The 461,373-nt window shown below is 64.0% G+C and carries 362 protein-coding genes, 6 tRNA genes, 5 other RNA genes and 17 pseudogenes (2 of these 390 running past the window's edge); 168 read left to right on the top strand and 222 right to left on the bottom strand.

Annotation, left to right across the window (positions count from 1 at the left end):
- From amaB to NDY25_RS20660, 8 genes and pseudogenes are all read left to right on the top strand, one after another.
- Positions 1 to 664 carry the 3' portion of an L-piperidine-6-carboxylate dehydrogenase gene (gene amaB, locus NDY25_RS20695; protein ID WP_168957816.1) on the top strand. The gene continues 872 nt to the left of window position 1, outside the view, so only the last 664 of its 1,536 coding nucleotides appear in the window; the start codon falls outside the window, past its left edge; its stop codon occupies positions 662 to 664.
- Positions 665 to 1,043: 379 nt separating this feature from the next.
- The gene (locus NDY25_RS20690; RefSeq protein ID WP_006449325.1) at positions 1,044 to 1,328 is read left to right on the top strand and encodes a DUF4190 domain-containing protein; all 285 of its coding nucleotides are present in this window, start codon (positions 1,044 to 1,046) and stop codon (positions 1,326 to 1,328) included.
- 2 nt (positions 1,329 to 1,330) lie between these two features.
- Positions 1,331 to 2,098 (top strand): class I SAM-dependent methyltransferase, encoded by a 768-nt coding sequence (locus tag NDY25_RS20685; RefSeq protein ID WP_180336529.1) that lies wholly within the window; start codon positions 1,331 to 1,333, stop codon positions 2,096 to 2,098.
- A gap of 5 nt (positions 2,099 to 2,103) precedes the next feature.
- Positions 2,104 to 3,159, top strand: coding sequence for a quinone-dependent dihydroorotate dehydrogenase (locus tag NDY25_RS20680; RefSeq protein WP_168957818.1), 1,056 nt, complete (start codon positions 2,104 to 2,106; stop codon positions 3,157 to 3,159).
- Positions 3,156 to 4,208 carry a UDP-N-acetylmuramate dehydrogenase gene (murB, locus tag NDY25_RS20675; protein WP_168957819.1) on the top strand — a complete coding sequence of 351 codons (1,053 nt, stop codon included), beginning with the start codon at positions 3,156 to 3,158 and terminating at the stop codon, positions 4,206 to 4,208. Before NDY25_RS20680 ends, murB begins: the two co-directional genes overlap by 4 nt.
- The gene (locus NDY25_RS20670; RefSeq protein ID WP_168957820.1) at positions 4,202 to 5,113 is read left to right on the top strand and encodes a DMT family transporter; all 912 of its coding nucleotides are present in this window, start codon (positions 4,202 to 4,204) and stop codon (positions 5,111 to 5,113) included. Before murB ends, NDY25_RS20670 begins: the two co-directional genes overlap by 7 nt.
- Before the next feature lie 176 nt (positions 5,114 to 5,289).
- Positions 5,290 to 5,433: pseudogene (locus NDY25_RS23240) on the top strand (aspartate/glutamate racemase); the annotation flags it as partial.
- A gap of 165 nt (positions 5,434 to 5,598) precedes the next feature.
- On the top strand, positions 5,599 to 6,897 hold the full coding sequence (locus tag NDY25_RS20660) for an MFS transporter (RefSeq protein WP_168957821.1): 1,299 nt from the start codon (positions 5,599 to 5,601) through the stop codon (positions 6,895 to 6,897).
- Positions 6,898 to 6,976: 79 nt separating this feature from the next.
- Here the strand turns inward: NDY25_RS20660 and NDY25_RS20655 are convergent, their stop codons facing one another.
- From NDY25_RS20655 to ispG, 3 genes are all read right to left on the bottom strand, one after another.
- On the bottom strand, positions 6,977 to 7,402 hold the full coding sequence (locus NDY25_RS20655) for a cupin domain-containing protein (RefSeq protein WP_251756938.1): 426 nt from the start codon (positions 7,400 to 7,402) through the stop codon (positions 6,977 to 6,979).
- Positions 7,403 to 7,512: 110 nt separating this feature from the next.
- Positions 7,513 to 8,226 carry a phosphatase PAP2 family protein gene (locus NDY25_RS20650; protein WP_168957919.1) on the bottom strand — a complete coding sequence of 238 codons (714 nt, stop codon included), beginning with the start codon at positions 8,224 to 8,226 and terminating at the stop codon, positions 7,513 to 7,515.
- Complete coding sequence (gene ispG, locus NDY25_RS20645) at positions 8,207 to 9,472, bottom strand: flavodoxin-dependent (E)-4-hydroxy-3-methylbut-2-enyl-diphosphate synthase (RefSeq protein WP_168957822.1); 1,266 nt, start codon at positions 9,470 to 9,472, stop codon at positions 8,207 to 8,209. Before ispG ends, NDY25_RS20650 begins: the two co-directional genes overlap by 20 nt.
- 120 nt (positions 9,473 to 9,592) lie before the next feature.
- Here ispG and NDY25_RS20640 point away from each other — a divergent pair, with 120 nt between their 5' ends.
- On the top strand, positions 9,593 to 10,819 hold the full coding sequence (locus tag NDY25_RS20640) for an ATP-binding protein (protein ID WP_168957823.1): 1,227 nt from the start codon (positions 9,593 to 9,595) through the stop codon (positions 10,817 to 10,819).
- The gene (locus NDY25_RS20635) at positions 10,816 to 11,394 is read left to right on the top strand and encodes a response regulator transcription factor (protein ID WP_006449316.1); all 579 of its coding nucleotides are present in this window, start codon (positions 10,816 to 10,818) and stop codon (positions 11,392 to 11,394) included. Before NDY25_RS20640 ends, NDY25_RS20635 begins: the two co-directional genes overlap by 4 nt.
- Positions 11,395 to 12,301: 907 nt before the next feature.
- Here NDY25_RS20635 and NDY25_RS20630 read toward each other — a convergent pair.
- Complete coding sequence (locus NDY25_RS20630) at positions 12,302 to 13,288, bottom strand: glycoside hydrolase family 5 protein (protein ID WP_168957824.1); 987 nt, start codon at positions 13,286 to 13,288, stop codon at positions 12,302 to 12,304.
- Positions 13,289 to 13,723: 435 nt separating this feature from the next.
- Between NDY25_RS20630 and NDY25_RS20625 the strand changes: the two genes are divergently transcribed.
- Entirely contained in the window at positions 13,724 to 15,571 is a 1,848-nt protein-coding gene (locus NDY25_RS20625) for a putative bifunctional diguanylate cyclase/phosphodiesterase (RefSeq protein WP_168957920.1), read from the top strand.
- Positions 15,572 to 15,672: 101 nt separating this feature from the next.
- On the opposite strand, the gene NDY25_RS20620 is transcribed toward NDY25_RS20625, so the two are convergent.
- Together NDY25_RS20620 and NDY25_RS20615 are read right to left on the bottom strand one after the other, a co-directional pair.
- Positions 15,673 to 17,235, bottom strand: coding sequence for a sodium/sugar symporter (locus NDY25_RS20620; protein WP_023904700.1), 1,563 nt, complete (start codon positions 17,233 to 17,235; stop codon positions 15,673 to 15,675).
- A gap of 255 nt (positions 17,236 to 17,490) precedes the next feature.
- A complete protein-coding gene (locus NDY25_RS20615; protein WP_168957825.1) occupies positions 17,491 to 20,103 on the bottom strand; it encodes a glycoside hydrolase family 3 protein in 2,613 nt (870 codons plus the stop codon).
- 435 nt (positions 20,104 to 20,538) lie between these two features.
- On the opposite strand from NDY25_RS20615, the gene NDY25_RS20610 reads away from it, so the two are divergent.
- Positions 20,539 to 22,494 carry a PhoX family protein gene (locus NDY25_RS20610; protein WP_168957826.1) on the top strand — a complete coding sequence of 652 codons (1,956 nt, stop codon included), beginning with the start codon at positions 20,539 to 20,541 and terminating at the stop codon, positions 22,492 to 22,494.
- Between the two features lie 922 nt (positions 22,495 to 23,416).
- Here the strand turns inward: NDY25_RS20610 and NDY25_RS20605 are convergent.
- The 8 genes from NDY25_RS20605 to pcnB form a co-directional block, all read right to left on the bottom strand.
- On the bottom strand, positions 23,417 to 24,043 hold the full coding sequence (locus NDY25_RS20605; protein WP_251755085.1) for an ATPase: 627 nt from the start codon (positions 24,041 to 24,043) through the stop codon (positions 23,417 to 23,419).
- Positions 24,044 to 24,046: 3 nt separating this feature from the next.
- Entirely contained in the window at positions 24,047 to 24,391 is a 345-nt protein-coding gene (locus NDY25_RS20600; protein ID WP_168957828.1) for a type II toxin-antitoxin system Phd/YefM family antitoxin, read from the bottom strand.
- Between the two features lie 212 nt (positions 24,392 to 24,603).
- Complete coding sequence (gene pgi, locus NDY25_RS20595) at positions 24,604 to 26,118, bottom strand: glucose-6-phosphate isomerase (protein WP_168957829.1); 1,515 nt, start codon at positions 26,116 to 26,118, stop codon at positions 24,604 to 24,606.
- Complete coding sequence (panD, locus tag NDY25_RS20590; RefSeq protein ID WP_055823618.1) at positions 26,115 to 26,495, bottom strand: aspartate 1-decarboxylase; 381 nt, start codon at positions 26,493 to 26,495, stop codon at positions 26,115 to 26,117. Before panD ends, pgi begins: the two co-directional genes overlap by 4 nt.
- Positions 26,496 to 26,604: 109 nt before the next feature.
- On the bottom strand, positions 26,605 to 27,447 hold the full coding sequence (gene panC / locus NDY25_RS20585; protein WP_168957830.1) for a pantoate--beta-alanine ligase: 843 nt from the start codon (positions 27,445 to 27,447) through the stop codon (positions 26,605 to 26,607).
- Positions 27,444 to 28,259: a 3-methyl-2-oxobutanoate hydroxymethyltransferase gene (panB, locus tag NDY25_RS20580; protein WP_168957831.1), complete on the bottom strand. Its 816-nt coding sequence runs from the start codon at positions 28,257 to 28,259 to the stop codon at positions 27,444 to 27,446. The genes panC and panB overlap by 4 nt, the downstream gene beginning before the upstream one ends.
- Before the next feature lie 35 nt (positions 28,260 to 28,294).
- Positions 28,295 to 28,780, bottom strand: a complete 486-nt coding sequence (gene folK, locus NDY25_RS20575; protein WP_168957832.1) for a 2-amino-4-hydroxy-6-hydroxymethyldihydropteridine diphosphokinase — start codon at positions 28,778 to 28,780, stop codon at positions 28,295 to 28,297.
- Positions 28,781 to 28,783: 3 nt separating this feature from the next.
- The gene (pcnB, locus tag NDY25_RS20570; RefSeq protein ID WP_256627652.1) at positions 28,784 to 30,151 is read right to left on the bottom strand and encodes a polynucleotide adenylyltransferase PcnB; all 1,368 of its coding nucleotides are present in this window, start codon (positions 30,149 to 30,151) and stop codon (positions 28,784 to 28,786) included.
- A 48-nt stretch (positions 30,152 to 30,199) separates the two neighbouring features.
- On the opposite strand from pcnB, the gene NDY25_RS20565 reads away from it, so the two are divergent.
- A tRNA-Glu gene (locus NDY25_RS20565) sits at positions 30,200 to 30,274 on the top strand.
- 439 nt (positions 30,275 to 30,713) lie between these two features.
- Here the strand turns inward: NDY25_RS20565 and folE2 are convergent.
- Entirely contained in the window at positions 30,714 to 31,637 is a 924-nt protein-coding gene (gene folE2, locus NDY25_RS20560; protein ID WP_168957833.1) for a GTP cyclohydrolase FolE2, read from the bottom strand.
- Positions 31,638 to 31,672: 35 nt separating this feature from the next.
- The gene (locus tag NDY25_RS20555; RefSeq protein WP_168957834.1) at positions 31,673 to 32,833 is read right to left on the bottom strand and encodes an N-acetylmuramoyl-L-alanine amidase; all 1,161 of its coding nucleotides are present in this window, start codon (positions 32,831 to 32,833) and stop codon (positions 31,673 to 31,675) included.
- 220 nt (positions 32,834 to 33,053) lie between these two features.
- Here NDY25_RS20555 and NDY25_RS20550 point away from each other — a divergent pair, with 220 nt between their 5' ends.
- Positions 33,054 to 33,278 carry a hypothetical protein gene (locus NDY25_RS20550; RefSeq protein WP_168957835.1) on the top strand — a complete coding sequence of 75 codons (225 nt, stop codon included), beginning with the start codon at positions 33,054 to 33,056 and terminating at the stop codon, positions 33,276 to 33,278.
- A gap of 817 nt (positions 33,279 to 34,095) precedes the next feature.
- Here the strand turns inward: NDY25_RS20550 and NDY25_RS20540 are convergent.
- The 12 genes and pseudogenes from NDY25_RS20540 to NDY25_RS20485 all read right to left on the bottom strand — a co-directional run bounded on the left by NDY25_RS20540 (position 34,096) and on the right by NDY25_RS20485 (position 59,306).
- Positions 34,096 to 35,644 (bottom strand): annotated as a pseudogene (locus NDY25_RS20540) (MASE1 domain-containing protein).
- 384 nt (positions 35,645 to 36,028) lie between these two features.
- Positions 36,029 to 37,456 carry a sugar porter family MFS transporter gene (locus NDY25_RS20535; RefSeq protein ID WP_162498271.1) on the bottom strand — a complete coding sequence of 476 codons (1,428 nt, stop codon included), beginning with the start codon at positions 37,454 to 37,456 and terminating at the stop codon, positions 36,029 to 36,031.
- Between the two features lie 85 nt (positions 37,457 to 37,541).
- Positions 37,542 to 38,879 (bottom strand): xylose isomerase, encoded by a 1,338-nt coding sequence (gene xylA, locus NDY25_RS20530; protein ID WP_168957837.1) that lies wholly within the window; start codon positions 38,877 to 38,879, stop codon positions 37,542 to 37,544.
- A gap of 48 nt (positions 38,880 to 38,927) precedes the next feature.
- Positions 38,928 to 40,421 carry a xylulokinase gene (gene xylB / locus NDY25_RS20525; protein WP_168957838.1) on the bottom strand — a complete coding sequence of 498 codons (1,494 nt, stop codon included), beginning with the start codon at positions 40,419 to 40,421 and terminating at the stop codon, positions 38,928 to 38,930.
- Positions 40,418 to 42,799 (bottom strand): glycoside hydrolase family 95 protein, encoded by a 2,382-nt coding sequence (locus NDY25_RS20520; protein ID WP_251754976.1) that lies wholly within the window; start codon positions 42,797 to 42,799, stop codon positions 40,418 to 40,420. The genes xylB and NDY25_RS20520 overlap by 4 nt, the downstream gene beginning before the upstream one ends.
- 91 nt (positions 42,800 to 42,890) lie before the next feature.
- Positions 42,891 to 45,794 carry a TIM-barrel domain-containing protein gene (locus NDY25_RS20515; protein WP_168957840.1) on the bottom strand — a complete coding sequence of 968 codons (2,904 nt, stop codon included), beginning with the start codon at positions 45,792 to 45,794 and terminating at the stop codon, positions 42,891 to 42,893.
- A gap of 124 nt (positions 45,795 to 45,918) precedes the next feature.
- Positions 45,919 to 47,589, bottom strand: coding sequence for a GH35 family beta-galactosidase GalD (gene galD, locus NDY25_RS20510; protein ID WP_276082633.1), 1,671 nt, complete (start codon positions 47,587 to 47,589; stop codon positions 45,919 to 45,921).
- An 83-nt stretch (positions 47,590 to 47,672) separates the two neighbouring features.
- Positions 47,673 to 49,589: a sialate O-acetylesterase gene (locus tag NDY25_RS20505; RefSeq protein ID WP_168957842.1), complete on the bottom strand. Its 1,917-nt coding sequence runs from the start codon at positions 49,587 to 49,589 to the stop codon at positions 47,673 to 47,675.
- A 106-nt stretch (positions 49,590 to 49,695) separates the two neighbouring features.
- The gene (locus tag NDY25_RS20500; protein ID WP_168957843.1) at positions 49,696 to 51,960 is read right to left on the bottom strand and encodes a WD40/YVTN/BNR-like repeat-containing protein; all 2,265 of its coding nucleotides are present in this window, start codon (positions 51,958 to 51,960) and stop codon (positions 49,696 to 49,698) included.
- Positions 51,961 to 52,069: 109 nt separating this feature from the next.
- Positions 52,070 to 54,804 (bottom strand): annotated as a pseudogene (locus NDY25_RS20495) (TonB-dependent receptor).
- A 337-nt stretch (positions 54,805 to 55,141) separates the two neighbouring features.
- Positions 55,142 to 58,072, bottom strand: a complete 2,931-nt coding sequence (locus tag NDY25_RS20490) for a TonB-dependent receptor (RefSeq protein WP_168957845.1) — start codon at positions 58,070 to 58,072, stop codon at positions 55,142 to 55,144.
- 263 nt (positions 58,073 to 58,335) lie between these two features.
- Positions 58,336 to 59,306 (bottom strand): annotated as a pseudogene (locus NDY25_RS20485) (LysR family transcriptional regulator).
- Between the two features lie 415 nt (positions 59,307 to 59,721).
- On the opposite strand from NDY25_RS20485, the gene NDY25_RS20480 reads away from it, so the two are divergent.
- The 5 genes from NDY25_RS20480 (at position 59,722) to fdxA (ending at position 64,034) form a co-directional block, all read left to right on the top strand.
- The gene (locus NDY25_RS20480) at positions 59,722 to 60,354 is read left to right on the top strand and encodes a 2-dehydro-3-deoxy-6-phosphogalactonate aldolase (protein ID WP_168957846.1); all 633 of its coding nucleotides are present in this window, start codon (positions 59,722 to 59,724) and stop codon (positions 60,352 to 60,354) included.
- Complete coding sequence (gene dgoD, locus NDY25_RS20475) at positions 60,351 to 61,499, top strand: galactonate dehydratase (RefSeq protein ID WP_256627651.1); 1,149 nt, start codon at positions 60,351 to 60,353, stop codon at positions 61,497 to 61,499. Before NDY25_RS20480 ends, dgoD begins: the two co-directional genes overlap by 4 nt.
- A complete protein-coding gene (locus NDY25_RS20470) occupies positions 61,493 to 62,410 on the top strand; it encodes an SMP-30/gluconolactonase/LRE family protein (protein WP_168957847.1) in 918 nt (305 codons plus the stop codon). Before dgoD ends, NDY25_RS20470 begins: the two co-directional genes overlap by 7 nt.
- On the top strand, positions 62,407 to 63,384 hold the full coding sequence (locus tag NDY25_RS20465) for a 2-dehydro-3-deoxygalactonokinase (RefSeq protein WP_168957848.1): 978 nt from the start codon (positions 62,407 to 62,409) through the stop codon (positions 63,382 to 63,384). Before NDY25_RS20470 ends, NDY25_RS20465 begins: the two co-directional genes overlap by 4 nt.
- 326 nt (positions 63,385 to 63,710) lie before the next feature.
- Entirely contained in the window at positions 63,711 to 64,034 is a 324-nt protein-coding gene (gene fdxA, locus NDY25_RS20460) for a ferredoxin FdxA (protein ID WP_006453280.1), read from the top strand.
- Positions 64,035 to 64,162: 128 nt separating this feature from the next.
- Here fdxA and NDY25_RS20455 read toward each other — a convergent pair whose 3' ends face one another.
- A complete protein-coding gene (locus tag NDY25_RS20455) occupies positions 64,163 to 64,678 on the bottom strand; it encodes a hypothetical protein (RefSeq protein ID WP_023903768.1) in 516 nt (171 codons plus the stop codon).
- Between the two features lie 16 nt (positions 64,679 to 64,694).
- Positions 64,695 to 65,603: a 4-hydroxy-tetrahydrodipicolinate synthase gene (dapA, locus tag NDY25_RS20450; protein WP_168957849.1), complete on the bottom strand. Its 909-nt coding sequence runs from the start codon at positions 65,601 to 65,603 to the stop codon at positions 64,695 to 64,697.
- 93 nt (positions 65,604 to 65,696) lie between these two features.
- Here dapA and NDY25_RS20445 point away from each other — a divergent pair, with 93 nt between their 5' ends.
- The 9 genes from NDY25_RS20445 to NDY25_RS20405 all read left to right on the top strand — a co-directional run bounded on the left by NDY25_RS20445 (position 65,697) and on the right by NDY25_RS20405 (position 71,079).
- Positions 65,697 to 66,323, top strand: coding sequence for a glycine cleavage system transcriptional repressor (locus NDY25_RS20445; protein WP_023903766.1), 627 nt, complete (start codon positions 65,697 to 65,699; stop codon positions 66,321 to 66,323).
- A gap of 13 nt (positions 66,324 to 66,336) precedes the next feature.
- On the top strand, positions 66,337 to 66,687 hold the full coding sequence (locus tag NDY25_RS20440) for a ribonuclease E inhibitor RraB (RefSeq protein WP_023903765.1): 351 nt from the start codon (positions 66,337 to 66,339) through the stop codon (positions 66,685 to 66,687).
- 37 nt (positions 66,688 to 66,724) lie between these two features.
- The gene (locus NDY25_RS20435) at positions 66,725 to 67,207 is read left to right on the top strand and encodes a peroxiredoxin (RefSeq protein ID WP_168957850.1); all 483 of its coding nucleotides are present in this window, start codon (positions 66,725 to 66,727) and stop codon (positions 67,205 to 67,207) included.
- An 82-nt stretch (positions 67,208 to 67,289) separates the two neighbouring features.
- Positions 67,290 to 68,687, top strand: coding sequence for a PhoH family protein (locus NDY25_RS20430; protein ID WP_006453286.1), 1,398 nt, complete (start codon positions 67,290 to 67,292; stop codon positions 68,685 to 68,687).
- Positions 68,687 to 69,169 (top strand): hypothetical protein, encoded by a 483-nt coding sequence (locus NDY25_RS20425; RefSeq protein WP_256627649.1) that lies wholly within the window; start codon positions 68,687 to 68,689, stop codon positions 69,167 to 69,169. The genes NDY25_RS20430 and NDY25_RS20425 overlap by 1 nt, the downstream gene beginning before the upstream one ends.
- 6 nt (positions 69,170 to 69,175) lie before the next feature.
- The gene (locus NDY25_RS20420; protein WP_168957852.1) at positions 69,176 to 69,847 is read left to right on the top strand and encodes a YoaK family protein; all 672 of its coding nucleotides are present in this window, start codon (positions 69,176 to 69,178) and stop codon (positions 69,845 to 69,847) included.
- A gap of 37 nt (positions 69,848 to 69,884) precedes the next feature.
- The gene (thiD, locus tag NDY25_RS20415; protein ID WP_168957853.1) at positions 69,885 to 70,694 is read left to right on the top strand and encodes a bifunctional hydroxymethylpyrimidine kinase/phosphomethylpyrimidine kinase; all 810 of its coding nucleotides are present in this window, start codon (positions 69,885 to 69,887) and stop codon (positions 70,692 to 70,694) included.
- A gap of 136 nt (positions 70,695 to 70,830) precedes the next feature.
- Positions 70,831 to 70,907, top strand: a tRNA-Arg gene (locus NDY25_RS20410).
- Positions 70,908 to 71,002: 95 nt separating this feature from the next.
- Positions 71,003 to 71,079: transfer RNA gene (locus NDY25_RS20405), tRNA-Arg, on the top strand.
- Positions 71,080 to 71,215: 136 nt separating this feature from the next.
- Here NDY25_RS20405 and NDY25_RS20400 read toward each other — a convergent pair.
- Positions 71,216 to 72,208, bottom strand: coding sequence for a DedA family protein/thiosulfate sulfurtransferase GlpE (locus tag NDY25_RS20400; protein WP_168957854.1), 993 nt, complete (start codon positions 72,206 to 72,208; stop codon positions 71,216 to 71,218).
- A 44-nt stretch (positions 72,209 to 72,252) separates the two neighbouring features.
- Positions 72,253 to 73,197 carry a LysR family transcriptional regulator gene (locus NDY25_RS20395; RefSeq protein ID WP_168957855.1) on the bottom strand — a complete coding sequence of 315 codons (945 nt, stop codon included), beginning with the start codon at positions 73,195 to 73,197 and terminating at the stop codon, positions 72,253 to 72,255.
- A gap of 136 nt (positions 73,198 to 73,333) precedes the next feature.
- Between NDY25_RS20395 and NDY25_RS20390 the strand changes: the two genes are divergently transcribed.
- A complete protein-coding gene (locus NDY25_RS20390) occupies positions 73,334 to 74,035 on the top strand; it encodes a pirin family protein (RefSeq protein WP_168957856.1) in 702 nt (233 codons plus the stop codon).
- A 398-nt stretch (positions 74,036 to 74,433) separates the two neighbouring features.
- On the opposite strand, the gene NDY25_RS20385 is transcribed toward NDY25_RS20390, so the two are convergent.
- The 16 genes from NDY25_RS20385 to rlmE form a co-directional block, all read right to left on the bottom strand.
- Positions 74,434 to 76,380: a methyl-accepting chemotaxis protein gene (locus tag NDY25_RS20385; RefSeq protein ID WP_180336531.1), complete on the bottom strand. Its 1,947-nt coding sequence runs from the start codon at positions 76,378 to 76,380 to the stop codon at positions 74,434 to 74,436.
- A 271-nt stretch (positions 76,381 to 76,651) separates the two neighbouring features.
- Positions 76,652 to 76,744, bottom strand: a tRNA-Ser gene (locus tag NDY25_RS20380).
- An 83-nt stretch (positions 76,745 to 76,827) separates the two neighbouring features.
- Positions 76,828 to 77,040: a carbon storage regulator CsrA gene (gene csrA, locus NDY25_RS20375; protein ID WP_003481884.1), complete on the bottom strand. Its 213-nt coding sequence runs from the start codon at positions 77,038 to 77,040 to the stop codon at positions 76,828 to 76,830.
- 139 nt (positions 77,041 to 77,179) lie between these two features.
- On the bottom strand, positions 77,180 to 79,828 hold the full coding sequence (gene alaS, locus NDY25_RS20370; RefSeq protein ID WP_168957857.1) for an alanine--tRNA ligase: 2,649 nt from the start codon (positions 79,826 to 79,828) through the stop codon (positions 77,180 to 77,182).
- Positions 79,829 to 79,928: 100 nt separating this feature from the next.
- The gene (gene recX, locus NDY25_RS20365) at positions 79,929 to 80,417 is read right to left on the bottom strand and encodes a recombination regulator RecX (protein ID WP_168957858.1); all 489 of its coding nucleotides are present in this window, start codon (positions 80,415 to 80,417) and stop codon (positions 79,929 to 79,931) included.
- A gap of 283 nt (positions 80,418 to 80,700) precedes the next feature.
- Positions 80,701 to 81,735, bottom strand: coding sequence for a recombinase RecA (recA, locus tag NDY25_RS20360; RefSeq protein WP_055828618.1), 1,035 nt, complete (start codon positions 81,733 to 81,735; stop codon positions 80,701 to 80,703).
- Between the two features lie 172 nt (positions 81,736 to 81,907).
- The gene (lexA, locus tag NDY25_RS20355) at positions 81,908 to 82,549 is read right to left on the bottom strand and encodes a transcriptional repressor LexA (RefSeq protein WP_168957859.1); all 642 of its coding nucleotides are present in this window, start codon (positions 82,547 to 82,549) and stop codon (positions 81,908 to 81,910) included.
- 109 nt (positions 82,550 to 82,658) lie between these two features.
- On the bottom strand, positions 82,659 to 84,335 hold the full coding sequence (gene ubiB, locus NDY25_RS20350) for a 2-polyprenylphenol 6-hydroxylase (protein ID WP_168957860.1): 1,677 nt from the start codon (positions 84,333 to 84,335) through the stop codon (positions 82,659 to 82,661).
- 431 nt (positions 84,336 to 84,766) lie between these two features.
- Complete coding sequence (locus NDY25_RS20345) at positions 84,767 to 87,295, bottom strand: TonB-dependent receptor (RefSeq protein ID WP_233366422.1); 2,529 nt, start codon at positions 87,293 to 87,295, stop codon at positions 84,767 to 84,769.
- 279 nt (positions 87,296 to 87,574) lie between these two features.
- On the bottom strand, positions 87,575 to 88,069 hold the full coding sequence (locus NDY25_RS20340) for a CinA family protein (protein ID WP_023903749.1): 495 nt from the start codon (positions 88,067 to 88,069) through the stop codon (positions 87,575 to 87,577).
- A 195-nt stretch (positions 88,070 to 88,264) separates the two neighbouring features.
- A complete protein-coding gene (hflX, locus tag NDY25_RS20335) occupies positions 88,265 to 89,584 on the bottom strand; it encodes a ribosome rescue GTPase HflX (RefSeq protein ID WP_023903748.1) in 1,320 nt (439 codons plus the stop codon).
- 11 nt (positions 89,585 to 89,595) lie between these two features.
- A complete protein-coding gene (gene hfq / locus NDY25_RS20330; protein ID WP_043889764.1) occupies positions 89,596 to 89,874 on the bottom strand; it encodes an RNA chaperone Hfq in 279 nt (92 codons plus the stop codon).
- Positions 89,875 to 89,951: 77 nt separating this feature from the next.
- Positions 89,952 to 90,935 carry a tRNA (adenosine(37)-N6)-dimethylallyltransferase MiaA gene (gene miaA / locus NDY25_RS20325; RefSeq protein ID WP_168957862.1) on the bottom strand — a complete coding sequence of 328 codons (984 nt, stop codon included), beginning with the start codon at positions 90,933 to 90,935 and terminating at the stop codon, positions 89,952 to 89,954.
- Positions 90,935 to 91,837 carry a dihydropteroate synthase gene (gene folP, locus NDY25_RS20320; RefSeq protein ID WP_168957863.1) on the bottom strand — a complete coding sequence of 301 codons (903 nt, stop codon included), beginning with the start codon at positions 91,835 to 91,837 and terminating at the stop codon, positions 90,935 to 90,937. Before folP ends, miaA begins: the two co-directional genes overlap by 1 nt.
- 209 nt (positions 91,838 to 92,046) lie before the next feature.
- Positions 92,047 to 93,987, bottom strand: coding sequence for an ATP-dependent zinc metalloprotease FtsH (gene ftsH / locus NDY25_RS20315; protein ID WP_168957864.1), 1,941 nt, complete (start codon positions 93,985 to 93,987; stop codon positions 92,047 to 92,049).
- Between the two features lie 61 nt (positions 93,988 to 94,048).
- Complete coding sequence (gene rlmE, locus NDY25_RS20310) at positions 94,049 to 94,681, bottom strand: 23S rRNA (uridine(2552)-2'-O)-methyltransferase RlmE (protein WP_043889169.1); 633 nt, start codon at positions 94,679 to 94,681, stop codon at positions 94,049 to 94,051.
- A 65-nt stretch (positions 94,682 to 94,746) separates the two neighbouring features.
- On the opposite strand from rlmE, the gene yhbY reads away from it, so the two are divergent.
- Together yhbY and NDY25_RS20300 are read left to right on the top strand one after the other, a co-directional pair.
- Positions 94,747 to 95,052: a ribosome assembly RNA-binding protein YhbY gene (gene yhbY / locus NDY25_RS20305; protein WP_006453307.1), complete on the top strand. Its 306-nt coding sequence runs from the start codon at positions 94,747 to 94,749 to the stop codon at positions 95,050 to 95,052.
- 15 nt (positions 95,053 to 95,067) lie between these two features.
- On the top strand, positions 95,068 to 95,448 hold the full coding sequence (locus NDY25_RS20300; protein WP_016904007.1) for an Mth938-like domain-containing protein: 381 nt from the start codon (positions 95,068 to 95,070) through the stop codon (positions 95,446 to 95,448).
- Positions 95,449 to 95,617: 169 nt separating this feature from the next.
- Here the strand turns inward: NDY25_RS20300 and NDY25_RS20295 are convergent, their stop codons facing one another.
- The 4 genes from NDY25_RS20295 to surE are packed head-to-tail and all read right to left on the bottom strand — an operon-like array spanning position 95,618 to position 98,477.
- Positions 95,618 to 96,391: a peptidoglycan DD-metalloendopeptidase family protein gene (locus tag NDY25_RS20295; RefSeq protein ID WP_256627647.1), complete on the bottom strand. Its 774-nt coding sequence runs from the start codon at positions 96,389 to 96,391 to the stop codon at positions 95,618 to 95,620.
- Complete coding sequence (locus NDY25_RS20290; protein WP_006453310.1) at positions 96,388 to 97,002, bottom strand: YqaA family protein; 615 nt, start codon at positions 97,000 to 97,002, stop codon at positions 96,388 to 96,390. Before NDY25_RS20290 ends, NDY25_RS20295 begins: the two co-directional genes overlap by 4 nt.
- A gap of 18 nt (positions 97,003 to 97,020) precedes the next feature.
- Positions 97,021 to 97,701: a protein-L-isoaspartate(D-aspartate) O-methyltransferase gene (locus tag NDY25_RS20285; RefSeq protein WP_006453312.1), complete on the bottom strand. Its 681-nt coding sequence runs from the start codon at positions 97,699 to 97,701 to the stop codon at positions 97,021 to 97,023.
- The gene (gene surE / locus NDY25_RS20280) at positions 97,698 to 98,477 is read right to left on the bottom strand and encodes a 5'/3'-nucleotidase SurE (RefSeq protein ID WP_168957866.1); all 780 of its coding nucleotides are present in this window, start codon (positions 98,475 to 98,477) and stop codon (positions 97,698 to 97,700) included. The genes NDY25_RS20285 and surE overlap by 4 nt, the downstream gene beginning before the upstream one ends.
- 99 nt (positions 98,478 to 98,576) lie before the next feature.
- Here surE and NDY25_RS20275 point away from each other — a divergent pair, with 99 nt between their 5' ends.
- The gene (locus NDY25_RS20275; RefSeq protein WP_006453314.1) at positions 98,577 to 99,116 is read left to right on the top strand and encodes a Smr/MutS family protein; all 540 of its coding nucleotides are present in this window, start codon (positions 98,577 to 98,579) and stop codon (positions 99,114 to 99,116) included.
- Between the two features lie 124 nt (positions 99,117 to 99,240).
- Here NDY25_RS20275 and truD read toward each other — a convergent pair whose 3' ends face one another.
- From truD to NDY25_RS20230, 9 genes are all read right to left on the bottom strand, one after another.
- On the bottom strand, positions 99,241 to 100,344 hold the full coding sequence (gene truD / locus NDY25_RS20270) for a tRNA pseudouridine(13) synthase TruD (protein ID WP_168957867.1): 1,104 nt from the start codon (positions 100,342 to 100,344) through the stop codon (positions 99,241 to 99,243).
- A 234-nt stretch (positions 100,345 to 100,578) separates the two neighbouring features.
- Positions 100,579 to 101,070, bottom strand: coding sequence for a 2-C-methyl-D-erythritol 2,4-cyclodiphosphate synthase (ispF, locus tag NDY25_RS20265; RefSeq protein WP_168957868.1), 492 nt, complete (start codon positions 101,068 to 101,070; stop codon positions 100,579 to 100,581).
- 147 nt (positions 101,071 to 101,217) lie between these two features.
- Positions 101,218 to 101,991: a 2-C-methyl-D-erythritol 4-phosphate cytidylyltransferase gene (gene ispD, locus NDY25_RS20260; protein WP_168957869.1), complete on the bottom strand. Its 774-nt coding sequence runs from the start codon at positions 101,989 to 101,991 to the stop codon at positions 101,218 to 101,220.
- Entirely contained in the window at positions 101,988 to 102,350 is a 363-nt protein-coding gene (ftsB, locus tag NDY25_RS20255) for a cell division protein FtsB (RefSeq protein ID WP_168957870.1), read from the bottom strand. The genes ispD and ftsB overlap by 4 nt, the downstream gene beginning before the upstream one ends.
- A gap of 3 nt (positions 102,351 to 102,353) precedes the next feature.
- Positions 102,354 to 103,646, bottom strand: a complete 1,293-nt coding sequence (gene eno, locus NDY25_RS20250; RefSeq protein WP_006453319.1) for a phosphopyruvate hydratase — start codon at positions 103,644 to 103,646, stop codon at positions 102,354 to 102,356.
- Positions 103,647 to 103,771: 125 nt separating this feature from the next.
- Positions 103,772 to 104,014 (bottom strand): hypothetical protein, encoded by a 243-nt coding sequence (locus tag NDY25_RS20245; RefSeq protein WP_168957923.1) that lies wholly within the window; start codon positions 104,012 to 104,014, stop codon positions 103,772 to 103,774.
- Between the two features lie 116 nt (positions 104,015 to 104,130).
- Complete coding sequence (kdsA, locus tag NDY25_RS20240) at positions 104,131 to 104,961, bottom strand: 3-deoxy-8-phosphooctulonate synthase (RefSeq protein WP_168957871.1); 831 nt, start codon at positions 104,959 to 104,961, stop codon at positions 104,131 to 104,133.
- A 160-nt stretch (positions 104,962 to 105,121) separates the two neighbouring features.
- Entirely contained in the window at positions 105,122 to 106,786 is a 1,665-nt protein-coding gene (gene pyrG, locus NDY25_RS20235; protein WP_023903735.1) for a CTP synthase, read from the bottom strand.
- A 189-nt stretch (positions 106,787 to 106,975) separates the two neighbouring features.
- Positions 106,976 to 107,218: a hypothetical protein gene (locus NDY25_RS20230; protein WP_006453323.1), complete on the bottom strand. Its 243-nt coding sequence runs from the start codon at positions 107,216 to 107,218 to the stop codon at positions 106,976 to 106,978.
- Positions 107,219 to 107,379: 161 nt separating this feature from the next.
- Between NDY25_RS20230 and parE the strand changes: the two genes are divergently transcribed.
- Positions 107,380 to 109,269: a DNA topoisomerase IV subunit B gene (gene parE, locus NDY25_RS20225; RefSeq protein WP_168957872.1), complete on the top strand. Its 1,890-nt coding sequence runs from the start codon at positions 107,380 to 107,382 to the stop codon at positions 109,267 to 109,269.
- A 484-nt stretch (positions 109,270 to 109,753) separates the two neighbouring features.
- Complete coding sequence (locus tag NDY25_RS20220) at positions 109,754 to 111,268, top strand: S10 family peptidase (RefSeq protein ID WP_168957873.1); 1,515 nt, start codon at positions 109,754 to 109,756, stop codon at positions 111,266 to 111,268.
- Between the two features lie 258 nt (positions 111,269 to 111,526).
- On the opposite strand, the gene NDY25_RS20215 is transcribed toward NDY25_RS20220, so the two are convergent.
- From NDY25_RS20215 to NDY25_RS20205, 3 genes are all read right to left on the bottom strand, one after another.
- Positions 111,527 to 112,288 carry a YdcF family protein gene (locus NDY25_RS20215; RefSeq protein ID WP_168957874.1) on the bottom strand — a complete coding sequence of 254 codons (762 nt, stop codon included), beginning with the start codon at positions 112,286 to 112,288 and terminating at the stop codon, positions 111,527 to 111,529.
- 122 nt (positions 112,289 to 112,410) lie between these two features.
- Positions 112,411 to 113,538, bottom strand: coding sequence for an inorganic phosphate transporter (locus NDY25_RS20210; RefSeq protein WP_168957875.1), 1,128 nt, complete (start codon positions 113,536 to 113,538; stop codon positions 112,411 to 112,413).
- 9 nt (positions 113,539 to 113,547) lie between these two features.
- Positions 113,548 to 114,174 (bottom strand): DUF47 domain-containing protein, encoded by a 627-nt coding sequence (locus tag NDY25_RS20205; protein WP_006452783.1) that lies wholly within the window; start codon positions 114,172 to 114,174, stop codon positions 113,548 to 113,550.
- Positions 114,175 to 114,448: 274 nt separating this feature from the next.
- Here NDY25_RS20205 and NDY25_RS20200 point away from each other — a divergent pair, with 274 nt between their 5' ends.
- Both NDY25_RS20200 and NDY25_RS20195 read left to right on the top strand, forming a co-directional pair.
- On the top strand, positions 114,449 to 115,789 hold the full coding sequence (locus tag NDY25_RS20200) for a hemolysin family protein (protein ID WP_168957876.1): 1,341 nt from the start codon (positions 114,449 to 114,451) through the stop codon (positions 115,787 to 115,789).
- Positions 115,773 to 116,444, top strand: a complete 672-nt coding sequence (locus tag NDY25_RS20195; protein ID WP_055828691.1) for an exopolysaccharide biosynthesis protein — start codon at positions 115,773 to 115,775, stop codon at positions 116,442 to 116,444. Before NDY25_RS20200 ends, NDY25_RS20195 begins: the two co-directional genes overlap by 17 nt.
- A gap of 35 nt (positions 116,445 to 116,479) precedes the next feature.
- Here the strand turns inward: NDY25_RS20195 and NDY25_RS20190 are convergent, their stop codons facing one another.
- The gene (locus tag NDY25_RS20190; RefSeq protein ID WP_168957877.1) at positions 116,480 to 116,980 is read right to left on the bottom strand and encodes a pyridoxamine 5'-phosphate oxidase family protein; all 501 of its coding nucleotides are present in this window, start codon (positions 116,978 to 116,980) and stop codon (positions 116,480 to 116,482) included.
- 60 nt (positions 116,981 to 117,040) lie between these two features.
- Positions 117,041 to 118,042 (bottom strand): LLM class flavin-dependent oxidoreductase, encoded by a 1,002-nt coding sequence (locus NDY25_RS20185; protein WP_006452787.1) that lies wholly within the window; start codon positions 118,040 to 118,042, stop codon positions 117,041 to 117,043.
- 445 nt (positions 118,043 to 118,487) lie between these two features.
- On the opposite strand from NDY25_RS20185, the gene NDY25_RS20180 reads away from it, so the two are divergent.
- Positions 118,488 to 119,900, top strand: coding sequence for an MFS transporter (locus NDY25_RS20180; protein WP_168957878.1), 1,413 nt, complete (start codon positions 118,488 to 118,490; stop codon positions 119,898 to 119,900).
- A gap of 33 nt (positions 119,901 to 119,933) precedes the next feature.
- Here NDY25_RS20180 and NDY25_RS20175 read toward each other — a convergent pair whose 3' ends face one another.
- Together NDY25_RS20175 and NDY25_RS20170 are read right to left on the bottom strand one after the other, a co-directional pair.
- Entirely contained in the window at positions 119,934 to 121,658 is a 1,725-nt protein-coding gene (locus NDY25_RS20175; protein WP_168957879.1) for an ATP-binding cassette domain-containing protein, read from the bottom strand.
- A gap of 84 nt (positions 121,659 to 121,742) precedes the next feature.
- Positions 121,743 to 122,804: a phosphoenolpyruvate carboxykinase (ATP) gene (locus NDY25_RS20170; protein ID WP_168957880.1), complete on the bottom strand. Its 1,062-nt coding sequence runs from the start codon at positions 122,802 to 122,804 to the stop codon at positions 121,743 to 121,745.
- A gap of 154 nt (positions 122,805 to 122,958) precedes the next feature.
- Between NDY25_RS20170 and NDY25_RS20165 the strand changes: the two genes are divergently transcribed.
- Complete coding sequence (locus NDY25_RS20165) at positions 122,959 to 124,512, top strand: B12-binding domain-containing radical SAM protein (protein ID WP_168957881.1); 1,554 nt, start codon at positions 122,959 to 122,961, stop codon at positions 124,510 to 124,512.
- A 57-nt stretch (positions 124,513 to 124,569) separates the two neighbouring features.
- On the top strand, positions 124,570 to 125,784 hold the full coding sequence (locus NDY25_RS20160) for a nucleotidyltransferase family protein (protein ID WP_168957882.1): 1,215 nt from the start codon (positions 124,570 to 124,572) through the stop codon (positions 125,782 to 125,784).
- Between the two features lie 576 nt (positions 125,785 to 126,360).
- Here NDY25_RS20160 and NDY25_RS20155 read toward each other — a convergent pair.
- The 14 genes and pseudogenes from NDY25_RS20155 to NDY25_RS20090 all read right to left on the bottom strand — a co-directional run bounded on the left by NDY25_RS20155 (position 126,361) and on the right by NDY25_RS20090 (position 139,981).
- Positions 126,361 to 127,473 (bottom strand): glycosyltransferase family 4 protein, encoded by a 1,113-nt coding sequence (locus NDY25_RS20155; protein WP_168957883.1) that lies wholly within the window; start codon positions 127,471 to 127,473, stop codon positions 126,361 to 126,363.
- Complete coding sequence (locus tag NDY25_RS20150; RefSeq protein WP_168957884.1) at positions 127,470 to 128,600, bottom strand: glycosyltransferase family 4 protein; 1,131 nt, start codon at positions 128,598 to 128,600, stop codon at positions 127,470 to 127,472. Before NDY25_RS20150 ends, NDY25_RS20155 begins: the two co-directional genes overlap by 4 nt.
- Positions 128,601 to 128,736: 136 nt before the next feature.
- Entirely contained in the window at positions 128,737 to 129,468 is a 732-nt protein-coding gene (locus tag NDY25_RS20145; RefSeq protein WP_256628017.1) for a class I SAM-dependent methyltransferase, read from the bottom strand.
- Positions 129,435 to 130,652 (bottom strand): annotated as a pseudogene (locus NDY25_RS20140) (amidohydrolase family protein); the annotation flags it as partial. The pseudogene NDY25_RS20140 and the gene NDY25_RS20145, both read right to left, overlap by 34 nt.
- 12 nt (positions 130,653 to 130,664) lie before the next feature.
- Positions 130,665 to 131,507 carry a class I SAM-dependent methyltransferase gene (locus NDY25_RS20135; protein ID WP_023903715.1) on the bottom strand — a complete coding sequence of 281 codons (843 nt, stop codon included), beginning with the start codon at positions 131,505 to 131,507 and terminating at the stop codon, positions 130,665 to 130,667.
- Between the two features lie 157 nt (positions 131,508 to 131,664).
- Entirely contained in the window at positions 131,665 to 132,516 is an 852-nt protein-coding gene (locus NDY25_RS20130) for a Wzz/FepE/Etk N-terminal domain-containing protein (protein WP_168957887.1), read from the bottom strand.
- A 44-nt stretch (positions 132,517 to 132,560) separates the two neighbouring features.
- A complete protein-coding gene (locus tag NDY25_RS20125) occupies positions 132,561 to 133,694 on the bottom strand; it encodes a hypothetical protein (RefSeq protein WP_168957888.1) in 1,134 nt (377 codons plus the stop codon).
- Positions 133,691 to 134,641: a glycosyltransferase gene (locus tag NDY25_RS20120; protein WP_256627646.1), complete on the bottom strand. Its 951-nt coding sequence runs from the start codon at positions 134,639 to 134,641 to the stop codon at positions 133,691 to 133,693. Before NDY25_RS20120 ends, NDY25_RS20125 begins: the two co-directional genes overlap by 4 nt.
- Positions 134,638 to 135,891, bottom strand: coding sequence for an O-antigen translocase (locus tag NDY25_RS20115; RefSeq protein WP_168957890.1), 1,254 nt, complete (start codon positions 135,889 to 135,891; stop codon positions 134,638 to 134,640). The genes NDY25_RS20120 and NDY25_RS20115 overlap by 4 nt, the downstream gene beginning before the upstream one ends.
- Positions 135,888 to 137,000, bottom strand: coding sequence for a DegT/DnrJ/EryC1/StrS family aminotransferase (locus tag NDY25_RS20110; protein ID WP_425510790.1), 1,113 nt, complete (start codon positions 136,998 to 137,000; stop codon positions 135,888 to 135,890). Before NDY25_RS20110 ends, NDY25_RS20115 begins: the two co-directional genes overlap by 4 nt.
- On the bottom strand, positions 137,000 to 137,932 hold the full coding sequence (locus NDY25_RS20105) for a GNAT family N-acetyltransferase (RefSeq protein ID WP_168957892.1): 933 nt from the start codon (positions 137,930 to 137,932) through the stop codon (positions 137,000 to 137,002). The genes NDY25_RS20110 and NDY25_RS20105 overlap by 1 nt, the downstream gene beginning before the upstream one ends.
- Positions 137,919 to 138,872 (bottom strand): hypothetical protein, encoded by a 954-nt coding sequence (locus tag NDY25_RS20100; protein WP_168957893.1) that lies wholly within the window; start codon positions 138,870 to 138,872, stop codon positions 137,919 to 137,921. Before NDY25_RS20100 ends, NDY25_RS20105 begins: the two co-directional genes overlap by 14 nt.
- A gap of 3 nt (positions 138,873 to 138,875) precedes the next feature.
- The gene (locus tag NDY25_RS20095) at positions 138,876 to 139,547 is read right to left on the bottom strand and encodes an acetyltransferase (RefSeq protein WP_168957894.1); all 672 of its coding nucleotides are present in this window, start codon (positions 139,545 to 139,547) and stop codon (positions 138,876 to 138,878) included.
- Positions 139,544 to 139,981, bottom strand: coding sequence for a sugar 3,4-ketoisomerase (locus tag NDY25_RS20090; RefSeq protein WP_168957895.1), 438 nt, complete (start codon positions 139,979 to 139,981; stop codon positions 139,544 to 139,546). Before NDY25_RS20090 ends, NDY25_RS20095 begins: the two co-directional genes overlap by 4 nt.
- A gap of 308 nt (positions 139,982 to 140,289) precedes the next feature.
- Here NDY25_RS20090 and NDY25_RS20085 point away from each other — a divergent pair, with 308 nt between their 5' ends.
- The 14 genes from NDY25_RS20085 (at position 140,290) to NDY25_RS20020 (ending at position 151,644) form a co-directional block, all read left to right on the top strand.
- Positions 140,290 to 140,904 (top strand): cytochrome b, encoded by a 615-nt coding sequence (locus NDY25_RS20085; RefSeq protein WP_104551832.1) that lies wholly within the window; start codon positions 140,290 to 140,292, stop codon positions 140,902 to 140,904.
- A gap of 71 nt (positions 140,905 to 140,975) precedes the next feature.
- Positions 140,976 to 142,328 (top strand): cytochrome C, encoded by a 1,353-nt coding sequence (locus NDY25_RS20080; protein WP_168957896.1) that lies wholly within the window; start codon positions 140,976 to 140,978, stop codon positions 142,326 to 142,328.
- Between the two features lie 25 nt (positions 142,329 to 142,353).
- Positions 142,354 to 142,743, top strand: coding sequence for a c-type cytochrome (locus tag NDY25_RS20075; protein WP_168957897.1), 390 nt, complete (start codon positions 142,354 to 142,356; stop codon positions 142,741 to 142,743).
- A gap of 282 nt (positions 142,744 to 143,025) precedes the next feature.
- Positions 143,026 to 143,790, top strand: a complete 765-nt coding sequence (locus NDY25_RS20070) for a TorF family putative porin (protein WP_218973980.1) — start codon at positions 143,026 to 143,028, stop codon at positions 143,788 to 143,790.
- Between the two features lie 63 nt (positions 143,791 to 143,853).
- Positions 143,854 to 144,435 carry a sigma-70 family RNA polymerase sigma factor gene (locus tag NDY25_RS20065; protein WP_006452988.1) on the top strand — a complete coding sequence of 194 codons (582 nt, stop codon included), beginning with the start codon at positions 143,854 to 143,856 and terminating at the stop codon, positions 144,433 to 144,435.
- Positions 144,432 to 145,091: a zf-HC2 domain-containing protein gene (locus NDY25_RS20060; RefSeq protein ID WP_168957899.1), complete on the top strand. Its 660-nt coding sequence runs from the start codon at positions 144,432 to 144,434 to the stop codon at positions 145,089 to 145,091. The genes NDY25_RS20065 and NDY25_RS20060 overlap by 4 nt, the downstream gene beginning before the upstream one ends.
- Positions 145,088 to 146,416, top strand: a complete 1,329-nt coding sequence (locus NDY25_RS20055; protein ID WP_256627645.1) for a S8 family serine peptidase — start codon at positions 145,088 to 145,090, stop codon at positions 146,414 to 146,416. The genes NDY25_RS20060 and NDY25_RS20055 overlap by 4 nt, the downstream gene beginning before the upstream one ends.
- Positions 146,417 to 146,426: 10 nt before the next feature.
- Entirely contained in the window at positions 146,427 to 147,185 is a 759-nt protein-coding gene (gene ccmC / locus NDY25_RS20050; protein ID WP_006452991.1) for a heme ABC transporter permease CcmC, read from the top strand.
- Positions 147,182 to 147,388 carry a heme exporter protein CcmD gene (ccmD, locus tag NDY25_RS20045; protein WP_043911132.1) on the top strand — a complete coding sequence of 69 codons (207 nt, stop codon included), beginning with the start codon at positions 147,182 to 147,184 and terminating at the stop codon, positions 147,386 to 147,388. The genes ccmC (NDY25_RS20050) and ccmD overlap by 4 nt, the downstream gene beginning before the upstream one ends.
- On the top strand, positions 147,385 to 147,855 hold the full coding sequence (gene ccmE, locus NDY25_RS20040) for a cytochrome c maturation protein CcmE (RefSeq protein WP_095574646.1): 471 nt from the start codon (positions 147,385 to 147,387) through the stop codon (positions 147,853 to 147,855). Before ccmD ends, ccmE (NDY25_RS20040) begins: the two co-directional genes overlap by 4 nt.
- A 63-nt stretch (positions 147,856 to 147,918) precedes the next feature.
- On the top strand, positions 147,919 to 149,907 hold the full coding sequence (locus tag NDY25_RS20035) for a heme lyase CcmF/NrfE family subunit (RefSeq protein WP_168957901.1): 1,989 nt from the start codon (positions 147,919 to 147,921) through the stop codon (positions 149,905 to 149,907).
- Entirely contained in the window at positions 149,904 to 150,446 is a 543-nt protein-coding gene (locus NDY25_RS20030) for a DsbE family thiol:disulfide interchange protein (RefSeq protein WP_168957902.1), read from the top strand. The genes NDY25_RS20035 and NDY25_RS20030 overlap by 4 nt, the downstream gene beginning before the upstream one ends.
- On the top strand, positions 150,446 to 150,928 hold the full coding sequence (locus NDY25_RS20025) for a cytochrome c-type biogenesis protein (protein ID WP_168957903.1): 483 nt from the start codon (positions 150,446 to 150,448) through the stop codon (positions 150,926 to 150,928). The genes NDY25_RS20030 and NDY25_RS20025 overlap by 1 nt, the downstream gene beginning before the upstream one ends.
- Positions 150,928 to 151,644: a tetratricopeptide repeat protein gene (locus NDY25_RS20020; protein ID WP_168957904.1), complete on the top strand. Its 717-nt coding sequence runs from the start codon at positions 150,928 to 150,930 to the stop codon at positions 151,642 to 151,644. Before NDY25_RS20025 ends, NDY25_RS20020 begins: the two co-directional genes overlap by 1 nt.
- Positions 151,645 to 152,345: 701 nt before the next feature.
- Here NDY25_RS20020 and NDY25_RS20015 read toward each other — a convergent pair.
- Positions 152,346 to 154,418, bottom strand: coding sequence for an ATP-binding protein (locus tag NDY25_RS20015; RefSeq protein ID WP_168957905.1), 2,073 nt, complete (start codon positions 154,416 to 154,418; stop codon positions 152,346 to 152,348).
- The gene (locus NDY25_RS20010; protein ID WP_168957906.1) at positions 154,405 to 155,919 is read right to left on the bottom strand and encodes an ATPase domain-containing protein; all 1,515 of its coding nucleotides are present in this window, start codon (positions 155,917 to 155,919) and stop codon (positions 154,405 to 154,407) included. Before NDY25_RS20010 ends, NDY25_RS20015 begins: the two co-directional genes overlap by 14 nt.
- A gap of 256 nt (positions 155,920 to 156,175) precedes the next feature.
- Here NDY25_RS20010 and NDY25_RS20005 point away from each other — a divergent pair, with 256 nt between their 5' ends.
- Positions 156,176 to 156,520: a response regulator gene (locus tag NDY25_RS20005; protein ID WP_043889761.1), complete on the top strand. Its 345-nt coding sequence runs from the start codon at positions 156,176 to 156,178 to the stop codon at positions 156,518 to 156,520.
- Positions 156,521 to 156,559: 39 nt separating this feature from the next.
- On the opposite strand, the gene NDY25_RS20000 is transcribed toward NDY25_RS20005, so the two are convergent.
- On the bottom strand, positions 156,560 to 159,418 hold the full coding sequence (locus tag NDY25_RS20000; protein WP_168957907.1) for a hybrid sensor histidine kinase/response regulator: 2,859 nt from the start codon (positions 159,416 to 159,418) through the stop codon (positions 156,560 to 156,562).
- 471 nt (positions 159,419 to 159,889) lie between these two features.
- Here NDY25_RS20000 and NDY25_RS19995 point away from each other — a divergent pair, with 471 nt between their 5' ends.
- From NDY25_RS19995 to NDY25_RS19935, 13 genes and pseudogenes are all read left to right on the top strand, one after another.
- Positions 159,890 to 160,354, top strand: coding sequence for a MarR family winged helix-turn-helix transcriptional regulator (locus tag NDY25_RS19995; protein ID WP_168957908.1), 465 nt, complete (start codon positions 159,890 to 159,892; stop codon positions 160,352 to 160,354).
- A gap of 36 nt (positions 160,355 to 160,390) precedes the next feature.
- A complete protein-coding gene (locus NDY25_RS19990) occupies positions 160,391 to 161,575 on the top strand; it encodes an FAD-dependent monooxygenase (protein WP_168957909.1) in 1,185 nt (394 codons plus the stop codon).
- 273 nt (positions 161,576 to 161,848) lie between these two features.
- Positions 161,849 to 163,960 (top strand): methyl-accepting chemotaxis protein, encoded by a 2,112-nt coding sequence (locus NDY25_RS19985; protein WP_168957910.1) that lies wholly within the window; start codon positions 161,849 to 161,851, stop codon positions 163,958 to 163,960.
- 311 nt (positions 163,961 to 164,271) lie between these two features.
- Positions 164,272 to 164,619, top strand: a complete 348-nt coding sequence (locus NDY25_RS19980; RefSeq protein ID WP_168957911.1) for a hypothetical protein — start codon at positions 164,272 to 164,274, stop codon at positions 164,617 to 164,619.
- A 280-nt stretch (positions 164,620 to 164,899) separates the two neighbouring features.
- Entirely contained in the window at positions 164,900 to 165,295 is a 396-nt protein-coding gene (locus NDY25_RS19975) for a hypothetical protein (protein WP_115038591.1), read from the top strand.
- A gap of 190 nt (positions 165,296 to 165,485) precedes the next feature.
- Positions 165,486 to 169,088 carry a hypothetical protein gene (locus NDY25_RS19970; RefSeq protein ID WP_168957912.1) on the top strand — a complete coding sequence of 1,201 codons (3,603 nt, stop codon included), beginning with the start codon at positions 165,486 to 165,488 and terminating at the stop codon, positions 169,086 to 169,088.
- Complete coding sequence (locus tag NDY25_RS19965) at positions 169,085 to 169,444, top strand: hypothetical protein (RefSeq protein WP_168957913.1); 360 nt, start codon at positions 169,085 to 169,087, stop codon at positions 169,442 to 169,444. The genes NDY25_RS19970 and NDY25_RS19965 overlap by 4 nt, the downstream gene beginning before the upstream one ends.
- Positions 169,398 to 169,889: a hypothetical protein gene (locus tag NDY25_RS19960; protein ID WP_168957914.1), complete on the top strand. Its 492-nt coding sequence runs from the start codon at positions 169,398 to 169,400 to the stop codon at positions 169,887 to 169,889. The genes NDY25_RS19965 and NDY25_RS19960 overlap by 47 nt, the downstream gene beginning before the upstream one ends.
- Before the next feature lie 10 nt (positions 169,890 to 169,899).
- Positions 169,900 to 177,102 (top strand): hypothetical protein, encoded by a 7,203-nt coding sequence (locus NDY25_RS19955; RefSeq protein WP_256627644.1) that lies wholly within the window; start codon positions 169,900 to 169,902, stop codon positions 177,100 to 177,102.
- A 76-nt stretch (positions 177,103 to 177,178) separates the two neighbouring features.
- The gene (locus tag NDY25_RS19950) at positions 177,179 to 177,433 is read left to right on the top strand and encodes a hypothetical protein (RefSeq protein WP_233366426.1); all 255 of its coding nucleotides are present in this window, start codon (positions 177,179 to 177,181) and stop codon (positions 177,431 to 177,433) included.
- Positions 177,434 to 177,451: 18 nt separating this feature from the next.
- Positions 177,452 to 178,560 (top strand): IS3 family transposase gene (locus tag NDY25_RS19945; protein WP_256627460.1). Its coding sequence is split into 2 segments (ribosomal slippage): positions 177,452 to 177,713 and positions 177,713 to 178,560, totalling 1,110 coding nucleotides; the frame shifts between segments, so codons are not numbered across the junction.
- 173 nt (positions 178,561 to 178,733) lie between these two features.
- Positions 178,734 to 179,093, top strand: coding sequence for a hypothetical protein (locus NDY25_RS19940; RefSeq protein ID WP_168960084.1), 360 nt, complete (start codon positions 178,734 to 178,736; stop codon positions 179,091 to 179,093).
- 688 nt (positions 179,094 to 179,781) lie between these two features.
- Positions 179,782 to 180,466 (top strand): annotated as a pseudogene (locus tag NDY25_RS19935) (site-specific integrase); the annotation flags it as partial.
- 1,045 nt (positions 180,467 to 181,511) lie between these two features.
- Here NDY25_RS19935 and NDY25_RS19930 read toward each other — a convergent pair.
- From NDY25_RS19930 to NDY25_RS19920, 3 genes and pseudogenes are all read right to left on the bottom strand, one after another.
- Positions 181,512 to 183,089: pseudogene (locus tag NDY25_RS19930) on the bottom strand (RHS repeat domain-containing protein); the annotation flags it as partial.
- Position 183,090: 1 nt separating this feature from the next.
- On the bottom strand, positions 183,091 to 183,414 hold the full coding sequence (locus tag NDY25_RS19925; RefSeq protein WP_168960086.1) for a hypothetical protein: 324 nt from the start codon (positions 183,412 to 183,414) through the stop codon (positions 183,091 to 183,093).
- Positions 183,411 to 183,806: a DUF4329 domain-containing protein gene (locus NDY25_RS19920; RefSeq protein ID WP_256628016.1), complete on the bottom strand. Its 396-nt coding sequence runs from the start codon at positions 183,804 to 183,806 to the stop codon at positions 183,411 to 183,413. The genes NDY25_RS19925 and NDY25_RS19920 overlap by 4 nt, the downstream gene beginning before the upstream one ends.
- A 2-nt stretch (positions 183,807 to 183,808) precedes the next feature.
- On the opposite strand from NDY25_RS19920, the gene NDY25_RS19915 reads away from it, so the two are divergent.
- Positions 183,809 to 184,789, top strand: a complete 981-nt coding sequence (locus NDY25_RS19915) for an IS5 family transposase (RefSeq protein WP_233366556.1) — start codon at positions 183,809 to 183,811, stop codon at positions 184,787 to 184,789.
- Between the two features lie 90 nt (positions 184,790 to 184,879).
- On the opposite strand, the gene NDY25_RS19910 is transcribed toward NDY25_RS19915, so the two are convergent.
- Positions 184,880 to 188,158, bottom strand: coding sequence for an RHS repeat-associated core domain-containing protein (locus NDY25_RS19910; protein WP_256627643.1), 3,279 nt, complete (start codon positions 188,156 to 188,158; stop codon positions 184,880 to 184,882).
- Positions 188,159 to 188,195: 37 nt separating this feature from the next.
- On the opposite strand from NDY25_RS19910, the gene NDY25_RS19905 reads away from it, so the two are divergent.
- A protein-coding gene (locus tag NDY25_RS19905) for an IS3 family transposase (RefSeq protein ID WP_256627483.1) occupies positions 188,196 to 189,340 on the top strand; the annotation gives its coding sequence in 2 pieces (ribosomal slippage) (positions 188,196 to 188,433 and positions 188,433 to 189,340; 1,146 coding nt in all).
- 188 nt (positions 189,341 to 189,528) lie between these two features.
- Here the strand turns inward: NDY25_RS19905 and NDY25_RS23235 are convergent.
- The 5 genes and pseudogenes from NDY25_RS23235 to NDY25_RS19880 all read right to left on the bottom strand — a co-directional run bounded on the left by NDY25_RS23235 (position 189,529) and on the right by NDY25_RS19880 (position 193,065).
- Positions 189,529 to 189,657: a hypothetical protein gene (locus NDY25_RS23235; protein ID WP_233362385.1), complete on the bottom strand. Its 129-nt coding sequence runs from the start codon at positions 189,655 to 189,657 to the stop codon at positions 189,529 to 189,531.
- Positions 189,658 to 190,138: 481 nt separating this feature from the next.
- Positions 190,139 to 190,546: a hypothetical protein gene (locus NDY25_RS19895; protein WP_168960112.1), complete on the bottom strand. Its 408-nt coding sequence runs from the start codon at positions 190,544 to 190,546 to the stop codon at positions 190,139 to 190,141.
- Positions 190,547 to 190,710: 164 nt separating this feature from the next.
- Positions 190,711 to 191,730 carry a ParA family protein gene (locus NDY25_RS19890; RefSeq protein ID WP_256627642.1) on the bottom strand — a complete coding sequence of 340 codons (1,020 nt, stop codon included), beginning with the start codon at positions 191,728 to 191,730 and terminating at the stop codon, positions 190,711 to 190,713.
- A 631-nt stretch (positions 191,731 to 192,361) separates the two neighbouring features.
- Positions 192,362 to 192,602 (bottom strand): annotated as a pseudogene (locus NDY25_RS19885) (DNA-binding protein); the annotation flags it as partial.
- A gap of 184 nt (positions 192,603 to 192,786) precedes the next feature.
- Complete coding sequence (locus NDY25_RS19880) at positions 192,787 to 193,065, bottom strand: hypothetical protein (protein ID WP_078589359.1); 279 nt, start codon at positions 193,063 to 193,065, stop codon at positions 192,787 to 192,789.
- Positions 193,066 to 193,349: 284 nt separating this feature from the next.
- Here NDY25_RS19880 and NDY25_RS19870 point away from each other — a divergent pair, with 284 nt between their 5' ends.
- The 3 genes from NDY25_RS19870 to NDY25_RS19860 all read left to right on the top strand — a co-directional run bounded on the left by NDY25_RS19870 (position 193,350) and on the right by NDY25_RS19860 (position 195,427).
- Positions 193,350 to 193,814, top strand: a complete 465-nt coding sequence (locus tag NDY25_RS19870; protein WP_251757318.1) for a hypothetical protein — start codon at positions 193,350 to 193,352, stop codon at positions 193,812 to 193,814.
- The gene (locus NDY25_RS19865; protein ID WP_256627641.1) at positions 193,811 to 194,596 is read left to right on the top strand and encodes a M48 family metalloprotease; all 786 of its coding nucleotides are present in this window, start codon (positions 193,811 to 193,813) and stop codon (positions 194,594 to 194,596) included. The genes NDY25_RS19870 and NDY25_RS19865 overlap by 4 nt, the downstream gene beginning before the upstream one ends.
- A gap of 648 nt (positions 194,597 to 195,244) precedes the next feature.
- Positions 195,245 to 195,427, top strand: a complete 183-nt coding sequence (locus NDY25_RS19860) for a hypothetical protein (RefSeq protein WP_078589436.1) — start codon at positions 195,245 to 195,247, stop codon at positions 195,425 to 195,427.
- 280 nt (positions 195,428 to 195,707) lie between these two features.
- Here the strand turns inward: NDY25_RS19860 and NDY25_RS19855 are convergent, their stop codons facing one another.
- The 4 genes from NDY25_RS19855 to folD all read right to left on the bottom strand — a co-directional run bounded on the left by NDY25_RS19855 (position 195,708) and on the right by folD (position 201,344).
- Complete coding sequence (locus NDY25_RS19855; protein WP_256627640.1) at positions 195,708 to 196,910, bottom strand: tyrosine-type recombinase/integrase; 1,203 nt, start codon at positions 196,908 to 196,910, stop codon at positions 195,708 to 195,710.
- Between the two features lie 307 nt (positions 196,911 to 197,217).
- Positions 197,218 to 198,783, bottom strand: coding sequence for a glutamine-hydrolyzing GMP synthase (gene guaA, locus NDY25_RS19850; protein ID WP_168957440.1), 1,566 nt, complete (start codon positions 198,781 to 198,783; stop codon positions 197,218 to 197,220).
- 126 nt (positions 198,784 to 198,909) lie between these two features.
- Positions 198,910 to 200,367 (bottom strand): IMP dehydrogenase, encoded by a 1,458-nt coding sequence (gene guaB, locus NDY25_RS19845; protein ID WP_055826330.1) that lies wholly within the window; start codon positions 200,365 to 200,367, stop codon positions 198,910 to 198,912.
- A 92-nt stretch (positions 200,368 to 200,459) separates the two neighbouring features.
- The gene (folD, locus tag NDY25_RS19840; protein WP_055826328.1) at positions 200,460 to 201,344 is read right to left on the bottom strand and encodes a bifunctional methylenetetrahydrofolate dehydrogenase/methenyltetrahydrofolate cyclohydrolase FolD; all 885 of its coding nucleotides are present in this window, start codon (positions 201,342 to 201,344) and stop codon (positions 200,460 to 200,462) included.
- 49 nt (positions 201,345 to 201,393) lie between these two features.
- Between folD and NDY25_RS19835 the strand changes: the two genes are divergently transcribed.
- Positions 201,394 to 201,714 carry a DUF1244 domain-containing protein gene (locus tag NDY25_RS19835; protein WP_168957439.1) on the top strand — a complete coding sequence of 107 codons (321 nt, stop codon included), beginning with the start codon at positions 201,394 to 201,396 and terminating at the stop codon, positions 201,712 to 201,714.
- Between the two features lie 120 nt (positions 201,715 to 201,834).
- Here NDY25_RS19835 and NDY25_RS19830 read toward each other — a convergent pair whose 3' ends face one another.
- The 9 genes from NDY25_RS19830 to cmk form a co-directional block, all read right to left on the bottom strand.
- Positions 201,835 to 203,691 carry a monovalent cation:proton antiporter-2 (CPA2) family protein gene (locus NDY25_RS19830; protein ID WP_168957438.1) on the bottom strand — a complete coding sequence of 619 codons (1,857 nt, stop codon included), beginning with the start codon at positions 203,689 to 203,691 and terminating at the stop codon, positions 201,835 to 201,837.
- Between the two features lie 175 nt (positions 203,692 to 203,866).
- Entirely contained in the window at positions 203,867 to 204,760 is an 894-nt protein-coding gene (gene galU, locus NDY25_RS19825) for a UTP--glucose-1-phosphate uridylyltransferase GalU (protein WP_168957437.1), read from the bottom strand.
- Positions 204,760 to 206,667, bottom strand: a complete 1,908-nt coding sequence (locus NDY25_RS19820; protein WP_168957436.1) for a polysaccharide biosynthesis protein — start codon at positions 206,665 to 206,667, stop codon at positions 204,760 to 204,762. The genes galU and NDY25_RS19820 overlap by 1 nt, the downstream gene beginning before the upstream one ends.
- Before the next feature lie 13 nt (positions 206,668 to 206,680).
- Complete coding sequence (locus tag NDY25_RS19815) at positions 206,681 to 207,655, bottom strand: MraY family glycosyltransferase (protein WP_168957435.1); 975 nt, start codon at positions 207,653 to 207,655, stop codon at positions 206,681 to 206,683.
- Positions 207,655 to 208,833: a lipopolysaccharide assembly protein LapB gene (lapB, locus tag NDY25_RS19810; protein WP_256627639.1), complete on the bottom strand. Its 1,179-nt coding sequence runs from the start codon at positions 208,831 to 208,833 to the stop codon at positions 207,655 to 207,657. The genes NDY25_RS19815 and lapB overlap by 1 nt, the downstream gene beginning before the upstream one ends.
- A 6-nt stretch (positions 208,834 to 208,839) precedes the next feature.
- The gene (locus tag NDY25_RS19805) at positions 208,840 to 209,145 is read right to left on the bottom strand and encodes a lipopolysaccharide assembly protein LapA domain-containing protein (RefSeq protein WP_006451180.1); all 306 of its coding nucleotides are present in this window, start codon (positions 209,143 to 209,145) and stop codon (positions 208,840 to 208,842) included.
- A 67-nt stretch (positions 209,146 to 209,212) separates the two neighbouring features.
- Entirely contained in the window at positions 209,213 to 209,524 is a 312-nt protein-coding gene (locus NDY25_RS19800; protein WP_043889241.1) for an integration host factor subunit beta, read from the bottom strand.
- A gap of 89 nt (positions 209,525 to 209,613) precedes the next feature.
- A complete protein-coding gene (gene rpsA / locus NDY25_RS19795) occupies positions 209,614 to 211,302 on the bottom strand; it encodes a 30S ribosomal protein S1 (RefSeq protein ID WP_023904145.1) in 1,689 nt (562 codons plus the stop codon).
- A gap of 184 nt (positions 211,303 to 211,486) precedes the next feature.
- Positions 211,487 to 212,170, bottom strand: a complete 684-nt coding sequence (cmk, locus tag NDY25_RS19790; RefSeq protein WP_168957434.1) for a (d)CMP kinase — start codon at positions 212,168 to 212,170, stop codon at positions 211,487 to 211,489.
- Between the two features lie 172 nt (positions 212,171 to 212,342).
- Between cmk and ykgO the strand changes: the two genes are divergently transcribed.
- The 6 genes from ykgO (at position 212,343) to NDY25_RS19760 (ending at position 216,909) form a co-directional block, all read left to right on the top strand.
- Complete coding sequence (gene ykgO, locus NDY25_RS19785; RefSeq protein WP_005913193.1) at positions 212,343 to 212,468, top strand: type B 50S ribosomal protein L36; 126 nt, start codon at positions 212,343 to 212,345, stop codon at positions 212,466 to 212,468.
- Between the two features lie 258 nt (positions 212,469 to 212,726).
- On the top strand, positions 212,727 to 213,062 hold the full coding sequence (locus tag NDY25_RS19780) for a hypothetical protein (protein ID WP_168957433.1): 336 nt from the start codon (positions 212,727 to 212,729) through the stop codon (positions 213,060 to 213,062).
- A 91-nt stretch (positions 213,063 to 213,153) separates the two neighbouring features.
- Entirely contained in the window at positions 213,154 to 214,188 is a 1,035-nt protein-coding gene (locus tag NDY25_RS19775; RefSeq protein ID WP_168957432.1) for an agmatine deiminase family protein, read from the top strand.
- Between the two features lie 79 nt (positions 214,189 to 214,267).
- On the top strand, positions 214,268 to 215,152 hold the full coding sequence (locus tag NDY25_RS19770) for a carbon-nitrogen hydrolase (RefSeq protein ID WP_104550843.1): 885 nt from the start codon (positions 214,268 to 214,270) through the stop codon (positions 215,150 to 215,152).
- Positions 215,153 to 215,156: 4 nt separating this feature from the next.
- On the top strand, positions 215,157 to 215,684 hold the full coding sequence (locus NDY25_RS19765) for a GNAT family N-acetyltransferase (protein ID WP_168957431.1): 528 nt from the start codon (positions 215,157 to 215,159) through the stop codon (positions 215,682 to 215,684).
- Positions 215,677 to 216,909: a TraB/GumN family protein gene (locus tag NDY25_RS19760; RefSeq protein WP_168957430.1), complete on the top strand. Its 1,233-nt coding sequence runs from the start codon at positions 215,677 to 215,679 to the stop codon at positions 216,907 to 216,909. Before NDY25_RS19765 ends, NDY25_RS19760 begins: the two co-directional genes overlap by 8 nt.
- Before the next feature lie 129 nt (positions 216,910 to 217,038).
- Here the strand turns inward: NDY25_RS19760 and NDY25_RS19755 are convergent, their stop codons facing one another.
- The 10 genes from NDY25_RS19755 to NDY25_RS19710 form a co-directional block, all read right to left on the bottom strand.
- Positions 217,039 to 217,962 carry an endonuclease/exonuclease/phosphatase family protein gene (locus tag NDY25_RS19755; RefSeq protein WP_168957429.1) on the bottom strand — a complete coding sequence of 308 codons (924 nt, stop codon included), beginning with the start codon at positions 217,960 to 217,962 and terminating at the stop codon, positions 217,039 to 217,041.
- Between the two features lie 59 nt (positions 217,963 to 218,021).
- Positions 218,022 to 221,159 (bottom strand): discoidin domain-containing protein, encoded by a 3,138-nt coding sequence (locus NDY25_RS19750; RefSeq protein WP_256627637.1) that lies wholly within the window; start codon positions 221,157 to 221,159, stop codon positions 218,022 to 218,024.
- A 26-nt stretch (positions 221,160 to 221,185) separates the two neighbouring features.
- A complete protein-coding gene (locus tag NDY25_RS19745) occupies positions 221,186 to 222,022 on the bottom strand; it encodes a carbohydrate ABC transporter permease (RefSeq protein ID WP_115040133.1) in 837 nt (278 codons plus the stop codon).
- Positions 222,019 to 222,903, bottom strand: a complete 885-nt coding sequence (locus NDY25_RS19740) for a carbohydrate ABC transporter permease (protein ID WP_006451816.1) — start codon at positions 222,901 to 222,903, stop codon at positions 222,019 to 222,021. Before NDY25_RS19740 ends, NDY25_RS19745 begins: the two co-directional genes overlap by 4 nt.
- Positions 222,900 to 224,258 carry a sugar ABC transporter substrate-binding protein gene (locus NDY25_RS19735; RefSeq protein WP_256627636.1) on the bottom strand — a complete coding sequence of 453 codons (1,359 nt, stop codon included), beginning with the start codon at positions 224,256 to 224,258 and terminating at the stop codon, positions 222,900 to 222,902. Before NDY25_RS19735 ends, NDY25_RS19740 begins: the two co-directional genes overlap by 4 nt.
- Before the next feature lie 3 nt (positions 224,259 to 224,261).
- Positions 224,262 to 225,899 carry a glucoamylase family protein gene (locus NDY25_RS19730; RefSeq protein ID WP_168957426.1) on the bottom strand — a complete coding sequence of 546 codons (1,638 nt, stop codon included), beginning with the start codon at positions 225,897 to 225,899 and terminating at the stop codon, positions 224,262 to 224,264.
- 100 nt (positions 225,900 to 225,999) lie between these two features.
- Entirely contained in the window at positions 226,000 to 228,978 is a 2,979-nt protein-coding gene (locus NDY25_RS19725) for a TonB-dependent receptor (protein WP_168957425.1), read from the bottom strand.
- A gap of 154 nt (positions 228,979 to 229,132) precedes the next feature.
- The gene (locus tag NDY25_RS19720) at positions 229,133 to 230,155 is read right to left on the bottom strand and encodes a LacI family DNA-binding transcriptional regulator (protein WP_168957424.1); all 1,023 of its coding nucleotides are present in this window, start codon (positions 230,153 to 230,155) and stop codon (positions 229,133 to 229,135) included.
- Positions 230,156 to 230,479: 324 nt separating this feature from the next.
- Positions 230,480 to 230,749: a BolA family protein gene (locus NDY25_RS19715; protein WP_104550822.1), complete on the bottom strand. Its 270-nt coding sequence runs from the start codon at positions 230,747 to 230,749 to the stop codon at positions 230,480 to 230,482.
- Positions 230,746 to 231,045, bottom strand: a complete 300-nt coding sequence (locus NDY25_RS19710) for a YciI family protein (protein WP_256627635.1) — start codon at positions 231,043 to 231,045, stop codon at positions 230,746 to 230,748. The genes NDY25_RS19715 and NDY25_RS19710 overlap by 4 nt, the downstream gene beginning before the upstream one ends.
- A gap of 368 nt (positions 231,046 to 231,413) precedes the next feature.
- Between NDY25_RS19710 and NDY25_RS19705 the strand changes: the two genes are divergently transcribed.
- From NDY25_RS19705 to NDY25_RS19695, 3 genes are read left to right on the top strand one after another with little or no spacing between them, the layout of a single operon-like run.
- Positions 231,414 to 232,319, top strand: coding sequence for a segregation and condensation protein A (locus NDY25_RS19705; RefSeq protein WP_023904160.1), 906 nt, complete (start codon positions 231,414 to 231,416; stop codon positions 232,317 to 232,319).
- 13 nt (positions 232,320 to 232,332) lie between these two features.
- Complete coding sequence (gene scpB, locus NDY25_RS19700) at positions 232,333 to 233,295, top strand: SMC-Scp complex subunit ScpB (protein WP_168957422.1); 963 nt, start codon at positions 232,333 to 232,335, stop codon at positions 233,293 to 233,295.
- A complete protein-coding gene (locus NDY25_RS19695; RefSeq protein ID WP_256627634.1) occupies positions 233,288 to 234,925 on the top strand; it encodes a pseudouridine synthase in 1,638 nt (545 codons plus the stop codon). The genes scpB and NDY25_RS19695 overlap by 8 nt, the downstream gene beginning before the upstream one ends.
- Before the next feature lie 394 nt (positions 234,926 to 235,319).
- Here NDY25_RS19695 and NDY25_RS19690 read toward each other — a convergent pair whose 3' ends face one another.
- The gene (locus NDY25_RS19690) at positions 235,320 to 235,757 is read right to left on the bottom strand and encodes a hypothetical protein (protein WP_006452110.1); all 438 of its coding nucleotides are present in this window, start codon (positions 235,755 to 235,757) and stop codon (positions 235,320 to 235,322) included.
- Positions 235,758 to 235,922: 165 nt separating this feature from the next.
- Here NDY25_RS19690 and NDY25_RS19685 point away from each other — a divergent pair, with 165 nt between their 5' ends.
- Complete coding sequence (locus NDY25_RS19685; RefSeq protein WP_168957420.1) at positions 235,923 to 236,693, top strand: glutaminyl-peptide cyclotransferase; 771 nt, start codon at positions 235,923 to 235,925, stop codon at positions 236,691 to 236,693.
- Between the two features lie 93 nt (positions 236,694 to 236,786).
- On the opposite strand, the gene NDY25_RS19680 is transcribed toward NDY25_RS19685, so the two are convergent.
- Complete coding sequence (locus NDY25_RS19680) at positions 236,787 to 237,587, bottom strand: amidohydrolase (RefSeq protein ID WP_168957419.1); 801 nt, start codon at positions 237,585 to 237,587, stop codon at positions 236,787 to 236,789.
- A 150-nt stretch (positions 237,588 to 237,737) separates the two neighbouring features.
- The gene (locus NDY25_RS19675; RefSeq protein ID WP_168957418.1) at positions 237,738 to 238,886 is read right to left on the bottom strand and encodes a pyridoxal phosphate-dependent aminotransferase; all 1,149 of its coding nucleotides are present in this window, start codon (positions 238,884 to 238,886) and stop codon (positions 237,738 to 237,740) included.
- 216 nt (positions 238,887 to 239,102) lie between these two features.
- On the opposite strand from NDY25_RS19675, the gene ccmA reads away from it, so the two are divergent.
- From ccmA to NDY25_RS19630, 9 genes are all read left to right on the top strand, one after another.
- Entirely contained in the window at positions 239,103 to 239,747 is a 645-nt protein-coding gene (ccmA, locus tag NDY25_RS19670; RefSeq protein ID WP_006452114.1) for a heme ABC exporter ATP-binding protein CcmA, read from the top strand.
- Positions 239,744 to 240,439, top strand: coding sequence for a heme exporter protein CcmB (ccmB, locus tag NDY25_RS19665; RefSeq protein WP_006452115.1), 696 nt, complete (start codon positions 239,744 to 239,746; stop codon positions 240,437 to 240,439). Before ccmA ends, ccmB begins: the two co-directional genes overlap by 4 nt.
- A gap of 129 nt (positions 240,440 to 240,568) precedes the next feature.
- Positions 240,569 to 241,321 carry a heme ABC transporter permease CcmC gene (gene ccmC / locus NDY25_RS19660; protein ID WP_168957417.1) on the top strand — a complete coding sequence of 251 codons (753 nt, stop codon included), beginning with the start codon at positions 240,569 to 240,571 and terminating at the stop codon, positions 241,319 to 241,321.
- Positions 241,318 to 241,491 (top strand): heme exporter protein CcmD, encoded by a 174-nt coding sequence (locus NDY25_RS19655; protein ID WP_023904167.1) that lies wholly within the window; start codon positions 241,318 to 241,320, stop codon positions 241,489 to 241,491. Before ccmC (NDY25_RS19660) ends, NDY25_RS19655 begins: the two co-directional genes overlap by 4 nt.
- Entirely contained in the window at positions 241,488 to 241,958 is a 471-nt protein-coding gene (gene ccmE / locus NDY25_RS19650; RefSeq protein WP_168957416.1) for a cytochrome c maturation protein CcmE, read from the top strand. The genes NDY25_RS19655 and ccmE (NDY25_RS19650) overlap by 4 nt, the downstream gene beginning before the upstream one ends.
- Before the next feature lie 174 nt (positions 241,959 to 242,132).
- Entirely contained in the window at positions 242,133 to 244,070 is a 1,938-nt protein-coding gene (locus tag NDY25_RS19645; protein WP_168957415.1) for a heme lyase CcmF/NrfE family subunit, read from the top strand.
- On the top strand, positions 244,063 to 244,665 hold the full coding sequence (locus NDY25_RS19640; protein WP_168957414.1) for a DsbE family thiol:disulfide interchange protein: 603 nt from the start codon (positions 244,063 to 244,065) through the stop codon (positions 244,663 to 244,665). The genes NDY25_RS19645 and NDY25_RS19640 overlap by 8 nt, the downstream gene beginning before the upstream one ends.
- Complete coding sequence (locus tag NDY25_RS19635) at positions 244,662 to 245,096, top strand: cytochrome c-type biogenesis protein (protein ID WP_168957413.1); 435 nt, start codon at positions 244,662 to 244,664, stop codon at positions 245,094 to 245,096. The genes NDY25_RS19640 and NDY25_RS19635 overlap by 4 nt, the downstream gene beginning before the upstream one ends.
- A complete protein-coding gene (locus tag NDY25_RS19630; RefSeq protein WP_168957412.1) occupies positions 245,096 to 246,109 on the top strand; it encodes a tetratricopeptide repeat protein in 1,014 nt (337 codons plus the stop codon). Before NDY25_RS19635 ends, NDY25_RS19630 begins: the two co-directional genes overlap by 1 nt.
- 47 nt (positions 246,110 to 246,156) lie before the next feature.
- Here the strand turns inward: NDY25_RS19630 and NDY25_RS19625 are convergent.
- A non-coding RNA gene (locus tag NDY25_RS19625) (sX9 sRNA) lies at positions 246,157 to 246,230 on the bottom strand.
- Between the two features lie 574 nt (positions 246,231 to 246,804).
- Here NDY25_RS19625 and metX point away from each other — a divergent pair.
- Positions 246,805 to 248,005 (top strand): annotated as a pseudogene (metX, locus tag NDY25_RS19620) (homoserine O-acetyltransferase MetX).
- An 11-nt stretch (positions 248,006 to 248,016) separates the two neighbouring features.
- The gene (locus NDY25_RS19615) at positions 248,017 to 248,421 is read left to right on the top strand and encodes a DUF1294 domain-containing protein (RefSeq protein ID WP_233366391.1); all 405 of its coding nucleotides are present in this window, start codon (positions 248,017 to 248,019) and stop codon (positions 248,419 to 248,421) included.
- A gap of 135 nt (positions 248,422 to 248,556) precedes the next feature.
- Here NDY25_RS19615 and cydC read toward each other — a convergent pair whose 3' ends face one another.
- Complete coding sequence (gene cydC, locus NDY25_RS19610; RefSeq protein WP_256628015.1) at positions 248,557 to 250,266, bottom strand: thiol reductant ABC exporter subunit CydC; 1,710 nt, start codon at positions 250,264 to 250,266, stop codon at positions 248,557 to 248,559.
- Entirely contained in the window at positions 250,229 to 251,965 is a 1,737-nt protein-coding gene (cydD, locus tag NDY25_RS19605; RefSeq protein ID WP_256627633.1) for a thiol reductant ABC exporter subunit CydD, read from the bottom strand. Before cydD ends, cydC begins: the two co-directional genes overlap by 38 nt.
- A 153-nt stretch (positions 251,966 to 252,118) precedes the next feature.
- Between cydD and NDY25_RS19600 the strand changes: the two genes are divergently transcribed.
- The 5 genes from NDY25_RS19600 (at position 252,119) to NDY25_RS19580 (ending at position 256,596) form a co-directional block, all read left to right on the top strand.
- Positions 252,119 to 253,741 (top strand): cytochrome ubiquinol oxidase subunit I, encoded by a 1,623-nt coding sequence (locus NDY25_RS19600; RefSeq protein ID WP_168957408.1) that lies wholly within the window; start codon positions 252,119 to 252,121, stop codon positions 253,739 to 253,741.
- A 15-nt stretch (positions 253,742 to 253,756) separates the two neighbouring features.
- Positions 253,757 to 254,908 (top strand): cytochrome d ubiquinol oxidase subunit II, encoded by a 1,152-nt coding sequence (gene cydB, locus NDY25_RS19595; RefSeq protein ID WP_168957407.1) that lies wholly within the window; start codon positions 253,757 to 253,759, stop codon positions 254,906 to 254,908.
- Between the two features lie 91 nt (positions 254,909 to 254,999).
- Positions 255,000 to 255,110: a cytochrome bd-I oxidase subunit CydX gene (cydX, locus tag NDY25_RS19590; RefSeq protein WP_006449411.1), complete on the top strand. Its 111-nt coding sequence runs from the start codon at positions 255,000 to 255,002 to the stop codon at positions 255,108 to 255,110.
- A 59-nt stretch (positions 255,111 to 255,169) separates the two neighbouring features.
- Positions 255,170 to 255,246, top strand: a tRNA-Pro gene (locus NDY25_RS19585).
- A gap of 123 nt (positions 255,247 to 255,369) precedes the next feature.
- Positions 255,370 to 256,596, top strand: a complete 1,227-nt coding sequence (locus tag NDY25_RS19580) for a CynX/NimT family MFS transporter (protein ID WP_168957448.1) — start codon at positions 255,370 to 255,372, stop codon at positions 256,594 to 256,596.
- Here the strand turns inward: NDY25_RS19580 and NDY25_RS19575 are convergent.
- The 13 genes from NDY25_RS19575 to NDY25_RS19515 form a co-directional block, all read right to left on the bottom strand.
- Entirely contained in the window at positions 256,577 to 258,490 is a 1,914-nt protein-coding gene (locus NDY25_RS19575) for a CocE/NonD family hydrolase (RefSeq protein ID WP_168957406.1), read from the bottom strand. The two genes, NDY25_RS19580 and NDY25_RS19575, sit on opposite strands and share 20 nt — an antisense overlap.
- A gap of 196 nt (positions 258,491 to 258,686) precedes the next feature.
- The gene (locus tag NDY25_RS19570) at positions 258,687 to 259,931 is read right to left on the bottom strand and encodes a glutamate-5-semialdehyde dehydrogenase (RefSeq protein WP_168957405.1); all 1,245 of its coding nucleotides are present in this window, start codon (positions 259,929 to 259,931) and stop codon (positions 258,687 to 258,689) included.
- A gap of 134 nt (positions 259,932 to 260,065) precedes the next feature.
- Positions 260,066 to 261,220 carry a glutamate 5-kinase gene (gene proB, locus NDY25_RS19565; RefSeq protein WP_168957404.1) on the bottom strand — a complete coding sequence of 385 codons (1,155 nt, stop codon included), beginning with the start codon at positions 261,218 to 261,220 and terminating at the stop codon, positions 260,066 to 260,068.
- Between the two features lie 13 nt (positions 261,221 to 261,233).
- Positions 261,234 to 261,494, bottom strand: coding sequence for a YciI family protein (locus tag NDY25_RS19560; protein WP_168957403.1), 261 nt, complete (start codon positions 261,492 to 261,494; stop codon positions 261,234 to 261,236).
- Positions 261,494 to 261,859, bottom strand: a complete 366-nt coding sequence (locus NDY25_RS19555) for a cupin domain-containing protein (protein WP_167393494.1) — start codon at positions 261,857 to 261,859, stop codon at positions 261,494 to 261,496. Before NDY25_RS19555 ends, NDY25_RS19560 begins: the two co-directional genes overlap by 1 nt.
- Entirely contained in the window at positions 261,859 to 263,154 is a 1,296-nt protein-coding gene (locus NDY25_RS19550; protein ID WP_168957402.1) for an argininosuccinate lyase, read from the bottom strand. Before NDY25_RS19550 ends, NDY25_RS19555 begins: the two co-directional genes overlap by 1 nt.
- A 124-nt stretch (positions 263,155 to 263,278) precedes the next feature.
- Positions 263,279 to 264,229 carry an N-acetyl-gamma-glutamyl-phosphate reductase gene (gene argC, locus NDY25_RS19545; protein ID WP_168957401.1) on the bottom strand — a complete coding sequence of 317 codons (951 nt, stop codon included), beginning with the start codon at positions 264,227 to 264,229 and terminating at the stop codon, positions 263,279 to 263,281.
- On the bottom strand, positions 264,226 to 264,837 hold the full coding sequence (locus tag NDY25_RS19540; protein WP_168957400.1) for a GNAT family N-acetyltransferase: 612 nt from the start codon (positions 264,835 to 264,837) through the stop codon (positions 264,226 to 264,228). The genes argC and NDY25_RS19540 overlap by 4 nt, the downstream gene beginning before the upstream one ends.
- 5 nt (positions 264,838 to 264,842) lie before the next feature.
- Entirely contained in the window at positions 264,843 to 266,186 is a 1,344-nt protein-coding gene (locus NDY25_RS19535; RefSeq protein WP_168957399.1) for an acetylglutamate kinase, read from the bottom strand.
- 75 nt (positions 266,187 to 266,261) lie between these two features.
- Positions 266,262 to 267,362 carry an acetylornithine deacetylase gene (locus tag NDY25_RS19530; protein WP_168957398.1) on the bottom strand — a complete coding sequence of 367 codons (1,101 nt, stop codon included), beginning with the start codon at positions 267,360 to 267,362 and terminating at the stop codon, positions 266,262 to 266,264.
- Between the two features lie 234 nt (positions 267,363 to 267,596).
- Positions 267,597 to 268,838 carry an argininosuccinate synthase gene (locus NDY25_RS19525; protein WP_180336514.1) on the bottom strand — a complete coding sequence of 414 codons (1,242 nt, stop codon included), beginning with the start codon at positions 268,836 to 268,838 and terminating at the stop codon, positions 267,597 to 267,599.
- A gap of 52 nt (positions 268,839 to 268,890) precedes the next feature.
- The gene (locus tag NDY25_RS19520) at positions 268,891 to 269,922 is read right to left on the bottom strand and encodes an N-acetylornithine carbamoyltransferase (RefSeq protein WP_168957396.1); all 1,032 of its coding nucleotides are present in this window, start codon (positions 269,920 to 269,922) and stop codon (positions 268,891 to 268,893) included.
- A 312-nt stretch (positions 269,923 to 270,234) separates the two neighbouring features.
- Positions 270,235 to 270,735, bottom strand: a complete 501-nt coding sequence (locus NDY25_RS19515) for a hypothetical protein (protein ID WP_043889250.1) — start codon at positions 270,733 to 270,735, stop codon at positions 270,235 to 270,237.
- Positions 270,736 to 270,933: 198 nt separating this feature from the next.
- Between NDY25_RS19515 and cysS the strand changes: the two genes are divergently transcribed.
- From cysS to NDY25_RS19500, 3 genes are all read left to right on the top strand, one after another.
- Complete coding sequence (gene cysS / locus NDY25_RS19510) at positions 270,934 to 272,373, top strand: cysteine--tRNA ligase (protein WP_168957395.1); 1,440 nt, start codon at positions 270,934 to 270,936, stop codon at positions 272,371 to 272,373.
- Positions 272,374 to 272,614: 241 nt separating this feature from the next.
- Entirely contained in the window at positions 272,615 to 273,052 is a 438-nt protein-coding gene (locus NDY25_RS19505) for a SufE family protein (protein WP_006449428.1), read from the top strand.
- Positions 273,049 to 274,302 carry an MFS transporter gene (locus NDY25_RS19500; protein ID WP_168957393.1) on the top strand — a complete coding sequence of 418 codons (1,254 nt, stop codon included), beginning with the start codon at positions 273,049 to 273,051 and terminating at the stop codon, positions 274,300 to 274,302. Before NDY25_RS19505 ends, NDY25_RS19500 begins: the two co-directional genes overlap by 4 nt.
- Before the next feature lie 139 nt (positions 274,303 to 274,441).
- Here NDY25_RS19500 and dksA read toward each other — a convergent pair whose 3' ends face one another.
- Positions 274,442 to 274,930 (bottom strand): RNA polymerase-binding protein DksA, encoded by a 489-nt coding sequence (dksA, locus tag NDY25_RS23230; protein WP_369910408.1) that lies wholly within the window; start codon positions 274,928 to 274,930, stop codon positions 274,442 to 274,444.
- Here dksA and NDY25_RS23225 point away from each other — a divergent pair.
- The 7 genes from NDY25_RS23225 (at position 274,920) to eutC (ending at position 282,020) form a co-directional block, all read left to right on the top strand.
- Positions 274,920 to 275,567 carry a hypothetical protein gene (locus tag NDY25_RS23225; protein ID WP_257608225.1) on the top strand — a complete coding sequence of 216 codons (648 nt, stop codon included), beginning with the start codon at positions 274,920 to 274,922 and terminating at the stop codon, positions 275,565 to 275,567. The genes dksA and NDY25_RS23225 overlap by 11 nt on opposite strands.
- A 5-nt stretch (positions 275,568 to 275,572) precedes the next feature.
- A complete protein-coding gene (yidD, locus tag NDY25_RS19490) occupies positions 275,573 to 275,866 on the top strand; it encodes a membrane protein insertion efficiency factor YidD (RefSeq protein WP_043889253.1) in 294 nt (97 codons plus the stop codon).
- Entirely contained in the window at positions 275,863 to 277,212 is a 1,350-nt protein-coding gene (locus NDY25_RS19485; RefSeq protein WP_168957392.1) for a dihydroorotase, read from the top strand. The genes yidD and NDY25_RS19485 overlap by 4 nt, the downstream gene beginning before the upstream one ends.
- The gene (locus NDY25_RS19480; protein WP_168957391.1) at positions 277,212 to 278,051 is read left to right on the top strand and encodes a M23 family metallopeptidase; all 840 of its coding nucleotides are present in this window, start codon (positions 277,212 to 277,214) and stop codon (positions 278,049 to 278,051) included. Before NDY25_RS19485 ends, NDY25_RS19480 begins: the two co-directional genes overlap by 1 nt.
- Positions 278,052 to 278,407: 356 nt before the next feature.
- Positions 278,408 to 279,772, top strand: coding sequence for an ethanolamine permease (gene eat, locus NDY25_RS19475; RefSeq protein ID WP_006452607.1), 1,365 nt, complete (start codon positions 278,408 to 278,410; stop codon positions 279,770 to 279,772).
- A complete protein-coding gene (locus tag NDY25_RS19470; RefSeq protein ID WP_168957390.1) occupies positions 279,769 to 281,175 on the top strand; it encodes an ethanolamine ammonia-lyase subunit EutB in 1,407 nt (468 codons plus the stop codon). Before eat ends, NDY25_RS19470 begins: the two co-directional genes overlap by 4 nt.
- Entirely contained in the window at positions 281,175 to 282,020 is an 846-nt protein-coding gene (gene eutC, locus NDY25_RS19465) for an ethanolamine ammonia-lyase subunit EutC (RefSeq protein WP_256627632.1), read from the top strand. Before NDY25_RS19470 ends, eutC begins: the two co-directional genes overlap by 1 nt.
- An 86-nt stretch (positions 282,021 to 282,106) precedes the next feature.
- Here the strand turns inward: eutC and NDY25_RS19460 are convergent, their stop codons facing one another.
- The 4 genes from NDY25_RS19460 to NDY25_RS19445 all read right to left on the bottom strand — a co-directional run bounded on the left by NDY25_RS19460 (position 282,107) and on the right by NDY25_RS19445 (position 284,060).
- Positions 282,107 to 282,376, bottom strand: a complete 270-nt coding sequence (locus NDY25_RS19460) for a DUF3471 domain-containing protein (protein ID WP_180336516.1) — start codon at positions 282,374 to 282,376, stop codon at positions 282,107 to 282,109.
- On the bottom strand, positions 282,298 to 282,888 hold the full coding sequence (locus NDY25_RS19455; RefSeq protein WP_256627631.1) for a nuclear transport factor 2 family protein: 591 nt from the start codon (positions 282,886 to 282,888) through the stop codon (positions 282,298 to 282,300). Before NDY25_RS19455 ends, NDY25_RS19460 begins: the two co-directional genes overlap by 79 nt.
- A gap of 191 nt (positions 282,889 to 283,079) precedes the next feature.
- Positions 283,080 to 283,370 (bottom strand): hypothetical protein, encoded by a 291-nt coding sequence (locus NDY25_RS19450; RefSeq protein WP_006452612.1) that lies wholly within the window; start codon positions 283,368 to 283,370, stop codon positions 283,080 to 283,082.
- 186 nt (positions 283,371 to 283,556) lie between these two features.
- Positions 283,557 to 284,060: a pyridoxamine 5'-phosphate oxidase family protein gene (locus NDY25_RS19445; protein WP_006452613.1), complete on the bottom strand. Its 504-nt coding sequence runs from the start codon at positions 284,058 to 284,060 to the stop codon at positions 283,557 to 283,559.
- Between the two features lie 418 nt (positions 284,061 to 284,478).
- Between NDY25_RS19445 and NDY25_RS19440 the strand changes: the two genes are divergently transcribed.
- The 3 genes from NDY25_RS19440 (at position 284,479) to NDY25_RS19430 (ending at position 287,871) form a co-directional block, all read left to right on the top strand.
- Complete coding sequence (locus NDY25_RS19440; RefSeq protein ID WP_180336513.1) at positions 284,479 to 285,504, top strand: hypothetical protein; 1,026 nt, start codon at positions 284,479 to 284,481, stop codon at positions 285,502 to 285,504.
- A gap of 178 nt (positions 285,505 to 285,682) precedes the next feature.
- On the top strand, positions 285,683 to 286,816 hold the full coding sequence (locus NDY25_RS19435) for a pectate lyase family protein (protein ID WP_006452616.1): 1,134 nt from the start codon (positions 285,683 to 285,685) through the stop codon (positions 286,814 to 286,816).
- Between the two features lie 248 nt (positions 286,817 to 287,064).
- A complete protein-coding gene (locus NDY25_RS19430) occupies positions 287,065 to 287,871 on the top strand; it encodes an IS5 family transposase (RefSeq protein WP_168957386.1) in 807 nt (268 codons plus the stop codon).
- Between the two features lie 383 nt (positions 287,872 to 288,254).
- On the opposite strand, the gene NDY25_RS19425 is transcribed toward NDY25_RS19430, so the two are convergent.
- Positions 288,255 to 288,344: non-coding RNA, sX9 sRNA (locus NDY25_RS19425), on the bottom strand.
- Positions 288,345 to 288,641: 297 nt separating this feature from the next.
- On the opposite strand from NDY25_RS19425, the gene NDY25_RS19420 reads away from it, so the two are divergent.
- A complete protein-coding gene (locus NDY25_RS19420; protein WP_180336512.1) occupies positions 288,642 to 290,312 on the top strand; it encodes a diffusible signal factor-reguated family 28 glycoside hydrolase in 1,671 nt (556 codons plus the stop codon).
- A 632-nt stretch (positions 290,313 to 290,944) separates the two neighbouring features.
- Here NDY25_RS19420 and NDY25_RS19415 read toward each other — a convergent pair.
- The 6 genes and pseudogenes from NDY25_RS19415 to efp all read right to left on the bottom strand — a co-directional run bounded on the left by NDY25_RS19415 (position 290,945) and on the right by efp (position 295,969).
- Positions 290,945 to 291,634 (bottom strand): isoprenoid biosynthesis enzyme family protein, encoded by a 690-nt coding sequence (locus tag NDY25_RS19415; protein WP_168957385.1) that lies wholly within the window; start codon positions 291,632 to 291,634, stop codon positions 290,945 to 290,947.
- Positions 291,635 to 291,662: 28 nt separating this feature from the next.
- Positions 291,663 to 292,328: a phosphoglycolate phosphatase gene (locus tag NDY25_RS19410; RefSeq protein ID WP_168957444.1), complete on the bottom strand. Its 666-nt coding sequence runs from the start codon at positions 292,326 to 292,328 to the stop codon at positions 291,663 to 291,665.
- A 115-nt stretch (positions 292,329 to 292,443) separates the two neighbouring features.
- Positions 292,444 to 293,163, bottom strand: a complete 720-nt coding sequence (gene ubiG / locus NDY25_RS19405) for a bifunctional 2-polyprenyl-6-hydroxyphenol methylase/3-demethylubiquinol 3-O-methyltransferase UbiG (protein WP_006450329.1) — start codon at positions 293,161 to 293,163, stop codon at positions 292,444 to 292,446.
- A gap of 29 nt (positions 293,164 to 293,192) precedes the next feature.
- Positions 293,193 to 294,530: a TRZ/ATZ family hydrolase gene (locus NDY25_RS19400; protein ID WP_168957384.1), complete on the bottom strand. Its 1,338-nt coding sequence runs from the start codon at positions 294,528 to 294,530 to the stop codon at positions 293,193 to 293,195.
- Between the two features lie 18 nt (positions 294,531 to 294,548).
- Positions 294,549 to 295,343: pseudogene (locus tag NDY25_RS19395) on the bottom strand (PA3715 family protein); the annotation flags it as partial.
- Positions 295,344 to 295,402: 59 nt separating this feature from the next.
- The gene (gene efp, locus NDY25_RS19390; protein ID WP_168957382.1) at positions 295,403 to 295,969 is read right to left on the bottom strand and encodes an elongation factor P; all 567 of its coding nucleotides are present in this window, start codon (positions 295,967 to 295,969) and stop codon (positions 295,403 to 295,405) included.
- Positions 295,970 to 296,072: 103 nt separating this feature from the next.
- Here efp and epmB point away from each other — a divergent pair, with 103 nt between their 5' ends.
- Positions 296,073 to 297,101 (top strand): EF-P beta-lysylation protein EpmB, encoded by a 1,029-nt coding sequence (gene epmB, locus NDY25_RS19385; RefSeq protein ID WP_168957381.1) that lies wholly within the window; start codon positions 296,073 to 296,075, stop codon positions 297,099 to 297,101.
- A gap of 132 nt (positions 297,102 to 297,233) precedes the next feature.
- On the opposite strand, the gene NDY25_RS19380 is transcribed toward epmB, so the two are convergent.
- Genes NDY25_RS19380 through NDY25_RS19370 form a run of 3 tightly spaced genes read right to left on the bottom strand, consistent with a single transcriptional unit; the run spans position 297,234 to position 301,095 of the window.
- A complete protein-coding gene (locus tag NDY25_RS19380) occupies positions 297,234 to 299,351 on the bottom strand; it encodes a putative bifunctional diguanylate cyclase/phosphodiesterase (protein WP_168957380.1) in 2,118 nt (705 codons plus the stop codon).
- Positions 299,348 to 300,277, bottom strand: coding sequence for a phosphate/phosphite/phosphonate ABC transporter substrate-binding protein (locus tag NDY25_RS19375; protein WP_168957379.1), 930 nt, complete (start codon positions 300,275 to 300,277; stop codon positions 299,348 to 299,350). Before NDY25_RS19375 ends, NDY25_RS19380 begins: the two co-directional genes overlap by 4 nt.
- A gap of 50 nt (positions 300,278 to 300,327) precedes the next feature.
- Positions 300,328 to 301,095 carry an RNA methyltransferase gene (locus NDY25_RS19370; protein ID WP_168957378.1) on the bottom strand — a complete coding sequence of 256 codons (768 nt, stop codon included), beginning with the start codon at positions 301,093 to 301,095 and terminating at the stop codon, positions 300,328 to 300,330.
- A gap of 117 nt (positions 301,096 to 301,212) precedes the next feature.
- Here NDY25_RS19370 and NDY25_RS19365 point away from each other — a divergent pair, with 117 nt between their 5' ends.
- A complete protein-coding gene (locus NDY25_RS19365; RefSeq protein WP_168957377.1) occupies positions 301,213 to 302,046 on the top strand; it encodes an inositol monophosphatase family protein in 834 nt (277 codons plus the stop codon).
- A 159-nt stretch (positions 302,047 to 302,205) separates the two neighbouring features.
- Here NDY25_RS19365 and NDY25_RS19360 read toward each other — a convergent pair whose 3' ends face one another.
- Positions 302,206 to 302,817, bottom strand: coding sequence for a superoxide dismutase (locus NDY25_RS19360; protein WP_168957376.1), 612 nt, complete (start codon positions 302,815 to 302,817; stop codon positions 302,206 to 302,208).
- Between the two features lie 266 nt (positions 302,818 to 303,083).
- Between NDY25_RS19360 and NDY25_RS19355 the strand changes: the two genes are divergently transcribed.
- Together NDY25_RS19355 and NDY25_RS19350 are read left to right on the top strand one after the other, a co-directional pair.
- Entirely contained in the window at positions 303,084 to 303,533 is a 450-nt protein-coding gene (locus NDY25_RS19355) for a guanyl-specific ribonuclease (RefSeq protein ID WP_168957375.1), read from the top strand.
- A complete protein-coding gene (locus NDY25_RS19350; protein ID WP_168957374.1) occupies positions 303,530 to 303,955 on the top strand; it encodes a barstar family protein in 426 nt (141 codons plus the stop codon). Before NDY25_RS19355 ends, NDY25_RS19350 begins: the two co-directional genes overlap by 4 nt.
- 507 nt (positions 303,956 to 304,462) lie before the next feature.
- Here the strand turns inward: NDY25_RS19350 and NDY25_RS19345 are convergent.
- Entirely contained in the window at positions 304,463 to 306,358 is a 1,896-nt protein-coding gene (locus NDY25_RS19345) for an ATP-binding cassette domain-containing protein (RefSeq protein ID WP_168957373.1), read from the bottom strand.
- 100 nt (positions 306,359 to 306,458) lie between these two features.
- Between NDY25_RS19345 and dbpA the strand changes: the two genes are divergently transcribed.
- Positions 306,459 to 307,835, top strand: a complete 1,377-nt coding sequence (gene dbpA, locus NDY25_RS19340) for an ATP-dependent RNA helicase DbpA (protein WP_006452773.1) — start codon at positions 306,459 to 306,461, stop codon at positions 307,833 to 307,835.
- Positions 307,836 to 307,968: 133 nt separating this feature from the next.
- Here dbpA and NDY25_RS19335 read toward each other — a convergent pair whose 3' ends face one another.
- Entirely contained in the window at positions 307,969 to 308,529 is a 561-nt protein-coding gene (locus NDY25_RS19335; RefSeq protein WP_168957372.1) for an adenine phosphoribosyltransferase, read from the bottom strand.
- Between the two features lie 94 nt (positions 308,530 to 308,623).
- Positions 308,624 to 310,180, bottom strand: coding sequence for a protein adenylyltransferase SelO (locus NDY25_RS19330; protein WP_168957371.1), 1,557 nt, complete (start codon positions 310,178 to 310,180; stop codon positions 308,624 to 308,626).
- Between the two features lie 173 nt (positions 310,181 to 310,353).
- Here NDY25_RS19330 and NDY25_RS19325 point away from each other — a divergent pair, with 173 nt between their 5' ends.
- Entirely contained in the window at positions 310,354 to 311,220 is an 867-nt protein-coding gene (locus NDY25_RS19325; protein WP_168957370.1) for an alpha/beta hydrolase, read from the top strand.
- 137 nt (positions 311,221 to 311,357) lie between these two features.
- Here NDY25_RS19325 and NDY25_RS19320 read toward each other — a convergent pair whose 3' ends face one another.
- Positions 311,358 to 312,056 (bottom strand): glutathione S-transferase, encoded by a 699-nt coding sequence (locus tag NDY25_RS19320; protein WP_168957369.1) that lies wholly within the window; start codon positions 312,054 to 312,056, stop codon positions 311,358 to 311,360.
- 180 nt (positions 312,057 to 312,236) lie between these two features.
- On the bottom strand, positions 312,237 to 312,446 hold the full coding sequence (locus tag NDY25_RS19315) for a cold-shock protein (RefSeq protein ID WP_168957368.1): 210 nt from the start codon (positions 312,444 to 312,446) through the stop codon (positions 312,237 to 312,239).
- Between the two features lie 267 nt (positions 312,447 to 312,713).
- Here NDY25_RS19315 and NDY25_RS19310 point away from each other — a divergent pair, with 267 nt between their 5' ends.
- From NDY25_RS19310 to NDY25_RS19295, 4 genes are all read left to right on the top strand, one after another.
- On the top strand, positions 312,714 to 313,193 hold the full coding sequence (locus NDY25_RS19310) for a YaiI/YqxD family protein (protein WP_115040185.1): 480 nt from the start codon (positions 312,714 to 312,716) through the stop codon (positions 313,191 to 313,193).
- 61 nt (positions 313,194 to 313,254) lie between these two features.
- On the top strand, positions 313,255 to 313,803 hold the full coding sequence (locus tag NDY25_RS19305) for a YaeQ family protein (protein ID WP_168957367.1): 549 nt from the start codon (positions 313,255 to 313,257) through the stop codon (positions 313,801 to 313,803).
- Positions 313,800 to 314,981 carry a BaiN/RdsA family NAD(P)/FAD-dependent oxidoreductase gene (locus NDY25_RS19300; RefSeq protein ID WP_256627630.1) on the top strand — a complete coding sequence of 394 codons (1,182 nt, stop codon included), beginning with the start codon at positions 313,800 to 313,802 and terminating at the stop codon, positions 314,979 to 314,981. The genes NDY25_RS19305 and NDY25_RS19300 overlap by 4 nt, the downstream gene beginning before the upstream one ends.
- A gap of 117 nt (positions 314,982 to 315,098) precedes the next feature.
- Positions 315,099 to 317,168 carry a GGDEF/EAL domain-containing response regulator gene (locus NDY25_RS19295; RefSeq protein ID WP_168957365.1) on the top strand — a complete coding sequence of 690 codons (2,070 nt, stop codon included), beginning with the start codon at positions 315,099 to 315,101 and terminating at the stop codon, positions 317,166 to 317,168.
- Between the two features lie 412 nt (positions 317,169 to 317,580).
- Here the strand turns inward: NDY25_RS19295 and htpX are convergent, their stop codons facing one another.
- Positions 317,581 to 318,459 carry a protease HtpX gene (gene htpX / locus NDY25_RS19290; RefSeq protein ID WP_168957364.1) on the bottom strand — a complete coding sequence of 293 codons (879 nt, stop codon included), beginning with the start codon at positions 318,457 to 318,459 and terminating at the stop codon, positions 317,581 to 317,583.
- A 98-nt stretch (positions 318,460 to 318,557) separates the two neighbouring features.
- On the opposite strand from htpX, the gene gluQRS reads away from it, so the two are divergent.
- From gluQRS to phaR, 3 genes are all read left to right on the top strand, one after another.
- On the top strand, positions 318,558 to 319,424 hold the full coding sequence (gene gluQRS / locus NDY25_RS19285; protein WP_115040189.1) for a tRNA glutamyl-Q(34) synthetase GluQRS: 867 nt from the start codon (positions 318,558 to 318,560) through the stop codon (positions 319,422 to 319,424).
- A gap of 113 nt (positions 319,425 to 319,537) precedes the next feature.
- Positions 319,538 to 320,278: a beta-ketoacyl-ACP reductase gene (gene phbB / locus NDY25_RS19280; protein ID WP_168957363.1), complete on the top strand. Its 741-nt coding sequence runs from the start codon at positions 319,538 to 319,540 to the stop codon at positions 320,276 to 320,278.
- A gap of 157 nt (positions 320,279 to 320,435) precedes the next feature.
- Positions 320,436 to 321,026, top strand: a complete 591-nt coding sequence (gene phaR, locus NDY25_RS19275) for a polyhydroxyalkanoate synthesis repressor PhaR (RefSeq protein ID WP_023904228.1) — start codon at positions 320,436 to 320,438, stop codon at positions 321,024 to 321,026.
- A 47-nt stretch (positions 321,027 to 321,073) separates the two neighbouring features.
- Here the strand turns inward: phaR and NDY25_RS19270 are convergent, their stop codons facing one another.
- From NDY25_RS19270 to NDY25_RS19245, 6 genes and pseudogenes are all read right to left on the bottom strand, one after another.
- A complete protein-coding gene (locus NDY25_RS19270) occupies positions 321,074 to 322,039 on the bottom strand; it encodes a TraB/GumN family protein (protein ID WP_168957362.1) in 966 nt (321 codons plus the stop codon).
- Positions 322,040 to 322,055: 16 nt separating this feature from the next.
- Positions 322,056 to 322,994, bottom strand: coding sequence for a DUF1684 domain-containing protein (locus NDY25_RS19265; protein ID WP_168957361.1), 939 nt, complete (start codon positions 322,992 to 322,994; stop codon positions 322,056 to 322,058).
- Positions 322,994 to 324,856, bottom strand: coding sequence for a DNA mismatch repair endonuclease MutL (gene mutL / locus NDY25_RS19260; RefSeq protein WP_168957360.1), 1,863 nt, complete (start codon positions 324,854 to 324,856; stop codon positions 322,994 to 322,996). The genes NDY25_RS19265 and mutL overlap by 1 nt, the downstream gene beginning before the upstream one ends.
- A gap of 137 nt (positions 324,857 to 324,993) precedes the next feature.
- Positions 324,994 to 326,725 (bottom strand): annotated as a pseudogene (locus NDY25_RS19255) (N-acetylmuramoyl-L-alanine amidase).
- A 70-nt stretch (positions 326,726 to 326,795) separates the two neighbouring features.
- A complete protein-coding gene (gene tsaE, locus NDY25_RS19250; RefSeq protein WP_168957358.1) occupies positions 326,796 to 327,296 on the bottom strand; it encodes a tRNA (adenosine(37)-N6)-threonylcarbamoyltransferase complex ATPase subunit type 1 TsaE in 501 nt (166 codons plus the stop codon).
- The gene (locus NDY25_RS19245) at positions 327,293 to 328,780 is read right to left on the bottom strand and encodes an NAD(P)H-hydrate dehydratase (RefSeq protein WP_168957357.1); all 1,488 of its coding nucleotides are present in this window, start codon (positions 328,778 to 328,780) and stop codon (positions 327,293 to 327,295) included. The genes tsaE and NDY25_RS19245 overlap by 4 nt, the downstream gene beginning before the upstream one ends.
- Positions 328,781 to 328,804: 24 nt before the next feature.
- Between NDY25_RS19245 and queG the strand changes: the two genes are divergently transcribed.
- Together queG and xseA are read left to right on the top strand one after the other, a co-directional pair.
- Positions 328,805 to 329,872 carry a tRNA epoxyqueuosine(34) reductase QueG gene (gene queG / locus NDY25_RS19240; RefSeq protein ID WP_168957356.1) on the top strand — a complete coding sequence of 356 codons (1,068 nt, stop codon included), beginning with the start codon at positions 328,805 to 328,807 and terminating at the stop codon, positions 329,870 to 329,872.
- 54 nt (positions 329,873 to 329,926) lie between these two features.
- Positions 329,927 to 331,264, top strand: a complete 1,338-nt coding sequence (xseA, locus tag NDY25_RS19235; protein WP_168957355.1) for an exodeoxyribonuclease VII large subunit — start codon at positions 329,927 to 329,929, stop codon at positions 331,262 to 331,264.
- A 590-nt stretch (positions 331,265 to 331,854) separates the two neighbouring features.
- On the opposite strand, the gene NDY25_RS19230 is transcribed toward xseA, so the two are convergent.
- Positions 331,855 to 333,108, bottom strand: a complete 1,254-nt coding sequence (locus tag NDY25_RS19230; RefSeq protein WP_168957354.1) for a virulence factor family protein — start codon at positions 333,106 to 333,108, stop codon at positions 331,855 to 331,857.
- A 261-nt stretch (positions 333,109 to 333,369) separates the two neighbouring features.
- Positions 333,370 to 335,214, bottom strand: coding sequence for a formylglycine-generating enzyme family protein (locus NDY25_RS19225; protein WP_218973936.1), 1,845 nt, complete (start codon positions 335,212 to 335,214; stop codon positions 333,370 to 333,372).
- Positions 335,215 to 335,332: 118 nt separating this feature from the next.
- On the opposite strand from NDY25_RS19225, the gene rnd reads away from it, so the two are divergent.
- From rnd to NDY25_RS19195, 6 genes are all read left to right on the top strand, one after another.
- Positions 335,333 to 336,427, top strand: coding sequence for a ribonuclease D (gene rnd / locus NDY25_RS19220; RefSeq protein ID WP_006453237.1), 1,095 nt, complete (start codon positions 335,333 to 335,335; stop codon positions 336,425 to 336,427).
- Between the two features lie 234 nt (positions 336,428 to 336,661).
- Positions 336,662 to 337,063 (top strand): H-NS family nucleoid-associated regulatory protein, encoded by a 402-nt coding sequence (locus NDY25_RS19215; RefSeq protein ID WP_023904240.1) that lies wholly within the window; start codon positions 336,662 to 336,664, stop codon positions 337,061 to 337,063.
- 105 nt (positions 337,064 to 337,168) lie between these two features.
- Positions 337,169 to 337,244: transfer RNA gene (locus NDY25_RS19210), tRNA-Ala, on the top strand.
- 197 nt (positions 337,245 to 337,441) lie between these two features.
- The gene (locus NDY25_RS19205; protein ID WP_168957353.1) at positions 337,442 to 337,618 is read left to right on the top strand and encodes a hypothetical protein; all 177 of its coding nucleotides are present in this window, start codon (positions 337,442 to 337,444) and stop codon (positions 337,616 to 337,618) included.
- 98 nt (positions 337,619 to 337,716) lie between these two features.
- Positions 337,717 to 337,791, top strand: a non-coding RNA gene (locus tag NDY25_RS19200) — sX9 sRNA.
- A gap of 185 nt (positions 337,792 to 337,976) precedes the next feature.
- On the top strand, positions 337,977 to 339,062 hold the full coding sequence (locus NDY25_RS19195) for a sensor domain-containing diguanylate cyclase (RefSeq protein ID WP_168957352.1): 1,086 nt from the start codon (positions 337,977 to 337,979) through the stop codon (positions 339,060 to 339,062).
- Positions 339,063 to 339,114: 52 nt separating this feature from the next.
- Here NDY25_RS19195 and NDY25_RS19190 read toward each other — a convergent pair whose 3' ends face one another.
- The gene (locus tag NDY25_RS19190; RefSeq protein WP_168957351.1) at positions 339,115 to 339,624 is read right to left on the bottom strand and encodes a chemotaxis protein CheW; all 510 of its coding nucleotides are present in this window, start codon (positions 339,622 to 339,624) and stop codon (positions 339,115 to 339,117) included.
- 11 nt (positions 339,625 to 339,635) lie between these two features.
- Positions 339,636 to 341,294 (bottom strand): methyl-accepting chemotaxis protein, encoded by a 1,659-nt coding sequence (locus NDY25_RS19185; RefSeq protein ID WP_023904244.1) that lies wholly within the window; start codon positions 341,292 to 341,294, stop codon positions 339,636 to 339,638.
- Positions 341,295 to 341,608: 314 nt separating this feature from the next.
- Here NDY25_RS19185 and NDY25_RS19180 point away from each other — a divergent pair.
- A pseudogene (locus NDY25_RS19180) lies at positions 341,609 to 342,227 on the top strand (DNA-3-methyladenine glycosylase).
- Here the strand turns inward: NDY25_RS19180 and NDY25_RS19175 are convergent.
- On the bottom strand, positions 342,167 to 346,639 hold the full coding sequence (locus NDY25_RS19175; RefSeq protein ID WP_168957349.1) for a DEAD/DEAH box helicase: 4,473 nt from the start codon (positions 346,637 to 346,639) through the stop codon (positions 342,167 to 342,169). The pseudogene NDY25_RS19180 and the gene NDY25_RS19175 sit on opposite strands and share 61 nt — an antisense overlap.
- 430 nt (positions 346,640 to 347,069) lie before the next feature.
- Here NDY25_RS19175 and NDY25_RS19170 point away from each other — a divergent pair, with 430 nt between their 5' ends.
- Positions 347,070 to 347,414 (top strand): DUF3301 domain-containing protein, encoded by a 345-nt coding sequence (locus NDY25_RS19170; protein WP_074057315.1) that lies wholly within the window; start codon positions 347,070 to 347,072, stop codon positions 347,412 to 347,414.
- A gap of 250 nt (positions 347,415 to 347,664) precedes the next feature.
- Here the strand turns inward: NDY25_RS19170 and NDY25_RS19165 are convergent, their stop codons facing one another.
- The 7 genes and pseudogenes from NDY25_RS19165 to NDY25_RS19135 form a co-directional block, all read right to left on the bottom strand.
- Positions 347,665 to 348,108 (bottom strand): ClpXP protease specificity-enhancing factor, encoded by a 444-nt coding sequence (locus NDY25_RS19165; protein WP_168957348.1) that lies wholly within the window; start codon positions 348,106 to 348,108, stop codon positions 347,665 to 347,667.
- 78 nt (positions 348,109 to 348,186) lie between these two features.
- A complete protein-coding gene (locus NDY25_RS19160; protein WP_006453247.1) occupies positions 348,187 to 348,822 on the bottom strand; it encodes a glutathione S-transferase N-terminal domain-containing protein in 636 nt (211 codons plus the stop codon).
- 725 nt (positions 348,823 to 349,547) lie between these two features.
- Positions 349,548 to 350,306, bottom strand: a complete 759-nt coding sequence (locus NDY25_RS19155; RefSeq protein WP_168957347.1) for a cytochrome c1 — start codon at positions 350,304 to 350,306, stop codon at positions 349,548 to 349,550.
- Complete coding sequence (locus NDY25_RS19150) at positions 350,299 to 351,558, bottom strand: cytochrome b (RefSeq protein ID WP_006449543.1); 1,260 nt, start codon at positions 351,556 to 351,558, stop codon at positions 350,299 to 350,301. The genes NDY25_RS19155 and NDY25_RS19150 overlap by 8 nt, the downstream gene beginning before the upstream one ends.
- Positions 351,558 to 352,202: a ubiquinol-cytochrome c reductase iron-sulfur subunit gene (gene petA, locus NDY25_RS19145; protein WP_043907856.1), complete on the bottom strand. Its 645-nt coding sequence runs from the start codon at positions 352,200 to 352,202 to the stop codon at positions 351,558 to 351,560. The genes NDY25_RS19150 and petA overlap by 1 nt, the downstream gene beginning before the upstream one ends.
- Before the next feature lie 177 nt (positions 352,203 to 352,379).
- Positions 352,380 to 353,372 carry a lytic transglycosylase domain-containing protein gene (locus tag NDY25_RS19140; RefSeq protein ID WP_168957346.1) on the bottom strand — a complete coding sequence of 331 codons (993 nt, stop codon included), beginning with the start codon at positions 353,370 to 353,372 and terminating at the stop codon, positions 352,380 to 352,382.
- Between the two features lie 67 nt (positions 353,373 to 353,439).
- Positions 353,440 to 353,882: pseudogene (locus NDY25_RS19135) on the bottom strand (helix-turn-helix transcriptional regulator); the annotation flags it as partial.
- A gap of 119 nt (positions 353,883 to 354,001) precedes the next feature.
- On the opposite strand from NDY25_RS19135, the gene NDY25_RS19130 reads away from it, so the two are divergent.
- From NDY25_RS19130 to NDY25_RS19095, 8 genes and pseudogenes are all read left to right on the top strand, one after another.
- Positions 354,002 to 354,616: a glutathione S-transferase family protein gene (locus tag NDY25_RS19130; protein ID WP_168957345.1), complete on the top strand. Its 615-nt coding sequence runs from the start codon at positions 354,002 to 354,004 to the stop codon at positions 354,614 to 354,616.
- 69 nt (positions 354,617 to 354,685) lie between these two features.
- Complete coding sequence (gene miaB / locus NDY25_RS19125; RefSeq protein WP_168957344.1) at positions 354,686 to 356,155, top strand: tRNA (N6-isopentenyl adenosine(37)-C2)-methylthiotransferase MiaB; 1,470 nt, start codon at positions 354,686 to 354,688, stop codon at positions 356,153 to 356,155.
- A gap of 531 nt (positions 356,156 to 356,686) precedes the next feature.
- Positions 356,687 to 357,640: pseudogene (locus NDY25_RS19120) on the top strand (PhoH family protein); the annotation flags it as partial.
- Positions 357,641 to 357,895: 255 nt separating this feature from the next.
- Positions 357,896 to 358,381, top strand: coding sequence for an rRNA maturation RNase YbeY (ybeY, locus tag NDY25_RS19115; RefSeq protein ID WP_023904257.1), 486 nt, complete (start codon positions 357,896 to 357,898; stop codon positions 358,379 to 358,381).
- Complete coding sequence (locus tag NDY25_RS19110; RefSeq protein WP_168957342.1) at positions 358,381 to 358,899, top strand: hypothetical protein; 519 nt, start codon at positions 358,381 to 358,383, stop codon at positions 358,897 to 358,899. Before ybeY ends, NDY25_RS19110 begins: the two co-directional genes overlap by 1 nt.
- A gap of 96 nt (positions 358,900 to 358,995) precedes the next feature.
- Entirely contained in the window at positions 358,996 to 359,874 is an 879-nt protein-coding gene (locus NDY25_RS19105; protein WP_104550075.1) for a CorC family transporter, read from the top strand.
- A 29-nt stretch (positions 359,875 to 359,903) separates the two neighbouring features.
- Positions 359,904 to 361,130: a lipoprotein N-acyltransferase Lnb domain-containing protein gene (locus tag NDY25_RS19100; RefSeq protein ID WP_425510791.1), complete on the top strand. Its 1,227-nt coding sequence runs from the start codon at positions 359,904 to 359,906 to the stop codon at positions 361,128 to 361,130.
- A 14-nt stretch (positions 361,131 to 361,144) separates the two neighbouring features.
- Entirely contained in the window at positions 361,145 to 362,146 is a 1,002-nt protein-coding gene (locus NDY25_RS19095) for a magnesium and cobalt transport protein CorA (protein WP_006449555.1), read from the top strand.
- A gap of 201 nt (positions 362,147 to 362,347) precedes the next feature.
- Here NDY25_RS19095 and NDY25_RS19090 read toward each other — a convergent pair whose 3' ends face one another.
- The gene (locus NDY25_RS19090; RefSeq protein WP_180336510.1) at positions 362,348 to 363,739 is read right to left on the bottom strand and encodes an NAD-dependent succinate-semialdehyde dehydrogenase; all 1,392 of its coding nucleotides are present in this window, start codon (positions 363,737 to 363,739) and stop codon (positions 362,348 to 362,350) included.
- A gap of 279 nt (positions 363,740 to 364,018) precedes the next feature.
- Here NDY25_RS19090 and NDY25_RS19085 point away from each other — a divergent pair, with 279 nt between their 5' ends.
- Entirely contained in the window at positions 364,019 to 364,414 is a 396-nt protein-coding gene (locus NDY25_RS19085) for a hypothetical protein (protein WP_251757074.1), read from the top strand.
- Between the two features lie 139 nt (positions 364,415 to 364,553).
- Here NDY25_RS19085 and NDY25_RS19080 read toward each other — a convergent pair whose 3' ends face one another.
- The 11 genes from NDY25_RS19080 to NDY25_RS19030 form a co-directional block, all read right to left on the bottom strand.
- Complete coding sequence (locus tag NDY25_RS19080; RefSeq protein WP_023904264.1) at positions 364,554 to 365,402, bottom strand: ABC transporter permease subunit; 849 nt, start codon at positions 365,400 to 365,402, stop codon at positions 364,554 to 364,556.
- Entirely contained in the window at positions 365,399 to 366,310 is a 912-nt protein-coding gene (locus tag NDY25_RS19075; RefSeq protein ID WP_168957339.1) for an ABC transporter permease subunit, read from the bottom strand. The genes NDY25_RS19080 and NDY25_RS19075 overlap by 4 nt, the downstream gene beginning before the upstream one ends.
- Positions 366,302 to 366,377, bottom strand: a non-coding RNA gene (locus NDY25_RS19070) — sX9 sRNA. The genes NDY25_RS19075 and NDY25_RS19070 overlap by 9 nt, the downstream gene beginning before the upstream one ends.
- Positions 366,378 to 366,438: 61 nt before the next feature.
- Positions 366,439 to 367,557, bottom strand: a complete 1,119-nt coding sequence (locus NDY25_RS19065) for an ABC transporter ATP-binding protein (RefSeq protein ID WP_168957338.1) — start codon at positions 367,555 to 367,557, stop codon at positions 366,439 to 366,441.
- 109 nt (positions 367,558 to 367,666) lie between these two features.
- A complete protein-coding gene (locus NDY25_RS19060) occupies positions 367,667 to 369,157 on the bottom strand; it encodes an efflux transporter outer membrane subunit (RefSeq protein WP_168957337.1) in 1,491 nt (496 codons plus the stop codon).
- 4 nt (positions 369,158 to 369,161) lie between these two features.
- Complete coding sequence (locus NDY25_RS19055) at positions 369,162 to 370,748, bottom strand: MDR family MFS transporter (protein ID WP_104551716.1); 1,587 nt, start codon at positions 370,746 to 370,748, stop codon at positions 369,162 to 369,164.
- The gene (locus tag NDY25_RS19050; RefSeq protein ID WP_251754901.1) at positions 370,745 to 371,947 is read right to left on the bottom strand and encodes an HlyD family secretion protein; all 1,203 of its coding nucleotides are present in this window, start codon (positions 371,945 to 371,947) and stop codon (positions 370,745 to 370,747) included. The genes NDY25_RS19055 and NDY25_RS19050 overlap by 4 nt, the downstream gene beginning before the upstream one ends.
- A 197-nt stretch (positions 371,948 to 372,144) precedes the next feature.
- The gene (locus NDY25_RS19045; protein ID WP_168957335.1) at positions 372,145 to 373,260 is read right to left on the bottom strand and encodes a polyamine ABC transporter substrate-binding protein; all 1,116 of its coding nucleotides are present in this window, start codon (positions 373,258 to 373,260) and stop codon (positions 372,145 to 372,147) included.
- A 239-nt stretch (positions 373,261 to 373,499) separates the two neighbouring features.
- On the bottom strand, positions 373,500 to 374,867 hold the full coding sequence (locus NDY25_RS19040; RefSeq protein WP_256627629.1) for an aspartate aminotransferase family protein: 1,368 nt from the start codon (positions 374,865 to 374,867) through the stop codon (positions 373,500 to 373,502).
- Positions 374,868 to 375,098: 231 nt separating this feature from the next.
- Entirely contained in the window at positions 375,099 to 376,484 is a 1,386-nt protein-coding gene (locus NDY25_RS19035; RefSeq protein ID WP_168957333.1) for a glutamine synthetase family protein, read from the bottom strand.
- Positions 376,485 to 376,490: 6 nt separating this feature from the next.
- Complete coding sequence (locus NDY25_RS19030; protein ID WP_168957332.1) at positions 376,491 to 377,246, bottom strand: gamma-glutamyl-gamma-aminobutyrate hydrolase family protein; 756 nt, start codon at positions 377,244 to 377,246, stop codon at positions 376,491 to 376,493.
- Between the two features lie 162 nt (positions 377,247 to 377,408).
- On the opposite strand from NDY25_RS19030, the gene NDY25_RS19025 reads away from it, so the two are divergent.
- The 3 genes from NDY25_RS19025 to NDY25_RS19015 all read left to right on the top strand — a co-directional run bounded on the left by NDY25_RS19025 (position 377,409) and on the right by NDY25_RS19015 (position 381,948).
- Positions 377,409 to 378,788: a glutamine synthetase family protein gene (locus NDY25_RS19025; RefSeq protein WP_168957331.1), complete on the top strand. Its 1,380-nt coding sequence runs from the start codon at positions 377,409 to 377,411 to the stop codon at positions 378,786 to 378,788.
- Positions 378,788 to 380,104, top strand: coding sequence for an NAD(P)/FAD-dependent oxidoreductase (locus NDY25_RS19020; RefSeq protein WP_251754899.1), 1,317 nt, complete (start codon positions 378,788 to 378,790; stop codon positions 380,102 to 380,104). The genes NDY25_RS19025 and NDY25_RS19020 overlap by 1 nt, the downstream gene beginning before the upstream one ends.
- 545 nt (positions 380,105 to 380,649) lie before the next feature.
- Complete coding sequence (locus NDY25_RS19015) at positions 380,650 to 381,948, top strand: diguanylate cyclase (protein WP_023903885.1); 1,299 nt, start codon at positions 380,650 to 380,652, stop codon at positions 381,946 to 381,948.
- A gap of 86 nt (positions 381,949 to 382,034) precedes the next feature.
- On the opposite strand, the gene NDY25_RS19010 is transcribed toward NDY25_RS19015, so the two are convergent.
- The 5 genes from NDY25_RS19010 to NDY25_RS18990 all read right to left on the bottom strand — a co-directional run bounded on the left by NDY25_RS19010 (position 382,035) and on the right by NDY25_RS18990 (position 389,859).
- Positions 382,035 to 383,342 (bottom strand): MFS transporter, encoded by a 1,308-nt coding sequence (locus NDY25_RS19010; protein WP_168957329.1) that lies wholly within the window; start codon positions 383,340 to 383,342, stop codon positions 382,035 to 382,037.
- Positions 383,343 to 384,717: 1,375 nt separating this feature from the next.
- Positions 384,718 to 384,996: a hypothetical protein gene (locus NDY25_RS19005; protein ID WP_162498351.1), complete on the bottom strand. Its 279-nt coding sequence runs from the start codon at positions 384,994 to 384,996 to the stop codon at positions 384,718 to 384,720.
- Complete coding sequence (locus NDY25_RS19000; protein WP_168957328.1) at positions 384,986 to 387,334, bottom strand: FdhF/YdeP family oxidoreductase; 2,349 nt, start codon at positions 387,332 to 387,334, stop codon at positions 384,986 to 384,988. Before NDY25_RS19000 ends, NDY25_RS19005 begins: the two co-directional genes overlap by 11 nt.
- Complete coding sequence (gene fdhD / locus NDY25_RS18995; protein ID WP_168957327.1) at positions 387,331 to 388,176, bottom strand: formate dehydrogenase accessory sulfurtransferase FdhD; 846 nt, start codon at positions 388,174 to 388,176, stop codon at positions 387,331 to 387,333. Before fdhD ends, NDY25_RS19000 begins: the two co-directional genes overlap by 4 nt.
- Before the next feature lie 6 nt (positions 388,177 to 388,182).
- Positions 388,183 to 389,859, bottom strand: a complete 1,677-nt coding sequence (locus NDY25_RS18990; protein ID WP_168957326.1) for an OFA family MFS transporter — start codon at positions 389,857 to 389,859, stop codon at positions 388,183 to 388,185.
- Between the two features lie 396 nt (positions 389,860 to 390,255).
- On the opposite strand from NDY25_RS18990, the gene aptA reads away from it, so the two are divergent.
- A complete protein-coding gene (gene aptA, locus NDY25_RS18985) occupies positions 390,256 to 391,620 on the top strand; it encodes an omega-aminotransferase AptA (protein ID WP_168957325.1) in 1,365 nt (454 codons plus the stop codon).
- Positions 391,621 to 391,680: 60 nt separating this feature from the next.
- Here aptA and NDY25_RS23045 read toward each other — a convergent pair.
- Positions 391,681 to 394,810: pseudogene (locus NDY25_RS23045) on the bottom strand (AAA domain-containing protein).
- A gap of 165 nt (positions 394,811 to 394,975) precedes the next feature.
- Between NDY25_RS23045 and NDY25_RS18965 the strand changes: the two are divergent.
- The 5 genes from NDY25_RS18965 (at position 394,976) to NDY25_RS18945 (ending at position 404,479) form a co-directional block, all read left to right on the top strand.
- A complete protein-coding gene (locus NDY25_RS18965) occupies positions 394,976 to 395,830 on the top strand; it encodes a plasmid replication/partition related protein (protein ID WP_168957324.1) in 855 nt (284 codons plus the stop codon).
- A 165-nt stretch (positions 395,831 to 395,995) separates the two neighbouring features.
- Positions 395,996 to 397,300 (top strand): DUF445 domain-containing protein, encoded by a 1,305-nt coding sequence (locus tag NDY25_RS18960; protein ID WP_168957323.1) that lies wholly within the window; start codon positions 395,996 to 395,998, stop codon positions 397,298 to 397,300.
- Between the two features lie 207 nt (positions 397,301 to 397,507).
- Positions 397,508 to 401,602 carry a CHASE domain-containing protein gene (locus NDY25_RS18955; RefSeq protein ID WP_256627626.1) on the top strand — a complete coding sequence of 1,365 codons (4,095 nt, stop codon included), beginning with the start codon at positions 397,508 to 397,510 and terminating at the stop codon, positions 401,600 to 401,602.
- A 33-nt stretch (positions 401,603 to 401,635) separates the two neighbouring features.
- On the top strand, positions 401,636 to 402,628 hold the full coding sequence (locus NDY25_RS18950; protein ID WP_256627625.1) for a response regulator: 993 nt from the start codon (positions 401,636 to 401,638) through the stop codon (positions 402,626 to 402,628).
- Between the two features lie 420 nt (positions 402,629 to 403,048).
- Entirely contained in the window at positions 403,049 to 404,479 is a 1,431-nt protein-coding gene (locus NDY25_RS18945) for a DHA2 family efflux MFS transporter permease subunit (RefSeq protein WP_168957321.1), read from the top strand.
- A 60-nt stretch (positions 404,480 to 404,539) separates the two neighbouring features.
- On the opposite strand, the gene NDY25_RS18940 is transcribed toward NDY25_RS18945, so the two are convergent.
- The 4 genes from NDY25_RS18940 to NDY25_RS18925 all read right to left on the bottom strand — a co-directional run bounded on the left by NDY25_RS18940 (position 404,540) and on the right by NDY25_RS18925 (position 407,585).
- On the bottom strand, positions 404,540 to 404,962 hold the full coding sequence (locus tag NDY25_RS18940; RefSeq protein WP_168957320.1) for a hypothetical protein: 423 nt from the start codon (positions 404,960 to 404,962) through the stop codon (positions 404,540 to 404,542).
- Positions 404,959 to 405,945, bottom strand: coding sequence for an acrylyl-CoA reductase (NADPH) (gene acuI, locus NDY25_RS18935; RefSeq protein ID WP_168957319.1), 987 nt, complete (start codon positions 405,943 to 405,945; stop codon positions 404,959 to 404,961). The genes NDY25_RS18940 and acuI overlap by 4 nt, the downstream gene beginning before the upstream one ends.
- 111 nt (positions 405,946 to 406,056) lie before the next feature.
- The gene (locus NDY25_RS18930) at positions 406,057 to 406,911 is read right to left on the bottom strand and encodes an oxidoreductase (RefSeq protein ID WP_168957318.1); all 855 of its coding nucleotides are present in this window, start codon (positions 406,909 to 406,911) and stop codon (positions 406,057 to 406,059) included.
- 98 nt (positions 406,912 to 407,009) lie between these two features.
- The gene (locus NDY25_RS18925; RefSeq protein ID WP_168957317.1) at positions 407,010 to 407,585 is read right to left on the bottom strand and encodes a TetR/AcrR family transcriptional regulator; all 576 of its coding nucleotides are present in this window, start codon (positions 407,583 to 407,585) and stop codon (positions 407,010 to 407,012) included.
- Between the two features lie 132 nt (positions 407,586 to 407,717).
- Here NDY25_RS18925 and NDY25_RS18920 point away from each other — a divergent pair, with 132 nt between their 5' ends.
- The 3 genes from NDY25_RS18920 (at position 407,718) to NDY25_RS18910 (ending at position 410,887) form a co-directional block, all read left to right on the top strand.
- Positions 407,718 to 408,800: an alkene reductase gene (locus tag NDY25_RS18920; RefSeq protein ID WP_168957316.1), complete on the top strand. Its 1,083-nt coding sequence runs from the start codon at positions 407,718 to 407,720 to the stop codon at positions 408,798 to 408,800.
- 87 nt (positions 408,801 to 408,887) lie between these two features.
- Positions 408,888 to 409,652: an SDR family NAD(P)-dependent oxidoreductase gene (locus tag NDY25_RS18915; protein ID WP_256628014.1), complete on the top strand. Its 765-nt coding sequence runs from the start codon at positions 408,888 to 408,890 to the stop codon at positions 409,650 to 409,652.
- 233 nt (positions 409,653 to 409,885) lie between these two features.
- Positions 409,886 to 410,887, top strand: a complete 1,002-nt coding sequence (locus tag NDY25_RS18910; RefSeq protein ID WP_168957314.1) for an NADP-dependent oxidoreductase — start codon at positions 409,886 to 409,888, stop codon at positions 410,885 to 410,887.
- 690 nt (positions 410,888 to 411,577) lie between these two features.
- On the opposite strand, the gene NDY25_RS18905 is transcribed toward NDY25_RS18910, so the two are convergent.
- Entirely contained in the window at positions 411,578 to 416,587 is a 5,010-nt protein-coding gene (locus NDY25_RS18905; protein ID WP_168957313.1) for an NAD-glutamate dehydrogenase, read from the bottom strand.
- A 288-nt stretch (positions 416,588 to 416,875) separates the two neighbouring features.
- Here NDY25_RS18905 and NDY25_RS18900 point away from each other — a divergent pair, with 288 nt between their 5' ends.
- The 3 genes and pseudogenes from NDY25_RS18900 to NDY25_RS18890 all read left to right on the top strand — a co-directional run bounded on the left by NDY25_RS18900 (position 416,876) and on the right by NDY25_RS18890 (position 422,038).
- Entirely contained in the window at positions 416,876 to 417,535 is a 660-nt protein-coding gene (locus NDY25_RS18900) for a TetR/AcrR family transcriptional regulator (RefSeq protein WP_154844708.1), read from the top strand.
- A gap of 14 nt (positions 417,536 to 417,549) precedes the next feature.
- Positions 417,550 to 418,855 (top strand): annotated as a pseudogene (locus NDY25_RS18895) (efflux RND transporter periplasmic adaptor subunit).
- 12 nt (positions 418,856 to 418,867) lie between these two features.
- Positions 418,868 to 422,038 carry a multidrug efflux RND transporter permease subunit gene (locus NDY25_RS18890; RefSeq protein WP_251755130.1) on the top strand — a complete coding sequence of 1,057 codons (3,171 nt, stop codon included), beginning with the start codon at positions 418,868 to 418,870 and terminating at the stop codon, positions 422,036 to 422,038.
- 314 nt (positions 422,039 to 422,352) lie between these two features.
- On the opposite strand, the gene NDY25_RS18885 is transcribed toward NDY25_RS18890, so the two are convergent.
- Complete coding sequence (locus NDY25_RS18885; RefSeq protein WP_233366382.1) at positions 422,353 to 423,342, bottom strand: LacI family DNA-binding transcriptional regulator; 990 nt, start codon at positions 423,340 to 423,342, stop codon at positions 422,353 to 422,355.
- A gap of 163 nt (positions 423,343 to 423,505) precedes the next feature.
- Here NDY25_RS18885 and ptsP point away from each other — a divergent pair, with 163 nt between their 5' ends.
- The 4 genes from ptsP (at position 423,506) to NDY25_RS18865 (ending at position 430,333) form a co-directional block, all read left to right on the top strand.
- Positions 423,506 to 426,025: a phosphoenolpyruvate--protein phosphotransferase gene (gene ptsP, locus NDY25_RS18880; protein ID WP_168957311.1), complete on the top strand. Its 2,520-nt coding sequence runs from the start codon at positions 423,506 to 423,508 to the stop codon at positions 426,023 to 426,025.
- The gene (gene pfkB, locus NDY25_RS18875) at positions 426,022 to 426,978 is read left to right on the top strand and encodes a 1-phosphofructokinase (protein WP_168957310.1); all 957 of its coding nucleotides are present in this window, start codon (positions 426,022 to 426,024) and stop codon (positions 426,976 to 426,978) included. Before ptsP ends, pfkB begins: the two co-directional genes overlap by 4 nt.
- A 149-nt stretch (positions 426,979 to 427,127) precedes the next feature.
- Positions 427,128 to 428,870: a PTS fructose transporter subunit IIC gene (locus NDY25_RS18870; RefSeq protein WP_168957309.1), complete on the top strand. Its 1,743-nt coding sequence runs from the start codon at positions 427,128 to 427,130 to the stop codon at positions 428,868 to 428,870.
- Between the two features lie 185 nt (positions 428,871 to 429,055).
- Complete coding sequence (locus NDY25_RS18865) at positions 429,056 to 430,333, top strand: carbohydrate porin (RefSeq protein WP_168957308.1); 1,278 nt, start codon at positions 429,056 to 429,058, stop codon at positions 430,331 to 430,333.
- Between the two features lie 237 nt (positions 430,334 to 430,570).
- On the opposite strand, the gene NDY25_RS18860 is transcribed toward NDY25_RS18865, so the two are convergent.
- From NDY25_RS18860 to NDY25_RS18845, 4 genes and pseudogenes are all read right to left on the bottom strand, one after another.
- Positions 430,571 to 431,221 carry a hypothetical protein gene (locus NDY25_RS18860; RefSeq protein ID WP_168957307.1) on the bottom strand — a complete coding sequence of 217 codons (651 nt, stop codon included), beginning with the start codon at positions 431,219 to 431,221 and terminating at the stop codon, positions 430,571 to 430,573.
- A 40-nt stretch (positions 431,222 to 431,261) separates the two neighbouring features.
- A pseudogene (locus tag NDY25_RS18855) lies at positions 431,262 to 435,268 on the bottom strand (hypothetical protein).
- 29 nt (positions 435,269 to 435,297) lie between these two features.
- Positions 435,298 to 435,894 carry a DUF1629 domain-containing protein gene (locus tag NDY25_RS18850; protein WP_154845064.1) on the bottom strand — a complete coding sequence of 199 codons (597 nt, stop codon included), beginning with the start codon at positions 435,892 to 435,894 and terminating at the stop codon, positions 435,298 to 435,300.
- 331 nt (positions 435,895 to 436,225) lie between these two features.
- Positions 436,226 to 436,867, bottom strand: coding sequence for a DUF1629 domain-containing protein (locus NDY25_RS18845; protein ID WP_154844714.1), 642 nt, complete (start codon positions 436,865 to 436,867; stop codon positions 436,226 to 436,228).
- 616 nt (positions 436,868 to 437,483) lie between these two features.
- Here NDY25_RS18845 and NDY25_RS18840 point away from each other — a divergent pair.
- Entirely contained in the window at positions 437,484 to 437,708 is a 225-nt protein-coding gene (locus NDY25_RS18840) for a SymE family type I addiction module toxin (RefSeq protein ID WP_080640084.1), read from the top strand.
- Positions 437,709 to 437,817: 109 nt separating this feature from the next.
- On the opposite strand, the gene NDY25_RS18835 is transcribed toward NDY25_RS18840, so the two are convergent.
- Both NDY25_RS18835 and NDY25_RS18830 read right to left on the bottom strand, forming a co-directional pair.
- Complete coding sequence (locus NDY25_RS18835) at positions 437,818 to 438,276, bottom strand: hypothetical protein (RefSeq protein ID WP_029819656.1); 459 nt, start codon at positions 438,274 to 438,276, stop codon at positions 437,818 to 437,820.
- Between the two features lie 67 nt (positions 438,277 to 438,343).
- Positions 438,344 to 439,042 carry a hypothetical protein gene (locus NDY25_RS18830; RefSeq protein ID WP_168957306.1) on the bottom strand — a complete coding sequence of 233 codons (699 nt, stop codon included), beginning with the start codon at positions 439,040 to 439,042 and terminating at the stop codon, positions 438,344 to 438,346.
- A 47-nt stretch (positions 439,043 to 439,089) separates the two neighbouring features.
- Between NDY25_RS18830 and NDY25_RS18825 the strand changes: the two genes are divergently transcribed.
- A protein-coding gene (locus NDY25_RS18825; RefSeq protein WP_256627624.1) for an IS3 family transposase occupies positions 439,090 to 440,197 on the top strand; the annotation gives its coding sequence in 2 pieces (ribosomal slippage) (positions 439,090 to 439,346 and positions 439,345 to 440,197; 1,110 coding nt in all).
- Between the two features lie 471 nt (positions 440,198 to 440,668).
- On the opposite strand, the gene secF is transcribed toward NDY25_RS18825, so the two are convergent.
- The 6 genes from secF to NDY25_RS18795 form a co-directional block, all read right to left on the bottom strand.
- Positions 440,669 to 441,637, bottom strand: a complete 969-nt coding sequence (secF, locus tag NDY25_RS18820; RefSeq protein WP_168958390.1) for a protein translocase subunit SecF — start codon at positions 441,635 to 441,637, stop codon at positions 440,669 to 440,671.
- Between the two features lie 91 nt (positions 441,638 to 441,728).
- Positions 441,729 to 443,573, bottom strand: a complete 1,845-nt coding sequence (gene secD / locus NDY25_RS18815; protein WP_043907395.1) for a protein translocase subunit SecD — start codon at positions 443,571 to 443,573, stop codon at positions 441,729 to 441,731.
- A gap of 191 nt (positions 443,574 to 443,764) precedes the next feature.
- Positions 443,765 to 444,118: a preprotein translocase subunit YajC gene (gene yajC / locus NDY25_RS18810; protein WP_006448914.1), complete on the bottom strand. Its 354-nt coding sequence runs from the start codon at positions 444,116 to 444,118 to the stop codon at positions 443,765 to 443,767.
- A 131-nt stretch (positions 444,119 to 444,249) separates the two neighbouring features.
- Entirely contained in the window at positions 444,250 to 445,395 is a 1,146-nt protein-coding gene (tgt, locus tag NDY25_RS18805) for a tRNA guanosine(34) transglycosylase Tgt (protein ID WP_168958391.1), read from the bottom strand.
- An 81-nt stretch (positions 445,396 to 445,476) separates the two neighbouring features.
- Complete coding sequence (gene queA, locus NDY25_RS18800) at positions 445,477 to 446,547, bottom strand: tRNA preQ1(34) S-adenosylmethionine ribosyltransferase-isomerase QueA (RefSeq protein ID WP_168958392.1); 1,071 nt, start codon at positions 446,545 to 446,547, stop codon at positions 445,477 to 445,479.
- A 529-nt stretch (positions 446,548 to 447,076) separates the two neighbouring features.
- A complete protein-coding gene (locus tag NDY25_RS18795) occupies positions 447,077 to 447,508 on the bottom strand; it encodes an Lrp/AsnC family transcriptional regulator (RefSeq protein ID WP_006448917.1) in 432 nt (143 codons plus the stop codon).
- Positions 447,509 to 447,629: 121 nt separating this feature from the next.
- Between NDY25_RS18795 and NDY25_RS18790 the strand changes: the two genes are divergently transcribed.
- On the top strand, positions 447,630 to 449,126 hold the full coding sequence (locus NDY25_RS18790) for an aminotransferase class III-fold pyridoxal phosphate-dependent enzyme (RefSeq protein WP_168958393.1): 1,497 nt from the start codon (positions 447,630 to 447,632) through the stop codon (positions 449,124 to 449,126).
- 222 nt (positions 449,127 to 449,348) lie between these two features.
- Here the strand turns inward: NDY25_RS18790 and NDY25_RS18785 are convergent, their stop codons facing one another.
- The 4 genes from NDY25_RS18785 to NDY25_RS18770 all read right to left on the bottom strand — a co-directional run bounded on the left by NDY25_RS18785 (position 449,349) and on the right by NDY25_RS18770 (position 455,366).
- The gene (locus NDY25_RS18785; RefSeq protein WP_168958394.1) at positions 449,349 to 450,056 is read right to left on the bottom strand and encodes a glycosyltransferase family 32 protein; all 708 of its coding nucleotides are present in this window, start codon (positions 450,054 to 450,056) and stop codon (positions 449,349 to 449,351) included.
- A 242-nt stretch (positions 450,057 to 450,298) separates the two neighbouring features.
- Entirely contained in the window at positions 450,299 to 451,678 is a 1,380-nt protein-coding gene (locus tag NDY25_RS18780) for a purple acid phosphatase family protein (protein WP_168958395.1), read from the bottom strand.
- Positions 451,675 to 452,811 (bottom strand): phytase, encoded by a 1,137-nt coding sequence (locus tag NDY25_RS18775; protein WP_168958396.1) that lies wholly within the window; start codon positions 452,809 to 452,811, stop codon positions 451,675 to 451,677. The genes NDY25_RS18780 and NDY25_RS18775 overlap by 4 nt, the downstream gene beginning before the upstream one ends.
- The gene (locus tag NDY25_RS18770; RefSeq protein WP_168958397.1) at positions 452,808 to 455,366 is read right to left on the bottom strand and encodes a TonB-dependent receptor; all 2,559 of its coding nucleotides are present in this window, start codon (positions 455,364 to 455,366) and stop codon (positions 452,808 to 452,810) included. Before NDY25_RS18770 ends, NDY25_RS18775 begins: the two co-directional genes overlap by 4 nt.
- Positions 455,367 to 455,517: 151 nt before the next feature.
- On the opposite strand from NDY25_RS18770, the gene upp reads away from it, so the two are divergent.
- Positions 455,518 to 456,150 (top strand): uracil phosphoribosyltransferase, encoded by a 633-nt coding sequence (upp, locus tag NDY25_RS18765; RefSeq protein ID WP_006448928.1) that lies wholly within the window; start codon positions 455,518 to 455,520, stop codon positions 456,148 to 456,150.
- Between the two features lie 199 nt (positions 456,151 to 456,349).
- Here upp and NDY25_RS18760 read toward each other — a convergent pair whose 3' ends face one another.
- From NDY25_RS18760 to coaD, 6 genes are all read right to left on the bottom strand, one after another.
- Positions 456,350 to 458,107, bottom strand: coding sequence for a glycoside hydrolase family 9 protein (locus tag NDY25_RS18760; protein ID WP_168958398.1), 1,758 nt, complete (start codon positions 458,105 to 458,107; stop codon positions 456,350 to 456,352).
- 223 nt (positions 458,108 to 458,330) lie between these two features.
- A non-coding RNA gene (locus NDY25_RS18755) (sX9 sRNA) lies at positions 458,331 to 458,408 on the bottom strand.
- A gap of 69 nt (positions 458,409 to 458,477) precedes the next feature.
- Positions 458,478 to 460,256: a gamma-glutamyltransferase gene (gene ggt / locus NDY25_RS18750; protein WP_168958399.1), complete on the bottom strand. Its 1,779-nt coding sequence runs from the start codon at positions 460,254 to 460,256 to the stop codon at positions 458,478 to 458,480.
- A complete protein-coding gene (locus NDY25_RS18745; RefSeq protein WP_003489796.1) occupies positions 460,253 to 460,537 on the bottom strand; it encodes a YfhL family 4Fe-4S dicluster ferredoxin in 285 nt (94 codons plus the stop codon). Before NDY25_RS18745 ends, ggt begins: the two co-directional genes overlap by 4 nt.
- 234 nt (positions 460,538 to 460,771) lie before the next feature.
- Positions 460,772 to 461,269 (bottom strand): hypothetical protein, encoded by a 498-nt coding sequence (locus NDY25_RS18740; protein ID WP_168958400.1) that lies wholly within the window; start codon positions 461,267 to 461,269, stop codon positions 460,772 to 460,774.
- Positions 461,270 to 461,316: 47 nt separating this feature from the next.
- On the bottom strand, positions 461,317 to 461,373 hold the 3' end of the coding sequence (gene coaD / locus NDY25_RS18735) for a pantetheine-phosphate adenylyltransferase (protein WP_006448932.1). The gene runs 450 nt beyond the window's last position; only the last 57 of its 507 coding nucleotides appear in the window; its start codon lies off the right edge, out of view — the gene reads right to left on this strand; the stop codon is at positions 461,317 to 461,319.

Here is a 461,373-nt window from a genome sequence, read left to right as displayed (position 1 = left end):
GGGCACCGCCGGGCAGCGCTGCACCACCACGCGCCGCCTGATCGTGCACGAATCCATCCATGACAACGTGCTGGCCACGTTGGTCAAGGCGTACAAGCAGCTCGACAGCAAGATCGGCGACCCCACCGACCCGGCCAACCTGATGGGCCCGCTCAACAGCCAGGGCGCGGTGGAGCAGTTCCTGGCCTCGATCGCCAAGGCCAAGGCCGCTGGCGGCAAGGTCGAAGTGGGCGGCACCGCGATCGATCGCCCGGGCAACTTCGTGTTGCCGGCCATCGTCACCGGGCTGCAGAACAGCGACGCGGTGGTGCAGCACGAGACCTTCGCGCCGATCCTGTATGTAATGAAGTACAGCACGCTCGATGAAGCGATCGACCTGCAGAACGGCGTGCCGCAGGGCCTGTCGTCGTCGATCTTCACCCAGAACCTCAAAGCGGCCGAGAAGTTCCTGTCCGCTGCGGGCAGCGATTGCGGCATCGCCAACGTCAATATCGGCACCTCGGGTGCGGAAATCGGCGGCGCGTTCGGTGGCGAGAAGGAAACCGGCGGCGGTCGCGAATCCGGCTCGGATGCGTGGAAGGTCTATATGCGTCGCCAGACCAACACGATCAACTACTCCGACTCGCTGCCGCTTGCCCAGGGCATCAAGTTCGATCTCGATTGAAGGCCGCATGGCGCGCCGGGGTAATGCCCGGCGCGCTGCCGTATCTGCGGTTGGGCAATGCCGCTGCACTGCACTCGGCAGCTTGCTGGCAGGACAGCCTGACAGTGACGGCGTTGGTCGCCGATGTCCGGCGACCGGCAGCCGATAACCGCCTGCACCAGGGCCACCGGACCAGCAATCTGCGGAGCATCCGGCACCCTTGGTTGCCGTGAGTCGCGGCGCCCAACGCCGCACACTCAACCGATTCGAGCGCTCAAATGCGCCAAACGCGCCCACGCGATCGCCGTTTGGCCGCAAACGGCACGCCTTTCGGGCGGCCGCTCTGGGATAATCGCGGTACGTCAGCCGTCGGCTGCCGGCCCTTCTACAGGAGTTGCTGATGAACGTCGTCGTTCGACAGACCAGTGCCATGGCCATTGTCAGCCTGGTCGCAGGCATTCTCGGCTGGACGCTGATCCCGTTTCTGGGCAGCCTCTGCGCCATCATCACCGGCCATCTGGCGCGGGCTGAAATCCGCCGCAACCCGCAAGGCCTGGACGGCGACGGGCTGGCCATCGGCGGGCTGATTCTTGGCTGGCTGGCGGTAGCGCTCTGGGTGGCAGGACTCGCGATCTTCATCCTGTTTTTCGGCGGTATGGCCTGGCTTGCGGCCGCAAACAGTTGAGCATGGCCGCGCCCTCCTCTGCCCAGCGCTTCAATGACCGCGTCGCGGCTTACGTGCGCTACCGGCCCGGTTATCCGCCGCAGTTGCTGCGCTGGTTGCACGAAGAATTGGGTGTGACCCCGGCGACCGCGGTGGCCGATATTGGCGCCGGCACCGGCATCTCCAGCCGCCTGTTTCTGGAGGCCGGTTATCCAGTCACGGCAGTGGAACCCAACCCTGCCATGCGTGAAGCCGCGCAGCAGTGGCTGGCGGGGTTCCCCAAGTTTCAGGCGATCGATGGCACCGCCGAGGCCACCGGGCTGGCCGATGCCAGCGTTGGCCTGGTGTCTGCCGCGCAGGCGTTCCACTGGTTCGACACGCAGGCCATTCGCGCCGAATGGGCGCGCATCCTGAAGCCCGAAGGGCTGGCGATGATCTACTGGAACACCCGCGAGCTGGACACCACCGACTTCTTGCGCGGCTATGAGCAAATCCTGCTGGACTACGGCACCGACTATTCGGCCGTGGCCGAGCGTTACCAGGACGATGCCACGATGCAGGCGTGGTTCGGCGAAGGCTTCCGCGCGATGGCGCGCTTTCCCAATGCGCAGCAGCTGGATTTCGACGCCTTGCGCGGCCGGCTATTGTCGTCTTCGTATGCGCCGCTCGCGCACGACCCGCGCCATGCACCAATGCTCGCCGCGCTACGCACGCTGTTCGATGCGCATGCGCATGACGGACACATCGACTTCCAATACCAGACCCGCGTTTTCGCCGGGAGATTGAACTGACCCGCATGTATTCGCTTGCCCGCCCCTTTCTGTTTTCCCTCGATGCCGAGCGCGCCCACGCGCTGGCCCTGCGCTCCATCGACACTGCCTACCGCACCGGCACCACGCCGCTGCTGGCCAAGCGCCCGGTGCCGCTGCCGACGCCCGCATTCGGTTTGATGTTTCCCAATCCGGTCGGGCTCGGTGCCGGGCTGGACAAGAACGGAGAACATATCGATGCGCTGCTGGCGCTGGGTTTCGGCTTCGTCGAAATCGGCACGGTGACGCCGCGTGCGCAGGAAGGCAATCCCAAGCCGCGCATGTTCCGGCTGCCGGAATATCAAGCGGTGATCAACCGCATGGGCTTCAACAATCTGGGCGTGGATGCGCTGGTGGCCAACGTGCAGCGCGCGCGCCGTCGCGGCGGGCTGCTCGGCATCAACATCGGCAAGAACAAGGACACGCCCAACGAGGAGGCCACCAGCGACTATCGCTATTGCATGGAGCGCGTGTACCCGCTGGCCGACTACATCACCGTCAATATTTCCTCCCCAAACACCGCCGGCTTGCGCGAGTTGCAGGAAGAACAGGCGCTACGTCGTTTGATTTCCGATCTACGCGAAACCCAGGAAGCTCTCGCTGCGCAACATGGCAAGCGTGTGCCGATGCTGGTGAAGGTGGCGCCGGATCTCAACGACCGCGACATCGATGCTGCGGCGCGCGTACTGGCCGACCTGGCGGTGGATGGCGTGATCGCCACCAACACCACGGTGACGCGCACCTTGATCGCCAACCATCCATTGGCTGGCGAGGCCGGCGGACTGTCCGGCGCACCGCTGCTGGGGCAATCCACCCTGGTGCTGCGCCGCTTGCGTGCACGCCTGCCCGAATCGATTCCGTTGATCGGCGTGGGTGGTATCAACTCCGGTGCCGATGCGCTGGCGAAGATGGCCGCCGGCGCAACCCTGGTGCAGTGCTATAGCGGCCTGGTGTATCGCGGGCCGCAGTTGATCGGCGAATGCGTGGATGCAATTCGTCGTCGCCGCGAAGCGCCGAGCGGCGGTGCGGTGTCGCCGTTATGAGCCAGGCCATTCAGCCGGGCTGGCAGTTGCGCGAGTACGCGCCGCTGCGTGCGTTCAACACCTTTCATGTGGAGGCCACGGCGCGCTGGTTGCTCAGCATCCATGTGCCAGACGCATTGCCCGAGGCACTGGCCGCTCCCGAGATCGCCGGGCAACCGCTAATGGTCCTGGGCAGCGGCAGCAACGTGCTGCTGGCTGGCGACCCGCCGGGCTGCGTGCTGTGTTTTGAGAACCGCGATCTGAGCATCATCGCGCACCACGCCGACCACGCCATCGTGCGCGCCGGCGCCGGCGTCAACTGGCATGCGCTGGTGCTGTATTCGCTGCAGCAAGGTTTGTCGGGACTGGAAAATCTGGCATTGATTCCCGGCACGGTGGGCGCTTGTCCGATTCAGAACATCGGCGCCTACGGCGCGCAGGTGGGCGACTTCATCCATGTGGTGGAAGCCTTCGATCGGCACGCACAGCAGTTTGTGCGGCTGGCTGCGGCGGAGTGCGCCTTAGGCTATCGCGACAGCATGTTCAAGCAACTGCCGGAGCGCTATCTGATCGTCGCAGTGGAATTCAATCTGCCACTGCTGCATGAGTTGCGGCTGGACTATGCCGGCATCCGCGAGGAACTCGCCAGCATGGGCGCCGAGCTAGCTGGTGCGGCCGATGTGGCACAGGCGGTGATCAACATCCGCCAGCGCAAATTGCCGGACCCGGATGTGCTCGGCAATGCAGGCAGTTTCTTCAAGAATCCGTTGTTGCCGAGCGAACAAATCGCCGCGCTGCAAGCCACGTTTGCCGATATGCCGGTGTATCCCGGCGAACAGCCTGGCCAGGGCAAATTGTCGGCGGCCTGGTTGATCGAGCAATGCGGCTGGAAGGGCCGGCGCGAGGGCGATGCAGGTGTGTCGCCGGACCACGCGCTGGTGCTGGTCAACTACGGCACGGCCAGCGGCGCGCAGCTGCTGGAATTTGCACGGCGCATCGCCGAATCGGTACGCGAGCGTTACTCGGTGATTCTTGAACCGGAACCGCGCGTCATCGGAGCGCATTGGTGACAGCGCAGCAGGCATCACGACGTGCTGCGCTGTGGATGCTCACCAGTACCTTCGCCTTCGGCCTGATGGCCATCGCCATCCGGTTGGCTTCAAGCAATATCTCCACCACCGAGATTGCGTTTTTTCGTAACGCATTCGGGTTATTGGCCTTGTTGCCGCTGATCGTGCGGCCGGGCAAATCGCTGCCGCGTACGCGGCAATTGCCGCAGTATCTGGCACGCACCCTGATCGGTCTGGCCTCGATGCTGTGCGGGTTCTGGGCGATCGGCCATCTACCGCTGTCGCAAGCGATTTCGTTGTCGTATTCCACGCCGTTGTTCGTCACCGTCTTGGCAGTGGTATGGCTGCACGAACAGGTGCGCATGCGCCGCTGGCTGGCAGTGGCGGCAGGATTCATCGGCGTGTTGGTGATCCTGCGGCCAGGTTCGTCCACCTTTACGCCCGGCCTGTTGGTTGCGCTGTTGGCTGCGGTCATCAGCGCCATTGTCGCGATCCAGATCAAACAGCTCTCGCGCAACGACGACTCCGACACTGTGGTGTTCTACACCTATGTGTTCTGGGTGCCGATGTCATTGATTCCGGCAATGTTTCAATGGACCTGGCCGCAGGGCATCAACTGGCTGTGGCTGGTGGCGACCGGCATCTTCGGCACCGCCGGGCAGTTGTTCTGGACGCGCGCGCTCAAGCTGGGCGAAGTCTCGGCGCTGCAGCCGATCAGCTTCATGCAGCTGCCGCTGGTGGCGTTGCTGGGCTGGTGGTTGTTTGGTGAAGCGATCGAACGCCACACCTTGATCGGTGCAGCCATCATCATCGGTGCCAACGTCTATATCGCCCATCGCGAAAGCGTGCTGGCACGGCGCGCTGCCACGCACGCGCCGATAGAGGGCGTAAAACCAGGCGAGTGATCAACCGTCTGTGCGGCGCCTCTCGCAGCGTGGCAACGATGCCAACGTACACTGCGCTGTCGGCGCGACCCGGACATTGACGGGACCACGTCGGCAGGCGCACTTTCATTGAATGCTCCGCGATGAGGTCGGCATGCCGGTTCCAAGCAAAACCATTAGTCTGATCGGGGGCATGCGTCGGCCAGCAAGCTGCGCAGGCGATCATCCTGGGCTGCACCGAGATTTCGCTGCTGGTGGGTGCCGCCGATGTGCAGCTGCCGCTGTTCGACACCACCGCACTGCACGCTGAGGCGGCGGCGCTGGCAAGCGTGCACGATTGATCGGCATCGAAGGCGCAGCCACCGCGCCTTTACCGAAGTGCATCTGCGTCGTGCTTGCGTGCAAACGTGCAAGCTGTGCCTTGCTGGCGCGGCAGCACAGCTGCGCCAAACGTCACTGCTCCAGCACGCGCATGCGCGCCATCACCTGCCACAGGAGGTCACGCCTTGAAGACCGACCCATCACCAGGCACTGCACCAGCAACCCAGCTCACACGCGGCGATTACAAGACGCTGGCCCTGTCTGCGCTGGGCGGCGCGCTGGAACTCTACGACTTCATCATCTTCATTTTCTTCGCGACGGTGTTGGGAGAGCTGTTCTTTCCGCCAGGCATCCCGGACTGGATGCGCCAGTTGCAGACCTTCGGCATCTTTGCGGCCGGCTACCTGATCCGCCCGCTGGGCGGGATCGTGATGGCGCACTTCGGCGATCTGCTTGGTCGCAAGCGCATGTTCGCGCTGAGCATCGGGCTGATGGCATTGCCCACGCTGGCCATCGGCGTGCTGCCGACCTATGCGCAGATCGGCCTGGCCGCACCGCTCCTGCTGCTGACGATGCGGTTGCTGCAGGGCGCGGCCATCGGCGGCGAAGTCCCCAGTGCATGGGTGTTCGTCGCGGAACACGTGCCGGCGCAGCGCAGAGGACTCGCTTGCGGGACATTGACCGCCGGCCTGGCTGCCGGCGTCCTGCTCGGTTCGCTGAGCGCCGGGGCGATCAACCGCGCCTTCACCCCGCAGGAGATCGCCGACTACGCCTGGCGCCTGCCGTTCCTGGCAGGCGGCGTCTTCGGGCTACTTTCGGTCTATCTGCGGCGCTGGCTCCACGAGACCCCGGTGTTCGCCGAACTGATGGCCATGCGTGCGGTCGCGCGCGAAACGCCACTCAAGGTGGTGCTGCGCGATCATCCACGCAGTGTGGCGCTGTCGTTGTGGCTGACCTGGATGGTGGCGGCCGGGGTGCTGGTGGTATCGCTGATGACGCCCACGCTGCTGCAGAGCGTGTATCGCTACCCGGCAGCGGTTGCATTGCAGGCCAATCTGCTCGCGGTCCTGCTGCAGGCCATCGGCTCGATCGTGGCCGGTGCATTGTCCGACCGCTGGGGCAACGGACGCGTGCTGCTTGTCGGCAGTGTCTTTCTAGGCATTAGCGCATGGCTGTTCTATCGGCTGGCGGGCGACCCGCAGCTGTTGTTTCCGCTATATGCCCTGCTGGGCGCTGCGCTCGGCGTCCTGGGTGCGATCCCGCGCATCATGGTCGAAGCATTTCCGCCGGTGGTGCGCCTGTCTGGCGTGTCGTTCGCCTACAACCTGGGCTATGCCGTCTTTGGTGGTCTGACCCCGTTGGTGGTGGTGATGTTACTCAAGCAGCACCCGATGGGACCGGCGTACTACATGATTCTGCTGGCAGTGATTGGCGGCCTGATCGGGCTGCAGTTGTGGCGCCGGGAGCGTACAAGCCGTGCCTGAGTGCAAGGCAGTGTTGGCCGCTGCGATCGGCACATTCCAGACGCGCCTCCGTCTGCAGACACGCTGTCAGTCCGCACGTTCAGCCATGCAGCCCATCGAGCTCGGGCAGCAGCACGACGCTTTCATGCGTATTCGGATCGGTTCGGGCCACCAGCACCACGGCCGCTTCCACGCCGTCGTTATAAGGCTGATGCGGCATGCCGGCCGGGATATACAGAAAATCGCCCGGCTGAACCACGTCATGATGCTCCAGGGCTGCGCCATGCCAGACCTTGGAAACTCCGGTCAGCGCGTAGATGGCAGTTTCATGCGAGGCATGCAGATGCGGCTTGGCGCGTGCGCCCGGCGCGATGGTCACAACATGCAGGCTGAGACCTGTCGCGCCGGTACTTTGCGCGGATATCCCCATCGCGTAATGGACGCCTTGCGCTGCCAATGCGCTTTCGCTGGCACGCAACACGCGACATTGCTTCGGGTGGGAGTCGTTCGGTAAGACGTCTTGCACGCGGAGATCCTCCAAAGAGCGTGGGCTAACGCGCCGTCTAGGCGGCCAGCACCTTGCAGATCGATGACGATAGTCGTGCGGTTACGCCAGCCCGGGCAGAAACGCGAAACCTACTCCGGCGATACGAAAGCGCCAGCGCGATGGCGACGCCAATGTGGACGCCGCGCGCCGCGAAACATCACCAGATACAGCCCGACCACCCACACCAGTGCAGCCGACCAGCCGCCCAGAATGTCGGAGGGGTAATGCACGCCCAGGTAAATCCGCGACACGCCCACCAGTAGTGCGAACAGACTGGCGGCAATAGTTACCGGCCAGCGCCAACGCGTGTTCCAGGCCAGCGCAACGACCACCGCAGCCAGCGTCATCGAGCCCATCGCATGCCCGCTGGGAAAGCTGAAGGTGCTTTCCGGGGCGATCGATTCCCACAAGCTCGGGCGATTGCGCTGAAAGAACTGTTTGGCGCCCATGTTCAACAACGCCGAGCCACCGAACCCCAGCGCGGCGAAGGTGCTTTCGCGCCAGCGCCGCAACGCCAGCAATACCAGCACGATCGCAATATCGATCGGAATCACGCCGTACTGGTAGCCGACTCTGGAGATCAGGCCGAAAAATGCATCCAGCCCCGGCGTGGCGATGCTGCGCATGCTCCACAGCAACGGCTCGTCGAAGTAGAAATTTTCCAGCTCGTGGACTTCATCGGCCAGGTCAACAAACAGCCCCAGCGGCAACAACACGCCGGCGAACAACAACGCCATGCGCCACGCATTGTTGCGCAGCCAATGTCTGAAACCGGCCGGCGATTCAGCCGGCGCGGCGGACATAGGTGCGTTCGACATACTGATCGATCAGATCAATGAACTCGTAGGCGATGTTCTCGCCACGCAGGGTGACGCTTTTTTCGCCATCGATGAATACCGGCGCCGACGGCGCCTCGCCGGTGCCCGGCAACGAGATGCCGATATTGGCGTGGCGCGATTCGCCTGGCCCGTTAACCACGCAGCCCATCACCGCCAGGGTCATGTTTTCCGCGCCGGGATTGCTGATCTTCCACTCCGGCATCTTGGCGCGCACATGGTTCTGCACCACGCCAGCCAGTTCCTGAAAGAACTCGGAGGTGGTGCGGCCGCAGCCCGGGCACGCAGTGACCATCGGGGTGAAGGCGCGTTGGCCGGTGGTCTGCAGCAGTTCCTGCGCAACGATCACTTCCTGGGTGCGCGACTGGCCCGGCTCCGGCGTCAGCGAGATGCGAATGGTGTCGCCGATGCCTTCCTGCAGCAGCACGCTCAGCGCCGCAGCCGAGGCCACGATGCCCTTGCTGCCGATGCCGGCCTCGGTCAGGCCCAGATGCAACGCGAAATCGCAGCGCGCGGCCATATCGCGATACACCGCGATCAACTCCTGCACGCCGGACACCTTGGCCGACAGAATGATGCGCTCGCGTGCCAGGCCCAGCTCCACCGCACGCTCGGCCGAATCCACCGCCGAGCGGATCAGTGCCTCGCGCAGCACGCGGCCGGCATCCCAGGGCGTATCGCGCTGCGAATTCTCGTCCATCAGCTGCGCGGCCAGCGACTGATCCAGCGAGCCCCAGTTGGCACCGATGCGCACCGGCTTGTCGTACTTGATGGCGAATTCGATCAGCTGCGCGAACTGCAGATCCTTCTTCTTGCCGAAACCGACATTGCCGGGGTTGATGCGGTACTTGGCCAGCGCTTCGGCGCAGGCCGGCTCGGCGGCGAGCAACTGGTGACCGTTGTAATGGAAGTCGCCGATCAACGGGACCTCGATCCCCATCATCCGCAGCTTGTCGACGATGCGCGGAATGGCCGCGGCCGATTCGGCGTTGTTGACAGTCAGGCGCACCATTTCCGAGCCGGCGCGCCAGAGCTCGGATACCTGCTTGACGCTGCCAGCGATGTCGGCGGTGTCGGTATTGGTCATCGACTGGACGACCACCGGGTGGCCGCCGCCCACGATCACACTACCGATCTTGACGCTGCGGGTGATGCGACGCGGCCAGGCGGTGGCGTCGGCGGGAGGGGTTGGGCGGGTCACGGCGTCGTACATCGCGGTATTTTAGCCTGTCATCGGTCCGCTCACAGCTGAAGCGCCGCGCGGGCCGTCTTCCACACAGATGCGACGGTTTGTCGCATACCGCCACCTCCCCGAGCGCATAGCATTGCCGTGATGAACAGCTCCGACGCTTCCTTCCTGCGAACCCTGTGCAGCCTGCGTTGGCTGGCCACTGCCGGCCAGGCCGCCACCATCCTGGTCGCCACCGGGGTGATGGGCCTGAACCTGCCGCAGCAACCGCTGTGGGCCGGCGTGGCCGCGCTGGCAGTGTTCAACCTGTATGCGCAGCTGCGTGTGGCCCACCGCGGCGCGGTCAGCCAGGCCACCGAATTCGGCCACATCCTGGTCGATGTGACCGTGCTGACCTGGATGGTGGGCTGGAGCGGCGGCATCGCCAATCCGTTCGGCTCGCTGTTCCTGGTGTTGATCGCGCTGGCCGCACTGGCCCTGCCGCTGGGCTGGGCGATGGCGGTGGCGGCCTCCTGTGTGGCCGGTTACGGGATCAGCGCCGCCTTCGGCCTGCCGCTGCCTTACGGCAGCTTCGACCCGCTGAGCCTGCACATGTGGGGCATGGCAGCCAACTTCCTGCTGTCGACGGTGGTGGTGCTGGCGTTCGCCACGCGGCTGGCCTTGTCGATGCGCGAACGCGAGCGCGAGATCTCCATGCTGCGCGAGCGCTTTGCGCGCAACGAGGGCATCGTGGCGCTGGCCACGCATGCGGCCTCGGTCGCGCATGAGTTGAACACCCCGCTGGCGACGATGACCCTGCTGGTCGACGACATCGCCGACCAGTGCGACCAGAACGAGCTGCGCGAAGATCTGGACACCTTGCGCGAGCTGCTGGTGCAATGCCATGAGCGCGTGCTGGCGCTGGCAGCGCCGGCCGACAACGGTCACCTGAGCCGCGAAGTGGCGGTCACGGACGTGCTGGAACAGTGGCGGCTGGTGCGCCCGACCATCGAGCTGCGCCGTAACGACGACGCGCCGATGCGCCTGCTGCTGCAGCCCGGCGTCAGCCATCTGCTGATGGTGTTGCTCAACAATGCCGCCGATGCTGGCGAACGTGCCGGGCGCCCGCAAATCGATCTGACCCTGCGCATAGAGCAGGACCACCTCAGCGGAGAAGTGCGCGACTACGGGCCGGGCTTCGACACCTCACAGGCCATGTTGCCGGGCACCTTGTTCAACAGCGGCAAGCACGACGGCATGGGTGTGGGGCTGGCCTTGTCGCATGCCACCGTCGAACGCCTGCAGGGCGAATTGTGGATGCTGCCCGCCGAAGGCAGCGGCGCCCGCGTCGGTTTCCGTCTGCCGCTCTCCGAACACGAGGCACTCGCATGACAAGCACTCCCCTGCGCACCGGCCTGCTGGTCGACGACGACACCTTGTACCTGCGCACCCTGCAACGCAGCCTCGCCCGCCGTGGCGTTGAAACCCTGACCGCCACCGACGCGGCCAGTGCATTGTCGATCGCGCGCAGCGCGTTGCCGGATTTCGCGCTGATTGATCTCAAGCTCGGCAACGATTCGGGTCTGAACCTGATCCAGCCGCTACGCGAGATTCGTACCGACATGCGCATCCTGCTGGTCACCGGTTACGCGAGCATCGCCACCGCAGTGGAGGCGATCAAACTCGGCGCCGACGACTATCTACCGAAGCCGGCCAATATCCCCACCATCATGCGCGCGCTGGGCGAAGAAGACGACGAGCTGCCCGAGCCGGACGAAGAAGAAACCGCGCAGGAAATGATGACTCCGCTCAGCCGTCTGCAATGGGAGCACATCCAGCAGGCGCTGCACGAAACCGGCGGCAATGTCTCCGCCGCCGCACGTCTGCTGGGCATGCATCGCCGCTCGCTGCAGCGCAAGCTGACCAAGCGACCAAGCCCGGGCCCGTTACGCGAGCCCGGGCGTTGAGACATCGCTAGGTTGTCGTGAGGACGAGTGGTCGGGGGCGAGCTGGCCGAGGGCGCGATGCCCTCGCCACTCAGGACGACCTGTCTGCACCGTCCAAGCACTTAGCAAGACAAGCAAGATTTCGAGTCGTGGCGGCGTCTAACTGCGCTCAAGCCTAGTCAGCTCGAGGGCGCGGCGCCCTCACCGCCCGCGGGACACGCCGCAAGTACGTCCATGTAGGCTCGGTGGCGGCATCCATGCCGCCACACGGTCCCGCAAGCGGCAAGGACGCCGCACCAGAAAGTTGGTCGGTAGTTGGATGAAAGCCTGCCTGTTGCTCGGCTTGCTTTGGGAAGCTAATCGGACGCGGCGATAGCCAAACAACGCACCTCATGCATTGCTTGCAACCATGCACACCGACATTCTCCACTGGCCCTTGCCCGCCCACCGTCGCGGGACCTTACGCGGCATGGATGCCGCGTAAGAGCCTACATGGACGTACTTGCGGCGTGTCCCGCGATGGTGGGCGGGCAAGGGCCCTGCAGCCAAGTTGCAGCCCTATCGCCCAGCAACTGACGCACCCATGTCATTCAACCAATCCACAGCGATGCCGAGTCGAGACATCGTTTGGCTACAGTCAAAAGCCGAGTCAGTCGCGCTCGGTGTCCTCGCCAAAAAGATTGCTGGCCGCCTTGTTGAAAACACACACACCGACCACCTCCACTGGTCCTTGCCCGCCCACCGTCGCGGGACCTTACGCGGCATGGATGCCGCGTAAGAGCCTACACGGACGTACTTGCGGCGTGTCCCGCGACGGTGGGCGGGCAAGGGCCCTGCAGCAAAACCAAACACCAGCCGCTCTAAACCTAGCCTAAGACGCAATACCGAATCAAAAGACCGCCGACGCGCGCCGACGGGGTCTGACCTCTCAACGAGGGCCGAACACGCTAGCCCTACGCGAAGTCGCCGCAATACCATCGGCGCCCAGGAGCAATCTGGTTCCCCAGGTGCTAAGGCGTGCGGCATTCCAGCCAACTGCAATGTCCAGCGATTTGGTGCTGCTGTCGTTGCCCGACCACGACCAGCCCATGTAGCCGACGCTGTACTCGCGTGCGCGCCGCATGATCGCCGCTTCGTCCACGTGCGCGCCGCGATGGTCTCCACCGAACTCGCCGATCACCAGCGTCAGCTTTTTATCGCGGAAGGCACGCAGATAATTGTTGACCGTCGCATCGCTGCCGAACACCTCATACATGTGCACGCTGAAGATCACATTGCGCTTGCTGTCGCGCGCCAGCAGTGCAGCAGCGTTGTCGCGCATGTAGAACTGCCAGTCCTGCCCCCAGTTCGGCGCATCCACCATCAGCGCGTGGGTCAGACCGCTCTTGCGTAACGCAGCGATCGCGGTGGCATGGCCGTTGACCCATTCGCTCGCGCTCAAGCGATTGCCGAACGGCTCATTGCCGATATTGATGATCACGTGGTCTTCGTTGCCGATCAGCGCCTTGCGGATGCTGGTCCAGTAAGCGGTGGCATGGGCCAGACCGGCCGCCGCGCCGTCTTCGCCATAACCGGTGGTGTCGTGCACTTCCAGCACCGCGATCAGGCCCAGGCTCTTGCAACGCGCGATGATGCGCGCCACCTCGGCTTCCGGTGTGCGGTTCCAGCGGTAGCCGGAGCTGAGCACCACCCGCACGCTGTTGGCGCCGGTCGCAGCGATGGCCACCAAGGCTGCATCGGTACGGCTTGTGTACCAGGCGTGCGGCAGATTGACCCCGCGCAACACCAGCGCGTTGCCATTGGACTCACGCAACTGCGTGCCCGAGACCGACAATCCCGCATGCGCGGCAGACGAGAGCGCCAGACCGGCGGTGATCAGGAGCATGCGTTGAGCGAAAGACTGCAATGATTTCACGATCGGTTTCCAGGCAGGGACGTCGTAACCGCGACGGCGGAATCCACAGCTCACATGAACACTGTGTCAACTCCCGACAGCGGTGAAGGCAACCCAGATCACAGAAGCAACCACGCGCTGAAATAAATCGGGCTTGTCGCTGGCTCTATAAATCTGCGTACAGCCAGTGATCGGCCGTAAGCCGGCAATGTTTAGCGGTCTGGAGGCATTCCGTCGCCGCTTGTACGACATGCTTTGCAGATCAGGAATGTCGCCCGAGTCAGACCAATCACCGACGCTGCGAGTCGCGGTAAACACCGCGCGATTGCATCGATCCGACCAGCGACAGCACATGGCACGCTGCCTGCCGGCAGCACTGCCCGCAATCAACTGAACAAAGCCAGTCGCCCCCGATCAAGGGATCACGCTTCAGGCCGATACGAACACATGCAATCCATGCTCAGCTCTGCCGAATCCCTGCTTCCGCCGATGGCCGATGAGTCAACCCGGCTGGCCGTCCTGCGTGGCTTGTGCCTGCTGGACTCGCCACCGGACCCGATGTTCGAGACCATCGCCGCGATGGCCGCACGCAGTCTGGGTGCGGAAATCGCGCTGGTCTCGCTGGTGGACGAGCACCGCCAGTGGTTCAAGGCGCGTATTGGTCTGGAGGCGCAGGAAACCCCGCGCGACCAGGCGTTCTGCGCCCATGCGATCCGCGCCGACGAGGTGATGGTGGTACCCGACGCGCAGCTGGATCCGCGCTTTTGCGACAACCCGCTAGTGCTGGGCCCGCCGTTCATCCGCTTCTACGCAGGCGCACCGCTGAAACTGCTCGACGGCCAAAGCATCGGCACCTTGTGCGTGATCGGCACCAGCCCGCGCCCAGGTCTGGACGCAGCGACCATCGCCCAGTTGGAAGGCCTGCGCGACCTGGCCGTGCTGCGGGTGGAAAACCTGCGCAGCACCACCTATCGCGATGGCCCGACCGGTCTGCCCAATCGATCGCGCTTTGGCGAGGACCTGGATGCCTGGCTCTCGCAACGCGAAGGCGCACCGGCGACCACCGCGGTGGCGGTGGATATCTGCGGCAGCGATTACTTCCGCGACATGGTCAAGGCGCTGGGATGGGATTACGCCGACGGCTATGTGGCCCTGGCGCAACGCCGTCTGGCAGCCTATCTGCCGGCCAGCACCGCGCTGTATCGCCTGGACCCAACCACCTTCGGCTTTCTGGCGCAGGCCGAAACGCAACGCTTGTCCACGCTGTGCACCAAGGTCTCCAAGGCCTTCGCCGAGCCGCTGGAACATCAAGGCATTCCGCATACGGCCGTGGCCTCGATCGGCGCGGTTGCGCTGCAGACCAGCTATGGCGCGGCCGATACCATCCGCTCACTCACCACCGCGGTGGATGTCTCACGCGAGCGTGCATTGCCGTGGAGCATGTACGAGCGCAAGCACGACGTGGCCCAGCGCAATACCTTCCGCTTGCTGGCTGCCCTGCCCGCAGCGCTGGACAGCGCCAGTCAGTTGCGTCTGCACTATCAACCACGCGTGGATCTGCACGATCACCGCTGCGTGGCGGTGGAAGCACTGCTGCGCTGGCAGCACCCGATGATCGGCCCGGTGATGCCGTCCGACTTCGTGCCGATGGCCGAGAAGACTGCGCTGATCAATCGCATCACCGCCTGGGTCATCGACAACGGCATCGCCCAGGCCGCGCGCTGGCAACAACAGGGTCTGGACTTCAACCTGGCCTTGAACGTATCGGCCGCCGATCTGGACCGGCCCGGTTTTGCCGGCCTGCTCAAGCGTGGATTGGAGCGCCACAAGCTGGACCCGCGCCGGCTGGAAATCGAATTCACCGAAAGCGCGATGATCCGCCATCCCGAACATCTGGCCGAGCAATTGGCGGCCATCGCGGCGCTGGGCGTGCATATCGCCATCGACGACTTCGGCACCGGCTACAGCAATTTCAGCTATCTCAAGCAGCTGCCGGCCAGCTCGTTGAAGATCGATCAATCCTTTGTCCGCTCGCTGCCGGACAGCCGCACCGACCGCACCCTGGTGCCGGCGATGATCCAGCTCGGCCACAGCCTGGGCCAGCGCGTGGTCGCCGAAGGCATCGAGTCGGCCGAGGCGTATGCGCAGTTGCGCGCCTGGGGCTGTGACGAAGGCCAGGGTTACTGGATCGCCAAGCCAATGCCGGCCGCCGCGTTGGAAACCTGGCTGCAGACGCCGTGGCATGCGCAATTTGAAGCCCCGGTCAATCTGCTCGCCGCGAGCCTGGCGGCGGCGCGGGTGTAATCGTTGCGTCACGTATAAACCGCAACGTCCAAACCACTGCGGCGCGACACCTGCGTGCCGCGCCGCGTGCAACAACCGATGTCAGCCGGTTGCGTTGGCGATTACCAGAACACCGCGTACAGCGCGATCAGAATCACCACCACCCCAATCGCACCGATCTTGAAGCCCAGCGTGGTGCCGTAGGCCACATCGTCGGTACGGATCAGGTCGCGCGCCTGGGTGGGCGCGGTCATCAACGACACCAGCACCGCCAGCACCAGCGCCGCCACGAACACCACGCCGATGCGGTCCATGAACGGCAGTTCCGGCCAGGCGAACTTGAGCGCGAACGACAGCACCACCGAGCCGATCGCCGCGGTCAGTGCGCCGGCTTCGTTGGCACGCTTCCAGAACAGCCCGAGCATGAAGATCACCACCACGCCTGGGGTAAAGAAGCCGGTGAATTCCTGGATGAACTGGAAGCCCTGATCGAAGTTGCCCAGCAGCGGCCGCGCGGTGAGGATGCCGATCACCACCGCCACGATGGCCACGATGCGGCCCACGCGCACCAACTGCTTCTGCTCGGTCTGCGGGCGGAACTTGGCGTAGAAATCCAGGGTGAAGATGGTCGCCACCGAATTGATCTTGGAGGCCAGCGAGGCCACGATCGCCGCCACCAGGGCTGCGAACACCAGCCCCAGGATGCCGGTCGGCAGCAGCTGCATCATGGTCGGATAGGCCTGGTCGGGCTTGGCCAGATCCGGCGCCAGCACCACTGCGGCAATGCCCGGCACCACGATCACCAACGGCATCAGCAGCTTCAGGAACGCCGCGAACACCATGCCCTTCTGCGCCTCACCGATGTTCTTGGCCGCCAGCGCGCGCTGGATGATGTACTGGTTGAAACCCCAGTAACTGATGTTCATCACCCACAGACCGCCGAGCAGCACGCTCAGGCCGGGCAGGTCCTTGTAGAACGGGTTGTCCTTGCTCAGGATCATGTGGAAGTGCTCGGGGTGCGCACTCCATAGCTGCTTGAAGCCGGCCAGCACGCCGGCGCCATCGCCGATCCGCGCCAGGGTCAGGCCCGCCACCAGCAGTCCGCCCAGCACCAGCAGCGTGACCTGCACGATATCGGTCAGCGCCACCGCCTTCAGACCGCCGTACAACTGATACACCAGCGCGAACACGCCGATCAGCGTCAGCGCCAGGGTCTGGTCCATGCCGGTGACCTGGCTGACCGCGATCGACCCCAGCCACAGGATCGAGGTGAGATTGACGAACACGTACAGCAGCAGCCAGAACACCGCCATCAGCGTGCGGATCCACTTGCCGTACCGCTGTTCTAGGAACTGCGGCATGGTGTAGATGCCGTTGCGCAGGAAGATCGGCAGAAAGAACTTGCCGACGATCAACAGCGTCAGCGCCGCCATCCATTCGTAGGAGGCGATCGCCAGACCGATCGCATAGCCGGAACCGGCCATGCCGATGATCTGTTCGGCCGAGATGTTCGCGGCAATCAGCGAGGCGCCGATCGCCCACCACGGCAACGACTTGCTCGCCAGGAAGTAATCCTCGGCGCTCTTGGTGTGGCCTGCCTTCTCGCGCGAGACCCACTGCGCGAGCACGAAGATGCCGGTCAGATAGACCAGCACAATCACGATATCCAACGTCGCCAAACCCACTGCACTCTCCTGTCTGGCTCTGGGGTGTGCGTCGTGGACCGGACAAGCCTGCACACTGCCGCCGCCCGCACCGTGTGCATGACGGCAGCGCGGCGAACCGCAGCTGCAGGCCTTCCCGGCCGATCGACGCGCGCGTCCCGCGGCGGCTGATGACACCACCCCCGAGGGTGGCCGCTGTAACACGTCGCCGGGGCCGGCGACGCGTGTGTTGCTTGATTACCTGCACACTCCCGCAAGCGCGCGCGGGAGTGCTGCTTACTTGACCGGGCAGTCGAGCGTGACTTCGGCTTCGTTGAGTGCGCCCAGCGCGATCTTGGAGATCGACAGGTCCAGCGCTGCGCCGCTTTCGATGCTGGCGACCTGGCTCAGCTTGGTCACATCGGCACCGGCCACTGCGAAGCACTTCAACGGCACGCCGACCACCTTCCACTGGCCTTGCGGCAGCGCGGCCAGGGTCTTCTGCGCATCGACACGGCCGCCGCACTTGTCGCCGCAGCCCACGCCCAGCCACACCGGCGCAGTCACTGCACTGTCGCGGCGCACGGTCAGCTGCAACTGCACATCGCCGTTGCTCTCACGCGACACGTCCACCGGCTTGCCGGAGACCAGCAGCACGCTGGAGGCCTTGGCCCCGGACCAGACCAGACGCCGCGCATCTTCCTGCGCCTTGTGATCGACGGCGGTCATCTTCAGGCTGCCATCGGACAGACCCACCGGCAGCGTGGTCGCCGGCATGTTGGCCTGGCCGGCGTTGGACAGCTGCATCACAATGCCGAGCGCCGGCTTGCCGCGCACGAAGTACACCCCGCCCACCGACTGCTCGCCGGACACGCCCGATTCCTCCGGCAGTGCGGCCAGGTCGCCCTTGTCGGCGTAGGTCAGGCCGAAGCCGAACTTGAACTGCGGGTCGTAATCCTTTTGGCCGACGTTGTTGGCGAACTGCACCGCCGTCTTGGGCCAGGAGAAGCTGAGCTTGCCCTTGAAGTCGTTCTGTACCGTGCCATCGGCCTTGCGCAGCAGTACGTCGGCAATGCCCTCGCCTTCCGAACCCGGCAACCAGGCGGCGACGAACGCATCGGCCGCGTTGATGTACTGGTTCATCCACAACGGACGTCCGCTCAGGAACACCGCCACCACCGGGATGCCCTCGGCTTTGAGCTTCTTGATCAATGCCAGTTCGCTCTCGTCACCCGGCTTGTACAGCAGAGTGGCGATGTCGCCCTGGAACTCGGCGTACGGATTCTCGCCGAATACCACCACCGCCACGTCCGGCTTGGTCTTGTAAGCACCATCGACTGCCAGCTCGGCCTTGCCGCCGGCCGCCTTGATCTGCTTGTCCAGACCTTCCCAGATGGTGTTGCCATTGGGGTAGTCGCTGCGCTTTGTGCCGGTGCCCTGCCAGTTCAGCGTCCAACCGCCGGACTGCTTGCCCATGTCGTTGGCACCGTCGCCAACCACCAGCACGCGCTTTTTCGGGTCCAGCGGCAGGATGCCGGCCTGGTTCTTCAACAGCACCAGCGACTCGCGCACGGCCTGACGGGCGATCGCGCGATGTTCCGGCGCGCCCAGCAATTCGTACTTGCCGCCGAGCGGGCGCTTGGACGGCTTGCCGGCTTCGAACAGGCCCAGACGCAGCTTGACGCGCAGGATGCGTCGCACCGCATCGTCCAGGCGCTCGGCCGAGATCTGACCCGACTTCACCGCCGCCAGTTCGGTGTCGTAGATGCCCTTCCAGCTGTCGGAGGCCATCGCCATGTCGACGCCGGCAATGAACGAGGCCGGGCAGTTTTCGTTGGTGCAGCCCTTGACCTGGCCGTGGCCATTCCAGTCGCCAACCACGAAACCGCCGAAGTTCATGCGGCCCTTGAGCACGTCGGTCAGCATGACCTTGTTGCCGTGCATCTTTTCGCCGTTGAAGCTGTTGAACGAGGCCATCACCGTCTGCGCACCGGCCGCGATCGCCGGCGGGTAACCGGCGGCGTGGATATCGCGCATGGTGGCTTCGGACACCTTGGTGTCGCCCTGGTCCTTGCCGTCGGTGGTGCCGCCGTCGCCGACGAAATGCTTCACCGAGGAAATCACGTGGCTGCCGTCGAGGAACTGCGGCGTACCCGGCACGCCCTGCAAACCTTCGACCATCTTGCCGGCGAAGCTGGCCACCACGTCCGGCGACTCAGAATAGCCTTCGTAGCTACGGCCCCAGCGGTCGTCCTGCGGCACCGCCACGGTCGGCGCGAAGGTCCACTCCATGCCGGTGACGCGGGTTTCGGCAGCGGTGACTTCGCCGATCTGCTTGATCAGCTCCGGGTTGCGCGTGGCGCCCAGGCCGATGTTGTGCGGGAACAACGTGGCGCCGACGATATTGCTCTGGCCGTGCACCGCATCGATGCCGAAGATGATCGGGATCGCGTTGCCGCCCTTGGAGGTGTCCATCGACGCTTCATAGAACGCGTCAGCCAGCTTCAGCCACTCGGCCGGGCTGGCGTTGTACTTGCCGCCCGGATCGGAATTGCCGCCGGCCAGCACCGAGCCGATGCGGTACTTGCGCACATCGTCCGGGGTCATGCTGGCGATGTCGCCCTGGATGGTCTGTGCGACCTTCTCTTCGACGCTCATCTTGGCCATCACATCGGTGATGCGCTGCTCCAGGGCCTGGTCCTGCGCGAACGGCCACTTCGGCGACGGCCACTGGTCTGGATGGATCGCGGTGGACGCCTCGGCGGGTGCGGCAGCCGGTGTGGTCTTGCTCGCCTCGGCAGCGGTGTCCTTGCCTTGGCAGGCAGCCAGCATCAGCACCGCGGCGGCGGTGGCCAGAGAGAGGGCACGACGCGCGACGGGCGCGGCGGTACGACGAAGCAGCTTGTCCAAGATCCAGGTCTCCAGGTGGTTCTCCCCACGGCGATGCGTGACGCCGCAGGCCATTAGGCGGCGTACGCTTGCGTGATTCCCCTACCCTGTCAACCGCGCCAGCCCGTATGCCAAATGGCCGGCAACTTATTGGCCGCGGCTATAGCCTTGGAATACCGGCAGCACCTGTCAAACCACGGAAAACCGCCGAATCCAGCGCGCTGCTTGGCATTCGACAAACGTGCACTTTGTTGCATCGCACCACTCGGTGCTGTCAGGGATGCGCAGCCGGACCGTATCGATACAGCGTGGTCGGGTCCGCTGCGATGCGCACATCCAAACCCCAGCCAACGGGTGAGCCCGTCGTCAAACAACTGTCATACGGCCGGCCTAGCGTGACCGGCTTGCCGATGCGCCGCAGGCCATCGTTGATCGTTGTCTTTGCCTGGAGTTTCGATGTCTGCCTCCCCCGATCCCGCCCGCCGCCGCCTCATGCAACTGCTGGCGTCCGTCCCCCTGTTGCCGCTCGGCAGCGCCAGTGCCGCCGCCCTGCAGCAACTCGGTGGCGCCGCCTTGGCTGCACGCCCGTTACGGCCCTCGGAAAATCCGACCCAGTTGGTCTCGGCCACGTTCCATGGCATGCCCGCGCCCAGTCTGGCCAACCCGGCTGCCATGGCCACCACCACGGTCGGCTCGGCACTGACCATCGCCCGTAGCGACGGCAGCACCCAACGCTACGACCTGGCCTATCACCCGTTCTTCGTCACCGGCGACCAGGTACCAGACGGCAAGGGCGGCAGCGTGCTGGCTGGCGGCTATTACGACATCCAGCACCGGCCGATCATCGACCGCTCCAAACCCGGTGCCGAACGCCCGTTCTTTTCCGATTGCCCGGACGGCTCCTCGCTGCTGACCCTGCCCAATGCCAAGGTGCCCGGGGTCAAGGGCAATCACGTGTTTGCGGTGGTGCAGTTCGAATACACCACCCGCGACCAGGCCGGCAACGACACCAACCGCCATTTGCCGGCGCCGATCGCGGTGCTGACGCTGGATCAGGACCCGGCTACCGGCAAGCTGTCGCTGGTGAAGTACCACAACGTGGACACCGCGCCGGTGCATGGGCTGTGGACCACCTGCGGCGCCAGCCTGTCGCCGTGGAATACCCACCTGTCCAGCGAAGAGTACGAACCCGACGCCACCGCGCTGGCCGGCAACACCCAGTTCCGCAGCTACAGCACCCATCTGTACGGCGATCCGGAGAAAGCCAATCCGTACCACTACGGCCACCTGCCGGAGATCACCGTGCACCCGGACGGCACGGGCAGCGTACGCAAGCACTATTGCCTGGGCCGCATCTCGCACGAACTGGTGCAGGTGATGCCCGACCAACGCACCGTGCTGATGGGCGACGACGCCACCAACGGCGGGTTGTTCATGTTCATTGCCGACCGCAAGGCGGATCTATCGGCCGGCACGCTGTACGTCGGCAAATGGCACCAGACCTCGGGCGTCGGCCCGGGCGCCGCCACGCTGAGCTGGATCAAGCTCGGCCACGCCACCAGCGCCGAAATCCAGGCCCTGGCCGATCGCCTCACCGCCGCCGACATCCTCGACGTGCATCTGAGCGACCCGGGCGATGCCTCCTTCACCAAGATCCCGTTCAACGGCACCTTCAACTGGATCCGCATCAAGCCCGGCATGGAGAAGGCAGCCACCTATCTGGAAACCCATCGCTACGCGGCGCTGGCCGGCGGCAGCCTGGGCTTCACCAAACTCGAAGGCACCACCGTCAATGCCCGCGACAAGATCGCCTACATGGCGATGTCCTACATCGTCACCAGCATGCGCGACGGCTCGGGCGATGTGAAAGTACAAGGCCCGGACTCCGGTGCGGTGTATGCGCTCAACCTGCGCGGCGGCCGCCACGACAGCAGCGGCGCGCCGATTCACAGCGAGTGGGTACCGATCGACATGGCCGCTCCGGCCGCGCTGACCGGCCACGACCTGGCTAAGGCCGATGCGCTGGGCAACCTGGCCGACCCGGAACGCCTGGCCAACCCGGACAACCTCAAGTTCTCCGAAAGCCTGCGCACCCTGTTCATCGGCGAAGACAGCAGCCTGCACGTCAACAATTTCCTGTGGGCCTACAACGTGGACAGCGGCACGCTGACGCGTGTGCTGTCGGTGCCTGCCGGCGCCGAATCCACCGGTCTGCATGCAGTCGACGAGATCCACGGCTGGACCTACGTGATGAGTAATTTCCAGCACCCCGGCGACTGGGAAAGCCCGCTGCACGACACCGTCAAGGCGACCCTGGATCCGCTGATCCGCGCCAACTACAAGAACCGCTTCGGCGCGGCGGTGGGCTATCTCACCGGTGACCCGGTGGCGGTGAAGTTGGGCAAGGCCTAAGCGCACGGCCTCGTCGCTCGCAGTGCGGCAAAGCGCTGCGAGCGGCATGGTCTTTCGTCCGTTGTATCAACTGCGCGACGGGCGCTTGTGTGAGGGCGCGTGAGTCGGTCGAGCGTGCGATGCCCTCACCGCACCAGACAGTTTGCTGATCGCTTTGAGAAGAGCTAAGCATACCGACCATCTCGACTGGTCCTTGCCCGCCCACCGTCGCGGGACCTTACGCGGCATGGAGGCCGCGTAAGAGCCTACATGGACGTACTTGCGGCGTGTCCCGCGATGGTGGGCGGGCAAGGGCCCTGCAGCAAACGCGAAGAAGTCGAGTGCGTCGAGGGCACTGTGCCCTCACCGCTCGCGGGACACGCCGTGAATCCGTCCATGGAGGCTCGGTGGCGGTATCCATGCCGCCACACGGTCCCGCAATCGGTGAGGACACCGCACCAGAGAGTTGATCGGTTGCTTTGTTTAAAACCATGCACACCGACAATCTCGACGGGTCCTTGCCCGCCCACCGTCGCGGGACCTTACGCGGCATGGATGCCGCGTAAGAGCTTACAAGGACGTACTTGCAGCGTGTCCCGCGATGGTGGGCGGGCAAGGGCCCTGCAGCAAAGCTGAAGATCACCTGCTCTACAAGTGATCTATCTACATTGTTCAACCAGTCCGTACTTGCAGCGTGTCCCCCGATGGCGGGCGGGCAAGGGCCCTGCAGCCAAGCTGAAGATCATCTGCTCTACAAGTGATCTATCTACATTGTTCAACCAGTCCGTACTTGCAGCGTGTCCCCCGATGGCGGGCGCGCAAGGGCCCTGCAGCCAGGCCGCAGATCAGCCGGCCTGCAGTAGACCGGTATGAAGCAGTTTTACTAGCCGCTCCTATCTTCAATCAGGCAGGCGACTCGCGCATGTCCGCCCGGATACTCTGCTCAAAACGCGCGGCGCATCTCCAATGCCGCCATCACGATGGGCTTTGCCCAGTCGGGCACCTGCGCCAATTCCTCCAACGTTGTCGGGTAATGCAAGCCGGCACGATCCAGTTCCAGCACCAGCAGCGGCTCGGCCTGCCCCGCCGCATCGGCCGGCGCGCTGTTGTCGTAGACGTGCAGCACCGCCAGATGCGGCAACAGAGCGATCAGATTCGCACGCGAAGCATCGAAGCGTTCGCGGATCTTGTGCTCGGCAATGGCATGCCCGCCAGCGGCAACCCGCGCTGCGACGCGTTCGAGGTGCAGCTCCACCGTCGACAAACCGCAGAACCACACCACCACCGTGTGTTGCGCGCAAGCCTCGCGCAGCAGGCGCGGGATGGTCGTTGCGCCAAGCGTGGTTTCGAACGCGTAATCGCGGCCATCGGCCATCGCCTGGCGTAGCCGCCGCACGCCTTCCTGCCAGGCTTGTGCGTTGGCCTCTTCGAGCGCCCAACCCTGCTCCACCAGTTGCCTGGTGAACGCGTCCGGGTTGAACCAGGTGGCGCCGTCTTCCCGCAACAAGCTGCCCAGCAACGAACTCTTGCCGGCGCCGTTGACACCGGCCAGCACCAGGATATTTCCCACGACCTAGAGCGACGGACCCAGGGTGATCTTCCTGCCCCGGCTTGCGGGCTTGCTGATCACCGCAGCCAGGCCCGCGCCTTCAGTCACCGCCGCAAGATGCGCATCGAACTTCAGCTGCAATGCCTGCAGCGATTGCGCCCGCGTCGATGCATCGGCGGCCGCGCTTGCCTGACGCACCAGGCGCCGGTATTCCTCCGCATCCACCACCACCGCTTCGGGGTGATTGTGGTTGGTGATGACCACTGCGCCATGCGTGCGCACCTTGCGCATCAGGCTGGGCCAGCCCTTGACCTTGATGTCGGCGGCAGGAGATTTTTCCAGGCCGGGCAGATCCTGCGGGTGTGGCATCGGACGGTCCTGCAAGGAGTGACGGGTATCAGCCTACTCCAAAATTTACCATTTTTGGTAATTTGGCCATTTTAGCCAGACCAGCCTATGCCGGCGCAGAGAGCGGGCCTGCAGGCTGCAGGGCGCATGCACTCGCGCACCGTCCCGCTTCCCCCAAACGACAACGAGGCCCGAAGGCCTCGTTGTCCAGCACGCTACCGCTGCGCGACTGCTCAGCCGCGCAGCTTGGACAGCAGCTCGCGCGTCACCGGGTCTGCCACGTCGGCCGACTCGCCCTTCAGCGCCGGCAGCAACTGGCTGGCCAATTGCTTGCCCAGCTCCACACCGAACTGGTCGAACGCATTGATGCCCCACATCACCGATTGCACGTACACGCTGTGCTCGTACATCGAGATCAGCGCGCCCAGCGATTGCGGGGTGAGCGCATCGAGCAGGATCACCGTACTCGGGCGGCCGCCCGGATAGCTGCGGTGCGGATCGCTGCTGTCCTGGCCGTTGGCCAGCGCCTCGGTCTGGGCCAACACGTTGGCCATCAGGGCGACATGGTTTTCTGCGTATGGATCATCGTTATGCACGGTACCGATGAAATCGGCTGGCACCACGCTGGTGCCCTGGTGCAGCGCCTGGAAGAAACTGTGCTGCACATCGGTGCCCGCACCGCCCCACCACACCGACACGGTGTCGCTATCCACCGCAGAACCATCGAGCTTGACCCGCTTGCCCAGGCTTTCCATCACCAGCTGCTGCAAATACGCCGGCAGCAAAGCCAGACGCTGGTCGTAGGTCATCACCGCATGCGTCGCACTGCCGAGCAGGTTGCGATTCCACACGGCAGTGAGCCCGTGCAGCACCGCGATGTTCTCTTCCAGCGGCGTGTTGAGCGCATGCGCATCGAACTGCGCTGCGCCTTCGAGCAATTGCTCGAAACGTTCGAAGCCGATCGCCAGGGCGATCGGGAAACCCACCGCCGACCACAGCGAATAACGCCCGCCAACCCAGTCCCACATCGGCAGCACGCGGCTTGGCGCGATATCGAAGGCCTTTGCTGCACGCTCCGGGTTCGCACTGACCGCATACAGCCGCTCGCTGCCGCCCAACCAGGCATGCAGGATGCTGCCGTTGAGCAAGGTTTCCTGGGTGCCGAAGGTCTTGGAAATCAGGATGCCGGCGGTGTGCGCCGGGTCCAGCGTCGCCAGGGTGCGCTGCATCGCCGCGCCATCGACATTGGAGACGAAATGCACGCGAAAACGCGCACCCGACGGCGCACGCAAGGCATCGGCCACCAGGCGCGGACCCAGGTCGGAGCCACCGATGCCGACACTGACGATATCGGTGACGTCGGTGGCTTCCAGCTGCGCGATCAATGCGCCCATGCGTTGACGCACTTCGGCAGCCGTTGCATACGCTTCGGAGGCCACCGGAGCGTCGGTCAGATCGCCACGCAACGCGGTATGCAAGGCAGCGCGTTGTTCGGTGACATTGACCTGCTCGCCGCGGAACAGGCGCTGGAACGCGCCGGCCAGATCACGCTCGCGCGCAATGGCGAACAAGGCATCGAGCGCGGCGCGGTCGTACTTCTGCCGCGCGAAGTTGAAATACAACGGACCGACTTGCCTGGCGTACTGCGTCGGCCGTGGCGGCTCGGCGGCAAGCAATGCGGGGATGGCAGCGCCGCGCAGGCGCTGGGCGTGGGCGTGAAGCGCGTCGAATCCGTTGGTGTGTGTCATGCGGCCTGCGTGGGGATGCTGTGGTTGGTGTGGGAGATCGCGTTGTGCGCGTCCACATATACCAGATTGGGTTGAAAGGTCTTGGCTTCGTCTTCGCTCATGCTGGCGAAGGCGGCAACGATGATCAGATCGCCGACCTGCACGTGACGCGCGGCGCCGCCGTTGAGCGAGATGATGCCGCTGCCTTCGTCGGCACGGATGGCATAGGTGCTGAAACGCGCACCGTTGGTGACGTCCCAGATATGCACCTGTTCGAACTCGCGGATGCCGGTGGCTTCCAGCAGCAGGCCGTCGATGGCGATCGAGCCTTCGTAATTGAGCTCGGAGTGGGTGACGGTGGCGCGGTGGATCTTGGCTTTCAGCAGGGACAGGTGCATGACGGGCAACGGCTAAAGGAAAGCCGGCATTTTAGCGGAAAGCGCCCGCGCCGACCGGCCTGCAGCGCGGTCGGTGGTGAGGGCTTCAAACCGGCCACAGCAGTGGCTCTCAGAATTCCAGATTATCGATCAACCGGGTGTTGCCTAGACGAGCGGCGATCAGGGCCACGCGTGCGCCGGTGTTGCTGTCGCCCGGCTCGCTGAGGTCGGGCAGACGCACCACCGCGTAATCGACGCGGAAACCGGCCTGTTCCAGCGCCTGGGTGGCGGTCTGTTCGACTTGCGCACGCGGCGTACCGGCGGCATAGCGCTCGCGCATCTGCAACAACACTTTGCGGATCTGCGCCGAGCGCGGGCGCTCGTCGGCGGTCAGGTACTGGTTGCGCGAGCTCATCGCCAGGCCATCGGCCTCGCGCACGATGCTGCCGCCCAGGATCTCGATCGGAAACGCCAGGTCGGCCACCATCTGACGGATCACCGCCAGCTGCTGATAGTCCTTCTTGCCGAAGGCGGCCACGTCCGGCTGCACCTGGTTGAACAACCGCGCCACCACGGTGCACACGCCATCGAAGTGCCCCGGCCGGCACACGCCTTCCAGCACGTCGCTGACGCCAGGCGCATGGATCGGCGTGGCCAATGCGGTGCCCAGCGGATACATGGTGTCCACATCCGGCAGCCACAGCGCATCGCAGCCAGCGTCTTCCAGCCCGCGCAGATCGGACTCGGGCGTACGCGGGTACCGCGCGAAGTCTTCGTTCGGGCCGAACTGGGTTGGGTTGACGAACACGCTCGAGACCACACGGTCGGCGTACTGGCGCGCCAGCATCACCAGTGAATAATGGCCGGCGTGCAGGTTGCCCATGGTCGGCACCAGCGCCACGCGCAAGCCCTCACGCTTCCAGCCGGTGACCAGTGCGCGCAGGGTGGAAAGATCGGTAATGGTCTGAATCATGCGGCGTACGCGTGCTCTGCATCGGGAAAGCTGCCGTCGCGCACGGCTTGCGCATACGCGCGTACCGCGCCTGCGACCGAGCCGCCTTCGGCGAGGAAATCTTTCACGAACTTGGGGCGGCGATGGCCGCTGTCCAGGCCCAGCATGTCGTGCATCACCAGTACCTGGCCATCGCAGCCGGGGCCGGCACCGATGCCGATGGTGGGCACACTGAGTTCGGCGCTGATCTGCGCGGCGATCGGGGTCGGCACGCATTCCAATACGACCAGGCTGGCGCCAGCATCGACCACCGCCTGCGCATCGCGACGCAACTGCTCGCCGGCTTCGCCACGTCCCTGCACCTTGTAGCCGCCGAAGCGCAGCACCGATTGCGGGGTCAGCCCCAGATGCGAGCAGACCGGGATCTCGCGCTCGACCAGATAGCGGATGACCTCGAGCTTGTGGCCGGCGCCTTCGAGCTTGACCATCTCCGCGCCGGCCTGCAGCAGCTGGGTGGCCGCGTCCAGCGCACGCTCGGGCGTGGCATCGGCCTGGAACGACAGATCGGCTACCAGCAACGCACGCTCCAGCGCACGTGCGACCGAGGCGGTGTGATAGACCATATCGGCGGTGGTCACCGGCAGCGTGGAGGTATGCCCCTGCACCACCATGCCCAGCGAATCGCCGACCAGAATCAGGTCCACGCCATTGGCATCGAAAGTGCGCGCAAAGCCGGCGTCGTACGCGGTCAACATGACCAGTTTTCGACCGTCGCGCTTGGCCTGCGCCAAGGCGGGCACGGTCCAGGGCTTGCTGTCGGTATGGCTGCTCATGAAGTCATTACGTGGGGTGATAAGCCGGCCATTATCTACCCAATCGGCTCCAGCCCGCTGACCTGGATCGATTGCAGGGCGTGCCGCACTGTTCCATGCCCAGGAATGATCGCCTCCGGAGCCAGCTCGGACAGCGGCAACAGCGCGAAGGCGCGCACCTGCAGATGCGGATGCGGCACCTGCAGGCGCGGCAGGTCGATCACCTGATCGGCATACAGCAGCAGATCTAGGTCCAGCGTGCGCGGGCCCCAGCGCTCGCCGGCCTGGCGCTGCCGGCCGAAGGCCTGCTCGATGCCGAGTAAAGCGTCCAGCAACTGCAGCGGCGCCAACGTGGTACGCAACTGCGCCACGGCGTTGATGAAATCGGGCTGGTCCTCGCGGCCCCAGGCCGGCGTGCAATACAGGCGCGAGGCCGCAATCAACGTGGACTGCGGCAACGCGCCGAGCGCGGCGATGGCGGCGCGCACGCTGGCCTCGGCCGGGCCCAGGTTGGCACCCAGGCCGACAAAGGCGGTGTGCATGCCCTACTCGCCTGCAGGGGCGCCGGTGCGACGACGGCGGCGACGGCGCTTGCGTGGTGCGCCCTCTTCGCCTTCCTGATCGACCTGCGCGGTTTCGATCGCATCGACCAGCTCCTGGCCAGACGACTTCTGCGCCTCGCGCCAGAACTCCACGTCGGCGGCGTGATCCGGCGAAGCAAACTGGCGCAGCACCAGAAAATCGAACGCGGCGCGAAAACGCGGATGCGACAAGGTGCGGAACACGCGCTTGCGCTGACGCGAGGAAAAGCGCGTCTGCAGCAGCCAGATTTCCTGCATCGGCAGCGAGAAACGGCGCGGCAAGGCGACGCGCTCGAGCTGATGCAAGGTGACCCGGTCGGCCGCGCGACGCTGCGCGTCTTCCGGCTGCACGCCCTGCGCCTGCAGACCCATCAAGGTGCGGCAGAAGGCCGGCCACAGCAGCAAGGCGAACAGGAATGCGGGTGACACCGGCTCGTCGTTGGCCACGCGCGCATCGGTATTGCGCAGGCCTTCCAGCACCATGGCGCGCAATGCGCCGCTACGGTTGGATTTCAGTGCTGCGGCACTTTCGGGAAACAGCGCACCGAGCAGGCCGTACCGCTCCAGGCCTTCGAAACTGGCGACGCCGTGCCCGGACAGGAACAGCTTGAGAATTTCTTCGAACAAGCGCGCTGGCGCAGCTTCGGACAACAGCCCGGCCAGGCGCGGAATGGGTTCTGCGGTGCCTGCTTCGATATCGAAGTTGAGTTTGGCGGCCAGGCGCACCGCGCGCAGCATGCGCACCGGATCTTCCTGGTAACGCAGCTCCGGGTCGCCGATCAACTTCATCAGACGCGCCTGCACGTCTTCGAAGCCGCCGCAATAGTCGCGCACCGAAAAATCTTCGATCGCGTAGTACAAGGCATTGCAGGTGAAGTCGCGGCGGATCGCGTCGTCTTCGATGCTGCCGTAGACGTTGTCGCGCACCAGCCGGCCGTTATCCAGTTCGCGGTCGCCGCTGCCGTCATCGACGTTGGCGCGGAACGTGGCCACTTCGATGATCTCGCGGCCGAACACCACATGCGCCAGGCGGAAGCGGCGGCCGATCAAACGACAGTTGCGGAACAGCGCTTTGACTTCTTCCGGCGTGGCGCTGGTGGCGACGTCGAAATCCTTGGGATGCCCGCCAACCAAAAGGTCACGGACCGCGCCGCCGACCAGGTAGGCGCCAAAGCCCGATTCGCGCAGGCGGTACAGCACGCGCAGCTCGTTTGGGCTGATGTCCTTGCGCGAGATGGTGTGCTGGTCGCGTGGAATGACGCGCAGCGTGAACGGAGATGTAACTGAGGGTTCGATGATGGCGTTTCCGTTTTGTGTTGCAGGATTGCCCAACGGCTGTTGCCACACTATACTAGCCCGCTGCACAGGACGCGACAAAACGCTCCCTTCGTCTAATGGTTAGGACGTGGCCCTCTCAAGGCTAAAACAGGGGTTCGAGCCCCCTAGGGAGCACCACTCCCGTCTTACTGCAGAAAAAACGCCAGGGCCCCGCATTGCGGGGCTTTTGCGTTGTGGCGCAGGCGTCATCGCGCAGTGGGTCTGCACTGCATTGCGCAGTCGCTGCAGCTCGAAGCCAAGACGCGAGAGGCGCCTGAGCCACCGCGTCAGAGAGTGCGAGCCTGCCGTGCTGAGACGTTCACCGGTCGAGGTCGTTTGCAGGCGCTGCGTGGCTTGCTGCGAACATGCCGAAGACGTTCCTCAACATCGCTGCCGATCAGCAGCGGCGCATCCTCGTATTCGTACCGACCGCGTTGGCGCGCATGACCATGTACGGACCGACCAAGACGCACGCTTGCGCGGTGACTTGCCTACTACGCATCGTCGGAAGATCGACACCACACTTGCGTGGAAGTGGCGCACAACGCAGCGAATTCTTGCACGGCATGGCAATCCCTCAATCGGCAAATGGATGAAAGCCCTCGGCAGCGCTGTCGGTCTCGGCAACCGCGTCGTGGGCATGCAGACTTTCGAAATGGCGAACAGCCACATGGAAGTTGGCATAGCGCTCGGCCAGCACCTTGCGCAGACGCCGCGCGGCGTCTTCGACATACATCAGGTTGGCGCCGTTCAAGCGCGCAAACGCCTGCTCGTCGATGCGCCGCACTGCTGCCTGTACCGGCGTAGCCAACGCTTGTTCGCATAGCGCGACCAGCTCGCGGATATCGAATCGCTGCGTGCAGGCGATCAGGTCCACGCGCACCTGCGCCACACTGCGCTGGCTATGCGGCGTGGCGTACGAGCCGTGATGTTGCAGCCAGTGCGCAACGTCTTCCGGCGGCAGTGCCTCACGCCCGGCGTGTTGCTGCAAGAACGCCTCGCTCAGCAACTGGCGCGATAACGCCGCAGAGCATGGGCATGTAGAGGCGTAGAGCACATCGATCTGCAGACGCACATGGCTGCGCCCCGCCCTGCATTGCGCATCGATCCGCACCGGATACGCGCGCCAACCGGCCAACCCTTCGCTCAGCAATGCCGGCATCCGCAGCATCAACTCGAAAGCCAGCGACACGCGCGCCGCGCGGCTTCCGCAATCGGCGTGGCTGTCGATCATGGCCTGCAGCAAATGCGACAGCATCGCCGGCGACAACGGTTGCTCCAGGTGCTGATCGAGCAATCGATACAACCGCGACATATGGATGCCCTTGCGCTCGGGCTGTGGCAGATCCACCTGCACAGTGGCGCGCGCGGCCACAGTTCCGCTTGGCTCGGCTTCGTCCAGGCGCACCGGCATGGCGATGTCCTGCATGCCCACCCAACGCAGCGGCGCGCTCAACGTGGAAAGTTCGGTAACGGCAACATCGGGAAGCGTGGCGGACATCGAAAGCTCGTTGAATGAGGGGAAGAGATCGCGCCTCAGGCGCGACCGGGAAATGCCTGAAAGTAATCGTCGATGCCGGCATGCAAGGTCTGCGCAAGTTCGTCCTGATGCGCATCGCCACACAGCCGCCGGCAATCGTCGCGATTGCTCATGAAGCCGGTTTCCACGAGCAGCGAGGGGATATCCGGCGACTTCAACACCGCAAAGCCGGCCTGCCCGACCTGGTTCTGATGCAGCCGTGTCACCTGCTGCAGACGGCCGAGCATCAAGCTGCCGAACTGCAGGCTGCTGGCGATGGTGCCGCTCAGCGACAGATCGGCCAGCACCTGCGACAACACCGGATTGCTCGGCACCCGCAAACGGCGCGCACTATCTCCCATGTCGTCGGCGGCGTTCTCGCTATCGGCGATCCAGCGCGCCAATGCGGAGCTGGCGCCGTTCTGCGACAGCGCGAACACCGAGGCACCGCGTGCTTCGCTGTTGGGCGCAGCATCGGCGTGAATGGAGACGAACAGATCGGCGTTGTGGCGATGGGCGATCAACACCCGCTCATGCAGCGGCACGAAGCGATCGTCGCTGCGGATCATCGTCGGCCGGTAACGCGGATCGGCCGCCAGACGCTGGTGCAGACGCCCCGCGACCGCCATGGCCACATGCTTCTCGTAGCGCGCATCGGCACTGACCGCGCCGGGATCCTTGCCGCCGTGGCCGGCGTCGATGGCGACCACGTAGGGGTGCAGGCGCGAACGTGTGGGCACCGCCGCTGCGACGGACGGATCGCTTCGACCGGCGGCGGACAACGACCCAGTGCCGGAAGACGCAGCAAGATCCAGCACCAGCGCATTGCCCTCCCACCGCGCAGTCGCTGCCAGCGGCTGCGCCAGATCGAGCACCACGCGCAATCCGTCCATCTGCGGACCGCTGCGAATCGCGACGACTGCGAGGCCGCCAGGCAATGGATCGATCCGCAGCGACTGGGTCGAGACGCCGGACAGGTCGATGACCAAGCGCTCAGGATCGGACAGATGAAAGCTGCGGTAGGCGACCTGCGCGCTCAATTCGAGTCGAAGCCGCAGTGCCTCATCGTGCTGTTGCACGCTACAGCTGCGCAGCGCCGGAAGCCCTTGCGCATAGCCCAGGCCCGGCGACAGCACCAGCGCCGCGCCGGCGGTCTGCAGCAACTGCCGCCGCTTCATGGCGCCCTTCCCGGACGATCGGTACAGCGGCGTCGCCACCTCCGGTGTGGTGACCGACTCGACTTGGAGCACATGCACAACGGCATTGAACACGACACGGGAGGCCAGGCTGAGCAATGGAGATGAAGTGTTATAAAGTAACACTCAAAGCGCAAAAGCAAGCCCGTGCTTGCTCACCTGCGTCTTCACGTTCATTTCCTCGCCTACCGGAGCCCGCCCAATGTCTGCCCCCCTTCCCGACAGCTACACCGCCTGGCGCCACTGCATCGAGGTCGACTGCGCACAGCCACTGATCGCTCCCTTCATCGCCGAGCGCCTGACCAGCCTGCGCAACTCCAACGATCACCACACCCAGCAATTCCTGCGTCGCTGGGGCCAGGCGCATCACCAGCACGTGATTGAGTGGTTCGAACGTGCTCGGATGGATCTAGGGCCGGAGCATTAATTCAATAACACCAAGGCCTTCAGAACGCCTTTGCACAGCCACACTTCTACCGAACTGAGCAATATCTCCGTCTGACGAGACAAGATGAGATTACACCTTGCGATGAGTCACTACTGCCCAATAAAACCGCAATGCAGCCGCGCACCTGGATCAGCGCCCCGCGCTTTATAAACATGTCAAATAAATGACTCTGAATACTCTTAGCGGACACTTCGGTGAATTAGCAATTTGAAGTAGCCTAGAGCAGTGCAAAAGCTTGTGCCAACTCACACGCGAAAACGCATCGAGGCAGCATCACTTTAGTCCAGTAATTTTTGCGACAAACACAACACCGAATAGCCGTATGGACGTACCGTAGGCGAGCCTGAATTGCAGGCAAAATCGCCCCTAGCAGGGGAAGGCGAAACCCATGGAAGTTAAAGCAAATACGTTGAAGGTTATGTGTGTCCTGGCCTGCGCTTTGATGGCAGGCCAAGTCTCGGCTCAAACTGGCGGATGCTGCGCAGGCGGTGTAGGCGCCCAAGCAACAACGGGATTGGGGGAACGTAGCCCTGCAGCTGCCAACCTCACCTTAGATCCCGCTTGGTCGATCTACGAGTTCCAACGTGACGGCGTGACATATCTGCAAATCAATGACGTCGCCGGGGAGTTAGAGCAGTGGTCGCACGCGTTGACAATGCGCTTTGGGTACTGCCGATGGGCAAGGATGCTGATCGCGTCACAGTACCGGCAGCTAATACAATTTGGGCAAATTCGTCGGCAACGTCTGCGACTGAGCTAGGACCTAACGCGCAAATGGTATACCAGACTGCACACTTTACCGTGCATGTCGAGCGGAAAGCCAACGCGGAACGCTGGAAGGTCTCTCCAACGCGGTAACAGCAGATGTCTCGGCCACGAGGAAGGTAAGTACTAACGCATGGCGGCGACGAAACAAGCCGCCATGCGACTTAAGCCGGGCCCGAAATTCATGTTCGTCCTCAGGGGATTCACGCCGCACGGAATCTACCAAAGAAGTATCGGCGAAAACTCTCATGACGATCCCTTGCCCCCTCTACCGCGCCAGACACGCGCATGTATGAAATGCTTATTGGACGCAGGCAAAAGTTCCAATGCGTTCAGTGTGCAGCGATAAGCCGCAAGCTGCAGTCCAAGCGAAAGCTGCTGACAATCCCCTGCAATAGACAGTCGAGCTTGGTGGAATTCAACCTCTCAAACGCAGCCGAACGCAGCGTTCGAAACAGGCCATGCGTTTCAATTTCCAATGGATATAAAGCCGCAACATATTCATGTAGAAGTTGCGACTCCAGAACGGCCACGCGTGTTATCTCCATTGCTGCCGCATGGTGACCACGCTCCCGAAGATCTGCCACGACCGATTTACGCATCCTATTCATCTGAACGTTGATATCGGAGTATTCCACAACCCGATCCCGCAATGTTCGCTCAGCCGCGAGATAACTAGCTTGAATGGCCTTTTGAGCATCCGCTTTAATTCGCCCGATAGTGTCAAATCGCTTCAACGGCCTGACGAACCGTACGCCAAAGACGAATAAAAAGGTACTGACAATTACATGGAAAATTTGAACTTCGAAAAGGCTCTGATTGTAATATCCAATTTCATACGTCTTTGGCAAGGTTATTGCCAAAGCGAAGTTTGCAAGCAGCGTCCCGAGAGCGGTCCCTGTCCACCCGTGACGACGCGTCAAGACAATCGCAGGCCCTATCAGCGCAGCCATCAGCATCTCTCGAAGTAATGGCTCCCGCGTGTAGCCGAGGATATAGAAAAGCACAAGAATGACGACAACCGACACTCCAAGATCTCGGGGCAGGTCTATGCGCGCTGGCTCTCGTTTTCGAGGTGACCACAACATAACCGGAAGCAAGAAAATCAATATCCCCAGATAGCTTCCCAACCAATAGCGAATAAGGAATTCCAGGACTTTGTCCGTGCTCGGCCCACCAAGGCTGGCATTAAGGACAATGCTCCACAATGAATTAAAAAACCCAATGGCAATCGCCAATGGAATTAAGAAAGGAGTCTGCTGAAGCAGCTTACTGGCATGATGGCGTGCCAACCAAATGACGAACGCGATCATGGGGGCATGAACAAGCGGACTTATGTATGCCCATGTCAGATCGTATCCCTGACGTTGCGAAAGTGGAACACGCAGCCAAAGCATTGCGGCCGCATCTCCTGCCAACAGGAATGGCCACTCGCGATAAGGTCTGAATAGCAAGGTTACAACACGCAAGCCGACAGGTAGGTACCACTGGTCGATGGAGCAATACCAAAGCGACAGGAATGCTAGGCAATAGCAAGCGCTAACCAGCGCGCCCCTAAAGATTTCCCTTACTACCGCCATACCACCGCTCCTTGGTTCCACGATTCGCCCTAGTCTGGAGGGAAACTGCCTGTTGGAGTATAGCGGTGGCGCACAATTTGCAAAAGAGCCAGTGTGCTTCCAGGCGGTTATCGCCGTGGAAGACGTGCATTGCACTTTGCTGGTGCGTTGGGCCACGCAGGAAACAAGCAGCCTCATACAGCACAGGCCAGAGCAACAGGCAGTCACGAGAAGGCGCATGCACCCAATCCAGCTCCACGATGACAGCCAGGTCATTGAGGCGCTTGCAGCGATGCAGGGCATGCGAGACATCGGCAAGACCTCAGACGGGATCATCAACGAACAAGGCCGCGCATTGCGCGGCCTTGTTCGTCTTCCATGCCGATATCGGCATAACAGACAGAATCAGCCTTCCATCTGCTCCAGCTCTTTGCCCTTGGTCTCGTAGACGTACTTGAGGACGAAGAACACCGAGATGAAGGCGGCGACGGTGTAGATGCCGTAGGCGCCGGCTAGACCAATGCTGCCGAGCAGGATCGGGAAGCTGACGGTGATGGCGAAGTTGGAGGTCCACTGCGCGGCACCGGCGATCGCCAGGCCCGAGCCGCGGATCTGGTTGGGGAACATCTCGCCCAGCATCACCCACATCACCGGGCCCCACGAGGCGTTGAAGAACACCACGTAGACGTTGGCGGCCACCAGCGCGAGCATGCCCATGGCATCGGACATGGCGAGCTTGCCGGTGGCATCCAGCGAGGCGGTGGCGAAGGCATAGGTCACCAGGGCCAGCGACACCGCCATACCGACCGAACCGATCCACAGCAGCGGCTTGCGGCCGATCTTGTCGACCAGCATCACCGTGACCAGGCAGGCGCCGATGCTGAGGCCACCGGAGAGCACGTTGATCAGCAGTGCATCCTGCTCGGAGAAGCCCACCGCCTGCCACAGCACCGCGCCGTAGTAGAACACCACGTTGATGCCGACCAGTTGCTGGAACACTGCCAGGCCCACGCCGATCCAGACGATGGAGCGGACCTTGCCGGTGGCCTTGTTGATCAGGTCGGAGAACTTGGGCTTGTGCTGGTCGGCCGACATGGACGCCGAGATTTCGGTCAGCTTGGTCTGGGCGGCGGCGTTGCCGTACAGCCGCTTGAGCACCACCAGCGCCTGCTCGCGACGGCCCTTCACCACCAGGTAGCGCGGGCTCTCCGGGATGACCAGCAGCAATAACAGGAACGCCAGCGAGGGAATCGCCTGCATCCAGAACATCCAGCGCCATGCGGCCTGCCCGCCCCACAGCGGCTCGGTGGAGGCACCGGCGGCGTTGGCCAGCAGGTAGTTGCTTAGGAACGCGCAGAACAGCCCGCTGATGATGGCGATCTGCTGCATGGTGGCGAGCCGGCCGCGATAGCGCGCGGAGGCGACCTCGGCGATGTAGGCCGGTGAGATGACGCTGGCCGCGCCCACCGCAAAGCCGCCCATCACGCGAGCGAAGATGAAAAAGCCGGAGCTGTGCGAGGCACCGGCGCCAATGGCCGAGAGCAGGAACAGCGCTGCAGAAATGATCAGGACCGCGCGGCGGCCCCAGCGGTCGGCCAGGCGGCCGGCAAAGAAGGCGCCGATGGCGCAACCCAGCAGCATCGAGGCGACTTCGAACCCGGTCTCGGCGGCACTGGAATTGAAGGTCTGCTTCAGGCCATCGACAGTGCCGTTGATCACGCCGCTATCGAAACCGAACAAAAATCCGCCGATCGTGGCTACGCAACTGATCAGGACGATAAAACGGGTGTTCTCACCGGCATCGGGGGCGCCGTTTACGGAGACACTGGACATGGATTCACCTGGAAGCATGCAAAGGAGCGGCCATGGGGGTGGCCGGCATCGGCCGGCGACGCAATGCGCCGCCGGCCACGGGACATCAACGCGTCAGATACTGATTGATCAGGTTCTCGTAGGCTTCCTGGCGGCCGCTGATCTGCTTTGGTTCATTGCCGGCCGCATGATTTGCCACATCCACCAGCGTGCTGGTGCCATCGGCGAATGCCGCACCGGCGCCGCTGTCGAAGCTGGCGTAACGCTCGGCGCGCCACTGCTCCAACGGCGAGGACGTCAGCAGCGCGTTGGCCACTTCCAGCCCGCGTGCGAACGCGTCCATGCCGCCGATGTGCGCCAGGAACAGATCCTGCGGATCGGACGATTCGCGCCGCACCTTGGCATCGAAATTCAAACCGCCCGGTGCCAGCCCGCCCTGCCGCAGCACCACCAGCATCGCGCCGACGGTGTCGTACAGGTCGGTCGGGAACTGGTCGGTATCCCAGCCATTCTGCGGATTGCCGCGGTTGGCGTCGATGCTGCCGAGCAGGCCGGCATCGGAGGCGACTTGCAGATCGTGCTCGAAGCTATGACCCGAGAGCGTGGCGTGGTTGGCTTCGATATTGAGCTTGAAATCCTGGTCCAGGCCGTGCTGGCGCAGGAAGCCGATCACTGTGGCGCTGTCGAAGTCGTACTGGTGCTTCATCGGCTCCATCGGCTTGGGTTCGATCAGGAAGTTGCCGGTGAACCCGATCGCACGCCCGTAGTCGCGTGCCAGGGTGAGGAAGCGCGCCATGTTGTCCTGCTCGCGCTTCATCTGCGTGTTGTGCAGGCAGGCATAGCCTTCGCGGCCGCCCCAGAACACGTAGTTCTCGCCGCCCAACTCGACGGTTGCATCGATCGCAGCTTTGACCTGCACCGCTGCACGCGCCACCACATTGAAGTCCGGATTGGTCGAGGCACCATTCATGTAGCGCGGGTGCGAGAACAGGTTCGCCGTGCCCCACAACAGCTTGACGCCGGTATCGGCCTGGCGCTGCTTGGCGATACCCACCATGTGCTTGAGGTTGCTTTCGTACTCATCGATGTCGTCGGCATCCGGCGACAGGTCGATGTCATGGAAGCAGTAGTACGGCACGCCGAGCTTGGTGAAGAATTCGAACGCGGCATCGGCCTTGGCTTCGGCGCGATTCAACGCGGTGTTGCCGATATCCCACGGGTACGCACGCGTGCCCGGGCCGAACGGATCGGCGCCGTTGCCGCAGAAGCTGTGCCAGTAGGCCACGGCAAAGCGCAGATGCTCGGCCATGGTCTTGTCGCCGATCTGCTTGTTGGCGTCGTAGACCTTGAAGGCCAGCGGGTTGTCAGAATCGCGGCCTTCGAAGCCGATCTTACCGATGCCGGGGAAATATTCTTTGGCGCCGATGTAGACGGTGTTGCTCATGGGGTGAGATGTCCTTGCTGCTGGGGGAGTTGTAAAGGGTGTTGTCGATCAGCCGGCGTAGAGCGGGCTGACGACCTGCAGGTGCTTGAGGAAGTTCTGGTAATGCTGCTGATACTGGGCCACGCGCTGCGGATCCGGGCGTGCCGATAGCGCCTCGTCGATCTGCAGATGCTCCAGCACCACATCCGACAAGGCGTCTGCACCGCCATCGTCGCGATCGCACGCCCACAACGCCTGCAGCGCGGCACCGAATGCGGCCCCCTCGGGCTGGGTCGGCACCACGACCTGCAGATTGAAGATATCGGCCACCATCTGCCGCCACTGCGCGCTCTTGCTGCCGCCGCCGGTGAGCAGGATGGTGTCGAACTGCAGGCCTGCGGCAACGAAGGCGTCGAAGCCGTTGCGCAGGCTGTAGGTCGCTCCTTCCATCGCGGCGCGATAGAAGTGCGCCGGCGTGGTGTTGTGCAACTCCATGCCGAACAGGCAGCCGCGTGCGGACGGCAGATTCGGGGTGCGCTCGCCGTTGAAGAACGGCAACAACACCAGGCCATCGGCGCCCGGTGTGGTGCTGGCGATCAGCGCTTCGGTCTGTTCGCGGGTGATGGAGAACATCTGCATCACCGCCTCGGTGGCGACGGTGCAGTTCATCGTGCAGATCAGCGGCAGCCAGCCGCCGCTGGACGAGCAGAACGCGGCCCAGCGTGCGTCGTCGTCCACCACCGGGTGATCGGCATACGCGAACAAGGTGCCGGAAGTACCCAGGCTCATGGTCAGGCGACCCGGCACGACATTGCCGGTGCCGATCGCGGCCATCATGTTGTCGCCACCGCCGGTGGTGACCCGCACGCCGGCGGGCAGATTCAGCGCCTCTGCAGCTGCGTCGGACAACGCATACACCGCGCCGGTTTCCACCAGCGGCGGCAATGCAGCGCGCAGATCACGCTGCGCATCGACCGCGCCGAGCATGCGCTCGGACCACTGCCGCGTACGCACATCCAGCCAGCCGGTGCCGGAGGCATCGCCCACTTCGGCAAAACGCTCGCCGGTGAGCCAGAAGTTCACGTAATCGTGCGGCAGCATCACCGTGGTCATCGCCGCGTACGCTTCGGGGCGATGCTTGCGCGTCCACGGCAATTTGGAGGCGGTATAGCCGGCCATGATCGGGTTGCCTGCGGTGGCCACACTGCCGGCCACGCCGCCCACCGCATCCATGATCTCGTCGCACTCCCGCGCGGTGCTGGTGTCGCACCACAGCTTCACCGGTGCGGTGACGCTGCCATCGGCGGCCACCGGCACAAAGCCATGCTGCTGGCCGGACACCGAGATGCCGCGCACCTGCGCACGCAGCTCGCCGTCGAGCTGCGCGAAGCAATGCACGATGCCGTCGATCCACCACTGCGCCTGCTGCTCGCGGGTGCCGTCGTCGCGGCTGATCAGTTCCATGGGTGCGGCGATGGTGGCCACCACGGCGCGCTCTTGCGGATCGTAGGCCACCAGCTTGACGCTCTGCGTGCCCACATCCAGTCCTATGTACAAGCTCATTGCGTCACCAATCGGTTGTTGTTGAGGCCGACCTGCTGGGTGCGACCGGCGCCCAGTTCCAGGTCCAGGGTCTGCCCTGCGTAAGACAGTTGATAGCGCCCGCCACGGTCGCTGTGTACGCGTGCCTGCTGCAGGCGACCGCCGTCCCATTCCAGGTCCACGCTGGCACCGCCGCGCACGCGCAAGCCGCGCACACTGCCGCGCGGCCAGGCACTGGGCAATGCGGGCAGCAAGAACACGCTGCCACCCCAACTTTGTAACAGCATCTCGGTGATGCCGGCGGTGCCGCCGAAGTTGCCATCGATCTGGAACGGCGGATGCGCGTCGAACAGATTCGGGTAGGTGCGCTCGGGCGAAATCAGCAATTGCAGGATGCGATACGCATGCTCGCCATCGGCCAGACGTGCCCACAGATTCAGGCGCCAGCCGATGCCCCAGCCGGTGGTGTTGTCGCCACGTGTTTCCAGCGTGCGCTTGGCTGCAGCGGCAAGCTCGGGCGTATCGCGCAAATTGATCTGGCTCGAAGGATGCAGGGCGTAAAGATGCGAGACGTGACGGTGATGGATCTCCGGCGCCTGCATATCCCAGTCCTGCTGCCATTCCTGCAACTGCCCTGCCTTGCCGATGCGGTTGGGCGGCAGTTGCTCGCGCAGCGTGCTCAGCTGTTGCGCAAAGGCGTCGTCGACCTTGAGCAGCTTGCTCATGGCGATGCATTGCGCGAACAGATCGCGCAGCAGTTGCGCGTCCATGGTGGGGCCGGCACACAGCGCAGCGTTGAACGGATGCTGGTTTTCCGGCGACATCGATGGATTGGTCACCATCGCACCGGTTTGCGGATCCTTGACCAACGTAGCGACGAAAAACTCCGCCGCGCCCTTGAACAAGGGATAGATCTTGCCCAGATAGGCGCGGTCGCGGCCGTAATCCCAGCGGTCCCACAGCTGTTGCAGCAGCCACGCGCCGCCCATCGGCCACAGGCTCCACTTGGCACCATCGATCGGCCCGGCCTGGCGCCACAGATCGGTGTTGTTGTGCACCACCCAACCGGGTGCGTCGTACATCGCGCGTGCGGTGTGCGCCCCGGTTTTGGCCAGATCGAACAACATGGATTCCAGCGGTTCGACGCATTCGTGCAGCGCGTTGGCCTCGCTGGGCCAGTAGTTCATCTCGGTGTTGATGTTGATGGTGTACTTGCTTTCCCACGGCGGCTGCATCAGGTCGTTCCAGATGCCCTGCAGATTGGCCGGCTGCGAACCGGGCCGCGAGCTGCAGATCAGCAGATAGCGGCCGAACTGGTGATACAGCGCCGCCATTGCCGGATCGTTGCCCTTGGCGAAGGCCAGCACGCGTTCGTCGGTGGGCAGCGCCGCTGCTTCGCTGGTGCCCAGGTCGATTGCCACGCGCCGGAAAAGCCGCTGATGATCGGCCAGATGCGCACGCAGCAATGCGGCGTAGTCCAGCTTGCCTGCTTTTTTCAAACTCGCTGCAGTCAGCGCGAGCGGGTCGCCATCGACGGCGTCGTAGCGTTGGTAGCTGGTGGCGGCAGTGAGCAGCAGCACCACTTCATCGGCGCCCTCGATGCGCAAGCGGTCGCGCAGATCGCTGACCGTGCCGCCCTTGATCTGCGGCAACACGCGCAACGCAAAGCGCAGCTTGCCGTCGATACCGGCGAAGCTGCCGTTGCGACCGCTGAACAGCAGGCTGCCCTGCTCCACCGTGACCTCCCCGGTCTGCGGGCTATCGATGCCCACGCGCAAGGAAATCGCACGGGGGCGATCGCACGACAGGCGCACCACGATGCACTGCGATTGCGCCGACACGAACACCTCGCGCCGGTGCACAGCGCCGCCGGAACGGAATGTGGTGGTGGCAACGCCGGTATCCAGATCGAGCTGACGGCGGTACTCGCTGATGCCGTCGGCACGGTCGAAATCCAGCAGCAGATCGCCCAGCGGTTGATATGGCATCTGCTTGAGCGGACGCGAGAGCAACTTGGCGTCGGCCAGTGCTTCGGCTTCGGCATAACGCCCGGCAAAGATCAGCGCACGCACCTGTGGCAACGCCGCCAGCGCCTCGGGGCTGGTGGCGTCGTACGGGCCGCCTGCGTACAACGTGTCTTCGTTGAGTTGCAGGCGCTCGTGGGCAATGCCGCCCCACACCATCGCGCCCAGCCGGCCGTTGCCGACCGGCAAGGCCTGTACCCATTCGTTGGCCGGTTCGCGATACCAGAGCTGCAAGGCATCGCCCGCAGCGGCGGCAGGCAGCGATTGCTTGCCGGCTGCCTTGGCAGGCGCAGCAACAGCGGAAGCCGCCGGCGCAGCACCCAGCACCGCGAGTGCGGCACCGGTTGCCTTGCAGACTTCCCTGCGGGTCAGCACGTGCACCACCGTGCTGCATGACCGGACCTGCACGCCCGAGCCTTGCGGCGATCCGGCATCTGCGCACTCACTGACTGACAACAACCTGCGATCATCGACGACGCGCTTTGCCGGACGCAATCTTGCGCTGCAACACGCTGACCGGCCTGCCGTCGTACTGGATGCTGGCGTCGGTCTTGGGCGCGAGCGCACCGGCATCCTCGCGCGGGCCGTCGACGAAGCGTACGTTGACGGTGCGCTTGGCCTGCATGCCGGTCCAGCTGCCTTCGCGCTTGCCGATGCTCAGCTCGCCCTTGGCCTGGTTCCAGCTCAGCGGAATGCGGCTGAACTCGCCCTTTTCGTAGCCGTAGCCCTTGCCGTCGTCCTCATACAGCGAGAACTGGCCGTCGGCGCCGGTGTAGACCACCACGGTGAGCGGTGCGTCTGGCGTCTGGTCCACGTATTCCTGCACCGGGCCGGTGGGCACGATGGAACCGGCACGCACGAACAACGGCATGCGCTCGATCGGCGCGGCCGCTTCGATGCTCTGGCCACCTTCGTAGCGCTTGCCGGTGGCGAAATCCAGCCAGCTAGTGCCCGCCGGCAAATACACCTGACGGGAGGTGGCGCCGAAGCGGGTCACCGGAGCGACCAGGAAGGCAGGCCCGAACAGGTACTGGTCGTTGATGTCGCGAACCTTGGGGTCGTTCGGGAAGTCCATCATCATGCCGCGCATGATCACGCCGTCGCGCTGATAGGTGTCGCCGGCCAGGCTGTAGATGTACGGCAGCAACGCGTAACGCAGCCGGTTGTAGTAGGCCATGCTGTCGTAGAACGGCGTGCCTTCCGGGGCGATGTTCCAGATTTCGCGGTACGGGAACTGGCCGTGCGAGCGGAAGATCGGCACGAACGCGCCGAACTGGAACCAGCGGGTATTGAGCTCGCGCCATTCCGGCAGATGCGCCGGGTCCTGGTTTTCGTAGCGCTTCTCCACCGCAAAACCGCCGATGTCGAAGGTCCAGTTGGGCAGGCCCGACAGCGCCATGTTGACGCCCGCGGAAATCTGGTCGTGCATGTCATTCCAGCGCGAGACGATGTCGCCGCTCCACACTGCCACCGCGTTGCGCTGGGTGCCGGCATAACCCTTGCGCGACAGGATGAACACCCGCTTGTCGTCGGCCGCACGGTCGCCCACGTACACGCCATGTGTGTGCGGCAGCGGATACGAGTTGAAGAACTCGGTGGACGGGCCCAGCGCGGTCGGCGTGGTGCGTGCCTTGCGCTCGCCGATGTCCAGGTTGGAATGCACGTCCGGCTCGTCGGCGTCCATCCACCATGCATCGAAGCCCTTGCTGTTGAGCTTTTCGTTGACCTGGCGCCAGTAGATGGCTTGTGCCTTCTCCGAGTACGGGTCGTAGAACGAGTTCTTGTAGCCCTTGGCGATCCAGTCCAGCTCACCCACTTCGACATTGCGCTTGTACATGAAACCGGCAGCGTCCAGTTCCTTGTAATTGGCGGTGGTGGGATAGAACTTGGGCCAGATCGAAATCATGATCTGTGCGTGCATGTCGTGCACGGACTTGACCATGCCGTCCGGATCCGGGAAGTGCTGGGGGTCGAAATCGTGCGAACCCCAGGCGTTTTCCGGCCAGTACGACCAATCCAGCACGATGTTGTCCAGCGACAGCTTGCGCTTGCGGTATTCGGCCAGCACGCCCACCAACTCATCCTGGCTCTTGTAACGCTCCCGGCTTTGCCAGAAGCCATAGGCCCACTTGGGCAGCATCACCGACTTGCCGGTGAGTTCGCGATAACCGGCAACGGCCTGGTCGTAGGAATCGGCAGAGACGAAGTAGTAGTCGATCATCTGCCCGGCTTCGGACCACAGCGACAAATCCTTGGCTTCGGTCGCCGGCAGCGGGTCGCGATGCAGCAGCGCGATGTAGCTGGGGTCGATCAGGTCCCATTCGACCTTGACGGTGTGGCGCTTGCCCGGCTCCAGCTCCAGCTTGAACTCGTGATTCCACGGGTTCCAGTTCTGGCGCCAGCGATCGATGATCAGCTTGCCGTCCACGTACAACTTGGCGTATTCGCTCGAATACAGCGAGAAGGTGTGCTCGCCACCGGTGAGCGCTTCGATCTCGCCCTCCCAGGTGACCTGCATGCGGCTGTCCTTGTCCTTGGTGATTGCCTTCTTGGGGAACTTGGTCAGGTCGCTGAGGTACTGGTAGTTCACCTCGCTCTCGCGACGTTCGACGATCTGCTTGCCGTTGATCGCATAGCGCGCGGTCAATGCGCCGGCCTTGCCCTTGGCGTCGTACAACTTGAGCGTCTTGGGCAGCGGCTGCAGGCCGCGCGGGTCACCCAGGCGGCTGATCGAGTTGTTGTCCCACAGCAGGCCGTAGTTGCGGCTGGAGACCAGGTACGGCACCGCCATGTCGATGTTGTTCTGCTGCAGCTCGACGTTGCGGCCCTTCTGATTCATCCAGCCCTGCTGATGCTGGCCGAAGCCGTACAGCGCCTCGTCGTCGGGCGACTGGAAGCGCTGGCGCACGCTCAGGTACTGCTTGCCTTCCACTTTCAGCGGGGCAAAGCTGCGCCCGCCGGCCACTTCCGACAACACCGGCTTGCCGTTGGCATCGGCGAAGCTGACATGGCCATCGACGGTGGACACCGTCGCGGTGACCTTGCCGGTCTTCAACTGCACGCTATCGCCCTGCTCGGCCAGCTGGAACTTGCTGTCGCCCTGCACCGGCACGCGCATCAGGCTGGGGCTGCGTGCGAAGTCGCCATCCGGATCGGCACTGACGCGGATGATGCCGGCATCGACCACCTGCAGACGCACCGGTGCGGCGCCCTTGGCGCTCGGCACCACGGTGACGCCATCGGCGGCCTTGCGCACTTCCTGCGCGTGCGCGGCATTGGCCAGCAAGGCCAGCGACAGCGCCAGGCAGTGCGCGAGCGGTGTACGTCGGGTGGCAGGCGCATGGCCGGCGGAACGATTGGTGGTTTGCATGTTCACTCCCTTGGAATTACGAAGCGGTGCCGCGGGGGCGGCAACGCATGGGTTCGATGGATTCGACGTGGCTGACAGCGTGCTGCGCAGAGCGCCGATTGCGCAGCAACGCTGGTCGCCGCGCTTAGTTGTAGGTGGCCAGCTTGATCTTCAGCAGCTGCGGCGCGCTGGAAAAATTGACGCCGTAATCGGTCTGGTCGCCGTTCCAGTTGCGCTGGAACTTCCAGTCGCTGCCTTCGTACACGCCTTCCTCGACGCGGTCGTAGAGCATGTTGGCGGTGGCTTCGCTGGCCGGATGCAGGGTCACGCGCACGTGGTAACCGGTGACCAGGAATTCGTCCGGGCCGAGCTCGGCGATCAAGGCCGCGCCGATCGGCTCGGGGTTGCCCGGCGGCTCGCCCTTGAACCAGAACTGCGGCACGCCATAGGTGATGGTGGCGCTCCAACGGTCGTTGAGCTTGAGCTCCTGCACCGCCTGGCCGGGTTCTTCGGCGGTGCCGTGCAACTTGCCTTCGGAGGCGGCCTTGGCGAACGGACGCATACCGCGCTTGACCAGATCGAAACCCAGCGCGAATGGCGCCAAGGTTTCTTCGTTGACGTGCTTGGCGCCCAACGGATAGTTGGAATAACGCGTGTAGTCCATGCCGAACGCCGACCAGCCGATGCCGTCGTGGCCCAGCGTGGGGAACAGATAACGCGCGTATTCGGGGCGGTTGCCGGTTTCGGCAACGAACAAGGCGTTATCCGGACGCGCGTAGCGCTCCAACACCGTGGTGTACATGCGGTACTCGGGCATGTAGATGTCCGGCGCCAGCAAGTCGATATGCGGACCGGCGGCCTTCCACACATCCAGCACGTTGTCGGTGGGGCCGCCGCTGGCGTATTGACCGGGCTGGCCGGGATTGAACGGGCCACGCAGTGCGGCGTTGACGTACATCGGCAGCGGGTACTCGGCCTTGCCGGCCTCGGCCACCTGGTCGATGTAGCGACCGATCGACCAGGCATGGAAGACTTCGTCGGCATCGGCACCGAACACCTGCGCCCAGCTGCCCGGCTGCTTGTTCAAGCGCTTGAGCAGTTCGTCCGACACCGGACCGTCGAACAGCTTCTGCGCCATCGGCGAAAAGTCGCGCACGCTGCCGTAGGTGCCCGGCTCGTTTTCCGGCTGGATCATGATCACGGTGTGCTGCGGATCGACTTGCTTGAGATGTTGCATGAAGGCAACAAAGGCCTTGCGGTCGGCATCCAGCGTGGCCTGCGCATGCGGCGACAGCGACCCGATCGCCTTGCCTTCGCGCGTCACCACGCGCGGGAAGCGCTGGTTGTCGGTCTTGACCCAGTGCGGCGCGTACGCCGGGCCGTTGTTCTTCCAGGTCGCAAACCACAGCAGCACCAGCCGCACCTTGTGCTCGCGCGCTTGCGTCAGCAACGTATCGACGAAGGAGAAATCGAACTTGCCTTCTTCCGGCTCGACCTGCTCCCAGGCGATCGGCACCTGCACGGTGTTGGGGCCCAGCACCTGCATCGCCGGCCACACCTTGTCCATCACCCCGGGATAGTTGCTGGAATTGTTGACCTGCGCGCCCAGGATCAGGAACGGCGCGCCATCGACCATCAACGCATGCTTGCCGTCCTTGCTAACGAACTGCGGCATCGGTGTCTGCGCAGCCGGCGCCGCCGCAGTGGCAGGGGTGGTCGCTGCGGGGCTCGCAGCGGGTGCAACTGCAGCAGGTTTGGCGGCGTCACTTTGCTCACCGGATTGGCACGCAGCCAAGGCCAGCGCCAGCGCGGACAGCAGCAGCGGACGCAGGCAACGGCGTGCAGTGGAAGGAGCGATCACACGTGCAACGGGGGAATGCATGGACATAAGACTCCGTGTCACCAGGTATCGGTGCGGAAGGGGGAAACGGGAAGGTGTTCGCGATTGACCAGGTTGGCGTCGTCCGGATTTTCGCTCCAGCCGTAGCGCACGGCGACCGGCGCAGACACCTCGTCGCTGCGGACGATCACGCGATCGCCATCGAGTTGCGCAGTGGCCGGATGGAACTGCTTGTCGGCGCCGGCAACCCGGAAGCCTTGCACTTGGCCACCGCCACGCACCTGCAACGCACTGCCTTGCAGATCGAAACTCAGCACTGCCTGGCCATCGGCGAAGCTTGCGCGCTTGAACACCGGCGCGCTGTACACCAGCGTTTCGCCATAAGCCACATGCCGCGCCGCAAGCGCCAGACGATGGCCGACATCGCGCTTGTTGGTGGGATGGATATCGGTGGGGTTGCCGATATCGATGATCACCGCCTGCCCGGTTGATGGCAGCGCCAGCGTCTTGGATTGCGACTCGCGCAACAGCGCCCACGGGCTCAACTCGCCCTTGTCGCCACCGGCCTTGAAGTTGGCCAGCTGCACCCACAGAAACGGCAGCTGTTTCGCACCGCGTTCGGCGCGCCATCGCTGGATCATCGCCGCGAACTGCTCGCGATATTTCACCGCGCCGGTGTCGCTGGCATTGGTTTCGCCCTGGTACCAGATCACGCCCTTGAGCGGGAACGGCTGCAGCGGATGGATCATCTGGTTGTACAGCAGCGTGGGCAGCTGATTCTTGTTGTCGGCCAGCGACACGCGCACGGCGGCGGGGCGGAACTTCCAGCCGCTCAAGGCGCGCATGGCGCCGGCGGTGGTCTGCACAAAGCGCTGCTCGTCCGGGCCATGCATGCCGCCGCCACCGCTGAGATCTTCCACCCGCACGGCGATGTGGTTGACGCCTGCATGCAGTGCAGAAGGCGGCACGGTGTAGACGCGCGGCAGGTTCCACTGCTTGGTGGTCTCACCAACCTTGGCGCCGTTGACATAGGTGATATCGGAGTCATCGATCTGACCCACGCCCAGCGCAATACCGGCCTTGGCCTCGGCAGCGCTCAAAGTAACCGTGGTGCGGTACCAAGCGATGCCATCCATGCCGTCATAGCCGCTGAGTTCCCATTGCTGGGTGGTCGGGATGCTGTCCCAGTCGCTGTCGTCGTACGTCGGTTCGCGCCACTGCGGCGTGTCGCCGTCCACCTTGGGCCAGCGCGCGATGCGCTTGCCGGTGGCGGCCTGCGCGGCGGCATCGCGTTGCTTGATCGCCGCGATCGCGCCCTGATTCTGCTCGGCGTTCAAGCCCAGCGAGGCCGCATCCATCCACGCCTCGATCGCACTGCCGCCCCAGGTGCTGTTGACGATGCCGATCGGCACGCCGGTGCTGGCACGCAGCTCCTTGGCGAAGAAATATCCGACCGCGCTGAACTCGCCGGCATTCTCCGGCGTGGCGGCCTTCCAGTCGCCGCCGGTCAGGTGCGCTTCCGGCTGCACCGACCACGACTTGGGCACCTTGAAGTGGCGCAGTTGCGGGTCGTTGGCAGCAGCTACCGCTTGCGCGCCATCGCTGGCCTGCGCCAATGGCCACTCCATATTCGATTGGCCGCTGGCCAGCCACACGTCGCCGACCAACACGTCACGTACCTGCAACTCCCCGCCGTCGCCCTGCACGCTCAACACATAAGGGCCACCGGCGGTGTGCGCGGGCAGACTGACCTTCCACTGCCCTTTCGCATCGGCCTTGGCAGTGGCGCGTTTGCCGTCGAAGCCGACCGTGATGGTGGCGTTCGGCGATGCCCAACCCCACACCGGCATCGGCTGGTCGCGCTGCAACACTGCGCCATCGGCAAACAACAACGGCAAGGTAGGTTGTGCCAACGCGGCGGGGCTGATCAGCAGCAGGCCCAGCAGGCGGCCGCGGGCAATGAGAGAAGCGGTCATGCAGTGATCTCCAGGGTCGGCGCGGCCACGCGGCGCGCAACAATGCGACGGCACGCGCCGCCATTCACGATAAGACAGCGCGATGACGCGCGCAGGCACGCAGCGCTCATCGTGGATCTCCGTAGAAGATGCCGCGCCCACCGGTGGCGAAATACACCCGCCCGGGAATGCGCGGGTCGCCGGTGACGCTATACGGCTTGCCGAAACGGTGGGCATCGTCGTTGATGCGCAGCCAGTGCGCGCCTTCATCGTCTGAGCGGAACACGCCGTCCACACCATGCACGCGGCCGGCCAGATACAGCGCCGGCGGTGCGCCCTCGCGCAGTGCCTTGCCGATGCCCAACGAACGCGCCTGGTCGGGCGTGGACAAGGTTTGCAAACGACCGTCCTGCCAGCGCATCACGCCAAGCGTGGGGCTGGCCAGATACACCACGCCCGCACGCCACGGATCGGGGCGCAGTTGCGGACGCGCACGCTCATCGCGCGCCGGGCTGCCGACCTGCGCAGCGGTGTCGCGAAAGTTCGCTGCGCCATCGCGGCTTTCGAACAAACGCCCGCTCGCGGTATCCACCGCATACCAGCGCCGCGCATCGACGCGATCGGCCACCGCCACCGCAGTGTCGGGTAGCCCTTGCACACGTTGCCACTGCTTGCCGAAATCGGCTGTGCGCCACACGCCACCTTTCTCCGGTGCCCATACAACGTGGGATGCGTCGGCAGAAATGGCGATGTTGCCGGCGCCCTGCCCCGCTGGCGGCTCGCTGGCAAACGCTGTCCACTGCGCGCCACCATCGCGCGAGTAGAGCGCGCGGATTTCATTGTTGCGGCGATTGCGCACGGTGCCGCTGCGCACCACCCACTGCGCGGCCTGCCCGGCGGCATCGATACTTTCGCCATTGGTCAGGCGCGGGCCGGCGTACTGCAATTGCGCACGGTCCAGATCGTCATGCCGAAAGCCATCGATATCGCCCAGCGCGCTGAGCAAGTGCGCGCCCTGCATCGGGCTGAGCAGATCCAGCGGCACAGTTTCTTCCAGCCCACGGTCCTGAAACCACCACTGCAACGGACGCTGATGCTTGGCGAAATCCTGCAGATTGCGCGAGGCCCAGATGCCGTAGCCGGTAACGAACAGCGCGTGATTGCTGTCGAACGGATCGATCGCCAAGGCGCCCATCCAGTGCGGCGACGCCTGCGCGGTCCACGGCGCGGCGCTGTGATCGAACTGCGAGGCGGCCAACAATGGCGTCCAGCTGCGACCGCCATCGACGCTGCGGAACAATTCATCGCGCGGTGAGCGGCGGAACGTGCTGGCCAAGAGCACCTGCGGCTGTTGCGGATCCACCGCCACCGCGCCCCAACCGAAGCCATCGCCAGTGGCCGGCTGCGCGATCGGGCTGATCTCGCTCCAGCGCGCCTGCGACCCCGCCTGCGCCGGGGTGTATTTCCATAGCGCGCCACCGGCCATCAGATCCGGGCCGGGTTGATCGCCGTAGCTCAGATACCACTGCCCATCGCTGCCACCGGCCATATGACTGGGACGCAAGCCCTTGGGTTGCCCAGCCACTGCCGACCAGCTGCGACCCGCATCTTCGGAGACATACAGGCTGGTCTGCGCAGTAGACACACCCACATAGATCCGCGGCGTGGGCACACCAGCGCTGCCGCTGGCGGCATCGAACATGACAAAGGCGATGCCCACCGCCTGCTCGCGTCCAACATGATTACGCGCAGTGGAACCCGCCAGTGCCTCGGCAGGAAACCCCTCCACACGCGCCCAGTGCGCGCCGCGATCGGTGCTGCGCCACAGACCCGCATCGCGCGAACCGAGCAACAGCACGCGGCCATCGTGCGGGTCCACTGCCAGCCGTTCGCCATTGGAACGACCCAGCTGGTTGCCGCCCAGTTTGAACGGCAACTCGGCACGCTCGAAGCTGCGCCCGCGATCGAACGAGCGCAGCACCGCCGCATTGCCGGCGCGCTCGTGCATATAGGTGCCCGCGGCCAGATACAGCGCCTTCGGGTCGGCAGGATCGACCGCGAATGCGTCGATCCCCATCAGATTCCAGTCCTCGGCTCCCAACCAGTCGGTCAGTGCGATCCACTGCTGCGCACGCGCATCCCAACGGTAGGCGCCACCGACATCGGTGCGCGCATACGCAAGATCGCGCTCTGCGGGATGAAACAGCACACCGGTGACAAAACCGCCACCGCCAATGGCGACGCTGCGCCATTGGTAAGGCCCCTGCGCACCGGAATCGGCGGCATGTAGCCGAAAGACAGACGCCAACAGCAGCAACGCCCAAAGACCGGCCTGCCACGCTTGCGTACGAAGACGACGGCGCTCAGTAGGCGGATCGATCATGACGATCATTCCTCCGGCTCCCTTTGCGGTCGATGATGGCCACCGACTGGAAAAACACCGGTCCAACGAGCTGCCTGCACAGCTCGCCGGACCGGAGACGCACTTCCTACGGCACGTTCTACAGGCTGGCCCGCAAGGTCAGGCCATACCGACGATCGTTGATCACGAAGTCGCGGTAGCGCGACTCGGAACCCAGATAGCTTTCGCGCCGGGTATCGAGCAGATTCACGCCATCGAGCGAGATCGACCACACATCATTGATGTTGAAACGCAGCGAGGCATCCAGCTGGCCGAAGCCCTTGTTGTAGACCGGCAGATTTTCAGTGCCGTTGCCTGCGGTGGTCACCAGCCAGTCGCTGCGCCAGTTGTAGGCCACACGGCCCTGGAAGCGCGTCGTTTCGTAGCTGAGGATCGCGTTGTAGCTGTTCTTGGACAACCCTTCCAGCGGCACGGTGAGTGCCTGGCCGTTGGTGTCGGTCGCAGTGGGGCTCGGCGCCTCGCTGTCGACATAGGTGTAGTTGGTCTGCAGGCCGAAGCCGCTCAACCAGCCCGGCAGGAAGTCGAAGAACTGCGTATAGCCCAGTTCCGCACCGCGGATCTTGCCGGCATCGCCGTTGACCGGACGGGTGATCTGCGCAGGCTGGCCATCGTAGATCTCATTGAAGACGGCATTTGCAATAAAGCCCTCTACTTTTTTGTAGAAAAGCGTGCCGTACATCATCGAGCCCTGGCCGAAGTACCACTCCAGCGCAGTGTCGAATTGATCAGCCTTCACCGGCTCCAATTCCGGATTACCTGCATTGCCCACCAAGGTGGAGCCGCCTGCGCCAGAGTTGGTGCCCAGGCTCAAATTTGGATTAAGGCGATCAAAAGTCGGGCGTGAGATACCGCGCGAGGCGGCAAAACGCCATTGCAACTGGTCGCTCAGCATCCAACGCAAGTTCAGGCTCGGTAGCACGTCCGTATAGGTCTGCTGCGCATCTACTGGAATCAGGCCGCCGCCCTCGCTATCGGTGCCGGTGCGTACACCAGTTGAACCGACCTCGGTGCGCACGACACGCACGCCGATGTTGCCATCAAACGGAATTGAGTCGCTGTCCACACCGAAGCGCAATACACCGTAGGCCGCGTAGGTCTTCTCGGTCTGAGCGTTAATATTGTTGGGTGCGAATACAAGCGGACTGGCGCCGAAGGTGGCAAGAGTCTGCTCGTAGTTGGACACTGCCGAATTGGCTGCGGTCAACGTACGTCCAAAGGTGCTGCTTTCACCACGGAAAAATCGGTAATTGGATTGGTCACGATACCAATGTTGGGAAACGCCGCGAATGGCGAGTCGGTCGCAGCACCGCATGCGGTGTTCAAACACATAAAGCGATAGATATTGCCCTTGGTCTCGGCATCGCGATCGGTGTAGCGCACACCGGCCTTGAAGCTGCGCACGAAGTCGCTGTCGAACGCCAGGTCCATGTCGGCGCGCCAGGCGAACTCAGTGCCCTTGTTGTCGTCCTTGTTGTCCAGGTGGTAGCGCCAGCCGTCATAGTTGTTGACGTCGGCAAGGTAGCCTTCAGCGCCGCTAGCATCGGTCACCGACAGGCGCGGCAGATCGCCACGGAAATCGACGTTGAACTGCGGGCTGGTGTCCTGCCCGGTCGCCACGATGTAGCGCGTGCCGGTGGTGGTGGCATCGACATACTGGAAGTCGGTGCTCAGGGTCAGCTTCTCGTTGACCGTCCACTTGGCGCCCAACGAGTAATCGGTGGTCACCGAATGACGCTCGGTCAGGCTGGTGTTGGATTCGGTCGGTACGTTCTGGAACGAGCCGTTGACGAACTCGTTGCGGTCGTTGACCTGGATACCGGGCAACCCTTGTATGGGATTTTGCTGCGTCAGTGCGAAGAACGAATAATCCTGCCAGCGGAAATCGTATTCCGAACGCAGCACCTGCGTATAGACCTCGACCGAATCGTTCGGACGCCACTGCATCGCAAACGCGCCGGTCTTGCGCTCGCGCTCACCGACGGTGGTGTTGATGCCGGCGCCGTGCGGCACCGACACTTCCTGGCCTTCGTAGCCCGGCAGATCGGTCTGCGTGTACCACGGCTCGATCGAGATGGTGTCCTGACGGAACGGGCTCTTCTGCTGCGAATAATTCACCAGCAGGCCGATTTCGCCGATACCGGTCTGCCAGCGATCGCTGAACAGGCCCGAGAACGCCGGCTTGCCGTCGTCGGCCAGGTCGTAATGGTTGTACTGGACGCTGCCGGCGATCTTGCGGCCTTCATAGTCGAACGGCAGGCGCGTGCGCAGATCCACGGTGCCGCCCAGGCCACCTTCGATCATGTCGGCCGAAGGATTCTTGTAGACGTTGACACCGCCCAGCAGTTCGGCAGAGACGTCTTCGAAGCTCAGGCCACGGCCGTCGTTGGCAGTGAAAATGTCGCGGCCATTGAGTTCGGTACGCACCTGGGTCAGGCCGCGAATGGCGATCGAGCTACCTTCGCCGTAATTGCGGGTGATCTGGATGCCGGAGATGCGCTGCAGCGCCTCGGCGACGTTGTTGTCGGGCAGCTTGCCGATGTCTTCGGCAACGATCGAATCGACGATCTGCTCGGCGTTCTGCTTGACCAGCTGCGCCTTGGTGACGCTGCTGCGGGTGCCGGTGACCTGCACGGTGTCGAGCTGCTGGGTGGTCGGGTCCTGCGCTGGAGCAGCAGTGGTGGTCGCGTCTTGCGCATAGGCCTGCGCGCTCAGCAGCGTGGCCACACTGATGGCCATCACGGAGCGGCGGAAATCACGGATCGAACGCTGACCCACAGTCCGGCCTGCCGGAATGTGGCGATGTTGCACTGACATGGTGCTCCCTCCCAGGACGCATGTACTGCTAATTTTTAGCGGGTCGGTGCGCGAACGCCCTGCCCGTCGTTGTTGCTGGCCCGCATCCGCACACGGCAAAGGCTGCGGCTGGTTGGATGCGTGGTAATCCCGATAAGGCTTACCTAGCGGCTGCGGCCGGAGCATAGGGCGCGGCTGTCATGCCACACCAATGAAATATTCCTGGCGAGCTATTCCTGAAACCTATAGCAACATAGAGAAACCCGGCAGGTCTGGCGTTGCGGGCCAGGCTGCCGAATTCACCGAAACGGGCTCAACTCTGCGAACCAACGCATGCCGGAACCGTGATCGAGCACGCTTACCAGCTCATGCGCAGCACCAGCGAATAGCGCCGGTCGTTGACGAACGAAGAACGCGTGTACAAGCGCGGGTCCACTTCGCCCCCTTCGTACGAGGTCGGCCCCATCAACACCTTGGTCACGGTGTTGGTCAGGTTGTTGGCCTGCACGCCCAACTGCAGATGGTCGTTGAAGCGATAGAAGAACGAGCCGTCGAGCTGGCCATAGTCGTCGGCCCAGGTCGGCAGGCGCGTGGCCGCGTCGCTGGTGGTCAGCAGATAGCGCGAGCGCCAGTTGTAGGCCAGTCGCAGCGACAGCGGACCCTTCTCGTAGATGCCGGCCAGGTTGTAGCTGCGCCGCGACAAGCCTTCCAGCGGCAACTCGACGCCGGTGACGGTGGTGTTGGTGTACGGGTCGGTCGCGGTGTTGGCGCCGCCCTGGCTATCGACGAAGGTGAAGTTGGCATTGACGCCGAACCCGCTCAGCCAACCCGGCAACTGATCGAAGAACTGGGTATAGCCCAGTTCCGCGCCGCGGATGGTGCCCTCGTCCATGTTGTACGGGCGCGTCACCAGCCATGCGCGGTTGTCGTAGATCTCGTTGCGGGTCTGGGTGGAGAAGTAATCCTTGACCTTCTTGTAGAACAGCGTGGCGTACAGCATGTCGCTGGTGTCGAAGTACCACTCCAGCGCGGTGTCGAACTGGTTGGCCACCATCGGCTTGAGGTTCGGGTTGCCGGCGGTGCCGACGAAGTCGGTGGCCTGGCCGGCGTCGTTGGTCTCCACGTTGAGCAACACATACGGCTGCAGCTGGGTGTAATCCGGGCGCGCCATCGCCTTGGAGGCGGCAAAGCGCCACTGCAAGGTGTCGGTGAAGCGCAGACGCAGGTTCAAGCTGGGCAATACATTGGTGTAGCTGCCTTCGGAATTGTTCTCGAAATACTGCCCGGTGTAGCGCGCCTGCAGTTCGGGCGAGACATTGAGGCCGGCCAGATTCTGAAACTGGCCGAAGCCTTCGGCATGGGTCTTGGTCTGCACCACACGGATGCCGACGTTGCCGTCCACCGGAATGCCCCAGGCCTCGTCGTTGCCGAAGTACAGCGCTGCATACGCCGCCTGGGTGCGTTCGAACTGGCGGTTGGTATCCTGCGGCTGATAGGTGTCCGGTGCCCAGCCATAGCCGCGCAGCGCCACGATCTGCTGGATCATCTGCGAGGCCGAGCCGTAGTTGTTGACCAGGCTGCTGTTGGGCACCACCAACGTGGTCGGCACGTTCACCCCACCGCGGAAGAAGTTGGAGAAGGTGAACAACGACGACTGATCGGTCATGAACTCCGACATGTTCGCCAGGCCATTGCTGGTGCCCGGAATCGCGGCCCAGTTGTCGGAGATCACGCCCCAGTTGTAGCCGGAGTTCTTGTTGATCTGATTGCGGTCGGTGGCACGCATGCCGAAGCGCGCAAAGCGCAGCCAGCTGCTGTCATCGAAGGTGTATTCCAGATCCACGCGGGTGGACAGCTGCCGCCCGCGATTCTTGCCCAGGTGGTCCATCGCCGCCGCCCAGAAGTAATTGGACGGATCCTGGGTAAAGGCCGGGTTGGCGATCTGCACACTGGGATACTTGCCCGACACGTCATAAGACAGCCCAGGCAGATAGGTCGCGCTGAACACGGTGAAATCCAGCTGCTCGTTCTCCGATTGCACCAACTGCATATCGCCCTTGATCTGCAGGTTGTCGTTGAAGAAGTGGCTGAAGCCCACCGACAGGTCGGTGGTGGTGGTGCGCTGTTCGGAATAGCGGTTGTCGGTATTGAAACGCACGCCATCGCCGGTAAGCACACCGCGCCATGAGCTGGACACCGGCGAGCCCCGCAGAAACCCGCCACGATCGTCGTAGTCGAAGGTGGTGCCCGGCGCCGGGGTGATGCTGTTGTTGCTGTCGTTGAAGAACGCCGCGCGCTCCTGCCAGTTCATCTCGTAACGCGAACGCAGGAACTGGGCATAGATCTCGGTGGCATCGCTGGGCTTCCACTGGAAGGCGGCCGCAATGCCGTCGCGCTTGCGCTCGAAATCCAGCTGACGCCAGTTCACCCCGCCCGGTACATACACCTCGCTGCGCCCGCTGCCGGCCAGCACTGCCTCGTCGGTACGCCGCACGTACGGTTCGACCTGGATGCCGTCCGAGCGCGTTGCCAGCTCCGAATGCGCGATGTCGATCATGAAGCCCATCTCGCCGATGCCGGTGTCCCAGCGATCGCTGAACAGGAACGAGGCCGACGGCTTGTACTGCTTGCTCATGTCGCCGTAGTTGTAATCGACATTGCCACCGACGATCCGGCCCGGATTGTCGAACGGCATGCGCGTGCGCAGGTTGACCGTGCCGCCCAGGCCGCCCTCGATGATTTCGGCCGAGGGATTCTTGTAGACGTCCACACCGGCCATCAGCTCGGCCGGCACGTCCTCGAAGCTCAGTCCGCGGCCGCTGGCGGCGCTGAAGATGTCGCGCCCATTGAGTTCGCCGCGCACCTGGGTCAGGCCGCGGATCATCACCCCGCTGCCTTCGGCCGAGAAGTGATCGGGGTCGCTGCGCGCGGCGAAGTGATCAATGGTCACGCCGCTGACGCGCTGCAGGGTTTCGGTAACGCTGCGATCGGGCAAGGCGCCGATGTCTTCGGCACTCACCGAATCCACGATCTGGCTGGCGTCGCGCTTGATTACCTGCGACTTGATCAGGCTGGCGCGCACACCGCGCACTTCCACCGCATCCAGATCCACGGCGTTGCCGCCGGCATTGGTGAGCGGAGCGTTCTGTGACGTCTGCGCCTGCTGGGCATAAACCGGCGCTGCGAGAAGCAGCGCAATGCTGACGGCCATGGCGGAATGAGGCAAACGCAAGGTAAGGCGAGCGCGCACGCCCGTACCTGCCGGTGCATGGCTTGAAAAGGTGTACATCCGAATCCCTCCCAGGACGCAAGACGACTGAAGACTGGTTGTCGCGGCACCGCAAGCGGGCCGCACGATCGTGTGGGATCCGCACGCGAGCGTGCGGGTCCACCCTCCCACTGCATGGCGGCTTGGCCGCCGATCACCTGCCCGACTTCACGTGCGCTTCAGCGTGCGATCTGACTCACAGATATAGGCGCGTGATCTAGCGTCAACCAATGAAAAAATCACGAACTACTATTCCCTGACGGAATAGAAATGGCAGAGCTCGCTTAGCCAAGGGATTCCGGGCCGCGCAAAGCCGGATACAAACGACGCGCGGTGGTGCGTAGCGCCTGCAAAATGCGCTCGGCACCCGGCGGCAGGATGTAATCGCGCCGGCGGATGATGCCGAACGACTCCATCCGCACCCCCAGTTCGATCGGCAGCACGGTCAGCAGCTTGGCCTGGATCAGCGCCGCCACCGACTCCACCGGCAAGGCGGTCAACATGTCGGTGCCGCGCAGCAGGGTCGAGGTGACCGGCAAGGACGAGGTCTCGATCGCATTGGTCGGTGTCTGCACGCCGTGCTCCATGAACATCGAATCCAGCCGCGCGCGCAGCACGCTGTCGGCCGGCGGCAGGATCCAGCCATAGCGCACCAGATCGGCATGCTGCAGACCGGCGCGGCTGGCCAGCGGGTGGCCGGCACGTGCGATCACCGAATGCGGCTCGTCGGCCAGCGGCTCGAACTCCAGCTCGCCCACGCCCTCCGGCCCCAGGATGCGGCCGATCACGATGTCCAGCTGGCCATCCAGCAACTTGGCCACCAGCGGCCGGCTGTAGTCCATTTCCACCCGCACCAGGATGTCCGGGAACTCGCGTTTGACCTCGGCAATCGCCTGCGGCACCAGATTGGTGCCCGGATTGACCACCGTACCGATCGAGGCCTGACCCATGCGCCCGGCACGCAGTGCGGCGATCTCTTCCTGCGCCCGGCCGATCTCCGACATTGCCGCGCGCGCCGCCGGATCAGCACATGGCCGTACCAGGTCGGCTCGACCCCGCGCGCATGCCGTTCGAACAACTTCACCCCCAGCATGTCCTCCATTTCCGCCAGTAGCTTGGAGGCGGCCGGCTGGGTCATGCTGGCAGCCTCGGCCGCACGCAGGACCGAGCGCTGTTCGTGCAAATGCAGCAGCAACAAGAGCTGACGCGTCTTCAGCCGGGCTGCGTTGAACCAGGGAGTACCGGAATTTGCCATGGAGGTCGCCGCGAAGGTGTATTCGTAGGAGGAATAGAATATGCCGAAAATTTCATTTGCAGCACATATCTCCCCGCGCAAGGCTATCGAACGCCGCACCAGGAGCCCCGACCTCCCGGGCGCGGCCAGAACAGACGTGACCCATCTTCCACAAGGTGGCAACACGCATGCCATGACTGCGGAGGTGGACGACGATGACGGCATCTTGCCAGCCCATTGCAGGCTGTTGGAGTGCGCACGCAATTGCTGCAATCGGCCCGTCATTGCGTCGCGGCACCCTGCCCGCCCCCATGTTCCTGATCTTTCACCGTGCGCCTGCAGACCACGTTTGCAGCGCGCAGTTGCGCAAGCTCCCCCGACGTTGCCGGCCATCTGGTCGCCGACGGCCGCTTTCCGCTCTATCGCGAGTAACCCGATGACCTCAGACACCACTGCCAGCCTGTTCGCCCTGCCGCTGATCGCCATCCTGCGTGGCATCACGCCGGAAGAAACACTCGACCATGTCGGCGCGCTGATCGATGCCGGTTTCGACGCGATCGAAATCCCGCTCAATTCGCCGCGCTGGGCCGAGAGCATCGCGCTGGCCCAGCAGACCTACGGCGAGCGCGCCTGGATCGGTGCCGGCACCGTGCTGCGCAACGAAGACGTCGACACCCTGGCCGAGATCGGTGCGCGCTTCATCGTCACCCCGAATACGCGTCCGTCGCTGATCCGCCATGCGGTGTCGCGCGGGCTCACCGTGGTGGCAGGCTTCGCCACTGCCAGCGAGGCGTTCGACGCCATCGACGCCGGCGCCACCATCCTCAAACTATTCCCGGCCGCGACGTATGGCGCCGCACACGTGCGCGCGCTGCGCTCGGTGCTGCCCAAGCACATTCCGGTCTACGTGGTCGGCGGCGTCAGCCCGCAGACCCTGGCTGGCTTCATCGCCCAAGGCGCTGCCGGCGCCGGCATCGGTGGCGAACTGTACAAACCCGCGCAATCGCTCGAAACGACCCAGACGCATGCACGCGCCTTCGTGCAGGCCTACCAGGAACTGCAAGGATGAAGATCACCCGCCTTACCACCTACCACGCCGCCCCGCGCTGGCTGTTCCTCAAGGTCGAGACCGACGAGGGCATCACCGGCTGGGGCGAACCGGTCATCGAAGGCCGCGCACGCTCGGTGGAAGCGGCCGTGCACGAACTGGCCGGCTACGTCGTCGGCAAGGATCCGGCGCGCATCAACGACCTGTGGCAGACCATGTACCGCGCCGGTTTCTATCGCGGCGGCGCCATCCTGATGAGCGCCATCGCCGGTATCGACCAGGCGCTGTGGGACATCAAGGGCAAGGCACTGGGCGTGCCGGTGTACGAGCTGCTGGGCGGGCTGGTGCGCGATCGCATGAAGACCTACCGCTGGGTCGGCGGCGACCGTCCCGGCGCCATCATCCAGCAGATCACCGACTACCGCGCGCTGGGCTTTGACACCTTCAAGTTCAACGGCACCGAAGAGATGAAGCTGATCGACAGCGCGCGCGCCGTCGACGCCGCCGTGGTCAAGGTCGCCGAAATCCGCGAGGCCTTCGGCAACACCATCGACTTCGGTATCGACTTCCACGGCCGCGTCGGCGCGCCGATGGCCAAGGCGCTGCTGCGCGAGCTGGAGCCGTTCAAGCCGCTGTTCGTGGAAGAACCGGTACTGGCCGAACAGGCCGAGTACTACCCGCGCCTGGCCGCCAGCACCTCGATTCCGCTGGCTGCCGGCGAGCGCATGTTCTCGCGCTTCGAATTCAAGAACGTGCTGTGCGCCGGCGGCATCGGCATGGTGCAGCCGGATCTCTCGCATGCCGGCGGCATCACCGAGTGCGTCAAGATCGCCGCGATGGCCGAAGCCTACGATGTCGGCTTCGCCCCGCACTGCCCGCTCGGCCCGATCGCACTGGCTGCATGTCTGCACGTGGACTTCGTTTCGCACAACGCGGTGCTGCAGGAACAGAGCATCGGCATCCATTACAACGAAGGCGCCGACCTGCTCGATTACGTCATCAATAAAGACGATTTTCAGTGTGTGGATGGCGGTATCGCCGCCCTGCCCAAGCCCGGGCTCGGTGTGGAGATCAACGAAGAGATGCTCAAGCGCGCAAACGAAAATCCGCCCGATTGGCGCAACCCGGTGTGGCGTCACAGCGATGGCAGCATCGCCGAATGGTAAGCACGACAGAACACACCGCGGTACTGGCGGTCGACAGCCGCTGCACGCATGGCGAAGGCGTGCTGTGGTGCGAGCAGCGTGAGGCGCTGTACTGGGTCGACATCAGCGAAAAACGTCTGTGGCGGCATCACCCGCAAAGCGCGCATACGCGCTACTGGACGCTGCCCGATCGGCCGGGCTGCATCGGCTTGATGGACGACGGCCGCGTGCTGATCGCGCTGGCCAAATCGATCTGCATCGCCGACCCGGACAACGCCGACGGAGAGGGCGATGCGCTGCCGCTGAAAAAGCTCGCCGATGTCGAAGCCGACAACCCGCACACGCGCAGCAACGATGGCCGCGCCGATCGCAACGGCAACTTCGTGTTCGGCACCATGGGCGAACACGACGACAAGGCCGCGCGCGGCGCGATGTATCAGTTCTCGCTGCGTCACGGTCTGCGCGCCTTGCCGCTGCCGGGCGTGTCGATCCCCAACTCGATCTGCTTCAGCCCCGATGGCCGCACCCTGTATTACTGCGACTCGGTGCGCCCGCAGATCCTGTGCTGCGACTACGACGCCGACAGCGCGCAGACCAGCAACACGCGCGTGTTCACCACACTGGATCGCGACGATGCCGAGCCGGACGGCTCCATCATCGACAGCGAGGGGCATCTTTGGAATGCGCAGTGGCGCGCCTGGCGCGTGGTGCGCTACCGCCCCGACGGCAGCGTCGAGCGCATCGTGCAACTACCGGTCAAGCACCCCACCTGCAGCGCCTTCGGCGGTGCGGCGCTGGATCGCCTGCATGTGATCAGCTCGCGTCTGGACCATAGCGCCGAAGAACTTGCCCGCACACCGGAAGCCGGCGGCCTGTACCTCTGCGATGTGCCCATCAACGGCCTGCCCGAGAGCCGGGTAGCCAGCGCATGATCGCCATCGACTGGGGCACCAGCAGCCTGCGCGGGTATCTGCTCGATGCCGATGGCAGCGTGCTGGAGCAACGCCGCGGCAGCGACGGCATCCTGGCCTGCCAGGGCCGCTTTGCCGAGGTGTTGAGCACGCTGATCGACGGGTGGGACGGCCCGGTGTTGCTCTCGGGCATGATCGGCAGCCGCAACGGCTGGGTCGAACAGGCCTATCTGCCCTGCCCTGCCGACACCGCCGCGCTTGCGCAGGCAATGCGCAGCTACGACGACTTGCTGCCCGGACGCACCCTGTGGTTCGTGCCCGGCGTGAGCACCGGCGAACAACGCGGCGTGCTCGATGCAAGCGCCAGCGAACGACATAGCGTGCCCGATGCGAACACCGACGAACAGCACGGTGTGCCCGATGTAGGCACCGGCGAACGGCATAGCGTGCCCGATGTCATGCGTGGCGAAGAAACCCAACTGGTCGGCCTGATCGCCGCACTCGGCGACGGCGAACACGTCGCCTGCCTGCCCGGCACGCACAGCAAATGGGCGCAGATCGCCAACGGCCAGCTGACCGGTTTCGCCACTGTCATGACTGGCGAGCTGTATGCGGTGCTACGCCAGCACAGCATCCTCGGCAAGCTGATGCAAGACGATCACACCGAACTCGACGGCGACGCGTTCCTGCAAGGGGTCGATCGCAGCGCCGACCCCGGCGGCCTCAGCCATCATCTGTTCGGTGCCCGCACGCTGGGTCTGTTCGACCGCCTCACCGCCACCGCACTGCCGTCCTACCTCTCGGGCCTGCTGATCGGCCACGAACTGCGCGAGCACCGCGGTGACCACGGCACCGTCCACTTGGTCGGCAGCCCCGCCCTTGCGCAGCGTTATGCACTGGCGCTGGCGCATTTGGGTATCAAAACCCAGCTGCATCCGGAAGATCTGGCCGCTACGGGGTTGTTCGCGCTGGCCAGCCAGCGTGGGTTGGTTTGATACGCAGCGTAAGTTGATCTGATCAAGCCGCCGGCAGTTGATTTACTTCGGCTGGCGCGTGGCGACGTGTTCGTCATGCCGAACCCTCGAGCAGGGAAACAAAGCCCCTCTCCTGCGGGAGAGGGGTTGGGGTGAGGGTACGGGGCGAAGCCGCTACGAATGGCGGGTAACCCGAGGCTTCGCCCGTACCCTCATCCGCCCCTGCGGGGCACCTTCTCCCGATGGGAGAAGGAATCAACCCCAACGCAGAAAACCAAAATCCCCAGCACCCCCACACCCAGCACCCGACTGCTTTAGAATTGGCAGGCTAAACGCCGGATTCCACCATGCCTTTTGTTGTCACCGAAAACTGCATCAAGTGCAAATACACCGACTGCGTCGAGGTCTGTCCGGTGGATTGCTTCCATGTCGGCCCGAACTTTCTGGTCATCGACCCGGACGAGTGCATCGACTGCACCCTGTGCGAGCCCGAATGCCCGGCCAACGCGATCTACCCGGAAGACGACGTGCCAGCAGGCCAGGAAGGCTTCGTCGCGCTTAACGCTGAGCTCGCCAAGGCCTGGCCGGTGCTGACCGTGCGCCAGGAGCCGTTGCCCGATGCCGCCGAATGGGACGGCAAGCCGAACAAGTTGCCGCTGCTGCAGCGCTAAAAACAGCGTTGCGCTATCCAGCCCGGCACGTTGCGACAGCGCAACACTGCGGCGGCGACACAGCACCAAAACGCAAAACGGGCGCCCAAAGCGCCCGTTTCGCTATCTGACACTGGCAACTACCAGACTCAGCCGCCCAACTTGCCCTTCAACGCAGCAATCAGCGACACCGGTGCCGCCAACGTTGCCGGCATGCCACGCGGGTCCACGGCCGACACATAGCTGCCCGCGTCGGTCTTGACCACGCGCACCAGGAAGCTGGCGCCTTCGTAGGTCACATCGTAGGAGCCGAGCATCTGCGCCTTGCTGGCGATGGTCAGGCCCGGGATATCGGCCAGTGCTGCACCCACTTTGGCAAATACTTCGTCACGCTCGCCCGGCACGGTAAAGCCGCTGTTGGCGCTTGCCGACGGGGCCGAGGTGGTCTGCTGGGTGGTCGATGCCAGCGTTGGCACCTTCATCGCACCCGAGGTGTCGGGCAGGTTCAGGTCCGGCGGCACTTCCAGCGGACGGGCCTCCGGCGCCAGCGCGTAGTCGCCGCGCGCGCCCTTGTGGAACCAGCTGCAACCACTCGTGGCGGCGACGGTGGCGGTCGCCAGCAACGCGAGCGAGAGCACGCGGACGGGGGAAACGGAATGACGCATCGATAGATCTCCTGGGTCAGGCCGCGAGCATTTCGCGGCTGGAAAGCGCTTCCAACGCAATCGCGTCGGCGGCAAGGCGGTCGGCGGCAGGCTGGTGCGCCGCAGAAAGTGGCAGTAACGGCAAACGCAGGCCGTGCCCGATCCCGGCCCGCTGCAGCAGCGCCTTGACCGGGATGGGATTGGATTCGATACCGCAGAAGCTGTGGTACTCGCTCAGGCGCGCGTCCCAGGCGAGCGCAGCGTCGCGCTGACCGTCGCGGGCCAGATCGCACAGCCGCCGATATGCCGACGGCAACGCATTGGACGCCACCGAAATCAGCCCGTCGGCGCCCGACAGCATCGCATGCGCGGCACTGCCATCGTCGCCACTGAGCACCACAAAGGCATCGCTACGCAACGCAAGCAGCGCGGCGATGCGCTCGGGTTCGCTACGCGCTTCCTTGATGCAGATGATATTCGGATGCCCGACCAGCTTGGCAACCGTCTCCGGCAACAGATCGCAACCGGTGCGGCCCGGCACGTTGTACAGCACCACCGGCAGCCCGCCGTTGTCGGCAACCGCCAGAAAGTGCGCCTGCAAGCCGGCCTGGGTCGGGCGGACATACGGCGGCGTCACCACCAGCGCGTACTGCGCGCCCAAGGCGGCGGCGCGACGTGTCTGCGCAATGGTCTTGGCGGTGCCCGACAGCCCGGTCCCGGCCAGCACCGGCACCCGGCCGGCGACCTGCGCAACGGCGGCACGCAACAGCGTGTCGTACTCCTCGTCGCTCAATGCAGCGGCTTCGCCGGTGGAGCCGGCAACCACGATTCCCTGCACGCCGCCATGCAGCTGCTGCTCCAGCAGCCGCCGCCAGGCATCCAGGTCGAGTGCGCCATCCGGACCGAAAGGGGTCGCCAGCGCGGTGATGATGCCGGAAAGGGACAAGATTCAGCTGCTCTTACGTGACAGGAAAAGGCCCGCGCGCACGCGGGTTGTGGCCGCCTGCATGTTACTTGCGGCGCGAAACCACGGGCAAGTATGCTGGTCATCGCCAGGGCGCCTGCCCGGGCGGCCATTCAGCCTGATGCAATGCCGGAACCCCCTTTGACCGACACCACACCCCGGCCCTCGCCGACCGAAAATCACCTCCTGATCAACGCCTACACGACGCATCCGGAGTCCCCCCTGTTGCCCGTCACCCGCCGCATCGCCGACAGCGGCTGCAATCTCGTGGACGCCCGCTTGGCCACGGTGGGGCGCGATGTCTCGGTCACCGCACTGGCGACCGGCTCCTGGGATTCGGTCGCCAAGCTCGAGGCGATGCTGACCCGGCTCGAACGCGAAGAAGGCCTCAAGCTGGTCTGGTACCGCACCGGCCCCAAGCAGACCCAGTCCAACCTGCTGCCCTACATCGTCGAAGTCATCGCTGCCGACAAGCCGGGCATCCTGTTCCAGCTGGCCGATTTCTTCGACCGCCAGGGCATCACCATCGAGAACCTGCAGAGCACGCGCTATCGCGCCATGCAGACCGGCGCGGAGATGTTTTCTGCGCAGGTGACGATCGGGGTGCCGGCCAACATGCACATCGCCGCATTGCGCGATGATTTTCTGGAATTCTGTGATCACCTCAATCTCGACGCGATCATGGACCCGATGAAGTTTTAAGGCAGACGTCCCGATGGCCATCGCCCTATCCGCGCTGAAACAGATGTTCGATCACATCCGCTCCGAGACCGACTGGAATCTCGACGGTCCGTTGCGCTGGGAATATTTCTTCGCCGACCCGGCGCAGCAACCGCTGCAAAAACTCGCCGAGCAACTGACCACGGACGGCTATCGCGTCATCGACATCTTCCTCGGCGAACGCGACGAAGACGATGGCGACGACGAAGAATCGTATTTCCTGCATGTGGACAAGCTGGAACAGCACACCATCGAGTCGCTGAATCAGCGCAATGCGGAGTTCGACGCGCTTGCCAAACGTTTCCATGTGGCTGCTTATGATGGGATGGACGTCGGCCCGGCATGACCGAGCCGCACGCCCCTCCACTTTGGGCTGAGCAACGATGACCGACGCTGTCTTTGAATTACCCGCTGCAACCTTCGACCTGCCGCTGGCGCTGTCCGGCGGCATCCAGACCAGCTTGCGCGGCTACGCCGGCAGATGGGTGGTGCTGTACTTCTATCCGAAAGACAGCACGCCCGGCTGCACCACCGAAGGCCTGGATTTCAACGCGCTGCTGCCGCAGTTCACACAGGCTGGCGCGGTGATCCTGGGCGTCTCGCGCGACTCGGTGAAGTCGCACGACAATTTTTGCGCCAAGCAGGGATTCACCTTTCCGCTGATCAGCGATGGCGACGAGGCCTTGTGCCGCGCCTTCGACGTGATCAAGGAAAAAAACATGTACGGCAAGCAGGTGCTCGGCATCGAGCGCAGCACCTTCCTGCTGTCGCCCGAGGGGCATGTGGTGCAGGCCTGGCGCAAGGTCAAGGTCGCCGGCCATGCTGACGCCGTGCTGGCTGCGTTGAAGGCGCACGCCAAACAGTGATGCCCCTCGTTTCCCGTGTCCTCCATCACCCTGCGCCTGCAGGCGTGATGGCTCGCCCCTGCTCCATCACTTGGAAGACCCAATGACCCGAGGCAAGCGCATCTACGTGCTGGACACCAACGTGCTGATGCACGATCCCACCGCGCTGTTCAAATTCGAGGAACACGATGTGTTCCTGCCGATGCAGGTGATCGAGGAACTCGACAACGCCAAGAAGGGCACTTCCGAAGTCAGCCGCAATGCGCGCCAGGTCAGTCGCTTCCTGGACGAACTGCTGGAGAACACCAACGCCGAGCAGATCAAGACCGGCATCCTGCTCAGCCACCCACAGGGTATCCAGCTCAAGGGCCAGGCCGCCATCGGCCGGCTGTATTTCCAGATCCACCCGATCGATCCGGGCCGCACCTTCGGCGAGATGATTCCGGACAACAAGATCCTGGCATCGGTGCTGGCGCTGTGCGAAGAAAACCCGGACGTGCCGGTCATTCTGGTGTCCAAGGACATCAACCTGCGCATCAAGGCCTACATCAGCGGCCTGAATGCAGAGGACTATCAGAACGACCGCGCGCTGGACGATTTCAGCCTGCTGTTCACCGGCGCTGTCGAGCTGCCGGAAGACTTCTGGCAGAAGCACAACGAAGACCTGCGCAGCTGGAACGAGCGTGGCCGCACCCATTACGAAATCGTGCTGGCCGACGACGAAGACTGGCATCACAACCAGTACCTGTATCTGCCGGGCGAGGACGAAGTGGAACTGCGCGTGGCCAGGATCGGCGGCGGCAAGGCCACCTTGTGCCTGGTGGACGATTTCCGCACCAGCCCGCACGCGGTGTGGGGCATCGTGGCGCGCAACCGCGAGCAGAATTTCGCGCTCAACGCGTTAATGGATCCGGAGATCGATTTCGTCACCCTGCTCGGCACCGCCGGCACCGGCAAGACCCTGCTCGCGCTGGCCGCCGGCCTGGCGCAGACGATGGATCAGCAGCGTTACCGCGAAATCATCATGACCCGCGCCACCGTGAGCGTGGGCGAAGACATCGGCTTTTTGCCCGGCACCGAAGAGGAAAAGATGACCCCATGGATGGGCGCACTGACCGACAACCTGGAAGTGCTCACGCACAATCAGGAAGGCGGTGCCTGGGGGCGTGCGGCAACCAACGATCTGCTCGCCAGCCGCATCAAGATCCGCTCGATGAACTTCATGCGCGGGCGCACCTTCCTGTCGCGCTATCTGATTCTGGACGAGGCACAGAACCTCACTCCCAAGCAGATGAAGACGCTGATCACCCGCGCCGGCCCCGGCACCAAGATCGTGTGTCTGGGCAACGTCGAACAGATCGACACGCCCTACCTCACCGAGACCACCTCGGGCCTGACCTACGCGGTGGATCGCTTCAAGGCCTGGCCGCATAGCGCGCACATCACGCTGCGTCGCGGCGAGCGCTCGCGCCTGGCCGACTTCGCCTCGGAGGTGCTGTGATGCATCCGCTGCGCGGCGCTGCGGCGTTCGCACTGATTGCACTGGCCGGCTGCGCAACCACGCCGCCGCCCGCCAGCGTGCCCACCAACATCAAGAGCGGGCAGTCGTGGGTCATCACGCGCCAGGGCATTGCCGAGCAGGTGCTGGACACCTGCTCGCGCGACAACCCGGCGCGTCATCCGGGCCAGATCACCGGCTATTGGACACCTGGCCAGCAACAGATCGAACAGCTCGAATCCAGGCAGGATGCATTGACGCCGACCATCCCCGAGCCGCGCGATTTCGACCGCCAATATGTGGGCGTAGTGATCCAGGGCCAGCAGCTGATCTACATCAATGCCTTCAAGCTGCCGAACGATCCGCCAGTGAAACCGGCCAAAGAGGCGATCCGGGTATGCGACGGCGGCAGTGCCTTCTGGGGCGCGCTGTACGACCCGCAAACCGGCGCGTTTTCGCAGATCGCCGTCAACGGCACCCCCTGACCCGACATGGGAATCCTGCTGCCGCGCTGGGTCTGGATTGGCGCGGTGGCATTGTCGGGTGTGGCCGGCATGGTCAACGTGGTCGGCTACCTGGGCTCCGAACATCAGGTGGTCAGCCACCTTACCGGCACCACCAGCCTGCTCGGCGTTGCCCTGGTGCAAAACACCGCGCCGGAAATCGGCTTTCTCTGGGGCATTCTGATCGCCTTCTGCGCAGGCGCCATGCTCAGCGGCCTGATCATCCAGGACGATGTCCTGCGGCTTGGACAGCGCTACGGCGTGGCACTGCTGCTCGAAGCGCTGCTGTTGCTGGCCGCGATTCCGCTGTTCAAGCTGCATCACATCGGCGGCGTGCTGGTCGCCGCAGGCGCCTGCGGCCTGCAGAACGCCATGGCCACCACCCTCAGCGGCGCAGCGGTCCGTACCACGCATCTGAGCGGCATGTTCACCGACCTGGGCATCGGCCTGGGCCACCTGCTGCGCGGGCGCCCGCTGCAACTGCGCCGGCTCACTCTGAGCGGGTTGATCATCAGCGGCTTTCTCGGCGGCAGCATCCTCGGCACCTGGCTGTTCCAGCGCTGGCACTACGACGCGCTCTATCTGCCAGCCGGCCTCACCGGATTGACCGGTGCCGGCTACGTTGCCTACCTGCAATGGCGTCGCTGGCGCGCGCGATGACCCGCACATCCAACCGACAGCAGTGCAGAATCCACGCATGACCACGCCCAGCACGCTGTCCGCATTGACCATCGCCGGCTCCGATTCCGGCGGCGGTGCCGGCATTCAGGCAGATCTCAAGACCTTCGCCGCACACCGCGTGCATGGGTTGTCGGCCATCGCTGCGTTGACCGCGCAAAACACCCGTTCGGTTACCGCCGTGCACATCCCGCCGATCGCATTTCTGCAGGCGCAGATCGACGCCTGTTTCGCCGATTTCGACATTCAGGCGGTCAAGCTCGGCATGCTCGCCAATGCCGAAGTCATCCATTGCGTGGCCGATCTGCTCGAAAAATATCGCCCACCGTTCGTGGTACTCGACCCGGTGATGGTCTCCACCAGCGGCGCGCGCCTGCTCGAAGACGCCGCACTGGACGCGCTACGTACGCGGCTGCTGCCCCTGGCCACGCTGATCACCCCCAACACGCCCGAAGCCGAGCTGCTGACCGGCCGCCGCATCGACGATGCCGACGCCGCCGAGCACGCCACCGCAGCCCTGCTCGACCTGGGCGCCAACGCCGTGCTGCTCAAGGGCGGACATCTGCTCGAAGGCGCACGCGTGATCGACCGCTTCGATGACGGCGTCACCCAGAACGTGTTCATGCATCCACGCCTGCAGGTCGACGCGCACGGTACCGGCTGCAGCCTGTCGGCCGCCATTACTGCGCAGCTGTGCCAGGGCCTGTCCCTGCTCAACGCCTGCGAAGCGGCGATCGACTACGTTGCGCGCGCGATCCGCCTCGGCCACGCCCCAGGTCACAGCGAGGTCCTGGTGCTCGACCACTTCGGCGCCGCGCCCAGCGCGTGAGCATGCGCGGATGAAAGCGCCTGCCGCCGTGACCACTGCATGCGGCGCACCCACATGAGCAAGCCCGCAGGCAATCGCGTGTCACAAAAGGATTGACGAGTACGCCAGGCATCCGCATAATTCCGCTCCTGACGACGCGCCCGTAGCTCAGTTGGATAGAGTACCTGGCTACGAACCAGGCGGTCGGGAGTTCGAATCTCTCCGGGCGCACCATCATCAGAACAACAAAAAGACAGCATTGCATCGCTGTCTTTTTAGTTAAACGTCCGCTCGCATTGCGAAGGATGTGCAAGTCAAAACAAGATAATGCGCCCGTAGCTCAGTTGGATAGAGTACCTGGCTACGAACCAGGCGGTCGGGAGTTCGAATCTCTCCGGGCGCACCAATCTTGAAGAAAACGACCAGCTTGCTGGTCTTTTTTGCCTGTTGTCCGAGGCTGCACATGGCCGCTGCCAGGCAATCGCGCCATGCGCCATTATGTCGATTGCGAACGACCGAGTTCGCGCCTGTCGCAACCGCAATCAGGCTATCGCCCCGACGGCATCTGGCCCACCGACCACCGCCACCGGCAGCAGCGAGGTCACCGGATGCCCGGCATCGCGCCATGCATCCAGCCCGCCCAGCAGCGGACGCACATCGCGATAACCGCGCTCGCGCATTCGTCCCGCCAGCCACGCCGCCGACACCTCATCCGGACACGCGCAATAGATCACCACACTGCGATCGCGCGGCACGGTGGCCAGAATCTGTGCGAGCTGTCGCTCGTCGGCAAACACCGCGCCGGGAATCGTGTACGGCTGCAGATCGCGATATCCCGGTGCGCGGATATCCAGCACGGCAGGCCGCAGGCTCTCTTCGCCATCGAGCAAGGGCACCAGCTCGTCGACCGCAATGCGCGCATGCACCAGCGAACGCAGCAGGCTATGCCGTCGCCACCAGCGCCAACCGATGTAGCAGGCCAACAACACCGCCACCACGACAACCGCGCCCGACCCAAGCTCGGACAGAAACGCGAGTACGTCCTGCACCTGGTGGGCGAACAACGCTCCCAGGCCCAGACCGACCAACGCCCACAACGCTGCACCGAAGGCGTCGTAGCGCAGAAATGCCGTCGGGCGCACCCGCATTGCGCCGGCCATCGGCACCGAGACCATCGACAACCCCGGGACGAACTTGGCCACCGCCAATATCCGCACGCCCCAGCGCGAGAAGAACCGCTCGGTCTTTTTCATGCAGGTATCGCGCGACAGCGACAGCCGGCACAGCGACTGCAAGGTGCGATTACCGAAGCGGCGGCCGGCCAGATACCAGGCCAGATCGCCGAGCAGGCTCGCCAACACCGAAACGCCCAACGCCGCCAACCCGGCCAGCCATGCATCGCTGCCGCCGCGCAGCGCATAGCCGGCACCGACCAACACCAGCGTCGGCAACGCCGGCACCGGCAGCCCCAGCGACAACGCCAGCACGTTGGCGAATACCAGGGCCAATCCGTACTGTTCGATCAAGCCCTGCATGCGACGATCCTGCGCGACGACGAACGCGCATTATCCGCCCTTCCTCACGCACGCGACTGCCCGACAGCGACGGAACGATACGTCTCGGCAAGCGACTGCAACCAGCCATCGAACAGGCCCTCGCTGCGCAGGGCGCGCCGCCACCAGCCCAATGCCTCGCCCTCCTCGCCCGGCCGCCATGCCAGATAGAACGTCTCGTCGGGCTTGTGGGTTTCTACCTGCACCTCGCACAGCCGGCCGTCCTGCAGCGCACCGCGCGCATACGCCTCAGGCAGAAAGCCGTAGCCGGCGCCAGCCAGCTGCAACTGCAGCTTGGCCTGCATGTCCGGCACGGTGAGCACATCGCGCCCGGACAACAGACCCACGGTGCGCGGCAGCAACCGCCGCGCCGAATCCGCCACGGCGATCGCACGATGCTCGGCCAGCTCAGTCGCACCCAGCCTGCCGGCGCCCGCCAGCGGATGCGTGGAGGCCACCGCGAACACAAAACGCAGCGTACCGATCTGCTCGGCGACATAGCCACCACCACTCGGCCCCTCGCCCGCCGCGACGATCAGATCCACGCGCCGATCCAGTAGCGCCTCCCAACTGCCGGAGAGCGATTCGCTCACGACGCGCAGGCGCGTGCTATCGGCCACCGCGTAGAAGTCCAGGATCTGCGCCTGCAGCAGCGCAACCGGCAGGATCGCATCCAGCCCGATCGCAAAGTCCGACTCCCAACCTGACGCTACCCGACGCACCCGCACCTCCAGCTCCTGCGCGGCACGTAACAGATGCCGCCCCTCGCGCAACAACTCGCGCCCGGCCTGGGTCGGTGTCGCCTTCGGGCCGAACCGCTCGAACAGCTGCACCCCCAGATCGTCTTCGAGCTTTGACACCGTGTAGGAAATCGTCGACGGCACCTTGAACAGCACCTTGGCCGCGGCCGCAAACGAGCCCCGGCGGTCGATTGCATCCAGGATTTGCAGCGCTTCCAGGCTGATTTTCATTGTTCGATTTTTTCGATGATAGCGGCCAAATCTACTCGCTTTTTGTCTCCCGCACAGAGGCGGAGACTACGCATCAAGCCGCAGGGACACCGATTCACTCCCCGGCGCCATTCGAGATCTTCCAAGGAGAAGCAACATGTTGAATGTCCGCAAGAGCGAAACCCGTGGCCGCGCCGAGCATGGCTGGCTGTCCTCGCGCCACACCTTCTCCTTTGCCAGCTACCACGACCCGCGCCACATGGGCGTCGGCCCGCTGCGGGTGATCAACGAAGACAAGGTGCAGCCGGGCGAAGGTTTCGGCACCCACGCCCATCGCGACATGGAGATCATCTCCTACGTCCTGGATGGCGCGCTGGAGCACAAGGACAGCATGGGCACCGGCTCGGTGCTGCACTACGGCGATGTGCAGCGCATGAGCGCCGGCAGCGGCGTCAGCCACAGCGAGTTCAATCACTCGGCCAGCAAGCCAGTGCACTTCCTGCAGATCTGGGTGATGCCCGAGCGCAACGGTATCGAACCCAGCTACGAGGAAAAGCATTTCAATGCCGACAGCAAGCGCAATCAGCTGCGTCTGATCGCCTCGCCCGCTGGCGAAGCCGGCTCGCTGCGCCTGCACCAGGACGCACGCCTGTACGCCTCCATCCTCGACGGCGACGCGCGTCTGCAACACCCACTGGCTGAGGGCCGCATCGGTTACGTGCAGGTGGTGCGTGGCAGCCTGAGCGTCAACGGACAAGCACTGTCGGCTGGCGATGCGCTGCAGATCACCGCCGAGCCGGAACTCGTGCTGGCCGACGCACGCGACGCAGAAGTGCTGGTGTTCGATCTGCCGCAGTAAGCAGCAACGCGTGGCAGTGCGGCGCGCTGCAGTGAATCGGCGCGCCGCATGATCGCAGCTGGTTGGAACAGACAAAGCGCGCTCCTGGCGCAATGCAGTTCACTTGAAAAAACGGCACTTCCCGCGCGGGGAGCGCCGTTTTTTATTTGGATTGAAGAATGAGCCGATTGGAGATTATGCCGAGATGCAGGAGCCCTCGATCAGCTACCTCAGTGAACAGCATTAGGTTCTGGCGGTCTTTGTGGTGCGCGGATGTATCTGCTGGCGAGCGCTTTTAGTTTTGCGCAAACGTAGCGGCTGGCACGCGCGGCAACGATGCAACAACGAACGTGCGTGTCACCGCTTCAACGACGCCGCACAGCGAATGCACCAGACCTCCCACAGTCACGTGGCCTGAGTCACGCGGCCTGCGATTTGGCGAACGGCTCTGCGTGCGCATCCTTTAGTGCAGAAGACCCATCGGCATCGCCGTTGACCAATGCAAACAAGGCATCCGCATCGGCTTCGAGCACATGCGCCGAACGCGCCAGATCATCGACCATCCGCGCCTGATCGCGCGCCTGCACGCCAATGGATTGCAGCGCCGTGTTGGCGGTCGAAATATCCTGTGCCTGCTCCTGGCTGGCGGCGGCGATCTGCTCCACGGTTGCGGTCACACGCAGTACCGAGCCGACCATGTCCTGCATCACCACACCAGCCTGTTCGGCCAGGCGCGAACCATCGCCAACCTGATCGGTCGCATTGTCGATCAAGGAGCGAATCTCCTTGGCCGACACGCTGCAGCGCTGCGCCAGGCTACGCACCTCGGTCGCTACCACTGCAAACCCGCGGCCCTGCTCGCCGGCGCGCGCCGCTTCCACCGCCGCGTTGAGCGCCAGGATATTGGTCTGGAAGGCAATGCCGTCGATCACCTCGATGATCTGGCCGATGCGATCGGTCGCCGAACGAATGTTGGCGGTGGTCTTGACCACCTCGGCGATGACCTCGGCACCGCGTCGCGCAACATTGGCCGACTCTTCGGCCATGCGCTGCGCCGACCCCGCGCTCTCGGAATTGATGCGCACGGTCTCCGCCAGCTGATCGATGGTGGTCGAGGTCTGCGCCACTGCGGTGGACTGCGAGGATGCGCGGCTCACCAGTTCCTCATTGCTGATCGAAATATGGTGCGCCTCGCGCTGCACGTTCTGCGCGATGCTCATGGTCTGCCGCATCAACTCGCGCATGCGCTCGGCCGAGCGCACTTGATCGGTCACATCGGTAGCGTACTTGACCACCTTGTACGGCCGCCCGGAGACATCCAGGATCGGGTTGTAGGAGGCCTGGATCCACACCGCGCTGCCGTCCTTGCGCAGCCGGCGATAACGGCCCGCATCGAACTGCCCACGCGCCAGCTTCGCCCAGAAATTGCGGTACTCCTCGGAGGCGCCATACGCCGCATCCACGAACACGCGATGGTGCTGGCCGATCGCTTCGGCGGCCGGATATCCCAAAATCGCCAGGAAATTATCGTTGGCGCTCAGTACGCGCCCTTCCAGATCGAATTCGATCACGCCCATCACCTTGTCGATGGCCTGGATGCGGCCATCCGCATCGGCAGAATCGATCACCTGACGGGTCACCTCGGTGGCGTACTTGACCACCTTGTATGGACGCCCATGCTCATCGAGTACCGGGTTGTAGGACGCCTGGATCCACACATCCTGCCCATCCTTACCAACGCGCCTGTAGCGCCCCGCATCGAATGCGCCGCGCCCGAGCTTTTCCCAGAACGCGCGATAGGCCGCCGATTGGCGCGTGGACGCATCCACGAACATGCCGTGATGCTGGCCGCGGATCTCATCGAGCCGGTAACCCATCACCTGCAGAAAATTCTGGTTGGCCTCGAGCACGGTGCCATCCAGCGAAAACTCGATGACCGCCATGACCCTGTCGATCGCATCGATCCGCCCTTCGAAATCGGCGGTCTGGCGCACCTGCGCAGTGATGTCGGTGGCGTACTTCACCACGCGATAGGCGTTGCCGGATCGATCCAGCAGCGGGTTGTACGACGCGTTGATCCACACCTCGCGCCCGTGTTTGTCCAACCGGCAAAAGCGCCCGGCGTTGAAGTCGCCACGCCGCAGCGCCGCCCAGAACTGACGATAGCTTTCGCTGTCGCGATCACTGGCAGTCACGAACATGCGGTGATGCTGGCCGACTACCTCGTCCAGCCGATAGCCCATCAAGGACAGGAAGTTCTCGTTCGCATCCAGAATGCGGCCATCCAGATCGAACTCGATCACCGCCATCACCCGGTCCACCGCATTGGCCTTGTGCTGCAGCCCACGGCCCCAGAAAGAGAACAGGCGTCCAAGCAGTGGCGGTAGGCGCATCACGTTGAAGTCCGAGATATATGTCACGTGTTTAGCGACCTATACCGCAGTTACTTGAACCGCTTCATGCAGCACGTTTGAGGCGATTCAGATGCTGTCGCAACAACCAGATGCCTTATGCAGGATGCGGTGAGCCGACTGGCGGCAAGCATGCTGCGCAGCTCACCCAAAAGGGCTTGCAAAACCATGCCGCAATGCAAATAAAAACGCCCGCAAATCAAAGATCTGCGGGCGTTTAGAACACTGGCGGAGCGAGAGGGATTCGAACCCTCGATAGAGCTTTTGACCCTATACTCCCTTAGCAGGGGAGCCCCTTCAGCCGCTCGGGCATCGCTCCAGTTTTCACGTCCTGCCGCGTTGTCCGTGGCAGGCCGCGAAGAATACCGGGTAAGGGGGGCTAACGTAAACCCTTTGCGACAATCAATTCGAAGAATCGTCGCCGTGATGCGCGCCGGAAGCGACCGGCTCATCGCCACGCTGGATGCGCTGATAGATTTCTTCGCGATGCACAGCCACATCTTTCGGTGCGGTGATGCCAATGCGCACCTGATTACCCTTGACGCCGAGCACGGTAACAGTGACCGAGTCGCCGATCATCAAGGTTTCGCCTACCCGGCGAGTGAGGATCAACATTTTTCAAATCTCCTGGAACCGGTGGGTTTCCCACCAGCATCGACGGCCTCCTGATGAGACGCGTCTATAGGTAAAGGGAATAGACCGGAAATGGTAGCGGCAGATCCTGCCAGCCAGCAAGGCATGGCAGGACAAGTGTTCAGCCCAAGTGTTGCTTGACCCAGGAGTGCACGCCGTCAAGCGCGGTCGCAAGGGCGGGCCCGTCCTCGCCACCACCCTGGGCGAGATCCGGACGGCCACCGCCCTTGCCCCCGATCTGACTGGCGATATGGCCGAGGAGTTCCCCTGCCTTCACCTTGCCAGTTGGGCTACCGTTCACGCCGGCAACAAGCGCGACCTTGCCGGCTGATGCACCCGCCAGCACGATCACCGAATCGCCCAATTGCTGCTTCAGCCGATCCATTGCATCGCGCAGTGCCTTGGCGTCGAAGCCTTCCAGACGCACTGCGATGACCTTGACCCCTGCGACATCGACGGCGCTGGCGCCCAGATCTGCAGTCGCACCCGAGGCGAGCTTGGCCTTGAGTGATTCCAGCTCACGCTCCAGACGCTTCTGGCGCTCGGTGAGCGCGCGCACCTTGTCGACGACTTCAGTCGCATTGCCGCCGAGCAGATGAGCGGCCTCAAGCAGACGACGCTCTTCGTCGGCCACGTAGTCCAGCGCGCCCTGCCCGGTCACCGCTTCGATACGGCGCACGCCCGAAGACACGCCACCCTCGGAGGTAATCTTGAACAGGCCGATATCGCCAGTGCGGGTGACGTGGGTGCCTCCGCAGAGTTCGGTCGAATACCCACCCATCTTCAGCACACGCACGTTCTCGCCGTACTTCTCGCCAAACAACGCCATCGCACCGAAATCCAGCGCTTCCTGCATGGCCATGTTGTGCACCTCCACACTGTGGTTGGTGCGCACCTCGGCGTTGACCTTGCGTTCGATCACGGCGAGTTCTTCGGCAGTGATCGGCTGAAAATGCGAGAAGTCGAAACGCAGACGGTCCGGCGCGACCAACGAGCCCTTCTGCTGGACGTGCGTGCCCAACACTTCGCGCAAGGCCGCATGCAGCAGATGCGTGGCCGAGTGATTGAGGATGGTCTTGCCGCGACGCTGCACGTCGATCCCGCCGGACAGCACATCGCCCAGCGCAAGCGCACCTTCGGTGATGCGCCCCACATGACCATGGAACTGCCCGGCAAACTTCTGCGTATCGGCAATGTCGATGGAGACACCGGTCCCGCTCAGCTGACCGCTATCGCCGACCTGACCACCGGACTCGGCATAGAACGGTGTGCGGTCGGTGAACACGATGACCTCGTCACCGGCGTCGGCGCGTTCGACCGGACGGCCCTGCTTGAGCAACGCAACGACCTTGAGCGCATCGGCGTCGTAGGCTTCGTAGCCCAGAAACACTGTCGGCGACATCGTAGCGACCAGATCGGCCGGCAATGCGACGCCACCCCCGAACTTGCCTGCGGCACGCGCCGTCTCGCGCTGACGCTCCATGGCGAACTCGAAGCCCTCCATGTCCACACGCAAGCCGCGCTCGCGTGCGATGTCGGAGGTCAGATCGACCGGAAATCCGTAGGTGTCGAACAGACGGAATGCATCGGCACCGGGAATGACCTCCTGCGCGCGCGAAGCGACGTCGTCGAAGATCTTCATGCCGGCGTCCAGCGTTTCGGCAAAGCGCTCTTCCTCGGCAAGCAAGGCGCGCGCGACCGTCGCTTGAGCGACCACCAGCTCCGGATAGGCCTCACCCATCAACTCGACCAGGGTCGGCACCATCTTGCTGAAGAACGGCTGGCGCACACCGAGCATCCAGCCATGGCGCAGCGCACGCCGGATGATCCGGCGCAACACGTAACCGCGGCCTTCGTTGGAGGGCAGCACGCCATCGACAATCAGGAACGAACAGGCGCGAATGTGATCGGCGATCACCCGCAGCGACTTGTTTTCCAGATCGGCAACGCCGGTTAGCGCGCTGGCCTTGCCGATCAACGCCTGGAATACGTCAATTTCGTAATTGGTATGCACGTGCTGCAGGATCGCAGCGAGACGCTCCAGACCCATGCCGGTATCCACACACGGGGCCGGCAACGGAATCAAGGTGCCATCGGGCTGCCGATCGAACTGCATGAAGACCAGATTCCAGATCTCGATGAAGCGATCGCCATCCTCGTCCGGCGAACCCGGCGGACCACCGGCGATGTGATCACCATGGTCGAAGAAGATCTCGGTGCACGGGCCGCATGGACCGGTATCGGCCATCTGCCAGAAATTGTCGGAGGCATATGGCGCCCCCTTGTTGTCGCCGATGCGCACGATGCGGCTTTCCGGGATGCCGATCATGTCGCGCCACAGCGCGAAGGCTTCTTCGTCGGTGTGGTAGACCGTGACCAGCAGGCGGTCGGCCGGCAGCTTCCAGACCTGGGTCAGCAGCTCCCATGCCCAGCTGATGGCGTCCTTCTTGAAATAATCACCGAACGACCAGTTGCCCAGCATTTCGAAGAACGTGTGGTGGCGCGCGGTATAGCCCACCGAATCCAGATCGTTGTGCTTGCCGCCGGCACGCAGGCAGCGCTGCACGTCGGCAGCACGCACATAGCTGCGCTTTTCCGCGCCGAGAAAGACGTCCTTGAATTGGACCATGCCCGAGTTGGTGAACAGCAAGGTCGGGTCGTTGCCCGGCACCAGCGGTGCGGACGGCACGATGGTGTGGCCCTTGCCCTCGAAGAAGGCAAGGAAGTCACTACGGATCTGGGAAGTGCTGTATTTGGCAGGTGCGTTCATGTGCTGGCATTGGGCGGGCGGCGGTCCCGGTCACCCAATAAATGTGGGCGCAGACGAGCGGAACAACCTTAAACCACAAAGGGTAGCAGGCCTGGCGCCCTCAGTCCTCAAGGTCGAAGCGCGTGGCGCTACGAATGCTGTTGCCGTCAAAACCACGCCGGGCCAACAGATCGGCAGCCTTGCGCCGCTGCGGCAGATCCACTGGACCCTGCTCGCCGAACCGACGACGGATCAAATCGTGTGCGTTTTCGGTCCAATCGCCTTCAAAGGTCGCCATGGCAGCACTGATGGCCTCGCTATCCAGGCCATGGGTTCCGAGTTCGGCGCGAATATGCAGTGGACCGTAGCCCGAGCCTGCACGATTACGAACGACCGACGCCGCAAACCGGGTGTCGTCCTGCCAGCCTTCACCAGCGAGACGCTCGACGGCAGCCTCGGCAGCTTCCGGCTCTATGCCGCGTGCCAACAGCTTGCGGTTCAATTCCTTGCGCGAATGCTCGCGACGCACCAGCAATCCGAGTGCGCGTTGGACCGGTGTCTGCTCCTTGAACCGGCGTCCCCGCTTTGGCGCGGGCTCTTGCTCGTCCATCGTGAGGTGTCCTGAATCACCAAATCACTGCTCAACCAATGTGCCGTCCATGGCGCCTGCCCTCCTGGCCTTCGATAGATCTACCGCGAAGCGCGGCGGCACTGACTCCACCGTCCCCGCGATAGAAAAACATTGGAGCGACCATCAAAACCTGTTGCGCTGCTGTCAGGCAGGTGCGGCCAGTGTTAGAGACGAGCACCTACCACTCGTAGCCTGCGCTTCCTGCGCACCGCCCCATCTGTCTGACAGCTATCCGCTAGGTCCTTATGGCTGCTCTTATCGCTTATTCCTTCTCGGCGTCGTCGCCGGCTTCACGCGGCGCTTCGGCGGGCTGGAACTTTTCGCGCAGCTCGGCTTCCAGCTTGATCGCAACCTGCGGGTTGTCGCGCAGATAGGTACGCGCATTGTCCTTGCCCTGCCCGATGCGCTCTTCGCCATAGCTGTACCAGGCGCCAGCCTTCTCGACCAGCTTGGCTTCCACGCCCATGTCGATCAATTCGCCCTCGCGGCTGATGCCTTCGCCGTAGAGGATTTCAGTCACGACCTGCTTGAACGGAGGCGCCAGCTTGTTCTTGACCACCTTGATCTTGGTCTGGTTGCCGATGATTTCATCGCCCTTCTTGATCGCGCCGATACGGCGGATATCCAGACGCACCGAGGCATAGAACTTCAGCGCATTGCCGCCGGTGGTCACTTCCGGACTCTGGCCCGGCATCATCACGCCGATCTTGTGGCGCAGCTGGTTGATGAAGACCACCAGGGTATTGGAGCGCTTGATGTTGCCGGTCAGCTTGCGCAGCGCCTGGCTCATCAGACGTGCCTGCAGACCCGGCAGCTGGTCGCCCATCTCGCCTTCGATTTCCGCCTTCGGGGTCAGCGCGGCGACCGAGTCGATCACCACGATGTCCACCGAGCTCGAACGCACCAGCATGTCGGCGATTTCCAGCGCCTGCTCACCGGTATCGGGCTGCGACAGCAGCAGGTCGTCGACGTTGACGCCCAACTTGGCGGCATAGATCGGGTCCAGCGCATGCTCGGCATCGATAAAGGCTGCAGTGCCGCCCTTCTTCTGGCATTCGGCGATCGCCTGCAGGGTCAGAGTGGTCTTGCCCGATGCTTCCGGCCCGTAGATTTCGACCACACGGCCCTTGGGCAGACCACCGATGCCGAGTGCGATGTCCAGCATCAATGAACCGGTGGGAATGACTTCGACCGCCTCGATGGCGCGGTCGCCCATGCGCATGACCGAACCCTTGCCGAATTGCTTTTCGATCTGGCTCAGTGCTGCGGAAAGGGCGCGCTTTTTGTTCTCATCCATCTGGGTGATCCTTGTCAGTGATTTCGGTGTAGGGCGAATGTAGCGGCGGTGTATCGCACAGGCTGAGACTGGCGGCGACACACTCAGATTAGGGATGCGGGCATTGCGGTGGCAGCGGGAAATCCTGCGGTGCCGGCTCGGGAAAAAGCCAGCACGCCCATCGGCGCACTACTCAACGATTTGGCCTCAATAGCCCGCAATACAAGCCCTCGATCGCGAAATCCTGATCCGGCAACACTTCGATCGGCGCGTAGTCCGGGTTGCGCGGCAGCAGTCGAATCCGGTCCTTGCCGATTTTCAACAGTTTGACTGTGATCTCTTCATCGATCCGGGCGACCACGATCTGCCCCGAGCGCGCGTCACGGGTGCGATGCACACCGATCAGGTCGCCGTTGAAGATGCCTTCGTCGCGCATCGAATCGCCCTGCACTTTCAGCAGATAGTCCGGCGAGGGCGAGAAGAACACCCGATCCAGCACCACGAAGTCGTCCGAGCCGATATCCGCGCCGATCGGCAGGCCCGCTGCAACGCGGCCCAGCACTGGCAGGCGCAATACGTCATCGCGGACAGGCTCGCTGGCCGGCGGTGTGCGCGACTGCGCGCCCCGCCCGGCCAGACGGATGCCACGCGCTTGACCCGGAACACGACGGATCGCGCCCGCCTGCTCCAGCGCCTCCAGGTGATATTGCGCCGCACGCACACCCTTGAAGCCGAACGCACGCGCGATCTCGGTTTGCGAGGGCGGTACGCCATCGGCGTCGATGCGCTCGGCGATCAAGGCCAGGATTGCTTGCTGGGTATCGGTCAGTTCCATGGTTGGTAGTATTACTACTAACTGGCGCCCGCGCAACCGTTGATTGCAGCTTTGGTCTGCAACCCGACGAGCGGGTTGCAGACGGCAGCATTGGAGCCGAACGGCTGCGCTAGCGCCGGCTGCGCCAGATCGAGAACAGGATCCAGATACCGCACAGTGCCGCACCGATGAACCCGCCAACACCCAACGCCAGCAGCCAGCGACTGGCACTGCCGCCGACGCTGTTCATGACGATCGACGAGCCGATCACCAAGGCGGCAGTGACAATACCCATGGTGAGCCGATTGGCGGCGCGATCGACCTGCTCGCCGAACTCGCGCAACGCACGCGTTTCGACATGCAGTTGCAGCTTGCCGCGACGCGCGGCCTGCAGCAGCCGTTTGAGGTCGCGCGGCAGATCGCCAAGTAGATCGATCGCCCCGGTCACGGTACGCCGGCTGCGCCGCAACATCGCACTCGGTGCGTAACGCTGCAGTACCACGCGTTCAAGATACGGGCGCGCTTCGCTGGCCATATCGAAATCCGGATCGAGTTGGCGGCCCATGCCTTCGAGCGTGAGAAACGCCTTGATCATCAGCGCCAGATCCGAGGGCAACGTGAGCCCGTGATCGCGCAGGATGGAAGTGACATCGCCAAGCATTGCGCCGATGCGCAGTTCCTTCAACGGCACGCCACGATACTCGTCGACGAAGGCGCCGATGTCCTGCTGCAAGCGCGACTCATCGACATCCAGATTGGTGCCGGCCCATTCCAGCAGCACGTCGATGACCGCTTCGGCGTCGTAGCTCACCATGCCGTGCAGCAGTTGCGCGACCTGGAACCGGCGCTGTTCGGAGACGCGCCCGACCATCCCGAAGTCGATCACCGCGATGCGCCCGTCGCGCAGATAGAAAATGTTTCCCGGGTGCGGATCGGCATGGAAGCAGCCATCCTGCAGCACCATCTTGACCACGATGCCGGCACCGGTGCGTGCGAGCGCCTTGCGGTCCAGACCGGCGGCATCGACTGCGGCCAGATCGCGCCCGGGAATACCGTCGATGAACTCCTGCACGTTCAGCGAGTCGCAGGTCCACTCCCAATACACCTTCGGCACCACGACATTGGGGTCGTTGGCGAAGTTGGCGGCGATGCGTTCGGCATTGCGGCACTCGGCGGCGAAGTCGAGTTCGCGCCGCAGGGACACGGTGAACTGCTGCACGACTTCGGCGGGGCGATAGCGCTTCAGATCGGGGGCACGTGTTTCCACGATCTCCGTCAGCCGGGCAAGCAAGCGCAGATCCGCATCGATGGTGTCGCCAATGCCGGGGCGACGGATCTTCAACACCACCGGTGTGCCATCGGCGAGCCAGGCCCGATGCGTCTGCGCCAGCGATGCGGCAGCCAACGGGTGCTCGTCAAGGCGCGCGAAGATGCTCTCAGGCTCGGCGCCCAGCGCTGCAACCAGTTGCGGACGGATCTGCTCGAACGGCAGCGCGGGCACTGCGTTCTGCAGCTCGCTCAACTCTTCGATCCACTCCTGCGACAACAGGTCCACACGCGTGGCCAGTACCTGCCCCAGCTTGACGAAGGTTGGCCCGAGTTCTTCCAGGGCCCGCCGCACGCGCATTGCGGCGGACAGGCGCAAACGGCCCTCGGCGTTATGCCAGTGCAACAGCTTGCCGGCACGCTCGAGCACATCGGCCAAGCCAATGCGGCGCACCACATCGCCGAACCCGTAACGAATCAGGACCGCGGCGATTTCCTGCAGACGCCCTAGGTCACGAACGGTGCCGAGCGCTTCCCACATCAGTGCACCGCCTGTGCGTGTGCGGCAGCCAGGCGCTGCACGCGTGCAGGAGGTGCAGCGCGTTGCGGGTCGTCGAAGATCGACCGCATCGGAGCTGTGTTCCGAGACGATCCCTGCGCCATGCAGGCACCTGCATCATCACGCACGCGCGGGGTCATCGAGCGACCGGCAGATGTGTGTGCAGGCGGTTGAAAATAGGCGCCCGGGCGATCCAGAGACGCGAACCGTCTGCCAACTGCCTCTGGCATGGACGAAAACAACACAGGGGCGAAAATCAGATGCATCGGCACGCAGCTCAACAACGAGAGCTTGTTTGTAGCCGATCTGCATGACGATGTCGCGCCTCCCTCCACATCAGGCTTAGCCCACGTTAGATCGTGCTTGCTGTAACGCGTCCGTGTAACGCTGCCAGGACGTCAGGCGAAACAGGCTCAATAGCGCAGCCGCAACGTCACTCCATACGTGCGCGGCGCACCCAGAAACGCATTCCACGAACCAGCCTGGAGTGGCGCGTCGATGACGATCTGCCGATAGGTTTCATTGCCTAGATTTTCTGCCCATGCTTCCAGCAGCCAGCGCTTGTCGTTGGCGCCGATGCCCAGGCGCGCATTGAGCAAGGTGTAGCCCGGTTGCGATTTTTGCGGATCCAGATCCGAGCCTGCGTTGTATTCGGAGCTGTACTTGGCGCCGACGTTGAAACGGCCTGTGAGCCGGTTGCCAAGCGCGCGTTCGTAGGTCACCGACAGATTGGCCGACCACCGCGGCGCAAAACTCAAACGGCTGCCCGGCAGCAGCGCCAGATCCGCATCCGGTAAGAGATCGTCGCCATAGCGGGTGTCGGTATAGCTGAGCCCGCCTTGCAGCATCAGGCCAGGCACTGCGCCCTGCCACAGAATTTCGGCATCGATGCCGCGCGACACCACGGTGGGAATGGCACGCACCACAAAGCTGGTCCCCAGGAAGTTGTTGAGCTGAAAATCGCTGAAATCCTGATAGAACAGGGCTGCATTCAACAGCAGGTTGCCACCGAGCCAAGTGCTCTTGGCGCCAAGCTCGTAGCTGTCGACGAACTCGCCCGGGAACGCGGTGTCATCCACCGGCAGGATGCCCTGCACGCCGCTGGACAAGCCATCGGAGGACTGCACGCGATCCAGATTGAAACCGCCTGCCTTATAGCCACGCGCCGCCGACACATACGTCATCAGCGCATCGTTCCAGCGATACGCCAGCTTGGCGGTACCGGACCACTCGCGCTCGGTGCGTTGCTGCTCGGTCCGACGACCATCATGGGCGACATTGGCCCAAGGCAGACAGGTGAAGCCGATCACTTGCGGTGCGATCGTCGGCACCGCAGATGCGGGCACACCGCGCGCCACCAGCGCCGCACCGATCCGCCGTAATGCAGCCGGATCGACCTGGCCGCTAGGCGCGAAATAACTGGCACACGCCGGGCTTCCATCGGGATTCTGAAATGCCGATCGCAGCGTTTTGTTCTCGTAGGTGTAGCGCAACCCCACCACGACATCCAGCGCGTCGGTGGCGTGCCAGGTGTTGTTGGTGAACAGCGCGGCGCTGGTGCCATCCTGACGAAAGCGGTCCTGACTCCCCTGTCCACGGAACAGCGTGCCAACCGGCAGACCGGTGGCGTCGGCGAGAAAGCGCGTCGCATCCGCACGTGCGGCCAACGCCGGATTGACGCGTGCAAGCAGCACGCTGGACAGATACGGCTCGTAAGCACTGCCGAAGCGATAGGACTCGTTGCGATGCAGGGTTTCGTCTGCGTAAAACGCGCCGACCATCCAATCGAGACGCTCACCCGATCCAGCCAGGCGCAGCTCCTGACTGAAGGTCTTGAACCTGGTCAGCATCTCGTCCTCGCGCGGAGCGCGATAGAGAATGTCTGCAGCGCTGTAATCGAAATCCAGGCCGTTGACGGATTTCCAGTCGCGCACTGCGGTGATCGAAGTCAGCACCGCCTCGCTCAACCACGGGGTGGTCCAGTCCACCTGTGCCGAGATGCCCTTGTCCTGAATCTCCTGCGCGGTGCTGCGATTGCTGTAGGCACGCCTGCTGTGCGGGTCGGCACGCGCAGTGGTGCCCTGCCCGCCCGGCGTCAGCGCATCGATCAGCGCAGCGGTCGGCCCGCGCTCGGTGGTCACGGTGACGCAGCAATTTTCCTGGCGGCTGGTGTCGTCGGCCGCCAGATTGATGTCCAGATCATCGGTGGGCTCCCAAAGAAGCTGCACGCGCGCGGTGCGCAGATTCTGGTCGCCATCGTCGGTGGCGGTGCGCGGACCAGCGCCGGTGACCACCTGCTCGAATCCATCGCGACGCCGTCTGGCGGCATACACGCGTAATGCGCTGGTGTCGCCCAGCGCATCGTTGAAGGCGGCGGTAATCCCGAGCGCGCCAAAGTTGCCCGCGGTGATTTCGGCATCGGCACTGCGGGTAAAACTGGGCCGGCGCGTGACCACGTTGATGACACCGGCCGAGGTGTTCTTGCCGAACACGGTGCCTTGCGGGCCTTTCAACACTTCGATGCGCTCTAGCTCCCCCAGGTCGGCAAAGCTCACGCCGTTGCGCGCGCGGGCCACGCCATCGATGACCACACCCACCGAGGATTCGAGCCCGGCATTGTCGCCAACCGTGCCGATGCCGCGAATGCGCGCGGTGGTCTGGGCTGCACTTTGACTGCTGGTCACGATCAAGCCGGGCACCAGCATCTGCAGCTCCTTGATGTCGTGCACGCCGCTGTCCTGCAACAGCTGCTCGGGAAGCACCGAAAGCACCACCGGCACGTTCTGCAGCGATTCCTCGCGCTTTTGCGCAGTGACCTTGAGCGCTGCCAGCGTTGCCGGCTCCTTTGGATCTGGCTGCGCGATTGCCTGTGCACACAGCGGCGATACCTGCATGCCCGCAAAAAGTGCGAGCGCAAGCGCGGTGCAACGTTGCTGGTCCATGCCCATGTTTGTCCCCCGACAAAGCGCGCAGGCGATGCAGTACGGCGAGCGCCGCAGTTCGCGTGGCTTCACACCTTACCGGGTTAACGAGACTGAGCAACGCAGGTAACCGAACACGCGGAGCGCGTGACGAATGCGGCTATCGTTCGATACGCATTGGAGCAATGCGTTAAAACAATGCCACGCATCGTCAGGCGAGCATCGCGGCGTTGGCAATCACACTTGTGCGACACATCAGACAGCCAATGCACCAGAGCGGCTGGCGCGCAGATCACGCACCTATAGCAATGCGCTCAAACCGCGCAGCGCCGCAACCACGGTTTGCCGACGCACTGCATCGCGATCGCCGTTGAACTGGAACAGCTGCGCAGTGGCATAACCACCACGACGCTTCCAGCCGATCCACACCGTGCCGACCGGCTTGTCCTCGCTGCCGCCACCCGGCCCGGCAATGCCGGTCACCGCCACGGCGATGCTGGCGCCGGAATTGACCAGCGCACCGGAGACCATTTCGATCACCGTTTCGCGGCTGACCGCACCGTGCACTTCCAGCGTATGCGGCCGCACGCCGAGCAATGCCTGCTTGGCCTCGTAGCTGTAGGCGGCCATGCCGCAATCGAACCAGTGCGACGAACCCGCCACATCCGTCACCGCCTTGGCGATCCAGCCGCCGGTGCAGCTCTCGGCGGTGACCAGGCGCTCGCGCGCGGCAAGCAGTTGCTGACCAAGGGTTTCGGCCAACTGCTGCAGTTCGAAATCGGCGGACATGGACATAGGCAAGGGAATAAAGAGGCAGCGAACGTTTTAGCCCAATTCGTCCCATCTGTCTGCGGCGGCTGCAGAAACGGGACAGCCACGGCGTGGCAGAGGTTCAGTGGCGATATGCGCAAGGCAGGCGTACTGCTCGGCCCGCGCTGAATCGACTCAGGCGTTCTGCACAGTCGAGCCAACCCGACTGTGCAGTGCCGATCACGATTCCCAGTCTTCGCGGCGATCCGGCAGCATCGCGCGCAGCGGTGCGCCGTCTTCGCTGGCGGCGAGCCGCTCGGCTTCGACCATCGGCAGATCGACGTCCAGCAACCAGCCATCCTCGTCGGATTGCTCGTTACGCACCACTTCCAGCTGATGCAGCTTGGAACGCAAGCGCCCCGCCGACGGCGGCAGCCGCAGCTGTCCGGTCAGATGACGCAGATCCAGCCGCTGGCCGAGTGCGTGTTGCAACTCTTCCAACCCGCGTCCATCGCGCGCAGAGACCCACACGCGTTCGCGCCGCGCCTGGTCGGGGATGCCGTCCTGTGCATCGTGACGCACTTGCGCGCCCTCGATCTTGTCGATCTTGTTGAACACCAGCAGCTGCGGCAGATCGCCCGCGCCGACGGCATGCAACACCTCATCGACCTGGCGGATGCGTTCTTCGCGCAACGGGTCGGCTGCATCGACGATGTGCAACAACAGATCGGCGTCGCGTGCTTCGGACAGGGTCGAGCGGAACGCGGCGACCAGTTGGTGCGGCAGATCGCGTACGAAGCCGACCGTATCGGCCAGGATCGCACTGCCGCCCGGCAACGCGATGCGGCGCACGGTGGGATCGAGCGTGGCGAACAATTGATCGGCCACGTAGGCCTCGGCACCGGTCAACGCATTGAATAGCGTCGATTTGCCGGCGTTGGTATAGCCGACCAATGCAATGCGCGGCAATTCGCTGCGCATGCGCGCGCGGCGCATCTGGGTGCGCTGCACCTCGACCTTTTCCAGCCGCTGTTGCAACTGCTCTACGCGCTTCTGCAGCAGGCGGCGGTCGGTTTCCAGCTGTGTTTCGCCGGGGCCGCGCAGGCCGATCGCACCGCCGCGCTGGCGCTCCAGGTGGGTCCAGCCGCGCACCAGCCGGGTGGCCATGTGCCGCAACTGTGCCAGCTCCACCTGCAGCTTGCCCTCATGGCTGCGCGCACGTTGCGCGAAGATGTCCAGGATCAGCCCGGTGCGGTCGATCACGCGCCGCTCCAGGTAGCGTTCCAGATTGCGCTCCTGACCCGGCGACAAGGTGTGGTTGACCAGCACCAGATCCGCGCCGGTGGCTTCGGCAGCCGCCTTGACCTCTTCCAGCTTGCCGCTGCCGATCAGGGTCGATGGGCTCGGTTTGTCGATGCGCGCGGTGAGCGTGGCCGCGATCGTGGCGCCCGCCGACTTTGCAAGGTCGGCGAACTCCTCCAGCACATCCTCTTCGGCAGGCCCACCGGAGTGGGTCTGAATCAACAGCGCATGTTCACCCTTACGTGAGCGATCAAACACGCACTACTCCATTACTGCTCGACGTCGTCATCTTCCGCCTGGTTGCCTTCATTGGGTTGCACATAACCACCACCCGGTCCCACGCGCACATTGCGCGCCGGCACAACCGTGGAGATGGCGTGCTTGTAAACCATCTGACTCACGGTGTTGCGCAGTAGCACCACGAACTGGTCGAACGACTCGATCGTGCCCTGCAGCTTGATGCCGTTGACCAGATACACAGAGACCGGCACCCGCTCGCGCCGCAGCGCGTTGAGGAATGGATCCTGTAAAGATTGCCCCTTAGCCATCGAAAACTCCTCTTCATTATTGTTCTTATTGTCCCGGTCGACACCTGCCATCCCCAGCCGGCCCCGGAAACGGGATGTTACACGCCTGAAGCCTGCGGCACAGCGGGACGATGAGCGAGGAAGCCGACAAGTGCAGCTTCCAATTGATCGCGGTCACGCTCCGGATCGAACCAGCGCGCGTCGAGCTCGCCACGCAGCCAGGTGAGTTGCCGCTTGGCCAGTTGACGCGTCGCATGGATGGCTTTTCCGCGGAACTGCGCCAGGCTACCGGCGCCATCCAGATACTCCCAGGCCTGGCGATAACCGACCGCGCGGATCGCAGGCAGATCCAGCGGCGCGGCAACCGCGCGCAGTGGCGGCAGCGCGCGCAGACGCTCCACTTCTGCCAGAAAACCCTGCGCCAGCATGGCGTCCAGTCGCTGTTCGATCCGCGCATGCAGCACGGCGCGCTCGCGCGGCGCCAGCACCACCTTCAACACCCGCACCGGCAGGCGCGGGCCTGGCGGTAGCGCCTGCCAATAGCTGATCGGCCGCCCGCTGATGCGGTAGACCTCCAACGCCCGCTGGATACGCTGCGGGTCGGTGCTGTGGATCCGCGCAGCAGCGAACGGATCGACCTGCGCCAGTTGTGTATGCAGCGCGGCCCAACCGAGTTGTTCGGCTTCGGCTGCGATCGTCAAGCGAACCTGCGGATCGGCTTCGGGCAGCTGCGACAGCCCTTCCAGCAAGGCGCGAAAGTACAGTCCGGTGCCGCCGGCGAGAATCGGCAGCTTGCCGCGCGCTACGATCTGATCGATCGCCTGCCGTGCATCGCTGGCGAACTCCGCCGCCGAATAGATCTGCCAGGGATCGCGCAGATCGAGCAGATGATGCGGCACGGCTGCACGCATGGCGGCATCCGGCTTGGCCGCGCCGATCTCCAGCCCGCGATACACCAGTGCCGAATCGACGCTGACGATCTCGCCATTCCAGCGCTGCGCCGCTTCCAATGCCAACGCGGTCTTGCCGCTGGCGGTCGGGCCCATCAACGCGATCGCGAGCGGGCGTCGGTCGGCCGGCATCAGTCCTCGTCCGGCCAACGGATGGTCGGTACCGAAGGCGCACTTACACGCGGCACGGGAATCGCCGACATCGCGCTCCACACCTTCAAGGCATCCACGGTCGCGGCCACATCGTGCACGCGCAGCAACAGGGCGCCGTGCTGCGCGGCAATCAGGTGCGCGGCGATCGAACCGTATACGCGGTCTGCGGCAATCTCGCGCCCGGTCAACTCGCCGATGCTGCGCTTGCGCGACAGCCCTGCCAGCACCGGCAGGCCGAATTCCTGCAGGCGCTGCAGCTGTGCCAGCACGGTGAGGTTATGCGTGGTGGTCTTGTCGAAGCCGAAGCCGGGGTCGAGGATCAGGCGGCGTTTGTCGATGCCGGCCATTTCGGCCGCGAAGATGCGCTCGGCCAGAAAGCGGTGCACCTCGGCCACCACGTCGTCGTAATGCGGCGCGTCCTGCATGGCATGCGGTGCGCTGCGTGCGTGCATCAGCACCACCGGCACGCGTAATTCCGATGCAGCATCCAACGCGCCCGGCGAACGCAGCGCATAGACATCGTTGATCATGCCGGCGCCGGCTGCGACGGCCGCGCGCATCACCTCCGGCTTGTAGGTATCCACACTGATCGGCACGCCGGTCTGCTGCGCCAATGCCTGGATCACCGGAATCACGCGCTGCAGCTCTTCGTCCAGCGCGACCGGCGTCGCGCCAGGACGGGTGGATTCGCCACCGATATCCAGCACCGCAGCGCCCTCCTCGACCAGACGCAAGCCATGTGCGATGGCGGCCTCGCAGGTGGCGTGCTGGCCACCGTCGGAAAACGAATCGGGCGTGACATTGACGATGCCCATCACCTGCGGCGCATCCAGTCGCAGGATGCGACCGGCGCAATCCAGCTTGAGGGCGGTGTCGAACATCGTGGGGTTCTCCTGGAGCGGTTGCGATGGGTGGCGATTGGTGCGCACTACCGTGGCGCGCGTGTTTTGCGATCTGCCGAATGCATTATCAACCGACGCCGCCAAATGACCGAAGCCGGGAGCTGCGTTGGTCAGCGTCCAAACGCATCAAGGCCGGGAATCGCTCCCCGGCCTTGATGGATGCTGCTGCAGCTGACCGATGCGTAGCGTTACAGCTGCTCGGCTGGCCCGGCAATCGGCGGCAACGGACGCGGGCTGCCCTTGTCGTTGTTGTTGCTACCGTCCTTGTCGGACTTGGCCCAACCGGCCGGCGGCGGCGGCTCGCGGCCTTCCATGATGGCGTCGATCTGCGGCACGTCGATGGTTTCGTACTGCAGCAACAACTGCGACATCGCGTGCAGTTTGTCCAGGTTCTCGGTGAGGATCGCCTTGGTCTTGCTGTAGGCCTTGTCCAGGATCGACCGCACCACTTCGTCGATCATGCGCGCGGTTTCGTCGGAGACGTTCTTGTGCTGGGTTACCGAACGGCCCAGGAACACCTCGTCTTCTTCCTCGCCGTAGGCCACCGGGCCGAGTTCGTCGGACAAGCCCCACTTGGTGACCATGTTGCGCGCCATCTTGGTCGCACGCTCGATGTCGTTTGAGGCTCCGGTGGTGACCTTGTCGCCGCCGAAGATCAACTCCTCGGCAACACGGCCGCCATACAGCGAGCACAGCTGGGATTCGATCGCCACCCGGTTCATCGAGTAACGGTCGCCTTCCGGCAGATACATCGTCACGCCGAGGGCGCGACCACGCGGAATGATGGTGACCTTGTAGACCGGGTCGTGCTCGGGCACCAGACGGCCGACGATGGCATGGCCGGCTTCGTGGTACGCGGTCAGCGTCTTCTCGTCTTCGCTCATGGCCATCGAGCGACGCTCGGCGCCCATCAGGATCTTGTCGCGGGCACGGTCGAAGTGGTCCATACGGACTTCCTTCTCACTGCCGCGCGCCGCAAACAACGCCGCTTCGTTACACAGGTTGGCCAGATCGGCACCCGAGAAACCCGGCGTCCCGCGGGCGATGACCATCGGCACCACGTCGTCGGCCAGCGGCAGCTTGCGCATATGCACACGCAGAATCTGCTCGCGACCCTTGACGTCCGGCAACCCGACCACGACCTGTCGATCGAAACGGCCCGGACGCAGCAGCGCCGGATCCAGCACGTCGGGACGGTTGGTGGCCGCGATCACGATCACGCCTTCGCCGCCTTCAAAGCCGTCCATTTCGACCAGCAGCTGGTTCAAGGTCTGCTCGCGCTCGTCATGCCCGCCGCCGAGACCGGCACCGCGATGACGGCCCACCGCATCGATTTCGTCGATGAAGATGATGCACGGCGCGTGCTTCTTGGCCTGCTCGAACATGTCGCGCACACGGCTTGCGCCGACGCCGACAAACATTTCGACAAAGTCCGAACCGGAGATGCTGAAGAACGGCACCTTGGCTTCGCCGGCGATCGCGCGGGCCAGCAGCGTCTTGCCGGTACCCGGCGGGCCGACCATCAACACGCCGCGCGGAATCTTGCCGCCCAACTTGGTGAACTTGGTCGGGTCGCGCAGAAAGTCGACCAGCTCGCTGACTTCTTCCTTGGCCTCGTCGCAACCGGCGACGTCGGCAAACGTGATCTTGACCTGGTCTTCGCCCTGCAACTTGGCGCGCGATTTACCAAAACTCATCGCACCCTTGGCACCACCGCCACCACCCTGCATCTGGCGCATGATGAACAGCCAGAAGCCGATGATCAGGATGACCGGCAGGAAGTTGAGCACCAACGACCAGAAACCAGGGCCCGTGGAAGGCTTCTGGCGGGTCATTTCGATGTTCTTGCTGTACAGCACGTCGACCAGCTTATCGTCGCGCGGACCGTAGACGGTGGCTTCGCTGCCGTCGGTGCGCTTGAAGCGGATCGCGTTGACGGCCAGGTTGGTCTCATCGGTGTAATCCACCGACTTGACGCGACCGGAGTCCACTTCCTTCAGGAACTGGGTGTAGGTGATCGAGTCGGGGCCGACGCCGCCTGCCATCCGCGGCGAGAAGCTCTGGAAGACGACCATCAGCACAACCGCGACGACCACCCACAGCAGCAGATTCTTGGTCAAGTCGTTCATCCTCATTGGCTCCGGTGCCCTCTACTCTTCAAATTCTTGAAACACGGTGGTCATTGGCAGCTTACTTGATCTGGGCACGCTTGCCCTGACCGAGCGCATAAACTTCCGGGGAGCGCTTGCGCGAGGCCGCCGGTTTACGAATCGTCACCTTCTCATAGCGGCGGCGAAGCTCGCGAATGTAGTCGTCGGATCCAACACCCTGGAACAGCTTGATCAAAAATGCCCCACCCGTCTTGAGGTGGTTGTCGGCAAATTCCATCGCCAGTTCTGCCAGGTGCATCATCCGCGGTTGGTCGACCGCATCCATGCCACTCTTATTGGGGGCCATATCGGACAGAACAAGGTCCACCGGCACATCGCCCAACATCGCTTCGAATTCCGATAGGACGGCTTGTTCCCTGAAGTCGCCATGAAGGAACTCCACCCCGGCCAGCGGGGGCATCTCCAGGATATCCAGCGCCAGTACCCGGCCGGTGTCGCCGAGCGACCTGCGCACCTGTTGGCACCAGCCGCCAGGCGCGGCGCCCAGATCGACCACCACCATGTCCGGCTTGAGCAGGCGGTCGCGCTGGAGCAATTCCTCCAGCTTGTAGGCGGCACGCGAGCGCATGCCTTCGGCCTGAGCCTTCTTCACGTAAGGGTCGGCGAAGTGTTCCTTGAGCCAGCGCTGGCTGCTTTTACTGCGGGAGGGCATTGGCAAAGGGGTCCGAACGGGTCGCCATGATACCCTGAACACCCTTTGCTTCCCTTTGATCCTGCATGTCCATTGTTCTCACCTCCGCCCAGAACCGTTTCCTGCGCGGCCAGGCACACGATCTCAAAGCACTGCTGCAAACCGGCGGCAAAGGGGTCACGCCGGCATTTCTGGCCGAACTCGAGGAAGTGCTCGAGCGCCACGAACTGATCAAGGTGAAGGTGGCATCGGAGGATCGCGAGGCCCGCGACGCCATGATTGCCGACATTACTCAGAAGACCGGCAGCGCGCTGGTGCAGCGGATCGGCCATGTCGCCATTCTTTACCGCCCCAGCAAGGAAAAGCGCCAGATCGTGTTGCCGCGCGGCTGACCTGACGAGTTCGTTATGCCTTTAAGCCAGGAACATCCCGACTACACCTATGCGCTGCGCGCGGCCGATGGCCGCCACGCCAAGGTGAACGACCAGATTCTGCAGCGCAGTTTCATCCTGATGCCGGACGAGCTGGTGGAAGGCTGGCCGGTCTCCGGCCTGGAACAGCTCCAGGTCGCGCATATGGACGCGGTGCTGGCGCTCGCCCCGGCAGTGATCCTGCTCGGCACCGGCGAGCGGCAGCAGTTCCCGAAGACGGACGTGCTGGCAGCCTGCCTGACCCGCGGCATCGGCCTGGAAGCGATGACCAATGCGGCCGCGGCGCGCACCTACAACGTGCTGGCCAGCGAAGGCCGCCGGGTGGCGTTGGCGATGATTCTGGAAGGCCGGGATTAGGGGAGTCGGGATTGGGGATTCGCAACTGCGGGCTGGAGCAGATGTCGCTCTCACGCCAGCAGTAGCGACACCTCAAACAATTTCCCAGCCGCTGTCAGCGCCTTGTAAGCAGCGCTGACAGCCCAGCGCCGTTGCTTGCCGTTGCGAATCCCAAATCCCGAATCCCGAATCACTTCTTCGGCAAATACAGCAGCGGATCCACCGGCTTGCCGTTGTAGCGAATCTCGAAGTGCAGCATGTCGCGGGCGGCACCGCTGCGACCCATTTCGGCGATCTGCTGGCCGGCCTTCACGCTCTGGCCTTCGTTGAGCAGGCGCTTGCGGTTGTGCCCATAGGCGGACAGCCACTGATCGTTGTGCTTGATGATGATCAGCTCGCCGTAGCCGACCAGGCCGGCGCCGGAGTACACCACCACGCCATCGGCAGCCGCACGTACCGCCTGCCCGCTGGCACCGGCGATATCCACGCCTTGCTTGGTGGTCTCGCCGGCGACGAAGGTGCCGACCACCACGCCGTCGGCCGGCCAGCGCCACTGGAATCCACTACTCACAGGTGCAGTGATCGGTGCAGTCGGACGCGGCGGAACCACCGTGCCGGCCGTCGAAGTGCTGCTACCCGGCTTGCTGGCACCACCCGGATACAGCTTGAGCGTCTGGCCGGGATAGATGGTGTTCGGTGAAGACAGGCCGTTCCAGGCGGCCAGATCCGGCGCGGTGATATTGGTCCGGCGCGAAATGGCGTACAGCGTGTCGCCGCGCTGGACGGTGACGGTCGCACCTGGGCGCGGCACCGAGGGACGCGCAGCCGCAGACGGACGCGAAGACGACGAACCGCCGGCGCCGGGCGAACGCACCACCGTGGCGCTGCTGCAGGCGGTCAGCCCGATGGCGACCACGAGCATCACTGCTGTCTTACGTAACGAATTCATCTGCAACGTGCTCATCCGTTCATTGTCTTCCACACCAACCACCCTGCGCCCGCGGCCAGGACGGCCATGGCCACCCAGCCCAGCGGCTCGATCCAGCGATGCAGCGCTGCTTCGGCGCGTGCGCCACCCAACCGGATCGCGCCGGCCACCAGATACACGCGCTTGCCGCGCCCCACCAGCATGCTGGCGATGAAGGGCAGGATCGGCACACCGACCACGCCCGAGGCCCAGGTAAAGATCTTCAAAGGAATCGGGGTGAAACCCACCAGCACCAGTGCCCAGAAGGCCTTCCACGGCGACTCGGCCACCAGCGCGCGCAGCATCTCGATCTGCGCCTGGATCTTCACGCTCCAACCCAGCCATTCGATCACCGGCTGCAACGCGGCAAAGGCGAAATGGCCTAGCAGATAGCCGACCAGCGCGCCGCACACCGAGCCGATCAGGCTCAAGGTGGCGAACCACAACGCACGCTTGGGCTCGGCCAGCGACATCGGCGCCAGCATCACTTCCGGCGGCACTGGAAAGATGAAGCCCTCCACGAAGCTGAGACCGGTCAGCAGCGCGGGTGCGCGCCGATTGCGCGACCAACGAATGGCCACGTCGTACAACGGCCCGAAGATCTTCATCGAGGAACTCTCATGGATTCAATCCAGCATGCCCGACAACAGCGGGACGAACGTGACCGGCGCCAGAACCTGCTGTTCGATCGCGCCGTCGGCACCACGTGTGAGTTGCATCAGGGATTGCGAAGACGCGCCACCGACCGGGGCGACCAGACGCCCGCCGACCGCCAGTTGATCGACCAGCGCATCCACCAGCGCCGGGGCGGCAGCGGTGACCACGATGGCATCGTAGGGACCATGCTCGGGCCAACCGATGCGGCCGTCGTCGTGCTTGCTGCGCACGTTCATGCCCAGATGCCGGAAGCGCTTGCGCGCCTGCCGTAGCAGGTCGCCGATACGCTCGACGGTATAGACCTCCAGGCCCAGCGCGGCCAGGATCGCGCCCTGATAGCCGGAGCCGGTGCCCACTTCCAGCACCTTGGTCGGGCCGACCTGCAGCACCGCCTCGGTCATGCGCGCGACCACCCAGGGCTGCGAGATGGTCTGGCCGTGGCCGATCGGCAATGCGGTGTCTTCGTAAGCGCGCGAGGCCAGCGCTTCGTCGATGAACAGATGGCGCGGCACGGTACGCACCGCGTTGAGCGTGGCCTCGTCCTGGATGCCGGCCTCGCGCAGGCGCTCGACCAGCCGGTCGCGCACGCGTTGCGAGGTCATGCCGATCCCCACCGACTCAGGTTGCAGCAGACGCAGCCTCGGCGTCATGCCGGTGCGTCCAGTGCGGCAGTCAGGCCACCGACCCAGCCGGCCACGGTTTCCAGCGCCTGATAGCGGGTGAGGTCGACATGGATCGGGGTGATCGAGATATGCCCGGTGCGCACGGCGTGGAAATCGGTGCCGGCGCCGGCATCCTGCTCGGGACCGGCCGGGCCGATCCAGTACACGGTACGGCCGCGCGGATCGCGTTGCGGCACGCAGGGCTCGGAACGGTGGCGGTTGCCGAGCCGGGTGACTTCGAAACCGAGCACATCCGACCAGGCCAGATCCGGCACGTTGACGTTGAGGATGGTGTCGGCGGGCAAGGGATCGGATTTGAGGCGCGCCACGATCTCCACTGCGGCGCGCGCGGCGGTTTCATAGTGATGCGCTTCGTGGTGATGCGTCACCAGCGAGACCGCCACTGCGGGCAAGCCGAGAAAGCGGCCCTCCATCGCGGCAGACACGGTGCCCGAATAGATCACGTCGTCGCCGAGATTGGCCGAGTTGTTGATGCCGGAAACCACGATGTCCGGGTCGTAATCGAGCATGCCGGTCAGCGCCAGATGCACGCAGTCGGTCGGCGTGCCGGCCACCGCGCAGGTCTGCGCGTCGATGCGGCGGGTGCGGATCGGCACGTCCAGCGTCAGCGAATTGCTGGCGCCGGAGCGGTCGCGGTCGGGGGCGACCACCATCACTTCATGACCGGCATGGCGCAGCGCCTCGGCCAGAATCTGGATGCCGGGGGCGTCGACACCGTCGTCGTTGCTAACCAGTACGCGCATGGGACTCCTCGGAAAACCGGGTCATGATACCGGATGCGTCCCTCGCCTTCGCGCTTGATCTTCGCTTGCACCTGAGGTTGGGCACGTTACGCTGTGACCATGTCGCATCCTGAAGACGAAGACGACGGCGCGTTGTTCCGCGCAGCGATTGGCGCGGTCAAGCCGATTCGTGAAGTCGCCCCCCCGGCCAACGCCAAACCGCGCCCGAAGCCGCGCGCGCGCATGGCCGAGCGCGACGACGCCGAAGCGCACACCGAATTCGCACGTCTGCTGCGCGACAGCGCGCCGTTGGAGGCGGGCGACACCGCCAGTTATCGGCGCGAGAATCTTCCCACCCGCTTGTTTCAGCGGCTCAAGCGCGGCCAGTTCTCGATCCAGGACGAACTGGATCTGCATGGCGCCACCGCAGCGCAAGCCGAATCATTGTTGCGGCAGTTCCTGCTCGATGCGCATGCGCACGAACATGGCTGCGTGCGCATCATCCATGGCAAAGGGCTGCAGTCGGACAACGGCGCGCCGGTGCTGAAGAATCTGATGGACCGGCTGTTGCGCCAGCGCAACGATGTGCTGGCGTTTCATTCGGCGCCGGCCACGCAAGGTGGTACGGGGGCGTTGTTGGTGTTGTTGGCGCGGCGCTAGGGAAAGATGCGCTGGCGCATTGTTCGCTTTTATCGGTAACGCCCGTCGCGGCCAGGGCCGCTCCTACAACGCCTCGGCTCCGGCAACGTTTGTTTGCGCTGCGCCTCGCCGCACGACGCAAAACTCAAGTGTCGGAACGGACATTGGCCATGCCGCGCTCTGCGTCGGTCACCTCGCCCAGCTCCCACAGCACTGCGGTGGCGTAGCAGCCCGGCGGCAGTGCGAATTCGACCTGCAGGGTCTGCGCATCCAGCCAGCGGTAGTCCAATCCTTGCGGGCGCAGACGCAAGGCGCGGCGCTCCTGCTTCAAGCCAGCGGCTTCCAGACCGATCCGCAGCGCCTCGGATTGCGGATCGGACAACACGCCCTGCTCCACTGCTGCAGCCTGGTCGGTCGAGCGCAGCTCACCCACGCCCCATAACGGGCCACTGGGGTGGATATCGAAACGCGCCAGCCGCTCGGCCAGCACATCGCTCCACGGCTCGGGGCCGAACACGCTGCGTGAGCCATCCAGCATCCAGGCCTCGCCCTCCAGCGCGGCGTCCCAACTGCCCTGCTCCACGCGTGCAGTGAGCACGCGATTGAACAGTGCCGAGCGCGCCGCCGACAGCAATATCGAACGTTGATCGTTGCGCAGACGCCGCTTCGGTGCCGGCACCAACGCACCGGCGGCATCCTGCATGTAGCCGAACATCGCCAACGCCGATGCCACGTTGCCGCCGTCGCGACCAAAGCGTTGTTCGCCGAACCAGTTGGGAATGCCGCGTGCAGCGATCGCCTGCAAGCGTTGCTCGATCGCGTCGCGTTCGCCCTGCACCTGGCGCAGCGTCAACACGAAGCGATTGCCGTGCAGCGCGCCGCGTTGCAGCTTACGGTTGTGCCAGGTGCTATCGACCACCTGCATTTCGTCGTCGTCCAGCGCGGCGATGTCCGGCGCGATACGTTTTGGCAGATGCACGCTGAAACGCTGCGTGGTCACCGCATGGCGATCCTTCAAGCCGGCGTAGCTGACGCCCATTTCCGCAATGCCCGCCCACAGCGCAAGTTTCTTGGCGATATACGCGGTGTTCTGGCCACGTTTGCGCACGCTGAGCAACAGGTGCTCGCCTTCGCCGGAGGCTTCGAATGCAGGCAGCTCATCGACCTGAAAATCTTCGGGCGTGCTGCGCATTGCTGCGCCAAGAACCGCAGCGCCATGCGCGCGCGGCAGAACAGAGGTGTCGCTCATGCTGTGGTTGACCTTCGCGCCGACGTGTCGTGCGCTGTGTGCCGAGTGCCTCGGCGCGGTGGTGTCGCATTGCAACGTCGAGGCGAGCCCGGCGTGCGTGCTAAAAACCTGGCCGGCAGGCGTCAGGTGAGTATGGACGGCACGCTCGGAACCGCAGGGTACCCGTGCTACATACTGTACAGAGCACCTGCCGCGCCTGCCTGACGATGAGCGCAGTGGTTTTGTTGGTCGCTGTTAGGCGGCGATCCTGCCGAGCAACACCGCCGCCTGCGCAGCAATGCCTTCGCTGCGACCGGTGAAACCGAGTTGTTCGCTGGTGGTGGCCTTGACGCTGACCGCATCGAGCTCGATCGCAAGCAGCCCGGCGATGCGTTCGCGCATTGCCAGCGCATGCGGGCCGATCTTGGGGCGCTCGCAGACCACGGTGATGTCGGCATTGCCCACGCGCCAGCCACGCTCGCGCAGCAAGTGATCGCAGTGCTGCAGGAACTGCGCGCTGTCGGCGTCCTTCCAGCGCGCGTCGGACGGCGGGAAATGCTGGCCGATATCGCCCAGCGCCAGCGCGCCCAGCATCGCATCGCATAGCGCGTGCAGCACCACGTCGCCATCGCTGTGCGCGAGCACGCCATGGCTGTGCGCCACGCGCACCCCGCCCAGCATCACGTGGTCGCCCGCACCGAACGCATGCACGTCGTAGCCCTGACCGATTCGAACATTGAAAGACATGGAAAATCCGTGGTGAGTGAGAGTGCCCAGCAACAGGGAGCAAGCTGTCGTTTAGGTCGGCATGGACGTTGCAAAGTAGACCGCAGTGTACGAGTGGCCTACACTGCCGGTTCCGCAAACCGGCCTCGCAATCGTTCGACAGCCGCTCTAAAGCGTATTGACGTCGTGATTGGCACCGGCAAACACCGCATCGTTGCGTGTGGCCACTAATTCGGCATCCACCGCCACGCCGCGACGTGCCAGTTCGAATTCGAAGCGTGCCAGGTCAACCGGCGTGGTCACCTTGAAGTTGTCCTCGGCACCTTCCACCAACAACGGACGCAATCCCAACCGTTCCATCGCCATCGCCTCGTCGGTCACGTCGACACCAGCGGCCGATGCTTCGGTAAGGCCACGGATCAGTTGATGGCGGCGAAACAGCTGTGGGGTAAGCGCGCGCCACAGACGCTCGCGCGGCTCGGTGGCATCGATGCCGCCATCGTCGCCGGCCCGCTTGAGGGTATCGCGCACCGGTGCGGCCAGGATCGCGCCAACCGGATCACCGCGACCGATTTCCAGCAAGCGCTCCAGATCGGCCAGCGCCAGATTGGGACGTGCGGCATCGTGCACCAGCACAAAGTCATCGGCGCGCACGCTCTCGGGCAGGGCCAGCAATCCGGCCAGTACCGATGCCGCACGGGTCACGCCGCCCACGCAGGTCAACACCGGCTTGGACTGCACCGCCGTCCAACCCGGCCAGTCGGCATCGTCAGGCGCGATCGCCACGACAATTCCGGCCACCACCGGATGCGCTGCCAGTGCCGCCAGCGTGTAAGCCATCAAAGGCTGACCAGCAGCATGCAGATATTGTTTGGGGACCTGCCCGCCAAAGCGCGTGCCGCGCCCGGCGGCCGGCACGATCGCCCAGATCGAACCGGTCATGGCTGTTCCGCCGGAGCGGTTGCGGCGGGCGCCTCGGGTTCGGTCGACGGCGCGGCCACTGCGGGCGGCAGCGGCGGCGCATCCTCGACCACGCGATAGAACGTCTCGCCTGGCTTGATCATGCCCAGCTCGCTGCGCGCGCGCTCCTCGATTGCCGCCTCGCCGTCTTTCAAATCCTTCACCTCTGCTGCCAACGCCTGGTTGCGTTGGCGCAGACCTTCGTTGTCCTGTGTCTGATGCGCGACCTGGGCTTCCAGCATCATGACTTCGCCGGAATTCCCAGACCCGAACCAGAAGCGGTACTGCAGCCAAGCCAGCAGCACCGCCAGCACCAGCAGTAGCCAGCGCCAGTTGCGCACGGCTTATCGCTTGATCGAAACGAACGCGTCGCGACCGGCATAGCGTGCGCCGGAGCCCAACGCCTGCTCGATGCGCAGCAACTGGTTGTACTTGGCGACGCGATCGCTGCGGCACAGCGAGCCGGTCTTGATCTGCGTGGCGGTGGTGGCCACGGCGATGTCGGCGATGGTGGTGTCTTCGGTTTCGCCCGAGCGGTGCGAGACGATCGAGGCGTAGTTGGCCGCATGCGCCATCGCGATGGCTTCCAGCGTCTCGGTCAGCGTGCCGATCTGGTTGACCTTGATCAAGATCGCATTGGCGGTGCCCGAGTCGATGCCCTGCTTGAAGATCTTCGGATTGGTGACGAACAGATCGTCGCCGACCAGCTGCACCTTCTTGCCGACGCGGTCGGTGAGCAGTTTCCAGCCGGCCCAGTCGTCTTCGGCCAGGCCGTCTTCGATGCTGATGATCGGGTACTGCGCGACCCAGTCGGCCAGGAAGTCGACGAACTGCTCGCTGGTCAGGCGCTTGTTCTCGCCGACCAGGTTGTACTTGCCGTTGTCGTAGAACTCGCTGGAGGCCACGTCCAGGCCCAGCAGGATGTCTTCGCCAGCGGTGTAGCCAGCCTTGCCGATCGCTTCGAGAATGGTGTCCAGCGCTTCGACGTTGCTGCGGAAGTCCGGCGCAAAGCCGCCTTCATCGCCCACTGCCGTGCTCAGGCCATGGCCCTTGAGCACCGACTTGAGCGCGTGGAAGATTTCGGTACCGGCACGCAGCGCTTCGGAGAACGAGCTGCAGCCGACCGGCAGCACCATGAACTCCTGGAAATCGACGTTGTTGTCGGCGTGTGCGCCGCCGTTGATGATGTTCATCATCGGCACCGGCAGCGATACATCGGATTCGGTGATGGTGGACAGGTACTGCCACAACGGCTGCTTGCGCGAGGCGGCCACGGCATGCGCGGCGGCCAGCGACACACCCAGCAACGCGTTGGCGCCCAGGCGGCCCTTGTTCTCGGTGCCGTCCAGGTCGATCAGGCGACGGTCCAAGCCCTGCTGGTCGGCCGCATCGAAGCCCTTCAGCGTCTCGGCGATGGTGCCGTTGACGTTCTGCACCGCGTGCAGCACGCCCTTGCCCAGGTAGCGGGTCTTGTCGCCATCGCGCAGTTCCACCGCTTCCTTGGTGCCCGTCGAGGCGCCCGAGGGCACGGCGGCGCGGCCGAACGAGCCGTCTTCCAGCGTGACTTCGGCCTCCAGCGTGGGATTGCCGCGGGAGTCGAGGATTTCGCGGGCGAGGATCTTGGCGATAGTGGTCATAGGAACGATCGGTTACCAGTAAGGGGGGAAGTACACCGGAAACAAGCTGCGGGATTATCGCCGCACACCGGCACATTGCCAAATCGCATGCAGCCGCCGCACGCGACAGGCCGGCGAACATGCCGCTAGGCCATCAAGCCCAGCAGCGGTAAACCAGACAGCAGCAGCAAGACCGACAGCAACACCAGCGCAACGATCGCTGCGCCGGATTGGCGAGCCAGCCGCAACGCCAGCGGGCCGGCGATCAGGCAACTTGCGATCGCTACCGCGGCCAGCAGCAGCGTGACCAGCATCGGCACCCGCGTGGCCCGCATGGCATGGTCGCCGTCGCCCGGCATGCCCATGCTGGCAGCGACCAGCACCGTCATCGCGGCCATGCACGCCCACGCGGTGATCGATGCGACCAGCGCGATCCAGCCCCAAGGCCAGTGGCGCCACTGCCGACGCTGGCGGCGCGACGCGGCCAGCGCCCAGGGATCGGAACTCATGCGAAGCGCGCGAACCCGTGCTTCTTGGTGACGGCATCCAGTTCCATCAGGGTTTCGAGCAGTTCCTCCATGCGGTCCAGCGGCCACGCGTTGGGGCCATCGGACAGCGCCTTGGACGGATCCGGATGGGTTTCGGCAAACAGCCCGGAGATACCCACCGCCACCGCAGCGCGCGCCAGCACCGGCACGAACTCGCGCTGACCACCGGAACTGCTGCCCTGCCCGCCCGGCAACTGCACCGAATGGGTGGCATCAAAGACGACCGGGCAGCCGGTGTCGCGCATGACGCTCAGCGAGCGCATGTCGCTGACCAGATTGTTGTAGCCGAACGAGGCGCCCCGCTCGCAGACCATGATCTGCTCGTTGCCGGTCGACTTGGCCTTGTCGACCACCGGCTTCATGTCCCACGGCGCCAGGAACTGGCCCTTCTTGATGTTGACCGGCTTGCCGGCGGCGCAGACGTTCTTGATGAAGTCGGTCTGGCGCACCAGGAAAGCCGGGGTCTGCAGCACGTCGACGACGGCGGCGACCTCGTTCATCGGGGTGTATTCGTGCACGTCGGTCAGCACCGGCACGCCGATCTGCTGCTTCACCGCAGCCAGCACCTTCAGGCCCTCTTCCAGGCCAGGGCCGCGGAAGCTGGTGCCAGAGGTGCGATTGGCCTTGTCGAAGCTCGACTTGAAGATGAAGTTGATCCCCAGCCTGCCGGTGATCTCCTTGAGTTTGCCGGCCACGTCGAGCTGCAGCTGCATCGACTCGATCACGCAGGGGCCGGCGATCAGGAACAACGGCTGATCCAGGCCAACGTCGAAGTCACACAGTTTCATCAGGTCACCTTGTTGATTGAAGCCCCTCTCCCACCGGGAGAGGGATTGGGGTGAGGGTATGGTTGGCGCGTATGTAGTTGAAGAATTGGGTGCATGAGGCTTCGCCCGTACCCTCATCCGGCGCTTCGCGCCACCTTCTCCCGATGGGAGAAGGGACAGCTCACGCACGCGCTTCCTTCAACAACTTGCCACCCGCCTTCTTCTCGCGCGCGGCGCGCACGAAGCCGATGAACAGCGGGTGCCCGTCGCGCGGTGTCGAGAGGAATTCCGGGTGCGCCTGGCAGGCCAGGAACCACGGGTGCGTCTCGCGCGGCAGCTCCACCATTTCCACCAGCGTGTCGTCCATCGACTTGCCGGAAATCACCAGGCCGGCGTCTTCCAGCTGGGTGCGGTAGCGGTTGTTGAACTCGTAGCGATGACGATGCCGCTCTGCCACCACATCCTTGCCGTACACCTCGCGCGCCAGCGTGCCCGGCTTCAGCCGCTGCTCCTGCAGACCCAGCCGCATGGTGCCGCCCAGATCGGACTTCTCGTCGCGCTTTTCGACTTCGCCGGTGGCGGTGCGCCACTCGGTGATCAGGCCGATCACCGGATGCGGCGACTGGCGATCGTTCTCGGTGCTGTTGGCCGCATCCAGATTGGCGACATGGCGGGCATAGTCCACCACCGCCGCCTGCATGCCGTAGCAGATACCGAAGTACGGCACCTTGTGCTCACGCGCGTACTTGGAGGTCTGCACCTTGCCTTCGAAGCCGCGATCGCCGAAACCGCCCGGCACCAGAATGCCGTCGATGTCCTGCAACGCGGCCATGTCACTGCCTTCCAGGTCCTGCGCTTCCAGCCACTTCAGATTGACCTTGGTGCGCTGGCGCAGGCCACCGTGCCGCAATGCTTCGGCCACCGACTTGTAGGCGTCCTGGTGATCGACGTACTTGCCGACCACCGCAATGGTGACTTCGTCCAGCGGATGCTTGACCGCATCCACCACCGCAGCCCATTCGGACAGATCGGCCGCGGCGACCTTGTCGCGCAGCTTGAACTGATCGATCACCAACTCGTCCAGGCCCTGGCGGCGCAGTTCCAGCGGCATGCCGTACAGCACATCGATATCCGGGCAGCTGATCACCGCGCGCTCGGAGACGTTGGTGAACAACGCGATCTTGCGACGTTCCGAATCCGGCACCGCCTGTTCGGAGCGGCACAGCAGCACGTCCGGCTGGATGCCGATCGAGCGCAGTTCCTTGACCGAATGCTGGGTCGGCTTGGTCTTCAACTCACCGGCAGCAGCGATGTACGGCACCAGGGTGAGATGCATGAACATGGCCTTTTCGGCGCCGCGCTCGGTGCGCACCTGGCGGATCGCTTCCAGGAACGGCAGCGACTCGATGTCGCCCACGGTGCCGCCGATCTCGATCAATGCGACATCGAAACCTGCGGTGGCCTCGTCGATGCAACGACGGATCTCATCGGTGATATGCGGAATCACCTGCACGGTGGCGCCCAGATAATCGCCGCGGCGCTCCTTGCGGATCACGTTCTCGTAGATCCGGCCGGTGGTGACGGAGTTCTTGCGCGAAAGACGCGTGCGCACGTAGCGCTCGTAGTGGCCCAGATCCAGATCGGTCTCGGCACCGTCGTCGGTGACGTAGACCTCGCCGTGCTGGAACGGGCTCATCGTGCCCGGGTCCACATTGATGTACGGGTCCAGCTTCATCATCGTGACCTTCAGGCCACGCGCTTCAAGAATGGACGCAAGCGAAGCAGCCGCAATGCCCTTACCCAACGAGGACACTACGCCGCCTGTAACAAAAATCAGGGGGGTCATGGGGCTTGAAGCCTCCCGGAAAGCCATAGTTTAGCGGGTGACGGACGAATGCCCAAGGGTTGCGTAACGCCGCTGCGATCACGCAGTGACAAACGCGCGCCGCGTGGGCCGCAAATGCAGACGCCCCGACCTAGGCCGGGGCGTCTGTGAGCAGATGACCGATATGAAGCCTGCCGATGCGCAGCGCGATCAGCGCGCCGGCTTCTTTTCTTCCTCTTCCTCGGGCAGCGCGGCATCGGCCTTGGGCTTCTGCGCGGCAGCGGCGGCACGGCGCTCTGCCTTGCGCTCGGCTTCGGTCTTGGCCTTGGCGTCGTCGGCCTTCTGCGCGGCAGCGCCCTGACCGGTCTGCTGCGGAGCGGCCTGGGCCATGGCAGGAAGCGCCGCCACTGCGGCCGCACCCAGGGTGAGCATCAGAATGTGCTTGAACTTCATGGTGTCCTCCGGTTTCGGTGACATCCTCAGGTGGGGACGTTTGGTTCCGAATCCAACGCCAGGGTATCCAGCCGCACCCCGCCCTGCACTGAACGCCTGTCGCGTGCAAAAAAACGGTTCTGCCCCCACACTTGCGCGTCGTTTCACGTGCCAAGAGATGCATGAACACCCGTTATAACGCCGCCGATATTGAAGTGCTGTCGGGCCTGGACCCGGTCAAACGCCGTCCTGGCATGTACACCGACACTGCGCGCCCGAACCATCTGGCGCAGGAAGTGATCGACAACTCGGTCGACGAGGCGCTGGCCGGTCACGCCAAGCAGGTCGAAGTGACCTTGTTCAAGGATGGCAGCTGCGAGGTCTCCGACGACGGCCGCGGCATGCCGGTGGACATGCACCCGGAGGAGAAGATTCCCGGTGTGGAGTTGATCCTGACCCGGCTGCACGCCGGCGGCAAATTCAACAATCGCAACTACACCTTCTCCGGCGGCCTGCACGGCGTGGGTGTTAGCGTGGTCAATGCGCTGTCGACCAAGGTCGAGCTGTTCATCAAGCGCGAAGGCAGCGAGCACCGCATGGAGTTCCGCGACGGCATCGCCGCCTCCAAGCTGGAAGTAGTCGGCACCGTCGGCAAGAAGAACACCGGCACGCGGCTGCGCTTCTGGGCCGACCCGAAGTACTTCGACACGCCCAAGTTCAACGTGCGCGCGCTGCGCCATCTGCTACGCGCCAAGGCGGTGCTGTGCCCCGGGCTGACCGTCAAACTGCATGACGAAGCGACCGGCGAGCAGGACAGCTGGTACTTCGAAAATGGCCTGCGCGATTATCTGAAAGGCGAAATGGCCGAGCACGAGTTGCTGCCGGCCGACCTGTTCGCAGGCAGCCTGAAGAAAGACACCGAGATCGTCGACTGGGCCGCGGCCTGGGTGCCGGAAGGCGAGCTCGTACAGGAAAGCTACGTCAACCTGATTCCGACCGCGCAGCACGGCACCCACGTCAACGGCCTGCGTTCGGGCCTGACCGATGCGTTGCGCGAGTTCTGCGATTTCCGCAACCTGCTGCCGCGCGGGGTCAAGCTGGCGCCGGAAGATGTGTGGGACCGGGTCACCTTCGTGCTCAGCCTGAAGATGACCGACCCGCAATTCTCCGGGCAGACCAAGGAGCGTCTGTCCTCGCGCCAGGCCGCCGGTTTCATCGAAGGCGCCGCGCACGATGCCTTCAGCCTGTATCTCAATCAGAACGTGGAGATCGGCGAGAAGATCGCGCAGATCGCCATCGATCGCGCCAGTGCGCGGTTGAAGACCGAAAAGCAGATCGTCCGCAAGAAGGTCACCCAGGGCCCCGCCCTGCCCGGCAAGCTGGCCGATTGCATCAGCCAGGACCTGTCGCGTACCGAGTTGTTCCTGGTCGAAGGCGATTCGGCCGGCGGCTCGGCCAAGCAGGCGCGCGACAAGGATTTTCAGGCGATCCTGCCGCTGCGCGGCAAGATCCTCAACACCTGGGAAGTGGCCTCGGGCAGCGTGCTGGCCTCCGAAGAAGTGCACAACCTGGCGATCGCGATCGGCTGCGACCCGGGCAAGGACGACATCAGCGGGCTGCGCTACGGCAAGGTCACCATCCTGGCCGACGCCGACTCCGATGGTTTGCATATCGCGACCTTGTTGACTGCGCTGTTTCTCAGGCATTTCCCGGCATTGGTGGCGGCTGGACACGTATTCGTGGCAATGCCGCCGCTGTTCCGTGTGGACGTGGGCAAGCAGGTGTTCTATGCGCTGGACGAAGAAGAAAAGACCACGCTGCTGGACAAGATCGCGCGCGAAAAGATCAAGGGCCAGGTCAGCGTCACCCGCTTCAAAGGCCTGGGCGAAATGAATCCGCAGCAGCTGCGCGAATCGACCATTCACCCCGACACGCGCCGGCTGGTGCAGCTGACCATCGACGATGGCGAACAGACCCGTTCGTTGATGGATATGTTGCTGGCGAAGAAGCGCGCTGGCGATCGCAAGCAGTGGCTTGAGAGCAAGGGCGATCTGGCTTCGCTGGAAGTTTAAAAACCCGGAAGCTTTGAAAGCCCCTCTCCTGCGGGGCGAGAAGGCACGGCTTGCGCGCCACTGGCGCGCGTGCCTTGGAGCGCCCGCGCCGCAAGCGCGGGCCGGGGCGCGAAGCGGGGGTTGGGGTGAGGTACGGGCGAAGCCTCGTGCAATTGAACATTGCGAGAGCTTCGGCCGTACCCTCACGGGCAAAGCCTCGTGCAATTGAACATTGCGAGAGCTTCGCCCGTACCCTCATCCGCCCCTGCGGGGCACCTTCTCCCGATGGGAGAAGGGGGTGCTATCGATTTTCTTTGAGGTCGATGCTTATTTCAGCGGACTGCGCAAACCTCACCCCTTGAGTCAGACGGCTGCCTGCTGCGGCACATACTGCTGCAGGCCAGGCAAGCCACATCGGTCAACGCGACACACATGCCTTTGTGCACATCCACCGAGCGCTGCCGGGGCCTAGCATCGTCGCTCCCCTGTTCGAACCTCGATCGCCATGCCCTCTTTTCTCCATGCCGGCCTGCTGGCCTGTGTCCTGCTCAGCGGGACGGCGCTGGCCGCTGCGCCAGATAAAAACGATAGCAAAAGCGACGCCAAAAGCGATGCAAAACCCGACGCAGCGGCATCCAAGCCTGCGCCGTTGCCGGCCGATGCCAGCGTGCGTCAGAGCACGCGCGTGGCCGGCCGGACGCTGAGTTACACCGCCACCGTCGGCACGCTGCCGGTACGCGACGCGCAAGGCAAGACCACCGGCGAGGTGGTATTCACTGCCTACACCGTGGATGGCAAGGACCGGCCAGTCACGTTCGCATTGAACGGCGGGCCCGGCGCGTCGTCGGTATATCTGAACATGGGCGCGATCGGGCCGAAGGTGGTGGGTTTCGGCGCCGAAGGCGATAGCGCCTCGGCACCGGCGGCATTGCGCGACAACCCCGGCACCTGGCTGGACTTCACCGATCTGGTGTTCATCGACCCGGTCGGCACTGGCTTCAGCCGCTCCCTGATCGGCGACGATGAGGCCAAGAAGCAGTTCTACAACCCGCAGGCCGACGTGGAATACCTCTCGCGCGTGGTCTACGACTGGCTGCTCAAGAACCGTCGCCTGCAGGCACGCAAGTATCTGGTCGGCGAAAGCTATGGCGGTTTCCGTGGCCCGCGCATCACCCATTACCTGCAGACCCGGCTGGGCGTGGCGATGAACGGTGTGGTGCTGGTGTCGCCGTATCTCAATCCGACCCTGGACGACAACAGCGATGTGTCGCCACTGGCATGGATGATGACACTGCCCTCGATCGCCGCCGCGCACCTGGAGCGCCAGGGCAAGCTCAGCGACAGCGCCATGCGCGAGGTGATCGATTACACCCGCAGCGACTACGCAGTGGCGCTAATGAAAGGACGCACCGACCCGCAGGCCAGCGAGGCGATGCTGCAGCAGGTCACGCGCATGACCGGGCTGGATCAGGCCTATGTGCGGCGCTCCGGCGGACGCCTGGAAACGCAGGCGTATCTGCGCGAGGTGTTTCGCGACAAGGGCGAACTGGGTAGCCGTTACGACTCCAACGTGACCGCGTTCGACCCGTTCCCGAACGATCCGGAGCAACGCGCCAACGACCCGTTGCTGGACAGCATCATCGCGCCGACCACCACCGCGATGGTGGACTTCGTCACCCGCGTGGTCGGCTGGAAGGTCGACGCGCGTTATCAGGCGCTCAATTACGACGTCAACAAGCTGTGGGACTGGAACGACGAACTGCGCAAGGGCGCGGTAACGCAACTGCGTCAGTCGGTGGCGATCGACCCGAAACTGCGCGTATTGATCGCGCACGGCTGGAACGATCTCTCCTGCCCGTTCATGGGCTCGGTGCTGACGGTGGATCAGATGCCGGCGATGGGCAACGACCCGAAACGTGTGCAGGTGCGCGAGTATCCGGGCGGCCACATGTTCTACAACCGCGCCGACAGCCAGACCGCATTCCGCAACGACGTCAAGGCGATGTACGAAACACGTTGAGCGCAGGCATCGCCAGCCGCACACGCGGCTGGCGATGCTGCAGGCCGGTTGCAGCAAGCGAATGCGCAGCAGTCGCAAAACCACCGTGCTGAGCCGTTACTTTTCCCGGCCGCCGCGCGTGCGTTGCTCCCGTCGAGCTCTCCACCGCACCAAGCAATGTTGGAAATAAATCAGCCGCGCACACCAGGACGCACGCCGGCTTTTACGAATCCCGAATCCCGAATCCCGAACCCCGAATCCCGAATCCCCACTCCCAGCTCACAACTCCCCAGGCAGCGTGGCCTTCACATTACAGCCCAACCACTCGTAGACCCGGTAGCGCGCGATGCCCAGATACTCGTGCAAGGCGACATCGGCCACGGTGAAGTTGTAGCTCTGCGGCAACCAGGCCCAGGAGGCGGTCAACCAGTCCGAGCGCACTGGCGTGGCCTCGATGCCGAAGTGACGGAAATACAATTCGGCGCGGCGCAGGTGCGTGGCCGAGGACACCAGCACGACCCGATCGGCACGGTACTTGCGCAGCAACGGCTGGCTGAACTGCGCGTTCTGCCAGGTGTTCATGCTGGAGGGCTCCATGATCAGATCGGCCTGATCGATGCCTATCCCGATCAGCACCTTTCGATACACCACCGCTTCGGATAGGCCCAGCCCGCGCGCGTCGCCGCCGCTGATCTCGATCTTGCAGTCGCCGCCATGCGCGCGGCATTGCCGATACAGCCGCGCCGACTCGACGATGCGGCCGTAAGCAAACATGTTCGCTTCGGCGGTGGCATCCCGGCCATCGGGCCGCACCGTGCCCGCACCCAGCAACACGATCATGTTGCGCGCGCGCCAGTCGTTGAAATCGTTGACGCCGGTCTGCTGCAAGCCGTGCAGCATCCAGCTCGACAAGGGACCGCAGCCGATCAGCAGCAGCAACGCCAACGTAGCCGCCGCCAGCGCGCGGGCGCTGCGCCGCCAGCGCCGGCGGCCGATCAGCCAGGACAGCAGGAACAACACGCACACCAGCGCAAGCATCATCGGCGCGTTTTCCTCAGGCAGAACGCGTTAGAACATCGTGTCGAGCGGGATGACCTGCAACAGGACCACCCGCAATCAGCGCCGTATCGTCGCCGACCGAGGTGACCAGGCTACGACAGCGCTCAGGTCCAGCCAAACCATTCGAAGCAACGCAGGATCAGATACGCAACGCCGCCGGCGGCCGGGATGGTCAAAATCCAGGCCCAGACGATGCGCTCGATCACGCCCAGCCGCAGCGAGCGTGGATTCTTGGCAAAGCCCACACCCATGATCGCGGTGGAAATGCTGTGCGTGGTCGATACCGGCATGCCGAAATGCGCGGCCACGGTGAGCACGGTCGCCGAGCTGGTTTCTGCGGCAAAGCCGTGGATGGGGTGCAGCTTGACCATCTTGTGGCCGAGCGTCTTGATGATCTTCCAGCCGCCCGAGGCGGTGCCGGCGGCCATCACCACCGCGCAGGTCAGCACGATCCACATCGGGATGCCGTCGCCGGCTCCAATGCCGGTCCCCGGATGCAGGAAGCTCAGCCAGCCCGGCAGATCGTCCAGTGCACCGGCCGACTGCGCGCCGATCAGGGTCATGGCGATGATGCCCATGGTCTTCTGCGCGTCGTTGTGGCCGTGCGCATACCCCATGTAGGCGGCCGAGGCGATCTGCGCCTTGCCGAAAAAGGCGTTGACCCAGCGCGGACGCGCCAGCCGGCCGATCGGCCCGCCGAGCTTGGCCATGCCGGCGATGATCGCCCACAGCAGCAACATCACTACGATGCCGAGCAGGAAGCCGGCGATCGGCGAGGTGATCATCGGCACGAACACCTTCCACAACAGGCCCTTGTTCTTGGCCCAGTTGCCGATGTTCTCCGACCAGATCAGCGCGTCCCAGTTGTTGTGCGCCGCAGCCAGGCCGGCGCCGCACAGGCCACCGATCAAGGCGTGCGAGGACGACGACGGCAGGCCCTTCCACCAGGTGATCAGGTTCCAGATGATGCCGCCCAGCAGCGCGCACAAAATCACCTGCGGGGTGACCTCGACCACGTTGGTGTTGAGCAGGCCGGAGGCAATCGTCAGCGCCACGGCGGTGCCGGTGAGCGCGCCGATGAGGTTCATGCCGGCGGCCAGCATGACCGCCCAACCCGGCGACAACACCTTGGTGGCGACCACGGTAGCGATGGAGTTGGCGGTGTCGTGGAAGCCGTTGATGAATTCGAATACCAACGCCGCCAGGATCACCACCAGAACTAGGGTAAGCACGCGGCGACCTCAGCTGTTCTTCAGCACGATCTGGTACACCACCACGCCTGCCTCGCGGCAACGGTCGATGGCCTTTTCCAGAATCTCGAAGAATTCCTTGAGCAGGAACATCTGCAGCGTGTCCAGGCGGCCGGAATAGATGTCGCGATACAGCTCGAGCATCAGCCGGTCGGCTTCGTTTTCCAGCATGCGCAGCTTGTCGTTGAGCGCGGTCATGCGATCGATGTTCATCTGCGGCAGGTCGGTCACCATCTCCACCACCACCGCAGCGGCCTGTTCCAGCATCGCCGCGCGCGGCGCGAAGTCGATGTGCTCCAGATGCTTGGTGGCCAGCGAATAGCGGTCGGCGAATTTCTCGACCTGCTTGGGGATCTTGTATAGCGCCGAACCCAGCGCTTCGATGTCCTCGCGCTCGATCGGGGTCATGAAGCTGTCCACCAGCGCCTGGCCGATCTTGTCCGAGGCGGCGCGTTCGCGCAGGCGGGCCAGCTTGAAGGCGTCCAGCGCGGGTTGGCGGTCGGACGTGCGCATCATGGCGTGCAAGGCCTTGGTGCTGTCGTAGGCGGCCTGCGCCGCTTCGTTCAGAAGCGCATAGAACTGCTTGCCGGAACCGAAGATGGTCTGCAACGAGAACATGGGTGAAGAACTTCCTGCCGTCGAGGGAGAGACGGACGCCGAGGGCGAATTATGACCGTTCCGTGACGTGTCTGGATATCTCGGTGCCTGAGGCGGCCTTCACATGCGCATTTCCCGGCTCGAACCACCCTGCGGTTTGCTAACATGCTCGCGCGCCTTCGGGTGCACCCTATGGAAGACGACCCCCTACCCTCCCGTTGCCGCCCCGCCCTCGTGCGCGCCGGCCAACCTAGTGCTCGCCCGCCCTCCCCTTCACTGACCGGGGAAGACGCCCGTGGTTGAGTTTCTGATCGTTATCGCGCTGATTTTGTTGAACGGCTTCTTCGCCATGTCGGAGATGTCGCTGATGACCTCGCGCAAGAGCCGCCTGAAGCAGATGGCCGGCTCCAGCAAGCGCGCCGCGCGGGCCCTGGCATTGGCCGAAAGCCCGGAAAACTTTCTGTCCACGGTGCAGATCGGCATCACCTCGATCGGCATCCTGACCGGCCTGTTCGGCGGTGAAGCGATCGGCGAGGCGATCGGCGAGCGGCTGCAGCAGGCCTTCCCTGCGCTGTCGGCTACTTTCTCGCTGGTTGGCGAGCCCAAGCCGTATTCGGCGGTGATCGGCAGCACGCTGGCGGTGGCCTTGATCACCTTCCTGACGCTGATCTTCGGCGAACTGGTCCCGAAACGGCTGGCGCTGCGCAATTCCGAAGACATTGCCGGCGTGGTGGCGGTGCCGATGGCGTGGCTGGCCAAGATTGCCGCACCCGGCGTGTGGGTGCTGGCGCGCTCGACCCGGTTGGTGCTGCGCATGCTGGGCATGGGCAAGGACGAATCGGCATCGGTGACCGAAGAAGAGATCCGTATGCTGGTGGCCGAAAGCCACGAGGCCGGCGTGATCGACGCGCACGAGCGCGACATGATGAACCGGGTGATGCGGCTGGGCGACCGCACCGCTGACAGCCTGATGACCCCGCGCAACCGCATCGCCTGGCTGGATGCCAACGCCGATGCGGAACGCAATCTGCAGGTGATGCGCGAGCACGAGTTCTCGCGTTACCCGGTGTATCGCAGCAGCGACCAGGACATCGCCGGCGTACTTGAAGTCAAATCGCTGGTCACGCGCATGGGCGGGCACGGCGAGAACCTGTTCCAGGCGCTGCGCGACACCTTGTTCGTGTCCGAATCCACGCATGCGATGAAGCTGCTGGAGATCTTCCGCGAAGAACAGCAGTCGATGGCGCTGGTGGTCGACGAATACGGCGAAATCCGCGGTCTGGTGACCATCAGCGACTTGATGGGCGCAGTGGTCGGCCGCCTGCAGGCGGTGGAAAACACCGACGAAGACGCGCTGGTGATCACGCGCGCCGACGGTTCGTTACTGATCGACGGCTCGCTGCCGGTGGAAGAACTGCGCGAAGTGCTGGGCGCCGAATTGCCCGAAGCCGACGAAGGCGATTACCACACGCTCGCGGGTCTGTGCATCTATTACTTCGGGCGTATTCCGCAGGCCGGCGAATTCTTCGATTGGGCCGGCTGGCGTATCGAGATTGTGGATCTGGATGGGGCGCGCGTGGACAAGCTGTTGCTGAGCCGCATCGGCGATGAGGACAGCGATGACATCGTCGGATAACGGCGCGCCGCCATCCGAAGATTCCGGCGGCGAACACATGCGGTATCGCAATGAAGGCATCCGCAGCTTGCTGGCGGCCTTCAGCGAGGGCGACCCGAATCATGTGTTGCGTGTACGCGAGATTCTGGCCGACCTGCAACAGAGCGCGTTCGGCGTGTTTCTGTTTCTGGCGATCCTGCCCTCTTTCATCCCGATTCCCGGCGTGGCCGGTGGCATCAGCGGGCCGCTGACGGTCCTGATCGGCGTGCAGATGATGTGCTGCCTGCGCAAGCCGTGGGTGCCGCGTTTCATCGGCGATCGTGGGCCGCGCCGCAGTACCAGCCAGCGTTTCGTTGCGCGGCTTGCACCGACGTTGCAGCGCCTGGATCGGCTGCTCAAGCCGCGTTTGCACGGCATGCTGGATCGTATTCCGGCGCAGGTGTTCACCGGCTTGCTGCTGGTGCTGGTCGGCATCTTGCTGACGCTGCCGATCCCATTTACCAACTACATTTTCGGCCTGATCCTGCTGTTGTTCGCGCTGGCCCTGCTGGAGCGCGATGGCGCCTTGCTGCTGGTGGGCTGGGCGGCGGCGCTGGTGTCGGTGGCGGTGTTCGGGGTCACTTCCGACCAGCTGCTGGATCTGGTGCGCGATTGGTGGCCGGTCGCCTGGCGCTGATGCGCGAGACGATCGGCACACCCGATCGGTCGCCGTTACTTCAGATCGACCACACGGTTGTCTGACAGGCTGCCCGTGTCGTCGGTGACTGCCGTCATCACGAAGTACAGCGCCTTGCCCAGCAGCCCGCTCGGGCCATCCCAGTATTCGGCCGATTCGGCACGCACGTGGATCAGACGCAGGTTGGGGTCGTCCTTGCCGCCCGGAAAAAACACCTTCATCGCCGGCGACCAGAGTTCATCGATCTTGGCGCGGTCATTGACCACGCGCGCGGTACCCGCGACCGACACATAGCTGTTCTTCGACGCCGAGGCGTACGCCACATTGACGCGCGGATCGGCGGCAATCTCTGTCACCTTCGGGCTATCGGCAGCGGTGGCGAACCACAGATCGCCATCGAATTCGACTTCCTGCGTGCCCAACGGCCGGCTCACCAACTTGCCGTCGGCCGAGACGGTGGTGAACATCGCGATGTCCACGCCGCGGATCAATTCCGCCAACTGCCTGATGCTCTCGCTGCGTTCCTGAAGGTGCATGCTGGTCTTCCCAATGAATGTGCACGCATCTGAGCGGATCGCCGCGCAAAGCGACGTGAATCACGCAGTGGTCACGTCCAGTTCGCGGCAGGCGATGGCGGCGATTTCGAACGAGCGCAGACGCGCGGCATGGTCGTAGATGTTGGCGGTGAACAACAGCTCGTCCGGTGTGTGGCGATCGATGAACTCGGCCACGCCCTGCGCGATCTGCTCGGCATCGCCCAGCACCGTGCAGGCCAACGCGCGCTCCACACCGGCACGTTCGTGCGGCTGCCAGAAGCTGTCGATATCGTCGATCGGCGCGGGAATCTTGCCCGGCTTGCCGCGACGCAGGTTCACGAAACTCTGTTGCTGGGTAGTGAACAGGCGACGCGCCTGCGCCTCGGTCTCGGCGGCCACCACGTTCAAGGCCAGCATCACGTGCGGCTTGGCCAACTGTGCGGACGGGCGGAACTCGCGGCGGTAGATCGCCACGGCTTCGTCCATCGCATCGGGCGCGAAGTGCGAGGCGAACGCGAACGACAGGCCCATCGCTGCCGCCAGGCGTGCACTGAACAGGCTGGAACCCAGCAGCCACACCGGCACGTCCAGACCGGCGCCCGGCACTGCCTGCACCAGCTGCCCCGGTACGGCCGGTGCGAAGTAGCGCAGCAGCTCGGCCACGTCCTGCGGGAAATGATCGGCACTGTCAAAATAGCGGCGCAACGCGCGCGCGGTGGGCTGGTCGGTACCGGGCGCGCGGCCCAGGCCCAGGTCGATGCGCTGCGGATACAACGACGCCAGCGTGCCGAACTGTTCGGCCACCTGCAGCGGCGCATGGTTGGGCAGCATGATGCCGCCGGCGCCGACGCGGATGGTCTTGGTGCCACCGGCCACATGACCGATCAGCACCGCAGTGGCCGCGCTGGCGATGCCCGGCATGTTGTGGTGCTCGGCCAGCCAATAACGCTGATAGCCCCAGCGCTCGGCGTGCTGGGCCAGATCGAGCATGTTGGCGAAAGCGTGGGTGGTGTCGCTGCCTTCGCAGACCGGCGCCAGGTCGAGCACGGAAATGGGCGTCATCGGATGACTCCGGGGAATGAATGATGTGCAAGAGATGGGGCTGGCCGGCAGGCATTGCTACCCGCTCAGGTGGCGCTGAGGGGATTACAGCATTCCAGTGGTCGAACAGCGGGGATGGTTATGGAGGCGTTACTCCCTTCTCCCCGTCGGGAGAAGGTGCACCGCAGGGGCGGATGAGGGTACGTGCGAAGCTTGGTGTGCTCAACTATTGCTAGGGCCTCGCCCCCGCTCCGCGCCCTGGCCCGCGCTTGCGGCGCGGGCGCTCCAAGACACGCGCGCCAGTGGCGCGCAAGTCGTGCCTTCTCGCCCCGCAGGAGAGAGGCTTTTAGAGGGGCTTTTAGATGCCTGTGGCTGCTGGTGCGCGAATGCGTTGAGCGCGTCGCGAAGCACAGGTGCTGACCGATCAGAGGGCTGGCTATGATGGATGCCGAACTGACCGCGCTGCATGACAATGGCTTTGACCGCTCCGCTTGACCCTGCTTCCGGCGCTGCGCAGATCGCGGCGCGCATCGATCGGCTGCCGGCCAGTGCCACGCTGTGGCGGCTGGTTGGCTTGCTCGCGCTGGGCGGATTTTTCGAGTTGTACGATCTGTTTCAGACCGCGTACATCAGCCCCGGGCTGATCCGCGATGGCATTTTCGCCAGCGGTGCGGATGGTGTGTTCGGTGTGTCCGACCAGGCCGCGTTTGCGGCAGCGACCTTTCTGGGGCTGTTTGTCGGCGCCGCATTGCTGAGTCCGTTTGCCGATCGTTTTGGGCGCAGGCTGGTCTTTACGTTCGCATTGATCTGGTACACCGCTGCCACTGTGGCGATGGGCCTGCAAAGCACTGCCATCGGCGTCATCGTGCTGCGCTTTGTGGTGGGGATCGGGTTAGGCATCGAGCTGGTCACTATCGACACCTACCTGTCCGAATTGGTGCCGCGGCATATGCGTAGCGCCGCATTTGCGTTTGCGTTCTTCGTGCAGTTTCTGGCCGTGCCGGCAGTGGCGCTGACCGCCTGGCTGCTGGTGCCGTATGCACCGCTGGGGGTGAGCGGCTGGCGTTGGGTGGTGTTGCTGAGTGGCGTGTTTGCGCTGGCGATCTGGTGGCTGCGCAGCCGTTTGCCGGAATCGGCACGTTGGTTGGCGGCGCAAGGACGCCATGCCGAAGCGGACGCGGTGCTGATCCAACTGGAGGCGCGCTGCGAACGCGATCTGGGCGCGCCATTGGCGATGCCGCAGCAGGGGGCGGTGCCGTTGGCACACAGCGATACGCAGGCATCGCTGTTATGGCGAGCGCCCTATCGCGGGCGCATCGGCATGCTGGTGGTGTTCCATATCTTTCAGGCGATCGGCTTCTTCGGTTTCGGCAATTGGCTGCCGGCACTGATCTCGGCGCAAGGCACCGGCGTGACCAAGAGCCTGGGCTATTCCTTTGCGATCTCGCTGGCCTACCCGTTGGCGCCGCTGCTGTTGTTGCGCTTTGCGCAGCGCTGGGAAAACAAGTGGCAGATCACCGCATCGGCGTTGGGCGCGGTGCTGTTTGGGGTGCTGTTTTCGCAGCAGCACCAGGCGATCGGCATGGTGGTGTGCGGGGCGATGATCGCGTTCTGCAATGCCTGGATGAGCTTCGCTTATCACGGCTACCAGGCCGAGCTGTTCCCCACCGGATTGCGCGCGCGTGCAGTAGGGTTCTGTTATTCCTTCAGCCGTCTTTCCACCGCCGCGAGCAGCGTGCTGATCGGTTGGCTGCTTGCCCAGGTCGGCAGCCATGGCGTGCTGGCGTTTATCGTCATCAGCATGTCGGTCGTGGCGAGCGTGATTGCGCTGTTCGGGCCGCGTACGCGCAATCGTGCACTGGAAGAAATTGCCGGTTGATCCCGGTGCCGACGCAATTGAACTGCGCAGCGATTATGCGCGCGAGCTTGCAACTGCATCGACTTTGACAGCCGCCTGCGCAGCAAGCACGACGCCGAGCGCAACCGTGCGATCTGCCACTGCGGCCAGGCTGGTGCGATGCGAGACCACCACCAACACGGTCTGCGGCAGACGCTGGCGTAGCGTGCACAACACCTGATGTTCGGCATCCGCGTCCAGCGCACTGGTGGCTTCGTCCAGCACCGCCAAGGTCGGTTGGCGCAACAGTACTTGCGCCAGCAACAAGCGCTGCGATTCGCCACCGGACAGGCGTCCCTCCGGGCCATTGATCGGCGTGTCCAGACCTTGCCCATCGCGCTGTAGGCGCGCGCTCAAACCGACATCGCCCAACACCTCCCACATGCGTGCATCCGCTGTGCCGGGCAGCGCCCAATCCAGGCAATCGCGCACGCTGCGCTGCCATGGCCGCACGCCCTGGCCAATGTAGGCGCTATGCCGAACCAATGCGCGATACGCGCCGAAATCCAGCCGGCGCCCGGCCATATGCGCGGTGAACTGTACGGGCGGTGTCTGCCCGGAAAGCACATCCATCAGACTGCTCTTGCCGATACCGGACGGCCCGACGACCAAGGTCATTTCGCCTGGCAGCAGAATCATCGGACCCAGATCGAGCCTGGGCAGCGGCGGCGCCAGGCCGATGTGTTCGATATGCAGCGCTGCCGGCAATGGCACTGCCGTCTCGGCCGATGCCTGCGCACGCGTGGTACCCAGTTCCACATAACGCCGCCACAATTGCAGCGCCGGCCAGGCCGAGCGCAGTTGCTGCACGCTTTGCCGCGTGGTGACCAGATACGGCAGCAAGCGCCCGAGCAGCAGGCTGACGGTGATCAGCGCGGCGCGGTCGGCGCCCTGCCAGAGATTGGCCAGCACCAGAATGCCGGCGATCGCGGCCACGGCAGTGAGTTCGAGCACCAAGCGGCTGCCCGCCACCAGCTCCTGCTGTTGTGCATAGCCCTGCCCCAGCCGCGTGGAAATGCGCTCGTAATGGCGGCTTTCGACGTCTTCGCGCTGGAACGAGCGCACATGCCGCAGGCGACGCGGGAAGTCTTCGCTCAACCAGAACAACTGCGTCATGTCGGCCACGTAGTCGCGGCTGATGCGTGCCTGCCTGTCGCTGCTGGAGATGCGCAAGCCCAACCAGGCCAGGGCGAGCAGCAACGGCATCGCCATCACTAGTGCGGGTGCGATCAGCACGGCAATGCAGATGCTCACCAGCGCCGTCATGCCGGCCACCAACAGTTGCAGCACCGCGCTGAACCCTTGTGTGGCGATTTCGATGTTATAGGTGAGTACGTTGGCGATTTCTGCCGAACTGGCGCCGGACAAGGCTGGCAACGGTGCGTCGATCAACGCGGCATGCACGCGACGGCGCAGCCCTATCGCATAGCGGCTGGTCAGCCGTGCGGCCAGCCGCGCGCTATGCCATCGCAGTGCGGCAAATACCAGGCTGACGCCGGCAAACAGCGCCGCCTGCATCGCCAGACCATCAGGCAACGCCAACCGATAGCCGGCCAACTGCACGCCATGGCCAGGCTGCACCAAGGGGACCAGGCAGACCGCCACGATGCTGCCTGCCAATGCAGCCGCCAGCGACAGGGCGACATAGAGCGCGATGGTTGGCAGGTCTGCAGGCACCAGCGTGCCGACGAACGTGCGCAAGCCGGCACACCTGCGATCGCGGGGGATGGAGGTCTGCATCTCAGTGATGCATGTCGTGCGAGAAGCGCTTCGGCACGCTGGCAGGCGTATGGATCACGCGACGACGCACCGGCATCTGCGCCCTCATCGCAACAACTGCAGCAGTGCATCCACCGATGCCTGCGGATGCGTGCCACGCCGCAGCGTGAACATGCCCACGCGCTGCACTTGTTCGACAAAGCGCTGCCACCCTGGTTGACCGGCGGCGTAAGGTTGATCGCGCGCCAGACACTCGGCAATCTGCTCGGCCGGCGTTGGCAGCAGACGCTGCACCGACGTGCTGGCAGGTGTGCCGGACAGCATCACCACTGCGCACAGCTGCAAGGGCGTGCGCGCAAGCCGTGCACGGCCATGGCGGATATCGATCTCGAACTTTTCCACGCCACTGCGACGACGGATGGTCGGCGATGCGCTGATCCACGCGCGAGTGTCTGCATCGACCAGACCAAGCGCGTCCGAGCGCAGATGCAGGAAGTTGGCAACGCCGGTGGTCAGCAGACTCTCCGGCGCAACGAACACGCCATCTTCGGCGATGAAGTCCAGCCCATGCAGCAAGCTGTGCAGCGCCAGCGTCGACTTGCCCGCACCGCTGGCGCCGAGCAGCAACACGCTGCGTCCGTGCCGGCCCACGCAGGCACCGTGCAACGGCACCAATCCCATTCCGCGTGCAGCAAGCAGGAACACGGCAAATTCGATCAGCTCATAGCGCACGTGATAGGCGTGGGCGAGCATGTCCTCGGAGACCACCAGCATGGCGCGGCGCTCGGGCACCGACAGCATCAGGTAATTGCAGGCATCCATGACGCCGCACAGCAAGCCAGCGCTTGCGTGCGTGCGCACCGGTGGCGGTTCTGCGCTCGATGGCGCCTGGCCACGCGACACCAGATCCAGCGTGACATGGAATTCCGGCGCAGCCGGCAGGCGATGCGCGGGCAAGCCTGCATAGGCGGCATCCACCAGCGCCAGCAACGCCTCGCTGTCGCTCTGGAAATGAAACAGTGCACCGAGAATCTGCCGGCGCACGACGAAGCGACGCGCACTGCGCTCGCCGAACGGGTCTGCAGGCGATAGCGCATTGCCGGGCGCCGCCAAGCGTGCGGTATCGCTCACTGGCAGGTGTTCCGCCAACGCGGCCGAGTGCGGCATGCCTTCCATCCATTGCATCGATCAGCCGGTGTGTGCCGATCCGTTGCTGAAAGGTTGCATCGCTGCCTGCGACGCACATGCATAACGCATGGCATAGCGCGCTTCTCAGCGGCGCAACCAAACGCATCTGCGTGCGCACCTACTGCCGAGCCGAATGCCGGTGTCTGCGCACGCCATTGCTGCGCGTACCTGGCGACAGAACGAGAGCCTTGTGCAGATGCTAAAGATCCAGGTCAGTCATTCGTATTTTCTGCGTTACGACCCGAAGCAATGGGAGCGCGGCAAGCCGTATCCACCGTTGGCAACACTGCAGGTCGCAGCCTTATTGCGCGAGCGTGGCCATACCTTGAGCCTGTTCGACGCGATGCTGGCCGAAGATGTGCAGGACTACACCGGCGCCTTGCACGCCGCGCAGCCGGACCTGGTGGTGTTCTACGAAGACAACTTCAACTTCCTCACCAAGATGTGCCTGAGCCGCATGCGCGAGGCTGCCTGCCAGATGATTGGGCAGGCGCGTGCGGCCGGTTGCCGCGTGCTGGTGGCCGGATCGGATGCTTCCGACAACCCGGATGTGTTTCTGGCCGCTGGCGCGCATGCGGTACTGATCGGCGAAGGCATCGCACCGCTGCTGGAACTGGTGGCGCGCGTCGAAGCCGATCCCACCATCGACACGGGTGCCTGGCTCGCCGGCGTTGCACGTATCGCCACCAGCCCCTCTGCTGAGGCAAACGTGCATCGCGGCGCACAACCGCCGGACGCACGCCTGAGCGGCCTGCCGGCGTGGGACCTGGTCGACATGCCGCGTTACCAACGTTTCTGGCAGCAACGGCACGGCTATTTCAGCTTGAACATGGCCGCCTCGCGCGGTTGCCCGTTCCGCTGCAACTGGTGCGCCAAACCGATCTGGGGCAACCACTACAAGCGCCGCGATGCCGAAGATGTGGCTGCCGAAATGATCCACCTCAAACGCAGTTTTCAGCCCGATCACATCTGGATGGCCGATGACATCTTCGGCTTCCATATCGATTGGGTGGAAACCTTTGCGCAGCGTTTGACCGATGCCGATGGCGCGATTCCGTTCACCATCCAGACCCGCGCCGATCTGGCCAGCGAGCGCATGGCCGCGGCACTGGCGCGCGCCGGCTGCGCAGAGGCCTGGCTGGGTGCGGAAAGCGGCAGCCAGCGCATCCTCGACAAGATGACCAAGGGAACCACGGTTGGCGAGGTGATCGCCGCACGCCAACGCCTGGGTGCGCGCAGCATTCGTGTGGGTTTCTTCATTCAACTCGGGTATCTGGGCGAGGAACTCGACGACATCCTGGCCACGCGCGCCCTGGTGACGCAGGCCAACCCAGACATCATCGGCGTCAGCGTGTCCTATCCCCTGCCCGGCACCAAGTTCTACGAAGAAGTGAAAAACCAGTTGGGCGGCAAGACCCATTGGCAGGACAGCGACGACCTGGCGATGATGTTCCGTGGCGCCTACGGCTCGGAGTTCTATCGCAGCGTGCGCGATCTGCTACATACGCAAGTGGATCTGCAACAGGCGCGCGCAACGATGAGTGCCGATGCGTTTGCGCAGGCATCCGAGCATCTGGAGGCGCGCTGGTCTGCCCTGAACGCATCAGAAAAACAGCATCGCACCGAACCGCTGGTCAGCGTTGCCACAGGTCAACCGCGGCAGCTGGCAACCGTGCTAGTCGGCTAGCGCGCAACGCCTCTCGGTCTCTTCGAACATCACCTCGACTTACCGGATCACCTTCGCATGCAGCCTTCCCTTCGCACCATCAAGCACGGCCTGCGCACGGCCACCGAACGGCTGGCGCAGGAATTGGCGCAGCCAGGCGAAGCAGCGCCGCAGTGGGATCGGTTGCAATGGCAGCTTGCAGCCGCAGCGGCGGCAGCGCATGGCGTATCACCGCTGCTGCAGCGTCGCTCGCTATGGCAGAACGCCGAATGGACGACGTTTCTGAGCGAGCAACGCCGCCATGTCGAAGATCGGCATCGGCGCATTGCCGTATTGCTGACGGGCATCGATGCTGCGGCGCGTGACGCAGGCATCGCACTGGTCGGTCTGAAGGGAACCGCACTGCATCGGCTTGGCGTGTACCTGCCGGGCGATCGGCCAATGGCCGATATCGATCTGCTGGTGCAACCGGAAGACGCACCAGCTGCAGCAGCACTGTTGTGCGAACTCGGTTACGTGGCCTCGTTCGAACAATGGAAGCATCAGGTCTTCAAGCCGATCCAAGGCGAAGCGGTCGCGGGACTGGGCGAGCATCGCGATGCGCCGATCAATATCGAGCTGCATACGCGCATCCAGGAACGCTTGCCGGTGCACAGCGTGGACATCACATCACGCATCCTGCCGGAGCGCCCGCAGCCGGGCTTGAATCCCTATCCGTCCATCGGTGCGTTGATGTGCCATCTGCTGCTGCATGCGGCCGGTGGCATCTGCCATCGCAGCATCCGGCTGATGCATCTGCACGATCTTGCGTTGCTGGCCACCCGCATGGGGCAGCGCGATTGGGAGCAATTGTGGGAAGAGACGAGCGTGTCGCCGTGGTGGGCATTGCCGCCGCTGCTGCTGCTGCAACGCTACTACCGCAGCGTGGTGCCGGCGGCGGTGATGGCGCGCCTGCAGGCCGTTTGCCCGCGGTTGTTGCGCATGCGTGCGGCCCGCCAGACCTTGACCACGGCCTCATGCTCCAACTTGTGGTTGCCGGCACTGCCCGGCATCGAATGGTCGCGGTCGCTGAGCGAAGCGCGGCAGTATCTGCACAACCGCGTTGCGCCGTCGGCCGAAAGCCGCAAGGAACGTGCGGACATGTTGCAGACACAGCTGTGGCTTCAAGGGCAACCATGGGTACGGCAGACCCAGGCACGCCGATTGATGACGCGGCTTACGCGACCAGTACCGCGCACCGATATGTTGTACGTGGTGCGTGCGGCGTTGGATGGGTATTTGCAGCCGGTTTGAAGGTAGGAGCGACTGACAAAACCACTTTACGTAGGTCTGCTGCAGGGCGGCTGATCTGCGGCTTGGCTGCAGAGCGGTTGATCTGTGGCCTGGTTGCAGGGCCCTTGCCCGCCCACCATCGCGGGACACGCCGCAAGTACGTCCATGTAGGCTCTTACGCGGCATCCATGCCGCGTAAGGTCCCGCGATGGTGGGCGGGCAAGGACCAGTCGAGATGGTCGGTGTGAATGTTTTCAAGCAACAGCAAACTGTCTGGTGCGGTGCCCTCACCGCTTGCGGGACCGTGGCATGGATTCCGCCACCGAGCCTCCACGGACGGATTCACGGCGTGTCCCGCGAGCGGTGAGGGCACTGCGCCCTCGACCGACTAGGCTTCTGACTCGACTCTCTGGTGCGGCGAGGTCACCGCGCGCTCGACCGACTAAGCATTTGACATGAGCTTCTGGCTGCATCCAACAGGATGCGGCCAACACCCCCTGCGCTCACCGCCAGGCGACCGCTCTCAACGTTTTGTTGGTTGATCTGAAAGTGGTTTGTGCAAGCCCGCAGTCTATTGCCTACTCCGTGCCCAGGTATTCAGTGCAGCGGGCGCTTCTCGCATAGTTGGCGGTAGAGCTTTTCGAACAGACGCGTGGTCGATGCCGCGTCTTCGCGTACCGCTCGGCACTGCGCCGCCCAGGCCAGACGCAAGCGCAGTTCGTCGTCGGCCACCACCTGACGGACGGCTTCTGCCAGCCCGGCCCAATCGCCCGGCGGCACTGCCAGTGCGCAGACCGGTGCCCACTCGACCAGATGCCCGACGGCCGTCCCCACTGTGGGAACACCTGCCACTGCAGCTTCCAGCAGCACCAACGGCCCGGCCTCGTGCAAGGACGACAGCACCAGCAGATCGGCCGATTGCATGATCGGGCGCAACTCGCGCTGGGTCTTGAAACCCAAGAAACGCACCTGCTCGCTCAGGCCCAGCTGCTGCACCAAGCGATGCATGGCGCCATCCAGGGTATCGACGCCAACCATGTCGAGGGTAAAGGCGACATCGGCGCGTTTGAGCGCCGCCATCGCCTGCAACAACGTGGTCTGGTCCTTGACCGGATTGAGGCTGGCCACGTGCAGCAAGCGTGCGATTCCACCAGTGCGCGCGCGTGGTGCGGCCGCTGGCCAGGCGCGCAGATCCACGCCCAAGGGCACCCGCTGCGCGTGGATGCCGAGTGCTTGCAGCGAATCGACGATGGGCGCGCTGGCAGCGGTGACGCAGTCGGCCAGGCGCAGGATCACCGCTTCGCGCAGACGCCCGCGCCACTTACGCCGGCCGCCGTAGCCGATGGCATGCAGTGCGACCAGCTCGCCACCGGCGATATGCACCATGCTTGGGCGACGCAGCAATTTTGCCGCCGCAACGGCGATCAAACTGCAGTAGCCGGAAAAGATCGCCTGGATGACATCGAACGGTGCGCGCCGATGTTCGTCACGAATAGCGGCGATCGCGCGTAGACGGGTACGCTGCGCGCCGATGTTGTGCACGGTGGCGCCGCGCAATGTCCAGGTGCCCGGCATCGGCTCCTGATGCAGCACGAAGACATGCACCTGATGATGGCGCGCCAGCCATTCGATCAGGGTCAGGAACACGGGAATCACGCGGACTTCGCCGCTGCGGTCCACACCGCCCGGTACCACCAAGGCCAGTTTCATGCTGTGCGTCCCGGCGCGGCGGCCAATAATTGGGTGTAGGCGTTCGCCCAGCGCTGCCCCACGGCGGCGAAAGACAGCCGTGCATCGAAATGCGCACGGATCTGTGTGCGATTGGGTCGCTGCCTGGAGACACGCAATAGCAGTTCCGCCAAGGCCGAGGCATCGCCCACGGGATACAACTCGCCCACCGCACCGGCATCGCTGAGCGCGCGGAAAGCAGGGATATCGGTCAATAGCGGCAAGCTGCCGCAGGCATACGCTTCCACTGCGGCATAACCGCAACTTTCCGCATGGCTGGCCGAGACGAACAGGTCGCAGGCACGCAACAGGGTCTCCACGCGTGCATGCGGCACCTTGCCCAGTAGCTGCACACAGCGCGCCAGCTGCGGATCGTCGCGCAGGCGCTGCTGTATCTGCTCCATCAACGGCGCCTGGTCAAATACGCACCACAGCCGCAGCCCGGGCAACACGCGCGCCGCCAACGCGACGGCATCGAGTACGCATAACGGATCCTTGGCCGCACTCAGATGGCCGACCCACAACACGCATGGGTCGCCATGCAGACGCGTGTGCTCGCGTGCCTGCAAGCGATCGCCCGGCAAGAAGCGGCTGCTCGATTCGGGAATCTCGAATAGCTGCGTGCTGGATCGAAACAAGCGCGCACACAGAAATGGTTGTGCCAGTTCCAGCGAGGTGAACGCAATACCGGCAGCCGCCGCATAACGCGCACGCCACACAATCCGGCGCCACCAGCGTGGCGGGCGATTGGCATGGTCCTGCAACAGGATGGGACTCTGCGGCAGCAGGCGCGCAAGCCGCCGCGCATCGCCGGCAAATTCCAGCCCGTGCACGTGGATCACGTCTGCGTCGATCTGGCGCAGCATCGCGGCGAGAATGTGCGCACGCTGCTTGCTACCACGCGCGGCCAGCTCGACGAAGCTGTAGTCCACGCCCTGGCGTGTGAGTCGAGTGTTCAGTGCCGAGGCCTGGATCACTGTCACCCGCACCCCTGCGCTGGCCACCGCCTCGGCGATGTCGGCCAGCGATGGCCATTGCGCGAAGACCTGTTCGACGCTCAGGCCGTCGGGCGTTGGCAGCAGATTGAGTTGCGCCACATGCAGGGTCATGGCACAGACATCGACTGGCATGCACGTTCTGCAACGCCGATGACGCGCGCTTGCGCGCAACGCAAGCGGCTCGGGTCGTAGCACGTGCAGGCCGTGCATGCGTTGCCATTTGGAATCGCCATGAACACCACAACACTCACGCGATGCGCCGCAGACGCATCACCAAGGCAACCGGCACCTGCAACGCCGCCTGGTCGAAACGTGCACCGGGCGGAATATCGGCCGGGTCCAGCATCGGTTCGGCCACCGCTTCGATCGCCAGGCCCAGCGATGCGCATGCCGTATGCCAATGGCTGTAGAGATGTTGCGTGTGCCGCACTGCGTACTGCCGGCCGGCGGCCTTGAAATCGCGTCGCCAGCCCAGTGCATGGCCGATCGGATGCACATCGCTGCACAGCACGATCCCGCCCACGCGGGTGACGCGATGCAGTTCTTCCAGCGCAGGCCACAGCTGCTGCAGATGCCCGACCACCAGACCGCAGACGCTGAGGTCGGCAAGTGCGTCGGGCAAGGGCAATTTATCGAGACTGCCTTGTTGCAGACTCACGCGTGCCGCTGGCCAGTCGCGGGCGAGCTCGGTGGCGGCGCGTTGCAGCATCTGCGGCGACAGATCCACTCCGGTGACATGCAGCGCGCCACGCTGTAATGCATGCAGCATGTAGCGACCACTGCCGCAGCCGGCATCCAGCACATGTTGGCCCTGCAGGGCGCCGGGCATCAGCGCGAGCATGGCGCGTTCTTCGGCCAGCATCACCGGGTTATGCGCATGCGGCGGATACGCCTGCGCCCACAACGCATACGCCGCTGCCGGCTCAAGTGTCGGCGCAGCGCTCGTGACACAGCACCGTTGGCTGCCATCGCGATGGATGGCTTGTGCGCTGCGTGCGGCACACGCTGCAGGCCGGGTTCGAGTGCCAGCACTGCCGGGTCGGCCAGCCTGGCATCGAGCAGTTTGGGGCGACCGTCCAGCAACACCGGCACGGTCTGGATGCCGGCCGCCTCGAACCAGTTGGCGAAATCCGGGTCGGCGATGCGCGGGGCGCCATCGCGTATCACTGCGCGCAGTTCACTGCGTTGGCAGCCGATGACGCTGGTGGCAGGATCGCCACCGCGATCGCGCACGATCAGCAGATCTGCGGCTGCGCCTGGGGCGATGCACCCGCGCGCTTGCATGCGCAGGATGCGCGCAGATTGCTGGGTGACCATGCCGAGCAATAGATCCGGTGCGAGCCTGCTGTCGGCGGCGATGCGCAGTTCTTCCAGCAGATCGCGCGCACCGCTGATGCGCGAATCGTTGCCCAATGCCAGCCGCCCGGCCATGCACAAGCGCCACGGATCGAGCGTACGGCCCAGCAGCGCGAGATTGCTCGAAGGACACCACACCACCGCCGCGCCGCGTGCGATCACCCGGTCGATATCGCATTCGCCCATGCCCACGCCGTGGATCAGCACGCTATTGGAGGCCAGGCAGCCGAGCCGATCCAGTTCGTCGAGTTCGGCACCCGCCACTGCGTCGGTGCCTTCGGCCAGGTGGATCATCCACGGATGTTCGGGCGAAGTGGCGGCAAAGCTGCCCTGCACCGGCGGGCCATAGCCGGTCCAGCCCAGCGCATAGCTCCAACCGAACTCGCGCAGCAGACCGACCGGGAAATTCGCCTCGTCCAAGGTGGCGTGCCAAGGGTCGTGCTGCGCCACGCAGGTGACGCCGGCCAGCAGATTCTTCAAACCGCCGTGGCGCAAGCGCACCGCCTTGGGCACGCGCAACGCAGCCGCCACATCGGGATGCTGAAAATGTGCCTGAAACGCCTCGATCCATGCGTAGCTGTTGGCGAACGGTGCGCCTTGCGGCAGTGGCGGCACACAATTGACCTGCAGATGATCGTGCGCGTTGATCAAGCCCGGCGCCAGCACGTGGCCCTGCAAATCCAGCCGCAGGCTGCCGGTGCCGAGCGTGCCGCCGAAGCGGCCCGCGCGCATCGTCACTGCGGCGCGCGAAGGACCGGCCAGGGTGATCGCGCGTGCGCCCTGCAGACAGACATCGGCCATGGACATCGGCGTCTCCACTCAGCGCTTGCGCATCACGATCAGGAAGTGGTCGCCCATGTCGCGCAGCAGCGGCAGCCCGCCCAAGCGGTCGTCGCACTGGCCCAGGCGCTCAGACAGACGCGGATGCCGTTCGCAAAAATCCACCAGATACGGCGGCGGCAGGAACAGGCTCAAGGCGCGATAGCTGTCCAGCACGAAGTGCTTGTTGAAGGCGCGGTAGAACTCGCGCGGCAGGTGGTACCAGGTCCAGATGGTGTGGCCGTTCATGCCTACCGCGGTGACCCCGCGCGCGGCACGCACCGCTGCGCGCTTGAAGCGCCCGCGCAGCGTGTAATGACCGATTTCCCACGGGCAAATGCGCCCGATCACCGAAAACACCAGGCAGCCATCGGCGCGCAGCAGACGTGCGCACTCGGCAGCCACTGCCGGCAGGTCGGGAGCGCAATTGAGCGGGCCGAAGTTGGAGTACATGCCATCGAAGGTGCCGTCCAGCTGATCGAGCTGCTGGATGCCGACGTGGGCGGCGGTCAACCGTGCTTCAAGACCTTGCGTGGCAGCGCGATGGCGGGTGCGTTCGACCATCGCCGGCGACCAGTCGGTGGCCAGCACGCTGTAACCGCGGCGTGCGAACTCGCCGGCATCCAGACCGGTGCCGCAGCCCAGATCCACCAGCCGCGACCCCACCGGCAGCTCGGCCGCAACCGTGTCCCACAGCGTGGTGCGCATGCGCTGGATCAGCGCATTGTTGCCGCGCGGGCCATCGTAGTCGGGGGCCACGCTATCGAACGCGCGTTGCGTCTCAAGCAAGCGCTCCGGGGCCACCGTGCCGCCACGCGCCGCATGCTCATTGACCACCGACATGCGCAGCCTCCCACACCAGACCAGTTGTTCTCACGACACCCTCCAGACGCGACACCGCCACCGCGGCATCGCTTGATTGACCCGTGAGTGCCACGCGCAGCGGCTTTGGTTGCAGCCTGGTGAGCGATGTCCCACCTACAACGCGTTGACGTTTACCTCAGGCGACGGAATGCCCGGCCGCACCCCTGCGACGCCGCCATGCATTGCGTAACACCGCTGCCAGCACGCCCAAGCCGGCGCCAGCTAGCAAACCGGCGGCCCAAGCGGTGATCGCATTCGGAAATGCCTGGCGATCGGGCACATACAACGGCCACGCCAACGAGGTCTGATACGTGTAGCGGGTGGTAAGGCGGGCGATGAGATCGTCGCGCTCGGCTTTCAACGCGCGGATAGTGGTGTTGCTGTCGGTCAGCAATACACCGGCAACCACCTGCGCCGGCGTAGCCGCAGCACCGCCCTGCCCGGCCTGCACTTGCTGTTGCAGTTGCGCCCTGTTGACGAGCGCCGCGCGCAGGTCTTCATTCAACCCTTGCAGGCGCGTGCGTGCGAGCTCAAGCGCCACCGCATTGGTCTGGCCGTGCAGCGTCTGCAGCTCGGTCACGGTGGCCATCGCAAGGCGGCGGGCCTGCGCGGACGATTCGGCACGAATGGTCACGCCGATCAGATTCGCGTACGGGTCCGGATCGGGCTTGAGACTGCCGCGATACAACTGCGCAGCGCGGCTGTTGAGCGGCAGGCCAGCCTTGCGCAGCACCGCATCCTGAAACAGCCGCGTCTTCATGCGATCGATCACGCGCTGAAACGGCTCGACCTTGGGATCGCGCCCGGCCGGTGTGGGGCCGATTTCGCCGACCTGGATCCAGGCGGTGGCCTCCCACTGCGGTTTGGCCAACCGGGTGAAGGCGAACGTCAGGCCAAGCACCACCACCAGCGCGGCCAGCGCCCAGCGCCATTCGCGGCGCAGGATGCGCCACAGGTCGATCAGATAGATATCGTCGTGTTGATTCATGGTGCACCGGCTCTGGAACGTGGTGAAAACGAAGTTGCCGCGCACTACGCGGCAGCGCTAGATGCCGCATTGCGGCTGGGCAGCAACACGGTGCAGGCATGCAACACCAGACACAGCGCGATGAAGCCGAAGTTGGTCCAGGTGAATGCCTGCGGCGCGAACGGCGACATCAGGCAGGCATAGGCGAGGCGCAGGAAGATCAGCACATGAAAGATCGACAGCGAGCTGCTGAGCAGGCGCACGCTCCACACCAGGCCCGCATATAACGCCAGCAGCGCAATCAACGCGCCCGGCGCGCCCCAGGCCATCAGGAACGGGAAGAATTCCGTGCCCACATTGATATTGGGCGCATCCAGCGGAATGCTGGTGCCGGCGGTGGCGATCGAACCACTGAACGGCACCAGTTGATTGGCCAGAAAACTGGCGTTGACGTAGCCCTTGGCCAGAATCGCGCCGAAGTTGTACGGCCCGGCGCTGATGTACAGCAGCAGCCACTGCACGCCCTGCGGCATCGCGCGATACAACGCACTGAACGGCAAGGCGACCGTGGCCAACGAGCCGGAACGCAGTGCGCCCAGGATCGAAAACACCCCGCCCCCAGCCAGCACGAGCAGGCCAATGGTCTTCCACGGCAGGCGGCGCGCAGGATCGCGGCGCAACAGCATCACCAGCACGAACGAAAACAGTCCTGCAAAGATGCGGTTGCGGTCGATCACCACGATCGGGAATACGAACCCCAGCGTCACCATCGCCGCACGCAGCCCGCGGTGGCGCACGCACAGCAGCGCGATCGGCGGCAGGATCCAGCACATGTTGGAGATGTGCCGCACATGCGAGCGCAATGGGCTCAAGGTGGCGTACGAGGACGGATCGCTGAACAACGGAATCGGAAACAGCGCCACATCCACGATGCAGAACACCGTCACCATTGCCGCCAGCGTCATCACCACGAAGGCATCGCGCGTGCCGGCGTAGCGATAGTGGCGAAAGCGCTCCACGGCAGGCAGCTGCGTGCGTAGCAACGCATCCAGCACAAACGTTGCAGCGGCAGCGACCGCCAGCAGCGCGATGCCGTCCAGATAGTCGCCGGGCAGCGTGTAGGTCAGCAACGTCAGCGCGCAGCTGAGCAGCATCGGCAGCGCCAGATACGTCGCAGGCCGGCGCAACAGCGTGTTCATGCCGGCTCCACCGCGCTACGCGCATGCCTGGGCCGCCACCTGGCCGGCAACGACAACCAGGCATAGGCGAGCAGATGCCCGGTCACCCTGTGCGGCCGGCGCTGCAGAAATGCCACCTTGGCCGCGATGTAACGCGATTGCGCCCGCAGCAAGGTGCGCTCGGGCTCATCGAACAACTCCGCACAACGCAACGCCACCTGACGCGACTCGCTCAAGTTGGCAATCCGCGCACGCACGTTTGCGGTCTTGCTGAGGTTGTTGCCATGCAGACGGTACGCACAGACCGGCACGTCGACAAAACCAAGCGCGTTGCGTGCGGCCAGGCGCAGGAAAAGATCCCAGTCCTCGATCCGCAGCGATTCGTCCCACCCGGTGCGCGCATCGAAGGCACTGCGGCGCAGCAACGCCACCGCACCACTGACCGCCCACTGCTGGATCACCGCGCGGCGGATGCCCCGCTCTGAGCAGTACACACCGGTATCCACCCGATGCAGGTCGCGCATGGCGCTGCCGTGCAGCAGTCTTCCATGCTGATCGACCACGCAGGCATCGCCGATCACCGCCAGTTTTTGCGGATGCGCACGCAAGTAACGCACCTGCGCATCCAACCCGCCGGCCAACAGATAATCGTCGCTCGCGCCAAGACGCAGGTAGTCGCCACGCGCACGCAAGGCCAGCTCGTTGAGCGTGGCCGCCACACCGCGGTTGTCGCGTTGCACGAACTGCACCGGCAGCCGATGACCATGGGTGGCAATCCACTGCGCGATCTTTTCGCCCGTGGCGTCGCTGGAGCCGTCGTCGATGATGACGATCTCCTTGCACGGGTACGGGTCTTCCAACACGCTATCCAGGCACCGTTGCACGAAGCGCGCGTGGTTATAGGCAGGAATCAGCACCGACACCAGCGGCCAGCTCGCTCGCCCGCTCGGTTGGGTTTGATCGCTCATGCGGTCTGCACCAGATAGCGACGCACCACCACGATATTGAACAGCAGATACACCACGTAGTTGGCGACAAAGGCATACATCGCCCCGATCAGCCCGAACTGCGCCGTGAACAGATACACCAGCGCCAGATAGCTGGCGGCGAACACGCATTCGGAAATCACGAACAGCCGCGTCATCGCCTTGGCCAGCATCACGTACGACAGCACGAACGCGGCAATCTTGATCACATCGCCCAGCAACTGCGGACCATAAAGCGGTGCTGCTGCAGCGAATCGCGCATCGAACAGCAGCCAGGTGACCCAATCGCGGAGCATGTACACACCTAGCGCCATCGCGATCACCGCCGGCATCACATAGCGATACGCGGCCCGCAGCTCGCGCCCGAGCGCCGCACGATCGTGCAGGGAGGCCAGCTTGGGCAGGTAATACACGTTGATGGCGGTGGTGAAGAACAGCAGATAGGCATCCGACACCCGGCTGACGGCCTGCCAATAACCCACCTGCTGCCATCCGAAGTGCAACGCCAGATGATCGCGCACCAAAATGGCCACCAACTGGGGCACCAGCGTGGCGGTCAGCGTCATCGCCGAAAACGCGGCCAGCTTGCGCGTCATCGGCGCATCGAAACGCAGGCGCAACATCTCGCGTTGGAAATACGGGCTGCGTCGCAGTGCCGGCACGCCGGCCAACAACCACAGCACCTGGCCCAGCACCAGTGCCAGCAACGCGCCCTGCAGCTGCGCCCGGCTGGACAGCCACGCCACCAGCGCAACACTTAACACCGCGCCGCTCACCTGCACAAATGCCAGACGGCGAACATCCATGAAACCGTTGATCACCGCCAGGATGTAGTTGACCAAGGCAATGCCCAGCTGCGCGATCGCCAGCACGCAGATCAGCGGCCGATACGCTGCATCGCCCAACAGGCGCTCGGCGATCACGCCACTGAACAGCACCGCCAACACCGCCATGACGCAAGCCGCGCAGAAGGCGTACCAGAGCGCCGCGCTGAGCAAGCGTGCCAGTGCCGGTGCGTCGTTGCGATACTCGGCCACGTACTTGACGATGCCGGCGCTGATACCGCCGCCCGCCAACACCGCCAGCACCGACATCAGATTGAGAAACTGGCCCAAGCGGCCGACACCTTGTGGGCCGGCGTACACCGCCACCAACTTCACCACCACCAGCGCAGCCAGCAGCTTGGCCAGCGTCGCAACGCCGGTGTACGCGCTGCTACGCATCAGATTCATGCAGGGCTGCCGAACGATTGGCATGCGGCAATCACACGTTCCACCGACGCGTCATCCAGTGCCGGGCCCATCGGCAGACTCAGCACTTCACGATGCAGACCCTCGCTTACCGGCAGGCAGGCATCGCCCAGCGTGGTGTAGGCAGGCTGCCGATGCGGCGGCACCGGGTAATGGATCTGGGTGTGGATGCCCAGGCGCAGCAAATGCGCCTGCAAGGCATCGCGCTGCGGGCTGCGCACTACGAACAGATGCCAGACATGCTGTTCCTCGGCGACCACCGTAGGCAACGTGATCAGCGGATGCGCGATGCCTTGCAGATAGCGCTGCGCCACCGCGCGCCGACGCGCGATCTCATCCTCCAGATACCCCAGTTTGACCCGCAAGAATGCGGCCTGCATTTCATCCAGCCGTGAATTCACGCCCTGGCAGCTGTGGTGATATTTCACCTCCGAGCCATAATTGCGCAGCGCGCGAATGCGCTCGGCCAGGCGCGGATCCGAGGTCACCACCGCACCACCATCGCCGAGTGCGCCCAGGTTCTTGGTGGGAAAAAAACTGAACGCCGCCGCATCGCCGAAGGCACCGGCACGCCGCCCGTCCGCGCGCGCGCCATGCGCTTGCGCGGCATCTTCGATCAGCAGCAGCCCGTAGCGATGGGCAAGCGTTTGCAATGCGGCTATGTCGGCCAGCTGCCCATACAGATGCACCGCCATGATGGCGCGCGTGCGTGGCCCGATCGCCTTCTCCACACCGGCCGGGTCCATGTTGAAAGTCAGCGGATCCGGCTCCACAGGCACCAGCACCAACTGGTTCTGGCTGATCGCCAGAAAGCTCGCGATGAAGGTGTTGGCCGGCACGATGATCTCGTCGCCCTCGCGCAACACCCCCAGCTCGCGATAGCCGCGCAGGATCAGCGACAACGCATCCAGTCCGTTGCCCACGCCCACCGCATGCGCGGCGCCGCAGTAGCTGGCGAATTCTTCTTCGAATGCGGCCAGCTCCTGGCCGAGCACATACCAGCCGGCATCGATCACCCGCGCGGCAGCCACTTTCAATTCATCCGCGTAGCGCGCATTGACTGCACGCAAATCCAGAAACGGCACATCCATTACAACGTCCATCGATAGAAATCCTGCACCACGGCACGCGCGCCGAAGCGTTCCTTTTGTTCGACCAAGCCATCGTTGAGCACCTGCCCGCCCTGCTCGGTGGAGATACCGAAGCTGAAGTAATGGCGCTGCGCATACACCTCAGTGATCAGCTCGGCCAGCAGCAGGCTCAGCGCATCCAGCTGGCGACCGCATTCGGACACCGCCAGATACTGGGTGTGTACGCTGCGGCCGAAATCCAACACCAGTGCGGCGGCTACCAGCTGCCCCTCAGCGCGCGCTTCATGCAGCACGATCTGCTGCGGAAACCGGCTGTGCAGCAGCTGCAATTCGTCCAGCCGATGGGTCGGCGCCACACCGTGCCGTTGCAACACCTGGGTCAGCAAGGCATGAAACGCCTCCAGCTGCGTGCCGGTCTGGATCTGCACACCGGCCTTGCGCGCCTTGACCAGCGAACGCCGACGCTCGGCACTGAACGCGAACGGCTCGCGCAGCGCGATCACCGACGACAGGTCGCGCCGGAACAGCTGCGCGCCCAACCGATGCAAGGCATACAGATCTTCCTCGGCCGGATACGCATGAAACACATGCGGCACCGGCTTGTACACGATCTGGCGCACGGCGCGCGCGCGATAGTGCGCGGCAATCTGTTCGAATACCTGCAATGTAGCGCCCGCACGCAACGCCATCGACGACAACAAGCCCGCATAGGTCAACCCGGCGTGGCTGCTGACGCAATCGCCGTGCACGCTTGCCGGAAACACCGCCACCACCTCGCCGCCACGTTCGACCAGCAACGAGGCATCTACGAAGCGGTCGGCGTGATAGTCCATGTAGCCACGCCGATGCAACAGGTTGCCGTTGCGCGAGGACGCCACCAACGCGTCCCACGCAGGCGCATCGCTGGCGGCATATGGCCTAACCGAAAACATGGCGCCCCTGCAGGTCCACCGGCAACGCGGCCTCGGCCAGACCGAAGCCGGCCTGCCCCATTGCGTTGCCGTTGTAGAACATCAGCACGCGATCGTGCTGCTGGATCAACGCCGGGTAGCACAAGGTCTGCGCATCCCACCCATGGTCGGAGAGCTGCAGCCCCAGCTGACTGTCGTCGCGTTCCCAGTGCACGCCATCGCCGCTGAAGGCGATGCCCGGGAAGTAGCCGCCGTGCGTATCGCCGCGGGTGAAATACATCAGATAGCGATCGCCCAGGCGATACACGCGCGGGCGGCCGATGCGGTATTCGTCGTCGCGCGGACGCAGGCACACCACGTCGTCGCTGGGGATGTGGCGCAGATCGTCGGTCTCTGCGTAACGGATGTGGTAACGCGGATACGGCTGGCCGCCGATGGTTTCCCAATCGTCGCCCACCGCGTACCACAATCGCCAACGGCCATCTTCATAGCGGGCCGAATGCACCGCGGCAATGGTGCTGCGCCCGGGGGCGCGATCCAGCAGTGGCGTGTCCTGGCGGCGCTGAAAACTTTCGCCACCATCGCTGGAGACCGCAAGCCCGGTGAAGGCCAGGAACTTGGCCTTGGCCACACGCTGGAAGCCGACATAGAACATGTACAGACCATCCGGCCCGGCCACGACATCGCCCAGAATCATGCCGTTATCGTCGAAGCAGCCATCGCGGCCGATATCCAGCACCGGCTGTTTGCTGACACCGACGATCTGGGTCGGCGCATCGGCGCGCACGTCCACATAGCCGATCCGGCTCACACCCTGCGCATCGCGAAAACCTGCATAGACGCGTAGCACCTGCGCAGACAACCGATACGGCGTCGGCGTCAGCGCGGCATGCTGCATCCAGCCGCCCACGCCATCGCGCGCGACATCAAACACCAGGCCCCGCTTGGTCCAGGCGAACATGGATTAGAGCTCCACGTCGAAGCTGGACCTGCCGGCCACCGCACGCGCCGGCGAGCCCACATACACGCGCTCGGCTTCGGTATGCCGGGTGACCAGCGCGCCGGCGCCGATGATGTTGTCTGAAGCAATCCGCACCTTGTCGCTGAGCGTGGCATTGACGCCGATGAAACTGCCGCGCCCGATCTCGCAATAGCCGGAAATCACCGCATGCGAGGCGATGAACACATTGTCCTGCACCACCGTACGGTGGCCGATATGGTTGCCGCTCCACAGCACGCAGTTGTCGCCGATGCGGGTGAACGGCTGGATGACGTTGCCTTCGAAGATGAAGCAGTTGGCGCCGATCTGCGCATTGCGCCAGACGAACGCGCGCGAGCTGACATAGCTGGCGCAGCGGTAGCCGCGGCGCACCATGTCTTCGAAGAAGCGTGTGCGCAGGCGGTTGAGCTGCGTGGCCGGAATCGCCACGAAAACCTCGTACTGCTCGGGTGGATAGCGCTGTTCGAGTTCTTCGAATGCCACCACCGGCAGCTCGGCCAGCGTGGGCCGCAGCAGGAAGTCGCGCTCCACGCTGAAGGCGACCACGGTGTAATCGCTGTCGTGCTGGAAATACTCGCAGGCGATCTGCGCAAACTCGCCGTCTCCGATGATCACCAATGGCTTATGCATGCTCATGCTTCCAGCCTGCGTGCGTCGAGGCGATGTTCACCGCGCACTTCGCTCACGAATTCGTCGTAATCCAGAATGTAATCGGCCGGGTCGTAGAACTGGTCGGCCAGTACCATCAACACGCAGTCGGGGCTGAAGCGATACAGATCGCGCCACACCATGCGCCCGAGCAGCAGGCCTTGCGAGGGGTCGTCCAGCACCACTTCTTCCTGGCCATTGCCATCGCCCCTGTCCAGCAGAATCGTCACCGAGCCATGCAAGGCGACGGCGAGTTGATTGAGCTGGCGGTGCGCATGCTGGCCGCGGTGCACGCCGTCGCGGGTGCCGAACAGGTAATACACGCGCCGTATCTCGAACGGGACGTTGCGCTGCTGCTCCAACGAGATGAGCAGACCGCGATCGTCACCGTGGGTGTGCAACTGGATGCGTTCGATGGCCATGATTCGGGGGCGTAACCGCTGACTGCACGTAGTGCGACATGCCTGAGTGCACCGGGGTGCGCGAAAGGTTGCACCACGTCACGGCACTGCGAATCCATGTGCGCGCAAGCGCAGTTGCAGACGCGGCAGACGTGGATATGCACGGATTGCAGCGTAATGCCCACAGGGCAATGCAACCTTTAGCCGGCATCGCCGCACATATCGGTGCACGTTCACCTGGCCGCAGATCGGCCGGCGTGGGGAGCCAGGCCTGGCAGCGCACGACGCACTGCCGGAACCAACGACCAGCACCGGAGCACACCGACCAAATGCGTTCATCCCCTCAGGCGCCCGACACCGCCGCCACCGACAACGCCACTGTGCTGCCGCAACACGCGCCGCCGGTTGCGCAGGTCATTCCACTCCCCAAATCGATGCGCGTGCTGCACTGGCTGACGGTGCTGTGCCTGGCCATGGCCGCCACACTGATTTTGCTGCGCGCCGAACTGGAAGGACGCGCATTGCGTCAATGGCTGATGGAAGGCCATCGCCACTTCGGTTTGATGGTGCTCTTTCTTTTCGTCCTGCGTGTGGGTTTACGCATCCGCCTGCGCAAGCTGCCGCCCGGCCCGCCATCGCCGCTGCTCATGCGGCTGGCTGCAGGCGCCACCCATTTCGCGCTGTACGGCCTGATGGTTGCGTTGCCGCTGATCGGTTGGTCGTTGAGCAACGCCTACGCCAAACCGGTTTACCTGTTCGGATTGACGCTGCCGAATCTGGTCGCGCCGGACGAAGATCTGGCCGACACCCTGGGCACCTGGCACTTGAATGCCGCCTGGGTCTTGCTGGCCCTGGTGATCCTGCACATCGGCGCCGCGCTCTGGCATCACCTGGTGCTGCGCGATGGCGTGCTGCATCGCGTGCTGCCGAAAAAAGCCCGATGAATTCCCCCGAGTTGCCAGCCCTCCCCCGCTCCCGCAGCGCCGAACCCCGCACCGTCGAACAAGGACTTTCCATGCCTACTCCCCAGCCCGCCCCGCGTCGCGTTGCCGCCACGCGCACCGCCTCCCTGACGTCCTTGTTGTGCGTGTCCGGCCCGTTGTTGCTGCTGGCCAGCACGCAGGCGCAGGCGATCCCTTCATTCGCGCGCCAGACCGGTTCTTCGTGCGCAGATTGCCATGTCGGCTCCTATGGCCCCTCGCTCACGCCATATGGCATGCGCTTCAAGCTCGGCGGCTTCACCGATACCGATGGCAACGGCACCAAGATTCCGGTCTCCGGCCAGGTCACCTGGACGCGGAGCAATCCCAGCCGCGGCGACAGCAGCGCACGCATCAACGAAGCCGATCTGTATCTGGCCGGCCGGGTCAACGACCACATCGGCGGTTACTCCAAGATCCGCTCCAACAACGGCGGCAACGACACCTTTAACACCCAGTTGGACGATGTGGATCTGCGCTTCGTCAGCAAGCCGTTCCAGCTTGCCGGCAAGGACGCCATGGTCGGCGTCAGCGTCAACAACAACCCCGGCGTGTCCGATCCGATCCAGGTGCTGCCCAATGCATCGACCTTGAGCCCGGTTTCCAATGCAGGTTCGGCCAGCATGCTGAGTTCGTCGGCGCTGTCCAACCGCGTGATCGGCGCCAGCGTGTACGGCTTGTTCGACCGCAATTGGTACGGCGAAGTCGGCAGCTACAGCGCATTGTCCGCGGATGCGCAGGACCACCTGGGCTGGAACCCCAACAACGACCCGGGCAAGCTCAGCGACACCGGCTATGCGCGCTTTGCCTATATGAAGGACATGAAGCGGCAGTTCTTCTCGGCCGGCCTGACCGCGATGACCACCCGTCGCCAACGCCTGCGCACCGGCGGTCCCACCGATGACTTCACCGACCTGGGTTACGACCTGACCTATCAGTTCCTCGGCACCCGCGAGCACGTGTTGTCGCTGGCCTACGTCAACATCTACGAGCGCCGCAAGTACGGCAGCCCGCTGCAGCCGACCGACCCGAGCATGTCGCCGCGCGACCGCGGCAGCGTGCGCGACCAGAACATCAGCATGAACTACGCGTTCAAGCAGACCTACGGCGTGCTGGCAGCGCATCTGATCAACAGCGGCTCGTTCGATGTGGCGCGTTATCAGCCCTACGGCATTCCCGACACCACCGCCAATCTGATCCTGCTGTACTGGACCCCGTTCGGTAAGGAAGGCACCTACACCACCAACGCCAACGTGCGTTTCGCTGCCACCTGGTTCCGCTTCGACAAGTTCAACGGCAGCACCACCAACGTGTTCGGTGGCGGCAATCCAATCACCAACCCGCGCGATCTCGACACCTTCTCGTTGTCGGTCAATGTCTCGTTCTGATTCCCCCGCACGCGTAAGGACCCCCATGAAGTCACTCCACAAAACCTTGTTGTGCGCCCCGCTGGCCGGCCTGTTGTTGGCCGGCGCACTGCTTGCCCCGGCCGCCCGCGCGGCCGATGGCAAAGGCGTGTTCATGACCGAATGCGCCGAATGCCACAGCGCGGCCCAGGGCAAGAACAAGAAAGGCCCGTCCATGTTCGGCGTAGCCGGGCGCCCGGCCGCCAGCCTGGCCGACTACAGCAATTACTCCGATGCGCTCAAGGGCAGCAAGTGGCAGTGGACGCCCGCCCAGCTCAAGACCTATCTGTCGCAATCCTCGTCCAAGGCCCTGCCGGGGACCAAGATGAAGTACGAAGGCCTGGAGGATCAGAAAGAGCTAGACGCACTGATCGCCTACCTCAACACCCTGCACTGACCGTTGTCTGGCCGGCGGGCAGTGACCCCTGCCCGCCGGTAGCCGGGGCGCACTGCGCTTCGGGCGTCGCGCTGGCCGCGTTGCCGGCCGCGATTCCTTCGCGTATATGAACGGAACCGTCGTGCTCGCGGCGGTCTGCCCGACGCGATCAGGCACTATTGCGCCCCGCTCACCGTAGACGCTCATCCGTTGCCCCCTGTCTCGCCTGCCAGGTCGTCTCCCTTCCGAACGCGACGCCGTTGCGCCTGCGGCGGGCAGCCGTGGGACAGGCCACGCCCGAACATGCGGCGGCGGCACTGCACAACGGCCAGCGCCAACCCGCGTTGCCTGTGCCCGCACGTGCGCCGGCGCAACTCCACGTTGCGCCACTGCCTGCTGCTGGCCCTGGTCATCAGCCCCGGCGCCATGGCCGCCAATGTCGGCGGCGCGGTGGCACTGACGTCGCAGCTGATCGACCGTGGCATCTCGATCGCGCCCAACAAGGCCACGCTGCAGGCAGCCGGCTACTGGCTACCCTCGCCCGGCTGGTCGGTCTCCACCTCGGTCGCGCTGCAATCGCCCTCGCTGAGCAAGCCGGTGGCAGTCACCGCCCAGGCCGCACGCGCCTGGATGCTGGACGACCGCTGGCAGATGCAGGCCAGCCTGCTGTACTACGGCTACCCGACCAATCAGGCCACACGCACCTTCGACCGCCAGGAAGCCAGCCTGGCCTGGTCCTACCGCGACGTACTGACCTTTTCGTTGTCGGCGTTCAACTTCCCCCGCGCCGACCAGTCGCCGTGGAATCTGGCCATCGACGTCACTGCAAATATCCCGCTGCGCAACGATTTCGCCCTGTCGATCGGCGCCGGTTTGTCGCGTTTCCCGGCGATGGCCTACGGCGCCGCCGAGTCCGGCCGCTATCAGTACGGGCAATTGGGCCTGAAGTGGAGCCGGGCACGATGGACGCTGAAACTGGAACGCATCGTCACCAGCAGCAACACCCCACGCCTGCAGGGCGGCCCGGGCGAAACGCCCTGGCTGGGCACGGTCTCCACCACGTTCTGATCCAGCTGCAACCTTTTGCCCCCGAGCGGGCACTGACCTACGTCTTCTGCCGTGCCTGCCTCGATGAATGATTCCGACACCCTGGGTGATGCCACCGACCGCATGCTGCTGCGGCGCATGGCTGCGGGCGATCGTGCCGCCCTGGCGACCATGTACACCAGCTACCACGGCCGGCTGTGCCGGTTCCTGTCGCGGCTGACCCGCCGCCCGGACATCATCGAAGAAGCCATCAACGACTGCTTCTGGATCGCCTGGCAGAAAGCCGGCGACTTCCGCGGCGATTCGCAGGTGTCGACCTGGATCATGGGCATCGCCTATCGCTGCGGGCTCAAATGCCTGCGCCAGCATGACGGCGAGGCCATCGACGACACCGCCGTGGTGGAAGACCACGCCCCCAGCGCCGACGACAACGACGACCGCGAGCTACGCGACTGGCTCGACAAGGGCATGCAACGGCTCTCGCCGGACCAGCGAATGGTGATCGAACTGGTTTATGGCGTTGGCCACAAACTCGAAGAAGTCGCCGAAATCATGCAGTGCCCGGTCGGCACCATCAAAGCCCGGCTGTTCCATGCGCGGGTCAAATTACGCAATGTGCTGCCCGGCCTGGCCGGCGGCGCCCCTTACACGGAGACCATGCAATGAAGACGTTTTTCATCGCGCCTGGCAAGGAATGCTCGCACGCCTGGGAACTGATGCCCGCAGTATTGCTGGACAGTGCCACCGAGGAAGAGAACACCTGGCTGATCGCGCACGTGGCCAAATGTGCCTCGTGCAGCGCCGAATTCGCCCAGCAGAATCGTCTGCGGCAAGCGCTTGCACTGCCGTCGGCGGTCAAGCTGGACGCCAACGCCGGCCTGCTGCGCCTGCTCGGCCGCCTGGATGCGCCGGAACAGCACACCGCGCCGGCGGCACCGGTGCCGGCAGCACGCCGCTCCGGTAACTGGACGGTGCGCGCCCTGGCCGCCGCCGCCCTGGTGCAGGCCATTGGTCTTGGCGTCATGGGCGTCAAGCTGGCCGCGCCTGCGCCCTCGCACGACTACCGCACGCTCAGCAGCGCCACCGCCTTGCCGGTCCCGCAGGGTGCCATCCGCATGGTGCCCGACGCCAGGATGACCGTGGCCGACTGGGACAGCCTGCTGCATGCGCAGCAGTTGCAGGTGGTTGGCGGCCCCAATGAAATGGGCGCCTACACCGTGGTGCCTGTCGCACCGCAGCCGCCCGCCCAGCCGCAGCACACCGTGCAGCAGCTGCGTGCGAACCCGCGTATCCGCCTGGCCGAGATCGTGTCGGCACCATGAGCCGCTTCTACGTTATCGGCTTGATCGCCGGCTTCATCGGCCTGGGCAGCTGCACCTGCGTGCATGCCCAGGACACGCCCCAACATGCTGCGCAAGCTGTCGGCACCAGCACCGCGCCGGCGCAGGCCGATGCGCATACGCCCGATAGCAGCCGCGACATCCTGCTGGCGGTGGCCAACCCGCTTACCGCGCCGCCGGCACGCGCCGGCTCCAGCCTGATCGGCTACGCCTCCAGCTATTACGGCGCCGGCCAGAAGGCCGCCGTGCGCATGGAAGCCATCAAGCAGCGCTACTGGCTACGCGAAGTTTCCGGCTGGCCGATCACCTCGCTGGGCCTGTATTGCGCCGTACTGCAGCCGCCGGCTGGCGTATCGCGCGACGAGCTAGTCAGCGCGCTGGCCGACGACGAAGGCGTGGAGCTGGTGCAGCCGGTGCAGGATTTCTCGGTGTTCTCTGCCGATGCATCGGAAAAGACCACCTCGCTGTCCGGCTATAACGACCCGTACGTGGACATGCAACGCGGCTTCATCGCCACCGATGCGGCCAGCGCGCAGACCATTACCCAAGGCCGCGGCGTGGTGGTGGCGGTGGTCGACACCGGCGTGGACACCGCTCACCCCGATCTGAAGTCGCGCATCCGCGACGTGCACGATCTGGTCGACGACACCGCGCTCGCCACCAGCAGCGATTCGCACGGCACCGAAGTGGCCGGCATCATTGCTGCCGGCAGCAACAACCATCAGGGCATCGTCGGCATGGCGCCCAAGGCCATGCTGAGCATCTACAAGGCATGCTGGTATGCACCGGCCGTCGGTGCCACCGCCCGCTGCAACACCTTCACCCTGGCCAAGGCGCTGGCGGCGATCAACAACAGCTCCGCGCGCGTGATCAATCTGAGCCTGGGCGGCCCGGCCGATCCGCTGCTGAGCAAGATGCTGCTGCATCTGGTACAGCAAGGCCGCATCGTAGTGGCCGCGATGCCGCCGAACGGGCGCATGGATGGCTTTCCCAACGATGTGCCCGGCGTGCTGGTGGTGCGCAGCAGCAGCGCCACCGCCGCGATGCCCGGTGTGCTGAGCGCGCCCGGCAAGGACATCCTCACCACCCAGCCCAATGGCCGCTACGACTTCACCTCCGGCTCGTCGATGGCCAGCGCGCATGTCAGCGGCATGGCCGCGTTGCTGTTGTCGATGTCGCCGTCGATGGACGCGACCGGCTTGCGCGAACTGATGCAACGCACCAGCAAGATGTCCGACGGCCAGCTGCAGGTCAACGCCGGCGCTGCGGTCGACGCGCTGGCTTCGCACGCCAAACATTCCAACTGACGACACCGGCATGGCCAAGTGGATTCCCTTGTGGCTGCATAAACTCAGCTCGCCGCCCACGTTCTACCGCGTCGCCGGCATCGTGCGCCCGTGGGCGCTGGCGCTGGCGCTGCTGCTCGGCGCGGTGGCCGCTTACGGCGGGCTGGTACTGGCGCCACCGGATTACCAGCAGCACGATGCCTACCGCATCATCTTCATCCACGTGCCCAGCGCCTGGATGAGTCTTTTCATCTACGCGGCAATGGGCGTGTCCGCGTTCATTGCGCTGGTGTGGCGGATCAAGCTGGCCGAAGTGGTGACCATGGCCTCGGCGCCGATCGGCGCGGCCTTTACCTTCATCACCTTGTGCACCGGCTCGCTGTGGGGCAAGCCGATGTGGGGCACCTGGTGGACCTGGGATGCACGGCTCACCTCGGAGTTGCTGCTGCTGTTCTTGTATCTGGGTGTGCTCGGCCTGTATCACGCGGTGGAAGATCGCCGTCAGGCGATGCGTGCGGCCGGCTTGCTCGCCTTGGTGGGCCTGGTGAATCTGCCGATCGTGCATTACTCGGTGGTGTGGTGGAACACGCTGCATCAAGGCTCCACCGTGCGCCTGCTCGGCCCCTCCAAGATGGGCGCCGACATGCTGTGGCCGCTGCTGACGATGATGCTGGCCACCAAGTTTTATTACCTGGCCAGTCTGTTCGGCCGCGTGCGTGTGGACCTGCTCGCACTGGAAAGCGGCAAGGACTGGGCACGCCGCATCGTGTTGACGGAGCGCACCGCATGAACACCTTTCTGGCGATGGGCGGTTACGGCCACTACGTGTGGACCGCGTACGCGTTGTTCGTGCTTGTGTTGCTGGCCGATCTGGCAGCGCCGTGGTTACGTCGCCGCCGCCTGCCACGCGAATTGCGTGGCCAGCTGCAACGACAAACACCGCGACGTGCACGCGATCAGCCAGTTCCCACGCTGGAGCGGGACGCGCCATGAATGCAACGCGCAAGCAACGCCTTTGGCTGGTGATCGGCGTCATCGCCGCTGCCGCACTGGCGGTGACGCTGATCGTGCTCGCGCTGCAGCGGAACATGAGCTATCTGTTCACGCCCAGCCAGGTGCACGCCGGCGAGGCGGCCAGTTATCAGCAATTTCGCCTCGGCGGCATGGTCAAGGCCGGCTCGATCCAGCGCGCAACCGATAGCCTGAAAGTCAACTTCACTGTGATCGACAAGCACGCCGCAACGCAGGTCGAATACACCGGCATCCTTCCGGATCTGTTTCGCGACAACCAATCGGTGATCGCCAACGGACGCATGCAAGGCGGGCGCTTTGTCGCCAACGAAGTGCTGGCCAAGCACGACGAAACCTATATGCCCAAGGAACTCAAGGACGCGATGGCCGAAGGCCATGTCGGCAAGCCGATTCCCGCTGCCGCGGTGCCGCTGTCGGCGCCGCGTTGATGCCGCGCGCACCGTTTTCCACCACTTCCATGATCTTCCTTGGTTGCACGATGCGATTTGCCCATGACGCCTGAACTCGGCCAGATCGCACTGATCCTGGCGCTGCTGTTGTCGCTTGCCCAGGGCGTCTTGCCGCTGATCGGTGCCTGGCGTGGCAACTCCGCCTTGATGGGCATTGCACGGCCGGCAGCGGTAGGCCAGGCAGTGTTCGTGTGGATGGCGTTCGGCCTGCTCGCCTGGTCGCTGCTGTCGCTGGACTTTTCGGTGGCCTATGTCGCTGCCAACGCCAATATCGCCCTGCCCTGGTACTACCGCTTTGCCGCGGTGTGGGGCGCGCATGAAGGCTCGTTGCTGCTGTGGATCGCCATCCTTGCGACATGGACGGTGTTGCTGGCCGCCTTCAGCCGGCATCTGCCGCAGCATTTCGCCGCCCGCGTGCTGGCGGTGCTGGGACTGGTATCGGTGGGCTTTCTGGCCTTCATCCTGCTGACCTCCAATCCGTTCGGGCGGCTGTCGCCGATTCCGTTGGATGGCAACGAGCTCAATCCGGTGCTGCAGGACCCGGGCATGACCTTCCACCCGCCGGTGCTGTACACCGGTTACGTCGGCTTCTCGGTGGCGTTCGCGTTTGCGGTGGCGGCGCTGCTGGGCGGCGAGCTGGAACAGGCCTGGGTACGCTGGGCGCGGCCGTGGACCAACGTGGCCTGGGCCTGCCTCACCGCTGGCATCGTCGCCGGCAGCTGGTGGGCGTACGCGGAACTGGGCTGGGGCGGCTGGTGGTTCTGGGACCCGGTGGAAAACGCCAGTTTCATGCCGTGGCTGGTCGGCACGGCGTTGATCCACACCCAGGCGGTCACCGAAAAACGCGGCAGCTTGCGTGCTTGGACGATTCTGCTGTCGATCCTGGCGTTCTCGCTGTCGTTGCTGGGCACCTTCCTGGTGCGCTCGGGCGTGCTCACCTCGGTGCATGCGTTTGCCGCCGATCCGCGCCGCGGCCTGTACATCCTCATGTTCCTGGTGGCCGTGGTCGGCGGCTCGCTGCTGCTGTACGCCTTGCGTGCACCCAAGATCGCCAGCGGCAAACCGTTCGCCGCCGCCTCGCGCGAGACGGCCATTTTGATCGGCAATCTGCTGCTTACCGTGGCCGCCGCGATGGTGTTGCTGGGCACCTTGTTCCCGCTGATTGCCGACGCGTTCGGACTGGGCAAGGTGTCGGTCGGCCCGCCCTACTTCGGCTTGCTGTTTCCGTTGCTGATGCTGCCGGTGGTGCTGTTGCTGCCGTTCGGCCCATATCTGCGCTGGGGCAAGGCCGAGGCCGCACCGTTGAAGGCACTGGGCACGCGCGCCGGCATCGCCGCGATTGCGTGTGCGTTGGTCGGCAGCCTCTTCGCTGATGGCCAGATCAGGGCGATTGCCGGCATCGGCGTCGCGGCGTGGGTGGCCGCCGGCACCGCGTTGTACATGCACAAGCGCTGGCGCGAAATGCCGCGCGGCCGACGTTTTCCGGCCGAAATGGCCGGCATGTTGCTCGCGCATGCCGGCGTGGCGGTATTCGTTGCCGGCGTGCTGGTGTCCGAAAGCCTGTCGGTCGAACGCGACGTGCGGCTGGCGCCTGGCGAAAGCGCCCAGATCGCCGGCTACGCATTCCGGTTTGACGGCGTGCAACTGATCGATGGGCCGAACTGGAAGGCCGAACAAGGCAGCGTGCAGGTCAGCCGCGATGGCAAGGTGATCGCGCGGCTGCATCCGCAAAAACGCCTGTACAGCAGCGAACGCATTCAGACCGAATCGGCGATCGACCCCGGCATCACCCGCGATCTGTACGTCGCACTAGGCGAGCCGCTGGACGATCAACACATCGAATACGACTGGACGCTGCGGCTGTACTACAAACCCTTCATCCGCTGGATCTGGGCCGGCGGCCTGCTGATGATGCTGGGCGGTTTTGTCAGCGCGTGCGCGCGTCGTTTTCGTGCGCCTGCCGTCGCCGGCAAGGCGGCCACCTCGCCAGCACACGATGCCATCGTCACTGCGCAGGAATCGCCCGCATGAACCGTCTGCTGCCCTTGCTGGGTTTCCTGTTGCTGGCGGCGCTGTTCGGCTTCGGCATTTACTGGACGATGCAACACAATCCGCGCGATGTGCCCTCACCGTTGATCGGCAAACAAGCGCCAGCGTTCTCGCTGCCAAGGCTGGATCAACCCGAACAACAGGTCAGCCGCGACCAGCTGCTGGGCAAACCGTATGTGCTCAACGTGTTCGGCAGCTGGTGCGCCGAATGCGTGCACGAACATCCGGTCTTGATGGCGCAGGCCAGCCGGCTTGGCGTGCCGCTGATCGGCTACAACTATAAAGATGCACCCGCCGATGCCACGGCCTGGCTTGCGCAGTACGGCAACCCGTATGCCGTAGTGATTGCCGACGAGGCCGGTCAGACAGCGATCGATTTCGGCGTCTACGGTGCGCCGGAGACGTTTCTGATCGATGCCCAAGGCGTGATCCGCTACAAGCACATCGGCGTGCTCACACCCGATGTCATCAACGACACACTGCTGCCGGCCATCGCCGCGCTACCCAAGGGCGCGCAGTGATGCCGGCTCGCCCCTGGTGGCACTGGCACTGGCGCATGCAAGGCCGGCAACTGCGCTTGCTGCTGGTGTTGCTGCTTGGCGTGCTGCTTGCACCGCCGCTGGCGGCGCAGGCAGTGGACCCGCTGCCGTTCAAGAACCGCAGCGAGGAAGCGCGTTACCAGCGTCTGACCGCACAACTGCGCTGCCTGGTGTGCCAGAACGAAAACCTGGCCGACTCCAACGCCGCGCTCGCACGCGATCTGCGCCATCAGGTGTTCGCGCAGATCCAGGCCGGCCACAGCGATGCGCAGATCAAGCAGTACATGGTCGAGCGCTATTCGGATTTCGTGCTGTACGACCCGCCGGTCAAACGCGGCACCTGGCTGCTGTGGTTCGGCCCGCTGCTGATGCTGGGTGCCGGTGCAGCCGTGGTGATCCACACCGTGCGCAAACGTGCGCGTGCCGGGACACCGGTGGCACCGCAAGCTGAGGAAGAGTGGTGATGACCGGTTTTTATTTGATAAGCGCGGCGTTGGTGGTGATCGCGCTGCTGTTGTTGCTGGTGCCACTGCTGCGCCGGCCAACGCGCCATCGCAGCACACGCTATGCATTGCCGATTGTGCTGGTGCTCGGCTTGCCGATCGCCACCGCCGGCCTGTATCGCATGGTCGGCGCGCCCGACGCCATCGCAACGCGCGTATACGCTAGGCCAGCGCAACAGACAGTGCAGGCGACGCCTGAGGCGACTGCTGCAAGCAGCACGCAAGCACAAACACCAGCCATCAGTCCGGCTGAAGAAGCACAACTGCGGGCGCTGGACGCCTGGATGCAGCAAGCCAAGGCGCACGAGCAGGAAAACCGTTCGGCCGACGCTCGCGATGCCTATGCGCAAGCACTCAAGCTCGCCCCCGACAACAGCGCCGCCATTGTCGGCTGGATCGCAGCAGACATGGGCACGCGCAGCGATTTCGCCATCGACGCCGCATCGCGCACGCGCCTGCAACAGGTGATCGCACGCGAGCCGGATCATCAACGCGCCCTGTGGCTGCTCGGCATCAGCGACTTCCAGCAGCAGGACTACAGCGCCGCCACCGAACACTGGCGCCATCTGCACAGCTTGCTGGACACCGGCTCGGCGATGCAGAAAGCGGTCGCGGAAAAAATCGCCGTGGCCGAATCGCTGGCGAGCGCGCGGCAGGCCAAACGCGCTGCTCGCTAGTAACGGCTGACAAAACCCACTTCGCGGCCATCAGGCGGGCGCCGCTGCGCTCGGTGCGCGTATGCCACGCGTAGATACCGCAACTGAGTGCGCCATCCACACCTGGCTACCCATTGCTCGTGACGTTCTCCAGGCATTTCGAGATCGTGAGATCTTGGTTGTCTTGAAAGATTGGACGCGATGAGTGCGTAGATTGCAGAGCGGATGATCTGTGGCTTGGCTGCAGGGCCCTTGCCCGCCCACCATCGCGGGACACGCCGCAAGTACGTCCGTGTAGGCTCTTACGCGGCATCCATGCCGCGTAAGGTCCCGCGACGGTGGGCGGGCAAGGACCAGTCGAGATGGTCGGTATGCTTAGCTCTTCTCAAAGCGACCAGCAAACTGTCTGGCGCGGTGTCCTCACCGCTTGCGGGACCGTGTGGCGGCATGGATGCCGCCACCGAGCCCCCAGGGATGGGTTCACGGCGTGTCCCGCGAGCGGTGAGGACATCGCGCCCTCGACTGACTCACTGGCTGCGGCCGTCCGCTTGAGGGCGAACGCCTCACTTGCGAAATCAGCGGTTCGAGATCTTCCACAGCGATGGGAATCCGTTTGCGATTTGCCATGTCGGCAACTCTCACCATCGATACAATTTGTTAGCGGCTCGGAAGCCATGGGTAATCCACAACACAATGCACGTGGGGTCAAACGCGCTCAGCACTCAGGCCGAAGGCCCCAGCACTTCGTGCAACTTGCCGCTGAATTCGCCCAGCGTAAAAGGCTTGGCGATCATGCTCATGCCTTCGCCCAGAAATTCGCCACGATCGCGCGCGGTTTCCGCGTAGCCGGTCATGAAGATCACCGGCAGATCGCGACGCGACTGGCGTGCGATTTCCGCCAGCTGGCGCCCATTGAGTCCAGGCAAGCCGACGTCGGTCACCAGCAAATCGATCCGTCGGTGCGAGGCTAGAATCGGTAGTGCGGCATCTGCATCGGCGACCACATCGGCCTCGTAGCCCAATTCGTTGAGCAGCTCGGTGACCAGCAAGCGCACCTGCTCGTCGTCTTCCACCACCAACACCTGCTGGCCTTTCCCGGTGACCACCGCACCGGCCTGCGGCAGCGGCTGCGCTGGCTGGAGATGCACGCCCGCCGGCAGATAGAGACTGACGGTGGTGCCCACGCCCATCGTCGACTCCACCCACACCTGCCCGTTGGACTGCTGCATGAAGCCGTAAATCATCGACATGCCCAGGCCGGTGCCCTGCCCGATCGGTTTGGTGGTGTAGAACGGCTCGAACACGCGCTCCAGCACATCCATCGGCATACCGGTACCGCTGTCGGTGACCGACACCACCGCATAATTGCCCGGCGCCAAGGTCACGCCACGGCCAAGTTCGAGCGGCTGCGCATCGACCAGCAGATGACGCGTGGCGATCCGTAATTGACCACCACCGGGCATGGCATCGCGTGCGTTGATCGCCAGATTGAGCAGTGCGCTCTCCAGCTGGTTTTCATCGACATAGGCCTGCGGCATGTTGGCGTGCAGATCGGTTTCCAACCGCACCGATTCGCCCAGCGTGCGCGCCAGCAATTCCTGCAGCGACACCACCAGATCGTTCAGATGCAGATGGCGCGCTTCCAGCGACTGCCGGCGCGAAAATGCCAACAACCGCTGCGTCAGCGCGGCAGCCCGCAATGCCGAAGCCGAAGCCACATCCAGGAAGCGGCCCAGTCCTTCGGTGCGGCCTTGATCGATACGCAGGCGTGCCAGATCCAGCGCGGACAAAATACCGGTAAGCATGTTGTTGAAGTCGTGCGCGATACCGCCGGTCAGCTGGCCCACCGCCTCCATCTTCTGCGCCTGACGCAACGCCGCTTCACTGGATTCGCGCGCCTGCATCTGCTGCTGCAACTCGGCGGTGCGCTCGGCGACCTTGACCTCGAGCAGATTGGCCTGCTGCTGGATCGATTCCAACGCCAGCGTGCGTGCAGTGATGTCGGTGGCGAACACATGAAAGCCATCCACCACGCCATCTGCGTCCAGGCGCGGCATATAGCGGATTTCCGCATCGCGTCGGCGCCCATCGGCATGCGGCCAACTGGTTTCCACCGTCAATGCCTGCCCGGCCAGCGCCGCCTCGATCCAGGCACGCCGCTCCGCCACCACTGCCGACCCGACTACATCCACCAGTGGCCGCCCGATCACATTGGCAGGCGGCACCCCGATCCAGTCTTCGTACGAGCGATTGGCAAAGCGATAGATCAGGTTCTTGTCGATGAAGGCAATCAACACCGGCAACGCGTCGGTGACGCGACGCAATTCGGCTTCGCTCAGCGCCAGTGCGGCCTTGCTTTCGGCCAGCTGCGCCATCTGGTCGCGGATGACGAACTGCTTCTGCCGCGAGCGCAACGCGGTGGAAATGGCGCTCAGCAACGAGGCCGAACTCAATGGCCGCTCCAGCTCGATGACGTTGGTCACCTCGGCCGGCAACGTGCCCTGACGCCCGCTATGGGTGCCGCGCGGCGCACGCAGCAGCACGAATGGAATGTCCGACCACGCGGCCTGGCCATGCAACATCTGCGACAACTGCTGCAGGTCGCCGCCAACGGCCTCTTCGGTCAGCACCACCACGCCCGAGGTATCGAGCAGATCACCCGCCAACGCCGCCAGCGAGGCATAGACCCGGCGCGTCAGCCCGCGTTGGCCAATGATGTCGGCGATGCTTTCCGCATCGCGCCCGAACGGCGCAATGATGTGGACAATAGAGCCGTCTAGGTCACAGGTGGTCAAGTGGACGATCCAGCAACGGCGCATCGTCTCCGACAAATTGCGGAGTACCGGTCAGCACACCGTGGAATTTCTCCAGCGGCTCGCTCAAATGGATCCCGCCGCTACCGATGCGCAACTCACGGATCGAATCCTCATGCGCGCCGCTGCGATTCTTGATCACCGACAAGGCCTTGCGAATGCGTCCTTGCGCTTCGAAGAAGCGGAACAGGACGACGGTATCGGCCAGGTACGAAATATTGAGATTGCCGGTTGACATCGTGCCCACCAGACCATGCTGCGGGTTGACCAGAAACGTGGTCACGCCGCTCTGGTTGAGATACGACAACAGCTCGTGCATCTGCAGCATCAGCTGCTTTTCCTGCGGCATCGACGAAAGATAGCCGTTGAGGCTGTCGATCACCAACACGCGGCATTGACGTTCTTCGACACTGGCACGCACTGCCCAGGCAAACTCGCCCGGTGTCAGTTCGGCCGGGTCCATCTGATGCAGTTCCAGCAGACCCGAGTCCAGATGCTTACGCAGATCCATGCCCAGGCTTTCGGCGCGCGTCAGCAAGGTGCCGGTGCGCTCATCGAACTCTAGGATGCAGCAGTGCTCACCGCGCTCGCAGGCAGCGGCAACGTACTGCAGCGCGATATTGGTCTTGCCCGAGCCGGCCGGCCCGGTCAGCAGCGTGCTGGTGCCACGCAGCGGCCCGCCATACAGCAACGCATCGATGCGCTCGACGCCGCTGGACACCGCATCGCCAATGAACGGCACGTGGTGATCGGAGGCGATCAGGCGCGGGTAGATGCGCATGCCACCGGTGGTGATGGTCAGGTCGTGATAGCCGGCGACAAAATCCACACCACGCAATTTCTGCACCTGCATGCGCCGACGTGCCGCGCCGAAATCCAGCGTCATGCGCTCCAGCGAGATCACGCCATGGCACAGGCTGTGCAGATGCGCATCGCGCTGACCATTTTCGCCGGTGAGATCGTCCACCAGAAACACGGTGATGTTGCGCGGAGAAAAGAACTGCTTGAGCGCCAACACCTGCCGCCGGTAGCGCAGCGGATCCTGCGCCAGCAGGCGCAACTCGGACAGCGAATCGAACACCACACGGGTCGGCTTGATCCGGTCCACTTCGGACTGGATGAGCTTGATGGTGCCGTCCAGTTCCATTTCCCATGGATGCAGGATCGACTGCTGGCGCCCGTCGCCCAGAAACGCCTCGGCCGATGCCAGCTCGAAGATATTCAGCGCATCCAGCGTCCAGTCGTGCGAGGTCGCCACCTCGTTGAGCTCGTCGATGGTCTCCGACAAGGTCACGTACAGGCAGCTCTCGCCCTTGGCTGCGCCGTCGAGCAAAAACTGCAACGCCAACGTCGTCTTGCCCGACCCCGGCTGGCCCTCCAGCAGATACAGCCGATTGGGCGGTAAGCCACCGCGAAGGATGGTATCCAACCCCTCGGTACCCGTGGTGATGCGTCTTGCGATCGTCGGCTTCAAATTTCCCATAACCTTCAATTTATCACGCGCACGTGATAGCCCGATGCGTACGACTGAATTGATCAGCTTGCTTGCGCGGACCTTTTGCTCACAGCTTGCGTTTGCTGCTGCCATTGCGCGCTCAACCGAGTTTTTCGGCAATGCCTTTATGACAAATCCGACGCTCCCGTCACATCCGCCAGCCTAGCGTTGCGCATGAAGTACATCGCGTTGTTGCGATTGTTCAAGGATAGCGGTGAATCACGCAGCAAGCACCAGACGCATCCTGTTGGTCGAAGACGACGATGCGATCCGCGCCATGACCGAAGATATCCTGGGTGACGAGGGTTACCAAGTCGTCGCCACCGCCGATGCCGAGCATGCGCTGGAACAGCTCAACACGGCGCGCCCGTTCGACCTGTTGCTCTCGGATATCTGCCTGCCGGGCATGAACGGTCGTGACCTGGCCGACGAGGCCCGGTTTCTTTATCCGGCATTGCCCATCGTGTTCATGACCGGCTATGCAGGCGCCATTGCCAAGCGTGCCGACTTTCTGGATACCGGCATGCGATTGCTGACCAAACCGTTCTCGTTGCGCGATCTGCTGGGTATCGTGCAGACCACGATGTAAGCGAGCGGAGCAATTGCGCCATCCACTCCGTGTGCACGATTACTGCGGCGTCCGCCCCAGCAGTTGCGCTACGCGCCGCTCCAGATCGATCGCAAGAAACGGCTTGGTGAGCACTTCCATGCCATCGTCCAACTGACCGGCTCCAACCGCAGCGGTGGCCGCATAGCCGGTCACGAACAGCACCGGTAGCGACGGTCGATACTGGCGCCCCGCATCGGCGACCTGGCGTCCGTTCAAGCCGCCGGTCAGGCCCACATCCGTCACCAGCAAGTCGATCGCTTCCTGCGAGCGCAAGCGTTCCACGGCAGCACTGCCTTCGGCTGTTTCGATGACGCGGTAGCCCGCTTCGGTCAGCACTTCGGACACCAGGACACGGATCGCGGTTTCGTCTTCCACCAGCAGCACCGTGCTGCTGTGCGTGGGCGATTGCAGCGAGGGTTCGACCGGGTGCTGCATCTCATCGGCCGGCAGCAGGCCGGTGAAACGCGGCAGATACAGCAACATGGTGGTGCCCACGCCCTCTTCCGAATCGATGCGCACATGCCCGCCGGATTGCCGGGTGAACCCATAGATCATCGACAAGCCCAGGCCGGTGCCCTGCCCGATCGGTTTGGTGGTGAAGAACGGCTCGAACACCTTGGACATGACCTCGGCGCTCATGCCGGTGCCACTGTCCTGCACGCTCAGGCACACATAATCGCCAACCGGCAGATCGAGCTGCTGCGCCGCGGCCTCGTTCAACACGCAATTGGCAATGGCAATGGTGAGCTCGCCGCCATCGGGCATGGCATCGCGTGCGTTGATGCACAGGTTCAACAACGCGTTTTCCAGCTGCGGCGCATCCACCAGCACTTTCCACGAGTCTGCCGCCGGGCGCAGTTGCAAACTGATCGAAGGCCCCAGCGTGCGCGCGATGATGTCGTGCATGTCGCGCACCAGCGCTTCCACCTCCAGCGCGGTCGGTGCCAGGGTCTGCCTGCGCGAGAACGCCAGCAACCGCTGCGTCAGCGCCGTGGCGCGCGCGGCGCTGGATTGCGCCATCTCCACATAGCGTTCCAGACGGTCGTACTTGCCTTGTTCGATGCGCGTCTGCAGCAGCTCCAGCCCAACGCTGATGGCCGTCAGCAGGTTGTTGAAGTCGTGCGCCAGGCCGCCGGTGAGCTGGCCCACCACTTCCATCTTCTGGCTCTGGCGCAGTTTCTCTTCGGCCAACAGCAAGGCCGCGCTGCGCTCGCGCACGCGCTCTTCCAGGGTCTCGGTCAACTGGCGCAGTTGTTCTTCGGCGATGCGCTTGTCGGTGATGTCCGCTGCGGTGCCAAACCATTCGACGATCTGCTCATGCTCGTTGAGCAGCGGAATGGCGCGCATCAAGGTCCAACCCACGCGTTGGTCGGAACCCGGCACGCGGTATTCCAGATCCAGTGCGGTCTTGTTGACGATCGAATGCGCAATGGCCTCTGCCAGCCGCGCGCGATCGTCCGGATGCACCATGTCCTGCTGCCAGTTCGGCGTGGCCGACAACGCATCGCTCAGCGCGCCATCGCCAACCAGCTGACGCAGTTCGCACCAATCGGCACTGGCCGAAAAAATCGATTGCGACGATGCACGCACCAGCGCATCGAGCCGGCGTTCGCTCTTGCGCAAGGCCTCGCTGGCCAGCCGTTCGGCAGTGCGATCGCGCAGCACTTTGACGAAGCCGATCGCCGCGCCGGTCTCTTCGCGCAGCACCATCAACGAACCATTGGCCCAGAAGCGCTCGCCGGATTTGCGGAGGTGCCAGCGCTCGTCCATGCCGCTGCCGCTTTCCAGCGCCGCTGCCGCTTCGATCAGGATCTGCCGGTGCTCCACATCTTCAGGCGTGAACGTGCGCTCCAACGACTGGCCGAGCATTTCCGTCTCGGTCCAGCCCAGGATGCGCCGCGCGCCTTCGTTCCATGAGGTGACCCGCCCCTGCAGATCGGTGGCGATGATCGCGTAATCCATCACGCTGTCCAGGATCTGCCGGTTACGCACTTCCGCCTCGCGCACCGCGCGTTCCAGGCTGATGCGATCGGTGATGTCCAGACCTTGTACGAAGATGCCGGACACCGCACCGTCCGCCCCGGCGATAGGCTGATACACCAGATCCAGCAGGTGCCGCTCGACCAGGCCACCCGGCGCGCTCTGCACATTGTAGGGGAGCGCATTGGCCGAAAAGGCACGCCCGGTTTGATACACCTCGTCCAAACGACGCAGATGGCCCTGCTCGACCAGGTCAGGCAAGGCCTCGGCCAATGGCTTCCCGATCACGTCGCGGTGGCCGATCAAACGCGAATAACACGGGTTGGCAAACTCCACCCGATGCTGCGGCCCGCTCAGGAACGCCATGAACATCGGCGCCTGCTCGAACAGCCGGATCAGGCGCTCATGCTCGTCGGCGAGACGGTTTTGCGCCAGCTTGCGGTCGGTGACTTCATTGGTCACGCAGAACGCGCCGCCGACACGGCCATCGTCCAGGTAGATCGGCGAGAACGAGAACGTCCACCAGGTTTCTTCGGGCGCGCCGTAGCGGCTCATGCCGATCGGCACTTCTTCGAAGCGCGACGCGCGCCCTTCGAACGCGGCTTCGATCGGCCCACGCACGGCCTCCCACGCATCGGCCCACAACGCGCGCAGCGGTGCACCCAAGGCCTGCGGCTGACGCGGCCCCAAAATCGGCGCATACGCATCGTTGTAGAAAAAGGTCAGCGCCTCGCCCCACACCACATACATGCTTTCCGGCGAGCCCAGCATCAAGCTGACCGCGTTGCGCAACGGCGATGGCCACTGCGCACTCAGCCCCAGTTGCGTGGACGCCCAATCGTGGCTGCGCACCGCCTGCGCCATGGCGCTGTCGCCGTGCGGGAATGACGAACTCATACGCAATGCGACCGCACTAGCGCCATGCGGCAGCCGCACTGTCTGGACCACGGGCGCAACGCAACGCGGCCCTGGCCCGGATTACCAATCACACCTACCTGCATCTTTTTTCAAACCATTGATAGAGAGGCCAGCTGCCAACCTTGCGTGTCGCCTATCGCAAGACCAGGCGCACGCGCATCCGGCTATCATCTGGCCTGCGCCCCGCTGCGTCCAGCCGAACCCACCCGGCATTGCTGAATAGCTAGCGCAGGCAACGCTCGCTGCGCAGCACCCAGGCGATGCACTGCCTGGACTGCGCGCCGACTGCCTGACCGGCAGCGTGCCCAACCGACGACGGCGTGCCATGCCAGGCAGCAAAGGTCGCACCGATGCAGCCGTGAACGCGTCGCCGGGAGCAGCACCCATGCCCCGCGCCTTGATGCCCGATAAAATCGCCCGATGGCTGAAAGGCATCACACGGTTGCGCGCATGCAGGATCAAGACGAACGCATTCACCCCCAGGCGGCAGTGGCGCCGGGTTACCTGGCCAATCACGCAGCGCGGGTCTTCAACCGGCTGGTCGACGCCGAATTGCGGCCGCACGGCGTCTCGCTGGCCCTGATCGGACCGATTCTGCTGCTGTCCTGGAAGGGGCCGATGTTGCAACGCGACCTGGTGGTCGCCTCGGCGATCAAGCAGCCCGCCATGGTCGCCCTGCTCGACAAGCTGGAAGCGCAAAAGCTCATCAAGCGCGCACCCACCGCGCAGGACCGCCGCGCCGCGCTGGTATCGCTCACCGCGCGCGGTCGCAAGATGGCCGAGCTGGGCGCTCGGGTGCTGATCGATCTGAATGCCGATGCCTTGCAAGGCTTCTCACCTGAGGAGGCCCAGAAAACCGTCGCGTTCATGCAGCGCCTGATCGTCAACCTGGAGCAACGCGGCGCAGACCTGTAATATCACCTCTGATATTTATCTCTACGGGTGATTGTAATGGCGCGTCGCATCCTCATCACCGGCGCCAGCGTCGCCGGCAACACCGCCGCCTGGACGCTTGCCAACCAGGGACTCGACGTCGTGGTGGTGGAACAGGCGGCGCACTTCCGCGACGGCGGCCAGAACATCGACGTGCGCGGCGTCGGCCGCCAGGTCCTGCAGCGCATGGGCTTGGAGCAGGCCGCACTCGACCATGGCACCGGCGAGCAAGGCACTGCCTGGGTCGACGAACACGGCCATGCGGTCGCCACTTTCAAGACCGACGACATCGACGGCGATGGCCCGACCGCCGAGCTGGAGATCCTGCGCGGCGACCTCGCCCGCCTGCTCTACGAAGCCGCACGCGACAAGGTGACCTATCGCTTCGGCGACCGCATCGCCAGCATCCAGGACGACGGCAACGGCGCGATAGTCAATTTCCACAGCGGAAGCAGCGACCGCTTCGATGCAGTCATCATCGCCGAAGGCGTCGGCTCCTCCACGCGCGAACAGCTTTTCCCGGGCGAAAACGACCCACGCTGGATGGATCTGACCATCGCCTACTTCACCATCGCACGCAGCGCAGACGACGATCGCCTGTGGCGCTGGTATCACACCACCGGCGGCCGCAGCATCTCGTTGCGGCCGGACCGGCACGGCACCACCCGCGCCATGCTGTCGCTGCAGAAGGTCACCGATGGCGAGCAGGACTGGGATCAGGCAACGCAGAAAGCGTACTTGCGTGAACAGTTCGCCGACGCCGGCTGGCAGGCAGCGCGCGTACTGGACGGCATGGACAGCACCGACGACTTCTACTTCGATGCCTTGCGGCAGGTGCGCATGCCGCGCTGGCACACAGGCCGCATCGTCCTGACCGGTGACGCGGCGTGGTGCGCAACCCCGCTGGCCGGTATCGGCGCCACCCTGGCGGTCACCGGCGGCTATGTGTTGGCAAGCGAGATCGCACGCACCGATGATCTGCAGAGCGCATTCGCCGCCTACGCGACCGCCATGCGGCCGATGGTCGAACAGGGCCAGGGCGTGCCCAAGATCGGTCCGCGACTGATGAACCCGCATAGCCGGCTCGGCATCCAGCTGTTGCACGGCGCACTGAAGTTCGCCAGCCAACCGAGCATCCAGACCATCGCTGCGAAGCTGATGACACCCTCGATCAAGGCGCCGGATCTGGCGCGCTACGACTGAGCCTGCCGGGCTCTCAAGCGCTGCGCAGCGCGTTGACGTTGCGACGTGTCGTCCGGATCGGGATGACGTCGCATCGCCACGGAACCAACCACACCTGAATCGGCCGACGCGCCGGTTTCAGTTTCAATGGTCGGGGTCGCTAACGAACACGTAGAGACGCAATCGGAGCAGCGGCAGCCATGTCGCTTCAAGGAGCGTGCACCTGCCTTCGCCTCCCGGCTGCTGCCGGGACTCCCCTGCTCTCCGCTTTGTCGGATCATCGATCGAACCCCCATGCATGTCTTCTTGAATCTGCGTATTGGTCAGCGTCTGGCGCTTGGCTTTCTTTCGATCATCGTGCTGATGGTGATCCTGACCGTCGTCGGCATCCACCGCGTGCGCAGCATCGACCAGCAATTGACCGCCATCAACGAGGTCAACAGCGTCAAACAACGCTATGCGATCAACTTTCGCGGCAGCGTCCATGACCGTGCGATTGCGCTGCGCGATGTGGTGCTGATGGACGAGGCGGCAGACCGGCACGCGGCAGAACAATCGATCGACAAGCTCGCCGCAGATTACGCACGCTCCGCGCAACCGCTCGACAGCATGATCGCCGCCTCTTCGGATACCGAAGAGAAGAAGATTCTCCAGCAGATCAAGGCGATCGAGCAGCGCACCATGCCGTTTATCGTCAACGTGCGTGCACTGCGCGAGTCAGGCGACAAACCGCAGGCAGAGCAGCTGCTCTTACATGAAGCGCGGCCCGACTTCATCGCCTGGCTGGCCAGCATCAATGCCTTCATCGATCTGCAGGAAGCCAAGAACCGCGACGCCGCCAAAGACGCCGTCGCCACTGCACGCGGCTTCGCCATGCTGATGGTGATCTCCACCGTCATCGCACTGCTACTGGGCGCCACGATCGCCTTCTTGCTCACCCGCAGCGTGGTGCTGCCCTTGCGCCAGTCGCTACGCCTGGCCGAGCGCATCAACGACGGCGATCTGCGCAGCCAGGACATGCCCACCAGCCAGGACGAATCCGGCCAGCTGCTGCGTGCCATGCAACAGATGCAGCGCCGTCTGCAAGAGGTGATCTCCGCCCAGCGCGCCATGGCCGCCCGCCACGAAGCCGGCGAGATCAGCTACCGCACCGACGCCAAGCGTTTCCCGGGCGAATACGGCGATATGGTGCAGGACACCAACGCACTGGTGCATGCGCACGTGCAGACTCAGTTGCGCATGACCGAGGTCATGGGCAGCTACGCGGTGGGCAATCTCGCGCAGGAAATCGAACAGTATCCCGGCGAAAAGGCCGCCATCACCGCCACCATGCAGCAGGTACGGCAGAACCTGCGCGCCATCAACGCACAGATCCAGGAGCTCACCCAAGCTGCGTGCGCAGGCAACTTCGCACTCCGCGGCCAGCCGGAAAAGTTCGAGCACGACTTCCGCCTGATGGTCGAAAACCTCAACACCATGATGGCCACCTCCGACACCAACCTGGCCAAGTTCTCCGACCTGCTGCGCGCCATCGCCGACGGCGACCTCACCGTACGCATGACCGGCAACTTCCACGGCGTGTTCGCCTCGATGCGCGACGATGCCAACAGCACGGTGCATCGCCTGACCGACATCGTCACGCATATCCAGACCACCTCCAACAGCATTGGGTTTGCCGCCGAAGACATCGCCAGCGGCAATCAGGAACTGGCGCGCCGCAGCGAACAGCAGGCAGCCAGTCTCGAAGAAACCGCCGCCTCGATGGAAGAGCTGACCTCCACCGTCAAGCAGAACGCCGAACACGCAGGCCGCGCCAACCAGCTCGCGCTGGGCGCCGCCGCGATTGCCTCGGACGGACGCGACGTGGTCGGCCAGGTCATCGAAAAGATGTCCGGTATCGAAGCGGCGTCCAAGCGCATCGCCGACATCATCTCGGTCATCGACGGCATCGCCTTCCAGACCAACATCCTCGCCCTCAACGCCGCCGTCGAAGCCGCACGCGCAGGCGAACAAGGCCGCGGATTCGCCGTGGTCGCCTCCGAAGTGCGCACCCTATCGCACCGCTCATCGGACGCCGCCAAGGAAATCAAACGGCTCATCGACGACTCCGTACAACGCGTCGCCGACGGCGCCACACTGGTGCAAAAGGCCGGCACCACCATGAGCGAGGTCGTCACCAGCGTCCAGCACGTCACCGACATCATGGGCCACATCTCCGCCGCCTCGCAGGAACAGGCCAGCGGCATCGAACAGGTCAATCAGACCATCGCCCAGATGGACGAAACCACCCAACACAACGTCCGCCTGGTGGAAGCGGCAAGCACCGCCGCGCGTGCGCTCGAAGACCACTCCGTGCAGCTGATCCGCGCTGTGGACGTGTTCAAGGTCAAGGCTGCGGTCATTTAAGCGCGGCGTCCCCAACGTCGCGAGCAGCCGTCGGCTGGGTATGGACGGCACACTCAGAACAACAGTGGACGAGTGGCACATGCCGCACCGAGTACCCGCTGCGCTCGCCTGGCGGTGAGCGCAGTCGCTTTGTTAGCCGCTCTCACACCATCGATTGCCTTTGCTGGACGTCGCGCCACGAATGCGCCGGACCACATGGTCGGCTGAAGATTTCGTCGACTCTGAGACGTTATGTCGGGTTCCCATTGGCGCATCCGACAAGGTTGGCCAACGCATTTTATGCAGCACCCAACTCTCGTCAGGACATCGATATGCCTATCTACAATCAAGGCATCAAAGCAGCCGTCTTGCTGACGCTGCTTGCGTTAAGTGGTCACGCAACCGCCAGTTGCAACGTTGTCGCCCACATCGAGGGCTCCATCAGCGGCTGGCCCACCCGGGTTGCGAACTCTTCAAATGATCGGCTCAGAACCGCATACGCCGCCAATAGCTGCACCTTCACGATAGGAGAGCATGGCGGTGGGCAAATACCTCCCGGAGCAGGGGGCGACACCCATGTCACGGTTCGCATCGATACCGCGCCGACCAAGACCTGCCACGTCTTCAAGCTTCCGTCCAATGCACCGCAGGGAAGCAGAAACCCAACCACCTGCATTTGAGCCGTTGGTTCGGAGCAATCGAAGATGGACCACCTGGTGAGACGTTATGTCGGGTAGCGTTTTTTTAAACCGGCAAGGTGCAGACAGAGGGAACCTTTGAACGATCCACCGCAAACGCGTCGCCACCCTCGTCAGGATGATCGCTGGGCGCCATGTCTCACGTGTCGCATCGATACCAATTCGGATTCCTTTTCCAAACTGTCGTTAGCGCAGCAGGCCAATCGGCAAACGGAGCGAATCACCGTCTCCGTCTCTTCACCCACAACGTCGGGAGCATCTCATGGCAGGCAAAGTCACGGTATTCAACAGCTACAACGAACCCATCACGTCTCTGCTGGTAACCAACAACAATGCCGGCAACATCGCCGGTTGGGCCGCCGGCCCGACGCCGCCGTTATATACGCCGAGTTCGCTGGCCGTGCCGCGTTCGAAGTATCCCTCGACGAGCGCGGTGTTCGCATACGGCGACAACACTTTGGTCTTCCCATGGGATAGCCGCACTGGCCACGCCACGGTCACTATTTCACAGGACAGCAGCCTCGACGACGACCTGATTCTGTATATCACGCAGAACAAGGCGATCCTGTTGACGGCGCGCGGCGTGGTGCTCAACACCTTCGATGTCACCACATCGCTGAGCATGGCGGCCAAGGAAGAATCGCAGGACGCGGTCTGATCGACCACGCACAGGCGGCATCTGGCGTACCCAACGTCCGCGGTTGATGCAGGCGCGATGGCCGGCAGACAACCGCCGTCCATCGATGCCGACGACCACGCTGCATCCGGATCGTCGTCATTGCGTCCGTCGGTGCACTCGGATCGAGGTACATCGCGGCTCACCGGAGATCAGCTCACCGATGCACGCCATGGCAGACATGATCTTCACTCGGATCGCGCTCGACGCTGCCGGCTTTGCGCTCTATTCGGCCGCCGTGGATCAGGCCATTGGTGTCGCGCCCGTCCAGGCAGGCTTTTTGCTGCTGCCGGGCGGTGCCGGCGCATCGCAGATCGGCGTCCGGCGAGACGAGCAGGCGCCGCAGGAGTTGAGCTTGTCGCAAGCCTGGCAACAGCCCGGCTATTTCTTGTTCCATCCGCAATCGCAGGCACTGCCGGCGGAGCCGGCCGACATCGCACAAACCCTCGGGCTCACGCCGCCTTACGCCACGCTGCGTGGGGTGGCCTGGCTATGGCAAGCGGCGCCGCCGCAATCCTGGGCCTGCACGAGCGTGCCGCTGTTCTATTTCTCGCCCACCAGCGGGCAGGTGGCGGGCAGCAACGGCTCGCTGCCGTTCGGTCATGTCGATCTGGTGCTACCGAGCGGTACGCAATGGACGCTGTCAGAAGAGACCGGGCAGGCCACCTTCGTGGGCGATGGCATCGCCCTGCTACGAGACTCCGGCCAGGGCACGCCGCTCTCGCCAGACGCCTACAGGGTGTCGCTGTCGTTCGATCCGGCCGCGGCCGGCCTACTGGGCTTCACCGCAGCGTGGGATCCGTACAACCTGTTCGGGCTGTTCGCCGACGATCCGCAGGCGCCCGGCCTGCAAGGCGGCGAGCTGCGCTACTTCCATCCGGACCCGCAGGCGCCGCAGGGGTTTGCGCAACTGCGCTATCCGGTGCTACCGCCGCTACCGCCGCTGCCCGCCAACGACTGGCCGGCGTTTCTGCTGGACTGCGAGATGGATCCGCTCGCACCGCTAGACGGGACACGCACCCGTTTTCTGTTCCTGCCGCAGCGGCTGGACAACCTGGCCTCGTCGTTCGGCCGTACCGTGTCTGGCGATCTGGTGACACTGGCACCGAGCGTGCCGTCCAACGGTTCGCCGGCCGGGCTCTATCCGGCTGCACGGCCCGGCGCTGCGCAAGCGCCGGCAGCCTACCTCGCCCCACTTGGCCCGTTCGTGCTGACGGTACCGGGCGGTGCGGCGAAGCTTTCCTGCGGCACGCTCGGCACCGAATACCTGCGCGTCGCAGACGGCGACATTCTCGATTTCGTGCCATCGATGCCGGCCTGCTCGACAGCGTTTGGCACCGCCATGGCCCGGCGCATGACGCTGGCCAACGGCGCCGACACCAAGCCACTGCTCGACGGGCCATTTGCTACCTCGTGGGTGCGGTTTCGTCCAGGCGCGGCCACCGTCATGCGCGGCTACTACGCGCAACCTGGCGCGTCGGTCAATTTCGGGCGCGGCGCGGTCTCCCCGGACATGCGCTATCCGGCTGCGGTGTCTGCGCTCGTCTCCACGCTCGCATCGACGACGAAGAGTGACGAGATCCCGGTGGCGTTTCCAATGGTCCAGTACGGCGGCGTGTTCGCGCTCGCCGACGCGACCGTACAGGACGCTCAGCTGCTGGCTGGCTACGAGAAACAGGTGATCGCCGGCCTGCGCGGTGCGCTGATCCGCGGTAGCACGCCTGATCGCCCGGTGTTCGTTGGCGAACAGGGCGCGCCCTTGCCCGGCACCCGCACTTCCACACCGCAAGGGCTGCTGGTCCAGCTCAACTCGGCAACGCAGTCAACGCGGGCCGGCATTGCCGCCGCGCAGGCGCCCGAGGTGCAGGCCGGCACCTGGCAGTCGCTATTGCTCGCACGCAGTGCGGAGCAGACGCTGTCGTTCGACGCCGATCCTGCAACCGGCGTGGTGGACGCGCAGTTGGCCAGCACCTTGATGCGCGAACAACTGTTTCTGGTGCTCAACGACTGGAGCCGGTTCCCGGACATCACCCGCATGATCGCGGTGGCAGGCTTCAACTTCGAGATCGCGCCCGACGTCGACGCAACCGATCGCTGGCGCACCGTCCTTGTCTTCAAGTACGCAACGACACAGAGCCTGGCCGAGCTGATCCGTGCGCCGGAGAGTTGGGCCAACACGGACTATTTCATCGGCGACGCCACGCGCGTAACCGACACGCAGTCTGTGCTGATCGATGCGCTGGCCGTTGCAGAAAAGGCGAGCAGCGATGACGACGACCCGTTCGCCGATTTCCGCACCAAGGCCGCCGATCCCGGCTGGACCGGCATGCTTGCCTTCAATGCACCGATCAATGGCAACGGCATGCCAGACGATCTGCAGATGCTGCTGGCCGGCATCGACGGGCAGTTGAGCGCCCATCACTTCGGCGTGCAGGTCAACCGCATCAGCGACGGCGCCGACCAGGAGCCGCAGATCAGCGAAAGCGCACTGTTCGGGGTGATCTATCACCATGCGGCGACTACGATATTCAAACGCGAGCCGGCCGCGCCGCACTCGGACCAGACGCCGCCGGACTACGCATTCGTCGTGGAGGAGCTGTCGGTGGCGATCAACCAGTCGCTCGTCACCCAGTTCCATTGCCGGGTGGAAATGACCATCAACACGCTGTTCGGCCGTGCGGTCACGCTGACCGGCGCGGATGCCAAAGCCGACGTGCCGCCCAACACGGTGGTGGTGGCGGGCCGTTATCAGCGGCACGGCGAGGTCGGCACGGTGACGTTCGACGGCGGCCAGCACGGCAGCTTCGCGTTCAACCCGGACCGCTCACGCATCCGGGTGATCGATACCTTCCAGGTCAGTGGCGCCAGCCTGGTGCCGATTGCCTCCGTCCCGTCTGTCCCCGCCGATGCCGATGCCGGCACCACCATCACCTCGCGCTTTGCACTGAGCGGCACGCTCGCGTTCGCGGCCGATCCGTTTCCTGGCGTGACCGGGCTCGACCTGTTCTCGTACGGCCTGCCCGGTGCCGCACCCGGCACGACCACCACCGGTGTGGCGCTGACAAGCCTGGCGTTTGGCATCAGCTGTCAGCTCGACGCCGACGGCAAGCGCATCGGGCTGCCGCAGATCACTGCGGATTTCTCGGGGCTTCGGGCAACGGACGATCGCAGTGGACGGCGGCCCGGCGCACTGGTGCGCATGCTGCCGCTCACGCTGCAGGCGATCCTGCACGACGAGGCGGGCCTGGATATCAAGGCGCTGGGCGCGTTGCCCGTGCAGGTGCCGGCGCTGACCGGCGTCGCCGCCAGCGTGCCAGGCGGCGGTGGCGTTGCGCCGATGCCCACGCAGGTCGCGTATGTGACCTCCAAGCCGCTGTATGCCCTGCAATTCGCGCTGCCGCTCGGCGCGCTCGGCGCGCTGGCCGATGCCCATGCATCGCTCGATGCCTCGCTGATCGTCGCCTGGGGCGCGAGCACCTACACGCCCGACGACGACGGCGTCGCGCTGTTCGTGCAGTTGCCGCAGGTCACTGCCGGCGCCTTCGGCTTCAACCTGCAAGGCCTGCTCAAGACGACCTTTTCGGCGGCCAACCTCGGGCTGGTGAAGACAAAGAATGGGCCGGCCTACGTGCTGATGTTCAACAACGTGGCACTCAGCGTGTTCGGTATCACGCTGCCGCCGAAGGTACTTGCCGATTTCATCCTGTTCGCCGACGCCAATGATCCGGGCGGCGGCAATCTGGGCTGGAGCCTGGCTGCGACGCAGACGCCATGACCGACACCGATCCGATTCTCGCCGCACGCAGTGTTCCTGTGCTGATGCAAGCGCTCAACGACGTCTACGGGTGGAACCTGCCCGTCGCGATGGCCGCCGGCACGCCGCTGGCGGCACTGTGGGCAATCGCCATCAGCGTGCGCAAGGATCCGGCCACCGGCGTGCTCTACCTCGCCACTGGCAGCACCACCTACCCGGTCGCGGCGATCCTCGAAGGGATCGTCGATGCCCGGGTCCTCAGCGGCGGCACCCACCCGTTGCCTCCCGCGCCCATCACCTACCGCAGTGCCGCACCCAGGAGAACCACCCATGAGCAAGCAACTGTCGCGCAAGGCCGCCGCCGTGGTCGCCGCTGATCCGCCGACCCCGCCGAGCACGCATCTGGTCTTCGGCCTGAACTTCAATCTGCACGGCACCATGGTGCCGGTATCGACCGACGACATCGCCAACGCCAAGACCAACGGAATCGAGTTCACGCTGCCCGCGCCGGTCGATCTCGGCACGCTGGACGACTTTGCGGCATGGTTCAAGACGCAGTTCAACATCGACCTGCCCGGCGCCGACCAATTGCCGGCACCGCTGGACAGCATCATGAGCAAGCTCACCACGCTCGACGTGGCCGTCGACCAATTCCACATAAAGGTACCGGGCACGGCCTCCCCCGACCAGTCCACCCTGTACACACTTGCGATGTCGGCGGTGTGGCCTGACGGCCAGGGCATCCCGCTGATTCCGGGCGTGCTGTCGATCGAAGGCGCGGTGTTCGGCGCCAGTAACGAAACGCCCAAGTCCAACAGCTGACGCGCCGCCCATGAGCAGGTTCACGCTAGGCGTACAAGCCACCTTGCTGCTGCCGTCGGCATCGCACGCACTCGTCGATGCCGATGCGGCCGGCTATGGCCTGCAATTCGGCTTTGCATTCGGCGATGGCCCTGCCCAATTCGTGGTGGGGCCATCGCCGCGGCAGCCGCCGCTGAGCCTGGGCACTGTGATCGAACAGATCGCCAAGATGCTGGGGATCGATGCGGTCGCGCAAATTGCGCATCTGAGCGCCTCGCTGCCATGGAGCAAGATCTTCGAGGTGCAGATCGCGCCATATCTCACTGTGTCGATCGGTGAGGTGACGGCAGTACAACTGGTGGTGAAACTGTACGACGACGATGGCTACGGCATCCGGCTCGGCGGCAGCTATGGCCCGGTCACCATCGAGCCGAAATTCACCGTCTACGATCTGATCGTCGGTTACGACACGTCCAAGGATGGGCTGGCGGTCAGTGCACGCGTGGCGTTTTCGGAGCAGGACGCGTTTATGCAGACGCGTTTGCTCGCGGCAGGGATCCAACCGGGAACAACGATCACCGCACCGCTGGACGATGACGCCAAGACCTCGGTCGTCAACTATCCGTTCCCGGTCCCCGCGCAGGGCGGCAGCAATTTTCAGGTGAAGTATCTGGGCCTGGGCCAGCGCTTTGGCCCGCGCGCGGATATGACCAAGGACGATCCGATTGCGGCGATGTTTACCGAACTCGAATCGACGTTCACCACCAACGACCCGCGGCAACTGCTGGATAGTCTTGGCACGTATTACGACGCATCGCGTGACTGGTTCGTGGCCGCACACATCCTGGTGCGGGGCTGGGACATCCGTGCCGTCTTCAACGATCCAGTGCTTTACGGACTGGAAATCACCTGCTCGGCCGACCAGTTCAAAGGGCTGCTGTTCGAAATCCTGTACCAAAAACTCGGCTCACATCTTGGCGTGTATTACGGTGCGCTGACGATGCCCACGCAGTTCCGTCAGATCAACCTCGGCGCGGTGGCGCTCACGCTGCCCTCGTTCAAGATCTGGATCTACACCAATGGCGACTTCAAGGTCAGCGTCGGCTGGCCGCTCGGCGACGATTCGATCGGCGTGCAGGTCTACATCTTCACCGGCGGCTGCGGCTTCTACTTCGGCAAGCTGCGCAGCGGCGACAATCCAGCCAGCGCCACCGCCGCGCTGAAGGCAATCGGCTCGGCGGCGGCCACCGACGTGGTCAGCTACAACCCGATTGTGACCTTCGGTCTGGCGATGTGGTTCGGGGTCGGGCGTTCGATCAGTGCGGGCCCATTCTCGGCGTCGCTGTCGCTGACCGCGCAGGGCACCTTCCAGGGCATCCTGGCATGGCGCGACGCGGCGGATGGCGGCTCGGTTTCGAAGACGCCCGATTATTTCTGGTTCGCCGCCACCGTCGGCATCGTCGGGCAGTTGCAGGGCGAGGTCGATCTGAGCGTGGTCAAACTCTCGGTGCTTGTGCGGCTCTCGGTGATTGCCGGCATCGCATTCGAAACCGGCTACGGCACGGTCATCAACGTCACCGCGCGCGTGGACGCCGAGGCACGCCTGAAGATCCTGTTCGTCACGATCTCGGTGGGCTTCCACACCACAATTTCCACCTCTTTCGAGATCACCGGCGGCACCCCGGCCAGCCTGGATGGACCGCTCGATCCCGCCTTCCATGGCATGAACGACTGGGCGCATCGCGGCATCGAACAGCATGAGCGCAGTCTGCTCGCCCATCGTCAGCGGCTGCGTGCTGCCACCGCACCGCTGGCCCGGACCGCATGGCACGCAAGTCCGCCGGTCGCGCCGGTCGAGGTGGCGCTGTCGTTCCTGCTGCAGCCGTCGGTGGTGTATACAGCTGACGTCGGCAGCGCAGTCGGCGTGGCGACGCTGATCATCGGTGCGCCCGGCGCCAGCGATGCCGCGCCCTTGAGCGCGCTCGAGACGCTGGTCGGCGCGCTCGCGTCATGGCTCTTGCGCACCTGGTCCAACGGCACCGGCAGTTGGGCCCAGGTGATCGCGAACCTGGGACAAGGCCGCGCTCCGCCACCTGCCGAGTGGGATAAGACGCTGACCGGTTGCCTGTCCACCGAGGTCCGCTTCACGCTCAATCCAATGGATCTAAGCGTACATCGCGAGGACGGCGAGGACGGCGACTGGGCGATGTTCCCGATGTTCGACGCGCTGCAGATGAGCTGGACCGGACAAGATACGCCGCTGGTGTTCGCCGACCACGCGCGCACCTATCCGGATTACCGTCACGCCGTCGAGGCCTATTTCGCCCAGCTCTCGCTCAGCGTGCTGACCGACAACCCCGACCTGCGCGGCGCGGCACGCTTCGGCGCAGCCGCCGGCGACGCGCCGCAGGGTCCGTCGCTGACCGCTTACATGTTCGACGACTATTTCCTCACGCTGTGCCGCCAGATGGCGAGCAGCCTCGCCGACACAGAGCGCGGGACGGGGCAACCCGGCGCGCTGCCGGACACCGCGCTGACGCGCACCCTGGGGGGCATGACCTCGCGCTACCTGATGAACGGCATGCGCCTTCCCGACCCGGCCACGACGCCAGCAGATATCGAGAAGGTCGATCTATACACGCTCGACATTGCCGCCGGCTACGCGCTCAACGGGCAGCAGTTCGCAATTGCGACCAACGCAAGCGAGCCGCCCACCAGCGTCTCGGCGACCCTCTCGCTTGCACCCGCCCCGCTCGGCGCGGTGGCGGCAATTCCGGTGAAATTCGCCGGTGGCGGCAGCAGCGTCACCTCAACGATGCCCGTCGAGGCCGTGCCACCGGTGCCCTGCCCGCGATGGAGCCGACGCGGCCTGGCGCTTGCCGCAGCTGCGGCCGTCAGCGTGGCGCCGATCCCGCCGGTGCATGGCGAGGCCGTCTGGTATGCCGCGCGCGATCGCCTGCCCTGGACAGCACCAGACGCGCCAGCACGCTTCGTAGTGCCGCTGCCGCCGGCGGTGCTGCAGCAGTCGGCCGGCGCGCCGCTCACCTTGACGGTCCAGACCGGCAGGCCGCAGACCTCGGACCCGGCCTGCCTGCAGCAGGTCAACCCGGCCCTGATGATCCAGGTGCCGATCTGGCTGGTGAATCGCGCCGCAGCCGGCAGTGTGGATGGCGACGGCGGCCCTGCGAATCCGTATTACACCGATATCTACCGCATCGGCGGTGCAGACGACGCCACGCGCGCGCGCATCCATGCCTTACTGAGCGCGCAAGCACTGGCCGGCGCAACGCTTTCGGTGCTCTACGACGCCACCACCACCGGCTACCAGTCCGACGCGATCGCGTTGTCCGCGCAGCCGATAGTGCTGGCAAAGACCAACCTGTCGACGAGCAGCGAACCAGCGCTTGCGAATATACCGATGCGCCAGACCTTGCTGCGCGCGGGCGACGACCCACTCGGCCCGGTGTCGACACTTTTCCCCGATCCGCAACACCCCGACGCCCCGGAAAACCAGCAGCGCCTCGAAGCGCTTCTGCAACTGATCTGGGAAGTCAGCGTCACCCAGTCAGATGGCTATTTCCTGCGCTACGCAGACGTCAGCGGCCAGCCGTTACCGGTGCGTATCTTCACCCCCAAGGGGCAACCGGCGCCCACCGACGGCATTGCCAACGGCGACACCGCCACCCTTACGCTGCTGGTGAGCTTCCCCGCCTCGACCACATTCCATCCCTGGCACAACGCGTTCGCGCTCGCACCACAGGGCAGCCTGGACGGCACGCTGTATCTCGGCGTCGCCGACGCCGCAGGCACGCCGCTGCTGCACTACCAGCCGTCTTATCCACCCGGCTGTCTTGGCTTTGTGGCCGACTGGTCGCTTGCCAACACGATGCTCGCGCGCGAAGCCGGCACGCTGTACGACGCCGACTGGATCGCCGCCCTCTATCACCTGCTGCAGTTCCGCATCGACGGCGCAGCGGCCGACAGCGCGGTTCCTTTCGGCACCTCGCTGTGGAGTCTGGCGCTGAGCCCGTCGTCCGACAGCGCCGGGGAGGACGCGGCCAACGCTGCGCGCCCGGACAGCTTCGACGCGGCCCAGCAGAGCTATCGGCAAGTGGTGCCTGCCTATCGCTTCGTCACCCAGAATGGACTGGTCAGCAGCACGCAGTTGCCCCATGCGGCGATCGGCGGCAAGCCGAATCTGATGCTGCGCGTGAACGACGTGTTCGGCAACGCGCTCGACGGCGCGGCCGACACCTTTACCACCGACTTCCCGGTGCTTTACAACGATGCGCTGCTCGCGCCAATGGAATGGCCTGGCGTGCGCTGCGCCTATCGCTTCGAACCCGGCCAGTTGGACAAGCCTAGCCAGCTGGGCTTGTCGATGCAGTTCGACCCCAGCCTGGTGATCCGCACCGATCCGGCGCTGGCCCACGTGCGCGTACATGGCCTGGCAGCTGGTGCGACCGCAACCGACGACGACCGCGCTCAGCAGCAGATTCGCGCAGCACTCGGTCGCTATGCCACCGTGGCCGCGCAATTGGCAGATCCGCATACCTGCGTGACGCTCACCCAATCGGTGTTGCCCTCCAACGGCGGCGAACTCGGCGACGGTAGCGCCATCAAGCAGGCGCTGACTACGTTCGCAAACGACATCGTGCAGCAGTTGAGCAATGCGCTCGGCGGCGGCACGGCAACGCCCAAAAGCCTGCTGCTGCAGCTCCCCTTCGACAAGACCGATCTGGCAAATCGCGGCGATGATTTGTTTGCGGTCACGGTCACGCTCACCTTCGCCCGACCTCCCGAGTTGGTCGACGAGGTAGCGCGCACTGGCATGCCGCGCGCGGTGTCGGTGGCGATGCCGCTGGCCGCCGATCTCGACCCGCCGTCGCAGGGCACTGCCCGCGCACGCCAGCGCGCTGCTGCCAGCGGCACGGCCCCGGTGGAAGATGTCGGCCTGGCCTGGTTTGCCAGCCAGTTCGAGGCCAGCTTCGCGGGTTTCGATGGCGCCGACGGCACAACACGGCTCGCCGTGCGCACAACAGCCGACAGCCCGGCAACCGGCGACGGCGGGGCCTCGCTATGGGGCATGCGCTGGAGCAAGACCCACGGCATCCATGTGCAGTTCCGCCAGGGCGCGGCCAGCTACTTCACCCTGCTGCCGCTCAACACCAAGCTGATGTCTGGTCCCGCCCAGGTGCCTGTCTACAATCCCGATACGCTCGTGCCGACCTACACCACGCAGACCTTCAGTGGCGTGGATGTCGATGCCTGGGCGCAGAGCTTTTTATCCGCATTCGACGAACTGCTCGCGCCGGCAAACTGCGCCGCGCTCGCCGCGCTCGACGGTGCCGCCTACCAGACGCTGATGGGGCATAAAGCCACCCTGGCAAAAGCGCTCGCGCGCGGTGTCGGCCCGGTGTTCCCAGCGCTTTCCGGCGGCGATCTTGCTGCCGCGCAGGATCAATTCGAACAAAGCGTGCTGGCCGCACTCTCGACCGCCTACGCAGTCTCCTCGATCGTACAAATGCCGGCCGACGTCTTCGTGGCCAACACCGCAGAAGCGGGCACGCTGCCACCGCGTTTCTTCGGTAGCCTCACTGCCAGCGCTACGGCAAGTGGCCCGACCGAAACCCTACCCTCCTCCTGCAGCATCAGCAGCGCAAAGCTGCCGATTGCCACAGCTACCGCGTCCACGCCTGGCCTGCTCAATTTCCTGGTGACGGCCGCGCACGCGGGCAACGATGCCAACCTGCATCTGGACCTGACCTACGGCGCACGTTTCGTCGAGCATCAGATCGACGACACGCAAGCGGCATTCGGCTATGCGCCGTCGCAATGGCTGCGCTTCGTGCTCGAGCTTCCCAACGATCCGCTGTCCATGCCGCTTGGTGCGATCGACGCACCGGTGCCGGTGCGCGCGTTTCCCGCCTCGCCGATGCTGCAGACGCAGCGCGCCGAACAGACAAGGCCCGTCCGTTTCACCGCCTCGGCCACCACCGCGTTGCAATGGGATTACTCGACCCGGCTCGTGCTGGCCGAGCAGGAAGCGCAGGACGAACTGTGGCTGACGCTGACCTATAACCGGCCAGTGAGCGGCACGCTGCGCGGCCGGCAGCTCTCCGACCTCGGCACCATCGAAGCCGTGTTCGAGGCGTTGGCCGCGTTCATGGCCGCTTGGCCGGTGTTGCGGCCCGCCGTGCTGGCGCTGCGGCAGAGTGCGTTCGACGCACATGTGGGCATGCCGACACCACAGCAGGTGATCGGCGCACTGCTCGATCAGATCGGCCATGTCACCGCTGCTTGGGCGGCATGGCGCGGCCCGCCCGGCGATGCCGCCCGGGTGCTGCTCGCCAACGCGCCGGTAGCGCAGTCGAGCACGGGCTACGTCTTGAATCTTTCGCATGCGTTCGACGAACAGAAAACCGTGCAGCTGTTCGCCCAGGGTGCGTATGCGAACGGCCAATGCGATGCCGCAAGCATCGTCTGGCCAGCCATTAATGGCCAGATGCACGGCGAGGTGTCACCCGCTGGCGCGGCTGCACCCGACGACACGGCGTGCTGGTTCATGGCGACCTACGCCTACGCGGCGTTGCCCGAAGCAGCCACCGGTACCCTCGACGTCGTCTGGGAGAACCTGGACATCGCCACGCGCCAGACCGGCTATTCGACCTGGTGGATCGTCCGCAACGCCAATCTCGCCAGCGCCAACGGCGTGAGGACCAATCCCGCCCTGATCTACCGGACGCCAGAGGTCTCGTTCGCCTCGCCAGTAGTGCCGATCATCACCGTACCGCGCTGCACCTTCGGCTCCGGCGACGCACTGGCCGACGCAATCGAAAACGCGCTGGCGCCGCTCGCCGAGGCCACCAGCGCAGCGGCCAAGGAACGCCTGCTCAAGATCGCTGCCACGTATAGCTACCAGATTGCCGCGCCAGCACAAGGTGGCACCGGCCTGTGGAGCGACATGCCGATTTTGCTGGCCACCGACGTGCGACTCACCAGCGATGACGTGCAAGCCGTCTCGGATAATGCCGTGACGCTGCCTGTGCTGGCCGGACAATTGGCCAACGACTGCGCGCGCTGGTTCGCGATCATGCAGCCATCCACCGACGTCGCACTGCTGCGTCTGGACGTCACGCTGTTCGCCAATGTGGAAGGCACTCAAGTACCGATCGTGCTTGCGCCCGAGCTGGAGATCCAGGTTCCGCCGGGCGGGTGGAAACCCTCCCCATGAACGCCAACGACCGCTCCGACGCCGCGGGCGTAGCGAGGCCGCCCGTTCCGCCTCGCATCATTGAAGGAACCGCATCATGCCTACCACCGTGAAGCAAATCCCCGGCTTCCGCGCCATCGCAAGCGGCAACAACATCGTGGTCCAGGCCGGCAACCCGACCCAGTACTTCGTCTCGCATATCGCGCCGTATCCCAACCGGGATCTGGTGGTCGGCAACACCTACAGCATCTCGGACCCGAATTATCCGCCCGGAATCGTAGTAGAGCTGGTGCACGTGTCGACTCCCCGTAAAATTGATCCATCCATAACTAGAGGTCTCCGGGCACACTAGCCACCAAGGAGACCAACGATGCGCAAGAGCAAGTTCACCGAAAGCCAGATTGTCGCCACGCTGAAGCAGGTTGAGGGCGGCCGCCAGGTCAAGGATGTGTGCCGTGAGCTGGGCATTTCCGATGCGACGTACTACGTCTGGAAGTCCAAGTACGGTGGCATGGAGGCAGCCGATGTGCAGCGCCTTCGCGACCTGGAGACCGAGCACAGCAAGCTCAAACGCATGTACGCCGAGCTCGCCATGGAAAACCATGCATTGAAGGATGTCATCGCAAAAAAGCTGTAGACCCGGCGCACAAACGCCCGCTTCTTGCCTGGCTCGTCGAGCAGCATGGCTGGAGCGAGCGCCGGGCCTGTGCGGTCGTTGGCGTGGCTCGCTCGACAGTGCGCTATCGGCGTCGTCCCGATCGCGACGAGGAGGTCATTGCGCTGTTGTCCGAATTGGCCGAGCGTTTTCCCGAGCGTGGTTTTGGAAAGCTCTTTCAGATCATCCGCCGTCGCGGACATGTGTGGAATCACAAAAGGGTGTGGCGCGTGTATTGCCTGATGAAACTCAATCAACGTCGTCGCAGCAGGCGCCGGGTCCCGACGCGTCATCCACAACCGCTGGCATGCGGAGAGCGACCCAATGCTGGATGGTCGATCGACTTCATGTCCGATGCGTTGTGGGATGGTCGACGCTTCCGCACGTTCAATGTCATCGACGATTTCAGTCGGGAAGCCTTGGCGATCGAAGTGGACTTGAATCTCCCGGCCGCCCGCGTCATCCGCACCTTGGAACGCATCGCAGCCTGGCGCGGCTACCCCGCCAAACTTCGCTTGGACAATGGCCCGGAGTTTGTCGCATTGGCCTTGGCCGAGTGGGCCGAGCGCAAAGGCATCGCCTTGGACTTCATCGAGCCGGGGCGTCCAATGCAAAACGGTTTTATCGAACGCTTCAACGGCAGCTACCGGCGCGGCGTGCTGGACATGCATCTCTTCCGCACGCTGAGCGAGGTTCGCGAACAGACCGAACACTGGCTGGCCGACTACAACCAGCAGATCCCGCACGACAGCCTGGGCGGGCTAACGCCCGCCGAGTTCCGTGATCAACATCAACCGCAGACCTCTAATTTTGGCTGGCATTGAATTACGGGGAGTCGACACACGCGCCAGGTGGCGGAATGCAGACCGCCACGTTCCAGCAGCAGACGTAATGTGGACCGGCGGCGACCCAGCCGACACGCCGGGCCGCCACCGGCTTGCGGGCAGTCGCGATGCAAGACTACCGGAGTGACACCCATGCGCTATCGGAGGATGCAATGACGGGCAAAGTCTATATCGCAAACATCAGCGCCTCGGCCGCGACGTACTCCATCAATAACACGCCCGTCAGCACGCCCGCACGCCCGATGAATTTCGCCACATGCACGCCCTACTTCGTCATCGTCGCACGCTCGCGCTACCCGGACCCATCCGGCACCTTCGCCATGGGATCCAATGACTTCTCCGTGCAGTTCGCGGACACGATTCCGCCCGAGCACAAACAAATCAATTGCGTCGTCGTGATTCCCGACAGCAGCTCGATCGACGATGACCTGATTCTCTACGTGTTCCGCAATTCGGTCAGCCTGCTTTCCAGCCGGGGGATCGTGCTGCCCGACACCACACAAGCGGCTTGAGGTAAGCGTCGGAGATGGGTTCTTCAATGCCTGAGTCGAACAGATCGACATTGGCGGCCATGCGCACGCCTGCTTCAAGAACGCCAACCGGTTAATGGATGAACTGCGCTCTTGACCAGATAAATCTTGGGCATCGTAAGACGGATGTGGCTCTATAAAGTCGCCAACAGCGCATTGAGCGCTTTGGATAGAGGCTGAACTCAGCCACCTTGCTGCCAGACGCGTTTGTAGCCGAACCACCCGCCTAGATTCGGCGCGAAGGTGGCAGCAAATTAGGCAACAGTGGCCTGCGTCTGTCTTGCCAAGAAGTCGAAGATGTCCCGACTTGCGTTCTTCTCGGATCTTCGGGATCTCGAGAAAATCTTAACGCTGTGGTCAAGCAACAACGCGCCTTGATTTGGCGGAGAGAGTGGGATCGGATCACCTCCGACTTAACCCATTCAATCCGTTGCAGAAAGCCTGCTTGGCAGGTTTCCTTTCGATGTTTCCTCGATCATAACGCCGGGCTTGGCTCGATTGCTAGCGCCCGCTTGCCATCGGCAAGTTGCTGACGCCATTGTCTGTCTGCATAAACTCGGACCTCACAGACATGAGCAACTCAAACAGCCCGCTTGAAGCACGTTTCGCCGTGTTGGTCGATTGCGACAACGTGCCGACGGACATCGTGGAGCACGCGTTGCTCATGGTGGCCCACCAAGTCCAGGCCTTAATCGCACCCGCGACCTTCGAAGCCCTGACCTGGCAGCGCGATAGGCCTCCCTCATTGGCCTGTATACCGGCGCCCGCGCGTCGGAGGTCGGCCAACTGCTGACCGCCGATGTGGTGGAGGACAGCGGTATCCCCTGCATCCAGATTTCAGATGAGGGAGAGCATCAGAAGGTAAAGACGGACGTGAGCTTGAGGACGGTGCCGGTCCACCCCGACTTGCTCGCGCCCTGGGCTTCCTGGACTGGGTCGAGCAGGCGCGGGGCCAAGGCCAGGAGCGCTTGTTCCCGGCGGCCAAAGCCGATGCCAAGAACGGCCAGGGGAACTGGATCTCCAAAGCCTTCAGCCGGCACCTGGCCGAGGTGGGCAAGAACTGGCCCACGGCCAAGCGAGGCCTCCACTCGCTGCGCAAAACCCTGATCCAAGAGTTGCAAGGCGCGGGCGTGGTGTCTGAGCTCCGCGCCCAGTTGGTCGGCCACGAGCTGGACGACGAGCACCACGTCACTTACAGCCGGGCCTTCACCGCCAAGGAGAAGCTGGACGGGCTCCGGGCTGTCTCACCGGGCCTGTCCGTGCTTGCTTATGGCCTCAGCCTCGATGCCCTGTTGGCCTTGATGAATCAGACAACATCGGTCGTTTCCTTGAAAAGGAACGCTCTGAGAGCTTGATGACCTCAGCGAAGGCGTCAACTGACAACGAGCGAAAATATCCTCTACAACGTCAGGCATCCACAGGCTGCAGCCAAGGCGCATCTGTCGTATCAAACAGACTGCGCCCTAAATGGCTGCAAGCAATCGAACGAAGCGGCATCTGCGACCAGATTAGGGTCCTACCGCTGGATTTGAACAGAGCCTCCTGTAAATATCAGGATTCACACTGTTCCACCGATACTGCCTGCCGGAAGCCGCCCCTAAAAACACAACTTGCTGATATTTCAGCGACTCACCGCTCGCCTTCACCTCTCTGCTCTCACATCCATAACGTATGTCCACGATAGTGGCACCTGCAAATCCAACGTTGTCCTGGACAAGCTGGTATTGGCCAGCAGGCAATTGGCGATCAAACACTTCAGGAACAGCCACACTCTGAGCAGTTTTATAGGACATCATCGTGAGACCCGAATCAATATCAGAGTAAACATCGATTTCGGTAGCATCACTAGGTATGCCACCTAGCGACGCTGAAACTGAAAAATCATTCGACCTCTCCAGGCTTTCCAGATCCTTATAACTTCTTGGGGCGTCATAGGGGCACAGCCCGAAAGAGCAAGAAGAGCGAACGACAAAAGTGTGGATCTACTCATCTCCACCCCATTCCGGCACGTTCTGAATAAGAAGCCAACAGCGCTGCGGCACAAGCCAAAATCACAAGCAAACTACCCATCAGGCTGCCGCTGAGCAGCATTGCTCAGCGGCGTTACAAGCGCTTCAATTTAAAGTGAAACTATTGGGATGTAGACCAGCCATAAAACTTGGGTAAACCAAAATAATCAGGGAGCTCACTTTTTCTTCAAGAGATAGTTTTCGACCGAATAAGATGCAAGAGATACGACACCTACAAACGCGACAAAGAAGAGCACCCCCAAGATAGGCCTATAAACTCTTAGCCCAAAGAAATACTCAATTGCCAAGCAAAGCAAAAGCCCGACGTAAATGGCTATCAAGACCGCAAAACCAACTATTATGGTTTTATCAGACCTCAATTTTTTCCAATTTATTTCGTGCACCACACCGTCCTCGTTTGACATTGCTGTAATCCAGCCGAAACCTGTGACCCTATGCCAGCATTGATTCCTACCGAAGCGTTTCCATCCCTTGCCAACTCTACAGAACCTTTTGCGCCAGCCCCCTCCATGGCTCCAAGCTGCCACTGCATTGATTCGCTCTTCCCCACTGAAGAGTTTCCGGTGCCACACGACATGCCGACGGAACCTCCCAGGCCTCCAATGAAGCCACCCGCTACCGGGGTTGTTACACAACCTTTCACATAAAGGCATGCTGTTCCAGCAGTGTCGAGAGCGATGCCTGCCTCGCCGCTCCCACCCACGGCAAAATTGCCGTAAGAAGCGCCAACGCCAAACTGAGCATTGAAATCACCTTTGTATCCAGTCTCTTGCGATTTGCGCCACTCCTCTCGCTGTTTGCCAGGAGGGAAAGACCACCAACCAGGCGATTCAAGCCCGAAAAGGTCACTGGCGTAAAAGGGGTTTAGGCCTACATAGGCGTATGTGCTAATTCCGCCTCTCAAGCCGAGAGGATCACTCTGCCCATACCGCCCGGTAGCAGAGTCGTAGTCCCTGAAGTAATTTTGATTCAAGCCGCTAGCCGCATCAAACCGCTGCCCCGGAAACCGCATATCCAACACCAACGCCGCACCATCTCCGTCAGGATCCTGATCCGGCGCGGTGTTGCCGAAGGCCTCGCCCTTCAGGCTCCAGCTCCACACCGCCACGTTACGAACCGGGTCAACCACCACACGCGGGCTGCCCAGGTGATCAGGTTCGATGTAGTGCAGCTTGTTTGCGTTGGCTAGCAAGCCGACCGGCATGTCGTCCAGCCAGATCGCCTGCTGCTTGGGCGCGCCATTGGTGTCGTAGTCGCCCAGCCAGTGGCCGGCTTCATCGTAAAGCGTGTAGGTGTTGGTGGTGCCGAGGAAGCGGCGCACCTGCTCGCCTTTACCGTTGTAGCGGTAGTTCATCACCACCGCGCCTGCACGCTTGACCATGCTCATGCGGCCGGATGCGTCGTAGGGGAACTCCCGCGCTTTGCCGCCGATCGTCAGCGTATTTCCCGCTTTGTCGTAAGTGCGCGCCACGCTTGCTACCGCACTCAGGCGATGATTGGTCGCTGGATAGGTGTAAGCCTGTGTAACGCTTCCGACCTTGGCGCTGAGGCGATTGCCGGTGGCGTCATAGCTATAGCCGTCGATGACTGTTCCTGTGATGCCATCGGTGAGGGCAGTGAGGCGGCCGAGCGTGTCGTAGCCCAGGCCGATCTCCCGCGTTGGATTGCCGGCTGGGGTCAGTGCGGTGAGATTGCCCACCGGATCGAAGCCGAAGCCCACTTCCAGCCCGCCGGGGCGGGTGTCCTGGATCGCCTGCGGGCGGTAGTCCAGATCGTACTGGCGGGCGAGGGTGCGGCCGTAGGTCCAGTCGGCAGCAGGGCCGAACGGGCAATAGTTGGCGTTACTCAGCAGCACCTGGGGGTTGCCGCCAGCCTCGGTGACGCCGACTTCGGTGGTCTGGCCCTGGGCGTTGTGCACGTAATCGACCACGGCCCCGTCCGGAAAGGATTTATTCATACCCCTTAAAGCTTATAATTTTCGCGTCCTTTTTGTTCAGCGTGTATTCTCCGCCGCCGCCTATGATTCCTAGGCGCTTATCCACTAAAAAGACGACTATTATTTTTGAGGGCGTTTTTGCAATTCCCATCGAATAAGAGTCAAGGTCTCGCAGCAACGAGTAATCGCCACTGGGTGGATGCATTGCTATTACCCTAGTTTGAAAATCTTTACTTGCTGCTTCAATCGCTTTGATAGTTTGTGTGCTATTAGGTTCCGCGTCAGAAGTGTCAACGAAGAATAGCGACAAAAATATAACTAAGGATTTGAATTTCATAATTGCCATCCAAAAGCATTGTTGAGAAATTCCAAAAGCCTGTTGTTGTTGCCGTCACATCCACAGCCGGAACTTTGAATCGCGCCTGGGAGATCACTGTAGGGCGAGCCTGAAGTGGAAAATCTCAATAACTTGCCTGAGGGTGTTCCTAAGTAGGCCGCATCTCCATAGGGTATTCTTGTGTCAGCCTTTGAGAACGCTTCTCCCACATAGCCCGGAGTTACATCCCCGTGTGTGTGATACGCGCCAGTTGCTCCATCCGGCCGCGGGCCAGGATTTACTGAAGATGTTAGCCCGCGACGTGGCGTCGTGTAACTGTAATACCCGTTAGGGAACCTCTGAACAACGCACCATAGATACGCGACACTACCCGCCTCATGTTGAGGAGTAATCCATGCAACTGACGTTCGGCGACGCTGAAGGCCTGGGCAAGCGCAAGCAGACCCGCCGGGAGATCTTCCTGGCCGAGATGGAGCAGGTCGTTCCGTGGCAGCACTTGCTCGGTCTGATCGCACCGCACTATCCGGTGTCGGGACGCCCTGGTCGACAGCCATACGCACTGGCGACGATGTTGCGGATTCATTTGCTGCAGCAGTGGTATGCGTTGAGCGATCCGGCGATGGAAGAAGCGCTGCACGAGATTCCGACCTTGCGGCGCTTTGCCCAGCTCGGTGGCTTGGACAACGTTCCGGACGAGACCACGATTTTGAACTTTCGGCGCCTGCTGGAGACCCATGGCCTTGCCGCGCGGATGCTGGACGCGGTCAACGCGCATCTGGCACGCAAGGGGCAGAGCCTGCGGTCGGGCACGATCGTCGATGCGACGCTGATCGCTGCACCCAGTTCGACCAAGAACGCCGATCACGCGCGCGACCCTGAAATGCATCAGACCAGGAAGGGCAATCAGTGGTATTTCGGGATGAAGGCGCACATCGGCGTGGATGAATTTTCCGGGCTGGTGCACCACGTCCATTGCACAGCCGCCAATGTCGCCGACGTCACGGTGACGCACGCATTACTGCATGGCAAAGAAGACAGCGTGTTCGGCGACAGCGGCTACACCGGTGCGGACAAACGCGAAGAACTGCAGACCTGCAAGGCTGCATTTTTCATTGCCGCCAAGCGTTCGACGCTGAAAGCCATCGGCAACAAACGCGAGCGTGCTCGGGAACAGCGTTGGGAACACTTCAAGGCCAGCGTGCGCGCGAAGGTGGAGCATCCGTTCCGGGTGATCAAGCGCCAGTTCGGTTACACCAAGGTCCGCTATCGCGGCCTGGCCAAGAACACCGCACACGTGCTGACCTTGTTTGCGCTCTCCAATCTGTGGATGAAGCGAAAGCAGTTACTGCCTGCCATGGGGAGCGTGCGCCTGTAACCCGGGGAATTCCCAAGGAAAGTGCCAGAAATAGCGGAAGATCCGAAGATCCAAACGCGACTCTCCGGACCGACGCGACATCCCGCACTCTCAGGCCTCGTTGTTCAGACCTTCCTTAGGCTTTTGATATACCCAGCCACCGTATTCCAAATCTTCTCTTATCGATGCCGGTAGGATGTCTTTAAGCGCCTGAGCTGCTGCCAAATTTTCTGTTCTGTAACAATCGCCCGGAAGCAAGCCAAATTTGTCCGACCAACGGAATGGACTTGAGAGGCTATAAACGTAAGTGCCGATCCCTCCATGCAATCCAATCGGATCACTCTGCCCATAACGTCCGGTTGCAGAGTCGTAGTCCCGGAAGTAATTCTGATTTAGTCCACTGGCCGCATCAAACCGCTGCCCCGGGAACCGCATATCCAACACCAACGCCGCACCATCGCCATCCGGATCCTGATTCGGCGCAGTGTTGCCGAAGGCCTCGCCCTTTAGGCTCCAGCTCCACACCGCCACGTTACGAACCGGGTCAACCACCACACGCGGGCTGCCCAGGTGATCAGGTTCGATGTAGTGCAGCTTGTTGGCGTTGGCCAGCAGGCCTACCGGCATGTCGTCCAGCCAGATCGCCTGCTGCTTGGGCGCGCCGTTGTTATCGTAGTCGCCCAGCCAGTGGCCGGCTTCATCGTAAAGCGTGTAGGTGTTAGTGGTGCCGAGGAAGCGGCGCACCTGCTCGCCTTTACCGTTGTAGCGATAATTCATCACCAGCACGCCTGCACGCTTGACCATGCTCATGCGGCCGGATGCGTCGTAGGGGAACTCCCGCGCCTTGCCACCGATGCTCAGCGTATTGCCTGTCTTGTCGTAGGTGCGCGCCACGCCAGCTACTGCACTCAGGCGATGATTGGTCGTTGGATAGGTGTAAGCCTGTGTAACGCTGCCGACCTTGGCGCTAAGGCGATTGCCGGTGGCGTCATAGCTATAGCCATCAATGACGGTTCCGGTGACACCGTCGGTGAGGGCAGTGAGGCGGCCGAGCGTGTCGTAACCCAGGCCGATCTCCGGCGTTGGATTGCCGGCTGGGGTCAGTGCGGTGAGATTGCCCACCTCATCGAACCCGAACCCGACATCCAGACCGCCAACCGCTTTGTCCTGAATGGCCTTGGGGCGGTAATCCTGGTCGTAAGCTCGGGTCAGCACGCGCCCGTTGCCGTAGGTCCAGCCGGCCACCGGGCCCATCGGCAAATACGTGACACCCTTGACCAACACCTCGCGCGAGCCTCCAGGCGCGGTATAGCCCACCTCGGCGATCTGGCCCAGCTCATTGCGTACATAGTCAACCATCGCCCCGTCCGGATAGACCATGCTCGTCAGGTTCCCGCCTGCCGTATAGGCATAACGGACCGTCAATGCCTTGCCATTGGTCGTCTGGACCTTGCGCACAATGTCGCCGAACCGGTTGTAGCAATACTGCGTCGTGCCGCTGCCGTCCTTCATGCTGGCCAAGCGCCCGGCTGCGAACTGCTCTCCCGCCACGCAGACAGCCGGGGCCACGTCGTAGACAAAACGGGTCTCAAGCGCTGCATCGGCATAGGACACCGATACTGGCCGGTTTAAGGCATCGTAGGTGTAGGTGGCCTGCCGGTTGGCTGCGTCCTTCCTAGATAGCACGTTGCCTGCGTCGTCGTAGGTGAAGCCGGTGCTGCCCGTGTCGGGACTTGTCAGCGCCAACAGTTCGCCCAGACCGTTGCGCTGGTAGGTCGTCTTCAAGCCTTTCGGATCCGTCACCACTGACGGTTGTCCAAGCACGTCGTATTGAAAAACGCTCGTCGCCTTGATGCCGCCGGCGTCTTCGATACTCTGCTTCAAGCGATGCAGGGCATCGTATGTGTAGGCGCTAGACCGGCCCAGGGCGTCGGTTCGCCCCTTCATCGTGCCGACCGCATCGTAGGCAAAATCGGTCGGATTGCCTTGCGCATCCGCCTGCGTTGTCAGGCGACCGAGTTCGTCGTAAATACGGGACACCGTGAACATCAAGGTGTTCTTGGCATCCGTGATGTCCTCCTTGATCCGGTGTCCTGACGTGTCCAGCGTGTAGACGAAGGAGTTGCCGTAACGATCCGATACCTTGGTCAGCCGGAATGCGCTGTCGTAGGTAAAGTTAGACACGTCGCCGCCCGGCAGCGCCACCTGCTTGACCAAGCCGGTGGGCCAATAGCTGTAGCGCGTAATGCGGTCATCCGCCTCCGAGCCGCTATCCTGTCCACGGACCATGCTTGCCGTCAGCCGACCTCGCGCATCGTAGCTGTAGTCGGTCACGACCCCATTCGGATCCTTCTGCGACAGCAGGCGCCCGGCGCTATCGTAACTGAGGAACTGGGTGACCTGGCCCACTGCATTGGTGATCGTCTTCAGGTCCCCGCCTTGGGCTGCGGGATAGTAGTCGTAGGTAGTGGCGTCGCTGAGATCCGTGCGCGCCCCGTCCACACGCAGCAGCACTCCCACCAGGGGGCAGCTTCCTGCGGTTACGTCGGCCTGCTCGCAATAGGTGAAGGTCTGCTGGCGCTGCTTCCCGGAAACGGCATCTTGCTCGACCTGGGTCAGCACTTGACCACGTTCATTGCGAGTCCATCGCTTGGACACAACCAGTCCCTGCGCCCCTTTAACATTGAGCTCGGTCAGTTGGTGGGTCAGCGCATCCCTCACTCTCTCGGTGCGCGCCAACTCCGGCGTGCCATCGCCGACCGTTACCGCTGATTGATACGCCGGCGCGTATTCGTAGGAGACCTTACTGCCCGATGCGTCCGTCACGCTTTGCAGTCGACCATCGCTGAAGTAGGTGCTGGAAGTGCTGGCTGCGCCTTCGGTCACGTTGTTGACCGGGCTGAAGATAGTAGACCCATACTCGAAGCGCTTGACCGCGCCAGATGCCTGGGTGACTTCCGTGACGCCTTCGGCCACGTAGTTCAGAGTCACTCCATCGACCGCCCCGGTATCGCCATGGAGAACGCTGCTTATCACGCGTCCATAGGTGTCGTAACCAAACGATGCATAGCGCTGACCGCTCTCCCCGGTGATACCAGTCAAATAGTTGACCAGCTGAGGTTCCGCAAGTCCCTTCTCGTGATAGTGGTAAAGGCGCTTCACACCATCGGGATACGTGGCGGCAATCAAATTACCGTCAACATCGTAGTCGTAAAGAACGATTCCGCCACCCGGAATCTCCATGCCCGTGACACGCCCGTCCGTATAGGCGAACGTCACCGCGCGGCCATGGCCATCAACCAACCGCGTAATGCGTGTGCCGTCATAGACCACGGTTACGTCACGGTCCGGCGAGGCTGGATTGTGATACGCCCAGGGTTTCCTAGACATCTCAAGGCCATGGAAAATGGTCGATTCGGAGGTGTCTATGAGCAGCAAGCGGTATACGGATGAGTTCAAGATCGAGGCGGTCCGGCAAGTGACTGATCGTGGGTTCAAGGTGGCAGAAGTCGCCGAGCGGCTGGGTGTCACGACGCACAGCCTGTACGCCTGGCTGCGCACGTTCGGCAAGTCTGGCGTGGTGCATCGCGCCGAGGTGGACCAGAGCGCCGAGGTTCGGCGGCTGAAGGCAGAGTTGCGTCGAGTGACCGAGGAGCGCGACATCCTAAAAAAGGCCGCCGCGTACTTTGCCAAGGGGTAAAGGCAAAGTACGCCTTCATGCAAGCCCACTGCGGGGAATTCAGGGTGTGTGCGATGTGCCGGGTATTGCGGGTCAACCGGTCGGGTTATTACGCCTGGTTGTGCTCGCCCAACAGTGAGCGCGCCAAGGAAGATGATCGCTTGCTTGGACTAATCAAGCACCACTGGCTGGCCAGCGGCGGTGTCTATGGGCATCGCAAGATCACCACGGATCTGCGCGATCTGGGTGAGCGTTGTAGTCGCCATCGGGTGCATCGGCTGATGCGCACCGAGGGACTGCGTGCCCAGGTGGGCTATGGTCGCAAACCGCGCTTCCATGGAGGGATGCAGTGCAAGGCGGCTGCCAATCTGCTTGACCGACAGTTCGACGTGACGGAGCCGGACACGGCCTGGGCGAGCGATTTCACCTTCATCCGCACGCATGAAGGCTGGATGTACCTGGCTGTTGTGATCGATCTGTTTTCCAGGCAGGTCGTCGGCTGGGCGATGCGCGATCGGGCCGACACCGAGTTGGTCGTGCAGGCCTTGTTGTCTGCGGTGTGGCGGCGCAAACCCAACACTGGTTGCTTGGTTCACTCGGACCAAGGGTCTGTCTACACCAGCGATGACTGGCGCAGTTTCCTGGCGTCCCATGGCTTGGTGTGCAGCATGAGTCGGCGTGGCAACTGCCACGACAACGCACCCGTAGAGAGCTTCTTCGGCCTGCTCAAACGCGAGCGGATCAGGCGGCGGACCTATCCCACCAAGGACGCCGCTCGCGCCGAGGTATTCGACTACATCGAGATGTTCTACAACCCCAACCGCCGCCACGGTTCAACTGGCGACTTGTCCCCTGTAGAGTTTGAACGGTGCTACGCGCAACGAGGGTCTTGAGTGTCTACGGAACCCTGGGCGTATCAAATGCCACCAAGCGCCCCGCATGGCGGCTTGCTGCACAGCGGCTTCTAGCTCGGCAAGAGGGTCGGCAGGGATTTGCGTAAAAAAACAGCCAAAAGTGAGCTAACTAGCTGTCAGCAAAGGTTTTTTAAACGACTCCCTGCCGACCCTCATCCCGGCCTCCCTCAGTAGCCCGCTTCTTTCTGATGCCGGAAGGCCAAGACGTACACCGCATCGGCGGTCGATTCGTGGCGATACAGGGCGACATAGCGGGAATACCCGAACGCTATCACCAGCTCGCGCAGCTCCGGCAGTGGCCGGCCAATGTCCGACGACTTCTCTAGCAGCAGGAATTGCCGCTCAATGGCATGGCCGGCGCGCTAGGCCGCTTCCGGGGCCTTGGGCCACCAGGAAGCGCCGGTAGTCAACCAGGTGCGGACTTGCTCGCCAGTCAGGTGGCGGCCGGTTTCCTGATAGGCCGTCCAGGACGCCAAGCTTCCTGCCTTGAAGCTCTCGCGCGCTTCCTCGCGCTGCACGTGAGTTTTCGATCGCTTCCAGCATAATCCAGTAGGCCGAGCGGCGGCGCTGGCTGGCGAGCTGCTGGACGCGGCTTTTCAGGCCGTCATCGATCTAGAGGTATGTTGCCATAGCCCAGCCTCTCTTATCATTCGGTGATACCTTGTGTTAATACACTTCCCCTGCCCTGCCGTCCATGCGCTGAATCTGTCTTGACGGTCGGCAGGGATTCGTACAAGGACCTTTTCACACAGCTAGTAGCTCGCTTCTGAATTTTTTTTAAACGAACCCTCGACTCCACCGGAAGGTTCCCGACGCGACTTCAATTTGCGCGGCTTCGCGCAATTGTTCCAGCCACTGGCGGCGCTCATCGGACAAACCTCGCGTGAACGCCTCAAATCCATGTCGTTCCGACACCACGATTGAGGGCCGCTTTTGAGTCCCCCGGAACCTTGATATCCAGACCAACAAGTCCTCTATGTGAGCGCGGAAGGGATCGCCAAGTCCATCATCGGCCGATGCCAGCGCCAGCGGCTCTGCCATCCACCCTTCTCGCCAGTAAAGGCCACCGGCGTTGCGGTAAAGCAGGCCCGATAAGCGAGTAGTCCAGCCGCCACCATCCACCTTGCCCCGGGGTTCAAAGGGTTCAACCTGAACCACCAGCAGCGCGGCCGGTTCCAGGCTCATCAATTCCGATAGATACCGAAAGCGGTTGTGCTCCCACTTGGAGCACGACGGCTTGCGCGGCTTGGGTTGGCGGTGGATTACATGCACAGCGAAGGGCTCAGTTTGATTGGTGAGTGCTGACCAAGAAGCCAGGCCACCCAGGCCGCCCTAATGCTAAGAGCTTTCTACAATTTAGTCGCTATAGAATTAATAGCTTTGATGGCTAAATCACGATAATCTTTATTCACTTCTACACGGTGTCCGCTGATATTAAGCTTGCCCGTCTTCAATATGTCGAACGGTGTACCACGAGCAAAGGCTACTACACCTGTTGTACCAAAATCGCGTATTTCAACTATACCGTCGGTGACTTTGTTGAAGGTGAAATGCTCACCATATGAATTAACCAAGTCAATCAAATCAGTGTCGATCCCAGACAAGACTGCGGCGTAGGCCGATGCAGAACCCATGTACTGAGTTAGGCGATTTTTCAAGATTAAGTGCACTTTCGGGAGCGATCGGCCAGCCACCTTCATTTTGCTGGCAAACGTGTACTGCTCATATACCTTTGAAGGAAGCTTGAGGCCGTAGATGAGCGAAAACGCATTCTGGATTGCGCGGCGCGATGAGTCATCAGCCATCACCGGAAGCACAACGCGATCAGCCGCAGCGAGCACAATCTGCGTATACATAGAAAAACTCGGATTTGTGTCAATAAAGACAATGTCGTAGTCACTATCGATACGAGCCAAAAAGTCACGCAGCCAGTCGATTACCCCGAGCCATGTGTTTACCCCTGGCAATTGTAAGTTTGCCAGTGAATTCATTGCTATGGCTTGCAGTTCAAGTAACGGGTCGCCGCAAACAAGGTCGATAGACTTCGGAATTGACGAGTTGTACTTCCACGGACTGGTGATGTATTCCTTCGCATTGAAACTCGGGATCTGGTGAACGGAGGGCATGCGCAAATCGAAGTAGCCACCGATACTGCACCGAGGGGTCATGCCCTGCCGCTCAAGAAGTTTACCGCTACCGCCATTCTGAAGACCACCAAGAAACAACTCCGACATATTTGCCTGAGGACATATGTCTATGGCCAAGATGCGTTTCGTTGGATTACTTTTTGCATATTTGCAGATAGTCTGGAAGGCAAGGCTTGTCTTGCCTGTCCCACCTTTATTGTTCCAAATTGCGTAAGTTAGCATTTCATTCAATCAAAGGTCAAAAAAAGACTCTATCAGAGGTCGGCAGGAATTCGTGTAAAAAACAGCAAAAGTGATCTAACTAGCTGTCAGCAAAGGTTTTTTACACGAACCCCTGCCGACCCTCAGCCACGCTCGACCATCGCTACCTTTGACGATGCACTGAGAGCCCCATCGCCAATTCCGCCGATGACGGCAGCCGCCGCTGGATCTCGCATCGCCGCTTCTGACGATGAGATCTACTCTTTGACATTTGAGGGACCGAACTGCGGGGTTCTCCCGTCTGCGGCCGCGAGAACCGGCTATTCGACGGTCGGCAGGGAATCGTGCTGAACAGGGCCATCTATTTCGTACCGAGGTACGTACTACGTGATTACGTAATGTTTTGGGTTATGTCAGGCCACAAGTCCGCCATGCTCTAAAGCGGAATAATTCTGGTTTATCCCGCCTGATAGCGTTGAAAGCCCGGTTCTCCAGGGGGGCGCAGTATGGAACTTCCCCATCGCGCAGGATCAGGACGAGGGTCGGCAGGACGGCCGATATGCTTGCAAGGGCGCCACAAGACTTGCTATTACATTTAAATTCAATGACTTGCCCGAAAAATGGCTGTTCTCGGAACGATTCCCGGCCGACCCTCGGCAATGCCTGCCTGGGCAGAGATTAGCTCAAGTGCCTGCGCCTCATACGCATCGACCATTTGCGTGGTCAAGGCCTCAGCATCCAGGCGTTCGGCCCCCCAACCAGTTTGGGCCGCGCGCATTGCATCGTTTGCCGCCTCCTGGCGCACGGCGTCAACCGTAGGGAAAACCGGCCTGGTCAAACAGCGCCTCGGCGGCGGCAAAGATGCGATCACGCGTGTCCTTGGACAGATCCATGTACAGCTCCGTGCGGATTAACCAGTAAGAATAAGAATAATATTATTCTTACTGGCCAAGTGATTATTTCGTGACATTTTTCAGGGGTTCAGCCGACATACGTGTAAAAATCACTCACAGAATCCAATTTCTCTTGTAAAAACATGACTTTGCCAGATAAAACGGATTCCCGGCTTTTAGGCGATCAACGGCGAGGTGAAATCTCGCCGCGATCTTCCAACCAGGTGCGGACCATTTCGCCGGCGAGCTTGCTCAACGCGTACACCGCAACCAGGCCAACCAGCCACGGTGCAGCCATGTCGGCCATCTGCTCGGTGTACGCGCTCGCGTGCGGATCGTTCAGCACGAACAGCAGCATGGCGAACAGAAAGTACAGCGTAAACACAACGCCGAAGCCGACCAGGCCAGCGCGTGACAAGCCACGCAAAAGCGGCAGCAGCTGAGCGTGCAGAAACGTATTCATGGCGGAACTCCATCGAAGGACGGACAAACTCTAGCACTGCTGTCGCAGCTACTTTGGCCAGCCTCGCTGTAATGGAGCGCGAGTTGATCGTCAAGCGCACCCGTGCCGGACTGGAAATGGCCCACCAGCTTGGCCGCAGAGTCGGCCGCAAGCACCTACACCAAGGACCAATGGGTGACTGCGTGGAATTGGCCGTTATGTGCGCTGGCGGCCTCGCCGCGAGAGTGCTTGCAGCGCAGCCTTGAATGATCGAACATCAAACATCACTGTTTGATAGATCGATCATGACATCACCCATGTCCATCACCACCTTGGCCGCCCTCGCCAGTGCCGGCGTGCTGCGCACCGTGCAGCTGGTCGGCCAGGTCGGCGGCTACACCGTGATGGTGCGGGTGGGCCAAACCGAAAAGCAACTCACCGGCCAGCGTGGCGAGCCACGCGTGTTTGCCTCGCTCGACACCGCCGCCACCCAGCTGCTGGCGCTCGGGGTGACGGTGTTCGAGGTGTTGCCGGCCAACTACGTGCGTGCCCCGAAGGTCTACCGGCGCGGTCGCCCGGCCGCGTTGAAGGCGTTGGACAAGCTCCAGCGCCAGGCCAAACCCGCCAAGCCCAAGCCGGCCAAGAAGCCGGCCGGCGCGGCGACGGTGGCCACCGCCGCCAAGATCCTGCCCAGCGAGCGGGCGCAGCTGAAACTGCCCGGCTTGCCGCGCACCCGGAAAGCTGCCCGTGCCACCAGAGCATCCCCATGACCACTGCAACGCGCCTGCAGCTGCAGGCCACGGTCGATGCGATCGCTGCCCACGCCTACATCGCGCCACCGCGCGTGAGGCTCTGGCGGCATCGCAATGCACGCTATAACGCGCTCACGCACACCATCGCGGTGTCCCAAACACTCGCGCTCACACTCGATGCCAACCAGCGTTACACCTTGCTCGCCCACGAAGTGGGCCATGCCCAGCGGCGCGCGACGATGCTCAAGCGGGTCGGCAGCTACTTCTGGCCGCCAGCGCTCGCGCTGGTGGTTGGCGCGATGACCGCTGCCGCTGTCGGCAGCTTCGCCGCAAAGCCGCTCCCGCAGACCTTGTGTGCGCTTGTGCTGGGCATTGTTGCAGCCGTGGTCGCTGGGCAGCTTGCCGAGCGCACCGATCGACGCGCCCGCCGGGACAGCTACGCCGAGGAACTGCGCGCTGACCGTTTTGCCAATCGCATGGCCGGTGATCCGGCTGCTATGACAGCTGTGCTGCACGCGTGCGCCCGGATCGAGGATGGCGGCGAGCTAGGTGCTGAGGCAGAGCGACGCATTGCCTTTGCACAAGACAGTTCAACGCGAACCGGCCAGTCCAGACCCTCTGTTTGTCATCGGCGCCGCTTGAATGAACCTTGTGACCTTTGGTCGCAACCTATTCCTTTCGGGCTGCGGGCGCGATCAGTTCCTTCTGCTCAGGTAGCGGACCGGGACGGAAGCGCCCTCCCGCTCGCGCTTGCGACACGGCAAACTGCACATCATCTTCGGCATCAGAATGACTCTTAATCGAGCTTTGCCTCTTCAACCCTTGCAGTACACCCTGTGCCTCAAGATGAGTTGCCGGCTCTTGCGTCGTTTGCTCATTCGTGGTCCGGCCAGCGTGTTGCTCGACCACATATTCGCTCGCTTTCCCACTGGCGCCTGTGACGTTGAAGCATCCCATATAAGAACCCCTACTTAGAGTGCGGACTGCCAACTTCTCATGAAAAAGCGTAAACCTGCTTTAACCGAGCGAAAAACCGTGTGGACCGGCGAACTACTGCCCAGCGATCGGGCCCAGTTGAAATTAAGGGTCGGCAGGGATTCGTGTAAAAAACAGCCGAAAGTGAGCTAATCGCTGTTGGTAGTGGAGTTTTGTTACCCGGAAATATCCGCTAACTCACTGATGCAATGGGTCAAATCCGAGCTTGTGAGTCATTTTTACACGTATGTCGGCTGAACCCCTTTCACACTTCGACGCAACGCGCATAGCCGCCCGCGCGCCTCTTGGCACGACGTCTGCGCTTGGGTTCGGTAATGTGCGCCGGCAGTGACGCGGCTCGGGGCGGCAACGGCCTGATAATTGCCGCGATGCCCCAGCCAGCTCACCGCTTCCAGCTTCAGTGGTCACGTCGCTTGCAGCGGCGGACATGGCATGTCGCTTGGGAGGTGCCCATGCAGCTGGGAAGACATCGGCAGGGCGTGATTGACCTGGTGGTGAGCAACGGCAGATGGACCGTGGCCATCGGGCTGGACAACCGAACACCGCGCAAGAAGTCGATTCGCAAGCTCACGGTGTTTCCATGCGACCGGGCCTATGTGATCTGTCGCAGCGGATTGATCCACCGGGTGAAGTGACGGCGGCCGCGCTGTTGTGCGCGTAGCGCACGATGACCGCTCTACCACTGCGCGTTGATCGATACCCTCGGCCTGGCCAGGGCCTTGTCGTCGCCACGCTTGCCACATCACTCCCTGCTGACCTGCTTTTGCGGTGAGGGAGCCGCCGGCACTGCGCCTGGGGCTTGATTAGGCCGCGCGGTGGTTGGCGCAGTGCCGGTGGGATAGGGGCGCTGGCGCCCCTATCCAGGGGTGCTAAGCCTCGACGTTCGGGCAGGTGAGCGAACTGTCATCCTCTGGCTTACGCCTTCGACCGCTTCAGTGTCCATTCGTCAATCATGTCCGCCCAGTCCTGCAACATCGCCGTCCGCTGCTCACGGTACTCGGCCTTGTTGTAGACAGCCCTGACGCCTCGCTGTTCGTGCGCCAGGCATTTCTCAATCCAGTCCGTGTTATAGCCGGCCTCATGTAGCAGCGTGCTTGCAGTGCGCCGCAAGTCATGTGGCCCGAACTTGGCGAGTGACTTCTCTTCCTTCTGCGCCAGCCGATATGTTAGCGTCAGCACCTGGTTAAGCGTGGCGCTACTCATGGGCAAGTCCGAGTCGTATCGCGACGGCAACACGTAGTCCGATCCGCCGGCAAAGGTCTTGAGGGCAATGAAGATGTCCAGCGCCTGCCTTGACAGGAACACCAGGTGCGGATTGCGCCGCTTCATGCGCTCCTTTGGGATGGTCCAAAGCGCATCACTGAAGCTGATCTCGCTCCATGTCGCGTTGGTCAGCTCGCTCTTGCGCACCATCGTCAGCAGCAGCAATTTGGCGGATGCTCGGATAGATGGCGTTGTGCCGATGCGCTCCATGTACTGGTACATCAGGCCGATCTCATGGGGCGTCAGCGCACGGTCGCGCGGCTCGAACTTGGCGATAGTGGTCGGCCGCACCAGCTCTGCCGGATTCTCGACCTTCTGGCCGCGCTCAATAGCCCAGCGAAAGACCTGCAACACCACCTCGCGAGCATGCACAGCGGTCGCCGGTGCTCCGCGCTCCACGATGGTATCGGTCAGTGCGCGCAAGTCCTCGTGGGTGATCTCCACAAGCTTCTGATTGCTGAATTTCGGCTTTAGCTCGCGTTCGTAGACTGAGCGGCGCATGTCGCGGGTGGAATCGGCCATCTGGTAGCCCCGTAGCCACTTTTCCGCCCAGGCCCCGAACGTCTCCGCGTCCTTGACACGGACCTTGTCCCGCGCCTTTTCCTTGGCCGGTGACTTCCCGGCCGCGATCATCTTCTTGGCCTCGCCCAACCGCTCGCGTGCTTCTGCCAGGGTGATGCCGCCGACACCGTAGCGGCCGAAGGTGATGGTCTCCTGCCTACCGTGGATCGAGTAGTTGTAGCGGAACGAAATCGCTCCAGCGGCCGTGACGGCTACATAGAGGCCGTCGCGATCATTCACCTTGTAGAGCTTGTCCTTCGGCTTGAGGTTGCGCAGCTTGGTATCGGTCAACATGGTTCTCGGCCTGATTCAATTCAAATACCATGATCCAGAAGCCGGCCAATCCTTGCGTAAAATAACAATAAAATCATCGCGTTACGTAATTTCGATACCATGAAAATCCGCAAGGTGGTTACATGGCATCGGCGCCTTCTCATGCCATAGAAGCACTCAATGCCATCTCTCATGCCATGAAAAAACGGCGCTTGGCGATACTATTCATTGCAAGATGGCGCCGAACGAAATCACAAAAAATCCTGCAATGACGAGGACTTAGATATGTTTTCGTGCTACTAGATGCCAGCCGGTGCCAGACGCCGGATCATTCCCACTCGATCGTCGCAGGCGGCTTGCCGGAGATGTCGTAGACCACGCGCGAGACGCCGCGCAGTTCGTTGATGATGCGATTGCTGACCGTGCCGAGGAAGTCGTACGGCAGGTGCGCCCAGTGTGCGGTCATGAAGTCGATGGTTTCCACCGCGCGCAGCGCGATCACCCATTCGTAGGCGCGTGCATCGCCGACCACACCCACCGATTTCACCGGCAGGAACACCGCGAACGCCTGGCTGGTCTTGTCGTACAGATCGGCCTTGCGCAGTTCGTCGATGAAGATCGCATCGGCCTTGGCCAGCAGCTCGGCGTACTCGCGCTTCACTTCGCCCAGGATGCGCACGCCCAGGCCTGGGCCCGGGAACGGATGGCGATACACCATCGTGCGAGGCAGGCCGAGTTCGACACCGAGACGACGCACTTCGTCCTTGAACAATTCGCGCAACGGCTCGACCAGACCTAGCTTCATGTGCTCGGGCAGGCCACCGACGTTGTGGTGACTCTTGATCACGTGCGCCTTGCCGGTCTTGCTGCCGGCCGACTCGATCACGTCCGGATAGATCGTGCCCTGCGCCAACCACTTGGCATTGGCCAGCTTGTTGGATTCTTCGTCGAAGATATCCACAAACAGGTTGCCGATGATCTTGCGCTTGGCTTCCGGGTCGCTCACGCCTTCGAGCTTGGCGAAGTAACGATCGGCCGCGTTGACGCGGATCACCTTGACGCCCATGTGCTCGGCGAACATCGCCATCACCTGGTCGCCTTCCTGCCAACGCAGCAGGCCGGTGTCGACGAACACGCAGGTCAGCTTGTCGCCGATCGCCTTGTGCAACAGCGCAGCGACCACCGACGAATCGACGCCGCCGGACAGGCCAAGAATCACTTCGTCATCGCCCACCTGCGCGCGCACGCGCGCGATCTGGTCGTCGATGATGTTGGCCGCCGTCCACAGCGTCTGACAGCCGCAGACATCGACCACGAAGCGACGCAACAAGGTCTGGCCCTGCAGCGTGTGGGTCACTTCCGGATGGAACTGCACGCCGTACCAGCGCTTGTCCTCGTTGGACATCGCCGCCACCGGTATGCGGTCGGTCACTGCGGTAACGGTGAAACCCGGCGGCACCTGCGAAACGTGATCGCCGTGGCTCATCCACACATTCAAACGCGAGGCACCGGCATGATCGGTCAAGCCGGCGAACAGCGCATCGGCCGCCACAACATCCACTTCGGCATGGCCGAATTCGCGTTGGTCGGCCGCTTCTGTCGCTCCGCCCAGCTGCGCAGCAAGCGTCTGCATGCCATAGCAGATACCGAACACCGGCAAGCCGCTGTCGAACACTTCCTGCGGCGCAACCGGCGCACCCGGCAAGGTGGTCGATTCCGGCCCACCAGACAGAATGATGCCCTTGGCACCGAATCCGGCAATCTCGGATGGATCATGATCCCAGGCCCAGATTTCGCAATACACCCCGATCTCACGGATACGCCGCGCAATCAGCTGGGTGTACTGCGCGCCGAAATCGAGGATGAGGATCTTGTCGGTATGGATGTTGGTCATTGAGGGCCGGGATTGGGGAGTTGGGATTGGGGATTAGCAAAAGCGGAAGCGACGACCGCTGCCAGATGAGGAAGCGGTAGGCTCTTGCGAATCCCGAATGCCGAATCCCCACTCCCGCGCGCTGGCTTACCCAGCGCGATAGTTCGGCGGCTCTTTCGTGATCTGCACGTCGTGGACATGGCTTTCGCGTTGGCCGGCGCCGGTGATCTTGACGAACTTCGGCTTGGTGCGCATCTCTTCGACAGTGGCGCAGCCGACATAGCCCATGGTCGCGCGCAGGCCGCCGATCAGTTGATGGATGATGCCGCCGACCGGTCCGCGGTACGGCACGCGCCCTTCGATGCCTTCCGGCACCAGCTTGTCGGCGTCGCTGGCGTCCTGGAAATAGCGGTCCTTGGACCCCTTCTCCATCGCGCCCAGGCTGCCCATGCCGCGGTAGCTCTTGTAACTGCGGCCCTGGAACAACTCGACCTCGCCTGGTGCCTCCTCGGTACCGGCCAGCAAGCCGCCGACCATCACCGTGGACGCACCGGCGACCAGCGCCTTGCCGATATCGCCGGAATAGCGGATGCCGCCATCGGCGATCAGCGGAATGCGGTCCTGCAGCGCTTCGGCCACCATGTCGACCGCGGTGATCTGCGGCACGCCGACACCGGCGACCACGCGCGTGGTGCAGATCGAACCCGGGCCCACGCCGACCTTGACCGCATCGGCGCCGGCATCCATCAACGCCAGCGCGGCATCGCCGGTGACGATATTGCCGCCGATCACCTGCAGTTGCGGATAGGTCTTCTTGACCCAGGCCACGCGATCGATCACGCCCTGCGAATGGCCATGCGCGGTATCCACGATCACCACGTCCACGCCCGCTGCGGCGAGCAGTTCGATGCGCTGTTCGGTATCGCCGCCCACGCCCACCGCCGCACCCACCAGCAAGCGCTTGGCGCCGTCTTTGGCAGCGTTGGGGTTATCGGTCTTCTTCTGGATGTCCTTGACCGTGATCAGGCCGCGCAGCTCGAAGCTGTCGTTGACCACCAGGATCTTTTCGATGCGGTTGCGATGCAGCAGCTCCAGCACTTCCTCATCGCTGGCGCCTTCGCGCACAGTGATCAGGCGATCCTTCTTGGTCATGATGTGGCGGACCGGATCGTCGAGCTTCTTCTCGAAGCGCATATCGCGGCTGGTGACGATGCCGACCAGCTCGCTGCCATCCACCACCGGCACGCCGGAGATGTTGCGCGCGCGGGTCAGCGCAATCACTTCACCGATCGTGGTGTCGGGGCTGACCGTGAACGGCTCGGTGATCACGCCGGATTCGAACTTCTTGACCCGGGCCACTTCGCCGGCCTGCTGGGCAGGTGTCAGGTTCTTGTGGATGATGCCGATGCCGCCCAACTGGGCCATGGCCACCGCAAGGCGGTGTTCGGTCACTGTGTCCATCGCGGCCGAAAGAATCGGCAGTTTCAGGCGCAGATCGCGGGTCAGCCGGGTTTCCAGGCTGACATCCTTGGGCAGGACGATCGAATGAGCGGGGACGAGCGAAACGTCGTCGTAGGTAAGAGCTTCAGCCTGGATGCGGAGCATCGGCGGACCCGAGTTTGGGGAAGCGCGGCATTTTACCCTGAAAGCCTTCACGAAGACACAACGCAGCCGCAATGCTGCGTTACGCGCGTGCCTCAGCCGGCTGCGTCGGCCGCTTCCAGCGTGTTCTGCATCAACGTTGCGACCGTCATCGGCCCTACCCCACCCGGCACCGGCGTGATCCAGGCCGCGCGCTGCACGGCGGCGTCGAAACCGACATCGCCAACCAGACGCCCGTCTTCCAGGCGATTGATGCCCACATCGATCACCACCGCGCCCGGCTTGACCCATTCGCCCGGAATCAAACCCGGGCGACCCACCGCGACCACCAAAATGTCGGCATTGCGCACGCTGGCTTCCAGCACCTCGGGCGGGGTGAACTTGTGGCAGCTGGTGACCGTGCAACCGGCGATCAGCAGTTCCAGACCCATCGGCCGGCCCACGTGATTACTCACGCCCACGATGGTCGCATTGCGCCCGCGCACCGGTTGGTCGGTATGCCCGAGCAAGGTCACGATGCCGCGCGGCGTGCATGGGCGCAGGCCGAATTCGCGCAGCGCCAGATGCCCGACATTCTGCGGATGGAAACCATCCACGTCCTTGCGCGGGTCGATGCGCTGGATCAGGCGATTGGCATCGGGAATGCCCGGCAGCGGCAACTGGATCAGGATGCCGTGGATCTTGGGATCGGCGTTGAGCTGGTCGATCAATGTCGCCAGCTCGGCCTCGCTGGTGCCGTGCGGTAAGTCGTAGTCGAAAGCCTCGATGCCGACCTTCTCCGCCGCGCGCCGCTTGTTGCGCACATACACCGACGAGGCCGGGTCGCCGCCGACCAGCACCACTGCCAACCCGGGGCGCGCCTTGCCGGCCGCCACGCGCGCATCCACCCGCAGCTTCAATCCGTCGAGCAGGTCCTCGGCAATGCGGCGGCCATCGAGGAGGCGGGCCGGAGCAGAGGCAGCTGGCGCGGAAACGGTCATGGGGCGTCAGGTGTAGAGTCGAAGGCCGTCTATTGTCCCCGATTCCGTCATGACCGACACCACCTCAACGCCCGATTCCATCACCACCTCTATCGAAGCGGCCGCATTTCGCCGTCTGTTGCAGCATCTCAACCAGGACCGGCTCGATGTGCAGAACATCGATCTGATGATCCTGGCCGGCTTCTGCCGCAATTGCCTGGGCGACTGGTACCGCGAAGCCGCAGAAGCGCACGGCCGACCGATGAGCAAGGATCAGGCGCGCGAAGCGGTCTATGGCATGCCGTTTGCCGACTGGAAACAGCAGCACCAGAAAGACGCCACCCCCGAGCAGTTGGAAGCCTTCGCTGCTGCTCAACGTACGCACGGCTGAGTCGATCGGCTGGCGGCTGACGCATGGGCGCCGGCTACGTTGGCGCCCAATGTGTTTTCTCGACCAGCCAATGCAAGCGCAGCGCTGAACATGTGTCGGCGCTCACCCTGCACACGTGGCTCAGTCGCCGGTCGCTTCTTCTACCTGATTGGCCTGCGGCACCGCATCGGGATTGAGCGTGCGGCTTTCGCGCCGCGGCGGGGTAAATGGCGTGGGCTTGGGCACGGTCGGCGTGATATTGCCGTACATCAGCCCTGACACAGCACCGGCACGCGTGTTGCCGGCCGCAATCTCCAATTCGAAACGCTCCGCATCGCGACGCCGGATCTCGCGCGCGATGGTGACGGCCTCGTCCTCGTCCATGCCCAGCTCGACCAGGGCCGCTTGACCGAACGCCACCGCCGACTCGAAGGTCTCGCGGATCTGGTAATCCACGCCGGCAGCGACCAACTGCAACGAATGCTCACGATCGTACGAGCGCACCAACAATCGGGCGTGCGGGAACTCGCGCGTTGCCAGCTCCACGATGCGATTGGCCGCCTCGGGGCTGTCGACGCACACCGCAATCGCGCGTGCGCTATGCGCACCGGACGCATGCAGCACATCCAGCCGGGTGCCATCGCCGTAGTAGATCTTGAAACCAAACTCCTCCGCGCTCTGGATCATCTCGATGTCGTTATCGATGATGGTCACGTCCACATCGCGCGCCAGCAGCGACTGGCTGGCGACCTGACCGAAGCGCCCGAACCCGATGATCAGCACGCTGCCGGTCTGGCCATTGACTGCTTCCACGCCCTCCAGCGACGGCTTGGCGGCTGGCGTCAGCCGGCGCTGCAGCAGCACGAACAACGGTGTCAGCGCCATCGACACCACCACGATCGCGGTCAGGCTGGCGTTGACCTGTGCATCGATGACGCCGGAAGCCGATGCCGCAGCGAACAGCACGAACGCGAACTCGCCGCCCTGCGCCATCAGCACGCCACGGTCCAGCGCCTGGCGATGATCGCTGCGCATCAGCCGTGCCACCGCATAGATGCACACGCCCTTGCCGACCATCAAGGCCAGCACGCCGGCAGCGATCAGCTGCCAATCCGCCGCAACGACGTGCAGGTCCAGGCTCATACCGACGCCGAGGAAGAACAGCCCCAGCAAAATCCCGCGAAACGGCTCGATGTCCGCTTCGATCTGATGCCGGAAGGTGGATTCGGACAGCAGCACACCGGCCAGGAACGCCCCCATCGCCATCGACAACCCACCCACCTGCATCAATAGCGCCGCGCCCAGCACCACCAACAAGGCAGCCGCCGTCATCACCTCGCGTGCCTTGGACGCAGCCAGGATCCGGAACAAGGGATTGAGCAGCCAGCGCCCTGCCACCAATAATCCGACGATGCAGGCCAGACCGATGCCGATGTCCTGCCAGCGCTGCGACGCCGCCTGCGGATCGCCGTTGGACCCCATCCAGGCCACGATCGCCAGCAGCGGCACGATCAACAGATCTTCGAACAGCAGAATCGCCACGATCTTTTGACCCGGCGGCAAGGCGACATCGCCACGCTCGGCCAGCAATTGCATCACCACCGCCGTGGAGGTCAGCACGAAGCCGGACGCGGCGACAAACGCCACCGGCGGCGCAAAGCCGAGCAACATGCCGATGCCGGTCAGTACCAGCGTGCAGACCGCAATCTGCGCGGTCCCAAGACCGAAGATCTCCTTGCGCAGACTCCACAAGTGAGACGGCCGCATTTCCAGCCCGATCACGAACAGGAACATCACCACGCCCAACTCGGCCACATGCAGGATCGCCTGCGGCTCATCGAACAACCCCAGGCCGAACGGACCAATCGCCAGTCCCGCGGCCAGGTAACCCAGCACCGAGCCCAGGCCGAGACGTCGGAATAACGGGATCGCAACGACGGCAGCGCCGAGCAGGACGACGACGTTGATCAGTTCACTGGATTCGGCTGCTTGGCTCATCTCAAGGATTCTAGCGGCACAGGCTTGGCGCTGCCCTGCACCTGCGTGCGCATCGGTCGATCAGCCAGCGCTTCCACATCGATCTCGACCAGCACGTCGACCCTGATCTGCGACGCCCCAAACGACGAACGACGCCAGATGGCGTCGTTCGTGGATGCAGGCAATGACCGGGCAATCAGCCGCGCGCGTCGGCCTCGGCCAATGCAGCACGCAGGATTTCCTTGGCCGGCCCACCATGCTTCTCGTGCTCGAGCGCGAAATGCACCGTGGCCTCGATCAGGCCGATATGCGCGCCGCAATCGAAACGACGGCCTTCGAAGCGATACGCATCGACAGTTTCCTGCTTGAGCAGCCCGGCAATCGCGTCGGTCAGCTGGATTTCGCCACCTGCGCCTGCACCGGTTTCTTCGAGCAGTTCGAAGATCTTGGGGCTGAGCACGTAACGACCGACCACCGCCAGATTGCTTGGTGCCACTTCCGGCTTGGGCTTTTCGACGATGGCGTTGATACGCCCCTTGCGACCATCGAATGCATCGGTGGCCACGATGCCGTAACTGGCGGTCTTGTCGTGCGGCACGTCTTCAACGGCAATGACGCTGCCGCCGGAGGCTTCGGCCACATCGGCCATCTGGGTCAGCGCACCAGCGCCGCGGTTCCAGATGAGATCGTCAGGCAACAACACCGCGAACGGCTCGTCGCCGACCACGGCCTTGGCGCACAGCACCGCATGCCCCAGACCCAGTGCCTCGGCCTGCGTCACGAAAATGGCGCGCACGCCTTCGGGCAATGCATGGCGCACCAGCTCCAGCTGTTCGAGCTTGCCGGCGCGCTCGAGCTTCTGCTCAAGCTCGTAGGCCTTGTCGAAGTAGTCGGCGATCGAGTGCTTGTAGCGATTGGTCACGAAGATCAGCGTATCGCAACCGGCCTGGATGGCCTCGTCGACGGCATACTGGATCAACGGTTTGTCGATGATTGGCAGCATTTCTTTCGGCACCGTCTTAGTTGCCGGAAGAAAGCGGGTCCCAAGACCTGCGACGGGGAATACGGCCTTGCGAATACGCTTGCTCATTAAAGTCTTCTGACCTCACGTGCGGGGAATGGAACGACCGTATCAGATCGCGTGTCGACTTTCCGTCGAGCAGCCGCAAAATCCGGCATCAGACCGCCCAACACAGTCTCCATTGCCTTGATGTCATAGCGGTTAACCGCCTCACGCAAGCGCGTCACCAGCTGCAACACCTGCTCGTGCGAGAACTCGCGCACACCGGCTTCCAGGATCTTGGGATGCGCGGTGGGACGATAGTCTTCGTCCGAATAGAACAGCGTTTCATGCAGCTTCTCGCCCGGACGCAAGCCGGTATAGAGAATCGCCACATCCTTGCCCGGCTGCTTGCCGGCAAGCCGAATCATCTGCTCGGCCAGCAAGCGGATCGGCACCGGCTCGCCCATGTCCAATGTGTAGATCGCACCATGCGAAGCGGAGGCAGCGGCCTGCACCACCAACTGGCAGGCTTCGGGAATGGTCATGAAGTAACGCGTCACATCCGGGTGCGTCACCGTGACCGGCCCGCCCTGACGGATCTGCTCACGGAACAACGGCACCACGCTGCCGGCCGAATCCAGCACGTTGCCGAAGCGCACGGTGATGAAGCGCGTCGGCGCATCGCGGGCGTCAAGACTCTGGCAGATCATCTCGGCGTAGCGCTTGCTCGCGCCCAATACGTTGACCGGCTCGACGGCCTTGTCGGTAGAGATGAAGACGAACGTTTCGATACGCGCACGCTGACAGGCGCGCGCCACGTTCTCGGTTGCCAGCACGTTGTTGCGCACTGCTTCGCGCAACTGTTCTTCCAGCAACGGCACCTGCTTGTAGGCGGCGGCATGGAACACCGCATCCGGAGTCGCGGTGTTCAGTGCATACGCAACCACGGCCGGGTCACCGCAATCGCCGAGCACGCGCACCACTTCGATATCGGGGAACAGCCGGCGCAGATCCGAATCGATGGTCAGCAATGCCAGCTCATCGATTTCCAGCAGCACAATCCGACGCGCACCATGCCGCGCGCACTGGCGACAGACTTCCGAGCCGATCGAACCGCCGGCACCGGTGACCATCACCGTCTTGTTGGTCAGCCAATCGCGGATCAGGCGCCAATCGGGCGTGACCGGCTTGCGATTGAGCAGGTCCTCGATCGCGACCTCCTTCAATTCGCCAGGCAAGGAGCGCCCTTCCAGCACATTGATCAGCTTGGGCACCATGCGGAACGGCAAACCGGTGCTTTCGCAGATCGCCACCACGCGCTGCATCCCCGAGGCATCCAGCGACGGAATCGCGATCACCAGCAGCTTGGCCGCCGTCTCCTTGGCGATCGATGCGGCCTGATCCAGGTTACCCAGCACGTTGAGGCCCTGGATCTTGGCGCCATGCAGATTGCTGGCGTCGTCCAGATACCCGACCGGTACGAACGTACCGCTACGACGAAGATCGCGCACCAACCCTTCAGCAGCGCGACCGGCGCCCAGGATCAACACGCGCTGCGCGGCATCGCCGGAATGCGCGATCTGATAATCCTTCCAGGCGCGATACAGCAGACGCGGCGTCCCCAGCAATGCCGACAGCGCGAACGGATAGACCACCAGCACCGACAGCGGCACCCCGTCCAGGCGGTCGTAAGACAGCGCCAGCACGATCGCGACCAGACCAAGGAAACTGGACTTGAAGATATTCCACAGGTCCGGCACCGAGGCGAATCGCCACAGCCCGCGATACAACCCCATCTTCCAGAACACCAGCCCCTGCGCGACCAGCACCACCGCAGTGCGCCAATCCCACAGTGGAAGGTCGGGCGCGTCGCGCAGCATCGAGTAGCGGCCGGCATGCAGCAGTTGCCAGCACACCCACACCATCAAAAGATCGTGCAGTACGACTGCCGCTTGCGGCAACACTTTGGTCAAACGGTCACGCCAGGAAATCATAAAAGTCCATTACTCAGGAATTGCGCAGTCCATCGCGCAGAAAGTGCCAGATCGCGGTAGCACCCGCACCCCAGGTCAGGGCACCGACTACCCGCATCCAAACCGGATCATGACGAATTAACACATACAAGCAGAACGCAGCGACGCTGAAAGCGAAATAAACACCCGTTACCGGAACGTGCGTCTCAAGCCGGCGTGCAAGTCGTTGATAGACGTGCTGAGCATGTGGCTCCCACCAACGTTGCCCGGCGAGCATGCGAGACAGCAACGTGAAGCCGGCGTCTACGAGAAATGCGGTCAATGGCAGCCAACCGATCCACCAGCTCACCTGCCCCGTCGCCACCGTGAGTGCGAGCAACGCGGCCAGCACATATCCCAGCGCGCCACTGCCGCCATCGCCCAGAAAAATGCGCGCGCGCGGAAAATTGAACGGCAAGAACCCCAGGCAAGACGCCGCAACTGCAAGACCCGCCCATGCCCATGCGCCGGGCAGGACAAACGCAAATGCCAACGCCGCCAATGCCGCCTGGCTGGAAGCCAGACCGTTGATGCCGTCCATGAAATTCCAGACGTTGATCAACACGACAGACGCCACTGCGCTGAGCACGCCATCCCAGACATTGCCAGTGGAGTGACTGACCAAGACTCCCAACGATACCGATGCCGTCAGATGGATCGCAAAACGCAGCCTGGCCGACAGTGGACGATGGTCGTCCCACCAACCCACACCCGCCACCAGTACCAGCCCGACGGCGAACCAGCCAATGACCAGGCGAGCAGCTGGCCAGAACACCGTGGCAGCGATGCAACCAAGCAGGATTGCAGCCACGATCGCCATGCCACCACCACGCGGGGTGGCGACGACATGGCTACGGCGCTCGCCCGGCTGATCCAGCAGGCGTCGGTGCAAGGCATAGCGGCGCAACAGCCAGGTTCCCAGCGCTGCGACCACCAGGTGCGCCAGGCACCACAGCCAGACCTGCGGCATTAGACGACCGCGTAGTTCAACAGCGGTTTGACCGTGCCCCATTCCTTGCAGCTCGGGCATTGCCAGTGATGCGTCTTGGCGCCGAAGCCGCACCGGGTGCAGCGGTAGCTTGGGTTACGTACCAGCAGCTGGTCGGTGATGTGCTTGAGATCCTGCAGCGTGCCAACCGGGTCGCTGCCTTCGGCCAGGGTGAGATCGATCAACGCCGATTCGCCGCGTACCGAGGGCCGGTCCCTGAGCTGACGCCCCAGGTACGCCAACGCAGGCGCCACGCCATCCTGCGCTTCCATCAACTGGGTCAGCGCCAAGACCGGTGCGATGCCGCGATAGTGCTCGGTCATCTCCGACAGGAAGTTGCGCGCACCAGCAATGTCGCCGACCCGGCGATAGGCCGCCATCAATGCAGGAATGATTTCCGGCAGGTATTCCGGGTCATGCCGCGCCGCTCGTTCGAATGCGCGTACCGCCGCTTCGTCATGACCGCGCTCGGCTTCGATACGGCCTTCCAGAATGCCCGCACGCACGGACGTACCGTCGGCCTGATAGGCGCGGGCGACGGCCTGCAGCGCCTCGTCGGTCTTGCTCGAACCGCGATAGCGATCGGCCAGCTCACACTCGAATTGGGAAATCAGCTTGCCCATCGGCTCGCCGGTGACTTCTTCGTAGCGGGTGGCGTTGTCGATTGCTTTTTCCCAATCGCGCTCGGCCTGATAGATGCCAATCAGGTGCCGCAATGCCTGTGGCGCGCGTTGATCCAGCTGTGCCAACTCGGTGAAGACTGTTTCGGCGCGATCCAGCAGACCGGACTTCATGTAGTCCTCGCCCAGCGCCAGCAAGGCCTGCACACGCTGCTGATCGGTCAGGTCGGCGCGCTGCACCAGCCCCTGATGCAAACGAATCGCACGATCGACTTCACCACGACGACGGAACAGATGCCCCAGCGCGACCTGCGTTTCGAAGGTTTCCTTGTCCAGTTCGGCGATGTGCAGAAACAGCTCGATCGCCTTGTCCGGCTGCTCGTTGAGCAGATAGTTCAGACCGCGAAAATAGGTACTGGAGAGACGACTGACCTGCGTATCGCCGTGGCGCTGACCGCCACGACGGCCGACGATCCACCCGCCCAGTGCTGCCAGCGGCACAAACAGGAAGAACCAGATCCACTCGGTCAGAAATTCCATACGTACTTACAGTCCATCGATGGGGCGCGTCTGGACTGCGGCAGGCGCAACGGGCCCGGCGTCGACGCGACTGACCGCAACAGCCTTATTGGCCTGGCGCAATCTGGAATAGAGGGGAATGACAACACTGACCAGCACCATGCCGGCACCGATCAACACACCGACCAGCAGCGCGACGATGATCGCGACTCCGGAGGTCGTGTGCACACTTGAGAACAGGAAATCGAGAGTGACATCCTGAGAATTGACCGCACCGATGATCAGACCGGCCAGCAGGAAGGCCAACATCACCAGCAAGCGAAACACCTTCATGGACAGACTCCGTCGGGAAGGGGCCTAGCTTAACCGAGCCGACATAAACACAGCGGTAGAACGATCTTCAATCTGCCGCATCGGCCAGATCGACGGGCACCACGGAGCTGACACGCTCACGTAATTCCTTGCCCGGCTTGAAGTGCGGAACATGCTTGCCCGGCAGCGCAACCGATTCGCCGGTCTTGGGATTACGCCCCAGACGTGGCGGACGGTAATGCAGCGAAAAACTGCCGAACCCGCGGATTTCGATCCGATCACCATCGGAGAGCGCTTGCCCCATCATTTCCAGCAGCGATTTGACTGCCAGATCCACGTCGTCCGACTTCAGATGCGCTTGGCGTTGCGCCAGGATTTCAATCAATTCGGACTTGGTCATGGGAAGACTTGCTTTTTTCGACTGACACACTGGAATCGGCCCGGGGCAAGCCCGGGCCGATCCATCACGCTCTTGCGAGCGCTACGCGCTTACTCGGACTTGTTGCTGTTCAACTGTGCACGCAGCAGCGCGCCCAGCTGAGTCATGCCGCCCGACGCTGCGGAAGAGGACTGGTATTCCTCCATCGTTTCGCGCATTTCGGCATCGTCCTTGGCCTTGATCGACAGCTGCAGGGTGCGGCCCTTACGGTCCATGCCCACGAACTTGGCTTCGATCTTGTCGCCGACCTTCAGGTGCTGGGTCGCGTCGTCGACGCGCTCGTTGGCGATGTCGCGTGCAGCGACATAGCCTTCGATGCCATCGGCCAGGTCGATCGTGGCGCCCTTGGCGTCCACTTCACGCACCACGCCTTCGACCTTCGAACCCTTCGGGTTGGACGCCATGTACTGACCGAACGGATCCTGCTCCAGCTGCTTGACGCCCAGGCTGATGCGCTCACGTTCCGGATCGACTGCCAGCACAACGGCTTCCAGCGTGTCGCCCTTCTTGTAGTTGCGCACGACATCTTCGCCGGTGGTGTTCCAGCTGATGTCGGACAGGTGAACAAGACCGTCGATGCCGCCGTCCAGACCGATGAAGATGCCGAAGTCGGTGATCGACTTGATCTGACCGGACACCTTGTCGTTCTTCTTGTGGGTGGCAGCGAAGGTTTCCCACGGATTGGCGGCAACCTGCTTCATGCCCAGCGAGATGCGGCGACGCTCCTCGTCGACATCCAGCACCATCACTTCGACTTCGTCACCAACCTGCACAACCTTGGACGGGTTGACGTTCTTGTTGGTCCAATCCATCTCGGAGACGTGCACCAGACCTTCGACGCCCGGCTCGATCTCGACGAATGCGCCGTAATCGGTGACGTTGGAGACCTTGCCGAACACGCGGCTGTTGGCCGGGTAACGACGGGCGATGTTGTCCCACGGATCTTCGCCCAGCTGCTTCAGGCCGAGGCTGACGCGGTTACGCTCGCGATCGAACTTCAGCACGCGCACGTCGAGCTCGTCGCCGACATTGACGACTTCGGACGGATGGCGCACGCGCTTCCAGGCCATGTCGGTGATGTGCAGCAGGCCGTCGATACCGCCCAGATCCACGAACGCGCCGTAATCGGTCAGGTTCTTGACGACACCCTTCAGGATCGCGCCTTCCTGCAGCTTGTCCATCAGCTGCTCGCGCTCTTCCGAGTGCTCGCTCTCGACCACTGCACGGCGCGAAACCACCACGTTGTTGCGTTTGCGGTCCAGCTTGATCAGCTTGAACTCGAGTTCCTTGCCTTCCAGGTAGGCCGGGTCGCGCACCGGGCGCACATCCACCAGCGAACCAGGCAGGAACGCGCGAACATCCTTGATGTCCACGGTGAAACCACCCTTGACCTTGCCGCTGATGCGGCCGGTGATGGTTTCGTTCTTTTCCAACGCCTCTTCCAGCTCGTCCCACACCATTGCGCGCTTGGCCTTCTCGCGCGACAGCACGGTCTCACCGAAGCCGTTCTCGATGGAATCGAGGGCAACCTTGACCTGGTCGCCTACGCCGACATCGATCTCGCCAGCGTCATTACGGAACTGCTCGATCGGCACGATGCCTTCGGACTTCAAGCCAGCGTTGATCACCACCACGTCGCCGCGCACTTCCACGACGGTACCGGTGACGATCGAGCCCGGCTTCAGCTTCGCCAGATTGGCTTGACTGGCTTCGAACAGTTCAGCAAAAGATTCTGTCATTTGAATTTTACTCAGTTGAACACACGGGCGTTGATCGTCGGATTGCGACAGATACAAGCCGCCCAGCCTGTTGGTCGACTCCGGACAGCGAGTCGGTTAAGTAGTCATAGAACCGCCACACGGGATGTGCGGCAGAGCCTTGGAACGCCTTACGGTCGGCGGGACGTGCCCGCTTGCGGAACGCTTACGACGACGTGCGAGCGGCTAACAACCCGACCACACGCTGGACGACATCTTCGATTCCCATCCCGCTGGTATCGATCAGCACGGCGTCTTCGGCCGGCCGTAATGGCGCCACCACCCGCTGCGCATCACGCGCATCACGAGCCATGATCTCGCGCAGCAGGTCGTCAAAGATAACCGAAACACCCTTTTCCATCAACTGTTTATGGCGACGGCCCGCACGTTCTTCGGCACTGGCGGTCAGAAAGACCTTGAATGCGGCATCGGGGAAGATCACCGTGCCCATGTCGCGCCCATCGGCGACCAAGCCGGGGGCGCGCCTGAATGCGCGCTGGCGCTCTTTCAAGGCGCTGCGCACCTCGGGAATGGCCGCAATCGCAGAGGCCAGCGCACCGGTCGTTTCCAGGCGCAACTCGCTGGTGGCATCCACGCCATTGACCAGCACCCGCAGCCCCGCCTCGCCGGCGTCATCGAAATCGACCTTGGTGTCGAAGGTGCAACGCACCAGCGCCGCCGGGTCGGACACGTCCAGATCGGCCCAGCTCGCTGCAACACCGACGGCGCGGTACAGTGCGCCCGAATCGAGGTAGTGCCAGCCCAGCCGGGAGGCCACGATCCGGCTCACGGTGCCTTTGCCGGCACCGGAGGGTCCGTCGATGGTGAGGACGGGCGAAAGGTCGGTCATTCAGGTTTCCGGAAGGTGATAAGGCGCCAGTGTAGCGCCGCTCGCAGCGATTCGGATGCAACCACTTGAAAGCACGACGAAAAGCCGGTTAGAATTGCCGGCTTAATTCCGGGTGCACCCTCGATTGCGGGCACTCTTCCATCGAATCCAACCGTTTACGCCGAGGTGTGCCATGAAAGTCCTGTCCTCCCTGAAGTCTGCGAAGACCCGTCACCGCGACTGCAAGGTGGTCCGCCGCCGTGGCAAGGTGTTCGTGATCTGCAAGTCGAACCCGCGTTTCAAGGCGCGTCAGCGCTAAGCATTTGTTGCGCGTGTGAGACCCGAGAAAGCCGCCTCCGGGCGGTTTTTTCTTGGCTGATGTTTCCTGGCCGATGGAGACTTCACCTGCATCGTCTTGACGGACACCGTGATGCGCCTGGGCACAGCGGTCGAGGACGTCTCGGCGCAGCGCGTCAGAACTTGCGCGTCGTCAGCGTGCGCAGCACTGGCACCAACGTCTGACCTGGTTTTTGCTGTAATCACCATTCGAAGTCTTGTCCACTGGGGAGTAGATGACATGCGCAACCGTTTGTTTGTGATGCCGCCGATCATGCTGGCAATCGCGCTGATGGGGATCAGTGCCGTTGCCTCGGCCGACACACTGTTGGTCGATCGTGCAAAGCAAAAGCCCGCCGCCGCCATGCCCTTGCGTGGCGACAGCATGAGCCAGGTCGAAGGCCGTTACGGCGCGCCGCAGGAAAAGCTGGATCCGCGTGGTGGCCAGAAGCGTCAGTGGCCGACCATCCATCGCTGGGTGTATCCGGCTTTTACCGTGTATTTCGAAAAGAGCCGGGTGATCGACGTGGTGGCCAATCAGGCCGATGCGAACGAGATCGGGCCCAAGCCGCTTTGATGCGAGTCCCTCGCAAGAGCCCGCACATCCATGTGCGGGGATTGAATTAACAGCCTGGGCTCGCTTGGGTATCGATAGGTAATTTTCAGGTATGACCGACAGCGTTCGCTTTCCTGCCGAGTGGGAACCTCAATCCGCCGTGTTGATCGCGTGGCCGCATGCGGGCACCGATTGGGCCGAGCGTCTGGCCGAGGTGGAAGAGACCTATATCGCGCTGGTGACGGCGATTTCCCGTTTCGAGCCGGTGATCGTCTGCGTGGCCGATGACGATCTGCAGATTTATGCCGAAGCGCGGCTGCGTTCGGCGCGGGTGGACATGGCGCGCGTGCGCTTTGTGATCGCCGCCTACAACGACACCTGGCTGCGTGATTCGGGGCCGATCACGTTGCGCCAGGATGGCGGTTTCCGGCTGATGGATTTCCGCTTCACCGGCTGGGGCGGCAAGTTCGAGGCCAGCCTGGACGATCAGTTGGTGACCTCGCTGGATGCCGCGCAGGTGTTCGTGCCGGCGCAGGTGCAGACGGTGGACTTTGCGCTGGAAGGCGGTGCGATCGAAACCGATGGTGCCGGCACGTTGCTGACCACCTGGAAGTGCCTGCACGAGCGGCACCCGCAGCGCACGCGCGAATCGTTGAGCACCGACATGGCCGCATGGCTGTCGCAGGAGCGCGTGCTGTGGCTGGATCACGGCTATCTGGAAGGCGACGACACCGACTCGCATATCGATACGCTGGCGCGCTTTGCCGGCCCGGATGCGATCGTCTACCAGGGCTGCGATGTAGCCACCGATTCGCATTACACCGAACTGCAGGCGATGGGCGCCGAACTGGCTGCACTGCGCAAGGCCGATGGGCAGCCGTATCGGCTGTTCGTGTTGCCGTGGGCCGAGCCGATTCTCGACCACGGCCGTCGTCTTGCGGCCTCGTATGCCAATTTCCTCATCGTCAACGGTGCGGTGCTGATGCCCGCCTATGGCGACAAGGCCGATGCAACTGCGCAGGCAGTGCTGGCTGAAGCATTCCCGCAGCATGAAATCGTGCCGGTGCCGTGTCGGGCGCTGATCTGGCAGAACGGCAGCCTGCACTGTTTGACCATGCAACTGCCCGCCGGTCTGTTGGCCGCCTGAGTCTCATTCCTGTTCCGGCCGGCAGGCCGGTGTTACGCCATGGCGCGCTACCCTGTGCGCCACCTAGTTGGATGCTGCCATGACCCGTCATCTCCTTCCCGTCGCGCTGATCCAGGAGCGCAACCACGGCGACGCCGAGGCCAATCTGGCCATCATCGAATCGCGTGTGGCCGAAGCCGCTGCGCAGGGCGCCAAGCTGGTGCTGCTGCAGGAACTGCACAACGGCGCGTATTTCTGCCAGCACGAGTCGGTGGACGAATTCGATCTGGCCGAGCCGATTCCCGGCCCCAGCACCGAGCGCCTGGGTGCATTGGCCAAGCAACATGGCGTGGTGCTGGTGGCCTCGTTGTTCGAGCGCCGCGCTGCCGGGCTGTATCACAACACGGCGGTGGTGTTCGAAAAGGACGGCCGCCTGCTCGGCAAATACCGCAAGATGCATATCCCCGACGACCCGGGTTTTTACGAGAAGTTCTACTTCACGCCGGGCGATCTGGGCTTCACGCCGATCGATACTTCGGTGGGTCGTCTCGGCGTGCTGGTGTGCTGGGATCAGTGGTACCCCGAGGCTGCGCGCCTGATGGCGCTGGCCGGTGCGGAGCTGCTGCTCTACCCCACCGCGATCGGCTGGGATCCGGACGATCAGCAACCCGAACAGGAGCGTCAGCGCGATGCATGGGTGCTCAGCCATCGTGGCCATGCGGTAGCCAACGGGGTGCCGGTGCTGTCGTGCAACCGCGTGGGGCATGAGCCTTCGCCGATGGGCGCGTCGGGCATCCAGTTCTGGGGCAACAGCCATGTGCTGGGGCCGCAGGGCGAATTCATCGCCGAAGCCGGCCAGGAGCCGACGGTGCTGGTATGCGATGTCGATCTGCAGCGCAGCGAGCATGTGCGGCGCATCTGGCCGTTCCTGCGCGATCGCCGCATCGATGCGTATGGCGATCTGCTCAAGCGTTACATCGACTGACCGCATGCCTGTCGAGGTACGCGAGGTCCGCGAGGCGGACATCCCGGCGATCACCGCCATCTATGCGGAGCAGATCGCCGGGGTCAACAGCTACGAATACAGCGCGCCGTCGAGCGACGAGATGCGCACGCGGGTGCGCGCCACCGTGGATGCGGGATATCCGTATCTGGTCGCCGAACGCGATGCTGCGGTGGTCGGTTATGCCTATGCTGGCGCATACCGCGCACGCTCGGGGTATCGCTGGACCGTGGAGAATTCGATCTACCTTGCCTGCAACATGCAAGGACGTGGCATCGGCAAGGCCTTGTTGGGCGAGCTGATCGCACGCTGTGAACAACACGGCTATCGACAGATGATTGCGGTGATCGGCGATGCCGAGAATCAGGCATCGCGACGGCTGCATGAACGTTTTGGTTTTCGCACGGTCGGAGTGTTCACCGGAATCGGCCGCAAGCATGGCCGCTGGCTGGACGGTTTGCAGATGCAACGCCCGCTCGGCCCCGGTGACACCGCCCCTCCTTCTGATGAATGACCCAATGACTGAGCAGACCACCCACGTTCTGGACGATGCGCTGTCCGGCCAGCCGCACCGCATCGTCGAACGCGATGGCGTGCGCTACACCTTGCTCGGCACTGCGCATGTCTCGCTGGCCAGCGTGGCCGCGGTGCAGCGGGCGATCGGCAGCGGTCGCTACGACGCGGTGGCGGTGGAACTGGATGCACAGCGCCTGCAGGCGCTCAGCGACCCGGACGCCCTCGCCCGCCTGGACCTGGTGCAGGTGATCCGCAAGGGCCGCGTGGCCTTGTTCGCAGCGAACCTGGCACTGGCGGCTTATCAGCGCCGCCTGGCCAAGCAGCTCGGCATCGAGCCAGGTGCGGAATTGAAGGAGGCGGTCAATCTGGCGCGCGCACAAGGCTTGCCGGTGCATCTGATCGATCGCGAGGTCGGCCTGACCTTCAAGCGCGCCTCCGGGCGGCTGGGATTCTTCGGCAAGATGAAGCTGGCCGGCGGCCTGCTGAGCGGCCTGTTCGCCGCAGATGAGGTGGGCGAAGAGGAAATTGAAAAGCTCAAGCAAGGCGACATGCTGGAAGCGAGCTTCGGCGATTTCGCCAGCGAAAGCCCGGAGCTGTACGAGACCGTGATTGCCGAGCGCGATCAGTACATGGCTGCGCGTCTGCGCGAGGAAGCCAACGCCGGTCAGCACGAGGTGCTGGCGGTGGTCGGCGCGGGACATCTGGCTGGTCTTGCGCGGCATCTGGAACAGGACACCGATGCGCCCGGCCCGCTGCGCGAGTCGCTGGAGTACGTGCAGCAGCGCAAGCGCATTCCGTGGATCACCCTGGGCGTGCTGGCAATCATCATCGTCGGCATCGGCATCGGTTTCTGGCGCGGCGGCTTGAGCATGGGCGCGGACCTGTTGTTGCAGTGGGCGATGTACACCGGCGGCCTGGCGGCGCTGGGTTGCCTGCTGGCCGGCAGTCATCCCTTGAGCATCCTGACCGCTGCTGTGGTCGCACCGTTCAAGCCGTTCCGGTTGAGCGTGCCGACCGGCGCGTTCGCCGCGTTGGTCGAGGTGCATATGCGTAAGCCGGCCTATGGCGATTTCCTCACCCTGCGCGACGATGCGCAGACCTTGCGCGGCTGGTACCGCAATCGCGTCTCGCGCGTGGTGCTGACGTTCTTGCTGACCAACTTCGGCAGCATGGCCGGTGTGTGGCTGGCGGGTGTGCAGATCTTCAATCGTCTGCATGGGTGATTGGGGTGGCGCGGCGTTGCGCCGCAATCCGTTGCCTTTCGTAGGAGTTCCCCTGGGCGCGATGGGGCATTCCCGGTAACGCTCCATCGCGCCCAGGGCGCTCCTACGAGAGATGGAGCACGCGCCAGGTTACGGGGCGGCAGGTGCGCCCGGCGCTAGCTGCAAACGCACCCACACGCCGTAGTGGTCCGAGGCCCAGCGACCTTCGGCGTACGGCGCGTCGAACAGGATGCGTGCTTCGCGGGCCAGCAGGCGGTTCTGCTGGAAGAACACGTGGTCGATCCGCGCCGGCTTGTCGAACACGTGCAAGTTCAAGGTGCTGACCGTGGCGTCGCTGTTGCGATGCACGCTGCCGTAGCTGTCGCCATAGCCCTTGCGTAGCGCTTCCAGATCGAGGGCATCGGCAGCGGTATTGAAATCGCCGGCGATCACGACAGGTGCTTGATCGCTGTTGGAGGAAATGAAGTCCAGCAGGTCGGCGACCTGGCGGGTGCGCGTGGCAGTGCCGCGTGCATCGGCGCGTTCGTTGAGATGGGTGACGTAGACGTTGACTGGCTGGCCGTCGACATCGACCTGCAAATGCGCGGCGACGCGGTAATCGTCCAAGGGCTGCAACAGGCGCTGATGCATGGCCAGCACTTTACGCCGGCTCAATAATGCATTGCCGTAGCGCTTGGGTGCACCGACCGGATCGACCGAGGCGAAGGTGTAGTCGTACCCGAGCTTGCGTGCCAGCCAGGCAGCCTGATTTTCCACGCTGCTCCGCCGTTCGATCACTTCCTGCAGCGCAATCACATCCGGCGCCAGTTGCTTGAGCTGTTTGGCGATGTAGGCGCGACGTGCCGGCCAGTCTTCGCGGTCGTGATGCAGGTTGAGCGTGACCAGGGTCATTTCGCGCTGCACCGCGTCCGGAGACTGCACTGCCCGGGATACGCCTGCTGCTTGATCGGTCTTGTCTACCTGTGCGGGTTGCGCAGCCTGCACGACGTGGGTGGCGTGGGTGGCCTGCGTGGCGTGTGCAGCGACAGCGCACAGCAGCAGTGCCACCCACACGACCGGCCATCCGGCACGTCGCCGCGCCGGCGCTGCCCGGGTAGGCCGACGTGCGTCCTTCATTGCGTAGCGCGCTCGGCGCGCCGCACCGCGCTGGGCACATCGATCTGCACATTGGCCGGCAGTTGCTGGATGCGCAGTTCGCCGTTCTGCCACTCGGCCGATTCGCCGTTGATGCTGGCCTTGCCCGGCGTGCCCTGGTACGGCCATGGCAACACCACCCCACCCGGCGGCAAAATCAGGCCAGGCTGCAGTTGCAGCACCAGCTGCTTGTCGGTGCGCTGCAAGGTGTAGTTGAGGCGCCCGTACGGAGTGCGCAATTCGGCAATCCCGATTCCCTTGCCTTCGAACCAGCGCGTGGGCGTGCCGGCCGCAATCACCAGGCTGGCATCGGATTCGCGCCCGTAGGCAAACATGTCCAGCACCGAGCGCACGAAGTCCGAGGCGACCCAGGCATGCGGCAGATCGCCGACGAAGAACGGCGTGCGTGGCGTGCGCGAGACCACTTCGGCCCATTGATTCCAGGGTTGCGGCGCGCGGTCCTTGAAGAAGAATGCGGTGGCATCCCAGGCGCGGTCGCGCCAGCCCAGGCGCACGAACGCGGCCACGTTGCGCCATTCGTACGGCGTGTAGTCCTTCCATTCGCGCTTGCTGTCGCGGCGGTCGGAGAACTCCTTCCAATAGCGCTCGAAGGTATTGGTCAGCAGATCCTGCGGCAGGCGTTGCTGCTCGCCGCCCGGTGCCAGCGCGATGGTCGTTGAGGTCGCATCGAAGTCGCCAAGTTCGGCAGAACCCGGCAGGAAATCCAGGTTGTGCTGGCGCACCGCCGCACCCAGCGAGGCGACCAGGTCGCCACTGAATTCATCGCGTGCGGTGCTGAAGCGGGCGACCTCGTCAGGCTTGTCGAGCGCGCCGGCCAGCATCACCGCATCCTTGCAGCCGCGCAGCGCCCAGAAGTTGTCCCAGTACGAATGCACCGGCTTGGCCGAATAGCCTTCGTGGCTGATCGACACCGGCATCATTCCGTAGAAGGCCGGATTGCGCATGAAGTTGTCTTCGGTGCGCTCGCTGGCGCGCAGCGTTTCCATATAGTCGTAGGCGCCGGTGACGTGCGGCCACATCTTTTCCAGGAACGCCTTGTCGCCGGTATAGCGGTAGTACTCGGCGATGTTGAAGATCAGTTCGCCATGGCTGTCGTTCTCCGGCACCGGGTCACTGCCGCGGTCGTCCACGCAGCACGGCACCATGCCGTTGTCGAACTGATATGGCGCGAACCAGTCGACGTACTCGCGCACCACGTCTTCGCGGCCGAGCCGCAACAGGCCCTCGGAAATCATTGCGCCATCGCGGATCCAGCTACGCGAATACGAGCGTGTGCCCGGCTGCAGACGCGGGCCGATACGCGAGATCAACATATGCGCCAGTGCGGTGCGCAGAGTATCGACCACCGGCTTGCCTTCGGCCGGCACGCTGATGCGTACGCGATCGAGCTTGCTGCGCCACTGCTGGGCAACCTGCTGTTGCGCCTTGTCGGCATCGAAGCCGGCCGGCAGTTGCGCGGTGCCGGTTTGCGGAATCACCAACGCCACTTCGCGCCGTTGGCCAGGCTCCAGCTTCCAGCGATACAACAGCACGCCCGAGGCCAGACCGGTCTCGTCCTTGACCTGGGTGATCGTCGGCGGTGTGGCGGCGGTGAGATGGCTGACGTCCATGCCGCTGTCGAAGGCGCTGGCAAAGCCGGCATCAGGACGCTGTGCGGCAAATACGCGCGGCTTGCCGTTGACGCTGACCTGCGCGCCGTCCACGGCCAGTTGCTCGATCCGGCTGACGCCGCCCAGGGTGTTGAGGAACTGCGCCGGCGGGTTGACCTGGAACGGACGCACCGCCAATGCCAGGGTGAAGTCGCGCGCTTCCTTGCCGGTGTTGTGCAGTTGGTAGCGTGCGACCAGCTGCGCCTGATCCGGTGTGCCCTGCACGAAGGCAGTCACTCGCAGATTCATCAGGTCGTGGTGCCAGTCGACACTGGGAATCGGCAGGTAATCGTCCTGCAGGCTCTGCTCGCTGCTGACGTCGGACCAATGCAGCAGCTTGCCGCCGGTGACCACGAACGGTTCGATACTGAAACCGCCCTTGCCCACTTCCACCGCGCCGTCTTCGCCGATCAGGCCCTGCTCGGTGCCGCCATCCAACCCCAGGATGGTCCAGTACGGCTGCTCGCCGGAGAAACCGCGCGGATAGCTGCCACGCGGCATCTGTGCGGCCAGCGACTTGATGAAGTCATTGGGTGTTGCGGCGAAGGCCAGCGGCTGCAGCTGCACTTCCTTGATGCCGTAACGCCAGTTGGGGCCGTCCTTGAGATCGAAACGCAGATAGCGCGCCTCGGTGTCCGGCAGTGCCAGCCAGTCGGTGCCGCCGGCACCGGCGGTGACGGTGCGCAGATCGCGCCAGCCGCGCCCGTCGCTGGAGGCGCGCACCATGTATTGCGAGGCCTGCAAACCCGGCACCCACTGCACCACCGCGCCGCCGAATTCGCGGACCTTGCCCAGATCCAACGTCACGGTTTGTTGCTTGACCGCACCGCTGAGCCAGAAGGTCTCCGGCTTGCCGTCGGCCAGGCGTTGTTCCAGTGCGGGCGCGGTGTCGGTGATGGCCTCGGCCTTCAACGGCGAGGTGTCTTCCGGTGGCAGCGGTGTGAGGGTCAGCCGATCGAAGCACACCGAGCCCTTGCCACCGACCTTGTTGTAGACGGTGAATTCCACATCCGCGCTGCTGCGCAGCTGTTTGTCTGCGCCAGGACCCCAGGCCTTCTCGATATTGCGCTTGCGGTAGTTGAAGGTGCTCCAGTTCTTCGGGAAATTGAAGCCCGGCCGGTTGACCCACCACACGTTGTCGCCGCTGGCATCGATCAGCTTGACCTGCAGATCGTTGGAGGGCGATTCGCCGCGCAGCGCAAAGCCGATGCGGTAGTTGTCCGGATACTCGATCGGCAGGTTGCGACGGATGCCGACATAGCCGGACACGCCGTTGAAGTTGTAGTCCAGGCACAGCGCATGCCCGCCAGATGTGGTGGCCACGGGCCGCAGCGAACCGCTGACCTGATTGGACACCACCAGGCGCCAGGCGCCGATGTCGTTGAAACCGTCGAGCACGCGCTCCTGCGCCTGCGCCGCGCCCGCAGACGTGACGACAGCGGCCATGGCAAACAGTCGCAGGAATACTGGCTTCACCCCTTCACACTCCCCAGCAGAAGACCTTGGATGTAGTAACGCTGCAGCGCGACGAACAATAGCAGCACCGGAATCACCGTCACCACCGCGCCGGCCATCATCAGTTCCACGTCCATGATGTGCTCGCGCGACAGTGCCGCCAGCGCCACCGGCAAGGTGTATTGCTCCTGGTCGGTCAGCACGATCAGCGGCCACATGAAGTCGTTCCACGAGCCCATGAAGGTGAAGATGGTCAAGGTGACCAGCACCGGCTTGAGCATCGGCAGCACGATCTGGAAGAAGATGCGCATCTCGCTGGCGCCATCGATGCGCGCGGCTTCGATCAGCTCATCGGGAATGCTGCGCGCGTACTGGCGTACCAGAAAGATGCCGAACACCGTCGCCAACGCCGGCACCACCACCCCGCCGATGTTGTTGACCAGATGCAACTGCTTCATCAGCAGGAACAACGGCAGCATCGCCACCTGCGCGGGGATCACCAGCGCGGCCATCAGGATCTTGAAGATGCGCTCGCGGCCGACGAACTGCAGCTTGGCGAACGCATAACCGGCCATGGTGTTGATCAGCAACGAGCCGAGCGTGATCAGCCCGGACACCATCAGGCTGTTGGCGAAGTTGCGCGCCATGCCGGTGCGCGCGAACAGCTCGTGGTAATTGGCCAGGGTGAACGCCGAAGGCAGCATCGGCGGCGGGAAGCGGCTGGCCTCGCCGGTGGGCATGAACGACACCGACAGCATCCACAGCAGCGGCGCCAGGCTGACCAGCGCCAGCACCAGCAAGCCACCGTTGATCAGCACGGCATTCCAGCGCGATTGGCCGACATCACGACTCATATCAAATCTCTCTTGCGGCCGAAGCGCAGCATCACGGTGGTCACCGCCAGGATGATCAGGAACAGCAGGAACGCCACCGCCGACGCGCGGCCGAGGTTCCACCACTTGAAGCCTTCCTCGAACATGAAATACAGCACGCTCACGGTGCTCTGCAGTGGGTCGCCGCGGGTCATCACGTACGGCTCGGCGAATAGCTGGAAGTAGCCGGAGATGGTGATCACACCGACCACCATCAGCACCGGGCCGAGCATCGGCAAGGTGATGTGCAGGAACTGCTTCCAGCGCGAGGCACCGTCGATGCGCGCGGCCTCATACAGATCCTGGGGAATCGCCTGCAGCCCGGCCAGGAAGATCACCATGTTGTAGCCGAAGTTCTTCCACACCGCGAACAGCATGATGGTGGGCATCGCCCAACGCGGGTCGCCCAGCCAGTCGATCGGGGCGATGCCCAGATGGCTCAAACCGAAGTTCACCAGGCCGTATTTGATGTGGAACAGATAGCGCCAGATCACCGCCACCGCCACCAGCGTGGTCACCACCGGGGCGAACAATGCGGTGCGGAACACCGCCTTGAAGCGCGAGGCCTTGGCGTTGAGCAGCAATGCCGCGCCCAGCGACACGCCGATCGACATCGGCACGCCCAGCAGCACGAAATACGTGGTGTTCCACAACGATTTCCAGAACAGCGGCGTCTGCAGCAGTTCGATGTAATTGCCCAGGCCGACGAAGCGCAGATGGCTGCTGTCGGCCAGCGCATAGAGGTCGAAGTCGGTGACGCTGAGCACCAGCGCGGCGAACACCGGCACGCCGAAGAACATGCCCAGCACCAGGATCGATGGCGCGGCGAACACCCAGCCGGCGACGGAATTGCGCTTCATCATCGTGCAGCCTCCTTGTCCGCTGCTGTGGCCGGCACTGCGGCAGGCGTCACCGCAGGCGTTGCTGATTCACCCGCCGGACCGACATGCCCGCCTTCCTGTTCGAAGATCCAGCGGCGCTTGGCCAGAATCTCGTCCACGCGTTTATCCAGTTCCTGCACGGCGGCCTCGTGCGATTGGCCGCCACGTACCACGCGCTCGGTCACCAGACGCATTTCCTGCACGATGCGCTCCCACTCCAGCACCTTGGGCGTGGCCTTGACCCGCTCCAGCTGGTCGCCGAAGGCATGCGCCAGTTCGTCGTTGGCCAGCGAGGGCAACTTCCAGGTGCTGCGCCGCGGCGGCAGGTCGCCGATGATGGCGTGGAAGCGCGCCTGCACCTGCGGCTGCGACAGATATTCGATCAGCTTCCAGCTGGCGTCCTTGTGCTGGGACGACTTGAAGATGACCAGGCTGGAACCGCCGGCAATGCCCGCACCCAGACCGTTCGGACCCGGCAACGGCGCGGTGCCCCACTTGCCTTCCATGCCCGGCGGCTGGCGCAGCTTGAACTCGCGCACGTTCCACGGGCCGGACAGATAAAACGCGTAATAGCCGTTGAAGAATTCGTACCAGACATTGGAGACCTGGGTCTCGGAGACCTTCGGCGCCCAGCCTTTTTGATACATGTTGTCGTAGAAGCCCAGCGCCTTGCGGAAGCCTTCGCCGCGGAAGTTGCCGTAGTTGTCGTGGTCGCGCAGCAGGCGGTCGTCCTGTTGCAGCGCGAACGACAGCTGCTGCTCGAATTCGTTGAGCGGCATCAGGATGGCGTAGCGGTCCGGGCCGACCTTGCGCTTGATCGCCGCCATCACCTGTTCCATCCCGGCCCAGGTCTTGGGCATCTCGTTATAGCCGGCTTCGCGCAGCAGATCCCTGCGATAGAACAGCAGCCGGGTGTCCACATACCACGGCACCCCATACAAGGTGCCGTCGACCAGATTGGTGTCCCACACGCCCGGGAAGTAATCCTGCGGGTCGACGATCCTGGAGCGCGCCACGTACGGCTGCATCGGTTCCAGCGTGTCGAGCAAGGCGAACTCCGGCAGCCAGGTGTTGCCGAGCTGGCACACGTCCGGCAAGCCATCCGCAGCGAAGGCGGTGAGCAGTTTTTCGTGCGCTGCCGTCATCGGGATGTTCTGCACATCCACGCGGATGTCCGGGTTCTGCTTCTCGAACTCGGTCACCAGCTCGGCGACCACCTCGGCCTCCTTGCCCATGGCCCAGAAGCGCACGGTGGTCTTGGCCGGGTCGGCGCGGTTGCATCCCGCCGCACCTGCACACAGGGCGGCGGCCAGTATCAACAATTTCAAAAGGCGCACGGATTACTCGGGTTTGGGGCGTTGCGAGGAGTTTTGCCGCTGCGACGGATCCTGCTGGGCCTGGGCGGCGGCGGCACGCGACTCGGCCATGCCCAGCGAGCGGGCAGCGGCTGCCTGCTCGTCCTTCTTGGGCAACGGCTGCGGCTCGCCTTCGGGGGTGAGCCAACCGCCGGTGAAGCCGGCGCGTTCCAGACCGGCGCGGATGTAGGGGTTCTTCTTCATCACCGTCCAGACGAATTCGTTCTGGTAGTTGGCGATCATTGCCAGGATCGGACCCTGGTCGATGGCGATGTAGTCGCTGGCCACCCAGCCGCGGTCCGGCACCATGCGCCCGGTCTTGAGCGGGATGTCGTAATTGAAGCTGGGGTTGAACGAATCCAGAAAGCCGTAGCTGGAATACAGGAAGTCGCCGTAGCGCTTGTGCATTTCTTCGGCCGCCGGAATCACCACTTCGGGTGCGAACACAATGGAGGAGATCGCCGCCGACGGCACGATGGTGCCGTCGTCGAAGTTCTCGCGCAGGCCGGCGCCGCGCGAGGAGTAATGGCGGAACTGACGCTGCTCGCCACGGTATTCCTGGCTGGTGTTCTGCGGGCCGTCGCCGGCGGTCAGGCCCCAGACGTTCTCGCCGTAGTCCTTCCACTTCATCGGATTGTCGATGGCGTAGTCGCGCTGCGCCAGCGTGGCGCGGCGGCTGTTGAGGAAGTAGTCGATGCCGCGCTCGCGCATGTACTGGTCCTGGATATCGCGGAAATCGATCCAGACGTGGCTGTATTGGTGACCGAACAGCGGGCCGAAGGACAGGTATTCCTGACCCTGGTAGACGCCCCAGTCGTTGTTGTAGGTGCGGGTCCAGCTGGTCCACGCCTCGGCATCGACGCCGTGGGTGGGCGAGCCGAGCGCGAGGATGTACAGCATCATCGCTTCGTTGTAGCCCATCCAGTCGTGGTCGATGAAGCCGCTCTCGGGGAACCAGCCCATCGAGATCAGCGGTGCACGCTGCTGCAGCCAGCGCCAGTCCACACGCTTGTACAGCGTGTCGGCGATCTGGCGGATTTCTTTTTCGCGCGGGTCCTCGCCGTCGTAATACGACTGGGTGAACAACACGCCCATCATCAGCAGCGCGGTGTCCACGCTCGACAGCTCGACCCAGCTGTCGTACCGGTTGCCCTGCTGCATGTCCAGGAAATGGTAGTAGAAGCCCTTGTACCCGGCCCTACCGGTCCGCTGCGGCCCCATTGGCGCATCGCGGAAGAATTTCAGTGTGGTCAAGGTGCGGTCGATCGCCTGATTGCGGCTGATCCACCCATTTTCGATCCCGATCGGATACGCGGTCAGCGCAAACCCGACCGACGCGATACTGGCGAACGGGCGCGACGGAAACCGATCCGGTGCCAGTCCGTTGAGTTCGTTGGTGGTGTCCCAGAAAAACTGGAAGGTGCGACGCTCGATGTCCGAAAACAGCGGCGGCAACGGCGGTTTGACCGGCTTGGGTGGCAACTGCGCTTCCACCAGAATGACTTTTACCGGCGCCTTCTTTTCGGCCACCTTGGGTTCCTCGGCCTGTTTGCATGACGCCAGTACCAGCGCGCCCAGCAATAGTGGAATCGTCAACCAACGCGAAGTCCTGCCCCTGTTCATCCGCCCCCCACTTGTGTAATCGATTACATCTCGCACGCCAACCTACCCTATCCAGGCGCCGAGTTCGACCGCCCTGACACTGCCAGGGCGGTCGAGTACCTCACCAGTTCAGGCCAAAGGCCAGACGGAAGGTACGCATCGGCGACGCCAGCACACCGGTTGGTGTGCCGTAAGCCGTGTTCAAGTCTTCAAGTGTCCCGGTTTCGCCGTTGAAGTTGGCGTAGTTCACCCAATTGAACACGTTGAGGATATCCGCACGCACGTTGAATTTGACACCGCCACCGGTATCCCATTCTTTATTGGCCGCGATGCTGAACTCCTTGTAGCCCAGCGTGCCGTCCGGCTTGAACTGGACGATGTAGCACTGGTCGTTGCCGGCCACGCAATTCTGGCCATAACGCGCGGTCTGGCTGGCCAGCGACAGCTTGCCGGACAGCTTGATCTCGTACGGCAGCTCGTAGATGCCGGTGACCACAAGACGGTTCTTGGCGATACCGCCGGCCTCACGCCAGCCGTAGTCTTCCACGCGTTCGCGATCCAGTGCGTAATGCTCGCCGAACTGGCGGTTTTCCTTGGCATCGGAAAAGGTGTAGGCCACGGTCAGGCCCCAGCCGGATTCCTCGTCATAGGGCTTTTCGACCTGCAAGGCGAGTTGGTTGTTGCGGGTTTCCACGCCATTGGTGCCCAGCACGATGGCGCTGTAGCCATCGGGACCATCGTTCGGCGAGCCGGAAGTGGTACCCGGCTGGAAGAACGAGCCGTCCGGCAGACGGTTGCCGCGCACGAACGCGAAGCCGTCATGACTTTCGATACGGCTCAAGGTCACATCGGTGTACCAGTCCTGGCCCCACAGCGGCACCATGTTGCGCATGCCGATGCTGTATTGGTCGGAGTACGGGGTCTTGATGTTGTTGTCGATCAGGTAGACCTCGCGACCGCCGCCGCCGGTGCTGTTGGCCGTCAAGGTGTTCAGGCCTTCCTGCGTGCTGTAGGCCGGATCCCACGCGGTGCACGGGTCGCCCAGGCAAGCCGGGTTGTTGGCACTGGTGAAGTAGTAGCTATAGGAGTTGAACGAGTTGTTGAGCTGCTCCAACGCCAGGTAATCGAAGATGTTGCGATCGTACGCACGGCCGGCACCGCCGTAGATCACATGCGCCTGATCGCCGAACAGATCGTAGGAGGCACCCAGGCGCGGCTGCCAGGCGTTCTTGAACGCCTTGCGGTTGTTGCCGGTGCTGATGAAGTCGTTGATGTTGTAGTTGGCGTTTTGCAGGTTGGGCCAGTTCTGCAGCGCACCGGCGACGTCGGAGGGCGTCACGAAGTCCAGAAACGCCGGGGATTCTTCGTAGTCGTAGCGCACGCCCAGGTTCAGGGTCCAGTGCTCGTTGACCTCCCAGTCGTCCTGCAGGTAGATGCCGTACTGCTTGTTCTTGGACACCACCGAGCCGCCGCCTTCCACCAGCGGCGCACCGAAGCGCACCCGATACGGCGTTTCGACGTCGCTGAGGATGTTGTAGTAGTACTGCGGGTTGGCCGGGTTGAACTGGGTGGAGTTCAGATCGATGCTCTTGAACTTCACGCCCATCTTGACGGTGTGCGCGCCGTGCCATTCCAGGCTGTTCAAGGTCAAATCGTCCTGGAACGTCCAGCCCTTCTGGCCCTTGCGCTGGAAGCTGCTGCCCGCGCCTGCGGCGAGCACGTCGGTCTCGTTACCGCGGTTGGGCGTGTAGCTGAGCACGTAGCCGGTGCCGTTATTGATCGGGGCCTGGTTCCAGAACGCGCTCTCATAGCTGAGGTTGGCCTCGTTGAGGAAGTTTGCACCGCTGTACTGCCAGCGCAGGTTGGCGCGCTTTTCTTCCTGGCCGTTGATGCTGCCGTGCTCGAGGGTCGAGGTGCCGCCGACATCGTTGAGCTCGTCTTCCTTGCGGTACTTGCCGCTCAGCTCGAACAGGTTGTTCTCGCCGATGGTCCAGTCGATCTTGGCGAAGTACAGGTCTTCCTTGAACGGCGTGCTGTAGGTGGCCACCAGCGGCTGCAGCTGCGTGGGCAGTTGGTCGATGCGGTCGGAATAGATCGAGCCGGGGATCACCACGTTCGGGGTGGTGTATTCCTTGGCCTCATAGGCGATGAAGAAATGCGCCTTGTCCTTGAGGATCGGGCCGCTGAAGGTCGCGCCGTACTGGGTTTCTTCGAAGTCGTCGCGCACACCGGCACGCTTTTCCAGCGGGCTCTCTTCGCGCCAGCCGTCGTTGCTGGTGTCCCAGAAGAAGCTGCCGTGGAAATCGTTGGTACCGGACTTGGACGAAGCCACGATGGCCGCGCCGCTGACCTGGTCGAACTCGGCCTTGTAGTTGGAGGTGATGACCTTGTACTCGCCGATCGCCGACTGCGGGAACGGGTTGCCGCGGCTGGAATCCTGGCCGCTGACGCCGCCGGTCAGCACATAGTTCTTCTGGCTCACGCCGTCGATATAGACGTTGGTGCCTTCGGCCGAGGTGGCGCCCGAGCGCACCTTGGTGGTGCCGTTGGCATCGCGGGTGAACTGTACGTTCGGCACGGTGTCGGCCAGTTCCAGGAAGTTGCGCGTGGCACGCGGCAGGTTCTGGATCTGCACGTTGGAAATATAGGTGGCGTTTTCGGAGGTGCGGGTTTCCACCAGCACGGGCGGAGCCTTCACCTGCACCGCATCCAGCGTGGTGGCGTTACCACCGTCGGCCGTGGCAGGTTCGCCGCCGACGCCCAGGTTCAACGTGGCGGTCTGGCCGACCTGCACGGTGACGTTCTGCGAGGTGGTCTGGCCGTTGGCGGTGACGTCCAGGCGGTACGAACCCGGCGGCAGGCCGCCGAGCGAATAGCCGCCGTTGCTGACCTGCACGCTGCGGGTCAGGCCGGTGGCGAGATTGGTGGCGGTGACCTGGGCCTGGGTGGCAGGTGCGGAGTCGACGGTGACCTGGCCGCGGATGGTCGCGGCAGCACTCTGCGCAAAGGCCGGTGCGGCGCCCAGCAGCAGGCAACTGGCCAGGGCGCAGCTGAGCAGCTTGCGCGCCGGACTGGCGGAATAAGGGTTGTGGTGGCGCATTGGTCCCTCCAGGGATCGGTACAGAGTGTTGTTGTGGCGTTGCGGTCTTGCAGGAACGACCGCTGCGGGGGCAGCGGGAGCGGACAGAACGTCCGCGAAGAGGTCAGTGGCCAGACAAGCAGGTCAGGACCGAATGGATCAGCAGCGACTGGAGTCAGAGGCCAGGCTCGCCGGCACCGCAGGAGGCGCGGATCACCAGCTCGGGCGTCAGCCACTGGCGAATGCCGTCGTCGTGACCGGTCTGCTCGACCAGCCGCATCAGCCGGGTCATCGCCTGCCCGCCCAGATGCGCGATGCTGACCCGCATCGTGGTCAGTGCCGGATGGACGAAACGGGCCAGCGGAATATCGTCGAAACCCGCCAGGGCCACATCGCCGGGCACCGAGACATCGGCCTGCGCAAACGCGTACAGGCAGCCCAGCGCGGTCATGTCGTTGGCGGCGAACACCGCATCCGGCAACGTGCCGTCGGCCAGCATCGCCAGCCCGGCGCGGTGACCGGAGGCCTCGTCGAAGTCGCCCGGATATTCCAGACCCTGTGCTTGATCGCCATGCGCGGCGATCGCATCGCGGAACCCGCGCAGGCGTTCGCGCGCATCGAAATTGAGCGCCGGCCCGCCGATGAAGGCGATCCGCCGATGGCCGGCGCGCAGCAGATGCTCGGTCATCGCCACAGCGCCGGCATGGTCATCGATGCTCAGCACCGGGTAATCGGCACCGGGCAGATGCGCATTGATCAACACCGTCGGCAGCGCCTGCGGCAGGTTGTCGGTGAGAAAACCCGGCTGCTCGGCGTAGGGAGACAGCACCAGCAAGCCGTCCACGCGTCCGCGCATGGACTGCAACGCCCTGCCCTGCGCTTCCGGGTCGCCGTGATAGCTGGACACCAGCAGATGCTGGCCGGCGGCGCGCGCCGCACCATCGATGCCGCGGATCAGTTCGGAAAAGAATTCGCCGTACAGATCCGGCAGCACCACACCCAGGGTCTGTGTGCGTCGGCTGCTGAGGCTGCGCGCCGCCGCATGCGGGCTGTAGCGCAACCGCGCGGCCACTTCCTGCACCAACTGGCGCACCGGCCCGGCGACGTTATCGTGCCCATTGAGCGCACGCGACACCGTTGCGACGGAGACCTGTGCTTCCCGAGCGACATCTTTGATGGTGACCGCACCATTGGCCATTCGTGTCGCCCTCCGCGACCGAGTTCCCAAAACTGGCGCGGACTGTAAGCGTTTTCATATGAGGGCGTAAACCCCCATCTTCACATCAATGAAAACGCTTACAGATCAACTAGCTGCAAGTGATGAATAGGTGAAAGATTGTGCTGCGTCGCAACAATCCCGCACTGTCGTGTCCACCAGCGAAGCACAACGTGGATCACGGTTGGGGCAGTTTGTTCCGCCATGTCAGGGGACAGTCGACCCCGTAGGAGCGCACCTGGGCGCGACGGGCCTTACCGATAACCCCTGTCGCGCTCAGGTGCGCTCCTACGACGGCTGACCTGGTTACCCGGCCTCACCAGGCGCAAACGCCTCGATCGACAAGGCATGGATATCGGTCTGCATCATCTCGCCGACTGCGGCGTACACCGCCCGGTGGCGCGCCAGCGGCGCCTTTCCAACGAACGCGGCACTGACCACGCGCACATTGAAATGCCCGCGCCCATCGCGCGCGCCGGCATGCCCGGCGTGGCGATGGCTGTCGTCCACCACCTCCAGCTCGCTCGGCGCCAGGGCCGACTGCAATGCGGCGCGGATCCGCTCGACCCGGCTCATGGCAGCACCCGCCGGAACGGGCGGACCTCGGTGCGCACATAGACGCCCGCCGCCACATATGGATCCGCATCGGCCCAGACGCGCGCCTGTTCCAGCGATTCGAATTCGGCAATGACCACGCTGCCGCTGAAACCGGCCGGACCCGGATCCTCGGCATCGATGGCCGGGCATGGGCCCGCCACCAGCAAGCGGCCGGACGCCGCAAGCGCCTGCAAACGTGCCAGATGCGGCGGTCGCGTCTGCTGCCGCGCGGCCAGTGCGTCGGCCTGGTCATACCCTTCGATTACGTACCACACACGCCACCTCGCCAAAGACTTGAAGATCACTGCCGGAGATTCTAGCCGTGTCAGCGCTGGACACCGCCCCCGCGCACGCATTACCCTTGGCACCACTGCACACGCAACCGGACACAGCGGCCCGTCGGCCCAGGCCCCACGCCTCACTCGACGACCGATTCGCTGCCTACCACCGGCCCGTGTAGACGACCTCCTCGCTGTTCCGTCGCCGCATGCCACGTGGCGCCTGTTTTCATGTGGATTGGCGTATGTGGATTTGTGGGATCGTGCCGGCACAGGCGCGACATTAGATTGCAATTACTCAAGGCAAAGCCCTGCAGGCGCGGCTCAGACCGCGGCCGGCGACCGTAACACCCGATGTCGACCTGATGAATTCCGAACTCGCGCACGACGCGAATCCGCCAGCCACAAGCGCGCCGCCACAGCAGCAGGAAATGCCGCTGGCGGTGGTGCATGGGCAACCGGTGCTGCAGATCCCGCAGGATCTGTATATTCCGCCGGATGCGCTGGAAGTCATCCTGGATGCCTTCGAAGGTCCGCTGGATCTGCTGCTGTATCTGATCCGCCGCCAGAATCTGGACATTCTGGATATCCCCGTCGCCGAGATCACCCGGCAGTACGTGGACTACATCAATGTGATGCAGGAGCTGCGCTTCGAACTGGCGGCCGAATATCTGGTGATGGCCGCGATTCTGGCCGAGATCAAATCGCGCATGCTGTTACCGCGCCCGCCCAGCCAGGAAGGCGAAGAAAACGACCCGCGTGCCGAGTTGGTACGCCGGTTGCAGGAATACGAACGCTTCAAGCAGGCGGCCGAGGATCTGGATACCCTGCCCCGCATGGGCCGCGACAGTGCGCCGGTACAGGCGCATCTGCCCGAGCGCGCAGCTGTCAAGCTGCCGCCGCCGGTGGAACTGAAAGAAATGCTGATGGCGCTGTACGACGTGCTCAAGCGCGCCGAGCTGTTCACCGGCCATGCGATCAAGCGCGAGGCGCTGAGTGTGCGCCAGCGCATGGGCGATGTACTGAGCCGTCTGGACGATGGCAAGTTTTACCGTTTCGAATCGCTGTTCACTGCCGAAGAAGGCAAGCTCGGCGTGCTGGTCACCTTTCTGGCGCTGCTCGAATTGGCCAAGGAGCAGTTGCTGGACATCGTGCAGGAAGCGCCGCTGGCGCCGATCTACGTGAAGTCGCTGGCGTTGGGCAATACCAATGCGCCGTTGCAATTCTCCAGCGAATTCGACGACAGCGATGCCGCCAACGAACCTATCTGAAGCCGATCACCGAATGGATCAAGCGTTGATCACCCGCATTATCGAGGCCGCCCTGTTGGCGAGCAGCCAGCCGCTGACGTTGGCGCAGCTGCAGGGCTTGTTTCCCGAAGAAGAGCCGGCGCCGCCCGGCAGCGTCGAGCGCGCGCTTGAACTGTTGCGCGAGGGCTGCGCCGACCGCGGCGTGGAACTGGTCGAGGTGGCCTCTGGCTTCCGCTTCCAGGTCAAGGCCGACGTGCATGGCTGGGTTGCCCGGCTGTGGACCGAACGCCGCACCAAGTACACCCGCGCCACGCTGGAAACCCTGGCGCTGATCGCCTACCGCCAACCGATCACCCGCGGCGAGATCGAGCAGGTGCGCGGCGTGGCGGTCAGCAGCAACATCATCCAGGCCCTTGAAGAACGCGAATGGATCCGCGTGGTGGGTCACCGCGACGTGCCCGGCAAGCCGGCCCTGTTCGGCACCACCAAGGGGTTTCTGGACTACTTCGGGCTCAAGCGATTGGACGAGCTGCCGCCATTGTCTGAGTTGAAGGACATCGCCGAGCTGGAACCGCAGCTGCCGCTGGACCGTGATGGTCAGCTGGATGGCGCAGTGCCGGCATCGGCGGCGATGGATGCAGCGCTGGGTGAGACGGATGCCGATGCGGCAGACGCGGACTCTGATGGCGACAGCACCGATGCCGAATTGGATGAAGAAACACACGACGCCGGCGATGCAGACAACGCCGCCGACGCCGAAGACCCGATCGACGCAACACCGCAACACTCCGAGCATGCCTCGGCGCAGGACCAGAACACGTTGGACCCAGACGACGCCCGTGAGGGCGCCCCCGACACCGCGCCGGGCACGCGCGCGGATGCAGTGAACGAAGACGAAGACAACGCCGTCGCGACGACGACCGTGGCTGTTGACGAAGCCGATTCCGACCCAGAGGCCGACCCGCAACGCGTCGGCCGGAGCCAGACACATGAGTGACACCCCCCGCAAGCTGTCGTTGAACAAACTCTCCCTCAAGCGCGACAGCGCGCCCGAAGCGCCCAAGCTGGAAGAGCGCCTGCACAAGGTGCTGGCCCAGGCCGGCCTGGGGTCGCGCCGCGCGCTGGAACAGCGCATTGCCGATGGCCTGATCAAGGTCAATGGCGCCGTCGCGCAGACCGGCATGTCGGTGCGCAGCGGCGACAAGATCGAGCTGGACGGCCGCAGTTTCGTCGCCAGCGCGCTGACCGAGCCCTCGCGCGTGCTGATCTACAACAAGCCCGAAGGCGAAGTGACCACGCGCGAAGATCCCGAAGGCCGCCCGACCGTGTTCGAGTCGCTGCCGGCATTGAAAGGCTCGCGCTGGATCGCGATCGGCCGCCTGGACATCAACACCACCGGCCTGCTGCTGCTGACCACCGACGGTGAGCTGGCCAACGCGATGATGCATCCCTCCTACGAGGTCGAACGCGAATACGTGGTGCGCGTGCGCGCGCCGGAAGGCGAAGACAAGGTCTCCGACGCCATCATCGAGCGCCCGTCGCGCGGCGTGCTGCTGGAAGACGGCGGCGCCAAGTTCGACGAGATCGAGCGCATCGGCGGTACCGACTCGCACGACTGGTTCCGCGTGGTGGTCAAGGAAGGCCGCAACCGTGAAGTGCGCCGCCTGTGGGAGTCGCAAGGCTGCCAGGTCAGCCGCCTCAAGCGCAGCCGCTACGGCAAGATCTCGCTGCCGCGCGAGTTGCTGCGTGGGCAGTCGGTTGAAGTGGCGCAGGAAAAGGTCGACGCCCTGCGCGCCGAACTCAAGCTGGAAGAAGGCGCACCGTCGGCACTGACGCTGCAGCCGGTGATCGGCCAGCGCCGTGCGGCCAAATCCACCGTGCACGTCTCGCGCGATGGTCGCAGCAACGCCTACGTCAACGGCCAGACCTCCGGCGCCGATGAAGGCCGCGAGCTGCGTCGTTTCGATAACCCGCGTGACGATCGTGGCGGCCGTGGTCGCGGCAAGCCCGGCGGTTTCAAGGGTGGCCTCACAGTCAGCGGCGAAGCGGCCGCGCGGCAGTCGCAGCAGCGCCCGTTCAAGCCGCGCGCGCCCGGCAAGGGCGACCGCGCGTTGCCGGACGGCAACCCGGCCGCGTTCCGCAGCTGGTATGTGCCCGATGGCGTGAGCACTGGCCCGAGCGGCCACCGCAACGCCGGCCCCAGCGGTCCCGGCACCGGCCAGGCACGTCCGTACGCCAAGAAGGGTCCGGGCGGTGCGCGTCCGGGTGCAGGCGGCCAAGGTCAGGGTCAGGGGGGCCGTGGCGGTGCTGGCGGCGGCGGTGGACAAGGCCAGTCGCAGGGTCAAGGCCAGGGTCAGCGCAAGCATCCGTACGGCCACCCGGGCAACGCACCGAGCTTCCCGTCCGACCACGCCAACCCGGGTTTCAGCCCGTATGGCGCGGCACGTCCGGCAGCGGGTCGCCCGACCGGCGCACGTGCAGGCGGCCCCGGCGGCAACCGTGGACCGGGCGGTAATCGCGGTCCCGGTGGTCCGGGCGGCGCTCCACGTGGCCCAGGTGGTCCGGGTGGTCGTCCGCCGGGTGGCGGCAACCGTCGGCCACCAGGTGGCGGCAATCGCGGTCGCTAAGCTACAAGACGCGCAATAAAAAAAACGGCCCTGCGAAGGGCCGTTTTTCGTTTTCGCTTGGATCATGTCTGCTTGAATCACGCTATACATCGAAGTAAGCGCAAAAATATTAACTGTGGCTCGCACCAGCGAACCGGCACGCGAGGCAGCTTTAGCGCGGCCAACAAGTGATCTGCGGCTTGGCTGCAGGGTCCTTGCCCGCCCACCATCGCAGGACACGCCGCAAGTACGTCCGTGTAGGCTCTTACGCGGCATCCATGCCGCGTAAGGTCCCGCGACGGTGGGCGGGCAAGGACCGGTCGAGATGGTCGGTATGCGTAGTTACGAGCAGTGCGTGTTGCACGGCCATCCGATGCGCTTGTTCAGTGCCGTCTTCAGCGCGATCTGCTGCTTCTTACTTGCGACGCTCGATCACGAAGTTGCCTACATTGACGCCCAGATCCACGCCCTCGCCCGTTCCGGCCAGAGCCAGCGAAATGTCGCCCTTGGTGACGACCTGTGCGGTGCTGGATTTGACGATGCCGGCATGCGCTTCGGCAGCTGCGTAGGTGCCGAGCAGATCATTGAGGCTGTAGGCGCCGCTGAAGGTGCCGCGGCCGCCGGTGATCTTGGACTTGCCAACCGTCAGGCCACCGCCCTTGCTGGAAATCTTGACCGGAATCACCGCGCCGTTGTCGCAGGTGATGGTGCCGGTGCCGCTGGCGGTCTTGTAGAACACCGACCAGCCTTCCAGATTGAACGACAGTTTGCAGTCGATGTTGCCTGCAGCCTGGGCCTGCGGTGCGAGTGCGGCAGCGCCCAGCAGCGCGAACAGAGAAAGCGACTTGATCATGTGGGCATTCCGGTCGATGAACGTGGCGCTGAGCCTAGCAGCGCGGGCGTGGCAGTCGCGACAACCTCCGGGCATCGCACAGGCGACCGTTCAGCGAATGATTGCCACTGCCACCGGGCATGCCCGCTGCTGCAGGAATCGCCTTGCGCATGGGATGATTGCGGCATGTTGCGTACCGCTCACCTCATCCTGCTGACCGCCCTGCTGTTGCCGTCTGTGGCCATTGCCGGCGAGGCCATTCCGACCCAGCGCTACACCGTGGTGAAGACCTATCCGCACGACACCGGCGCGTTCACCGAGGGCCTGTTCTATCTGGACGGGTATCTGTACGAAAGCACCGGGGAACTTGGCCGTTCCAGCGTACGCAAGGTCGAGCTGCACACCGGCCGCGTATTGCAGCAAGCCACGACACCGCCGCCCTACTTCGGCGAAGGCATCGTGGCCTGGCGCGACACGCTGATTCAACTGACCTGGCGCAATCAGCAGGGCTTTGTCTACGACCTGGCCACCCTCACGCCGCGTACGCGTTTTGCGTATTCCGGCGAGGGCTGGGCGCTGACCAGCGATGCCAGCAGCCTATACATGAGCGATGGCAGCTCCACCATCCGCCGCCTCGATCCGGAGACGCTGCAGCAGGTCGGCAGTATCAAGGTCACCGCCAGCGGCAGGCCACTGGACAACCTCAACGAGCTGGAATGGGTGAAGGGCGAGTTGTTGGCAAATGTCTGGCTGACCACGCGCATCGCACGCATCGACCCGGCCAGCGGCAAAGTGGTCGGCTGGATCGATCTGAAGGCACTGGTGCCGGATGACCAGACACTGACGGATCCGGCCAACGATGTGCTCAACGGCATCGCCTATGACGCCAAGCACGATCGCCTGTTCGTGACCGGCAAGCATTGGCCGAAGCTTTATGAAATTCGGCTGGCTGAGTAGCCGGGATTCGGGATTGGATATTCGGGATTCGGAATTGGCGTAAGCGACATTGGCGCAGGCAGCAGCATGCCCGCAGTTGCGAATCCCTAATCCCTAATCCCTAATCCCAAAAGTATCCGCATCCAGCATCGCCGGAAAGCGCGCGCGATGCTCGGCCAGCGCCGACGCACTGATGGTGGTGGTGACCACTTGCGGCCGCTCGCGAATTTCCACCTGCGGCTGGCCCAGGAAATCGATCACTGCGCTATCGCCGGCGTAGTGCAGCTGATTGCCATCGATGCCGACGCGGTTGACCGCCGCCACAAAGCACAGGTTCTCGATCGCACGCGCGCGCAGCAGCGTCTTCCACGCATAGGCGCGCGCAGACGGCCAGTTGGCCACGAACAATTGCAGATCGAAATCCATCTGGCCCGGCCGCTCGACATCGTAGCGATTGCGACAGAACACCGGAAAACGCAGGTCGTAGCAGACCTGTGGATTGATCCGCCAGCCCTTCCATTCCACCGTCAGGCGATCGCGCCCGGCGGCATAGCGCAGATGCTCGTTGCCGAAGCGGAACAGATGGCGTTTGTCGTAGTACTGCAGCGCGCCATCCGGGGTAGCCCATAGCAGGCGGTTGAACACGCCCTGTTCGGTGCGCACCTGCACGCTGCCGGTGACGACTGCACCCAGCTGCGCGGCCTGCGCGCGGATCCACGCCACCGTGGGGCCGTCCATGCCTTCCGCCTTGAAGATGGCATCGTTGGAAAACCCGCTGGTAAAGGTCTCCGGCAGGATCACCAGATCGGTCTGCCCGGCCAACGGCTCCAGCAGCGCGCCGTAATAGTCGCGATTGCCGGCCGGGTCGTGCCAGCGGGTGTCGCCCTGGACAAGCGAGATGCGGAGGTCGTGCATGGTTGAGGCTCGGGAATGGAGAATCGGGATTCGGGAATCGGACGGCGAGTTTTCGTGCGGCTTCATGGCATCAGGCTTTCTGCGGATTCAGATCGAAAGCGACCAACCGCCTTTTCGATTCCCGAATCCCCATTCCCGACTCCCAGCCCCTCAGAGCTTCTGCAAGCGCTCGATCGCCGCATCCAGCGTCGCATCGTTCTTGGCAAAGCACAGCCGTGCCAGACGCTGACCAGCGGGCGCGGTTTCATAGAACGGCGAGAGCGGAATCGCCGCCACGCCCTTCTCCACCGTCAGCCACTTCACGAACTCGGTGTCGGGCAGATCGCTAATGGCCGAATAATCCACCAGCTGGAAATAGCCGCCAGGCACCGGCAGTGGTTTCAGACGTGTGGTCAGCAGCTGCTCGCGGAAACGGTCGCGCTTGGCTTGATAGAAGGCGCCAAGTTGCTCGTCGTGTTCGGGTTCGTCGCGGATCATTGCGGCAAACGCGTGCTGGGCCGGGCCGAAGCTGGTGAAGGTGTTGTACTGGTGCACCTTGCGGAACTCGGCGCTCAGTGCGGGCGGTGCGATGGCATAGCCGATCTTCCAGCCGGTGCAGTGATAGGTCTTGCCGAAGCTGGAAATCACGAATGCGCGCTCGCGCAACTCCGGCCAACGCAACACCGACTCGTGACGGCGGCCGTCGAACACGATGTGTTCGTAGACCTCGTCAGAGAGCAGGAAGATCTCGGTGCCGCGCAGCAGTTCGGTCAGCGTCTGCATGTCGGCGGCAGACAGCATCGCTCCGGACGGGTTGTGCGGCGAGTTGATCATCAGCAGACGCGTCTTCGGCGTGATTGCGGCGCGCAGCGCCTGCCAATCGACCGCGAAGGTCTGCGGATCCAGCGCCACGTGTACCGCGCGCGCGCCGGCCAGATCGATCGCCGGCTCGTAGCAATCGTAGGCCGGGTCCAGCACGATGACCTCCTCGCCTGCGCGCACCACCGCGTGGATGGCGTTGAAGATCGCTTCGGTGGCGCCGCTGGTGACGGTGATCTCGCTGTCGGCATCGACCTGCGCGCCATAGCAGCGCTGCGCCTTGCCGGCGATGGCCTGGCGCAAGGCCGCCACGCCGGTCATCGGTGGGTACTGGTTGTGGCCGGCGCGCATGGCGCGCTCGAGCTCTTCGACCAGCCGCGACGGCACCGCGAAATCGGGAAAACCCTGGCCCAGATTCACCGCGCCGTGCTCGGCCGCCAGCTGCGACATGACGGTGAAGATGGTGGTGCCCACCTTGGGCAGCTTGGTCGTGAGGGGCATCGTGCCGGTCCGGACAAGAAACGGGGGGACCGCGAGTGTACGCAAAGCCGCCAGGCGGTTGCGCCCGGCCGGTGCAAAACAGCGTTCCCGGACACATCAGGCCGCCCCATGCGCCCCCGGCACCGGGCCATCGTCGCTACAATGCGCGCCCAGTCTGGAGCGTGCCATGCCCCGGCCCTTCCCCATGCCGTCCTGCGACGGGAGCCCGCTGCGCCGATGATCGAACCGCTGCACACTGCGCCACCGCTGCTGGCCGCGCGCGCTCTGGCCTTCAGCCGCAACGAGGAGCCGGTGTTCGGCCCGCTGGATTTCCATGTCGATGCCGGCGAAGCCTTGCTGGTGCAGGGCGACAACGGCGCCGGCAAGACCACGCTGTTGCGGGTGCTGGCCGGCTTGCTGCATGTGGAGCGTGGGCAGATCCTGATCGACGGCAAGACCGCGCGGCGCGGCGACCGCAGCCGCTTCATGGCCTATCTGGGCCACCTGCCGGGCCTGAAGGCCGACCTCAGCACGCTGGAGAACCTGCACTTTCTGTGCGGATTGCATGGCCGCCGCGCCAAGCAGATGCCCGGCAGTGCGCTGGCCATCGTCGGCCTGGCCGGTTACGAAGATGCACTGGTGCGGCAATTGTCGGCCGGCCAACGCAAGCGCTTGGCGCTGGCGCGGTTGTGGCTGTCGCCGGCCCCGCTGTGGCTGCTGGACGAGCCCTACGCCAACCTGGATCTGGACGGCATTACCCTGGTCAACCGGATGATCTCCGCGCATCTGCGCGGCGGTGGCGCGGCGCTGGTCACCACCCACGGCGCCTACGCGGCGCCGCCGGTGCGCACACGCATGCTCACGCTGGAGGCGGCGGCATGAGCCTGCATTCGCCACAACCCTCGCTATGGCAGGCCGCGCGCGCCTTGCTAAGCCGCGATCTGCAATTGCTGTGGCGCCGTCGCAGCGATGCGCTGCAGCCGGCCCTGTTCGCCCTGCTGATCGTGGTGTTGTTCGCGCTGGGCCTGGGCGGACGCCCGGACCTGCTGGCGCAGGCCGCGCCGGCAGTGCTGTGGTTGTCGGTACTGCTGGCCGGCTTACTGTCGCTGGATGCGTTGTTCCGCAGCGATGTGGAAGACGGCTCGATGGAGCAATGGCTGCTGGCGCCGGTGCCGTTGGCGTGGCTGATCGCGGTACGCGTGCTGCTGCACTGGGCGACCAGCGCGTTGCCGCTGATTGCGGTGACGCCGCTGCTGGGCGAATTGCTGCACCTGCCACATGACCAACTCCCCGTGTTGCTGGCATCGTTGGCGCTGGGAACACCGCTTTTAAGTCTGCTCGGCGCCGTGGTTGCAGCGCTGACGGTGACGATGAAACGCTCTGGTATTCTCGTGGCGTTGTTGGCGTTGCCGTTGTATGTGCCGGTGCTGGTGTTCGGTGCCGGCAGTGTTGCGGCAAGTGGACAAGGACAGGATGCGGTGGGTGCGTTGTTGTTGTTGGGCGCCGGCTTGGTGATTGGCGTGGTCCTGGCACCGCTGGCTGCGGCTGCCGCGATCCGCATTTCGCTGAGCTGAGTGTGTGATCGATGCGGTGGTGATGAGGCGCACAGCGCCGAGCGCCATTGCAGTTGCAAGCGCTATTTCAGTTGCAAGCGCCCCTGCTGTTTCGAGAGCTAATGCCATTCCAAGGGCTACTGCCATCGTATGAACGTCGTCGTCCACTGGTTCCACCAACTCGCCTCACCCCCGATCTTTGACCGTTTTACTGCGCGCTGGGCGCCGTGGTGCTATGCGCTGGCCGCGGTGCTGCTTGGCTTGGGCATCTGGCAGGCCTTGTTCGCGGTGCCGGCCGATTACCAGCAAGGCGACAGCTTCCGCATTCTCTACATCCATGTGCCCAGCGCGTGGATGAGCCTGTTCGTGTTCGGCTTGATGGCGGTGTATGCGGCGATTGCGCTGATCTGGCGTATCAAGATCTGCGAAATTCTGGCGATGGCGTGCGCGCCGATCGGCGCTGCGTTCACCGTGATCACCTTGCTAACGGGAAGCATCTGGGGCAAGCCGATGTGGGGCGCCTGGTGGGATTGGGACCCGCGCCTGACCACCGAATTGATCCTGTTGTTTCTGTATCTGGGCGTGATCGGCCTGTATCACGCCATCGACGATCGACGTCAGGCCGCGCGCGCGGCCGCGTTGCTGGCGATTGTCGGCGTGGCGCTGCTGCCGGTGATCCGCTATTCGGTGGTGTGGTGGAACTCGCTGCATCAAGGCCAGAGCATTCGCCTGCTTGGCCCCTCGACCATCGATGCGAGCATGTTGCTGCCGCTGTGGCTGATGGTGATCGGCACCAAGTTCTGGTTCGCCGGTTCGCTGCTGACGCGCGCGCGCGCCGACAACCTGCGCCGCGAGGCCGGCAAGGCCTGGATCGTGCGCGATGCCCCGGAGGGCGCGGCATGAGCTACCTGCCCTACGTCATCGCCGCCTACGCGGTGTTCGTGCTGGTACTGCTGTGGGACCTGATCGCCGGCCGCTGGCAGGTGCGCCGCGCCTTGAAGATTGCGCAGGCGCGGCGCCTGCGCGAGCGCAAGCGCGCGGCGGTGCCCACCGATGCGGAGCTGATCCGGTGAACCCGCAACGGCGCCGCCGGATGTGGCTGGTGATCGCGCTGGTGCTGGCCGGCGGGCTGGCGACCACGCTGGTGGCGATGGCACTGCAGCGCAATGTGGCCTATCTGTACACACCGTCGGAAGTACTGCGTGGCGACGCTGGCGACCATGCGCGTTTCCGGCTCGGCGGCATGGTGGAAAAAGGCTCGTTCAAACGCGCGTCCGGCTCGCTGGAAGCGCAGTTCCGCGTCACCGATGGCGATGCGCAGTTACAGGTGCGCTACGACCGCATCCTGCCGGACCTGTTTCGCGAGGGGCAGGCGGTGGTGGCGACCGGTCGCATGCAGCAAGGCGTATTCGTGGCCGAAGATATCCTGGCCAAGCACGACGAGACCTATATGCCGAAGGAAGTCGCCGACAAGATGGGCAGCGCGCATCGCAAGCACGATGTGCCGGCGGCGGCGGACCAGGCTGGAGGGCTGCGTTGATGGCAGATGTCGGTACGACCGTGGCGTTGCTGCAAGATGGTGGCTGGCGCGAAAGCAGCCTGGCTGACAACGTCGCCGTAGCTGCGCAACGCTACGCCGACGCTGCATCGATGAGGCCTCGTCATTGCGCGCGCAATCGCTGCACCGCTTCATCGTCAAAAACGCGCCTGCCCGATGCTGCCTGAGCTCGGCACCTTCCTGCTGATTCTGGCGTTGCTGGTGGCGTTGGTGCAGGCCGCGCTGCCGCTGGCCGGCGCGCAGCGCGGGCACAGCAGCTGGATGGCGGTCGCGCGGCCGGCCGCGCTGGTGCAATTGGGCCTGATCGCCGCAGCATTCGCGCTGCTGATGCATGCCTTCCTGGTGCAGGACTTTTCGGTGCGCTACGTCGCTGAGAATTCCAACAGTTTGTTGCCGGTGATGTATCGCTACTCGGCAGTGTGGGGCGCGCACGAAGGATCGCTGCTGCTGTGGACGCTGGTGCTGGCGCTGTGGACCGGCGCGGTGGCGCTGTGGTCGCGGCAGCTACCCGCGCATGTCATTGCCCGCGTGCTCGGGGTGATGGCGCTGGTGAGTATTGGGTTCCTGGCGTTCTTGCTGTTCACCTCCAATCCGTTTGCGCGGTTGTTTCCGGTACCGCTGGAAGGAGCCGACCTCAATCCGTTGCTCCAGGACCCAGGCCTGATCATCCATCCGCCGATGCTGTATTGCGGCTACGTCGGCTTTGCGGTGCCGTTCGCCTTCGCCATCGCCGCGCTGCTGGAAGGCCGGATGGATGCACGCTGGCTGCGCTGGACGCGGCCGTGGACCAATGTGGCCTGGTCGATGCTCACCGTCGGCATCGCGCTGGGCAGCTGGTGGGCGTATTACGAATTGGGCTGGGGTGGCTGGTGGTTCTGGGACCCGGTGGAAAACGCCAGTTTCATGCCGTGGCTGGTGGGCACTGCGTTGCTGCATTCGCAGGCGGTGACCGAAAAGCGCGGCAACTTCGCCAGCTGGACGTTATTGCTGGCGATCGCTGCATTTTCATTGTCGCTATTGGGTACGTTTTTGGTGCGCTCGGGCGTGCTGACCAGCGTGCATTCGTTCGCGGCCGATCCCTCGCGCGGGCTGTTTATTCTGGTGTTCCTGCTGGCGGTGGTCGGTGGCTCACTGGTGCTGTATGCGATTCGCGCGCCGCGCTTGTCGATGGTGGACGATCCGCGCCGCGCGTTTGCCGGCAGCTCGCGCGAAACCTTGTTGCTGTTGAATAACCTGCTGCTCACCTGCGCCTGCGCGATGGTGCTGCTAGGCACGCTGTATCCGCTGCTGGCCGACGCCTTGGGCTTGGGCAAGTTGTCGGTGGGCCCGCCCTACTTCGGCACGCTGTTTTTGGTGTTGATGGCGCCGCTGGTGGCGCTGCTGCCGTTCGGCCCGCTGACCCGCTGGCAGCGCGAACAGGCCTCGCGCCCGTTGGCGATGCTGGCGCCCTGGGCGGGCCTGGCGGTTGCCGCAGGCGTGCTGGCATGGTTCGCCGCCCCGCAGGGTCAGCTGAAAGCGGCGATCGGTGTGGCCGGCGCGGTGTGGGTGCTGTTGGGCACGTTGCGCTTCCTGTGGACGCGGCGCGCGGCCAAGGGACGGAAATTCACCGCCGAAATGCTCGGCATGGTGCTGGCGCATCTGGGCGTGGCGGTGTTCCTGGCCGGTGCGCTGCTGGTGGAATCGCTGAGCCTGCAACGCGAGGTCGCGTTGGCGCCCGGTGAGCAGATGCAGATCGGCCGCTACGCGCTGCACTTCGATCACGTCGAAGAATTGCGCGGCCCCAATTACGTCTCCGATCGTGCCAACCTGCAGGTGTTCAAGGACGATGCGCCGGTGGGCATGCTGCATGCGGAAAAACGCCGCTACGCCAGCGGCGGGCAGACCTTGACCGAGGCGGCGATCCGCCCCGGTCCATTCGGCGATCTGTATGTCGCCCTTGGCGAACCGCTGGGCAATCAGGCCTGGGCGGTGCGCGTCCACCTCAAACCGTTCGTCCGCTGGATCTGGCTCGGAGCGCTGCTGATGGCGCTCGGTGGCCTGGTCACCGCGGCCGACCGGCGTTTTCGTCGTTCTTCGGAGATCCAAGATGGTTGAGTCACGTTCACCCCGCCTGCCCACTGCGGTCCTGGTAGGCGCCATCGTGCTGCTGCTCGCGCTTGCAGCGCTGCTGGTCTACGCGGTGGTGCGTTCCGGTCAGGACGATCGCGATGCCCTGCCCTCGGCATTGATCGGCAAGCCTGCGCCGGATTTCGCGCTGCCGCTGCTGCACGACCCCAGCATCGTGGTGCATGCGCGCGAGCTGCGCGGCGCCCCCTACATCATCAACGTGTGGGGCAGCTGGTGCCCGGCCTGCCGCGAAGAACACCCGGTGCTGAGCCGCTTCGCACTGACCAAGCGCGTGCGCGTGATCGGCTACAACTGGAAGGACGAGCGCACCGATGCGCTGCGCTGGCTCGAACAACTGGGCAACCCGTATCTGCTGGTGGTCGCCGACAAAGACGGCCGTACCGCGATCGACTTCGGTATTGCCGCGGCGCCGGAAACCTTTCTGGTCGACGGGCGCGGCGTGGTGCGCTGGAAGTACAGCGGCATGCTCACCCAATCCATCATCGACACCCAGCTGATTCCGGCGCTGAGCAAGATCGAACGCTCGCCCAGCGCCGCACCGGATCTGCACACCAGCCGATGATGCGCGCCTGGCTGCTGACGCTGCTGTTGTTGCCCTGGCTGGCCCTGGCCCAGCCGGTCGGCGACCCGGCGCCGCTGCGTTACGCATCGGCCGAAGAAGAAGCACGCTTCCACGCGTTGACCGCCGAATTACGTTGCGTGCAATGCCAGAACCAGTCGCTGGCCGATTCCAATGCGCAAATCGCCCAGGACCTGCGCCGCGAAGTGTTGGCGTTGATGCACGAAGGCCGCAGCGATAGGCAGATCCGCCAGTTTCTGGTCGCCCGTTACGGCGAGTTCGTGCTGTATCGCCCGCGGGTGGAATCGCGCACCTGGTTGCTGTGGTTCGGCCCGCTGCTGGTGTTGTTGCTGGGCGGTGGCGCGGTTGTGTTCGTGGTGCGCAGACGCAGCGTTGCTGCGCCCGCCTTGCCCGCCGATGAGCAGGAGTGGTGATGGTTGGCTTCGTCGTTGCGGTGGTGTTACTGGCATTGCTGGCCTTTGGTGTGGCGCTGCGGCCGCTGTGGCGCCAGACACGCGGTCTGGCTACCAGCGTCGCGGTGTTGTTGCTGGCGGCGAGCGCGGCCTTGTATTGGCTGGTCGGCACGCCGAGCGCGATCGAACAGCCGGCCAATCGACCGGCCACACCACGCTCGCTGGACGAAGCCATCGTGCAACTGCGCGCGGCACTGGCGCGCAATCCCGATCAGGCCGAAGGCTGGGTATTGCTGGGCCGCTCGCTGTCCAGCCAACAGCAATTCGCGCAAGCGCGCGATGCATTTGCGCGCGCGGTTGCGTTGCGCCCGGATGAGCCGGACGTGCTGGTGGCTGCCGCGCAATCGCGCATGCTCGCCGACGACAGCGGGCGCCCCGACCCGCAGGCCATGCGCCTGCTCGAACATGCGTTGGCGGTGCAACCGGACCATCAACGCGCACGCTGGTTTCTCGGTGTGGTGCAGCGCCAGGCCGGTCAGCCGGCCAAGGCCAGCGAGACCTGGACGCCGTTGCTCGCTGTGGTCGATGCCTCTACCCGCCCCGGCCTGCTTGAACAGATCAACGCCGCACGCCAGGAAGCCAGCCTGGCGCCGATCCAGGCACCGGCTGTGCCTGCTACAAATACGACCAGTGGCAAACGCATCCAGGTGCGCGTGACGCTGGATGCCGAGTTCGCCAAACGCGCCGGCTTGCCCGGCGACACCAGCGTGTTCGTCATCGCACGTGCCGCAGAGACCCCGATGCCGGTAGCGGTGGAAAAACACGCGCTGAGCGAGCTGCCGTTGACCATCACCCTGGACGATGGCGACAGCCCGATGCCAACGCGCACGCTGGCGTCGCTGGACAAAGTGCAGGTGCTGGCACGGCTGTCGCGCAGCGGCAACGCAATGCGCCAGACCGACGATGTGGAAAGCGCGCCAGTGATGGTGGCACTGCCTGCCGATGCGCCAGTGGAGTTGGTGATCGGGCGCTGATTGCTCGCCATGTTTCGTTGCGACGCTTGAGCCAATAGACGAAGAGCGGCCACAAAACGTAGCGCGCAGTCGTAAGGCCGATGTGGACGGCGCAGAGGAATCGGAGTGTCACTTATCACATGCCGCACCGAGTAACGGCTGCGCCATCGTTGTGTTAGCTGCTACCAACGTCATCTGGATGGTCCCAAGCCGCGTTGGTCGAGGGCGCGATGCCCTCGCCGCTCGCGGGACACGCCGCAAGTACGTCCATGTAGGCTCGGTGGCGGCATCCATGCCGCCACACGGTCCCGCAATCGGCAAGGACACCGCACCAGGAAGTTGGTCGGTAGCCAAGTAAAAGCGGGTCATCTCGCGGGTTGCATTGGCTTGCTAGTACGGGCTGCAACCACATGAGATCTAGCGCATTAATCTAGCGCATTAGAAGTACGTCATGCATCGCTTGCACCATGCACACCGACCATCTCGACTGGTCCTTGCCCGCCCACCGTCGCGGGACCTTACGCGGCATGGATGCCGCGTAAGAGCCTACACGGACGTACTTGCGGCGTGTCCCGCGATGGTGGGCGGGCAAGGGCCCTGCAGCCAGGCCGAAGATCCGCCGCTCTGAGGGCTGGCATCACACAGCGCAAGGGCTCAAACCGATTCCCCATTCCCATCCTGCTCCCGGCGCGTGCCATGGCAGATAGAATTGCGACATGACTGAATTCATCCCCCGGCACGCGCTTCCACGCCCTGCCCTCGCCGTTTCCGATGAAGCGTGGCGGCGCGCTGCACCAGGCGCACGTCGCCTACGAAACCTGGGGCACGCTGGCCGCCGATCGCAGCAATGCGGTGTTGATCGTCACCGGGTTGTCGCCCAACGCGCATGCTGCGGCAAATCAAGCCAATCCCGAGCCGGGTTGGTGGGAAGCGATGCTCGGGCCAGGCAAGCCGATCGATACCGAGCGCTGGTTCGTGGTGTGCGTCAATTCCCTGGGCAGTTGCAAGGGCTCGACCGGCCCGGCCTCGATCGACCCCGCCACCGGCGCGCTGTATCGCCTGAGCTTCCCGGAATTGTCGATCGAAGACGTGGCCGATGCCGCCGCCGATGTCGTGCGCGCGTTAGGCATCGAACAACTGGCCTGCCTGATCGGCAACTCGATGGGTGGCATGACCGCGTTGGCATTGTTGCTGCGGCACCAAGGCATCGCGCGCAGCCACATCAATATCTCCGGCAGCGCGCAGGCGTTGCCGTTCTCGATCGCGATCCGCTCGTTGCAGCGCGAAGCCATCCGCCTGGATCCGCACTGGAACGGCGGCCACTACGACGACACCCGTTATCCCGAATCGGGCATGCGTATGGCGCGCAAACTCGGCGTGATCACCTACCGCTCCGCGCTGGAATGGGACGGCCGCTTCGGCCGCGTACGGCTGGATTCCGAACAGGCTGCTGACGACCCGTTCGGCCTGGAATTCCAGGTCGAAAGTTATCTGGAAGGTCACGCACGCCGCTTCGTGCGCTTTTTCGATCCTAATTGCTATCTGTATCTGAGTCGCTCGATGGACTGGTTCGATCTGGCCGAGTACGTAGACGACAAGCCGGCCGTTGACGCGCGTGTCGATGGCATGCAGGTCGACAGCGCACACCTCGCCGCCAAGCCAGACACAGGCGTCTCAACCGACGCCACGGTGCTGGCCGGCCTGGCGCAGATCCGCATCGCGCGCGCGCTGGCGATCGGTGCCAATACCGACATCCTGTTTCCCGTGCAGCAACAGGAACAGATCGCCGAAGGCCTGCGCGCCGGCGGTGCCGATGCCCAGTTCCTCGGGCTGGATTCGCCACAGGGCCACGATGCCTTTCTAGTCGATTTCGCGCGCTTCGGTCCGGCCGTGCGCAACTTTCTGGACGCTTGCTGATTTCCAGAACCGTGCAACGGCGTCGTGACCTGCCGCAGCGTGGTGGCCTGCCGCGCAAGACGCTGGCCATGCTGTTTCTGATCGGCATGGCCGCGATGGTGGCTACAGGTCGATTACCAGCGCTGCTGGCGCTGTGGTACGCGGTGGCGAGCGTGCTGGCGATGATCCTTTACCGGCGCGACAAGACCGCAGCACAGCGCGGCCGGCGACGAACACCGGAAGCGACCTTGCACATCATCGCGCTGCTCGGCGGATGGCCAGGCGCCTTGTTGGCGCAGGCGCTGTTCCGTCATAAATCCAGCAAGACGGCCTTCCAGCTGCGGTTCTGGATCATCGTCGTGGTGAACGTCGCCATGTTGTTTCTGGCATTGCGCCAACCTGCGCTGATGGCTGCGTTACACGCGTTGCTTAATTGAGCGACGCGCGTGCGATGCCGGTGCGTGCAAGAAATCGATGCCAAGACCTGCAACGCCTCACCCGCACGACACCTCACCCGCACGACATAGCACGGGTCACCACCTATTCGCTGCTGGCGCAGTGGAAGAAACGCCTCAGAGCAACGGCTCCAACACACCCGCGCGCATGCGATACCGCCGCTGCACCACGCCGGCCGGCACGCTGTCGTGGGTGATCATCACCAGGCTGCGCTCGCCGAGTGCGGTGGATAGATCCAGCAACAACGCGTGTGCGGTGTCTACGTCCAGGCCGTCGGTGGGTTCGTCCAGCAACAGGATCGGTGCGTCGCGCAGCAATGCACGTGCGAGCGCGAGCCGGCGCGCCTGTCCGGCAGAAAGCGTGGCGCCGTTTTCGCCGACCCAGGTGTCCAGGCCGTTTTGTGCAGTGGCCCACTCGCCCAGCCGCACCTGATCCAGCACAGTCCACATCGCGGCATCGCTGGCGCTGGCATCGCCAATCAGCAGATTTTCGCGCAGCGTGCCGGCAAAAACCGGGGCGTTCTGCGGCAGCCAGGCGATGCGTCGATGCCATTGCGTCTGTGCGAATTGGCACAGGTCGATATCGGCGTACGTTACCTGCCCGGCCTGCGGGTCCCACAAGCGCAGCAGCAACGCGGACAAGGTGCTCTTGCCGCTACCGCTGTCGCCGCTGATGGCGATGCGTTCGCCAGGCGCCAGCGTCAGATCGAGCGCCTGCAGCACCGGACGCACGCTGCCCGGCCACGCAAAGCTGACCTGATGCAGCTGCAGCGTGCCGCTGCGTGGCGCATCCGTGGCGTGCGGCGGATCGACGACCGACGGCGCCTGATCGACGATGGACTGCAGGCGTTTGACCGCAACGCGTGCGCTCTGCAGTGCCTGCAAGGCGAGGCCGGCGCCGGCCCACACTTCCAGCAACGCCATCGTCAGGAATACCAAGCCGGACGCCATTTCTGCCGCAATCAATCCGCGCTCAGTCGCACTCAACCCAAGCCACAACATGCCGGCCAAGCCGATGCCGCCACAGACGGCGTGCAGCAGATTGCCGCCGATCAAGCGCCGGCGTTGAATGCGGTCGCCATCGACAACGGCCGCCGCCGCTGCATCGACCTGATGCAGCCAGGCACCTTGCGCATCGACTGCGGTGAGATCGGCTGCACCTTCCAGCCCTTCGAAGGCCTGCGTCCGCAATGCGGTGCGTTGCTGCGCGCGCAGCTGTTCGCGCTGCGCGCCGCCGCGTGCCACCTGCCACGGCACCACGCCACCGATGACCACGCCGAGCACCATCAGCAACAGCGCGGCGGGTGGATAGATCAGCGCCGAAGCCATCACACCGGCAAGCCAGATGCCCAGCAACGCGGTCAACGGCGCCAGTGCACGCACGCTCAGGCCATCGACTTCGCCGATATCGGACATCAGGCGCGCCAGCAGATCGCCGGTGCGCGTGGCCGACAACCGGCCTGGCGCAAGCGGCAACGCACGGCGGAAGAACCACACGCGCAGGTCCCGCGCGATGCGCAGCGTGGCGTCGTGGCCGATCAATTTTTCGCCATAACGCGAAACGATGCGCGCAAAGGTCAGCGCGCGAATGCCGGCCGAGGGCGAGAAGAAATTGAAACCCGTGCCCATGCCTGCAACACCCGCCAATGCCGCGGCGGTCAGAAAGCTGCCGGACAGGCCGAGCAAGCCCACGCCCGCCAGCATGGTGACCAGCACCAACAGCGCGGACAGCAGCAGGCGCCAGGCATGCCGGCGGAATACATCGCGCAGGCGATCGGGGGCGTGCTGTTCATGGCAGCTCCGCTGCGACGGTGACGCCGCGCAGATCGATCACCGTATCGGCCCAGCGCATCACCGCAGCGCTGTGCGTGGCCAGGATCACCGCGCGGCCGCGTGCGAACACTCCCAGCGTGCGCAGCAATTCCGCTTCGGTGTCGGGGTCGAGAAACGCGGTGGGCTCGTCCAGCAGCAACAGGTCCGGCTCGCGCAGCAACAGCCGCGCCAGCGCCACACGACGCGCCTCGCCACCGGAGAGCCCGAAGCCGCGCTCGCCGATCACCGTGTCCAGGCCGGCCGGCAACTGCGCGGCAAAGCGCATCACTTGCGCAGCATCGGCCACTGCATGCAGCCGCGCATCGCTGGCCTGTGGATCGGCCAGGCGCAGGTTGTCGGCGATGCTGCCGTGAAACAGATACGGCCGCTGCGTGGCATAGCCGATGCGTGCACCCGGACGCAGCACAATGCTGCCCGCCTCGGGTGCAAGCCAGCCGGCCAGCCCTTCAAGCAACGTGCTCTTGCCGCTGCCGCTTGCACCGATCACGGCCACGCGCTGCCCGGGCTGCAAGATCAGCGAAAAATCCTCCACCACCACGTGTGGCGCGCCCGGTGGACGCAATGCCACTCCACGCGCCTGCAACAGGGGCGCATGTGCCTGCGCCGGTTCCAATGCACGCGGCGGCACCGTGGCTGCTTGCGTGCTTGCGGGCGGCTCGAAGCCTTCCAGCAAGCGCTCGGCTTCGGCCACCGCCGCCAGGGCATTGGCACGGTCGTGGTAATGCGCGGCCAGCCGCCGCAGCGGCGCAAAGAATTCCGGTGCCAGCAGCAGGCAGAACATGCCCGCGCCCAGCGTCGGCAAGCCGTGCAGATCGAGCATGCCCAGATAACTCAGGCCGAAATACAGCGCCACGATCGCCACGCTCACCGAGGCGAAGAATTCCAGCACCGTGGACGACAGGAACGCGATGCGCAGCACCTTGAGCGAGCGCTCGCGCACGCCTTCGGCCGCAGCGGCAATGCCGCTCAACTCGGCTTCGCCGCGCCCGTACACACGCAGCAGGCCCAGGCCCTTGAGGCGATCGGCAAAGTGCCCGCCCATCCGCGCCAGCTCGCCAAGTTGCTCGCGCCCCGCCGCTTCGGCGCCCCAACCCACCAGCATCATGAAGAACGGAATCAGCGGCGCGGTCAGCAGCAACACCAGGCCCACCACCCAGTCGACCGAAAACACCGCGATCAAAATCAGCGGCGGCACCAGCATCATCTCGGTGCGTGCGAGCTGGTAGCCGACGAAATAGCCTTCCAGCGCATCGGTATGCGCCAGGCTCAATTCGCCCAGTTCGCCGCTGCGTTGGCGGCGCAACCACACCGGGCCGTGCTGCACCAACCGGCGTGCGATGCGTGCCCGCAGTTCGCGCTTGGCCACATCGGCTACCTCGCCGGTCAGCGACTGCGCCCAGGCATTGAGCAGCGCACGCCCCAGCAGCACAGCCAACAACCCCACACCCACATCGCGTAAGTGCAGCAGTGACAGATGCTGCACCAGCACCGCCTGCAGCAACCAGGCGATCGCCGCCGCCTGCGCCAGTAGCAGCACGCCCGACAACGCCACCGCCATACCCGCCAGCCGCTTGGCACGCGCGGCCGGTGCGGCAAGTGCATCCAGCCATTGGCCGCGTTGACGGCGCTGGGCTGGCGTTTCGCTGGCTCGCACGCTGGGCTGGCTCACATCGCTCCCTAGAAGACATCGCACTGCAAGCGATTGTAAGTCGCCACTTCCCGCTACGGGCTGCGCATTGTGCCGCACCCAAGCGCAGCGGCATTGATTTGGATCAACGCGCGTGTCGCGGCAAGCGCAGATGATCCGTTGCATTCCTTCATCGATACCCAACCAGGCCACCCCGCCATGATCGACTCGACAGTTGTTGAACTGTCGCGGCTGCAGTTCGCAGTCACCGCGATGTACCACTTCATCTTTCCGCCGCTGACCATGGGCCTGTCGTTCCTGCTCGGCATCATGGAGAGCGTCTATGTGATGACCGGCAAGCAGATCTGGCGGCGCATGACCATGTTCTGGGGCGTGCTGTTCGGCATCAACTTCGCCATGGGCGTGGGCACCGGCATCGTGATGGAGTTCGAGTTCGGCATGAACTGGTCGTACTACAGCCATTACGTCGGCGACATCTTCGGCGCGCCGCTGGCGATCGAAGGCCTGATGGCGTTCTTTCTGGAAGCGACCTTCCTGGGCCTGTTCTTCCTCGGCTGGAACCGCCTGAGCAAGGTGCAGCATCTGGTCACCACCTGGCTGGTGGCGCTGGGCAGCAACTTCTCGGCACTGTGGATCCTGATAGCCAACGGCTGGATGCAGAACCCGGCCGGCGCGGTGTTCAACCCGGACACCATGCGCATGGAAGTGGTCGATTTCATGGCGGTGCTGTTCAACCCGGTGGCGCAGGCCAAGTTCGTGCATACCGTCAGCGCGGGCTACGTGCTCGGTGCGGTGTTCGTGATGTCGATCAGCGCGTTCTATCTGCTGCGCGGCAAGCACGTAGAGATGGCGCGACGCTCGTTTGCGGTGGCTGCCGCGTTCGGCCTGTTGTCGTCGCTGTCGGTGGTGGTACTCGGCGATGAGAGCGGCTATGCCGCCAACGAACATCAGAAAATGAAATTGGCAGCGATCGAGGCGATGTGGGAAACCGAAGCCGCGCCGGCCGACTTCACCGCGTTCGGCATTCCCAATCAGCAGACCCATCGCAACGACTACGCGATCAAGATCCCGTATCTGATGGGCTTGATTGCCACCCGTTCGCTGGATGAGCCGATCCCCGGCATTCTGGAGCTGGTCGGACGCGCCGAGCACCGCATCCGTGGCGGCCAGATCGCCTATGGTGCATTGGAGCGCGTGCGCGCCAACAAGGACGATGCCGAAGCGCGCAAGGTGTTCGACGCGCATTGGCAGGATCTGGGCCACGGCCTGCTGCTCAAGCGTTATCGCGACGATATCGGCAATGCCACGCCGGAGCAGATCGCCCAGGCCGCCATGGACACCGTACCGCGCGTGCTGCCGCTGTTCTGGACCTTCCGCATCATGGCCGCCATCGGCATCTACCTGATCGTGTTCTTCGCCGTCGCGTTCTGGTTTGCCTGCAAGCACAACTTCCAGGACAAGCGCTGGTTCCTGACGCTGGCGCTGTGGACCTTGCCGCTGCCGTGGATTGCGATCGAGTGCGGTTGGTTCGTGGCCGAATACGGCCGCCAGCCGTGGGCGGTGGAAGGCCTGCTGCCGACCTTCTACGCCGCCTCTGGCCTGGATCTGTACGAAATCGTGTTGACCCTGGTCGGCTTCACCGCGCTGTACACCACGCTGCTGGTCATCGCGATCAAGCTGTCGCTGAAGACCATCCGCAAGGGCCCGGATGCGCTGTTTCCGCCGGCGTATCAGGGCACCTCGCCGAACACCACATCGCCCCACGCTTCCTCACCCAGCGCCCCATTGAGCACCGGTGCGTTGGCCGGCGGCGCACCGTAAGCCAGGAGAAACACCATGGATTTCATCTTGCTCGACTACACCACACTGCGCGTGATCTGGTGGCTGCTGCTGGGCGTCTTGCTGTCCGGTTACGCGGTGATGGGCGGCTTCGATCTGGGGGTCAGCACGTTGCTGCCGCTGGTTGCCCGTAACGATGCCGAACGCCGCCTGGTGATCAACACCATCGGCCCGGTCTGGGAAGGCAACCAGGTGTGGCTGATCCTGGGCGGTGGCGCGATCTTTGCCGCATTCCCGCCGCTGTATGCGGTGAGTTTTTCCGGATTCTATCTGGCGATGTTCCTGATCCTGTTCGCGCTGATCCTGCGTCCGGTCGGTTTCAAGTTCCGCGGCAAGCTGGTGGATCAGCGTTGGCGCACCACCTGGGACTGGGCGTTGTTTATCGGCGGCTGCATTCCGGCGCTGATCATGGGCGTGGCGGTCGGCAACGTGCTGCTCGGGGTGCCGTTCCATTTCGACGACAGCATGCGCATCTTCTACACCGGCAATCTGTTCGGCTTGCTGACGCCATTCGCACTGCTCGCCGGTTTGCTCAGCGTGGCGATGCTGATGGCGCACGGGGCGGCGATGCTGGTGCTCAAGACCGATGGGCCAGTGGCCGATCGCGCGGCGCGCTTCGGCAGCATCGCCGCGTTGTGTGCGGTGGCGCTGTTTGCTGCAGGCGGCGCATGGGTGGCATTCGGTCTACCGGGCTATGCGGTGACCTCGTTGCTGGCCACCGATGCGCCGACCAACCCGCTGGCAAAGACCGCCGCGCTCACCGCTGCCGGTGGCTGGCTGCAGAACTACAGCAGCATGCCGGCCACCTTGATGGCACCGCTGGTCGGCCTGGTCGGGTTTGCGATGAATGCGCTGCTGTTGCGTGTGCGGCGTGGCGGCCTGGCGCTCATCGCTTCGGGTTGCGCCATCGTCGGCATCATTCTCACTATCGGCTTTGCGCTGTTTCCGTTCCTGCTGCCCTCCTCCACTGCACCGCGCATGAGCTTGACGCTGTGGGATGCGTCCAGCAGCCGTCTGACGCTGTGGATCATGTTGCTGGCGACGGCGGTGTTCATGCCGATCGTGCTGGCCTACACAAGCTGGGTCTACCGCGTGCTCAAGGGCAAGGTCACCGCCGATGAACTGTCGGCCAATCCCAACGCGTATTGAGCGCCCTACTGCGACTGCGGTGCCAGCGTGCGTCGCATTCAAAGCTCCGCCTCAACATCTCACCGCTTCAACGATTCTTAGGAGAACACCGATGTGGTATTTCGCATGGATCCTCGGCACCGGCCTGGCTGCGTTGGCTGCGGTGCTCAACGGCATGTGGTTCGAAGCACGCGAATCCGAGCGTGGTCAGCCGCGTCAGTAAAATAAATCTCGCAGATGCTTGCCGATTCGGCAATCCGTATGTAACATACGCGGCTCCTTCGGGGTGTAGCTCAGTCTGGTAGAGCGCTACGTTCGGGACGTAGAGGTCGCAGGTTCGAATCCTGTCTCCCCGACCAGTTTCAAAACACAAAACCGGCCTCGTGCCGGTTTTGTGTTTTCAGGCGCTGGCGCAGCGATGTGCGCAGTGCGGATGGTCTGTCATGTCTGTTGTCATTGCCGGTGCTTCCTCGTCCGCCCAGCTGCGTGGCCGCGGGTTGGTGCTGGCCGCCATTTTGTTGTCCGCATTCAACTTGCGTACGGCGGTCACCTCATTGACCCCGTTGCTGGAACGCATCGCAGATGAGTACGCATTCGGCGCGCCCACCATGGGTGCGATCGGCATGTTGCCGACCGCTGCGTTCGCACTCACCGGGGTCGCCACGCCTGCGTTGCTGCGCCGCTTCGGCCTGCTGCGCATTGCGCTGTTGTCGATGGCATTGGCGACACTCGGATTGGTGTTGCGTCCGCTGCTGCCGGACACCGCCGGGCTGCTGGTCGGATCGCTGGTGGCGCTCGCCGGCATGGGCATGGGCAATGTGGTGTTGCCGCCGCTGGTCAAGCGCTATTTCGGCGATCGCGTGGGCGGTGTCAGCACGCTGTACATCACCGTGTTGCAGGTCGGCACGTTGCTCCCCGCGCTGCTGGCGGTACCGGTCGCCGATGCGCTGGGCTGGCGCAGCTCGATGGTGGTGTGGGTATTGCCGGCATTGCTGGCGTTTGCGGCCTGGGCGTTGGTGTACGCCAACCATCGCCGCCTGCGCGCCACCGGGCCTGCACCGATCACGCCGACACCCGAGGCAGAAGGCCGCGTCGCACGCACAGCCTTGGGCTGGAGTATGGCGCTGACCTTCGGCATGACCTCGCTGATCACCTATTCGATGTTCACCTGGTTGCCGACACTGCTGCGCGAAGCCGGCGCCTCGCCCGCGTTCGGCGGCACCATGGTCGCGTTGTTCGCGGCACTGGGCATGGTCGGTGCGTTGACCATGCCGGCGCTGGCGGTGCGCATGCGTAATCCCTTCCCGATCGTGCTGCTGTGCGCGGCCTGCCATCTGGTCGCGTTCGCCGGGCTGTGGTGGGCACCGCTGGCCGCGCCGATTCTCTGGGTGACCTTGCTGGGTTTGGGCCCGAGCACGTTTCCGCTGGCGCTGGTGCTGGTCAATCAGCGCTGCCGCACCGCTGCCGGGTCGGCAGCGTTGTCCGGATTCTCGCAAGGCATGGGCTATGCGGTGAGCTGCCTGGGGCCGTTCCTGTTCGGCTGGTTGCACGCGCACCACGGCGGCTGGACGTCGCCGTTCGTGTTCCTGGTCATCTGCCTGCTGGTGCAGCTGGCCGCCGCCTGGGTGGCCTGCCGCCCGCAGCTGCTGGAAGACGTGTGGGCGCCGCCTGCGCGCGGCGCCCGTGTGCTCAACGTACCGGCAGACTGATGTAGCTCGGCTGCTCCGGGCTCACGTACACCCGCTGCGTGGCTTTTTGATAATCGCCCGGCTTGGCGAAGAAGATATTCGGCACATAGGTCTGCGGGTTGCGGTCGTACAGCGGAAACAGGCTGGACTGCACCTGCACCATCACCCGGTGCCCGGGCTGGAAGGTGTGGTTGGCCGTCGGCAGGCCGAACTGAAACGCCAGCGGCTGATTGGACGCAAGCGGCTTGGGCGCGCTGAAACTCTCGCGGTAGCGGCCGCGGAAGATCGCCAGCGAGACGGGGAGCTCGTAGCCGCCCATCTTGGGAGTGGAGGCCATCTCGTCCGGATACACGTCGATCAGCTTCACCACCCAATCGCTGTCGCTGCCGCTGGTGGAGGCCTGCAGATGCACTTCCGGTGCGCCGGCGATCTGCAAGGGTTCTGTCAGCGGTTCGGTGACGAAGGTCAGCACATCCGGGCGGCCATCGACGAAGCGCTGGTCCTGCACCAGCCAGGTAGTCCACATGCTGCGATCGGCAAAATCCACCGGGCGCGGCACGAACGGCACCGGCTTGGCCGGGTCGGAAACGTATTCCTCAAAGCCCACCTGCCCCGCCGCCGGCTGCTGGAACGACAGCTTGCCGCCGGCCTGCAGATACAGCGGCTTGCTGGTCGAGGCACAACCCTTGGCGCAACTGCGCGGCCAGGCCTGCAGACGGTCCCAATGGTTTTCGCCGGTGTTGTAGATAAACACCGGCGGCGTGCTTGCCTTGGGGGCGCCATCGACCAGGTATTGATCGAAGAACGGGCGCAGCACATCGCGACGGAACTGGCGCGCGGTATCGCCGTCGAAATTCAGTGCACCCAGTGAACTGGCGTCGCTATTGACCTGGCTGTGCCGCCACGGCCCCATCACCAGATAGTTGAGCGTATTGCGCTTGTCGCGCGGCTCCATCGCCGCGTAACTGTGGATGGCGCCCCACATGTCTTCCTGGTCCCAGAGGCCCTGCAACCACATGGTCGGCACTTTCAACGGCGTGCGTGCCATCACCTTGTCCAGCGCCTGCTCCTGCCAGAAGTTGTCGTAAGCCGCGTGTTCGGTGAGCTTGTGCCACCACGGCAGCTGCTCCAGGCCGGCGGCCTTGGCGAAGTCGCCAGCCGAGCCGGCCTGCAGAAAATTGCTGTAATCGTCGTGCCCCTGACGCGGGACGCCGGCGCCCTTGCCGCGCTTGCTGAGCTGGCCGGTGAAGTAATCGAAATTGACCTGGCGGAACGCACCGTAATTGAACCAGTCGTCGCCCATCCAGCCATCGATCATCGGGCTCTCCGGCGCGGCCACCTTCAATGCGGGATGCGGATTGGTCAGCGCCATCACCACGGTGAAACCTTCGTAGGACGAGCCGATCATGCCGACCTTGCCGTTGGACTCCTTGAGGTTTTTCACCAGCCAATCGATGGTGTCCCAGGCATCGGTGGCATGGTCGACCTCGCTGGGATTGAGCGCGCCACGCAACGGCCGGGTCATCACGTACTCGCCTTCCGAGCCGTACTTGCCGCGCACATCCTGGAACACGCGGATATAGCCGCCTTCCACGAACACGTCATCGCCCGCAGACAACAGGTCCTTCATATGCGGCGAGGCCAGACGCTCGGTGCGGCCGCTGGCGTCGTACGGCGTGCGCGTGAGCACGATCGGCGCGTTGCGCGCGCCCTTGGGCAGCACGATCACCGTATGCAGCTTGACCCCGTCGCGCATCGGGATCATCACCTCGCGCTTGACGTAGTCGTTGGCGGCGTCGCCTGCCAGGAACGGCTTGCCGGTGATATCCGGCGTCATCGGCGAGGTTTGCGCCAGCGCGCTACCGGTGGCGGCAACAATGGCGGTGGCAAGCAGGCAGGCGGCAAAACGGCGCATCGACGACTCCGGAAGTGCGGGGGCAGTCGTCGACTGTAGGCAGCCGGCGGCCTGCCGGGGGAGTGTCAAAGGTCGTGGTTGCGGGGTTGCCTGGTGCAAATGGCGACAGGATTGCGCGCGATCAGGCGCGCGGTGCGCGATACCGGCTTGCGGCTTTCGGCAGCAGCTGACTGGCGTTTGGTTGCGCCGTTGCCGATCAGTGCCGCACCTGGCCTTCGCCACGCACTACAAAGCGCTCCACGGTCAGCGCTTCCAGCCCCATCGGGCCGTAGGAATGCAGACGCGTGGTGGAGATGCCGATTTCGGCGCCCAGGCCAAGCTCGCCACCGTCGGAAAAACGCGAGGACGCGTTGACCATGACCACTGCCGAGCGCAGCGATTGCACGAAGTGTTCGGCATTGGCGGTGCTCTGCGTGGCAATCACTTCGGTATGGTCCGAGCCGTGTTGGCGGATATGCGCCAGCGCGGTGTCCAGATCCGGCACCACGCGGATCGCCAGGATCAGATCGAGGAATTCGGCGGCGTAGTCCTCGTCGCTGGCCGCCGCGATATCGGGCAGCAATGCACGCGTTGCCGCATCGCCCCGCAGCTCTACATGGCGTTCGCGCAGCGCTTGCGCAGCAACCGGCAGAAAACGCTCGGCGATGTCTGCATGCACCAGCAAGGTCTCCAGCGAATTGCAGGCCGACGGACGCGTGGCCTTGCCATCGACCAACAGACGCACGGCCAAGTCCACATCCGCCGACGCATCCACAAACAAATGGCACACGCCCTTGTAATGCTTGATCACCGGCACGCGCGCGTGTTCGGCGACAAAACGGATCAGGCCTTCGCCGCCGCGCGGAATCGCCAGGTCGACGATATCGCTGAGCTGCAGCAACTCCAGCATGGTCTCGCGGCGCAGGTCCTCGACCAGCGTCAACGCGGCCTCGGGAACATTGGCCTCGCGCAATGCTCTCTGCAGTGCCCGCGCAATCGCGGTGTTGGAGTGAATCGCCTCCGAGCCGCCACGCAGGATCACCCCGTTGCCTGCCTTGATGCACAGCGCTGCGGCGTCGGCGGTCACGTTCGGGCGCGCCTCGTAGATCATCGCGATCACACCCAGCGGCACGCGCACCTTCTGCACGACGATGCCATTGGGGCGCACGTCTTCGCGCGTGATCTGCCCGACCGGATCCGGCAATTGCGCAACCTCGCGCAACGCGGCGGCAATCCCGTCCAGGCGCTTTGTGTCCAGCGCCAGACGATCGAGCATCGCAGTGCCCACGCCCTTCTCGCGCGCCGCCTCCAGATCGCGCGCATTCGCCGCCAGGATCACCGCCGCATCGTGTTCCAGCGCAGCGGCCATCGCCTCCAGCAAGGCCTGCTTGGCAGACGACGACAGTTGCGACAGCACGTGCGCAGCATCACGGCATTGCAGGGCGAGGGTTTTGATGGTCATTTGGGGGCCGGGATTAAGGGAATCGGGAATGAATGATAAAGGCGTGCGCCATCACTTTACTGCGATGAATCGGCAGCAAGGAAACTTCGGTGGAAAGCTCTTGCGATTCCCGATTCCCGATTCTCCATTCCCGGCTACAACAGCACCAGATCATCGCGATGCACCACATTCTCGCCATAGCTGTAACCGAGCACGGTTTCGATCTCGCGCGAATGACGGCCCGCGATGCGGCGGATATCCACTGCCGAATACTGGCTGACGCCGCGTGCCAGGCAGCGTTCGCCATCGGCGTCGCGCAGGCGGATTTCGACCATATCGCCGCGCCGGAAGTCGCCTTGCGCGCTGGCCACACCGCCCGGCAATAGCGATGCGCCCTTGCCGGTCAGCGCCGCAGCGGCGCCGGCATCGATCAGGATCGCGCCCGGCTCCACCGGTGCGTGGCGCAGCCAGTACTTGCGGGCGGCAATGCGTGTGCGTGCGGGGTGGATGCGCGTGCCACGCAGGCGATCCTGCGCAAGCCCGCGCACCACCTCGCTGCTGCGGCCGTTGAACAGATAGGTTTCGATACCGGCGGCACCGGCCTTTGCGGCGGCTTCCAGCTTGGTGCGCATGCCGCCGGTGCCCACGCTGCTGCCGCTGCCACCGGCCATCGCCAGCACCTCGGCAGTGAGTTCGGGCACCTCGTCCAGCGCGCGCGCCAACGGATTGCTGCGCGGGTCGGCGCTGTACAAGCCATCGATATCGGTGGCGATGAACAACGCATCGGCATCGACCAGCGCGGCGACGATCGCGGCGAGATTGTCGTTATCGCCCAGCTTGAGCTCGTCCACCGACACGGTGTCGTTCTCGTTGATCACCGGCAACGCACCCAGCCGCAACAACTCGCCCAGGGTGGCGCGCGCATTAAGATACCGGCGGCGGTTACGCAGGTCGTCGTGAGTGAGCAGTACCTGCGCCACCGGACGTTCGAAAAAGCGCTGCCACAGCGCGATCAATTGCGCCTGGCCGAGCGCGGCCAAGGCTTGACGCGCGGCGATCGGTGCACCGGCTTCGGCGGCTTTCGGCAAGATCGCGCGGCCTGCCGCCACCGCACCGGAAGAGACGATCACCAGCTCGCGCCCTGCGGCCAGATTGGCCGACACGAATTGCGCCAGGCCCAACGCGAACCGCGGCGACAGGCCGCCACCATCGGCGGCCAACAGGCTGCTGCCGACCTTGAGCACCGCGCGACGCCATGGCGGCAACGGCTGCTCGGTAAATAACGACGGCATGTCGGCAGGGGTTGTCATGGCAGCCAGACGCTCAGTGCGTGTTCCACTCATACACGGTCAACGTCGAGGCATCGCGCAGCACCAATGGATCGCGCGCAACGATCTGCTGCGCCTCCTCCAGACCGCCCAGATTGACCAACACATATGCACCGCCGGTGCGATCGCTGAAACCACCGTTCATTTCGAGCTGCCCGGCCGCACGCAAAGTATCGAGAAAATCCAGATGCGGCTGCACCACATCGCCGGGAAAATCCGGCTTGCGCATCGCCAGCACCAGATAGCGCGTGGTCATCAGCTGACGTCCTTCGCACGTGCTGTCGTGGGTGCACGATCGTCGCGACCATGCGGTGCAGAGATCACCAGAAAGCGCGCCTCGACATCGGACAGATTGTGCATCTGGTGCGTGGTGCCAGGCGGCACGTCCAGGCCCTGCCCGACCCCGAGCACGTGCTGCGCGCCATCCAGTTGCAGCATCACTTCGCCGGCCAGCACATAGAAAAAATGCCGCGCGCGACTATGCCGATGACGCGACTCCGCAACGCCTGGCGGCATGCGTTCTTCGAGCACGCTCAAGCTGGGATCGCGCAACAGGTGCCAGCCTTCGCAGGCTTCGCCCCAGGGATAGTGTTCTGCGGTCTCGGTGCTGATCACGGCCATCAGCGCAGGGCCTCCCAACGGGCACGCAAGACATCCAATTGCAGATCCGCGGCGGCGCCTGGCGAGACGCGCGCCGCAAGGCTGCCTTCTGGAGTGCGCCCCTGCCCTGCAGTGTCGGAGGATTCCGCTGCCGCCTTGTAGGCCTCGCGGAACGGCACACCGGCCACAGCCGCTTCCACCGCCACATCGGTGGCGTACATGCCCGAATCGATCGCAGCGCGCAGCTTGTCCGGGCGCCATTCCAGATTGGCCAGCAACGCCGGCAGCAGTTCGAGCGCGGCCAGGCCGCGCCCGAAGCCATGCACGATCGCGCCCTTGCTGCTCTGCAGATCGCGGTGATAACCGGACGGCAGCGACAACAACTGTTCGATTTCGGTCCGCGCCGCCGCGATGCTGGCATGGGTGGCACGCATCAGTTCGATGACGTCGGGGTTGCGCTTGTTCGGCATGATCGAACTGCCGGTGGTGTATTGCGCCGGCAACGCGACGAAGGCGAATTCGCCGCTGGTGAACAACGACAGATCCCAGGCAATACGCCGCAAGTCCAAGGTGGCGCTGCCAAGCGCTTCGAGCGCAGCCAATTCGTACTTGCCACGCGAGAGCTGTGCGTAGATCGGCGAGACCTGCAGGCGCGCAAAGCCGAGCTCGGCAGTGGTATGCGCACGGTCCAGCGGCAGATTGACGCCGTAACCGGCCGCAGTGCCGAGCGGGTTGCTGTCCACCAACCGCAAGGTGTCGGTCGCGCGCACTGCATTGTCGATAAATGCTTCTGCCCAGCCTGCCCACCACATGCCGGCCGACGACACCACCGCACGCTGGATATGCGTATAGCCGGGCACCGGCAGGTCGGCTTCGGCTTGCGCGCGGTCCAGCGCCACCTTGGCGATCTCCGCGCTGAGCTCGGCCACACGTTGCAGCTTGTCCTTCAACCATAGCCGCGTGGCGACCAGAATCTGGTCGTTACGGCTGCGTCCGGTGTGGATCTTGCGGCCGGCATCGCCCAGGCGCTCGGTCAGACGCGCCTCGATCGCCGAATGGCAATCTTCATATTGCGCATCGAGCACGAACGCACCGCTGCGGAAATCATCGGCCAGCAGATCCAGTTGCTCGCTCAGCCCGCCCAGTTCCTGCAGCGACAGGATGCCGATGTGCTGCAACCCCTGCGCATGCGCCTTGCTGGCAGCGATGTCGTGCAGGAAGAACTCGCGGTCCAGGATGACGTCGTCGCCGGCCAGGAAGCGCTGGATCTTGGCGTCCACTGCCACACCGGGTTTTTGCCACAACAGATTGGTCATCGGAAAGCGTCTCGAAATAAGTCGTCCAGTTGAATCCCCGCACATGGATATGTGGGCTTCTGCGAGGGACTCGCATCTTTGAATCCTCGCACATGGATGTGCGGGCTCTTGCGAGGGACTCGCATCAACGAATCGCAGTCAATTCGTCCCAGCCAAATGCCAGGTTGAGGTTCTGCATCGCCTGCGTGGCCGCGCCCTTGAGCAGGTTGTCCAGCGTTGCCACCACCACCACGCGCTTGTTGCCCGGCGCCAATGTCACGCCACCGATCTGCACGCCATGCTTGCCGGCGATGCGGCTGACCCACGGCGCCTCATCGACAATCTCGATCAGCGGCTCGTCGGCATAACGCTGCGCGTAGCGCGCCTGGATCTGCTCGCGTGTGAGCGGTTGCTGCAGCCACAGGTTGACCGTCATGGTGAGGCCGCGGAAATGCGGCGCCACATGCGGCATGAACTCCACCGGCACGCCGAGCTGCGCAGAGACCTCGCGCTCGTGCATGTGGTTGGTGAGCGCATACGGCATCAGGTTATCGGCCAGCAACTCCGGGTTGTTCTTGTCCGAGGGCGTGGTGCCCGCGCCGGAATAGCCGGAGACACCAAAGCACTGCGGTGGGCCGGCCAGTTGATCGAGCAGCGGCGCGATCGTCAGCTGCATCGCGGTGGCATAGCAGCCCGGGTTGCTGATGCGCTTCTGCCCGGCGTACTTTCCGCGCGTCAGCTCCGGCAGCCCGTAGTACCAGGCCGGATCGAAGCGGTAATCGGCCGACAGGTCGATCAACAGCGTCTGCGGTCTGGCCGCATCGATCGCCGCGACAAACGGCTCTGCCTTGCCGTTGGGCAGCGCCAGGATCACCACATCGGCGGCCTTGGCGGCCACCGCATCGGCATCCAGGCTCTCGTAACGCAACTCACCTTGATACGCATCGTTATAGTCGGCCACAGGCTGCCCGGCCAGTTCGCGCGAGGACACGAACACCAGCCGCAGGTGCGGATGCGCCGCCACCAGCTTGATCAATTCCGAACCGGTATGCCCGCGGGCGCCGATGATGCCGATGGTCGTTGTTTGAACAGTCATGCGTTTGCTTCCAGGCGGAACTGCAGGTGGCGTTTCACCCCGGCCCATTCCGTATCGATGATGGAGAACACTACGGTATCGCGCGGTGTGCCGTCGGCGTGGCGGGTGTGGTTGCGCAGTACCCCGTCCTGCTTGGCGCCCAGCCGCGCGATTGCCGCGCGCGAGGTGTGATTGAACCAACTGGTTTCGAAGACCACGCTCAAACAGCCCAGCGTTTCGAAGGCATGCTGCAACAGCAGCAGCTTGGTGTCGGTATTGACGCCGCTGCGCTGCACGCGCGGCGCGTACCAGGTGTAGCCGATCGACAGCTTGGGCACGGTCGCATCCAGCCCGTAATAGCGCGTGCAGCCGACGATGTCGCCGGCCGCATCACGTACCACATAAGGCAGCACCAGCCCGTCGACTTGCGCAGCCAACGCCGCGCCCACGTAGTCGTCCACCTGCGCCGGTGCCGGCACCCCGGTGTACCACAGCCGCGACAACGCACCGTCGCCCAGCGCATCACGCAGACCGTCAGCATGCGCAGCTTGCAGCGGTTCCAGCGTGACGTGTTGGCCGCGTAGCGTGGGCAACTCGCGCCAGTGTGGTGGCAAGGTAGTGGACGCCATCGTGCTCAGCCCAGCAGCGTCGGCTGACGCGTCGCGCAATGCGCCACGCAATGCTGGATCTGCTCGAAGTTTTCCAGCCCGTACCAAAACACTTTCCACTTCTCCTGCTTGATGCAGCCGTCGGACTCGGCGTAATAGAAAATGTTGACCTGGTTGTTGTGACGCGAGCGCCAGAACAGCTGCGGGGTTTCTTCGCGCATCACATTCCACACCGCGCGGCCCAGGCCCTCGCCTTGCGCGTCGTCGAGCACGGCAAACTTGTCCAGATAGATCAGCGCGCTTGCACCCAGCATGCCCTCATCGGTGAGGATCACCGCGGCGCGATAGTTCTCGCTGACGTAGGCGCGCAGCAGCTTGGTGTTGCTGAAGTAATCGGGCACCAGCGTGCGGCCGAAGCTGGATTCGATCAGCGAGGTGAGGCGCGGCAGATCCAGTTCGTCCCACGAGGTCGCGCGCAATACGCGCTCGCCACGCCGCACCAACGTGCCCGAACCCTTGTGCGTGAACAGCTCCTTGGCCAGATCCGCCGGCCGGGTGATCGACACCGACGATTCCAGCGGCAGACGATCGAGCAAGTCCTTGATCTGCTCGATCTTGACCCGCATGCCGCCATTGATCCACGGCTGCTGCATCAGATGATCGAACTCGGTGGACAGGTTGATCGAATCGATCACCTTGCCGTCGGGATCCAGCAAGCCACCGGTGCCGGTGAGGAAGATGATCTTGTACGGCTGCAGTTCCTGCACCAGTTCGTTGGCGGCAAAATCCGCGTTGACGTTGAGGATCTGCCCGCTTGGCGTCTCGCCCAGGCTGGTGATCACCGGGATGGAACCGGCCTGCAGGCTCGCTTCGATCGGCGCCAGATTCACCGCCTTGACCTCACCGACCAGGCCATAGGTGGCGCGGTCCAGATACTCGGCTTCGAACACGCCGCCGGTGATCGAAGTCGCACGCGCACCGTTCTGCTGCAGCGCTTCGACCAGCTTGAGGTTGGAAGCCTGGAACACCTTGCGCACGATCGCCAGGGCTTCCGGCGAGGTCACCCGCAGTCCGTTGACGGTGCGCTTCTCGATACCGGCCGCCGAGAGTTCGGCATCCAGCTGCGGGCCGGCGCCATGCAGCACGATCGGGGTCAGCCCCACCTCCTGCAGGAACGACAGCGACGAGGTCAGCGCGTCCAGATCGTCGCGCAGCACCGCGCCGCCCACCTTGACCACCGCAAAGCGTTTGGCATCGAGCTGCGAAAAACGCTTGAGGTACTGGCTGATTTCCTTGGCGCTGGCCATGCTCGAAAGCAGGCGCACGATGGTCTGGCGGGTCTGTTTGTGGGGCTGTGCGGAGAGGGACATTGCCGTGATCGAAGAGAGGAATGGCCGCGCCAGGCGCGGAATGCGGCTTTGGTACGAGCCGTTAGTGAAAGCGGGTCAGTGTGCGCCGTTGATGATGCGGTGGACCGATTCGGCGTAACGCTGCAACTGCGCAAGCGTCACGAACTCGTCGGCGGTGTGTGCCTGCGCGATATCGCCGGGGCCATACACCAACGCGGTGTAACCGCCAGCCGAAAACAGCGAGGCCTCGGTCCAGAAATCCACCGCGTTGCCGATCGGCAGATCCAGCGCATCGGCCACATCGCGCGCGGCCAGGCGGCGTTCTTCTGCACGCGCGATATCGCCGGACGGCAGGCTGGGCCCACGAAAGGTTTCTTCGAACTGCGCCGCAGCCGGCTCGGCAAATCCGGCGAAGGTGGCCAGCAAGCCATCCACGTCCATCGACGGCAGCGGACGAAAGCCGAAACGCACCTCGGCCGCCGGCGCGATCATGTTGGCCTTGATGCCGCCATCGACGCGACCGATGTTGAAGCGCAAACCGGTCAAACCACCGAAGCGCGCATGCGCCAGCGACTCGACATGATCCAGCGCCCTGCCGCCCCAGCGCATCGCCTGATGCAAGGCACTTGCCGACGGATCCTGCTTGCCCGACGCATGCCCGGCACGCCCGGCAAACCGCATCAGCACCGAGCTGATCCCGCGATGCGCCAGCACCGCCTCGCTCATGGTCGGCTCGGCCACCAGCACCGCTTCATACGGCAATCCACGCGCCAGAAACGCGGCGATGCAGCGCGGGTCGTTGGCTTCTTCGTCGGAGGAAAACAGAAACGCCGCATCGCCCTGCCCGGCATTGGCCGCCGCCACCAGCGCCGCCGCAGCACCTTTGATATCGCACACACCTAGCCCGATCACACGATCGTCGGTGCGCCGCATCACGTGCGGATCGGCACTCCAGTGCGGCGAATCCGGCACCGTGTCCAGATGCACGTTGAACAGGTAGTTGGGCTTTCCACGCACCGCATACAGGCTCACCGCGCCGGCACCGTGGTCGATCACCTCGACCTGAAAACCAGGCAACTGCGCACGCAGATAATCGAAGATGCCGCCCTCGGCAGCGATCGCACGCGGCGGATTACGGGTGTCGAAGGACACCAGCTTTTCCAGGTGCGTCAGGGTGGATGCGAGTAGATCGGTCATATTGGTTCGATCAAAGGTCCGAAACAGCGGCTAAACGGAAGTAAGGAAGGTGCGCAAACAGCTCATGAATCTCATCGAAGCTATCCTTCTCCCTTCGGGAGAAGGTGCCCCGAAGGGGCGGATGAGGGTGCGGGCGAAGCTCTCGCACTGTTCAATTGCACCAGGCTTCGCTCGTACCCTCACCCCAACCCCTCTCCCGACGGGAGAGGGGCTTTGCATCCGTGCCTCGAAACGTCAGCGGTTTACTTGCGCGTACAACGTCGAGCTCATCCCGAACAGCTTGATGAACCCCTCGGCTTCTTCCACGCCCCAGTCGGCCGACTGTGCATACGTCGCGCCCTTGGTGTTGAGCAGATGCGGCGAGCGCACCGCCACCGCGTCGACGCGGCCACCGCGGGTTTCCAGCGTAACTTCGCCGTTGACCTTGGACTGCGAGGACTGCAAGAACGCCTCGATGTCGGTCTTGAGCGGGTCGTGATAGAAGCCCTCGTACACCAGCTCCACCCACTTGCGCGCCACGTCCGGCTTGAAGCGGTTCTGCTGCTTGGTCAGCACCGCATCTTCCAGCGCGCGGTGCGCGGTCAGCAGCGAAATCAGACCCGGCGCTTCGAACACGATGCGGCCCTTCAAGCCGATCACGGTGTCCCCGGTGTAGACGCCACGACCCACGCCATACGGCGCGAACAGCTTGTTGAGCTGGGCCAGAATTTGCTCGCCCGGCAACGCCTTGCCATCCAGCTCGACCGCCTCGCCTTCGACGAACTTCAAGGTGACGTTCAATGGCTCCACCGGCCACTCGCTGCGCGGCGCACACCAGCCGCGCGCGCCCTCGCCCGGCGCTTCCCAACGGTCGATCTCGCCGCCGGACATGGTCAGCCCGAGCAGATTCTCGTTGATGGTGTAGGCCTGCTGCTTGGCGCGCACGCCAAAGCCACGCTCTTCCAGATACTTCTGCTCGTAGGCGCGAGTCTGGGTGTGCTCTTTCTGGATTTCACGGATCGGCGCCACGATCTGGTAGTCGCCCAACGCCTTCACTGCCAGATCGAAACGCACCTGGTCGTTGCCCATGCCGGTGCAACCGTGCGCGATGATCCGCGTGCCCAGTTCCTCGGCGCGCTTGAGCGCGGCATCGACGATCAGGTAACGGTCGGACACCAGCAACGGGTACTGGCCCTGATAGCCTTCGCCCGCCCACACGAACGGCTTGACGAAGCCCTTCCAGATCGCCGGACCACCATCGACGGTGACATGGCTAGCGGCGCCGAGTTCGGCCGCGCGCTTTTCGATGAAGTCACGCTCTTCGGCATCCACCCCGCCGGTATCGGCGAACACGGTGTGCACGGCATAGCCCTGTGCCTGCAGATACGGAATGCAGAAGCTGGTATCCAGGCCACCGGAGAACGCCAGGACGATGTCCTTCTTGCTGCCGGGAATCGGGAGTTGGGAATCGGGAATGGTGGAAGCAGTGCTCATCATCGTTTCCTTGGTACGTAAAAGTGGGGGTCAACGTTCTTGCTGTTGCGATTCTCTATTCCCGATTCCCGATTCCCGCTTGCAAAGCAAGCGCCGCCATGATCGCCTTCTGCACATGCAGGCGATTTTCGGCTTCATCGATGGCGATGCAGTTGGGCGAATCCATCACCGCGTCGGTAGCCTTGACGTTGCGACGCAGCGGCAGGCAGTGCGAGAACACGCCGTTGTTGGTCAGCGCCATCTTGCGTTCGTCGACGATGAAGTGCTGGTACTGATCGCGGATCGGCTTTTCCGGCTCCCAGTTGCCGAAGAACGGCAACGCACCCCAGCTCTTGGCATACACCACGTCAGCACCGGCATAGGCGCTGTCGATATCGTGACTGACCTGCAGCGAGCCGCCGCTTTCGGCCACGTTCTGCGCCGCCCAGTCCATGTAACGCGGGTCCAGGATGTAGTCCGGCGTCGGGCACAACAGGGTCACATCCATGCCCATGCGAGTGGCGATCGTCAATGCGGAATTGGCCACCGCGGTGTTCAACGGCTTGGGGTGATAGGTCCAGGTCAGCACGTACTTCTTGCCGCGCAGATCCTGCGTGCCGAAGTGTTCTTGCAACGCCATCGCATGCGCAAGCTCCTGGCACGGGTGGGTGATCGTCTCCATGTTGATCACCGGCACCGGCGAATACTTGGCGAAGCTCTTGAGCACCTGATCCTCGCGGTCCTTGGACCAGTCGACGAACTTGGGAAACGCGCGCACGCCGATCAGGTCGACATAGCGGCCCAGCACCCGCGCCACTTCGGCGATGTGCTCTTCGGTGTCGCCGTCCATGACCGTGCCCAGGTTGAACTCGATCGGCCAGGCATCCTTGCCCGGCTGCAACACCACCGCATGCCCACCCAGCTGGAACGCGCCCAGCTCGAAGCTGGTACGGGTGCGCATGGACGGGTTGAAAAACACCAGCGCGATCGATTTGCCCTTCAGCTCGCTTCCCAGCTTGTTGCGTTTGAACAACGCGGCCTGGGTCAACAGCGCATCCAGTTCGGCGCGGCTCCAGTCCTGGGTGTTCAAGAAGTGCTTCAGTGACATCGATCGATCCTTGTGCTGCGTGCTTCTGCTGCGTGGTCCGCCAGGAGCGACGGGGTGCGCGACATGCGCGTTTCTTGCGGTTGAAACTTTTATGACGCCTGAAACGAAAAAACCCAGCCTTGAGGCTGGGTTTTCAACAACGGACAGCAAAACGCCCGGGTCACCCAGCGAAAATGTGGGATTCCGGTCGGCGGGCACGCGAGGTCATGCCGGAGGCCATCCGGGCGGCGCTGGTGTCGTGCTGAAAGGCGTTTGCGTGCATAGGGCGCGAATCCTCGCATGCATGCGCGCACGGCGCAACCGCTGCGCGCGTCATCGCGGCGGCGCGACGATGGCGTCGGGAATATACGGAGTCACCGAGACCCGGATACGCAGCCGGTTGCCCGGATCTTCCGGCAGCCGCGAACGGTATTTGGTGCCCTTGTAGACGTAATCCACATCGAAGGCGATCGGCCGCCGGAACTCGCGCGGCACTTCCACCACCCGGCAATTGCGCCGCGTGCTGGTCGGCGGCACCGCCACCGGTGCAGACGGCAGCTCGGGCCTGCGCGAGAACATCTCCTTGACCGAATCGACCATCCGGTTGATCCGGCCTTCGTCGTCTACCGCAGGCGCGGCGGCGACCGGCGCAATCTGCTCGGCCTCGCACTGTTCTTCGATGCGGGTGGCGCGCAAGGTCTGGTAGACCGGCTCCACGTTGAGCACCTGCGCGTAATCCAGCTTCACGTTCTCGATCACCACGACCCGGTTCTTGGGGTCAGGCTCTGCCGCATGCGCCGCCAGTGCCTGCCAGGCAAACACACACAGCAGCATGAAGAACAGGGAAGGTCGCATCAGTACCAAAGAAGGCGTCGCCAGGCAGTACGTAAGTGTATGGAGCTTGCGATCTCCGGGGCTGAACGCAACCCATCCGATTGCGGGTGCCGGCCGTGACATGCCATCGCCTGGGGTTTGGTTCGCCTAGCCGCCGCGACCGGCTAGAATCGTGCAGTTACCCTTTTCCAGATGCCGATGAGCCTGCGCCTGCACAACAACCTGACGCGGCGGGTCGAGCCGTTCGCGCCGCTCGATCCCACCAGCCCCACCCTGTATGTGTGCGGCCCCACCGTCTACAACTACGCGCATATCGGCAACGCCCGCGGCCCGGTGGTGTTCGATGTGCTGGCCGCGCTGCTGCGCCGCCGCTATGGCGCGCTGCGCTACGCACGCAACATCACCGACGTGGACGACAAGATCAACGCCGCCGCCCAGGCGCAGGGCGTGCCGATCTCGACCATCACCGACCGCTTCGCCGCGATCTACCGCCAGGACATGGCCGCGCTCGGCGTGGTGCCGCCGGACATTGAGCCGGCAGCCACCGCGCATATTCCGCAGATCGTGGCGATGATCGAGCAGCTGATCGCCAACGGGCATGCCTATGCCGCCGAAGGCCACGTGCTGTTCGCGGTGGCCAGCTTCGAACACTACGGCAAGCTCTCGCGCCGCGACCCGGACGAGATGCTGGCCGGCGCGCGCGTGGATGTGGCGCCCTACAAGCGCGACCCGGGCGACTTCGTGCTGTGGAAACCCTCCAGCGCCGAGCTGCCCGGTTGGGAATCGCCCTGGGGCCGCGGCCGCCCCGGCTGGCATATCGAATGCTCGGCAATGGCCGCCGCGCATCTGGGCCCGACCATCGACATCCATGCCGGCGGCGTGGACCTGCAGTTCCCGCATCACGAGAACGAGATCGCGCAGAGCGAATGCGCGCATGGCGGGGCGACCTTTGCGCGGTTCTGGCTGCACAACGGCATGCTCAATTTCAGCGGCGCCAAGATGAGCAAGTCGCTGGGCAACATCGAAACCGTGCACGACCTGATCGCCAGGCACCCGCCCGAAGCGCTGCGCTACGCTCTGCTGAGCGCGCATTACCGGCAGCCGCTGGACTGGTCGGATGGCTTGATCGAGCAGGCCAAGAACACGTTGGATCGGTTGTATGGCACGTTGCGCGATCTGGCAGCTGTGGAAACCGATGCAGGCGTCGGCCCCACACAGCCGACCACGATTCCTGACGATGTGGAATCTGCGCTGGACGATGACCTCAATACGCCGCTGGCGCTTGCAGCACTGGCGAAGCTTGCAAAGGAGGCCAGCCGGGCACTGCACGATTTGGCACCGGCGGGCGGGCCGAACAGCGAACGAAGCGGCGAGCATCTTGCGGCGCTGCGCCGAGCCAAATCCGATCTGCTTGGCGCAGGCCTGGCGCTAGGCTTGCTGCAGCAAGACCCAGCGGCCTGGTTCTCGCGCGGCACCGATGCAGGCGACGATGCGCGCATCACCACGCTGGTCGAAGAGCGCAATGCCGCAAAGAAAGCCAGGGATTTCGCCCGTGCCGACGCCATCCGCAAGCAATTGGCCGACGAAGGCATCGTGCTGGAAGACACCCCACAGGGCGTACGCTGGAAGCGCGCATGATCTTATTCCCTTCTCCCTGCGGGAGAAGGTGGCGCGCAGCGCCGGATGAGGGTACGGGCGAAGCCACATGAGAGAAGTTAATGCACGTGGCTCCGCCCGCACCCTCACCCCAACCCCGCTCCGCGCCCCGGCCCGCGCTGGCGGCGCGGGCGCTCCAAGGCACGCGCGCCAGTGGCGCGCAAACCGCGCCTTCTCGCCCCATAGGGAGAGGGGCTTTCACAGAATTGATTCTGGATTTCAGATGACCACCACCCCCTTCCCGCTCGAACCCACCGCCATCGAAGCGCAGGCCACCATCGCCGAGGAATTTTCCTTCTTCAGCGACTGGTCCGAGCGCTACCAGTACCTGATCGACCTGGGCCGCAAGCTGCCCACCTTCCCGGAACAATGGAAGACCGAAGAACACCGCCTGCATGGCTGCCAGTCGATGGTGTGGATCGTGCCGGAGGGCAACGCCGAGCGGCTGGACTTCCACGCCGTCAGCGATTCAGCCATCGTCTCCGGGCTGATCTATCTCGCCTTGCGCGTGTACTCGGGGCGTAGCGCGCAGGAGATCATGGCCACCGAGCCGGACTACATCGCCGGCATTGGCCTGGCCAAGCACCTGTCGCCGACCCGCAGCAACGGCGTGGCGGCGATGCTGGCCTTCATTCGCGACACCGCCCGCGCCCAGCAGTGAGCACGCCCACGCCTCCCTCGCCCGCCGCCTCGCTGCGCACGCTGTTCGCCTACCCCGGCTTCGGCCTGGTGCTGCTGTATCGTGTGGCGGCGATGCTGTCGTACCAAATCGTCGCGGTCACGGTCGGTTGGCATATCTACGAGATCACCCGCAATCCGCTCTCGCTCGGGCTGATCGGGCTGGCGGAGATCCTGCCGTTCTTCTGCATCGCGCCGTTTGCCGGTTATCTGGTCGATCATCTGCCGCGCCGCCGTCTGGGCATGGTCGCGGTGCTGGGCCTGGTCGCCACCGCGCTGCTGCTGTTGGCGATCACGCATGGCTGGCTGCCGATACAAGGCGTCTGGCCGATCTATGCGGCCATCGCACTGACCGGTGCGGCGCGCTCGTTCCTGTCGCCGGTTTACAACGCCTTGTTCGCGCGCGCGTTGCCGCGCGAGGCCTTCGCGCGCGGCGCCAGCATTGGCAGCGTCACCTTCCAGGCCGGCATGGTGATCGGCCCGGCGCTGGGCGGCGTGCTGGTCGGCTGGGGCGGCAAGGGCCTGGCTTATGGCGTTGCGGCGAGTGTGGCGTTGGTGGCGATCCTGGCGCTGGCCCTGTTGCGCGTCAGCGAGCCGGTGAACGAAGGTCCGCGCGCGCCGATCTTTCGCAGCATCGCCGAAGGTGCGCAATTCGTGCTGTCCAACCAGATCATGCTGGGCGCGATGGCGCTGGACATGTTTTCGGTACTGCTGGGTGGCGCAGTGTCGATGCTGCCCGCCTTCATCCACGACATCCTGCACTACGGTCCGGAAGGCCTGGGCATCCTGCGCGGCGCACCGGCACTGGGCTCGATCGTGGTCGGCGTGTGGCTGGCGCGGCACCCGCTGCAGCGCAATGCCGGGCGCATCCTGATGCTGTCGGTGGCCGGTTTCGGGTTGTGCACGATCGCGTTCGGCCTGTCGCGGCATTTCTGGCTGTCGGCGGCGATTCTGCTGGTCTACGGCATGTGCGACGGCGTCTCGGTGGTGGTGCGTCAGACCATCCTGCAGCTGGCCACGCCCGATGCGATGCGCGGCCGGGTGTCGTCGATCAACGGCATCTTCATCGGCTCGTCCAACGAGCTGGGCGCGTTCTACGACGGGGTGATGGCGCGCCTGGTCGGCCTGGTGCCGGCGGTAGTGATCGGCGGCTGCGTCACGCTGGGCGTGGTTGCGACCACCGCGTGGAAGGCGCCGAAGCTACGCAAGCTGGATCTGCGCGACTTGCAATGACGTGCGCAATGCTGATGTGCCGGTAGCGAACGCAGCCGGCATCGCTATTGCCTTGACGCATCAAAAACCCCGCACATGGCGGGGTTTTTTTAGTCGACCAATGAGGCTTCGACGCTTGCTGAACGATCAAACTTAACGATCAATCGCCCTGCTGCTTCTGCAGATGCTCCCAACGCTCTTGCGCGTCGATGGTGCGCTCGGCGGTCAGACGCGCTTCCAGGCGGTCCAGGCCGATCTCTTCGCCGGTGTCCACGCAATAGCCGTAGTCGCCATCTTCCAGACGCTTGAGCGTGCTGTCGATCTTGGAGATCAGCTTGCGTGCACGGTCGCGGGCGCGCAGTTCCAGCGAGTTCTCGGTCTCGCGGGTGGCACGCTCGGCTTCGTCGCCGATATCGCGCACTTCTTCGCGCAGGTTCTCGATGGTCTGCTTGGATTCCTCGACCATCTCGTTGCGCCACCGCTGCAGACGCTGACGGAAGTACTCCTGCTGCAGCTTGCTCATGTACTCCTCGTCCGCGGCAGGCTTGTAGCCCTGCGGCAGGATCGGGCGACCGGTGGTCTCGTCGATCTTGTAGTCGACCACCTTGTACTTGGTCTTTGGCGTCGGGCTGGACGACTTGGCAGTCACGGCCACGGCCACCTTACCGACCGGACGGGTCGCGGCGGGCTTGGCGGGGGCTTCGGTTTTGGTTGGTGTTTTTGCTGAAGATTTCGAAACGGGCACGGGATTCTTAACTGACGGGGTCGCAGGCTTTGCCGGCTTCGCAGGGACGGCCTTAGGGGCCGGTGCGGGCGCGGGCTTTTCAGCCTTGACCGGGACTGACTTGGCCGGAGTCGGCTTGGCAGCCGGCTTCGGTACGGACTTGGGCGCCACCGGCGTGGCGGCCGGTTTGGCGGCAGCCGGAGCTGCCTTGTTCGCCGCCGGCTTTGCAGCACTCTTGGCGGCCGGTTTTACAGGTTTAACAGCCGCGGGCTGGGGCACTGCGGCCTTTGAGGCCGGCGCCGGCTTGGCAGCGGCCTTGGTCACAGCTGCCTTCTTGGCAACAGGTTGCTTGGTGGCCGGCGTCGCCTGCTTGGCAGCCGGTTTTGCAGCGGCAGGCGCCGCTGCTTTCTTCGCAACGGGTTTGGCGGACTTCTTGGCGGCCTCTACGGCCTTGTTTGCAGTTTTTTTAGCAGCCACGAAACGCTCATCCTTGGTTCCCCCGGGGCCCGGGAAAGCGGGCCTTTATAGCTTACCCCAAGGACCCCCGGCAACCACCCATTAGTCCAAGTGGCATATCATTGGCAAGTGATCTCACGCCTGCTCATCGCGCTGCTGCGCTTCTACAAAATATTCATTAGCCCTCTGTTAGGGCCGCGCTGCCGGTTTGCGCCCAGTTGCTCGGAGTATGCAATGACCGCGATCGGCCGCTTCGGCCCGCTTCGCGGCTGCTGGCTGGCTGCACGCCGGCTGGGCCGTTGCCATCCTTTCCATCCGGGCGGGTTCGATCCCGTCCCCGACGCGCCCACGTCCGCGTCTTCGCCCTCTTCCACTTCCTGCCGCTGCAAAGGACCTCACCCATGAGCCGAACCGTCATCGTCAATGCCCGCCTGGTCAATGAAGGCAAGGAGTTCGACGCCGATCTCCTGATCGAAGCTGGCCGCATCGCCAAGATCGCCGACAAGATCACCCCGGCTGCAGGCGATACGGTGGTGGACGCGGCCGGGCGCTGGGTGCTGCCGGGCATGATCGACGACCAGGTGCACTTCCGCGAGCCGGGGCTGACCCACAAGGGCGATATCGCCACCGAATCCGGCGCTGCCGTGGCTGGTGGCCTGACCAGCTTCATGGACATGCCCAACACCAATCCGCCGACCCTGGATGCGGCTGCGCTGCAGTCCAAGTACGACGCTGCGGCCGGGCGCGCCTGGGCCAATTACGGCTTCTACATGGGCGCCAGCAACGACAATCTGGCCGCGATCCAGACGCTGGATCCCAAGACCGCGCCGGGCATCAAGGTGTTCATGGGCGCCTCCACCGGCAACATGCTGGTCGACAACCCCGAAACGCTGGATGCGATCTTCCGCGACGCGCCGACGCCGATCATCACCCACTGCGAAGACACCCCGACCATCGATGCGACGCTGGCGCAGTTCAAGGAAAAGTACGGCGACGCATTGACCCCGGAGATGCATCCGGACATCCGCTCGCGCGAGGCGTGCCTGAAGTCTTCACAGCTGGCGGTGTCGTTGGCGCGCAAGCACAACACCCGCCTGCACGTGCTGCATATCTCCACCGCCGATGAGCTGGCGCTGTTCGAGGCCGGCCCGCTGGTCGACGCCGACGGCAAAGTGCGCAAGCGCATCACCGCCGAGACCTGCATCCACTTTTTGCGCTTCGACCGCAGCGATTACGCGCGGCTGGGCAACCTGATCAAGTGCAACCCCGCGATCAAGGACGCCGACGACCGCCTCGCGCTGATCGAGGCGCTGGCCGAAGACGTGATCGACGTGCTCGCCACCGACCACGCCCCGCATACCTGGGAAGAGAAGCAGAAGCCCTACGCGCAGGCACCGTCGGGCCTGCCCTTGGTGCAGTACGCGCTGGTCGCCGCGCTGGAGCTGGTGCATGAAGGCAAGCTGCCGATCACCCGCATCGTGCAGAAGTTCGCGCATGCGCCGGCGCAGTTGTTCGATGTGGAAGAACGCGGTTTTCTGCGCGAAGGCTATTTCGCCGACCTGGTGATGATCGACAACACCCCGTTCACCGTGAAGCGCGAGCAGGTGCTGTCCAAGTGCGGCTGGTCGCCGTTCGAAGGCACCACCTTCCGCTCGCGCATCGCCGCGACCTGGGTCAACGGCCAGCAGGTGTGGGATGGCGAACAGTTGGTCGGTAGCGCCGCCGGGCAGCGCCTGACCTTCGACCGCTGATGCACGCAGCTCTGTTTGGCGCCTGGCTTGCGCTGGCGCCGCTCGCGTCTGCTGCTGGTGGTGTCGCTGCGCAATCTGCGAACGCGGCGGATGTGGTGTTTCCGCCAAGCGGCTCGCAAGGCGCGATGGTGATCGGCAAGGTGCCGGCGGGCAGCCAGGTGCAGTACGCCGGCCGCACGCTGCGGGTGAGCGGCTATGGCAGCGTGGTGTTCGGTATCGGCCGCGATGCCACCGGCCCGTTACAGGTGCAGATCACCCGGCCCGATGGCGGCAAGGAGACTGCCAGCATCGCAGTGACGCCACGCGATTGGCCGGTGGAACGCGTCAACGGCGTGCCGCCCAAGACCGTCAACCCGCCTGCGGCGATCGCCGAGCGGATCAAGCGCGAACAGGCGCAGGTCACCGCTGCACGCGATCGCGACGACGCGCGCACCGATTTCGCGCAGCCCTTCCTCTGGCCGGTACAGGGCCGCATCAGCGGGCGCTTCGGCAATGCGCGTGTCTATAACGGTCAGCCCGGTGCCGGTCATTCGGGGATGGATATCGCGGTACCCACCGGCACGCCGGTCAAGGCGCCGGCCGCCGGCGTGGTCACCTTCGCCGCGCCGGATCTGTATCTGACCGGCGGCACGGTGCTGCTCGATCATGGCTTCGGGGTGAGCTCCAACTTTCTGCATCTGTCGCGCATCGACGTGAAAGTGGGCGATCGCGTGGAGCAAGGCCAGGTGATTGCCGCCGTGGGCGCCACCGGGCGCGCGACCGGGCCGCATCTGCATTGGGGGATGAATTGGTTCGATGTGCGCATCGATCCGTTGCTGGTACTTGAGCGCAACAAATAGAGCCGTTGGGTAGCGAAAGGAAAGAGCGGGCACCGGTGACTGCGGAGCTGCGGAATTGCTGCATCACCGCACCCTCACTCCACCCCCGCTCCGCGCCCAGCCCGCGCGTGCGGCGCGAGCGCGCCAGTGGCACGCAGGCTGTGCCTTCTCGCCCCGGGGAAGAGTGGCTTTGACGTGACGTGTCTTCTCTGCGGCCCACCCGTCGTGGCTGTGTTGGTCGCGGGGCTTTGGGGTATAACCGGGACGACCGTCGATCTTCGATCCTCGCCACTTTCGTAACGAGCGATCGAGCCAGACGGTTGGTCCACCGCTGCGGCGTGGGACGTGCTTCATCTCCCCTCCCCCGACTGCAGGAGATGTGCGACATGCGCAACGAGCAACTCAAACCCACACTGGGCACCTGGCAACTGTGGGGGATCGCCGTGGGACTGGTGATTTCCGGCGAGTATTTCGGTTGGAGCTACGGTTGGGGCACCGCCGGCACCCTGGGATTTTTGGTGACCACCGTGCTGGTGGCGGTGATGTACACCTGCTTCATTTTCAGCTTCACCGAGCTGACCACGGCCATCCCGAACGCCGGCGGGCCGTTCGCCTACAGCCTGCGCGCGTTCGGCACCTATGGCGGCATGCTGGCGGGCCTGGCCACGCTGATCGAATTCGTGTTCGCACCGCCGGCCATCGCAATGGCGATCGGCGCCTATCTCAACGTGCAGTTTCCGACCCTGGACCCACGTATCGCCGCAATCGGGGCGTATGTGATCTTCATGAGCTTGAACATCGTCGGCGTGGCGATCGCCGCCACCTTCGAGTTGGTGGTGACTCTGCTGGCGGTGATCGAACTGCTGGTGTTCATGGGTGTGGTGGCGCCGGGTTTCAGCGTCGCGCGTTTTGCCGCCAACGGTTGGGCCGGCAGCAACGATTTTGGCCCGGCGGCGATCTCCGGCATCTTCGCCGCGATTCCCTTTGCGATCTGGTTCTTTCTGGCGATCGAGGGCGCGGCGATGGCGGCCGAAGAAGCCAAAGATCCCAAGCGCACGATTCCGCGCGCCTACATCGCCGGCATCCTCACGCTGGTGGTGCTGGCACTGGGAACGATGGTGTTCGCCGGCGGCGTCGGCGATTGGCGCCAGCTGTCCAATATCAACGACCCGTTGCCGCAGGCGATGAAAGCGGTGGTCGGCAATAGCTCGACCTGGCTGCACATGCTGGTGTGGATCGGTTTGTTCGGTCTGGTGGCGAGTTTCCACGGCATCATTCTGGGCTATTCGCGGCAATTCTTCGCATTGGCGCGTGCGGGCTTTTTGCCGCATGGGCTGGCCAAGCTGTCGCGCTTTCGCACGCCGCATCGCGCGATTCTTGCCGGCGGCGCGATCGGTATCGCGGCGATCTGCAGCGATGGTGTGGTCAAGATCCAGGGCATGTCGCTGACCGCGGCGATGATCACCATGTCGGTGTTCGGCGCGATCGTGATGTATGTGATGAGCATGCTCAGCCTATTCAAACTGCGCCGCGCCGAGCCATTGCTCGAGCGCAGTTTTCGCGCACCGGGTTATCCGGTGGTGCCGGCGATTGCGCTGCTGCTGGCGCTGGTGTGCCTGGTGGCGATGGTGTGGTTCAACCCGATCGTGGCGCTGATCTTTGTAGGACTGCTGCTGTTTGGTGCGGTGTGTTGCGTGCTGAGCTTGCGCGGCCAACACACACCTGCGAGCACTGTCAGATGAGTGGGTTCGCCTTCACCGCAGGCGGCGAGCGCTTCCAGTTTGCCGATCTCAAAACGTTGCTGGCCAAGGCCACGCCGGCACGCTCGGGCGATCAACTGGCCGGGCTGGCCGCCGACTCCGGTCTGCAGCGCGTCGCTGCGCAGATGGCGCTGGCGGACCTGCCGCTGCGCCATTTTCTGGATGAAGCGGTGGTGCCGTACGAAGCGGATGAAGTCACACGCTTGATTGTCGACCAACACGATGCAACCGCATTCGCCTCGGTCGCGCATCTCACCGTCGGCGGCTTTCGCGATTGGCTGCTGAGTGCGCAGGCCGACGAAGCCGCACTCACCGCACTGGCGCCCGGACTGACACCGGAGATGGTGGCGGCGGTGTCCAAATTGATGCGGGTGCAGGATCTGATTCTGGTCGCGCAGAAAACGCGCGTGGTCACTCGCTTTCGCAACACGCTGGGATTACGCGGACGCTTGTCGACGCGCCTGCAACCCAACCACCCCACCGACGATGCCACCGGCATTGCCGCCAGCGTGCTCGACGGTTTGTTGTACGGCAACGGCGATGCGGTGATCGGCATCAACCCGGCTAGCGACAGCCTGGCCGCCACCACCGCGTTGTTGCGCATGCTCGATGCGGTGATCGCCGGCTACCAGATTCCCACGCAGTCCTGCGTGCTGGCGCACATCACCACCACCATCGAGGCGATCGGCCGCGGCGTGCCGGTGGATCTGGTGTTCCAGTCCATCGCCGGCACGGAAGCGGCCAATACCAGCTTCGGCATCAATCTGGCCTTGCTGCAGGAGGGTTATGAGGCGGGCCTGTCGTTGCGCCGTGGCAATGTCGGCGACAACGTGATGTATTTCGAAACCGGCCAGGGCAGCGCATTGTCGGCCAATGCGCATCATGGCGTGGATCAGCAAACCTGCGAGGTGCGCGCCTATGCAGTGGCGCGGCAGTTCAAGCCATTGCTGGTGAATACCGTGGTGGGCTTTATCGGCCCGGAATATCTCTACGACGGCAAGCAAATCATCCGCGCCGGGCTGGAGGATCATTTCTGCGGCAAATTGCTCGGCGTGCCGATGGGCTGCGACATCTGCTACACCAACCATGCCGAAGCCGATCAGGACGACATGGACGTGCTGCTGACCCTGCTCGGCACCGCCGGCATCAATTTCATCATGGGCATCCCCGGCTCAGACGATGTGATGCTCAACTACCAGACCACCTCGTTCCACGATGCGCTGTATGCGCGCCAGGCACTGGGTCTGCGTGCTGCGCCCGAGTTCGAACAGTGGCTGGAACAGCAAGGCATTTTGCGCCTGCGTGATGGCCGCTTCGAACTCGGTAGCGAGGTGCCGGCACCGTTCCGGCATGCGCTGGCGCAATTGAACAGCGGCGCGGCGTAATGAGCAGCACCACTACGCCACCGCGTGATGCCTGGGCGCAGCTGCGTCACCTCACGCCGGCACGGATCGCGCTGGGGCGCGTCGGCACCAGCCTGCCGACAGCTGCGCATCTGGATTTCCAGCTGGCGCATGCGCAGGCACGCGATGCGGTGCATCTGGCGTTCGATCCGGCGCCGCTGCAGGCCGAACTCGAACAGCGCGGACGCATCAGCATGCTGCTGCACAGCGCGGCGGCGGATCGGCATGTGTATCTGCAACGCCCGGATCTGGGCCGGCGCCTGGCCGCCGACGCCGCCACGCAACTGCGTGGTCTGACTGCCGTGCATGGCGGTGGACATGACGTGGCGGTCGTGGTCGCGGACGGGCTTTCGGCGCTGGCCGTACACCGCAATGCCCCGCAGATGCTGGAGCATATCGATCGCTTGGCCGCACACGAGGGCTGGTCGTTGGCACCGGTGGTGCTGATCGCGCAAGGGCGTGTGGCCATCGGCGACGAGGTCGGCGAATTGCTCAAGGCCCGTGCAGTGATCGTGCTGATCGGCGAGCGGCCGGGACCGAGTTCGCCCGACAGCCTGGGCCTGTATCTGACTTACACCCCACGGCTCGGCCTGACCGACGCCGCGCGCAATTGCATCTCCAACATTCGCGCCGAAGGGCTGAGTTACGCCGAAGCCACGCACAAACTTGCGTACCTGTTACGCGAGGCGTTTCGACGCAAGCTATCCGGCGTGCAACTCAAGGACGAAGCCGAGCAACCGGCACTACCCTCGGCGGGCCCGCCAGATGCCGCACCGCGTACGTTTTTGCTACCGGATGATCTGCCGCCAGACGTTGTGGGCAGCTGAGTCAGAGACCCGTCATGTGGCGGATCGCCTGCATCGATCTACTCGCTTGAGTGCTTCCGAACGCAGCCGGCAAGACATGTCTTTGCTCATTCTTCGCGCGCAGCAGGATCGTCGCGCATGGCACGTTCGCTGACGACGCCGTTTTCATACACCACCAATGTTTTAGAAAGTCCGTCGCCGTTGGTCTCGAAGTCAAAACGCAGATCGCGCTCCATGGCAAAGAAACGCGTAGTGGATTGCGGATAGAGCGTGGCGATGAAACTGCCGGCGGTGAGCGTCAGATGGTCGCCGGCGACCGCGATCTGAATGATTCCGATGCGAGGCGAGCGGTAGCGGCCTGCGTAGCGCTGCAGCACCGCGACCGGAGTGTTGTCGTTCTTGGAGGCGGCGTATACGGCACGGGGCCATGCGCATAACTGAGGACGCGATGCATGCGCCAACGTCCATCGGCAAATTTCCAGACCGTGGTGAAGTCGGCTTGACCATCCAATCGCTCTGCTTTGTCACGTTCCTGCACATAAAAGCGGTGACGGCCCGACAACATCGCGTAACCGCCGTTGAGCGGATGGAACGAGATGCTGTCATTGAGCGCCTCACGTCGAAGACGCAAGGTTTCGTCGGCGCAGGGTCCATGACGCAACGAGTCGACGACCGCCTCGCGCGAGGTCGTGAGCCCGGTCTTGTCGTGATAGAACTCCACGTCCGCAGTGAGCAGACCCGCAATGGCTTGCATATCACAGGCGTTGTAGGCCTTCCAGAACGCCGCGTCGGCAGATCGAACCTGGGCTTCGTCCTGTTGAGCAGTTGCACCGCAAGCCTCGAACGCAACAAGGATCAATAGAGCCAGTGCCAGCTTGCCGAGTCCCATCGTGCCATTCCACTGTGCTGAGATTCGACAGTAAAAGATCGGTCATCCGCCAGCACGACCCGAAAGTCACTATGCCGCATGGGACGCCCTCAGCTACAGATGGACACGGCCATCGCGGCCAATGACAACCATTCAGGCACCGCGCCAGGCCGCCGAGCATCTGCGCATTACTCGCGCCGGGAGACGAACACTTACTTGAGCGCGCCGTCCTGTGGGTTGCTGGCTGCATACCGACTGGTTCGCAACTCGTTGTCGTGCGGGTGGCGCAACGCATCGCGCACTTCCTCCGGCAACTGATCGACATCCAACATCACCTTGCCGGAATGTACGTCGCGCACCACCGACACAGGCAGCACAAAATCGCCGCCGTTTTCGATATTGATGACGAGTTCAGCGCCTTCGTTGCGAATATCGCGTATTGCGCCTACGCCGACTTCACCATCGCGCAGGAATACCATCTGGCCAATTTCGATCCGTTGCATGTCGCATCTCCCTGGTGGGCGCGCATCGCGCCAGTTGATACCTGAAAACCACGTAGATGTGACTTTCAAGCAAAGCGCTCAAAAACACGACACGGACGCCAGGCGGACGCGGCCGGTGTGCATTGCGGCATGTAACAGTTGCCACCTGCCGATCCTGATCACCATCCGCATCCGCCAAACAAACCCTCAACGCAGCGGGACGTCTGCCACCTTGTCCTGATAGTCCTTCTTCGGATCGACACCGAACAGCACCTTGATGCCGGCAAGCAGGCTGGAACCATTGAGCCAGATCTGTGCATGGTCCGCGTCCAGGCGCAGTAGCGCCAATTTCGGATCGTCCTTGCCGCCTTCGTACCACGCAGCAACGTGCGGGTTCCATAAGCGATCGATCACCGCAGGGTCAGTGTCTTCGTGCAAGGCGCCACTGATGCTGGCGAACAGATCATGCCCCTTGCTGCTGAAGGCGCCGATGACGCGACGGCCCTGCCCCAGCATCGCGATCAGCGCATTGTCCTTGGAGGTAAAGAACCAGATCGGGCCGCCGCTGTCACCTTCGATCTGTGCGGTCATCGGGCGCGCATGGCCGTCTTCGACGCCGTCCAGGCCCAGCATCACGGTGCGATCGGATTTCAAGGCTTTCCAGAATTTTTCCTGCAACTCTTTGGGATCTGCCATCTCGATGTCTCGCATGCGCGTGTCTACGCGGGTGACCAGTCTGGTAGTCTCTCTGCACACAGCATGTGACGATGCGCACCTTCGTCTACACATGGCGACAACGCGATTCGGCTTGGGCAACAACATCACCAACATTGTTACCGGCGCGCGCCTGGGAAGACGATGGGGAATGAACAACCTTCGCACACGCACCATTGCATTCGCAACAAAACAAATCAAATGAGCGGCTCAGGGTTAGGATAGAACCCATGCTGCTGATGCAGCGCATTTGCGCTCGAGGAAAACAAGCAGTAGCGCTGATGGTAGCGGCGAGGGAAATCTGCCATAACCATGGGCATAGCTGCGATTTACTTGTAAAGTATTTATATATTCTAATTACATTAATCCGCTTGGGTGGCTCAACTCCAAGCAAAACATATAGGTTAAAATCATCATGGCATATTTGCCGAAAAACACATCACTGCGCGCTTCCTGCGCGATTCTCACCATCCTAGCGATTACCGACGTGTCTGCAAGCACCAAGTCGGTCAACCTCTCCGCCGGCGCCATCCTGCAGCACGTTGTTCCGACTGCTAAGCGAGATGCGAGTACTTCCCACTGGACGCTCGCACGGATGCAAGCTGCTGTTTCCGCATCGTTCGTGGATGCCAACCCGGTCGACGGCGACCCGCCAGAGTTGCAGAATTCGGCATTGGCCAGCGGTGAAAACCGGAGCGCAGGGTTGAAGGTGGTGACAGGATCGGTGCCGACGCCGAAGACGGATCCGTCAGTGCCGGTTCCAGGATTCTCCCCAGCAGCTCATCTCGGCGTTGTCTTCTTTCGGGCGAACGGCGTGGACCAGCGCTGCACTGGCAACGCGGTCGTCTCCGATTCCGGAAACGTCGTAGCCACCTCCGGGCGATGCGTCTCTGCCCTACCAGGTAAGTTTGTGTCGGACTTGGTGTTCGTGCCAGCCTACAACGGCACCGCCCCCTACGGTGTGTGGCCTGCGACGACCATCACGGCCGATAATCGCTGGGTCGCAGAGCGAGCCGTCGACTACGATACGGCGTTCTTCCAGGTGCAGGCCCCCACGACAATGAAGCCCTCCGGCGCCACCTTGTCGAATACTGTCGGAGCATCTGGTGTTCGCTTCGTCGGTCAGGAAGACGACAACGAATATCGGGCAACAGGCTACAACACCGACCCTGGTGCCAATGCGAACACGCCTGTCAGCGTGACCAGCACAGCAGAGCCGAACCCATGGATGAACAAGGACTATGCCATCGAGGGCCTGGAGTGGGACGCACGCTCCGGCGTCAGCGGCTCACCTTTGGTTTCGACGGAGGAGGATCCCGTGCAGGACGTCGAAGTCGGCATGATCTCATTTGCCTATGAGCAGTTCACCCACGCCTCGTTCGGTCCTCAGTGGACGTCAGCAATCCGTAACCTGTATCAGACGGCAGCAGCCATCAACTAGGCATGCAAATCGCTGTAACGTAATTTCTTACTTGATAGATAACCGTTCGTTATTTCTGGAATACCTGCACGCTGTTCGAGTTAATCGAACAGCGTGCAGTCTGTAGCCAAACTTGGCTATGTAGTCATGAGGAATAGCAACACACATCAACGCTTCGCTTTCCAGTAAAGGTCCGTATTTGCATTTCTCTATTATCTCGCTGTTTCTTGCTTTTTTTATCGCACAGGTTGGTATCGCCAAGGCTGGAACCGGTGGATTTTCTTCAGCGTCTGTATCTGGCGAGACTGCGATTACAGTGACAACGCTTGCAGAGCTGCAAGCGGCATTCAATGCCAAAAACCATCATATCATCATCCGTGGAAAGATCTACGGCGGCCCAAAATTGACCACCCTGAATTTCTCCAGCACAGCTTGGAACAACATAACAATCGAGGGTGCTGCAGGCGGTGGCGCGGCTTTGCAGAATATCCAATTGAAATTTAGCGGCGAGAAGCTGCCCGCCGGGACAAACATTCAAAACGTGGTTATCAGAAACATCTCATTCTCTGGCAATGTCGGCGACTTGCAAGCCTTGCCTGACCAAGTCGAAGGAACTTCCAACAACATTGGCATCAATTACGTGGGCGTATCATTGCGGCGTATATCCAATGCTTGGATCGACCACTGCGATTTCTACGACATGAGCGATGATCTTTTATCAGTCGGCAGGTCATCTGATTACATCACGCTGTCGTACAATCACTTCTACTTCAGCAACAGCTGGGTCAACATGAATCCGGATCCGGTATGGAACTGGGTCGATAAAAATTATCATGACCTCGCAAATGAGCGCTTGGCAATCCTTGTTGGTCACAACAGGAATGACTCATATGTATATGGTGGCAATAAGCTGCACGTGACGATGCACCACAACTGGTTTGGCCCCAATCTTGCCGGGCGCCCCCTACTCCGCGGCTGGGTCCATGCCTACAATAACTACTTTGACAATAGCACCTTGCCCAATGGTATGCGCACCGCTGCCGATGGTCGCCGCTATGAAAAGCAGCAGTACAACGCTTTGCAGGTAGGTAGCGGCAGCATTGTTTTTTCCGAATCAAACTATTTTTACAAAACCAATAATAGCAACCAGATTCGACTGGAATCAAGCGGGGACATGTACAATTTCTACGAGAAAAAAAACGTGTATGACGCAGCAACCGGCAATTCGGCGATCGGCTCAACCTTCAATAATGCGCCGGTGAAATACAGCTACAAGTCTGATGATGCGGCAAGAGTCCCCAGCATCGTTCTATCCACCGCGGGGCCGCACTAAACACGATTTCTCCAGCATTCACTGCGTAACAGAAAGAGGGGCCGCAGGAATCTTTGAAAAAATTCTATATTGACAGCTAGTTAGCTCACTACGGCTGTCTTTATACGAATCCCTGCCGCCTCTCATCAATATCCGTTTTGTCCCCGGCTCTGTCACGCCCGACAATCAGACCCATGTCGAGCGTACCAGGGACTAAGAGCGACTAGAGCGTGTTATGCACTTTGCCCTTGTCACGTTAACGTATACGGATGAAGCCTCGTAAGCCTTATCCCACCGATATTTCCGACGAAGAATGGGCTTTTGCGGCTCCCTATTTGACGCTGATGAATGTGCAGGCACCGCAGCGCAAGTATGAGCTACGCGCGATGTTCAACGCACTGCGCTGGATCGCACGCGCCGGCGCACCGTGGCGATTGCTTCCCAACGATTTTTTACCTTGGGAGGCGGTGTATCAGCAAACGCAGCGTTGGCTGCAAGCTGGCTGCTTTGAAGCCATGGTCGGCGATCTGCGCTCACTCTTGCGTGTGGCACAGGGGAAGAAAGGCCAGCCAAGCGCTGTCATCTTCGATGGTCGAACGCTGCAGTCCACCTGTGAAAGTGGGCCGCGTGCTGGATACGATGGCTATAAACGCAAGAAGGGCAGCAAGGTGCATATGGCGGTCGATACGCTAGGACATCTGCTCGCCGTCCAGGTCACGCAGGCCAATGAGCAGGAACGCGCGCAGGTGCGCTCGTTGGCTCAAGAAGTGCAACACGTGACCGGTGAAACGGTCAAGATTGCGTTTGTGGATCAGGGCCATACCGGCGAAGAACCGGCACAGGCGGCCAAGGAAGAAGGCATTGAGTTGCACGTCATCAAGCTGCAAGAAGCTAAGAAAGGCTTCGTTTTGCTTCCACGCCGATGGGTCGTCGAGCGCAGTTTCGGGTGGGTCAATCGTTTCAGACGGCTGGCACGGGACTACGAGCGACTGCCGGAAACATTGGCCGATTTGCACTTCGTCGTCTTCACGATCCTGATGCTTGGAAATGCAGCCACCCTCTTTCAAAGTTCATAACACGCTCTAACAAAACTACTTCACGCCAGTCCACTGCAGGCCGGCTGATCTGCTGCCTAGCTGCAGGGCCCTTGCCCACCCACCATCGCGGGACACGCTGCAAGTACGTCCTTGTAAGCTCTTAGGCGGCATCCATGCCGCGTAAGGTCCCGCGATGGTGGGCGGGCAAGGACCAGTCGCGATGGTCGGTGTGCATGTTTTCAAGCAACCAGCAAACTGTCTGGTGCGGTGTCCTCACCGATTGCGGGACCGTGTGGCGGCATGGATGCCGCCACCGAGCCTCCACGGACGGATTCACGGCGTGTCCCGCGAGCGGTGAGGGCACCGCGCATTCGACCCATTCAGCGTTTGATCTTGACTTTTGACTGCATCCACCAAGATGCGGCCGACAAAACCACTGCACCCACTGTCAGGCGCTCGCTCGCTAGGTGGTGCGGACGGCGCGCTCAGAACCGCAGTGTACGAGGGTACATGCCGATTCCGAGCACCGGCCGCGCAGTAGTTTTGTTAGACGCTCTTAGGCCGAAGCGGCCTGTCCGCTTCGGCGATGCGGCGCTGGATTCGCCCATCCGAACACGCTCCTTGGCGTAAGGCACCACCCTTGAGCATCGATTGCCACCGACCAACATCAGCGGCGCCGAGACGACATGCGCATCGGCAACTGTTGATCGCGACTGCAGTCACGCAAACGCAACACAGCAGCGCGGCTATCTTCTGCAGACATGGTTCATCCACCACCCCCGCGCTTTACGCCACTGGAGTCGTCCACCATGCAATACCCGCCCGCTTTTCCGGCTGTCGCGCCCTTGACGCTCGCCCTGCTCGGCCTATCCACCTTCCAGGCCGGTGCGGCGCGTCCGCATGAACAGGACCTGCCCGATACCGCGCACAGCATCTCCACCAGTTGGGGCGTGATCCAGCAGCCCACGCTACCGACGCAGGTCTGCGCAACGCTCAAGGCCGCGCTGGTGCCGGTTGCCGGTTCGCTGGATGCGCTCGATAGCGATCCGGCGCAATCCAAGCGCGATACCGCGCGTTTGCAAGCGGCCATCGATGACTGCCCCGCCGGCGGCGCGGTGCGTCTGGTCACCGGCGATGCCGGCGAGTCGGGCGTGTTGAGCGGCCCGTTGACGATCAAGAGCGGGGTCACGCTGTGGATCGACCGCGGCGTCACCTTGTTCGGCTCGCGCAATCCGCGCGACTACGACAATGGCCTGGGCACCTGTGGCACCGCCACCAGCGACAAGGCCAAATCCTGCAACCCGCTGATCCATGTGGCCGATACCGCCAACAGCGCCATTGTGGGCGCCGGCAAGATCGATGGCCGCGGCGGCAGCACGCTCACCGCCGGACCCAATGCCGGCACCGCCAGCTGGTGGGATCTGGCCTATCTCAACGTCACCAAGGGCCTGAGCCAGCACGTACCGCGCCTGCTGCAGATCGACGACAGCAGCGACTTCACCCTGTACGACATCACCCTGGAAAACTCGCCCAACTTCCACGTCACCACCGATAACGTGGTCGGCTTGACGGCATGGGGCATCAAGATTCTCGCGCCCAGCCTGGTCTACTCACGTCCCGGCTATCGCTGCCCGGCCGGCAGCACGCCTGACGTCAATCCGCATGCGACCTGTTTCACTCCGGAAACAGCCAAGAACACCGATGGCTTCGACCCTGGCCAGTCGAAGAAAGTATTGCTGGCCTACTCGTATATCGGCACCGGCGACGATGGCGTTGCGATCAAGGCGCATGCCAGCAGCAAGCGCAGCATCGCCTCGGAAAACATGCTGTTCGCCTATAACCAGTTCTATTACACGCACGGTTTTTCGCTGGGCAGCGAAACCGATTCGGGCATGCGCCATATCGCCGTACGCGGCTTGAGCATCGATGGCTTCGACAGCAACGACGTGAACTCCGATCCGTATTCGGCTAACGGCCTGCGCATCAAATCCGATGGCAGCCGTGGCGGCCAGGTCTACGACATCAGTTTCGAAAACGTCTGCATGCGCGGCGTTGCCAGGCCCCTGGTATTTGATGCCAACTACGCCAATGCAGCGGTGCGCAACAAGCTGCCCAATTTCAGCGGTATTGCGTTGACCAACGTGCACTCGCTCGGTTCCAAGGCGTTTGGCGGCGGTGAGCTGAGCTTCTACGGCTATCGCGATGCGACCACCACCTTGCCGATCATCCTTTCGCTGGACAACGTGGTGCTGGAAGGTGGCCCGATCTCGTTCGCAAAGCCGCATTTCGGCGGGCCGGCCAGCAATCCGGGCGCGACGCACTTCACCTTCAAGGGCGGCCCGGTGAGCTTCTTCGATCAGCTGTCGGAATCGGTGCCCAACGATGTGCAACTGCAAGGCAAGCCTGGGCCGGGCACACCGCTGCAGTGCAATGATGCCTTCATTGCTTACCACTCGGTATTGCCTGATTCGCCGATCTGATCTTGCTTGAAGCAGTGCTGCATGCACTGCTTGCAACCCTGCATCGACACTCGGTTGGTCGAGGGCGCGGCGCCCTTACCGCTCGCGGGACACGCCGCAAGTACGTCCTTGTAGGCTCGGTGGCGGCATCCATGCCGCCACACGGTCCCGCAAGCGGCGAGGACACCGCACCAGAAAGTGAGCCGGTTACTTTGTTGAAAGCCTGCCTGTTGATCTCGTTGCGTTGCGAAGCTGATCGGACGCGCAGTTATCTAGACAGCGCATGTCATGCCTTGCTTGCAACTATGCATACCGACCATCTCGACTGGCCCTTGCCCGCCCACCGTCGCGGGACCTTACGCGGCATGGATGCCGCGTAAGAGCCTACATGGACGTACTTGCGGCGTGTCCCGCGATGGTGGGCGGGCAAGGGCCCTGCGACCAACCCGCAGATCATCCGCCCTGCAATTTGCTCTATCCACACTCTCTCATCGCTTCAAGACGAACGAGATTTCGAGTCATATCGTAATTAGATGCGATAAGAAGCTTCGTCAGTCAAAGGCATCGCACCGGTTAACGTGGTCGTGGCTGATGGGAACCACAAAACCGGCCGCGCCCAACTGGCAGTGAGCACAGTATTTTGTTAGTCGCTCTTAGTCCGCACCGCTGGCCGCACGCCAGCTATGCCACAACTGCTGCACCGGCGGCGGATACGCCGCCTTCCCGGCGAGTTCGCGCTGCAAGCGCAAACGGGCCAGCCGCGACCACACCCGATGCGGCCGCGCCAACGCAGGCTTGCGCGGCCAGGCCCGCAGCAATTGCGCGCGCCATGCAGCGGTTGTCATGCCGCCGGGCGTTGCGCTGTCGCCGGCCACACGCTGACGTGCGTCCAGCCATTGCACCGCCACCGCCGTGGCATCGCCAGGCTGGTTGCGCGTAAACATCACCGCCTCGACTGCGACCACGGCCTCGGCAAAGCCGCGCAAGCTGTCCAGCGCTTGCTGCAACGATTGCGGCGGCACGCGGGCGTCCTGCATCGCTGGCAAGGTGTCGGCCAATTGCGCCCATGGCGCACGCACCGGTTCCAACACGCGCCCGAGCGGATGCCGCGAGCGCTGCTGGGACCAATCGCGCAGCTCCTGCTGCCACCAGGCCAGCTTGGCATCGGCCGGCAATGGGTCGCCGGCGATATTCATGATGTCTTCCCATTCCTGCAGCAACGCAAACCAGGCGGCAGCCAGTGGGCGTTGCGGTTGCGGAATGAAAGGCTCGGCAACCGACCATTCCGGCCAGCGGGTGCGCCACTTGTCGAGAAAACTGTCGAGAGCGCTGGATTGGCTCATGGCGGGTCCAGAAAGAAACGAAAGAAGATCAGGGCTGCGGCCACGTCGCGGCATCCCACAACAGTTGCGGCTGCTCGACCAACACATCGGCTTGCCAACTCAAGGGATCGTCATCGTGCAGCCGATAGCCCCACAACACCGCTACCGATGGCATCGCTGCCGCGCGTGCGGCCAGGATGTCGCGCTCATCGTCGCCCACATAGACGCATTGCGCAGGCGCAATGCCGATGCGTTCGGCAGCTGTCAGCAACGGCAACGGATGCGGCTTGCGCTCGGCTAGCGTATCGCCGCCGATCAACACCGCGCAGCGCTGCTCCCAGCCCAGTTGCGGCAGGATCAGCCGCGCCAGATATTCGGGCTTGTTGGTGACAATGCCCCACACGCACCCCGCACGATCCAGCCGTAGCAGCAGTTCTTCGACACCCTCGAACAGCTGCGACTGCGTGCCGATCAAAGCTTCATAGCGACGCAGGAATTCCGGCACCAAGGCATCGCGTGCGTCCGCAGCCAGTTCGGCAAACGCAACCGCCAGCATCGCGCGCGACCCTTTCGACACCACCGGGCGCAGCTGCGCCAACGCGATCGGCGCACGTCCCCGCTCGCTCAGCATCGCGTTGACAGTGGCCAGCATGTCCGGCGCGCTATCAAGCAAGGTGCCATCCAGATCGAACAACACCGCACGCGGGAAATTCATAGACGCCACGCCGCTGGACGGCTGCGTATCGCCATCCGCAAGGTGGGAATGCGCAGACATCAAGCACGCGCCTGCTGTTGCCAATCCCGACTCCCCACTCCCCAATCCCTGCTCGTCACGGCTTCACCGCATAGGCCAGGTAATTCACTTCCGTGCGCGAAGACAGCCGCGCACGATTGCGCCACGGCTCGTACAGCATGCCGCTGACGTCTTCCAGCTGCAGCTCGGCGCTGCGCAACCAGGCCGCAAGTTCTGCCGGCTTGATGAAATCCTTGTAGTGATGGGTGCCTTTTGGCAGCAACCGCGCGATGTATTCGGCGCCGACCACCGCCAGCGCGAACGCGGCCGGGGTGCGATTGAGCGTGGACAAAAACAGCTTGCCGCCCGGCTTGAGCAGGCTGGCACAGGCGCGAATGATCGCCGTGGGGTCCGGCACGTGTTCGAGCATTTCCATGCAGGTCACCGCATCGAAACTGCCCGGCTGCTCGGCAGCCAGGTCTTCCACCGACTGCACGCGGTAATCCACCTGCACGCCCGATTCCAGGCTGTGCAGGCGCGCCACCTTGACCAGCTCCGGCGCCAGATCGATCGCAGTGACCTGCGCGCCCAGACGCGCCATCGACTCGCTGAGCAAGCCGCCGCCGCAGCCGACATCGAGCACGCGCGCGCCGGCAAGATCCAGCCGCGCGGACACGTAATCCAGACGTACCGGGTTCAGCGCATGCAGCGGCTTCTGCGGGCCATCGGCATCCCACCAGCGCGTTGCCAGCGCGGCGAATTTATCCAGCTCGCTCTGGTGAAAATTGCCGGAGGTGGTGTGAGTATTCGGATTCATGCGGAGCTCCGTGTTGCGATGACGCGCGCTCAGGCGCGGACGGTGCGGATGCGGTCGCGCCACTGCCGCGCATTGGCGACCAGGGCGGCGATATCCATGTCGACCAGCTCGCGCTGTACCAGTTTGGGCTTGCCGGCGATCCACACATCGGTGACCTGATGGCGGCCGGCGGAATAGATCAGTTGCGACAGCACATGATGCAGCGGCTGGGTCTCCAATGCAGACAGATCCACGCAGACCAGATCGGCCTGCTTGCCGATTTCGATCGAACCGATCTTGTCGCCGAAGCCCAACGCGCGCGCGCCGCCCAGCGTGGCCGCACGCAAGGTGGTGGCCGCATCCAGCGCAGTGGCATCGTTGGCCACCGCTTTGGCCAGAATGGCAGCGGTGCGGTTCTCGCTGAACATGTCCAGATCGTTGTTGCTGGCGCAGCCGTCGGTGCCGATGGCCAGGTTCACGCCGGCACGTTGCAGCGCGCAGGCCGGGCAAAACCCCGAGGCCAGCTTGAGATTGGATTCGGGGCAATGCACCACGCTCACGCCGCGCTCGGCGCACAGATGGATTTCCGCCTCGGTGAGCTGGGTCATGTGCACGGCGATCAGGCGGTCGTTGACCAGGCCCAACCGATCCAGACGCGCCAGCGGGCGCTGCCCATACTGCTTGATCGAATCGGCCACTTCCTGCGCGGTCTCGTGCGTATGCAGATGCACCGGCAGGTCGAGCTGGTCGGCCAGCATGCGCACACGCTCGAAGTTGGCATCGTTCACCGTGTAAGGCGCATGTGGCGCAAACGCGGTGCTGATCAGCGGATCGTCGCGCCATTGGTCGTGCAACTCACCGGCACGCGCGAAGTATTCGTCGTCCGACGAGGCCCAGGCGGTGGGGAAATCGATGATCACCGAGCCCACCAGCGCGCGGAAGCCATGCTGCTTGTAGACCGCCGCCTGCACATCGGCGAAGAAGTAATTTTCGTTGACGCAGGTGGTGCCGCCACGCAGCATCTCGGCGATCGCCAGCGTGGTGCCGTCGGCCACGAACTCCGGCCCGATCACCGCCGCTTCAACCGGCCAGATGTGCTGCTGCAGCCACACCATCAGCGGCAGATCGTCGGCAATGCCGCGTAGCAGCGTCATCGGGTTATGCGTGTGCGCGTTGACCAGACCCGGCATTAGCGCCGCCTCCGGCCGCGAAACGGTCTGCTTCGGCGCAAACCGTGCGCGCGCTTCGGCAATCGGCAGGATCGCCACGATGGCGCCGTTGCTGACCGCCACCGCGTGGTCTTCGAGCACCACCGCATGCGGTTCGATCGGCACCACGTAGCCGGCTTCGATCAACAGGTCGCATGCTTCGGGAGGGGCATTGGTCATGAGAGGATCCATAAAGGGTTAGTTGTCGAACGGCCAGCTGGCATCGCCACCGGCCACAGGCACATAGCGCTGGCCGTTGTAGCGCAGCATCTGGCGCACGCGACGGGTGCGTTCGGTATCGGTGTCGCTGCCAGCGGTGCTCTCCGTGGTAGACACGTTGGCTGTCAGCACGATGTCCGCATAGCCGGCATGTGCCTGCGGCGCCATGCTCAGGCTCAGATTGGCGACCTCGGTGATCACATCGCTCTTCCCCACACTGCACGGCTCGCCTTTCACACGTTGCCACGCATAGAGATCGCGTTGCAGCACCGGACGCAAGCTACGCCCCTCGCGCACCAGCAAGGTCAATGCCTGATTACTGTAAAAATCCGGGCAGCTAGGCCCACGCGCGTCGCTATGCAACACCACGCCGATCGCGCGCACGCCCTTGGCCAGGTCGTAGCGCGCGGTATCCAGGCGCAGGCTGTCGGCCGCGAGTTCGAAGGCGGCATCCTCACCCATTGCCTGCGCGTAAAACGCCAGCACCTTGCCGCTGGCGGCATCGAGCATGGCCACGCGCAACTCAAGGTCGCGCTCGCCAGGCACGGTCTGGGCGTCGCCAGCAAATGCGATTGCCGCCAGCCGGATCGCCGGATCGTTCGGCCACGGCTTGCAGGTCTGGGCCACCACACGCTCGACCGGCACCGTCGCTGCAGCGCCGCCCACGACCCCGGAGGTTGCAATGGCAGCAACGGCGGCCACGTCACCGGCGCCGCAGGTTGCAGCAGCCGATTGCGCAAAGACCGGGCACACTGCGAGCGCAGCCCACAGCCCCAACACGACACTGGCACCGCGTACCGCTCGACCAGGCCAGCGTCCCGGGTACATCCGGCTTACTTGACGCGCGCCGAGTATTCGCCCGAACGCGTATCGACCTTGATGATTTCGTCCTGATTGACGAACAACGGCACGCGCACCACCGCACCGGTTTCCAGCGTGGCCGGCTTGCCGCCCCCACCAGAGGTATCGCCGCGCACACCCGGATCGGTCTCGGTGATCTTCAGCTCGACGAAGTTCGGCGGCTGCACCCAGATCGGCGCGGCATTCCACAAGGTCACGATGCAGTCTTCCTCGCCCTTGAGCCACTTCTCGGCGCCGCCCATGCCGGCCTTGTCGGTCTGCACCTGCTCGAAGGTTTCCGGGTCCATGAAGTGCCAGTACTCGCCATCGCTGTACAGGTAACGCATGTCGGTATCGACGACGTCGGCCACTTCCACGTCGTCGGTCGCCTTCATGGTCATTTCGACCACGCGACCGGACTTGATGAAGCGGTACTTCATGCGGGTAAAGGCCTGGCCCTTGCCCGGCTTGACGTATTCGGTCTCGGTGATGACCGCCGGCTCGTTGTTGACCAGGATCTTCATGCCGTTCTTGACGTCGTTCATGCCAACAGTGGCCATGGTGCAGCTCCTCGATAAGACCACGACCTGCCACAGGCCGTGGCAGGTCGGATTAGAATGGGGCGCCCGCCGCAACCGGCGGGCATTGGTTTTGTGACCGCACATGATACCCGCAGCCCCCCTCGCCTTACAGCCATCTCCGCCTCCCACCCTGCAGCCGCACCGCTGGCAGCAGCAGTGGCGCGATGCCGTGCGCGACCCACGCGAGCTACTGGCGCTGCTGGGCCTGGACGCGGCGGCTGCCGGCATCAGCGCAGAGGCAGCCGCCCAGTTCCCGCTGCGGGTACCACGCGCGTTCGTGGCGCGCATGGGCCGTGGCGACCTGCACGATCCATTGCTGCGCCAGGTACTGCCGCTGGATGCCGAAATGCGGCCGGTACCGGGCTTCGGCCTGGATGCGGTCGGCGATGGCGCCGCCAAGACCGCAGACGGTGTGATCCAGAAATACCGCGGCCGCGCCCTGCTGATCGCCACCGGCAGTTGCGCGGTGCACTGCCGCTACTGCTTCCGCCGCCACTTCCCGTACGCCGAAGAAACCGCCGCGCGCGATGGCTGGCGCGAGGCGGTGGCCGCGATCGCCGCCGACCCCAGCATCGACGAAGTGCTGCTGTCCGGCGGCGACCCGCTGTCGCTGGCCACCGGCAAACTGGCCGAACTCACCGACGCGCTGGCCGCCATCGGCCACATCAAACGCCTGCGCATCCACAGCCGGCTGCCGGTAGTGCTGCCCGAGCGCGTCGATGCGCCGCTGCTGGCCTGGCTGCGCAGCCTGCCCTGGCCGGTGGCGTTCGTGATCCATGCCAACCACGCCAACGAATTCGATACCGCCGTGGATGCGGCCATGCGTGCCCTGCGCGACACCGGCGCGCAACTGCTCAATCAGGCGGTGCTGCTGCGCGGGGTCAACGACAGCGTGGACGCACTGGCCACCTTGAGCGAACGCAGCTTCGCCGCCGGTGTGCTGCCCTACTACCTGCACCAGCTCGACCGGGTCGCCGGTGTGGCGCATTTCGAAGTGGACGATGCACACGCACGCGTCCTGCATACCGAACTGGCAACGCGTCTGTCGGGTTATCTGGTGCCGCGCCTGGTGCGCGAGATTCCTGGCGATACCGGCAAACGGCCGCTGTAATCCCCACCGCGGCGCGCGTTCACTGTAGGAGCGCCCCTGGGCGCGATGAAGCCTTCCCGGTAACGCCCCGTCGCGCGCAGGCACGCTCCTACGCACCGCGCTATGGCACGTTATCCAACCTACGTATGCCACTCACCCCGCCGCGATCAGCTTGACCAAATCGGCCGGGCTCAGCGGCCTGCTGAACCAGTAGCCCTGGCCCAGGTCGCAGCCGCGATCGCGTAGCAGATTGAATTGCGCTTCTTGCTCGATTCCCTCGGCCACCACCGTGATTCCCAGCGAATGCGCCATGCCGATGATGGCCGTGGTCAGCGCCAGATCGTCCGGGTCGCGCTGCAGGTCGGCAATGAAACTCTTGTCGATCTTGACCCCGTCCACCGGCACCTGGCGCAGATGGCTCAGGCCGGAGAAGCCGGTACCGAAATCGTCCAGCCACACCTTCACCCCGGTGCGGTGCAACTGATCGAGCAGGCTGGCGGCCATCATTTCATCGCCGATCACCGCGGTTTCGGTCAGCTCCAGATGCAGGCGTGCGGCCGGCAAGCCGGACTCGGCCAGGCACTCGGCCACGGTGTCGATCAGATCGCCGCTGCGCAGTTGCCGCGGCGACACATTGACCGAAATGAACAGGTTTTCGCCCGTCGCCGGCCACTGCGCCGCTTCCAGGCAGGCCGCGCGCAGCACCTTGGGGCCGATCACTTCGATCAGGCCGCTCTGCTCGGCAATATCGATAAAGGTGGACGGCGGAATCGTGCCGAGCGCCGGGTGCTGCCAGCGCAGCAACACCTCCACACCGACCAGCACACGGTCGATGGTGCGGTAGATCGGTTGATAGACCAGCCGCAACTCGTCGCGCTCCCAGGCGCCGCGCAGCTCATGCTCCATATGCACGCGGCGCTCCACCGCATGATCGGCAGCGCGGCTATAGAAGCGATGGCAGTTCTTGCCGGCGACCTTGGCCTGGTACATCGCGATGTCGCCGTTCTTCAACAGCGCGGTGGCGTCGTTGGCATCGTCCGGGAACAACGTGATGCCGATCGAGGTGCCCAGGAACACCTCGCGGCCCTGCACGTTCAACGGCCGGCTCAACTCGTGCACCAGCCGGTCTGCGAGCTGGGCAGCCAGCAGCGTGACATCGCCGCTCTGCAGCAGGATCACGAACTCGTCGCCGCCGAAACGCGCCAGAATCGCATCGTCGCCACCCAATGCACCCACCGCACGGCTGATGCGGCTGGCGAACTGCAGCAGCGCCTCATCGCCGGCCTCGTGCCCGAGCGTGTCATTGACGCGCTTGAAATCGTCGATATCGGCAAACAGCAGCGCCAGTTTGCTGTCGGTGCTGCGCGCGGTATTGAGCAGATGGTCCAGGCCTTCGCGGAAGCCCAGCCGGTTGGTTAACCCGGTCAACGCGTCGGTGTAGGCCATGTGGCGCACCTCGCGATCGTGCCGGGCGATGCTTTCGCTCATGCGCCCGAACGCGGACATCAACTCGCCGATTTCGTCGTTGCGCGGATGCGGCGGCAGTTGCACTGCGTAATCGCCACGCTCGATCTGCTTGGCCGCTGCAGCCAGCAAGCGCACCGGCGCCACCAGCGTGCGCTGCACGTAGATGGCCAGCAACACACCCAATGCGACCAATGCAGCCAGCAGCACCAGTAGCCAGCCAAGATCGCGCTTGCCGATCGCGTTGAGGTTCTGCACCAGGGTCAGATTCGCGCCAGACTCGATCTTGCGTACCCGCTCGCGCGACATGCCCACGCGCACGCCGCCGATGCGCTGGTCGCCGATCTTGATCGGCACCGTCACATCCAGCACCTCGGGCGAGGATTGCAGCAACATGGTGCGCGCGCTGGCCGCCTTGGCCGCCAGCGGGTCGTTCATCGTCTGACCGTAGCGCTGCAAAGTCGGCGTGCCGTCGTGCACCAGCCGGCCACGTCGGTCGAACACCAGCACGTAACTCACCACCTGCTGACGCGACGCGTTGCGCACCAATGCACCCACCGCTCCCAGGTCGGAGTAGTAGAGCGGATTGGCAAGGCCGGCTGCCAGCTCGGTGGCCAGTGTTTCGCCACGCGAGCGCAGGCTGCGATCGAACAGCTCGTGCAGGATCTGCGCACTGAGCCCGCGCACCTCGCGCTGCATCGCGCTCTGGCGTTGCAGCAACGAGGCCAGAATCGCACCGACCAGCAGCAACGTCAGCGCCATCACCAATAGAAAACGTGCCTGCAACCCAAAGCGCACCTGAGTCATTCCACCTGGTCCCTGACACGTTGCACACCGGCGCTCAACGCATTCAGGCGTCGGCGGCTGTTGTCATCCAGTGGATGGAATGCGGTGGTGCCGAAAAAGCGCTTCAACGCCGGGCCGGCTTGCGGGTCGGACGCGGCCTGCAGCAAGACGATGCGCAACTGCCGCTCCACCGCCGGGTCCAGCCCGGTACGTACCATCTCCACCGCGCGCGGCACCGGCGCACTGCGGTGCACGATGCGGAAATCGCGCTTGAACGTCGCCGGCAAGTGGCGTTCGTCGTCCCAATCGGCATTGCTGAAAGCGCCGGCATCGATCAGGCGCTTGTGCACGAACGCGGCCACGTTCAATTTCGTACCGACCATCAAATAACCGACCGACCCCGGCACCTGGGTATCGTCCGGCGACAACAGCACATCGCAGGCGATGCCGTTGCGCAGCAACTCCAGCATCGGCAACAGATAGCCACTGGTGGACGAGGTGTTCTGCAGCGCCAGGGTGTGCCCGCGCAGTTGCTTGAGCGACTGGATCGGGCTGTCGCGGCGCACGAAGAACACGGTGTGGAACTCGCGCATGCCGCCGCGCTCGGTCATCACCAACGGATGCGCACCGCCGCGCTGTTCCAGCAGCATCGCCGCACCGGTGGTTTCGCTGACCCAATCGACCCGGCCACGGCGCAGGTAGCTGGACATCTGCCGCGCATCCGGCGCCATCAGGATTTCGCCACGACGGATGCCGACCACGCGCATGCGCGGCACCACATAGTCCAGCAAGGGCTTGAGTTGCTCGTAATGGGTGGCGGGATCGTCGCTGATCCGGCCAAGCACCAGGACCGAAGAAGGCGCTGGCGCCGCCGTCACGGCAAAGCCCGCCCCAGCGAGCAGCCAACAGGCAATCAGACACCATCGTAGACCGCGCAAAAAGGACACTCCCTAGAGCCGCCGACAGCCTAGCCGAATCTCTCAAGATGTGACAGGCGTCAGTTTCCGGCCCGCTTTGCCAGCATGGCCATGCGCTGGGCATCGGACAGGATGCCGCGCAGCAAGCGCACCTCCTGCTCGCTCATTTCGGTGCGCAACAACAGCCGCCGCAGCTTGCGCATCGCCGACTCCGGCGCGCGGCCCTTGTGGAAATCGATGTCGTCCAGCGTCTCGCCCAACTGGGCAAACATGCCTTCCAGTTGCGCGTGACTGGCGGGGCCTTCGCGCAGTGCGCCGGTGGTGGCTGCCGGCGCCGGTTCCGCCTGGCCCGCTTCCAACTGTGCCAGCCGCACTTCATAGGCCAGCACCTGTACTGCGGCGGCCAGGTTGAGCGAACTGAAAGCCGGGTCAGACGGGATATGCACGGCCGCGTGGCAGAGCTGCAACTCGTCGTTGGTCAGCCCGGTGCGCTCGCGGCCGAACACGATCGCCACTTCCGCCGGCTCGCCGGCCTTGGCCAGGGCGCGGCGTGCGCCAGCGTCCGGCAGCAATTCTTCCAACGCCACCCGGCGCGCGCGGGCGGTGCAGCCGATCACCAACGTGCAATCGGCCACCGCCTCGCCCAGCGTAGCGAAGACCGGTGCATCGCCGAGCACGTCCTCGGCACCGGCAGAGCGCCGGTAGGCGTCCTCGTCGAGGGCGCGCTCAGGAGCGACCAGCGCCAGACGCGAGATCCCCATCGTCTTCATCGCGCGCGCGGCGGCGCCGATATTGCCTGGATGCTGGGTACCGACAAGAACAAAACGGATGCGCTGACTGACGGACATGAACGGAGATTGGGGAGCTGTTCGGTCGTAGATGGTAAACTGCGCGACCGGTTTCGTGCCGGACCGCTCTTTTACCTTCGCCAATTCTTCAATTCTGCCTTCACGGGAGCTTTAACCATGCAGAAACCCGCCGTCACCGTCATGGTCAAAGCCGCCCGCCTCGCCGGCAATGTGCTGTTGCGCGGTATCAACAAGCTCGACTCGCTCAATGTGGTGCAGAAGGGCCGCATGGATTACGCCAGCGAAGTCGATGCCGATGCCGAGAAGGTCATCATCAAGGAACTCAAGCGCGGCTACCCCGAGTACGCCGTGTTCGGCGAAGAAGGCGGCGTGCAGGGCGGCAAGAGTGGCCGCTACACCTGGGTCATCGACCCGTTGGATGGCACCAGCAACTACCTGCGCGGTTTTCCGCATTACTGCGTGTCGATCGCGCTGGTGGAAAACGGCGAGCCCACCGATGCGGTGATCTTCGACCCGCTGCGCAACGAGCTGTTCACCGCCAGCCGCGGTGCCGGCGCGGTACTCAACGACCGCCGCATCCGCATTGCCGAACGCAAGGACCTGGAGGGCGCGATGGTCCACACCGGCTTCCCGCCGCGCGAGCGTGCACGCATCAGTGCGCAGCTGAAGTGCGTCGATGCGCTGCTGGTGCAGGCCGAAGATGTGCGTCGCACCGGTTCTGCCGCACTGGATCTGGCCTATGTGGCGTGCGGCCGCGCCGATGCGTATTTCGAAGCCGGCGTCAAAGCCTGGGACATCGCCGCCGGCGTGCTGCTGGTGCGCGAAGCCGGTGGCCGGGTCTGCGACTACAAGGGCGCCACCCCGCCGCGCATGGACAACATGGGCCCGGAAACGCAGCAGATCGTGGCCGGCAACATCAAGATCAGCGATGCGCTGCAGAAGGTCATCGTCAACACCGGCTACGCGTGCGAGTTCGACGCCAAGTTCTGATCGGCGCTCCGGCAATCGTAGGAGCGCGCTTGCGCGCGATGAAGCTTTCCCAGGGAACGCCTCTTCGCGACCAAGGTCGCTCCTACACGACAGACCGCAGCAAACGAAGAAGGCCGGGATCGCTCCCGGCCTTCTTGCGTTACAGCGTCAACTCAAGACTCAGGCGATCGCAGCGTGGTAGCGGCGCTCGACTTCTTCCCAGTTCACTGCGTTATAGAACGCGCCGATGTATTCCGGGCGACGGTTCTGATACTTCAGGTAGTACGCGTGTTCCCACACGTCCAGGCACAGGATCGGGGTGTTGCCTTCGAACAGCGGGCTGTCCTGGTTAGCGGTGCTTTCGACCACCAGCTTCTTGTCCGGGGTCACGCTCAAAAACGCCCAGCCCGAGCCGAAGCGGCTAGCGGCGGCCTTGGTGAAGGCTTCCTTGAACTTCTCGAAACCACCGATGTCCTTGTCGATCGCCTTGGCGACCTCGCCCTTGGGCTCGCCGCCGCCGTTGGGCGACAGCACGGTCCAGAACAGCGAATGGTTGGCGTGGCCACCACCGTTGTTGCGCACCGGGCCCTGCAGGTTCTCCGGCAGGCTCTTCAGCTTGGACACCAACTCTTCGACCGGCAGGTCCGCATACTCCGTCCCTTCCAGCGCCGCATTGACGTTGTTGATGTAGGCCTGGTGATGCTTGGTGTGATGGATCTCCATCGTCTGCGCATCGATATTCGGTTCCAGCGCGTCGTAGGCGTAGGGCAACTGCGGAAGGGTGTAAGCCATGCGTGTCTCCTGGACTTGCCGCCCGGCGAAGACCGGGCGTTGCGGGATAAATAGTAGGGACGGCGGCGGCGCTTACCAAGAGTGCTGGCAGGGAAACTTCATCCCATCGCGCACCGCGTCGTGTTCGCTGCACACCTTGCACCATGCCCCGGTTACTTGGGCGTGAATCGCGCAGGCGTACACATACCGCGGCGTTCAAAGTCGACACAGTCGTGCAACGGCATACTTGATCTGCTGTCTCCATACTTCCGTTTCTGGACATCTTCATGCGCAAGCCCGCTTTGCTGATCGTCGCCATCGTGCTGCTCGTCGCCGGCTTATGGGTCGTGCGCGTGATGCAGACGCCCAAGCCGCAGTTCGCGCCGCAGCTCAACGCGCCGATCGCCGCAACAGCGCCGCCCGAACAGACGCCTCGGCAGCAGGGTCTTCCGGGTTTTCTGCCGACCGAAGCGATGGCCACCATCGTATTGATCCAGCGCGGCGGGCCGTTCCCGCATGCGCAAGACGGCAGCGTATTCGGCAATCGCGAACAACGCCTGCCCGAGCGTGCGCGCGGCTACTACCACGAGTACACCGTGGAGACGCCCGGCAGCCCTGACCGCGGCGCACGCCGCATCGTCACCGGCGGCACGCCGCCGCAAGCGTGGTACTACAGCGACGATCATTACCAGAGCTTCAAATCGTTCAAAGGCCCCACGCCGGAGCAGGCGCCATGAGCGCAGGCGACTTCGCACTGGACCTGTCCGATCCGCAACAATCAGGCGTTTATCAAGCCGACACCGACGATCTGGACACCATGGCCGCGCTCGCCCGCGACGCCGGCCTGCACATCCTGCGTGTGGATCTGGCCAGTTGTAACGACAAGCACATGTTGCTGATGCGCCTGGCCACCCAACTGGATTTCCCGGCCAGCTTCGGTCGCAACTGGGACGCGCTCTCCGATGCCTTGCGCGACCTGGCCTGGCTGCCCGCATCACATGGCTATGCGCTGTTGATCAACGGCGCAGACGCACTGGCGCGCACTGCACCAAACGATCGCAACACCTTGCTGGATATTCTCGACGAAGCCGCAACCACCTGGGCCGCTCGCGGGCTCACATTTGCAGCGTTTGTGGCGCCTGCGAGTGCTTGCGACTGAGAGCGGCTAACAAACGCTGTAGCGATGGCGGCAACATGTTGGCCGCACTCGCCTTCGTTGGCGAATGACGCACTGTCGGAAATGGCAGCGAAATCTAGATGCGAATCAAAGCCTGGTTAGTCGAGTGCGCGGTGCCCTCACCGCTCGCGGGACACGCCGTGAATCCGTCCGTGGAGGCTCGGTGGCGGCATCCATGCCGCCACACGGTCCCGCAATCGGTAAGGACACCGCACCAGACAGTTAATAGGTTGCCTTGTTCAAAAGCATGCACACCGACCATCTCGACTGGTCCTTGCCCGCCCACCCTCGCGGGACCTTACGCGGCATGGATGCCGCGTAAGAGCCTACACGGACGTACTTGCGGCGTGTCCCGCGATGGTGGGCGGGCAAGGGCCCTGCAGCAAACCCGCAGATCAGCCGCTCTACAAGTCATCTATCAGCTCGCGATGCTTGTTTGCCGCGCCTAAAACCAAAAGACCGGCACGCAGTCGCACGCCGGTTGAGCCATCAACTATCCAGCTCGCTCCAGCGCGCGAACGCCGCATCCAGCTGCGCCTGTGCATCGCCCAGCGCGGCGGTATGCGCGGCCATCGCTGCGCTGTCGCGCTGATAGAAGGCCGGATCGTTCATCGCATTGGTGAGCGCTGCGACCTGCTGCTCCAGGCTGTCGATCAAGGCCGGCAACTGCTCCAGTTCGCGCGCATCCTTGTAGCTGAGCTTGCGCTTGGGCGCAGCTTCCGCCGGTGCGACGGCAGGCGCCGCTGGCGTAGTCGCAGCCGCCGTCGCCGATGCCTTGGCAACCGCCATCGCGTTGGGCGCCGGGGTGCGGCGCTGACGCAGCGAATCGCTGTAACCACCAACGTAATCGCCGACCAAGCCCTCGCCTTCCATCACCAGCGTGGAGGTCACCACATTGTCGAGGAAGTCGCGGTCATGGCTGACCAGCAACAAGGTGCCGGTGTATTCGCCGAGCAGCTCTTCCAGCAGTTCCAGCGTTTCCACGTCCAGATCGTTGGTCGGTTCGTCCATCACCAGCAGGTTGGACGGCTGCGCAAACAGCCGCGCCAGCAGCAGGCGATTGCGTTCGCCACCGGAGAGACGGGTGATCGGCGCGCGGGCGCGCTCCGGGGTGAACAAGAAGTCCTGCAAGTACGCATGCACATGCTTGCGCTTGCCGTTGATCTCGATGAAATCGCGGCCTTCGGCCACATTTTCGATCGCACTCCAGTCCTCGCGCAACGTGGAGCGGTACTGATCGAAATACGCGATCTGCAGATTGGTGCCGATGCGGATTTCGCCCTGCTGCGCCTGCAAGTCGCCCAGCAACAGCTTGAGCAAGGTGGTCTTGCCGCTGCCGTTGGGGCCGATCAGACCGATGCGGTCGCCACGCTGGATGATGGTCGAAAAATCCTTGACCATCGTGCGTGCGCCGAACGCGAAGCCGACCTCCTTGGTCTCGATCACCTTCTTGCCGGACGACTCGCCCTGCGAGACTTCCATGCGCACATTGCCGCTCAGATCGCGGCGCTGGCCACGTTCGTTGCGCATCGATTCCAGACGCCGCACACGGCCTTCGTCGCGGGTCCGCCGCGCCTTGATGCCCTGCCGGATCCAGATTTCTTCCTGCGCCAGCATTTTGTCGAAACGCGCATTTTCCTGCGCCTGCGCATTGAGCCGCTCTTCGCGACGGCGCTCGTAATTGGCCCAGTCGCCGGGCCAGCTGGTGACCTGGCCGCGATCGATTTCGACGATGCGCGTGGCCAATGCACGCAGGAAGCGCCGGTCATGGGTGACGAACAACACGCTGCCGTTCCAGTTCTTCAGGAACGACTCCAGCCAATCGATGGCTTCGATATCCAGATGGTTGGTCGGCTCGTCCAGCAGCAGCACGTCCGGCGAAGACACCAGCGAGCGCGCCAGCAGCACGCGACGCTTCATGCCTCCGGACAAGCGCGCAAACTCCGCATCGCCATCCAGTTCCAGCTTGGTCAGCGTCTCGGTGACGCGCTGATCCAGCGCCCAACCGTCGGCCGCGTCGATCTTGGCCTGCACCTTGCCGAACGCATCGCCATCGAACACCTCGGCATGGCTGAGCTGATGGAATTCGGCCAACCAATGGCCAAGCTCGCCCAGGCCATCGGCCACCACCTCGAACACGCTGCCGCCGGTGCCCTGCGGCACCTCCTGCTCCAGCCGCGCGATACGCACGCCCTGTTGCACGCGCACTTCGCCGTCGTCGGGCTTGAGCTCGCCGGCGATCAATTTCATCAAGGTCGATTTGCCGGCGCCGTTGCGGCCGATCAGGGCGATACGCTCGCCCGGCTCGATCGTGAGGTCGGTTTTTTCCAGCAACAAGGGGCCGCCGACGCTGTAGTCGACGCTTTGCAGAGTGATTAAAGGCATGGGTCAATTGTACGGGAATCGGGAATAGTGAATCGGGAATGGAAAAGCCTCGCCGTTGCGATTCCCCATTCCCCACTCCCGATTCCCGCTAAAATGCCCCATGAACGAATTCTCCGCGCTGCCGCTGTCGCCGGCCCTGGCCCCCGGCATCGACGCCCTTGGCTACACCGTACTCACTCCCATCCAGGCGCAAAGCCTGCCGCCGATCCTGCAGGGGCTGGACGTCATCGCCCAGGCGCCGACCGGTAGCGGCAAGACCGCTGCCTTCGGGCTGGGCCTGCTGCAAAAGCTAGATCCCGCATTGACCCGCGCGCAGGCGCTGGTGCTATGTCCTACCCGCGAGCTGGCCGATCAGGTTGGCAAGCAGCTGCGCAAGCTGGCCACCGGCATTCCGAACATGAAACTGGTGGTACTGACCGGCGGCATGCCGCTGGGCCCGCAACTGGCCTCGCTGGAAGCGCACGACCCGCAAGTGGTGGTCGGCACGCCCGGACGCATCCAGGAACTGGCCCGCAAGCGCGCACTGCATCTGGGTGGCGTGCGTACGCTGGTGCTGGACGAGGCCGACCGCATGCTCGACATGGGCTTCGAAGAACCCATCCGCGAGATTGCCAGCCGCTGCGACAAACACCGTCAGAGCCTGCTGTTTTCGGCCACCTTCCCGGACATCATCCGTACGCTTGCGCGCGAAATCCTGAAGGACCCGATCGAAATCACCGTCGAAGGCGCCGACAACGCGCCGGAAATCGACCAGCAATTCTTCGAGGTCGACCCGACCTATCGACAGAAAGCCGTCGCCGGGCTGCTGCTGCGCTTCAATCCCGAGTCCAGCGTGGTGTTCTGCAATACCCGCAAGGAAGTGGACGAAGTGGCCGGCTCGCTGCAGGAATTCGGCTTCTCTGCGCTGGCCCTGCATGGCGACATGGAACAGCGCGACCGCGATGAAGTGCTGGTGCGCTTCGTCAACCGCAGCTGCAACGTGCTGGTGGCAAGCGATGTGGCCGCCCGCGGGCTGGACGTGGAAGACCTGGCGGCGGTGGTCAATTACGAGCTGCCCACCGATACCGAAACCTACCGCCACCGCATCGGCCGCACCGCGCGCGCGGGCAAGCGCGGGCTTGCTCTCAGCCTGGTGGCCTCACGCGAAACAGGGCGCGCCCAGGCACTGGAAGCCGAACAAGGCCAGCCGCTGAAGTGGTCGCGTGCACCGTTGGCCACCGCGCGCCCGGCACAGCTGCCGCAGGCGGCCATGACCACCTTGCGCATCGACGGCGGCAAGACCGACAAGCTGCGTGCCGGCGACATCCTGGGCGCGTTGACTGGCGAAGCCGGGCTCTCGGGCGCGGCGATCGGCAAGATCGCGATCTACCCCACCCGCTCCTATGTCGCCATCGCCCGCGCACACGTCGCCAAGGCACTGGCGCATCTGCATGCGGGCAAGATCAAGGGACGCCGGTTCCGGGTCAGCAAGCTGTAATCAGCGGCCCGGCAGATATCCTGCCGGCCATACGATCAAGCGGAGGGACTGAAGCGCCTGCCCCGCACCATCTACATGGATGCGCACCTCGCGCATCCATGTCGCCAGACGCTCGAGCGGCAGTCTGTATGAATCAGTAGCTCAACGTGGCCAGCAACGGCACGTCATCGGCCCACTTGCTGCGGCCCTGCAGCGCCAGCAACTCGACCAGCACCGCCGCACCGACGATTTCCAGTTGCAGCTGTGCAGCAAGCCCCAGCGCCGCGCGCAGCGTGCCGCCGGTGGCGAGCACGTCGTCGACGATCAACACGCGCGCGCCACGCGGCAACGCGTCCTCGTGCATTTCGATGCGATCGGTGCCGTATTCCAGCGCGTATTCCTGGACCAACGTCCGTCCGGGCAGCTTGCCGGGCTTGCGCACCGGCACAAAACCGGTGCGCAGTTCGCGCGCCAGCGCCGCGCCCAGAATGAAACCACGCGCCTCGATGCCCAGGACCGCGTCCAGCGGCGTGGTGCGCCAGGGCTGCGCCATTTCGTCCAGCGCCGAGGCAAAGTCCGGGCCGTCCGACAGCAGCGGGGTAATGTCCTTGAAGACGATACCCGGCTTGGGAAAGTCGGCGATGTCGCGGATCCGTTCAGCCCAATGGTTGGGTCCGGAAGAAGTATTGCCGGCGCAGCGGGTGCAGTCAGTCATGGTGGCGATGGCGTCAAGGCCGGTGGGGACCATCCTATTCTAGGCTGCGTAGACCCGTGACGCCGCGTTTACGACATACGTGCATCTGAGTGCGTCAGGAACTGCACGACAGCATCGAACAGCCGGCGCGGTCGCGCGCCCACTCCGGCCGCCGCGCGGCAAACGCATCGCGGCCCGGTTGGTCGTCGTAGGGTCGGCGCATGACCTCGAGCAATTCCTGCACGCCGGAGGGATCGCCCTGCTCTGCCAGATCGATCGCCTGCTGCGCCAGATAGTTGCGCAGCACGTAGCGCGGGTTGGCCAGGCGCATGCGTTCGCGGCGTTGGTCCGGCGACAGCGTGTCTTGACCCAGCCGTGTGGCATAGCGTTGCAGCCATTCCTGCAACTGCCCGGCGTGCGCAAGGCGCTTGTCCTGGTCGTAGAACGCTTCGCGCAGCAGCTCCGGGTCGGGATGCTCCGGCGACCACTCGATCAGGCCACGAAATGTCAGCGTCATGTCCATCTCGCCCGCGTGCATCAACTCACGCAGCGCATCGATCAAGTGCAGATCCTCGTCGCGACAATCGGCCAGACCCAGCTTGGCCGCGGTGTCGCGGCGGTCGCAGCCCAGGTAAGTATCGCGAAAGTGATCCAGCCCCTGCTGCAACGGCGCCGCATCGGCAAACAGTGGCGCGAGCGCCTGCGCCAGGCGTCCCAGGTTCCAGTACGCCACTTGCGGCTGGGTGCCGAAGCGGTAACGCCGGCCCTGCGCGTCGGTGGTATTCGGCGTCCAGTCCGGGTCGTAGTCGTCGACCCAGCCATATGGGCCGTAATCGATGGTCAGGCCCAGGATCGACATGTTGTCGGTGTTCATCACCCCATGCACGAAACCGACCCGCATCCAGTGCGCCACCATCACGGCGGTGCGCTCGCAGACCTGCGCAAACCAGGCCGCGTACAGATTCTCGCCAGCACCTTCCAACTCCGGGAAATCGCGTGCAATGGTGAAATCCGCCCACTGCCGCAGCAGCGCGCTATCCCCGCGCGCACTGGGCAATTCGAAATTGCCGAAGCGAATGAACGATGGCGCCACCCGGCATACGATGGCGCCGGGCTCGCGCTGCGGGCGACCGTCGTAAAACATGTCGCGCACCACTGCATCGCCGGTCGTGACCAGGCTCAGTGCGCGCGTTGTCGGCACACCCAGATGGTGCATCGCTTCGCTGCACAGGAATTCACGAATCGACGAGCGCAGCACGGCGCGCCCATCGGCGCCGCGTGAGTAAGGCGTGGGACCGGCGCCCTTGAGCTGCAATTCGTAGCGACCACCATCGACCCCGATCGCCTCGCCCAGCGAAATGGCCCGGCCATCGCCGAGCTGGCCGGCCCAATGCCCGAACTGGTGCCCGCCGTAATTGACCGCCCACGGCTGCATGCCCGGAGACAACGCGTTGCCGCCAAACACCTCGGCAAAACGGGCACTGGCAATCTCGGCCTCGTCCAGCCCGAGTTGCTGCGCCATCTCGGCGGAATAGGCCAGCAGCCTGGGCGCTGCGACCGGCGTCGGCGACACCGACGACCAGGCAGCGACCACATCCCGGCGACGCGGCCCTTCTTCCGGATCACCAGGCAACTGCTGACGCAGACGGTTGTCGAACTGGATATCTGTCATGGCGACAAGCCTAGGCCAGAGCGGGTGAACTTCGCATGGGTGAACCGCGCATCCTATTCGCTACCGGCCTCGTATCCCCATTCCAGACACGCTGAACTGCAGCATCCAGCCGCACTCGCACATCACAACAGCCGCAGATTCATTCCTCTTCAGTTATTACAGCGACCCTACTCATGCGCTTGCACACTTCCCGCTGGTTTCGCCCTGCCCTTTTGCTACTCGGCGCGTTAAGCCTGAGCGCCTGCAGCAGCGTGTTCTTCGGCGGCATCAACGCTGCATCCAGCCGCACTGGCGTCATCGAACACCGCAACGAGGTCTTCGACCCGGAACACGGCCTGGCGCTGGACGTCTACCAACCGCGCGGCGCCGTCGATGCGCCGGTGGTGGTGTTTTTCTACGGCGGCACCTGGAAGCGTGGCGCCCGCGCCAACTATCGCTGGGTCGGCCGCTCGCTGGCCCGCGAGGGCATGGTGGTGATGGTGACCGACTATCGAAAGTATCCGCAGGTCCGGCTGGACGGCTTCATGAGCGATGCCGCACAGGCCACCGCCTGGAGCCATCAGCACGCACGCGCCTACGGCGGAGACCCTGCCCGCCTGGCGGTGATGGGCCACTCCGCCGGTGCGTACATCGCAGGACTGCTCGCCACCGATCGCCGATGGCTGCAGGCACAGGGCATGCAGCCACGCCAACTCTGCGGTTTCGTCGGCCTCGCAGGCCCTTACGACTTCTCGCCGATGACCGACCCTGAATTGATCCAGATCTTCGGCACTTCACCTACCGAACAGGAAGCCTCGCAACCCATTCGTCATGTGGATGGGGACGAGCCGCCGATGTTGCTGCTGCACGGCGATGCCGACCACGTGGTGGAACCGCGTAACAGCACGGTTCTCGCTGCCGCCGAACAACAGGCGGGGGTCCAGGCGCACCGCATTTTTTATCCAGGAATGGGCCATATGCGTTTGGTGCTGTCACTCCGCAAGGAATCGCAAGTGATGCGCGACACCTTGCAGTTCCTGCGGCAGTGTCGCGCGCCCTGAGGTCTGGACGTGCGCGCGCAGGTGGTTGCGCGCGGGATTGGACGTGGGGATTGGGAAGTCGCAAACCAGACGACTGGCGGCCAGCAAAGTGATCGCTGCTTGCCGCAGCATTACGCCTCGCCAAGCCGCTGCCAGCATTACTCTGGGGATTTGCGTCCCATCAGCTCGAACGGGCCGCCCTTTTTCAGCGCGGCCTGATACGCCGGACGCGCTTCGATCCGCTCCAGAAACGCGCGCAAACGCGGATAATTTTCAAATCCGCCACCACGCGCCGCGGCGGCCTGCACCGGAAAGCTCATCTGGATGTCAGCCGCAGTAAAGCGCTCACCGGCGAACCAGTTGCTGGCCTGCAGCGACTGCTCCATCCAGTCCAGATGCAGCTTGAGTTGCGGGCTGACGAAGCCCGACATCGCCTTGTCCGCAATCGCGCGTGCAATGGGTTTGACGAAAAACGGCATCGGCGCACTGCGAATGCGCGCGAAGATCAGCGTCATCAACAACGGCGGCATCGCCGAGCCTTCGGCGTAATGCATCCAGTAGCGAAACTGCATGCGCTCCGGCGAATCCTGCGGACGCGGCGATGGCGACAGCGCGCATTCGGTATCGTAGCGTTCGGTCAGATACTCCATGATCGCGCCGGACTCGGCCACGGTCAGATCGCCATCCACGATCAGGGGCGATTTGCCCAGCGGATGGATCGCACGCAATGCGGCCGGCGCCAGCATGGTCTTGGAATCGCGCTCATGCCGCACGATCTGGTACGGTAGCGCCAGTTCTTCCAGCAGCCACAGCACACGCTGGGAACGGGAATTATTGAGATGGTGGACAGTGATCATGAGAAGGGCTGCGCGCGGAAAGCGCACATCCTACCCATCCCTGCGTCGTCGCCGCGCTCACTCGCGCCTGCAGGCCCCGCGCTGCTGACGATGCAAACGCATTGCTCAAAAGACGCCCAATAAAAAACGCCGATCGCTTGCGCGACCGGCGTTTTTGGCAACCTTACGGTTGCAGACGGATTAGACCGCCTGCACCTGGTCAGCCTGCATGCCCTTCTGGCCCTGCACGGCGACGAAGCTCACTTTCTGGCCTTCCTGCAGCGACTTGAAGCCGGTGCCCTGGATGGCACGGAAGTGCACGAACAGGTCCGGGCCGCTTTCCGGGGTGATGAAGCCGAAGCCCTTGGCATCGTTGAACCACTTCACAGTACCGTTTAGACGTTCTGACATTTACTAACTCCTGAACTATTGATTGATAAATCGCAGCGTCCGAAAAGCCGGAGCTGAGACTGAGTTGCAGGCGTTGGTAAAGCGGAACGATGAAGCGAGATCTGTAACGATCCGGCTGCATCAGGCCACGATTCACGGTGACCCTTGCAAACACAGTGAGTGCACAATACTCGCGATTCCAATAAAAAGCGACACCCCGCGTCAAAATTTTTACTATCGGGCCAAATCCGACCGCATGTCAGGTCCCTTCCCTATCGATATCACCTTATGAATACGCCGAGTACGCCAACCCAGGCGCAGATCTGGGTCGATGCCGATGCCTGTCCTGCCGTGGTCCGCGACATCTTGTTCAGAGCAGCCGTGCGCACCGGCACCGCAGTGACCCTGGTCGCCAATCATTTCCTGCCCACGCCACGCCTGGCGCATGTGCGCGCCGTCCAGGTGCCGGGCGGACCGGACGCGGCCGATGATGCCATTGCCGAACGGGTTGCCGCCGGCGATCTTGTCGTCACGCAGGACATTCCATTGGCTGCCCGTGTCCTGGAGCAAGGCGCGACCGCCATCAGCCCGCGCGGCGAGCCATTCACCGGCAACTCCATCAAGGAGCGCCTGTCGGTACGCAGCTTTCTGGAAGAACTGCGCGGTGCCGGCGTCGCCACCGGTGGGCCGCCTGCGCTGCATGCACGCGACCGCCAGGCATTTGCTGCGCAACTGGACCGCTGGCTGGCAGCGCAACCGCGCGCCTAGCGCAGCACGCCGGGCTTGCAGCGGCGGCGTATCATGAGCGCCCTTTGCAATCGGCATCCTGATGGCTCTTACCGCCACCGTCCGCAGGGCGGAACTTCAGATCAGCGACATGGACCGTGGCTATTACGCCAACCATTCACTGACCCTGGCCCAGCACCCTTCCGAAACCGACGAGCGCCTGATGGTGCGGCTGCTGGCGTTCGCGCTGTTTGCCGACGACCGTCTGGAGTTCGGCCGCGGGCTGAGCAACGACGACGAGCCCGACCTGTGGCGGCGCGATTACACCGGCGACCCGGATCTGTGGATCGACCTCGGCCAGCCGGACGAAAGCCGCGTGCGCAAGGCCTGCAATCGCTCGCGTGAGGCAGTGGTGATCGGCTATGGCGGCCAGGCCACCGAAACCTGGTGGAAGAAGCAGGCCAATGCGCTCGGCCGACAACGCAACCTGCGCGTGCTGGAGCTCGATTCGCAGGCCACCGAGGCGCTTGGCGCCCTGATCCAGCGCGGCATGCGCTTCGATGTGATCATCCAGGACGGCGAGGTGCAGATGCTCGCAGATCAGGGCAACGTCACCCTGACCCCGATGGTGCGGCAAGCCCCGGCCGAATGAGCACGCGTTACGACGTGCTGGTCATCGGTGCCGGCGCGGCTGGACTGATGAGCGCCTTCACCGCCGGCCGACGTGGCCGCCAGGTGCTGGTGATCGACCACGCCAACAAGATCGGCAAGAAGATCCTGATGTCCGGTGGCGGGCGCTGCAACTTCACCAATACCGGCACCACGCCAGGCAACTTTCTGTCGGCCAATCGGCATTTCTGCAAATCCGCGCTGGCCCGCTACAGCCCGTCGGATTTCGTGGAAATGGTCGAGCGCCACGGCATCGCTTATCACGAGAAAGAGCTGGGACAGCTGTTCTGCGACATCTCGTCCAAGCAGATTGTGCGCATGTTGCTGGACGAGTGCGAAGCGGCTGACGTGCAGGTGCGTACCGAGTGCGAAGTACGCTCGGTGCGGCGCGACAGCGATGGCTTCAGTATCGAAACCAGCCAGGGGCGCGTGCAGGCGCAATCGCTGATCGTCGCCACCGGCGGGCTGTCGATTCCGAGCATGGGCGCCAGCGGCTTCGGCTATGCGCTGGCCAAACAGTTTGGCCACGAGCTGCTGCCGACACGCGCCGGGCTGGTTCCGCTGACGCTGAGTGGCAAGCATCAGGAGCGGCTGCAGGAGTTGTCCGGGCTGGCCTTGCCGGTCGAGGCGCACTGCAACGGGGTCAGCTTTCGCAATTTCATGCTGGTTACCCACCGCGGGGTCAGTGGCCCGGCGATCCTGCAGATCTCCTCGTTTTGGCAGCCCGGCGATGATCTGCGCCTGGACCTGCTGCCCGGCCAGGATGCTGCAGCCTGGTTACGCGAACAAAAACATCAACGCGGCGCCACCGAACTGCGCAATGTACTGGCCGACGTGCTGCCGCGACGCTTTGCGCAGCGCCTGTGCGAAGTGTGGCTGCCGGACAAGCCGGTGCGTCAGCTCGATCCGCCGCAACTGCAGGCCGCGGCCGACCTGCTCGGCGCATTTCCGCTGGTCGCCAGCGGAACCGAAGGCTACCGTACCGCTGAAGTAACGCTCGGCGGTGTCGATACCAACCAGGTCTCCAGTGCATCCATGGAGTCGCGTCTGGTGGCCGGCTTGTATTTCGTCGGCGAGGTGCTGGATGTGACGGGATGGTTGGGCGGCTACAACTTTCAGTGGGCATGGGCATCCGGTCACGCCGCAGGAAGCGTCGCTTAAGCCTATGCTGGGTTATAGAAACGTGGACCAAGTCTCACCCCGGATGCGGTCTTGTCCACACACATGGACGCCTCCGACCCCCTTCGTGTATTTAGAGCCGTCTCCAGGAAGCCGCGCATGCAGAAAGGTAAAGATCTCACCCTCCGCTTGATGATCGTCGACGACAGTGTCGAGAGCGCGGAGGCGATCGTGACCGCGTTGCGCAACGGCGGCATTGCAGTGCGTCCATCGCGGCCGCAGACCCTGGACGACCTCGCCAGCATGTTGTCCGGCCAGATCGATCTGGCCCTGCATGGCCAGGCGCTGCAGATTCCGATGAACGCGCTTCAGCAGCAGATCGCGAGCAGCGGCAAGGACATTCCGATCATTCTGCTGGCCGAACGGATCGAAGAAAACGCGTTGGTCGAGGCTGCTTCGCACGGCATTCGCGCGCTCGTGCTGCGGAATCGTCCCGAGCATCTGCTGGCACTGGTGCGTTCGGAATGGGCCGATCTGCAGGCCCGGCGCGGACTGCGTCGCATCGAAGCGCAGATGCGCGAAACCGAGCGGCGGTGCGATGCCCTGATCGCCTCTTCGCGCGACCCCATCGCCTACGTGCACGAGGGCATGCATATCCGTGCCAACGAGGCGTATCTGGAGATGTTCGGCTTCGAGTCGTTCGAGGATGTCGAGGGCGTATCGTTGCTGGACATGATCGCCGCGCAATACGTCGACGATTTCAAGCAATTGCTCAAGTCGCTGTCCAAGGGCGAACCGCCGCCGGCGCAATACAAGGTCGACGCGCGCCGACTGGAAGGCGACACCTTCCCGGCGACGATGGAATTTGCCACCGCCACGTATGAAGGCGAGCCGTGCATCCAGGTGGTGTTCCGCCGCCGCGAGGAATTCGACCCGGAACTGGCACGCGAGGTCGAAGATCTGCGCCAACGCGATCAGGTCACCGGCCTGCTCAACCGGCCGACCTTCATGGTCGCGCTGGAACAGGCGGTGGCACGGGCCGGTCGCAGCGAAGGCCAATCCGGCTTCCTGCTGATCGAGCCGGACCATTACGCGCGGCTATTGCCCGAAATCGGCCTGGATTCGGCCGACGCGTTGATCGCCGCCCTGGCCGCGCATGTGGCCAGCGTGCTGGATGACAGCGTGGTGGCGGCGCGCTTCGGCGAGCACAGCTTTGCGTTGCTGATGGACGGCAACTACGCGCGTACCCACGCATTGGCTGAAATGGTGCGCGATGCGTTCGCGCAGCATGTCTTCAGCATCGGCGCGCGCTCGGCCACGGTCACGGTGAGCATTGGCGGGGTACAGATCGGCGAAAAGATCGCCAGCATCGGCCAGGTGCTCAATCGCGGCACCGAGGCGGTACGCACCACTGCCGAGCTCGGCGGCAATGCGCTCAGCATCTATGACCCCGCCGCCTCTGATCGCGCCGAAGAAGAACGCATCGAACGTTGGGTAGAACAGCTGCGCGAAGCACTGATCGGCGATGGCTTCTCGCTGCACTACCAGCCTGTGCTCAACCTGCAGGGCGAACCGGTGGAGTTGTACCAGGCGTTTCTGCGGCTGGAACGCAATGGCGAAATCATGTCGCCGAACGCGTTTATCGCCATCGCCGAAGAGCACGACCTGATCACCGAAATCGACCGCTGGGTGGTGGCGCGCGCGATTCGCCAGCTCGGCGAGCGGCAACGTGCCGGACACAAGACACACCTGTTGGTACGGATCGGACCGAACTCGTTCTCCGACCCACAGATGATCGACACCATCCGCGAGCAGTTGGCGGTGTACGGCGTGCCCGGCGAGCGGCTGTGGTTGCAGACGCCGGAATCGAAGGTGTTCACGCATCTGCGCAACGCCCAGCAGTTTCTGGCCTCGCTGTCTTCGATGGGCTGCAAGGTGGGGCTGGAACAATTCGGTTCGGGCCTGGATTCGTTCCAGTTGCTGGCGCACTTCCAGCCGGCTTTTCTCAAGCTGGACCGCGGTATCACCGGAGATGTCGCATCGGCCCGCGAAAGTCAGGAAAAAATTCGCGAGATCACTTCGCGTGCGCAACCGGCCGGCATTCTTACCGTGGCCGAATTCGTGGCCGATGCGCAGTCGATGAGCAGCTTCTTCAGTGCCGGCGTGGACTACGTGCAAGGCGACTTCGTCGCACCGACCGGGCCGTTGATGAACTACGAGTTCGGTTGAGGCCTTGCCGAGGCAAGCGAAAGACCAACAATCAAAGCTAGATTAGTCGAGGGCGCGGTGCCCTCACCGTTCGCGGGACACGCCGTGAACCCGTTCATGGGGGCTCGGTAGCGGCATCCATGCCGCCACACGGTCCCGCAATCGGTGAGGACACCGCACCAGAGAGTTTGCTGGCTGCTTTACTCAAAGCCTAACATGCACACCGACCATCTCGACTGGTCCTTGCCCGCCCCACCATCGCGGGACCTTACGCGGCATGGATGCCGCGTAAGAGCCTACATGGACGTACTTGCGGCGTGTCCCGCGATGGTGGGCGGGCAAGGGCCCTGCAGCCAATCAACAGATCAGCAGCTCTACAACCGATCTATCCGCGCTGACCAGCCAATTCAAGACAATCGACACCAGTGCAGCCTTATCGCGCAGCACCGTTCGCGGCACGCAGCGCAGCGATGCGCTCGGTCAGCGGCGGATGGCTCAGGAACAGACGACGCAGGCCGTCGCCCGCACCGCCGGAGATCCCGAACGCCTGCACCTGCGAGGGCAAGGTGTTCTGGCCGTGATTGAGCGACAAGCGCTCCAGCGCGGCGATCATCTTGCTGCGCCCTGCCAGCTGCGCACCACCGGCATCGGCGCGAAACTCGCGACGGCGCGAAAACCACATTGCGATCATGGTCGCGAACAAACCGAATACCATCTCCAGCGCGAACACGATGATGTAATACGCAAAACCGCGGCCACCTTCGCGATTGCTGGAGATGGCGCCGTCGATGACACCGCCGACCACACGCGCCAGCACGATCACGAAGGTATTGAGCACGCCTTGCAGCAGCGCCATGGTCACCATGTCGCCGTTGGCGACGTGCGCGATTTCGTGGCCCAGCACTGCTTCGGCCTCGTCCTGGCTCATGTTCTGCAGCAAGCCGGTGGACACCGCCACCAAGGCATTGTTGCGGTTGGCGCCGGTGGCGAAGGCGTTGATCTCCGGGCCGTCATAGACCGCCACCTCCGGCATGCCGATGCCGGCCGCCTGCGCCTGGCGACGCACGGTCTCCAGCAGCCAGCGCTCGGTCGGCGTGCGCGGCTCGGTGATGACATGGGCGCCGGTGCTGCGCTTGGCCATGAACTTGGACAGCAGCAAGGAAACGAGCGACCCGCCAAAACCGAACACGGCCGCCATCACCAGCAAGCCGCTCATCTGCGCAGGATTGACGCCCAGCACTGACATCACGATGCCGGCCAGCATCAGCACCGCAAAATTGGTCAGCAAAAACAGGAAAATGCGGTTGAACATGGCGCGATGACTCCACACATGCGGGAATGAACTGCTGCGGATTTGCGGCCGCCAGCGCTTGAAATCAAGCAAGCATCTGACCGACGATTCAGCTGCCCATGTCATCACCCAGCTACCGCGGCCGCTTTGCGCCCTCCCCCACCGGCCCCCTGCACTTCGGCTCCCTGCTGGCGGCCTTCGGCAGCTGGCTGCTCGCGCGCCATGCCGGAGGTGAGTGGTGCGTGCGCATCGAAGACATCGACCCGCCGCGCGCCGAGCCCGGCGCCACCCAACGCCAGTTGCGCACGTTGGCGGCATTCGGGCTGAGCTCGGACATCCCGGTGATATATCAGTCCGATCGCGACGCGCAATACGCCGCCGCTCTGACCACGTTGCTGGAGGCCGGGCTGGCCTTCGAATGCAGCTGCAGCCGCGCCGATCTTGCGGGCATGGACGGCATCCACCACGCCTGTGTGGCGCCGCTGAGTACCCGCCGCGCGGTGCGCCTGCGGGTGCCGCCACAGGCGTCGGTTGGCTTCGACGACGCACTGCAGGGCCACGTGATGCAGGACGTGTATGCCGAGGTGGGCGATGTGGTGCTGCGCCGCGCCGATGGCTATTGGGCCTACCAACTGGCTGTGGTGGTGGACGATGCCGCGCAAGCCATCACCGATGTGGTGCGTGGCGCGGACCTGCTCGACTCCACCCCGCGCCAGCTGCTGCTGCAGCGCGCCCTGGGCCTGCCGCAGCCGCGCTATCTGCATCTGCCGCTGATCCTGGATGGCGACGGCCGCAAGCTGTCCAAGTCGCATGACGCACCCGCACTGGACGATGCCGACCCGCTACCAGCCCTGCACGCCGCCTGGGCCGCACTCGGACAGAACGCGGCAGCGCTGCCGCGGCATGCTGCAGTCGACACGCTGCTGCAACATGCCGTGCAGCATTTTTCGCCTCAACTGCTGCCCCGCCACCACCTCCGAACGTGACCGAACGCGCATCAGAGCACCGGCGTGACTAGAATTGCGACCCAGCACCGGCAACCGGGCGCGGCGCCAGTGTCCGCGTCCCACTCGCCCACCATCTGTTCATTGGAGTCGTCATGACATCTCGCGTCGCATTGATCACCGGCGGCACCGGCGGCATCGGCACCGCCATCTGCAAGCGCCTGGCCGACCAGGGGCACCGGGTCGCCAGCAATTTCCGCAATGAGGAAAAAGCCCGCGCATGGCAGCAGCGCATGCAGGCGCAGGGCTACGAGTTCGCCCTGTTTCGCGGCGATGTGGCCTCCTCCGAGCATGCGCGCGCCTTGGTCGAAGAAGTGGAAGCCTCACTGGGGCCGATCGAAATACTGGTCAACAACGCCGGCATCACCCGTGATACCACCTTCCACCGCATGACCGCCGAGCAGTGGCACGAGGTCATCAATACCAACCTCAATTCGGTCTTCAACGTCACCCGCCCGGTGATCGAGGGCATGCGCAAACGCGGCTGGGGCCGGGTGATCCAGATCAGCTCCATCAACGGATTGAAGGGCCAGTACGGGCAGGCCAACTACGCCGCCGCCAAGGCCGGCATGCACGGCTTCACCATCTCGCTGGCGCGCGAAAACGCGGCATTCGGGGTGACCGTCAACACCGTCTCACCAGGCTACGTGGCCACCGACATGGTGATGGCGGTGCCGGAAGAGGTGCGCGCCAAGATCGTTGCCGACATCCCCACCGGGCGGCTGGGTCGCCCGGAAGAGATCGCCTATGCGGTGGCATTTCTGGTCGCAGAAGAGGCCGCCTGGATCACCGGATCCAACCTGGATATCAACGGCGGCCATCACATGGGCTGGTAGCGTTTGCTGCACCTTCGCGCTGCAGCATGAAAACTCCTTAGAAATCATGCTGCGCAGCATTTTTAGGTGTCTGCTTAAGAAAATAAGGCCTTTTGCTGTTGCAAGCGCTGTTGCGGTGCGCCATCCTGCGCGCACTATCGTTGTGAGTGAACGTTCCATGGCCGGACTTCGCATCATCAAGAAGTATCCCAATCGCCGTCTTTACGACACGGAAATTTCCAGCTACATCACCATAGAGGATGTGCGTCAGCTCATCATCGACGGCGAAGAATTCGAAGTACGCGACGCCAAGAGTGGCGAAGACCTCAGTCGCGCCGTATTGCTGCAGATCATTGCCGACCGCGAACAGGACGGCGAGCCGATGCTCTCCACCCAGTTGCTGAGTCAGATCATCCGTTTCTACGGCGACTCGCTGCAGGGCTTCATGGGCAACTACCTGGAGCGCAGCATGCAGGTGTTCCTGGATCAGCAGCAGCAGTTCCGCCAGCAGATGGGCAACCTGCTTGGGCAGACCCCGTGGGCAATGATGAATCAGCTGACCGAGCGCAACCTGGAGTTGTGGCAGGAATTCCAGCGCAATTTCGGCGCCGGCTTCGGCCGCCCGGGTGGCCCTGGTACGCCGCCGACACCGCCAGGTTCTTCTGGCATCGGCAGTGGCCCGATGGGTACCGGGACGCACAAGGGAACCGGTACACACGGCACGTCCAGCAACACGGGCACCACCGGCAAGGCCCGCAATCGCGGCTGAAAGACGACTGCTGCGCTGGAGCGTGACACGCTCCCGGCGCAGCCAGATCAGCGGCCGACCTGCTCCGTGCAGGCCGAGCAGATCCGCTCCACGTGGTAGCCACGTGCACGCAGACGCTCTACCACGCCGTCGCTACCCAGCAGATGCAGCGTACCGACCACCACCAGTGTGGTTCCGCTGCCTTTACCTAGCCGTTGCTCCAGGAGCGGCACCCAACGCGCATTGCGCTCGACGTTGATGTCCTGATACAGCGCCGGGTATTGCCGACGCATGTCTTCGGCCATTTGCGTGGACAGCGTATGCACATCGCCATTGCGCCAGGCCGTGTGCAGCTGACGCACCTGATCGGTAGCCTCCGCCTCGTCCAGCGACTCTTCCAGCAACTGATGCTGCTCGGTGGGCGACATGCCATCGAGCATGGCGATCTGTTGTTCGGCGCGCTCCAGGCCATCGGCCGGTTTGCCCTTGGCCTGCGCCTGCTCCATCAGGTAATGATCCAGACCGGCGTTCGGGTCCATGCCTTGCCGGCTCATCTCGGCCAGGCTGATCGTCAAGGCGACAAACCAGGGCTCGAGTGGCTGCAGGGTGTCGAGCGACATGCCGTATTTGCGCGCGTAGGCGCTCAAGGCCTGCCAAGTTTTTGCATCGAGCGCGTCCTGCAACCGGCGCCCGTCGGTGCGCCGTGCCGCCTGCAGCATGCGGCCGGCCAGCTCCGGCGATTGCGCATCGGAGGGCGGTAGTTCGAACACCAGCCGGTCGGCCTTGGCGAAGGCCTGCATGACATCCGGCGACAGCGGGTAATCGCTGGGCTTGAGCACATGGAACGAGCCCAGTAGATACAGCGTGCCGCCCTTGCCATCGACCTTCCACAACAACGGCACCGGTGGTCCGGCCGCAGCCTCGCCGCCAGCACGCGCCCAGGCGGGCACAACTGCCCCGCTCCACAGCGCCACGCAGATCAGTGCGCTGCTGCACCATGTTGCAAGTCGGGTTCGCGCGCTTGTCTTTACCACGTCGGTTTTCTCCACGTCAGTGCGGCACCTTGTAAGCCTTCTCGCCCGCCGACACGGCCAGGTCGATACGGTTTTCCGGTGGCGGCAACAGACAGGTCGCGAACGGCGTAAACGCGCACGGCGGGGTGTAGGCGCGATTGAAGTCGATCACCACATGCCCGGAGGCATCGGCGACATCCAGATCCAGAAAGCGCCCGGCCGGGTAGCTCCCATGCCCGCTGGTACGGTCGGCAAACACCACGAACATCGGCCGCCCCGGTTCGCCGATGGTTTCCAGCCGATAGGGCTTGCCGTCGCGCTCGAATTCGACTGCCCCCGCGTTCGGCTGCTCGCTGCTGATGCCCACGATATCCACCATCGGGATGGTCTTGCCGACATCGTTGGGCACGTAGCGTCCGCTGATACGCCAGGACGGATCGACTGGCCAGTATTCCAAACCGGCGAAGCCGGTGCGCGATGGTGCATCGGCATGCTTGACCCGCAGCGCATTGCGGTCGCCGCGACGGATCAGGCTCAACACGCCTTTGCCGTCATCGAAATGGATCAAGGTCGGCTGTGGGTCGTCATCGGAGTGGAAGCGGATCCTGCCGGTCAGCGGCTTGCCATCGACGGTCAGCGCTGCACCGCGCTCGGGCACGAACCAGACCGTGTTGGCCTCGGAGGACAACATGCCCATCTTGGGCGGACCGACCGCCAGCTTGATGCCGCTGTCGGCACTGCTGCCGATGTAATGCGCTTTCAGCGATAGCCAGTGCAGGCCGACCAGACTGGTCCAGCCGTCTGGCGCACGCAGCTCTGCCAGGCGGGCTTCGCGCCAGGCGGCGTTGTCGGCCAGGAATGTCTTGTCCAGGGCGACGGGCGCCGCCGGCGGCGGTGCGTCTCGCCCGCACCCGGCCAGCGCCATGAACACCAGCATGCCGAGCAGCCAGTGTTTCCCCTTGTGCAACCCAGCCATCAACGCCCCCTGAGAAACCAACGATCGATTTCGCCCAGCGTAACCCGTGCCCAGGTCGGTCGGCCATGGTTGCATTGGCCGGAGCGCTCGGTGGCTTCCATATCGCGCAGCAGCGCGTTCATTTCGGGCACGGTAAGGCGCCGATTCGCGCGTACCGCACCGTGGCAGGCCATGGTGGACAGCAGCTCGTCGCGCGCAGTGGCGATGCGGCGGCTCTGACCGTGTTCGCGCAGGTCGCCGAGCACATCGCGCAGCAGCGCTTCCGGTTCGGCATTGGCCAGCAGCGCGGGAATACTGCGCACATGCAGCGATTGCGGACCGGCGCGGGTGATCTCGAAGCCCAGGCTGGCCAGCGTATCGGCTTCGCGCTCGGCGGTGTCGGCTTCGCGCTCGCCTACTGCCAGCGTCATCGGCACCAGCAGCGGCTGCGCGTGCAGACCGATGCTGTCGTGCGCGTTCTTAAGCCGTTCGTAACCGATGCGTTCGTGCGCGGCGTGCATGTCCACCACGATCAAGCCCTCGGCGTTTTCGGCAAGGATGTAGATGCCGTGCAATTGAGCAACCGCATAGCCGAGCGGGGGAACACCGCTGTCGTGCGAAGTCGCCGGCAAGCCGGTGCCGGAGAAGGTTTGCATGGCCGCGGACTGCTGCTGTGCGCTGCCCGATGGCGGCGCGTACAGCGCGCTGTACGCGGCGCGCGCTTCATCCACGCGCAGGCCCAAGGGTGTTTGCGATGGCGTCCAGTTGCCGTAGCCGGTGCCGCCACCACTGCCGGTTGCGCCACCGTAGTTCGGAGTGTTGGCCATCCCACTCGGTGCAGCACCTGTATCGCTGGTGCCTTCCGTGCCGATGCTATTTGGCATCGCGCCGGCACGCGTGTGCGCCAGCGCGTCCTGCAAGGTGCGATACACAAAATCGTGGATCAGCCGCGCCTCGCGGAAGCGCACCTCATGCTTGGCCGGGTGCACGTTGACGTCCACGCGCGCCGGGTCCAGTTCCAGAAACAACACATACGCCGGCTGGCGGCCATGGAACAGCACATCGCCATAGGCCATCTTCACCGCATGCGCCACGCTGCGATCGCGCACCGAACGGCCATTGACGTAGAGATATTGCTGGTCGGTACTGGCACGCGAGTAATGCGGTTGCGCGACCCAACCATGCAGCCGCAGACCGGCGCCGCCGTGATCCACGCGCAAGGCCTGCCGGGCGAAATCCTCGCCCAGCGTTTCGCCAAGACGCGCATCCGAATACAGATCGCCCGGCTTGTAGCGACGCGAGGGTTTGCCGTTATGCGAAACGCGCAATTCCACATCCGGCCGCGCCAGTGCCAACGAGCGCAGCCACTCTTCGATATGCCCGAGCTCGGTGCGCTCGGCACGCAAGAACTTGCGCCGCGCCGGCACGTTGTAGAACAGCTCGCGCACTTCCACCGTGGTGCCCGGCGCATGCGCACGCGGCGTCACTTCGCCCAGGCGGCCGCCTTCGATTTCCAACGCGGAGCCGTGTTCGGCATCGTGGCGGCGCGAGACCAGGGTGAAGCGGCTGACCGAGGCGATCGACGGCAGGGCTTCACCGCGAAAACCGAGCGTGGCTACGGTTTCCAGATCGTCCAGCGAGGCGATCTTGCTGGTGGCATGCCGCGATACCGCCAACGGCAGTTCGTCCGGCGGGATGCCGCCGCCGTTGTCGCGGATACGGATCAAGCGCACGCCGCCTTCTTCGAGCTCGATATCCACGCGGGTGGCGCCGGCATCGAGCGCGTTTTCAACCAATTCCTTGACCACCGATGCAGGCCGCTCGACCACTTCGCCGGCGGCAATCTGGTTGATCAGGATGTCGGGCAGCTGACGAATCGCCATCAGCGCAGGCACTCGCGCTGGTCGCAAACTGGGAAGCGCATCGAGGGTGTAGCAAGCAAGACAGACGTCGGCACGGCAATCCGGCGGCGCGCAGGCGCCGTCATCAAGGAATCAGTGCGGAATGATAGCCGAGCGGGTCAGCGGCTGCCGCCGGCCACGGTGCCGGCGCTTGCATCGGCTTCGGCCTGCGCACGCGCGGCGAACAGGGTGCCCGGTGGCGGCTGGCGAGTGAAGAAGGTATCGATGCCGTCCAGCACGGCCGAGGCGATCTTGCGCTGGTAGGCCGGATCGATCAGGCGACGCTCTTCATCCGGATTGGAGATGAAGGCGGTCTCCACCAGCATCGCCGGCATGTCCGAGGTCCGCAGTACCGCGAAGTTGGCGCGTTCCAGAAACGGCTTGTGGTTGTTGCCGATCCGCTTGAGCCCGCCCAGCACATGGCCGGCAGCATCTTCGGAAGCCTTCATGTGGCCGCTTTGCGCCAGATCCAGCAAGACGTTGGCAAGCGTGCTTTCGGTCTGCTGCAAGCGCACGCCACCGACCAGATCGGCGGCGTTTTCCTTGTCGGCCAACCAACGCGCGCGCTGCGAGGAAGCGCCCTTGGTCGACAGCACGTAGACGGATGAGCCGGTTGCGCTGCGATTTTCTGCGGCATCGGCATGGATCGAGATGAAGATGTCGGCCTTGGCGGCGCGGGCTTTTTGCGCGCGCATCGGCAGCGGAATGAACACGTCGGTGTCGCGCGTCATGTACGCCTTCATGCCGGGCGTTGCGTTGATCTGGCGCGCCAGTTCGCGGCCGACTGCCAGGGTGACGTCTTTTTCGCGCTTGCCGGTCGGGCCCATCGCACCCGGGTCCTGGCCACCGTGGCCGGGATCGATTGCCACGATCAACGGGCGCATGCCCGGCGCCATCTTGATCCGCGAGGCTTCGCTGGGCAGGACCGGGCGCGGCGGGATATCGTCGCTGTCTGTGCCCGCAACCACGCCTGAGGCCGCGTTCGGCATGGCTGCCGCGGTGTTGCCGGGTGCAACGCCCATCGGCGCAGTGCCACCGTTCAAGATCGCAGCGGGCGATGCGCTGCCGCCAGTCATCGCCACGCCTGTGGGTGCATTGGCAGTGGTGACCGGGACGCGATTGGGCGTAGTGCTGCCGGCGCTTGCCGGCATAGCCGTACTGGTCGTCACCGCGCTCGTGGCAACGCCGGGACGCGGCGTCGGCACGCCAGTGGCGACCGTTGTCGGAACGGGTGCCGTTGTGACGGTAGGCATGGCCGATGCAGGCACGTACGCCGCTGGTGCTGGCCTGCGGCGGTGGCGCGGATGAGGCGCGCTGCGCAGATGCAGCCAAGGCTGCGGTCGCACGCGCTGCCTCGGCCTGTGCATTCACCGGCTGCGCAGTGACCGGGCGCGGTACCGGCATTGCCGTAGGCGCTGTCGTCGCGGTGGCGGCCGTGGCCGCAACCGGGGTCGGATCACCCGGCCACTCGATCACCAAGGTCGAGGCACTGCCCAGCGTCTGCATCTGTGGCTTCAGCGGCGTGACCGGCGTTGCCAGCTCGAACACCACCCGGAACGTCCCCGGCACCGGTTGGCCCGTGCGCACCGAGGTCACCAGACCGGCAGCGCCAGGCAGCTTGAGACCGCGCACGCCCGCAGAATCGGGGAAATCCACTACCAACCGATTGGGGTTGGCCAACGACAGCGTCTTGAAGCCGCCGCTGCCGGCAAGCTGAATCTCGGCGCGCGTGCCGGTTGCGCCGGTGCTGACACCAACGCTCTTGATTTCGCCGGCCCACGCAGCAAAAACCGCCAGGCTCAGGCTGGCGGTCAGGGCAGAAACACAGAACTGGCGGATCCCCGGTGTCATGGGGCTGGATTCAATCACCCAATAGTGTCAATTGCAAGGTGATTTCCCTTAATAATCCACAACCTGGCGTTCATTGTTCTTGTGAGCCGACAGAAAGCGCCTGCAACTCGGGGTGCTGTGCCAGACGTGCCAGCCAACCGCGCCCGGTTTCGCTACGGCCCAGCAGCTTGACGCTGCGGCCCTCGCCTTCAACGGCCAGTTCCACGTCCAGATCCACCGGCGGCAGGGCGCCTGCGCCGCGTTCAGGCCATTCGACCAGCCACAGGCTCGCGCTGCCCTCATCGAGCCCGAGAAAGTCCAATTCGCCGGCATGCCCGATGCGGTACAGATCCAGGTGCCAGGCCTCGTCGCCGGTGCTGAGCGGATAGCGCTCGACCAAGGTGTAGGTGGGGCTGCGGATCGGTCCGGTGACACCGAGTGCGCGCAACAGCGCGCGCGCCAGGGTGGATTTGCCGGCACCAAGATCGCCATGCAGCTGCACCATCGCAGCAGTGGGTCGCACTGCGGCCAGGGCCTGACCCAGGGTTTCGGTGGCCTGCGCGTCGACCAGTTGTGCGGTGAATTGGCTCATGCAATGGCTCCGGCGTTGGCGAGGCGGCGCAGTTCGGGTAACAAATCCGTTGGCAGCAGGCCGCGCTCGCCAGCGCGCGCGGCCGCGTCGCCAGCGCAGGCATGCAACAAGGCGCCCAGGCTGGCGGCATCGAGCGGCGACCAGCCCTGCGCCAGCAAGGCAGCGATCACGCCGGTCAGCAGATCGCCCATGCCGCCCACCGCCATGCCCGGATTGCCGGCGTCGATGATGCGGGGCACGGCGTGCGGCGCGGCGATCACGCTGCCGGCGCCTTTCAGCACCACAACCGCGTCGAAGCGCTTGGCCAAGGCGTCTGCGGCAGCCAGGCGGTCGCGCTGGACGTGTGCGGTGGACAGGCCAAGCAAACGGCCGGCCTCGCCGGGATGTGGGGTCAACACGCGCGGCCCGCGGCTCGGCACTGCGTTGGCAGCCAGCAGATTCAGGCCGTCGGCATCGATGACGACCGCGGTATCCGAGGCAAGCACCGCATGCCATAACGCCTGCGCCCAGGCGTCCTGACCCAGGCCCGGCCCCAGTGCGACCACGTCGGCCGCATCGGCCAGTGCGGCGATGTCGTCGTCGGCCTGCACCGCGCGCACCATCGCTTCCGGGCAGCGCGTGAGCAGCGGCACCACGTGCTCGGCGCGGGTCGCGACCTGCACCAGCCCTGCGCCGCTGCGCAAGGCCGCTTCGGCGGTCAGCATGATCGCGCCGCCGCTACCGAGATTGCCGCCCACGCACAGCACCCGCCCGGATTCGCCCTTGTGCGTATTGCGTCGGCGCGGCCGCAACTGCGCGGCCAAGGCGTCGATATCCCAACTGTGTGCGGCAGGCTCCAGCCCGTCGAACGCGGCATCCGGCACCTCAAGCGAGGCAATCGCGCGCTCGCCGGCATGCTCCAGCGCATCGCCGGTGTACAGCCCGATATGCGGCACGATGAACTGCAAGGTGACGTCTGCGCGCACCGCGGCATCGAAGGCCACGCCGTGATCGGCATCGATGCCGCTGGGCACATCCAGCGCGAACACCGGCACGCCGGCTGCGTTGATGGCCTCGATCAATGACGCGGTGTCAGCATCCGGCGCACGGTTGAGGCCGATGCCGAACAGCGCATCGACGATCACATCGGCCTGCGCCAGCGGAGACGGAAACAATGCGATCGCGCCACCAACGCCCAGGTAATCGGTGCAGGCCCGCTGTGACAGCGCCGAGGCCGGGCCGTGCTCTGGAAGATGCACCACCCGCACATCACGCCCGGCCCGCTGCGCCAGGCGCGCCAGTACATAGCCATCGCCACCGTTGTTGCCGGTGCCGCACACTACCACGATGCGGCGCGCTTGCGGCCAGCGTTCCAGCAGGTAATGCCAGGCGGCCTGCCCGGCGCGTTGCATCAATAGATAGCCATCGTCACCGAGCAGCGCGGTGGCCTGCGCATCCAGCCGGCGCGCGGCGGCGGTGTCGTAGAGATCGAGCGGTACGTACATGCCGGGAATTCTATACTTGTCGCCATGTCCGCCGTCCTCGCCCGCCCCGACCCCACCGACGCCGCCGCGCGCATCCGTGCGCTTGCGCGCGAGGCCGGCTTTCAACGCTGCGGCATCACCGGCATCGAGCTGGGCGAAGACGAGGTACATCTGCGCAGCTGGCTGGAAGAAGGCCTGTACGGGACCATGCACTGGATGGCCCAGCACGGCGACAAGCGTTCGCGCCCGCAGGAGCTGGTGCCCGGCACCTTGCGGGTGTTGTCGGTGGGCATGGACTACGGCCGCAAGGACGACACTGAAGCCTGGAACACCTTGCACGACGGCCGCCGCGCCTATGTGGCGCGGTATGCGCTGGGGCGCGATTACCACAAGCTGATGCGTAACCGGCTGCAGAAACTGGCCGAGCGCATCCAGGGCGAAGTCGGCGCGTTCGGCTATCGCGTATTCGTCGATTCCGCACCGGTGCTGGAGCGCGCATTGGCGCGCAACGCCGGGCTGGGCTGGATCGGCAAACACACCTGCCTGATCGATCGCAATGGCGGTTCATGGTTTTTTCTGGGCGAGATCTACCTCGATCTGCCGCTGCCCATCGATACCCCGGCCACCGCGCATTGCGGCACCTGCACGCGCTGCATCGACATCTGCCCGACCCAGGCCATCATCGCCCCGCACCGGCTGGATGCGCGCCGCTGCATCGCCTATCTCACCATCGAACACGATGGCGCAATCCCTGAGGAAATGCGCAAGCCGATCGGCAACCGCATCTTCGGTTGCGACGACTGCCAGCTGGTCTGTCCCTGGAACAAGTTCGCCCAACGCACCGACGAAGCCGATTTCCGTGCCCGCAACGACCTGGATGTAGCGACGCTGCCGCAGCTGTTCACATGGGACACGGACGAGTTCCTGCGCCGTACCGAGGGCAGCCCGATCCGCCGCAGCGGCCACGAACGCTGGCTGCGCAATATCGCAGTGGGGCTGGGCAATGCACCCGGCACGCCGGAGGTGTTGGCGGCGCTGCAAGCGCGTCGCCACGACGCCTCGGAGCTGGTGCGCGAACACGTGGGCTGGGCGCTGGCGCAACACGGTTTGTGAGCATCCGCGTGATGCACTCACGCATGCGCATTGCCGCTGCGGGATAATGCGCCGATGGCCGACCGCAACGAACAGATCCTCACCCCCAGCCAGCTCAACACGCTGGCACGCGACCTGCTGGAAGGCAGCTTCCCGCTGGTCTGGGTGGAAGCAGAGCTGAGCAGCGTCACGCGCCCGTCTTCGGGCCATCTGTATTTCACGCTCAAGGACGCACGCGCGCAGATCCGTTGCGCGATGTTCAAGCCCAAGAGCACCTGGCTGAAGTTCCAGCCGCGCGAAGGCCTGCGCGTGCTCGCGCGCGGACGTCTCACCCTGTACGAAGCGCGCGGCGACTACCAGCTGGTGCTGGACCACATGGAAGAAGCCGGCGAAGGCGCCTTGCGTCGCGCCTTCGACGAGCTGCGCGCACGCCTGGCCGCCGAAGGCCTGTTCGATGCCGAGCGCAAGCAGCCGTTGCCGGCGCATGTGCGGCGCCTGGCGGTGATTACCTCACCCAGCGGTGCAGCAGTGCGTGATGTGCTCAGCGTGCTGGCGCGACGTTTCCCGCTGCTGGAAGTGGACCTGCTGCCCTCGCTGGTGCAAGGCGACAGCGCCGCCGCGCAGATCACCTCGCTGCTGCAGCGCGCAGACGCCTCCGGGCGCTACGACGTCATTCTGATCACCCGCGGCGGCGGCTCGCTGGAAGATCTATGGGCGTTCAACGACGAGCGCCTGGCCCGCGCAATTGCCGCCGCGCAGACACCGGTGGTGTCGGCGGTTGGTCACGAGACCGACTTCAGCCTCAGCGACTTCGTTGCCGATGTGCGTGCGCCTACGCCCTCGGTGGCCGCCGAGTTGCTGGTGCCCGATCAACGCGAGCTGGTCGCCCGCGTGCGGCGTGCACATGCGCGCATGGCCCAGCTGCAACAACACGCGCTGGGCAACGCGATGCAGCGCGCCGATCGGCTTGCATTGCGTCTGCGTGCGCACAGCCCGCAGGCGCGGCTGCAACTGCTGCACCGCCGCCAGGAAGATGCCGGCCGCCAGTTGCGTGCACGCATGACACAGGTACTGGAGCGGCTGCAAGCACGTGTGCAACGTGGGCAGGCACGCCTGCATGCGCACAACCCGCAACGCGATCTGGCCAACTTGCAGCAGCGCCTGCAGGCCTTGCATCCGCAGGCAGCCATGCAGCGACGCTTGCAACACGATCAACTGCGGCTGCGTGGTCTTGCGCGCTCGCTGGAAGCGGTCAGCCCGCTGGCCACGGTGGCGCGCGGCTACGCCATCGTGACCCGACCCGTCGATGGCAGCGTGGTGCGCAGCGCTGGCGAGGTGAGTCCCGGAGAGCGCCTGCGTGCGCAGCTGGCCGATGGCAACATTGAGGTACGCGTAGAACGCAGCGAAGGCTAAGAGCAGCTGACACACACTCTTGAACGCTGTATCGATGGCGGCAACATGTTTGGCGCACTCGCCTTCGTTGACGCGTGGAGTGATGTCGAAAATGGCAGCGACATTGATCGAATCGAAAACCGCTGATCAGAACGCCCGTCATCGCACAACTCGCGGCATGCACCGCTCGCACCAAGCGCACCGACCTTCCCCACTGGTCCTTGCCCGCCCACCGTCGCGGGACCTTACGCGGCATGGATGCCGCGTAAGAGCCTACACGGACGTACTTGCGGCGTGTCCCGCGACGGTGGGCGGGCAAGGGCCCTGCAGCCAACTTGCAGATCAGCCGCTCTGCAAGTGATGTATCGAGGTATTCGATCACTCCAGGACAAACGAGAATTCGCGTCGTAGCGTCGTCGAGATGCAATCAAATGCACGGTTCAAAAAGTTCAGCGCATCGAGGGCGCAATGCCCTCACCACGCGCGGGACACGCCGTGAATCAGTCCATGAAGAATTCTTGGCGGCATCCATGCCCCCAAGGGTCCCGCAAGCGGTGAGGACATCGCACCTGGCAACTCGGTTGTGTGCTGTTGGTTAGTCGTGTCGCCCCTCAACCACGGCTGGGCGTGGACGTCTGCACCGCATGCTGCCAGCCTTGCAGCAACACTCCGGCCAACACCGCAGGATCATGATCGAAGTGATGACCACCCGGGCGCGCAACCACCTCGACACCGCGTGCGCGTAACTCAGGGCACAGCGTGTCCTTTTCCTGATCGCCGTAGATGCATTGCAGGCGATGCGCGTCCAGCGACTGGATCGCCGGTTCCACATCGCGCTCGGCATCGTTGTGCCACCCCAGCCAGCCGCCGACGCGCACCTTGAAATCGGCCTGGTGACCAAGACCGAGCAAGCTGACGAATTGCACCGAGGCACGCTGGCGCGGCGACAGCTCAGGATAGGCGAACGGCAGCACGTCGGCGCCGAACGAGTAGCCCACCAAGGCGACGTGTTGGATATGCCAGCGCTGCCGATACGTGGCGATCACCCGATCCAGATCCGCCCCGACCTGCTGCGGCGTGCGGCTGCCCCAGAAGTAGCGCAGGCTGTTCCAGCCCACCACCGACACGCCCTGCTGCTGCAACTGCGCGGCGATGCCTTTGTCCAGTTCGCGCCAACCACCATCGCCGGACAGCATCACCACCAAGCGGTCGCTGCCGGGCGCATGCAGTTCCACCAACGGCAGATCGCCCACCCCTTGCGCCTGCGCTGCCTGAAAATGGCCAAGGGTGGCGGCGGCAATCTGCATCGGGTTGGCGTCGTCGACCAGATCATCGAGGAAGCCCTGATTCGCATCGGGCACATCGCGTGCGCAGGCCAGGCCGAAGTCGCTGGTGCCGCCATCGGCGACAACCGCGCCCCCCAGCACGTCCGGCGCGGCTGAGGCCAGCGCCTGGCGTGCCAGCACCGCACCATCGCCCTGCCCCACCAGCACCGGCGGCAGGAACGCATCCACGTGCTCGGCGCGCAGCAACTTCTTGCCCAGCCGCTCGGCATCGTCGGCCAGCGAGCTACAGGCGGCGCGGTGAGACCGCACACGTTCGCGGTAGCTGGCGGTGTCGATTATCGCGACCAACGCGCCGTCGTTGCTCAACATCTCGGCAAGCCGCTGGCCGTCCTGGGCATGGCCGCTGTCGGGCAACAGCACCACCATCGCCTTGGGTGTGCCCTCGGGGCGCACCACTTCGACCGAGCCGTAATGCCCGGCAGTGTTTCCATCCTGCAGATGCCGCGCTACCGCGTAGCCGCTGCCACCGATCAGCAGCACTGCGATCAGCCAACGAAACAAACGGATTCCCCAGCTCATCGCAGCCATCCTTTAGAAGTGCTGGCACTGCAGACCGCAGCGAACGCCCGTGGGTTCCGGAGCGGTTCGGGGGCTGTTCGCTGGGGTTAAGCCTGCACACCGTGTGACCCGTGGTCGGCGGTAAACAACACCGGACCGGCGCTCATCGGGAAGCTGCAACCGGCACGCGGCAATCGCACCCCGACTGGCGCCAAGAACGTCGATCTGCACTGCTGCGATCACACCCTTGGCGGCGACAGGCCTGCCGCCCGTACCGCCGCCCTAGATGCCGCGCGCCACGCGGAAGCCGATGCGCGCGCTGGTGCTATCGGAGTCCTGCGACTGCCGCCAGGCCGCACGCGTCTGCTGCGGAGAATTGGCCCAGCTACCGCCGCGGATCATGCGCTGCCGGCAACCGGGGTTGAACCACGCCGCACCGTCGGCCGGCGCGCGCCGGTAGCTGGCATGCCAGCAGTCGGCCACCCACTCGCTCAGGTTGCCGCCCATGTCGTGCAGGCCCCAGGCGTTGGCGCGAAAGCTGCCCACCGGCGCCGGCCCCCAGAAACCGTCGCCATAGCCGACAAAGCCGTTGTTCCAATGCCGGCCACTGCGCGAGACATCGTTGCCGCCGGTAAAATTACCCGCATCCAGCGGCGGCGAGCCGGCATTGCCCCACGGATAACGCCCGGTGGTGCCGGCGCGCACCGCGTATTCGAACTCGGCCTCGCTGGGCACGTGGTAATGGCGGCCGGTCTGTTCCGATAACCAGCTCGCATAGGCTTCGGCGTCGCGGATGCTGACGTGGATCACCGGGCTGTTGGGCGCGGCCTGCGCGCCGTTGTAGTCGGATTGCCAATCCACCCCGCTGCGGCGGATGAAGTTGCCGCTGCGCTCGTCGTACACCACCGAGTGACCGCGTCGGGTGGCACGCGGGCGGGCGCCGGTCGCCTCGATGAATTGACGAAACTCGGCGACGGTCACTTCGGTGATCGACAGCGCAAAGCCCCGAGCGAAGCGCACGTAATGCGCGGGGCGCTCGTTGTCGGACGCTCCCGGCTCGGCGTCGCCTGCACCCATCTGAAACGCGCCATGCGGCACCACGATCATCTGCGGCCCGCGCCCGCCCACTTTGAGCCCATCGGTGAACACCTGCCCGGGGCGAAAACTACCGTAATGGGTGGCCAATTCGAGACGACGGCGCAGATCGCCGGCCACCGGGTCGCCCGGGTCGGCGATGCGCAACACTTCGGCCAATTTCTCGCCGGCCGGCTTGAGCCCCCGCGGCGAGTTCAGATCGTGCAGGCCGGCATCGTGCAAGGCGGCGATCTGCGCGTGGCGCATGCGCTCCACACGTGCCCGTGCATCGGCAATGGTCGGCGCGCGTTCGCGCACCTGCCCGGCCATCTGCAACCAGTAACGCGCAGCGATGAAATCGCCTGCCTCGGCAGCCTGCTCGGCACGTGCCAGCAAGCCGCTTTCCACGGCCGCAAGTCCTTGACGCGTGCGTGGGTTGTCGGGGTCCAGCCGGGCCGCATCACGAAAATTCACCAGCGCGCCATTGCCGTCTTCGCCCAGCCGCCCACCGCGCAGATCTTCTTCCCCGGCACGGTTGAAGCCGAGCACGCGCTGCGCGGTTTCAACCGCACTCTGCAGCGCGCGCACCTTGGGATCCTGCGGCGCCAGCGCCAGCGCCACGATGGCCAGCTCACGCGCCTGCTCGAGCGCATCGTCCTGGCGCTCGGTCTGTTCGATCAAGTCCTCGCCGCGCTCGATCAGCCGGCGCCGCGCCTGCTCCAGCCCGCGACGGCTGGCCGCATCCTTGCCGTCGGCACGTTGCTGGATCGCCAAATACAACGGGATCGCATCGTCGGCACTGCGAAACAGCCGATCTTCCTCCAAGGCCTGGTCGGCACGCTTGCGCGCCTGCGCCAAAGGTTCGTCGCCCAGGTCCACTGCCGGCGGTTGCCATTGCGCCACGGTCTCGGCGGATTCTTCGCCACTGATCGAGACATTCGGCTTGCTCGGCACCGCAGCTGCGGCTGCAGGTTGTGGCGCAGCGGCAGGTGCTGGCGTGGGCGCACGCGAACAGGCGCACAGGCTTAACGCGACCAGTCCCCACGCTGCCATCCGGTTACCGCACTCACCCACCACCTGCTCCTTCCAGTGCTCTGCCGCACGACAGGCGATCGCGACGTTAGGCTATTCTGCGCGTTCTGCGCAAACCCTCGCTGTCGACGGAAATCACGTGCCCCATTGGATCACCCACCCCTCCGAGCTGACGCAACGCCTGCACGCAGCGCGTCCGTCCCGCATTGGCCTGGACACCGAATTCATTCGCGAACGCACCTACTGGCCGCAACTGGCGCTGGTGCAGATGGCCATCGGCGAGGAGATCCTGCTGATCGACCCGCTGATTCCGGGCATGAACGCGGCGCTCGGGGAATGGTTGACCGCCACCGATATCGTCAAGGTGATGCACAGCGCCAGCGAAGATCTGGTCACCTTCAAATGCGCCTGCGGTGTGTTGCCGCGGCCGTTGTTCGATACCCAGATCGCTGCCGCGCTGGCCGGTGTGGGCGGTGGCATGGGCTATCAGAAGCTGGTGCAGGAAGTGACCGGCACCTTGCTGACCAAGGGCGAGACGCGCTCGGACTGGATGCGCCGGCCGCTCTCGCCCGCACAGCTGGAATACGCCGCCGACGATGTGCGCTATCTGTTTGCGATCCATGACGAACTCAGCCGCCGTCTGACCGAGCAGGATCGCCTGGGCTGGCTGGCCGAAGATGCCGAGCGCCTGCTCGCCACGGTGGAGCACGACGATGGCGAGCGTTGGCCGCATGTGAGCCTGCGCACCGCGCAATTTTTGGAACCTGCCGCGCAGCGTCGGTTGCTGCGGCTGCTGCGCTGGCGCGATCTGCAGGCGCGCCAGAGCGACCGCCCCCGCAGCTGGATCCTGGACAACGAACTGGCCAGCCAGCTGGCACGTTTTCCGCCCGACGATCTGGATGCCTTGCTGCGCCAGTTCGACAAATTCCCCAAGGCACCGCGCAAGCTCGCCGCCGCAGTGTGGGAAGCGCTCAACACACCGCTGCCGGACGAGGACCATGCGCCGCTGGCGCAGGCCGCCACCGACGGCAACAAGGCGGTACTCAAGCGCCTGCAGGACGCGGTGGCGCAGCGCAGCCGCGAACTGGGCCTGCCGGACGGCATCCTGGCCTCGCGCCGGCACCTGGAGAGCCTGATCGAACAACACAGCTGGCCTGCCCCGCTGGGCCAATGGCGCCGCGAGGTGCTGGAGGCACAAGTGCTGCCGCTGCTGGATGACGCTACCGCGCGGTGATCGCAGTAAGGTATCGCTCGCTGTATGGTGAGGGCCGGGTTGGCTGCACGGGCAGACCCTGGACGGCACCTGTCGCGGTACTGCAAAAAGCGACCGCACAGGCCCGGCGACAGGGGTTTCACACTCTGAGCAGGCACCCGCGCGACTAACGGCCGCCCACAGGCCGCATGCCATAATGACGCGCGCCCTCTGGGCGGCGTCTCCACTACTTTTTTATTCCGAGGCTATACCTCTGTGAGCAATACCACTTCGAAACTGGATTCCATCGCACAAGCCAAAGCCAAGCTGCTGGAGGAACTGCAGAAGCTGGAAGAACAGGAGAAGACCGAGCGCGCAAGCGAAGCATCGTCTGCGCATGCCACCATCGTCTCGCTGCTCGAACAGTTCGCCGGCCACTTCAACACCAAGCAGCGCAACGATATCGCCGGTTACCTGGGTACCGGCACCGCACGCAAGGAAGTGGTCAAGAGCGGCCGTAGCGAAGTCAAGCCGAAGTACGAACTGCCACACACCGGCGAAACCTGGTCCGGTCGCGGCCGCACCCCCAAGGCCTTCGCTGCATGGGAAGGCTCGGTGTCGTACAAGGAATGGAAGGCCAAGAACCCGGACCTCAAGTTCCCGCTGATCGGCGAGTGATTGCAGCGCGTCATTGACCCGGATCGCATCTTTGACGGTGCGTTCCGATACCGCAAGCCAGCCCTTGGCGAACCGCGCGGCATATGGTTAGAATCTAAAGCACGTGGGGCGGTAGCTCAGCTGGGAGAGCGTCGCGTTCGCATCGCGAAGGTCGAGGGTTCGATCCCCTTCCGCTCCACCATTGATTTTCAAAGAATCCTCGGGAACCACTGGTTGCCGGGGATTTTTTGTTTGTCGCGGGCTGGCGGCATTCGGGTTACTCACTCGGCGCCGACCTGGGCTTTTGAGCGTGCGCAGCTGTGAAAACGAAACCATGCCGCCAGGATCACACCGCGCGCGCTAACGTCCGTTTCTTCATTCACCCTGGACACGCACGCCATGAGCACTGAGCAGAAACAGCCCGACAACGTCACAGAGAATCAGCATGGCGCTGCCGAAAGCCAGCAGGACCGTCAGCACGATGAGGCGGCCAAGCAGCGCCCGGGCCAGAAGGACTTGCAGATCGACAAAGAAAACAACCGCCGTCCGCACGGCAACGCCGGTCAGGGCGAGTGATGCCACTGCGATGTCGGCACGCAGTCAGCCAGGACTAAAGCGGCTGGCAAAACTACTGCGCGGCCGCCAGGTGCGCGCGGTCGGTGCTCGGAATCGGCATGTAACACTCGTACACTCCGGTTCCTGCGCGCCGCCCGCAGCCACCTAACGACCGCTCGCTACGTTTGTTAGCCGCTCTAAAATGGCTCGATGCGTCCGCGCAGTGGCTCCTGTGGCAAGATCTAGGCACGCGCTCGCCGCTAGGGTGGCTGGCGCGCTAGTTCCAACAGTCAGGCGATGGCTCGGTTGTACCGGCCATCGCCGTGCTCGCACCTTGTCTTTCATCGCCTGACGGCGCCCTGTTCCGGTGGTCCTTTGCATGCAGAATCCCGACGCGCCCGCGTTGAGCCTGATCCACGCGACACTGTTGCCCGGCGGCATCAATGCGACCTTCGGCGCGCGCATGCCGGCCAATGAAGACGATCGCCTGGCCGCACTGCACGATTACCAGATTCTGGATACCGCGCCCGAGCCCAGTTACGACGAATTCACTGCGATCGCTGCGGCAGTGTGCCGGACGCCGATGGCGCTGATTTCGCTGATCGACACGCAACGCCAGTGGTTCAAATCCAGGATCGGCATGCAGCCGCGCGAGACGCCGCGCAATCTGTCGTTCTGCGCGCATGCCATTCTCGAACCCGATCAGGTGATGGAAGTCGGCGACACCCATCTGGACGCGCGTTTTGTCGACAATGCACTGGTCACCGGCGAACCGCAGATCCGCTTCTATGCAGGGGCCCCACTGCTGACCTCCGACGGTATCGCGCTGGGGACGCTGTGCGTGCTGGATCGCACGCCGCGGCGCTTGTCGGTGGCCGAACGCGACGCACTCAAGGCGCTTGCGCGGCAAGTCGTCACTACCATCGAGTTGCGCCACGCAGCCAAGCTGGTCGAGCTGGACGCGCTGCGCGACGAACTCACCGGCTTGTGGAATCGCGCCGGTCTGGAGCGCGCAGTGCACGCGCTTGCAGCCGCGCCGAGTGCTTCGGCTGAGCAATCGCTCGGCTTTCTGCTGATCGATCTGGATGGCTTCAAACGGCAGAAATTGCAGGCCGGCGCGGCTGCGGCGGATGCAACACTGGTCAAGGCCGCAAGAATGATCGAAGCGCAGCTGCCGCCCACCGCAAGTGTGGCCCGATTGAATTCGGATCAGCTGTGTGTGGCATTGCCGTCGACGTCGGCGCAGGTCGCTGTGGAAACCGCCGAACGGATCCGCGCGGCAATCGAAACGGCCACCTGGCCGAATGCTCCGTTGACGGTCAGCATCGGGCTGGTGGATGCACCTGCCTGCGATTTGCACGACACCAACGCCTTGCTGGCGCGCGCGCGGCATGCATTGCAGATCGCGGTACGCAGCGGGCGCAACCGCGTGCATCGCTTCGCTGGTTGGTACCTGCAGGATTGATTGGTGGCGATCGCGCCAGATGCCTGGTTCAGGCGTCTGGCGAGGCTGCAGCTCAGGCGGCCAGTGCATCGGCAGTGCCGGCAATCTCCTCGACATGCAGCACCTGCTCCATCTCCAGCAAGACCACAAAGCGCTCGCCGACCTTGCCCATGCCGCGTAGCAGATCGCGGCGGATATGCGTACCGAACGCGGGCGCGGCTTCGATGTCCTGATCGGCCAGTTCGATCACCGCGTTGACCGCATCGACCAATACCCCGATCACCTGCGGTCCCTGCGCCTGCTCGGTAGCCAGGATCACGATGCAGCTGCGTTTGCCGATGGCGCTGTCGGCACGCCCCAGCCGCGATTGCAGGTCCACCACCGGCACCACCGCACCGCGCAGATTGATCACCCCGCGCACGCAGGCCGGCATCGACGGCACCGGCGTCGGTGCGCGGTACTGGATGATTTCGCGAATGCCGAGAATGCTGATGGCGAAGGTTTCGCCGGCCAGTTGAAAGGTCAGGTACTGGGCCGCCGCATCGGCGTCGCCAGGCATCACATCGGGGGTCAGTGCAGTCATTGATCGGTCTCTCAGAAGCGGGCGAACTGGCCTTCGTCCGGGCCCTCGGACATGGCGTAGGCCGGCGCTGCAGTGCTGCGCCAACCACGTGCAGCTGCGGCGCGTGCCGGACGTGCGGCGACCGCCTTGCCACGCTTGGGCGGCGTGCTCGCAGGCCCCTGCCCGCCCAGGCGGAAGAACGCCATGCTCTGCTGCAGTTGTTCGGCCTGCGCGCTCATCTCTTCGGCAGTGGCGGCCAGTTCTTCGGACGCGCTGGCATTCTGCTGGGTGGTCTGACTGAGCTGCACCACCGCCGAATTGATCTGACTGACGCCGGAGGATTGCTCTTCGGAGGCGGCGGAAATCTCCTGCACTAGATCCGAGGTGCGCTTGATGCTGGGCACGATGGTGTCCAGCAAACGCCCTGCGCGATCGGCCAATTCCACGCTGGAACTTGCCACTTCGCCGATCTCCTGCGCGGCCACCTGGCTGCGTTCGGCCAGCTTGCGCACCTCGGCGGCGACCACGGCAAAGCCCTTGCCATGTTCGCCGGCGCGCGCCGCTTCGATCGCCGCGTTGAGCGCGAGCAGATTGGTCTGATAGGCGATGTCGTCGATGATGCCGATCTTCTGCGCGATCTGCTTCATCGCCTGGGTGGTGGCGACCACCGCTTCGCCACCTTCGATGGTTTCTTTCGCGGCCTGGGTGGCCATGCCATCGGTGATGCGCGCGTTCTCGGTGTTCTGGCTGATTGATGCGGTCATCTGTTCCAGCGAGGCGCTGGTTTCTTCCACACCGGCGGCCTGTTCACTGGCGGCCTGCGACAGGCTCTGCGCGGTGGCACTGACTTCTTCCGATGCGCTGGCCAGGGTCTCGGCACTGGTATTGACCTCGCCGACCACCTGCGACAGCTTCTGCACCATGGTGCGCATGGCTTCGAGCAACTGCGCGGTTTCATCGCGGCCCTGCACCTCGATGCGCATGCTCAGATCGCCTTCCGACAGTCCATTGGCAACCGCCACTGCACGGCGGATCGGGCCGGTGACGCTACGGCTGATCACCACACCGAGAATGGCACCGAGCAGCACGCCGCCGCAGATGATGGCGATCAGCAGTTTGGAAGCGCGTGCATGGATAGCACCGGTTTCCGCATTGGCCGATGCCGCGCTGCGCTCGCGCAGGCTGCTCAGATCGGTCATCAGGTTATCGACTTCATCCGAACTGGCGCGCACGGCGCGCGACAGCGCCGCCAATTCCGGATTGGTTTCGCGCAAGGCCTCGCGGTTGGCGACTTCGATAAAGCGGCCGCGCTCGTCCAGATACTTTTGCCAGGCACGATCGAACTGCGCCAGCTTGGTCTTGCCCTCTTCGGTTTCGAAACTGCCACGCGCACGGGTGATGTGATCGACCACCCTGGCGGTGTACTTGTCGATGCTCTGCACATGCGACTGGCGTTCTTCGGCGCTGCTGGCCAACAACAGATTGGCACGTGCGCGGCCTGCATAAATGAGGTTGATATTGGCCTCTTTCACGTTCGACAAGCCCAGCAATTCGCGCTCATACAGCGAGCTCGACAGGTCACTGATACGACCGGAGTTGGAATAGCCCACCCAGCCGATGCATGCGCCGATCGCCGAGACGATCAGGAACGCCACGATCAGCCTGGTTCCGATTCTGAAGTTGCCTAACATTGGAAAGTTCTCTTGAGGATGGTGCGCGCGACAAGCGCTGCAAGGACAAGCGATGGCGTGCTGCGAGGTAGCGATCACGACGACGCGGCGTTTCTAAACCGTTCGTTAATGGCTATCGGCGCAGGCAAAACGCGCTTGAGATGCGGGCATTACCGCGATGCCTATTCAGGCAGTTGGATGTGCGCTTTTGTGACCGGTCATGCGCTCGCAGCAGCCCACATTCGGAAAAATCCTACCCGCGATTCGCGCGTTGTCCGGGACAGTCCTGAAGGACAACCGCAGCGACATCACGCCCGCGCCGCTAGGCTGCCTGCATGTCGCCTCGGCCACTCCCGCGCACGTTTTACGATCACGACGCACGCAGCGTCGCACCGCAATTGCTCAACAAGGTGTTGGTCAGTGCGGACGGACGACGCGGGCGCATTACCGAGGTCGAGGCGTATTGCGGCAGCGAAGATCCGGCAGCGCATTCGTTCCGCGGCATGACTCCACGCACGCAGGTGATGTTCGGTGCGCCCGGGCATCTGTATGTGTATCATCTACGGCATGCATTGGGCGATCAACGCGGTGTGCGGCGGCGCACCTGGCCATGCGGTGCTGATTCGCGCGCTCGAGCCGCTGGCCACGATCGCCTCCATGCAGGCTGCACGTAACGCTGCCCCGCTCAAGACCTTGACCACCGGCCCCGGTCGCCTGGCCCAGGCATTCGGCGTCACGGCTGCCGATAACGGGCTGGATCTGACCGACGCAAGCGCGCGGCTATGGATCGAAGACGATGGCCTGCCGCCACCATCGATTCCGCTGACGACGCCGCGCATCGGCATCCGCAAGGCGATGGATGCGCCGTGGCGCTGGGTGGTCCCCGATAGCTGCTATTTGTCGCGTCCGCTTCCGCGCGTGACCGGCGCGCGCGCGGTGCTGCCGGGCAACTGAGCCAGCCATTGCTCCATCGGCGTCTGCTCGGCAGCGCCTGGGCCACGTTGCAGCAAGCGCAGTGCCTGTTCGGCTTGCTCAGCGGTGAGCTCCTGCAGCGGCTGGAAGCGATCTGCCGCCCACACCGCCACCGGCAGGCCATCGAGATAAGCGATGCGATTGCCCGGCACGCGCGCGATGCGCTCGCCAGGTAGAAGACTGCCGAGCAGATTGCTCGGGTCGCTCGCACTCACGCACACCCACTGCCCTTGCAGCGGCTGTGCACGCACCCGGCGCAGCGCGGCAATCGCGTCCGGCAACGCGAATTGTTCGCCAGACAGGCCCTCGATGAAACGACCACCCCGGATCTCGCCGCGCGCTTCCAGCCGTTGATACATGCGCAGCAATTCGCGCCACGGCGGCAACCATGCGGCCTCACGTTCGAGCAACCGCCAACACACCACGCCATAACGACGCAGCAGCGTGCGCGCAACGTGTTCAAGGGTCTCCTGATGCCGCTCGCCAGCTTCGGCCAACGGTAATTCCGGCAGCGTGCGCACCGGCGCCCAGCGGCCGGCATCGCGAATGCCCAGCGCACTGGCGCGGCGACGGTGGCGCGACAACGCGCTCGGTCGCTTGGAGGCCGGTACCAGCAGCGCACGCAGCCCGGCATAACTGTCGCAATGCGCGCGGCCACGCATCACCAGCTCGCTCAACGCGTCTTCCAACTCGGTGCTCATCAAGCGGGCGGCATCGGCGATCTCATCGAAGAACAACGCGCCTTGCTGCTGCAACACCTCTGCCACGCGCTGCGCGCGCGAGCCCAGGGGTGCGTCATCGACACCGCGTGCCAGGCTGCTCCAGCGCTGCGCTTCGCGACGCGGCAGCAACACAATGGGCGTCGCGCGCAACGCGGCACCACTGCGGCCACCGCCGGGACGCAGCCGTGCCCACACGGTGCGCCCGGCCGTGCACAACTCGTCCAGCCACGCCGGTTGGTAGTCGCATACCCGCGCAGGTAGCAACTCGCTCTCCCACAGCAGCGCGGGGGCTTCGAAGCCTTCCAGCTGCCCGACAACACCGGCCAATGCATCCGGCCCGGCCACACGGCTGGCGCTGTCAAGGTGCTGCCACTCGAACAGAAAGCGCGCGTAATCGCGTTGCGACACCGGTTCGATCTCGCGGCGCAAGCGCCCCAGGGTGTAGCGATGGATGCGCGCCAACAGATGGCGTTCGCACCACTCCTCCGACTGCGCCTGGGCACTGAACTGCCCGGCCATGACATAGCCCTCGCGCTGCAATGCCGCCAGCGCGAGTACGATCTCGGCCTGCGGCAAATGCAGTGCGCCCGCCAATGCCGGCACCTGCGCCGGGCCGATCGCAGACAGGCGCCCGCGCAGCAGTTCGCGTACAGCCCAGTCGCGTTCCCACTCGGCGACACGGCAATCGGCCGGCGCCTGCAACGGCGGTTGTGGCGACGCATCTGGATACAGCGGCGTGAACCAGTCGATGCGCTCGGCGCTGATCCATAGCGGGGGCGCACCGTTCAACGCGATACAGCTGGCGCGGCCATCGGCAGCCAGCGCAGCCAACCAGGCCTGCCATTGCGCATCGGCGGCTTCGTCCACGGGCAATACGCCAAGCCCGACCAGCGCTTCGTGCATTTCTTCGGCATCGCGTGGCTGCGGCCAGGCTTCCTCGAGCACCGAGGCGATGGCATCGGGATCGAGCCGGCCCAGATCGTCGCTAGTCTGCGGCGTGTAGCGGCGGTTTTGCACCGCCTGAGTGCGGCGCTCTTCCAACGGCGCATCGTCCAGAAACGCGTACGGACGCGCGTTCAAGGCTTCGGCCGCCAGCGGCGATGGCGCGGCCAGGTCGCGCGCCACCACCGTGATTGCGCCGGATTCCAGCCCACGCAGCACCTGCAACCAGCCTTCGCTGTCCATGGCCTGATGCAGGCAGTCTTGCAGCGTCTGCGTCACCAACGGATGGTCCGGCACCTGCCGTTCGCCGACCAGATTCTCCGCGCAGGCGACCTGATCGGGGAACACGCTCGCTAACAGATCTTCGGACTTCATCCGTTGCAACTGCGGCGCCACCTTGTTGCCGCCAGTGAAGCGCGGCAACGCCATCGCATTGGTCGCATTCCAGCGCCAGCGCACGCCGAACAGCGGCGCATCCAGCACCGCCTGGATCAGCACATGCTCGGCCGATGACGAGTGCAGATAACGGGCAACCTCCTCCAATGCAAAGCTATGACTGGTGGAGAGCGACAGCACGATCGCATCTTCGGTTGCCGCGGCCTGCAATTCGAAATTGAAGGTGCGGCAAAACCGCTTGCGCAACGCCAGACCCCAGGCGCGATTGATGCGGCTGCCATACGGCGAGTGGATCACCAGCTGGGTGCCGCCGCTGGCATCGAAGAAGCGCTCCATCACCAGACATTGCTGGGTCGGCATGGTGCCCAGCGCCGCGCAGGCGTGCGCGAGATAGTCCACCAGTTGGCGCGCGGCTTCGGCGACCAGGCCCAACTCGCTGCAGAGCCAATCGCAGGCGGCTTGATGTGGCGCGGTGGCGCGTGGCGTGCTGTCGAGTAGCGTGCTGTCGAGTAGCGCGCCTTCGAACGGCGTGGCATCGAGGGGCATGCTGTCCAGCCGTGCGGCGATCTCGCCACGCAACCGCGACACCGCCGCCGACAATTCATCGCTGCGGCCCGGCGCTTCGCCCAGCCAGAACGGAATGTTCGGCGGCGCGCCCTTGGCATCTTCCACCCGCACGCGGCCCGCATCCACACGCAGGATGCGGTAGCTGGCATTACCGAGCTGAAACACATCGCCGGTCAGGCTTTCGACCGCGAAATCCTCGTTCACCGTGCCGATCTTTTCCGCCTGCGGCTCCAGCACCACGCTGTAGTCGCCGGTCTCGGGAATGGTGCCGCCGGAGGTCAGCGCGGTCATGCGCGCACCACGGCGTGCATGCAGGCGGCGGTGCACAGCATCGCGATGCAGATAACCCGCACGCGGCCCGAGCCGGGTACTGAAGCCATCGCACAGCATGCCCAGCACGCGATCGAACGTCTCCCGGCGCAGCTGAGCGAATGGCCACGCGCGGCGCACCAGCGCGAACAGCGCATCTTCATCCCAGTCCTCGCAGGCGGCCTCGGCCACGATTTGTTGTGCAAGCACATCGATCGGCGCGAGCGGAATCCGTAGCGCGTCCAGCTCGCCGCGGCGCACGCTATCGAGCAGCGCAGCGCATTCGACCAACTCGTCGCGGGTCTGCGGAAACAGCCGCGCCTTCGGCGTGCCACCAACCGCATGCCCGGCGCGTCCGGTGCGTTGCAGAAACGTGGCGATCGAACGTGGCGAGCCGAGCTGGCAGACCAGGTCGACATCGCCAATATCCAGCCCGAGTTCCAGCGATGCGGTGGCTACCAGCACGGTCAATTCGCCAGCCTTGAGGCGCTGCTCGGCCAGCAGGCGCGTCTCGCGCGACAGGCTGCCGTGATGTGCGGCCACGCGCTGTTTGCCGAGCAGATCGCCCAGATGCCGCGCGGCCCGCTCGGCCATGCGCCGGGTATTGACGAACACCAGCGTGGTGCGGTGTTGCTGCGCCAGCGCGGCTACCTCGGCGTATACCTGCAGCCACTGGTCGTTGGACATCACCACGCTCAGCGGCGTCGGCGGCAAGGCCAGCGCGAGGTCGCGCGTGCGGGTGTAGCCGATATCCACGATCTCGCACTGCGGTGGAGGTTGCCCGGCGTCGCCGACGCCGACCAGAAATTGCGCGACCGTTTCAATCGGCTTTTGCGTGGCAGACAGCCCGATGCGGGTGATCGGGCGCTCGGCCAATCGTTGCAGACGCTCCAGCGTCAGGCTCAGATGGCTACCGCGTTTGTCCGCCGCCACCGCATGGATTTCATCGACGATGACGGTGCGCACGTGCCGCAGCGCGTTGCGCCCGGAGGCCGAGCCCAGCAGCACATACAAGGACTCCGGCGTGGTCACCAGAATATGCGGCGGCACGCGCCGCAGTTTGGCCCGCTCACGCTGCGGTGTGTCGCCGGTACGTACCGCTGTGCGCACTGCCACATCCGGCAAACCGTCTGCGCGCAGGGCCGTGCGGATGCCTTGCAGCGGCGCGTCCAGATTGAGATGGATGTCGTTGGATAGCGCCTTCAGCGGCGACACGTAGACCACGCGGGTTTCGTCCGGCAATGCGCCGCCGTTGGCCAGACCATCGCGGATCAGCGCATCGATGGCGGCGAAGAAAGCGGTCAGCGTCTTGCCCGAACCGGTCGGCGCAGCCACCAGCGTGTGCCGCCCGGCCTGGATCGCCGGCCACGCGGCAATCTGCGCCGGCGTGGGCGCAGCAAAGGTCTGCGCGAACCATGCGGCCACGACAGGATGGAACTGCTGCAGAACAGGATGCATAGGCAATGCCCCGAACCGTCGCGCCAAGTTAGAGCGAGCGGTGCGCGGATTCAACTCGGCGGGAGTTCACTGGATGGGGGTGCGCGGTCGCTGACGCAAGCCAGCCACCGCGATGGCGGTGAATCGTTTAGTGCGGTGATCGATGCTGCTGCCTAGCGTTCAGACGAGTGTATTCAGCGCTCGCAGTCGACGTATCGCGGGTACATATCGGCCTATGCGCGCCTTTCGCGTCAAGCCGATGCACGTTCGCGACGTGTGCTCAGCCAATGCTGGGACAGCGAGGACGCTGCCATTGCCGGTGCAACGAGGACGCTAGCTGCGTGATCGTCGGATACTGGGCGATGCCGGATGTCCTGCTACCGGCCAACGCAACGCTGCGGCCCGGCATGACGATTGTCGATCGGGCGCATGCCGTGGCACATTGGCGCCCATGCCCAGCCTTATTCTCTTCATGATTGCCGGCGCCGCGCTATACGCGTTCTGGAACTCCTCGCGTGCGGCTGCCGAACGCGCCGATATCCTCGGCCGCAATGCCTGCCGCGCTGCCGATGTGCAGTGGCTGGACCAGAGCGTGCATTCCACCAACATCCGTATTTGCCGCAAACCCAATGGTTGGCTGGGCTTCGAGCGGACGTTTCGTTTCGAGTATTCGCATGACGGCGTGGACCGCCACAGTGGCCGTCTGGTGCTGCGCGGCGATCAGCTGATCGCCTTCACCGGCCCGCAAGTGGCCACGGTGACGCCGCTGAGCCCGGACCATCAGCGCTTGAATTGAGCGTGGCTTGACTGGTTTGCGCAGATCCGAATGCATCGTCTGCGCTTGAGCATGCGCCACCGAAGGCCCCGCTGCGCTGATGATGCATCGACAGCTCCGATGCTTCGATTGCAGCGTGCCTGCCCAGCAGCATGTCTGTTCGTCGCAGCACCGTTGTCCATCTGTGCCGCATGCGCACAGTGCGCATCAGTAACCGAAGCGCCTGCCACATATCGAACGCCGGACGCGCCATGCGCGTCCGGACGTCCACTTACTTGACCACACGCAAATGCGGGCGCTTGCCGGCACTTGGCGGCTCGTCCGGCGTAGGCGGGCTCGGTGGCGGCGGTGCACCGGGATCCGGCGGTTCGGTGCTGGTGCCCGGGATGTCGTCCGGCAAGGCCATGCCCTGCCCGGTCTCGCGTGCGTACACCGCCAGCACGGCGGCCATCGGCACCATCACCGGATAGCTGACGCCGCCGAAGCGCGCAGTGAAGCGCACGCTTTCGTTGTCGACCTGCAGCCCGACCACGGCGCGCTCGGCGATGTTCAACACGACGCGACCGTCCTTGACGGCACTGGCAGGCACCTGCACGCCAGGCAATCCTGCGTCCACCAGAACGTGCGGCGTCATGCCGTTGTCGTTGATCCATTCGACCAAGGCCCGCAACAGGTACGGGCGATGGCTGGTCATGCGGGGGAAATCTTCGCTCATGGCGTCATTTTACCCGCACACGACCCGCAGCGGCGGCGCTGCGATCGGACCTCGGTCTGTTGGCATACAGCCCTCGCATCAGCCCGGCATGTCGCGCAGTTTGCGTTCCTGATCGGTCAGGCTGCGGATGAAGCCGGGATTGCGGAAGATCCGGTTGCCGTAGTCCTCGATCGCCTTGCCGTCCTTGGGCAGGCCGATCTCCAATGCGTCCAGTCGCCAGATGATCGGCGCCATGGCGCAATCGGCCAGACTCATTTCCGGATTGAGGAAGAATTTGCTGGCCTTGAACAACGGCACCGATGCGGTGAGCAGTTCCTTCAGGCGCTTGCGGCCGGCCTCGGCCTGGGTCTTGTTGCCGAGCTGGATGGCTTGCACCTGCGGCACCCAGTCGTGCTCGATCCGCAGCATCGCCAGCCGCAGGCGCGCGCGCGACAGCGGATCGACCGGCATCAGCGGCGGATGCGGATAGCGCTCGTCCAGGTACTCGCTGACCACCGATGCGGCGTACAGCACCAGGTCGCGTTCGACCAGGGTGGGAACCGAGTGATAGGGATTGAGATCGATCAGATCTTCGGGAGGATTTTGTGGGTCGACCGGCACCAGGTCGTAGGTCACCCCTTTCGCCGCCAGGACCAAGCGGACCCGGTGGCACAACACGTCGTCGTTGGACGAAAACAAAGTCAAGGTATTTCGCATACGCACACTCGTCGCCATTCAAGGCTCTCCGACGACCGGAATCCGCCGGCCGCATCGGCGCAGCCGGCCCAACGCCGACCGTCACCACGGTCCTTCGAGTGTGCAATCACGTCACGCAAAAGCCAAGGGTGATAAGGCCTCAAAACACGAACAAGCCATGTTGTCTTGTTGAATGACGGGCGTGCCAGGCGATTACGCGTCATCAACAGGTGGGTTTGCGGCTGATCTGCGGGTTTGCTGCAGGGTCCTTGCCGGCCCACCACCGCGGGACACGCCGCAAGTACGTCCGTGTAGGCTCTTACGCGGCATCCATGCCGCGTAAGGTCCCGCGACGGTGGGCCGGCAAGGACCAGTGGAGATAGTCGGTGTGCATGTTTTCAATGAAGCAGCCGACTAACTTTCTGGTGCGGTGTCCTCGCCGATTGCGGGACCGTGTGGCGGCATGGATGCCGCCACCGAGCCTACATGGACGTACTTGCGGCGTGTCCCGCAAGCGGTGAGGGCATCGCGCCCTCGACCAACCGGCCAACACGGCCTGGGACCATCGAGATAGCGCCAACGGCGGCTGACAGAAATGATTGCGCGACAGCCGGACGTACGCGGCTGGTGCCGGGAATCGGCACGCACCACGCGTCCAGTCCGGTTCTTCCACAGCGCCCACATACGCTTGGCGATCGCCAAGTTGTGTTCGCTGCGTCGGGCGGCCGCGACATTGCACGGCCGCTGCCGCACTCACAGCGCGATCAATGCACGTCCTTCCAATACTCCTTCTTGAGCAGATAGGCGATGAAGGTCAGCAGGGCCAGAAACAGAATCACCCACACGCCCATGCTTTGCCGCTTCAGCGCCGCCGGCTCGCCCGCGTATTCCAGGAAGTTGGAGATATCGCGCACGGTCTGATCGAACTCGACTGGTGTCTGGCGTCCAGCTTGACCGAGCTTGAGCGCCCGCACCGGCTTGTCGCCGGTGGCCTTATCCGGCGGCCCGTACTGCGCCTGCTGCAGGCCTTGCAGTTCCCACAGCGGGTTGGGCATGGACGCGTTCGGGAACAACTGGTTGTTCCAGCCCAACGGACGGGTCTGATCCAGATAAAACGACTTGAGGTAGGTATAGACCCAATCGGTGCCGCGCACGCGGGCGATCAGGGTCAGATCCGGCGGCGCCTTGCCGAACCATTTGGTCGCTGCATCGTGCGGCATGGTGCCTTCGATGTGCTCGCCGATCTTGGCGCCGGTGAAGTTGAGGTTGGCCATGACCTCCGCTTCGCTCAAGCCCAGATCGCTGGCCATGCGCGAATAGCGCAGGTATTTCAGCGAATGGCAGCCCGAACAGTAGTTCATGAACAACTGCGCCCCACGTTGCAGCGAGGCACGATCGCTTAGATCGTTTCCGGTCTGCTGTACTGCGCCGCCTTCGGCCGCCATCGCGCCGCCGGCAACGACCAGAGCGCACAGCAGCGCAATCAAGCGTGACTTCCATGACTTCACGATGTGCTTAGTCATGCGTGGTCACCCGCTCCGGTACCGGTTTGGTCTTATCTATCCGCGTCCACACCGGCATGGTGATGAAGAAAGCGAAATACAGGAAGGTCAGCACCCGCCCGACATAGGTCTCGTGCGCGTCGGTACCCGGCCCGGAGCCGATTACGCCCAGCCATACGAAGCACACCACCAGCACGCCGAGCGCGACCTTGGAAATCCAGCCGCGGTAGCGGATTGAGCGGACCTTGGCGCGATCCAGCCACGGCACCAGAAACAGGATCGCGATCGCCGAGAACATCACCACCACGCCACCGAGCTTGTTGGGCACCACCCGCAACATCGCGTAATACGGCGTGTAGTACCAAACGGGTTTGATGTGCTCCGGGGTCACCAGCCGGTTGGCCTCGGTGAAGTTGTCGTGCTCCAGGAACAGACCGCCGAAGGCCGGCGCGAAGAAGATGATGAAGGCCGCAATCAGCAGCAGGAAGCCGACACCGACCAGATCCTTGACCGTGTAATACGGATGAAACGGGATACCGTCGGCAGGCTTGTGCGCATCCCAGCGATTGCCCTTGGGACCTTTCTTGATGTCGACGCCATCGGGATTGTTGGAGCCCACTTCGTGCAGCGCGCCCAGATGCAGCACGATCAGCAGCAACAGCACCAACGGCAACGCGATGACGTGCAAGGCAAAGAAGCGGTTGAGCGTGGCATCGCCGGGCAGATAGTCGCCCATGATCCATTCGGTCAAGCCATTGCCGATCACCGGAATGGCGCCGAACAAGGAGATGATCACCTTCGCGCCCCAGAACGACATCTGCCCCCAGGGCAGCACGTAGCCCATGAAGGCTTCGGCCATCAGCACCAGATAGATCAGCATGCCGAGGATCCAGACAAGCTCGCGCGGCTTCTGGTAGCTGCCGTACATCAGCCCGCGGAACATGTGCAGATACACCACGATGAAGAACAGCGAGGCGCCGGTGCTGTGCATGTAGCGGATCAGCCAGCCCCACTCCACGTCGCGCATGATGTATTCGATCGAAGCGAACGCATCGGCAGCGCTGGTCTTGTAGTGCATCGTCAGGAAGATGCCGGTGACGATCTGGTTGACCAGCACCACCATCGCCAGCGAGCCGAAGTAGTACCAGATGTTGAAGTTCTTCGGCGCGTAGTACTCGCTGACATGCTTGCGATAAACCGGCATCAGGCCGGGCGCGCGCTCGTTGACCCACTCGAACACGCCATTCGCGGTACGGACAAGAATATTGCTCATCAGGCAGCCCCCGTGCTTTTGGCCGACGTACCGGCGCCATCCGGATCGACGCCGATGACCAGCGTGTTGTCGTCCACGTAGTGGTGTGGGGGCACCAGCAGGTTGATCGGTGCCGGCACGCCGTCGAAGACGCGGCCGGACATGTCGAAGCGCGATTTATGACAAGGGCAGAAGTAGCCGCCCTTCCATTGCGGGTCGTAGGGCTCGGGCCGGATCTCGGCGACCATCTCGGGCGAACACCCCAGATGCGTGCACAGGCCCACCAATACCGAGATATCGGACTTGATCGAGCGGTACTCGGGGTTCTTCAGCACGTAGTCCGGCTGCTGGTCCTTGTTCTCGGACTTGGGGTCCTTGAGCCGGTCGTCCAGCGAGGGCAGTGCGTCGAGCATCGCCTTGGAGCGCTTGACGATCCAGATCGGCTGACCGCGCCACTCCAGAACCAGCCGTTGCCCTTCCTGCAAGGCGCTGATGTCGGCAGTCACCGGTGCGCCGGCCAACTTGGCGCGTGCACTGGGATTCCACGACTTCACGAACGGAACTGCAACAAATCCTGCTCCGACCGCACCGACCACGGAGGTTGTCGCGGTCAAAAACCGACGACGCCCGAGATCAGCAGGTGCGTTAACCCCATCGTTGGCCATCCGGCTCTCCGATCTTGATTAGGTAGCGTGAGGCTGCCAACGGCTGGCGGGGGGTCCAGCCGCGATGAATCGACCGCAGTGTAGCGGAACGCTTAATGCACAGACAATGCAATGTACGCAGTCGGAGCTGCGCTGTGCAAACGCTGCATGCAGATGCGTGTCGATAACGCACGCAGCTCAGTTGGCTGCCGTGGTCTGCCCGCGATAGCGACCGGCCAGCAGGCCGACGCGTTGTACATAGCGCTGGGTCTCGCTGTAAGGCGGCACGCCGCCATAGCGATCCACCGCGCCCTCGCCCGCGTTGTAGCCGGCAGCGGCAAGCGTGAGATCGCCGTTGAAGCGTTTCAACAACCAGGACAGATACTGCACGCCGCCGCGAATATTTTGCGATGCATCATAGGCATCGCTGACGCCGAAGCGGCGCGCGGTTCCGGGCATCAGCTGCATCAGCCCTTGCGCGCCGGCACGGCTGAGCGCCAGCGGGTTGTAGGCCGACTCGGCATGGATGATCGCGCGCACGATCGCTTCTTCGACCCCGAACTCACGCGCCGCCGCAGTGATTTCCTGCTGATAGGCATTGGTGTTGAGCCGGATCGCGCCGAAGTTGACGCCGGGCTTTGCGCCGCAGGCGTAGCAGGTCTCGATAAAGCTGTAATGGATGGTGCGCAGGCCTTCGATGCTGGCGACCTGACGCGGGCGGGCGCTGGTGTAGTGGCGCACGCCGTCCTTCATATAGGAATAGACCTGCCCGCTGACCACCCGACGCGGATTGACCGCCGTTGCGGCGGCAGGCGCCTGCACGATGGACGTCTCCGACCCCGGCAGCGCGCGCGGCACCACCGCTGAAGCGACCTCGGCAGCGCGACGCGGCGTTTGGCTGACCGGCTGGCTGATGATCGTGGCCGGCGCGCCGCTGTCGATATTGGCGATGCGGCGCGCAGGGCCGGCAATCGAGCCTGGCGTCGCGCGCACAGAAGACGGCGGTGTGCGGCGGGTAGAGCGATCCGGGGTATAGCTGCTGATGACGCTGCAGGCGGCGCCGCTCTGGCGCTTGCTCAAATAACTGGTGATGCCGTCGCCGCTGACGCACTTGTACAAGGTGCCGGCGCTGGCCGGCGCCGCCGACAACGTGACAAGTAACAGCCCCAGCACTCTTGACATCCCCTTCATGTGGCGGAGTGTCCCAGCTTGCCCTGGGCTTGCCAAGTGTCGGCAGGCGTTACCGGGGCAGCCGGTCCAGTTGCGCTCGCAACGCGTTCAGGGCCTGGGTCAGTGGTTCACGCACATCGGAAGGAGAGCTGGCCATGGCCGCATGCGCGGCGCTGGCGCGCTGGCCACTGCGTCGCGGCAACAGCGGATCGAGCTTGGCCAGCACCCGCGCCGCTGCCGCGTCCATGTCGCGGATCGTCGGCGCGGCCGCGCGCAAGGCGATCGCCACGGTGAGCGCTTCGTCTTCTTCGAACAACAGCGGCAAGGCGGCTGCGCCCTGCCCCAGCCGATAGCCGCCACCGGTTCCGGGCGCGGCCTGTATCGGGTAGCCGAGCTCGCGCAGGCGGTCGATATCGCGCCGCACGCTGCGCGGATGAATTTCCAGGCGCTCAGCCAGGGCCACGCCGGACCAGCTCCGGCCGCCTGCAGCAGAGAAAGCAGACGCAACAGGCGGGCAGCGGTCGAAGCCATCGCGTCACCGTATTGCGGAGAGAAAGTGTCCGCAATAGCTGCGTAGGATGACCTCATCGACTCCTGCTGCACGAACGCTTGCCGTTTGAACTCCTGCCGTACCGACCTAGGAACCCGCAATGCCCGACGACCGCCACATCACCCTGTTCCACAATCCCCGCTCGCGCTCGCGCGGCGTGCTGGTCTTGCTGGAAGAGCTCGGCGCCAGCTACAGCCTGCAGATCCTCGATCTGGAAAAAGGCGAACAGCTCGCGCCCGAGTACTTGACGATCAACGCGATGGGCAAGATCCCGGCGATCCGGCACGGCGACAGCGTGGTCACCGAACAGGGCGCGATCTATCAGTACCTGGCCGAGCTGTATCCGGAAGCCGGCCTGTCGCCGGCACCGGGCGATGCCGATCGCGGCGCCTATCTGCGCTGGCTGGCCTTCTACGGTTCGGCGTTCGAGCCGGCGATCATCGACCGCGCGATGAAGCGCGACGCCCCGCCGCGCGCGATCTCGCCGTACGCCGACTGCGACACGGTGCTGCAGGTGGTCGATGCGCAGCTGGCCAAGGGCGACTATCTGTTGGGCGATCGTTGCAGCGCGGCCGATGTGCTGTGGGGCGGCGCGCTTGGCTGGATGGTCGATTTCGGCCTGGTCGACCCGCCTGCCACCACCCGCGCCTACATCGCGCGTATGGCCGACCGGCCGGCATTCGGCCGCGCCGAGGCGATCAACGCCAGGCCCTGAGCATCCGGACGCAGCCGGCGCAAGCGGGTAAACTGCGCGGCTATCTTCTACCCGCCTGGAATAAGCGCCATGCCCGGGACATCCGTTTCCGATCTGTCCGCGGCCACCGCCGTGGACGCACCTGCCCTGTTGCCGCTGCCCGTGGCACGCCCGGCAGCGCCCGCCGTGGTGCGCGGCAAGCTGTACATCAAGACCCACGGGTGCCAGATGAACGAGTACGACTCGGCCAAGATGGCCGACGTACTCGCCGCCTCCGAAGGGCTGGAGTTGACCGACAACCCCGAAGACGCCGACGTGGTGCTGGTCAATACCTGCTCCATCCGCGAGAAGGCGCAGGAAAAGGTGTTCAGCCAGCTGGGCCGCTGGCGCTTGCTCAAGGAGAGCAGGCACAAGGCCGGCGGCACGCCGGTGATCATCGGTGTTGGCGGCTGCGTGGCCTCGCAGGAAGGTGAAGCCATCGTCAAGCGCGCGCCGTATGTGGATCTGGTGTTCGGCCCGCAGACCCTGCATCGCCTGCCCGAGCTGATCCGCGCGCGGCGCGAGTCGGGCAAGTCGCAGGTGGACATCAGCTTCCCGGAAATCGAGAAGTTCGATCGCCTGCCCGAGCCGCGCGCCGATGGCCCGTCGGCGTTCGTGTCGATCATGGAAGGCTGCTCCAAATACTGCTCGTTCTGCGTGGTGCCCTATACCCGCGGCGAAGAAGTGAGCCGGCCGTTCGAAGACGTGCTGGTGGAAGTGGCGCAACTGGCCGCGCAAGGCGTGCGCGAGATCAACCTGCTCGGCCAGAACGTCAACGCGTATCGCGGTGCATATGGCGCCGAAGCGGGAGACGCCGCGCAGTATGCGGATCTGGGCTTGCTGATTCGCACCATCGCGCAGATCGACGGCATCGGCCGCATCCGTTTCACTACGTCGCATCCCTTGGAATTTTCCGATTCGCTGGTGGATGCGTATCGCGACGTGCCGCAGTTGGCCAACTATCTGCACCTGCCGGTGCAGGCCGGCAGCGACCGGATTCTGTCGGCGATGAAGCGCGGCTACACCGCGCTGGAATTCAAATCCAAAATCCGCAAGCTGCGCGCGGTGCGCCCGGACATTTCGATCAGCTCGGACTTCATCGTCGGCTTCCCCGGCGAGACCGAAGCGGATTTCGAAAAGACCATGAAGTTGATCGAGGATGTCGGCTTCGATCAGAGCTTTTCCTTCATCTATTCGCGTCGTCCTGGAACGCCGGCCTCGGATCTGCAGGACGACACGCCCGACGCCGTCAAACAGGCGCGTCTGGCACGCCTGCAGGCGCAGATCAATGCGCATGCCACCAGTATTTCGCAGTCCATGGTCGGTAGCGTGCAGCGGGTGTTGGTGGAAGGCCCCTCGCGGCGCGATCCGAATGAGTTGACCGGCAAGAGCGAGAACATGCGCCCGGTGAATTTCCCCGGTAATGCGCGCTTGATCGGGCAATTTGTCGATGTGCTGATCACCGAGGCGATGAGCAATTCGCTGCGTGGTCGCATCCACCTGGATGAAAGCGCACGCTGATGCAGCGCAGGCGCCGGATTGCTCGGCGCCATGTTGAAGGCATCGCGTGCATCACGCGCTGCCGGCGATCCATACAACCTGCGCCAGTCGCGTACTGGTGGCTCACCTGAGCTGTCTCTTTGCAGTCGCAGACAACGACAAGCATCGACATGATCCATCGCGTCGCTCGCTGCGCGCACTGGTGGCGAAAAATTCGCCACCCATCCACAACGCCTTGCTACGCAAGGCCTGGCCACACTTACCCACAGGCTTTACCGAATTCGATCCACATCGGTTGTGGACAAGCGCGTGCGCACTGGTGATTTTTTCGCCACCATCCTGCCAGGCCTTACGCCAGTAAGCGTCACCAATTCTATCCACAGGTTGTGGATGCGTGACTCCACAGCGCTTGTGGAGAACTCGAACGCGCCGGCGGGCACGCGCATGGCCACGCCGCCGTGCCGCCGGGCGTGTTGGTGGGATCACACGCTGCGCGCTACCCTTTTCGTCCCGCCCTACCGACGCCGCACGCATGCGCTGTCCGAGCCGACCATGAACTCACCTGTACACCGCGACTTCACCCTGGAACCCGACGACACCGAGCGCCTGGCCAATCTGGCTGGCCCGTTCGACGCGCACTTGCGCCAGATCGAACTCAAGCTCGGCGTGGAGATCGCCAACCGCGGCAACATCTTCCGTGTCACCGGCCCGGAGCCGGCCATCACCGCCGCGCAGACGCTGCTGATCGCGCTGTACGAAGAGGCCGCCTCCACCGTTTTCGACAACCACGCGATCCATCTGCGCCTGAACGATGCCAACGTCGAACACGTGGTCGAGCGTTCCTACGAAGCCCAGGACGTGGCGATCAAGGTCAAGCGCGGCACTGTGCGTGGACGCGGCGCCAATCAGGCCAAGTACCTGCATGCGATCGCCACCCACGACATCAACTTCGGCATCGGCCCGGCCGGTACCGGCAAGACCTTCCTGGCGGTCGCCTGCGCTGTGGAAGCGCTCAACGAATCGCGCGTGCAGCGCTTGATACTGGTGCGCCCAGCGGTGGAAGCCGGCGAAAAACTGGGCTTTCTACCGGGCGATCTGAGCCAGAAGGTAGACCCGTATCTGCGCCCGCTGTACGACGCGCTATACGAAATGCTGGGCGTGGAAAAAGTGGTCAAGCTGCTCGAGCGCAACGTCATCGAGATCGCGCCGCTGGCGTATATGCGCGGCCGCACGCTCAACGATGCCTACGTGATTCTCGACGAAGCGCAGAACACCACCATCGAGCAGATGAAGATGTTCCTGACCCGTCTGGGCTTCGGCTCCACGGCAGTGATCACCGGCGACCTGACCCAGATCGACCTGCCCAAACACGTCAAATCCGGCCTGCGCGACGCGGTGGAAGTGCTGCGCGATGTGGACGGCGCCAGCTTCACCTTTTTCGAAGCACGCGACGTGGTGCGCCACCCGCTGGTGCAGCGCATTGTCACTGCCTATGAACGCCGCGATCAGCAGGACGCTGCCAACCGAGCGAGACGGAGTGATGCAGCACCGTGCCGGCCCTGTGCCGGCAGGCAGGTCGTTCGCGGGGGCCGCAGACCGCGACAATCCGGCGTCGTTTCAACCGTGAATGTCCGGGATTACAATCGTGGCTGCAGCCGTGGCCCGCTCGCTCGTGCGAGTGACGGCGTTGCCGGTGGGCCCGCAGTGAAGTCGCCGATCACCTGCTCCCACTGAATCCCTCTTGCCCAGGAAACTCTCGCCATGACCCGTGGACCTGTCCGTCTCGACGTCGCTGTCAGTTACGCGCTGCCGCGCGCCGGTTTGCCCTCGGCGGTGAGTTTTCGCAAGTGGGTGGCTGCCGCGCTGAAGGGACGCATCCGCGAGGCCGATCTGGCGGTGCGCATTGTCGATGAGAAGGAAGGCTGCTCGCTCAACCATCATTACCGCGGCAAGGATTACGCCACCAATGTGCTGAGCTTCCCGGCCGAGTTGCCCGAAGGCCTGCCCAAGGGCGTCAAGATGCCGCTGCTGGGCGATCTGGTGATCTGCGCGCCGGTGGTGGCACGCGAGGCGGCCGAACAAGGCAAATCGCTGGCCTCGCATTACGCGCATCTGACCGTGCATGGCACCTTGCATCTGCTCGGCTGGGACCACGAAGACGACAAGGAGGCCGATGCGATGGAACAACTCGAACGCGAGATCCTGGCCGATCTCGGCATCGACGACCCGTACGCGGGGGAACTTTGATGCGTGCCAGCGTCGCAGCTGTTTTGCTGTTGCTGACCTCCTCCACCGCCTGGGCCCAGGCCGCGCCGGTGCGGCCCGACCTGTCCGCGTTGATCGAATGCCGCCAACGTATCGGCGACTTCAACGCGTTGGCGCCGGTACTGGCCGACCCGCTCAAAGCGGTCGCGCTGGGCTGGACGCCGCTGGAGCAGGCCAACCTGTTCATGACCGAATACACGCTCAACACGCCGATCAGCGTGTTCGGCCACAGCACCACCCACATCGCGTTTTCCGGCGCCAGCATCATGGCGTTGCTGGACCTGCCCGACCCACGCCCGCTGGCCAAACAGTTGAACCTGGAACTGGGTGTGGATAACGCCGACAAGATCATGTACGGCCGCGAGCTGGTCAGCGAAGACACCACCAATCCGAAGACCGGCGAGGCGATGATCGAATCGGTGGTGCTCAGCGTCTCCAACGTGAAATCGCACCCCGGCAAGACCGTGGTCGGCTGCGGTTACAGCCTGGATCTACCCTGACAGCGGGCGCCCCTGCGCCCTGTCCACAGCGCCTTAGCGGCTTCCTGTTAGACTGACCGCTATCGCCTGGTTTGCCGGGTGCCGTCCCCCGTCACGATGTCCGAAGACGACAGTAGCCAATCCCAAGAAACACCCGAAAAACGCCGTAGCTGGCTCGAGCGCCTGAGCGCTGCCTTCTCTGGCGAACCCCACACCCGCGACGAACTGGTCGCGCTGCTGCGGACCGCCGAGCAAGACGGTCTCATCGCCGCAGACACCTTACGCATGATGGAAGGCGCGATCTCCGTGTCCGAGCTCACCGTGGGCGACGTGATGATTTCGCGCTCGCAAATGGTCTCGCTCCCCGTAGAGGCGCGCTTTCTCGACCTGATGCAGCAAGTGGTCGAATCCGGCCATTCGCGCTTCCCGGTGCACGGCGAGAACAAGGACGAAGTGCTCGGCATCCTGCTGGCCAAGGATTTGTTGCGCGGCGTGGTCGCCGACAACGGCCCTGGCAACGTACGCGAGCTGCTACGCCCGGCGGTGCTGATCCCGGAGTCGAAGAAGCTCAACGTGCTGCTCAAGGAATTCCGCCTGTCGCGCAACCACATGGCGATCGTGGTGGACGAGTACGGCGGCGTCGCCGGGCTGGTCACCATCGAAGACGTGCTGGAGCAGATCGTCGGCCAGATCGACGACGAGCACGACGATGCCGAAGAAGAGAATTCGCTGATCGCGATCCAGGCCGACGGCCGTTACGTGGTCGATGCGCTGACGCCAATCGAAGACTTCAACGAACGCTTCGGCGCCGACTTTCCCGACGACGAGTACGACACCGTCGGTGGCCTGGTCACCGATGCAATCGGGCATCTGCCGGAAACCGGTGAAGAGCTGACCCTGGGGCGCTTTGCATTCCGCGTGGCCAAAGCCGATGCGCGGCGCGTGCACGCCTTCCACGTCACCATATTGCCGCCCGACCCGCAGGACGACGCTTGAACCCGTTGCATGGCATTTCCGCTGCAGCGTTGAGCCGCGGCAGCGTTCGGCGATGGGCTGCGTTCTGCATCCTGGCGTTGTTGGCGTTGCTGATCGCACCGGTGGCAGTCGCTCAGGCGCCAGTCGAAACGACCGGGCCGGCACCGCGCGTTGGCGTGGTCACCATGCAGCCCGGCGAAGTGTTTTTCGAACGCTTCGGCCACGATGCCATCGTGGTCGTGGACCCGATCACGCAGCAGGCCACCTCGTACAACTTCGGCTTTTTCGACCCGAGCGAGCCGGACTTCGTGCCGCGCTTTACCCGCGGCGAGATGATGTATTACCTGGTGGCATTGCCGCTGGAGGAAGATCTGTCGCAGTACCGTAACGTCGGCCGCGGGGTCAGCATCCAGTGGCTGGATCTGCCGCCCGAACAGGCGCGCGCACTGGCCGACGGGCTGGCCGTGCGCAGCCAGCCCGAAAACGCGCGCTATCACTACGATTATTTCGTGGCCAACTGCGCCACGATGGTCCGCGACACGCTGGATAGAGCGATGGGCGGCGCGCTGAAATCGCAGCTGGCCGGTCGTTCGCGCGGCAACACCTTCCGCAGCGAAGCGGTGCGGCTGGCTTCCCCTGCCCCGTGGATGTGGCTGGGTTTCGACCTGGGCCTGGGGCCGTACGCAGATCGCCCGCTATCGCGCTGGGAAGAAGCCTTCGTACCGATGCGCCTTGCCGACAGCCTGACCCAGGTGCACAACAGCGCCGGCCGCCCGTTGGTGCAATCCACCCAGGTCTTGCTGCCGCATCGCATCGCACCGGAGCCGGACGAACAGCAACAGCATTGGTGGCCGTGGCTGCTGACCGGGCTGATCGTCGCTGCCGGCGTGTTGGCGCTGGGCCGCCGACAACGCCTGTTGGCCGCACTTGCGCTGCCGTACTGGCTGCTGTGCGCGATCGGCGGCGGCCTGCTGGTGTATCTGTGGGGCTTCACGGCGCATCAATCGGCCTGGGCCAACCGCAACCTGTTATTGGTCAACCCGCTGTGCGCGCTGTTGCTGATCGGCGGCATCGCAGTGCTGCGCGGGCGCCGGCCCGGACGCTGGTTCGATGTGCTGCGCTGGGTGGTTGCCGCCGCCGCATTGGTGGCCCTGCTGATTCATTGGTTGTCGTTCCAGGCGCAGGACAATCTGCAATGGGTACTGCTGCTGTTGCCGATCCACGCAGCGCTCGCGATCGCCTTGCGGCGGCGTGACTTGTCCATCCGCACGCGCTGATCCAGGATGCGCCCATGAACCATCACGGCCGCCATCCGGACAACCCGTCCTGCGTCATCACCTGCGCGTATTACGACGGCGATGCCGAACGCCACGACATCAGCTTGGAGCAGATCAGCGACGTGCTGCAGCGCCCGGATGGCTTTGTCTGGGTCGGTCTGTACGAGCCGCAGGAATCGGTGCTGCACAAGCTGCAGGACGAGTTCGGCCTGCACGATCTGGCCATCGAAGATGCGCTCAAGGCGCACCAACGGCCCAAGGCCGAGAGCTACGGCAATTCGCTGTTCGTCGTGGTCAATACTGCCCAGCTGGTCAACGAGCGCATCCGCTATGGCGAGACGCACGCGTTTCTCGGCACACGCTTCTTGTTGACCGTTCGGCATGGTGCCTCGCTGTCGTATACGCCGGTGCGGCACCGGGTCGAACGCGAACCGGCGATGCTGCGCATGGGCGCCTCGTTCTGCCTGTACGGCGTGCTCGACTTCGTGGTCGACAATTATCTGCCGATCATGGATGAGTTCCGCGACACGCTGGAAGGCCTGGAAAAAGACATCTTCGCCGACAACTACAAGCGCGAGACCGTGGTGCGCCTGTACGAACTCAAGCGCGAACTCAACAAGATGCGGCTGGTGGTGGCGCCGCTGCAGGACGTGCTCTCGCACCTGAAGCGCAACCCGGGCTCGCTGATCCACGAAGAAGTCGGCATCTACCTGCGCGACGTGCTCGATCACGCCGTGCGCATCAACGACGCCATCGACACCTTGCGCGAAATGCTGGGCACCGCGCTGAGCGTGAACCTGTCGATGGTGACCCTGGCCCAGGGCGAGACGGTCAAACGCTTAGGCGCATGGGCCGCATTGCTGGCCGCCCCTACGCTGATCACCAGTTGGTACGGCATGAACTTCACCCACATGCCCGAGCTGGACAAACGCTACGCGTACCCGCTGCTGGTAGCCGGTGTAGTTGGCTCGTGCCTGGTGCTTTATCGCCTGTTCAAGCGCGCGCGGTGGCTGTGAGGCCGCTTTGCGGCCGGGATTGGGGAGTTGGGATTCGGGATTGGTTAGAGCCGCATCGTTGACCGCGTGTAACCCGTACCCTCATCCGCCCTTCGGGCACCTTCTCCCGACGGGAGAAGGGAAGTGCATCGCTTGTACAAATCCTGATTGTGCGATCCGGGATTGTGCGAATCCCCAATCCCGACTCACCAATCCCAGCAATCAAGCCACATAGATCGTCTTGATATTCATGAACTCATGAATGCCATGCTCGGCAAGCTCGCGCCCGAAACCGGAGCGCTTGATCCCACCGAATGGCAAACGCACATCACTCTTGACCACCGAATTGACGAACGCCGCACCGCATTGCAACTGCTGCGCCACGCGCTCGCCACGTTTGGCATCTGCCGTCCACACGCTGCCGCCCAGTCCGAAGGTGGTGTCGTTGGCCACACGCACCGCTTCTGCTTCGTCGGCCACGCGGATCACCGAGGCGACCGGGCCGAACAACTCTTCCTCGTAAGCCGGCATGCCCGGGGCAACACGGTCGAGAATGGTGGCGGGATAGCCTGCATGCGAGCCAGCCACAGGCTCGCCACCGAGCAGCACCTTTGCGCCCTTCTCCACGCTGGCCTGCACCTGCTTGTGTAACTCGTCGCGCAGGTCGGCGCGTGCCATCGGCGCGAGCGTGGTGGTTTCCTGCTGCGGGTCGCCGAGCACGCGCTTGGACGCGGCAGCGACAAAGCGTTCGATGAACTGATCGGCAATCGCATCCACCACGATGAAGCGCTTGGCGGCGATGCAGGTCTGCCCGCTGTTGTCGAAACGCGACTGCACGGCAGACGTGACGGTGTGCTCCAGATCGGCGTCTTCCAGCACCACGAAGGCATCGCTGCCGCCGAGTTCCATCACGCACTTCTTCAACTGGTCGCCCGCGTTTGCGGCCAGCGACCGGCCCGCACGCTCGCTGCCGGTGAGCGTCACTGCGGCGATGCGATCGTCGCGCAACACGTCAGCCGCCTGGTCGTTGTCGATATGCAGCACATCGAACACGCCCGGCGGAATACCAGCAGCATCGAGCACTTCTTTCATCGCATCGGCGCAACGCGGCACATTGCTGGCGTGCTTGAGCAACGCGACGTTGCCGGCCATCAGGCCCGGTGCGAGAAAGCGAAACGCCTGCCACAACGGGAAATTCCATGGCATCACCGCAAAGACGCAGCCCAACGGCTCGTAACGTACGTAGCTGGATTGCGCTTCGGTCGGAATGTCGCGCGGTGCCAGATACTCGGCCGCGTGATCTGCGTAGTACGCGCAACCCTGCGCGCACTTGTCGACCTCGGCCAGCGCTTCATGGCGCAACTTGCCCATCTCGGCAGTCATGATGCGCTGCAGATCGTCGCGCCGTTTGCTCAGCTCTTCACCGACGCGGCGCAGCAAGGCGCCACGCTCTGCCAACGGCAGCGCCGCCCAGGTGGGAAACGCCTTGGCGGCAGCGGCCAGACGCGCTTCGATGGCGGCGGCATCCAGGGTTTGCTGAGTGTGCTCGACCTGGCCATTGGCCGGGTTGACGGTGTCGTAGGACATGACGGTCTCCTGTAGCAAGGCGGCCATGCTAGTCGCCTGGAAGTTGCAGCCGCGTCACAACCATCTGAAATCGCTGCAACGCTGTGTTTGCCGGCACCGCGACGGAATGCCGCAGCGCGATCACTTGGCGCTTGCGACGACCAACGTGACCGCCCGGAAGCGCCTGCCCGAAACAGACTGCCGCCAGTGGCCCAACTTCACTTTGCGCAATGGCATGACAGGGCCAGAAATGCTCTAGCATTCCGGCTCTGATCAGAATCGATATCTCACGGAAGAACCTCGATGCGTTTGTTCTTTTGCACTGCGTTGGCGATCGTCGTAAGCGCATCCCTGCCCGGTTGCGCGTTCATCCAGGACGTGATGCGCGGGCCACGCCCCAGCGCGAACGGATTCGTGACCGTGACTTGCACCAACAACCTGCCCAACCCTGCCCAGCCATGCGAGGAGGAGGCACTGCGGGCCTGCTCGGACACTGCCATCCGCCAGTTCGTGACCGCCAGTTCCTTGCCGAACATGGTCACGATCTATCCGAGCAAGCAGGAACGCAAAGACAATAAGCGCGATGGCAAAAGCAACCGCGATGATCGGCCCGCCGAGCAGCCCAGAACCGAGCAGCAGGGCTACAAGATCAGCGCCGAGTACCAGTGCTTTTTGACCAAACCGCAGCCATGGGATAGCGGCTACACGCCTCCAGCCAAGTAAGCGCGGCCAACGAAACAACAGCGCAACAGCAAGGCTGACGCCCGTCACCCACATGTACCCTGCGTGCACCGCAGTTCCGAGCGGTGCAGTCCACGTCGATGTAAGCGCTGCCTGCTACCGCTCCAATATCGGCACGCGCTCAGAGAGCGGATTGCAAAGCCAATTGCGCATCGCGCTGGCGACGTTTTTCGCTGCGTGCCAACAGCCACCAACCGATCACCGCGGCGATCGACACCGCCAACACCATCACCGTCGCGAGCGCATTGATCTTGGGGCTGATGCCCAGCCGCACCGAGGCGAATACCTTGATCGGCAGCGTGGTGGAATTGGGGCCGGCCAGAAAACTGGCGATCACCACATCGTCCAGCGATAGCGTAAAGGCGAGCAGCCAGCCCGAGGCCAATGCGGGCGCGATGATCGGCAAGGTGATCAGGAAGAACACCTTCAGCGGTGTCGCACCGAGATCCATCGCGGCTTCTTCCAGCGAACGATCCAGCTCCTGCAGCCGCGAGGAAATCACCACCGTGACGAACGAGACGGTAAAGGTGACATGCGCCACCCAGATCGCGACCGCCCCGCGCGGCGCGATACCGAGCACCCCGCCCATCGACACCAGCAACAGCAGGATCGACAGGCCGATGATCACTTCCGGCATCACCAAGGGCGCAGTGATCAAGGCACCGAACAAGGTTTTGCCGGGAAAACGCCGCATGCGCACCATCGCCATCGCGGCCATGGTGCCCAGCACTGTCGATGCACACGCGGTCCAGAATGCCACTTCCAGGCTGACCCAGGCCGCGTCCAGCAACTGCCGGTCGCGCAGCAATTCGCCATACCAGCGCGTGGAAAAACCGCCCCACACGGTGGCCAGGCGCGAGGCGTTGAACGAGTACACCATCAGCAACAGGATGGGCAGATACAAAAAGCCGAAACCCAGCGCGAGCACGCTGCCGCCAAGCACGCGTCCGCTGCGAGAGGCGCGCATCATGTGAGCCGCCCTTCCAGCTCGCGCTGTTGATAACGGTGGAAAATCACGATCGGCACCAGCAGCAGCAACAACATCACCGTGGCCACCGCAGCGGCCACTGGCCAGTCGCGATTGTTGAAGAACTCGCCCCACAGCACGCGGCCGATCATCAAGGTGTTGGGGCCGCCCAGCATTTCCGGAATGACGAATTCGCCCACTGCCGGAATCATCACCAGCATGCAGCCGGCCACGATGCCGTTGCGCGAGAGCGGCAAGGTGATGCGCACAAACGCCTGCCACGGCCGCGCGCCCAGATCGTAGGCCGCCTCAAGCAAACGCTGATCGTGCTTGACCAGATTGGCGTACAGCGGCAATACCATAAAGGGCAGATAGCAGTAGACGATGCCGATATAGGCGGCGATCGGGGTGTACAGCAGGTGCAACGGCTGCCGGATCACGCCCAGTGCCAGCAGCGCCTGATTGAGCAATCCGTTGCTGTCGAGGATACCGATCCAGGCGTACACGCGGATCAGGAACGAGGTCCACGACGGCAGCACCACCAGCATCATCGCCACGTTGCGCGTGGCCAGCGGCAGGCGCGCGATCACGTAGGCCATCGGGTAGCCGATCAGCAACGCAAGCGCAGTGGAGATCGCTGCGATCTTGATCGAACTCGCATACGCCGCCACGTACTGGCTGTCGCGCAACAAGGCCAGATAGTTGCCCAGATGCAGCTTGATACTCACCGCGCCATCGGCAGCCACGGCGAACAGCGGCGTGTACGGCGGCATTGCGGTGGCGTGCTCGGCGAAGGAGATCTTCAGCACGATCAGGAACGGAATCGCGAAGAACAGCAGCAGCCACAGATACGGTGCGGCGATCACGCCCCAGCGTGCGCCCGGCAGTGCATGGCGAAGAGTGGCTAGCAAAACGTAGCGAGCAGTCGCCAGGGGGGCGCGGACGGCGCGGAGGGACCGCAGTGTACGAGTGGTACATGAGGATTCCGAGCACCGGCCGCGCGCGCCTGGCGGCTGCGCAGTAGTTTTGCTAGCCGCTCTCATGCGCTCAGCACCACGCCATCGTCCTCGCCCCACCCCACCCACACCGCGTCGCCCCAGGTCAGCGCTTCGCTGGCCCAACGCTGGCGGTTGGCGAAATGGGCCATCAACTTGAAGCCGCTCGGCAAGCGCACGTGATACACCGAATGGCTGCCGAAATAGGCAATGTCTTCGATCACGCCCTGCGCCTTGTTGCAGGCCTGCGCGGGTTCGTCCTTGCCGATGGCGAGTTTTTCCGGACGCAGCGCAAACGCGACCGACTGCCCTGCGAACCCGGTGATGCCATGCCCGATGCGGATGCAGGCGTCGAACGCGGAGGTTTTCAAACCGACGTAATCCGGCTCGTCTTCGACGATGACCGCGTCGATCAGATTGACCGAGCCGATGAATTCGGCAGCGAAACGGTTGGCCGGTTGTTCGTAGATCTCGTCGGGGGTGCCGACCTGCTGGATCCAGCCCTTGTCCATCAGCGCGATGCGGGTGGCCATGGTCATGGCCTCTTCCTGATCGTGGGTGACCATGACGCAGGTGACGCCGGAGGTTTCGATGATATTGACCAGCTCCAGCTGCATCTGCGAGCGCAGCTTCTTGTCCAGCGCGCCCATCGGTTCGTCCAGCAACAGCAGCTTGGGCCGCTTGGCCAGCGAGCGCGCCAACGCCACGCGTTGCTGCTGCCCGCCGGATAATTGATGCGGCTTGCGCTTGGCCAAGCTGCCGAGCTGCACCAGCTCCAGCATCTCGCCGACACGCGCGGCGATGGCGGATTTGGACAAGGCTTCCTGCTTCAATCCGAATGCGATGTTCTGCTCCACGCTCATGTGCGGAAACAGCGCATACGACTGGAACATCATGTTGATCGGGCGCTCGTACGGCGGCAACGCGTCGATGGGCTGGCCATCGAGCACGATGCGCCCCTTGGTCGGCCGTTCGAAACCGGCCAGGCAGCGCAGCAAGGTGGACTTGCCGCTGCCCGAGCCGCCCAGCAGCGCGAAGATCTCGCCCTTGCGGATCTGCAGACTGACATCGTCGACCGCGACGAAGCCGTCGAACTCCTTGCGGACCTCGCTGATGCTCAGATACGCGGTGTCGCCGGTGGAGAGCTGCTGGGTCAGTGCCATGAAACCTCTCGATTGCGAAGGCGCGAGTGCCGCCACAGCGACCACTCACCGCATCATGGCAAAACCCGCACGCGGCTGCAGCGCTTGCGCCCGCCGCATCAGAAATCGATCAGCGCGCCTCCTGCGCCGGCTCGCTCCAACCCAACCCCAGGCTTTTCTGTAAGGCGACGTAGTTCACCAGCAACTGCACCTGCGCCTGCGCGGCGGCGTCCTGCGCGGATAGTTGCTGGCGTTGCACGTCGAGCAGGTCGATCGACGAAGTGGCGCCGGCATCGCGCCGCTGCTGCATCAGCCCGGCCGAGCGCGTGGCCGAGGCTTCGGCCTGCCGCGCCACCACCAGTTGCTTGCGCGCCGAGCCGAAGCGCGCCAACGCGGAATTGGCATCCTGCAACGCACCCAGCACGGCACCCTCGTACGCGGCCTCGCGGCCGGCATTGCCGGCACGCGCCTGCGCCACCTGGGCCTTGGTGCGGCCGAAATCGAAGATCGACCAGCGCAACATCGGCACCGCCAACGTGGTCAACGCATCGGAATTGAAATCTCCCGGCGAACCGGCCACCCAGCTCAGCCCGCCCAGCAAGGTCACCTGCGGGAAATAGCCGTTCAATGCCTCGCCGATCTGCGCGCTGGAGGCGGCCAGCTCGCGTTCGGCCTTGCGCACGTCGGGGCGGCGACGGATCAACGCACCGGCATCGTCCACACGCACCTGGGTGGGCAACATCGGCAACGGCTGCGCTGTGCTCAATTGCGTATCCAGTGCACCGGGCTCGCGCCCGACCATCAACGCCAGCTGGTCCAATGCCTCCTGCGATTGCATGTCCAGCGGCAGGCGTTGCGCCTGTTGCTGCTGCACTTGCGTGGCGATCTGCTCGACCTGCAGATCCGAAGCAGCGCCTTGTTCGCGGCGCTGCTGGGTCAGCCGCAGCGTCTGCCCGATCTTGTCGAGGTTGGCGTCGGCAATGGCCAGACGCGCCTGCAGCCCGCGGTAGTTGAGATAGACCTGCCCGACTTCGGCAGCCAGCTGCACCTGCGCATCGGCCAGCTCGGCTTCGGAGGCTTGCGCCTGTGCCAGCGCACCTTCGGCGGCGCGACGGCGGCGGCCGAACAGATCCAGCTCCCAGCTGGCATCGAAGCCGACGCTGTAGATCTGGGTCTTGTCCAGGCTCGCCTCTTCGCTGCCTGCGGCCGGCGGCTGGCTGTTCTGGCCATTCTGCAAGTTGCCGAGCGTATCGACGATGGTCTGCGGCGGCTCGGCATACGCGTACAACGCGCTGGCATTGAGCTTGGGCAGACGCTCGGCGCGACGCTGGCGTGCCAGTGCGCGGTTAGCCAACAGCCGCGCCTGCGCAGCACGCAGATTGGGGCTGTCGGCCAACGCCTGGGTGACCAGTTGGGTGAGCATCGGATCGTGCAGCTCCTCCCACCAGTGATTCAACGGCGCAGCGGCGACCACCTCGGCGCCACTGGCGCGATGCAATGCCGGCGCCTGCATGGCCGCATCGGCCACGACCGGCGCCTTGGTGTAGTTGGGGCCGAGCATGCAGCCGCCGAGCAGCACCGCGCTCAGCGCGGCTGCCAGCGGCATGCGGATCAGGCGCATGGAATCAGTGCATTGCAAGGTGCGCCCCCTTGGGTAACGGCTTGAGCAAAAAGGCCAGCGGAATCGTGCAGACCACGATCACGCCGAAGATCCAGAACAGATCGCTATAGGTCATCACCAGCGCCTGCTGCTGCACCAGGCGCGCCAGCTGCGCGATCGAGCGGATCGCGGCCTCCGCACCGGCGCTGCCCTGCATCTGCGCGCCCAGACCTGACAGGAACTCCTGCGCGCGCGAGGCGTTGGCGGTGATCGCGCTGCCGATGGTTTCGGTATGGAAGGTCATGCGGCGCTCCTGAAACGTGGAGATCAGCGCCAGGCCCACCGAGCCGCCCAGGTTGCGGCCGGCGTTGAATAAGCCCGATGCATCGCCGGCCAGCTCGGGCGGCACCGACGAAATCGCGGCCTGATTCAACGACATCATCGCCAGCGCCAACCCGCAGCCCTGCAGCAACTGGCCGGCGACAAAATGCATGCCCACGGTGTCGGCAGTCAGCGACAGATTGACGAAACAGGCCGCGGCAAAACAGATCAGCCCGGCGATCACCAGAATGCGCACATCCACCACTTCCAGCAGCTTGGGCATCATCGGCATCAGCAGCACGGTCGGCAGACCGGACAGCAGCAGCACGTAACCGGCCTGCTCGGTGTTGTAGCCGGAGATCACCGCCAGAAACTGCGGAATCATGTACATGACACCGAACAGGATCATGCCCACCGCCATGATCATGACGAACACCGCGCCGAAGCTGCGATGCAGCAACAACGACAAGTGGATCACTGGCGGCCGGCGGCGGAACTGGGTGATCACCAAGGCGATGAATCCGCTCAGGGAGATCAGGCTCAGCATGTTGATCTCGCTGGATTCGAACCAGCGCTCGCGCTGGCCTTCTTCCAGCACCACGGTGAGCCCGCCCAGGCCGGCGGTGAGGCCGTAGATGCCCAACCAGTCGGCATCGAGCAGGCCCGCCCAATCGCCTTTTTCATGCTTCAACCCGAGCAGCAACAAGGCCACCAGGCCCACGCAGATCGGCACGTTGATGAAGAACGCGTAGTGCCAGCTGACGTTTTCGGTGAGCCAGCCGCCCAGCAGCGGGCCGATCACCGGGCCCATGATCACGGTCATGCCGAACAAGGCGGTGCCCATGGTCTGCTGGCTCGGCGGCAGACGCGTGGCGACGATGGTCAGCGCGGTGGGAATCAACGCACCGCCGGCCAGGCCCTGCCCGACGCGGCCGATGATCATCATCGTCAACGAGGTCGACAAACCGCACACCACCGAGAACGCAGTGAACATCACCGCGCAGATCAGCAGGAAGTTGCGCAGGCCCAGCGTGCGGACGAACCAGCCTGTGAGCGGGATCATGATGATCTCGGCCACCAGATACGCGGTGGAAATCCAGGTGCCTTCGGTGCCGCTGGCGCCGACTTCGCCCTGGATGGTGGGCAGCGCCGCGTTGACGATGGAGATATCCAGCGTCGCCATGAACGAGCCGATGGTGCCGGCCAGTACCGCCAGCCACGCGCCCGGTTCGGCCTTCTCGCGTTGGGCGCTGCCGCCGGCACGCGGGCCGGTGGCTGCGGCTGCACTCATCGCGCGCGCTCCTGCGCCTGCACGCGATCGGATTCCTCCTCGGCCCGTTGCTTGGCATCCTTGGCCGAGCGCGTATCCACGGTGACTTCGACCGACATGCCCGGCACCAGCACCTTGCGCGCCTCGTCACCGGCCAGCACGCGGATCCGCACCGGAATGCGCTGCACCACCTTGGTGAAGTTGCCGGTGGCGTTCTCCGGCGGCAGCAATGCGAATTGCGAACCGGTGCCCGGCGAGAGGCTTTCGATCTTGCCGTGCAGCTTCACGCCCGACAGCGCATCGACCTCGATCTCGGCCGGCTGGCCCGGACGCATCAGGCCGACCTGGGTTTCCTTGAAGTTGGCGACCAAATACAGCGATTGCTGCGGCACGATCGTCATGGTGCGAGTACCGGCGCCGAGGAACTGGCCCACCTGCACGGTCTTGTCGCCGACCCGGCCACGGATGCGGCTGGTGAGGAGGGTGTCTTCCACCGCCACGCGGGCCTGGTCGGCATCGGCGGTGGCCTGCTTCACGCCGGCCTGCGCCTGTTCCAGCTGTGCGTTGCTGGCCAGGATCTGGCTCTGCGCGCCCTTGGCCTGTGCCTGCGCCGCGTCGTACTGGGCACGTGCGCGGGCCAGTTCGTGCTGCAGGCTTTCCTGATGTTCGTGGGTGTCTGCACCGGAGGCGGCCAACGGGGCGAAGCGCTTCACTTCGGCCTGGGCGAATTTCAGGCTTGCCGCCGCCGAGGTCACCTGGCTACGCGCCTGCACCAGCGACGACTCCTGCCCGGACACATTGGCGGTTGCCGCAGCGATATCGGCCTGGCGCGCGGCGATTGCGGCTTCGGCCTGTTGCAAGGTCGCCTGGTAGGTGCGGTCGTCGATCTGCAGCAGCGGCTGGCCGGCCTCCACGATCTGGTTGTCGCCCACCATCACCTTGGTCACATAGCCGCTGACGCGCGGCGCAACCGCCACCGAATCGGCCTGCAGATAGGCGTTATTGGTGCTATGCATGTAGCGGCCCTTGATCAGGTAGTAGGCCAGCCACAGCGCCAGCAGCACCACCACCAGCAGGCCGACCACGATCAGCGTCCACTTCACCTTGGGGTTCTTCAACGGCGAGGGCTTGGGCGGCTCCTGCTCATTGTGTGCAGCATTGCCTTGGGCATCCTGGGCCGAAGCCTGGCCGTCGTTGGACTGGTGATCGTGGTTGCTCAAAGTCAGGCGTCCTGTGTCGTGGGCGAGGCGCGCGCAACGACGTGCCGCATCAGCGGTCCGGCGAAGGCGGCGCAACCATACAATTATTTGAACCGCCCGGTACAGATTGCGTGACGAGCCTGGTCAGCTGCCGCTTGGACTGATTGGTTCTTTATGAAGACCTGGCTACGCGGCCGCGCCTTCAAACCACCGACGCCTCAACGACCGGTCTTGATCTCGGTCCACAGCCGCGTGTACAGACGGTCCACTTCCGGCGGATTGATCGCGTAGGTAAACATCTTGGCGGTGACCTCCGGCGGCGGGTAGATGGTGGAGTCGTTGCGGATCGCCGCATCCACCAGCGGCGTGGCGGTGCGCACCGGATTGGCGTAGTGGATGAAGTTGCTGTTGGCTGCGGCCACCTCCGGCTTCAACAGATAATTGATGAAGGCGTAAGCGTTGTCGGGGTGCTTGGCGTCCTTGGGAATGGCCAGCATGTCGAACCACTGCGGCGCGCCTTCCTTCGGGATCGAATAGGCCACCTTGACGGTATTGCCGGCCTCCACTGCGCGGTCACGCGCCTGGATGATGTCGCCCGACCAGCCCACTGCAAGACAGGTATTGCCGTTGGCCAGCGAAGTCACGTACTGGCTGGAGTGGAAGTTCTGCACGTACGGGCGAATCGTCTTGATCAGCGCGGCGGCTTTTTCGATCTCCGCCGGCACCGTGCTGTGCGGATCCAGACCCAGATAATTGAGCGCGATCGGAATCATGTCCGAGGGCGTGTCGAGAATGGTGATGCCGCAGTCCTTCAACTTCGACAGATTTTCCGGCTTGAATACCAGATCCCAGCTGTTGGCGACCTCGGTGCTGCCGAAGACGGCCTTGAGCTTGTCCACGTTGTAGCCGATGCCGGTGGTGCCGATCATGTACGGCACGCCAAAGGCATTGCCCGGATCCTGCGCGGCGATGCGGCGCATGATGTCCGGATCCAGATTGACCAGGTTGGGGATCTTGCTCTTGTCCAGCGGCAGGAACACCCCGGCCTGGATCTGCCGGCCGAAGAAGCTCAGCGTGGGCACCACCACGTCGTAATCGCTGCCGCCGGCGAGTAGTTTGGCTTCCACCATTTCGTCGCTGTCGAACACGTCGTAGGTGACCTTGATGCCGCTGCTCTTTTCGAACGCGGGAATGGTGTCTTCGGCGATGTAGTCCGAGTAGTTGTAGACGTTGAGCACCTTGGCCCGTGCGTCGGCGTTACCTGGCGCAGTACCGCCACCGCAGGCGGCCAACAAGGTAGTGGACAGCGTCAGGGCGAGCAGTCGCAACGTCATGTGGATCTCCAAAGCAGTGCGGTCATGGCGGGGCCGGCGGTGTGGCCGGTGAGCGTTCCAGCCTACGCATCGGGTTTCTGTTTGCCCAGCTTATTTCCCTGGCCTGCAGCGGCTATCGAAAACGACCGTGCGTTGCACCTGGCGGGCGCGGCCATTGGACGGGGTGGCATGCAGCATTCGACCATAGCGGCTTCTGCACGTTGTCCGCACCCGGCTGACGCGCGCGCGATGCGGGCTACTCATCTGCCCAGCGCCTGCGCGGTGTCTTCCAGCGCCGCCCACGCCTTGTCGAACAGCTCATCGACCTGCTCGCAGGTGATGATCAACGGTGGCGACAGCAGCATGGCGTCATAGGTGGCGCGCAGGATCAGCCCGCGCTTTGGTGCGAAGTCGCGGCACAGCGCCCCCACCCGCCCGCGCTCGGGGAAATACGTGCCGCGCTGGCGCTTGTCCGGCACCAGTTCCAGTGCGCCGACCAGCCCGGCGATGCGTGCCTCGCCCACCAGGCGATGCTCGCCAAGCTCGGCCCAGCGCTGTGCCAGATACGGTGCAATCTGCGTGCGCGCGGTCTCCACGATGCCTTCGTCCTGCAGCAGGCGCAGATTCTCCAACGCCACCGCCGCACACACCGGATGCCCGGAATAGGTGCCGCCATGCGCCAGCTCGCCGCCGTGCGTCTTGAGCACACCGGCCACGCGATCGTTGAACATCGCTGCCGCCAACGGGATATAGCCGGAGGTGATGCCCTTGGCGAGCGTCATCACATCGGGCTGGAAGCCGAAGTAATCCGCACCGAACCAGGCACCGGTACGCCCGAAGCCGCAGATCACTTCGTCGGCGACCAGCAGCACATCGTAGCGCCGGCAGATGCGCTCGATTTCCGGCCAGTAACTGCGCGGCGGGATGTAGACCCCGATCGCACCCATGATCGGCTCGCCGATGAAGGCTGCCACGTTCTCGGGGCCGAGCTGCAGAATCTTTTCTTCCAAGCGGCGCGCTGCCAGCAGCCCGTATTCTTCGGGATCCATCTCACCGCCATCGCCGAAGTGATACGGCGGGGCGATGTGGTGGATATCGGGAATCGGCAAGCCGCCCTGCTTGTGCATGCCTTTCATGCCACCCAGGCTGGCGCCAGCCATGGTGGTGCCGTGATAGCCGTCGTGGCGGCCGATGAAGATGCGTTTTTCCGGCTGCCCCTGCACCGCCCAGAAGTGCCGCACCAGCCGCAGGATGGTGTCGTTGGCCTCCGAGCCGGAGTTGGCGAAGAACGCATGATTCAAATCGCCCGGCGTGAGCTCGGCCAGCTTGGCGGCCAGATGGATGGTGGGCTCGGTGGTGCACTGAAAGAAGCTGTTGTAGTACGCCAACTGCTCCATCTGCCGCGCCGCCGCCTGCGCGAGCTCCTTGCGCCCGTAGCCCACATTCACGCACCACAAACCGCCGAACGCATCCAGCAACTTGTTGCCGTCCGCATCCCACACATACACGCCCTGCCCGCGCGTCAGGATGCGCGTGCCCTTGTCGGCCAATGCTGCGTTGTCGTTGAACGGGTGCAGGTGATGGGCGGCATCGAGTTGCTGCAAGGTCTTCAGTGCTTGCGAATCCATGGGCACTCCGGCTGCGGGGTACGTGCAGTCTACGGTCGATCGGCCGGGCACAAGATGCTTTCAGTGGCGCGCACCGAACAGGGCGTGAAAACGCGCGGACGGGGCGGTGCGCAATGTCGAACGCGCGAGGCATCAGGCATCCTTATACGCCGTACCCTCATCCGCCCTTCGGGCACCTTCTCCCGATGGGAGAAGGGAATCGTGCGCGCCACACCAAGCGACTCGAACGCCTCAGACATTCAACAGCAAGAACTCCCGCTCCCACGAACTGATGACACGAAAGAACGTCTCGTATTCCTTCCGCTTCACCGAGATATAGGCGCGCACAAACCGCCGACCCAACATCTCCTGCAATGCCTCGCAGCCCTCCAATCCGTCTAGAGCTTCACCCAGCGAGCGCGGCAGATCGTAGCCCTGCTCCTTGCCGTTGCTGCTTATCGGCGCAGTCGGCTCCAGCTTCTCGCGGATGCCCAATAACCCGCACGCCAAGGTCGCCGCCATCGCCAGATACGGATTGGCATCGGAGCCGGCAAAGCGGCTTTCCACACGCATGTTCTGCGGAGTGTCGATCGGTACGCGCAACCCGCAGGTGCGATTGTCGAACCCCCACAGCACATTGCTCGGCGACACCTCGCCGAACATCAGCCGCCGGTAGGAATTGACGTTGGGCGCCAGCAATCCCATCGCCATCGGAATGTATTTCTGCAAGCCGCCCAGATAATGCGCGAAGGTGTCGCTGAAACCACCTTCGCGCTTGCCACTGAACACATTCTTGCCAGTGCCGGTATGCAACAGGCTCTGATGAATATGCATCGCACTGCCCGGCTCGGTTTCCATGGGTTTGGCCAGAAACGTGGCGTACACGCCATGCCGCAACGCGGCCTCGCGCATGGTGCGCTTGAACATGAAGACCTGATCGGCACGCGAGAGCGCATCGGCATGGGTGAAGTTGACCTCCAGCTGCGCCGCGCCGGATTCGTGGATCAAGGTATCCACGTCCAGTTCCATCGCATCGCAGTAGTCGTACATCAGATCCAGGATCGGGTCGAACTCGTTGACCGCATCGATCGAATACGACTGCCGCGCGGTTTCCGGGCGGCCCGAGCGCCCCGCCGGTGGCAGCAACGGAAAATCCGGGTCGGTGTTCTTCTGCACCAGAAAGAATTCCAGCTCCGGCGCCACCATTGGTTGCAGCTTCACCTCGGCATACGCGTCCAGCACGCGGCGCAACACGTTGCGCGGCGCAAGCTCATGCGGCTGCCCATCTTTGGTGTAGCAATCGTGGATGACCTGCGCGGTGGGGTCGGCGGCCCACGGCACCATGCGCACGGTGGAGGCGTCCGGGCGCAGGTGCATGTCCGAATCCGATGGCGAGGTCAGTTCGTAATAATCGTCCGGGAAGTCGCCGGTGACGGTGGTGGCGAAGATGCCTTCCGGCAGGCGGGTGCCGTAGTCGTGCGAGAACTTGTCGGCGGGGATGATCTTGCCGCGTGCGTTGCCGGTGATGTCCGGCACCAGGCACTCCACCTCGGTGATGTTGCGCTCCTTGAGCCAGCGGCGCAGCGCGCTCTCCGGCTGCTTGGGCGTGGATTTGCGCGAACGTGTGCGGATGGACATGCAACCTCACTGACCGCGTTGAGCGGCGTATTGACGACAGGCCTCGCCGAAGGCCTGGAAGATGGCACGGTAGAACGGATGCTGTGTGACACGCCACTCCGGATGCCATTGCACCGCCAGCAAAAAGCCCGGCCCGGCGCCGCGAAAGGCTTCGATCAGGCCATCCGGTGCAGTGGCTTCGACCACCAGCCCATCGGCGAGCTTCGCAATACCCTGCCCGTGCAACGAATTCACCCACACCTGCGCGGTCTCGCTCATGCCGGCCAACCAGCCGCCGGGTTGCAGCTGCACCAGATGGGCCGGGCCGTATTGCGTGTCCAGCGGTGCGCTGCGGTCTTCGCGATGATCGGCCAGGCCGGGCACCTCCTGCACGCGTTGATGCAAGCGCCCGCCCAGCGCCACGTTGACCTCCTGCAGGCCGCGGCAGATCGCCAGCACCGGCAGGCCACGTGTAATCGCCTGCGGGATCAGGCCAAGGCTGGTGGCATCGCGTGCGGGATCGTGCAGGTTGCCTTCCCAACTGGGCTCGTCGCTGTAGTGATGCGGCTCGACATTGCTCACCGCACCAGTGAGCAACAGGCCATCCAACCGATCCAGCCACACGCCTGCCTCCAGCGTGGGCTGCAGGCTCGGCAGCAGCACCGGCATCGCGCCCGCCGCCTCCACCACCGCGCGAATGTATTTTTCGCCAGCGGCCAGAAACGGATGCGGCCCTTGCTGGATGCGATCGGTCGGCAACCCGACCAGTGGAACGACAGCCATGCAGACATCCCGGTGTAGAGCGTTGAACGTCAGGTGCAATGCACTTGCGATGCAGCCGAACTTACCGCGCCGCCGCACGCATTGCCAAGCGCAACGCGACTGCGGTTGCGACTGCTCACGCAGGCTTTGCTAGGCTGGGCGGCGACTTCGCAGGTGGTGCCCATGGCTTCCGAAAACTTCGTCGCGTCCTTGCCTGCTGCCGATGCCGCCACGCTGGCGCGCATCGATGGCTGCGAATCGGTCGACCTGCTGCTGCCCGACACCAACGGCGTGCTGCGTGGCAAACGTGTGACAGGCGAGGCGCTTGGCAAGATCTATCGCGATGGCGTGTGCCTGCCGATGTCGCTGATCGCCACCGACATCACCGGCAATACCGTGGAAGAAACCGGGCTGGGCTACGCCATCGGCGATGCCGACCGCATCTGTCGGCCGATCGAAGGCTCGCTGCGCCCGGTGCCGTGGGCACCGCAGCCGATGGCGCAGCTGCTGCTGGCGATGCACAACCCCGACGGCAGCGTGTTCGAGGTCGCACCACGCGCGGTACTGCAGCGTGTATTGCGTGGCTTTGCCGCGCTGGGCCTGACCCCGGTGATCGCGGTGGAACTGGAGTTCTATCTGTTCGACGCGGTGGCCGATGCGCAGGGGCGTCCGCAGACCCCGCGCGACCCGGTCACCGGCGTGCGCAGCGACAGCACCCAGGTGTATTCGCTGCAGGACCTGGACGACCAGCGCGACTTCACCGATGCAGTCACCGCCGCCTGCCGGCAACAAGGCATCCCCGCCGACACCGCAGTGGCCGAATACGCACCCGGGCAGTTCGAAATCAACCTGCAGCATCGCACCGACGCCGTGGCCGCCTGCGACGAGGCACTGCTGCTCAAACGCACCATCAAGGCGATTGCACAGCAGCAGGGCAAGCTCGCCAGCTTCATGGCCAAGCCGTTCCCGGGCCAGGCCGGCAGCGGCTTGCATCTGCACGTGAGCCTGCTCGATGCCGATGGCCACAACGTGTTTGCCAGCAGCGCCGATGCGCCAGCCGACAGCCTGCGCCACGCCATCGCCGGGCTGCAGCGGCATGCGGATGCCTCGCTGCTGGTGTTCGCACCGCACGCCAACAGTTATCGGCGTTTTGTCAGCAATGCCTTCGTGCCATTGGATGCGAGCTGGGGCTTCAACAATCGCACCGTGGCGCTGCGTATCCCGCATAGCGATGCCCGCAATACCCGCATCGAACACCGCATCGCCGGCGCGGACGCCAATCCGTATCTGGTCGCCGCTACTGTGCTCGCCGCCATGCTGGATGGCCTGCAGCACCCCGCCGAGCCGACTGCGCCAATCACCGGCAATGCCTATGCACAGTCGGTGTTCGAGCCGCGTACCTGGCAAGGCGCAGTCGATGCATTTGGCGCCAGCCCTTTCATCGGCGAGCAGTTCGGCAGCCAGTTCCAGCATGTGTTCGGCCAGCAGAAACAACGCGAATTGCTCGACTACCAGGCGCTGGTGCCGGATCTGGATTACGCCCGATATCTGCGGACCGTGTGATGGCCGGCGCGGCCACATCACTGCCAGACACCGACACGCCGGGCAACGGCTATCCCGACAGTTGGTACGCGCGCAGCACGCCCGCCTTGCCGGAGCGGCCGCGCCTGCAAGGCGTTGAACGCGCCGATGTCTGCATTCTCGGCGCCGGCTACACCGGCCTCACGGCGGCCCTGGCCCTGGCAGAAGCCGGCTACAAGGTCATCGTGCTGGAAGCCAGGCGCATCGGCTGGGGCGCCTCCGGGCGCAACGGCGGCCAGGCCATCGTGGGCTACGGCTGCGAGCAGGAAACGCTGGAAGCACTGGTCGGCAATGCCGATGCGCGGCTGTTGTTCGACTTCTCACGCGACGGCATGCGCCTGCTGCGCGCGCGCATCGAGCGTCATGCCATCGCCTGCGACTGGCGCGACGGCCACGCCCACGTGCCGTTGAAACCGCGCCAGGTGCAGGCCTTGCAGCACGGCATCGTGCGCATGGCCGAGCGCTACGACTACCCGCTGGAATGGTGGGACCGCGCCCGCACCCGGCAGGTACTGGATAGCCCGCTGTATCTGGGCGCGATGTTCGACCCGGCGAGCGGTCATCTGCACCCACTGGCCTACGCGCTCGGCCTGGCACGCGCGGCGCTGGCGGCCGGCGTGCGCATCTACGAAGGCTCGGCGGTAACACGGCAGGAACATGGCGACCGCGTGGTGATGCACACCGCCCAAGGCAGTGTCAGCGCCGACTTCGGCGTGATCGCCGGAAATGCCTTGCTGCACGGCATTTCTGCATCGTTGGAGCGCCACATCATGCCGGTGGGCACCTATGTCGGCGCGACGCCGCCGCTGGGCGAGGCTCGCGCACGCGCTTTGATCGCCAACGACATGGCCGTGGCCGATACCAACTGGGCGCTGGACTATTACCGGCTCAGCGCCGACCACCGGCTACTGTTCGGCGGGCGCGCCAGTTATTCCTCGCGCCCGCCGCCCGGCTTGAACCGCTTGATGACACAGCGCATGCACACCGTGTTCCCGCAGTTGCGCGATGTGCCACTGGAAACGCTGTGGGGCGGCTACGTGGACATCTCGCGCAACCGCGCCCCGCACTGGGGCCGGCTGGCGGCCAATGTGTATTTCGCGCAGGGTTTATCCGGCCATGGCGTGGCAGCCACCGGCCTTGCCGGTCATGTCATCGCCGAGGCCATCACCGGTCAGAGCCAGCGTCTGGACGTGTTCGAGCGCATCCCGCATCTGCCCTTCCCTGGCGGACGGCTCATGCGTACTCCCTTGCTGGTGGCGGCGATGAGCTGGTACCGGCTACGCGATGCGCTGTGGTGATCTGGGCCCAAGAGCGGCTGACCAAACTACTTCACGTTGTTCGATTGCAGAGCTGCAGAGCTGCAGAGCTGCGACTTGGCTGCAGGGCCCTTGCCCGCCCACCATCGCAGGACACGCTGCAAGTACGTCCTTGTAAGCTCTTACGCGGCATCCATGCCGCGTAAGGTCCCGCGACGGTGGGCGGGCAAGGACCAGTCGAGTTGATCGGTGTGCGTAGCTTTCAAGCGGCAGCAAACTGTCTGGTGCGGTGTCCTCACCGATTGCGGGACCGTGTGGCGGCATGGATGCCGCCACCGAGCCTACATGGACGTACTTGCGGCGTGTCCCGCGAGCGGTGAGGACACCGCACCCTCGACCCGCGCAGCGTTTGATCTGGACCTCATCCACCAAGATGCGGCCGACAAAACCACTGCACTCACTGACAGGCGCTCGCTCGCTAGGTGTTGTTAGCCGCTCCTAGTCTTTGCCACTTTGAGACGAAGCGCTCAAGTTTTGGCGAGCAGAGCCGTTAGCTGGTATGACGGTTCGATCCGCACGGCTAACCGATGTCCCCAGGCACCCTACATCGCAATAGTGAAAGCGCAGTCTTGCCGCAACGCGTGTTGCTGGTGGAAAACTCGCGCACGTTCACCAGCATGCTGCGCGAAGCCATCGAGCAACGCGTGGAACTGCCTGTCACGGTTGTCTCGACCCTGGCCGAAGCGGCGCGCGTACTGGACGAAGAAGATGGTTGGTTCCTGGTCCTGACCGGGCTGGTGCTGGTGGATGGCGACCGCGACAAGGTCGTGGAATTTTTCCTCTCGCGCAAACTGCCCACCGTGGTGGTCAGCGGCGTCTACGACGAGGATCTGCGCCAGCGCGTGCTGCAGCAGCAGATCATCGATTACGTGCTCAAAAATGCGCCAGGTGCCATCGAATATCTGGCCTGGCTGGTGCAGCGCCTGGAGCGCAATCGGCGTATCGCCGCGCTGGTGGTGGACGACTCCTTGTCTGCGCGTACCTATGCCGGCGCATTGCTGTCGATGTACGGCTACCGTGTGGTCCTCGCTGCCGATGGTGCCTCTGGCCTGCAGGCGATCGAGCGCGACCCCGGCATTCGACTGACCATCGTTGATCAGGAAATGCCCGGCATGGAAGGCGTGGAATTCACCCGCCGGCTGCGTGCGATCCGTTCGCGCGACAAGGTTGCAGTGATCGGCATTTCCGGCAACAGCGATTCGTCGCTGATCCCGCGTTTTCTCAAGAACGGTGCCAACGATTTTCTGCGCAAACCGTTCTCGCGCGAAGAATTTTTCTGCCGCGTGTCGCAGAACGTGGACCAGCTGGAACTGATCGGCACGCTGCAGGACCTGGCTACTCGGGACTTCCTCACCGGCCTGCCCAACCGGCGCTATTTTCTGGAGCAGAGCCAGCGGGTGATCCCCACCTTGCTGTCGCAGGACCAGACGGTCACCGCGGCCATGGTGGACATCGACCACTTCAAACATATCAACGACACCTGGGGCCACGAAGCCGGCGACCAGGCATTGCGTGCGGTGGCCGCCTCGGTCTCCGGGCATGCGCGGCCGCAGGATCTGGTAGCGCGCTTCGGCGGCGAAGAATTCTGCCTGCTGGTGCCGGGGCTGGATGTCGCCAACGCCAGCGACTATTTCGAAACCTTGCGCGAGCGCATCAGCGCCCTGCGCGTACGCGTGGGCGACGAAACGCTGAGCATGACGGTCAGCATCGGCGTGTGCATCGCCAGCGAAGGCGACCAGTCGCTGCATCATCTGTTGAACGAGGCGGACAAGCACTTGTATCTGGCCAAGGCCGGCGGTCGCAATCAGGTTCGTCTGGCAGTCTGATCGAGGCCGGCTGAGCCGCGCAGCAAGCGCCTGCCGGCACGCAATCAAGCATGATCGATAGCGCTTCATCGCGCGCCAGCGCGCTCCTACACGAACGGATGCGCTTCGCTGGAACGGCGCCGCATCGCACGCGCCGCGATCAACGCCAACAGACTCAACACCGCGGCGCCCCCCAGATACTGCCCGACCGCCTGCACGCCATAACGTGCGGCCAGCTGCGTGGCCACATACGGCGCCGGCGCCGCACCCAGAATGCTGGCCAGATTGAACGACAACGAGGCGCCGGTGTAACGCACCTCGGTGGGATACAACTCGGCCAGCAGCGTGCCGCAAGGGCCGTAGGTCAATCCCATGAAAAAGAAGCCCAACCCCAGGAAGACCAACATCTGCAACGGATGATTGGCCTGAAACAGCGGCGCAAATGCCAGCCCGAACGCGATGATCGCGATGCTGGCCAGCATCATCGCCAGCGGTGCACCATGGCGATCACCGAACTTGGCCGAAAGCGGAATGCCGATCGCGAAAAAGACGATACCGGCCATCTGCAACAGCAGAAACTGCTCCTTGTCGTAGCCCAGGGTCTTGGTGCCATAGCCAAGCGCGAACACCGTCATCAGATAGAACAACACGAAGGTGGCGAACGCACCCAGCGTGCCGATGATCAAGGCCGGCCAGTGCTGGGTGATCACCGTGCCCAATGGCAGGCGTACGCGGGTTTTGTGGTCCAGGGTCTTCTGGAAATCCGGTGTCTCGGTGATGCTCAGGCGCACCCACAGCCCGGTCAGCACCAGCAGCGCACTTGCAAGGAACGGTACCCGCCAGCCCCACTGCATGAACTGCGCATCGTCGAGCACTGCGCCCATGCCCAGGAACGTGCCGGTGGAGAGCAGAAAGCCCAGCGGCGCGCCCAACTGCGGAAACATGCCGTACCACACGCGTTTGCCCGGCGGCGCGTTTTCGGTGGCAAGCAACACCGCCCCGCCCCATTCGCCGCCCAGGCCCAGCCCCTGGCCGAAGCGGCACAACGCCAACAATGCAGGCGCAAACACGCCGATCTGCGCGTAGCTGGGCAGCAAGCCGATCGCCACCGTGGACAAGCCCATCGTCAGCAGCGCCGCCACCAACGTGGCCTTGCGCCCGACCCGATCGCCGAAGTGGCCGAACACGGCCGAGCCCACCGGCCGCGCGACAAATGCGACGGCAAATGTCGCCAGCGACTGCAGCATCGCCGCGCTGCCATCGCCGGCCGGAAAGAACAAGGTTGGGAACACCAGCACTGCGGCAGTGGCGTAAATATAGAAATCGAAGAATTCGATGGTGGTGCCGATCAAACTGGCGAACAGCACGCGCGCAGGCGAATTGATGGGCGAAGCAAGCGGCGCGGCAGCAGTCATCGTTGATCGGCATCCAGACAAGACAAGACGGCCGATTCTGGCAGATTGCAGCAGCAGTTTGCGCGGACCAACCGGGCTGGGAAAAGTTACAGGCGTGACCGTCCGCTTTGTGGCAGCAGGGCTGTGAGATCTCGGTTGAAGCGGTGAAGGAGTGCGGATAGATCACTTGTAGAGCGGATGATCTTCGGCTTGGCTGCAGAGCCCTTGCCCGCCCACCATCGCGGGACACGCTGCAAGTAAGGAGCGTTTGAACAATGCGGATAGATCGCTTGTAGAGCCGATGATCTTTGGCCTGGCTGCAGGGCCCTTGCCCGCCCACCATCGCGGGACACGCCGCAAGTACGTCCATGTAGGCTCTTACGCGGCATCCATGCCGCGTAAGGTCCCGCGACGGTGGGCGGGCAAGGACCAGTTGAGAATGTCGGTGTGCATGGTTTTCAATAAAACAGCCGGCAAACTTTCTGGTGCGGTGTCCTCACCGATTGCGGGACCGTGTGGCGGCATGGATGCCGCCACCGAGCCTACATGGACGTACTTGCGGCGTGTCCCGCGAGCGGTGAGGGCACCGCGCTCTCGACTAACCAGGCTTTTGACGTAAGCATTTGACTACATCGAACGACGAGACGACTCGAAATCTCGGTCGTCTTGAAGTATTGGCCCTTGCGGATAGATCAGCTCTGGAGCCGACGATCTTCGGCTTGGCTGCAGGGCCCTCGCTCGCCTACCATCGCGGGACACGCCGCAAGTACGTCCATGTAGGCTCTTACGCGGCATCCATGCCGCGTAAGGTCCCGCGACGGTAGGCGGGCAAGGACCAGTCGAGAATGTCGGTGTGCATGGTGCAAGCAGTGCATGACGCGCATTATTTAGATGACGCCGGGTCCGATCAGCTTTCTAAAGCAAGCCGAACAACAGACAGGCTTTCATACGACCACCGACCAACATTCTGGTGCGGTGTCCTCACCGATTGCGGGACCGTGTGGCGGCATGGATGCCGCCACCGAGCCTACATGGACGTACTTGCGGCGTGTCCCGCGAGCGGTGAGGGCACCGCGCGCTCGACTAACCAGGCTTTTGACCTAGGCATTTGACTGCACCGATGACGACGCACCGAATCGAAAGATTGGTTGGCTTTGAGTAGTTGAACAATGCGGATAGATCGCTTGTAGAGCCGACGATCTTCGGCTTGGCTGCAGGGCCCTCGCCCGCCCACCGGCGCGGGACACGCCGCAAGTACGTCCATGTAGGCTCTTACGCGGCATCCATGCCGCGTAAGGTCCCGCGCCGGTGGGCGGGCAAGGACAAGTTGAGAATGTCCGTGTGCATGTTGAGAAAGTCGGTGGGCATGGTTGCATGCAAACAACCAGCAACTTTCTTAGTCAACGGGCGGCGCTTGCGCCGTTTCGCGCTGCGCATGCGCTGCCAACCCGGCAGGCGTCAGTAGCGCGAATTGCCGCTCGCCGCGGTCTTCCACCTGGATCCAACCTGGACCAGGTTGGCCATCAAGACTGGCGCTGCCCAGCCAGGCCAATGTGCGCAGCAGCACGCTCATGCGCACACCCAATTGCTTGCACAACCGCGCCAGCGACACGCCATCGGGTGCGTCGGCCAGCGCGGTGAGCAGCTGAGCGGTGAGCTGCGGGTCAGCGGACAAGCACGGCCCCGATATTGCGCGATGCGGCATCCGCAGTCTCGGCGCGATGCGGCAGCACGATCACCGGAATCGACTTGGAGGTCGGCGTACGCGCTTCGTCGGCGAAACTGGACAGCGGCACCAGCGCGTTGGTTTCCGGGTAGTAGGCCGCCAGACAGCCGCGCGGGATGTTGTAGTCCACCAGCAGGAAGCGGCGCGCCTCGCGGTGTACGCCGTCTTCGCACAGGCTTTCCAGGTCAACCCAATCGCCAGCCTTCATGTTCAACGCTGCGATGTCGGCGCCGTTGATGAAGAGCACGCGGCGCTCGCCGAATACGCCGCGATAGCGATCGTCGAGGCCGTAGATGGTGGTGTTGTATTGATCGTGCGAGCGCGTGGTGGCCAGCGTGAACACCATCTGGTCGGTATGGGTACGCCGTGCGCGATGAATCGGGTTGTCTGTCGGCACCGCGTGCGGCTTGAACACTGCGCGCTGTTCGGGCGTCACCCACTGGCGATCGCGCGCGGTGTTGGACAGACGAAATCCGCCCGGCGTGCGCACACGCTGATTGAAGTCGGCAAAGTCCGGGAATACCTTTGCGATCAGATCGCGCACCCGGTCGTAGTCGCCTACCAACCAACGCCAGCGGATCGCACTGCGCGCGCCCAAGGTGGCCTCGGCCAGGCGCGCCACGATCGCCGGCTCGGACAACAGGTCCGGAGAGGCCGGCGGATTGATGCCGGCCGACAGATGCACCATGCTCATCGAATCTTCCACCGTCACGCCTTGCGAGCCGGCGTCCTGGATGTCGATTTCGGTACGGCCCAGGCACGGCAGGATCAGCGCATCACGGCCATGCACCAGATGACTGCGATTGAGCTTGGTGGTGACATGCACGGTGAGTTCGCAATTGCGCAGCGCGCGATGCGTGGCATCGGTATCCGGCGTGGCGGCGGCGAAGTTGCCGCCCATTGCGAAGAACACCTTGCCGCGCCCGTCCAACATCGCCTCGATCGCACCGACGGTGTCGAAGCCGTCTTCGCGCGGCGGCGCAAAACCGAATACCGATTGCAGCTTGTCCAGGAAGGCGGCCGGCGGTTTTTCGTAGATCATCATCGTGCGGTCGCCCTGCACGTTGCTGTGGCCGCGCACCGGGCATACGCCCGCGCCCGGCCGGCCCAGATGGCCGCGCAGCAACAGCAGGTTGGTGATCATGTGGATGGTGGCCACCGAGTGCTTGTGCTGGGTGATGCCCATGCCCCAGCAGGCGATCACGCGCTCGGCGTTGAGATAAATTTCACCGGCCTTCCGCAGCGCCGCTTCGTCCAGGCCGGACTCTTCGACGATGGTGTCCCAGGCTTCCGCATGCACATCGGCAGCGAAGGCGTCGAAGTTGGCGGTGTGTTCGGCGATGAACTCCAGATCCAGCAAACGCGGCGTGCCATCGCGCTGTGCCTGCGCATCGCGCTCCAGCACGTGCTTGATGATGCCCTTCACTGCGGCCAGATCGCCGCCGATCTTGAGCTGGAAATAATCCGAGGCGATGCGCGTGGAGCCGTTGTGCAGCATCTCCAGCTTGTCCTGCGGGTCGGCGAATTTCTCCAGCCCGCGCTCGCGCAGCGGATTGAATGCGGCGATCGCCGCACCGCGCTTGGAGGCCTGACGCAATTCGCCGAGCATGCGCGGATGATTGGTGCCCGGGTTCTGGCCGAAGATGAAGATCGCATCGGCCAGTTCGAAGTCGTGCAGCGACACCGTGCCCTTGCCCACGCCGATCTGCGAGCGCAGCGCGGTGCCGGAGGGCTCGTGGCACATGTTGGAACAGTCGGGGAAGTTGTTGGTGCCGAACTCGCGCACGAACAACTGATACAGAAACGCCGCCTCGTTGCTGGTGCGCCCGGAGGTGTAGAAGATCGCCTCGTCCGGCGATGCCAATCCATTGAGATGCCCGGCAATCTGCGCGAAGGCATCGTCCCAGCTCACCGGCACGTAGTGATCGGTGGCCGCGTCGTAGCGCATCGGGTGGGTCAGGCGGCCTTGTCCTTCCAGCCAGTAATCGCTGTATTGCGACAGCAGACTGACGCTGTGCGCGGCGAACAACTCGTTGCCGGCGCGGCGTGCGGTGGATTCGGCCGCCACGGCCTTGGCGCCGTTCTCGCAGAATTCGAAGGTGGAGGTGTGATCGCGATCGGGCCAAGCGCAGCCGGGGCAGTCGAAGCCGTCCGGTTGGTTGGCGTGCAGCAGCGTCTTGGCGCCCTGCACCGCGATGTCCTGTTCCATCAGGTGCTTGGCTACCGAGCGCAATGCGCCCCAGCCGCCAGCGGGATTGTCGTACTGCTGGATGGTTTTCTTGCTCATGCGGGCTCTCCCACGCCAACGCCCAGATCCAGGCGCTGCGGATGGCTGTAAACGACACAATCGTGATCGCGGGCAAACCCGATCAGGGTCAGTCCCGCACTGTCGGCCAGGCTGATCGCCAGCGCGGTCGGTGCCGAAATCGCTGCAAGCAGCGGGATTCGGGCCTGCGCGGCTTTCATGGCCATTTCGTAACTGGCGCGGCTTGTGACAACCGCAAACCCTTGCGCTGCATCGACGCGGTCGCGCGCCAATGCACCAATCAACTTGTCCAGCGCGTTATGCCGGCCAACGTCTTCGCGCACGTAACGCACAACCCCTTGCGCATCGGCCCAACCTGCGGCATGCACCGCGCCGGTCTGCGCGGCGATCGGCTGCTGCGCATGCAATGCATCCAACGCGCGCGCCAGAGCATCCACATCGATCTGCAGCGACGATTGCAGCACCGGCGGCACACGCAATACCGCTTCGATCGATTCGTTACCGCACACCCCGCAACCGCTGCGTCCATCCAGATTGCGCCGCCGCTGATCCAACGCGGCGGCGCGCTCGGGTGGAATCTCGATCTGCAACGAAGCGCCTTCCAGATACGTCTCCACCTCGACCACGCGCAGATCCTGCGGATGATCGACGATGCCTTCGCTCAACGAGAACCCGAGCGCGAAATCCTCCAGGTCCTCCGGCGTGGCCATCATCACCGCGAACGGCACACCGTTGTAATTGAAGGCGACCGGCATTTCGGCCGCCACCATGTCCTGCACCGTGGCGCTGCGGCCGCCGCGGTGGCGACGAACCGTGCGCACCACACTGCCGGGGCGCACGGAGCGGGAAGACGGACTGGTCATCTCATCTCAATGAAACAGCACGAAGGCTTTTTGCAGCGTGACCCAGATACCGAACAGCATCGGGATACCGACTGCCAGCCACGCAAACGCTACCAGTGCAGGATTGCCACCATGCCCGATGCGCGCCATTTGCTCGGGCGGCAACACGCTATGCCCGCTACGGTCCACTTTCTCGTGCGCCAGCTGTTTTTCGCGCGCCAGCTCGTCGGGCGTCATGAAGTGGCGCGCGGCCACCGGGCGCACCAACAGATTGCAGATCAGACCGAGCACCAACATGCCGGCGAGGATGTACATGGTGGTGTTGTAGACCTGTGACGGCGGGCTGCCGTGGGCCAGCTGGTACTCACGCATATAGCCGACGACCACCGGGCCGAGGATGCCGGCGGTGGCCCAGGCGGTCAGTAGACGGCCGTGGATGGCACCGACCATCTGGGTACCGAACAAATCGGCCAGATACGCCGGAATGGTGGCGAAGCCGCCGCCGTACATCGACAGAATGATGCAGAAGATGCCGGCAAACAGCGCGATGCCACCCACGTCACCGGCCGATGGCGCAGCGGCGTACAGGCAGATGCCGAGCACGAAGAACAGCGTGTAGGTGTTCTTGCGACCGAGCTTGTCGGACATGCTGGCCCAGAAGAAGCGGCCACCGATATTGAACAGGCTCAACAGACCGGTAAACCCGGCAGCAATGGCGGCGATGCTGGCCAGCTGGGTCGGATCCAGGCTGCCGAAGCCGACGTCCACGCCGATCAACCGGCCGCCGAACACTTCCTGCAGCATCGGCGAGGACATGCCGATCACGCCGATACCGGCCGAGACGTTCAGGCACAGCACGCCCCACAGCAACCAGAACTGCGGGATGCCCCAGACCTTGCTCACGTGCACATGGTTAGCGGTGATCATCGCGTTGTTGCTGGCGACCGGGGCGGTCCAGCCGGCGGGCGTCCAGCCGCTCGGCGGGACGCGGTAGCCGAACGCACCGGCCATCATGAAGACAAAGTACAGCGCCGCCATCACCAGGAAGGTTTCCATCACGCCCACCGAGGTCGGCGTGGCGAAGTGGCGCATCAGCGCATCGGCCAGCGGGCTGCCGATCATCGCGCCGCCGCCAAAGCCCATGATCGCCATGCCGGTGGCCATGCCGCGGCGGTCGGGGAACCATTTGATCAGGGTCGACACCGGCGAGATGTAACCCAGGCCAAGACCAATACCGCCGATCACGCCCGAGCCCAGCCACAGCATCCAGATCTGATGGAAGTGGATGCCGGCGGCTGAAATCACCAGGCCGCCGCACCAGCACAGCGCCGAGACCAAACCGGCCTTGCGCGGGCCGGCACGTTCCAGCCAACCGCCCCAGATCGCCGCCGAGCAACCCAGCAGCACGAAGAACAGCGTGTACATCCACTGCAGCTCGCTGATCTTCCAGTCGCAGGTGGTGGCGACCATGCGCGCGAACAGGCCCATCTCGGCCGGGCATGCGATCGCCTCGGTGATGCCCAGCGCCTTGGACAACGGCAACCAGAACACGCTGAAGCCGTAGGCCATGCCGATACACAGATGGATCGCCAGCGCTGCCGGCGGAACCAACCAACGATTGAACCCCGGACGCGCAATGATGCGCTCCTTGGACAGCAGACCGGCGTCTGCGCTGGCTGTCGCCACGGTGGACCCTTGTGTCATTCCGTTCCCCAAAAAATACGATGAGTGCGATGTAGAGCGACCGACAAACGACTGCGCGAATGGTGTGTCGGCGGCCCCGAATACGATTGATGGCTGCGATCGATTGGCGTGTTGCGATAAGGGCAGCAGCGACTACCAGGCCCAACAGGCAGTCGTCTGGCGCATCATCGGCGATCACTGGATCTTTGCAATGCTTCGACCCAGCCCCACACCCTGCCCGCGTGCCGCTACAGCCCGCGCCACAAGGCATTCGCAGGGGTTAGCGGCCGACGCTGCGACTAATTGACTAGTCCGTGCAGGCCGCGCGACGCGTGTCGCGGAATCGGCGTCGCAATCGGGCATTCCCAGGGGTGACGGGCGACGCGATGCCTGCCGTACAGTCATGCCATCCCCGCGATGGAGCCTGCAATGCACGACCACCCGCTGAGCGATCAGGCGCACGCGTTACAGGCACCCTCGCAGTTGGACGCGTTCTGGATGCCGTTCACCGCCAACCGCCAGTTCAAGGCACGCCCGCGCCTGCTGGCCTCGGCTGCGGGCATGTACTACCGCGATGTCGACGGCCGCCAGATCCTGGACGGCGCCGCCGGCCTGTGGTGCTGCAACGCCGGCCATGGCCGCGAGCGCATCGTGGCGGCGATCCGAGCGCAGGCCGGCACGCTGGATTTCGCGCCGACCTTCCAGATGGGTTCGCCGCTGCCGTTCGTGCTGGCGCAGCGGCTGGCCGCGATCGCCCCGCCCGGCCTGGGCCATGTGTTCTTTACCAACTCCGGCTCGGAGGCGGTGGATAGCGCGATGAAGATCGTGCTGGCCTATCACCGCCTGCGCGGCGAGGGCCAGCGCACCCGCTTCATCGGCCGCGAGAAGGCGTATCACGGGGTCGGCTTCGGCGGCATGTCGATCGGCGGGCTGCCCAACAACCGCAAATGGTTCGGCCCGCTGCTGGCCGGCACCGACCATCTGCGGCACACGCTCGATATCGAACGCAATGCCTACTCACGTGGCCTGCCTGCGCACGGCGCCGAGCTGGCCGACGATCTGGAACGGCTGATCGCCTTGCACGACGCGTCCACCATTGCAGCGGTCTTCGTCGAACCGGTGTCCGGCTCGGCCGGCGTGATCCTGCCGCCGCAAGGCTATCTGCCGCGGCTGCGCGCCATCTGCGACCGCCACGGCATCGTGCTGGTGTTCGACGAAGTGATCACCGGCTTCGGCCGGGTCGGCGAGGCCTTTGCGGCGCAGCGCTTCGGCGTCACCCCGGACCTGATCACCGCCGCCAAGGGCCTGACCAGCGGTACGGTGCCGATGGGTGCGGTGCTGGTGGCCGATACGATCCACGCTGCCTTCATGCATGGGCCGGAAGCGGCGATCGAACTCTTTCACGGCTATACCTATTCCGGTCACCCGCTGGCCTGCGCTGCGGCAATCGCCACGCTGGACGTCTACGCCGAAGAGGATCTGTTTTCACGCGCGATCACGCTTGGGCCGCAGTGGGAAGACGCGCTGCATAGCCTGCGCGGGCTGCCGCACGTGATCGACATCCGCAACGTCGGCCTGATCGGCGCGATCGAGCTCGCACCCCGAGACGGTGCGCCGGGCGCACGTGGCTACGAGGTGTTCGAGCGCTGCTTCCACGACGGCGGCCTGCTGGTGCGCGTCACCGGCGATGTCATCGCGTTGTCGCCACCGCTGATCGTCACGCCCGATCAGATCGGGCAGATCGTCGAAACGCTGGGCAAGATCCTGCGCAGCACCGCATGAATCGGCTCCGATCACCAGCGACGTGATTGCGAAGAAGTATTGCTGTGCAGGATGCAGCAATCAAGCGGCATGCCCTGCTTGAAACTCCTTCAACATGGCCAATGCCGTATCGAAATAGCGTTTGCTGCCCCAAAGGTTGCGATCGCCAATCACATACAGGTGCTTCTTGGCTCGCGTGACTGCGACATTGAGAATATTAGGTTCACCGCTGGCCCAGTCGATCGCCCCGGAATGGCTTGAATCGCAGCCGAGCACGAAGAACACGATGTCGCGCTCCTTACCCTGAAAGGTGTGCACGGTACCTATGTTGGACTCCAACTGCTCCAAATTCGCTTTCGTCGGTACCGGCAAGGATCTGCCAGCAAGCGCCTGGACCCAGTTGGCCCGCTCGCAGAGCAGTGAGCGCAAGCCTCGCTTGACCTCCCGAAACGGTGTAATCACGAACACATCCGGCATACGCTGATCGCTCGTGGTCGCCTGACTAATATACATATCAACTAGCGCAGCGAACAGTCTCTGCGCCTGCGCAGGCACGAATTTGCTGCCGTCCTCGCTCATTGAATCGACATGCCACCAACTGCTCGGCCCCAGCGTCGGATGGACGGCGGCACCACCGTTCTTGGCATGCTTCATCCGGTTGGCATAGGCGATCTGATTGGCGATCCCGAACATCGGCGCATCGCAGCGACGATGCATCACCAAAGGCACGCCGATGAAACTCTCCGGGCTAGCAGGATGTCGTACGCCAAACGCGTAGGCACGATCAGACAGGGTCTGAACCGAATGTTTGTCGACCGCATACCGAGCATGCTGCTGCCCCAGCCAGTGATTGCCAAGCAACTGAAGTAAGCGGGTGCCGTGCGGCACGACTGGAGGAATCTGCAGCGGATCGCCCACCACCACCACACGCTGCGCCCGCATGATGGCGCCCACCGCTGCCTGCGGCGGCGCCTGCCCGGCTTCATCGACGATCAGCCAGCCCAGGTCTTCACTGCCGAGACCGACGAACTGGCGACGTACCGAGGCAAACGTGGTGGAAACGACAGGTGTCAGCATAAATAGCCATTGCCACAGCGCTTTTGCGTCGTTGCCGAACGCGGCCGGGCGTGGCAAAAATTGGAAATCGCTGTGGCGATGTTCGGCTGAGCCTCAAGAAAAAATGCTTCATGCAAGACCATTGCGGCAGCAAACATCGCATTGCGCGACTGGTTCAGTCGCGCCCCTTGCCAGAATGCGTTGGCCTGATTGGCATGACTGTCGAGAAGATTGCCGTCCCAGATCGCTACCTGGGCAGATGCGCATTGCTGCGCCAATGCCTCGGCGTCCTGCCCAATGCGGCGCAACACCATGGCACGATCGCAATATGTGCACCATTGCCGATAGCGTTTGGCATCGAAAATCTGTGACAGCCAGCGCAACCATTTCGGCAGCAAGCGACGTTCAAGACTCTCTGCATCTTCTTGCGCGCGTTGCGCCAGATGGCCAGCTGCTGCTGCAAGTTCGGTTAGGCGCAGTGGATCAAACTTTGGCAGACCGTCGCACAAAACACGCATGCGCTCCCAGTCGGCATGGACTTGACTGAGTGTCGCTTCCAGATTGACGAGCGCTGCATGTTCCTTTTCATAGGCAGCACGGGCGTCGGTGAATTTTTCCTGCGCAACCTTAAAAGTCGTTTGCGCATCGTGCTTTTCGCGGTAGCGCCAATAGGTCTGCGCATCAACCTTCTCCCAAGCAGCATAATCAACCTTGGCTTTTGCCAGATACTTATCCGGACGCTCGTCCGGCTTGGCAGCCCGATACACGAAGATATCGTTGAAGCGCGTACGGTTGGCTTTCTTGCCCAGCGCAGCGGAGACCAAGCCCCACACTGGTGGCTGCGGAGCCGTCCAGGGCTTACTGGCGTGACTGCCGGCATATTTGGTGGCGACTGGCTGGAAATAGCGCAAGGAGTCAACCAACTCCGGATCGATGCCGCTGCATTGCGGCAGCTCCAGCGACAGATTTTCCACCGCACCGTTGTTGGTGGAGGCCACCACGATTTCATAGCCGGTCAACGCAGGGGCCAGTTTGTACATCGGCTTGCCGAAGACCTGCGTTTCCAATGTCTCGGTCGACAATCCCTGCTTGGCATTGGTTAGCCCTGCCAGCACGCCGGCGCGCTCTACCACTAGATGCGCAATCAGATCGCGCAGCAGCGTGGTCTTGCCGGTTCCCGGCGGTCCGTTGACCGCCAGGATCTGGCCGGGTTGGAGCGCTTTCATCTTGTTCAACGCGAACTGCTGCATGAGCGACTGGCATTGGCCTGGCAACGATGGCCAACGGCCGCTAATGCTATTGCCCGGTCGCAGCGTTTCCAGGATATGCGAGTGGCCCTTTGGACTGTCCAGATCGAGCTTGCGCACATCAGTTTCGCCAGATAGGCCTGCAACGCGCGCGGCGGCGCCGGTTGCTTGAGCGCGCGCCTGGCCTGGGTAAGGTCGTAGACGAAGAAACTGTTGAGTATTGGCAGGTCTTCGGCGGCGTTTTCGCCCGAAGACTCGTCGTCGTTGGCGATGGACTCGGTTTGGAGTGCGGATGAAGCCGGCGGCTGCGGCTCATTGAGCACCTCCATCCACGCCAATGCAGTGGCGGCCGGCGGCCGGTAGCCCGCCCACTGCACCAGCCGCTCCACCAATGCCGACAGCGCAGCCGCATCGAATACAGCGGTAGCGTTACCGAACTCATGCCCCAGCTCTAACGTGAGCGCAGTGGTTTCCTGCTCGAACTGCTCCATCGACAGACGATGCAGCGATTTTGACTGTAACTGGCCCATGGCCCAGGGCAATGCTGAGAAACTGATTCCTTCAAAGTCGGGACGTCCATCGGCGCTAAGCTTCAGTCTTGCAAAGCATGTGCAGCCGTCCGCGGACAGCTCACTGTCGCGCGCCGCGACAATAGACGAAGCTTCTGGATCTGAAAGATGTGCTGCGACAATCCTGGTTGCCTCAGTTGCGCAGAAAGGCAGCAAATAAAGCAACCGTGGTGCACCGCTTGCCGATTGCCAAGTACCGTCAACCATCTGTTCCGGTCCAAGCATATGCACAGGCCGATTCTTGCGTGCCTTATCCAACTGCTCGTCGAGATCGTAGACGTTGAAGAATTCGACGCTGTGCCAGTAGTCGAGAGCTGCCTGATCGAACGGATCTGCCATACCAACATCATCCTTGCGCGACGCAATTGAACGTTCTGGCGTCAGTCTAGCTGAACCGTCGCCTGGGTCCGATGACAGCGCGCGGCAAGCCGTGCGTGCGCCGAGGCGGACAGGATGGTGCAGGCTCACTACAATGCCGGCCCCGCACTTCCCCGCAGTTGCCGCATGAACATCGTTGTCAAAGAAGAACTCAAGGCCTATATCGACCCGCTGACGCCCGACGAACACGAGGCGCTGGAACGCAGCCTGCTGGCCGAGGGCTGCCGCGATGCGTTGGTGTTGTGGGGCGATGTGCTGGTGGATGGCCACAACCGCTACGGCATCTGCCAGAAGCACGATTTGCCGTTCCAGACCGTGCAGAACCCGCGCTTCCAGTCGATGCAGGACGTGCATCTGTGGATGATCGAGCAGCACCTGGGCCGGCGCAGCGTGTCGGACTTCCAGCGTGGCGTGCTGGCGCTGCGCAAGCGCGAGATCCTGGCTGCGCGCCAACGTACCCAGCGCGATGCCGACGCCGCTGCCGAAGCGCCGGTGGTCGGAGATGACCAGCCCGACACCAGCCTCGATGACAGCGCCGCACGCAGCACTGAAGACAGCGACAGCCCGCCTTGGGAAGAGACCTCCACCCCGGTCAGCCGCGCCGAGCTGGCGCGTGAGGCACGCCTGAGCAACAACCAAGTGGTGATGATCGAGCGCATTCACAAACAGGCCGCCCCGGAAGTGGTGCAGGCGGTGCGGGCCGGCGAGATTTCGATCAGCGCCGCCGCCGCCGTGGCGACCTTGTCCGAGGACGAGCAACGCGCCGCCGCGCAGGCCGGCAAGGCCGAGCTCAAGCAGGCAGCCAAGCGGGTGCGCGATGCCAAGCGCAAACCCAAATCCGACGAAGCCGAAGGTGGCGAAGCCGAACGCCGCGATGTGAAAGCGCTGCAGCGCCGCGTCACCGAGCTGGAAAACGAAAACGCCGCGCTGCTGACCAAGGTAGCTGCGCTGCAGTCGCAGCTGGAGCGTCTGCGCGGCTGAGTGCACAACCGACCGCAGCGCGTCACCCGTAGGAGCGCCCTCGGGCGCGATGAAGCTTTCCCGCTAACGCCATCGCGCCCGAGGGCGCTCCTACGACCACGCCAGCAGCGTTGCCAGGCATCGCCGTGGACATGCCATCCGCACGCGACTGGGTACACTCAGGCCATGGAACCAAGCGTCAGCACTTCCCGCCCCATCGATCCCCGTCGTGCCCAGCTGCAGCGCATGAAGCTGTTGGCAGTGGCCCTGTTGCTGGCCATGTTTGCCGGCTTTGTCGTCAGTCACCTGATGGGCGAACAAGGCATCTGGGCCTGGGTGTCGGCCTTCTGCGAGGCAGCCACGGTCGGCGCGCTGGCCGACTGGTTTGCGGTGGTGGCGTTGTTCCGCCGCCCGATGGGCCTGCCGATTCCGCACACCGCCATCCTGCCGCGCGGCAAGGACCGCCTGGCCGACGGCCTGGCCGGCTTCGTGCGCGACCAGTTTCTCGCCCCCGATGCACTGATGGACAAGCTGCGCGTGTTCGACCCGGCCAGCCGGCTCGGCGAATGGCTGGCCAAACCCGAGCAGGCACGCATGCTCGCGCAGATGGCGCGCGGCTGGATGCAGCAGGCGCTGGAGTTGCTGGACGAAGAAGCCGTGCGTGGCGCGATCCAACGCTTCGTCGTCGACCGCCTGCGCAAATGGAATGCCGCCGCCACTGCCGGCGATGTGATGGCACTGCTCACCACCGATGGCCGTCATCAGAAGTTGCTGGATGAAGTCCTGCTGCGGCTGGGCGAATGGCTGGACCAGGAACAGGTCAAGACGCGTGCCTCGGCGCTGATCGTGCGCTACGCACGCCGCGAGTGGCCCAAGCTGGTCGGCACGGTGAACTGGGTCAAGCCGATCGAAGAGATCGGCGACAGCCTGGCCGACCGCATGGCACGTGCGGCGATCGAAGAACTGCAGGACATTCTCAAAACGCCAGAGCATCCAATCAGGCTCGACTATGAAGCGTGGTTGCAGCGCTACATCGCGCGCCTGCGCGACGAGCCGGAAATGGCCGTACGAGTGGAAGAGCTCAAGCAGCGCGCGATCGAACATCCGGCGCTGCAGGAGTATGTGCAAGGCCTGTGGGGCGAGATTCGCGATGCGCTGCGCAACGACCTGGCGCGTGAACAATCGTCGATGGCCGCGCATATGGAGCGCTCGATGCAATCGCTCGGCCAGGCGTTGTCGTCGGACCCCTCACTGCGTGAAGCGCTCAATCAGCATATGTTGCAGGCTGCTGACAAACTTACCTCGCGCTTGCGTGTCTCGGTGACCGAACATATTGCATCGACGATGAAAAGTTGGGACGAACGTCACCTCGTCGAACAATTGGAATTGGGTGTCGGACGCGATCTGCAATACATTCGGTTCAATGGAACGCTGGTTGGTGGATTGATTGGCCTTGCTCTTCATGCGCTGTCGATCTGGCTTGCGTTCTGATGCACTGGCAGTGACCTGATCACTTACTGACAGCTGCCCAATCACGGCCAGCCGCTGACGGCCACCTATTATTTGCCGGCCACCAATGGCACGTTGCAGCACCAGGGGAGTGCTGCACGGACTGGATCATCTTCAAGCGGTACCACGAGGCCGACCTCGCCGTCGGCCAGGACACTGGGCACGCAACAGCAAGGCAAAGGAAACAAGATGCCGAATGGCCGCTGGGATCTGCGCAGGAAGTACGGGCGCCGTACCTCGATCGGTGCACTGCTGATTCTCACCGCAGGTTTGATCGCCGCCATCCTGACCGGGCTTGCGGTGCATCGGCATAACGAACTCGAGCGTGAGCAGCGTTTCAACTATGTGGTGCGCAACCTGTCGCGCAACATCAGCGAGCGCATGTATACCTTCGAACATGGCTTGCGCGGCGCACGCGGCGCGGTGATCGGCGCAGGCAGCGGGCTCATCAGTCGCGATCGCTTCACCCAGTACAGCCGCTCGCGCGATTATTCGCGTGAGTTCCCCGGTGTGCTGGGTTACGGCTATATCCATCGCGTGGCGCCCGCCGACGAAGCGGCCTTTCTGCAGGCTGCGCGTGCCGACGGTGCGCCCGATATCCATCGTCGCCCGTTGGCGCCCTGGGATGGCGAACGTTTCATGGTGCTGTATTTCGAACCCGAATCCTCGGGCAACCGGCCGCTCGGGTTGGACATCGCCTCCGAGCCGCGCCGGCGTGCCGCTGCCTTGCAGGCATCGCGCAGCGGTGAGCCAATCATGACCTCGCCGGTCTCGCTGTCGGGGTATCGCATTCCCAGCGAAAGCGGATTTCTGGTGTTGCTGGCGGTCTATCGCGAAGGCATGCCGCTGCAGACGCCGCAACAACGCATGCTTGCGACCACCGGCTGGGTCTATGCGCCTTTCAGCGTCGAACAGATGGTGCAAAGCACGCTGGGCGAACGCGACGACGTTGCGCTGGATCTGTCCGACAGGAACGAGCCGACCCACACGTTCTATCGCAGCGGCACGCCGTCGAGCGACAGTGCGCGTCGTCCGCCGATTGTCCAGTTGCTGCCGATCTATGGGCGCACCTGGATCATCACCGCCCACCCCACTGCCAGCTTTCTCGCCTCGCTCCATCAGACCTCGCCGTGGTTGATGGGCAGCCTGGTGATGGGTGGCTCGGTGCTGTTCGCCGCGCTGCTCTGGCTGTATTTCAGCAACGGATTGCGCCGCGAAGAAGTGCTGCGCAAACAGATGGAACTGGCCGCACTGGTCAGCAACTCCAGCGAAGCGATCGTTGCCGAAACCCCGGATGGACGCATCACGCACTGGAATCCGGCTGCCGAGACGATGTTCGGTTACAGCTCGGAAGAGGCGATCGGCCGCACCTTGGCAACGCTGTTGTTGCCGCAACCGTATGCGGTCCCGGAAGTCGAACACCCCGACGAGCCGCATCCGGTGATGACCTCTGCAGCGCAGATCATGCGCCACCGCGATAGCCACGCAGTCTATGTACTGGTCAGCAAGGCGCCGATCCTCGAAGGCGACGACACCCTCACCGGGCATTCGCATTTCTTCCGCGACATCTCCGAGCGGGTGCGCTCGCACCAGCGCATCGTCGAACTCAATGCATCGCTCGAACACCAGGTGGCCGAGCGCACCAGCGAGCTGGTGAAATTCTCCGCGCTGCAGCGCGCGATTCTGGCGCATGCCGGTTACGCCATCATCGCCACCGATTCCAGCGGCTTTGTCACGCTGTTCAACCCAGCCGCAGAAAAATTGCTGGGTTACAAGGCCGAAGAGGTGATCGGCCGGCGCAAGGCCAGCCAGTTCATCGAGCCGGAAGAACTGCAGGAGCGCGCGCACATGCTGGCCGACCAGACCGGCACACAGGTGGCGCACACCTTGGAAGCGGTGGCCGCGCTGACCAGCCTCGGCCGCAGCGACACCAGCGAATGGACCTACGTCAGTCACGAAGGCCGTCACCTACCGGTGTTGCTCACGCTGAGCACCTTGCGCGACGACAACGATCAGGTGATCGGCTACCTGGGCGTGGCGGTGGATCTCACCGAGCAGAAACTGCACGAAAAACAGCTGCGCCTGGCGATGGACGCGGCCAAGAGCGCCAACCAGTCCAAGTCCGATTTCCTGGCCAACATGAGCCACGAAATCCGCACCCCGATGAATGCCATCCTGGGCATGCTGTATCTGCTTCAACGCAGCGAGCTGCCTGTTGCGGCGCTGGACATGGTCGCCAAAATCGATCGGTCTGCACGCTCGCTGCTGGAGATCATCAACGACATCCTGGATTTTTCCAAGATCGAAGCCGGGCGCATCGATCTGGAACGCGCACCGTTCGACCTCAACCAGCTGTTCGACAATATCGCCGACCTGATGCGTTCTTCGCTCAGCGCCAAGCCGGTGGAAATGATTGTCGAACCGTTGCCGCGCGACAGCCGCTGGCTGCTCGGCGATGCACTACGCATCAATCAGGTGCTGGTCAATCTGGTCGGCAATGCAATCAAGTTCACCGAACAGGGCGAGGTGGTGCTGTCGGTGCGGCGCTTCCCCAGTGGCGACCCGAACAAACTCAAGCTGTTGTTCTCGGTACGCGACACCGGCATCGGCATTTCCAAGGAAAAGCAGAGCCTGATCTTTTCGCCGTTTCTGCAAGCCGACACCTCCACCAGCCGGCGTTACGGCGGCAGCGGCCTGGGCCTGACCATCAGCCGACGCTTGATCGAATTGATGGGCGGCGAGCTGGAAGTGGAAAGCGTGCCCGGCCGCGGCAGCGAATTCTATTTTGTGGTGACGCTGGAAAAGTCCGCACCGCCGCAGGCACAGCGCGAGTTGCCGACGTTGCCGTTGGAGTCGATGCCACGCGTCCTGATCGCCGACGACCACGATGCGGCGCTCAACAATCTGGTGCGTATCGCCACCGAACTCGGCTGGCGTGTGGATGCGGTGGCCAACGGCCAGGCCGCGTTGCAGGCGATCGAACAGGCCAGCGAGCCCTACGACATCTTCCTGCTCGACTGGCGCATGCCCGATATCGATGGCGTGGCGATCGCGCGCCAGATACGCGCACGTGCAACACCCGGCCCGCATCCGGTCATCGTGATGGTCACCGCGTACGAGCGCCGCCTGCTGGAGCAACATCCCGAGCAACAGGGTCTGGATGCGGTGATGACCAAACCAGTGACCAGTGCAGCGCTGCATCGTCTGGTGGAACAACTGTTCGAAGGGCGCGCCGCTGCGCGAGCCGCCACACCCGCTTTCGTCGCACGCCGGCTGGAAGGCGCGCATCTGTTGCTGGTGGACGACAGCGAGATCAACTGCGAAGTGGCACAACGCATTCTTGAAGGCGAAGGCGCCATGGTCACCGTGGCGCACGATGGCGAGCAGGCCATCAACACGCTCAAGCGCGCGCCGGATCTTTTTCATCTGGTGCTGATGGATGTGCAGATGCCGGTGGTGGACGGCTATGAAGCCACGCGACGGCTGCGGCAGATCCCTGCCCTGGCCAGCCTGCCGGTGATTGCGCTCACGGCCGGTGCGTTTCGTCCGCAACAGGAAAAAGCGCTGGAAGCCGGCATGAACGGTTTCATCGCCAAGCCCTTCAACGTGGAGGAACTGATCGCTGCCATCCGCCATTTCCTGCAGCCTGCACTGCACCGCATTCCCGCACTTGCCCCGCAGGCCGGGCTGCACGCCGGCCCTGAGTGGCAACACGCCGATTCGGAGCTATTGGATGCGGCGCGCGCACGCAGCCTGTGGCGCGAACGCGAGCCGTATGCGCGCTATCTGCTCAAACTGCTACGCGACAATCCGGACCCGGCCGAAACCGCCGCCGAGCACCTGCGCAACAACGAACTGGCCGCCATCGGTGCGCTGGCGCACAAGCTGCGCGGCGCAGCAGGGTCGCTGGCATTACCAGCGCTGGCGGGTGCCGCCGGCGATCTGGAAAACCGCATCAATGAAGGCCACGACCTCACCTCTGCGTTGACTGCGCTCAAAGACACCATGCAGCGCACCGCCACCGCGATCCATGCCTTCCTGCAAGACAGCGAGGGCGACGAAGTCATTGTCGACGATGGTCTCGCGCTGGACGACGACAGCGTGCAGATCCTGCAGGCGGCGTTTGCCAGCGACGATGCCGACAAGATCGACCACGCGTTGCTGATCTGCACACCACAGTTGCCGGGTAACTTGCTGCAGGAACTGCAACGCGCCATCGAGGATTTCGACTTCCGTCGCGCCGAAGCCATGTTGCGCGACTGGCAGGCCACTCACTTCCGCTGACCGCCGCCCGCGCCGGTTCGCGAGGATCCATCCATGCCGTCCCGTCCACTGCTCTGCGTCGACGACGAATCCAGCAACCTGGCGACCCTGCGCCAGCTGCTGCGAGACGATTTCCCGTTGGTCTTCGCCAAATCCGGCGGCGAGGCGCTGGATGCGGTCAGCCGCCACGCGCCGGCGCTGATCCTGCTGGATGTCGAATTGCCCGACATGGATGGATATGCGGTGGCGCGCACGCTCAAGCAGCAACCTTCCAGCACCACCATCCCGATCCTGTTCGTGACCTCGCGCAGCAGCGAGCAGGACGAACGCGCGGGGCTGGAAGCGGGCGCGGCCGATTACGTCAGCAAGCCCTACTCGCCCGCGCTGCTCAAGGCGCGCATCGCCACCCAACTGAAGCTGGCCGAAAACGTGCGCCTGGCCCAGCAGTACCGCGATGCGATCCATCTGCTCGGCACCGCCGGCCAAGGACAGGACGCCGACACCGGCGCGCATATCTGGCGCATGGCTGTGTATGCGCGCGTGCTGGCCGAAACAGTCGGTTGGTCCACGCAACAGGCGCAGCTGCTGCAGGACGCCGCGCCGCTGCACGATGCCGGCAAGATCGCCGTGCCCGGCAGCATCCTGCACAAGCCCGATGCGCTGGACGAACACGAACACTCGGTGGTGCTGCAGCATCCGCAGATCGGGCACGATTTGCTGCGCCACGGCCGCGGCCCGGTGTTTCAACTGGCCGCAGAAATCGCGCTGCATCATCACGAATGCTGGGACGGCAGCGGCTACCCCAAGGGGTTGGCCGGCGATGCCATTCCCGAATCCGCACGCATCGTGGCGGTGGCCGACGTCTTCGACGCACTGTGCGGGCGGCGCGCCTACAAGGCCCCATGGACGGTGGAAGACGCCGTGCGCAAGCTGGAAAGCATGGCCGGCAAACAACTGGAACCGCGCCTTGTGCAACATTTCCGCGAGGCCTTGCCGCAGATCCTGCAGATCAAGGACGCCTGGGACAGCCCGGCTGTACAGCGTTGATTTGAAAGCGTTGACCCGAAAAGTGGATCTGGAAACGTTGATCTGAAACCTGGGCGCTGATGCTTCCCTTCTCCCATCGGGAGAAGGTGGCGCGCAGCGCCGGATGAGGGTACAGGCAGCTCGGGGACGACCGGCCGACAATTCATCACTTCGCGCCTCCTACTCCTACATCGCCATCGCGTGCTCCTACGTCACCATCAGCCGCCTTTGCAGCCAAACTCTGCATCAACGCCGACACTCCACCTACCACCCAGACCACCACATCTAAATCAACACACACGCACTGTTACCCACGTGCGCTTGAACCCCGCCCCACACCAGCGGACAATACCCGTGTTGCGCCGCACAACACCGTGCGACGCGGGCCGATCCGGTTGCCGTCTGCGGCGCCAGCGATGCGACCCCGCAACCGAGAGTCCGATGTCCTCCAGCGTGTCCGAGGCCGGCGCCATGCCGCCGCCGCGTTATCCCGATTACCGCATCATCTCGCTGATCCTGGCCTGCGCCATTTTCATGGAGCAGATGGACGCCACCGTGCTGGCGACCGCGCTGCCGACCCTGGCGCACGACTTCGGCGTCGCCGCGCCGGCCATGAGCATCGCCATGACCAGCTATCTGCTGGCGCTGGCGGTGCTGATTCCGGCCAGCGGCGCCATCGCCGACCGCTTCGGCCTGCGTCGCGTCTTCGGCGCATCCATCTGGGTGTTCGTGGGCGGCTCGATCCTGTGTTCGCTGGCCGACAGCCTGCCCACCATGGTCGCCGCGCGCGTGCTGCAAGGCGCCGGTGGCGCGATGATGGCCCCGCTCGGCCGGCTGATCCTGCTGCGCACGGTCGAGCGCCGCCACCTGGTGTCGGCGATGGCCTGGACGCTGGTGCCAGCCTTTATCGGCCCGATGCTCGGCCCACCGCTGGGCGGGTTTTTCGTCTCGTATCTGGATTGGCGCTGGATCTTCTACATCAACGTGCCGATCGGCATCGCCGGCTTTCTGCTGGTGCGCCGTTTCATTCCTGACATTCCCAGCGAATCGGCGCCCGCACGCTTCGACCTGCGCGGTTTCGTGCTGTGCGGCACTGCGTTGGGCTGCCTGTTGTTCGGCCTGGAAATGGTCAGCCAGGAAAACGGCATTGGCAAAGCGAGCTGGCTGCTGGCGATCGGCGGCGGCGCGGCACTGGGGTATCTGTGGCATGCGCGCCACCACCCTGCCCCGCTGCTGGATTTGAGCCTGCTGCGCATCGACTCGTTCCGGCTGTCGGTGATCGGCGGCGCACTGATGCGCATCACTCAGGGCGCGCATCCGTTCCTGCTGCCGCTGCTGTTCCAGATCGGCTTCGGCATGAGCGCCGCGCACAGCGGGCGCCTGATTCTGGCCACCGCGCTCGGCGCGTTGTTGATGCGCAGCATCACGCCGCAGTTGCTGCGCCGCTTCGGTTATCGCAACAGCCTGATCGGCAACGGCGTGCTCGCCAGCCTGGGCTATATGGTGTGCGCCTTTTTCCGGCCCGACTGGCCGCATGCCCTGATGTTCGGGCTATTGCTGTGCTGCGGCGCCTTCATGTCCTTCCAGTTCGCCGCCTACAACACCATCGCCTACGAAAACGTTCCCGCCTCGCGCATGAGCCGCGCCAGCAGCCTGTACACCACCTTGCAGCAGCTGATGCTTTCGGTAGGCGTGTGCGCCGGCGCAATGATTCTGAAACTGGCGATGCTGGCTGGCGATCATATCCAGCCGCAGCAACGCGATTTCTCGCTGGCGTTCTGCGTGGTCAGCCTGATCTCGCTCAGCGCCACCTGGTGGCATCTGCGCTTCGACAAGCATGCCGGTCAGGAAATGAGCGGGCACCGCGCCTAATACGCGTGATGAACGTGGATTCGCCTGACAACACCCCACCGGGTGTCGTCAGGCATGCACTCAGCGCGCGTGATTGTTTCGGCGCTGTGCGGCATCGGCACGTGTCACCAGCAGGAACGCCAGCGGAAAGCCGACTTCGATCGCGACCGCAGCGAAGATGCCTGCGTTGACGTGCCCGGCGGCCCACTCCGCAACGCCCAGCACTGCCAGCAGCAGGCACGCGGTGACGAAGCCCGCGATCACGGCCCGGCGGCCCGGCGACGGCGGCGCATTTCTCACCAGGACCAGCATGACGCCGATAGCGGCATACAGCGGCGCGGCGCGGCGGCCGACCAAGCCCAGCGCATTGCTGTCGAACGCGACGCCCCAGTTGGCCAGCATGGTCGCAGGCGCAAGCAACCAGGCGGCGCCCAAGACGAAAAGCAACAACGCCGATACCGTGGCCAGGAAGCGGAATGCACGTGACGCGGTGGGCGTGCTCATGCGTTCACGTCCACGACAGTGCGCCCCTGCACCTTGCCTTCCAATAGCTGGACAGCACTCTGTGGCACCTCGGCCAGGCCGATGGTGTGGGTCGTCGTTGCGAGCTTGCCCAGATCCAGATCACGCGCCAGACGCGACCACGCCTGCTCGCGCACGGCTTGCGGCGCGTTGACCGAATCGATGCCGGCCAGCGTGACATTGCGCAGGATGAAAGGCAGCACCGATGCCGGCAGTTGAACGCCCTGTGCCATACCGAAGGCGGTCACGACGCCACGATACTGCGTCTGCGCCAGCGCGTTTGCCAGCGTATGGCTGCCCACCGCATCCACCACACCGGCCCAGCGTTCCTTGCTGATCGGCGAACCGGGTTCGGACAAGCTGGCGCGGTCGATGATCTCGGCGGCGCCCAGGCTGTGCAGATACTCGGTTTGCTCCAGGCGGCCGGTGGAGGCGACCACGCGATAGCCCAGGCCCGAGAGCAAGGCAATGGCGACCGAACCGGCACCGCCGTTTGCGCCAGTGACCAGGATGTCGCCGCGTTCGGGTGTCAGCCCGCCGTGCTCCAGTGCCAGCACCGCCAGCATGGCGGTGTAGCCGGCAGTACCAATCGCCATCGCATCGCGCGTGGAAAATGCGTCCGGAATCTTGACCAACCAGTCGCCAGGCACCTGCGCCTTCTGCGCGAAGCCGCCATGGTGGGTCTGACTCAATCCCCAGCCATTGGCCAGCACACGATCTCCAACCGCAATGCCCGGAAACGTGGACGCTTCGACCACGCCGGCAAAGTCGATGCCCGGAATCAGCGGGAACTGGCGAATGATCGGGCCCCGCCCGGTCACCGCCAGTGCGTCCTTGTAGTTGACGGTCGAGTAGTCGATGGCAACCGTGACATCGCCCGGCATCAGGTCGTCTTCGTTGAACTGGACCACGGTGGTAGCCACCATCTCGCTGGTTTGATTCGCCAGCAAAGCGTTGAAGGTCATTGCCTTCTCCTGTTCGGATTGAGGCCGCGCGCGTTATCGCGTCACGGCGGTGTATCGGCAACGGCAGTCGCTGCGACTGCCGTTGCTGGTCTCTGCAGCGTCTGACAAAACTTATCTGGCGTGCGTGGGTGTCTTGGCATCAACAGGCGTGTTTGCATCCAGGTGCAGATTCTTGCGAATCAGCGACTGGAACACGCCTGCCGGTGCAAACCGCCGCAAGAACTGCAGTTGTCCGGCGATCTTGCCCGCGGTGTAGCGCACCTTGGGGTGCTCGGCGCGGGCCGCCTTCACCACCACGTCGGCCACCACGGATGGCTCGTCTGCAATCGCCATTGCCTGCGCCACCACTTTTCCAACTTCCGCTCGAACCTGTCGATAGGTTTCCAGCGGCGCGTCGGGGGCCAGATTGTTCGCTTCGAACTGGGTCTTGGTGTAGGCCGGTTCGATGACCGTGACCCGGATCCCGTAGCTGCGCAGCTCGTGGTCCACCGCCTCGGAATACCCTTCCACCGCATGTTTGCTGGCGGCATACAGCGCCGCATACGGTGTGGGCACCAAACCAATGATCGAGCCGATATTGATGATGCGGCCACTGCCCTGGCGGCGCATATGCGGCACCACCGCACGCGTCATCCGCACGACGCCGAGAAAGTTGGTGTCGAGAATGGCCTTGGCCTGCTCGATCGAGCTTTCTTCCGCCGCTGCGGGAGACACGCCGAAACCGGCATTGTTGACCAGCAGGTCGATGCGCTCCTCCAGCCGCAACAGTTCCTGGATGGCCGCATCCACGGACTCATCGCTGGTCACATCCAGTGCCAGCAGCTTGAAGGCGCGCTGCCCGGATTGCGCGCCGCGACGGCTGGTGCCGTACACCGTATAGCCGGCGGCGGCCAATGCTTCGGCACTAGCTTCGCCAATGCCGGAGGATGCGCCGGTCACCAGCGCAACAGGGGATTTGTTTGTCATGGGAATTCCTAAAGTGCAGTGAGTGACAGGCGCAGTTGTTGACGATCAAAAACCGCGCGGGATGCGGATACACGTGTGTCGGGACGCGCGCGTGTCGGTTAGTTGGATGGTTGCAACGACGACAGGATCTGGTCGCGAGACACCGCGATGATTTCGTCGGCTAGTGGCGAATCGTCCGGGCACGACCGCGACAGCACGATGGCGCCGATGGCGTGCGCCATCATGTCCAGGTTGCTGGCGCGCTCAGCCGCTGCCTCGGCAGTGCCGGGCGCAGCCCCGCTGCGGTCGAGCGCAGCCAGCAGGTTTTCGACCCCGGCCGCAAACGCTTCGCGCACTTCCTCGGGCTGACGCGCGGCATCGGCGCCCAGCGCAGCCATCGTGCAACCGGTAGCGGGGCTGTCGCGGTGTCCGCGCGACAGATAGAACTTCACGAAATCCGTCTTGTCCGCGTGCTCGGTCTGCGCGGCGATGTTGGCCAGCCCGCAGGCCGCCGATTCGGCCATCAGGTCCGCTTTGGAACGGAACTGCTTATAGAAGCCGCCGTGCGTGAAGCCTGCGGCGGACATCAGATCGGCAATGCCGATCCCTTCGTAGCCACGCTCGCGAAACAGCACCGAGGCCGTCTCGACGACGTGCGCCCGGTTCGCTTGTGCCTGTGCCTTGGTCACTTTCATCGTTGGGACACTCCGTGCTTGTGCGGGACTGGGGAGAGCGGCAGCGTACATTGATGTTGCCCGTCATCAAAGTATTGACATCTTAGATTTTGATCGTAATCTTTGTCAACCACTGATTTCTGAGCACCGCCAATGACCCACTCTTCGCTGTTCGAGCCCTATGCCCTGGGCACCCTGACCCTGGCCAATCGCATCGTCATGGCCCCGCTGACCCGCAACCGGGCCGGCGCCGGCCTGGCACCTACTGCCCTGACTGCGACCTATTACGCCCAGCGCGCCTCGGCCGGCCTGCTCATCACCGAGGCCACCCAGATATCGCCGCAGGCCCAGGGCTACCAGGACACTCCCGGCCTGTACACGCCCGAGCAGATCGCCGGCTGGCGCACCGTCACCGACGCCGTGCATGCCAAGGGCGGGCGCATCTTCGTGCAGCTCTGGCATGTGGGCCGCGTGTCGCATGTCGACCTTCAGCCGGGCGGCGCGGCACCGGTCGCGCCCTCGGCCATCCGTGCGGCGACCAAGGTGTTCGTCAACAACGGCTTTGCCGATGTCTCCGAGCCGCGCGCGCTGGAGCTCGACGAACTGCCGGGCATCGTCAACGACTTCCGCCAGGCGGCGGCCAATGCGATTGCGGCCGGCTTCGACGGTGTCGAAATTCACGGTGCCAACGGCTATCTGCTGGAGCAGTTCATCAAGGACGGCGCCAATCAGCGCACCGATGCCTATGGTGGCTCGATCGAAAACCGCGCACGCCTGTTGCTGGAAGTGGTGGCCGCCGTAAGCAAGGAAATCGGCGCCGATCGCACTGGCGTGCGCCTCTCGCCGGTGTCGCCGGCAAGCGGCATTTCCGGCAGCGATCCGCAGCCGCAATACGACTACATCGCCGAGCAGCTCGATGCGCTGGGCATCGTGTATCTGCATGTGGTGGAAGGTGCGACCGGCGGCCCGCGCGATGTGGCCCCGTTCGACTATGCCTCGCTGCGCAGCAAGTTCACCCGCACGTATCTGGCCAACAACGGCTACGACCTGGAGCTGGCCAATACGCAGCTTGGCGCAGGCAACGCCGACCTGTTTGCCTTCGGCCGGCCGTTCATCAGCAACCCGGATCTGGTCGAACGTTTGCAAACCGGCGCGGCGCTGGCGCCGTTGAATCCGGCCACGCTCTACGGCGGTGGCGCCGAGGGCTACATCGATTATCCGACTCTCGCCGGCTGAGGCTTTTGCGCCTTCGCCGTTTCGTCTTTCGCCGCTCTCACCAATGTCACCAAGGAACGTTTCGCGACCACACTTCCCGCTGTTCTCATCACTGGCGCTTCCACCGGTATCGGCGCTGTCTATGCCGAGCGCTTCGCACAACGCGGCCACAATCTTGTGCTTGTCGCACGCGACAAGCCGCGCCTGGACACACTGGCGGCACGTCTGCGTGACACACATGGCGTCAACGTCGACGTGCTGCAGGCCGACCTCACCCAGCCCGCCGATCTGACCGCGGTGGAAACCCGCCTGCGCGACGATGCGCAGATCGGCATCCTGATCAACAACGCCGGCGTGGCGCAGTCCGGCGGTGTGTTGCAGCAAAGCGCAGAGTCGATCGAACGCCTGATTACGCTCAACATCACCGCGTTGACCCGGCTTGCCGCCGCCGTGGCACCGCGCTTTGCGCAGTCCGGCAACGGTGCCATCGTGAATCTCGGCTCGGTGGTGGGTCTGGCGCCCGAATTCGGCATGACCGTGTACGGCGCCACCAAGGCATTCGTGCTGTTCCTGTCGCAGGGTCTGCACCTGGAGCTGGGAGCCAAGGGTGTGTATGTGCAGGCAGTGCTGCCGGCCGGCACGCGCACCGAGATCTGGGAGCGTGCCGGTATCGACGTCAACACGCTCCCCGACTTGATGGACGTTGGCGAACTGGTCGACGCCGCGCTGGTCGGGTTCGACCGCCGCGAACTGGTCACCATCCCGCCGCTGCACGTGGCCGAGCGCTGGGATGCACTGGATGGCGCGCGCCAGGGCTTGCTGTCGGACATTCGCCAGGCGAACGCGGCCGAGCGCTATCAGCCAAGCGCCTGAGGTTTCAGCCTGTGCCATGCCTGCGTTGGTCGCCATCGCGACCAACGCAGGCATTTAGGTGAGGATTTCCGCATCTGCGTTTGTTGGCACCACTCCACAGATTCAATCGATTCAAACGCCTCACATCGCGGTCAAGCTGCACCCACCGATTTGCTAGTGCAACAGGTGAAGGCGGCCGGGACTCGCAGACGCCCAGCCACCCACACACAACGACAGCATTGGACTCGAACCACATGAAAGCACTGACCTTCAAACGCTATGGCAAGTCTCCCGACATCGGCTTCAGCGAGTTGCCGCGTCCGACAGTGAAACCCAATGAGCTGCTGGTCGAGGTGCACGCCGCCGGCGTGAACCCGATCGACAACATGATTCCCACCGGGATCTTCAAGCCCGTGGTGAAGTTCGACTTGCCCGCCACGCTGGGCAGCGACGTGGCCGGCATCGTCACCGAGGTCGGCAGCCGCGTCACCCGCTTCAAGAAAGGCGGGGCGATTTTTGCCAGCGTGTTCGATCTGGGCCACGGAACGCTCGCCGACTACGTCGCGGTCCCGGAAAGCGCCGCAGCGCTGAAGCCGGCCAACCTGGATTTTGTGCAGGCAGCCTCGGTGCCGATGGTCGCACTCACCTCCTGGCAGGCCTTGCAAGAACGCGCTGCGCTGCAGCCAGGCCAGAAGGTCTTCATTCCTGCCGGCTCCGGCGGCATCGGCACCTTTGCGATCCAGCTTGCAAAACACTTCGGCGCCAGCGTGGGCACCACCACCAGCACCGGCAACGTCGCACTGGTGAACAGACTGGGCGCAGACGAGGTGGTCGACTACAAGAAGCAGGAATTCGAGACCGTCCTGCGCGGCTACGACATCGTGCTTGGCACCATCCGCGGCGATACGATCGAAAAATCCCTCACGATTCTCAAGCCCGGCGGCAAGATCGTGTCGCTGGTCGGACCGCTGGATGCAGCCTTCGCGCGCGCACGCCGGTTGAATGTCGTGCTGCAATTCGTCTTCACCATGATGAGCCGCAAGATCATTCGTCTAGCGAACAAGCACAACGTCGCCTACACCTTTCTGTTCGTGCGCCCCGATGGCACGCAACTGGCCAAGATCGGCGAATTGCTCGAAGCCGAACGCATCCGCCCGGTCATCGACAAGGTGTTTGCGTTCGCGCAAGTGAAGGAAGCATTGGACTATCTTGCGCAGGGCCGTGCCAAGGGCAAGGTGGTCGTCAAGATCAAGTAAGAAGCCGGATGCAAATCCTTCGGCCAAGGTGCCGTACAGGAAAGCCATACAACACAAGCCGGCCTTAGCACTGTTTCAGCGATCGTGCGCAACACGTGCACATGCCGTCTCTGAGTACGGCCACACCTACCCTTCTATTCTTCGCAACGATTTGCCAGTCACTTCAACACCGTGAGATCTCGGTGGTCTTGTCGTGATTGGTCGGAGCGGATGGATCAGGTGTTGGGCGGCTTGGCTGCGGATTTGCTGCAGGGCCCTTGCTCGCCCACCATCGCGGGACACGCCGCAAGTACGTCCGTGTAGGCTCTTACGCGGCATCCATGCCGCGTAAGGTCCCGCGACGGTGGGCGGGCAAGGACCAGTCAGGATGGTCGGTGTGCATGGTTGCAAGCAGTGCAATACGCGCGTTTTTGGATGACGGCGCGTCCGATCAGCTTCTCAAAACAAGCCGAGCAACCGACAAGCTTTTAATAAAACAACCGACTGACTGTCTGGCGCGGTGCCCTCACCGATTGCGGGACCGTGTGGCGGCATGGATGCCGCCACCGAGCCTACATGGACGTACTTGCGGCGTGTCCCGCGAGCGGTGAGGACACCGCGCCCTCGACTCACCAGGAAGCGCCGCTGCCGACTGACTCCAATGAGGAGGATGACGAAGCAATCGCTCCGCCATCACCTCGCTGCACACCGTTACAACCCGTGCGCGGCCAACTGTCCGAGCCGCTGCACCGCCACCGACACAGTCGGGTAATCCAGCGTCTTCTGCTCGGCCACATCGGCGAGCATGGCCAGGGTGAAGCGCAGGCTGGAATCGTCGCGCGCCAGCCAGTTGGCCACCTTGTCCTCGGCAGTGCTGCCTGACATCGTCAGCACCTGGCCGACCAACGCGCGTTGGTGCGCAGCCAGCTCGTCGCGCAGCACGCCACGTGCCACGGCGTGCCAGCGGCCGTTGACCTCCAGCGCGTCGATCTGCTCGAACAACCACGGCAGGCGCAGCGCTTCGCCCAGGCGGAAATGCACCTTGGACACGTCCACCGGCTTGAGCTTGCGGGTGCGCGCGGTTTCGATGATGTCGAACGCCGGCTCCAGATAGCGCAGCTCGGACAACTGCTGCGCCAGTTGCGGCGGCAGTGCCTTCTCCTGCCACTCCTGCACGCTGCCTTCGTACTGCGGGCGCTGCGTATCGGAGAGCACACCGGAAGCGACACGGATGTCGTTGAACGGGCCGTGGTAACGCTCCACCGCCGCGGTGATGCCCGGCATCTGGCCCGGACGCAACAACAACCAACGCACGAACGAGCGTTGCAGGCGCCAGATCACTTCCAGTGCATCGATCTGCACCGACTCGGGCACCTTGCCGTCCAGCGCGTCGATCTGCGTCCACAGCGCGCGCGCATCCAGCGTTTCGCGGCTGATGGTGTAGGCCTTGGCGACCTCGCCGATGCTGCGGCCGGTGTCTTCCTGCATGCGCATCAGGAAGGTGGCGCCCATGCGGTTGATGGTGGTGTTGGTCACCGCGGTGGCGATGATTTCGCGCTTGAGGCGGTGCCGTTCCATCGCATCGGCGTACTTCTTCTGCAGCGGCTGCGGGAAGTAACGCTGCAATTCCTTGGACAGATACGGGTCTTCGGGGATATCCGATTCCAGCAACTGCTGGAACGCCACCAGCTTGGAATACGACAACAGCACCGACAGCTCCGGCCGCGACAAGCCCTGCCCGCGCGCCTTGCGTGCGGACAGTTCCGCATCGGAGGGCAGGAACTCGATCTGGCGATCGAGCAGGCCCTGCAGTTCCAGCGTGCGGATGAAGTGCTGCTTGGAGCCGAGGCGCTTGACGCTCATGCGCTCCATCAGGCTGATCGCCTGGTTCTGGCGATAGTTGTCCCACAGCACCAGGTCGGCCACTTCGTCGGTCATCGAGGCGAGCAGCGTATTGCGCGCGTCGTAGGTGAGCTTCTTGGCCTGCACCATGTCGTTGAGCAGGATCTTGATGTTCACCTCGTGATCGGAGGTGTCCACGCCGGCCGAGTTGTCGATGAAGTCGGTATTGAGCAGCACGCCGGTCTGCGCGGCCTCGATACGGCCGAGCTGGGTCAGGCCCAGGTTGCCGCCCTCGCCCACTACCTTGCAGCGCAACTCGCCGCCATTGACGCGCAGGCCGTTGTTGGCACGATCGCCCACATCGGCGTGCGATTCGCTGGAGGCTTTGACATAGGTGCCGATGCCGCCGTTCCAGAACAGATCCACCGGCGCCTTGAGGATGGCGTTCATCAGTTCGTTCGGCGAGAGCTGCTTGACGTTGGATTCCAGGCCCAAGGCTTCGCGCACCGGCGCGCTGATGTCGATCGACTTGAGCGTGCGCGGGTAGATGCCGCCACCGGCGCTGATCAGCTTGGCCTCGTAATCGGCCCAGCTGGAACGCGGCAGTTTGAACAAACGCTCGCGCTCGGCGAACGAGGCGGCTGCATCCGGATTGGGATCCAGGAAGATATGCCGGTGATCGAACGCGGCCAGCAGACGGATATGCCGCGACAACAGCATGCCGTTGCCGAACACGTCGCCGGACATGTCGCCGATGCCGACCACGCTGAATTCCTGGCTCTGGCAGTCGCGCCCCATCGCACGGAAGTGGCGCTTGACCGACTCCCACGCACCGCGCGCGGTAATGCCCATACCCTTGTGGTCGTAACCGACCGAGCCGCCGGAGGCGAACGCATCGCCCATCCAGAACCCGTGATTCAGCGCCAGCCCGTTGGCGATGTCGGAGAACGTGGCAGTACCCTTGTCGGCAGCGACCACCAGATACGGGTCGTCCTGGTCGTGACTCACCACCTGCGGCGGCGGCACGATCTTGCCGCCGACGATGTTGTCGGTGATATCCAGCAAACTCTGGATAAACAGCTTGTAGCAGGCGATGCCTTCGGCCTGCACGGCGTCGCGGTCGCCACCCACCGGCGAACGCTTGACGTAGAAACCGCCCTTGGCGCCGACCGGCACGATGACCGTGTTCTTGACCATCTGCGCCTTGACCAGCCCCAGCACCTCGGTGCGGAAATCCTCGCGACGGTCCGACCAACGCAGGCCGCCACGCGCCACCGCGCCAAAGCGCAGGTGCACGCCTTCCACGCGCGGGCTGTAGACGAAGATTTCGCGGTACGGACGCGGCTTGGGCAGATCCGGCACGATCGCCGAATCCAGCTTGAAGCTGATGCAGTGGCCGTGCTTGCCGCTCTTGTCAGTCTGGTAATAGTTGGTGCGCAGCGTTGCATCGATCACGTCGATGAAGCTGCGCAGGATGCGGTCCTCGTCCAGGCTGGACACGCGGTCCATCAACTTCAGCAGCGTGGCGCGGGTGGCCTCCTGCTGCGCGGCGCGGTCGCTGCCACGTGCCTGCAACACCGGCTCCAAGGCCTTGAGCGTGGCTTCGTCGCCGGCTGCGAACACCGACAGTTCCTCGCGCAGGCGTTCCTGGCCGGCGAAGATCTGCGCCTTGGTTTCCTTGCCGGTGGATGGGTCGAAGCGCGCTTCGAACAATTCCACCAACAAGCGCGCCAGCAGCGGGTAACGGGTGAACGTCGCCTCGACATAGGCCTGCGAAAACGGCACCGCAGTCTGCAACAGATACTTGCAATAGCCGCGCAGCAGCGCGACCTGGCGCCAATGCAGGCCGGCGGCCAGAATCAGACGATTGAAGCCGTCGTTTTCGGCATCGCCATTCCAGATGCGTTCGAAAGCTTCGCCAAAGCCGGCATCGGCGTGGGCGGCATTGATCTTGCCGGCGGTCGATTCGACCTCGAAATCCTGGATATACACCGGCGTGTCGCCAACTTGCAGCCGGTACGGCCGCTCGGAGATCACCCGCAGGCCCATGTTCTCCATCATCGGCATCGCATCGGACAACGGAATGTCGTCGAGCTGGCGATACAGCTTCAGGCGCAGGCCTTCGCCTGCGTCCAGACGCATGCCGTCGTCGCGGCGGATTTCCTGCAGGCTCAGATGCAGGTCGTCCGGGCCGTCCAGCGTTGCCAGATGCTCGACGTCGGACACCGCCGATTCGATCGAGGAATCTTCGATATAGCCAGCCGGCAACGCACGGCCGAAGTTGGCCGCCATGCGCAAACCATTGGCTTCGCCATGCCGCGCCACCAGCGCCTCGCGCAAGGCATCGCGCCAGTTGCGCAGCAGATGCGCCAGCCGCGATTCGAGTTCGGTGGTGTTGAATTCCAGCGCTTCGCCACTCTTGGGCCGCACGATCAGATGCAGCTGCGCCAGCGGCGACTCACCCAGCACCACGCTGGAATCGATGTATTCGCCATGCAGCGCATCTTTCAGCAAGGCTTCGATGCGCAGACGCACATCGGTGTTGAAACGCTCGCGCGGGATATACACCAGCGCGGAAATGAAGCGGCTGTACTTGTCGCGGCGTAGGAACATGCGGCTACGCACGCGCTCCTGCAGACCGAGAATGCCGATCGCGGTGCGATACAACTCTTCTTCGTTGGACTGAAACAGCTCCTCGCGCGGCAACGTCTCCAGAATGTGCCGCAGCGCCTTGCCGCTGTGGCTGCTCGGGGTCAGCCCTGACTTGCTCATCACGTATTCGTGGCGCTGACGCACCAACGGAATTTCCCACGGACGGCGGTTGTAGGCGCTGGAGGTGAACAGGCCCAGAAAGCGCTGTTCGCCGACGATGCGGCCCTTGGCATCGAACTCCAGGACGCCGATGTAATCCATGTAGCCAACACGATGCACGCGCGAGCGCGCATTGGTCTTGGTCAGGATCAGCGCGTCCTTGAGCTTGGAGGTGGTATTCAAGCCGTGCGCTGCCAGCGTGGTCACCGGGCGTGCCGGCGAGGTGTCGTGGCCGCGCATCAGGCCCAGGCCGGTTTCTTCCACCGGGGCCAGCACGTCCTGGCCGTCCTGCTTCTCGACGCGGTATTCGCGATAGCCGAAGAAGGTGAAGTGGTCGGCCGAGGCCCAGCGCAGGAATTCCTGCGCCTCGTGGCGGCTGATGTCGTCCATCGGCAGCCGCCGGGTGGCCAGGTCGTCGGCCAGCATCACCATCTTTTCGCGCATCGCAGCCCAGTCGTGCACGATCGCGCGCACTTCGGCCAGCACCTTGCGCACCGCCGCTTCCACCTTGGGCATTTCTTCGGCGGGCTGGCGGTCGATCTCCAGCACCATCAACGATTCGCTCTTGCCCTCGCCCACCGCGGTCAGCTTGCCGGCCTTGTCGCGCGCGATGCGCAGCACCGGGTGGCCGAGCACGTGCACGCCGATGCCCAGGTCCGAAAGCGTCATGCTCACCGAGTCCACCAGAAACGGCATGTCGTCGTTGACGATCTGCAACAGCGTGTGCGGCGACTCGTAACCGTGGCTCTTCAAGGTCGGGTTGAACACCCGCACGTTGACCGTGCCGGCCTTGCGCGTGCGTGCAAATTCCAGCATGTCCGCCGCCAGCGCCGCCCACTGTTCGGGCGGATGGTTGGGGAACTCGTCCTCTTCCATGCGGCGATAGAAGCCGGCTGCGAACAGCTGCACTTCGGCCTGGCGGGCCGCCGGGTAGCGCTTGCGCAATGCGGCAAACACCGGCTCCAGAACGACTGCCTGCGGTGCGCCGGCGAGCACGGGGACGGCACGTTCGGCGACCGGCTTGGTCGGCGTCGTGGACGATTTCGAAGCGGCTTTCTTGGCTGTCATGAGAGAGCTGGGATGCTCGGTGGAAAACCTGAATTGTACCGATGCGCGATGACGACGCCTTGCTGCATAGCGCAAATCCTCAGCCGTCAGTCGGCGCGCGCAGGCTGCAAAAGCATTACCGCTGTGTAGTTTCCCCGCAGAGGTGCGATGCGTGCTGGCGCAGGTGGCGGCTGGACCGCCAGATCCGGCAAAGTTCGGTCAGGTGCTTGTCGCATAAGGACTTGTGCAGACCAAACTGCGACCGTCAAGTCTTTTTAAAAACTAAACTGGACGGTATAGTCTACCGCCATGACCCCCCGTTCTCACCGTGCTGCCCGGCGCTCGGACTGCGATCGCCGCATCCATGCGGCTGTGCATGCGCTGCTCGCCGAGCGCGGCATGCGGCTGAGCATGGACGCGGTGGCCGAGCGTGCCGGCTGCTCCAAGCAGACGCTCTATAGTTATTACGGTTGTAAAGAAAACCTGCTGCGCGATGTCCTTCAGGACCATGTGCATCTGGCCACGGTGCCGCTGGGTACCGCCTCGGGCGAGTTGCGCGAGGATCTGCTGGCCTTCGCGCTGGCCCATCTGGATCGCCTGAACCGCCCCGATGTGGTACAGACCTGTCGGTTGGTGGAAGCCGAGTCGCATCGGTTTCCCGATCAGTCGCAGCAGATCTTCCATGACGGGGTGGTCGGCATGCAGCAGCGCCTGGCGCATCGCTTCGAGCAGGCGATGGATGCCGGCCAGCTGCGCCATGACGATCCGCACTTCATGGCCGAACTGCTGTTGAGCATGATCGTCGGTCTGGATTTCGATCGGCAACGCTTTCAGGTTCCCCATCGCGCCGGCCTCCCCGCCAGGCAGCAGTGGGCGCACTTCGCTGTCGACACCTTCCTGCGCGCGTTCGCCGCGGCCGCTGCCACGCCTTCGCTGTCCCCGCTTTCCTTTCTCGCTTCAAGACCCTAACGGAGTTCCTCCTGATGATTGCCCCGCTCCGCACACTCGGCCTGGCCTGTGCCATCACCGTGGCGCTCGCTGCCTGCAGCAAGCCCGAACAACAACAGGCGCCGCCGCCGCCGGAAGTGTCGGTGCTGGAAATGCAGCCGCAGACCTTGCCGCTGGAACGCGACCTGGTGGGCCGCCTGTCGGCGTACCGCTCGGCCGACGTGCGTGCGCGCGTGGACGGTGTGGTGCTCAAGCGCCTGTACACCGAAGGCACCGACGTCAAGGAAGGCCAGCGCTTGTTCGAAATCGACCCGATGCCGCTGCGCGCCACGCTGCTGCAGGCCCAGGGCCAGCTGGCCGCCGCCGAGGCGACCTATGCCAACGCCCAGATCGCCGCCAAGCGCGCGCGCAGCCTGGCACCGCAGCAGTACGTCTCGCGTGCCGATATCGACAACGCCGAAGCCACCGAGCGCTCGGCCGGCGCCAGCGTGCAGCAGGCGCGCGGTCTGGTCGAGTCCGCCCGCATCCAGCTCAGCTTCGCCAGCGTCACCTCGCCGATCACCGGCCGCGCCGGCATTCAGCGCGTCACCGAAGGTGCGCTGGTCGGCTCCGGTGAAGCGACCTTGCTGACCACGGTCGACCAGATCGACCCGCTGTACGTGAATTTTGCGATGAGCAGCGAAGAACTGGCCGCACTACGCCAGGCGCAGAGCAGCGGCAATGTGCAGCTCAGCGGCGATGGCAAATCCACCATCAATGTGGAATTGGGCAACGGCACGCAGTATCCGCATCCGGGTACCTTGGACGTCTCGGCGGTCACGGTCGACCCGAGCACCGGTGCGGTGTCGCTGCGTGCGACCCTGCCCAATCCGGAGCAGGCACTGTTGCCGGGTGCGTTCGTGACCTTCAAGGCCAGCCTGGGCCAGCGCAACAACGCGTATCTGGTCCCGCAGCAGGGCTTGCAACGTGACGCCCTGGGCGCCTTCGTGCTGGTGCTGGGCAAGGACGGCAAGGTGGCGCGCAAGAACCTCACCGTCGATGGCCAGCAAAAGGGCCAGTGGATCGTCACCGGCGGCGTGGCCCCCGGCGACCAGGTCATCGTCGATGGCGTGCAGAAGGCGAAGGAAGGCCAGCCGGCCAAGGGCGTAGCGTGGAATCCGAACAAGCCGGCGCAAGGCGGCCAGCCAGGTGCGCCAGGCGCGGCTCCGGCCGCAGCGCAGGGCGGCGACGCACGGCCGCCCGGCAGCCGACAAGGCCGATGCAGCCGCACCCGCGGCGCAGCAGCAGCCCAAGCCGGATGCGGCGGCGCAGCCGGCCGACTCCCAGTCCAAGCAGCAGTGACGGAAACCGGACATGCCTAAGTTTTTTATTGAACACCCGATCTTTGCCTGGGTGGTGGCGATCCTGATCTCGCTTGCGGGCGTGATCTCGATCCTGAATCTGGGTATCGAGTCGTACCCCACGATCGCCCCGCCGCAGGTCACTGTCACCGCCAACTTCCCCGGCGCCAGCGCCGATACCTCCGAGAAGGCGGTGACCCAGGTCATCGAGCAGCAGCTCACCGGTATCGACCACCTGCTGTACTTCAACTCGTCCTCGGCCGCCAATGGCCGCGTCACCATCACCCTGACCTTCGAAACCGGCACCGACCCGGATATCGCGCAGGTGCAGGTGCAGAACAAGGTGTCGCTGGCCACGCCGCGTCTGCCCTCGGAAGTCACCCAGCAGGGTGTGGTGGTGGCCAAAGCCAACGCCGGCTTCCTGATGGTGGCCGCGCTGCGCTCGGACAACCCGTCGATCAACCGCGATGCGCTCAACGACATCGTCGGTTCGCGCGTGCTCGAGCAGATCTCGCGCGTGCCCGGCGTGGGCAGCACCAACCAGTTCGGCGCCGAGTACGCGATGAACATCTGGTTGAACCCGGAGAAGCTGCAGGGCTACAACCTGTCGGCCACCCAGGTGCTGACCGCGGTGCGTAACCAGAACGTGCAGTTCGCTGCCGGTTCGGTCGGCGCCGACCCGACCCCGGAAGGCATCAGCTTCACCGCCACCGTCTCGGCGGAAGGCCGCTTCAGCTCGCCGGACCAGTTCGAAAACATCATCCTGCGCACCGACAACAACGGTGCCACGGTGCGCTTGAAGGATGTCGCACGCGTCACCGTGGGGCCGAGCAACTACGGCTTCGACACCCAGTACAACGGCAAGCCCACCGGTGCGTTCGGTATCCAGCTGTTGCCGGGCGCCAACGCACTGAATGTGTCCGAAGCGGTCGGTGCCAAGCTCGACGAACTGCAGCCGACCTTCCCGCAGGGCGTGACCTGGTTTGCGCCGTACGAGTCGACCACCTTCGTGCGCATTTCCATTGAGGAAGTGATCCATACGCTGGTGGAAGCCATCGTGCTGGTGTTCCTGGTGATGCTGCTGTTCCTGCAGAACTTCCGCGCCACCGTGATTCCCACGCTGGTGATTCCGGTCGCGCTGCTGGGCACGTTCTTCGGCATGTACATGATCGGCTTCACCATCAACCAGCTGACGCTGTTTGCGATGGTGCTGGCGATCGGCATCGTGGTGGATGACGCGATCGTGGTGATCGAGAACGTCGAACGCATCATGAGCGAGGAACATCTGGAGCCGAAGGCGGCCACGCAGAAGGCGATGACCCAGATCACCGGCGCGGTGGTGGCCATCACCGTAGTGCTGGCAGCGGTGTTCATTCCCTCCTCGCTGCAACCCGGCGCCTCGGGCGCGATCTACAAGCAGTTCGCGCTGACCATCGCCATGTCGATGGGTTTCTCCGCATTCCTGGCGTTGAGCTTCACCCCGGCGCTGTGCGGCGCGTTCCTCAAGTCGACCCATTCGACCAAGAAGAACTGGATCTACCGCACCTTCGACAAGTACTACGACAAGCTGGCGCATCGCTATGTGGGCGTGGTCGGCAATACCCTGAAGCACTCGCCACCGTGGATGATCGTGTTCGTGGTGCTGGTGGTGCTGTGCGGCTTCCTGTTTACGCGCATGCCGGGCAGCTTCCTGCCGGAAGAAGATCAGGGCTTTGCGTTGGCCATCGTGCAGTTGCCGCCGGGCGCCACCAAGATCCGGACCAACGAGACCTTTGCGCAGATGCGTGCGGTCCTGGAGAAGCAGCCGGCCGTGGAGGGCATGCTGCAGATCGCCGGCTTCAGCTTCCTGGGCTCGGGCGAAAACGTGGGTATGGGCTTCATCCGGCTCAAGCCGTGGGAAGAGCGCGATGTGACTGCAGAGGAGCTGATCAAGCAGCTCAACGGCATGTTCTACGGCATCAAGGGCGCGCAGATCTTTGTGGTCAACCTGCCCACCGTGCAGGGCCTGGGCCAGTTCGGCGGCTTCGACATGTGGCTGCAGGACCGCTCCGGCGCAGGCCAGCAAGCCCTGACCCAGGCGCGCAATATCGTGCTGGGCAAGGCGGCGGAAAAGCAGGACACCATGGTGGGCGTACGCCCGAACGGCCTGGAAGATGCGCCGCAGCTGCAGCTGTCGGTGGACCGTGTGCAGGCGCAGTCGATGGGCCTGGAAGTCAGCGATATCTACAGCTCGATCCAGCTGATGCTGGCGCCTGTGTACATCAACGACTACTTCTCCGAAGGCCGCATCAAGCGCGTCAACATCCGTGCCGACGACCAGTTCCGTACCGGTCCCGAGTCGCTGCGCAGCTTCTTCAGCCCCAGTGCGACAGCCGTCGGTGCCGATGGGCAGCCGGGAATGATTCCGCTGAGCAATGTGGTCAAGGCCGATTGGACCTACGCCTCGCCGGCACTGAACCGCTACAACGGCTATTCGGCGGTAAACATCGTCGGCAACCCGGCTCCGGGCGGCAGTTCCGGCCAGGCGATGACCGCGATGGAGGAGATCGTCAACAACGATCTGCCGCCAGGCTTCGGCTTCGACTGGAGCGGCATGTCGTACCAGGAAATCATCGCCGGTAACGCGGCCACGCTGTTGCTCGCGTTGTCGGTGGTGGTGGTGTTCCTGTGCCTGGCCGCACTGTACGAAAGCTGGTCGATTCCGGTGGCGGTGCTGATGGTGGTGCCGATCGGTGTGCTGGGTGCGATCGTCTTCTCGATGCTGCGTGGCCTGCCCAACGATCTGTATTTCAAGATCGGCATGATCACCGTGATCGGCCTGGCGGCGAAGAACGCGATCCTGATCGTGGAGTTCGCAGTGGAGCAGCGTGCGGCGGGCAAGACCCTGCGCGATGCGACGATGGAAGCGGCACACCTGCGCTTCCGCCCGATTCTGATGACCTCGTTCGCCTTCATCCTGGGCGTGCTGCCGCTGGCCATTTCGACCGGTGCCGGCGCCAACTCGCGTCACTCCATCGGTACCGGCGTGATCGGCGGCATGGTGTTCGCCACCGTGCTCGGCGTGATCTTCATCCCGCTGTTCTTCGTGGTGGTGCGCCGCATGCTGGGCGACAAGCTGGACGAGCAATCCAAGGAATACGTCGCGGCACAAGGCGACGCTGGAAGTCATCGACCGGATCGTTGATCCCAGACATGGCGTAAAACAAAAGCCCCGGCAGTGCCGGGGCTTTTTGGTTGCGCTCCAGCAATGTCTCGTAGGAGCGCACCCGGGCGCGACGGGCTTTACCGGTAACACGCATCGCGCCCGGGTGCGCTCCTACGGGGTGGCGGGATTGGTGTCATGGCGCGCCCAGGCAAGACCCGCACCACGTGCCGGCTGTTGACCAACACGCACAGCGCGGTCTGCGACAAACCCCACGCCGTTGTAGGAGCGCCCTTGGGCGCGATGGGCTCTACCGGTAGAGCCCATCGCGCCCAAGGGCGCTCCTACAACGGCGGCTAGGCGCGCCTGCGGGCGCCGGTGGAGCCACGCACCACGCAGCGGCCGGTCATCACAAGGCGGCGAATCGGCAACTGCGGCGATTTGAGCCGTTCCAGCAGCAGCGACATGGCCGCGCGGCCCATGTCCTCGACCGGCTGCTCGACCACGGTGATGCCTGGCTCGACCAGATCGGTCCAGCGCTCGTTGTCGAAGCCGGCCAGGGCCAGATCATCGGGAATGCGCAAGCCGGCGGTGCGGGCGGCCTTGAGCGCGCCCATCAACAGCAGGCTGTTACTGGTGACGATGGCTTCGGGCCTGTCTGCGCTGGCCAGCCATTGGCCGACTGCGGCAATCGCCGCTTCGGCGGTGGGCGCCACTTCGCGGTACGCAGGCGTCAGCCCTTGCGCGCCCATCGCGGCCAGATAGCCGTTGCGGCGCTCGGCCGCAGTGGTGCTGGTGCCGAACAGCCCGCCGATGCGTTCATAGCCCTGCGCCTGCAGATGCGCGACCAGTTCGCCCATCGCTGCTGCGTTATCCAGCACCACGCTGTCGTAGCGGCTGCCGGGGCCGGCGCGGTCCACCAGCACGGTCGGGTAATCCAGCGCGAGTTCGTGCATGCGCCCCACCGTGACCCGGGTCGGGGCGAAGATCAGCCCGGTGATGCGTTCTTCCTGCATCAGTTGCAGGTACAGCGCCTCGCGCTCGGGGTCTTCGTCGGTATTGCACAGGGTCACGCGCATGCCGGCGCGATAGGCGACCTCTTCCACCGCGCGGATCAGCGCGGTGAAGTACGGGTTGCGGATATCGGCCACGATCACCCCCAGGATGCCGGACTGCTGGGAGCGCAAGCGCCGCGCCATCAGGTTGGGCCGGTAACCGGTCTGGCGCACCGCCGCCTCGACCTTGGCACGCACCTCATCGCTCACTGGTCCGGTGCCCAGCGCGCGCGAGACGGTGGATTTGGACACTCCGGCCACCCGGGCCACGTCGTTGATACTGATACTCACTGGGACCGTTCCCGCTCCATTTGGCGCACCTTGACCCAGGCGCTGCGTCGGATTCGATGCTAACCCGAAAGCACTACAGCGCTTTTGTGCAGTGCACATTGACCTAAGTGTGGGAACGTTCCCACACTACTGCCCAGCCCGTTCCTACTCCCCGGAGTCCGTCTTGTCCTCTCCGTCGCCTGTCGCTCCCGTCACTCCCGAACTCGTGCGCCTGCGCGCGCATGCCCGCGACAAGGACGACGCCATTGCCCAGGCCGCCCAGTTGCTGGTCGCCGCCGGCTGCGTTGCGCCGGGCTACGACGCCAGCATGCGGCGCCGCGAAGGCCTGGCCAATACCTTCCTCGGCCACGGACTGGCGATCCCGCACGGCGTGGGCGAAGACCGCCATCTGGTGCGCCGCGACGGTATCGCGGTGCTGCAGTTGCCTGAAGGCGTGGAATGGAACCCCGGCCAGATCACCCGGCTGGTGGTGGGCATCGCCGCCCAGTCCGACACCCACATCACCCTGCTGCGCCGCCTGACCCGCTTGATCCAGGACCCGGCCCAGCTGGAAGCGCTGTTCACCACCGACGACCCCGGCGTGATTGTGGCCGCGCTCACCGGCGACCGCGCGCCCGACACCAGCGCCGCGCCGGCCACCGATCTGGCTGAAAAATTTGACTGGACCATCGCCTACCCCAGCGGCCTGCATGCACGCCCGGCGACCCGGTGGGCCGAGACCGCACGCGGCTTCTCTGCGCGTGCGCAAGTGCGTGCCGGCGAGCAGGCGGCCGATGCCAAGAGCCTGGTCGGCCTGTTGCAGCTCGGTCTGCGTGCCGGCGACAGCATCACCGTCTCGGCCGAAGGCAGCGATGCAGGCGCGTTGCTCAAGCGCCTGCGTGCGGTGATGGACAGCCTGACCGCGCAGGAAAAAGCCGATGCCGAACGTGCCGCGCAACGCCGCGCCGCGCCGGTGGTGGGCTGGACGCCCCCGCAGGCGCAGCCGGCCATCGTCGGCATCGGCGCCAGCCCGGGCGTGGCGATCGGCATCGTGCATCGCCTGCGCGCGGCGCAGACCGAAGTCGCCGATCAACCGGTGGGCCTGGGCGATGGCGGCGCATTGCTGCACGACGCGCTGACCCGCACCCGCCAGCAGCTGGCGGCGATCCAGGACGACACCCAGCGCCGGCTCGGGGCCTCGGACGCGGCGATCTTCAAGGCCCAGGCCGAGCTGCTCAACGACACCGACCTGATCACCCGCACCTGCCAGCTGATGGTCGAAGGCCACGGCGTGGCGTGGTCGTGGCATCAGGCGGTGGAACAAATCGCCTCCGGCCTGGCCGCACTCGGCAACCCGGTGCTGGCCGGCCGTGCGGCCGATCTGCGCGATGTCGGCCGCCGCGTACTGGCCCAGCTGGACCCGGCCGCCGCCGGCGCCGGCCTCACCGACCTGCCCGACCAGCCCTGCATCCTGCTCGCCAGCGATCTGTCGCCGTCGGACACCGCCAACCTGGACACCGCGCGCGTGCTCGGCCTGGCCACCGCGCAAGGCGGGCCAACCTCGCATACCGCAATCCTGTCGCGCACGCTCGGCCTGCCGGCGCTGGTCGCGGCCGGCGGCCAGTTGCTGGATATCGAAGACGGCGTCACCGCCATCATCGACGGCAGTAGCGGGCGGCTGTACATCAACCCGTCCGAGCTGGATCTGGACGCGGCCCGTACGCACATCGCCGAGCAGCAGGCGATCCGCGAGCGTGAGGCCGCCCAGCGCGCCTTGCCGGCAGAAACCACCGACGGCCACCACATCGACATCGGCGCCAACGTCAACCTGCCCGACCAGGTCGCGATGGCGCTGGCCCAGGGCGCGGAAGGCGTCGGCCTGATGCGCACCGAGTTCCTGTTCCTGGAGAGCGGCCGCACACCCAGCGAAGACGAGCAGCACGCCACCTACCTGGCGATGGCGCAGGCACTGGAAGGCCGCCCGCTGATCGTGCGTGCGTTGGACATCGGCGGCGACAAGCAGGTGGCGCACCTGGAACTGCCGCACGAAGAAAACCCGTTCCTGGGCGTGCGCGGTGCGCGCCTGCTACTGCGTCGCCCCGACCTGCTCGAACCGCAACTGCGTGCGCTGTACCGCGCCGCCAAGGACGGGGCGCGGCTGTCGATCATGTTCCCGATGATCACCTCGGTGCCGGAGCTGATCACGCTGCGCGAGATCTGCGCACGCATCCGCGCCGAACTCGACGCGCCCGAGGTCCCGATCGGCATCATGATCGAAGTGCCCGCCGCCGCCGCGCAGGCCGACGTGCTGGCACGCCATGCAGACTTCTTCTCCATCGGCACCAACGACCTGACCCAATACGTGCTGGCGATCGACCGCCAGAACCCCGAGCTCGCCGCCGAAGCCGACAGCCTGCACCCGGCGGTGCTGCGCATGATCCGCAGCACGATTGAGGGCGCGCGCAAGCACGACCGCTGGGTCGGCGTATGCGGTGGTCTGGCCGGCGACCCGTTCGGCGCCAGCCTGCTGGCCGGGTTGGGCGTGCAGGAACTGTCGATGACACCCAACGACATCCCGGCGGTCAAGGCACGCCTGCGCGGCACCGCGCTGAGCACCTTGCAACAGCTGGCCGAGCAGGCGCTGGACTGCGAAACCGCAGAGCAGGTGCGCGCGCTTGAAGTCAAACGCGAGGACCGGGCATGAGCCTGCACGCCATCACCGTCACGCTGAATCCGGCGATCGACCAGACCATCCAGCTCGAGCACTTGCAGCCCGGCGCGGTGCATCGCGCCAGCAGCGTGCGCAACGACGCCGGCGGCAAGGGCATCAACGTGGCCGCCTGCCTGGCCGATTGGGGCACTGAGGTTGCCGCGCTCGGCGTGCTCGGGGCAGGCAATGCCGGCGTGTTCGAGGCGCTGTTCCGCGAACGCGGCATTACCGATCACTGCCAACGCGTGGCCGGCGAGACCCGCACCAATCTCAAGCTGGTCGAAGCGCGCAACAACGACACCACCGACATCAACCTGCCCGGCCTGCGCCTGGGCCAGCCGCATCTGCAGGGCGTGGCCGATCAGCTCGCCCCGCTGCTGCGCCCCGGCCTGCCGGTGGTGTTGTCCGGCAGCCTGCCGGCCGGCCTGCCGGACGACAGCTGGGCGCAGTTGCAAGCGCAGGCCAGCGCCGCCGGCGCACGCGTACTGCTGGATACCAGTGGTGCGCCGCTGGTGGCCGCACTCAATGCCGCACGCGAAGCGCTGCCTTACGCAGTCAAGCCGAACCGGCACGAACTCGAAGCCTGGACCGGCCGCCCGCTGAGCGATCGCGCCGCGCTCAGCGCCGCCGCGCACGAATTGATCGCACGCGGTATCCAGCTGGTCGTCATCTCGATGGGCACCGAAGGCGCCTTGTTCGTGCAGCGCGACCAGCGCCTGATTGCGCGGCCGCCGCGGCTGGCGCAGGGCAGCAGCGTTGGCGCCGGTGACGCGATGGTGGCCGGCCTGGCCGCCGCGCTGCTGGATGCGGCCACCGATCTGGAGCAGTGCGCGCGTCTGGCCACGGCGTTTTCGATGTGCCGGCTGGAAAGCGGCGACGCGCGCAGGCTCAGCGCCGACGGCGTGCGCCGCGCTGCGGCCGACGTCGTGATCGAGACGCTGTCGTGAGCGCTGCCTTGCACTTGCCGGCGACCGGCACGCAGGTCTGCGCGCGTCATTCCGGCTGCCGTCATTCCGGCACGCGTCACCCGCACGCGTAACGCCCACATTCCCCCCGCCGGCCTCACCGGCGACCGCAATACAGCAGGAGTTTTGCCATGTCCTCTTCCATCGTGGTCATCGCCGCCGGCGAACGCAGTACCGAAGCCGTTCTGGCGGCCGAAGCGCTGCGCCGCGCGGCCACCGCCGCCGGGCGCAGCGTGACGATCGAAATCCGCAGCGACCAGGGCGTGCTCGGCGCATTGCCGACCGAGCTGACCAACAGCGCCGCGCACGTCCTGATCGTCGGCGATGCCGATGCCGACACCGCGCGTTTCGGCGACGCGCAACTGCTGCATCTGAGCCTGGGCGCGGTACTGGACGACCCGGCCGCCGCCGTCAGCCAGCTCGCTGCCACCACCGCACCAGCCAGTACATCGGCAACGACCGACGCATCCGGCGCAGGCAGCAAGCGCATCGTCGCCATTACCTCCTGCCCCACCGGCATCGCGCACACCTTCATGGCCGCCGAAGGCCTGCAACAAGCGGCCAAGAAACTCGGCTACCAGATGCGCGTGGAAACCCAGGGCTCGGTGGGCGCGCAGGACGCATTGACCGACGAGGAAATCCGCGCGGCCGACGTGGTCATCATCGCCGCCGACCGCGAAGTGGACCTGGCCCGTTTCGGCGGCAAGCGGCTGTTCAAGAGCGGTACCAAGCCGGCCATCAACGATGGCCCGGCGCTGATCCAGAAGGCCTTGGCCGAGGCCGGCGTGCATGGCGGCGCAGCTCCGGTTGCGGGCGCCAGCGCCACATCGGACGCCAAGGGCAATGCCCGCACCGGTGCCTACAAGCACCTGATGACCGGCGTGTCGTTCATGCTGCCGTTCGTCACTGCCGGCGGCTTGTTGATCGCGCTGGCGTTTGCGCTGGGCGGCATCTACGCCGGCGACGACGCGCACCAGGGCACGCTGGCCTGGTCGTTGTTCCAGATCGGCGCCAAGGCCGGCTTCACCTTGATGGTGCCGGCCCTGGCCGGCTACATCGCCTACTCCATCGCCGACCGCCCCGGCATCGCGCCGGGCATGATCGGCGGGCTGGTCGCGGCCAATCTCAATGCCGGTTTCCTCGGCGGCATCATTGCCGGCTTCATCGCCGGCTACGGTGTGGCCGCGCTCAACCGGTACATCCGCCTGCCGCGCAATCTAGAAGGGCTCAAGCCGGTGCTGATCCTGCCGGTGCTGGGGACGCTGCTGGTGGGCCTGGCGATGATGTACGTGTTCGGCCAACCGGTGGCCGACCTGCTGGCCTGGCTCACCGCCTGGCTGCGCGGCATGCAGGGCAGCAGCGCGTTGCTGCTGGGCCTGTTGCTCGGCGGCATGATGGCCTTCGACATGGGCGGGCCGGTCAACAAGGCCGCCTATGCGTTCTCCACCGGCCTGATCGCCAGCCAGGTCTACACCCCGATGGCGGCCGCCATGGTGGCCGGCATGACCCCGCCGCTGGGGATCGCGCTGGCCACCTGGGTGTTCCGCAACCGCTTCACCGCCGAAGAACGCGGCTCGGCCACCGCTGCCGGCGTGCTCGGGCTGGCCTTCGTCACCGAAGGCGCCATCCCGTATGCCGCACGCGACCCGCTGCGCACCATCCCGGCGCTGGTGATCGGCTCGGCCGTGGCCGGCGCCATTTCGATGACCGCCGGTGCCGAGTTGAAGGCACCGCATGGCGGCATCTTCGTGCTGCTGATTCCCAACGCAGTGACCCACCTGCTCAATTACGTGCTGGCCCTGGTGGTCGGCGTGGTGGTCACCGCCGTGGCGCTGCGCCTGCTCAAGAAGCCGGTGGCCGACGTCGTCGCCTGACGTTCGGCCGCCCTGCCCCGACCGATTCCACACCGCGCATCCGGCGCATCTGATCGCTGATCTGCGTCACCCCTGACTGGTTTCACCGCTGCGCTGCGCACCTTCGTGCGCGGCCAGCGGCTTGCCCATCCCTTAGCTGTCGCGTCCGCCTTCTCGGCCACGCCCTCTTTGTTCGGAGTCCTGCCATGACCGCCCTCGCCCCCCGCCATGCCCGTCCCCGCCTGCTGTGCCTGTCGCTGGCACTGGCGCTGACCCCGCTCGCCTACGCGCAGGATGCCGCCGATGCCTTCAAGCTCAAGCTGGGTTACACCGGCGAAGCGGCCTCGATGATCGACGGCGGCCGCAAGAACGGCGACGCCTACGCAGGCCAGCTGATGGTCGGCACCGACGTCGACATGGACCGCCTGTTCGGCTGGGGCGGCGCCACCGTTAAGCTGTACGTCTCCAACCGACACGGCACCAACCTGTCCAACAGCAGCATCGGCAACAGCACCTCGGTGCAGGAAATCTACGGCGGCCAGGGCACGCGGCTGGCCAACTTCACCCTGCTGCAAAAACTCTTCGATGACCGCCTGGAACTGGAAGCCGGCCGCAGCGTGGCCAACATCCACTTCCTCGGCTCGGACCTGTGCCAGTACTTCCAGGGCAACTCGGCCTGCGGCAACCCCACCTTCGTGTTCCGCACCAGCAACTTCACCTATTGGCCGGTCTCCAGCTGGGCCGCGCACGCCACCGCCTGGGTCACGCCCAAGGTCTATGTGCATGTGGGCGCCTATGAAGTGAACCCGGTGCAGGCCCAGGACGGCCAGCACGGCCTGAAGTGGAGCACCGACGACACCACCGGCGTGGTGGTGCCGTACGCGGTTGGCTACAAGAACAAGGGCGGCGACGGCAGCATGGCCGCGATGTACGAACTCGGCGGCTGGCAGGACAACTCCGACTACACCGACCCGCTGCGCGACCGCAACGGCAACCCCGCCGTGCTCAGCGGGTTGGACTATGAAAACAAACAGGGGCGCTCGGGCCTGTTCGGCCGCTTCGAGCAGCAGGTCACCAACCCGGACCCGTCCGGCACCCAGGGCCTGACCGTCTTCGCAGCCATCCTCAAGAGCACCGGCGGCCAGGCCATCGAAGACCACTTCGTGCAGCTCGGCCTAGTGCAGAAAGGCACCTTCGCCAGCCGCCCGCAGGACAACATCGCCTTCGTGATCACCCAGCAGAAGTACAGCGACGAGGCGATCGAAAACCTGCGCCTGGCGCGCGCCTCGGCCGGCGGCACCGGCACCCCGGCCGACAACCAGATCATGATGGAGCTCAGCTACGGCATCCAGGTCACCAAGCGCCTGCGCATCGCGCCGAACCTGCATTACGTGATCAACCCAGACCAGTTCAACGAGCCGACACGCACCAACGATCTGAAGAATGCGCTGATTGCAGGCATGCGGATCGACTGGAACTTGTGACCCGTCGAGAAGCTGCGCGCGTTGCGCGCATCATTGGCGGGCACCACCGCCTGAAGTGAGTGGCGGGTGCGTTGCATCTGACTGCAGTGCAACGCATGGCGTCGACTCGGTTGGCCTGGGCATTTGCCGGTAGCCGACGGAGTTCGATGAGCCGCGTAGTCGCGCGACCGCACGCGATGTGGCTTTTTCGGCCGCCCCTGTCGCGCGCAAGCCAGTCACTGTAATGACGACGTCGCATCATTGCGAATCTGATGTCGCACGCAGATTGATCGCTCTGTATTGCCTTTGGTTGCCGTAACGCGGCCCATTCTTCTCCAAGGTGGCACAGAGCCGGCCTTCGCCACAGGGAGCTAGGTCGGCACGCGACACGCGATCCAGGTAGTCGATGGAAGCTCGAAGCTGTGCGAGTTCGGTTCGCTTTTCGTTGATGATGCCAACCGAGTAGGCCACCGCCCCCAGCCCTAGCACGCCCGCCACGAGCATCGTGGCGGATGCGATTCCCATGCGGCGTGTGATCCGTGTCTCCAACGTCTGCTGCGCTTGCGCGTAACGCCGGGTGGCCTGTTGCAACGTCTCGTCCGCCGTGGCCATTTCTTTGTTGAATCGCTTGGCGGCTGGCTCCAGCGTCTGCGTCAACGCCTGATTGGTCAGCTGCGTCAGCCTCGGCAATGCATTCTCAAGCACCCGGTTGACCTTGGCATCGGCGCTGCTGGCCGCGCGTTGCAGCACTTGGAGTTGCTCGGCGACCACATCGCGCAACCGTTGTTCGCGCTGCTGCATGGATGCCATCAGCGTCGTCAGCACCGTGATGGTCTCTTGCAAAGACGCATTGGATGCGTTCAACGTCGCCATCATTTCCGCCATTGCGGCAGCGTCTTGCCTGTCCATGAGGTCTCCTAAACGTGGCTGGTCACGGAAGAGATTCTGACTAACCGCCGCCCCCTCCACCACCACCGCCTCCTCCACCGCCCCCACCGCCGTCTCCACCACCACCACCTCCCCTTGGGGACCGCTCTGCATCGGCCCCTTGGCGAACTCCGGCAAGGTCATCACCATCACCGGCCCGCGGCTGGTGTTGATTTCCGCTGAGACATCCATCCCAAGCGCCTGGCGTGTGGCGACGTGCTCTTGGGCCTCTTGCTGGGCCTGCGCCTCCAGGAAGTCATTGCCTTTTTTCAACAGCGCCTGGGTTGCTGCGCTGTTGGCCACACGATTTAGCGCCTGCTCAATCGCCAACTCGTTCTTGCTGTCGAGCGCGTAGAGCACCTCGTCCACATCCGGGTCGCCCGTGATGGATTTCCGCTCAGGCTGCGAAGAGTCGTGTGGCGCATCCCTTCCCCCTGACCCGATGGAGCGCTGGGCTAGAGGTGGGAAGGCATCGGTTTGCCCGACCGCTTCACTGGGAGAGCGTCGTGCTTGCTCGTGCTGCGGGAACCCATCAAGGCTTGCGCCTTGCGCGCTTCGTGTGTCGTCGCGAACGAAGGGATAGGGTTCTCCACGGTCGCGATACTCCTTCCACTCCTGGTGGAAGCGTTCGTCTTCCCGATCGGCCGCCTCAATCTCTTGTTGCAGCTGGCGCAGCGAGCGCATGGTCTCTTCCAAGAACAGGGCGCCACCCGGGTCTGCGGCGCTGCGATCCTGGGCCGGGATCGATTGGGCCTGCTGGTTTTCCGCGTCTGCTGGCTCCTTGGGAAAGCGATTCTCTACGCTACCTCCCAGCGATTGCCCGTATGCCTGCGCGAGGTATGCAGGCGATAGCGCTGGCGCGTCATGCTCAGCGAGAAACATGTCCGAAGGACGGTTCTGCTCTGACTTCGTTTCTTGCTCAGGATTGCTAGACGCTGCGGACTGCGATGCAATCAACGGCTCTGCTGTCGCAGGCGTTGCTTGGGCCATGACCCGAACCGGCGCTGCCTCCTGCTCACGCGCCATATCTTGCTGGCGGACCGACGCTTGCTCCATCTCAACCTGCTGCGTTTGCACGTGGCGAGACAGCGCTGACAGCCCCGCATCGGCCTGCACGCTCTGGGAAGGTTGGCTGTCCTGCTCCGGGCCTTCGGAGGAAGACACCTGGACGCGGGCGGCGGCGCGGCTCTCCATTGCCTGCATTTCCAGCGCGCGCTCTGCCTCTTGTGCTTGATGCGGCTGCGCGTCACCTGGACCGGGCGTCTGCTTCAGTGGGTCAGGTGTGTCGTGCGCCAGATTTTCGCCTGTCTGTTGGTTCTGTGTCTCTGGCCGCTGGCGCGCGTTTTCCTGTTGCGACTGAGGACTCGTTACTTGGTGAGCCAGCGCGGCATCTTGAGCATTCCGCTGAGTGTCTGGTTGCTGCGAGGCTTGCTGAAATTCGTCCTGCCCCTGCGCTTGCTGAGCCTGACGTTCCTGGACCTCAATTCGCGTTGCTTCTTGAACCTGGCGGTATTGCTGCTGCTCGCGCTCTTGGTTGTCCTGAGCCTGGCGCTCTTGCGCCTGACGTTGCTGGACGTCCCTTTCCTCATGTTCCTGCAGTTCGCGCTGTTGGCTGGTCTGCGCTTGGCGCTCCTGCACCTGGCGCTCTTCCTGTTCGCGTTGCTGCTCCGCTTGGCGTTGACCTTCCAGCGCTGTGTGCACCTGGAGCGCTTGCTCGCTTTGTGACCTGTCTTCGTGCTCCGGCTGTGCCTGCTGGAGGTGCTCGCGCACCTGCGCTGTGTGTTGCTCTTGCGCGAGGCGATCTTGCTGTTCGCGTTCTTGCTGCGCCTGCGCCGCGACAGAGGCTTGCATACGTGCCTGGATATCCAGCACTTGCTGCGGATTGGACGACTCGGAGGTCGAGGTGTCCGCGTCTGCCGTTCCCTCAAGCACGCGCCCAAGGGTCGGCGATTCTCGCCGATTGCCTTGCGTCTCACTCAGCGCCTGCCGAATGTCATCGCTGCTGGTCACAGCCACCACGCGTGTGATGCCATCGGGCCCTTTCTGCAGGTGTGCGATGGGGCTGTCATAGCCGTATTGCCCAGCCTCGTTGCGCTGCAACTGCTGCATGGTCGGCCCGGTGATGCCGTTGGCGTCCCTGGTCCGCTGCGCGGCCAGCTCCACGGCCTGCTGGGTCTGCGGGTTGACGTTCAAATCAACGCCTGCGGCCCGGTAACGGTGCAGCAGCTCGTTGTGCTCCATCTCTGCGGCCGTGGGTGCCGGACGCGCTTCAATCGCCGCCAGGGTCTCCTGAGCGCGCTCCAGCGAAGACTGGCGCATCTGGTTGGTGAGCTCCAGCTCCGCCGCCAGGTTGCCGCTGGCGACGCCATCCTTGCCGGCCCATTGTCCTGACTCGTTGCGCTGGTAGGTCTGACCATCGTGGCCTTGCACCCGATCCGGCTTGGCAAGAGCACTTTCCACGGCGGCAGGAACGCCCACCCCATAGTCTTGCCCGCGCTGGGCGGCATGGCTTTCGAGGTAGGCCTGCGCAATGGCCTCACGGCCGGTGCCTATGTTGGTCTCGATCCGGGCCAGAGCCTCCTGATTCAAGCGTTGTGTCTGCTCCGCGCTTGCGATTTGTGGCTGGTAGACGCCGCGATCATCCGCACCCGCCACGCCGGTCTTAACCTGGCGCTCCCACGTCTCTGTGGCTGGATTGCGATGCCAATTTTGATTGTCCAACCCAATCCGGTCACCCGGCTGGGCAGGCAAGTTGAACGGGTCCTGCGGCGGGGGCGCTTTGCCCAGCGCGAACTCGGCGGCTTTGGCGTTGGCCATGGCCCCCAGTTCCTGGGATTTGGCGTAGCTGGCACCCACCGCTTCCTGGGTGGGATGTCCACTGGATAGGTCGAACGCGGCTTGGCGCTCCCAATCCCGCCCATTGAACTGCCACTCCACCCCGGCCTTGTCGGTCTGGTGGTAGATGGCGCGGTTGTCCAGCAAGTCGGCGCCTTTGTCGAACGCCTTGCTCATCAACAGCGCGTCGCCCACAACCAAGGCCGCAGGCACGAAGCCGCTACCGCCCAGCGCCACCGCAGTGGACGCACCACCGGCCCAGCCGCCCGCGTTGCGGGCCAAAGCATGGGTGACCTCGGATTGCGCGGCGGTGGCGTTGCCTTGTTCCAGCAGCTCGGCCGAACGGCGAGCAGTAATAACTGCGTCTGCCCCCGTCGCCAGCAAGCCACCCGAACGCACCAGGGTGCTGGCCGAGGCATTGCCGAGCAACACTTCCATGGACGCGGCACCGCTTTGACCGCGAGGAACTCGCAAAGGTCTGGCGGCTTCCTCGCCCAAGGTGTTCTCCACTACAGCCACGCCACCGGGTGACATGGTCAAGCGACCATTGTGGTAAGCGTCGGCGATGGCCTGGGATAGCCCATGGCGCTGAAGATCGAGGTCGCCGCCAGCCAGCAGCGGCTGTCCAGAGCTGTGAAAGTGCTGCAACGTGGACACGATACGGCTTTCGTTGTGTGTCACTCCGCCCCATTGGCGTGCATTGGCACTGGCCTGGGCGTGTGCATCCAACTGCGTCGCGTTCTGGGCGGCGTAGCCGTCCGGGCCGCCGAAGAATGCCCGGGTGACAGCTCGAGTTTGGTCTATCTTTTGCCCCAGCGCTTTGTTGGTGCGCAAGTCGCCATTGATCAGCGCAACCTGCACGGTGTCGCTCAATCGCTGAACCTTAAGCGCAACTCGATCTAAGGCATCAGGATCAGGCTTTTGGAGCAATATCGCCTGCCCGTCTTTCGTGGACGCCAAGTCTTCGAGGGCATCTTTCATACCAAGGGAATATTCCTTGATATGGCGTCCTGTATGTGGCGTAACCCCAATGGCACGGGCAAGAGCCTTGTCGTTTGGCAAATTAATCAGATTAGTGGCCGCATCCTTATTTAACCGACCGTTGTCGACAAGCACCTGTAATAAAGGATCAATCTCAAATGACTTCTGATCGACGCCGTGGTGCTGCTGAAAGAGGGGCTTGCCTGCCATGATCTAGGGTCCGTCTTTGTCAGCTGATTGGATCAGATATCCGATGCGTCGATGAAAGAGATGCCGCTAAGTTCTGCCACGTCAGGTATTCCAGCTTCGTGAACCGCGTCCTTAAACACCTGGTCACAAAAAACAGACGGGTTGAACGGCAACCGGAACACATGCGACTGTCCCAAGACTTCATTTCGGAAGGCAAGGCTGGCTCCGCCCCCCAACGAATAGAACTTCCCACGCACATAATCGTCATTGACCTTGATCTTAAGCCTCGACAATCCTTCATCCAAGGCATCCAGCTCTCTAACAACGTCGCATAAGAAGCGACGCGGCCCCTTAATACCATCGGCCAAACGGTAATCCACCTCAGCGAATGCGAAGGCATTTGGATCAACCAAGCACATGACGTCATGGAGTTGCTCAGACACCAACCAATAACCGCCGAACCCTGGCTCCAGATCACGAGGCTCCGGACCTGCAATGGGGTCATAAGTCATCTGCGGTTGCTCGAGCATCGAGGGGAAACCGCCTTCTTGCGGACGCAGGATCACACACGGCGGCGAAAGCAGCTGGCGGAGATTGTTGAACCTCACTCCGCAGCGCGGCCCGTTGCTCTCCATGTCCGACACGAACATATAGAAGGCACCCGGCGTCGGCTGATTAGGTCTTGTTGATTGCATACGTTCCACCTCATCTTTGGTGCTTTGATCTCAACTTACGTGAACAGCTTAACTCCTCAACTTGCCCGCCTAGATAGTGGAGCATCGGCGGCTGCCCACCTAGCCGCAAGACCGACGTTCTGCAGGCCACCGATGATCAGTTAGCCCAGCACTCTTAATGCCCAAAAGACTTCGGCTCACTTCAGGCGCTCGGTGACCTTCCTGTCGGCTTGGCCAAGTTACAGATTGCGCCAAGCATCCGTTGGTTAGAAATGGCAGATCATCGCTTCCTTGTGAGTGTTTCCGCTCAGCAGTTCACCGTGTCGTAGAGCCATAGCCCGTCAGAATTTCCATTAGCGCCAATACCGGCGGCCTCAGCCGCCTCCTTGAATACCCAATCACAAAAGACGCCATCGTTGAACGGAAGTTTAAATACATGCGCATTTCCGAGCACGTCACTCTTGAAAGCCAAGCGACTACCACCCGCAAGGCTGTAATACTTTCCAGCCTCGTAATCGTCGCTGATTTTTATATCGAGTTCCGAGGCTTCCTCATCCAAAGCATCTAACGTGCGAACCACATCGCAGAGGAAGACGGTCGGACCTTTGGAACCATCGGCCAAGCGATAGTCAGTATCAGCAAAGGTGAAGGCCTCCGCATCCACAGATTCCATCACCTTGCGGAGCCGCTCGGAGACCAGCCAGTAGCCACTGAAGCCTCCCTCTAGATCCTGAGGTAACGCCCCTTCCATGGGGTTGTAGATCAATAGTGGCGTCTCTCTCAACGGAGGAAATCCTCCTTCGTCCGGCTGCAAAATAAGCCGGGGCGGCGTCAAAAGAGCCTGCTCATTTTCGAAGATCACCCCGTGGCCCTTTCCTCCACGCCGGCCGTCCGGCAGCAGCTCGAAAAACTCGCCCTTTTTGGGCTGATTGGTCATGTTGGTTTCCATGTGTTGCATCCCGTCCACAGGCTCACACCCTTGGATTGCTGTGACCGAAGTCTAGCGCCATCATCGGCTGCATGGGCATTCAACTACTCCTGTCAGCCAATCTGGAGTTTGGCAGAAGGCCTGGGTTGATAAGTGCGACTTGTTCTTCAGCGTCTGCTGCTCGATCTCATGATGATCTTGAAACCGACGTCCCCCCGTGCGTGCTGAAGCAGCTGACGAGGTAGAACGCCAAGGTGTTTTGCTCCACCACCGCCTAACGCCTGAATTAAGCCGACCCGCAGCGGGGCAGCGAGTACGTGCTAGCGTAGCGTAAAGCACGCTGGCGCTGCCACGATGTGGGGTCGGCTTGAACGAATTGTTAGGCCCATGCCCACCAGTTGACCGCAAGCCAGTAGAGCGCTAAATTGACTTAAGGTACTCAACATACCTTCCGCTAGCAGTGCCCGCGACTGAAACGCGGTTTCTTTTGCGCCCATAGTTTCTATGGCCGAGTAGCGTCCAGTCATACAAGACCCGGCTTGCCGGGGAAAGCTGGGGGCCGTCTAGCGGCGGTGTTGAAGTACTCGGTCGCCCTCTCAACAGGGGCGTAACTCAACAATCCGCTAGGAGCACCACTATGGCCGTAAAGAGAAAGACTGCGCAGCCGGAACTGCGTTTTTTAACCGTTGGCTATCAGGTCTACGAAAGCAAGCATAAAGATGTAGAGCGCCGGACCCTGCCGAGACAGGTACCGTTCTTGCGTTTGAGCGGAGATTGGTTGCAAGCGGCAGGATTTTCCGTAGGCCACAAAGCACAAGTGCAAGTGACTGAACGTGGCATCACAATCATTGCCGAAGAGTGATACTAACAATGCCGCAGACGGATCAGTTTCCGTCTGCGGCATTCTGCTTTTACGGGCCTAACGCCTGAATTAAGCCGACCCGCGAAGCGGGTTCGGCTTGAATGAATTGTTAGGCGCCAAGCCCAAGTTTTCCGCGGTAGGGCGCCAAGAGCAGATCGTGCACATTGTTTACGCGAGTCAGAAGACTAGAGATAGAACCACTGCGGATCGAAAGCTCTTCCGAAAGTGCTTGAAGTTCTTCAGAACTGCACGGCTGCCGCCTGAACATCACGAGTGACGCCTGATGGGCCACGTGGTCTCGGTGAGGAATCTCGGCCTGAAGGTCTTTGACAAGCTGTGAGTCTGAGCATGTCTTAGCGAAGACTTTCAGGAGCGTACCAAGCGCTGCGTTGTCGTAGTCGCTGCCTGTGAAACCGAAGTGCAGGTCGATACCTAAGCGATGCTTGGCAATGCTGAAGTAGTTCCGCAAGTAGGTCTTTAGCAGTGCCTCAATGAGCTGATAGCCGCCAAGCGTCAGGTTGGCGATCTCTTGATAGCTCTTTGCTGCGGATGCCCGATCTGTGTCCATGGCGCCTAACACCAGAATTAAGCCGAGCCGCGAAGCGGCTTCGGGTTGAATGAATTGTTAGGGCTCACTACCTGATCCCCATGGTCGCTTCATATTTGACGCAAAGAGCGAAGAGGCGATTGAAAACAGGTTGGTTGCCAAAAGCACGCGCAGCCACAGCATACGAAGTAGCGCTACGATAGAAGTAGTTTGCAATATCTTGACGATGTTCTGGCTCGCGTGGCGTACCTAGCATTCCGGAGGTGTGGAATCGCGGCGGATCACCACCGTACATGTCCATTATCTGAGGTGACGCGGCGTGAACATAGCCGGAGTATGCCTTGCTGAGCGTTCTTGACGCGCCAATGTGACCACTTGGATCAGGAGTTGCTATTGGGGACTGCGCAATGTAGGCGCGAATCTTTTTGCGCCTGACCATCGGACGATCTTGAGTAGTAGGTAAGCCTGTCGCAGGATCAAACTCTTCTGCAAAGAAAGCTTGCAGGTACTCAGTATGGACCGGTTGCTCCCCGCCATAAATGAGCGGAATGGACAGGAAAATGACGTCTTCTCCGATCTCATCGATCAATCGTTGTAGAGCGGCTTGTTCTTGAAAGAATCCAGACTCAAGAAGCGAGGCCGCCGCACGAAGGCCAGATGGCAGGCGAGCAAGCTTTTGGACGATCGCTTGCTGAGGAAGCTGCTCGATATGACGATAGACAAAACCACCCTTGAACGGGACGGCATGTGGCGGTGGTGTTGTCGACTCCCCGTAAAATTGATCCATCCATAACTAGAGGTCTCCGGGCACACTAGCCACCAAGGAGACCAACGATGCGCAAGAGCAAGTTCACCGAAAGCCAGATTGTCGCCACGCTGAAGCAGGTTGAGGGCGGCCGCCAGGTCAAGGATGTGTGCCGTGAGCTGGGCATTTCCGATGCGACGTACTACGTCTGGAAGTCCAAGTACGGTGGCATGGAGGCAGCCGATGTGCAGCGCCTTCGCGACCTGGAGACCGAGCACAGCAAGCTCAAACGCATGTACGCCGAGCTCGCCATGGAAAACCATGCATTGAAGGATGTCATCGCAAAAAGCTGTAGACCCGGCGCACAAACGCCCGCTTCTTGCCTGGCTCGTCGAGCAGCATGGCTGGAGCGAGCGCCGGGCCTGTGCGGTCGTTGGCGTGGCTCGCTCGACAGTGCGCTATCGGCGTCGTCCCGATCGCGACGAGGAGGTCATTGCGCTGTTGTCCGAATTGGCCGAGCGTTTTCCCGAGCGTGGTTTTGGAAAGCTCTTTCAGATCATCCGCCGTCGCGGACATGTGTGGAATCACAAAAGGGTGTGGCGCGTGTATTGCCTGATGAAACTCAATCAACGTCGTCGCAGCAGGCGCCGGGTCCCGACGCGTCATCCACAACCGCTGGCATGCGGAGAGCGACCCAATGCTGGATGGTCGATCGACTTCATGTCCGATGCGTTGTGGGATGGTCGACGCTTCCGCACGTTCAATGTCATCGACGATTTCAGTCGGGAAGCCTTGGCGATCGAAGTGGACTTGAATCTCCCGGCCGCCCGCGTCATCCGCACCTTGGAACGCATCGCAGCCTGGCGCGGCTACCCCGCCAAACTTCGCTTGGACAATGGCCCGGAGTTTGTCGCATTGGCCTTGGCCGAGTGGGCCGAGCGCAAAGGCATCGCCTTGGACTTCATCGAGCCGGGGCGTCCAATGCAAAACGGTTTTATCGAACGCTTCAACGGCAGCTACCGGCGCGGCGTGCTGGACATGCATCTCTTCCGCACGCTGAGCGAGGTTCGCGAACAGACCGAACACTGGCTGGCCGACTACAACCAGCAGATCCCGCACGACAGCCTGGGCGGGCTAACGCCCGCCGAGTTCCGTGATCAACATCAACCGCAGACCTCTAATTTTGGCTGGCATTGAATTACGGGGAGTCGACAGGAATATCTTCGATCGCTGGCGCTTTGTAAATGGGGAAATCCTAGCCGCGATCACGGGATTACACGATGGCGAGCGGACTCTACCATTGCGGGGCTTCCAGCCTCATCCAGCAAGGACGCAGGCGTATGAAATACACCCCCAAAAACAATGGCGTAACAGCAAGTCCGCCGACGCGGCTGCTTGATCGAGTGCGCGACCGCTTGCGCGTTCGGCACTACAGCCTGCGCACCAAGCAGGCGTGTCTCAGTTGGGCACGGCGCTTCATCCTGGCCAGCGGCTCTCTACCGCAACGTACTGCGTATCGATCGGCATCACGTGTCCGACGAAATCCCTAGTATTCAAGATCTTGAGTAGTGGCGTCACAGTGCACAACCATGCAGTCACGACGTCCAACGCCAGAAACGAAAAAACCGCGCAATGCGCGGTTTTTTCGTCACACCTTTTGCCAACCGATCAAGGACGACGCGCCAGCGCCTCCACATCCTTGGCCTTTGGCAGCAGATCCTGCTTGGTCACCGCGAACGGCCCGATGCTCAGCATCGGCACTGCGACGATGATCGAGGAGATCACCACGATCACCGCGCCGATCATGTGCGTCTCGGCCAGGCCTTCCATCGACTCGCCCCCGTAGATGTACAGGGCCAGCGCCGACAGGAAGAACATCACCGCGGTGATCACCGTGCGCGACAGCGTCTGGTTGATCGAGCGGTTCAGCACTTCCAGCGGCTCCACGCGCAGCGCACGGAAGTTTTCGCGCACGCGGTCGAACACCACGATGATGTCGTTGATCGCAAAGCCCATCACCGACAACAGGCCGGCCAGCACCGTCAGATCGAACTCGCGGCCGGTCAGCGACACGAAGGCCACCGTCACCAGCAGGTCGAACAACGCAGTCAGGCTGGCGACCACCGCGAACTTCCACTCGAAGCGGAACGCGATGTAGATCAGAAAGCCCACCAGCATGAACACCGTGGCGTACACGCCGTTCAAGGCCAGATCCTTGCCGACCTGCGGGCCGACGAATTCGCCCGGCTGCACGGTGGCGGGGTTCTGCGCGGTGCTGACGGCCTTGCGCACTTCTTCGGCGACGGTGGTGGCGGCATCGTCGCGGTTGTTGTGCTGCTCGCGCGCCTGCAGGCGAATCATCACCTCGTTGCCGCCGCGTGCGTTCTGCACCTGGGCATTTTCGAAGCCGGCCTTGGCCAGCTGCTCGCGCACCTGGTCCACGTCCACCGTCTTCTGGAACGAGGTCTGCACCAAGGTGCCGCCAGTGAATTCCAGTGCGTAGTTGAAGCCCTTGCCGATGATGATGCCGACCGAAGCAATGGCGAGCACCAGCATCAAGATCAGCACCGGCTTGCGCAGGCGCATGAAATCGATCTTGGTGTCGTTCGGGATCAGATGAAGCGGAAAAATTTTCATTCAAAGATTTTCCTGGAAAGTCCGCACATGGATGTGCGGGCTCTTGCGAGGGACTCGCATTTTACCTGCGGGCTCTTGCGAGGGACTCGCATTAAATAGCGACAGACTTCAGCTTCTTGCGGCTGCCATAGATCAGCACCGCCAGCGCGCGCGATACGGTGATCGCAGTGAACATCGAGGCGAAAATACCGATGATCATGGTCAGCGCGAAACCCTTCAGCGGGCCGGTGCCGAACGCGTACAGCGCCACGCCGACGATCAACCCGGTCAGGTTGGCGTCGAGGATGGTGCCACCGGCCTTCTCGTAACCGGCAACGATCGCCGACTTGGGCGGCACGCCGAGACGTAATTCCTCGCGGATACGCTCGTTGATCAGCACGTTGGCGTCCACCGACAGGCCGACCGACAACGCCAGACCGGCAAAGCCCGGCAACGTCATGGTGGCGCCGAACAGCGACATCACCGCGATCACGATCAGCAGGTTGAACAGCAGCGCCGCCGAGGTGATCGCGCCGAACATGCGGTAGTAAATGGTGAAGAACACCAGGGTGAACACGAACGAGAACACCACCGCAGTGACGCCGCGCTCCACGTTCTCCGCACCAAGGCTCGGGCCGATCACGTATTCCTCGACGAAATCCATCGGCGCGGCCAGTGAGCCGGATTTCAGCAGTTTGGCCAGGTTCTCGGCTTCGGTCTTTTCCAGACCGGTGGTCTGGAAATTCTTGCCGAACACGCCGGCGATGCGGGTCGGCGACAGCGCTTCTTCCTTGACCCGCACGCTGCGCACTTCCTTGCCGTCGACCATGGTCACGGTGGGAATGCGCTCGATGTAGACCACCGACATCAGCTTGCCGACATTGGCGCTGGTGTAGTCGAGCATGCGCTGGCCGGCGACGTTGTTGAGCGTCACCGCCACCGCCGGCATGCCGTTCTGGTCGTTGCTGACGCTGGCACTGACCATCTGATCACCAGTCACCAGCGCGCGCTTGTTGAGCAACACCGGCGCATTGCTGTCGCGCAGCCGGTAGACCTTGGCTTCCGGCGGAATGGTGCCGCTGCGCACTGCGTCTTCGGCATTGCCTTCGACCACCGCGCGGAACTCCAGCGAGGCCGTGGCACCGATCAGGCGCTTGGCCTCGGCGGTGTCCTGCAGGCCCGGCAATTCGACCACGATGCGGTCTTCGCCCTGGCGCTGGATGGTCGGTTCGGACACGCCCAGCGCGTTGACACGATTGCGCAAGGTGGTGAGGTTCTGTTCGATCGCGCCGCTGGCGATCTGCTTGAGTTCGGCCTCGGGGACCTTCACTGCGATGTTCTGGCCACTGACGTCATAGGTCAGCGTTGGCTGCGCCTTGGCCAGCGCGGTACGCGCGGCATCGGCGCTGGCGCCCTCGCTCAGGCTGACCTGGATGCTGTTGTCGCCGCGACGCTCGACCGAGCGATAGGCGATGCGGCCATCGCGCAAGGTGGTGCGGATGTCTTCGGCAAAGCCGTCCAGGCGCTTTTCCAGCGCGGCCTTCTGATCCACCTGCATGGCGAAATGCACGCCACCGACCAGATCCAGGCCCAGCACCATCGGCCGGCCGCCAAGCTTGGCCAGCCAGTCCGGCACGGTCGAGGCCAGGTTCAGCGCCACCGTGTAGTTCTCGCCCAGTTGCTGGCGTAGCACGTCGTTGGCGCGGGTCTGAGCCTGCAGGTTGGGCAGACGCACCATCAGGCTCTCGCCTTCCTTGGTGACGGCCTTGGGCGTGATGCCGGCGCTCTTGAGGTCGGCGTCGATGCGGCTACGCAATGCGTCGTCGAGTTGGGCACCGCGGCTGGCGGTGATCTGCACGGACGGGTCTTTCTGGTAGATGTTGGGCAACGCGTACAGCGCGCTGACCGCCAGCACCAGCAGGATCAGGAAATACTTCCAGCGAGGAAATTCGAGCATTGCGACAGTCCCGCGCGACACCATCCCGGCGACGCGCCTAGCAGTGAGAACGACTTCAAGCGGCCAACACAAGGTCGCGAGCAATCGTCAGGTGGATGCGGGCGGTGCCGGGACGGGAGTATTGCGACCCACCGGTTCCCGGCACCGACTGCGCCCGCCTGACGGTGCGCGCAGTAGTTTTGGAGCCGCTCTTAGCTGGCGGACTTCAGCGTGCCCTTGGGCAGCACATGGCCCACGGCACTCTTCTGCACGCGGATGCGCACGTTGTCGGCCACTTCCACGGTGATGAAGTTGTCGCCGATGTCGCTGATCACGCCGGCAACGCCGCCGGAGGTGATCACTTCATCGCCGCGCGAGAGCTTCTCCAGCAGCGACTTGTGTTCCTTCTGGCGCTTCATCTGCGGGCGGATCATCAAAAAATACATGACCGCGATCAGGATGATCGGCAACGCGAAGGTGGACAGGCTTCCCATCGGGCCGGCGGCCGGCGCGCCACCGGTGGCCTGCGCCTGGGCGACGGGGATCAGGAAATCGAGCAGATTCATTCAATGCATCCTAGTTTAGTGCCAGCGCGCCAACCGGCCCGCTCGCTATTCAGGTACCGCCGAAGCGGAACAGCCGGGAATTATGCCATGCAGGTTCCCAACCGTCCGCGCAAGGGCGCGGACGGCCGGTTTCAGCTGGTTTCCCCCGGCAACGGCGGCGTGATGGCGCCGCGTGCCGCATAGAAGGACCGCCGGAACTCCACAAAGGTTCCCGAGGCGATCGCCGCGCGCAGGTCGGCCATCAATTTCTCGTAGTACCAGAGGTTGTGCAGGGTGCCCAGCATCGGCGCCAGCATCTCGTTGCAGCGGTCCAGATGGCGCAGGTAGGAGCGCGTGTAGCCGCTGCTGCAGGCGTGACACCCGCAGCCCGGCTCGATGGTGTCCAGGTCGCGCTCGTACTTGGCGTTGCGGATGCGCACGGTACCGAACGAGGTGAAATAGTGGCCGTTGCGCGCGTTGCGGGTAGGCATCACGCAGTCGAACATGTCCACACCACGCGCCACGCCTTCGACCAGATCCTCGGGGCGGCCCACGCCCATCAGGTAGCGCGGGCGCTCGGCCGGCAGGCGCGGATGCAGGTGTTCGAGCATCGCATTGCGCTCATGCTCCGGCTCGCCGACCGCCAGCCCGCCGATGGCATAGCCGTCGAAGCCGATACCTTGCAGCCCATCCAGCGAACGGCTGCGCAGGTCCGGATGCACCCCGCCCTGCACGATGCCGAACAGCGCTGCATCGTTGCCCAGCACGTCATGCGCCTCGCGCGAGCGTTGCGCCCAACGCAGGCTCAACTCCATCGAGCGCCGTGCCACCTCTTCGGTGGCCGGGTACGGCGTGCACTCGTCGAAGATCATCACGATGTCCGAATCGAGCACCTTCTGGATCTGCATGCTTTCTTCGGGGCCCAGGAATACGCGGGCGCCATCGGTGGGCGAGGAGAAGGTCACGCCCTGCTCGGTGATCTTGCGGCGATGCGCCAGCGAAAACACCTGAAATCCGCCCGAATCGGTGAGGATCGGTCCGTCCCAGCGCGCGAACCCGTGCAGCCCGCCGTGATCGCCGATCACATCCAGACCCGGGCGCAGATACAGATGGAAGGTGTTGCCCAGGATGATCTCCGCACCCAGCGCGCGGATCTGCTCCGGCAGGATGCCCTTGACCGAGCCATAGGTGCCCACCGGCATGAACGCCGGCGTTTCCACCGTGCCGCGCGGAAAGGTCAGACGGCCGCGCCGCGCATGGCCGTCGGTGGCTTGAAGCTGGAACTGAAGTCGGGACATTGAAAGGCCGGGAATGGGGAATCGGGAGTGGAGAATCGGAGAAGCGGTTGGCGAATGTCGGAACGCGTGGCGGGTACTGCCTTACGATTCCCCATTCCCGATTCCCCATTCTCTGCCCCACAGCAACATCGCATCGCCGTACGAAAAGAAGCGATAGCGCTGCGCGATGGCGTGTTGATAGGCGGCGAAGATGCGCTCGCGGCCGGCGAAGGCCGAGACCATCATCAGCAGCGTGCTTTCGGGCAGATGGAAGTTGGTGACCATCGCATCGACGCTGCGGATGCGGTAGCCGGGCAGGATGAAGATCTGGGTTTCGCCGGCAAATGGCAGCAGTTCGCCATCGGGCGCAGCATCGGTTTTACGCCAGGCGCTTTCCAGCGAGCGCACCACCGTGGTTCCCACCGCAATGACGCGGCCGCCGCGTGCGCGCGTGCGCCGCACCTGCTCGACCAGTGCGGCACCGACGTTGAGCCACTCCTTATGCATCACATGCTGGTCCAGCGCATCCACGCGCACCGGCTGGAAGGTGCCGGCGCCCACATGCAAGGTGACGTGGCCGAACTCCACCCCGCGCTCGCGCAGCTGCGCCAACAGGGCCTCGTCGAAATGCAGGCCGGCAGTGGGCGCGGCCACCGCACCAACTTCACGTGCGAACACGGTCTGGTAGCGCTCGCGGTCTTCCACACCCGGCTCGCGGCGGATGTACGGCGGTAGCGGCAGTTGCCCGGCCTCCGGCAGCCACTGCTGCAGCGGCGACGGTATATCGAAACGCAGCAGATAGAACTCGCCATCGCGGCCCAGCACCTCGGCCTGCCCACCGGCATCGAGCGCGATCAGGCTGCCGGCCTTGGGCGACTTGCTGGCGCCGATCTGCACGCGCGCCTCGCGCTCGCCAAGCAGGCGCTCGATCAAAATTTCCACCCGCCCGCCACTGGCCTTCTGCCCGAACAGGCGCGCCGGGATCACCCGGGTGTCGTTGAAGATCAGCAGATCGCCCGGCTGCAGCAGCTCGGGCAGATCGCGCACCTGGCGGTCGACCAGCGCCTGCGGCGACGGCACCACCACCAGCAAGCGGCTGGCCGCGCGCTCGGCCAGCGGCGCCTGGGCGATCAGCTCGTCGGGTAGCGAATAGTTGAAATCGGACTTCTTCAAAGGTTGGGCGGTGCAGCGATTGGGGGCGCTAGTTTAGCGGGACATGCTGGGGACATCCTTCTCCCGGCGGGAGGCGCCGCGAGCAAATTCAGGAGTCGGCCATGGCAAACGCGTCGCCACGCGCCAGTAGAGGTGAATCGTCGACTGGTAGGCGATGGCTTCGCCCTATACCCGTTCGTACCCTCCCCCGCTCCGCGGCCCTGCCCGGCCAGCGCTTGCGGCGCGGGCGCTCCAAGGCATGCGCGCCAGTGACGCGCAAACCGTGCTTTCTCACCCCCAGCGGGAGAGGGGCGTTAATCACCAGAGCTGCGACCTGCTCCCTTCTCCCATCGGGAGAAGGGAGCGCGTAGCGCCGGATGAGGGTGCGGGCGAAGCGCTGTTGGAGTTTGAGCGCACGCGGGCTTCGCCCCGTACCCTCACCCCAACCCCTCTCCCGAGGGGAGAGGGGCTTTGCTCGCCGCCGATTCATTGCTCACTATCCATCCCAGATCCCAATCCCGATTTTCTAATCCCCACTCCTGACTCCCCCTCACCGCTCAAACTTCGTCGACAAAATGATCGACGTCGTCGTGCGCTCCACGCCGTCAATGGCGCCGATTGCGTCGGTGAGCACGTCCATCTCGTTGACGCCGCCGACCACGCCCAGGGCGATCAGGTCGTAGGCGCCGCTGACCGAGTGCAGCAGGCGCACCTCGGGGATGTCGCGCAGTGCCTTGACCACGGCCGGCATCTTCTTGGGCAGCACAGTGATCAAAATATGCGCGCGGATACGGCCCTGTTCGTAGGCGTCGTGGGTGCGCACGGTGTAGCCGCTGATCACGCCGTCGCGTTCGAGTTTTTCGATGCGGCTCTGCACGGTGGTGCGCGACAGCCCGAGCCGGCGCGCGATCTGCGCGGTGGAGGCGCGTGCGTCCTCGCGCAACAGCGACAGCAGGCGTTCGTCGGAGGGAGTGATTTTCACTTTTGCCCAAATGGTTCGTCGATTCGACGAAAATACCCGACTTCCTGCCCGGATTCACGCTGCCAAACGCCGATCTTCTGCCGATAATAGAAAGGAAACGCCACCTTGTAGGAGATGCGCCATGTCCGTCCTTGCCCCGCTCGCCCCGCTGCGTGCCCATGCCGGCCGCCGCCTGACCGATGGCCTGGACGATGCCAGCATCGTGCGCCTGGCCAGCACCCACGACGATCTCGCCCAGGCCATCGATGCGGCCGCCGCCGAATACGCGCTGGTGCGCGAAGAGGTCGCCGACCTGCTGGATCTGGACGAAGACGCACAGATCGGCGCGGTGCAGGACGGCTTCATCAACTTCTATGCCGACGATGCGGTGACCCCGTATGTAGCGCTGGCCGCGCGCGGACCGTGGGTGATCACGCTCAAGGGCGCGGTGCTGTACGACGCCGGCGGCTACGGCATGCTCGGCTTCGGCCACACCCCCGCGCCGGTGCTCGAGGCGATGGCACGCCCGCAGGTGATGGCCAACGTGATGACGCCCAGCCTGGCGCAGCGCCGGCTCGACTGCGCCCTGCGCGCGGAGATCGGGCATACCCGTGGCGGCTGTCCGTTTGCGCGCTTCATGTGTCTCAACTCCGGTTCCGAAGCGGTCGGCCTGGCCGCACGCATCGTCGACACCAACGCCAAGCTGCACACCGACCCGGGCGCCCGGCATGCCGGTGCCAGCATCAAGCGCGTGGTGGTCAAGGGTAGCTTCCATGGCCGCACCGATCGCCCCGGCCTGTATTCCGATTCCAGCCGCAAGACCTACACCAAGTACCTGGCCAGCTACCGCGACGAAGATTCGGTGATCGCGATCGCGCCGTACGACGTGGCGGCGCTGCAGCGCGCCTTCGACGAGGCCGCGCGCAATCACTGGTTTATCGAGGCGGTGTTCCTGGAGCCGGTGATGGGAGAAGGCGACCCGGGCCGCGCATTGCCGGCCGCGTTCTACGCCGCGGCGCGCGAGTTGACCCGCCTGCACGGCAGCCTGCTGCTGGTGGATTCGATCCAGGCCGGCCTGCGTGCGCACGGCGTGCTGTCTGTGGTGGACTACCCCGGCTTCGAACAGCTCGACCCGCCCGACCTGGAAACCTATTCCAAGGCGCTCAACGCCGCGCAGTACCCGCTGTCGGTGCTGGCCGTGACCGAACACGCCGCGCAGGTGTATCGCAAGGGCACCTACGGCAACACTATGACCACCAATCCGCGCGCGCTCGATGTGGCCTGCGCCACGCTGGCGTTGTTCACTCCGCAGGTGCGCGCCAACATCCGCAGCCGCGGTGCGCAGGCGATCGCCAAGCTGGAAGCCTTGCAGTCCGAGTTGGGCGGCTTGATCACCAAGGTGCAGGGCACCGGCTTGCTGTTTTCCTGCGAGCTGGCACCGCAGTTCAAGTGTTACGGCGCCGGGTCCACCGAGGAATGGCTGCGCCACCGCGGTGTCAACGTGATCCACGGCGGCGAGAATTCGCTGCGCTTTACGCCGCACTTTGCCATGGACGAAGACGAGCTCGATCTATTGGTCGGCTTGATCGCGCGTGCGCTCAAGGAAGGCCCGCGCCAGGTGCAGGCCGAGGCCGCCTGAGGCTGCACATCTCTCTCAACGCCTGAAACGCGGAAGTTCTGTGGGCTGCCGCGCTGACGGCGCGAGATTTGTGACATAGCAAGCACGATGCGAAGGGTGCTTGCGCAAGCGCCCTTCACCAGCGTGAACCGCACAAAACACTGCGTTGAGTGCCGCAGCGGGAATCATCCCGGTGCCGCCATGCAGATCCGTTCAACAGATCTGCATGGCGACCGGCAGCCATCAGATCGGTACCGCGCTCAACTTGCGACGCAGGTAATTGGTCACCGCCCGGCGCGTCGACTTGCCGCGCCACGATGCCCAGCACAGATGCGAGCCGACGGCGATCTTGCCGCCGCGGTGGCCGAGGCCGAACCAGGTACGGTCCGGATGGAATGCATCGCGCGGCGGGAACACGATGCCGGAGAACTGCTCGCCATATGCGTTGTAGAAGCGCGTCAGCCCGCGCGGGCCGGAGATCATCGGAATCTGCCGGTGATCTTCCAGCGTCTCCGGCGCATGCACATTGAAAATGTGCTCGATAAAGGCGCGCCACAAAGGATGCCCTGCCTGGGAACCGAAGACGGCATTGCCGATCTTGAACTGATCGTTGCCTAGCGCGCCATCCTCGATCGGCAGCACGCATTGCTGTACCAACAGGTCGGCGCCAAGCGGCTGCAACAGCTTGTAGTCGGTGTCGAAATAAAAGCCGCCGTGCGCGTGCATATAGGCACAGCGGGCGATGTCGGCCTTCATCACGCCGAAGCGGATCGCCTCGTAGCGCTCGGCGAATTCCGGGAACGCGCGACGCATCAGTTCCGAATTGTCCGCGTCATCCCAGACGTAGCAGACCCAGTCCGGCAATAGCCGCTGCAGACGGGCCTGGATCCTGCGTTCTTCCCACTGCAATTGCTTGGTCGGCGCGGTCAGATGAAACACATGGGGAATCATGGTGGTTTCTCGGGGGCTGGGGGCACCAACACCTCCATCCAGCGCCGACCTGACACCGGCTACCCGGATGGAGATCCGGCTAACCACACCCTATGCCCATTTTTTGTGTGATGTAACTCACAATTTTCAATTGGCATACGAGGTAACCATTGGAAAAATCAATGCATCAGCGAAGTTTCCTCACATCTTCCTAACGCAGTACGCCGATCCGCCCCAACTCCTTCGAATTCGTTACAGCGCCTTCATTCCCAGCAGCGATCCGCCCGTCCCTTGAGCGTTGCACTGCGTGGGCAATCGCGTGGGGCGATGCGCCCTGCTTCGTGTTCGATCAACCGCTTGGCCCCGCTCGTATCGCGCTTGAGCTCGAAGGCATCGTAGAGACGTCCGGTGGCGGTGCGCGACTCGTAGCGCAACTTCTGGTTGTCGATGCGAAGCACCTGATACAGCTGGGTGTCTTCGCCGACCGGGCGCATGGTCTTGCGGGCCATGTCCGAGAGCCGGTACTGCTTGGGCCCGGCCACCGACACCACGAACACCGGCGTCGCCTGCCCCGTCTCATCGCCGCGACGGCCGTAGGTGTGGTCGTGGCCCTGCAGCACCAGATCGACCTTGTGGCGACGGATCACCGGCAGCACCTGCTCGACCAGCTTTTCGTTCTCGCGATCGGCGCGCGGCGAGAAGAACGGTTGGTGGATCAGCACGATCGACCACGGATGCGGATTGTCGGCCAATACGGTGTCCAGCCACTGCGCCTGCGCCGGGCCGGTGCCCACATCCAGCACCGAGGTACCGTCGAGCACGGCGATGCGCACGCCCTGGTAGTCGAACCAATAGCTGGTGCGCGCGGTGGCCGACGGCCCGTTGCGCGGCAAGGCGAAGGTCACCGGCCAATGGCTGCCGAGCGTGCGCGTCGCCTGCGGGGCGTCTTCGCCCTCTTCGTGATACTCGTGATTGCCCGGCGCCGGTGCCACTGCGGTGCCTTCCAGCAACCAACGTCCGGCTTCGAACCATTCGGCCCACTCGTTGTCGTCCTGGCCGTCCTTGCCGCTGACCAGATCGCCGGCGAACAGCGCCAGCCGCGCGTCCGGTGCGCTGCGCCAGGCCTGGCGGATCACCCGCGAGACCAGGCTGAGATTCTTGTTCTGGGTATCGCCGAAATACAGCAGCGTCAGCGGGGTGGCGGCCGTGGCGGCGGTGCGGAACTGATTCCACGCGCCCCAGGTGCTGTTGCCCTGTACGCGGTAGGCGTACAGCGTGTCCGGCTTCAATCCATCGATATCGGCGCGGTGGTGATGCGAACTGCCGTTTTCGCTGCTCAGCGTGGCGGTGCTGGCGCGAATGCGGCGCGGCGTACCCACGTCGGGCGAGTCGCCGGCGACGCCCAGTTCCAGCCACGGCTGGTTGACGCTGGCATCGGTACGCCAGGCCACCGCGAAACCGGTCGCCGCATCCTGCGCGGGCGTGGCGACGATGCGGTCCGGAAAGCCGTCGGCGACATAGTGGGTGGAGCCCGCCGGCACCTGCGTATTCGGTTCGGCGGCCCGCTCGGCGGCAAACGATTGAGCGCTGCTGATCGCGATGAGCGAGAGCAGCGCGTATACCGACGCACGCCCAGCGCTCATGGCGCGCACTCTTTCAAGCGCAGCGTGCGCGCGATATCGCGCCAATCGAATGCGGCCACCGCCTGGTCGTCATGCAATGCGTAGAACACCCCACCGGGGAAGCGCGCATCGCCGCGTTGATCCAGCCACACGCCGTCGGTGTTGGCGGTCACCCGGCCGGCGAATGCGCCGACATGCGCCAGGCTCTGGCGATCGAACACCTGAAACACACTGCGGTCCTTGAACTGATCGGTGGCGATCCAATACCCGCTGCCGTCGCTGCACGCCAGCAGGGTCATGCCCTCGGCCTGCGCCTTGAACAGGCCGGTGCCGACATTGCGCCCGCGATAACGCCCGTCCATGCCGTACTCGCGTAGCTGCGTGCCCACGGCCACGTCTTCTTCGGCAATCATCAAGCGCGCATTGGCTTCATCGCCGAACACCGATTCGGCAATCCGCACTGCACCCGCTTCGGTGGTATCGCCAAAGCTCTGGGTCAGGCGCGATTGCCAGCCCTGCCCTGCGTTGTTCAATTGATAACGCCGAAAGCGCTGACCGAGGTCGGCCACCGGCGGCGGCAGATCCTTGTTGGCCGGCGACATGTAGTTGTCGCTGACCACCACCTCGTAACCGCCATCGTGCTTGCGCACCCACAGGCCGTAGGGCTCGCGCAGTTCATCCTGGCCGAAGGCAGTCAACGGCTTGAAGTCCGGCAGCGAGAACACCTGCACACGGCGGTTGTCGCGCTCGACCACAAACAGCAGATCGTCGACCACCGAGATCCCGTTCGGGCGATCCAGCTTGCCCAGGGCCTTGCCCTTGCCGCCGACCACGCGCAGGCGCTTGCCGCTGTCGCCATCGAACACCACCAACGCATGCGTGGCCTTGGCAGTGGCAATCAGCCAGCGGCTGCCATCGGGCGCACTCCAGCTGGCAGGTGAGTCCAGATTGTCGGACGGCGTGGAAGTGGTGATGAAGGCTTCCGGCACCACTTCGTGCGCCACCCTGGCCTCGCTGAGCAAGGGGTCTTTCAGCAGCGCCTCGTCGGCTTCGCGGTCGACCGGTGCGCTGGCGCAAGCCGTCAGCGCCAGTGCGGTGGCAAGCAACGTGGTGTGGAGTAACGTGGTGTGGAGCCGCGTGCGCGTTGCGATCACAGTGCCACCTTCAGGCCAAGCGCATAGGTGCGGCCGTACTCTTCATTCTGCAGCGTGCGCGAGGGCACGCCCTGGTATAGCTCCAGCGGTTCGTCCAGCAGGTTCTGCGCTTCCAGATACAGGCTGACGTGGCTGTTGAATTGGTAATTCATGCTGAAATCCAGCTGGGTATGCGGAGCGACATAGATATCGTACGCGCGGCTGGCGCCGATGGTGTCCAGGTATTCGCTGCGATATACCGCTGCCACACGCGCACTGAAGCCGTATTTTTCATAACCCAGATGGCCGCTGTAGATCCGCTTGGACGAACGCGGCAAGGTGAAGTCCTCACCGGCGCGGTCGCTCAGGCCGGGATCGAAATCGCTGTCCAGCACGGTGGCGCTGGCACCGACCAACAGGCCATTCCAGCCTTCCGGCAGGAAGTCCAGGGTCTGCTGCCAGTTGAACTCGGCGCCGCGCACTTTTGCGGTGTCGCCATTGATCGAGCGCGTGACCTGCAAATCCGGGAATTCCGCATCGTTGGTGCTGATCGTCTGCACGATGTAATCGTCGATCGATTTGTTGAACACGCCCAACGAGATCAGGCCGGTGCTGCCGATGTATTTCTCGAACGACAGATCCAGATTGGTGGAACGGTAAGGATTGAGATCGGGATTGCCGATGCTCACTTCCTCATCGCCGCGATTGATGCTCACGCGCGGCGAGACATCGCCGAACGACGGGCGCGACAAGGTCTTGTTGGCCGCAAACCGCAGCACCCAGTCGTTGCCGGTGTCGTAGCGCAGGTGCAGGCCCGGCAGCACGTTGGTATAGCTGCTGGACGCTTCGCGTGGCGTCACCGTGGCCGAGCGACCGTCTTCTGCCACGTCCACCTGATTGCCGGTGGCATTGAACTGGGTGTTCTCCACACGCACGCCGGCAATCATGCGCAGCGCCCCGATGTCCCAGGTGCCCATTGCGTACGTCGCAAACACATCTTCGGTGGCGGTGTAGTCGTCCTGCAGCGAGACCTGCTGATTGCCGCCGAGATCCTGCGGACGTGCGCTGTACAGATTGCCGGAGGTGTTCCAGTAACGGCGCATGCCATCCGAGCCGATGCTTTCGCCCAAGGTGCCGCCACGGTGTTCCGGCGCGGTGGTGGTCCAGTCGCTCAAGTCGATCGCCGGGCCGCGACGCAGCTCGCGTTCGTCCACATTGACATCGCGCTCGCGCCAGCGACCGAGCACACCCATCTTCAGGCTGGCATGCTCGCCATCGAAGCGCACGTTGACCTGCGCGCTGCGCTCGCTGTCGTCCACCCGCTTGGGCGAAAGCACGAAGCGGTCTAACACGAAATCGTCGTTGCTCTGCCAGCCGTTGTCGGAGAAGCCCAAGCGCGGAATCCCGCTGTTCTGATCGACCGTGGCCGACAGATCGTCGCCGTCATAGTTGAAGCGCGCTTCCATTTCATCGTTCACGCGCTCGGTGGTCTTGGTGTAGCCCACCTTGTAATCCACGGTGGCCGCGCTCAGGCGATTTTCGCCGCCCACGCTCAAGGCCATGGTGTCTTCCTTCTTGGTGCGATAGCGCACGCGCTTGGAGATCGAATCGGCCGGCAGATCGGCCACGTTGTAGGTGCCATCGCCATTGGCGCTGACCTGACCATCGCTCAGACCGAAGATGGTGCGCTGACGCGTTTCGGCATCGTCGAAACGGCTGTACAGCGTGCGCAGGTAATAGCGGTTGTCTTCGTCCGGGCGCCAGTCCAGGTTGAGATTCGCGCCCATGCGGGTACGTTCGATGAAGTACTTACGGCGCTGCACTTCGCCGGCAAACAAATCATCGGCCGCACCGCCATCGAAGCTGTCGTAGGCCACTTCGGTGTTGTCGGATTCGAATTCGCGATCCTGGTAGTTCACACCCACTGCCACACCGAAGGTGCCATCGAAAATATCGCTGTAGTTGAACGCGCCCTTCGGGCTCGTCTTGCCCGACAACGACTGGTGGCTGCCTTCGACCGAGCCGCGCAAGGTGCGGCCATCGCGATCGAATGCGGAGGTGGACTCCACTTGAATTGCACCGCCGATGGAATCGCCCGGCATGTCCGGCGTTGGCGACTTGACCACCTTCAGGCGCTCGGTCGAATCGGAAGGAATCACGTCCAGCGGCGCCGAGCGGGTGCCGTCTTCCGGCGTGCCCATGGTCATGCCGTCGATGGTGACGCTGTTGAGCGCCGAATCCAGACCGCGGATCACCACGAAGCGGCCCTCGCCCTGATCGCGCGTCACGCTGACGCCGGGCAGGCGCTGCAAGGACTCTGCAACATTCTTGTCGGGGTAGCGGCCCATCGCATCGGACGCGACCGCATCCTGGATGGCATCGGAACTACGCTTGAGATCGACCGCGCGCACTTGCGATTCCGTTTGCGGGCGCACTTCCAGCCGTTCCAGATCGATGGCCGCAGCGCTTGCTGCGCCGCCAGCAGCAGCACCCTCGGCCGCCAGCGCCAGCGGGCTCCACGTGGCCGCAGCCAACGTCAGCGTGATCGCCAGGCAGAGCGGAGTCTTGTTGAGCACGGGTGCTTCCCCAATTGGTTAAGAATGGGTGGGCACACTATGTCTACGACGTTTCACTGACATGACATCTGCAAGCGCGATCACGCGCAATGTGTGGCGACGCTGCCGCCGGCTGCGGCACACTGTGGGTCTCTCCCGCCTGTCGCTGCCCATGAAAATCGTCGAAGTTCGCCACCCCCTCGTTCAACACAAGATCGGTCTGCTGCGCGATGCCGCCTTGAGCACCAAGGGCTTCCGCGAACTGGTCACCGAGCTGGGCACGTTGCTGGCTTACGAGGCCACCGCCAATCTGGACACCGAATCGCACGTGCAACCCGGCTGGGCCGGCCCGGTGACCGTGCAGCGGATTGCCGGCGCAAAAATCACCCTGGTGCCGATCCTGCGCGCAGGTCTGGGCATGCTGCCGGGCGTGCTGGCGCTGATTCCGGCCGCGCGCGTGAGCGTGGTCGGCCTGCAGCGCGACGAAGAAACCCTGCAGCCGGTGCCCTACTTCGAACGCCTCACCGGCCGCCTGGAAGAACGCGACGCGCTGATCCTGGACCCGATGCTGGCCACCGGCGGCACCCTGATCGCCACCATCGACATGCTCAAGCGCGCTGGCGCACGGCGCATCAAGGGCATCTTTTTAGTGGCCGCACCGGAAGGCCTGAAAGCGCTGGAAGCGGTGCATCCGGATGTGGAGGTGTACACCGCCGCGATCGACGATCACCTCAACGAGAAGGGCTACATCCTGCCCGGCCTGGGCGATGCAGGCGACCGGATTTTTGGTACGCGGGTGGAGTGAGCTGCGGCGGCTTAAGGCCCCTCTCCCCGGGAGAACGAGCTGCGGTGGCTTAAAGCCCCTCTCCCTCCGGGAGAGGGGTTGGGGTGAGGGTACGGTGTGTCAGTGTTCCTGCCGACGCCGTACCCTCATCCGGCGCTGCGGCCACCTTCTCCCGGTGGGAGAAGGAACAGCCGCGGCATCGCGTTGAAAAACGCCCGCCTTACCGCGTAGAAGCCTCAATCGCAGCACTCACATACACCAGCGGCGCATTCCAGTTGATCGCCACCTCGTTGCTGGCATAGCTGCAGGCATTGTCCAGATACGACAACGCCGGCAGTTTGGAGGGATACGCCACCTTGCAGTCCTTGGCATCCTGCTGCCCGGGTTGCGGGCCACCGGCCAGCCAGCCCGGGACCGGCGCGTCGATGCCATCAGCTTCGGAGGGGCGATGGTGGATATGCAGCGGGCTGCGCAGCCCTACCCCGGTGACGAACGACAACCCGAGCGGATTGCGTCCCAGGATGTAATCCAGCTGCGACTGTGCGGCATCCAGAAATGGCCGCTGCCGGGTCAGCCGGTAGCCCTGCATCAACATCATCGCGCGGTTGAGCACGACTGCATTACTGCCCCACACGAAGTCGGTGTCCGTCACCGCCAGACGCCACGGAGAGGACTGCCACTCATCGGCAAGACGCTGCGCCAGACCGGTGATCTCACGCGCGATGCGTGCACGGTCGGCATGCGGGGTGAGCTGGTCGCGATGCTCGGCCAGCGACATCCACGCCAGTCCGCCGACATTGCTCCAGCCCGGCACACTGGCCGGCACATTGCGCGCGATCATCGCGTCGTAGAAGCCATCCTCGCGCGTGCTCACATACAACTCCGCCGCAGCCCAGGCGAATTCGTCGTCCACCTGCGCATCGTCGTAGCCGCCGGTGCGCACGTCATCCGGCTGGCGATAGATCACATCCGGGTGCTGCTGCGCCCACGCCCAGGCGCTGCGCGCGGCTTTCAACATGCGTGCGGATACACCCGGATACTGCTTGTCGAACGGCGCATACACGCGGCTGGCCGCTGCCATCACCGCAGCGAAATCCAGTGTGGCCGCAGTGGCCTTCATCACCACATAGCGTTGTTGCTTGGCCTGCTCGGGCATCACCAACCCATCGAACTGCTTGTCGGTGAGCTTGTGGTACACGCCGCCATCGGCCGGGTCCTGCATGGCCAGCATCCACTCAAGATTCCACCAGGTCTCCTGCAGGATGCCGGGCACACCGGGCGCGTCGTTGGGGATGGTCAGCGCCTGCGCCTTGAACAGCGCCGGATACTGCTCGTAGGCGGCCAGCAAGGTGTAGGTGCTGATGCCGGAGTTGACGATGTACTTGTTGTAGTCACCGGCGTCGTACCAGCCCTTGGGCGCACTGATCACGCTGTCGGCCGGGCGCGTGGCCCATGCCGCGGAAGGGTGGATACGCACCTGCGTATCGGGGTGCCCGGCCGCACGCGCATAGCGCCCGGCGAACTGCGCCGGCAGCGCAGTGCTGGCGCGGTTGAAATAGAACGCCTTCAGCGATGCATCGAGCACTGGTTGATACGCGCCGGCCGCAATCGGGAATGGATCGGACGCCGGCAGCCCGTCGATTTTCAAGCGATACGTGCCTGCTGTACGCACGCCGGAAAAATCCGCCACCCGCGCCTGCTGGCCGGCCGGCAACCACTGCGCGGCAGGTTGCAAAGTGCCCTGCAGTACGCGGCGCCCTTGCGCGTCTTCCACTATGAAACGGTCAGCGCCGGTTGCCGCGCCTTGCGGCAACCCGACCACCGCAAGCTTGGCCGAGCCGGGTAGATAGCCGAGCTGATTGACGTGGATGGCTGCGCCAGTGGCCGATGCGGCCTGGTTGCCGGTGGTGTCGGCTGCATAGGCGGCGATGGGCGATGCGATCACCATGCTGGTGAGCAGAGTCTGGAAAATGTTCATACCGAGATGGTCGCTGCATTGGCACAAGGCAACAAGTCCAATCCAGGCATAGGCCAGTATGTGGATTTGCATCGCTGCGGATGCGTGTGTGCATCGACGGATGGCGAGCACATGCGGATAACATCATCATCGCGCATGGCATGACACAACACATGATGGTATCCAGCAAGTGCCTGCCTTCGCTTACGAAAGCAGGCGCACCTCAATCGATCAGCACTCAATCAACAAACAAAACCTAGCGAGCAGTCGTCAGGTGGGCGCAGACGGCGCGGAGTAACCGCAATGTAATAGCGCGGTACATGCCGATTCCAGGCACCGGCCGCGACCGCCTGGCAGCTGCGCAGTCCTTATTGTCGGCCGCTCTAAGCCATCAGCGCGCAGCTGCGTCCAGCTGCACTTGCGCCTTGCCCACCGGGTTACGCGGGTCGCTGCCGCCGCTCAGCACGTTGCTGCGCTTGTCCCATTCCACGGTTTGCAGGTTGCCCCACACGTGGCTGGAACCGCGGCCGCCGGCGGCGGTGTCGCCGGGCAGCTTGAGCGCGTGGCCCATCGCTTGCAGCGCCTTGGCGGTCTGCGGCGAGAACGCGTTGCTCTCGGCCTCGATCACGTCCGGCAACCACTGGTGGTGATAACGCGGCAAGGCGCTGACCTGCTGCGCGTCCAGACCGGCGTCGTAGCCCAGGATGCCGAGCAGCACCATGGTGATGATGCGGCTGCCGCCCGGGGTGCCGATCACCGCAACCTTGTCGGCCGATTCCATGAAGGTGGGCGTCATCGAGCTGAGCATGCGCTTGCCCGGCTTGGGTGCGTTGGCGGCATAGCCCATCACGCCGAAGGCGTTGGGCGTGCCCGGCTTGAGCGCGAAGTCGTCCATCTCGTCGTTGAGCAGCACGCCGGTGCCTTTGGGGATCAGGCCGGAGCCGTACAGCAGGTTGACGGTCTGGGTGGCGCCGACGCGGTTGCCTTCGCTGTCGATGATGGAGAAATGCGTGGTCTCGTCGTCTTCCAGCGGGGTGGGATTGCCCGACAGCAGATCGCTGGGCGTGGCCTTCTCCGGGTTGATCGTGGCACGCAGGCCCTGCGCGTAATCCTTGCTGGTCAGCACGCGCTGCGGCACGGCGACAAAGTCCGGGTCGCCCAGGAAAAAGGTGCGGTCGCGGTAGGCGCGGCGCATCGCTTCCACCACCAGATGGGTGCGGTGCGCGTCGTCTAGCTTGTCCAGATCCCAGCCTTCCAGAATCTGCAGCATCGCAGCGAGTGCGATCCCGCCGGAGGACGGCGGCGGCGCAGTGGTGATCTTCCAGCCGCGGTAATCGAACTGGATCGGCGTGCGCTCCTTCACCCGATACCCGGACAGCTCGGCCGCTTTCCACTGTCCACCGGCCTGCTTGACGCCAGCCAGCAGCTTCTTGGCGGTTTCGCCCTTGTAGAAGCCATCAAAACCCTTGTCGCCAAGCAGCTTCAACGTATGTGCGAGCTCGGGCTGTTTGAAGATGTCGCCTTCGGCAATGGGCTTGCCGCCGCGCAGATACACCTCGCGCGTGCCGGGATAACGCTCCATCACTTCACGCCGCGAGGCATAGCCCTTGGCCATGCGCGCGTACACGGGGAAGCCCTCGGTGGCGATGCGGATCGAGGGTGCCAGCGATTGCTTGAGTGGCAGCCGGCCGTGTTTGGAGGCCAGTTCCACCAGCGCGGCGGGCAGCCCGGGAATACCGGCCGACCACGGGCCGTTGACCGAGCGGTCGCGATCCAGCTCGCCCTTCTTGTCGAGGAACTGCGCCTCGCTGGCCGACTCGGGCGCGTACTCGCGCGCGTCCAGCATCACGTCCTTGCCGGTCTTGGCATCGTGCAGCAGGAAGAAGCCACCGCCGCCCAGACCCGAACTGATCGGCTCAACCACCGCCAGCGTGGACGACACCGCGATGGCCGCATCGAAGGCATTGCCGCCTTCGCGCAGGATCTGCAGGCCGGCGTCGGTGGCCAGGGTGTGACCGCTGGCAATCGCCGCGCCCGGCGGATGCGCCGCCACCGGCGAGCTTGCAGCCGCCGCAGGTTTGCCGCCATCGGCAGACCACGCCGGCGGTGCCAGCACGAAGGCCAGCAGCAACAGGCCGCGCGCAGAAAAGTGTCGGGAAAAAATGCTCACGGGGCGGGAGGCTCCTGTTCGTACAGTTCGGGGTGATCGCGCTGCAGCTGCATGAGCTTGGCGAGCAATTGATCATGGGTTTCCGGGATGGCCGGATCCGGGTCGATGCATTCGACCGGGCACACCACCACGCATTGCGCCTCGTCGAAATGGCCCACGCACTCGGTGCAGCGTGCCGGGTCGATGACGTAGATGGTTTCGCCCATCGAGATGGCCTGATTCGGGCACGCCGGCTCGCAGACATCGCAGTTGACGCAGAGCTCGTTGATTTTCAGCGACATATCGGCAACACCATGCGATGCGAAGCAGCGCGATTCAACCGCAGGCGCTGGAACGCAACGTACTGCTGCAGGCGGGCGCACATGGCGCGAATCAACCAAGGGACAACGCCGTGGGCGCTGTCGGAGACCGGCCTGACACGGCCGGCTCCGGTGGCATGCGACTTCAGCAGCATGCGGCTGGATCCGCATGCTGCGGCCGGATGCGCCCTCCCGCGCGTCCGGCCTGGTACGGCATTACTTGGCTTCAACGAAGGTGTATTCCACGCCCTTGGGCTGGACGATGGTCTGCACGCGCGCATTCTCGGCCGCATTGCCGATGAACAACACGCGCACGCCCTTCATCGAATCGGCCGGCACGTCCTTGAACGCGGCGTCGATCAGGTCGGCCATCTTGGTCGAGGCCGACGAACCGAAGGCCAGCATGTTGCCCGGCTGCACGCCACGGGCGAGTGCGGTCTTGACGCTTTCCAGCTGACGCTCGTAGCTGCCGGCGAACTCGGCATCGGACTCCGGCGGCAAGTAGTACAGGAACGGGCTGTTGGTGGTGGCGCCCAGGTTCTGGCCGACCACTTCCTGCAGGTACTTCTTCCAGCCGGCGTTGTCGTCCTTGGACGGTGCGGTCAGCGCAGCCGGGGCTGCGGCGGCGGTCGGTGCCGGCTCTTCCTTCTTGCAGGCGGTGACGGCCAGAGCGGCGATCGAAGCGAGCGCCAGCGCGCGCATTGTGTGTTTCATGAAACTCCTCCCTTTGAAAAGCATGTGGTGATGTGACTGCTAGAGAATCAGGCCTGCGCGCGGGATTGCCGCACCTGCCGCAAAGCCTCGACGACCGAAGCCGG

The organism is Xanthomonas hortorum pv. pelargonii, assembly GCF_024499015.1.
Taxonomy (GTDB): domain Bacteria; phylum Pseudomonadota; class Gammaproteobacteria; order Xanthomonadales; family Xanthomonadaceae; genus Xanthomonas; species Xanthomonas hortorum_B.
The sequence above is the reverse complement of the archived record's forward strand: the minus strand, read 5'-3'. Positions and strand labels throughout refer to the sequence as shown.

What these genes read in the sequence shown, in the direction of transcription:
- NDY25_RS20690 (WP_006449325.1), top strand. Translation starts at nt 1,044, where the DNA reads ATGAACGTCGTCGTTCGACAGACCAGTGCCATGGCCATTGTCAGCCTG.
- NDY25_RS20685 (WP_180336529.1), top strand. Translation starts at nt 1,331, where the DNA reads ATGGCCGCGCCCTCCTCTGCCCAGCGCTTCAATGACCGCGTCGCGGCT.
- NDY25_RS20680 (WP_168957818.1), top strand. Translation starts at nt 2,104, where the DNA reads ATGTATTCGCTTGCCCGCCCCTTTCTGTTTTCCCTCGATGCCGAGCGC.
- murB (WP_168957819.1), top strand. Translation starts at nt 3,156, where the DNA reads ATGAGCCAGGCCATTCAGCCGGGCTGGCAGTTGCGCGAGTACGCGCCG.
- NDY25_RS20650 (WP_168957919.1), bottom strand. Translation starts at nt 8,226, where the DNA reads ATGTCCGCCGCGCCGGCTGAATCGCCGGCCGGTTTCAGACATTGGCTG.
- ispG (WP_168957822.1), bottom strand. Translation starts at nt 9,472, where the DNA reads ATGTACGACGCCGTGACCCGCCCAACCCCTCCCGCCGACGCCACCGCC.
- NDY25_RS20640 (WP_168957823.1), top strand. Translation starts at nt 9,593, where the DNA reads ATGAACAGCTCCGACGCTTCCTTCCTGCGAACCCTGTGCAGCCTGCGT.
- NDY25_RS20635 (WP_006449316.1), top strand. Translation starts at nt 10,816, where the DNA reads ATGACAAGCACTCCCCTGCGCACCGGCCTGCTGGTCGACGACGACACC.
- NDY25_RS20625 (WP_168957920.1), top strand. Translation starts at nt 13,724, where the DNA reads ATGCTCAGCTCTGCCGAATCCCTGCTTCCGCCGATGGCCGATGAGTCA.
- NDY25_RS20610 (WP_168957826.1), top strand. Translation starts at nt 20,539, where the DNA reads ATGTCTGCCTCCCCCGATCCCGCCCGCCGCCGCCTCATGCAACTGCTG.
- NDY25_RS20600 (WP_168957828.1), bottom strand. Translation starts at nt 24,391, where the DNA reads ATGCCACACCCGCAGGATCTGCCCGGCCTGGAAAAATCTCCTGCCGCC.
- pgi (WP_168957829.1), bottom strand. Translation starts at nt 26,118, where the DNA reads ATGACACACACCAACGGATTCGACGCGCTTCACGCCCACGCCCAGCGC.
- panD (WP_055823618.1), bottom strand. Translation starts at nt 26,495, where the DNA reads ATGCACCTGTCCCTGCTGAAAGCCAAGATCCACCGCGCCACCGTCACC.
- panC (WP_168957830.1), bottom strand. Translation starts at nt 27,447, where the DNA reads ATGATTCAGACCATTACCGATCTTTCCACCCTGCGCGCACTGGTCACC.
- panB (WP_168957831.1), bottom strand. Translation starts at nt 28,259, where the DNA reads ATGAGCAGCCATACCGACAGCAAGCCCTGGACCGTGCCCGCCTTGGCG.
- folK (WP_168957832.1), bottom strand. Translation starts at nt 28,780, where the DNA reads ATGCACACCGCCTTTGTCGGCCTGGGTGCCAACCTGGGCCCGGCCGAG.
- folE2 (WP_168957833.1), bottom strand. Translation starts at nt 31,637, where the DNA reads ATGTCCGCCACGCTTCCCGATGTTGCCGTTACCGAACTTTCCACGTTG.
- NDY25_RS20555 (WP_168957834.1), bottom strand. Translation starts at nt 32,833, where the DNA reads ATGAAGCGGCGGCAGTTGCTGCAGACCGCCGGCGCGGCGCTGGTGCTG.
- NDY25_RS20550 (WP_168957835.1), top strand. Translation starts at nt 33,054, where the DNA reads ATGTCTGCCCCCCTTCCCGACAGCTACACCGCCTGGCGCCACTGCATC.
- NDY25_RS20535 (WP_162498271.1), bottom strand. Translation starts at nt 37,456, where the DNA reads ATGTCCAGTGTCTCCGTAAACGGCGCCCCCGATGCCGGTGAGAACACC.
- xylA (WP_168957837.1), bottom strand. Translation starts at nt 38,879, where the DNA reads ATGAGCAACACCGTCTACATCGGCGCCAAAGAATATTTCCCCGGCATC.
- xylB (WP_168957838.1), bottom strand. Translation starts at nt 40,421, where the DNA reads ATGAGCTTGTACATAGGACTGGATGTGGGCACGCAGAGCGTCAAGCTG.
- NDY25_RS20515 (WP_168957840.1), bottom strand. Translation starts at nt 45,794, where the DNA reads ATGCAAACCACCAATCGTTCCGCCGGCCATGCGCCTGCCACCCGACGT.
- NDY25_RS20505 (WP_168957842.1), bottom strand. Translation starts at nt 49,589, where the DNA reads ATGACCGCTTCTCTCATTGCCCGCGGCCGCCTGCTGGGCCTGCTGCTG.
- NDY25_RS20500 (WP_168957843.1), bottom strand. Translation starts at nt 51,960, where the DNA reads ATGATCGTCATGATCGATCCGCCTACTGAGCGCCGTCGTCTTCGTACG.
- NDY25_RS20490 (WP_168957845.1), bottom strand. Translation starts at nt 58,072, where the DNA reads ATGTACACCTTTTCAAGCCATGCACCGGCAGGTACGGGCGTGCGCGCT.
- NDY25_RS20480 (WP_168957846.1), top strand. Translation starts at nt 59,722, where the DNA reads ATGACCTCAGACACCACTGCCAGCCTGTTCGCCCTGCCGCTGATCGCC.
- dgoD (WP_256627651.1), top strand. Translation starts at nt 60,351, where the DNA reads ATGAAGATCACCCGCCTTACCACCTACCACGCCGCCCCGCGCTGGCTG.
- NDY25_RS20470 (WP_168957847.1), top strand. Translation starts at nt 61,493, where the DNA reads ATGGTAAGCACGACAGAACACACCGCGGTACTGGCGGTCGACAGCCGC.
- NDY25_RS20465 (WP_168957848.1), top strand. Translation starts at nt 62,407, where the DNA reads ATGATCGCCATCGACTGGGGCACCAGCAGCCTGCGCGGGTATCTGCTC.
- fdxA (WP_006453280.1), top strand. Translation starts at nt 63,711, where the DNA reads ATGCCTTTTGTTGTCACCGAAAACTGCATCAAGTGCAAATACACCGAC.
- NDY25_RS20455 (WP_023903768.1), bottom strand. Translation starts at nt 64,678, where the DNA reads ATGCGTCATTCCGTTTCCCCCGTCCGCGTGCTCTCGCTCGCGTTGCTG.
- NDY25_RS20445 (WP_023903766.1), top strand. Translation starts at nt 65,697, where the DNA reads ATGCTGGTCATCGCCAGGGCGCCTGCCCGGGCGGCCATTCAGCCTGAT.
- NDY25_RS20440 (WP_023903765.1), top strand. Translation starts at nt 66,337, where the DNA reads ATGGCCATCGCCCTATCCGCGCTGAAACAGATGTTCGATCACATCCGC.
- NDY25_RS20435 (WP_168957850.1), top strand. Translation starts at nt 66,725, where the DNA reads ATGACCGACGCTGTCTTTGAATTACCCGCTGCAACCTTCGACCTGCCG.
- NDY25_RS20430 (WP_006453286.1), top strand. Translation starts at nt 67,290, where the DNA reads ATGACCCGAGGCAAGCGCATCTACGTGCTGGACACCAACGTGCTGATG.
- NDY25_RS20425 (WP_256627649.1), top strand. Translation starts at nt 68,687, where the DNA reads ATGCATCCGCTGCGCGGCGCTGCGGCGTTCGCACTGATTGCACTGGCC.
- NDY25_RS20420 (WP_168957852.1), top strand. Translation starts at nt 69,176, where the DNA reads ATGGGAATCCTGCTGCCGCGCTGGGTCTGGATTGGCGCGGTGGCATTG.
- thiD (WP_168957853.1), top strand. Translation starts at nt 69,885, where the DNA reads ATGACCACGCCCAGCACGCTGTCCGCATTGACCATCGCCGGCTCCGAT.
- NDY25_RS20400 (WP_168957854.1), bottom strand. Translation starts at nt 72,208, where the DNA reads ATGCAGGGCTTGATCGAACAGTACGGATTGGCCCTGGTATTCGCCAAC.
- NDY25_RS20395 (WP_168957855.1), bottom strand. Translation starts at nt 73,197, where the DNA reads ATGAAAATCAGCCTGGAAGCGCTGCAAATCCTGGATGCAATCGACCGC.
- NDY25_RS20390 (WP_168957856.1), top strand. Translation starts at nt 73,334, where the DNA reads ATGTTGAATGTCCGCAAGAGCGAAACCCGTGGCCGCGCCGAGCATGGC.
- csrA (WP_003481884.1), bottom strand. Translation starts at nt 77,040, where the DNA reads ATGTTGATCCTCACTCGCCGGGTAGGCGAAACCTTGATGATCGGCGAC.
- alaS (WP_168957857.1), bottom strand. Translation starts at nt 79,828, where the DNA reads ATGAACGCACCTGCCAAATACAGCACTTCCCAGATCCGTAGTGACTTC.
- recX (WP_168957858.1), bottom strand. Translation starts at nt 80,417, where the DNA reads ATGGACGAGCAAGAGCCCGCGCCAAAGCGGGGACGCCGGTTCAAGGAG.
- recA (WP_055828618.1), bottom strand. Translation starts at nt 81,735, where the DNA reads ATGGATGAGAACAAAAAGCGCGCCCTTTCCGCAGCACTGAGCCAGATC.
- lexA (WP_168957859.1), bottom strand. Translation starts at nt 82,549, where the DNA reads ATGGAACTGACCGATACCCAGCAAGCAATCCTGGCCTTGATCGCCGAG.
- ubiB (WP_168957860.1), bottom strand. Translation starts at nt 84,335, where the DNA reads ATGTGGGAAGCGCTCGGCACCGTTCGTGACCTAGGGCGTCTGCAGGAA.
- NDY25_RS20345 (WP_233366422.1), bottom strand. Translation starts at nt 87,295, where the DNA reads ATGGACCAGCAACGTTGCACCGCGCTTGCGCTCGCACTTTTTGCGGGC.
- NDY25_RS20340 (WP_023903749.1), bottom strand. Translation starts at nt 88,069, where the DNA reads ATGTCCATGTCCGCCGATTTCGAACTGCAGCAGTTGGCCGAAACCCTT.
- hfq (WP_043889764.1), bottom strand. Translation starts at nt 89,874, where the DNA reads ATGGCTAAGGGGCAATCTTTACAGGATCCATTCCTCAACGCGCTGCGG.
- miaA (WP_168957862.1), bottom strand. Translation starts at nt 90,935, where the DNA reads ATGCCGGCCGACCGACGCCCGCTCGCGATCGCGTTGATGGGCCCGACC.
- folP (WP_168957863.1), bottom strand. Translation starts at nt 91,837, where the DNA reads ATGTTCGACACCGCCCTCAAGCTGGATTGCGCCGGTCGCATCCTGCGA.
- ftsH (WP_168957864.1), bottom strand. Translation starts at nt 93,987, where the DNA reads ATGAACGACTTGACCAAGAATCTGCTGCTGTGGGTGGTCGTCGCGGTT.
- rlmE (WP_043889169.1), bottom strand. Translation starts at nt 94,681, where the DNA reads ATGCCCTCCCGCAGTAAAAGCAGCCAGCGCTGGCTCAAGGAACACTTC.
- yhbY (WP_006453307.1), top strand. Translation starts at nt 94,747, where the DNA reads ATGTCCATTGTTCTCACCTCCGCCCAGAACCGTTTCCTGCGCGGCCAG.
- NDY25_RS20300 (WP_016904007.1), top strand. Translation starts at nt 95,068, where the DNA reads ATGCCTTTAAGCCAGGAACATCCCGACTACACCTATGCGCTGCGCGCG.
- NDY25_RS20295 (WP_256627647.1), bottom strand. Translation starts at nt 96,391, where the DNA reads ATGAGCACGTTGCAGATGAATTCGTTACGTAAGACAGCAGTGATGCTC.
- NDY25_RS20290 (WP_006453310.1), bottom strand. Translation starts at nt 97,002, where the DNA reads ATGAAGATCTTCGGGCCGTTGTACGACGTGGCCATTCGTTGGTCGCGC.
- NDY25_RS20285 (WP_006453312.1), bottom strand. Translation starts at nt 97,701, where the DNA reads ATGACGCCGAGGCTGCGTCTGCTGCAACCTGAGTCGGTGGGGATCGGC.
- surE (WP_168957866.1), bottom strand. Translation starts at nt 98,477, where the DNA reads ATGCGCGTACTGGTTAGCAACGACGACGGTGTCGACGCCCCCGGCATC.
- NDY25_RS20275 (WP_006453314.1), top strand. Translation starts at nt 98,577, where the DNA reads ATGTCGCATCCTGAAGACGAAGACGACGGCGCGTTGTTCCGCGCAGCG.
- truD (WP_168957867.1), bottom strand. Translation starts at nt 100,344, where the DNA reads ATGAGCGACACCTCTGTTCTGCCGCGCGCGCATGGCGCTGCGGTTCTT.
- ispF (WP_168957868.1), bottom strand. Translation starts at nt 101,070, where the DNA reads ATGTCTTTCAATGTTCGAATCGGTCAGGGCTACGACGTGCATGCGTTC.
- ispD (WP_168957869.1), bottom strand. Translation starts at nt 101,991, where the DNA reads ATGACCGGTTCGATCTGGGCGATCGTGCCGGCCGCCGGGCGCGGCACG.
- eno (WP_006453319.1), bottom strand. Translation starts at nt 103,646, where the DNA reads ATGACCACTATCGCCAAGATCCTCGCCCGCGAAATCCTCGACTCCCGC.
- NDY25_RS20245 (WP_168957923.1), bottom strand. Translation starts at nt 104,014, where the DNA reads ATGACGGTGCTGGTCGCTGCCAGCATGGGCATGCCGGGCGACGGCGAC.
- kdsA (WP_168957871.1), bottom strand. Translation starts at nt 104,961, where the DNA reads ATGAAACTGTGTGACTTCGACGTTGGCCTGGATCAGCCGTTGTTCCTG.
- pyrG (WP_023903735.1), bottom strand. Translation starts at nt 106,786, where the DNA reads ATGACCCCCCTGATTTTTGTTACAGGCGGCGTAGTGTCCTCGTTGGGT.
- NDY25_RS20230 (WP_006453323.1), bottom strand. Translation starts at nt 107,218, where the DNA reads ATGAAGTTCAAGCACATTCTGATGCTCACCCTGGGTGCGGCCGCAGTG.
- parE (WP_168957872.1), top strand. Translation starts at nt 107,380, where the DNA reads ATGAACACCCGTTATAACGCCGCCGATATTGAAGTGCTGTCGGGCCTG.
- NDY25_RS20220 (WP_168957873.1), top strand. Translation starts at nt 109,754, where the DNA reads ATGCCCTCTTTTCTCCATGCCGGCCTGCTGGCCTGTGTCCTGCTCAGC.
- NDY25_RS20215 (WP_168957874.1), bottom strand. Translation starts at nt 112,288, where the DNA reads ATGATGCTTGCGCTGGTGTGCGTGTTGTTCCTGCTGTCCTGGCTGATC.
- NDY25_RS20205 (WP_006452783.1), bottom strand. Translation starts at nt 114,174, where the DNA reads ATGTTCTCGTTGCAGACCATCTTCGGTTCCGGCAAGCAGTTCTATGCG.
- NDY25_RS20195 (WP_055828691.1), top strand. Translation starts at nt 115,773, where the DNA reads ATGACATCGTCGGATAACGGCGCGCCGCCATCCGAAGATTCCGGCGGC.
- NDY25_RS20190 (WP_168957877.1), bottom strand. Translation starts at nt 116,980, where the DNA reads ATGCACCTTCAGGAACGCAGCGAGAGCATCAGGCAGTTGGCGGAATTG.
- NDY25_RS20185 (WP_006452787.1), bottom strand. Translation starts at nt 118,042, where the DNA reads ATGACGCCCATTTCCGTGCTCGACCTGGCGCCGGTCTGCGAAGGCAGC.
- NDY25_RS20180 (WP_168957878.1), top strand. Translation starts at nt 118,488, where the DNA reads ATGACAATGGCTTTGACCGCTCCGCTTGACCCTGCTTCCGGCGCTGCG.
- NDY25_RS20175 (WP_168957879.1), bottom strand. Translation starts at nt 121,658, where the DNA reads ATGCAGACCTCCATCCCCCGCGATCGCAGGTGTGCCGGCTTGCGCACG.
- NDY25_RS20170 (WP_168957880.1), bottom strand. Translation starts at nt 122,804, where the DNA reads ATGCCGCACTCGGCCGCGTTGGCGGAACACCTGCCAGTGAGCGATACC.
- NDY25_RS20165 (WP_168957881.1), top strand. Translation starts at nt 122,959, where the DNA reads ATGCCGGTGTCTGCGCACGCCATTGCTGCGCGTACCTGGCGACAGAAC.
- NDY25_RS20160 (WP_168957882.1), top strand. Translation starts at nt 124,570, where the DNA reads ATGCAGCCTTCCCTTCGCACCATCAAGCACGGCCTGCGCACGGCCACC.
- NDY25_RS20155 (WP_168957883.1), bottom strand. Translation starts at nt 127,473, where the DNA reads ATGAAACTGGCCTTGGTGGTACCGGGCGGTGTGGACCGCAGCGGCGAA.
- NDY25_RS20150 (WP_168957884.1), bottom strand. Translation starts at nt 128,600, where the DNA reads ATGACCCTGCATGTGGCGCAACTCAATCTGCTGCCAACGCCCGACGGC.
- NDY25_RS20135 (WP_023903715.1), bottom strand. Translation starts at nt 131,507, where the DNA reads ATGTCGGTGGTCAATGAGCATGCGGCGCGTGGCGGCACGGTGGCCCCG.
- NDY25_RS20130 (WP_168957887.1), bottom strand. Translation starts at nt 132,516, where the DNA reads ATGAATCAACACGACGATATCTATCTGATCGACCTGTGGCGCATCCTG.
- NDY25_RS20125 (WP_168957888.1), bottom strand. Translation starts at nt 133,694, where the DNA reads ATGAACACGCTGTTGCGCCGGCCTGCGACGTATCTGGCGCTGCCGATG.
- NDY25_RS20120 (WP_256627646.1), bottom strand. Translation starts at nt 134,641, where the DNA reads ATGAGCGATCAAACCCAACCGAGCGGGCGAGCGAGCTGGCCGCTGGTG.
- NDY25_RS20115 (WP_168957890.1), bottom strand. Translation starts at nt 135,891, where the DNA reads ATGAATCTGATGCGTAGCAGCGCGTACACCGGCGTTGCGACGCTGGCC.
- NDY25_RS20110 (WP_425510790.1), bottom strand. Translation starts at nt 137,000, where the DNA reads ATGGATGTGCCGTTTCTGGATTTGCGTGCAGTCAATGCGCGCTACGCG.
- NDY25_RS20105 (WP_168957892.1), bottom strand. Translation starts at nt 137,932, where the DNA reads ATGTTTTCGGTTAGGCCATATGCCGCCAGCGATGCGCCTGCGTGGGAC.
- NDY25_RS20100 (WP_168957893.1), bottom strand. Translation starts at nt 138,872, where the DNA reads ATGTTCGCCTGGACCAAGCGGGGCCTGGTGTTTGATGTCGCGCGCGAT.
- NDY25_RS20095 (WP_168957894.1), bottom strand. Translation starts at nt 139,547, where the DNA reads ATGAGCATGCATAAGCCATTGGTGATCATCGGAGACGGCGAGTTTGCG.
- NDY25_RS20090 (WP_168957895.1), bottom strand. Translation starts at nt 139,981, where the DNA reads ATGGCCATCGAACGCATCCAGTTGCACACCCACGGTGACGATCGCGGT.
- NDY25_RS20085 (WP_104551832.1), top strand. Translation starts at nt 140,290, where the DNA reads ATGCGTTCATCCCCTCAGGCGCCCGACACCGCCGCCACCGACAACGCC.
- NDY25_RS20080 (WP_168957896.1), top strand. Translation starts at nt 140,976, where the DNA reads ATGCCTACTCCCCAGCCCGCCCCGCGTCGCGTTGCCGCCACGCGCACC.
- NDY25_RS20075 (WP_168957897.1), top strand. Translation starts at nt 142,354, where the DNA reads ATGAAGTCACTCCACAAAACCTTGTTGTGCGCCCCGCTGGCCGGCCTG.
- NDY25_RS20070 (WP_218973980.1), top strand. Translation starts at nt 143,026, where the DNA reads ATGCGGCGGCGGCACTGCACAACGGCCAGCGCCAACCCGCGTTGCCTG.
- NDY25_RS20065 (WP_006452988.1), top strand. Translation starts at nt 143,854, where the DNA reads ATGAATGATTCCGACACCCTGGGTGATGCCACCGACCGCATGCTGCTG.
- NDY25_RS20060 (WP_168957899.1), top strand. Translation starts at nt 144,432, where the DNA reads ATGAAGACGTTTTTCATCGCGCCTGGCAAGGAATGCTCGCACGCCTGG.
- NDY25_RS20055 (WP_256627645.1), top strand. Translation starts at nt 145,088, where the DNA reads ATGAGCCGCTTCTACGTTATCGGCTTGATCGCCGGCTTCATCGGCCTG.
- ccmC (WP_006452991.1), top strand. Translation starts at nt 146,427, where the DNA reads ATGGCCAAGTGGATTCCCTTGTGGCTGCATAAACTCAGCTCGCCGCCC.
- ccmD (WP_043911132.1), top strand. Translation starts at nt 147,182, where the DNA reads ATGAACACCTTTCTGGCGATGGGCGGTTACGGCCACTACGTGTGGACC.
- ccmE (WP_095574646.1), top strand. Translation starts at nt 147,385, where the DNA reads ATGAATGCAACGCGCAAGCAACGCCTTTGGCTGGTGATCGGCGTCATC.
- NDY25_RS20035 (WP_168957901.1), top strand. Translation starts at nt 147,919, where the DNA reads ATGACGCCTGAACTCGGCCAGATCGCACTGATCCTGGCGCTGCTGTTG.
- NDY25_RS20030 (WP_168957902.1), top strand. Translation starts at nt 149,904, where the DNA reads ATGAACCGTCTGCTGCCCTTGCTGGGTTTCCTGTTGCTGGCGGCGCTG.
- NDY25_RS20025 (WP_168957903.1), top strand. Translation starts at nt 150,446, where the DNA reads ATGCCGGCTCGCCCCTGGTGGCACTGGCACTGGCGCATGCAAGGCCGG.
- NDY25_RS20020 (WP_168957904.1), top strand. Translation starts at nt 150,928, where the DNA reads ATGACCGGTTTTTATTTGATAAGCGCGGCGTTGGTGGTGATCGCGCTG.
- NDY25_RS20010 (WP_168957906.1), bottom strand. Translation starts at nt 155,919, where the DNA reads ATGGGAAATTTGAAGCCGACGATCGCAAGACGCATCACCACGGGTACC.
- NDY25_RS20000 (WP_168957907.1), bottom strand. Translation starts at nt 159,418, where the DNA reads ATGAGTTCGTCATTCCCGCACGGCGACAGCGCCATGGCGCAGGCGGTG.
- NDY25_RS19995 (WP_168957908.1), top strand. Translation starts at nt 159,890, where the DNA reads ATGCAGGATCAAGACGAACGCATTCACCCCCAGGCGGCAGTGGCGCCG.
- NDY25_RS19990 (WP_168957909.1), top strand. Translation starts at nt 160,391, where the DNA reads ATGGCGCGTCGCATCCTCATCACCGGCGCCAGCGTCGCCGGCAACACC.
- NDY25_RS19985 (WP_168957910.1), top strand. Translation starts at nt 161,849, where the DNA reads ATGCATGTCTTCTTGAATCTGCGTATTGGTCAGCGTCTGGCGCTTGGC.
- NDY25_RS19980 (WP_168957911.1), top strand. Translation starts at nt 164,272, where the DNA reads ATGCCTATCTACAATCAAGGCATCAAAGCAGCCGTCTTGCTGACGCTG.
- NDY25_RS19975 (WP_115038591.1), top strand. Translation starts at nt 164,900, where the DNA reads ATGGCAGGCAAAGTCACGGTATTCAACAGCTACAACGAACCCATCACG.
- NDY25_RS19970 (WP_168957912.1), top strand. Translation starts at nt 165,486, where the DNA reads ATGGCAGACATGATCTTCACTCGGATCGCGCTCGACGCTGCCGGCTTT.
- NDY25_RS19965 (WP_168957913.1), top strand. Translation starts at nt 169,085, where the DNA reads ATGACCGACACCGATCCGATTCTCGCCGCACGCAGTGTTCCTGTGCTG.
- NDY25_RS19960 (WP_168957914.1), top strand. Translation starts at nt 169,398, where the DNA reads ATGAGCAAGCAACTGTCGCGCAAGGCCGCCGCCGTGGTCGCCGCTGAT.
- NDY25_RS19955 (WP_256627644.1), top strand. Translation starts at nt 169,900, where the DNA reads ATGAGCAGGTTCACGCTAGGCGTACAAGCCACCTTGCTGCTGCCGTCG.
- NDY25_RS19950 (WP_233366426.1), top strand. Translation starts at nt 177,179, where the DNA reads ATGCCTACCACCGTGAAGCAAATCCCCGGCTTCCGCGCCATCGCAAGC.
- NDY25_RS19940 (WP_168960084.1), top strand. Translation starts at nt 178,734, where the DNA reads ATGACGGGCAAAGTCTATATCGCAAACATCAGCGCCTCGGCCGCGACG.
- NDY25_RS19925 (WP_168960086.1), bottom strand. Translation starts at nt 183,414, where the DNA reads ATGAAATTCAAATCCTTAGTTATATTTTTGTCGCTATTCTTCGTTGAC.
- NDY25_RS19915 (WP_233366556.1), top strand. Translation starts at nt 183,809, where the DNA reads ATGCAACTGACGTTCGGCGACGCTGAAGGCCTGGGCAAGCGCAAGCAG.
- NDY25_RS19910 (WP_256627643.1), bottom strand. Translation starts at nt 188,158, where the DNA reads ATGTCTAGGAAACCCTGGGCGTATCACAATCCAGCCTCGCCGGACCGT.
- NDY25_RS19895 (WP_168960112.1), bottom strand. Translation starts at nt 190,546, where the DNA reads ATGAGCCTGGAACCGGCCGCGCTGCTGGTGGTTCAGGTTGAACCCTTT.
- NDY25_RS19890 (WP_256627642.1), bottom strand. Translation starts at nt 191,730, where the DNA reads ATGCTAACTTACGCAATTTGGAACAATAAAGGTGGGACAGGCAAGACA.
- NDY25_RS19880 (WP_078589359.1), bottom strand. Translation starts at nt 193,065, where the DNA reads ATGAATACGTTTCTGCACGCTCAGCTGCTGCCGCTTTTGCGTGGCTTG.
- NDY25_RS19870 (WP_251757318.1), top strand. Translation starts at nt 193,350, where the DNA reads ATGACATCACCCATGTCCATCACCACCTTGGCCGCCCTCGCCAGTGCC.
- NDY25_RS19865 (WP_256627641.1), top strand. Translation starts at nt 193,811, where the DNA reads ATGACCACTGCAACGCGCCTGCAGCTGCAGGCCACGGTCGATGCGATC.
- NDY25_RS19860 (WP_078589436.1), top strand. Translation starts at nt 195,245, where the DNA reads ATGCAGCTGGGAAGACATCGGCAGGGCGTGATTGACCTGGTGGTGAGC.
- NDY25_RS19855 (WP_256627640.1), bottom strand. Translation starts at nt 196,910, where the DNA reads ATGTTGACCGATACCAAGCTGCGCAACCTCAAGCCGAAGGACAAGCTC.
- guaA (WP_168957440.1), bottom strand. Translation starts at nt 198,783, where the DNA reads ATGACCAACATCCATACCGACAAGATCCTCATCCTCGATTTCGGCGCG.
- guaB (WP_055826330.1), bottom strand. Translation starts at nt 200,367, where the DNA reads ATGCTCCGCATCCAGGCTGAAGCTCTTACCTACGACGACGTTTCGCTC.
- folD (WP_055826328.1), bottom strand. Translation starts at nt 201,344, where the DNA reads ATGACCGTTTCCGCGCCAGCTGCCTCTGCTCCGGCCCGCCTCCTCGAT.
- NDY25_RS19835 (WP_168957439.1), top strand. Translation starts at nt 201,394, where the DNA reads ATGACCGACACCACCTCAACGCCCGATTCCATCACCACCTCTATCGAA.
- NDY25_RS19830 (WP_168957438.1), bottom strand. Translation starts at nt 203,691, where the DNA reads ATGAGCCAAGCAGCCGAATCCAGTGAACTGATCAACGTCGTCGTCCTG.
- galU (WP_168957437.1), bottom strand. Translation starts at nt 204,760, where the DNA reads ATGAGCAAGCGTATTCGCAAGGCCGTATTCCCCGTCGCAGGTCTTGGG.
- NDY25_RS19820 (WP_168957436.1), bottom strand. Translation starts at nt 206,667, where the DNA reads ATGATTTCCTGGCGTGACCGTTTGACCAAAGTGTTGCCGCAAGCGGCA.
- NDY25_RS19815 (WP_168957435.1), bottom strand. Translation starts at nt 207,655, where the DNA reads ATGCCGCAGGTCTGGCTGTGGTGCCTGGCGCACCTGGTGGTCGCAGCG.
- lapB (WP_256627639.1), bottom strand. Translation starts at nt 208,833, where the DNA reads ATGGAATTTCTGACCGAGTGGATCTGGTTCTTCCTGTTTGTGCCGCTG.
- NDY25_RS19805 (WP_006451180.1), bottom strand. Translation starts at nt 209,145, where the DNA reads ATGAAGGTGTTTCGCTTGCTGGTGATGTTGGCCTTCCTGCTGGCCGGT.
- NDY25_RS19800 (WP_043889241.1), bottom strand. Translation starts at nt 209,524, where the DNA reads ATGACCAAGTCCGAATTGATTGAAATCCTGGCGCAACGCCAAGCGCAT.
- rpsA (WP_023904145.1), bottom strand. Translation starts at nt 211,302, where the DNA reads ATGACAGAATCTTTTGCTGAACTGTTCGAAGCCAGTCAAGCCAATCTG.
- cmk (WP_168957434.1), bottom strand. Translation starts at nt 212,170, where the DNA reads ATGACCGACCTTTCGCCCGTCCTCACCATCGACGGACCCTCCGGTGCC.
- ykgO (WP_005913193.1), top strand. Translation starts at nt 212,343, where the DNA reads ATGAAAGTCCTGTCCTCCCTGAAGTCTGCGAAGACCCGTCACCGCGAC.
- NDY25_RS19780 (WP_168957433.1), top strand. Translation starts at nt 212,727, where the DNA reads ATGCGCAACCGTTTGTTTGTGATGCCGCCGATCATGCTGGCAATCGCG.
- NDY25_RS19775 (WP_168957432.1), top strand. Translation starts at nt 213,154, where the DNA reads ATGACCGACAGCGTTCGCTTTCCTGCCGAGTGGGAACCTCAATCCGCC.
- NDY25_RS19770 (WP_104550843.1), top strand. Translation starts at nt 214,268, where the DNA reads ATGACCCGTCATCTCCTTCCCGTCGCGCTGATCCAGGAGCGCAACCAC.
- NDY25_RS19765 (WP_168957431.1), top strand. Translation starts at nt 215,157, where the DNA reads ATGCCTGTCGAGGTACGCGAGGTCCGCGAGGCGGACATCCCGGCGATC.
- NDY25_RS19760 (WP_168957430.1), top strand. Translation starts at nt 215,677, where the DNA reads ATGAATGACCCAATGACTGAGCAGACCACCCACGTTCTGGACGATGCG.
- NDY25_RS19750 (WP_256627637.1), bottom strand. Translation starts at nt 221,159, where the DNA reads ATGGCCGCTGTCGTCACGTCTGCGGGCGCGGCGCAGGCGCAGGAGCGC.
- NDY25_RS19745 (WP_115040133.1), bottom strand. Translation starts at nt 222,022, where the DNA reads ATGAGTCGTGATGTCGGCCAATCGCGCTGGAATGCCGTGCTGATCAAC.
- NDY25_RS19740 (WP_006451816.1), bottom strand. Translation starts at nt 222,903, where the DNA reads ATGATGAAGCGCAATTCCGTCGCCGGCTGGGTGTTCGCCGCGCCATCG.
- NDY25_RS19730 (WP_168957426.1), bottom strand. Translation starts at nt 225,899, where the DNA reads ATGAACAGGGGCAGGACTTCGCGTTGGTTGACGATTCCACTATTGCTG.
- NDY25_RS19725 (WP_168957425.1), bottom strand. Translation starts at nt 228,978, where the DNA reads ATGCGCCACCACAACCCTTATTCCGCCAGTCCGGCGCGCAAGCTGCTC.
- NDY25_RS19720 (WP_168957424.1), bottom strand. Translation starts at nt 230,155, where the DNA reads ATGGCCAATGGTGCGGTCACCATCAAAGATGTCGCTCGGGAAGCACAG.
- NDY25_RS19715 (WP_104550822.1), bottom strand. Translation starts at nt 230,749, where the DNA reads ATGAGCCGGGTCGAGCGGATCCGCGCCGCATTGCAGTCGGCCCTGGCG.
- NDY25_RS19705 (WP_023904160.1), top strand. Translation starts at nt 231,414, where the DNA reads ATGAATTCCGAACTCGCGCACGACGCGAATCCGCCAGCCACAAGCGCG.
- scpB (WP_168957422.1), top strand. Translation starts at nt 232,333, where the DNA reads ATGGATCAAGCGTTGATCACCCGCATTATCGAGGCCGCCCTGTTGGCG.
- NDY25_RS19695 (WP_256627634.1), top strand. Translation starts at nt 233,288, where the DNA reads ATGAGTGACACCCCCCGCAAGCTGTCGTTGAACAAACTCTCCCTCAAG.
- NDY25_RS19690 (WP_006452110.1), bottom strand. Translation starts at nt 235,757, where the DNA reads ATGATCAAGTCGCTTTCTCTGTTCGCGCTGCTGGGCGCTGCCGCACTC.
- NDY25_RS19685 (WP_168957420.1), top strand. Translation starts at nt 235,923, where the DNA reads ATGTTGCGTACCGCTCACCTCATCCTGCTGACCGCCCTGCTGTTGCCG.
- NDY25_RS19680 (WP_168957419.1), bottom strand. Translation starts at nt 237,587, where the DNA reads ATGCACGACCTCCGCATCTCGCTTGTCCAGGGCGACACCCGCTGGCAC.
- NDY25_RS19675 (WP_168957418.1), bottom strand. Translation starts at nt 238,886, where the DNA reads ATGCCCCTCACGACCAAGCTGCCCAAGGTGGGCACCACCATCTTCACC.
- ccmA (WP_006452114.1), top strand. Translation starts at nt 239,103, where the DNA reads ATGATCGAACCGCTGCACACTGCGCCACCGCTGCTGGCCGCGCGCGCT.
- ccmB (WP_006452115.1), top strand. Translation starts at nt 239,744, where the DNA reads ATGAGCCTGCATTCGCCACAACCCTCGCTATGGCAGGCCGCGCGCGCC.
- ccmC (WP_168957417.1), top strand. Translation starts at nt 240,569, where the DNA reads ATGAACGTCGTCGTCCACTGGTTCCACCAACTCGCCTCACCCCCGATC.
- NDY25_RS19655 (WP_023904167.1), top strand. Translation starts at nt 241,318, where the DNA reads ATGAGCTACCTGCCCTACGTCATCGCCGCCTACGCGGTGTTCGTGCTG.
- NDY25_RS19645 (WP_168957415.1), top strand. Translation starts at nt 242,133, where the DNA reads ATGCTGCCTGAGCTCGGCACCTTCCTGCTGATTCTGGCGTTGCTGGTG.
- NDY25_RS19640 (WP_168957414.1), top strand. Translation starts at nt 244,063, where the DNA reads ATGGTTGAGTCACGTTCACCCCGCCTGCCCACTGCGGTCCTGGTAGGC.
- NDY25_RS19635 (WP_168957413.1), top strand. Translation starts at nt 244,662, where the DNA reads ATGATGCGCGCCTGGCTGCTGACGCTGCTGTTGTTGCCCTGGCTGGCC.
- NDY25_RS19630 (WP_168957412.1), top strand. Translation starts at nt 245,096, where the DNA reads ATGGTTGGCTTCGTCGTTGCGGTGGTGTTACTGGCATTGCTGGCCTTT.
- NDY25_RS19600 (WP_168957408.1), top strand. Translation starts at nt 252,119, where the DNA reads ATGATCGACTCGACAGTTGTTGAACTGTCGCGGCTGCAGTTCGCAGTC.
- cydB (WP_168957407.1), top strand. Translation starts at nt 253,757, where the DNA reads ATGGATTTCATCTTGCTCGACTACACCACACTGCGCGTGATCTGGTGG.
- cydX (WP_006449411.1), top strand. Translation starts at nt 255,000, where the DNA reads ATGTGGTATTTCGCATGGATCCTCGGCACCGGCCTGGCTGCGTTGGCT.
- NDY25_RS19575 (WP_168957406.1), bottom strand. Translation starts at nt 258,490, where the DNA reads ATGCGCCGTTTTGCCGCCTGCCTGCTTGCCACCGCCATTGTTGCCGCC.
- NDY25_RS19570 (WP_168957405.1), bottom strand. Translation starts at nt 259,931, where the DNA reads ATGACCATCAAAACCCTCGCCCTGCAATGCCGTGATGCTGCGCACGTG.
- proB (WP_168957404.1), bottom strand. Translation starts at nt 261,220, where the DNA reads ATGACAACCCCTGCCGACATGCCGTCGTTATTTACCGAGCAGCCGTTG.
- NDY25_RS19560 (WP_168957403.1), bottom strand. Translation starts at nt 261,494, where the DNA reads ATGACCACGCGCTATCTGGTGCTGGCGATGCGCAAGCCGGATTTTCCC.
- NDY25_RS19555 (WP_167393494.1), bottom strand. Translation starts at nt 261,859, where the DNA reads ATGGCCGTGATCAGCACCGAGACCGCAGAACACTATCCCTGGGGCGAA.
- NDY25_RS19550 (WP_168957402.1), bottom strand. Translation starts at nt 263,154, where the DNA reads ATGACCAATCTGTTGTGGCAAAAACCCGGTGTGGCAGTGGACGCCAAG.
- argC (WP_168957401.1), bottom strand. Translation starts at nt 264,229, where the DNA reads ATGACTGTTCAAACAACGACCATCGGCATCATCGGCGCCCGCGGGCAT.
- NDY25_RS19540 (WP_168957400.1), bottom strand. Translation starts at nt 264,837, where the DNA reads ATGGCGTCCACTACCTTGCCACCACACTGGCGCGAGTTGCCCACGCTA.
- NDY25_RS19535 (WP_168957399.1), bottom strand. Translation starts at nt 266,186, where the DNA reads ATGTCCCTCTCCGCACAGCCCCACAAACAGACCCGCCAGACCATCGTG.
- NDY25_RS19530 (WP_168957398.1), bottom strand. Translation starts at nt 267,362, where the DNA reads ATGACCGATCTACTCGCATCCACCCTGACGCACCTGGAAAAGCTGGTG.
- NDY25_RS19525 (WP_180336514.1), bottom strand. Translation starts at nt 268,838, where the DNA reads ATGATGAGCACTGCTTCCACCATTCCCGATTCCCAACTCCCGATTCCC.
- NDY25_RS19520 (WP_168957396.1), bottom strand. Translation starts at nt 269,922, where the DNA reads ATGTCACTGAAGCACTTCTTGAACACCCAGGACTGGAGCCGCGCCGAA.
- NDY25_RS19515 (WP_043889250.1), bottom strand. Translation starts at nt 270,735, where the DNA reads ATGCTGCTGTGTGTGTTTGCCTGGCAGGCACTGGCGGCGCATGCGGCA.
- cysS (WP_168957395.1), top strand. Translation starts at nt 270,934, where the DNA reads ATGAGCCTGCGCCTGCACAACAACCTGACGCGGCGGGTCGAGCCGTTC.
- NDY25_RS19505 (WP_006449428.1), top strand. Translation starts at nt 272,615, where the DNA reads ATGACCACCACCCCCTTCCCGCTCGAACCCACCGCCATCGAAGCGCAG.
- NDY25_RS19485 (WP_168957392.1), top strand. Translation starts at nt 275,863, where the DNA reads ATGAGCCGAACCGTCATCGTCAATGCCCGCCTGGTCAATGAAGGCAAG.
- NDY25_RS19480 (WP_168957391.1), top strand. Translation starts at nt 277,212, where the DNA reads ATGCACGCAGCTCTGTTTGGCGCCTGGCTTGCGCTGGCGCCGCTCGCG.
- eat (WP_006452607.1), top strand. Translation starts at nt 278,408, where the DNA reads ATGTGCGACATGCGCAACGAGCAACTCAAACCCACACTGGGCACCTGG.
- NDY25_RS19470 (WP_168957390.1), top strand. Translation starts at nt 279,769, where the DNA reads ATGAGTGGGTTCGCCTTCACCGCAGGCGGCGAGCGCTTCCAGTTTGCC.
- eutC (WP_256627632.1), top strand. Translation starts at nt 281,175, where the DNA reads ATGAGCAGCACCACTACGCCACCGCGTGATGCCTGGGCGCAGCTGCGT.
- NDY25_RS19455 (WP_256627631.1), bottom strand. Translation starts at nt 282,888, where the DNA reads ATGGGACTCGGCAAGCTGGCACTGGCTCTATTGATCCTTGTTGCGTTC.
- NDY25_RS19450 (WP_006452612.1), bottom strand. Translation starts at nt 283,370, where the DNA reads ATGCAACGGATCGAAATTGGCCAGATGGTATTCCTGCGCGATGGTGAA.
- NDY25_RS19445 (WP_006452613.1), bottom strand. Translation starts at nt 284,060, where the DNA reads ATGCGAGACATCGAGATGGCAGATCCCAAAGAGTTGCAGGAAAAATTC.
- NDY25_RS19440 (WP_180336513.1), top strand. Translation starts at nt 284,479, where the DNA reads ATGGCATATTTGCCGAAAAACACATCACTGCGCGCTTCCTGCGCGATT.
- NDY25_RS19430 (WP_168957386.1), top strand. Translation starts at nt 287,065, where the DNA reads ATGAAGCCTCGTAAGCCTTATCCCACCGATATTTCCGACGAAGAATGG.
- NDY25_RS19420 (WP_180336512.1), top strand. Translation starts at nt 288,642, where the DNA reads ATGCAATACCCGCCCGCTTTTCCGGCTGTCGCGCCCTTGACGCTCGCC.
- NDY25_RS19415 (WP_168957385.1), bottom strand. Translation starts at nt 291,634, where the DNA reads ATGAGCCAATCCAGCGCTCTCGACAGTTTTCTCGACAAGTGGCGCACC.
- NDY25_RS19410 (WP_168957444.1), bottom strand. Translation starts at nt 292,328, where the DNA reads ATGAATTTCCCGCGTGCGGTGTTGTTCGATCTGGATGGCACCTTGCTT.
- ubiG (WP_006450329.1), bottom strand. Translation starts at nt 293,163, where the DNA reads ATGAATCCGAATACTCACACCACCTCCGGCAATTTTCACCAGAGCGAG.
- NDY25_RS19400 (WP_168957384.1), bottom strand. Translation starts at nt 294,530, where the DNA reads ATGACCAATGCCCCTCCCGAAGCATGCGACCTGTTGATCGAAGCCGGC.
- efp (WP_168957382.1), bottom strand. Translation starts at nt 295,969, where the DNA reads ATGGCCACTGTTGGCATGAACGACGTCAAGAACGGCATGAAGATCCTG.
- epmB (WP_168957381.1), top strand. Translation starts at nt 296,073, where the DNA reads ATGATACCCGCAGCCCCCCTCGCCTTACAGCCATCTCCGCCTCCCACC.
- NDY25_RS19380 (WP_168957380.1), bottom strand. Translation starts at nt 299,351, where the DNA reads ATGACTCAGGTGCGCTTTGGGTTGCAGGCACGTTTTCTATTGGTGATG.
- NDY25_RS19370 (WP_168957378.1), bottom strand. Translation starts at nt 301,095, where the DNA reads ATGTCCGTCAGTCAGCGCATCCGTTTTGTTCTTGTCGGTACCCAGCAT.
- NDY25_RS19365 (WP_168957377.1), top strand. Translation starts at nt 301,213, where the DNA reads ATGCAGAAACCCGCCGTCACCGTCATGGTCAAAGCCGCCCGCCTCGCC.
- NDY25_RS19360 (WP_168957376.1), bottom strand. Translation starts at nt 302,817, where the DNA reads ATGGCTTACACCCTTCCGCAGTTGCCCTACGCCTACGACGCGCTGGAA.
- NDY25_RS19355 (WP_168957375.1), top strand. Translation starts at nt 303,084, where the DNA reads ATGCGCAAGCCCGCTTTGCTGATCGTCGCCATCGTGCTGCTCGTCGCC.
- NDY25_RS19350 (WP_168957374.1), top strand. Translation starts at nt 303,530, where the DNA reads ATGAGCGCAGGCGACTTCGCACTGGACCTGTCCGATCCGCAACAATCA.
- NDY25_RS19345 (WP_168957373.1), bottom strand. Translation starts at nt 306,358, where the DNA reads ATGCCTTTAATCACTCTGCAAAGCGTCGACTACAGCGTCGGCGGCCCC.
- dbpA (WP_006452773.1), top strand. Translation starts at nt 306,459, where the DNA reads ATGAACGAATTCTCCGCGCTGCCGCTGTCGCCGGCCCTGGCCCCCGGC.
- NDY25_RS19335 (WP_168957372.1), bottom strand. Translation starts at nt 308,529, where the DNA reads ATGACTGACTGCACCCGCTGCGCCGGCAATACTTCTTCCGGACCCAAC.
- NDY25_RS19330 (WP_168957371.1), bottom strand. Translation starts at nt 310,180, where the DNA reads ATGACAGATATCCAGTTCGACAACCGTCTGCGTCAGCAGTTGCCTGGT.
- NDY25_RS19325 (WP_168957370.1), top strand. Translation starts at nt 310,354, where the DNA reads ATGCGCTTGCACACTTCCCGCTGGTTTCGCCCTGCCCTTTTGCTACTC.
- NDY25_RS19320 (WP_168957369.1), bottom strand. Translation starts at nt 312,056, where the DNA reads ATGATCACTGTCCACCATCTCAATAATTCCCGTTCCCAGCGTGTGCTG.
- NDY25_RS19315 (WP_168957368.1), bottom strand. Translation starts at nt 312,446, where the DNA reads ATGTCAGAACGTCTAAACGGTACTGTGAAGTGGTTCAACGATGCCAAG.
- NDY25_RS19310 (WP_115040185.1), top strand. Translation starts at nt 312,714, where the DNA reads ATGAATACGCCGAGTACGCCAACCCAGGCGCAGATCTGGGTCGATGCC.
- NDY25_RS19305 (WP_168957367.1), top strand. Translation starts at nt 313,255, where the DNA reads ATGGCTCTTACCGCCACCGTCCGCAGGGCGGAACTTCAGATCAGCGAC.
- NDY25_RS19300 (WP_256627630.1), top strand. Translation starts at nt 313,800, where the DNA reads ATGAGCACGCGTTACGACGTGCTGGTCATCGGTGCCGGCGCGGCTGGA.
- NDY25_RS19295 (WP_168957365.1), top strand. Translation starts at nt 315,099, where the DNA reads ATGCAGAAAGGTAAAGATCTCACCCTCCGCTTGATGATCGTCGACGAC.
- htpX (WP_168957364.1), bottom strand. Translation starts at nt 318,459, where the DNA reads ATGTTCAACCGCATTTTCCTGTTTTTGCTGACCAATTTTGCGGTGCTG.
- gluQRS (WP_115040189.1), top strand. Translation starts at nt 318,558, where the DNA reads ATGTCATCACCCAGCTACCGCGGCCGCTTTGCGCCCTCCCCCACCGGC.
- phbB (WP_168957363.1), top strand. Translation starts at nt 319,538, where the DNA reads ATGACATCTCGCGTCGCATTGATCACCGGCGGCACCGGCGGCATCGGC.
- phaR (WP_023904228.1), top strand. Translation starts at nt 320,436, where the DNA reads ATGGCCGGACTTCGCATCATCAAGAAGTATCCCAATCGCCGTCTTTAC.
- NDY25_RS19265 (WP_168957361.1), bottom strand. Translation starts at nt 322,994, where the DNA reads ATGGCTGGGTTGCACAAGGGGAAACACTGGCTGCTCGGCATGCTGGTG.
- mutL (WP_168957360.1), bottom strand. Translation starts at nt 324,856, where the DNA reads ATGGCGATTCGTCAGCTGCCCGACATCCTGATCAACCAGATTGCCGCC.
- tsaE (WP_168957358.1), bottom strand. Translation starts at nt 327,296, where the DNA reads ATGAGCCAATTCACCGCACAACTGGTCGACGCGCAGGCCACCGAAACC.
- NDY25_RS19245 (WP_168957357.1), bottom strand. Translation starts at nt 328,780, where the DNA reads ATGTACGTACCGCTCGATCTCTACGACACCGCCGCCGCGCGCCGGCTG.
- queG (WP_168957356.1), top strand. Translation starts at nt 328,805, where the DNA reads ATGTCCGCCGTCCTCGCCCGCCCCGACCCCACCGACGCCGCCGCGCGC.
- xseA (WP_168957355.1), top strand. Translation starts at nt 329,927, where the DNA reads ATGGCCGACCGCAACGAACAGATCCTCACCCCCAGCCAGCTCAACACG.
- NDY25_RS19230 (WP_168957354.1), bottom strand. Translation starts at nt 333,108, where the DNA reads ATGAGCTGGGGAATCCGTTTGTTTCGTTGGCTGATCGCAGTGCTGCTG.
- NDY25_RS19225 (WP_218973936.1), bottom strand. Translation starts at nt 335,214, where the DNA reads ATGGCAGCGTGGGGACTGGTCGCGTTAAGCCTGTGCGCCTGTTCGCGT.
- NDY25_RS19205 (WP_168957353.1), top strand. Translation starts at nt 337,442, where the DNA reads ATGAGCACTGAGCAGAAACAGCCCGACAACGTCACAGAGAATCAGCAT.
- NDY25_RS19195 (WP_168957352.1), top strand. Translation starts at nt 337,977, where the DNA reads ATGCAGAATCCCGACGCGCCCGCGTTGAGCCTGATCCACGCGACACTG.
- NDY25_RS19190 (WP_168957351.1), bottom strand. Translation starts at nt 339,624, where the DNA reads ATGACTGCACTGACCCCCGATGTGATGCCTGGCGACGCCGATGCGGCG.
- NDY25_RS19185 (WP_023904244.1), bottom strand. Translation starts at nt 341,294, where the DNA reads ATGTTAGGCAACTTCAGAATCGGAACCAGGCTGATCGTGGCGTTCCTG.
- NDY25_RS19175 (WP_168957349.1), bottom strand. Translation starts at nt 346,639, where the DNA reads ATGCATCCTGTTCTGCAGCAGTTCCATCCTGTCGTGGCCGCATGGTTC.
- NDY25_RS19170 (WP_074057315.1), top strand. Translation starts at nt 347,070, where the DNA reads ATGCCCAGCCTTATTCTCTTCATGATTGCCGGCGCCGCGCTATACGCG.
- NDY25_RS19165 (WP_168957348.1), bottom strand. Translation starts at nt 348,108, where the DNA reads ATGAGCGAAGATTTCCCCCGCATGACCAGCCATCGCCCGTACCTGTTG.
- NDY25_RS19160 (WP_006453247.1), bottom strand. Translation starts at nt 348,822, where the DNA reads ATGGCGACGAGTGTGCGTATGCGAAATACCTTGACTTTGTTTTCGTCC.
- NDY25_RS19155 (WP_168957347.1), bottom strand. Translation starts at nt 350,306, where the DNA reads ATGACTAAGCACATCGTGAAGTCATGGAAGTCACGCTTGATTGCGCTG.
- NDY25_RS19150 (WP_006449543.1), bottom strand. Translation starts at nt 351,558, where the DNA reads ATGAGCAATATTCTTGTCCGTACCGCGAATGGCGTGTTCGAGTGGGTC.
- petA (WP_043907856.1), bottom strand. Translation starts at nt 352,202, where the DNA reads ATGGCCAACGATGGGGTTAACGCACCTGCTGATCTCGGGCGTCGTCGG.
- NDY25_RS19140 (WP_168957346.1), bottom strand. Translation starts at nt 353,372, where the DNA reads ATGAAGGGGATGTCAAGAGTGCTGGGGCTGTTACTTGTCACGTTGTCG.
- NDY25_RS19130 (WP_168957345.1), top strand. Translation starts at nt 354,002, where the DNA reads ATGCCCGACGACCGCCACATCACCCTGTTCCACAATCCCCGCTCGCGC.
- miaB (WP_168957344.1), top strand. Translation starts at nt 354,686, where the DNA reads ATGCCCGGGACATCCGTTTCCGATCTGTCCGCGGCCACCGCCGTGGAC.
- ybeY (WP_023904257.1), top strand. Translation starts at nt 357,896, where the DNA reads ATGACCCGTGGACCTGTCCGTCTCGACGTCGCTGTCAGTTACGCGCTG.
- NDY25_RS19110 (WP_168957342.1), top strand. Translation starts at nt 358,381, where the DNA reads ATGCGTGCCAGCGTCGCAGCTGTTTTGCTGTTGCTGACCTCCTCCACC.
- NDY25_RS19105 (WP_104550075.1), top strand. Translation starts at nt 358,996, where the DNA reads ATGTCCGAAGACGACAGTAGCCAATCCCAAGAAACACCCGAAAAACGC.
- NDY25_RS19095 (WP_006449555.1), top strand. Translation starts at nt 361,145, where the DNA reads ATGAACCATCACGGCCGCCATCCGGACAACCCGTCCTGCGTCATCACC.
- NDY25_RS19090 (WP_180336510.1), bottom strand. Translation starts at nt 363,739, where the DNA reads ATGGCCGCCTTGCTACAGGAGACCGTCATGTCCTACGACACCGTCAAC.
- NDY25_RS19080 (WP_023904264.1), bottom strand. Translation starts at nt 365,402, where the DNA reads ATGATGCGCGCCTCTCGCAGCGGACGCGTGCTTGGCGGCAGCGTGCTC.
- NDY25_RS19065 (WP_168957338.1), bottom strand. Translation starts at nt 367,557, where the DNA reads ATGGCACTGACCCAGCAGCTCTCCACCGGCGACACCGCGTATCTGAGC.
- NDY25_RS19060 (WP_168957337.1), bottom strand. Translation starts at nt 369,157, where the DNA reads ATGCGCCTGATCCGCATGCCGCTGGCAGCCGCGCTGAGCGCGGTGCTG.
- NDY25_RS19055 (WP_104551716.1), bottom strand. Translation starts at nt 370,748, where the DNA reads ATGAGTGCAGCCGCAGCCACCGGCCCGCGTGCCGGCGGCAGCGCCCAA.
- NDY25_RS19045 (WP_168957335.1), bottom strand. Translation starts at nt 373,260, where the DNA reads ATGACGTTGCGACTGCTCGCCCTGACGCTGTCCACTACCTTGTTGGCC.
- NDY25_RS19040 (WP_256627629.1), bottom strand. Translation starts at nt 374,867, where the DNA reads ATGGATTCGCAAGCACTGAAGACCTTGCAGCAACTCGATGCCGCCCAT.
- NDY25_RS19035 (WP_168957333.1), bottom strand. Translation starts at nt 376,484, where the DNA reads ATGTCCATCCGCACACGTTCGCGCAAATCCACGCCCAAGCAGCCGGAG.
- NDY25_RS19030 (WP_168957332.1), bottom strand. Translation starts at nt 377,246, where the DNA reads ATGGCTGTCGTTCCACTGGTCGGGTTGCCGACCGATCGCATCCAGCAA.
- NDY25_RS19025 (WP_168957331.1), top strand. Translation starts at nt 377,409, where the DNA reads ATGGCTTCCGAAAACTTCGTCGCGTCCTTGCCTGCTGCCGATGCCGCC.
- NDY25_RS19020 (WP_251754899.1), top strand. Translation starts at nt 378,788, where the DNA reads ATGGCCGGCGCGGCCACATCACTGCCAGACACCGACACGCCGGGCAAC.
- NDY25_RS19015 (WP_023903885.1), top strand. Translation starts at nt 380,650, where the DNA reads ATGTCCCCAGGCACCCTACATCGCAATAGTGAAAGCGCAGTCTTGCCG.
- NDY25_RS19010 (WP_168957329.1), bottom strand. Translation starts at nt 383,342, where the DNA reads ATGACTGCTGCCGCGCCGCTTGCTTCGCCCATCAATTCGCCTGCGCGC.
- NDY25_RS19000 (WP_168957328.1), bottom strand. Translation starts at nt 387,334, where the DNA reads ATGAGCAAGAAAACCATCCAGCAGTACGACAATCCCGCTGGCGGCTGG.
- fdhD (WP_168957327.1), bottom strand. Translation starts at nt 388,176, where the DNA reads ATGACCAGTCCGTCTTCCCGCTCCGTGCGCCCCGGCAGTGTGGTGCGC.
- NDY25_RS18990 (WP_168957326.1), bottom strand. Translation starts at nt 389,859, where the DNA reads ATGACACAAGGGTCCACCGTGGCGACAGCCAGCGCAGACGCCGGTCTG.
- aptA (WP_168957325.1), top strand. Translation starts at nt 390,256, where the DNA reads ATGGAGCCTGCAATGCACGACCACCCGCTGAGCGATCAGGCGCACGCG.
- NDY25_RS18965 (WP_168957324.1), top strand. Translation starts at nt 394,976, where the DNA reads ATGAACATCGTTGTCAAAGAAGAACTCAAGGCCTATATCGACCCGCTG.
- NDY25_RS18960 (WP_168957323.1), top strand. Translation starts at nt 395,996, where the DNA reads ATGGAACCAAGCGTCAGCACTTCCCGCCCCATCGATCCCCGTCGTGCC.
- NDY25_RS18955 (WP_256627626.1), top strand. Translation starts at nt 397,508, where the DNA reads ATGCCGAATGGCCGCTGGGATCTGCGCAGGAAGTACGGGCGCCGTACC.
- NDY25_RS18950 (WP_256627625.1), top strand. Translation starts at nt 401,636, where the DNA reads ATGCCGTCCCGTCCACTGCTCTGCGTCGACGACGAATCCAGCAACCTG.
- NDY25_RS18945 (WP_168957321.1), top strand. Translation starts at nt 403,049, where the DNA reads ATGTCCTCCAGCGTGTCCGAGGCCGGCGCCATGCCGCCGCCGCGTTAT.
- NDY25_RS18940 (WP_168957320.1), bottom strand. Translation starts at nt 404,962, where the DNA reads ATGAGCACGCCCACCGCGTCACGTGCATTCCGCTTCCTGGCCACGGTA.
- acuI (WP_168957319.1), bottom strand. Translation starts at nt 405,945, where the DNA reads ATGACCTTCAACGCTTTGCTGGCGAATCAAACCAGCGAGATGGTGGCT.
- NDY25_RS18930 (WP_168957318.1), bottom strand. Translation starts at nt 406,911, where the DNA reads ATGACAAACAAATCCCCTGTTGCGCTGGTGACCGGCGCATCCTCCGGC.
- NDY25_RS18925 (WP_168957317.1), bottom strand. Translation starts at nt 407,585, where the DNA reads ATGAAAGTGACCAAGGCACAGGCACAAGCGAACCGGGCGCACGTCGTC.
- NDY25_RS18920 (WP_168957316.1), top strand. Translation starts at nt 407,718, where the DNA reads ATGACCCACTCTTCGCTGTTCGAGCCCTATGCCCTGGGCACCCTGACC.
- NDY25_RS18910 (WP_168957314.1), top strand. Translation starts at nt 409,886, where the DNA reads ATGAAAGCACTGACCTTCAAACGCTATGGCAAGTCTCCCGACATCGGC.
- NDY25_RS18905 (WP_168957313.1), bottom strand. Translation starts at nt 416,587, where the DNA reads ATGACAGCCAAGAAAGCCGCTTCGAAATCGTCCACGACGCCGACCAAG.
- NDY25_RS18900 (WP_154844708.1), top strand. Translation starts at nt 416,876, where the DNA reads ATGACCCCCCGTTCTCACCGTGCTGCCCGGCGCTCGGACTGCGATCGC.
- NDY25_RS18890 (WP_251755130.1), top strand. Translation starts at nt 418,868, where the DNA reads ATGCCTAAGTTTTTTATTGAACACCCGATCTTTGCCTGGGTGGTGGCG.
- pfkB (WP_168957310.1), top strand. Translation starts at nt 426,022, where the DNA reads ATGAGCCTGCACGCCATCACCGTCACGCTGAATCCGGCGATCGACCAG.
- NDY25_RS18870 (WP_168957309.1), top strand. Translation starts at nt 427,128, where the DNA reads ATGTCCTCTTCCATCGTGGTCATCGCCGCCGGCGAACGCAGTACCGAA.
- NDY25_RS18865 (WP_168957308.1), top strand. Translation starts at nt 429,056, where the DNA reads ATGACCGCCCTCGCCCCCCGCCATGCCCGTCCCCGCCTGCTGTGCCTG.
- NDY25_RS18860 (WP_168957307.1), bottom strand. Translation starts at nt 431,221, where the DNA reads ATGGACAGGCAAGACGCTGCCGCAATGGCGGAAATGATGGCGACGTTG.
- NDY25_RS18850 (WP_154845064.1), bottom strand. Translation starts at nt 435,894, where the DNA reads ATGTTCGTGTCGGACATGGAGAGCAACGGGCCGCGCTGCGGAGTGAGG.
- NDY25_RS18845 (WP_154844714.1), bottom strand. Translation starts at nt 436,867, where the DNA reads ATGGAAACCAACATGACCAATCAGCCCAAAAAGGGCGAGTTTTTCGAG.
- NDY25_RS18840 (WP_080640084.1), top strand. Translation starts at nt 437,484, where the DNA reads ATGGCCGTAAAGAGAAAGACTGCGCAGCCGGAACTGCGTTTTTTAACC.
- NDY25_RS18835 (WP_029819656.1), bottom strand. Translation starts at nt 438,276, where the DNA reads ATGGACACAGATCGGGCATCCGCAGCAAAGAGCTATCAAGAGATCGCC.
- NDY25_RS18830 (WP_168957306.1), bottom strand. Translation starts at nt 439,042, where the DNA reads ATGGATCAATTTTACGGGGAGTCGACAACACCACCGCCACATGCCGTC.
- secF (WP_168958390.1), bottom strand. Translation starts at nt 441,637, where the DNA reads ATGAAAATTTTTCCGCTTCATCTGATCCCGAACGACACCAAGATCGAT.
- secD (WP_043907395.1), bottom strand. Translation starts at nt 443,573, where the DNA reads ATGCTCGAATTTCCTCGCTGGAAGTATTTCCTGATCCTGCTGGTGCTG.
- yajC (WP_006448914.1), bottom strand. Translation starts at nt 444,118, where the DNA reads ATGAATCTGCTCGATTTCCTGATCCCCGTCGCCCAGGCGCAGGCCACC.
- tgt (WP_168958391.1), bottom strand. Translation starts at nt 445,395, where the DNA reads ATGTCCCGACTTCAGTTCCAGCTTCAAGCCACCGACGGCCATGCGCGG.
- NDY25_RS18790 (WP_168958393.1), top strand. Translation starts at nt 447,630, where the DNA reads ATGTCCGTCCTTGCCCCGCTCGCCCCGCTGCGTGCCCATGCCGGCCGC.
- NDY25_RS18785 (WP_168958394.1), bottom strand. Translation starts at nt 450,056, where the DNA reads ATGATTCCCCATGTGTTTCATCTGACCGCGCCGACCAAGCAATTGCAG.
- NDY25_RS18780 (WP_168958395.1), bottom strand. Translation starts at nt 451,678, where the DNA reads ATGAGCGCTGGGCGTGCGTCGGTATACGCGCTGCTCTCGCTCATCGCG.
- upp (WP_006448928.1), top strand. Translation starts at nt 455,518, where the DNA reads ATGAAAATCGTCGAAGTTCGCCACCCCCTCGTTCAACACAAGATCGGT.
- NDY25_RS18760 (WP_168958398.1), bottom strand. Translation starts at nt 458,107, where the DNA reads ATGAACATTTTCCAGACTCTGCTCACCAGCATGGTGATCGCATCGCCC.
- NDY25_RS18745 (WP_003489796.1), bottom strand. Translation starts at nt 460,537, where the DNA reads ATGTCGCTGAAAATCAACGAGCTCTGCGTCAACTGCGATGTCTGCGAG.
- NDY25_RS18740 (WP_168958400.1), bottom strand. Translation starts at nt 461,269, where the DNA reads ATGAAACACACAATGCGCGCGCTGGCGCTCGCTTCGATCGCCGCTCTG.